The organism is Achromobacter sp. NPDC058515 (assembly GCF_042721735.1).
Classification (GTDB): domain Bacteria; phylum Pseudomonadota; class Gammaproteobacteria; order Burkholderiales; family Burkholderiaceae_B; genus Achromobacter.
Genome location: NZ_JBHXNI010000002.1, coordinates 55588 through 509333, shown reverse-complemented (window position 1 = coordinate 509333; position 453746 = coordinate 55588). Strand labels below are relative to the sequence as shown.

The window sequence follows — 453746 nt, the reverse complement described above, 5'->3', positions numbered from 1 at the left end:
CCTGATGATCCACAAGGCGATTTCGCTGGGCGGCGCGGGCGACGTGATCGTCGTCGACGGCGCCGGCGACGCCAGCAACGCGCTGGTCGGCGAATTGATGATGATGGATGCGCAATCGCGCGGCATCGAAGGCTTCGTGATCGACGGCGCCGTGCGCGACCTGGACGTCTTCGCCCAGGGCGAATTCGGCTGCTTCGCGCGCGCCGTGTCGCACAAGGGCCCGTACAAGGATGGTCCCGGCGAAATCAATGTGCCCGTGTCCGTGGGCGGGCAGGTGGTCAATCCGGGCGACGTGGTGGTGGGCGATGCCGACGGCGTCGTGGTGATTCCCGCCGAACACGCCGGCGCCGTGCTGGCCCTGGCCATGAAGAAGGAAGCCGACGAAGCCGTGGCCAAGGAAAAGCTGCGCGCCGGCACCTACACCAAGCCGTGGCTGGAAAAGACCATTGCCGAAAAGACGGGAGCGGCCAAATGAGCATCGTCGCCGACCGCATCAAGCGCATCAAGCTGTCGCCCAGCGTGGCCGCGCGCGCCATCATCGCCGAACTGCGCGAGCAGGGCCGCCGCATCATCGACCTGACGATCGGCGAGCCGGACTTCTCCACGCCGGAGCACATCCGCCAGGCCGCCACCGCCGCCATGAACCGCGGCGAGACCAAGTATCCGCCGGCCCAGGGCACGGCCGCCTTGCGCAAGGCCGCGCGCGCGCACCTGCTGGAAGCGACCGGGGTGGACTACCCCGTGGCGCGGATCATCGTCAGCACCGGCGCCAAGCAGGTGATCTTCAACGGCCTGGCCGCCACGCTGAACGACGGCGACGAAGTGCTGATTCCCGCGCCGTTCTGGGTCTCGTATCCGGACATGGTGCTGGTCAACGGCGGCGTGCCGGTAGCGGTCCAGACGTCTCCGGCGACCGGCTACAAGGTCACGCCCGACGCCCTGGAGCGCGCCATCACGCCGCGCACCAAGTGGCTGATGATGAATGCGCCCAGCAATCCGACGGGCTCGGTCTACACCGCCGACGAACTGCGCGGGCTGGCCGCCGTGCTCGCGCGCCATCCGCACGTGTGGCTGATGACCGACGACATCTACGCCCGCCTGAACTTCACCGGCGAGCCGACCGTGCATCCGCTGCAGGTGGCCCCCGAGCTGGCCGCGCGCACGCTGGTGGTCAACGGCGTGTCCAAGGCCTATGCCATGACGGGCTGGCGCATCGGCTACGGCGCCGGTCCCGACGAACTGATCAAGGCCATGGCCATCCTGCAGTCGCAAAGCACCTCGGGCGCCTCGTCCGTGAGCCAGGCGGCCGCGCTGGAAGCCTTGTCGGGCCCGCAGGACTGCGTGGCCGAGTTCGCCAGGATCTTCCGCGAACGCCGCGACCTGGCGATTGCCGAGCTGTCCGGCGCGCCGGGCCTGGCCATCGTCGCGCCGCAAGGCGCGTTCTATGTCTTCCCGGATTGTTCCGGCCTGTTGGGCAAGAAGACGCCGGCCGGCGACGTGATCGCGACCGACACCGACCTCACGCACTATCTGCTGCGCGAAGCCGGCGTCGCCGTCATCGACGGCCATGCCTACGGCGCGCCGGGCACGTTCCGGCTGTCGTTCGCCGCCTCGCTGGACGACATCCGGCAGGGATGCTCCGCCATACGGGAAGCCTGCGCCAAGCTGGCCTGAGGGCCAGGCGGGCCTGTTTAACGCTGGCTGGTTCAAGCCAGTTCACCACACAACCACACAAGGGGAATCAACCATGAAACGCCACACTCTCTTCGCCGCCTGCCTGGGCCTGGCTGCGCTGGCCTTGGGCGGAGCCGCCCAGGCCGATCAGGTGGACGACATCAAGGCGCGCGGCGAGCTGGTCTGCGGCACGCTGGGCACCTCGCAGCCGTTCAGCTTCCAGGACGGCGCGACGCGCCAGCTGGTGGGCTACGACGTGGATGTCTGCAAGCTCGTCGCTGACAAGCTGGGCGTCAAGGTCAACTACAAGCTGCTGTCGGTGGCCGCGCGCGTGCCGGAACTGAACGAAGGGCGGGTCGACATCCTGGCGGCCAACCTGGGCTATTCGCCCGACCGCGCCCAGCAGATCTCGTTCAGCCACGCCTATTACGTCAGCCCGCAAAAGCTGATGGTGCGCAAGGACTCGGGCCTGGACTCCGTGGAGGCCCTGAACGGCCGCCGGGTGGGCGCGACCAAGGGCTCCAGCTCCGAACGCGAGATCAAGCGCATTCTCGACAAGTCGCAGGTCATCGGCTATGGCGACAGCTCGGCCACCTACCTGGCCTTGCAGCAAAAGAAGGTGGACGCGCAGTTCGCCTCCGAGCTGGTGCTGGTGCGCCTGGTGCTGCAAAGCCCGCCGACCGCGCCGGTCAGGGTGATCGCCAAGCCGGTGTTCGACGAGCCCTGGGGCCTGGGCGTGCGCAAGTCGGAGCCGCGTTTCCTGGAAACGGTGAACCAGGCGCTGGACGAAGCGGAAGCCTCGGGCGCGGCCGCCAAGCTGTTTGACAAGTGGTTTGGTCCCGAAACGCCGTACAAGCTGGAACGCGGCTTCAAGATCGGCCCGATCGCCGGTTAAGGCCGCGGACCACGGCGCTGCCTTCCGCCAGTCCCGTCACGGCTTCCCGCGCTCCGCCAGGCGATGCGCAGGAAGCCGTGACGCTTGGCGTGGGCCGCGCGATTGCAGGAGATTGATTGCTTTATGAGCCTACTTGACGCATCCCAATACCAGCAGCTGCTCAGCGGCATGGTGGTCACTGTGCAGCTGTTCCTGGTTGCATGGGTCATGGCGTTTTCCATCGCCGTGACGCTGGTGGTTGTGCGCGCCACCAATCTTGCGCCGTGCCGCTGGCTGGTCGACGCCTATGTGGAATATCACCGCAACGTGCCGCTGCTGGTGCAGGTGCTGTTCTGGTACTTCGGCATGCCCGAGCTCTTGCCCGAGGGCTTTCGCATGTGGCTGTACGCGCACAACGCCGAGATGTCGCTGGCCGCGATTGCCCTGGCGCTGGGGTCGGCCGCCTATATCGCCGAAGACATCCGCAGCGGCCTGCGCGCCATCCCCGGCACGCAGTTCGAGGCGGCGCGCGCGCTGGGCGCCAGCTACCTGCAGTGCATGCGCTTCGTGATCGTGCCGCAGGCGGTGCGCATTTCCATCCCGCCGCTGGTCGGCCGCGCGCTGTTGCTGTTCAAGAACACCAGCGTGGCCATGGCGATCGGCGTGATGGAGCTGACCTACCAGGCGCGCGAGATCGAAAACGAAACCTACCGCACCTTCGCCACCTTCGGCGCGGCGACGATCATGTATCTGCTGGGATCGTTCCTGATCATGGCCGTCGGATCGCGCCTCTACGCCCGTTATCGTCTGAACAGCGGAGGCCATGGTGCTTGACCTGCTAATGCAATACTGGCCCACGCTGCTCGTGGGCCAATACCCGAACGGCCCGCTGGGCGGACTGGCCCTGACGCTGATCCTGGCCGCCTGCGGCCTGGCCATGTCCCTGCCGCTGGCGCTGCTGATCGCGCTGGCGCGCGTCAGCCCCTACGGCTGGCTGCGCGTGGCCAGCAAGACGCTGGTCAACGTGGTGCGCGGCATGCCGCTGCTGATGCTGATCTTCTGGGCCTACTTCGTCGTGCCCAAGCTGACCGGCCAGGTCGTCAGCGGCTTCTGGACGCTGATCTTCGCGCTGGTGGTCTACGAAAGCGCCTACCTGTCGGAAGTGATCCGCTCGGGCATCGAGGCGGTGCCGCGCGGCCAGATCGAGGCGTCGCGCTCGCTGGGCGTGGGCTACTGGACGACGATGCGCAAGGTGGTGCTGCCGCAGGCGCTGTTCAACGTGCTGCCCAGCATGACCAGCCAGTTCGTTTCCACCATCAAGGAAACGTCGCTGGGCTATGTCATCAGCGTCAACGAGCTGACCTTCGCGGCCAACCAGGTCAACAACCTGGTGCTGACCCAGCCGCTGCAGGTCTTCGGCATCCTGGCCATCATCTATTTCCTGGTGTGCTTCAGCCTGAGCCGCGGCTTGAGCTGGCTGGACCTGCATATCCGCCGCTCGCGCGCCATGGCTTAACGGAACAACGACATGATCAATCTTGAGAAAGTGAACAAGTGGTACGGCGCGCATCACGTGCTGAAGGACGTGGACCTTTCGGTGGCGCGCGGCGAAGTGCTGGTGGTGTGCGGACCGTCGGGGTCGGGCAAGTCCACCATGATCCGGACGATCAACCGGCTGGAGCCCATCGAGAAGGGCCGCATCCTGATCGACGGCGCCGACATCTACGCCAAGGGCGCCAACCTGAACGCGCTGCGCCAGAAAATCGGCTTCGTGTTCCAGCAGTTCAATCTTTTCCCGCACATGAGCGTGCTGGAAAACGTGATCTTCGCGCCCGTGAACATCCGCAAGCAGCCGCGCAAGCAGGCGATGGAGCTGGCGCGCAGCCTGCTGGAGCGCGTGGGCCTGGAGCACAAGATCGATGCCTATCCGGGTTCGCTGTCGGGCGGCCAGCAGCAGCGCGTGGCGATTGCCCGGGCCCTGGCCCTGCAGCCGCCCGTGATGCTGTTCGACGAGCCGACCAGCGCGCTCGATCCGGAAATGGTGGGCGAGGTGCTGCAGGTGATGAAGGGCCTGGCCAAGGACGGCATGACCATGGTGTGCGTGACCCACGAAATGGGCTTCGCGCGCGACGTGTGCGACCGCGTGGTCTTCATGGACGCGGGCGAGATCCTGGAAATGGACACGCCCGAGCGCTTCTTCAGCGCGCCGGCCCATCCGCGCGCGCAGCGCTTCCTGGCCGACATCCTGCATCCCCGCGGCTGACGCGGCCGCGATGGTAAGGTGAGGGTTTCCATGCGTTTCGCATCGACCGCCGCGATGTACACCCTCAAACAGCTAGAGGCTTTCTACTGGAGCTCCCAACTGGGGAGCTTCAGCGCGTCTTCCCGCAAGCTGCACACCACCCAATCGGCCGTCGCCAAGCGGGTGGGCGAGCTTGAAGCCTTTGCCGGCTCGCCCTTGTTCGAGCGGCGAGCCAAGAAGCTGCTGATGACGCCGCAGGGCCGCAAGCTGTTCGAGCTGGCCAGCGAAATGCTGGAGTTGAACAGCCGCATCGTGCAGAACATGGCCGACCCGGCCAGTTTCGAGGGCGTGGTGCGGCTGGGGGTGACGGAACTGGTCGGCATGACCTGGCTGGCCGGGCTGATCAACCAGATCAGCCTGCGCTATCCGCGCGTGCAGCTCATGCCGGAGATCGACGGCGGCATCACGCTGTACGAACGCCTGGAGCAGGACGAACTGGATCTGGCCATCATGCCCGGCCCGTTCTGGGGCTACCAGTACGACTGCACGCACCTGGGCGCGGTCACCAATGTCTGGATGGCCAGCCCGGCCCTGGACATCGATTTCTCAGCCAATCTGACGCCGCAGGACCTGGCGCCGTATCCCGTGATCTCGCAGCCCACGAATTCCGCGCTGTCGCACCTGTATGACGCGTGGTTCGCGGAACAGGGGCTGCCGGTCAAGCGCGTGCTGACCTGCAACAGCCTGGGGATGATGGCGCAGCTGACGATGCTGGGCCTGGGCATCAGCTATCTGCCGGGCGCCTATTTCGCGCCGCTGGTGGCGCGCGGGGCGCTGTGCCAGCTCAAGGTGCAGCCGGACCTGCCGACCATCAACTACTACGCGGTGCATAAGAAGAACATCGTCAACCCGGTGGTGTCGCGGGTGATCGATATTGCGCGCGAGGAATGCGCGTTCGAGGTGGCGGGGGCGTTCCTGCCCCATGTGCCGCCGGCGGCGAAGCCGCGCGAGGCATAGCGCGGCGGGCCGGTCGCGCCGGCCCGTAGCGGAGGGGCGGGCCTCAGCCGCAGCGGATCGCGGTCATGACGTCCTTGTCGTCCACGATCAGGTTCAGGCGGGTGGCGTTGTATTCCATGGTGACCAGCTGGCCCGGGCGCAGCATGCGGGCGCTGGCGCTGCCGCTGCGCGTGCGCATCTCTTCCATCACCGACGGCGTGGCTTTCTGGCCGATCTGCGATTGCAGCGCGCCGGCGTCGCAGGTCTTGCCGCCGCCGGACATGCCGGAGGACGATCCATACGAAGAACCCGCGGACGAGCCGTAACCGTCGCTCGATGACGACGACGCGCTGGAGGAGCTGGAGGCTGCCGGGGCGCTGGAGGAACGCGGAGTTCCGGTATTGGCGCACGCGGTCAGGCTGGCAACCAGCAGGAAGGGGATCAGCTTGCGGATCATGTAGAGCTCCTTACAACATCGCGACAAAAAAGCCATGATAGACCAGCCGCGACGCGCTGTGACAGGGCGCTTGCCGGCCGGTTCCGCCGGCTGCGCGGCGCCCGAGTTGCAAGCGCGAAATTTGTTTTGACACCGAAGTTGCATGAATATATATTTGTGAAACTATAGTTCCACAAGGTATATCGCCATGACTTCGATGCTGCAGGAACGCATTCTTGCGCAGCAGGACAGCTTCACGGAGAGCGAGCAGCGGCTTGCCCACGTGACCCTGGAGTGCCTGGGCAATATCGCGGCCTATTCGGGCGCCGAACTGGCGCAGAAGGCCGGCGTGTCCAAGGCCACGGCGGGACGCTTCTTCCGGCGCCTGGGCTACGAGAATTTCAACGAGGTGCGGGCCCAGGCGCGCGACGAATCCGACCGCGGCTCGCCGCTGTACGAGATGGCGGGCGTGCGTCCGCCGGACGCCACCGGCGATGCGCTGTCCGAGCATCTGGCCGCGGACCTGCAGAACCTGGTGCAGACCTTCGAACGGCTGGACAGCCGCGACATCGAGCGCGCGGTGGCGCTGTTTGCCGGCGCGCGCCGCATCTGCATCGCGGGCTTTCGCAACGGGCGGGTGCTGGCCCAATACGCCTGGGCGCTGCTGACGCAGCTGCGCGACGGCGTGGCGCTGGTGCCGGGCGCGGGGCTGAACCTGGCCGAGGACCTGGCCGACCTGGGGCCGGAGGACGTGCTGCTGGTGATGGATTTCCGCCGCCGCGTCACCCTGCTCAAGCCCATCGTCGAGCACGCCAACCGCGTGGGCGCCAAGGTGGTGGTGCTGACCGACCCCACCGCGACCGAACTGCCGGCGCGCTCGGACCTGGTGCTGCGCTGCGTCAACAGCGGCGCGGCGGTATTCGATTCCTACGTCGCCGCCACCAGCGTGATCAACCATCTGTGCTCGGCCCTGGCGCGCAAGCTCGGGCCCGCCGCGCGCGAGCGCCTGCAGAACATCGAACGGCTGCACGAACACTACGGCGACTTGCATCGCTGAACCTCAAGAGGAGACTGACTTGAACCACCCGATTCCGAACATCCGGCTGCAGGTCGCGGCAAATCCCGCATTCGAGCCGGCCGGGCCTTACGGCCAGCGGCAGCTGGACGTGCTTGGCGGCCAGGCCTTCGCGCAGGCCGAGGCGCAGATCCGCCGCTGGCCGGGCTACCAGCCCACGCCGCTGCGCGACCTGGCCGGGCTGGCGCGCGCGGCCGGCGTGGCGGCCATTCGTTACAAGGACGAGGGCGGCCGCTTCGGGCTGGGCAGCTTCAAGGCGCTGGGCGGGGCCTACGCGGTCAGCCGCCAGCTGCTGCGCGAACTGGCGGCCCGGCTGGGGCGCGACGACCTGTCGGTCGACGACCTGTTGTCCGGCCGCTACCGGGAACTGACGCAAGCCATGACGGTGACCTGCGCGACCGACGGCAATCACGGGCGTTCGGTGGCCTGGGGCGCGCAGCGCTTTGGCTGCCAGTGCGTGATCTACGTCCATGCGACCGTGAGCGAGGGCCGCAAGCGGGCAATCGAGCAGTACGGCGCGCAGGTGGTGCGCACCGCCGGCAACTATGACGATTCCGTGCGCCAGGCGGCCGAGGACGCGGCGCGGTTCGGACGCTATGTGGTGTCTGACACCTCCTACCCGGGATACATGGAAGTGCCCAAGGACGTGATGCAGGGATACGCGGTGATGGCCGACGAGGCCTTGCGGCAACTGCGCGAAGGCGGCGACGCCGAACTGCCGACGCACGTGTTCCTGCAGGGCGGCGTGGGCGGCCTGGCCGCCGCGGTCTGCGCGCATTTCTGGGAGCAGCTGGGCGCGCGCCGTCCGCGCTTCATCGTGGTCGAGCCCGACAAGGCGGCCTGCCTGTACGAGAGCGCCCGCGCCGGCAAGCCGGTGGCGGTGCATGGCGATCTGGACACGGTGATGGCCGGCCTGGCTTGCGGCGAGGTGTCGCTGCTGGCCTGGGAGGTGCTGCACCCGGGAGCGCAGGCGTTTCTCACGGTGGACGACGAGGCCGCGCTGGAGACGGTGCGCCTCTTGGCCAGCGGCAAGTATGGCGACGCGCCCGTCGTCGCCGGCGAATCGGCGGTGGCGGGGCTGACCGGCTGCCTGGCGGCGCTGGCCGATCCGGCGGCGCGCGACGCGCTGGGCCTGGACGCAGGCAGCCGCGTGCTGGTGTTCGGCAGCGAAGGCGCGACCGACCCGGAACTCTACCAGCGCATCGTCGGCAAGAGCGCCGCCGAAGTCGAAGCCGGGGCCGCGGCATGACTGGCGCCGCGCAAAAGACCGGCCCGGCTGCCGCGCGCATCGACGGCGTCCGCCTGCTCGGGCGCATCGCGGACCTGGCGCAGGTCGGCGCGATCGACGGCGGCGGGGTGTGCCGCCTGGCGCTGACCGACGCCGACCGGCAGGGACGCGATCTGGTCGTGCAATGGATGCGCGAACTGGGGCTGGCCGTGACGATCGACGGCATCGGCAACGTGGTGGGCTTGCGCGCCGGCCGCGAGGCGGGGCCGCCGGTGATGACGGGCTCGCATATCGACACGGTGCGCACCGGCGGGCGCTATGACGGCAACCTGGGCGTGCTGGCCGGGCTGGAAGTGGTGGCGGCGCTGAACGATGCCGGCATGACGACGCGGCGGCCGGTGGCGGTGGCTTTCTTTACCAACGAGGAAGGCGCGCGCTTTGCGCCCGACATGATGGGCAGCCTGGTGTTCCAGGGCGACATGGCGCTGGCGGATGCGCTGGCCACGGTGGGCATAGACGGCACCACGGTGGGCGAGAACCTGGCCCGGATCGGTTACGCCGGCGCCGCCGCCACGGGCAACAACCAGGTGCATGCCTTTGTTGAATTGCACGTGGAGCAGGGGCCGGTGCTGGAGCACGAGGACTACGCCATCGGCGCGGTGACCGGGGTGCAGGGCATCCACTGGATCGAGTTCACGCTGCTGGGCGTGTCCAACCACGCGGGCACCACGCCGATGGCGCTGCGCCACGACGCCGGCATCGTCGCGGCCCGCATCGCCTGCTTCGCCCGCGATCTCACGCGCGAACTGGGCGGCGGCCAGCTTGCGACGGTCGGGCAGGTCAACCTGTTTCCGAACCTGATCAACGTCATCCCCAACCGCGCGACCTTCACGCTGGACCTGCGCAATACGGATGGCGCGGCGCTACGGCAGGCGATCGCGCGCTGCATGGCCTACGCGGCGCAGGCGGCGGCCGAGGAGGGCGTGGAGCTGGCGCACCGGGTGCTGGCCGACTTCGAGCCGGTGGCGTTCGACGAGGCCATCGTCGGCCGGGTCGAGGCGATTGCGCGGCAACGCGGGCATCGCGTGCGGCGCCTGCCCAGCGGCGCCGGCCACGACGCCCAGATGCTGGCGCGCATGTGTCCGACCGGCATGGTGTTCGTGCCCAGCGTGGGCGGCCTGTCGCACAACGTCGCGGAATTCACGCATGACCACGATATCGAGGCGGGCGCCGGCGTGCTGCTGGAACTGATGCTCGAACTCGCAGAACAATGAACCCGTAGGAGACTGAACATGTCACGCATCATCAATGTCGCGGCCGCGCAGCTTGGGCCCATCCAGCGCAGCGACACGCGCCGGGAGGTCGTCGAGCGCCTGCTCGCCCACCTGCGCCAGGCCCACGCCATGGGTTGCCAACTGGTGGTATTTCCGGAACTGGCGCTCACGACCTTCTTTCCCCGCTGGTATATGGAGGACCCGGCCGAGATCGACGCCTTCTACGAAAGCGAGATGCCGGGCCCGCAGACCCGGGTGCTGTTCGAGACCGCCCGCAAGCTGGGCATCGGCTTCTACCTGGGCTACGCGGAGCTGGCGGTGGAACACGGCGTCAAGCGCCGCTTCAACACCTCTATCCTGGTGGGCCAGGACGGCGCCATCATCGGCAAGTACCGCAAGGTGCATCTGCCGGGCCATGCCGACAACGAGCCCTGGCGCGCCTTCCAGCACCTTGAGAAGCACTATTTCGAGCCGGGCGGGTCGTTCGATGTCTGGCGCGGCTTCGGCGGCGTGATGGGCATGGCGCTGTGCAACGATCGCCGCTGGTCGGAGACCTATCGCGTGATGGGCCTGCAGGGGGCGGAAATGATCCTGCTCGGCTACAACACGCCGGTGCACAACCCGCCCGCGCCCGAGCATGACGACCTGTCCATGTTCCACAACCACCTGGTGATGCAGGCGGGCGCGTACCAGAACGGCGCCTGGGTGGTGGGCGTGGCCAAGGCCGGCAAGGAAGAGGGCTGCGAGATGATCGGCGGCAGCTGCATCATCGCGCCGTCGGGCGAGATCGTGGCGGCCTGCTCGACCAAGGGCGATGAGCTGGCGATCGCGCGCTGCGACCTGGATCTTTGCCTGTCCTACAAGAACACCACGTTCAATTTCGAACGGCACCGGCGTCCCGAAGCCTACGGGCTGATCACGCAGCGCAGAGGTGCGATGGAACCCGCGCCGGAGGTGGCGATCACCGCCTAGCCTGCGGCGCGGCAAGCGCGGGGGCCGCCAGGCCGCCCGCAACCCCGGTCCGTGCGTTCCTTTCCCATAAAAACAGCATGCGGGCGCCCAGAGCGCCTGCAGGGGAGCGTTCGGCCTGAAAAAACAGACCCCAAGGTGAAAAAATATGGACCAGTCAGTCGAGAGCATTGCGGCTTCTCCCGTTGCCGCGGACAAGGACCCCCTGGCGCGGGACGATGCGCTGTACAGAAAGGTGGCGTGGCGCCTGCTGCCGTTCCTGATGGTGTGCTACATCGCGGCGTTCCTGGACCGCGTGAATGTCGGCTTTGCCAAGCTGCAGATGCTGGACGACCTGCAGTTCAGCGAAACGGTCTACGGCCTGGGCGCGGGCATCTTCTTCATCGGCTACTTCCTCTTCGAGGTGCCCAGCAATGTGCTGATGCACCGCATCGGCGCGAAGAAGACGCTGGCGCGCATCATGATCCTGTGGGGCCTGATCTCGGCCGCCATGGCGCTGACCCAGACGCCGACCCAGTTCTACATCCTGCGCTTCCTGCTGGGCGCGGCCGAGGCCGGCTTCTATCCGGGCATCATTCTTTACCTGACCTATTGGTTCCCGTCGAACCGGCGCGGCCAGATCGTGGCCGTGTTCATGACGGCGGTGCCGTTCGCCGGCATCCTGGGCGGGCCGCTGTCGGGCTGGGTGATGGAGGCCTTCCACGATCACCACGGCCTGGCCGGCTGGCAATGGATGTTCATCATCGAGGCGATTCCCTCGGTGCTGCTGGGCCTGGCGGTGTTCTGGTACCTGGACGACCGCATCGGCGACGCGCGCTGGCTGTCGCCGGCGGAGAAGTCGCGGCTGGACCAGAACCTGCTGCGCGAGAAGACCGCCAAGACGGAGCATGTGTCGATGCTGACGCTGCTGAAGGACCGGCGCGTCGTCCATATGGCGCTGATCTGCTATTGCACCGTGTCCAGCCTGTCCGGGCTGGCGTTCTGGCTGCCCTCGGTGATCCGGTCCACCGGCGTCCAGTCGCTGCTGCACATCGGCCTGCTGACGGCCGTGCCGAACGTGTGCGCGGTGATTTCGATGGTGCTGGTGTGCCGCCATTCGGACGCGACCCGCGAGCGCCGCTGGCACATGATCGTGCCGTTCCTGGTGGGCGGCGCGGGCCTGGCGCTGAGCACGCTGTTCAGCCATAACCCGATGCTGGCCGTGGCCATGCTGTCGGTGGCGGCCGCCGGCTGCATGGTGTGCTCGCCCTTGTTCTGGAGCCTGCCGACCGCCTTCCTGGAAGGCAAGAGCGCCGCGGCCGGCATCGCCGGCATCAACTCGTTCGCCGGCCTGGCGGCCTTTGTCAGCCCCTATGCGATCGGCTGGATCAAGGACCTGACCGGTTCGACCAACTGGGGCATGTACTTCCTGGCCAGCTTCGCGCTGATCGGCGCGGTGCTGGTCTACCGCGTGCCCAAGGAACTGGTGAACCGCTAGCCGCGGCGCTTCGATATCGGCGGGCGCCCGTCGCCCGCCACTCTTTGACAGGAATGACGATGACTTTGGACGTAGTGGCGTTGACGCAGGCGATGGTGCGCATCCCCAGCCTTTCCGGCAAGGAGGGCGAGATGGCGGCATTGATGGCCGCCACGATGCGCGAGGCGGGCTTCGGCCCGGTCACGACCGACCGCAACGGCTCGGTGCTGGGCCTGATCGGCCCGGCGGACGCGGAGGTGGCGCTGCTGTTCGACGGGCACATGGACGTGGTGCCGGTGACGGGGGACTGGCGCTTCGATCCGTTCGGCGCGGAGATCCGCGATGGCCGGCTGTACGGGCGCGGCAGCACCGACATGAAGGGCGGCATCGCGGCGGCGATCTGCGGCGTCGCGGCGGCGGCGCGGGAAGGCTTGAAGCGCCGCGTGGCCGTGTCGGCCAGCGTGCTGGAGGAGATCATCGAAGGCCATGCGCTGGCCTCGGTGCTGGACGCCTGCGCGCCGCGGGCGGTGGTCATCTGCGAACCGTCGAAGCTGCAGATCAAGGCCGGCCAGAAGGGGCGGGTAGAGCTGCTGCTGACCTTTCACGGCAAGCCGGCGCACGCCGCGACGCCGCACATCGGCGTCAATCCGCTGCATGCGGCGGCGCGGGCGCTGACCGCGCTGGAAAGCCTGCCGCTGCCGCATGACGAGGTGCTGGGACAGGCGCTGCTGGTGCCGACCGACATCGTGTCGCACCCGTATCCGTCGATCTCCATGATCCCGATCACGACGACCATACGCTTTGACCGGCGCACCGTGTCGGGCGAGAGCCTGGCGGACGTGCTGGCGCAGATCCGCGCGCACCTGGCCAGCCACGGCCTGCGCGATTTCACGCTGGCGGTCAGCGAGGATCGGGTGGCGACCTACACCGGCCAGCACGCCACGCCGCCGCGCTGGCTGCCCGGGTGGCGCTGCGACGCGGACGCGGCGCTGCTGCAGGCGGCGCGGGTGGCCGTGGGCGACAGCGGCAGGGAGCCGGTCGTCGGCAGTTGGGCGTTCTGCACCAACGGCTCGGAGTCGGCCGGGCGCCGCGGCATCCCGACCATCGGCCTGGGGCCGGGCAACGAAGAGGACGCGCACACCATCGACGAATCCATCGCGCTGGACCAGCTGGAAGGCGCCCGCGACATCTACCGGAACCTGGTGCGCGCCATGTGCGCTTAGGGTCAGGCGCCCGGGGGCGCCTGCATCCCCGGCAGCTTGCCCAGCCGGTCGGCCAGGAACTGGATCAGCAGCCGCGCCCGCAGGGACTGGTAGCGGCGCGACGGATAGATCAGGAAGGCCTCTTGCGGCGCGGCGGTCCATTTGGGCAGGACGCGCAGCAGCTCGCCGCTGGCCAGCAGGTCGTCCACCAGCCAGGCCGGGCACAGGCCGATGCCCGCGCCCGAGGCCAGCGTTTCCCGGATGGCCAGGGCATTGTTGACCCGGAAGCGTCCGTGGGTCTGGACGGCGGCGCGCCTGGCGCCCTGTTGCAGTTCCAGGGTGTCGCCCGCGGCCAGCCAGGCGAAACGGACGTACTCGTGGGCGGGCAGGTCGTCCGGCGTCCGGGGCTTGCCGCGCGCGGCCAGGTAGGCGGGCGCGGCCACCAGATAGCGCGGCGACATGGCAGCCTTGCGCGCGACGGCATGGGGCGGCAGGCTGCCGCCCAGCCGCAGCGCGACGTCCACGCCTTCTTCCACCAGGTCGACGAAGCGGTCGTTCAGGATCAGCTCGACCTGGATGTCGGGGTAGGCGTCCAGGAACTGCAGGATCAGCGCGTTCAGCCGGAACTGGCCCAGCGCGACCGGCGCATTGACGCGCAGGAAGCCCGTGGGCGTCTCGGTCTGGCCGCGGGCGTCGGCCACCGCCTCCGCATACTCTTCCAGCACCCGCGTGGCGCGTTCGTAGAAGCGCTTGCCTTGCTCGGTGGGCACGACCCGGGTGGTGCTGCGCTCCAGCAGGCGCACGTTCATGTCTTTTTCCAGCGCCGCCACGATCTTGCTCAGGGCGGGCTGGCTCAGGCCTTGTTCACGCGCGGCGGCGGACAAGGTGCCCAGTTCCACGGCGCGGACAAAGGCGCGCATGGCGCGCAGGGTATCCATGGTCGTCATTCCTTTTTGGAAGAAGCGGTATGTATTTTACGTGGCTACCGACGTATTCAGGAAGAACCTATCGTGGCGTCACCCACTTCGATTCTTTCTGTAAAGGAATGCCATGAACTCCCGCACCCCGCTGCGTTTTCTGAATGCGCTTGCCATCCTGGTCGGCAGCCTGTCCGTGCCGGCCGCGCCGGCGGCGGCCGGGGCGCCCGCCCGCGTCGCCCAGGGCCCCGCGTCCGCAAGCGCCTGGACCAGCTCCTGGTTCGCCAGCCCCCAGCCCTTGTGGGACGCCTCCTTTGTGCTGCCCACGGGGATGCCCGCCGAACTGCGGGACCAGACCCTGCGGGAAAGGCTCAGGCTCAGCCTGGGCGGCAAGCGCCTGCGGGTGGTGCTGTCCAACCGCTATGGCGCGCAGCCGCTGGTGATCGGCGCGGCCCATGTGGCGCTGGCCGGGGAGGGGGCGGCGATCCGCCCCGGCTCGGACCGCGCCTTGACCTTTGGCGGCCGGCCCGGCGTGACGGTGGCGCCGGGCGCGCAGGCGGTCAGCGATCCCGTGGACCTGCCCGTGGCCGCCTTGAGCGAACTGGCCGTCAGCACGTATTTTCCGCAGGCCACGCCGGTCGCGACCTTTCATTGGGGCGCGCAGCAAACCGCCGCGCTGGCGCGGGGCAATGCCAGCGCCGCGCCGGACCTGCCCGGCGCGCGGCCGCTGGCCGGACGGGCCTTCCTGGCGGGCGTCTGGGTGGAGGGTCCGGCGGATGCGCCGGTGGTGGTCGCGTTCGGGGACTCGCTGACCGACGGCAATGGCTCGACGCCGGGTGCGAACCGCCGCTGGCCGGACTTCCTGGCCCGCCGCCTGGCGCCGCTGGGCGTGGGCGTGGTGAACGCGGGGATTTCGGGCGCCCGGGTCTGGGGCGACAAGATGGGCCAGAACGCCATGGCGCGCTTCGAGGCTGACGTGCTGTCCCAGCCCGGCGTGCGCACGGTGGTGATGATGCTGGGCATCAACGACATCGGCTGGCCCGACAGCGCCTTCGCCCCGCAGGACGCGCCCATGACGGCGGCGCGGCTGGTCGAAGGCTACCGGCAACTGGCGGACGCCGCCCATGCGCGCAACGTGCGCATCGTGGCGGGCACGATCGCGCCGTATGAAGGCTCGCTGCACGGCACGGCCCTGGCCGGTCACTACAGCCCGGCCAAGGACGCGGTGCGGCTTGAGGTGAACCGCTGGATCCGCGAAAGCGGCGTGTTCGACGCGGTGGTGGATTTCGAGGCGGTGCTGCGCGATCCGTCCCATCCGGCCCGCCTGCTGCCGGCCTATGATTCCGGCGACCATCTGCATCCGGGCGACGCCGGCTACCAGGCGATGGCGCAGGCGCTGGATATGGCGACGCTCTTCGGGCGCTGAACCGGCGTCAATGAAAATTGCGGCTTTGCGTGGCCAGCCCCCCCAGCAGGTCGGACATGTCCACCAGCCGCTGCGCGATCAGGTGGCGCACGCCGTCCACGCTCTGCCAGGCCCCGAACACGCCCAGCAGGTTGGCGCCCAGCAGCTCGCGGCGCTGGCGCTCGATCAGTTCGGGGCGCACCACCACGTTGACGGGTCCGGTCTCGTCTTCGAGCGTCACGAAGATCACGCCCTTGGAGGTTTGCGGCCGCTGGCGCACGGTGACGATGCCGCAGGCGCGCGCCGAGCGCTTGTTCGGGTAGCCGTTAAGCACCGAGGCGGGCTGGAAATTGCGGGCGGCCAGTTGCGGACGCAGCAAGGCCACGGGATGGCTGTGCAGCGTCAGGCCCACGCTGCGGTAGTCCGCGGCCACGGTCTGGCTTTCGGAGGGGGCGGACAGCCGCGGCGCCTGGACGTCCACGATCTCGGCGTCGCGCAGCAGGTCGCGGCTCTGCACGCTGGCGGCGGCTTCCCAACTGGCCTGGCGCCGGTGGCCGGCCAGCGTGCGCAGGGCGTCGCCGGCGGCCAGCGAATTCAGGTCATGGCGGTTGAGTCCGGCGCGCCGGGCCAGGTCGCCGGTGTCGGCGAAAGCGGCTTGGGCGCGCGCGGCCTCGATGCGCCGGGCGGCGTCTTCGCGCATGCCCTGGATCAGGCTCAAGCCCAGCCGGACGGCGGGGCGGGGGGCCTCGGGGCCTGGCGCGTGGACATGCGCGCGGCGCCGGGCGCCGGGGTGGCCGGCGGGCAGGGTTTCCAGCGCGGAGTCCCAGCCGCTGACGGTTACGTCCGCGGGCAGCACGCAGACCCCGTGGCGGCGGGCGTCCTGCACCAGCTGCGCAGGGGCATAGAAGCCCATGGGCTGGGAATTGAGCAGGGCGGCCAGAAAGGCTTCCGGTTCGTGGCGCTTGAGCCAGGAGCTGGAGTACGCCAGCAGGGCGAAGCTGGCGGCATGGCTTTCCGGGAAGCCGTATTCGCCAAAGCCTTCGATCTGGCGGAACAGGGCCTCGGCAAAGTCCAAGGTGTAGCCATGCGCCAGCAGTCCGCCCACCAGCTTGATGCGGAACTTGTCCACGCCGCCCTTGCGCTTCCAGGCGGCCATGGACCGGCGCAACTGGTCGGCTTCGCCGGGCGAGAAGCCCGCGGCGACCACGGCGATCTGCATAACCTGTTCCTGGAAGATGGGCACGCCCATGGTCCGGCAGAGCACGCCGCGCACCTTTTCGCTGGGATAGGTTTCTTCTTCCTTGCCCTGGCGGCGGCGCAGGTAGGGATGGACCATGCCGCCCTGGATCGGGCCGGGCCGCACGATGGCGACCTGCACCACCAGGTCGTAGTATTCGCGCGGCCGCAGGCGCGGCAGCATCGTCATCTGCGCGCGCGATTCGATCTGGAACACGCCCACGGTGTCGGCGTCGCAGATCATGTCGTAGGTGGGGGCGTCGCCCTCGGGGATGTCCTGCAGCGTCAGCGTGCGGCCGCGGCGCTGGCCGGCCAGTTCGAGCGTGCGGCGCAAGGCCGACAGCATGCCCAGCGCCAGCACGTCCACCTTCAGCAACTTCAGGGCGTCCAGGTCGTCCTTGTCCCATTGCACGACGCTGCGGTCTTCCATGGCGGCGTTTTCGATGGGCACCAGGCGCGAGAGCTTGCCGCGCGAGATCACGAAGCCGCCCGGGTGCTGCGACAGGTGGCGCGGAAAGCCCATCATGGTCTGCGCCAGCGAGGCCCACTGGCGCGCCACCCGGGATTCCGGGTCCAGGCCGCACGCGCCCAGGGTGCGCAGCATTTCCTTCTTGCCGTCCCACCATTGATGGGCGCGGGCCACGGCGTCGATGACGCCGGGGTCCACGCCGAGCGCGCGGCCGGTGTCGCGCAGCACGCTGCGCGGGCGGTAGGAAATCACGACGGCGGTCAGCGCGGCGCGGTCGCGTCCGTATTTCCCGTAGATGTACTGGATGACCTCTTCGCGGCGCTGGTGCTCGAAGTCCACGTCGATATCGGGCGGCTCGTTGCGTTCCTTGCTGATGAAGCGTTCGAAGAGGTTGTTGCCGCGCACCGGGTCCACCGCGGTGACGCCCAGGCAATAGCACACGGCGGAGTTGGCGGCCGAGCCCCGGCCCTGGCACAGGATGCCGGCCTTGCGGGCGAACTGCACGATGTCGTAGACGGTCAGGAAATAGGCTTCGTAGCGCAGGTCGGCGATCAGCGCCAGTTCCTTTTCGATCTGCGCGGCCACGCTGTCCGGAACGCCGGCGGGAAAGCGGCGGGCGGCCCCGGCCAGGGTTTCCTGGCGCAGATAGGTGGCCGGGGTGTGGCCGCGCGGCACGATCTCGTCGGGATATTCGTAATGCAGCTCGTCCAGCGAAAACGCGCAGCGGCGCGCCACCGCCAGCGTCTGCGCCAGCGCCTCGGGCGGGTACAGGCTGGCCAGCCGCATGCGGCTGCGCAGGTGCTGTTCGGCATTGCCGGACAGCTCGTAGCCGCATTGCGACACCGGGCGGCGCGTGCGGATGCCGGTCAGCGTATCGTGCAGCGGCTTGCGCGAACGGACATGCATCTGGACCTGGCCCACCGCCACGACGGGCAGTTCCGATTCGCGCGCGGCATGCTCGACCGCGGCGCGGTGCAGGTCGTCGCGCGACTGGTACAGCAGGGTCAGCCCCACCCAGGCGCGATGGGGGAAGGCGCGCGCCAGCCAGCGCGCCTTCTCGGCCATGCGGTCGGCGTCGGTGCCGTAGGCGGGGGTCAGGATGGCCAGGCATTCGGGCAGGTGGCGCAGATGCGCGCAGCCGTCGGGCGGATCGGTGAGGTCTTCGGGGGCCAGCCGGTATTCGCCCTTGGGCGCGCGGGTGCGGGCCAGCGTGATCAGTTCGGACAGGTTTCCATAGCCTTCGCGGGTCTGCGCCAGCAGGGTCAGGCCCAGCGGCGCGGCGTCCGGCGCCGCGCGCAGCTGGAAGGTGGCGCCGATGATCAGCGGCAGCTTCTGGGCCTTGGCTTCCGTGTGGGCGCGCACCACGCCCGCCAGCGAGCATTCGTCGGTCAGCGCCAGGGCGGCGTAGCCCAGCTCGGCGGCGCGCGCGGCCAGTTCCTCGGGGTGCGAGGCGCCCTGCAGGAAGGAAAAATTGGACTGGCATTGCAGTTCGGCGTAGCCGGGCAGGCGGGCCAGGGCGTCAGCCGGGTCCAGCGCGTCGGGGGCGTCGTCGTCCAAGCGCATGAGGGGTCAGGCGTACAGCCCGTGCAGGAACCAGCGGGCGTGCTCGGCATCGCGCTCGCGGTAGATCCAGTAGCGCGCGCCGGCCGCGTCCTCGGCGACGAAATAGTCGCGCACGGTCAGGGCCGGGTCCCACCAGCCGCTTTCGATGCGTTCGGGGCCGCGCATCAGCCGCAGCGCCTGGCCGCCGTACTGCGGCCGATGGCCGGACAGCTTCAAGGGCAGCGGCGTTTCCAGCAGCCAGAACGGGCGGTCGAGCAGGGTGGGCAGGGGCTCGGGACGCTGGGGCGCGGCCAGCGCATCGCCCCAGGCATTGGCGGCCTCGGGGCGGTGGTCGGCGGCGGGCTGGGCATGGCGCACCTGGTCGCGGCCCAGCCGCGCCACCAGCAGGTCCAGCAGCCGCGCGTGATCGGCGGCGGTGCCGCCGGGTTCGGGAAACAGGGTGGTGCTGGCCGCGGGCTGCTCCACGGTGTCGGGCGCCAGCAGCGCCACGGCGATGACGGGGGCTTCCAGGGTGAAGTGGTTCAGCTTTTCGCGCAGCAGGTGCAGGAGCTGCGGCGCCTGCCAGACGGGCTGGGCCAGGGCCAGTTCCAGTTCGGTGGGCGGCCGGGCGTGGCGGCCGCGCTCGTGCTCCATGCTGAGCACCACGCGGCGCACCGCCAGTTGTCGGGCGGCCAGCCAGCCGCCGAGCTGCTCGGCCAGCCGGCGCGCCACCGCCAGCACCGCGTCGGTGTGCTCCACGTAGTCCATGAGCTCGATGCGCCGCGAAAACTGATTGGGCGGCTCGATCCAGCGGTAGAGCTCGGGCGCCTGGCCGTAGGCGGCGTCCAGGGCTTGCAGCAGTTCGGGCGTGCTGCGCCGCTGCAGGCCCGCGCGCGGCAGGGCGCGCAGGTGCGCCAGCGTGTGGCAGCCGATGTCGTCCAGCCAGTCCCGCCGGGCCTGCGCCTGGGGCAGCAGCGACAGGGGCAGGGCATCCAGCCGGCGCGCGAGCGTGGGCAGCGTCAGGGTGCGCCGGGGGACGCGCCGGCCGGGGCGGTGCGCCAGCAGCCAGGCGCCCGCGGCGGTGGGCGCCATGCCCAGCGTCACGCGCAGGTCCAGGGCGCGCAGCGTGGCGGCCACCCGCTGGCTCAGCGCCCGCGGGCCGCGAAAGAACATCAGGCTGGCGCCCACGTTCAGGAGAATGGTGTCCTCGCCGCCCAAGGCGATTTCGGGCGTGTACCGCAGCAAGGCCAGCGCCGCCCCTTGCAGGGCTTCGGCTTCGGCCAGGGCATTGCGGGGCAGCAGCTCGACCTCGGGGGCGATGGCCGCCGCGCCGGCGCGGCGCATGCCCGGCGCGACGCCGGCCCGGCGGGCGGCGGGAGTAAGGGCGGCGACGCGTTCCTGGTCCAGAACGGCGAACGCCTCCCCCTCATGCGGCCAGTGCGGGCGTATGGCGTCCAGCGGCAGGCAGCGCAGGAAGGCGGCGATCCAGAGGCGCATGGCGGGGAGAAGAAGGCGTAAGGGCGCCGGGCTCCAGGCCCACGTACAGCGGCGTGTCGCAGACAGGCCCCCGGCGCTTGAGGATGTGTACGGACAAGCCGCCCGGCGCGGGCGCAAGCGCCAGCCGCAAGGCGGCGGGGGTGGCGTTCTGCGCGGCGCGCGACGGGCGCACGGCGATGAACAGCAGGTCGCTGGCCTGGGCGGCCAGGTGCAGGCGGCGCAGGGATTCGGGGCGCACATGGGGCAGCCAGCAGATCAGCGCGCCGCAACTGCCGTTCTTGAGGATCTGCTCGGTGGCCCACAGCGCGTCGACGGGCTTTTCGGGCGCCACCCAGAGCAGTTGCCGGGGATCCAGCCGCCAGCTCATCCAGCTGGCGATGTGGGGGACGTGCGGAGGCTGCACCAGGGCAATGGGGCGCCGCGTTTCCAGTTGGGCCAGCGCCGGACGCAGCAGGCGGATTTCTCCGACGCCGGGATGCGGGGTCAGCAGTTCGACCAGCGACCCCAGCGGCCAGCCGCCGTCGGGCAGCTCGGCCGACAGCGCGGCGTGCCCGGTGGGCAGGGTGCGGGCGACGCCTTGGGCAAGCTGGGTGGCGCGCCACAGGGCGGGATGGATACGTTCAGGGGACTGCATGGCGGGGGCGCCTGGGGCTCAATAAGCTGTATGAATATACAGTATTGTACCGGGCTTTGATCCCGCCGGACGTATCGAAAAGTGCCCCGCCGCGCGCCCCGGGGGCGGTCCGGCGGACGCGCGCCGTGCGGAGCTCAGCCGGGCGCGGGGCGGGCCTGGGCCGGCGCTTCTGGGGACGCATCGGCGCCGCGGTCCGCCGCGAGGCCGTAGAAGCGCATGTCCGCGTACCGGATCCAGCGCGACCCGCGCAGCAGCCGGTGGCCGAGCCACAAGCCCAGGAACAGCGGAATGGCCAGATAGGTCGAGATCACCCCGATCCAGTCGATGCGATCTTCCAGAAACGCCTGGTAGTTCTGGCCCAGCGTGACCAGCAGGCACAGCACGAAGGCGAACAGCGGGCCAAAGGGGAACAGGCCGGCCTTGTAGGGCAGGTCGGCGGTGTCGTAGCCGTGCTTCACGTAGCCCTGGCGGAAGCGGTAGTGGCTTACCGCGATGCTCAACCAGACGATGAACTCCGTCATGCCCGCGAAGTTGAGCAGCCAGATATACACCGCCTTCGGGCTGTACACCACGCTAAAGAGGCACAGACAGGCCAGCAGTGTGGTCGCCAGCAGCGCATACAGCGGCACGCCGTTGGCGGTCAGGCGCTTGAACAGGGCGGGGGCCTGGCCTTCGGCCGCCATGTTGAACAGCATCCGCGTGGCGGCGTACATGCCCGAGTTGCCGGCCGACAGCACCGAGGTCAGGATCACCGCGTTCATCACCGTGGCCGCCGACAGCAGCCCCGCGTGCTCGAACACCAGCGTGAACGGACTGACGGCGATGTCCTCGACTTCGTTGCGCAGCAGTTGCGGGTCGGTATAAGGCAGCAGCAGGCCGATGATCAGGATGGCCAGCACATAGAACAGCAGGATGCGCCAGAACACGTTGTTGATGGCGCGCGGCACGTTGCGCCGGGGGTTCTCGGATTCGCCGGCCGCCACGCCCACCAGCTCGGTGCCCTGGAAGGAATAGGCCACCACCATCGCCACCCCGACCCAGGTCGCCACGTTGCCCACGAAGGGCGCGTCGCCCACCGTCCAGTTCGCCAGGCCGACCGGGTCGCTGCCATGGATGATGCCCGCCAGCATCGCCAGCCCCACCGCGATGAAGCACAGCACGGCGACGACCTTGATGATGGCGAACCAGTATTCCGCCTCGCCGAAGCTGCGCGCCGAAAACGCGTTCAGCCCGAAGGTCAGCGCCAGGAACGCGACGCTCCATATCCATCCGGGCGTATCCGGCAGCCAGTACGCCATGACCAGCTGCGCCGCCACGACGTCGACGGCGACCACCGTGGCCCAGCTGATCCAGAAGTTCCACCCCAGCGCAAAGCCGAAGCCCGGGTCCACGTAGCGCGAGGCATAGGTGCAGAAGGAGCCCGACACGGGCATGAAGGTCGCCAGTTCGCCCAGGCTGGTCATGATGAAGTAGACCATCAGGCCGATCAGGAGGTAGACCATCAGCGCGCCGCCGGGGCCGGCCTGCGCGATGGCCGCGCCGGAGGCGACGAACAGGCCGGTGCCGATGGCCCCGCCCAGCGCTATCATCGTCAGGTGGCGCGCCTTGAGCACGCGGTGGAGCTGGTTCTGGCTGGCGGGCGTCGTGGCGCCCGCGTCGGTTGTCGGTGTTTGCATTGCGGGGTGAGAGGTTGCCGTCGCGGCGGAGTTGCGGGCGCGGGCGCAGGGGGGCAGGCCCCAGGCAACACCGCGCAAGCCGGCCGGTCCGTGGCGGTTGGGCGAGGGTTGCTTCAAGCCGCGCATTTTACAATGCGGCAATCGGGGCTCGGTTCGGCGGCCCCATGCCAGTACGGAGCGGTTTCATGGCGTCTTCCAGTTCTATCGAATTCCTTCCCGATCCGGGCGTCGACGTGCGCCAGCTCTTCATCCTGCTGCACGGCGTGGGCGGTTCGCCCGACAATCTGCGGCCATTGGCCCAGGCCGTGCGCGCCGCGTTTCCGACGGCGGCGGTGCTGATCCCCGAGGGCTTCGAGCCCTTCGACGGCGGCGGCGCGGGCCGGCAATGGTTTTCAGTGCGCGGCGTGACCGAGGAAAACCGCCCCGAACGCGTGGCCCAGGCCATGCCGCCCCTGGAAGCCTATGTGCGCGCCGCGCAGGCCCGCTTCGGGCTGCTGCAATCGGACACCGCGCTGGCGGGCTTTTCGCAGGGCGCCATCATGGCGCTGGAACTGGTGCAGGCCCACGACGGCATGGCCGGGCGCGTCATCGCGTTTTCGGGCCGCTATGCGCAACTGCCCAAGACCGCCCCGCAATACACCACCCTCCATCTGCTGCACGGCGCCGACGATCCGGTCATGAGCGTGGCGCACATCCAGGCGGCGCAGACGCGCCTGGACGAGCTGCATGGGGATTCCACCATCGACATCGCCACCCATGTCGGCCACGAATTGCATCCGGCCCTGATCCAGCGCGCCATCGTGCGCCTGCAGACCTGCGTGCCGCTGCGCAGCTGGGAAGCGGCGCTGGGCCTGAACCAGGCCCCGCCGGACGGCACCACGGTGCATTGATTACTTCTCCCAGCCGCCGCCCAGCGCCAGGAACACCGCGATCTGGTCGCTGCTGAGCTCGGCCTGCGAGGCCGCCAGCGCGCTTTCGTTGGTGGCCAGCGTGCGTTCGGCGTCCAGCACCGTCAGGTAGTCGGTCTTGCCGTACTGGAACAGCCGGCGCGCCTGCGAGGCGGCTTCGGCGCTTTGGTCGCGCGCGGCGCGCAGGGCGGAGTCGCGGTCCAGCTGCCGGGCGTAGACGATCAGCGCGCTTTCCGTTTCCCGCAGGGCGTTCAGCACGGTCGCGTCAAAGCGCGCCGCCGCCGCCTTGGCGCCGGCCTCGGCTTCGGCGATGCGGGCCTGCGCGGCGCCCGTGTTGGGGATGGTCCACGAGATCAGCGGACCCACGCTCCAGCTGAAGGTGCCGCGGTCGCCGAGCATGGAGGCCGGGCCGCCCGACGCGGCCGACAGGCCCAGCGTGATCTTGGGATAGAGGTCGGCCGTGGCCACGCCGATGCGCGCGGTGGAGGCGGCCAGGGTGCGCTCCGCCTGCCGGATGTCGGGACGGCGGCGCAGAAGCTGGGCGCCGTCGCCCACCGGGATGGTCTCCGTCAGCTTCGGCGCCGTCGCGCATTGCAGCAGCGCGGGCGAAATCTCGCCGGGCGTCTGGCCGGTCAGCGCGGCCAGGCGATACAGGGCGGTGCGCTGCTGGGCCTGGAAGGGCGGCAGGTTGGCCTGCAGTTGTTCAAGCTGGCTGCGCGCGCGGGTCACGTCCAGCGTGGTGCCGCGGCCGGCGCGCTGCAGCCGGCTGACGGCGTCCAGCGATTCCTTTTGCACCCGCGCCGAATGCTGGGCCGAGGCAAGCTGCATGCCGGCCGCGCACATGTTGGCGTAGGCCCGGGCGGTCTCGGCCGCCACGGTGACGCGGGTGGCGTCGTAGGCGGCCTGCGCGGCTTGCGCGTCGCCGGTGGACGCTTCCACGGCGCGGCGGATCTGGCCGAACAGGTCAAGCTGGTACGACACGCTGGCGCCCGTGGAATAGGACCAGCGGTTGGGCGGATCGATGCCCGGCTGCAATTCCTGCAGGCCGGACACGTGGCCGAAGGTGGGCGAGGCATTGACGCCGATCGCGGGCTGCTGCTGCGCCTGTGTTTCGCGCACCGCGGCCTGCGCGCGTTCCAGGTTGGCGCTGGCGACGCGCAGGTCGGTGTTGGCGTCCAGGGCCTTTTCCACCAGTCCGTCCAGCACGGGATCGTTGTACAGGCGCCACCAGTGCCCGGACACCGCTTCCTGCCGGTACACCCCGGCCTGCGCCTCCACGAAGGACGCTTGCGCGCCCGGCCTGCCGGACACCGACTCGGCGGGCACCTGGTAGTCGGGGCCCACGGAGGCGCATCCGGCCAGCGCGAGGGCCAGCATCAGCGGGAGGAGGTGTTTGGTGTTCATGGCGGTTACGGCTGGGCGTCGATAAGAGATAAGGGGTCGATGTCGGGTTGATGAGCGCGCGTCAGGAGGGCTGTTGCACGCCGGCGGGCGCGGCGTCCACCGATACGGTGGCGGTCTGGCCCGCCACCAGGCGCACGCCTTCGGGCACGTCGTCGATCTTCACGCGTACGGGGATGCGCTGCGCCAGGCGGACCCAGTTGAAGGTGGGGTTCACGTTGGGAAGCAGGTTGGCGCCTGTGCTCCGGTCGCGGTCGGCAATGCCCATGGCGATGCTCTCCACGTGGCCGCGGATATGGCGCGACTCGCCCATCAGGGTCACCGTGACAGGGTCGCCTTCATGGATGCCGGGCAGCTTGGTTTCCTCGAAGTAGCCTTCCACGTAGAAGGAGCCGGCGTCCACCAGCGCCATCACGCCGCGTCCGGCGGTGGCGTAGGAGCCGGCGCGCAAGTCCAGGTTCGTGACGCGGCCGTCGCTGGCCGCCACCACGCGGCTGCGCTCCAGGTTCAGGCGGGCGGTATTTAACTGCACCTCGGCCTGGGCGAGCGCGGCTTCGGTCTGCTGCACCTTGGTCTGGCTTTGCTCGACGGCTTCGGCGGCCACCAGCTGGCCCAGCGAGCGGTTGCGCTTGGCGTCGCGCAGCGCCTGGTCGTGCGCCACCTGCTGCGAACGCACCGAGGCCTGGGCCTGGTCGAACGCAAGCTGGAAGCGGGCGCGGTCGATTTCAAACAGCAGGTCGCCCGCCTTCACGTCCTGGTTGTCGTGCACGGGCACGCTGGTCACCAGGCCGGAAACATCGGGCGCAACCTGCACCACATAGGCCTTGACGCGCCCGTCGCGCGTCCAGGGTTCGACTTCATAGTGGTCCCAGAGCTGCCAGCCGGCGTAAGCGGCGGCGGCGACGACGACGGCCGTCACCGCGAACTTGCCGATAGCAGCAGGGCGAAGGGCATTGGGGAGTTTCATACCTATCTCTGGAGAAAATATGGGGAAATGAGGGATGCGCCGTACAGCAGCACCACGAACAGCGCCAGGTCGAAGAGCGCGGGGTGCCACACCAGGCGATACAGCCCGGCGCGGGCAAGCACGCGGCGCACGCCCCAGGCCACGCCCAGGGTGATCACGCCCAGCACCAGCAGCCAGGGGAAGTAAATGCCGTAGAGATTGAATTCGCCGATCATGATGCTTGGCCCTCCAGCGTCGGATGGGCAGGTTGGTAGTCGGGCGCGTCGGGGAAGAAGGCGCGGCGGATGCCCACCAGCGCCACGACGGCGCGGTCGCGCGCGGTCGGCCCCTGGGGCGTGGCGGCCACGCTGGAAAGCGCGCGGTCGATCTGCGCCAGGAATTCGGGCGTCTTTTCGCCGATCCTCCACGATGAGCGCGCGCGGAAAAACTGCGCCAGGCTGTTGAGCACCGGCTGGATCGTGGCTTCGGCCATCGGCAGGTGGCGGCGCGCGCGCTGCAGCTCGGTGATGTCGCGGCCCACGCGCAAGTCCTTCAGCGCATCGGCCGCCACCAGGTCGTCCGGCCGCTTGGCCAGCGCCAGGCGCGGCTGCAGGAGGCCGATGCGGTCCAGCATGCGGGCGGTATACGTATGGCGCGACGGCGCGCGCGGGGAGCTGGCCAGGGTCGCCAGTTCTTTCCAGTTGGCGGCCTGGATGCGGCGCGCGCTCCAGTCGGCGCTGACCGTGCGGAAGATGGCGGCGATGATCGCGGCCGTGGCCACGCCCATGCACTGCGCCACCTGCGTGTCGATGAAGGACACGACGTCGGCGGTGTTGGTGTCCTGCAGCGCCATGGTGCCCAGGAAGCCGAACAGCATGGCCATGGCCTTGCCGGCGCTGGCCGGCCGGGCGATGAAGACGCCCAGCACGAAAGCGGTCGGCAGCATCGACAGGGCCAGCATTTCGAACGAATGGATGGCGGGCATGATGCCCAGCAGGTACAGCGCCGACAGCGGAATCGAATACACCGTGTAGGTCAGGAACTGCATGATGCCGGGCACCGGATTGTCCTGCGACGCGAAGAAGCAGCTGAAGATGGCGGCCATCAGCGCGGCGGTGGCGCCGTTGCTCCAGGCCGTGCCGATCCAGAAGGCGCAGCACACCGAAATGGCCACGCCCGCGGCCAGCGCGGAAAGCAGCGCCATGCCGTGGTCGCGGTGCAGCGCCGAGTTGGGATCGCGGGCCGGCCGCGAGGCGCGCATCGGGGCGCGCAGCGGCGCGCCTTCCAGGCCCGCGCGGATCTCGCGGCGCAAGGCCAGGCATTCGTCATAGGTGTCGATCAGTTCGCGCAGCCGCGTCATCAGGCTGGCCAGCAAAGCGTCGCGCCAGGTGGAGCGGCTGTCGATCGCGGGCGTGAGCCGCGTCACGGCGGCGCGCAGGCGCACGGCGGTTTCATGCGAGGCCTGCGCGCCGGCGTTGATCCATTCGGAGATGTCGCGCAGCAGCGCGGCCACGGGTTCGGGCAGCGGCTGATCGTTGGCCTGCAAGGCGCGCATGCGGTCTTCCACGGCGGAAACGGCCGGCGTCAGCGCGGAGATCTGGTCCTGCATGGCGCGCACGGCGCCCGACGTCCAGCGCAGGTTGCTGGTGTCGAACGGCACGTGCGTGGACAGCAGCCGCAATTGCGTGATGTCATTGGCCAGCACGCGGCGGTCCTTGTCGCGCTGCTCGGCGTTCTTGCCGCTCAGCGTGTCGTGCATCCAGTTGCGGGCGTCGCGCACCGCCTTGTCCAGCTGCAGCGTCAGCGCGGGCGCCAGGCCGCGCGGCAGGACGATGCTGTGGATGAGCGTGGCGCACACGATGCCCAGGCTGATTTCCTCGACGCGCGCGAGCGCCGTGTCAAATACCAGGGAAGGGTCCGTCACGCTGGGAAAGCCGATCATCGCGGCGGTGTAGCCGGCCAGCATGAACAGGTACGAGCGCGGCGTGCGGTCCAGCACCGACATGTACAGGCAGGCGCCTACCCACAGCACCATCGCGGCGGTCATGATGACGGGCGAGTTCGACAGCCGCGGCACCATGTAGACGGTGGCGGCCGAACCGACGAAGGTGCCGACGAGGCGGTACAGCGCCTTGGAGCGCACCGCGCCGGACCAGGGCTGGGCCACGACGTAGGCGGTGGTCATGGCCCAGAACGGACGCGGCAAACCGATGCTGTAGGCCAGGTAGAGCGCCATGATGGCGCTCAGGTAGCTCTTGAGCGAAAAAATGGTCTCGCGGACGTTCGGGAGCGTCATGGCCGCGCGTCCTCTTGGGCGCCGGCCCCGCTGCGGCCCAGGGACACCTTCAGCACGTCGAAAACGCGCGTGCAGGCTTCCAGGTCCGCTTCGCTGACGCCTTGGAAGAGGCGGCGGCGCAGTTCGACCAGCACGTCTTCGACCTGGGCGCGCAGCGCATTGCCGGCCTCGGTCAGGTGCAGGGTCTTGGCGCGGCGGTCGTGGGGGTCTTCGCGGCGTTCCATCAGGCCGGCGGCCACCAGCTGGTCCAGCACCCGCACCAGCGATGGGCCTTCCACGCCCAGCGCCTCGGCCAGCGCGCCCTGGCGCACGCCGTCTCCCAGGCGACCGGCCAGGATGACCGGCCAGGCGGTGGCCTGCGACAGGCCGTAGTCGGCGAGCGCCTTGTCGGCGGCGCCGCGGTAGGCGCGCGAGAGCACCATCAGGTTGGCGGTGGCGGCCATGAGCTGGGAGTCGGAGGGCGTGTTCATGGAATAGATTGTATCCTATCTATTAGCTTACTAATAATTGAAAATGGCGACTATCTCCATGGATTCTTTCAATTGGGAAAATAGGGGGCAGGTTTTCCACTAGTGGAAAACCGGGCGATGCAGTGCGGATTAGCCAGGTCCGCGGTCAGCCTGGCGTAGCCCCGGTGTCTGACACCCTTGATCGGTCGGTGTCAGACACCGAGGTAGCGAGGGTGTCAGACACCGGGAATGCGCGTGAAGCCGGGGGGCTTTCCCTCAGCCGTTGCAGTCGGCCCAGCAGTTGGGCGTTTCATACAGGCGCACGCGGGTCAGGCGCAGTTCCGCGCCGTAATGGCCATGGTAGTGCGGCGCCAGCGTGTCGAAGACGATGGCGGCCAGGTTTTCCGCGGTGGGGATGCGGTCCAGCACGACGGTCTTGTGGCCGGGCAGGCTGTCCAGGAAACCGCGCACGGCGGCGTCCCCTTCGTAGACCAGGAACGCGTGGTCCCAGACGTCCACGATGTGGGTCTTGGCGATGTGCTTGATCTCGGAGAAGTCCATCAGCATGCCGTTGTCGGACTCGCCGGGCGCCTGCACCACGTCGCCCGTCAGGGTGATCTCCAGCACGTAGCGGTGGCCATGCAGGTTGCGGCACTGGCTGCGGTGGTCGGGAATGCGGTGGCCGGCGTCGAACTCGAGCCTGCGGGTCACGGAAATCATCGCGTGCTCCGCAAGGCGTGGGGGTAAATCATGGAATGCCTATGTATTTGTGGGTTTGCAGGCTGAGCCGCCATTGCGGATGCTGCATACAGTACTGGACGGCCTGCTCGGTGTTGGCCGCGCGCGCGGGGCCGTCCATGGGTTGCAGGAAGAAATGCTCGAAGTCCAGGTGCGCGAAGGTTTCGGGCAGTGCGTTCAGCTGCGGGTAGACGAGCTTCAGTTCGTCGCCGCGCTCGACGACGACGGGCGCCGTGCCCTTGGGGCTGACGCAGATCCAGTCGATGCCCGCGGGGGGCTTGATCGTGCCATTGGTTTCGATGGCCACGGTGAAGCCGCGGGCGTGGATCGCCGTCAGCAGCGGGGCGTCGAGCTGCAGCAGGGGTTCGCCGCCGGTGAAGACGACGTAGCGGTCTTCCGTGCCGGGGCCCCAGGCCGCGGCGATGGCATCGGCCAGCAGGTCGGCCGTAGAGAACTTGCCGCCGCCGTCGCCATCGGTGCCGATGAAGTCGGTGTCGCAGAACGTGCAGGCGGCGCTGGCGCGGTCGCTTTCGCGGCCGGTCCACAGATTACAGCCCGCAAACCGGCAAAATACCGCCGCGCGGCCTGCATGGGCGCCTTCGCCTTGCAGGGTCTTGAAGATTTCTTTGGCGGAGTAGGTCATAGGGGTGCTGGCGGCCGGGCGCCTTAAGAATCGAGCAAAAGCGCACTATTTTACTTGGCGCGGCGGATGTGCGCCTAAAGACCCCGCCAGGTGATGGTTTTGCGGAGCCCCCTCGGGGGCAGAGAGCGCACGGAGTGCGCGAAGCGTGGGGGCCCCTTTCCCCGCCGGGCCGCCCCAAGGGGAAAGCGCCCCCTCGGGGGGGCAGAGAGCGCACGGAGTGCGCGAAGCGTGGGGGCCCTGTAGACTTCCGGCCTATGTTTCATGTCCAAGATTCTCTTTATATAGACGAGCGCGACCTGGTGTTCACCATGATCCGCGCCCAGGGCGCGGGCGGCCAGAACGTCAACAAGGTATCCAGCGCCGTGCATCTGCGCTTCGATGTCCGCGCCTCCAGCCTGCCGCCCGAGATCCAGGAAGCGCTGTGCGCCGTGAGCGACCACCGCATCTCCAAGGACGGCGTGATCGTCATCAAGTCGCAGTCGTTTCGCAGCCAGGAAAAGAACCGGGCCGAAGCCATCGAACGCCTGCTCGCCATGGTGCGTTCGGCCGTCCAGGTCGACAAGCCGCGCCGTCCCACCAAGCCCACCCGTTCCTCGCAGCGCCGCCGCGTGCAGCGCAAGGTGCTGCACGGCGAGGTCAAGCGCCTGCGCGGCCGCGTGCAGGGCGATTGATGATGGCCGACGCGCGCCGGCGCCATCTGTTCACCCTGGCCGCGTTGTTCGCCGTCGTCTGGGTGGCGCTGGCCATTAATCCGCACGACCGCGCCGACTGGGCGCTGGAAAACGTCCTGGTGCTGGCCTTTGGCGGCGCGCTGTTCGTGACGCGGCGCTGGTTCGTGTTTTCGCGCGTGTCGTACACGCTGATCTTCCTCTACCTGTGCCTGCACGCCATCGGCGCGCACTACACCTATTCGCTGGTGCCCTACGACGACTGGTGGCGCGCGCTGACCGGCCACGGCTTCAACAGCCTGGTTGGCTGGGAACGCAACAATTTCGACCGCGTGGTGCATTTTTCCTACGGCCTGCTGCTCGCCTATCCGATCCGGGAAATCTTCCTGCGGGTGGTCGAGGTGCGCGGCTTCTGGGCGTATTTCCTGCCCATGGACGTCACGCTGTCCACGTCGGCGCTGTACGAACTGGTCGAGTGGGGCGCGGCGGAATTCTTCGGCGGCGACCTGGGCGCCGCCTACCTGGGCACGCAGGGCGATATCTGGGACGCCCAGAAGGACATGGCGCTGGCGGCTTTGGGGGCGGCCATCGCCATGGCCGTCACCGCGCTGGTCAACTGGCGGGCGCGGCGGGACCTGGCGCGCGATTGGGCCGACAGCCTCAAGCCCCCGCGATTGCAGCGGGACCGATAGCCCCATGCGCCGCAGGGGCATAAGCATATATCGATCATTCACGATATATGATTCGATAAATTGCGATATACCAATATGACCGCATCCTCTTCAACCCCCGATCAGACCGACGCGCAACCCGGCATCGACGCCGACGCCATCCTCAAGGCGCTGGCCAATCCCGTGCGGCGCGACATACTTGCGTGGCTCAAGACGCCGCAAGCGTACTTCGAAGAAAGGCCGGGCCACACCTTCGAACACGGGGTGTGCGCGGGCCATATCGATGACCGCTGCGGGCTGTCCCAGTCCACCGTGTCGTCGCACCTGGCCGTCTTGCAGCGCGCGGGCCTGATCTCGGCCACGAAGGTGGGGCAGTGGGTGTTCTTTCGTCGCAATGAACCCGTGATTGCCGCGTTCCTGCGGCAGTTGAACCAGGACATGTAGTCAGCTGCTACACCCGCCAAGCGCCCCTATGCCCGGGGCGGAAGGATTTTGCATGAACCTCTTGTTTGAACCCCTGCGCATCGGCGACCTGACCCTGCGCAACCGCGTCGTCATGGCGCCTCTGACCCGCCAGCGCGCCAGCGCCGGGCGCGTGCCCAACGACCTGATGGTCGAGTACTACACCCAGCGCGCCGGCGCCGGCATGATCCTGACCGAAGCCACCGCCGTCACGCCGCAGGGCGTGGGCTATGCCGACACCCCCGGCCTGTGGAGCACCGAGCAGGTCAAGGGCTGGCGCAAGGTCACCTCCGCCGTGCATGGCGAGGGCGGCCTGATCGTGGCCCAGCTCTGGCACGTGGGCCGCATCTCGGACCCGATTTTCCTGGACGGCGACCTGCCCGTCGCGCCCAGCGCGATCGCCGCCGGCGGCCATGTCAGCCACGTGCGCCCCAAGCGCGCCTACGTCACGCCGCGCGCGCTGGAAACCGACGAGATCCCCGGCGTGGTCGAGGCCTACCGCCACGGTGCGCAGATGGCGATGGAAGCCGGCTTTGACGGCGTGGAAGTGCATGCCGCCAACGGCTACCTGCTGGACCAGTTCCTGCAGGACAGCACCAACCACCGCAGCGACCAGTACGGCGGTTCGCTTGAGAACCGCGCGCGCCTGCTGCTGGAAGTGGTCGACGCCTGCGTGTCGGTCTGGGGCCCGGGCCGCGTGGGCGTGCATTTGTCGCCGCGCGGCGACATCCACACCATGGGCGACTCGGATCTGGCCGGCACCTTCAGCCATGTGGCGCGCGAACTGGGCAAGCGCGGCATCGCGTTCCTGTGCGTGCGTGAGCGCGAAGGCGCCGACAGCCTGGGCCCGGTCCTGAAGGCCGAGTTCGGCGGCGTGTACATCGCCAACGAAGGCTATACGCCGGAATCCGCCGAAGCCGCCGTGGCCGCGGGCAAGGCCGACGCGGTGGCTTTCGGCGTGCCGTACATCGCCACGCCCGACCTGGCCCAGCGCCTTCGCCGCAACGCGCCCTTGAACACGCCGAATCCGTCCACGTTCTACGCCTCCGGCGCCGAGGGCTACACGGACTATCCGGCGCTGGCGGCGTAAGTCGTCAGCCGCGCCCTGCGGGGCGCGGCGCCTAGAACACGGCGCGCATCGGGTAGGTGAACAGCCCGAAGTGCGCCGCGTTCAATCCCAGGTGCGCCAGCACCGCGGCGGCAAGGCCGCCGTACTTGTAAGCGGCGCCATAGGCCGCGCCCGCCAGGCCCGCCAGCAGCATCCATTGCCAGCCGCCCGCATAATGGGCCAGGCCGAACGCCACGGCCGCGACGGCCAGCGCGGCCCAGGCCCCCCAGCGCCGGTTGCGCCATCGCTCCGACAGCCGCTGCTGCACATAGCCGCGAAACAGCGCCTCCTCGGCCAGCGTGACCAGCAAGGCATTGTTGATCAGCCAGATCCAGCCGGAGGCGGGCCACTTCGGCGCCCACCCCACGACCCCCAGCGCCAACGCGCACCCCAGGCATGCCAGCACCGCGGCCATGCACGCCAGGAACGCGGCGGACAGGGTCGTGCGCGCGGCGGCGGCCGCCATCGGCGGCGCCAGCGCCAGCACCACCCAGAACGCTGCCAACGGCTTGTCCAGGTTCAGGTACATGCCGAAAGGCGCCGCATCCGGGCTCAAGGGCGCGGGCGCGATCACCCGCGGGTTGTGAAAGCCGGGCAGCAGATGCAGGAAGAGCAGCGCCGCCAGCACCAGAAACAGCGCATGCCCGGCTGCGCGGGCGGACGGACTGGCCTGCGGGCGCACAAGCATCGCGGCCAGCGCCAGCAGCGCGGGCCACGCCAGCGCCACCGGATCGATCAACCCATCGGCCAGTGCCCAGGCCCAGGCGGCGGCCAGCGGCGCCAGCGCCCAACGGCGCGTTGCGGGCGGCCACAGCATGGCGGCGGCGAGGAACAGGGCGGACCAGGGCGAGAGGGCGGACATCGGCGGGGTGGTGTACGGCGCAAAGCGCTGAGTGTAAGCGCGCTGCGGGGCGTCTCATCAGCGCGCCGCTTTGGGGCTTCCCATTCCGGCGCTTTCAGGCGACGATGCCGCTGCCGCGGCGCGTGCCGCGCACCCATCGGCGGCACAACGGCCCGCCAGCACCAGGAGTCAGGAATGAAAACAATCGCGTGGCTGATGTTGGCGGCGGCGCTGCTGCCGTTCGTATCGACGATCGTGGCCAAGGCGGGCGGCAAGCAGTTCGACAACAACGATCCGCGCGCCTGGCTGGCGCGCCAGGAAGGCTGGCGGGCGCGCGCCAACGCGGCGCAGATCAATACCTTCGAGGCGCTGCCGTTTTTCTTTGCGGCCGTGCTGTTCGCGCTCTATAACCAGGCGCCGCCCGCGCACGTCGCCGGCCTGATGGCATGCTGGCTGGGCGCGCGCCTGGGGTATCTGGCGATGTACCTGGCGGGCTGGGGCGCGCTGCGTTCGCTGGTGTGGGCGGCCAGCCTGGGCTTTGCGATCGCGATCCTGTTCTCGGGCGTCTAGGCGCCTACTTCCATTCGAACATGGCGCGCGCGGTGCCGGTATTCTGCACCGATACCTCGCGTTCCTGCGCCTGGCCGTTGAAGGTCGCGGAGACCTTGTAGTTGCCCGCGGGCAGCTTGACCAGCATGTAGGGGCCTTCGGACGTTGCCTGCAGCACGGCCTTGCCCTGCGCGTCCCGGATCGCGACGGCGACGTTGGCCACGTAGTCGGCCGTGCCGTCGCGCTGGGCGGCAAACGTGAGCGCCAGCGGGTAGTCGCGCGAGGCTGCCTTCATGGCTTCCGACTCGTCGATGCCGATGCCGCCGCTGACGTATTCCACAGAGCCCTGGCGCTGCACCGGCGGCATGCCGGCCTGGGCCGTGGACAGGACGCCGGCAACGGCCATGCTGCCCAGGGCCATTGCGGCGGCCATGGTGCAGCGTTCGATTCGCTTGTTCATAAGATGCTCCTGACAGAGGGGACCGGTGCGGCGGCATGCCGGGCCAATCATCGCCGGACGAGGACAAGACGGGCGACAAGCCGTTCGACCCGGAGGCGCGCGCGGAGTTCGCGCCCGCGCGTCTCGGATATCAACCGATTGTTTCAGGCGCTTATCGCAGCGTATCGCCGTCGCTCGCGGCGCGCCAGGAAAACGTCAGCCGGCTTTCGCCGCTGACCGCGCCGTCCGGCGCAAAGCGCCTTTCATCCAGCTGTCCGGCGCCGTCCGCGCGCAGCGCCAGCACGCTGGAGCTGCGGGTGCCGTAGTTCGGGCTGACGATGAACGGGCTGCTCAAGAGCCTTTCGCGGTCCAGGGGCAGGCCGGTGGCCGGCAGGTCGGCGTCGTCCGCGGGGTTGGGGTCCGCCAGCGCCGCAAACAGCGCGGTCAGGTCGGGCTGCGGACCGTTTTGCAGCTCCGCCGCGAATGCCGCTTTGGTGCGCGCCAGCTTGGGCCAGGGCGTGTCCAGCAGATGGTTGGACAGCGCGTAGACGCCGGGCGCAAGCGCTTGCGGCCCGCCGTTGCGGTTGCTCAGGTACCAGGCCTCGCGGGTGTCGCCCACGATCAGGTTGAAGCCGTTGTAGGCCTGGTCCGTCCGGTGCACGTCCGCCAGGTACGCCTGCGGGCTCATGGCGCCCCGCAGGAAGTCTTCCACCAGCGCGCCGCGCGAGGGCGCGGGATCCAGATGCCTGCCCGGCTCGCGGAAGTTGGTCACCAGCGCATAGCGGCCCCGCGCCGTCGCGCCCATCCAGGTGCCGCCGGCCAGGCCGTCGCGTCCGGCGTAGATATCGGGGGCGTCGGCCCATTGCGCGGCGGGCAGGGTGGGGCGCTCGTGGAATTCGTCGCGATTGGCGGCTATCAGCACGGGGATGCCCGGCAGGGCGTGCAGGGCCAGTACGGCAAGACACATGGTTCAGACCTGGTTGACAGTGGTTGTGGGAGTGGCGCGGCCTGGCGCGGCCGCAAAGTCGGGACCGGCGAGGGTGGCGCGCAGGGTTTCGATTTCGGCGGCCACATCCCGCAGCGCGGGCGTCGGCGCTGCGATGGCGTCCGCCGGCATCGGCGCGCCGTGTTCGACGGCCGCCGCGATGCCAGCCAGGGCGCCGGCCAGCTGGGCCACTTGCGCGGCGGTGGGCGCGGGCTGCCCGGCGGGCAGCGACCAGGCGGTGTCCGAGATCGCGTTGGCCACGCGTTCCAGCGCCACTTCCACCGGCCACCAGGCCAGCGCGCGGCGGCTGACCAGCCGCGGTTCGGACAGCCCGCGCTGCAGCGCGATGCGCAGGTCGGACAGGCGCGCATAGGCGCGCGCGCGCAGGTCGTGCCGGCTGGCCGGATCGGCCTGGAAGACCGTGTTCAGGTAGGCGGCCAGCGTGGACATGGCGGCGGATACCGCATGGTCCAGGTTGCTGCGTTCGATGCGGATCCACGGCAGGTAGCCCACCAGCAGCACGATGGCCGCCGCCACGCCCACGTCCACCAGGCGCGCCAGCGCGATGGGCCAGCTGCCCGGCTGCAGGGCGCCGATCAGCAGCATGAGTATGGGCAGCAGAATGGCCGAGAACAGCCCATAGTTGCGCCGTATCGACCACGGCAGCAGCGACGCCAGCGCCGCGACCGTCAGCAGGCTGGCGATGCCGCCCCGGTCCAGCGCCAGCACGGTTGCGCTGATCGCCACCCCGACCACGCTGCCCGCGCAGCTTTGCAGCGCGCGCGCAAAGACCGAACCGAAGTTGGGCTTGAACACCACCACCACGATCAGCGGCACCCAGTACGAACGCGGCAGCGAGGCCGCCAGCGCCACGGCTTCCGCGGCCGCCAGGCACAGGCCCAGGCGCAGCAGATAGCGCACGGTGGTGGGACCGGGCCGGTACGTGCGCGCCAGCACGCGCCACGGCGTGCGCGGGCGCGCCGGCTTCAAGGTGGCGAAAACGTCCGCTTCGGACGGCTTGGCGCCGTCCAGCAGGGGCTGCGCCTGCGCCAGCGCATCCGCCAGTTCCGGCATGCCGGCCTGGCGCAGCGCGGCGATGTCGTCGCGCGCGTCCGGCTCGGCGTCGTTCTCGACGCGGTCGGCCAGATGGTTCATGACGCGGGCGCATTCGGCGGGCAGCACGCGCCCGGCGCGCGCCAGCTCCAGCGCGGCATTGGTGAGCGGCGTGCAGGCCTGCAACTGCGCGGCCAGCCGCGCAAGCCGGGGCGACGGGCCCGCCGCGCGGCCTCTTGCCGCCAGCACGGTGTCGTACGCGCTGGTCATGGCCGCTTCCATGTCGCGGCGCGCAATCATGATGCGGGAGGTGCCGGTGGCCGCGAACATCGCGGCCAGCTTGCGGTAGGCCTGCGCCACCGCCGCGCGCTCGGGCGCGATGGGGTTGACGATCCATCCGGTCAGGGTGAGCGTCAGGCCGAACAGGCCGCCCGCGCCCACCAGGACCGGGGGCAGCCAGGCCGGCAGGGTGGGGGTCAGGCTCGACCCCACGATTACGTACGTGGCAAATTGCAGCGTGGCCACGGCGGCGATGTTGTTGAACGTGCCGACCAGGCTGGCCGCCAGCACCATCAGCATCATCGCGGCCGAGGTCCACAAGCCGTGGCCCGCCGCCAGGTTGCCCAGCAGATAGCCCAGCGCGCCGCCGAACACCGTGGAGCCGATGGAGAGCGCGCGGTTGCGGTACGGCCCGCCGTTGTCGCCCGTGATGGCGGGCAGCGCGCCCAGGGCCACCAGCGCGGCGGCCGCGCTCTGGTCCAGCGCCATGCCCACGGCCGACGGCAGCCCGATGGCCAGGGCCGCGCGCAGCATCACCCAAGGGCTGACGGGCGAGGGCTCCATGTGCGTCAGGCTCATCAGCCAGCGCATGTTGGAGCTGCGCGCGCCGGGCGTCATCGAAGGGCGGGACACGGTGGCCTCATGGGGCGTGGGCGTTCAGGCCTTGGTCAGCGGCGCCTCTTCGGGCGCCGCCAGGCGGAAGTAGTCTTCCGTGTTCAGCAGGATGGATGCGTCCAGGCGGCCGGCGTTGAACACGATTTCATCGTGGCGGTCGCGCAGGCTGGGGTCGGCCAGCAGGAACAGCTCGGGGTTGAAGGTAAAGGGCGGAATCGCGCCGATCTCGCAGCCGGTGAGTTCGCGCGCCAGGTCCTGAGAGGCCAGCGACGCCTTCTTGCCGCCCGCCGCGCGCGCGATGGCGTCCAGGTCGGCCTGCTTGTCGGCCGGAAACACGGCCAGCACGTTCTTGCGCAGGTTCGACGAGATCTTCACGCGGCAGACCAGCGCCTTGGCGCCCTGGCTGACCGCGGTGCCGCGTATGGCGGCGACCTCGACGGAGCGGCCGGCCGCGGGGTGTTCGAGCAGGCGGTAGCGGGCCTGGTGCTGGGCAAGTAGGGCTTGCAGGCGTTCAAAGACTTCCATGGGAGGCAGCGGCGGGTGAGGGCAGGGGCGGGCGCCGGGATTCGGCCCCGTACGCCGCATGATACGCCCGCGCTAGATCTCCCCGGTGAAGGCATAGCCCCAGCCCCAGACGGTGCGGATCGGCAGCTCCACGTTCACGTCCTGCGCCTTGCGCCGCAGGCGGCTGACGACGACGTCCGTGCGGCGGATGGATTCGCGGCCCGAATGCGGGTCGATGCCGGGCGAGTCGCCGCGGGGCAGGCGCTTGTCGGTGGAGGACGTCAGCTTGAGCAGGAATTCGCGCTCGGCCTGGGTCAGCGACAGGCGCGTGCCCTGCGGGCTGACCAGCGTCCACGCGGCATCGAGGAACTGCCATTTTCCCGTGGGCTCGGCGACCGGCGGCAGCGGCGCCGCGCGCGGTTCGGCCTCGGCTGCGGCGCGGCGGCCGGCGGCGGGCACTCGGCGCACCAGCGCCTGCAGCGCCGCCGCGATCTCGGCGGTGGCGACTTCCGGCGGGAAGCAGGCGTCGGCGCCGCAATGCAGGCCAAGGATGCGGTTGTCGGGGGAATCGAAAGTGGACACGGCGACGATGCCGGCGGTGGTATCCATGGCGCGCAGACCTGCGACGGCCATGCAAAGATCGGAAAATTCGGCTTCCATCACGAGCAACGGGGTGCGGCGGGCCTGGAACAGGCGGAACAGTCCGTTGGAGTCTTCGCACCTGCGGGGCGAAAATCCCATTCCGGCCAATTCGTCGCTGCGGCGTACGCGCTGGCCGGCGTCGGGCGAGAAGACGATCAGGTCTAGTAAGTCATTCATGAATCGTTGTGGGCATCTGTGCAGCTATAGCGCTTGCATGATGCATCGGATACAACGATTTCCCAAACCTCGCTCAACGACACTTTCTTACCCGAATTCTCAGACATGGCCGGGCGGGCCGCGCTGCGCGGCGTGTTGGCGGGCGGCGCTTCGGCGCCAAGATGGTGCGCGGCCGCGCGCGCCGGGGCGGGCCTATGGAGGCGGCGCGGCGGCTTCGTTCCACCAGCCGCCGCCCAGCGCCTGTAACAGCGCCGCGGTGTCGGTGTAGCGCGCCGCCTCGGCCGCCGTGCGCGATATGCGCGTCTGCAATAGCTGGCGCTGGCTGTCCAGCAGGCTCAGGTGGCTGATGCCGCCCGCCTGGTAGCGGCCGGCGGCGATGCGGCCGGCTTCATCGGCTCGCCGCCAGGCCTCGTCATAGGCGTCGAATGCGTCGCCGTCCGTCTGCACGGCGCGCAAGGCGTCGGCCACCTGCCGGAAACCGTCCAGGACCGTCTGCTGATAGGCCGCGGCGGCCGCGTCGTAGGCCGCCTCGGCCGAGCGCTTGCGCGCGCGCAATTCCCCGCCGTGAAACAGCGGCTGCACCAGGCCCAGGCCCAGGTTCCAGACGTTCACCCCGTCGGCCAGCTCGCCCGCGCCGGTGCGCTGCGAGCCGAAGCTGGCGGTCAGCGTGAATTGCGGATACAGGTTGGCCGCTGCCACGCCCACATCGGCCGACGCCTTGCGCCACAGGGCCTCGGCGGCAAGGATGTCGGGCCGCTGGCGCGTCAGCGCCGACGGCACGCCCGTGGGGACGTCGGCGGGCAGGGTCAGGTCGGCCAGCCGCAGCGGTGCCGATGGCAGCGCGGCGGGCGGCACGCCCAGGTAGGTGGCGAGCTGATGCGTCACCTGCGCCAGCTGGTAGTCCAGCGGCGGCACGGTGGCGCGGGTCTGCGCGACCAGCAGCTCCTGGTTGCGCAGGTCGGCCAGCGCGATGCCGCCCGCGTCCAGGCGCTGGCGCATGATGTCCTGTTGGCGGGTCTGCGCCGCCAGCAGTTCGCGCGTGGCGGCCAGCCGCTCGCTCAGGTCGGCCTGGCGGATGGCCGCCGTGACGACGTTGGCCGCCAGCGACATGCGGGCGGCTTGCAGTTCGTGCGCCTGGTAGTCCACCTGCGCGGCCAGCCCCTCCAGCACGCGCCGATTGCCGCCGAACACGTCCAGCGTGTAGGACACGTCGATGGAGGCGTTGTAGAGCGTGAAGGGCGGGGGCTGCTCGGCCAGCGGCACGCCGAAGGCGGCGGGGTCCACCTTTTGCCTGGCCACGGAGAGATTGCCGTCCACCGACGGCAGCAGGCGCCCGCCGGTTTCGGCGTTCAGGTCCTCCTGGGCCTGGCGCAGCCGGGCGCGCGCCTGTTCCAGCGTGGGGCTGGCGGCAAGCGCCTGCCGCACCAGCTGGTCCAGCGCGTCGCAATGGAACAGCCGCCACCACTCGGCCGGGATGTCCCTGTCCGGCAGGAACCGCTGCGCGCCATCGGACGGCCCGGTGTTCGCCTGTGCCGTGTAGGACGCCACGTCCGGCGCCGCCGGCGATTGGAAGTCCGGGCCGACGGCGCAGCCCGAAACCAGCGCGCACAGCGCCATCGTGGCCAGGGAAAGCGGGGCGGGCAGGCGGGCAGGGCTGGGCATGGCGGGTCAGTCCAAGGTGCGGCGGTAGAACTTCACGGCGGCGGTCATGACGACCACGGTGAACAGCAGCAGCGGCCAGATGCTGGGCCACAGGTCCCACCAGCCGTTGCCCTTGAGCAGGATGCCGCGGATCAGGCGGTTGAAATGGGTCAGCGGCAGCAGGTTGCCCAGGTACTGCGCCCACATCGGCATGCCCTGGAACGGGAACATGAACCCCGACAGCAGCATGTTGGGCAGGAAATAGAACATGGTCAGCTGCATGGCCTGCAGTTGGTTCTGGGCCAGCGACGACAGCGTGATGCCCACGGTCAGGTTGGCGGCCACGAACAGCAGCGCGGCCAGGTACACGGACAGCAGGCTGCCCATGATCGGCACATGGAAGACGAAGTGCGCGGCCAGCAGGATGATGGTCGCCTGGATCAGGCCGATGGCGATGTACGGCACGATCTTGCCCGTCATCACCTCGATCGGGCGCACCGGCATCGCCAGCAGGTTTTCCATCGTGCCCCGCTCGCGCTCGCGCGTCATGGCCAGGCCCGTCATCATCACCAGCGTCATCGTCAGGATCACGCCCATCAGCCCCGGCACGGTGTTGTATTGCGAGATCTGCTCTTCGTTGTAGAGCTGGTGCACGCGCACGTCGAACGGCGGCTGGCCGCCCGCCAGGCCCGCCAGGGGGCCGGTCAGGTCCTTTTGCGCCACGGCCTGCGTCAGTTGCGTGGCCGCGCCGATGGCCATGCCGGTCGCCATGGGGTCGGTGGCGTCGGCCTCGATCAGCAGGGCCGGGCGTTCGCCGCGCAGCAGCCGGCGCGTGAAGTCCGGCGGTATCGTCACCACGAACAGCACCCGGCCCTGGGCCAGCGCGGCGCGCCCGGCTTCCTCGTTGTCCAGCTCCTCGGTGATATGGAAGTAGTCCGAGGACTTCATCGCGGCGATGAAGCTGCGCGTGAACGGGCTGTGGTCGGCCGTGATGACGGCGGTGGGCATCTGCCGGGGATCGGTGTTGATGGCGTAGCCGAACAGCGCGAGCTGCATGATGGGCAGGCCCACGATCATGCCGAAGGTGATGCGGTCGCGGCGCAGCTGCAGGAACTCCTTGAGCACCATGCTCCACCAGCGCGACCAGGAAAAGCCCTGCGGGCGCTGCGTCATGGCGGGCTCGCGAAGTTGTCGGTGGAGCGGTTCATCAGGTAGATGAAGACGTCCTCCAGGCTGGTGTCGATGCGCTCCAGCCGCAGGTCCTGGCCTTCGATGGCGCTTCTGAGGGTGCGCTCGAGCAGCGCCGCGTCCTGCCCGCTGATGTGCAGCGCGGAACCGAAGGCTACCGTCTGGTCCACGCCCGGCGCGCCGCGCAGGCGCTGGCCCAGCGGCACCAGGTTGTGGCCATGGATGGCCCAGGTAGTCAGGCGCTGTTCCGCGATCACCTCGTCGGCCGTGCCCTGCGTGAGCAGCTTGCCGTAGGAGATATAGGCCAGCTTGTGGCAGCGTTCGGCCTCGTCCATGTAGTGCGTGCTGACCAGCACCGAAATGCCGCGCGCGGCCAGCTCGTGCAGCTGCTCCCAGAAGTCGCGCCGGGCGGTGGGGTCCACGCCGGCGGTGGGTTCGTCCAGCAGCAATAGCCGCGGCTGGTGCAGCAGGCAGGCGGCCAGCGCCAGGCGCTGCTTCCAGCCGCCCGACAGCGAGCCCGTCAACTGCCCGGCCCGGCTGTGCAGCCCCAGCTCTTGCAGCGCGCGGTCCACGGTCTCCTTGCGCTGCGGCATGCCATACATGCGGGCCACGAAGTCCAGGTTCTCGCGGATGGTCAGGTCGTCCCAGTACGAGAACTTCTGGGTCATGTAGCCCACGTGCCGCTTGATCTGCGCGCTGTCGCGCACGATGTCGTAGCCCAGGCAGGTGCCGCTCCCGGAATCCGGCGTCAACAGGCCGCACATGAGGCGGATGCAGGTGGTCTTGCCGCTGCCGTTGGGGCCCAGGAAGCCGAAGATCTCGCCCTCGCGCACTTGCAGAGACACGTCGTTGACGACATGCTTGTCGCCAAAGTGCTTGTTCAGGCCGCGGACGTCGATGACGTTGTTGCCGGTGGCGGGCGCGCTCATTGCAGCGTGGCCTCCACCGGCTGGCCCGGATGCAGCCGGGCCGCCGCCTCGGGCGCGGGCCGGGCTTCCACCATGTAGACCAGCTTGCTGCGGCTTTCGCGGCTGTAGATGACCGGCGGCGTGTACTCGGCCTGGTCCGACACGTAGTCGATGCGCACGGGTATCGGATCGCCGCAGCCGTCGCAGCGCAGCATGGCCTGCTGCCCGACCTTCAGCGATCCCACCACCGTTTCCGGCACAAAGAAGCGTACCTTGACGTTGCCCGGCGGCAGCAGGCTCACGACCGGGCTGCCCGCCGGCACCCATTCGCCCACCCGGTACATCGTGTCGAACACCTGCCCGGCGGCCGGCGCGGCCAGGCGTTTTTGCGCCAGCGTCCATTCCGCCTGCGCCAGCGCGGCGCGGGCGGCCTCCACCTGGGCAGCCTGCGCGCGCCGCTGCTCGTCTCGGCCGGGAAGCCGGGTCACCTCCAACTGGGCCTTCAGCTCGCGCACCCGCGCCGCGTCCGATTGCGCCTGTTCGCGGCTGTCGTCCAGCTGCGAGCGCGCGATGCCGCCGATGCGGAACTGCGCGCTGTCGCGCTGCAGCTGCGCGGCGGAGCGGCGGCTGGCGGCTTGCGCCTGCGCCAGCTGGGCGCGGCTTACGTCGACCTCGGGCGGGCGCTTGCCGGTGGCGATGTCTTCGAGCTGCGCGTTGGCAGCCGCCAACTCCGCGCTGGCCTGGTCGCGCGCGGCGGCTTCGCGCGTGGCTTCCAGCGCGTACAGGGGCGCCTCGGCGCCGACCTGCTGGCCGCGCCGCACCGTCAGCGCGTCCAGGCGGCCGGCTTCGGACGAGGCTACGTAGACGTACTCGCCCTCCACATATCCCTGGTAGAAGGCCTGGTCGCTATTGCCGCAGCCCGCCAGCAACAGCAGGGCCAGGACCGGGACGGCGGGCAGGGGGCGTAGGGTGCGCATGGTCAGCGTCCTGAGGGCGGGTCTTGGGGCGGGCCGGGCGGCGCGAACAGGCCGCCCGTCAGCATGGCGATGGCGTGGGCCGCGATCGCCTCGTTGTCGATGGACTGCGCCACGGGATCGCCCTGCCAGATGCGCCGCCACAAATTGGAGGTGGCCAGCGGCAGCAGGGTCAGGCCCAGGATGGAAAGAAACACCAGCCGCGGTTCGACGCCCGGCGTAATGGCGCCGCGCCGCTGGCATTCGGCGATCAGGCCCGCAAACGCCTGCAGCCTGTCCGAAGGCAGATGGCGCAGCACGCGTTCGCGCAGTTGCCCGCCTTCATTGACGACTTCGTGCATCCACAGCGAGGGCAGCCAGGGCCGGTCGGTCGCGCTTTGCACCAGCCGCGTCACGATCTCGGTGATGAAGCCGCGCGCGGCCGCCGCCGGGTCCGGCTGGGGCTCCGCTGCCAGCGGCACCGGCGCCCAGACAAAACCGATGACCGGCACGATGCGCTCCAGCACCACCGCGTCGATGAGCTGGTCGCGGCTCTTGAAGTAGTAGTGCACCATCGCCGGCGTGACGCCCGCGCGCTGCGCGATGTTGGCGATGGTGGTGGCGGCCACGCCCTGCGCGGCGAACAGGCCGGTGGCCAGATCCAGCAGGCTGGCGCGGACGGCGGCGTTTTCCGGGCGCGGCGGGCGTCCGGGGCGGCGGGGGGCGGGCGGGGGCACGGGACACATGCGGCCCATTCTAATTAAGGACTTAATTAATTAAAAGGGGGGCGACCATCAGGGTTACAACCTGGGGGCGCAGGCAACGATGGTGTAATGGGCCCGTTCCCCCACATCGCCACCCGGGTATTGCCCGCAAGGCCCGGGCGGCTTCCTGAAGGAGGCTGGACGCAATGCCGCAATCGTCTTTGATCAACCGCCGTATCGTGCTTGCCGCGCGCCCGCACGGCGAGCCCGCAGACAGCGATTTCCGCCTGGAAACGGCCGAGGTGCCGCAGCCGGGCCCAGGCCAGGTCCTGTTGCGCACGGTGTACCTGTCGCTCGACCCCTATATGCGCGGCCGCATGAGCGACGCGCCGTCCTATGCCGAGCCCGTGCAGATCGGCCAGCCCATGGTGGGCGGCACCGTCACGCGGGTCGAGGCCTCCAATCACCCGCAGTACCAGCCCGGCGAATGGGTGCTGGCGCAGTCCGGCTGGCAGGACTATGCGGTGTCCGACGGCGCGGGCCTGCTGCGCCTGGGGCCCGATCCCCAGCATCCGTCCTATTCGCTGGGCGTGCTGGGCATGCCGGGCTTTACCGGCTACATGGGCCTCCTGGATATTGGCCAGCCCAAGGCCGGCGAGACCGTGGTGGTGGCGGCGGCCAGCGGCGCGGTGGGCGCCGTGGTGGGCCAGATCGCCAAGATCCACGGCTGCAAGGTCGTGGGCATCGCGGGCGGCGCGGACAAGTGCCGCTACGTGGTCGACGAACTGGGCTTTGACGACTGCCTGGACCACAAGGCGCCGGACCTGCCCGGGCGCCTGGCCCGCGCCGTGCCGCAAGGCATCGACGTGTACTTCGAGAACGTGGGCGGCGCCGTCTTCGATGCGGTGCTGCCGCTGCTGAACCCGCGCGCCCGCGTGCCGGTGTGCGGCCTGATCTCGGCCTACAACGCCACCAGCCAGCCCGAGGGGCCGGACCGCCTGGCGCTGCTGATGCGCACCATCCTGACCAAGCGGCTGAAGATGCAGGGCTTCATCATCTTCAACGAATACGCGCACCGCTATGGCGAATTCCGCGAAGCGATGGAAGGCCTGATCAAGGAAGGCCGGATCAAGTACCGCGAAGACGTGGTGGACGGCCTGGAGAATGCCCCGCGCGGGCTGATCGGGCTGCTCAAGGGCGAGAATGCCGGCAAACGCATCGTGCGGGTCGGCCCTGACGAACGGAGCGCAACATGAACATCCTGATCGTGCTGACTTCCCACGACACCTTGGGCGATACGGGCCGCAAGACGGGCTTCTGGCTCGAGGAGTTCGCGGCGCCGTACTACGCCTTCGTCGACGCCGGGGCCAAGGTCACGCTGGCGTCGCCCCACGGCGGCCAACCACCGCTGGACCCCAAGAGCGACGACCCCGATGCGCAGACCGACGACACGCGCCGCTTCCGGCAGGACGCGGATGCGCAGCGCCAGCTTGCGTCCACGCGCCGGCTGGCCGAGATGCAGCCCGCCGACTATGACGCCGTGTTCTACCCCGGCGGCCACGGGCCGCTGTGGGACCTGGCCGAGGACGACAAGTCCATCGCCCTGATCGAGACCATGCTGGCGGCGGGCAAGCCCGTATCGGCCGTGTGCCACGCGCCGGGCGTGCTGCGCCACACCAAGACCGCCGATGGCAAGCCGCTGGTGCAGGGCAGGCAGGTCACGGGTTTTTCCAATGCGGAAGAAGCCGCCGTGCAGTTGACCGACGTGGTGCCGTTCCTGGTTGAAGACGAGCTCAAGAAACTGGGAGGCCTTTACACCAGCGGCCCGGACTGGCAGTCGCATGTGGTCAGCGACGGCCTCCTGATCACGGGCCAGAATCCGGCCTCGTCGGTAGGGGTGGCGCAAGCCCTGCTGGAGCGCCTGAAGCACTGAAGGGGCATGTGTCAGAATTGCGCCTTTCCGACACCCGCGCGCCGTTCCGCCGCAACGGCGCGCATGATTTCCCGATGCCTCCCGACGTACCCGAATTTCCCGAAGGTTCCTGCGAGGCGGCGCTGTTCGCCGCCATGCAGGCGCGTGACCCGGCCACCGGCCGGCATTGCAAACGAGTCGTCGCCCTGAGCGTTGCATTGGCCCGGGCCTGCGGCCTGCCGGAAGGCGAGCAAGCAGCCGTGGCCGTGGCCGCAAGACTGCACGACGTGGGCAAGATCGGCACGCCCGACCGCGTGCTGTATTCCCCCAAGCGCCTGGACAAGGACGACTGGGAAATCATGAAGGCGCACGCCGCGGCCGGCGCAGACATCATCATGCATAGCGCCATGCCGCAGCGCGAGCTGATCGCGCAGGCGGTGCGCCATCATCACGAACATTACGACGGCTCCGGCTATCCGGCCGGCCTGTCCGGGCACGACATCCCGCTCCATTCGCGCATCATCTCGCTGGCGGATTCCTACGACGCGCTGGGCGACGCGCGGCCCTACCACCCGGCGCGCACGCACGCGGCGATCATGCGCATCCTGAACCAGGAAGCGGGATCGAAGTGCGATCCCGACCTGCTGCGCGTGTTTGAAGCGATGATCGCGGACAGTCCGCTGCGCGTGCCTTAGGCGGCGTATCCCTGGAATCCACCGCACTCAAGGGCGTTGCGATACAAAAAATCGGACTTGTCTAATATCTTCAATGCGAGGTCGACGACTAAAGTCCGTCCGTGCCCACGGCATGCATTGAAAAACTGGAAATCCGAAGGGCCCGGCTACCGACTGCCAAGACCATTGATACACGCGAGGGTTGCGAGCTGAACGCTGGAGGCAGGGGCTCATAATCGCCGGGAGCAAGCTCCGTGCCTGTCCAATCCGATTTGCGCTTTACCTTCGACCTGCTCGGCGGCCCAAACCCCGACACGCTTGAAGTCGTCGAGTTCACCCTTGAAGAGGGCCTGTCCGAGACCTTCCTGCTTAGCGTGGATCTGGCCAGCGCCAATCTCTCTATCGACTTTGGCCTGGTGCTTGACTGCCCCGCGCGTCTAGTCATCTGGCACGGCGAGCAGCCGGTGCGATACTGCCACGGCATTGTCACGTCCTTTGTCCAGACTGACACCGGTTTTCGCCGCACGCGTTACCGGGCCGTGCTTGAGCCGCGCTTGGCGCGGTTGAAGCTCAGTTCGGACTGGCGCATCTACCAGACGCTTACCGTGCCGCAGATTGCGCACGCGGTGCTCAAGGAACACGGCCTGGCTCCTGACTACGAGCAGCGGGCCACCACCGATCATCTTGTTCGCGAGTACTGCGTGCAGGCAGGCGACAGCGACTACGACTTCGTCGAGCGCATCCTGCGCGAGGAAGGCTTCTTCTACGCGTTCCACCATACCGCCGAGGGTCACCGGCTGATCCATGGGGACCGTCTTTACATCCATGGCCAGCTGGATGGCGAGCCCGTGCTGTACAACCCCATGCCCGGCGGCGATCAGCCGCAGCCGGCGCTGCGCAGCTTCGCCTATGCCGAGAACGTGCGTACTGCCCGTCAGAGCCTGCGCGACTACACCTTCAAGAATCCTCGCTATACGCACGAGCGCACGCTTGATGGCGCTGGCCTGGAGCGCCAGGGGGCGCAATACGAGCGCTACGACTATCCGGCCCGTGCCAAGCGCGACGAGGCTGGCGAGCCTTTCGCCGAGAGCCGCCTGCGAGGACATCGGCGAGATGCGCGCACCGCTCGGGTGCAGGGCGATGACCCTCGCCTGCAGCCGGGCATCGCCTTCAAGCTTGTCGGCCATCCGCGCGAGGACATGAACCGCGGGTGGCGTCCAGTGCGGCTTGTGCACAGCGGCGTGCAGCACACCAGCCTGGCGGAAGACAGCGCTGACGCACAGCAGGGCACCCATTACCGCTACACTGCCGACCTCGTCCCCGACGAGGCGGAATGGCGCGCCGACCCGCTGCCCCGGCCACGCATTGACGGACCGCAGACCGCGGTGGTGGTCGGCCCGCCCGGGGAAGAGATATACACCGACGAATACGCCCGGGTAAAAGTCCAATTCGCCTGGGACCGCCAGGGCAAGTACGACGAGCACAGTTCCTGCTGGATCCGCGTGGCGCAGAATTGGGCCGGCGCGACGTGGGGGCACATGGCGATTCCGCGTGTCGGCCAGGAAGTGATCGTCGGCAACTATGATGGCGACCCGGACCAGCCGGTCATCATCGGCCGTACCTACAACGCCTTGCAGCGCCCGCCCTACGAGCTGCCGCGTCACAAGACGCGAATGACCATCAAGAGCGACACCCACAAGGGCCAAGGCTACAACGAACTGCGTTTTGAGGACGAGGCCGGCCAGGAGGAAATCTACGTCCACGCCCAAAAGGACCAGAACATCAAGGTCAATCACGACGAAACGCGCAGCGTCGGCAATGACCAGACGATCGGCGTGGGGCGCGACCGGACCAAGAACATCGGCCAGGACGAATCGAATTCGACCGGCCGTGACCGGAAGGAACATATCCGGCAAGACGTCTTCAGCACCATTGACCGAAACGAGATCCGCAAGATTGGCAACTCGCAACGGGAAGAGATCGCCTCAAGCCGCCAGGTCCGGATCGGCGAGAACGACACGCTCGTGATTGAAGGCGTGCAGTCCATCGAGGCCAAGACATCGCAGCGCACCCTGACCCGCGACTACGTGCTGCAGGGCACCGACCGCGTCCTGATCCGGGGGCCGGGCGGCAAGGTCCTCATCGATGCCGGCGGCATCACCTTGGACGCGGTAAACATCTTGCTCAAGGGCAACGTGAAGGTCATGGCGCCTGGCGCCAATCAGGTGCGGGCGATCGAGTCGGCAATACGGGAAGGGTCGCCCCTGGTCGAAGAGTGCCCGCTGGACAAGGGGGGCTGACCGTGAGCCTGCAGCAGATTCTTTCCGACCGCGGCATCGAGTCCGCCAACGCCGAGGCAAGCAAGTACTGCCTGGCTGAAATGTCCGCGCATCCAGATCTTTGCGCCCGTCTGGAGTTCCATGGGGTGCCGCATCGTTCCCTATGGCGGCTGGAGCAGCCTAGCGCACTCGAACGGCACGCTCCTTGCCTGTTCCCGAGCGTCGCGGGGAGCGAGTTCGACAACTGGCTGGGCAGCGTGCTGGATGCACTGCCCTTGAGCGTCGTGTTCACCCGCCTGCCCATCGAACGCCTGGCGTCGCATTTGCGCCGGTTCATCAAGTTCCAGGACGATGACGGCCGGTACTTCTTGCGCTTGGGCGCCCCGGCTGCCTTGCGGCTCTACCTGGGCTCCATCGCCCAAGAGGCGAGCACGGTTGCCAGATGGTTTGGCCATCAAGGCGTTGAATCGCTTTACCTGCACGATCCGGGCATCGCGCTGGCTTTGCGCGTGCAGCCCCTGTTCGAGCAAGGCTGGAACAGCGCTGGCCGCGAAGGTTGTCTCGTCTGGCGCGATGCGCTGCCACGGGGGGCGTGATGGCCTTGCTATCGATCAACAGGGAACTCCTGGCAAGCGCTGCGGCGCGCGAGGCCGACCGCCAGCTTGTTCGATACATCCGCGAGACGCTGGCGCCCATCTTGCCGCGCCTGCCGACACGGCCCGATTTGGTTGCGCCCTTCGTACATGAGGCAGGCCAGGCTGCCGTCTTGGCAGGATACGGCGCAGGCCGGTCGTACAGCTTTCATGTGATGGCGGATCTGCTGCTTGGGCCGCGCTGGCAAGCCGAGCCGCAATATTCCCGGATAGCACGGATTCTGGACGATCCGGGAATGGCGCAGGACACGCGGCTGACTCTGGCGATGAATGCGGTCATCGAGGCGCGCCAGGAACTGGAAGCCGCTTTGCCCGCAATGCTGGACGCCGCGCTCGCGACCCTGGCAATCCACTGGGAGGCGCTGTCGCCGCGCGATACGTGGAATGCGCTCTTCCAGATGGCCAGGGCGCGCGGAGTGCGCCACCACGATATACGCGCCTTGTTCGATGTCTACGAGGCCGGATTCCGGGCCGGCAATGGCTTGCGCCCGAGCCGGAGCCACCCTGTCAGCGGATACGCCATTCTGGGCTACGAGGCATTGGGCAGGCCGATACCGCCTCCCGATGACGACTTCCGCGACTACACGCCGCGCCTGGCGGTCGCGTTCAACGCCCAAGTCCTGCTCGCGCAGCTGTACGGGCTTTTTCACCGCGACAACGCGCTGCTTTCCGACCTGCGCCGCATCGCGGCAGATACCAGCAATCTTGGCGAGCATCAGGCCGAGTTGACCCACTTCCTTCGCTCGCACCGGCGGGCGTTGACGGAGCTTCCCGATGGCCGATGACGCATTGACCGCCAGCTACCACGCATTGGCTCGCGACTCCAGCAGCGGAGCGCTGCCGCAGCCGCAGAGGACCTGCACCGAATGCACGGTTCCTGGGCCGATTTTCTCCCTAAATCCGGATGGGGGCGCGCGCGATGCCGACCTGGAGCTGGGCATCCCGTCGGGCGGCGAGGCCGCAACGTACGAATGGTTCACGAACAACCCGTGGATACGCGATAAGGAAAAGAACTACCGCGATACGTTCCTGATGCGGGTGCTGCACCGCTTTGGCGAGGACCAGGGCGAAGCGCGCCTTGCGGAGCTTTACGCGTTTCTCGCGGTGCAGGAGTACGAAATTGCCTGCCTGGATGATGGAATAGCCGAGGATACCTTAACCCCCTTGATGCTCAAGGATCTTGGCGATCGGAGGAGGGCCTCCGACTGGCGGGTTTTCGACATGCATCGCAACTTCGTGTTTGCCAGGGGGAAGCTTTACTACCTGACGTTCGAGTCGGTGAAGTACACCCGAGTGTCAACGTTAGGGCACGACGAGGACAACAACACAATCAGTATGTACGCTTGGGACCGCCCGACAGGCCTGTTTTCCGTCGAGAAGGCGGCCAAGCAGTTGGCTGAGAACTTCCAACGCGCCAAGACCAATGTCCGCATATGGGAGATCATCAAGGACCTGTTTTTGGTTGCCACCGCGGTGCTGTCTTTCATTCCCGCCGTGTCTGCCGCGCGCGGCGTCGTCGCCGCGGTGCGGTATACGTTAGTCGCGGTAGACCGGGCGCTAGCGATGGATGCCCTGGTCGACGGCACGAGCCGCATGATCACGGGCGAAGGCCTCAGCATTGGCGAGCAGTTCTTCGAGTCGCTGGCGGCGCTCAAGGACCCCAAGAATGCCGAAGAGCGCGGCAAGCAGGTCTTCATGGGCATCAACCTGGCCATGCTTACGCCGACTCTCTTCGGGACTGCGCGCTGGGTGTTCCGAAGGATCAGGGGCAGGGGGGCCGTGCCGCTGGATACCGCGAAGCTGGACGAAGAGGATTTGAGGAGGATAGCCGGGAACAGGCAAGGCGAGCCGATGGCGCTGGAAACGGTCGTGAAAGTCGAGGACCACGGCCAGGATGGTTCCAAGATCAGCGTGCGGGAGCGCCATTCGCCGGATACGAACAAGAGCCAGGTGGTCGTCGAGGCGGATACCGGCCGCGCCGATTTTGCCGTGATTGCCGACAGCTTGCGGCAACGGATCGCCTGGCAGATCCAATTGCTGGCGGATGCCAGAAAGGGCAGAGGCCTGCGGAACGTGCTTGGCGACGCGGGCGAAGAGATTTTCGCGGCAGGCATGGTCAAGCATTGGGGCGTCAGGCCTGAGAACATCCTGGGTTACAACATCAACCCTAGAGGCATTAGCCGGTTTGGCTTGAAGAACAAGAGCGGGCACGGACTTGATGTCTTGCTAAGGGTGCCGCCGCCGCCAGAAATGGAGATACGCGTGCCGACGGAGGATGCGCGGCATTACATTGACGGCGTGCACGGCGAGGCTTCGCAGACGAGGGTGCTGAGATTTACGGACGAGACGCTGCTGGTGGTGGAGGTCAAGGCGACCATGGGAAGGGAGAGGACGCCTGGGTTCTATGCGGGAACGCAGGGGCAAGGAGGTGAACGCAATACCAAAAGGGTGGCGGACTTGGCTCAACGGAACCGTGGCATCTGGTCGCCAGCGAATGTACCGGACCCTGATGCGGGGAGGAAATTGGCGGCCATAAGAGCGGCCCGGGCGTCCGGGAACATTGAATATATGCACGTACAGGTATTTCTCAACAATGAAGGAAAGATCAACCCCCTGGCAGGGAGAGGTGTGGGCCAGGGGTCAGGAATTCAATTAAACGACTGGCCAGGAACAAACAAGAATGCCGATTAAGAAATCGAAATTGCGATTGGACCGGGTGCTTGGGGACGTTGACAAATGGGCCACAGACATTTGGCCACCCTACGGGTGGCTTGACAAATACTTGGCGGGCGAGCCTGAGAGGCCCGGTCTGGCCGCGGATGATTTGTACGCGTTTGGGATGCAGAAGTGTGCTCAAAGCCTGTTGGATGTAAAACAGGGCGACTTGGTTGATGCGATTGGGAATATGGCATCAGGCTTCGCGCGACGGGCGGTTGCCAAATCAGTCATCATTGAAGGACTAAAGGGAACCAGGCGCATCGCGATTGGAGACCTGGATGGATTTTCAAATTTGATGTTCGGCTGCATTGCAACAGGGCGTCCGGATGTTGCGAAGGTGCTCTACGGTGCTGTTGTCGCCGGACTCGGCGGAGGTTATGGCGTCAATGATGGCCACAATTTGGAAATTGGCACCACGCTGCGGTACGCAGGATTCGGGATGAGCATCATCAGCGATTGGCTCGAGCGTCCCCTGGATCTGGACAAGCACGCCTTGCCTCGCGATCCAGCATGGGGGCCTTTGGTTTCCTTATGGCGTGATCCCGATCCCGGCACGCTCCTGGCCGCTCTGCTATCCGCTTGCGATACCCATGTGGAACGCATCGGGCTGACCGAGCGCGAATGCGATTCGGGGAACTTTGAATTCGATACGCCTTTGCAGGCCGTCCATCCTACTGAAATCCTGGCGGTACTGCGCTTGCGCGACCTGCTCGGCCTGCCAAACCCTGCCCAAATCGATCATCCCCTGATGCAGACCCCGTATGCGCGAATCACCTGCCTGCCGGAATTCCTGACGTCCCGCAACCATCGCGACGAGCTGCTGGAACGGTTCCTCGACACTGTGCGCAGGCGCGATCCTGGCGTCTTGCCGCCAGGGCTGCAGCGTACAGGCTCTTAATCGCCAAAGGAGTTTTTCCATGTCGCAAGGTGCAATACGGTTGGGAGACAGGCACTCGGGCGGCGGCGTCATGATCGAGGCGAGTGGCTTTCCCGTTAATGGAGCCGCGCAATGCCTGATCGGCGACAAAGCCGTATGCCCGGCACACAAGGGCACGTTTCCCCTGGTGGAAGGAGGAAGCATGGGCGCCATCCACAATGGGCGTCCCATGGCGTTTGAGCCGGCACGGCTTGCTTGCGGCTGCAGCGTCGCGTCTTCTTGCGTGGGCCAATATGCAAGGGTGTAGGCCGGCCTGATCGCCGTGGGCGCCGCAGTCAGCGCATATAGGAACGACATTATGCAGAACAATGGCCAGCATCCCATTCTTGACCGGCACGCCCACTTGCGGGCAGCAGCGGACGACGCGGGATTCGAATGCCTGGACAGCAACTGGCGGGGCTTGTCGGCAACGTATCGTTTTCGATGCCGTGAAGGCCACCTGTTTCAACGGACCCTGCAAACCTTCGGCAACGCGCGCGAGACAAAATGCCCCGAATGCGTTGCCGAGGCGAATTTAGGACGCCTGAGCGAAAGAGGCCTCGAATGTGGGGTGCGATGCCTCGAGCCGCGCTGGTTGGGATGGAACACTCCCCATCGTTTCCAATGCGAGGCGGGGCATGCTTGGAGCCGCAGCGGACAAAAGGCCCTGAATCATGTCGGTTGCGCCGCCTGCGGCCGCGAAGCCGGCTACCAGCGCAAGCGGAATAACGTCCTGGAGCGGCTTCATCAGCTTGCCGCTGCGCGTGGAGGCTGCTGTTTGAGCACGACAAGCGCCGCTGGACAGAGGATATTTCGATTCCGCTGTTCCGAAGGTCATGAATGGGATGCGGCTGGCAGTGACGTGCTGCGCCGGACCTGGTGCCCTTCCTGCGCCCGGTTACGCAAGGTGCAGGGCTATCGCCATAAAGACGGCCTGGAGCGTCTGCGGCGCAAGGCTGCCGAGCACGGCGGCCAATGCCTGTCGGATACCTATGGGGGCGTTGAGGAATTCCACCGCTTCCGCTGTGCGCACGGTCACGAGTGGTCGACAACGGGCGGAAAGATCCTCCTGGGCAACTGGTGCGGCGCTTGCGCCAATGACCGCAAGCGCCTTGGAATTGAGGCGGCGCAGGCTGCGGCAATTGAGCGGGGAGGCCAATGCCTTTCGACCGTCTACCGGAATACCTCCACGAAACTACGTTGGCTGTGCCATCGTGGCCATGAGTGGCATGCGGGGCTCGCTTCCATCAGGGCCGGTCACTGGTGCCCGCAATGCGCCCATATGGCAAGGATTATCAACGCCGGCTCCTTGGCCTGGATGCGGTATCGGGTCGCGGGGCGGGGATTCGCGGAGGACGCGCTTGACCTGCGCAAACCGCGTAAGCATCTACCCCAGGCGGAATGACAACAGGGCTTCACTTCAGCCGGTAGTTCGCCGCGACCGCGGACAAGTCCTGCAGCGTGCGCTGCTGCCAGGCGGCGTCGTGGCCCAGCTCTTCGGCCAGGATGCGCGCCACTTCCGGGGCGGCCAGCATGGCGGCCTCGCTGTCCAGGAACAGCGCGCGGTTGCGGCGCGCCAGCACGTCCTCGGCGCTGCGCGCAAGCTCGAAGCGGGCCGCGAAGCGCACATGCGCTTCCGACAGGCCGCTGGCCTTGACCAGCATGCGGTTCGCGCCGGGCAGGGCCTTCAATGCCGGCAGGTCGCTGCCGTAGTAGCTGTCCGGCGTGCCGGCGTGCTCTTCAGGCGGCGCCAGGCCCGCCGCGCCGTGCAGCGGCAGCGATTCGGTGCGGCAGGAGGCTTGCGTCAGCAGCTGGTGCTGGATCGCGGTGTCCACCACGTCCTGCGCCATGCGCCGATAGGTGGTCCATTTGCCGCCCGTCACCGTGACCAGGCCGGCCTTGGACACCAGGATGGTGTGCTCGCGCGACAGCTGCTTGGTGGAGGCTTCGCCGGTGGCCTTGACCAGCGGACGCAGGCCCGCCCAGACGCTGGTCACGTCGTCGCGCGTGGGCTTGCGGCTGAGGTAGCGCGCCGCCGTGCTCAGGATGAAGTCCACGTCCTGCGCGCCGGCTTCCGGATCCAGCGGCAGGTCGTCGCGCGGCGTGTCGGTCGTGCCCACGATGGTGTGGCCGTTCCATGGCACCACGAACAGCACGCGGCCGTCGTCGGTCTTGGGGATGAGGATGGCGCGCTTGCCCGGCAGGAAGTCCTGCGGCAGGGTCAGGTGCACGCCCTGGCTGGGCGCCACCATCGTCTGCGCGTTCTTGTCTTCCATGCGCCGCACGGCGTCCACCCAGACTCCCGTGGCGTTGACGACGCAGCGCGCCCGCAGGGTGAAGCTGGCGCCGCCGATCACGTCCTGCACGGTCACGCCGTCCACCTTGCCGCCGGTGGAGGTGAGGCCCGTGGCGCGCATGTAGTTCACCGCGGTGCCGCCCAGGTCGAACAGCGTGCGCATCAGGCTCATGGCCAGGCGCGCGTCGTCGAACTGGCCGTCGTAGTACAGCACGCCGCCCTTGAGGCCGCGGCCGTTCACGTTTTCGGACAGGGTGGGCGCGTTGGCCAGCGTTTCGCGGCGCGACAGCCAGCGGCTGGGCGCCAGGTTCAGCTTGCCCGCCAGCATGTCGTACATCTTCAGGCCGACGCCATAAAAGGGCTGGTCGAACAGGTTGTAGGCCGGCACCACGAAACCGAGCGGCCACACCAGGTGCGGCGCGTTGCGGTTGAGCAGGCCGCGTTCGTGCAGGGCCTCGCGCACCAGGCTTACGTTGCCCTGCGCCAGATAGCGCACGCCGCCATGGACGAGCTTGGTGGCCTTGCTGGACGTGCCCTTGGCGAAGTCCGCGCCCTCGACCAGCAGCGTCCGGTAGCCGCGCGAGGCGGCGTCGACGGCAGTGCCCAGGCCCGTCGCGCCGCCGCCGATGACGATGACGTCCCAGGAGTGCGTGTTGTCCAGGGTGTTCAGCAGGCGGTTGCGGTCGGGCGGGGTGACGGAGGCTGGGGACTGGTTCATGTTCTTGGTGGCGGCGGCGCCGCGAGGTAAAGGCTTCGGTATTCGTGCCGGCGTGCCGGAAGGGGGCTCGTGGCCCAGGTCCGGCGCGCCGCTCAGGGGGTGGGTTTCGTCGCGCTGGGCGCGGCCGCGACTTCGCAGCGCACGCCGGCGTCCAGCAGCACTTGCGCCAGCGGCTCCTGCGGATGCGCGTCCGTGAAGAACCGGTCTATCTGCGAGATATGCGCCAGTTCCACCATGGCCTGGCGCTTGAACTTGCTGCTGTCGGCCGCCAGCCAGACCTCGCGGGACTGCTCGATGATGGTCCGCGCCACGCGCACTTCGCGAAAGTCGTAATCGCGCAGGGTGCCGTCGGCCTCGATGCCGGAAATGCCGATCAGGCCGATGTCCACCTTGAACTGGCGGATGAAGTCCATGGTGGCTTCGCCGACGATGCCGCGGTCGCGCGAACGCACCACGCCGCCCGCCACGATGACTTCGCAGTCCGGGTTGTCCGACAGGATGTCGGCCACATGCAGGTTGTTGGTGATGACGCGCAGGCCGCGATGGCGCAGCAGGGCGCGCGCGATGGCCTCGGTGGTGGTGCCGATGTTCAGGATCAGCGAGCAGCCGTCGGGCACGGCGCGGGCCACGGCCTCGGCGATGCGCTGCTTGCCGGCGGCATGCAGCCCCTGGCGCTTGCGGTACGCGATGTTCTCGATGGTGGACGCCTCGATGCGCACACCGCCGTGAAAGCGCGACAGCAGGCCGGCTTCCGAAAGGATGTTGACGTCGCGCCGCACCGTCTGCAGGGTGACGTCAAAGCGTTTGGCGAGTTCTTCGATCGAGGCCGAGCCCTGGGCCCGCACCATTTCGATCAAAGCGCTCTGTCGTGGATTCAGTGTCATGTTCGCATCATAAAACAACAAAAGCGAAAAATAATGACGCACCGCAAGATTGTTTTTGATTCGCTTTTTGGGTAAAACGCACAAAAAACGAAAGCTATCTGAAAAAGTATGCTCATCCTGTTGCTGGCATGAGAGCATCGTAGGGCGCTGTACCGAATACCGAAGTCCGTTGGAAAAAACAGGGACGTATAAGTAGGTAGAGGAGACTAGATGCAGCTGACCTTGGACAGGATCGGTTTGCGAGCCGGCTCGCAGACGCACCTGTATCCCATGAGCCTGGCCCCGGTTCCGGGCGCCATGACGGTGCTGCTGGGGGCCACCCTGGCCGGCAAGACCTCGCTGATGCGCATCATGGCCGGGCTGGACCGGCCCACCGAAGGCCGCGTGCTGGCCGACGGCGCCGACGTTACCGGCGTGCCCGTGCGCCAGCGCAACGTGGCGATGGTGTACCAGCAGTTCATCAACTACCCCTCCATGTCGGTCTACGACAACATCGCCTCGCCGCTGAAGCTGCGCGGCGCGGCCGACACGCGCGAGAAGGCCCAGGCCATGGCGGCGCGGCTGCATATCGACCACCTGCTGGCGCGCTACCCGTCGGAACTGTCCGGCGGCCAGCAGCAGCGGGTGGCGCTGGCCCGGGCGCTGGCCAAGGACGCGCCGCTGATCCTGCTGGACGAGCCGCTGGTCAACCTGGACTACAAGCTGCGCGAGGAACTGCGCGACGAATTGTCGGAATTGTTCGCCGAAGGGCGCTCCACGGTCGTCTACGCCACCACCGAACCGGGCGAAGCCCTGTTGCTGGGAGGCCACACCGCGGTGCTGGACGCCGGCGAGCTGCTGCAATACGGGCCCACGGCCGAGGTCTTTCACCGGCCCAATTCCATCCGCGTGGCGCGCGCTTTCAGCGACCCGCCCATGAACCTGTTCACGGCCCGGCGCCAGGAAGCCGGCTTTGTCCTGCAGGGCGACATCGCCGTGGCGCGCGCGCTGCCGGCGGGGGCGGACGCGGACATCACCGCCGGCCTGCGGGCGGGCGCGCTGGACGTGGAGCCTCGTCCCGGGCACATCGGCCTGGCCGGCGTGGTCAAGCTGGCCGAGATTTCCGGGTCCGACACCTTTGTGCACGCCGAAACGGCGGCGGGCGACGTGGTCGCGCAACTGCCAGGCGTGCATCGCTTTACGCTGGACCAGCGCGTGCAGCTGTACTTCGATCCCGCGCAGACCTATGCCTTCGGCGCCAATGGCGCGCTGCTGGCCGCGCCCCGGCAGCCGGCGGGCGCGGGGGAGGCGGCCTGATGGCGCAGATCGAGCTGGACCTGTCCCATTCCTACGTGGCCGACCCGCAGACCGACGAGGACTATGCGCTGCTGCCGCTCAAGTTCACCTTTCGCGACGGCGGCGCCTATGCCTTGCTCGGGCCGTCCGGCTGCGGCAAGACCACGCTGCTGAACTGCGTGTCCGGCCTGTTGCGTCCCTCGCACGGCCGCATCCTGTTCGACGGCCAGGACGTGACGGACAAGACCCCGCAGGCGCGCAACATCGCCCAGGTCTTCCAGTTTCCGGTGGTGTACGACACCATGACGGTTGCCGAAAACCTGGCCTTTCCGCTGCGCAACCGGGGCATTCCGCCCGACCGCATCCGCGACCGCGTGGGCCGCATCGCCGAGATGCTGGAAATGTCCGGGGTGCTGGACCGCCGCGCAAGCGGCCTGACGGCCGACGCCAAGCAGAAGATCTCGCTGGGCCGGGGGCTGGTGCGCAGCGACGTGTCGGCCATCCTGTTCGACGAGCCGCTGACGGTAATCGACCCGCAGCTCAAATGGGAGCTGCGGCGCAAGCTCAAGGAAATCCACCACGAATTCAAGCTCACCCTCATCTACGTGACGCATGACCAGACCGAGGCGCTGACCTTCGCCGACCAGGTCATGGTCATGGCGCGCGGCCGCGCCGTGCAGGTGGGCAGCGCCGACGACCTGTTCGAGCGCCCCGCGCACACCTTCGTCGGGCATTTCATCGGCTCGCCGGGAATGAACTTCCTGCCCGCGCAATGGCTCGACGGCGCGCTGATGCTGGGGCAATGCCGCGTCGACGGCGTGCCCGCGCCGATGGCCGCCAGGCTGGCCGAGGCCGGCCCGGTCAAGCTGGGCGTGCGCCCCGAATACCTGCGTGTGACCGAGCCTGGCGCGCCCGGCGCCGTGCCCATGCGCGTGGACCGCGTGCAGGACGTGGGCACGTACACGCTGCTGGTGGCCGACTTCGAGGGCACGCCGGTGCGCGCGCGCCTGGGCAGCAACATCGTCCACGCCGCCGCCGGCGGCACGGTGTGGCTGTCCGTGCTGAATCCGCACACCTGCTTCTACCGCGACGAGGAGCTGATCCGATGAAACCCATAGATCACCGGGCCTGGTTCCTGGTCCTGCCCGTCGTGCTGTGCGTGGCGTTCTCGGCCATCCTGCCGCTGATGACCATCGTCAACTACTCGGTGCAGGACATCATTTCGCCGGACCGCCGCGTCTTCGTCGGCACCGAATGGTTCGCCGCCGTGCTGCAGGACGAAGAGCTGCACGGCGCCCTGTTCCGCCAGATCGGCTTCTCGGTGGCGGTGCTGCTCATCCAGATCCCGCTGGGCATCCTGCTGGCCCTGTCCATGCCCGCCAGCGGCTGGCGCGCGTCGGCCGTGCTGGTGATCATCGCGCTGTCGCTGCTGATCCCCTGGAACGTGGTGGGCACGATCTGGCAGGTGTTCGGCCGCACCGACATCGGCCTCCTGGGCGCCACGCTGTCGTGGCTGGGCGTGGACTACAACTACACCGGCAACGACGTCGACGCCTGGGTCACCGTGCTGGTCATGGACGTCTGGCACTGGACGCCGCTGGTCGCGCTGCTGTGCTATGCGGGCCTGCGCGCGATACCCGACGCCTACTACCAGGCCGCCCGCATCGACGGCGCCTCGCGCTTTGCCGTGTTCCGCTACATCCAGCTGCCCAAGATGCGCGGCGTGCTGATGATCGCGGTGCTGCTGCGGTTCATGGACAGCTTCATGATCTACACCGAGCCCTTCGTGCTGACGGGGGGCGGGCCGGGCAACGCCACCACCTTCCTGTCCCAGTACCTGACGCAGAAGGCGGTGGGGCAGTTCGACCTGGGGCCGGCCGCCGCATTCTCGATCATCTACTTCCTGATCATCCTGCTCCTGTGCTTCATCCTCTACAACTGGATGCAGCGCGCAGGCACGACCGGCGGCTTCGACGAGGAGCGTGCAAATGCGTGAGAACAACACCTGGTGGCGCAGCGCCTTCCTGACCCTGTACCTGGTGTTCGCCATCCTGCCGCTGTACTGGATGCTGAACATGTCGTTCAAGACGAACACCGAGATCGTCAGCACGCTGACGCTGTGGCCGCGCGACTTCACCTTCGAGCACTACCGCAGCATCTTCACGGACCCCGCCTGGTATTCCGGCTACATCAACTCGCTGATCTATGTCGTCATCAACACGGTGATCTCGCTGACGGTGGCGCTGCCGGCCGCCTACGCGTTCTCGCGCTACCGCTTCATCGGCGACAAGCACGTGTTCTTCTGGCTGCTCACCAACCGCATGACGCCGCCCGCCGTGTTCCTGCTGCCGTTCTTCCAGCTCTACAGTTCGTTCGGGCTGATGGACACCCACCTGGCGGTGGCGCTGGCGCACCTGGTGTTCAACGTGCCGCTGGCCGTGTGGATCCTGGAAGGCTTCATGTCCGGGGTGCCCCGCGAGATCGACGAAACCGCCTACGTGGACGGGTACTCGTTCCCGCGCTTTTTCCTGACGATCTTCCTGCCGCTGATCAAGTCCGGCGTGGGCGTGGCGGCCTTCTTCTGCTTCATGTTCAGCTGGGTGGAGCTGCTGCTGGCGCGTACGCTGACGTCCGTCAACGCCAAACCCATCGTCGCCACCATGACGCGCACCGTGTCGGCCTCGGGCATGGACTGGGGCGTGCTCGCGGCGGCGGGCGTGCTGACCATTGTGCCCGGCGGCATCGTCATCTGGTTCGTGCGCCACTACATCGCGAAGGGCTTCGCGATGGGCCGCGTATAGGAGGGCCCCGGTATGTTCAGCTGGATGGTTTGGACCACGCCTGTCGCCGTGTTTTTCAGCTGCATCGTCCTGATGCTGGCCGGCATGACGATATGGGAATTGAAGTCGCCCACGCACGAAAGGAAGGGCTTCCTGCCCCTGCCCACCACGCGCGGCGACCGGCTGTTCATCGGCCTGATGGCCGCGGCCTGGCTCAACCTGGCGTTCCTGGGGTTTGGCCAGAAGGCGGTGGAATGGTTTTCGCTGGATGAGCCGCCATCGGTATGGATCAGCTTCGTCTTGTCCATGCTGCTGCTGGCGTTCATCATGAAGAAAGGCTGAAGAGGGGCGGCAGACCCTTCGTGGATGTTCTGGAAGGACTATCGGCCAGCGTCTTCCCCGGCCAGCGGTCCGCAGCACGATAAAGGGAAGATTTATCGAGGAGACAGGTCATGAAATTGCGCATGCACGCCATGGCGGCCGCTATCGCCCTGATCGGAACGTCAGGGGCATGGGCCGGCGAGCCGGAGGCGAAGAAGTGGGTCGATTCGGAGTTCCAGCCCTCGTCGCTGTCCAAGGACCAGCAGATGGCCGAGATGAAGTGGTTCATCGACGCGGCGGCCAAGCTCAAAGCCAAGGGAGTCAATGAAGTCAGCGTGGTGTCCGAAACCATCACCACGCACGAGTACGAATCCAAGGTGCTGGCCAAGGCCTTCGCCGACATCACCGGCATCAAGGTCAACCACGACCTGATCCAGGAAGGCGACGTGGTCGAAAAGCTGCAGACGTCCATGCAGTCCGGCAAATCCATCTATGACGGCTGGATCTCGGACTCCGACCTGATCGGCACCCACTACCGCTACGGCGCCATCCTGCCGTTGTCGGACTACATGGCCGGCGCCGGCAAGGAATGGACCAACCCCAACCTGGACCTGAAGGACTTCATCGGCACCAAGTTCACCACGGCGCCGGACGGCAAGCTCTACCAGTTGCCCGACCAGCAGTTCGCCAACGTCTACTGGTTCCGCGCCGACTGGTTCGCCCGCCAGGACCTGAAGGACAAGTTCAAGGCCAAGTACGGCTACGACCTGGGCGTGCCCACCAACTGGTCCGCCTACGAAGACATCGCCGCCTTCTTCTCCAACGACGTCAAGGAGATCGACGGCAAGAAGGTCTACGGCCACATGGACTACGGCAAGAAGGACCCGTCGCTGGGCTGGCGCTTCACCGACGCCTGGCTGTCCATGGCCGGCGCCGCGGACAAGGGGCTGCCCAACGGCATGCCGGTGGACGAATGGGGCATCCGCGTCGCCGACGACAAGTGCACGCCCGTGGGCGCGTCGGTGTCGCGCGGCGGCGCCACCAACAGCCCGGCCGCCGTCTACGCGCTGACCAAGTACATCGACTGGATGAAGAAGTACGCCCCGCAGCAGGCCATGGGGATGACCTTCTCGGAATCCGGCCCGGTGCCCGCGCAAGGCCAGATCGCCCAGCAGATCTTCTGGTACACGGCGTTTACCGCCGACATGACCAAGAAGGGCCTGCCGGTCGTCAACGAGGACGGCACGCCGAAGTGGCGCATGGCCCCGTCGCCGTATGGCCCGTACTGGAAGGACGGCATGCAGAACGGCTACCAGGACGTGGGTTCCTGGACCTTCTTCAAGTCCACCAGCCCGGACAAGATGGCGGCGGCCTGGCTGTATGCCCAGTTCGTCACGTCCAAGTCCGTATCGCTCAAGAAGTCCATCACCGGCCTGACGTTCATCCGGGACAGCGACATCAACAGCGAGTTCTTCACCAAGAACGCGGCGAACTACGGCGGCCTGATCGAGTTCTACCGCAGCCCGGCGCGCGTGGCATGGACGCCCACCGGCACCAACGTGCCGGATTATCCGAAGCTCGCGCAACTCTGGTGGAAGAACGTGGCCACGGCCGTCACCGGCGAAAAGACCCCGCAGGCGGCGATGGACAACCTGGCCACTGAAATGGACCAGGTCATGGCGCGGCTGGAGCGGGCCGGCATGGCGCAGTGCGCGCCCAAGCTGAACGCCAAGAGCGACCCCAGCAAATGGCTGTCGGACCAGCATGCGCCGTGGAAGAAGCTGGCCAACGAAAAGCCCAAGGGCGAGACCATCCCTTATGAGAAGCTGCTGTCGGCCTGGAAGGAGGGCAAGGTGAGGTAAGGGCCGGGCTTCGGGACGACGGATTGGACGCGGCGCATGTCACAATCGCCATGCGCCGCAAGGCACAGCGCTTCGCGCGCCTTTTCCCGGTTCTTCCCGATCAAGCATGCCCCTGACTTCCAAGCTCCAACTTTTTCTGACCTTCGCGCTGACGTTGTCGGCCAGCCTGTCGCATGCCGCCGGCTTCCAGCGCCTGAACCTCCCCATGGACCAGAACGGCCCCGCCCTGCAGGGCGGGGTCTGGTATCCCTGCGCCGACCCCGTGGGCGAGATCAAGATCGGCCGCGCAGTCATTCCCGGCGTCCTGGACTGCAAGATGCCCGACGGGCGCTATCCGCTCATCGTGATGTCCCACGGGTCCGCCGGGTCTTTCCTGAGCCACCACGACACCGCCGCAGCGCTGGCCGATGCGGGGTTCGTGGTCGCGGCGATCAATCATGTGGGCGACAACGCGCAGGACCGGTCGCGGCAGGGGTACCTGTCCATTTTCTCGACGCGGCCCCGCGAAATGCGCCGCCTGCTCGACTACATGACGGGCACGTGGCCGGGGAAGTCGCAGCTCGTAGAGGACAAGGCCGGCTTCTTCGGCTTTTCGCGCGGCGGCTATACCGGCCTGGTGCTGGCGGGCGCCGCGCCCGATTTCCAGGCGGGACTGGCGATATGCCAGGATGCGCCGACGCTGCCGATGTGCCGCGACATCGCGGCCGGGAGGGCGCCCAAGCAACCGTATGTGCATGATGCCCGCATCCAGGCGGCGGTGATCGCCGATCCGCTCAATGCCTTTCCGGGCGACTCCTTGAAGCGCGTCGCCATTCCCATCCAGCTATGGGCGTCGGAGCAGGGCGGCGACGGGGTAAGCCCGGCCAGCGTGGACGCGGTGCGCCAGGGCTTGGGCGCGCCGCCCGATTATCACGTGGCTCGGGGCGCCGGACACTTTGCGTTCCTGGCGCCGTGCGCGCCGGCGCAGGCGCTGGCGCTGGCGGACATCTGCCGCGACCCGCCCGGCTTTGACCGGGCGGCGTTTCATCAGGACTTCAACGCCCGGACGGCCGCCTTTTTCAAGGCGCGGCTGCAATGAACAGGCCCTAGTGGATGGTGCGCGCGGCCTTGCGGGCGCGCTTGATTTCATACATGCGCGCATCGGCCAGGCGGACGGCGGCTTCGGCGTCCAGTCCGCGCGCGTCCAGCGCCACCACGCCGACGCTGGCGCCCTCGTAGGGGACGGCGTCTTCGCCCAGCTGATAGCGCCCCACGGTGGCGGCCGCGGCGCGGTTCTCAAGGGAGCGGGCCGCTTCTTCGGCCTCTCCGCGCTGCGCCTCGGCGCCCGGCGCGGCGTCGCCCCGGGCCAGCGCGGGGCCCGGGCCGATCAGCACGAACTCGTCGCCGCCCAGGCGGCCGAGCATGTCCGATGAGCGCAACGCCGCCGCGATCCGGCGCGACGCTTCGTGCAGGAACGCGTCTCCGCACTGGTGGCCGTAGGTGTCGTTGATGCCCTTGAATCCGTCCAGGTCGATCACCCCCACCAGCACGCTGCCGCCGTCGCGGACGGCATGCGCCAGCAGGCGGTCCAGCGCCTCGTAGAGCGCGCGCCGGTTGGGCAGGCCCGTCAGCGCGTCGGTCAAGGCGTAGGACATGAGCTGCACGTTGGCGGCGTGCAGCTGCTCCATCAGCATCTCGCGTTCCAGAAAGCCGGCGATGACGCTGGAGAACAGCTTCAGCACCGATTCCGCTTGCGGGGCGATCTGATGCTGCGCGGCGCTGGCGGCGCACAGCGTGCCGAACAGGACGCCGTCATCGGTGCGCACGGGCGCGCTGACGTAGGTCTGTATGCCCAGTTGCCGGGCGGCGTCGGAATCCGGCCAGCAGCGGGCGACATCGCTCGTGCACAGGCGGCCTTCGTCCAGCGCGCGCTTGCAGAGGGTGTCGCTCCAAGGCACGGACAGCCCTTCGGGAACCTGCAGCGCGCCGGCGTTGCGCGCGTAGCGGATGTGCTGAACGCCGGCCTTCAGGTCGATCGACGTGAGATAGGCCGATTCCAGCCCGGTGACCGCGCCCAGCATATCCAGCAGCGGACGGGTCAGCTGTTCGACCGACCTGGCCCCCGGCAGGGTCGTCGACAATGCGGCGAGTATCGGATCCAACGCGGCGTCTCCAGGATGCGCAATCGTGGGGATATCCGGCCCGCGCTCGAAAAAGGAGGGGCCGGTCGTGCCGCCATTATGCACGCTAGCCCAGCACCAGCGAACGGTGCACGCAGACCCCCGCCATGACGCCCGACGCGCTTGCCAGCGTGGCGTTGGACATCGGGGTGGCGGCGTCTCCCGCGGCGTAGACGCCGGCAACCGTGGTCTGCCTGAATTCGTCCACGCGGATCACGGGCCCCAGGGGGCCGTTGTCGAACGCGCATCCCAGTTGCGTCGCCAGCGGGCTGGCCATGTGCGTCTTGCTGGCCACGAACAGCGCCTTGACCGGCGCGTGGCGGCCGTCCGCCAGCGCCACGCCGTCCAGCGCGGGGGCGGCGCCCAGCAATTGCACGATCGGCGAGCGCTCTACCCGCACGCCGCGGGCCGCGAACAGCCGCGCTTCCTCGGGCTCGGGCTCGAACTGCCCTTGCGTGAAGTAGGTGGTCGGCCCCCAATCCGGCAGCAGCATTGCCTGGTGCGCGGACAGCGGATGCGCGGCCAGGACGCCCAGCGGCTGGTCGGCGACTTCATAGCCATGGCAATAGGGGCAATGCAGCACGGTCTGACCCCAGCGCTCCTGCAGGCCGGGCACGGGCGGAAGTTCGTCCCGCATGCCGATGGCCAGGATCAGGCGCGAGGCCTGGGCGCGCTGGCCGCTGGCCATGGCGAGCTCAAAGCCGCCGTCGCAGGGGGCCGCAACGACCGCCTCGCCGTCCAGGAAGTCCACCGTCGGGTAGCGCGCGAGCTGGGCCCGCGCCTGCGCCACGATCTCTCGCGGCGGCGTGCCGTCCTGCGCAAGGAATCCATGCGCGTGCGCGGCGTAGCGATTGCGCGGCAGGCCGGCATCGACCAGCAGGATGCGCCGCCGGGCGCGGGCCAATTGCATGGCGGCGGAAAGGCCGGCAAAACTGCCGCCCACGATGATGACGTCATGGCGCATAGGGGGCTCCTGTTCAAGAATGGGTATTCGATACTTTATAAGTTGCATGATAGGCCGCCTTGTGGCGCGACGCAACTTATGATGTTTCATGTTTGCGCGGGCAGGGCGCGGCGCGTGCAAGTTGCGTCCCTGCTTGTCCGGGGACTACCCTGAAACCCTCTACACCCGGCGGTCGTCATGCTTGCGCGCTGACCGCCAAGGAGGCTGGCATGCAGCACGCGACTGAACTAGGCGGCCGGGTTGCCGTGGTGACGGGGGCGTCTTCGGGCATCGGGCGCGCCACGGCGATCGGCCTGGCGGCGGCCGGCGCGCGGGTGGTGGTCAACCACCGCGCCGGCGGCGATTCGCAGGCCCGCGCGGCGGCGGTGGTCGAGGCGATCCAGCGCAACGGCGGCTCGGCCGTGACCGCGGCGGCGGACATCAGCCGGGAAGCCGAGGTCGACCACCTGTTCGCGCAGGCGGTCCAGCACTTCGGCCGGCTGGACATACTGGTCAACAACGCAGGCATCGAGCATCCGGCCCCGGTCGCCGACATGACGCTGGCCGACTGGCAGCGCGTGATCGACGTGAACCTGACGGGCCATTTCCTGTGCGCCCGCGCGGCGGCCAGGGCGTTTCAGGCGCAGCCCGCGGACCCGTCCCGACAGGGCCTGGCCCTGGGCAACATCCTGTTCATCAGTTCGGTCCACGAGCTGATCCCCTGGGCGTTCCAGGTGAACTACGCCGCCTCCAAGGGCGGGCTGTCGATGCTCATGAAATCCCTTGCCCAGGAGCTCGCGCCGAGCCGCGTCCGGGTGAACTCCATCGCGCCCGGCGCCATCCGCACCGCCATCAACCAGCCCGCCTGGGATACCCCGGAAAGCCTGGCCAAGCTGCTCAAGCTGATTCCCTATGGCCGCATCGGCGAGCCGGAGGACGTGGCGCGGGCGGCCGTGTGGCTGGCCGGCGACGCGTCGGACTACGTGACGGGCACGACGCTCTTTGTCGACGGGGGCATGACGCTATACCCCGAATTCCGCGGCGCGGGCTAGGGCGGCCGCCATGTCCAAACCCCTGGAAGACTACGGGCTTATCGGCAACATGCTGTCCGCCGCGCTGGTGGCGCGCGACGGGTCCATCGACTGGCTCTGCCTGCCCCATTTCGACTCGCCGGCGTGCTTTGCGGCGCTGCTGGGCGACGAGAGCCACGGGCACTGGCGCGTTGCGCCGCACGGCAAGATCCGGGAGACGACGCGGCGGTACGTGCCCGACACCGCCGTGCTGGAGACGCGCTTCGAAACCCGGACGGGCGTCGTGCTGCTGTACGACTTCATGCCGCTCAGCGACGATGGCGAACGCGTGGACGTGGTGCGCATCGTGCGGGGCGAGTCCGGGCACGTGCAGATGGACATGGAGCTGGTGCTGCGCTTTAACTACGGCCAGACCGTGCCCTGGGTGCGCCGGCGCGACTATGGCCTGAACGCCATCGCCGGGCCGGACGCGGTGGAGCTGCACACGCCCGTCGAGCTCGAGGGGCACGACATGAAGACGACGGCGCGCTTCTCCGTGCACCAGGGGCGGGTGGTGCCGTTCACCTTGTCGTATCACCGCTCGCACCGCACGCCGCATTTCGTGCCCGACCGCGTCGAGAGCATGGACAGGACGATCTCCTGGTGGCAGGAATGGGCCAAGCGCTGCCACTGGGACGGCCCGGGGGACGGCAGGCGGGACGCGGTGGTGCGTTCGCTGATCACCCTGAAGCTGCTGACCTTCCATCCCACGGGCGGGATCATCGCCGCGCCGACGACCTCCTTGCCGGAGTCCTTGGGCGGCAGCCGCAACTGGGACTATCGCCATTGCTGGCTGCGCGACTCCTCGCTGACCCTGTACGCCTTGCTGAACGCCGGCTACCGCGAAGAGGCCGAGGCCTGGCGCCAGTGGCTGCTGCGGGCGGTGGCCGGGCATCCGGATCAGTTGCAGATCATGTACGGCATCGCGGGCGAGCGCTGGCTGCCGGAACTGGAGATTCCCTGGCTGCCCGGCTACGAGGCCAGCCGGCCGGTGCGCAGGGGCAATGACGCGGCGGGGCAGAGCCAGCTCGATGTCTACGGGGAACTCATCGAGACCTTGTACGCCGCGCGCGTCGCGGACCTGGCCCCGCTTGCCGAAGCCTGGCGCCTGCAGAAGGTGCTGCTGGAGCCGCTGCAGCACCGGTGGCGGGGCCTGGACCACGGCATCTGGGAAGTGCGCGGCGAACGCCGGGCCTTCACGCATTCGCGGCTGATGTGCTGGGTGGCGTTCGACCGCGCGGTCAAGGCGTGCGAGCGGTTCGGGTTGCAGGGGCCCGTGGAGGCCTGGCGGCGCCTGCGCGAGCAGATTCGCAAGGACATTTGCCAGCACGGCTACGACCCCGTCAGGGGCTGTTTCGTGCAGAGCTACGGATCGTCGGCGCTGGACGCCAGCCTGCTGCTGATTCCCCAGGTGGGTTTCCTGCCCGCCAGCGATCCGCGCGTGGCGGGCACGGTGCACGCCATCGAGCGCGAGCTGCTGCACGGCGGGCTGCTGCGCCGCTACTCCACCGAGCGCACCGACGACGGGCTGGAGGGCGACGAGGGCGTGTTCCTCGCCTGCAGCTTCTGGCTGGCGGACGCCTATGTGATGCTGGGCCGGCTGGGCGATGCCGAGCGCCTGTTCGAGCGGCTGCTGTCGCTGCGCAACGACCTGGGCCTCCTGTCAGAGGAATACGACGTCGTCCAGCGCCGCCTGGTCGGCAACTTTCCGCAGGGTTTTTCGCATATCGGCCTGGTGAACACGGCCTACAATCTGGGTCGGGCGATGGGCCCGGCCCAGCAGCGCGCCGAGCAGAATGCGCCGCGCGAGTAGCGCCCGCCACCATCCAGGAGAGACAAACATGCTACTGACCGAAGAACAGCAAAGCGTCCAGGAAATGGCGCGCCGGTTTGCCCAGGAGCGCCTGGCGCCCAACGCCGAGCGCTGGGACCGGGAACACCACTATCCCGCGGACGCCATCGCCGAGATGGCGCAGCTGGGCTTCTTCGGCATGCTGGTGCCGGAGGCGTGGGACGGCAACGACAGCGGCTATATCTCGTATGCCGTGGCGCTGGAAGAGATCGCCGCGGGCAGCGGCGCGTGCTCGACCATCATGAGCGTGCACAACTCGGTCGGCTGCATGCCCATCCTGAAGTTCGGCACCGACGCCCAGAAAGAACAGTTCCTGCGGCCCCTGGCCCGCGGCGAGCACATCGGCGCCTTCGCGCTGACCGAACCGCAGGCGGGATCGGACGCCAGCAGCCTGCACACCCGCGCGCGGCGCGACGGCGACGGCTACATCCTCAACGGCGCCAAGCAGTTCATCACGTCTGGGCGCAACGGCCAGACCGTGATCCTGTTCGCGGTGACCGACCCGGACGCCGGCAAGCGCGGCATCTCCGCGTTCATCGTGCCCACCGACACGCCGGGCTACAAAGTCCTGCGGGTAGAAGACAAGCTTGGCCAGCATGCTTCCGACACCTGCCAGATCGCCTTCGAGGACATGCGCATTCCGGACGCCTTCCGGCTGGGCGCGGAAGGCGAGGGCTACAAGATCGCGCTGTCCAACCTGGAGGGCGGCCGTATCGGCATCGCCTCGCAAGCGGTGGGCATGGCGCGCGCCGCCTTCGAATGCGCGCGCGACTACGCCCACGACCGCCAGGCCTTCGGAAAGCCCATCATCGAGCATCAGGCCGTGTCGTTCCGGCTGGCCGATATGGCGACGCAGATCCATGCCGCGCGGCAGATGGTGCTGCATGCCGCCGCCCTGCGCGAGGCGGGGCGGCCCGCGCTGACCGAGGCGTCCATGGCCAAGCTGTTCGCCTCGGAGATGGCCGAGAAGGTCTGCTCGGCCGCGATCCAGACGCTGGGCGGCTATGGCTACCTGAAGGATTTTCCGGTCGAGCGCATCTACCGGGACGTGCGGGTGTGCCAGATCTACGAGGGCACCAGCGACATCCAGCGGCTGGTGATCGCGCGCAGCCTATGAGCGGCTCGCCCGGCGGCGCCGCGCCCACAGGGCATAGATGGCAATATTGCCCACGATCAGCAGCGCCGCCAGGATGACCTGCGTCTGCCGGGTGATGCCCTCGGGGTAGATGATGCCCAGGATGTAGTGCTCGATGAAGCCGCCGGCATAGCCTTCCTGGCCTGCCTGTTCGCGCAGCGACACCTCCAGCGGCGTCAGCGGGCATATCCAGCCCATGCCGATCACCAGGGCGCCCCAGGCCATGGCCGGCAGATGCACGTAGGCGATCCGGGGCTTCCACAGCGCCAGGAGGCCGCCGAACATCACAAAGGCGACGAACAGGCCATGCACGACAAGCACCAGGTCGGCAAGGATGCGGTAGGTCATCAGCGTATCCCGGTTGGATCGGCCAGCCCGCGGGGCCTCAGACCTTGAGGTCCCGCAGCAGCTTGGTCAGTTCCGGCGCGGTCATCAGCGACACGCCTTGCGACTTGGCGTATTGCAGCGCGTTGTCGGACACATCGCCCAGGGCGATATAGATGGCTTCGCGGGCGCCGCGCTTCTCGCGCACGGCCTGCAGTTCGCGCAGCGGCTCGACGCCGACCCGGGCGGCCTTCCAGCGCTTGGCGCTGACGATGGCCACGTGGCCGTCCTTGCTCAGCGCAAAATCGGCGCCGGGCGTCTGCAGGCGCTCGACCTCGCAGCCGTCGCGCCGGAAGCCGGCCTCGACGGTCTTCGCGAAGTCCGCCCAGGACATGGCGGCGGTGGCTTCGGCCACGGCCTGCACGCGCGTGCCGGACGGCGCGCGCAACTGCTTGTAGGCGGCCATGAGGGAAATCACGGCGAAGGGCACGGCGGCGAACACGCCCATCGCGGCGTAGTCCAGGGGCAGGGCGGCAAAGCCGCCGCCGGCCAGCAGCACGGCCACGCCGGCGCTCATCCACCACGGCGAGCGCAACAGCACGGCGAAGATGGAGTTCTGGGACATCTTGAGTTTCATGGCGGCTCGCGGCGGTGCAGAGAAATGAAAAAGGATCAGGCGTCGCCGCCGGCGGCCTCGGCGGCGCGCACCACGATGCGCACGTCGCCGCAGGTCACGATCTGGCCGCCGCGGATTTTTGCGGTCTTGCGGGTTTCCACGACGCCGCCCACGCTGACATGGCCCTCGGCCACGAGCATCTTGCCCGCGCCGCCGCTGTCGCAGACGCCGGTTGCCTTGAGCAGCTGGTTGATTTCAATATAGGGGCTGCCGTCGGCAAGCGTGAATTCGATGATGGGCATATCGCGCGGGTCAGGAAGTGGCGGCCGGTCAGGCCGGGCCGTTGGTATCGGTGTTGCCGGTGTTGCCGGGGGCAGCGGGCCGGCCGGCGGGAGCCTCGGGCCCGGCCGGCGGCGCCGGGCGGTTGTTGTTGTTGTTTTCGGCGCGGGCCATCCAGGCGATCAGCGACGAACGCATGGCTTCCTCGACGGACATCTGGATGGGCTGGACCCAGTCCTGCGGGACGAAGACGGTGTAGCCGCCGATCATGTAGCCCATCGGCAGGTACACGGCGACGCGGTCGCCCTGGGTGAAGCCTTCGGGCAGGCCTTCCATGCTGCGCCGGGTCACCAGCCCGACCAGTTCAAGCTGCTGGCCCGGCACGCGCAGGATCACGACCTGCTGGGCGGTGTTCTTGGAGCTGGGCGAGAAGTAGTCCGCAAAGCTCTTCAGGGACGAATAGATGCTCTTGACCACCGGGAGGTTGGTGAAGGGCATTTCCACCAGCGTCAGCACATGCTGCACGCGTTCCTTGGATACGAGGTAGCCGATGGCCAGGATGCCCAGTATGCCCAGCGCCAGGCCCATGCCCGGCACGTAGAAGCCGCCGATGAAGGGGCGCAGGAAGGTCAGCGCGACGGCTTCCGTCCAGGCCAGGAAGATATAGAGCAGATAGATCGTCAGCGCCAGGGGCAGGACGGTGATCAGGCCGCGGAAGAAGTATTTGTAGAGACGAGTCATAAGCAAGGGCAAAAGTGGTGTCGGATTGCACGGCCATGGCGCGCCGGAGGGCCGCCAGCATAGCAGCCGGCGCGCAGCGCGCCGGTAACAAAACCGTGCGGCGCGCTAGCGGTCCACCGGCAGGAACAGGGTCTCCTTGATTTCCTCCATGACCACGTAGCTGCGCGATTCGGCGGACGCGGGCAGGCGCTTGAGGATTTCGCCGAGGAGACGGCGGTATTCATTCATTTCGGTCAGGCGCGCCTTGACCAGGTAATCGAAATCGCCCGACACCAGGTGGCATTCCATGACCTCGGGCACGTACAGCAGTTCTTTCTTGACCTTGTCGAAGACGTCGCCGGACTTGGCGGACAGCTTGATTTCCAGGAAGACGAGCAGGTTCTTGCCCAGCGCCGCCGGGTTGACGCGCGCATGGTAACCCGTGATGACGCCTTCGCGCTCCATGCGCTTGACGCGGTCCGAGCAAGGGGTGGCGGACAGGCTCACGCGCTCGGCCAATTCGGTCACCGAAATGCGGCCTTCGCGCTGCAGGATTTCCAGGATTTTCAGGTCAATACGGTCAAGGTCGCGCATTTCACTTTTGGCGATCATAAAACGGGGTCGGCCCGAGAAAAAGCACTGGCAAAACGATATCTTCAGTGCTTTTCACTGCGAGGAGGCTCATAGACTACCGAAATTCCTGTACAAAACCAAACACTGGAAAGAATCATGCATGTGATCGTCCTCGGCAGCGGCGTAATCGGCGCCACGACCGCCTACTACCTGGCCTGCCAGGGCGCCAAGGTGACGGTGCTGGACCGCCAGCCCGCCGCGGCCCAGGAAACCAGCTACGCCAACGCCGGGCAGGTGTCGCCGGGCTATTCCACGCCCTGGGCCGCGCCTGGCATCCCGCTCAAGGCCATCAAGTGGCTGTTCCAGAAGCACGCGCCGCTGGCGATCCGCCTGGACGGCAGCCTCTATCAGCTGAAATGGATGGCCGCGATGCTGGCCAACTGCTCGGCGGACCGCTATTCGGTCAACAAGGAACGCATGCTGCGCCTGTCCGAGTACAGCCGCGACTGCCTGCGCGAATTGCGCGCCTCCACCGGCATCCATTATGAAGAGCGCGCGCGCGGCACGCTGCAGCTTTTCCGCACGGACGCTCAGCTCGAAGCCGCCCGCCGCGACATCGCGGTGCTGGAAGAGGTGGGCGTGCCCTACGAACTGCTGGACCGCAACCGCCTCGTGACGGCCGAGCCCGCGCTGGCGCGCTCGATCCACAAGCTCTCGGGCGGCCTGCGCCTGCCGAACGACGAAACCGGCGACTGCCAGCTGTTCACCAGGAGGCTGGCCGAGATGGCCGCCGCCCTGGGCGTGGATTTCCGCTACAACCAGACGGTCTCGGGCCTGAACACCGCGGGCGGCCAGATCACGGGCGTGCGCGTGGGCGACGAGGTGCTGACGGCGGACCGCTACGTGGCCGCCTTCGGCAGCTACACCCGGGGCTTCCTCGAGCCGCTGGGGCTGGATCTGCCGGTCTATCCGGTCAAGGGCTACTCGCTGACCATCCCGCTCAAGGACGAATCCGCTGCGCCGGTCTCGACCATCCTGGACGAGACCTACAAGATCGCGGTGACGCGTTTCGACAAGCGCATCCGCGTGGGCGGCATGGCCGAACTGTCGGGCTTCGACCTGCGCCTGAAGGACGCGCGCCGCAAGACGCTGGAACTGGTGGTGAACGATCTGTTCCCCGGCAGCGGCCACGTCGCCCAGGCCGAGTTCTGGACCGGGCTGCGCCCCATGACGCCGGACAGCACGCCCGTCGTCGGCCCCACCCGCTACGGCAACCTCTACCTGAACACCGGCCACGGCACGCTGGGCTGGACCATGGCCTGCGGCTCCGGCAAGCTGGTGGCCGACCTGGTCATGGGCCAGCGTCCGGCGATCCGCACGGACGGACTGGGCCTGTCGCGCTACGACCGCAACGCGGCGTCCCGCCAGCAACTGGTGCTGGGCGGCAAGGGCGCATAGCAGGGACCTTCTCCTGATCAGGTGTCTGACACAGATCCGGTGTCTGACACCATTGAGCGGATCAGGTGGATCAGGTGTCTGACACCCCTGAGACATCGGCTCGAACTGAAGCCCGTCTCCCCGGGTGTCAGACACCGGCAGAAGAAGCGCCAGATCAGGTGTCTGACACCCCTGAGACATCGGCTCGAACTGAAACCCGTCTCCCCGGGTGTCAGACACCGGCAGAGATCAGGTGTCTGACACCCCTGAGACATCGGCTCGAACTGAAACCCGTCTCCCCGGGTGTCAGACACCGGCAGAAGAAGTGGGTTCGGCGCCGCGATCCATCGCGCTCTATGCCAAAATCGCCGCATGACCCATTTTCTGCATACTGCCGACTGGCAGATCGGCCGGCAGTACGGCCAATTTGAAACTGACGACGCCGCCATGCTGGCCGAGGCGCGCTTCGATGTCGTGGCGCGGATCGCCGCGCTGGCCGCGGAGCGCCGCGTGGACGCCGTGCTGGTGGCCGGAGACGTGTTCGATACGCAAGGCGTGTCGGACCGCAGCATCCGCCGGCTGTTTGCCGCCATGGCCGGCTATGCCGGGCCATGGGTGATGATCGCCGGCAACCACGACGCCGCGCTGGCCGACAGCGTCTGGAGCCGCGCCATGCAGCTGGGCTGCATTCCCGCCAGCGTCCATGTGCCGCTGCGCACGGGCGTGGTGGACCTGGCGGCGATCAACCTTGCGGTGCTTGCCGCGCCGCTGACGCAACGCCATACCTACGACGACGTCACCCAGGCCTTCGACGCGCTGGAAACGGAGCCCGGCCGCGTGCGCGTGGGCCTGGCGCATGGCAGCGTCGCGGGCCGCCTGCCCGACGCCATCGACGCCACCAACCCCATTGCGCCGGACCGCGCGGCGCGCGCGCGCCTGGACTATCTGGCGCTGGGCGATTGGCACGGCTGCCTGTCCATCGACGACCGCACCTGGTATGCCGGCACGCCCGAGCAGGACCGCTTTCGGGGCAACGAGCCGGGCTATGTGCTGGACGTGCGCATTGGCGCGCCGGGCGCGGCGCCCGTCGTGGAGCGCGTGGCGACCGGCAAGTACCGCTGGTCGGCCTGGTCTGAAACGCTCAGCCTGCCCACCGATGCGCAGGCGCTGGCCGAACGCATGGCGGCGCTTCGCGCCGAGGACGTCCTGCGCCTGGACGTGCAGGGCCACGTCAACATGGAAACCTGGGACGCGCTGCAACGCGCCGTCGATTTAGCCGCCGCGCAGGTGCGCGCCTTGCTGCCGGATTTGTCCGGCCTGCGCCTGGAGCCCGACGAGGCCGACCTGGCCGAGCTGCGCGCCAGCGGCTACGTGGGCGAAGTGGCGGCGCAACTGCAGGCATTGCAGGCCGATGCCGAACAGTCCGCCGTGGCGGGGGAGGCCTTGCGGCTGCTGCTGCGGTTCCAGCGCGAAAGCGTCGCGACGGGAGCCGCGAAATGAAGCTCTCGCGCATCGCCCTGGAAGAATTCCGCAAGTTCCGCCAGCCCCTGACGCTGGACGGCCTGCAAGACGGCCTGAACCTGTTCGTCGGCCCGAACGAGGCAGGCAAGAGCACCGTGGCCGCCGCCATACGGGCGGCGTTCCTGGAACGCTACAGCACCAGCAAGGTGGCGGACCTGGCCCCGCGCGGCGAGTCCGGCGCGCGCCCCAGCGTCGAGCTGGCGTTCACGCATGCCGGCCACAGCTATGTGCTGAAAAAACAATTCCTCTCGCGCGCCCGCTGCGAGCTGCTGATCGACGACGGCGCGCAGCGGCTGGACGGCGAAGAGGCCGAGAACGCGCTGGCCGCGCTGCTGGGCTTCGAGCTGCCCGGGCGCGGGCAGAGCAAGCCGGACCTGGCCGGCATCCCGGGCCTGCTGTGGATTCAGCAGGGCGACGGCCATAACCTGCAGGAGGCCGCGGGTTTCGCCGGGCCGCATTTGCGCGATGCGCTCACGCAGCTCTCGGGCGAACTGGCTTCCAGCGACGGCGACCGCCTGTTCGAGCGCGTGTCCGCGGAGCGCGGCGCGCTGCTGGACGCGCGCAACGGCCGCCCCAAGGGCGCCTACAAAGAGGCCGAGGATGCGCTGGCGCGAGCCACGGCGGAACGCGACGATTGCGCGCAGGCCATGGCGCAGCTCAATGCCGACGTGGACCGGCTGGCGGACCTGCGGCGCGAGCACGAACGGGCCCAGGCCGCCGAACCCTGGAAGGACTTCGAGGCCAAGGCCGCCGAGGCCCGCGCCCGGCTGGCCGCCCTGGCGAAGGAACGCGAGGCCTATGACGGCCTGTGCCGCGAGCAGGCACAGGCCGCCCAGACCCTGGCCTTGCTGCAAGACCAGGTCCGGCGCGACCAGCAGGACGAAGCCGAGCATCAGGCGCTGGCGCAAGAGGCGCGCGCCGCCGGCATGCGCCTGGAAGCCGCGCAAGGGGCCCTGGCGCGCGCGCAGCAGCAGGGGCAGACGCATGCCGCCGCCGTCGACGCCGCGCGCCTGCGCGTGGCGTCGGTGCAGACCGTGGCCGACCGGCGCGACCTGGATCGCCAGCTGGCGCAACTGAGCCCCGAGATCGAACGCCTGGACGACGCCCTGAAGGAAGTTACTGCCCTGATCGAACAAGGGTCCACCCTGAAGTCCGAGGCCGTGCGCCTGGAGATTGCCGATGCGGACATCGAAGCCTTGCGCAAGGCCGGACGCGAACTGGGCAATCTGCAGCTGCAGCAGCAGGCCATCGCCACGCGCCTGAGCTACCGGCTGGACGCCGGCCGGCAAGCGCTGCTGGACGGCAGGACGCTTACCGGCGCCGATGAGGTCCTGCTCACGGCGGCCGCCGAACTGGACCTGCCGGGAGTGGGGCGGTTTCGCATCGAGCCGGGCGGACAGGATCTGCCCGCATTGAAACGAGACCTGGAGCAGGCCCAGGCGGCCTACGCCGTTCTGCTCAAGCGCGCGGGCGTGGAAGCGCTGGCCGAGGCCGAACAACGCCACGCGCGCTATACCTCCCTGCTGCGCGAACTGGATGGCATGCGCAAGACGCTGGGCATCCATGCGCCCAGGGGCGTGGATGCCTTGCGCGGCCAGCGCGACGAGGCCCTGGCGCGCCAGGCCCAGCTGCAGCAGCGTCTGGCCCAGTTGCCTGCCTCGCCGGAAACGGGCGACGACGATCTGCCCGCCGCCACCCAGGCGCTGCGCGAGGCCGAGGCCGTCGCCGCCCAGGCCGAGCGCGCGCTCGCCGCTGCGCAGCGCGCGCTGGACGCCGACGGCGCCCGCGCGCAATTGCTGCAAGGGCAGGCGACGGCGCGCGGCGCCGAATTGCAATCGCCCGAACGCATGGCGCAGCGGCAAGCCCGCGCCGGCCGGCTCGCCGAGGTGCGCAGCGGCCACGACGAACTGGAGCGGCGCGTGCGCGAGGCGCAGGCGGCGCTGGCCGGGCATCGGCCCGAACTCGCGGAACAGGACGTCCAGCGGTTTGAGAAGTCCGCCGCCATCGACCGCGATGCCCAGCACAAGCGCCACGGAGAGATCCTGCAGCTGCAAGGCAAGCTGGACCAGGCGGGCGCGCAGGGCCTGGGCGAACGCCTGTCGGAGGCGGACGCCGCGTGCGAACGCCTGGAGCGCCGCCGCGACGAGTTCGCGCGCCGCGCCGCCGCGCTGGAACTGCTGCTGAAACTGCTGACCGACAAGCGCGCCGCCGCCACGCAGCGTCTGCAGGCCCCGCTGGCGCGCCGCCTCAACCATTACCTGGCTCTGCTGTTTCCCGAGGCCGCGCTGCGCCTGGACGACGCGCTCCTGCCCACGGCGCTGCGCCGCGGCGACGGCGAAGACCTGCTGGATGCGCTCAGCTTCGGCACTCGCGAGCAGCTCGGCATCCTGGCCCGCTTCGCCTACGCGGACCTGCTGCGCGAAGCCGGCCGTCCCACCTTGCTGCTGCTGGACGACGCGCTGGTCCACACCGACGACGCCCGGCGCGACTTCATGAAGCGCGCGCTGTTCGACGCGGCGACGCGGCACCAGATCCTGATGTTCACGTGCCACGGCGAGGCGTGGCGGGACATGGGCGTGGAGCAGCGCAGGATCGGCGGGTAGGGCGGGCGGACCGCCATGCGGCCGCTTGACGCTGCCGCTTGCGGCCGGTAGGCTACGCGCATGCCTGAATTCACGCCTTCCGCTCATCTTGCCCGCGCTGCTTTTGCAGCCGGCGCGGGCGCGCGCGTGATGTCCCCGCATTCGGTTTTTTCCCCGGTTGTTTCTCCTGTCGTCTCCACGGTGGCGTCGCCGCCAGTCTCGCCGCCTTCGGGCGTCGTCCGCGGCGCCGTCTCGGGCGCATATCCGCCCGCGGCGGTCGTCCTGGCCTGACCGCCGCCTTCCCGACTCCAGCCCCTCTCTACGCGTAGTTGCGCCTGACGCATGACGCCTTCCGCGTTGCGTTCCGCGCGGACGATGCATGCGCGCGCCGGGCCGGAGCCTGTTCAACCTCGACAGGTGAAACCTTCATGTCTTTCGATAGAACCGCGTGGACCGCCTATGCGTCCACAACCTTGTTCGTGCTGCTGTGGAGCGGCGGCGCGATTTTTGCCAAATGGGGGCTGTCGCATGCCTCGGCGTTTGGCTTCCTGCTGCTGCGCTTCGTCCTGGCCTTGTCCGTGCTGCTGCTGATCTGCGCGCGGCGCGGGCGCGGGCTGCCCGCGCCGGGCACACGCAAGACGGTGGCTGCCACGGGCGCGCTGCTGATCGGCAGCTATTCCATCTGCTACCTGCTGGCGCTGGACCACGGCGTCACCCCGGGCGTGCTCGCCACGCTGCTGGGCGCCCAGCCCATCCTGACGCTGGCGCTGATGGAGCGCCGCTATCCGCCGGCGCGCCTGGCCGGGCTGCTGCTGGCCCTGTGCGGGCTGGTGATGGTGGTTTACCAGAGCATCGCGCTGGCGCGGTTTTCCGTGGCGGGAATCGCGTTCGCCTTTGCCGCGCTGGCCAGCATGACGGCCGGCGCCATCCTGCAAAAGCGCATCGCGCAGGCGCCAATGGACGTGATGCCCCTGCAATATGCGGTCAGCCTGGCGCTGTGCCTGCTGTTCGCGCCGTTCCAGCCCATCCGCGTGGAATGGGGCCTGGGATTCATCGTGCCCCTGGTCTGGATGGGGCTCGTGATATCGGTGGGCGCGACCCTGCTGTTCTATCGGATGATCCAGGCCGGCAACCTGGTCAACGTGACCAGCCTGTTCTACCTGGTGCCTGCCGGCACGGCCGCGCTGGACTATCTGATCCTGGGCAACCGGCTGTCCGCGCTGAGCCTGGCCGGGATGGCCGCGATTCTGCTGGGACTGATGCTGGTGCTGCGCAATCCGGCGGCGGCGGCGCGCAGGCAGGCGGCCTAGCCGTCTTATCCCCGCTTCCGGCTGCCCGCGGCTTCGCGGGCGGCCGGATGGCCGGAGGTCCCGGCGTTGCCGTCGAACCAGCCGTGCCAGGACTGTCCGGCCGGGGTCGCGCCTTCCTGGTCGGCATCGTCCTGTCCCGCCCAATGCCCGCTGACCAGCTGGGCCGGGCGCGCCTGCGCGACGACCCGCGCGCACACGGACCAGGCGTCCAGCCGGACGCTCAGGCCGGCATAGATGCCATGGCCGGCGCCCGCCTCGATGAGGCCTTCGGCCTGCGCGCCTTCGCCGGCCCGGATCGATCCTTCGGCGCGGATGTCTTCGCCAGCAATCAACCCCCAGCCGGCGGCCAGATGGTCGCCGGCCCGGATCGAGCCGCCCGCCTGGATGCCGCAGGCGGCATTGATTTCCTTTTCCGCCTGCACGTCGCCGCCGGCCTTGATGCCTTGTCCGCACTTGATCGCGCCTTGCGCGCGCACGTCCTGGCCGGCATGCAGGTGGCCGGTCACGGCCAGGTCCTGCCCCGCGCAGATGTCCCACTTGGCGCGGACGTTGCCGCCGCAATCCAGGCGCGTGGCGGTTTCGATGCCCCAGTCCGCCATCACGTCGCCGCCGGCCCGCAGGTTGCCGCCGCTGGCGATATTGGCGCCCGCGCTGATGTTCTCTCCGGCCATGATGGTCTCGCCCGCGCGGATGCCGCCGCCCGTGACGATGCCGCGGCCCGCCCGCACCACCGTGTCCACGTTGATGCCCATGCGCACTTCCAGCGTGCCCGCGAACACGATGGCGCTGGCGTCGACGGCGTCCAGCCTGAGCACCGCGTCCGTCGGGCCGAACTGGTCCAGCAGCCAGCAGGCATCGCCGACGCGGCCGTCGGCGACCAGGGCGTCAAGCACGGCCTGGTAGTCCCCCTGGCCGTTGTGGTCGCGGATGAACCATTTGTAGCCGCCCGCGCAGGGGTTCTTGGCTTTGACGAATTTCTTGGTGAGTTGCATGGCGCTTGAGAAGAAACAGTGCGTGGCCTGGCCGCAAGCCGTCGGGGCGTGCGGAAACGAGACTGGGCGCGGAGCCCGGCCACGCGGCAGGGCGTCCACCGGCCGGTATCGGGCTGCGCGGCGCGAATGTGCGCAAGCAGCCGGCAACGGGCCGGATGAAAGAGTCAGCGGGGGGAAGGCCGGGCGATTAGCCGGGCTTGGAGCGCGCGTAGGCGGAACGCGCGGCGACTTCCTGCGAGCTCAACAGCGTTGAACGCAGGGCGCAGAGGGCGCAAGTGGCGCAGGGAAGGGGAGAAAAATCGGATCGCACGGGGGCAGATGCTACCACCCGGGCGATTGCAGTCAAGCGGGCCGGCCGCAGGGCGGGCGCTCCCCGGGGGAAGCCGCCCGCCTGTCCGCCGAGGTCAGTTCGTCGACACGATGTTGCGTTCCTTGGCGATGCGCTGGCGCAGCTCCAGTTCACGCTTGATCTGGGCGGCGTACTCGGCGGGCGTATTGCCGTCCACCAGCGAACCGCCGTCGGCCAGGCGCTGGGCGATCTTCGGATCCTTCAGCGCCTTGACGGCGGCGTCGCGCACGCGGTCCACCACGGCTTGCGGCGTGCCGGCAGGGGCCACCAGTCCGTACCAGGCCATGTTGTCCATTTCGGGCAGGCCGCCTTCGGAGAAGGTGGGCACGTCCGGCAGGGCGGGCAGGCGCTTGGGGGCGGCCACGGCCAGGGCGCGCAGCTTGCCGGCCTGGATGTGGGGCATGGACGAGGGCAGGTTGTCGAACTGCGCGTTGACCTGGCCGGCGATCGTGTCGTTGAGCGCCGGGCCCGAACCGCGGTAGGGCACGTGCACCATGTCGGTCTTGGTCAGCGACTTGAACAGCTCGCCGTCCAGGTGACCGATGCCGCCCGCGCCCGACGAGGCGTAGCTGTACTTGCCGGGGTTGTTCTTCAGCAGCGTGATGAATTCCGCCAGCGACTTGGCGGGCACGGCCGGGTTCACCGTCAGCACGTTCGGCACGTTCACCAGGTTGGTGATGGGCGTGAAGTCCTTGAGCGGGTTGTAGGGGTTCTTGGGATTGGTGGCCGGATTGGTGGCCATGGTGCTGACGGTGGCCACGCCCAGCGTATAGCCGTCGTTGGGCGAGCGCACCAGGGCGTCGGCGCCGATCGAGCCGCCGCCGCCGCCGCGGTTCTCGACGACGACGGGCTGGCCGAGCTCGCGGCCCAGGCCCTCGGCGACGATGCGCGCGACGATGTCGGTGGTGCCGCCGGCGGCAAAAGGCACGATCAGGCGGATAGGCTTGTTGGGATAGGCGTCGGCGGCTTGCGCGACGGAACTAAAGCAGACGCCTGCGATGGCGGCGGCCAGGATGGCCTTTGCATGAGACAGCACGGTCAAGAGTCTTCTCCATATTGTTGTTCCGACCCGGCCGGCTTCTTGGGCCGGCGTCGGTGAAGCGCGCTTTGCCGGGATACTGGCGAGGCCAACGCTTCGTGGGCGCAATTCCACACAGGAAATCCCCTACGGTCAACTCGGGATTGTCCCTGCTTCCCCATCGGAAAATATTTTTTTAAGTGACGGATAGTTGGCGGGAAATGGCGTGAGTTCGGCGAAATAGACTGCCTGACAAGAAGATGAACGCCTATCGAACACCCGCGATTGCGCAATCATTGCGCAGTCATCTTGCCGTCATTAGCTGGGTTCATGCATAAATCTCTGCATAACTTACGAGAATCTGATATTTTTCGTATGAGATTCTTGGCCGGTCTTGCAAGAAAACTATTGCGTTTGTTTCTGTCTGCGCCGTTCAATGGCGTTGGTTGATGTCCCCGAGGGGCAACGTGTAGTGCAGCGACGCACCGGGCCAGGGTTCCGTCCGTTTTTCAATCCCCGGTCTGTTTCGTCTCTCGCTGCCTTGCGCTGGCGGGAGGGGGCCCGGACATTCTCGGAACGCCATGTCGCTGATCCTGATCCTCGCTCTGCCGTTTGCCGGCAGCCTGTGCGCCGCGCTGCTGCCTTCCAACGCCCGCAATGCCGAGGCCTGGTTGGCGGGCCTTATCGCGCTGGCCTGTGTGGTTCTGATAGCCAGCCTCTATCCGGAAGTCGCCAACGGCGGCGTGATCCGGGCCGATATGCCCTGGGCGCCGGCCCTGGGCCTGCAGTTCACGCTGCGCATGGACGGCTACGCTTGGCTCTTCGCGCTGATCGTTTCCGGCATGGGCGCCCTGGTGGTGCTGTATGCCCGCTACTACATGTCGCCGGAAGACCCGGTGCCGCGCTTTTTCTCGTTCTTCCAGGCCTTCATGGCCGCCATGCTCGGCGTGGTGCTGTCGGGCAACCTGATCCAGCTGGTGCTGTTCTGGGAAATGACCAGCCTGGCGTCCTTCATGCTGATCGCCTATTGGCACCACCGCCTGGACGCCCGTCGCGGCGCGCGCATGGCGCTGACGGTCACGGGCGGGGGCGGGCTGTGCCTGCTGGCCGGCGTGCTCATCCTGGGCCATATCGTCGGCAGCTATGACATGGACCGCGTGCTGGCCTCGGGCGACCTGGTCCGCGCCGACCCCTGGTATCCGGCGGTGCTGGTGCTGGTGGCGCTGGGCGCGCTGACCAAAAGCGCGCAGTTCCCGTTCCATTTCTGGCTGCCCAACGCCATGGCCGCGCCCACCCCGGTGTCGGCCTACCTGCATTCGGCGACCATGGTGAAGGCGGGCGTGTTCCTGCTGGCGCGCTTCTGGCCGGTGCTGTCCGGCACCGACGAATGGTTCTGGATCATCGGCGGAGCAGGGCTGATCACGCTGGTGCTGGGCGCGTACGCGGCCATCTTCCAGCAGGACATGAAGGGGGTGCTGGCCTATTCCACGATCAGCCACCTGGGCCTGATCACGCTGCTGCTGGGGCTGAACAGCACCCTGGCGCTGGTGGCCGCCATCTTCCACATGATGAACCACGCCACCTTCAAGGCCTCGCTCTTCATGGCGGCGGGCGTGGTCGACCACGAAACCGGCACCCGCGACCTGAGCCGGCTGTCCGGGCTGTACAAGGCCATGCCCATCACCGCCACGCTGGCCATGGTGGCCGCGGCATCGATGGCCGGCGTGCCGCTGTTGAACGGCTTCCTGTCCAAGGAAATGTTCTTCGCCGAGACCACTTTCGTCAGCGGCGACCGCCTCACGCAGATCGGCCTGCCGCTGCTGGCCACCATCGCGGGCGCGTTCAGCGTGGCCTATTCGCTGCGCTTCATCTTGCAGGTCTTCTTCGGCCCCCCGGCCACCGACCTGCCGCGCGCGCCGCATGAGCCGCCGCGCTGGATGCTGCTGCCCAGCGCGCTGCTGGTGTTCATGTGCCTGCTGGTGGGTGTGGTGCCCAGCCTGACCGTCGGTCCCTTCCTGGCCACCGCGGCCTACAGCATCCTGGGCGAGGACATGCCCGAATACAGCCTGGCCGTCTGGCACGGGGTGAATCTGCCGCTAGTGATGAGTCTTGTCGCCACGACGGCCGGCGTGCTGCTGTACCTGGCGCTGCGCGCGCACCAGCGCGCCAATCCGGGCCGCGTGCCATTCATTTACCGCCTGGACGGCCGCCGCTCCTTCGAGGCGCTGCTGGACGGCTCCAGCGTCGCGTCCAGTTGGCTGTTGCGCTGGCTGGCGTCTTCGCGCCTGCAGGTGCAGATGCTGCTGATCGTGCTGGGCACCTTGTTCGTCGCCTGGCTGCCGCTGCGCGCCGGCGGCTGGCTGGACGGCGCTGGCGGCATGACCCCCGTCGATCCGGTGTTTGCCCTGTTGTGGCTGGTCGGCGGAACCTGCGCGCTGGCCGCGGCCTACCAAGCCAAGTACCACCGCCTGGCGTCCCTGGCGCTGGCCGGCGGCGCGGGCCTGATCACCTGCCTGACCTTCGTGTGGTTCTCGGCGCCCGACCTGGCGCTGACGCAGCTTTCCGTTGAAGTGGTGACCCTGGTGCTCCTGCTGCTGGGCCTGCGCTGGCTGCCGCGGCGGATCGCCCAGGACGACGAGGAAAGCCTCAAGGTCACGCTGCTCGCCCGCGGCCGCCGCCTGCGCGACCTGCTGATGGCCACGGCCGCCGGCACCGGCATGGCCGCGCTGGCCTATGCGGTGCTGGTGCGGCCGCAAGGATCGACCATCTCCTCTTACTTCGTGGACCGCGCGCTGCCCGATGGCGGCGGCACCAACGTGGTCAACGTGATACTGGTGGACTTCCGCGGCTTTGATACGTTCGGCGAAATCACGGTGCTGGGCATCGTGGCCCTGACGGTCTATGCGCTGCTGCGCCGCTTCCGGCCCGCGGCGGAAAGCGCGGACCTGCCGCGCCAGCAAATAGAACAGGACGGCGGCGTGCCGCCCGCGCCGGACATCAAGACGCTGGTGCCCTCCGGCTCGATGATGGTGCCGACCGTGCTGGTGCGCCTGCTGCTGCCCACGGCCGCGCTGATCTCGGTGTACTTCCTGCTGCGCGGCCATAACCAGCCGGGCGGCGGGTTCGTCGGCGGCCTGATCTTCGCCACCGCCGTCATCCTGCAATACATGGTGGGCGGCGTGTACTGGGTGGAGTCGCGCAGCCGCCTCAACCCGCAGAACTGGATCGGGATCGGCCTGCTGTTCGCCGGCAGCGCGGCGGTGACCGCGTGGCTGGCCTACAAGCCGTTCCTGGCCTCGCTGGCCTGGGACGTCGCGCTGCCCCTGATCGGCCATGTGCACCTGTCCAGCGTGCTGCTGTTCGATCTGGGCGTGTACATGCTGGTCGTGGGTTCCACCGTGCTGGTGCTGGTGGCGCTCGCTCACCAATCGCTGCGCGCGCAACGCAAGGCCGCCGTCGAAATCCAGGCGGCCGCCGCTCAAACAGGGGAAGCCTGATGGAATTGATTTACGCCGTCGCGATTGGCGTCTTGGCGGGCTCGGGCGTCTGGCTGCTGCTGCGGCCCCGGACGTTCCAGTTCATCATGGGCCTGTCGCTGGTCTCCTATGCGGTGAACCTCTTCATCTTCGGCATGGGCCGGCTCACGTCCGGCCGTCCGCCGGTCGTGGATCCCGCCATGGCGCATGATCCTTCCTGGTATGCGGATCCGCTGCCGCAGGCGCTGGTGCTGACGGCCATCGTGATCGGCTTTGCCACCACGGCGCTGTTCCTGGTTGTGCTGCTGGCCTCGCGTGGCCTCACGGGTACCGACCACGTTGATGGACGGGAGTCCCAATCTTGAGTTTCTGGCTTCAACATCTTCCTGTATTGCCCATCATCATCCCGCTGGTCGCGGGCGCGGCGATGCTGCTGCTGGCCGATACCAGCCGCTATGCGCGCGGCGGGATCGCGCTCGTGTCCACGACGGCCCAACTGGCGGCCGCCATTGCCCTGCTGGTGGTGGCTGGCGGCGGCGTGCCGGGGGTCTGGCCGGACGGGGTAGGGGTCTACCTGGTGGGCGACTGGCCGGCGCCGTTCGGCATCGTGCTGGTCGTCGACCGCCTGGCCGCCGTCATGCTGACCCTGACCTCGGTGCTGGGCCTGGCCACGCTGGTCTATGCGCTGGCCCGCTGGGACCGCGCGGGCGTGCATTTCCATTCGCTGTTCCAGTTCCTGCTGATGGGCCTGAACGGCGCCTTCCTCACCGGCGACCTGTTCAACCTGTTCGTCTTCTTCGAGGTGCTGCTGGCGGCGTCCTACGGCCTGCTGCTGCACGGCTCGGGCGTGGCGCGCGTCAGCGCGGGCCTGCAGTACATTGCGGTGAACCTGGTGGCGTCGTTCCTGCTGCTGATCAGCATTGCGTTGATCTACGGCGTGACGGGCACGCTGAACATGGCGGACCTTGCCCTGCGCGCCGGCAACCTGGCCGGCGCCGACCGCATGCTGTTCGAAGCCGGCGCGGCCATCCTGGGCGTAGCGTTCCTGGTGAAGGCGGGCGCCTGGCCGCTGAACTTCTGGCTGGTCAAGGGATATGGCTCGGCGGGCGCGCCGGTCGCGGCCATGTTCTCCATCATGACCAAGGTCGGCATCTACGCGCTGCTGCGCATCGGTTCGCTGCTGCTGCCTTCGGGCGCGCCCGCGGCGTTCAGCCTGGACTGGATGTTCGCGGCCGGGCTCGCGACGCTGCTGTTCGGCGCCCTGGGCCTGCTGGCCACCCAGCAATTGGAAAAGATGGTCGGCTACTGCGTGATCGTGTCCGCCGGCACGCTCTTGACCGCGCTGGGCATGCCCGGCGTCACGCTGACCGGCCCGGCGCTGTTCTACCTGATCAGCTCGGTGCTGACGACGGGTGCGTTCTTCCTGCTGGCCGAACTGATCGAACGCACCCGCAGTTTCGGCGCCAATGTGCTGGCCGTGACGCTGGATGCCTTCGACCTGGACGACCCCGCCTCGGTCAACCGCTCCGACGATGTGGTGGGCGTGGCCATTCCTGCCGCCATGGCGTTCCTGGGCCTGGCCTTCATCAGCTGCGCCTTGCTCGTGACGGGCCTGCCGCCCTTGTCGGGCTTTGTCGCCAAGTTCTCGCTGCTGTCGGCGGCCGTGTCGGCCGCGACCGAATCCGCCCCGCCGCTGGACGCATGGCTGCTGGTGGCCGCGGTGCTGGTGTCGGGCCTGGCCGGCCTGATCGGCCTGAGCCGCACCGGCATCCGCGTGTTCTGGGCCAGCGATGACCGCAGCACCCCGCGCCTGCGCGTGATCGAGGCGGGTCCGGTGGCCGTGCTGCTGCTGCTGTGCGTGGGCCTGGCCGCTGGCGCGGGTCCGGTGTCGGCCTACCTGGACGACGCGGCGCGCTCGCTGGACCAGCCCCGGTCGTACATCGATGCCGTCATGTCCGCGCAGACCGTGCGCGGCGCCAAGGGAGGAAGCTGATGCGCCGTCTCTACTTCCTGATCCTGCCGTGCCTGCTGTTTGTCCTGTGGCTGGTGCTCAACGAAAGCATCTCCGCGGGCCAGATCGCGCTGGGCCTCGCGCTGGCGCTGTGGTTCACCTGGGCCGCTTCGCGCCTGCGTCCGCTGCATGCGCGGCCGCGCCGCCTGTGGAAGGTGGTGCCGCTGTTCCTGCATGTCACGGTGGACATCATCAAGTCCAATATCGCGGTGGCTCGGCTGATCCTGAATCCGCGCCCCAATGTCTTTTCGCCCGGGTTCATCATGATCCCGCTGACCATGCGGGACCCGCATGGCCTGGCGATGCTTGCCTGCATCGTCACCTACACGCCCGGCACCGTCTGGGTGGACCTGACCGACGACCACAGCCTGAAGCTGCACGTGCTGGACCTGCAGAACGAGGGCGAATGGGTCAAGCTGGTGCAGGAGCGCTACGAGCGCCCGTTGATGGAGATGTTTGAATGAACACCGTACTGTATTGGGCGGCGTCCTTTGCCTTGCTCTGCTTTGCGCTGGGCATGGTGTTCGCCGCCATCCGCCTCTTGCGCGGGCCCACCGCCCAGGACCGCGTCCTGGCCCTGGACACGCTGTATATCAACGGCATGCTGACGATGCTCGTGTTCGGCATCCGGTCGGGCACGTCCGTCTATTTCGACATCGCGCTGCTGATCGCGCTGTTCGGCTTCGTCGGCTCCACCGCGATGGCCCGGTTCCTGCTGCGCGGCGAGGTGATCGAGCCATGATCGACGCCCAGATCCCGCTGTGGGCCAGCATTCCGGCCGCCATCCTGCTGGTGCTGGGCGGCCTGCTTGCCGTCACCGGCTCGGCCGGCCTGCTGCGCTTTCGCACCTTCCAGGCCCGCATCCACGCGCCGACGCTCGGCAACACAATGGGCTGCGGCTGCGTGCTGATGGCGTCCATCCTGGTGTTCTCGGCGCTGTCGGCGCGGCCGGTCTTTCACGAGGTCATCATCACGCTGCTGCTGGTCGTGTCCTCGCCCGTGACGGCCATGCTGCTGATGCGCGCCGCGACCTACCGCAACCGGCTGACCAAGGCCGACGCGGACCTGGACGCGCGCTGACGCCGAGGTAACAAGCGGCACGGCATGTGGGGGCGGCGCGCGCTATTGCGCCGCATCAATGCGCAAGAGGGCGCGCGCGGCTGAAACGTAACCTTACGAATTCACGTTGCTCGACATGTCCCCGACCGCATATCGTGGGATATTGGGTGCCAGAGGGCGGCGCGGGCCACCAGCCACGCCGCTCAGGTTCAATCTCTTTTTCAGGAGCTGACCATGAATACACGACCCATGCACACGAAGCGCCTTGCGGCATCGATTAGCGCGGCAGGCCTGATGCTGGCCGCGGGAGCGGTCCAGGCGGCGGATGCGACCAGCAACGCCTCGGCGCAGGCCCGCTACCAGCAGGAAGTGGCCGCGTGCAAGAGCGGCGCCACCCACCAGTCCCGCGATACCTGCTTGCGCGAAGCAGGCGCGGCGCTGCAGGAGGCCCGCCGCCAGAACCTCAGGGAAGGCAACCCGGACCAGCTCCAGCAGAACATGCTGGCCCGCTGCAACCGGCAGCCCGAGGCGCAGCGCCAGAATTGCGTGACGCAGATGACCTCGCCCACGAACGTGCGCGGCAGTGTGCAGGGCGGCGGCGTCCTGCGTGAAACCGTGATCCAGGTGCCGGCCGACAGCGTGCAGCCCACCGGCGCCGCGCCGGGCATGGCGCCTGGGATGGCGCCCGCGCCGGGCACGGGCACGATGACCGCGCCCGTGCGCCAGTAAAGCGGGGCAGAGGGGCGCGGCCGCAGCCACATTCAGGCAAAATGGCGGCTGTCGCCCTTTTTCACGCATATTCATGTCCGACGTCATTGCCCTGATTTTCGACTTCGACGACACGCTGGCCTCGGACAGCACGTCCGGTTTCCTGGACAGCATCGGGGTGGACACGGCGTCCTTCTGGAAAGACCAGGTCGATCCGCTGCTGTCTCAGCAGGATTGGGACCCCGTGCCCGCCTACCTCTACCAGATGATCCAGCTTTCCCAATCGGGCAGGCATGGCCTGATCACGCAAGAGCGCCTGAAGGACTGGGGCTCCCGGCTGGAACTGCACGACGGCGTGCCGACGCTGTTCCAGCGGCTGCGCGCCGCGGTGCGCGCCGAGCAGCCGCAGGTGCAACTGGAGTTCTACCTGATCTCCAGCGGCATCGGCGACGTCGTCCGGTCCACGCCCATCGCGCACGAATTCACCGAAATCTGGGCCTCCGAATTCGTCTACGGCGAAGACGGCGGCATCGCGTTCCCGCGCCGCATCGTCAGCTTCACCGACAAGACCCGCTATCTGTTCCACATCCAGAAGGGCATCATCGGGCGCGACTTCCGCAGCAAGCCTTTTGAGGTCAACCGCAAGGTGCCCGAAGACCGCCTGCGCGTGCCGTTCGACCAGATGGTGTTCGTCGGCGACGGCTACACCGACATTCCGTGCTTTTCCCTGATCCGGCGCGCCGGCGGCTTTGCCTTCGGCGTCTGGGACCCGAAGCACCGCGACAAGCGCAGCCGAGCCTGGGGCTTCATCGAAGAAGGCCGGGTGTCCAACCTGAACCAGGCCCGCTACGACGAAGAGGCCGAGCTCTACCAATGGCTGGAAGAAGCCGTGACCAGCCTGGCCGGCCGCATCGCCCTGAAGTCCCGGGTGTATCGTGGTTGAGCCGCCGTCCATGGCGGCGGTTCCGCCCTGGACCGAGCAGGACGCCCGCTACATCGCCCTGGCGCTGCAAGAGGCCCAGGCCGCCTACGACATCGGCGAAGTGCCGGTGGGCGCGCTGGTGGTGTCCGCCCAGGGCGACATCCTCGGGCGCGGCTTCAACCGCACCATCATCGACCACGACCCGACCGCGCACGCCGAGATCGTCGCGCTGCGCAGCGCCGCGCGCCAGCTTGAAAACTACCGGCTGCCGGGCATCACCGTCTATGTGACCCTGGAGCCTTGCGTCATGTGCATCGGCGCCATGCTGCACGCCCGGCTGGCCCGCGTCGTGTTCGGCGCCTACGACCCCAAGACGGGGGCCTGCGGCAGCGTGCTGGACATCGGTTCGGTCCCCAAACTCAATCATCACACGTCAGTCACCGGCGGCGTGCTGGCCGAACCTTGCGGCGAACTGCTGCGCCGGTTCTTCCGCGAGCGCCGCGCCAAGGAATCCATAGCATGAGCAACCCCAAAGGCGCCAAGGCGCGCAACGCCAAGACGCCGGCTGACCGCGGCCACGATCACGGCCATGAAGGCCACGAATGCGGCGAGGACTGCGGCCACGACCATGGCCACAGCCACGCCGTGCCGGATGCGCGAGGCATCTACCTGATCTCGCCGTCGTCCGCCGTCCGCGATCCCGCCGCCGTCGAACTGGCGCGCGAGCGGCTGCAGCAGCAGGGCTTCAAGACCGCCGTCGACCGCACGGCCTACGCGGAACACCAGCGCTTTGCCGGCACCGACGCGCAGCGCCTGGCCAGCCTCACGCGCGCGGCCAAGCAGAAACTGCCCATCGTCATGGTGACGCGCGGCGGCTACGGCATGGGCCGGCTGCTGTCGGCCATCGACTGGAAGGCCATGGCCGACAGCGGCAAGCGGTTTGTGGGCATGAGCGACTTCACCGCCTTCAACCTGGGCCTGCTGGCGCAGACCGGCGCAGTCAGCTACACCGGCGCCTCCGCTGTCTATGACTTCGGCGGCAAGAAGGTCGACGACCTGACCGAGGCCCTGTTTGGCGAAGTCATGCGCGGCGAACTGGAGATCCTCAGCTTCGAAACCCAGGACGCCGACCCCGTCGACGCCCGCGGCATCCTGTGGGGCGGCAACCTGGCCATGGTGACGTCCCTGCTGGGCACGCCCTACATGCCCAAGATCCGCGGCGGCATCCTGTTCCTGGAAGACGTGGCCGAACATCCCTACCGCATCGAACGCATGCTGATCCAGCTCTGGCAGGCCGGAATCCTGGCAAAGCAGAAGGCTATTGTGCTGGGCCGGTTCTCGGACTACAAGCTGGCGCCGCACGACAAGGGCTACGACCTGCACGAAGTCGTGGCCTGGCTGCGCAAGACCGTGAAGGTGCCGGTCATCACCGGCCTGCCTTACGGGCATGTGGCCACCAAGGCCACCTTGCCGATCGGGCAGAAGGTGGGCATCGCCACCGAGGACGGGCTGGCGCATCTGGTGCTGGACGAGCACCACTACTGATCGCTGCCGTTGGCCTGTGGCGCCGGGCCCAGGTGGCCCAGGTGTCCAGGTGTCCAGGTGTTCAAGGTGTCTGACACCCGCGTGAGGCTGCCTCCAAACCGAGGCGACGCTCCAGGGGTGTCAGACACCTTGAACACCTTGCAACAGAGACGTGTCAGGCGCCTTGAAATAGGGGCCGCAGCCCCTTTTGCTACACTATCGGGTTTCCTCGCATGCGTCTTCGGACGCCTTCAAACGCAAATACACCGTGATATCCACAGCCAATCTCACCATCCAGTTCGGTCCCAAGCCCCTTTTTGAGAACGTCAGCGTCAAGTTCGGGGAAGGCAACCGCTACGGGCTGATCGGGGCCAATGGGTCCGGCAAGTCTACGTTCATGAAGATCATCGGCGGCGACCTCGAAGCCTCCGGCGGCAACGTGTCGCTCGAGCCGGGCGTGCGCCTGGGCAAGCTGCGCCAGGACCAGTTCGCGTTTGAAGACCTGCGCGTGCTGGACGTCGTCATGATGGGCCACACCGAGATGTGGGCCGCCATGTCCGAGCGCGACGCCATCTACGCCAATCCGGAAGCCACCGAAGACGACTACATGCGCGCGGCCGACCTCGAGGCCAAATTCGCCGAGTACGACGGCTACACCGCCGAAGCCCGCGCGGGCGAACTGCTGCTGGGCCTGGAAATCGCCGTGGACCAGCACAACCTGCCCATGCGCGAAGTGGCGCCGGGCTGGAAGCTGCGCGTGCTGCTGGCGCAGGCGCTGTTCTCGAACCCCGACGTCCTGCTGCTGGACGAGCCCACCAACAACCTGGACATCAACACGATCCGCTGGCTGGAAAACGTGCTCAACAGCTACCAGAGCACGATGATCATCATCAGCCATGACCGCCACTTCCTGAACCAGGTGTGCACGCACATGGCCGACGTGGACTACGGCGAGATCCGCATCTACGCGGGCAACTACGACGACTACATGCTGGCCTCCACCCAGGCCCGCGAACGCCTGGTGTCCAACAACGCCAAGGCCAAGGAACGGGTCGCCGAGCTGCAGGACTTCGTGCGCCGCTTTGCGGCCAACAAGTCCAAGTCGCGCCAGGCCACCTCGCGCCTGAAGCAGATCGACCGCATCAAGGCCGACCAGGTCGTGGTCAAGCCCTCGTCGCGCCAGAACCCGTACATCCGCTTCGAGCAGAGCAAGGTCATGCACCGCCTGGCCGTCACCGTCGAGAACCTGACCAAGGCCTACGACGCGCCCGTGATCACCAAGTTCTCGGCCATGGTCGACGCCGGCGAAAAGATCGCCATCATCGGCGCGAACGGCGTGGGCAAGACGACGCTGCTGCGCCTGCTGGCCACCGAACTGCAGCCCGATTCGGGCTCCGTGAAGTGGTCCGAGAACGCCGACCTGGGCTACATGGCCCAGGACGTCTCCGACCAGTTCCTGCAAACCGACATCAACCTGCTAGACTGGATGGGCGACCATCGCCAGCCGGGCGACGACGACCAGTCCATTCGTTCGGTGCTGGGCCGCCTGCTGTTCTCGGCGGACGACCTGCCCAAGGCGCCCAAGGTGCTGTCGGGCGGCGAAAAGAACCGCATGACCTTCGGCCGCCTGATGCTCGGCCGGCACAATGTCATGCTGCTCGACGAGCCCACCAACCACCTGGACATGGAATCGATCGAGTCGCTGCAGTTCGCGCTGGAAAAGTACGAAGGCACGCTGGTGTTCGTCTCCCATGACCGCGAATTCGTGTCGGGCCTGGCCACGCGCGTGATCGAAATCCTGCCCTCGGGCGAGATCATCGACTACCGCGGCGGCTACGAAGACTACCTGTCCTCGCGCGGCATCGAGGCCTGACAGGCCTGATTTGCCCCCTGGCGGCGCACCTGCGGGTGCGCCGTTTTGCTTTTGCGCTTTGCGCGCCGGGCGTTCAGCCTGCCGCAATCTTCGCCGGGCTATCATCCGGGTAAACCCTGGCCGCTGTCCGGCCAGGCATCGCTACGCTCCCCATGTCTCCCTCTTCGCATACCGCGCCCGATGGCGCGCAGATCGGCACGTTCACGCTGACGCTCCGCATCGTTGCCATCGCCTTTTTCACCTTCATCTGCTATCTGGCCATCGGCCTGCCGCTGGCCGTGCTGCCCGGCTACGTGCACGACAAGCTGGGCTACGGGTCCGTCCTCGCGGGCCTGGCGATCAGCGTGCAGTACGTCGCCACCTTGCTCAGCCGCTCCCACGCCGGGCGCATGGCCGACACGGTGGGCCCCAAGCAGACGGTCGTGATCGGCATGGCGGCCTGCGCGGCCAGCGGGGTCTTCCTGCTGCTGGCCTACGCGTTCGAACGCAGCGCCTGGCTCAGCCTGACGGCCATCATCGTCAGCCGCCTGGCGCTGGGCTTTGGCGAAAGCTGGGTCGGGACAGGGTCGGCGACCTGGGCCATCGCCCGGGTGGGGCCGCTGCACACGGCGCGCGTCATTTCCTGGAACGGCATCTGCACCTACGGCGGGCTGGCGCTGGGCGCGCCCCTGGGCGTGTACCTGGAAACGCAATGGAGCATGGGCGCGCTGGGCGGCGCGGTGCTGCTGCTGGGGCTCGCCGGGCTGGGCCTGGCGATTTCGCGGGCGGCGGTGGCGATCGTGGGCGGCCACCGCATGGCGTTCAAGAGCGTGGTGCTGCGCGTCTTCCCGCATGGCATGGCGCTGGGCCTGGGCTCGGTCGGCTTCGGCACGCTGGCCGCCTTCGTGGCGCTGTACTACGCCAGCTTTTCCTGGGAGGGGGCGGCGCACGCGCTCAGCGCTTTCGGCAGCGCGTTCATCGGCGTGCGCCTGCTGTTTGCCGGCACCATCACGCGCTTTGGCGGGTTCCGGGTGGCGCAGGTGTCCTTCCTGGTGGAAGCCGCGGGCCTGCTGCTGTTGTGGCTGGCGCCCAATCCCGGCGCCGCGCTGCTGGGCGCGGCATTGACCGGCTGCGGATTCGCCCTGATTTTCCCCGCCATCGGCGTCGAGGCGGTGGCGCGCGTGCCGGCCGGCAGCCGCGGGGCGGCGCTAGGCGCGTACTCGGCCTTCCTGGACCTCGCGCTGGGCGTGACGGGCCCGATTGCGGGCTATATCTCAAGCGGGTTCGGCTATCCGGCCATTTTCCTGGCGGCCTCGCTGTCCGTGCTGGCGGGGTTCATGATCGCATTCGGATTGCAGCGCCACGCGACCCGGCAGCAGGCCGCCGCCCCAGCCGCGTGATTGTTATTACCAAAAGAAGTAAAGACATTCGATATTGATTGTTTGGATTCATATAACGAATTGTTAGATTTGAGGCTCGTTTTCACGCGCGCCCACGATTCGTTCCATGAACCTGACCTTCGACCACGTCCACAAACACTTCGGCGACCTGCCCGTCGTGGATGGCTTCACCAGTGAAATCAAGACCGGGGAACTGGTCGCGCTGGTGGGCCCGTCCGGCTGCGGCAAGTCCACCCTGCTGCATCTGGCGGCGGGGCTGGAACACCCGACGCAGGGCAGCGTGCAGGCCGACGGCCGCGCTATCGCCGGCCCGCATCCCAGCCGCACGCTGGTGTTCCAGGAACACGCGCTGTACCCCTGGCTGACGCTGGAAGACAACGTGGCGCTGGCGCTGGAATTCCAGAACACGCCCAAGAAGCGCGCCCGAGAGGCCGCCCGCGAATGGCTGGCCCGCGTCAGCCTGGCGGGATTCGAGCACTATTACCCCCATCAGGTGTCCGGCGGCATGCGCCAGCGCGCGGCGCTTGCGCGCGCGTTCATCGCGCAGCCCCAGACCATGCTGATGGACGAGCCCTTCGGCGCGCTCGACGCGCTGACCCGCCTGAGCCTGCAGGACGTGCTGCGCCAGCTGATCGCGCAGGAAAAGCCCACCGTGCTGCTGGTGACCCACGACGTGGACGAAGCCCTGTTCCTGGCCGACCGCATCGTCGTCTTCAGCCCGCGGCCCGCCCGCGTGCTGCGCGAATTCAATCTGGCCCACCGCGTAAAGACCCACGACCTCTCGGACCTGGCCGCTGAAAAGCGCGAGATCCTGCGCTTGCTGGGCATCGGGGTCGACGGCGCGCACGCGGACCTGGCCCTGGCCGCCTGATCCCCATTCCTTGAATACCCCGGCTGCGCCCCGGCGCGGCCTATCCCTGAATTCCCTGGAGCTCCTGATGAAATTGAAGCAATGGCTGTCCCTGCCGCTGGCCGCGGCGCTGCTGGCGGCTGCCCCCGCGATGGCGGCCGAGAAATTCCGCGTGGGCTATCTTCGCGTGATGGACGACGCGCAGGCGATCGTTGCGCAAGAGGGCGGCTTCTACAAGAACGCCGGCCTGGATTCCGAGCTGATCGAGTTCAAGTCGGGCACCGACCTGATCAAGGCGATCGTCGGCGGACAACTGGACATCGGCGTGCTGGGCTTCACCAACGCCGTGGCCTGGGCCTCCAAGGGCGCGGACCTGAAGGTGGTGGGCGGCGCGCAGCAGGGCTACCACTCGCTGATCGTGCGCGAGGACTCGGGCATCAAGGACATCGCGGGCCTCAAGGGCAAGACGCTGGCCTCGCAGGCCGAAGGCAGCACCGCCGACGTGGTGCTGAAGGGCGTGGTGCTCAAGCAGGGCAACCTCGGCGCCGACGACGTCAACGTCATGGGCGTGAGCCCGGCGGTGGCCGTGCAGTCGCTGGTGGGCAAGCGCGTGGACGCGGCCTTCCTGTTCGAGCCCTACGACCGCATCGCGCAGCTGGTCGCGCCGGTCAAGCAGATCTATGAAGTGGGCCAGGCGTGGCCGTTCCCGTGCATGGTGGTGATCACCTCGGGCGAGACGCTGGCCAAGCGCAAGGACGATGTCTGGAAGGCGCTGGACGCCCAGAACCAGGCCATCGCGCTGCTCCAGAAAGAACCCGCGCAGGCTTCCAAGCTGATCGCCTCCTACTTCATCGCCGAGCCCACGCTCAAGACCCTGACCCGCGGCGAACTCCCGCGCGAAACGGTCATCGCCGAAGCCATCGGCACGCAGGTGTTCACGCCCAAGCTGACGGCAAAGGACACGGCCCGCATGCAGGAAATCGCTGACATCCTGCAGGCCCAAGGTTCGCTGAAGACGCGCGACGGCAAGCCGTACGACGTGTCCAGCATTGTCGACCTGTCCTGGCAAGAGGCTCGCAAGCTTTGAGCGCATCTACACGAGTCACCGGCGCCCGCAAGCACTTCGCGGGCGTTTTGGGCGTCCTGTTCATCCTGGCGTTGTGGCAACTGGCGGCGTTCGCGCTGCCCGACTTCCTGATGCCGGGCGTGCCGGCCGTGGTCCAGCGCCTGTTCGAGGACCTGGGCAAGCAATCGTTCCACCAGAGCCTGATGGGCACCCTGGGCCGGCTGGGCGCGGGCTACGGCCTGGCGCTGGCGGCCGGCATCGGCTTCGGGCTGGTGGCCGCCGTGCTGTTCTTCTTTCGCGAAGTGCTGCGCAGCGCCATCGTCATCCTGCAATCGATTCCGTCCATCGCCTGGGTGCCGCTGTTCCTCATCGTGATGGGGTTCGGCAATACGCCCATCATCGTGGTGGTGGCGCTGTCGGCGTTCTTCCCGGCCGCGCTCAGCGTGATGAACGCCACCGAGTCCGTGCAGCGCGTGCACGTGTCCGCGGCGCGGGTCATGGGCGCCACGCGCTGGGGGCTGGTCAAGCGGGTGTACCTGCCCGCCGTCATGCCCGAACTCATCACCGGCGCGCAGCTTGCGTTCGGCAATGCGTGGCGCGCGCTGATCTCGGCGGAAATGCTGATCGGCTTCGGCAAGGGCCTGGGTCGTTCGCTTGCCTATTCCGGCGAGATCGCCGACATGACGGGCGTCATGACCAACATCCTGGTCATCGCCGTGCTGGCCGCGCTGATCGACCAGTTCGTGCTTGAAAACCTCAAGCACCGCCTGCTGCGCTATCAGTACGTCTGAGGCCACGGAGTCCCGCATGATTCGCCGCGTCCGCCTCTTCGTCCTCGCCGCCTGCCTGATGGCGGGCGGCATCGGCCACGCGCAGGCGGACCCGTTCCCGGCGGCGCGGACGCGAGGCGAACTGGTGGTGGGCGTGCCGTATCTGGCGCCGCCGCCCGTGGCCGGCGCCAAGATCCGCACGCCGGAGGGCCTGGATGCGGCCATCGCCGAAAGGCTGGGCGCGAGCCTGGGCCTGCCCATCCGCCTGGTGCAGTTGCCGTCCGGGGAGGCCGCGTCCGCGCTGGCCGCGGGCCGAGTTGATCTGGTGCTGGCCGATCGCGCCGGCGGCCAGCCAGAGGCGGTAGCGGTGCAGCCCACGGGCTATGCCGCGCGGCCCAAGGCGGTGATCCGCAGCGACACACGCTTGCGCCAGGCAGCCGACGTCCGCGGCCGCAGCGTCTGCATGGCCGAGGCCGCCACGGCGGCGCGGGCGCTCGCGCAGAGCTGGGGCGCCATCGTGCGCACCTATCGCGTGCCATCCGACGCGCTGGTCGCGGTGCGCGAAGGCGCCTGCGATATCGGGCTGGTGGACGACGCCGCATGGGAGCCGCTGGTGCGCTTTCCGGAATGGAAGAAGTTCTCCTCCACGCTTGCCGCCGACGGCGCCAGGCATGAACGCGTGTGGCTGCTGGCAGCAGGCGACCAGGCCTCCCGTGCCTGGCTGGGCCAGGAAATGCGCACCTGGGACCGGGCGGGCGCCTGGAAGGCCATGGCAACCAAGTGGGCGCGCGACGTGGCCTTCGACGTCTACCTCGACCAGGAAGTGCCAGACTGCCACGGCTAGGGCGCAAGCGGGTCCGCGCCAGCACTTACAATGCCGGGCATGACGCACACGTTGACCGCTGCCTGCTCGTATCAGGAAGACATCAAGAAGAGCCGCTTTGTCGCGCATGCCGCGCCCGTGTCCAGCGTCGACGACGCCATGCGTTTCTTCGCCGAGCGCGGAGACCCCGAGGCCACCCACAACTGCTGGGCCTACCGCATCGGCCAGGAATACCGTTTCAATGACGACGGCGAGCCCGGCGGCACCGCCGGCCGGCCCATCCTGCAAGCGATAGAAGGGCAGGACATGGATCGCGTGGCGGTGCTGGTGGTGCGCTGGTACGGGGGCGTGAAGCTGGGTGCGGGCGGACTGGTGCGCGCCTACGGCGGCTGCGCGGCCAATTGCCTGCGCCTGGCCGAGCGAACCGAGATCGTGGACCTGGCGACCATCCGCTGCGGCTGCGGGTTCGCCGAGCTTGCGCTGCTGAAGTCGCGGCTGGCGCAGGCGGGCGCGGCGATCCAGCAGGAAGACTTCAATGAAGACGGCGTGGCGCTCTGCTTCACCGTGCCGCGCACGGCGATCGGCGACCTGGAGGTCACGGTGGCCAACATCACGCGCGGACGGTCGGCCTGGGAAGTGATGTCGTAAGACGCGCAGGGGCCACGGCGAGCCCGCAAAAGGAAGGGGCCCGGTTCCGGGCCCCTTGCTTGTTTATGCGTCCTGGCTGTCTTGCGCCGCGGCGATTTCCTGGTGGACTTTCTCCATGTCCACTTCCTTGATCTTGGCAAGCAGCTCGTTGAGCTGGCCGCCCGACAAGGCGCCGGGTTGCGAGAACAACAGGACCTTTTCGCGGAAGACCATCAGCGTCGGGATCGAGCGGATGCCCAGCGCGCCGGCCAGTTCCTGTTCCACGTCGGTATTGACCTTGGCGAATGTGACGTCGGGATGCTCGGTGGCGGCTTGCTCGAACACGGGCGCAAAGCCGCGGCACGGGCCGCACCAGGGCGCCCAGAAGTCGACGATCAGGGTGCCGTCAGGCGTGATGGCGTCCTGGAAACTGTCTTTGGTGAGTTCAACAATACTCATTTTGAATCCTTGCCGTGCGGGCGGCGTAAAAAGCGGTGTCAAAGACCTGGGGGTGCCTGTCCCGGGCCTGATTCGGCGACGCGTGATTGCCAAGTGCCTGATAAGCAATAGTAGAGCCGGTCAAGGCCGCGTCGCAATGGTTGGCGCTTTGAAGAGCGCAGGCCGCGGCCCTCAGGCCGCCGTTTTTGTGGAGACGCCCGCGCCGTTCTTCAGCGACGCGACGATCTCGAAGGAGCGCAGCCGGTCCGAGATATCGTAGAAGTCGGACACGATCATGACCTCGTCGGCCTCCGTCTCCGCGACCAGGGCTTCCAGTTCGCGCTTGACGGTGTCCGGCCCGCCCACGATGGCGGCGCCCAGTCTTTGATTGACCGCTTCGCGCTCCCATTCGTTCCACAAGCCGTTCATGCTTTCCACGGGCGGCTGCAATTGCAGGCGGTTGCCCCGCACCAGCGACAGGAATTTCAATTGCTGGGTGGTGGCCTGGAACCGGGCGGCCTCGTCCGATTCCGCCGCGATGACCGGCACGCCGATCATGGAGTAGGGGCGTGACAATGTTGCAGAGGGCTTGAACAGATGGCGGTACAGGCGCATCGCGGCCATGCCTTCGGGCGAAAAATGGCCGGCGAACGAGAATGGCAGGCCCAGTTCGGCGGCCATGCGCGCGCTGAAATCGCTGGACCCCAGCAGCCAGATCGGAACGTCCAGCCCTTCGCCGGGAATGGCGCGCACAGGCTGCCCGGGACGCGAGGGCGCCAGGAAACCGCGCAATTCCTCGACCAGCGCCGGGAACTCCAGGCCGCTGCGGGGACTGCGGCGCAGGGCGTGCTGCGTGGCGCCGTCGCTGCCGGGCGCGCGGCCCAGGCCCAGGTCGATGCGGCCGGGGTACAAGGTTTCCAGCGTGCCGAATTGTTCGGCGATGATCAGCGGCGCGTGGTTGGGCAGCATGATGCCGCCCGAGCCGACGCGCAGGCTGCGGGTATGGCCCGCCACGTGTCCGATCAGCACAGCCGTGGCGCTGCTGGCCACGCCGTTGATGTTGTGGTGCTCGGCCAGCCAGAAGCGGTTGTAGCCGAGCCGTTCGACATGCTGCGCCACGGCGACCGTATTGCGGAACGCGTCGGCGGCATCGCGGCCCTGCACAATCGGGGCCAGGTCCAGCACGGAAAAGGGGATGCGGGCGAGGGCGCTCATGCGCGCGCCTCCGGGGTTGCTGCGGCACAGGCGGGCAGCGCAGGGATCAGGCGGGAAAGGCGCAAGGTGGACTCCATATACTGATATACATGGGGAGTGTATCGGTGAATTCAACCTCGCCAGCCAGCAACCATGCGGTCGGGCGGGTTGCTATAGTGCGCGCAACGGCGCGGCCCAAGGAGACTCCATGACCCGGCGCACCCATTGCTCCGAAGACGCCAGCGCCGCGCCCGCCATCGCGGGCGCGGCGGGCCGCTATCGCGAAACACTGCCCGCCGCCGGCTTGCGGCGGCATTTCCAATGCGTATGGACCAGCGAGCTGGCGGCGGGGCAGACCGCCGACGTGGCCGTGCTGCCGGACGGTTGCGTGGATGTGCTGTGGCGCGACGGCGCCTTGCGAGTGGTCGGACCCGACGTGACCGCGGCGCATCCGGTGCTCGCGCCGGGCGCCCGCGTGCTGGGCGCGCGCTTTCGCGCCGGCGCGGCCCAGGCCTGCCTGGGCGCGCCCATGTCGGAGCTCGTGGGGCGCGAGGTCGCCCTGGAAGACCTGTGGGGCCCGCGGGCGCGCGGCTTTGAACGCCGCATGCAGGACGCCGGCTCCGCCCGCGACCAGCAGCGCGTCTTCCAGGAAGGGCTGGCGCTGGCCCATGCGGACGTCGAGCCGCCGGATGCCCGCGCCGCCGAACTGTTCCGCCTGTGCTCCGAACCGGGCGCCGAGGCCGCGCTGACGGCGCGGATACGCGACGGGCTGGAGATGAGCGAGCGCAGCCTGCGCCGCTTGAGCCACGCGCATTTTGGCTATGGCGCGAAGACACTTGAACGCATCATGCGCCTGCAATATTTCCTGGCCCTGGCGCGCCAGTCGCCCGCCGCGGGCCTGGCGGCGCTGGCCGCGGCCGCGCACTACGCGGACCAGGCCCACCTGACCCGGGAAGTGCAGGCGCTGTGCGGCATGACGCCCGCCGCGCTGCGGTTGCGGCTCCAGGGCTGAATGGCCGTTTTGTTCAAGACGGCAGGGCGGGGAATGCGGGATCATTCCGTTTCCCCTTGTTTTTCGCCGGACTGGAGACACCCATGGGCACCCGAGGCAAGCACAATCAGATCGACAACATCGAGTTCAACGTTGCGGACATCGCGCGCAGCAAGCAGTTCTACGGCCAGGTCTTCGCCTGGACCTTCACGGACTACGGCCCCACCTACTGCGAGTTCACCGACGGCCGCCTGACCGGAGGCTTCACCACGGGCGAAGAGGTGCGGCCCGGCGGCCCCCTGGTGATTCTGTATGGCGACGATCTGGCCGCCGTCCAGCAGCGCGTGACGGCGGCGGGCGGGCGGATCAGCCGCGAGGTGTTTACGTTTCCCGGCGGCAGCCGTTTTCATTTCCTGGATCCGGACGGCTACGAACTGGCGGTGTGGACGGCGCAATGAAAAAGCCGCCGGGGCCCGGGCCCTCGGCGGCTTTGCTGCGCGAACCGGCGCGCTATTCCGGGAAGAACGCGTAGCGCACGACGAACAGCACGGCCACCAGCCACGTGGCCGGATGCACGTCGCGGGCCTTGCCCGTGGCGGTCTTGAGCACGACGTAGCTGATGAAGCCGAAGGCGATGCCGTTGGCGATCGAGTAGGTGAACGGCATGATCAGCGCGGTCAGCGCGGCCGGCGTGGCTTCGCAGACGTCGTTCCAGTCGATGTCGATCAGTTCGCGCATCATCAGCCCGGCCACGTAGAGCAGGGCGGGCGCCGTGGCGTAGGCAGGCACGGCGCCGGCCAGCGGCGAGATGAACAGCGCGGCCAGGAACAGCAGGGCCACGACCAGCGCGGTCATGCCGGTGCGGCCGCCGGCCTGCACGCCCGATGCGCTTTCGACATAGGCCGTGGTGCTGCTGGTGCCCAGCATCGAACCGGCGACGATGGCGGTGCTGTCGGCAAACAGCGCGCGGCCCAGGCGGTTGGGGCGGTCTTCGGGCACCAGGCCGGCGCGCTTGGCCACGCCGACCAGGGTCCCGGTGGCGTCGAAGACCTCGACCAGCACGAACACCAGGATCACATGGACGAAGCCGGTGTGCAGCGCGCCCAGGATGTCCAGCTTGAACAGCGTGGGCGACAGGCTGGGGGGCGCCGAGAAAATCCCCTTGAACTCGTTGTAGCCCAGCGCCATCGACAGCACGGTGACGACGATGATGCCGATCAGGATCGCGCCGCGCACGCGCAGCGCGTCCAGCGACGCGATGATGAAGAAGCCCAGGATGGCAAAGAGCGGGCCGTGCGAAGTGAGGTTGCCCAGCGTCACCTTGGTGGCCGGGTGCGCGACGACAATGCCCGCGCTGGATAGCGCGATAATGGCGAGGAACAGCCCGATGCCCGCGGCAATGGCGCTGCGCAGCGAATGCGGAATGCCCTTGACCAGCCAGACCCGGATGCCGGAGATCGTCAGGAACAGGAAGATGACGCCCGAGATGAACACGGCGCCCAGCGCCTGCTCCCAGGTGTAGCCCATGGTCTTGACCACGGTGAAGGCGAAGAAGGCGTTCAGGCCCATGCCGGGCGCCATGCCGATGGGCCAGTTGGCGATCAGCGCCATCACCAGGGAACCCAGGGCGGCGGCCAGGCAGGTCGCTACGAACACGGCGTCGCGGTCCATGCCTGTCGACGACAGGATGTCCGGGTTGACGAAGATGATGTACGACATCGTCAGGAATGTCGTCAGGCCGGCTACGATTTCTGTTCGCGCGGTCGTCCCGTGTTCACGCAGCTTGAATAGCTTCTCCAGCATTCGAGTCCCCATTATGTTTGCAGGCTTGCAGGTTGTTGCAGGAGGGGCCCGGATGGCTCCCCGCATTTCAGAAACAGGCGTATTTTCGCATCAGTTGTAAACTCTGCCGCCATGATTATTCTCGGCTTTGAAAGCTCCTGCGACGAAACCGGTGTCGCAGCCGTTTGTACGGAACGGGGTCTGCTCGCGCATGCGCTGCACACCCAGATCGCCATGCACCAGGAATATGGGGGCGTGGTGCCCGAACTCGCGTCGCGCGACCATATCCGCCGTATCGTTCCCCTGACCCGCCAAGTGCTCGAAGAGGCCGGCCTGCAGATGTCCGACATCGGCGCGGTGGCCTATACGGCGGGTCCGGGCCTGGCCGGCGCCTTGCTGGTCGGCGCCAGCGTGGCGCAGTCGTTCGCCTGGTCCCGGCATCTGCCCGCCATCGGCATCCACCACCTGGAAGGGCACCTGCTGTCGCCGATGCTGGCCGATCCGCGGCCGGACTTTCCCTTCATCGCCCTGCTGGTGTCCGGCGGCCACACGCAGCTGATGCGCGTGGACGGCGTGGGCCGCTACGAATTGCTGGGCGAAACGCTGGATGACGCCGCCGGCGAAGCCTTCGACAAATCCGCCAAGCTGATGGGACTGGGCTACCCCGGCGGCCCGGCGCTGGCCAGGCTGGCCGCCAGCGGCGACGCCTCGCGCTTCGAGCTGCCCCGGCCCATGCTGCACAGCGGGGACCTGGATTTCAGCTTCAGCGGCTTGAAAACCGCCGTGCTGACCCGCGTCAAGGCGGCGGAGCGGGAGGGCGGGCTCGATGACCAGACCCGCGCGGACCTTGCCGCGGCCACCCAGGGCGCCATCGTGGACGTGCTGGCGGCCAAGGCCATCCGCGCGCTGAAACAGACCGGCCTGCGCCGGCTGGTGGTGGCGGGCGGCGTGGGCGCGAACCAGCTGCTGCGCGCCAAACTGGACGCCGCGCTCAAGCCCCTGAAGGCCCAGGCCTATTTCCCGCCGCTTGAGCTGTGCACCGATAACGGCGCCATGATCGCCTTTGCGGCCTCGGAACGGGTCAAGGCGGGCCTGGCGACGCTCGATCCCGATGCGCACAGCTTCACCGTGAAGCCGCGCTGGGATCTCGCGGATATCGCCTGAAACGCAACGGGCGGCTCCAAGGCCGCCCATTGTTTCTTGACTTATTTTTTCTTGGCGCCGCCGATGCGGCTTTCGGTGCCCTGGATCAGGCGGGCGATGTTGGCGCGATGCCGGTAGAACAGCAGCACGCCGATGACCGCCAGCGCCACGCCCATGGGCGGTTGGGCATGCCAGGCCAGGCCCGAGCCGAATACGTAGTACACGGGGGCAAAGAATGCGGCGACCAGCGAGGCCAGCGAGGAATAGCGGAAGAAGACGGCGATGATGAGCCAGGTGGCCGCCGTGGCGACGGCCAGCCAGGGCTGGATCGCCACCAGCACGCCCAGCGCGGTCGCCACGCCCTTGCCGCCCTTGAAGCCCAGGAAGACCGGGTACAGGTGTCCCACGAAGGCGGCCAGCGCGACCAGCGCCAGGGCGACGGGATGGATGCCCGGCGCCAGCTTTTCGGCCAGCCAGATCGCGAACCATCCCTTGGCTGCATCGCCCGCCAGCGTCAGCGCGGCGGCGGTCTTGTTGCCGGTGCGCAGCACATTGGTGGCGCCCGGGTTCTTGGACCCGTAGCTGCGGGGGTCCTGCAGTCCCATGAGCTTGCTGACCACCACGGCGAACGGCACGGAGCCGATCAGGTAGGCCAGCAGGATGAGCGCAGCGGTGAACGCCAGGGAGGGTTCGGTTATCGCCATGGAAAGGGAGTCCGTTGTTGTCGTAATGGCGCGGATTCTACCGCGCCCGGCGCCCGGGCCGGGTTCGGGTTATCGAGCGTGTCGCCGGCGCCAAAGCCGGCAGGCGGAAAGACGGGGAGCCTCCGCGGACGGTACAATCCGCAACGTCCACCCGCGTTTTATTTTCTTTCGGATGCACAATGCGAATTCTGGTTTCGAACGATGATGGTTACTCGGCCCCTGGGCTCGAAGCGCTGGTGGCAGCGCTGCAAGGCTTGGGCGATCTCACCGTCGTCGCGCCCGAGACCAACCACAGCGGCGCGTCCAACTCCCTGACGCTGAACCGCCCATTGTCGGTGCGCACGGCCTCCAACGGTTTCATCGCCGTCAACGGCACGCCCTCCGACTGCGTGCACGTGGCGCTCACGGGCCTGATGGACACGCGCCCCGACCTGGTCGTGTCCGGCATCAACAACGGCGCCAACATGGGCGACGACACCCTGTATTCGGGCACCGTCGCCGCCGCCAGCGAAGGCCATCTGTTCGGCATACCCGCCATCGCGTTTTCGCTGGCCGAGAAGGGCTGGGAACACATCGAGTCCGCCGCGCGCGCGGCCCGCCTGGTGGTGGAACGCCATCTGGCGCAGCCGCTGGCCGCGCCCGCGCTGCTCAATGTCAACATTCCCAGCCGCCGCTTCGAAGACATGCATGGTTTCGCCGTCACGCGCCTGGGCAAGCGGCATCCGTCGCAACCCGTGGTGCGCACCACCACGCCCTATGGCGACACGGTTTATTGGATAGGTCCGGTCGGCCTGGCCGCCGACGCCACGCCCGGCACGGATTTTCACGCCGTCGAGCAGGGCATGGTGTCCGTCACGCCGCTGCGCCTGGACCTTACCCAGCACAGCCAACTCGACGAAATCCGCACGTGGGCGGAGCCGCTATGCGTAAACGCGTAAGTCAACCCGATGTCTCGTCAACCGCGCCCGCCCGGACCAGGGCGGTCCGGCATGACTCCGGCCGGCTGAGCCCGGGCGTCACGCCCGCCAACAGCAACACCCGCATTTCGGCGGCCACCTTGCAGCGCCAGGCGCAGGCGCCGCTGCCCGCATCGGGCGGCAACCTGGGCCTGAACTCCGACCGCCTGCGCCAGGCGATGGTGCAGCGCCTGCGGTCGCAGGGCATTACCGACGAGCGCGTGCTGAACGCCATGTCGGTCGTGCCGCGCCATCTGTTCGTGGACGAAGCGCTGGCCAGCCGCGCCTATGAAGACGCGGCGCTGCCCATTGGCCATTCACAGACCATTTCCCAACCCTGGGTCGTGGCGCGTATGATCGCGGCTGCCTGCGAAGACCGCACGCCGACACGCGTGCTTGAGGTCGGCGCGGGCTGCGGGTACCAGGCGGCGGTGCTGGCGCAGTTTGTGCGCGATGTCCACTCGATTGAACGCATACGCGGGCTCTACGATCTGGCGCGCGAGCATTTGCGCGCCTTGCGGCTGACCACCAGGATCCGCTTGATCTATGGCGATGGCACCTTGGGGCTGCCCGGCGTGGCTCCTTTCGATGCTATTGTTGTGGCTGCCGCTGGCCTGTCCATCCCGCAAGCACTGCTTACGCAGCTTGCGCCGGGCGGACGCCTGATCGCTCCCGAAGGGGGCTCGAACCAGCGCCTCGTTCTCATCGAACGCACGGGCGCAGCCAGCTGGAAACGTACTGAACTAGAGGCCGTGCGCTTTGTGCCGCTACGGTCCGGAATACAATCTTGAGCAAACAGGAGAAAGGTATGCTCAACGGGCAGTCGCAACTGACCGATATGAATATGGGCGCGTCCATGACGCGCCTGCGCCGCCCGCTCTACGCAGTGGGGGTTCTCAGCCTGGCCATCCTGGCCGGCTGCGCATCCAAAGGTACTCGTGCCCCGGTGGTCGACATGACCGGCGGGCAGCCGTCGTCGGCTCAGCCCGGCGGCAGCTATGTGGTCAAGCCGGGCGACACGCTCTACAAGATCGCTCGCGCCAACAATGTGGATATCGAGAACATCAAGCGCTGGAACAACATCAGCGATCCCAACCAGATATCGGTCGGGCAGGTGCTGAAGATGTCCGGCGGCTCGGGCGGCGGCGCGCAAACCGCGCCGGTCGCCAGCGCGAAGCCGCAGCCGCGTCCGCTGGATCAGCCCGAAACCCTGCCGCCGGCCACGACGTCGCCCGACGCCACGCCGACGCCGCCTCCGGTTCCGGTTGAAACCAAGCCCGCCACGCGCGCCGCGGATGCGGGCGTCATCAACTGGGCATGGCCGGCGGGCGGGCAGATCGTGCAAGGCTTCAATGCCAGCAGCAAGGGCATCGACATCGCCGGCGCGCTGGGCGACCCGATCACCGCCGCGGCGGACGGCCTGGTCAAGTACAGCGGCAACGGCGTGCGCGGCCTGGGCAACCTGATCATCGTCGAGCACCAGAACGGTTTCATCACCGCCTATGCGCATAACCGCGCCGTGCTCGTGAAGACGGGCCAGACGGTCAAGCGCGGCGCCAAGATCGCCGAACTCGGCCAAAGCGACACCACGTCGCCGCGCTTGCACTTCGAGATCCGCCGCCAGGGCACGCCCGTGGACCCCATGCAATACCTGCCGCCCAAATGACGCCTACCCTGGTATTCGACCTGGAAACCATCCCCGACGCCGACGGGCTGCGCAAGCTCAACGGCTGGGGCGCCGACGTGCCGGACCACGAGGTGGTCGAACGCGCGCTCGCCGCGCGCCGCGAGGCCGTGGGCCATGACTTCCTGCCGCTGCACCTGCATAAGGTGGCGGTGGTGGGTTGCGTGTTCCGCGACGACCAGGGCTTTCGCGTCAAGACGCTGGGCCAGCCCGATGATCCCGAAGCCGCGTTGCTGGCGGGCTTCTTCAAGACCATCGAGCGCTATACGCCCAAGCTCGTCAGCTGGAACGGCTCGGGCTTCGACCTGCCGGTGCTGCATTACCGCAGCCTGATCCAGGGCGTGCCCGCGCCGCGCTATTGGGACATGGGCGAAGAAGACCGCGACTTCAAGTTCAACAACTACATCGCCCGCTACCACACGCGCCATCTCGACCTGATGGACGTGCTGGCCAAGTACAACGGCCGCGCCAATGCGCCGCTGGACGAACTGGCCAAGCTTTGCGGCTTTCCGGGCAAGCTCGGCATGGACGGCAGCAAGGTCTGGGAGGCCTGGAGCCAGGGCCGCGCCGACGAGGTCCGCGCCTACTGCGAAACCGACGTGGTCAACACCTGGCTGGTGTATTGCCGCTTCCGTTTCCTGCGCGGCGAACTGGACCGCACCGCCTACGACGCGGAAATCGCGCTCGTGCGCGACACGCTGGCCGCAAGCGACGCGCCGCACTGGAAGGAATACCTCGCGGCCTGGGACGCGAACTAACCGATGAGCGGGCGGGGGCATTGCCCCCGCGCGAGAAAGAATCACGGGGCCTGAAAGGCCCCGTCTTCGCGTCTGGCGCGCAAGCAATCGACTGAAACATCGCCGGCGCGCACGAAACCTGGATGAAACCAGCGGGATCGCACAATGGCCTCGCTTTCTTCACTTTCAGGAGACCTACATGTCCCGATTCGCTATCCGCTCCAATTTGGCCGTCCTTGCATTTGTCGCCGCGACGAGCGGCCTCGCGGCCGGCACCGTCATGGCTGCTCCTTCCCCGACTGACGGCGGCCACGCCGCCATGCACGAAGGCCACCGCGGCGGCGGCTTCCACAAAGGCATGCGCGACGGTCTGTTCATTCCCGGCCTGGGCCCCGTGTCCAAGGCCCAGGTTGCCGAGCTGAAGCTCGATGCCAAGCAGGAGGCCTTGTTCAAGACCGCCCAGGACGGCCAGCGCAGCCTGCACGAAGCGATGCGCGCATCCGGCGGCAAGCGCCACGACCTGCTCAAGGCGCAACTGGACAGCGGCAAGCTGGACCCGCGCGCGCTGATGGAGCAGTCCGAAAAGTCCCGCGATCAATTCGGCGCGCAAGCCAAGCAGGTGCGCGACCAGTGGCTGGCCGTCTGGGATAGCCTGAACGAGACCCAGCGCGGCCAGGTGACCAAGATCGTCAAGGAACGCGAGGCCAAAATGGCTGAGCGCCACGCCAAGATGGAAGGCCGTCACGGCAAGGGCAGGGGCGGCATGCCTCCCCCGCCGCCCGCCGCAGGCGACGTGCCGCCGCCGCCCGCGCCGCCCAAGGCCAACTAAGCCCAGGCCAACCGGGCGGACCTCTCCGCCCGCCCCAAACCCCGGACGCCCCCGCGTGCCGGGGTTTTTATTTGGCCCATGGTGCCGTTTGTGCGGCGCGTGAACCAGTTTGGCGCGTGCTCCCCATCTTGAAGCATGGGGGATGCGCGCACCGGCAGCGGCCGCACCGGCGTGGTGCGTTCCTGCGGGATTCAACCTTGCCCAAGCCGCCAGCGGCGCGATTGAAACCTGGCACGGACATTGCTTCATGGAACAGGAGCCGGCAGTAAACAAGCGCTGCAAAGCCGGTCAGCTGGATGCGCCACAGGCCGTCCGCCTCCTCGCTAATTTCGATCAGGACTCCGCACCATGAAGAAGACGTTGCTAGCCTTGCCTTTTGCGCTTGCCGCTTGTTTCGCCGCGACGGCGCAGGCCGAACCCACCGACCTGGGAGGCGGTTTTTCGCTCAGCGGCAACGCGACCATTGTCAGCGACTACCGTTTCCGCGGCTATTCCCAAACCGATTTCCGTCCCGCGGCGCAACTGGGCTTTGACCTGAACCACAGCTCCGGCTTCTACCTGGGCAACTGGAACTCCAACGTCTCCAGCTTCGTGTTCACCGACGGCAACCTGGAAATGGACTTCTACGGCGGCTGGAAGGGCGATGTCGGCGGCGGCTTCGCCCTGGACGCCGGCGTGCTGCATTACTACTACCCGGGCTCCAGTTCCCCCAAGGGCGGCAACTACAACAATACCGACATCTACCTGGGAGCTTCCTACGGCAACTACAGCCTCAAGTATTCGTACACGCCCAGCGACTTCTTCAGCACGCCCGACAGCAAGGGCACCTGGTACCTGGACGGCACGGCCACGTTCGACCTGGGCGACGGCTGGGGCCTCCTGGGCCACCTGGGCTACCAGAAGCTCAAGAACCAGACCAACATGGACGGCGATTCCATTGGCCATTACGTCGACTACAAGGTCGGCGTGACCAAGGACCTGAAGGGCTGGATCCTGGGCCTGGCCGCCGTGGGCGCCACTAAGGACAACTGGCTGCCCACCAAGTACGGCCACCCTTCAGGGCGCATCGGCGCGGTCTTCTCCGTGGCGCGCTCTTTCTGAGATCCGTGGCGGCGCCTTGAACAGCGTCGACCGTTTGGGGCTTGGTCGAGCCTGCCTTTCACGGGCAGCCTCGGGCAAGCTCCTTTTTTTGCCTGTCAGTCCGGCCATTTCGCCGGACATTGCCGGATAAAAAATATACTGAGGCGCTTGGATCAAGACTCTGGGCGTCTCATGATAGAAACCCGCTTGCTGCGGCAGTTCGTCGCCGTGGCCGAAACCCTGCATTTCAACCGGGCGGCCCAGCGGCTGCACATGGCGCAACCGCCGCTCAGCCAGGCCATCCGGCGGCTGGAAGCCGAGATCGGCGCCGCGCTGTTCGAACGCACCAACCGCAGCGTGTCGCTGACCGCCGCGGGAACGGCGTTCCTGGATACGGCCCGCAGCATCCTGGCGTCGCTGGAAGAGGGCGTTGCGCACACCCGGCGGGTGGCCCAGGGCATGGACGGGCGCTTGACGCTGACCTTCATCAACATCACGCCCTATGCGTCGCTGCTGCGCGCCTTGCGCGAGTTTCGCGCCGCCCATCCCTGCGTCGCATTCACGCTGCGTGAGGCGACCACGCACGAGCAGGTCGAGGCGCTGGAGCGCGGGGCGGCGGACATCGGTTTTCTCCGCACGCCGGGGACCAGCACGCCGGGTCTGCGGTGGGAGACCCTGCTGCGGGAGCCCGTTAGCGTGGCGCTGCCGGCGGGACATCCGCAGGCGCACCGGGAGTCGATCGTCCTGGCGGATCTCGCCGACGAGGCCTTCGTCGCGTCGCCCAGGCCGCTGGGGCAGGGCTTTCATGATCAGCTCACCCAGTTGTGCATGACGGCGGGGTTCACGCCGCGCGTGGTGCAGGAAGCGCGGCAATTGCAGACCCTGGTCGCATTGGTGGCCAGCGGCTTCGGCGTGGCGCTGCTGCCGGCGTCGCTGGCGCTGCCAGGGCGGGACGACATCGTATTCCGGCCCATCGAGGCCGATGCGCCCGATGCGCTCTTGCACCTGGATCTGCTGATGGCATGGAACCCGGCGCAAGCGTCGCCCGTGCGGGACCGGCTGATCGAGGCGATTCGCGCCTCCGTATAAGACGTTTATTGTCTTATTCACGAATAAATAAGATATTTTACGAATACCAGGCCGCTCCTTAAGCTGAACGACATCTTCCGGTCCGATTGCGCGGCGCCGGTTCCCTAGTCGTCTTGCCCGGAATCCCATGCCTGTTGCCGTCTATGTCTTTTCCGTCTGCACGTTTGCGTTCGGACTGTCCGAATTCGTGGTCGCCGGCCTGGTGTCGGCCATGGCCGACGGGCTGGGCGCCAGCATCGAGGCGGCGGGCGCCGCGGTCGCCGCCTATGCGTTTGGCGCCGCCATCGGCGCGCCGTTCCTCACTGCGTTGCTGTCGCAGTGGAAGGACCGCCGCATCCTGTTGCTGGCCATGGCGGTCCTGGCGCTTGGCAGCGTCCTGATGAGCCTGTCGCCCACGTTGCCGATGCTGCTGGCGGTCCGCTTCGTGGTGGGGCTGGCGCATGGCGTCTTCATGGCGGTGGCGTCGGATGCCGCCGCCAGGCTGGTGGACGAGTCGCGCGCCGGGCGCGCCGTGTCGGTGGTGTGGATCGGCCTGACGCTGGCGCTGGCGCTGGGGGTGCCGCTGGGCACCTTCCTGGGCAGTCTCTGGTCCTGGCGCGCGATTTTTCTGGCGGTCGGCGTGCTGGGGCTGGTTGGCGTCGCGGGCCTGCTGCGCTTCATGGGCGCGCAGGACGACCGGCCGCCGCGCGCGGGGATCGGGGCGGGGCTGCGCGCCATCCTGCATCCGCGCATGCTGGCGACGGCGGGCGTGGGCGCGCTGGTCAGCGTGGCCACGTTCTGCTTTTTCACCTTTATTTCGCCCTATCTGCTGAGAGTGACGGGAGCGGATGTGCAGGGGTTGAGCGCCGCCATGCTGCTGTTCGGCCTGTGCTCGATCGCCGGCAACCTGCTGGGCGGGTATCTGGCCGATGCGATGGACGCGGACCGCGGCGCGCTGCTGGCGCTCGCCGGCCTGGCCGCGACCCTGCTGGGGCTGTATGGCTTGCGGCATTCGGCGCTTGCGGTTGTGGCGCTCGCGGGTGTGCTGGGCATGGTTTTCTTCTGCATCGTCACCCTGCTGACCTTGCGGCTCCTGAAGCTGGCCCAGCGATATGTCCCCGAGTCCACGGCGGTGGCGGCCGGCCTGAACATCGCGTCCTTCAACCTGGGCACGGCCCTGGGCGGCGGGCTGGGCAGCGCGGTCGTCGCCTGGGGCGGCCTGGCCTGTCTGCCGGCAGCCGGGGCGCTTGTCGCCATGGCGGCGATGGGGGCGCTGTGGCTGCAGGCGGCGCGGCCGCGGGTCCGGCAGCCCGCCTGACGCCTGCCGCATCGCGGGTGTCGCGGGCGCGCCCCGGTCCCGCCAAAGACCATTTCCGGGAATGCCCGCAGTCCTTCTACAATGCCAGGTTGCGTGTAATTCTGGACTGCGTGAGATGTCTGACGTTTTGAGTATCGAATCCCTGGACCTGGAAGCCAGGGGCATCGCCCGTCGCGACGGGAAAGTCGTGTTCGTCGAAGGCGCCTTGCCGGGCGAACGGGTTACCGCGGTCACGTTGCGCCGCAAGCCATCGTACGAAATCGCCCGTGTGGACGAGGTGCTGCGGCCCTCGTCGCAGCGGGTCGTGCCGCGCTGCCCGCACTTCGGCGTCTGTGGCGGCTGCGCCATGCAGCACCTGGAGCCCAGCACGCAGGTGGCGATCAAGCAGCGTTCGCTGGAAGACACCTTCTGGCACGTCGGCAAGCTGCGCGCCGCGCGCATCCTCGCTCCCTTGCAGGGCCCGACCTGGGGCTACCGCTACCGCGCGCGCCTGTCGGTGCGCGTCGTGCCGAAGAAGGGCGGCGTGCTGGTGGGATTCCATGAACGCAAGAGCAGCTATGTGGCCGACATGCGCGAATGCCATGTGCTGCCGCGCCACGTCAGCGATCTGCTGCTGCCGCTGCGCGAGATGATCGGCTCCATGTCGGCGCCGGACCGCATGCCGCAGATCGAGGTGTCGCTGGGCGACGGCGTGACCGCGCTGGTGCTGCGCCATCTGCTGCCGCTGACCGACAACGACATCGCCATCCTGCGTGCCTTCGCCGCCCGCCACAACGTGCAATGGTGGCTGCAGGCCAAGGGGCCCGACACCGTGCATGCGCTGGAGCCCGAGCACAACGACGCGCTGGCCTACACCATGCCGGAGTTCGGCCTGCGCATGCCGTACCGCCCCACCGATTTCACGCAGGTCAACCACGCCATCAACCGCGCGATGGTCTCGCGCGCCCTGAAGCTGCTGGATGTGCAGCCCACCGACCGCGTGGCGGACCTGTTCTGCGGCCTGGGCAACTTCACCTTGCCGCTGGCCACCCAGGGCCGCGAGGCCGTCGGCGTCGAAGGCAGCAAGGCGCTGACCGACCGCGCCCACGACGCGGCGTCGCGCCATGGCCTGGGCGACCGCACCAGCTTTGCCACGCTGAACCTGTTCGAGGTGGACGCCCACTGGCTGCGCAGCCTGGGCTACTTCGACCGCATGCTGATCGATCCGCCTCGCGAAGGCGCGCACGCGGTGTCGCAGGCGCTGGCGGAACTGACGCACGAAGAGCGTCCGCGCCGCATCGTCTACGTGTCCTGTAATCCGGCCACGCTGGCGCGCGACGCCGCGATCCTGGTCCACGAGGGCGGCTACCTGCTCAAGAGCGCGGGCGTGATCAACATGTTCCCGCATACGGGCCATGTGGAGTCCATCGCCGTGTTTGAAACGCTGGATGCGGCAGGCGTGCTGGAAGTGAAGGAGCGCGCCCGTCAACGCGCCATCCAGGCTGCGGCGGACGCCGTGGCGGCCGAAGAGGCCAAGCTTGCCGCGGCGGCCGAGAAGGCGGCCGCCAAGCAGGCGGCCACCGAAGCCTACCTCGCCCGGGTTGCCGCCGAAGCGCAAGCGCAGCAGTAGTCTCCCGGACCCGGCCCGATGCGCCTTTAGTGCGTGCGCCCCAGGTTTGCCAGGATGGGGCAGTCGGGCCTGTCGTCGCCGTGGCAGTGCTGCGCCAGATGCTTGAGCGTGGCCGCCATGTCGCGCAGGGCCTCGGCCTTGCGTTCCAATTCCTGCACGTGCTCCAGCGCAATGCGCTTGACGTCCGCGCTGGCGCGGCTGCGGTCTTTCCATAGCGCCAGCAGCTCGTTCATCTGCTCCACCGAAAAGCCCAGGTCGCGCGCGCGGCGCACAAAGCGCAGCGTGTGCAGGTCGTGCTCGCTATACACGCGGTAGCCCGAATCCGTGCGCACCGCCGGCCCGATCAGGCCGATGCTTTCGTAGTAGCGGATCATCTTGGCGGAAATGCCCGAGCTCTTCGCCGCTTGTCCGATATTCATGTTTCGACTCCTGGGGCAAGGGGGTTCAGGCCTGCGCCGCGCGCGGGCGGAACGCCTTCAGGCGCAGCGCGTTGCCCAGCACGAAGACGCTCGATAAGGCCATGGCGCCCGCCGCGAAGATGGGCGAGAGCGACAGGCCGAAGGCCGGATACAACGCGCCTGCCGCCAGGGGAATCAGCGCCGCGTTGTAGGCGAACGCCCAGAACAGGTTCTGGCGGATGTTGGCCAGCGTGGCGCGGCTGAGCGCGATGGCATTGGGCACGCCATGCAGGTCGTCGGCCATCAGAACGACCGAGGCCGCCTCGATCGCCACGTCGGTGCCCGTGCCGATGGCGATGCCGGTGTCGGCCGCCGCCAGCGCGGGCGCATCGTTGATGCCGTCGCCCACGAAGGCCACCTTGCGGCCGCCTTCGCGCAGCGTGCCGATGGCTTCCACCTTGCCGTCGGGCAGCACCTCGGCGCGCACTTCGTCGATGCCCAGCTGGCGCGCGACGGCTTGCGCGGTGTAGCGGTTGTCGCCGGTGATCATGGCCGTCTTCAAGCCCTGCGCATGCAGCGCGGCAATCGCGGACACCGCGGACGGCTTGATCGGATCGGTCACCGCCATCATGGCGGCGGCCTGGCCGTCGATGGCGACATAGATGGGCGTCTTGCCTTCATTGCCCCAATCGGTGGCGCGGGCGCCAAACGCGCTCACGTCCACACCGCGCTCTGCCATCAGGCGCGCCGCGCCGGCCAGGACTTTCCTGCCGGCCACCGAGGCTTCGACGCCGGCGCCCGTGATGGCGGCGAAGCCGTCGGCGGGCAGCAGTTCCAGCTTGCGCTGCGCGGCGGCGGCCACGATGGCCAGCGCGATCGGATGCTCCGAGCGGGCCTGCACCGAGGCCACCCATTGCAGCACCTCTTGGGCGTCATGGCCGGCGGCCGGCTCCAGTTCAGTCAGCGTGGGCTTGCCCAGCGTCAGCGTGCCGGTCTTGTCGAAGGCCACCACGTTCACATCGCGCAGCGTCTGCAAGGCGTCGCCCTGGCGGAACAGCACGCCCATTTCGGCGGCGCGCCCGGTGCCCACCATGATGGAAGTCGGCGTGGCCAGGCCCATGGCGCAAGGGCAGGCGATGATCAGCACGGCAACCGCGTTGACCAGCGCATGCGACAGCGCGGGCGTCGGGCCGAGGAAGAACCAGGTCAGGAAGGTGAGCAGCGCGGCCGCCATGACCGCCGGCACGAACCAGGCGGTGACTTGGTCGACCAGCGCCTGGATCGGCAGGCGCGCGCCCTGGGCGGCTTCCACCATGCGGATGATGCGGGCCAGCATGGTGTCCGCGCCCGTGTGCGTGACGCGCAGGGTGAAGCTGCCCGACGTGTTCAGCGTGCCGCCGGTCGCTTGCATGCCCGGCTGCTTTTCGACGGGCACGGGTTCGCCGGTGAGCATGGATTCGTCGACGTAGGAACTGCCTTCGATGATGTCGCCGTCCAGCGGGATCTTCTCGCCGGGGCGCACGACCACGATGTCGCCGGTGCGCACGCGCTCGATCTCGATGTCCTCTGCCTGGCCGTCGCGCATGACGCGGGCGGTGCGCGGCTGCAGGCCGATCAGGCGCTTGATGGCGGCGCCGGTCTTGCCCTTGGCGCGCGCTTCCAGCATGCGGCCCAGCAGGATCAGCGTCACGATCACCGCGGCCGCTTCAAAGTAGATATTGCGGGCGCTTTCCGGCAGCCAGCCGGGCGCGAAAGTCGCCACCACCGAATAGCCCCAGGCCGCGCCGGCGCCCAGCGCCACCAGCGAGTTCATTTCGGGCGCGCGGCGCCACAGCGCCGTGAAGCCCTTGGTGAAGAACTGGCGGCCGGGCCAGGCCAGCACCGCGGTGGTCAGCACAAACTGCAGCAGCCAGCTGTTTTGCTGGCCGATCGTGGCAAGCACCCAATGGTGCAGGGGGGGAATCAGGTGCGAGCCCATTTCCAGGGCAAACACCGGCAGCGTCAGCACCAGCGCGGCGATGAACGCGCCTTGCAGGCGATGCGCCTCGGCGTCGCGCGCCTGGGATTGCCGTTCGGCGTGGTCGTCCTGGGCTGCGATGGGGCGGGCTTCGTAGCCCATTTTGCCCACGGCGGCGACCAGGGCTTGTGGCTCGGCGGCGGCCGGGTCGAATGACACCAGGGCGCGTTCGGTGGCCAGGTTCACCTGGGCTTGGGCAACGCCGGGGACGTTGGTCAAGGCCTTTTCCACGCGCTTCACGCAAGAGGCGCAGGTCATGCCTTCAATAGCGAGTTCCAACTCGGAAAATGAGGAGGGGCTGGCAACGCTCATGGCAGTCTCGATCAGGATAGGAGCACCCAGTTTCATCCTTCCCATCGTGGGAAGGTCAATGCCTATTCTACGCTTGACCTTGACATCATAGGAAGGTTTAAGCTGCCGTCGTGGTGGAAAAATAGTCGCCACCGTCCCTGAATCCTCTGGAGAAACACATGAGCATCGAGTTCCAAGTGCCTGACATGACCTGCGGCCATTGCGTCAAGACCATTACCGGCGCGGTGAATCAGGCCGCCCCGGGCACCGCGGTCGCGGTGGACCTGCCGTCGCACCGCGTCACGGTGACCGGCACGGACCAAGCCGACAAGATCGAGGCCGCCATCCGCGACGCGGGCTACGAGCCGTCGCGCGTGTAATGCATCGCCGCCGCGGGCCGGGCTATGATAGATCCGACCTCGTGGCGGTTGTTTATTCATTGCCAAAAACTATCAATCAATTTAATTTATTAAATTTGAATAATCGATAGCTAAGATTTATTATTCTTTCCATGGTGGTTAAACAAACCCCGCTACCCAAGGAGAGATTCGAATGCTGCAAAACCGCGAAGGCCAACGTGTTCCCAACGTCACGTTCCCCGTCCGTGAAGACAACACGTGGAAGAAGGTCACGACCGACGACCTGTTCAAGAACAAGACGGTCGTAGTCTTCTCGCTTCCCGGCGCTTTCACGCCGACCTGCTCGTCGACCCACCTGCCGCGCTACAACGAACTGGCCCCCGCGTTCTTTAACGCCGGCGTGGACAGCATCGTCTGCGTGTCGGTCAACGACACCTTCGTCATGAACGAATGGGCCAAGGACCAGGAATCGGCCAACATCACGCTGCTGCCCGACGGCAACGGCGCCTTCACCGAAGGCATGGGCATGCTGGTCGACAAGAGCGACCTCGGCTTCGGCAAGCGCAGCTGGCGCTATTCCATGCTGGTCAAGGACGGCGTGGTCCAGAAGATGTTCATCGAGCCGGAAAAGGAAGGCGACCCGTTTGAAGTGTCGGACGCCGACACCATGCTGGCCCATATCGCTCCGACGGCCAAGAAGCCCGACCAGGTGGTCGTGTTCTCCAAGCCGGGCTGCCCGTTCTGCGTGGAAGCCAAGGCGCTGCTGGACGGGAAGGGCTACGCCCCGATCGAGATCCCGCTGGAGAACAAGGTCCGCGGCCGCGTGATCGGCGCGGTGTCGGGCAAGGGCACCGCTCCTCAGGTGTTCATCAATGGCGCCCTGATCGGCGGCCTGGAAGACCTGAAGGCGCACTTCGCCTGATTGTCTGCAACTCAGCCGGACAGGGACCTGGTCCCCGTCCGGCCGGTCGGATGCGCGGCCGCAAGGCCGCGCCGCTCCGTCCCGCACGAGTTTCCCTTCTTCCGCACCCTTATCGCATTGCCGCGCGCCCCGTTTGAGGCGGCGCGGGGCGGCGTTCGTCCCGAGGATGCGCAACAAGGCGGAACTCGCCCTTGAATCCTTGCTTCACGCTACACCGGGGGATACCCAGTCATGAAAACTCTGCATACCGATATCGCTGTCATCGGCGCCGGCACCGCAGGCCTGGCCGCCTATCGCGCCGCGAAGGCCGCCGGCCAACGCGCGCTGCTCATCGAGGGAGGCCCGTACGGCACCACCTGCGCCCGCGTGGGCTGCATGCCGTCCAAGCTGCTGATTGCGGCCGCCGAAGCCGCGCACAACGCCGCCCATACGGAAGCGTTCGGCGTCCATGTGGGCGGCGAGATTGCCGTCGACGGCGCCGAGGTCATGGACCGCGTCAAGCGCGAACGCGACCGTTTTGTCGGCTTTGTGGTGGAAGGCGTGGAGAACATTCCGGCGCAAGACAAGCTGCGCGGCTACGCGCGCTTCGTGTCCGACACGGTGCTGCGCGTGGATGAGCATACCGAGGTCCATGCGTCCCGCGTGGTGATATCAACGGGTTCGCGCCCGTCCGTGCCGCCGCCTTTCCGCGCGCTGGGCGACCGCCTCGTCGTCAACGACGACGTCTTCGCATGGGACGACCTGCCGCGCCGCGTGGCGGTGTTCGGCCCCGGCGTGATCGGGCTGGAACTGGGCCAGGCGCTGTCGCGCCTGGGCGTGGAGGTGCGCGTGTTCGGCGTCAGCGGCAGCCTGGGCGGCATCAGCGATCCGCATGTGCGGCAGACGGCGCGCAAGATCTTCCAGCGCGAGTTCTACCTGGATCCGGACGCCCGCGTGCTGGAAACGTCGCGTGTGGGCGATGAGGTGGAAGTGCGCTATGTAACGCTGGACAACCACGAGCGCACCGAACGTTTCGACTATGCGCTCGTCGCTACCGGCCGCCGCCCCAACGTGGACGGCCTGGGCCTGGAAAACACCTCGCTCAAGCTCAATGCGCAGGGCGTCCCGGTGTTTGACCGGCAGACGATGCAGGCGGGAAATTCGCCCATTTTCATCGCGGGCGACGCCAATGCCGATGCGCCCTTGCTGCACGAAGCCGCCGACGAAGGCCGCATCGCGGGCGAGAACGCCGCGCGCTTTCCCGAGGTGCGCCAGGGGCTGCGCCGCGCGCCCCTGGCCGTGGTGTTCACGGATCCGCAGATCGGCATGGCGGGGGCGGGCCATGGCCGCCTGATCCCGGGCACCTTCGTGACCGGCTCCGTGGATTTCAGCGATCAGGGACGTTCGCGCGTCATGCTGAAGAACCGCGGCGTGCTGCACGTGTACGCGGACATCGAGACGGGCCGCTTCCTGGGCGCGGAAATGGTCGGCCCCAGCGCCGAGCACATCGGCCACCTGCTGGCCTGGGCCGTGCAGCAGGAACTGACCGTGGCGCGCATGCTGGAAATGCCGTTCTATCACCCCGTGATCGAAGAAGGCTTGCGCACCGCCTTGCGCGATGCCGCGTCCAAGCTGGTCCTGGCGCAGGAAGCCATGCGCCAGTCAGACGCCGAAATGGTGTGAGCGCCGGGATGCGACGAGCAAAGGGCCGCGATGCGCGGCCCTTTTTCGTCGTGGCATCGGCGCGGGCGCCGCGCTACTCGTCGGAGTGCTTCTTGGCGACGGGGAAGGGGTTCTCGCGGTACTGCAGCGTGAAGCCAGCCCGCTCGTCCTGCCCGAGCTCGCGCGCCAGGTAGGGCATGGCCTGCTTCAGGGCGTCATGCAGCGTCCACGGCGGGTTGATGAGGAACATGCCGCTGCCGTGCAGGCCGTAGCCGTCGATCGTGGCCTTCTTGACGGTCAGGGTGGCGTGCAGCCAGCTCTTGACCTTCAGGTTCTCGAAATGGCGCGCCATTTCGCTGGCTTCGCGGCGCTGGACCAGCGGATACCAGATCGCGTAGGTGCCCGTGGCGAAGCGCTTGATGCATTCCTTCACGGTGAGCAGCGTGCGGCGGTAGTCGTGCTTGTCTTCGTACGACGGGTCGATCAGCACCATGCCGCGGCGCGTCGGCGGCGGCAGCAGCGCCTTGACGCCTTCGAAGCCGTCGTCGCCGTAGATGGTCGTCTGGCGCTGGGCGGCGCGGCCCTGGTGCTCCAGGTTGCCCACCAGCGTGTCGATCTCGGTCGGGTGCATTTCGAACAGGCGCAGGCGGTCCGAGGGGCGCAGCGCGTCCAGCGCCAGCCACGGCGAACCGGGGTAGCGCTTCAGGCGGCCGTTGGTGTTGTAGTCGCGGATGCGGGCGACGTAGTCGGCCAGGATCGGGGGCAGGTCCTTGGCGTCCCACAGGCGGCCGATGCCGTCCGCGAACTCCGAGGTCTTGGCCGCCCAGTCGCTGTCCAGGCTGTACAGCCCGGCTCCCGCGTGGGTGTCCACAACCCAGTAGGGCGCGTCTTTCTTGTTGAAGTAGTCCAGGGTGTGGACCAGGATGGCGTGCTTGAGCACGTCGGCATGGTTGCCGGCGTGAAAGGCGTGGCGGTAGCTGAACACGGGCGATCTGCCTCAGGCGGCGGGCCGGATGGCGGCCAGCTCGTCGGTGAAAATGCCGTCCATGCCCCAGTCGAGCAGCAAACGGGCGCGTTCCGGGTCGTTGACGGTCCAGGCCGCGATCCGGTAGCCGGCGGCATGCACGGCGTCGATCAGTTCGCGGGTAGCGTCTTTCTGGTTGATGTTCAGGGCCACGCAGTCGTATTTGGCCAGGCGTTCGCGCCAGTCGGCGGGCACTTTTTCCACGAGCAGGGCGCGCGGCAGCTCGGGCGCCGCCTCGCGCGCGGCTTGCAGGGCAGGCTCCGCGAACGAGGACAACAGGGGCGGCGTGCTTGCGCCTTCCCACAATTGCCGGGCGGCCAGCGCGACGGCGCGGCCGGTCTCGGCTTCACGTCCGGGGCAGGGCTTGATCTCGACGTTGCTGGCGATGTTGTTGGCGACCGTGTAGCGGGCGACGGCGGCAAGCGTGGGCAGCGGTTCGCCGGCGTAGGCGGCCGAATGCCAGCCGCCGAAATCCAGCTGGGCCAGTTCGGCAAAAGTCTTGGCCGCGGCCGGACCCTGGCCGTTGGAGGTGCGGTCGACGTTGTCGTCGTGCATCAGCACGAGCACGTTGTCGCTGCTGAGCTTCACGTCGTATTCAAACATCGTGAAGCCGTGCCCGGCGCCAACGCGCATGGCAGCCAAGGTGTTCTCCGGTGCCAGACGGCCGCCGCCGCGATGCGCGATGTAACGGGAATATGGCCAGGAGGGGAGTTTTGCGGTCATTTCGGTGTTGCTTTCGGGTTCTTTTGGGACAGGTTGCAAGGATACCCTGTTCTGTGGGGCGCGCCGCCCGCTTCCCGGGGCGTCGCCGGGGCGCCTGAGCGCGCCCGGGACGCCGGCTTGCCGGCTATTTCAGCGGCGCCTTGTCCTGCGATACGTCCATGATCATTCTGGTCGCCAGGTACAGGCGCGGCACGATGCTGTTGATTTGGATGTACTCGGCGTCGTTGGAGTGGGCGCCGAAGCCGCTCAGGCCCATGCCTTCGATGACGGGGCCGCGGGCCTTCAGGGCCGCGAAGGCGGCGTCGGTGCCGCCGCCGCTGGCGCGGTCCACGACTTTCATGGGCAGGTCCAGCTCCTTGTAGATCTGGACTCCGTGCTGGGCCAGCGCGCGCGAGGCCGCCGTGGCTTCGAGCGGGGGGCGGCGGACTTCGAATTTGACGCTGACCTTGGACTCGGGCAGCAGCTTCTTCTGGATCCGTTCTTCCAGGCTGCGGGCCAGCGCGTCGAAATCGGAAACGCGCAGCGCCCGGGCGTCGGCCTGAGCGGTGGCCAGGCCGGGGATGACGTTGCGGTTGGTGCCGGCCTGGGCGACAGTCCAGTTCAGCTTCAGGCCGTCTTCCGGCTTGGAGAGCTTGTCCAGTTGCAGCAGCTGATGGGACAGTTCATAGAGCGCATTGACGCCGCCTTCGGGGCGGGCGCCGGCGTGGGAGGTCTTGCCCTGCACGGTCAGGTAGGCTGCGCCGATGCCGCTGGTGGCCAGGGTCAGGCGCGGTTCGACGCCGCCGCCTTCGAACGAGAAGACGGCGTCCTGGTCCGCGCCCAGGCGGGTGATGGTGCTGCGCGCGCCGGGCGAGCTGATTTCCTCGTCGCCGTTGATCAGCACCGTAAGCGTGCCGTAGCCGTCAAAGCCCAGCTTCTTCAGCAGGGCCAGGGTATGGATGATGGTCGCCACGCCGTGCTTGTCGTCGGCGATGCCCAGCCCATAGGCGCGGTCGCCGTCCACGCGGAAGGGCTGGTCCTTCAGCATGCCGTTGCGGTAGACGGTGTCCATGTGGGCGATCAGCATGATTTTCTTGCTGCCGGCGCCCTTGAACTCGGCGTGGACCATCGGGCCGACCTTCTCGGGGGTATCGTCCAGCCGGAACACTTCCGTGGGCGCGATGATCTCGACGGCGCCGCCCAGCGCCTTGAGCCGGTCGCGGATCAGTTCGGCGATGCGCTCCACGCCTTCGACGTCCTTGCTGCCCGATTCAATATTGACCAGGTCGCGCATGGTGTCCAGCATGGCCTGCTGCTGGCCTTGGGCCGCCTCGTGCACGGCGGCCACGGGCGCGGCCAGCGCGGCATGGGCGCCGCCCAGGAAGGCGAGGGCCAGGCAGGTTCTCAGGACATGCAGGCGGGGGGATGTGAGCGGCATCGATGGCTACCTTTATGCGTGCGGGGAAGGGGGGCGCCGGCATGTGGCCGGCGCCGGGCGCGCCGCTGGCTGCGGGCTTACCCTGAGATCCACGATACGGGGGGACGGGTAGGGCGGAAATGGTGATTTCCCGGGTTGACGGGCTGGGGCTTCCGTGCGGCTGGGAGGTTCCGCGCGGCCCCGGATGACGCCAGTGTGAATCCGAAGCTGCGCCATGAATGAGAAATGCTAAAATCCGCCCGCTGATCCGGTAGTAACCGGTATGGGAATAGGGCGAATCGAGTTCGCCTTTTTTTATGCGTTTTCGTGCGGCTCCGGGCGGATACCCCCGGAGCGCGGCAACAGGGATTCCATGTTCGAATTTATTCGCAGCCATCGGCGCTGGATGCAGCTCATCCTGCTGCTTCTGATTGTGCCGTCCTTCTTCCTGGTCGGGATTCAAGGCTATGACAGCTTCATGCGTCAGGAGCCGGAATTGGCGACGGTCGCTGGCCAGCCCATTTCACGCGCCGAGTTTGACCAGGCGCACCGCAACCAGCTCGAGCAGTACCGTCAACGCCTGGGCGCGCAGTTCGATCCGGCCATGGTCGACACGCCCGCGCTGCGCGAAAGCCTGCTGAACCAGCTCATCAACCAGCGCCTCCTGGCCAACGTTGCCGTCGACAACCGTTTCTCGGTGTCCGACGAGACGCTGCGCAACACCATCGCCGCCATCCCGGAAGTCCAGGACAACGGCCGCTTCTCGCCCGAGCGCTATCGCCAGGTGCTGGCTGCCCAGGGCCTGTCGCCCACCTCGTTCGAGGCCGGCCTGCGCCGCGACCTGGCCGTGGCCCGCGTGCTCGAACCCGTCGGCCAGTCGGCCCGTGCGCCCGCCGAAGTCGTGTCCGCGCTGGAAACGGCGCTGACGCAGGCGCGCACGGTGCAACTGCGCCGCTTCGCCGCCGCCGACTACCGCTCGCAGGTCAGTGTATCGCCGGCCGACATTCAGGCCTGGTACGACGCCAACAAGCAGCAGCTGCAGATCCCGGAACAGGTCCAGGTGCAGTACGTCGTGCTGGACGAAGCCGCCGCCACGCAAGGCGTGCAGGTCAAGGACGAGGACCTGGCGTCCTACTACGAACAGAACAAGAACCGCTTCGGCCAGCCCGAACGCCGCCGCGCCAGCCATATCATGGTCGAAGTGGCGGCCGGCGCGTCGGAAGACGCGCGCAAGGCCGCGCGCGCCAAGGCCGAGGACCTGGCCAAGCAGGCCGCCGCCGATCCTTCCAAGTTTGCCGAACTGGCCCGCAAGAGCTCGCAGGATGCAGGCTCGGCCGCCAACGGCGGCGATTTGGGCTGGCTCGCGCCCGGCATGCTGTCCGGCCCGCTTGAAAAGGCCATCTTCAGCCAGTCCCAGGACCAGGTGTCCGGCGTGATCGAAAGCCCGTCCGGCCTGCACATCGTCAAGGTCACCGAAATCCATCCCGCAGCCATCAAGCCCCTGGCCGAGGTCAAGGACCAGATCACCGGCGAAGTCCGCAAGCAGATCGCCGCCGTGCGCTTCTCGGAAATGGCCAGCCAGCTGAACAAGCAGGTCTATGACCAGCGCGACAGCCTGCAGCCCGCCGCCGACGCCGTGGGCCTGAAGCTGCGCACCGCGTCCGGCGTGACCCGCGAAGGCCTGCTGCCCGCCGACAAGGCCGGCCCGGGCTCGGCCGCCGACAGCGCCGACGCCGCGCTGCTGGACAACCCGCGCGTGCGCCAGGTGCTGTTCTCGCCGGACGTGCTGCGCGAAAAGCAAAACTCGGGCGTGATCGAGCTCTCGCCCGACACGATGCTGGCGGTGCGCGTCGCCGCCATCGAGCCCGCCCATGTGCCGGCGCTGGACAAGGTCAGCGATTCGATCCGCGCCAGGCTGCTGGACGAGCGTTCGGCCGAAGCCGCCAAGAAGGCCGGCGAAGCCGCCCTTGCCGCCGACAAGGCCGACCCCGCCGCCACGCCGGAGGGCTTTGCCGCCGCCGTGACCGTGTCGCGCCAGGATCCCAAGGATCTGCCGCGCCCGGTGCTGGACGCCGTGATGCGCCTGCCGTCGACCCCGTTGCCGGCCTACACCGGCGTGCAGTCGGGCGTGGACTACACGCTGGTGCGCCTGGAAAAAGTCGAGCCCGGCAAGATCGAAGCGGCCGACAAGGAACGCCTGGCGCAGCAGTTGTCGGGCGCCTGGGGCCAGGCCGAGAACGAAGCGCTGATCCGCATGCTGCGCGAACAGTACAAGGTGCAGGTGCTGCCCGCCGCCGCCGACGTCATCCGCGGCGAGCCGTCACAAGAAGGCTGATATTTGCAGGTGTCTGACACCTGAGGAGAGGAGCTTTAGTTCAACAGTGGCCGCAGCGTCGGCCACACGTTGTCCAGCAATTGAGGCTGGGCATCCTCGTTCGGATGGATGCCGTCAGCCTGGAACATCGCCCGGTTCGTTGCAATGCCTTCCATCAGGAAGGGCACGAGCCGGGCGTTTTCGTCTTTGGCGACCGTGGGAAATACCTGGGCGAAGCGCTGGGTGTAGTCCCGGCCGTAATTGGGCGGAATCTGCATGCCGACGATCAGCACTTGGGCATCGGCCTTGCGGGCGGCCTGGGTCATGGTGCGCAGGTTCTGCTCGGTCATGGTGAGCGGCAGCCCCCGCAGCGCGTCATTGGAGCCCAGTTCCAGCACCACGACGGCCGGCGTGTGCTGGCGCAGCAGGGCCGGCAGCCGGGCGACGCCGCCGCTGGTCGTGTCGCCGCTGATGCTGGCGTTGACGACCTGGAACTTCGGGTATTGTTCGGAGATCCTTGCGGACAGCAAGGGCACCCAGCCCGTGCCGCGCTTGATGCCATATTCGGCGGACAGGCTGTCGCCAACCACCAGGACGGTGCGCGGGGAGGAACCCTGGGCCGCCGCGGCGGTCTGAGCGTGGGCGGGCGCCACGACGGCGGTCGCCAGGGCGGACACAAGAAGCAGACGGGAAAATAGGCGCATGGATAGCAATAATTCGATCGTGGTGAAAGGGCTGGGCAAGCGGGTGGCCGATGCCGGCGGGACGCTGTCTATCCTGGAAGGTATTGATTTTACGGTCGCCGCGGGCAGCGCCGTCGCCATCACGGGCAGCTCCGGCTCGGGCAAGTCCACCTTGCTGGGACTGCTGGCCGGACTGGATGTTCCCAGCATGGGTAGCGTACACCTGGCGGGGCAGGACCTGTTTGCGCTGGATGAAGACGGCCGCGCGCGCCTGCGGGCCAACCACGTGGGATTCGTGTTCCAGTCGTTCCAGCTGCTGCCCAACCTGACGGCGCTGGAAAACGTGATGCTGCCCCTGGAGCTGGCGGGGCAATCCGCGCGCGACGCGGCGCAGGTCATGCTGGAGCGGGTAGGGCTGGGCGCCCGCCTGCATCATTATCCGCGCACCCTGTCGGGCGGAGAACAGCAGCGGGTCTCGCTGGCCCGGGCCTTCGTGGTGCAGCCCGACCTGCTGTTCGCCGACGAACCCACCGGCAGCCTAGACGCCGCCACGGGGGTGACGGTCATCGACCTGATGTTCGACCTGCACCGCGAGCACGGCACCACCCTGGTGCTGGTGACCCACGATCCGCAACTGGCCGCCCGCTGCGGGCGGCAGCTGGTGCTGGCCGCCGGCCGGATGGTCCAGGCCGACTGAGTTCGGCGGGCTGACGCCTTCCGGCCGGACAGCGGGCAAGGGCACGACCTGGCTTCTGCAGCGGAACCATCCGTTTCACCGGGGAAATCGTTGATCCCGCCACGTGAGGTCAGACCAGGCCGCGGATCTCCACGGCCGGATTGACGTCGGCGTCATAGTCCACGCCCTCGACCTCGAATCCGAACAGCCGCAGGAAATCCTGCTTGTAGCCGGCGAAATCCGTGAGCTCGTAAAGGTTGTCGCTGGTGACCTGGCCCCACAGCGCCTGTACGCGGGCCTGCACCTGCGGATCCAGTTCCTTGTAGTCGGCGCGCAGGCGTCCTTCCTGATCCAGGATCGGCTCCGGCCCGCACAGGCTGTCCCGGTACAGGCCGTACACCTGTTCGATGCAGCCTTCGTGCGTGCCGTCTTCCTTCATGGTCTTGAACAGCAGCGACAGGTACAGCGGCATCATCGGGATGGCCGAACTGGCCTGCGTCACCACAGCCTTGAGCACCGACACCCGAGCGTCGCCGCCGCGCGCGGCCAGCTTGGCGCGGATATCCAGCACCTTCTGGTCCAGGTCCTTCTTGGCCGCGCCGATGGAGCCGTTCCAATAGATGTCGTGGGTGATCTTTTCGCCCAGATAGGTGAAGGCCGTGGTGGTGGCGCCTTCGGCCAGCACGCCGGCCGCAAGCAGGGCGTCGATCCACATCTGCCAGTCCTCGCCGCCCATCACCGCGACGGTGGCGTCGATCTCGGCTTGCGTGGCGGGCTCCAGCACGGATTCCTTGATCACTTCGCGGTCGGTGTCCAGGCCGCGCAGCTTCACGGCGTGGCCCACGGGCTTGAGCGTCGAGTTGTAGACTTCCCCGGTTTTCGGATGGACGCGGCGCGGCGCAGCCAGGCTGTAGATGACCTGGTCGACCTGGCCCATGTCCTGCCTGATCGCGGCGATGGTCTTCTGCTTGATCTCGTCGGAGAAGGCGTCGCCGTTGATGCTCCTGGCATAGAGGCCTTCGGCGTCCGCGAACTTGTGGAAGGCCGCGCTGTTGTACCAGCCGGGCGTGCCCGCCTTGGCGGCGTCGCCGGGGCGCTCATAGAAGACGCCCAGTGTCTGCGAACCACAGGCGAATGCCGCGCTGATGCGCGCGGCAAGCCCGTATCCGGTCGACGCGCCAAGCACCAGCACGCGCTTGGGGCCGCCGGCAACCGGCCCTTGCGCTTTCACGTAGTCGATCTGGTTCCTGACGTTGGCCTCGCAGCCGACGGGATGGGTGGTGACGCAGATAAAGCCGCGCACACGGGGCTTGATGATCATGAAGACCTCGTTTCGGGGAATGCCGGGGGTGGCCCTTGCGGGAAAGCGCAAAAGGCGACGAGCATTGTACGGGAGGCGGCTTGCGCGCGCCGCGGCGCTGGCGGCCGCCGGCTCAGCGGGAGGCCGCGCGGGCCAGGGCGGCGCCCTGGGTGCGGCTGCGGCGCCATTCGACCAGGCCGATTCCCATGCCGCTGGCGCAGATGATGGCGATGCCCAGCCAGGTCAGCGGATCGGGGAAGTGCCCCCAGACCAGCCAGCCCACCGACGTCGCGCTGATGATCTGCAGGTAGATGAAGGGCGCCAGCGTGGAGGCGGGAGCGCGGCGGTAGGCGGCGATCTGGAACAGGTGCCCCACGCCGCCGGTGATGCCGGTGGAAATCAGCAAGACCCAATCCAGCGGCGACAGCGCTTGCAGCACCGGCAGGGCGGGCGGCAGGATGAAGGGCAGGGCCAGCGTGAGGCAGGCGGTGCCCACGGCGCCGCTCCAGATCAGCGAGGTAAACGGGTCGTCGCCCGCCACGCGCCGCGTGGCGATGAACTGCGCGGCGAAGCAACAGGCCGTCAGCAGGCCGAAGATCGTGCCGACCGGATGCAGCCCGCCGCCGGGACGGATCACGATGATCACGCCGACAAAAGCGATGCCGGCGGCGACGAAGCGCGACAGGCGCGCGGGTTCCTTGAGGATCCAGGGCGCCAGCGACAGCACCAGCAGCGGGGCCAGGAAGTTGATGGCCGTGGCCTCGGCCTGCGGAATGTAGCTCAGCGTCGTGAAGAACATGAGCGTGGCCAGGAACATCGAGCCGCCGCGGATCAGCTGTTCGCGCGGCTTGTTGCTGCGCAGCACCCGCAGTCCGCGGGCGGGCAGCACCAGGGCCAGCACCAGCACCAGGTGGACCGCATAGCGGAACCACGACAGCACCAGCAAGGGCACGCCCGCGTTCATGACCCACTTGCCGCTGGCGTCCAGGCAGGACAGCGTCCACATCGACAACACCAGCAGCAGCACCCCGATCATCGGGCCGCGCGCGGCGGATGCGCCGGGGCGCGGGCGACCGTTATCGGCCGGAGTCATGGACAAGCTCCTCATGGGGCGGTGGGCGGCTGACATGATACGCTCATCCCGCCGGGGGAACAGGCCAATGATAGAACTACGCAACGTCGAAACTTTTTTCTGGGTCGCCACGCTGGGCAGCTTTCGCGCCGCGTCGGAAAAACTCAACACCACGCAGCCCGCGGTCTCGCAGCGCATCGCCTCGCTGGAATCCGACCTGGGCGTGCTGCTGTTCGAACGCGACGCGCGCGGCGTCAAGCTCACAGCCAAGGGGCACGAATTGCTGTCGCATGCCGAACGCATGCTGCAGGTGCGGCGCGACATGTTCGAGGCCGCGCGCGAACAGAACGTCATGACGGGCACGGTGCGGATCGGCGTGGCCGAGACCATCGTGCAGACCTGGCTGCCCACGCTGATCGAACTGGTGCACACGACGTATCCGGCGCTGGTGCTGGAGATCGAGGTGGACACCACGCACGTGCTGCGCTCGCACCTGATGTCGCGGCAGATCGACCTTGCCTTCCTGATGGGGCCGGTGCTGGAGGCCCGGGTGGAAAACCTGCCGCTGTGCACCTATCCCTTGGCGTGGGTGGCCAGCCCCTTGCTGGAACTGGGCCCCGAACCGCTGACCCTGGAGCGCATCGGCAAGCTGCCCATCATCACCTATCCTTCCAACAGCGCGCCGTATCGCGTGGTGCGCGACATGCTGACGCGCGCCGGCGTGCATGCGCCCCGCATGTACGGCAGCGCCTCCATGTCCATGGTGGTGCGCATGACGCAGGACGCCATCGGCACCAGCGTGATCGCGCCCGTGTTCCTGGGCAAGGAGCTGGCCCGCGGCGAACTGCGCATCCTGCAGGTGCAGGCCGACCCGCTGCCTGAATTGAGCTTCACCGCGACCTGGGTGCAAGGCCCGGACAGCCACGCCGTGCGCATCATCGCGCAGATGGCGCAGAAGGTGGCGGAGCAGGCCGGAGACGGCGTTCTGGCGTAGGTGTTTTCCCCAGAAAATCCCGCGAAGACCACGGGCATTGCGGCCCGATGACGGGCGGCGCGCTTGCGCCGCCTGGCCGCAAGGCCGCATGGGCGCGTCGTTTGCGGCCAGCGCGCGGCTCGGGCGCGGCGAGACCCAAGAAATATTTATACCCCCACATCGCAACTTACGATTGGACGCCCCGCGCCCCTGGCGATGCAATGGCGGCACATCAATAAATAGCGCCTGGATACACAGTGCGGGGGAAAAGCATGAATAGGCATCTGTTCCATCCCTGGAAGCAGGCGGCCGGCTGCCGGCCGCGCTGCCGCGCCAGCCGCATGGCCCTGCGGGCCGTCCCGGCATCCGTTCCCGTTTCGCGTCCCTGATCACCCGATTCCTATCCGCGCGCGATCTGGGCACCGGGGGCCCGCGCGCGGCAGACCATCCCGCCAGCCAGGAGTTTTGTCCATGAAGAAGTCTCTTGTTTTCGCCGCCGTTGCCGCCAGCCTGCTGGCCGGCGCCGTCCAGGCGCAAGACCTGCCCAAGACCCGGTTGAAGGTCGTGGGGGGGCTGTCCAACCTGACCGCCTACAACGACTATGAAAAGCCGTTCTGGTCCAAGACCATACCCGAGCTGTCCAAGGGGCAGGTCACGGCGGACATCAAGGGCTTCAACGAAATGGGGCTGAAGGGGCCTGAACTGCTGCGCCTGATGTCGCAGGGCGTGGTGGAGTTCGGCACCGCAACCCTGTCGTACTTCGCCAGCGACAACCCGATCAACGAAGCGATCGACCTGGCAGGCCTGGCGCCCGACGTCAAGACCGCGCGCGCCGTCACCGACGCGTTCGAGCCCGTCTACGCCAAGCTCTACGGCGAAGGCAACAACGTCAAGCTGCTGGGCATCTCGACCTATCCCGCGCAGGTGCTGTTCTGCAACGCCGAGATCAAGGGCCTGGCCGACATCAAGGGCAAGAAGGTCCGCACCAGCAGCCGCACCACCGCCGAATTCGTCGAGGCGCTGGGCGGCTCCAGCGTGACGATGGCCTTCGGCGAAGTGGTCCCCGCGCTGCAGAACAAGGTGGTCGATTGCGCCATTACGGGTTCGCTGTCCGGATACTCGGCCAAGTGGTACGAGGTGTCGACCCATCTGGTCGCGCTGCCGATCAACTGGAACCAGCAGATCCACGCGGTCAACCAGAAGGCCTGGGACAAGCTGGATCCCAACGTGCGCACCTTCCTGCAGGCCAACGTGAAGACGCTGGTCGACAACATCTGGGACGCGGCCGCGCGCCAGACCCAGGAAGGCTATGACTGCAACACCGGCGCCGCCGCATGCCCGTTCCCGGTCAAGGGGAAGATGGTGCTGGTGCAGCCCTCCGACGCCGACCAGGCCCTGCTGAAGAAGGTTGCGCAGGAAGCCGTGCTGCCCAAGTGGGCCGCCCGCTGCTCGGCGCAATGCGTCAAGGACTTCAACGCCACCATCGGCAAGACGCTCGGCCTCACCGCCGCCAAGTAAGCCCCGGGGGCGCCGTCCCGCAGGGCGGCGCGCCTTCCGGCCTGTCATACCGGGCTGTGCCCGCAGAGGTTCCATCCATGACAAAAACCGAACACTTCCGCCTGCTCGGCGGCCTGTTGCGGCGCGCCGAGAGCTTGTCGCGCGCGGCCGTGTGGGCCGGCGGCGCCTTGACGGTGGCCAGCGTGCTGCTGATCTCCTTCGACGTGCTCGCCCGCAAATTCCTGGGCTTCACGACGGGCGGCGCGGACGAGCTGTCCAGCTACGCCTTCGCCATCAGCACGTCCTGGGCGCTGGCGTTCGCCACGCTGCAGCGCGCCAACGTGCGCGTCGATGTGCTCTATCAATACCTGCCGGTGCGCCTGTCGGCAGTGCTGGACTGGATTTCCATGGTGGCGCTGGCCGTATTCATGGTGTTCCTGACGTACTACGCCTACGACGTGGTGCAGACGTCCTGGACGCAGCGGTCTGCGGCCAACACGCCGCTTGCCACGCCGTTGTGGATCCCGCAGGGCATGTGGCTGCTGGGCCTGGCGTGGATGTGCGTGACCGTCGCCCTGATGCTGGCGCGCGCCTCCGCCGCGCTAGTCACGGGCGATATCGAGCTGGTCAAGCAGATCTGCGGCGTGCGTTCGGCGCAGGAAGAAGCCGACGAAGAAGCCGCCGCCGGCGAGCGCATGGTGAAGGGAGAGGCCGCATGATTTCCACTGCCTTGATGTTGCTGCTGGTGCTGATCGGCCTGTCCATTCCGGTGGGCGCGGCGCTGGGGGTGCTGGGCCTGGTCCTGGATCCGCTGTTCTCGATGCTGCCGCTGTCTCGGGCCATAGGCGAGATTTCCTGGAGCTCCAACAACGAGTTCCTGCTGGTCGCCATTCCGCTGTTCATCATGCTCGGCGAAGTGCTGCTGCGCGCGGGCTTTGCCGAGCGCATGTACGGCGCGATGAGCCTGTGGCTGTCGTGGCTGCCGGGCGGGCTGATGCACGCCAATATCGGCGCGTCGACGCTGTTCTCGGCCACGTCCGGCTCCAGCGTGGCTACCGCCGCGACGGTCGGCACGGTCGCGATTCCGCAGATCCGCAAGTACGGCTACAACGAACCGCTTTTTCTGGGCAGCCTGGCCGCGGGCGGCACGCTGGGGATTCTGATTCCGCCGTCGATCAATCTGGTCATCTACGGCGTGCTGACGAATTCGTCGGTGCCCAAGCTCTACCTGGCCGGCATCATCCCGGGCTTCGCCATGGCGGCGCTGTTCATGCTGACGGTCGTCATCGCCTGCGTGGCCAAGCCCTCGTGGGGCGGCAAGAAGATCACCGCGACCTGGGGCCAGCGCCTGGCCAGCCTGGCGCATCTGGCGCCGCCCATGGGCATTTTCTTCCTGGTGGTGGGCTCCATCTACGCGGGCCTGGCCACGCCGACGGAAGCCGCGGCGCTGGGCGTGCTGGGGGCCTTCATCCTGGCAGCCTGGTTCGGCCGGCTGACTTGGTCCATGCTGCGCGAGGTCATGGAGGGCACGATGCGGTCCACCGCCATGATCATGCTGATCGTCATTGCCGCCAGCTTCCTGAACTTCGTCATGTCCGCAACCGGCCTGACCGATGCGCTGACGCAATCGATCACCGGCCTGGGCCTGTCGCCTGGCTGGATGCTGCTGATCGTGATCGTGTTCTACCTGGTGCTGGGCTGCTTCATGGAGACGCTGTCCATGATGATCACGACCATTCCCATCGTCGCGCCCATCATGATCGGCCTGGGCTATGACCCGATCTGGCTGGGCATCGTCATCATCGTGCTGGTCGAGGCCGCGCTGATCACGCCGCCCGTCGGGCTGAACCTGTTCGTGGTGCAGAGCCTGCGCAAGAGCGGCTCCATGAGCGCGGTCATCGTCGGCAGCCTGCCGTTCGTGCTGGCCATGTTCGTGATGCTGGCCCTGCTGGCGTTCTGGCCCGACATCGCGCTGTGGCTGCCGAGGGTATTCGGCTGATTTTCCCTTGATTTGATCGCGGCGCGGCGCCGGGCCGCGCCGTTCCCTCCCACTTTATTTGCAGGACAGACATGAAAGCCGTATTCAAGATCGACGACGCCAATCCCCGCCAGGTGGAAGTGGACTTCAACACCCTGATCGTGGCGGGCTGGGCCGGCCGCGACATGGCCGCCATCGAGCACCACATCGAGGAGCTGGCCGCCATCGGCGTGCCGCGCCCGAGCAGCGTGCCGCTGTACTACCGCATCGCCGACAACCAGCTGACGCAGGCCGGGACCGTGCAGGCGCTGGGCGAGGAATCTTCGGGCGAAGTCGAGACCTTCGTGTTCGCGGTGGATGGCGAGATGTACGTCAGCATCGCCTCGGACCACACCGACCGCAAGCTGGAGACGGTCAGCGTGGCCATGTCCAAGCAGGTCTGCGTCAAGCCCGTGGCGACCGTCGCCTGGCGCCTGGCCGACGTGGCCGGCTACTGGGACGAGCTGGTCATCCGTTCCTATATCGTCGAAAACGGCGTAGAGACGCTGTATCAGGAAGGCCCGCTGTCCACGCTGCGTACGCCGCAGGACCTGATCGCCGGATACACCGGCGGCGCGGCCGTGCTGCCCGAAGGGGCCGGCATGACCTGCGGCACCGTGGGCGCCATCGGCGGGATCCGCCCCGCGGCCGACTTCACGATGGAATTGCACGATCCGCGCCGCCAACGCAGCCTGCGTCACCGCTATCATGTCGAATCGCTGCCCGTGGTCGCCTGATCCCGGCTCCGCACTTTTACGCCGCAAGGCGGCATTAGGACAATTATGGTCTCGACCCTGAATGATCTGAACCTGGCCCTGCGCGAGGGCAAAACCACATCCGTGGCGCTGACCGAGGCGGCGCTGGCCCGCGCCCGGGACGAGGCGGGCGAGGGCGCCCGCGTGTTCACCAAGCTGTACGCCGAGGCGGCCCTGGCGCAGGCGCGCGCGTCCGACACGCTGCGCGCGGCGGGCATCGTCCGGTCGCTCGTGGACGGCCTGCCCATCAGCATCAAGGACCTGTTCGACATCGAGGGCGAGACCACGATGGCGGGCTCGGTGGCGCGCGAAGGCGAACCGGCCGCCGAGGCCAACGCCGAAGTCGTGCAGCGCCTGATCGCGGCCGGCGCCGTCATCATCGGCCGCACCAACATGACGGAATTCGCGTATTCGGGCCTGGGCATCAACCCCCATTACGGCACGCCGCTGAATCCCTACGACCGGGCCACCGGCCGGATTCCGGGCGGCTCGTCCTCGGGCGCGGCGGTGTCGGTCGCCGACGGCATGGCCGTCGCGGGCATCGGCTCGGATACGGGCGGCTCGGTGCGCATTCCCGCCGCGCTGTGCGGCCTGACGGGCTTCAAGCCCAGCGCCTGGCGCGTGTCCATGGCCGGCGTCCTGCCCCTGTCCGCAAACCTGGACTCCATCGGCCCCATCGCCGCCAGCGTGCGCTGCTGCGCCGAACTGGATGCGATCCTGTCGGGCGACGGCGGTCCGGCGCCGCAAGCCATGCCGCTGCGCGGCTTGCGCCTGGCGGTGCCGACGACGCTGGCGCTGGACGCGATGGACAAGCATGTGTCCGAGAGCTTCGGCGCCGCGGTGCAAAGCCTGAAGGACGCGGGCGCGCTGGTCGATGAAATCGCCATCCCCGAGTTCGCCGAACTGGGCGCCATCAACAGCAAGGGCGGCTTCACCGCCGCGGAAGCCTGGGCCTGGCACCGCGACCTGATCGCGCGCGCCGGCAAGCGCTACGACCCGCGCGTGGTGTCGCGCATCATGCGCGGCCAGGACATGAGCGCCGCCGACTACCTGGACCTGCTGGACGCCCGCGAAGCCTGGGTGGCGGCGGTCGACCACCGCATCGCCGGCTATGACGCCCTGATCATGCCCACCACGCCCATCGTGGCGCCGGCGGTGGCGGACCTGCAGGCCTCGGACGACGCCTACTATGCGGCCAACGGACTGATCCTGCGCAATCCCACGCTGATCAATTTTCTTGATGGCTGCGCGCTGTCGCTGCCCTGCCATGCGGCCGGCACGGCGCCGGTCGGCCTGATGATCGCCGGCAGCAACGGCGCGGACCGCCGCATCCTGGGCGTGGGCCTCGCGGTCGAGGATCTGCTCGCCCGGCGCTAAGATGAACGCTGGCGGGACACGCCGGACCGGGGCCTCATGATAGATCTGCGCAACATCGAGACGTTTTTCTGGGTGGCCACCTTGGGCGGCTTTCGCGCGGCGGCGGAAAAGCTCAACGCCACCCAGCCCGCGATCTCCCAGCGCATCGCCACGCTCGAATCCGACCTGGGCGTGCGCCTGTTCGACCGCGACGTGCGCGGCATCAAGCTCACCGGCAAGGGGCGCGAGCTGCTCTCGCACGCCGAGCGCATGCTGCAATTGCGCCGCGACATGCAGGAAGCCGCCCAGGCGAAGAGCATCATGAGCGGCACGCTCAGGCTGGGCGTGTCCGAGACCATCGTCCACACCTGGCTGCCGACCCTGATGGAGTACCTGCACGACGCCTATCCGGCCCTGATGGTGGAAATCCAGGTCGACACCACCACCATGCTGAAAACGCAGCTTGCGTCGCGCCAGATCGACCTGGCCTTCCTGCTGGGGCCCATGGAAGAGCCGCGGGTGGAGAACCTTTATTTGTGCAACTACCCGCTCAGCTGGGTGGCCAGCCCCAAGCTGAAAGTCGGCCGCCAGCCGATTTCCCTCAAGCGCCTGGCGCAATGGCCCGTCATCACCTATTCGTCCACCACCGACCCGCACCGGGCGGTGCGCCAACTGCTGCAGCAGGCGGGCGTCGAGTCGCCCCGCATGTACGGCAGCTCGGCGCTGAGCGTCATCGTGCGGATGGCGCAGGATGGCATCGGGACGGCCGTGATCGCCCCGGTGATCCTGCACCGGGAGCTGGCGCAGGGCGAATTGCGCATCCTGGACGTCAAGGCGCCCGACCTGCCGCCGCTGCACTACACCGCCTGCTGGATGCAGGGGCCGGACAGCCAGATACCGCGCGTCGTGGCCGAGGCGGCGCAGCAGATTGCGCGTGAAGAGGCGTTGCGCCATCCGGCATAACCCTGATAAGGAATTTTGATCGGGGTCTATCGGAACATGTGATTAGACGATAGGCCGTAGTTCCTGTGCAATGTCTCCATACCTATACCGGCACAAGGGGAATCGGCATGGCCTCGGATTTTGCAGTGCGCAGCAGTGTTGAACTGGCCCGGCAGGCGCGCCTGGATGCGCGCAGCGGCAAGCTGACGGGGCCCACGGCCAACCTGGCGCCGGGCCACGTGCAGGCCAACCTGGCCATCCTGCCGCGCGCGCTGGCGGCCGACTTCCTGCATTTCTGCCAGCGCAATCCCAAGCCGTGTCCGTTGCTGGCCATGTCCGAGCCGGGCGATCCCGCGCTGCCCGAGCTGGGCCAGGACATCGATATCCGCAGCGACATCCCGCGCTACCGCGTCTGGAGGCACGGCGAACTCGTGGCCGAACCCGCCGATGTCCGCGATATCTGGCGCGACGACCTGGTGTCGTTCCTGATCGGCTGCTCCTTTTCCTTCGAGGAAGCCATGCTGGACAACGGTCTGCCGGTGCGCCATATCGAGCAGGGCTGCAATGTGCCCATGTACCGCACCAGCATCCCGACCAACGCGGCCGGGGTGTTCGGAGGGCCGCTGGTGGTGTCCATGCGCCCGCTGAAGGCGGCCGACGCCATCCGCGCCATCCAGGTCACGTCGCGCTTTCCGTCCGTCCACGGCGCGCCCGTGCATATCGGCGACCCCTCGTTGATCGGGATTGCCGACATCGGCAGGCCGGATTATGGTGATCCCGTAGAAATACGCGAGGGGGAAATGCCGGTGTTCTGGGCCTGCGGCGTGACGCCGCAGTCCGTGGTTGCCTCCGTGCGGCCGGAGTTCTGCATCACGCATGCGCCCGGCCACATGCTGGTCACGGATCTCATCAACAGCCGCATGGCGGTGCTTTGAACCGCCCCGAGGCGGCTCTCGGTCCGCCGTCAGCGGCATTCCATTAGCACTACGCGCTCGAATCCAGCAGTACCTTGGTTGTGCCACCAAAACGATCCATCAAAGGACAAGGGGAAATGGCGACAACAGTTCAGGAGCTGGCTCCTTCCGGTTGACCGGAGGGCGGCCGGCAGCCGCAAGTCCGCATGTTCCTGACCGGGGCCGCGCGCCCCGCCTATTGCATTGCTTTCATACATAGTTGGTTCATTCCAGGAGTCTAGTAATGAAGATGAAGCTCATTGCGGGTGTCGCCGCGAGTCTGGCGCTGATGACGGCCATGCCTGTCCAGGCGCAGCAGAAGACCGTGCGCATCGGCGCGATCTATCCGCTGTCGGGCGCGCTGGCATCGACCGGATCGGAAATCAAGGCGGCCGTCGAGTTGGCGGTCGATATCATCAACAACCCGCACCCCGAGCTTGAGGGTATTCCCCTGGCCGCGGGCAGCGGACTGCCCGCGCTGGGCGGCGCCAAGATCGAAGTGGTGTTCGGCGATTCCCAGGGCAAGCCCGAAGTGGGCCTGGCCGATGCCCAGCGCCTGATCGACCAGGAAAAGGTGGTGGCCCTGACCGGCGCCTACCAGTCCGCCGTGACCAAGACCGCCAGCCGCATCGCGGAGCAGCGCGGCATACCCTACGTGAACGGCGAATCCAGCAGCCCGGACCTGACCGAGCGCGGCTACAAGTGGTTCTTCCGGACCTCGCCCAACGACGACACCTTCGTCGAGAACATGATGCAGTTCCTGGACGGCGTGAAGGCCGTTCCCACCACCAAGATCGCCGTGGTGTACGAGAACACCGACTTCGGCGTGAACACCTACAAGGCCGTGGAGAAGTTCGCCAAGCAGTACAAGCGCGAACTGGTGGCCAACATCGCCTACAGCGCGGGCTCGGCCTCGGTGACCGCCGAAGTGCAGAAGCTGGCCGCCGCCAAGCCGGACGTGGCGATCTTCGCCAGCTACACGTCCGACGCCATGCTGTTCGTGCGCACCATGCGCGAAAGCAAGTATGCGCCGCCGGTGCTGCTGGCCAACGACGCGGGCTTCATCGATTCGCGCTTCGTGCAGGAAGTGGGGCCGCAGGTGCAGGGCGTGCTGACGCGCGATGTCTGGGGCAACGACGTGGCCGCCGCCAAGCCCGGCCTGAAGAAGATCAACGAGATGTACAAGGCCAAGACGGGCAAGGACCTCAACGGCAACAATGCCCGCTCCATGCAGGGCGTGCTGGTGTTGGCCGACGCCATCAACCGGGCGGGTTCGACGGACCCTGAAGCGATCCGCAAGGCGCTGGCCGCCACCGACCTGGGCGAAGCGCAGGTCGCCATGCCCTGGGCCGGCGTGCAGTTCGACGCCAAGGGCCAGAACACCAAGGGTTCGGGCCTGATCCTGGAGCTGAAGGGTTCGTCCTACCAGACGGTATGGCCGGAGAAGTTCCGCACCGACAAGAGCCTGCCCACGCTGCCGTTCGCCTGGAAGTAACCCTCGGTCTGACGTGGCGGGCCGCGGGGGTCCGCCACAGGAGCACTCCATGTTTGAAGCTCTCTCGGCAGGCCTGTTCAATGGCCTGATCTATGCCGCGGTGGCGGTGGGGCTGGCGCTGATCTGGGGCATCACCGACGTCATCAATTTCGCCCACGGCGAATTCCTGATGTTGGGCATGTATGCCGCCTATTGGCTCTATACCCTGGGTCATATCGACCCGACGCTGTCGGCGCCGCTGGTGGCCATCGCGCTCGCCTTTGTCGGCTTTCTCACCTATGCGCTGATCATCCGGCGCTTGCAGAAGGGACCCGCCATGGCGGTGATCCTGGCCACCTTCGGCCTGGGCCTGGTGCTGCGCCAGATCGCCTTCATCGCGTTCAGCCCCGACTACCGCAGCCTGCCCAGCACCCTGGTGTCCGGCAGCGTCACGGTGGCGGGCATTTCGCTGGGGCGGCCCCAGGTCGTCACCGGCCTGGTCGCGCTGGTGGTCGTGGCCGCGCTGTTCGTGCTGGTGTACCGCACCCGCTGGGGGCATGCCCTGCAGGCGGTGGCGGAAGACCGCCAGGTCGCGGCGCTGGTGGGGATTTCGCCCGACCGGGTGAACGCCCAGGTCTGGATGCTGGGCAGCGCGGCGGTCGGCCTGGCCGGCGCCTTGCTCACCACGTTCTTCTACGTGTTCCCCTCGGTGGGCACGGTGTTCGGCCTGCTGGCGTTCGTGGCGGTGTGCATGGGCGGTTTCGGTTCGCTGCCCGGCGCCTTCATCGCCGGGATACTGATCGGCATCATCGAGGCCATGACGGGCTATTTCGTCGCGCCGGCCTTGAAGACGGTGAGCGTGTTCATCCTGTTCATCCTGGTTCTCTGGTATCGGCCGCGCGGCCTGTTCGGGCGGTGGTGAAATGAATACGACACAGAAAATCGATACCACGTCCTCGGGCGTGCCCAAGTGGCCCATCGGCGTGGCGCTCGCCGCCACCATCCTGATGGCGCTGGTGCCGCTGGTGGTGACCGACTCGTTCACCTTGCAGGTGCTGCTGCTGGCGATCATGTTCGGCGCGCTCGGCGCCTGCTGGAACCTCGTCGGCGGCTTCCTGGGACGCATCTCGTTCGGCCACAGCGTGTTCGTGGGCGTCGGGGGCTACACCACCTTGCTGCTGCTGCACCACCTGAAGCTCACGCCCATCATCGGCATTCCGCTGGGCGGCGTGATCAGCGCGGCGCTGGCCTGGCTGGTGGGCGGCCCCACGCTGCGGCTCTCCGGCCATTACTTCGCGATGGCCACCATTGCGCTCCTGCAGATCGGCCTGCTGCTGCTGATCAACTGGGAATGGGCGGGAGGCGCCGTCGGGCTGGAAGCGCCCATCGGCGACGCCGCCTGGATGCTGCTGTTCCGCAGCAAGGTGCCGTACTACTGGATCGCGGTGGGCCTGGCCTTCCTAACCTTCTGCGCCACGTTCTTCCTGGTGCATTCCAAGACCGGCTTCTACTGGCGGGCCATCAACGGCGACGAGGCGGCCTCGCGCAGCCTGGGCGTGCCGGCCGACCGCTACAAGATGCTGGCGTTCGTGCTGTCGGCGGGCATGACGGGCGTCTGGGGAGGATTCTTCGCCATGTACGTGGGCTTCATCGATCCGGAGTCCATGTTCAGCCTGACGATGTCGGTGCAGGTGGTGCTGGTCACCATCCTGGGCGGCGTCGGCACCCTGATCGGACCGTGGCTAGGGGCGGCGGTGCTGCTGCCGCTGTCCGAAGGCACGCGCGTGCTGTGGGGCAGCTCCGGCATGGGCCTGGACCTGCTGATCTTCGGCCTGGCCATTCTTCTGGTCACGCTGTTCCTGCCAGGTGGCCTGGTGACATTGAGGAGGCGCCGTGGCTCTGCTGGACGTTAAAAACCTGACCAAGCGGTTCGGCGGCCTGGTGGCGAACAAGGATATTTCGCTGTCCGTCGAGGCCGGCGAGATCGTCGCCATCATCGGCCCCAACGGCGCGGGCAAGAGCACCTTGTTCAACGGCCTGGTGGGCCATCATGAGCCGACCTCGGGCACGGTGACCTTCGACGGCCAGTCGATGATCGGCCGGCGGCCCGAACAGGTGGCCGCCCTGGGCCTGGTGCGCACCTACCAGATCCCGCGCAGTTTCGGCCAGATGACGGTGCTGGAGAACGCCATGGTGGGCGCGCTGCTGCGCCATCCGCGCCTGCCGGACGCGCGCCGCGAATCGGCGCGCGTGCTGGAACTGGTGGGGCTGGCCGAACGCGCCCATGTCAAGGCGGCCGAACTGAACGTGGCCGGGCAGAAGCGGGTGGAGCTGGCGCGCGCGCTTGCGACCGAACCGCGCATGCTGCTACTGGACGAAGTGGCGGGCGGGCTCAACCAGGCCGAGGCCATCGCGCTGTCCGAGATCCTGCGCGGCATACATGCGGCCGGCATCACGCTCATTATCGTGGAGCACGTGCTGGAGGTGGTCATGCGCCTGGCGCAGCGGGTGGTGGTGCTGAACTTCGGCCAGATGATCGCCGAGGGCGCGCCGCAGGACATCGTGCGCAATCCCGCCGTCATCGAAGCCTATCTTGGGAGAAAGCATCGTGCCTGATGTGATGCTGAAAGTGGAAAACCTGAGCGTGGCTTACGGCGGCGTGCAGGCGGTGCGCGGCGTGTCGCTGGAAGTGCGGCCGGGCGAGATCGCGGCCTTGCTGGGCGCCAATGGCGCGGGCAAGTCCAGCACCTTGCTGGCCATCATCGGATCGGTCAGGCCCAAGGAAGGCCGCGTCGTCTTCGAGGGGCGCGACATTACCGGCACCTCGCCCGACAAGCTCGTGACGCAGGGGATCGCGATGATTCCGGAAGGCGCGCGCGTGTTCGCGCGCCAGCCGGTCGAGCAGAACCTGCGCCTGGGCGCCTATACCGTGCGCGATGACCGGATCTATCGCGAACGCCTGGAACGCGTCTACACGCTGTTTCCGCGCCTGAAGGAGCGGCGCGAGCAGCTTGCCGGCACCATGTCCGGCGGCGAGCGGCAGATGCTGGCCATCGGCCGGGCGCTGATGAGCGGGCCTCGGCTGCTCCTGATCGACGAACCCAGCCTGGGGCTATCGCCGCTGCTCGTGGAGCAGGTCTTCGATGCGCTGGCGGCGCTGAATCGCGATGACGGCCTGTCGGTGCTGCTGGTCGAGCAGAACATGGCGCAGGCGCTGGAAGTGGCCTCGCGCGCCTATGTGATGCAGAGCGGGCGCGTCGCGCTGTCGGGCGACGCGGCGGAGCTGGCCGCGTCCGACGAGGTGCGCCGCGCTTATCTGGGAATGTAAAAAATGCCGGTGTCAGACACCAGGTGACACCAGGTGAATGTAAAAAATGCCGGTGTCAGACACCTGGTGTCTGACACCGGCATTGTTTGCTGGCATGTTTGCTGGTGTCAGACACCTTGGTAGACACGTTGGTGTCTTGGTGTCTTGGTGTCTGACACGCAGAGCGCTAGAAGATGTGGCGGAAGCCCACTGCCGCGCCGACCTGGTTGCTCTTGCCCGCGATTTCGCCGCTGGCGGCGTCGCTGACCTTGTTCCAGTCCACGGTGCCGTACAGCTGCGAGCGCTTGGACAGCGAGTATTCGGCCACGGCGACCAGCGCGTAGCGCTTGCCCTTGTCGCCATCCTCGACCACGTTTTTGCTGCGGTCGTAGTAGGCGGCGCCGGTGAGCGCCCAGCGCGGGGTGGCCTGCCAGGTCACGCCGGCAAAGTAGCCGTTGTCCTTGCGGTCCAGGCTGGCGGTGGTAGTGCCGCCCATGACGGCATTGACCCAGCCCGTTTCGTCGCGGCCATTGAAGTAGCCCGCGAAGACCTTGGCGCTGTCGAACTGGTACGACGCGTTCAGGTTCCAGACGCGCTGGCGCAGGTCGGAATCGGCGCCGTCATAGGTCTGCTGATAAGCGGCGCCCAGCCCGAGCTTGCCGATCATGTAGCGCAGGCTGGCGCCGTATTGCTGGCCGGCCTTGCGGTCTTCCCAGCTCTCGCCGTTGGCCCACGACAGCGCCAGGGACAAGTCGCCGATCGTGTTGGCGTACTTGGTCATGTTTTCGGTGCGCACGCGCGACATGGCGGCGGGCAGCCAGGCGTTCTGGTCATAGTTGCCGACGGTCAGCGGGTCAAAGTAGTCGGCCAGCAGGTCGAACATCGGCGTGTTTTGCAGGCCCAGCGTCAGTTGGCCGATGCCGCCGCCATCCAGGCCGACATAGGCCAGGCGGCTGAACGTCTTGCCGCTGACCGACGATTTGCCGTTCTGGACATTGAAGCCGTTTTCCAGGCGGAAGAAGGCGCGATTGCCATTGCCCAGGTCTTCCGAACCGCGCAGGCCCCAGCGGCTGTTGGAGATGGCGCCGTTTTCCATCGACACGCGGCTGCCGTCTTCGCCCACGCTGCCGGCGCTGGTGCTCAGGTAGCGGATGCTGACGTCGGCGATGCCGTACAGGGTGACGCTGGTTTCAGCGGATGCGGCGCCGGCGGCCAGGCCAAGGCTGGCGGCGGCGAGAGATAAAGTGATGTGTTTCACGTAGGACTCCTCCTGGTGTAGCTGTTTTTTGATTGCGCCGTGCTTTTGGCTCGGCTTGTTGCGCCTGGCGGATCGTCGAGCGCTGGGCCGCTGCACCGACGCCTTGGATTTGGCGCGGGTCCGGAGCATTGGCCTCATGCATGAATGCGCCATACTGGTGCAACCGATGGACGCCAGGGGATTCTAGAAAAGTTAGGGACGACTCAGGGCCGATTTTTTTCGGCGTTTTCCCTGCTTTACATATTTCGAAAACCGGCGGCGACCACAGCGATTGCCGGATTGTTCCAAAAAAAACCCCGTTCATGGAACGGGGTTTTCGGGGAGGATCCACCGGCTACATCGTCATGTGCAGCGGCAGCCAGGTGGCGATGCCGGGCACGGCGTAGAGCAGCAGCACGGCCAGGATCATCAGGAAGAACATGGGCAGCGAGGCGCGCGCGATGTACGGCAGCTCCCGTCCGCTCATGCCCGACAGCACGAACAGGTTGAAGCCCACCGGCGGCGTGATCTGTGCCATTTCCACAACGAACACGATGAAAATGCCGAACCAGATCAGGTCGATGCCGGCCGCCTGCACCGTGGGCAGCAGCACGCCCATGGTCAGCACCACGATAGAGATGCCGTCCAGGAAGCAGCCCAGGATGATGAAGAACACCATCAGCGCCATGATCAGCCAGAACTGCGACAGGCCGAGCCCGCCGATCCATTCCGCCAGCGCGCGCGGCAGGCCGATATAGCCCATCGCCAGCGTGAGGAACTGGGCGCCCGCCAGGATCAGCGCAATCATGCAATACAGGCGGGTGGCGCCCAACAGCGATTGCCTGAAGGTGGAGAGGTTGAGCGACCCTTGCAGCGCCGACAGGATCAGCGCGCCCACCACGCCGACCGCCGCCGCTTCCGTGGCGGTGGCGATGCCGGTGTAGATGGAGCCCAGCACCGCGCCGATCAGCAGCATGACCGGAATCAGGTGGCGCGAGCGCGACAGCTTTTCCAGGAACGACAGGCCGGGATCCGCCGCCGGCACCTGGCCGGGATTGCGGATCGCCCACCAGGCGATATAGCCGCTGAACAGCAGCGCCAGCAAGATGCCCGGCACGATGCCGGCGATGAACAGCTTGGCAATCGAAACGTCAGCCGCCACGCCGTACACGATCATGATGATGGAAGGGGGGATCAGCAGGCCCAGGGTGCCGGCGCCCGACAGGGTGCCCAGGATCTTTTCCTCGGGATAGCCGCGGCGCGTCAGCTCGGGGATGGTCATCTTGCCCACGGTGGCGCAGGTGGCCGCCGACGAACCCGATACGGCGGCGAAGATCGCGCAGCCGATCACGTTGGTGTGCAGCAGCCGGCCCGGCAGCCGGTTCAGCCAGGGCGCCAGCCCCTTGAACAGGTCTTCGGACAGCCGCGTGCGGAACAGGATTTCACCCATCCACAGGAACAGCGGCAGGGCGGTCAGGGTCCAGCTTGAGGACGCGCCCCAGATGGTGACGGCCATGGCGTCGCCCGCCGGACGGCTGGAGAAGATCTCCATGCCGATCCAGGCGGTGCCGGCGAGCGTCAGCCCGACCCAGACCCCGCAGCCAAGCAGAACGAAGATCGAGACGACCAATAAGGAAATGACGAGAAGTTCATTCATGGGTTTGCTGCGAAGTGGCGGCGGCCAGGCCGCGCGAGCGTCGGACCAGCTCGTCGAGGAGGGCAACCAGGAACAGGACCGTGCCCACCGCCATGCTGATCTGCGGAATCCAGAGCGGCGTGGCGTCGTTGGACGTGGAGATGTCGTTGAACAGCCAGGAGTCGTACGTGAGCTTGATGCTGAAGAAGGCGAAATTGGCGGCCAGGAGGCATCCGATGCCCAGGGCAAAGATGTCCAGGCGCCGGCCGCCGGCGGGCGCCAGCGAATTGAGCAGCAGCGTCACGCGGATGTGCTCGCCGTGCTTGAACGTGCTGGCCAGGGCCAGGAAGCCGGCTGCGGCCATGAAGTAGCCGGCATAGGCGTCGGTGCCGGGGATGTTGAAGCTGAGCTGGCGGGCGATGATCGCCGCCAGCACCGAGACCAGCACGCCTATCGTGCACAGGCCGGCCAGCAGGCCGGCCGCGCCGTAGAGACCATCTAGAAAGCGGCGCATGGCGATATCACTGCTTCTTGTAGGCGTCGATCATGGCCTGCCCGTCCGCGCCGGCCTTCTTCAGCCAGTCGTCCAGCATGCGCTTGCCGATCACGCTCAGGCCTTCCTTGAGCTCGACCGTGGGCGCGATGGTTTCCATGCCGTTCTTGGCCAATTCGGCCTGATACCACTTGTTCTTTTCCTGCGACAGCTTCCAGCCGCGTTCCTCGGCCTGCGCGCCGGCCTTTTTCAAGGCTTCCTGCGTGGCGGGGTCCAGCGCCTCGAATGCCTTCTTGTTGACGATGATGGCGTTCTTGGGCAGCCAGGCCTGCGTGTCGTAGAACTTCTTGATGTACTCATAGGTCTTGGTGTCGTAGCCGGTGGACGCGGACGACATATAGGAATCGATCACGCCGGTGGCCAGCGCCTGGGCCAGTTCCGCCTGCTGCACCGTGACGGGCTGGGCGCCGACCAGTTCGGCGATCTTGGCCGTCACTGGGCTGTACGCGCGCCATTTCAGGCCCTTCATGTCCGAGATCTGCTTGATGTCCTTGTTGGCGAACACGCCCTGGGGCGGCCATGCCACGGCGTACAGCAGGGTCATGCCGTGCGCGGCAAGCTTCTTTTCCAGGAAGGGCTTTTGCGCCTGGTACAGCTTGAAGGACGCGTCGTAGCCGGTCGCCAGGAAGGGCAGGCCGTCCAGTTCGTAGATCGGGTCTTCGTTGGCGAAGTTGGTCAGCAGGATTTCGCCGATCTGCGCCTGGTTGCCTTGCACCGCGCGCTTGATCTCGGGGGCCTTGTACAGCGATGCGTTGTTGTGCAGCGTGATCTTCAGCTTGCCTTCCGACAGCGTGTCCACGTCCTTGATGAAGGTGGTCAGGTTTTCGACGTGGAAGTTGCTGGCCGGGTAGGCGCTGGGCAGGTCCCATTTGGTCTGGGCCTGTGCGCCTGCGCTGAACGCCAGCATGATGCCGCCGGCCAGCAGCGAGATTTTCTTGTACATGGGTGGTCCTTCTTTGCGAATGGTGAGAACGGGTGTGCGCCCGGTTAGGCATTGCGAAAGAGAGCGCCGCGTGCATGACACGCCGCTGAAAAGCCGTGCCATTCTATGTTGCCAAGCGGTCACATTGCGTGTGAAAAGCTGTCTTTACGGGTTATTCCTAGGGCGGGGCGCGTCTCCGATGGTTGAAGTTTGAATCTTCTTTTCGCGGGCAGGCCGATGCGTCGCCGGGCTGTTTTTCTTCTAAGATCGCGTTATCGAAAACGTCTTGCCGAGGCCTGTGTGAATTTCGTTTTTCGCCGTGATGAGTTGCTGGTCGAAGCCGTGTCCAGCGTGCTGCCGGACACTGTGGTGTGCGAGCGGATCGGCGTGTCCGCCACCGCGTTGGAGCCGGTGTGGATGCTTCCCGAGTCGCCGTACCGCACGGCGCAGGTCGATCCGGCCCTGGAGGCCCCCGAGGGCTATGCCTTCAAGAAGCTGCGCTCGCTGTTCGGCGTGCTCGACGACGAGCGCATGGCGCTGGCTGGACGCGCCTACCAGATCAGCGAATGGGCGCGCACGCATCGCTTCTGCGGCGCTTGCGGCACGCCGGCCCAGCGGGTCGCCACCGAGTTCTGCCTGCGTTGCCCGTCCTGCGGCTTCTCCGCGTATCCGCGCATCTCGCCGGCGATGATGGTGCTGATCCGCAAGGGCGACAGCATCCTGCTCGCGCGCCACACCACCACCGCCACGGCGCGCTACACGGCGCTGGCCGGCTTCGTCGAGCCCGGCGAGAGCCTGGAGCAGACCGTGCATCGCGAAATCTACGAAGAGGTCGGCCTGAAGGTCGGCAACCTGCAGTACTTCGGCAGCCAATCCTGGCCGTTTCCGCATTCCCTGATGGTGGCGTTCACGGCGGACTATGTGTCGGGCGACATCCGCATCCAGGAGGACGAGATCGCGGATGCGCGCTGGTTCGGCCCGGGCGACCCGATGCCGGATATCGCCGCCCGCATTTCCATCGCCGGCTGGCTGATCCGGGCCAACCTGCCCATGGGCTGGTCGGCGCCGTAACCGCGCCGCCGCGAGCGCCAGCCTAGGGTATTCCCTCGAAACGAGGGAATTTTCATGTCGGCAGATTATTTTTTATTGATGAAATGTAGATAAATTATTAGTATTTCATTCAAATAAACTTGAGTCGCGTCTCTTATGACATCCGCTTTGATTGCGTCGTCAGCCCACCTGGCCGGCGGCAGCGCGCCTGATCTTTCCGAGGTGGAGTTCGGCCTCATGATCGCCAGCCACGCGTTTGACAGGTGGACGGTGCGATGCATGGCCGCCGCGGGCCTGCCCGACCTGACGCCCACCGACGTGATGGTCTTTCACCACGTCTATCACCGTCAGCGTCCCAAGAAGCTTGCCGACATCTGCTTCACGCTGAACGTCGAGGACACCCACATCGTCAGCTACGCCTTGAAGAAGCTCGACAGGCTGGGCGTGGTCAAGGGCGAGCGCAGCAGCAAGGAAGTCTTCTACAGCGTCACGCCCGAGGGCGCCGCGATCCTCGGGCGCTACGGTGAAATCCGCGAGCAATGCCTGACCGCCGGCCTGGACGCGCCAGGCGGGGGCGGGCTGGAATTCAGCCGCCAGCTTGCGCACACATTGCGCGCGCTGTCCGGCCTGTACGACCAGGCTGCGCGGGCGGCGACCTCTCTCTGACCGACACCCGGGGCATGCCCCCGTCATCTGCAACCCGACCGCGGCCGGACGCGCCGCGGCGGCCTCTTGTTTTCGAGGATACCTATGAAGTGGCAATTCTGGATTGATCGTGGGGGCACCTTCACCGACATCGTGGCGCGCCGCCCCGACGGCACCACCACCACGGCGAAGATGCTGTCGGAGAACCCCGAGCAGTACCGCGACGCCGCGGTCGCCGGCATCCGCAAGCTGCTGGGCATCGCTCCCGGCCAGCCCGTCCCGGCGGACCAGGTCGAATGCGTGAAGATGGGCACCACGGTGGCCACCAACGCCTTGCTGGAGCGCAAGGGCGAACGCACGTTGCTGGTGACGACGCGCGGCTTTCGCGACGGCCTGCGCATTGCGTACCAGAACCGTCCGCGCCTGTTCGACCGCAATGTCGTGCTGCCCGAACTGCTGTACGAAGCCGTGGTGGAAGCCGACGAGCGCGTCGCCGCCGACGGCGCAGTGATCCGCGAGCTGGACGAAGACGGCCTGCGGCAGGGCATGCAGTCCGCCTACGATAGCGGCATCCGCGCGGTTGCTATCGTGTTCATGCATGCCTGGCATGCCACCGGACACGAACAGCGCGCCGCCCGCATCGCGCGCGAAGTGGGCTTCACGCAGGTGTCGGCATCGCACGAAGTCAGCCCGCTGATCAAGTTCGTGTCGCGCGGCGACACAACCGTGGTCGACGCCTACCTGTCGCCGATCCTGAAGCGCTACGTGGATCAGGTCGCCGGCGAGCTGCCGGGCATCCGGCTGATGTTCATGCAATCGAGCGGCGGCCTGACCGACGCCCACCGCTTCCGCGGCAAGGACGCGATTCTTTCGGGGCCGGCCGGCGGCATCGTCGGCATGGTGCGCACCAGCGAGATCGCCGGGTTTCCGAAGGTGATCGGCTTCGACATGGGCGGGACTTCCACCGATGTGTCGCACTACGCGGGCGAATTCGAGCGCGAGTTCGAGACGCAGGTGGCAGGCGTGCGCATGCGCGCGCCCATGATGAGCATCCACACCGTGGCCGCGGGCGGCGGCTCCATCCTGCATTTCGACGGCGCGCGCCTGCGCGTCGGTCCGGACTCCGCAGGCGCCAACCCCGGCCCGGCTTGCTACCGCCGGGGCGGCCCGCTGGCCGTGACCGACTGCAATGTGCTTTTGGGCAAGATCCAGCCCGACTTCTTCCCCAAGGTCTTCGGGCCCGAGGCGAACGAGGCGCTGGACCGCGAGGCCGTCGTCGAGCGCTTCACAGCCATGTCCGATGAAGTGCGCGCCGCCACGGGCCGCGAGATGACGCCCGAGCAGCTTGCCGAGGGCTTTCTTGAGATCGCGGTGGGCAATATGGCCGAGGCCATCAAGCGCATCTCGGTGCAGCGCGGCCACGACGTGACCGAATACGCGCTTACCGTGTTCGGCGGGGCGGGCGGCCAGCATGCCTGCCTGGTGGCCGATGCGCTGGGCATGACCACGGTCTTCGCGCATCCGCTGGGCGGCGTGCTGTCGGCCTACGGCATGGGCCTGGCCGACCAGACCGAGATGCGGCAGAAGACGGTCGAGAAGGTGCTCGACGCCGATCTGATGCTTGCGCTGAAAGACGAGCTGGACGCGCTGGCCGGACAGGCCGTGGGCGAACTGCGCCGCCAGCACGTGGCGGAAAGCGACATCGGCGTGCAGCGCCGCCTGCATCTGAAGTACCGGGGCACGGATACGGCGCTGGAAGTGGCGTATTCGGACCTGGCGCAGGCTCGCGGCGATTTCGAGGCGGCCTACCGCCAGCGCTATTCCTTCCTGATGCCCAACCGCGAACTGGTCGTGGAGACGATCTCCGTCGAAGCCACGGGCGGCGGCGAACGCGTCGAGGAAGCGGCCACGTCGCGCACCCGCGAGGGCGCGCTCGCCGCGCGCCGCGTCGTCAGCATGTACAGCGCCGGCGCCTGGCGCGACACGCCGTTGTATGTGCGTGAAGACATGGCTGGCGGCGATGTGGTGGCGGGTCCCGCCATCATCTCCGAGCCGAACCAGACCACGGTCGTCGAGCCCGGCTGGCAAGCGGAGCTGACGGCGCAGGATCACTTCGTGATCCGCCGCGTCGAGGCCCGCCCCGGCCGCCGCGCCATTGGCACGCAGGCCGATCCGGTCATGCTGGAGGTGTTCAACAACCTCTTCATGTCGATCGCCGAGCAGATGGGCTATCGCCTGCAGAACACGGCGTACTCGGTCAACATCAAGGAACGCCTGGACTTCTCCTGCGCCATCTTCGACGCCCAGGCCCGGCTGATCGCCAATGCGCCGCACATGCCGGTGCACCTGGGGTCCATGGGCGAGTCGGTGCGCACCGTCATGAACGCCAACGCGGGGCGGATGATGCCGGGCGACGCCTACGTGGTGAACGATCCGTACCACGGCGGCACGCACCTGCCCGACGTCACGGTCATCACGCCGGTGTTCGGCCACGACGGCCGCGAGATCCTCTTTTACGTGGGTTCGCGCGGACACCACGCCGACATCGGCGGCACCACCCCGGGCTCGATGCCGCCGGATTCCAAGACCGTGGAAGACGAAGGCGTGCTCTTCACCAACTTCCAGCTGGTGAAGAATGGCGAGTTCCGCGAGCAGGCCGCGCGCGACATCCTGGGGTCGGGCCGCTGGCCGGCGCGCAATCCGGACCAGAACATCGCCGACATGCATGCGCAGATCGCCGCCAACGAGAAGGGCGTGCAGGAGCTGCTGCGCATGTGCGACCACTTCGGACTGGACGTCGTTCGCGCCTACATGGGGCACGTGCAGGACAACGCCGAAGAAGCGGTGCGCCGCGTGATCTCGGTGCTCAAGGACGGCAGCTACGAGTATCCCCTGGATAACGGAGCGGTCATCCGGGTGGCGGTGCGGGTCGACACCGGGGCGCGCAGCGCCGTGGTGGACTTCACCGGCACATCCGCGCAGCTGGACAACAACTTCAACGCGCCGGGCGCGATTGCGGTGGCGGCCGTGCTGTATGTGTTCCGCACGCTCGTCAACGACGACATCCCGCTGAACGACGGTTGCCTCGTGCCGCTGTCCATCATCCTGCCGGAAGGCTCGATGCTTCGTCCGAATCCGCCTGCCTCCGTGGTGGCGGGCAATGTGGAGACGTCCATGTGCATCGTCAACGCGCTGTATGGCGCGCTGGGCGTGCTGGCATCCAGCCAGGGCACGATGAACAACTTCACGTTCGGCAACGCCCGCCACCAGTACTACGAGACCATCGCGGGCGGCACGGGCGCGGGCCCGGTCCGCATCGACGCCGCCGGGCCGCAAGACGAGGGTTTCGCCGGCACGTCGGTGGTGCAGGCGCACATGACCAACTCGCGCCTGACGGATCCGGAAGTGCTTGAGTTCCGGTTCCCGGTGCGGCTCGAATCCTACGAGATCCGCAAGGGGTCGGGCGGCGCGGGCAGGTATCCGGGCGGCGAAGGCGGCGTGCGCCGCATCCGCTTCCTGGAAGACATGACGGCGGCGATCCTGTCGAACAATCGCCGCTATGCGCCGTTCGGCCTGGCGGGCGGACAGCCTGGCGCAATGGGCCGCAACTCGGTCGAGCGCATGGACGGCTCCATAGAGGAACTGGGTCCGCAGGACAGCGCGCAACTGCGTCCGGGCGACGTGTTCGTGGTTGAAACGCCGGGAGGCGGAGGCTACGGCGCGGCCTGAGCCGCGCGATTGAAGTGTCCGGTCCCGTTCAGTCGGGATCGGACATCACGTCCAGCGCGATGTCCGCGCGCGCCTTGCGGTCGAACACCCGCAGCACGACCTCGGTGTCGCGTATTTCAAAGAGCGCGGTAGCCAGGGTGTTCTCGTCATCGGGATCGTCCTGCGCGGTGCGCAGGATGGGAAGCGCTCCCTCGGTGTCGAGCAGGGCGGCGATCATGCCGGCGCTGTCCGTGTCGGCCGACCATCCGTCCACAATGCCCTCTATGCGGTTCTGCCGCGCCCGCGACGAATCGGTGATGATCTGCGCCTGTCCGCGTGTTTTCACGTGCACCATATGGTTGGCGTGCCCATAGCGCCTGCCGATCTCCTGGATGGATACCGCTCCCGGCGTGACCTCGGCGCTGAGGACGCGCGGGTCCGTGGCGGCGCCCAGGGTGTGATGGAAGCCGCCGGAATGGGGCAGGTCGCGCAGCAGGTCCACCGCCTCGTCCAGGGTCTGGCAATCCAGCACCGCGCGCGCCAGGAACATGCGCGGCACGCCGGGATGGCGCTGCCGCGTGCGCAGGTTGTTGATGGTCTGGACCAGCCCGGCGCGGTTGGCGCCGAAGGTGTGGCCGGGCAGCGACCCGGGATAGTAGAAGCTCAGGTAGCCCGGCGCGCCTTCGAGCGCCACGTCCACCAGATGGCAGCGGCCATACAGATAGGGATCGCCGTCTTCGTTGTGGCCGATCCAGCGCGAGCCGTCGGCGGCCTTCAAGGCGACGGAGGTGCAGCCGTCGGTGGTGCTGTGCAGGAGATCGCCGCGGCAATTCCATAGCAGCACGTCCTTGACCGGCATGCGCAGGCCTTCGGCCAGGCCCTCCAGTTCTTCCCAGATCTGGGGCAGGGCGGCCTGCGCCTGTTGCGCCAGTTCGTCCACGTAAGGGTGGCCGCGCCATGGCCGCAGGGCCTCCCAGGTGCCGCTTTGCTCCAGATATACCGACATGAGCGGACGGGCCAGCTTGCCCAGCGCCAGGCCGACCTGGCGCCGGTTTCCGGCGATGCGTACGTACTTGTAGGGCATGGGGATTCTCCGGGTGTCATGCGGATTGTAATTTTTCTAAGCTCTACCGGGTGGGGACGGATGCGTTAAGATCCCCAGTAAGTTGCACCGGGAGACACCGGCGTAGCCCAGGAATCATGCCCCTACAACAACCCCGGGGTGCCGACGGTCCCCAAGAGGAGAGTTTCATGATCAAACGTAAAGTCGCCGCCGCCTTGGTCGGCCTGTCCGTGGCCATGTTCGGCGCAGCCTCCGGCGCCCAGGCCCAGGGCAAGGAATTGGTGGTGGCCACCGATACCGCTTTCGTGCCGTTCGAATTCAAGCAGGGTAATACCTACGTGGGTTTTGACGTGGATCTGTGGGCAGCCATCGCCAAGGAACTCAACCTCAAGTACAAGCTTCAGCCGATGGACTTCGCGGGCATCATTCCCGGCCTCCAGACGAAGAACATCGACGCCGCGCTCGCCGGCATCACGATCCGCGACGATCGCAAGAAGGTCATCGACTTCTCCGATCCCTACTACGAAAGCGGCCTGGCCATCCTGGTCGGCGAAAAGAACACCGACATCAAGGACGCCAAGTCCCTGGCCGGCAAGACCGTCGCCGTGAAGACCGGCACCGCCACCGTGGACTTCCTGAGGGCGCAGGTGCCGGACGCCAAGCTCAAGCTGTTCCCCAACATCGACAACGCCTACCTGGAACTGGCGACCGGCCGCGTGGATGCCGCCGTGCATGACACGCCCAACGTCCAGTACTACGCCAACACCGCCGGCAAGGGCCGCGTGAAGGTGGTCGGCTCGGTCAAGAGCGGCGACTTCTACGGCATCGCCTTCCCCAAGGGCAGCGAGCTCGTGCCCCAGGTGAACAAGGCGCTGGCCACGCTGAAGGCCAACGGCCAGTACGACGCGATCTACACGAAGTGGTTCGGCAAGGCGCCCTGACCGGCTTCGCCTGATGCTGTTTTCAGGGCGCCCGGCAACGGCTGCGGGCTCCGGCGGTTTCCCGCGCGGAACGCCGGGCCCCGGCGGGCGGCCCCGTGCCGCTCCTGCCGCCCGGCGCGCCCGCCATGATGCGGCGCGGCCTCGCGCCATAGGGGGAATATCGTGGAGTTTGACTGGGCTGTAATCAAGGACGCGTTACCCAATCTGCTCGAGGGTACGCTGATGACCATCAACATCACGTTCTGGGGCCTGGTCGGCGGCTTCCTGCTGGGCGCGCTCTCGGGCGTCACGCGCGCCTACGGGCACCCCGTCCTTTCGGCGATCGCCCAGGTCTACGTCGCCGTCATCCGCGGCACGCCGATCGTCGTGCAGGTCATGTTCATCTACTTCGCCTTGCCGCTGCTGGCCAACATCCGGGTGGATGCGGTGCAGGCGGCCATCTTCACGCTCATCATCAATTCCGGCGCGTACATCTCGGAAATCGTGCGCGGGTCGCTGCTGTCCGTCCACAAGGGTCTGAGGGAAGCGGGGCAGGCCATGGGCTTGCCCTTCCACAAGATCCTATTCCATATCATCGGGCCGGTGGCCTTCCGGCGCATGATTCCGCCGCTGGGCAACCAGTGCATCATCAGCCTGAAGGATTCGTCGCTCTTCATCGTGATCGGCGTGGCCGAGCTGACCCGCCAGGGCCAGGAAATCATGGCCAGCAACTTTCGCGCGGTCGAGATCTGGTCGGCGGTCGCAATCGTCTACCTGATCCTGACCGGCCTGATGGCGTTGGGGCTGCGGCTGGTGGAAAAGAGGATGCGCATACTATGAGCATGGTCGAATTTCATAACGTCACCAAGCGCTTTGGCGAGTCCATGGTGCTCGACGGCGTCTCGCTGAACATCGACGCGGGCGAGGTCGTGGTGGTGGTGGGGCCGTCGGGTTCCGGCAAGTCCACCTTCCTGCGCTGCATCAACGTGCTCGAAACCATCAACGACGGCGACCTGCTGGTCGACGGCCTGAGCGTGAAGGGCGGCTCGGCGCAGGTGCGCGAGATCCGGCGCGAAGCGGGCATGGTGTTCCAGCAGTTCAATCTGTTCCCCCAGATGACCGCGCTGGAAAACGTCATGTTCGGGCCGGTGCATACGCGCGGCCAGAGCCGGGCCGAGGCCCGCCGGCAGGCCGAGGCGCTGCTGGGCAAGGTGGGTCTGGCCGAGCGCATGAACCACTATCCGGCCGAGCTCTCGGGCGGCCAGCAGCAGCGCGTGGCGATCGCCCGCGCGCTGGCGATCAAGCCCAAGCTGATGCTGTTCGACGAGCCCACCTCCGCCCTGGACCCCGAGCTGCGCCACGAAGTGCTCAAGGTCATGCGCGACCTTGCCGAAGAGGGTATGACGATGGTGGTTGTCACGCACGAGATGGAATTCGCGCGCAAGGTCGGCAGCCGCCTGCTCTTCATCGACGCGGGCAAGATCGCGCATGACGGGCCGCCTGCGGAACTGCTGAGCAACCCGCCCAGCCAGCGCCTGAAGGACTTCCTGCAGCACGTGACCTGAGCGTCCGCGCGCGCGCCGCACTGCGCGCCGGAAAACACAAAGGCCGGCATTGCTGCCGGCCTTTGTGTTGGGGGAAGGGCCCCGGACTAGCCTTTTACGCGGACGATCTTCTGGACCTGGGGCACGTGCCGGATGGCGCGGATGACCTGGGCCAGATGCTTGCGGCTGTCGACCTGGATCGTGAGATGCAAGGATACGGTGGACACCGCGTCGTCGTGCATCGTGACGTGCATGATGTTGGCGTCGGCGGCGGTGACTTCCGCCGCCAGACGGCCCAGCACGCCGCGCTCGTTGCGGGTGACGATGTCCAGGCGCGTGGCCAGGTGCTTGGCGGTGTGCGCGTCCCAGGCGACATTGATCCAGCGTTCCGGTTCGCGCAGGCGCTGGCGCATGGCGACCGGGCAGTCGGCGGTATGCACCACCAGCCCGTGGCCCATGCGCATGCCGGCCACGATGGGGTCGCCCGGCAGCGGGCCGCAGCAAGGCGCCAACTGCACCGCCTGGCCTTCATTGCCCTGGATCAGGATGGGCGCGCTGCGCGCCGAGGTCAGTTCGTCCACCGCGGCGGCGGTGGTGGCGACAAGCTGGTGCTCGGGCGCGAAGCGGCGCGCGACGACAGCGGCAAGGCGCTTGCCCAATCCGATGTCGGCGAGGATTTCCTCGCGGGAGCTGGCGCCGGTGCTGCGAGCCAGCTTCTGCCAGGCCGGGTCGTCGGTGGCGGGCAAGGGCATGTGCAGCTCTTGCAGCGCCTGGCCCAGCAGGCGTTCGCCGAAGGCCACCGACTCTTCGTACTTGACCGTGCGCAGGTAGTGCCGGATTTCGGACCGCGCGCGGCCGGTGCGCACATAGTTGAGCCATTGCGCGTTCGGCCGCGAGGCGGGGGAGGTGACGATCTCCACCGTGTCGCCGCTGTTGAGTTCGGTGCGCAGCGGCACGAACTCGCCGTTGACCTTGGCGGCCACCGCCTGGTTGCCGATGTCGGTGTGGATCGCGTAGGCGAAGTCCACCGGCGTCGCCCCGCGCGGCAGCGAGATGATCTTGCCGCGCGGCGTGAAAACGTAGACCGCGTCGGGGAACAGGTCGACCTTGACGTGTTCCAGGAACTCGCCGGAATCTCCGGTCTGGCTCTGGATGTCCAGCAGCGACTGCAGCCATTGGTGCGTGCGCTTCTGCAGGTCGTTCAGCGTCAGGTCGGCGCCCTTGTACAGCCAGTGCGAGGCCACGCCTTCTTCGGCCACATGGTGCATGTCGCGCGTGCGGAACTGGAACTCCACCGGCGTGCCGTAAGGGCCGACCAGGGTCGTGTGCAGGGACTGGTAGCCGTTCACCTTGGGAATGGCGATGTAGTCCTTGAACTTGCCGGGCACGGGCCGATAGAGCTGGTGCAGCGTGCCCAGCGCCAGGTAGCACTCGGGCAGCGTGTGGACGATGACGCGAAAGCCGTAGATGTCCAGCACGTCCGAAAAGGACTTCTTCTGGTCGACCATCTTGCGATAGATGCCGAAGAGCGTCTTCTCGCGGCCGGTCACTTCGGCCTCGATGCCGGCGGCGGGCAGGGACGCCCGCACGGAATCGGCGATTTTAGTGATGACTTCGCGGCGATTGCCGCGGGCGGCCAGCACGGCCTTGTACAGCACCTGGTAGCGGTTCGGGTACATCGCCGCGAAGCACAGGTCCTGCAATTCGCGGAACAGCAGGTTCAGGCCCAGCCGGTGCGCGATGGGCGCGTAGATGTCCAGCGTTTCCCGGGCGATGCGCCGGCGCTTTTCGGGATTGACCGCGTCCAGCGTGCGCATGTTGTGCAGGCGGTCGGCGAGCTTGATGAGGATGACGCGCACGTCGCGCGCCATCGCCAGCAGCATCTTGCGAAAGCTCTCGGCCTGTTGCTCGGCCTTGGTGGCGAAGTCCAGGCGGTCCAGTTTGGACAGCCCGTCGACCAGATCGGCCACTTCAGGGCCGAATTTCTCGGCCAGCTCATGCTTGGCGATGCCCTGGTCTTCCATCACGTCGTGCAGCAGGGCGGCGGACAACGCGTTGACGTCGAGCTTCCAGCCCGCGCAGATTTCCGTGACGGCGATGGGGTGAGAGATGTAGGGCGAACCGCTGGCGCGGAACTGGCCCAGATGCGCCTGGTCCGCGAAGCGATAGGCTTCGCGCACGCGCTCTACGTCTTTCTTGTCGAGATAGCTGCCGATGATTTCGGTCAGCGGCGCCAGCGAGGCGACCGGAGATGCGGTCGCGTCCGCCGCTTCTTGCGCGGCGACGGACGGTGGCGTAGGGGAATTCTTGTCTTTCTTGCCCGTGCGGCGCCCAAGGCGGGAGCCGGCACGTAGTGCGGCAAGCAGACCAGATGAAGCGTACTTCAGCCCGGGAAAAGCCATGCTTGCCGCCCCCCGGAGAGTATCAGGTGGGAACTTTACGCAGCATTTCCACGCCGGTTAGGCCGCCCGCGATTTCGCGCAGCGCAGTGACCGTGGGCTTGTCTTTGCTGTCCAGGCGCGGGGCATGGCCTTGCGCCAATTCACGGGCGCGGTACGTCGCGGCGAGCGTGAGCTTGAAACGGTTGGGGATTTGATTCAGACAGTCTTCGACAGTGATGCGAGCCATTAGGACACCTGGTGCTGATGGATGATGGGGAGAATGCGTTCGGCTCAGTGTTCGGCCGGAATGCCGAGCTGCGCGAACAGCTGGGCATGGCGGGCGGCCTGAGACGAAAAGCGCAGCCGTGCGGCGCTGACGATTTTCATCAGTTCCGACAGGGCTACGCTAAATTCTTGATTAATAATAACATATTCGCATTCAGGCGCGTGGGCGATTTCACCGCCCGCGGCCATCAGCCGGCGCGCGATGACTTGCGGTTCGTCCTGGCCACGCGCTTTCAGCCGGCTCTCAAGTTCTTCGATGGAAGGCGGCAGCACGAAGATGCCGATGGCGCCCGGAAAGCGCTGCTTGACCTGGCGCGCTCCCTGCCAATCGATTTCCAGCAGGACATCGTGGCCCTGGCTGGTTGCCTCGTCGATGCGGTCGCGCGGCGTGCCATAGAAGTTGCCGTGGACTTCCGCCCATTCCAGCAGGTTCTGCGCATCGCGCAGGCGCTTGAATTCGTCGGTCGACACGAAGCGGTACTCGCGGCCGTCTTCTTCGCCCGGGCGGGGCGCCCGCGTCGTGCAGGAAATCGAGAGGAGGAGGGAGGTGTCTTGGGCAAGCAGCGCCTTGACTAGGCTGGACTTGCCGGCGCCGCTGGGCGCGACGACCATGAAGACGTTTCCGGGGTTGGCGTGCATGAATATGACCGGCGTGTGATGCTAAGAATCGAAGAATAGCAAATCGCGCGGCCGGGCAGGGGGAAAACCCTGTCCGCGCCGCGCGTTCGCGGCGGATCCGCTCAGCCGCCCGGCCTGGCCGCGGCCTGGATCAGCTTGCCGCCGGGCGCAGGCGCATCGCTGCCGAGCAGGTGGCCGTTGACCTCGATGCCGTACAGCGAGTCATCGGAGTCGTGGTACTTGGCCCGCGTTGCGGCGACCGATTCCGTGTAGCGCGGGTCCTGCGGGCGCTCGTGCGCGTTCATGAAGTACGCCACGTCCCAGGCCTCCTGGTCGCTCAGCATGCCGGCCTGGCCCAGCGGCATATTGGCCTTGATGAAGCCGGCGGCGTTGCCGATCTGGTGCATGCCCGCGCCCCAATTGAACGAATCCGGGCCCCACAGCGCGGGAAATACCCAGTGCTTGCCGTTCTTCTGCCCCTGGCCTTCGGCGCCGTGGCAGACGGCGCAGTATTGTGCGTAGACGGCCTTGCCGCGCACGTAGTCCGCGGGCTGCGCGGGCGGGGGCAGCTTGCGGTAGCCCTGGCCTTCCAGCACCACGCCGGTGGGCGCCTTGCTGGCCAGCCAGAACATGTAGGTTTGCAAGGCGGTCAGGGTGGGGTCGTCGGCCGCGGGCGCCTTGCCGTTCATGCTGAAGCGAAAGCATCCTTGCAGGCGCTCGGCCAGGGTGTTCACGTGCTCGTTCTTGGCGCGGTAGGCGGGATACAGCACGTACGCCGCCCACATCGGCGCGGAATCCGGGCGCCGGCCGGCGTCCAGGTGGCAGCTCGCGCAGTTCAGGTCGTTGCCGACGAACTTGCCCGCCATCTGCGGCGTGTGCAGGAAGATCTGCTCGCCCTGGCGCACGACCTTGCCGAATTCGGTGTCGGGCAGCGTGGCGGCCGATGGCGGCGTGAAGGCGGGCCGCGGCTCGGCGGCGTGGAGGGCGCCGGATGCGCTCAGGCAGGCGGCGGCAAACAGGGCTCGCAGGCGGATGGCGGTCATTGCTTGGCTCCTGCGGCGGGCTGGGCTTGCGAGGCAAGCAGGCTGGCGGCCTTCGGCAGGCCGGCATAGTAGGCGGACACGGCGTCGATCTCGGCGTCGGTCAGGCGCGTGGCGACGGCGGGCATCAGGCCCAGCGGGCCCGGGGGACGCTGGCCTTGGCGCCAGGCGCGCAGCTGTCCGGCGATGTAGGCGGCGGGTTGCCCGGCCAGGCCGGGAAAATTGTCGCCCACGCCGATGCCGCCCGGCCCGTGGCACTGGTTGCAGGCGGGCACGTTCTTGTCCCACGCGCCGCGCGTGGCCAGCCAGGCGCCGGTGTCGGCCGGCGGGACCGGGCGCAAGGCGGTGGCGGCCAAGCCGTCGATATCCAGCGGGGAGGGCAGCGCGGCGTAATACTGCGCCACGGCCAGGCGTTGCGCCGGGTCCAGCGCCTTGGCGGTGGCCGCCATGACGGGACTGACGCGCGAGCCGTTGGCCATGGCCTCAAGCTGCTCGGCCAGGTATTTGCCGCCCATTCCCGCCAGTTGCGGGAAGCCGGCGGCCGGGTTGCCTTCACCCTTGGCGCCGTGGCAGGTAATACAGGCTGGCGCGCCGTTGGCGCCCTGGGCGCTGATTTTCTGGCCATCGGGCGCGCCCTGGGCGTGGGCCGCCGTGGCGTACAGAAAGGCCAGCGCAAGGGTGGCGGGTAGGGACCGTCGGGTCATGGTTGCCTGCTCCGGAAAACGTTATTGGATTTTTGGTAATAAGCTAATTTCTATAAATTATATAAAACCTTGTGACAGATCAGCGCGGGCTCGTCCGCTTGAGGCTGCGCATGGTGTTTTCTTTTGCTTACGCAAGTCGGCGAAAGTGTGTTGCCGCTGGAACCTTCGCTTGCAGCATCGCCAGATTGATTCGGGTAGCATCTCGCGGATTGAGAACAAGGAGAATCCGATGCAGACGAACGAGATCGATCCGCCCCGCGTAGCCCTGGTGACCGGCGCCGGCACAGGCATAGGCCGTGCCGTGGCCCTGGAATTCCTGGCCCAAGGCTATCGGGTAGTGCTGGCCGGACGCCGGCGCGAGCCTCTGGAAGCCACCCGCACGGCGGCGGGCGAAGACGGGGTGCGGGCGCTGGTGGTGCCCACGGACGTGTCCGACGAGCAGGCCGTGCGCGATCTCTTCGACACCGCCCAGCGCGAATATGGCCGGCTGGACGTGCTGTTCAACAACGCCGGGCGCGGCGCGCCGGCGGTGCCGATCGAGGAACTGCCCGTTGCCGTCTGGCGCGATGTGGTCGACACCAACCTGACCGGCATGTTCCTGTGCGCCCAAGCCGCCATCCGCGTCATGAAGGCGCAAACGCCGGGCGGCGGCCGCATCATCAACAATGGCTCGATCTCCTCGCACGCGCCGCGGCCGTTCTCCATTGCGTATACCGCCACCAAGCACGCGGTGACGGGGCTGACCAAGTCTATTTCGCTGGATTGCCGGCCCTACAACATTGCTTGCGGCCAGATCGACATCGGCAATGCCGCCACCGACATGACCGAGCGCATGGCCGCGGGCATCCTGCAGGCCGACGGCAGCACCAAGGTGGAGCCGCGCATGGACGTTGCGCATGTGGCGCAGGCAGTCGCCGCCATGGCGCGCCTGCCGCTGGAGGCCAACGTGCAGTTCATGACGATCATGGCGACCAACATGCCCTTCGTGGGCCGGGGCTGAACACGCGTCGAGCCCGCGGCGGCGTATCCGTGCTGGACACGCCGCGGCAGGCTCCGTTCACCGCCCCTTTTCAGGCGCCCGCCGGGCGCCGCCTGCTGCCTTTCCTACGGAGAGGCCTGGGCCAGCATCTGGCCGTGCGTCGTATCCAGGTAGCGCCGCGCGCCGACATAGCGCTTGGTCCAATAGGAATTCTTCATGTCGTCCACCCGCACCTTGGTGCCGCGGCGCGGCGCGTGGACGAATTTGTTCTGGCCGATGTAGATGCCGACGTGCGAGGTCACGCCGCGTCCGCGCGTGGCGAAGAACACCAGGTCGCCGGGGCGCAGTTCTTTCTTGGCGGCGACGGATTGTCCCTCGCCGCGCTGCGCGCGAGCGGTCCGGGGCAGTTCGAGTCCGGCGATTTCGCGGAATACATACAGGACCAGGCCGCTGCAGTCGAAGCCTTCGGCGTCGTCGCCGCCATAGCTGTAGGGCGTGCCGATCGCGTCGATGCCGGCCTGCACGACGCGGTCGCGCAGCGTGGGCACCGTGGGCTCTTGCGCCAGGCGCAGGCCGCTCAGCGTCGGGCGCGCCTTTTCGGAGGGGAGGGACGCCTGGGCGGCGCCGGGTATCCAGGACAGGGTCAGGGCCAGGATCGGCGCTGACAGGAATGCGGAAATGCGGGAATAGGCAATTCGGACTTTTCGCGTAGGCGGCGTCATTACGTCACTTCAAGAATCGGAGTGGGCGGCATGGCTTCGCCTTCAGGAGGCGAGCCGGCGGAAAGGGGGCGATCCCAGGGCGTAACCCCGGAATGCTTCACGATTATAATGGAATAAAGTTTCATTACATTTGTAGTGCAATGCAGCATAATCCGGCCCCGTTCGTTACGCCGCCCTTGGGTTGCGACGTAACCGCGCTCGTGCATAATCGTTGGCATCGGCCTTCGGCATCACCGCCGAGAGCCGCCGCGCACACACGCAAGACAGATAAGAAAGCGGAGTAGAGCTCAATGATGAACGCAGTACACCCTTTGTCGTCCATGAACCGGCCCGAGGCCTTGCCCTTCGAGCCCTACCAGGATGCGGTGTCCGCGGTTGACCGGCTGGTGGAAATCTACGCGCGCAACACGGCTTTCCTGCGGGCCGCGTTCCGCGAGGTGCTCAAGGGCTCCGGCAATGGCCGCGAGCGGGCCCGCGCCTACTATCCGGCCATCCGCATCGCCGTGGAAACCTACGACCCGATCGATACCCGCCTCTCGTACGGCCACGTGGCCGAACCCGGCATCTACCAGACCACCGTCACCCAGCCCGCGCTGTTCCGCGACTACCTGATCGAGCAGGTCGGGCAACTGCTGCAGAACCACAGGGTGTCGGTCGAAGTCGGCGAGTCCGATTCGCCGATCCCCTTGCACTTCGCCTTCCCGGAGGGCGCCTATGTCGAGGGCGAGCACCTGGAAGCGCTCAAGCGCCCCTTGCGCGACCTGTTCGACGTGCCGGACCTGGCGGTCACCGACGACGCCATCGTGAACGGCTCCTGGCGCGGCAAGGAGGGCGAGCCCAAGCCGCTGGCGCCGTTCACCGCGCAGCGCGTGGATTACTCGCTGCATCGCCTGCAGCACTACACGTCGACGGCGCCGGCGCACTTCCAGAACTTCGTGCTGTTCACCAACTACCAGTTCTACGTGGACGAGTTCTGCGCCCGGGCCCGCGCGCTCATGGCCAGCGGCAACGAAGACTACGACATGCTGGTCGAGCCGGGCAACCGCATCACCCGCCGCGGCGAAAGCGGCCCGGGCGACGAAGACCAGGCCGTCCGCCTGCCGCAGATGCCCGCGTACCACCTGGTGCGCGACGACCATTCCGGCATCACGCTGGTGAACATCGGCGTAGGCCCGTCCAACGCCAAGACCATCACCGACCACATCGCCGTGCTGCGTCCGCACGCCTGGCTGATGCTGGGCCACTGCGCCGGCCTGCGCGATTCGCAGCGGCTGGGCGATTACGTGCTGGCGCACGGCTATGTGCGCGAAGACCATGTGCTGGACGACGATCTGCCTACCTGGGTGCCGGTCCCCGCGCTGGCCGAGGTGCAGGTGGCGCTGGAGCAGGCGGTCGAAGAGGTCGCCGGGCTGTCGGGCTGGGACCTCAAACGCATCATGCGCACGGGCACCGTCGCCACGATCGACAACCGCAACTGGGAATTGCGCGACCACGTCGAGCTCGTCGAGCGTTTCGCGCAGTCGCGCGCGATTGCGCTGGACATGGAATCCGCCACCATCGCCGCGAACGGATTCCGCTTCCGGGTGCCCTACGGCACCTTGCTGTGCGTATCTGACAAGCCCCTGCATGGTGAGCTGAAACTGCCCGGCATGGCCAGCGCGTTCTACCGCCGCCAGGTGAACCAGCACCTGGAGATCGGCATCCGGGCATTGGAGCGCTTGCGCGACATGCCGCCGGAACGGCTGCACTCGCGCAAGCTGCGCACCTTCATGGAAACAGCGTTTCAATAAGGGCAGGCCGCCGCCGGATCCGTCCCCCGCGCCCCGCCATTTCTCTTGGCGGGGCCACTTGCGCTATTCTCGCCCGTTGCTCGGAAATCCCAAGGCACCCGGGGCGCATCGCGCGGGGGTCTTCATGACGTGAAGGAATGCATTTTGGCACCATCGGAACACGATGAACGCCGCTCAGGCGGCATGCGCAAGACGGAGGCGAGCCAGCCTTCCGAATTGCGCCGCACCCTGTCCGCGCGCCACCTGACCATGATCGCGGTGGGCGGGTCCATCGGCACCGGGCTGTTCGTGGCATCGGGCGCGACCATCGCGAAGGCCGGCCCCGGCGGCGCGCTGCTGGGCTATGTGCTGATCGGGATCATGGTCTATTTCCTGATGACCAGCCTGGGCGAACTGGCCGCCGCCATGCCGGTTTCGGGCTCCTTTTCGACCTACGGCGCCCGCTACGTCGAGGACGGCTTCGGCTTCGCGCTGGGCTGGAACTATTGGTACAACTGGGCGGTCACGGTAGCGGTGGACCTGGTGGCGGCGCAGCTCGTCATGGCGTACTGGTTTCCGGACGTGCCCGGCTTCTACTGGAGCGCCTTGTTCCTGGCGATCACTTTCGGGCTGAACGCCTTGTCGGCTCGCGGCTTTGGCGAAGCGGAATTCTGGTTCGCGCTGATCAAGGTGGTCGCCGTCCTGGGCTTCGTCGCCATGGGCGTGCTGATGCTGCTGGGCATCATCCGCGGCGGGGAAACCGGCGGCCTCGCCAACTGGACGGTGGGCGACGCGCCATTCGCGGGCGGCTTCGCCGCGATGATCGGCGTGGCGATGGTGGTGGGGTTTTCGTTCCAGGGGACCGAACTGATCGGCATCGCCGCGGGCGAATCCAAGGATCCGGCCCGCAACCTGCCGCGCGCCGTGCGCCAGGTGTTCTGGCGCATCCTGCTGTTCTACGTGGCGGCCATCCTGGTGATCGGCCTGCTGATCCCCTATACCGATCCGCACTTGCTGCGCAACGAGGTCGAGGACATCAGCGTCAGCCCCTTCGCACTGATTTTCGAGCGGGCCGGCTTGCTGGGGGCGGCTTCCGTCATGAACGCGGTGGTGTTGACGTCGGTGCTGTCGGCGGGCAATTCCGGCATGTATGCGGCCACGCGCATGCTCTACAGCCTGGCCCGGGAAGGCAAGGCGCCGCGCATTTTTGGCCGCATCTCGCGCAGCGGCGTGCCGCTGTGGGCGCTGCTGGCCACCACGGCCGTCGCGGCGCTGTGCTTCTTCACCTTCATCTTCAGTCCGAATGCGGTCTACATCTGGCTGCTGAACACGTCCGGGATGACGGGCTTCATTGCCTGGCTGGGCATCGCCATCAGCCACTACCGCTTTCGCCGCGGTTACGTGAAGCAGGGCAACAACCTGGCCGATCTGCCTTACGTGTCGCCGTTCTTCCCGTTCGGCCCGATCTTCGCGTTCGTGCTCTGCCTGGTCATCACGCTGGGCCAGAATTACCAGGCCTTTTTGCAGGACAAGATCGATTGGGGCGGCGTGGTCGCCACCTATATCGGCATTCCGCTGTTCCTGCTGATCTGGGCTGGCTACCGGCTGGCGCGCGGCTCGCGTTTCGTGAACTATCGCGACATGCGCTTTCCCGACGCGCGGGCGCGCAGCGAGTACCTGGATTCGGCCCTGCGCGGCGAACCGGCTACGGGCGAGGTGCGCTGACAAACCGGGTGAACTGGGTCGCGCTTAGGGCAGCGATGCGATTTCAGACTTTCCAGGGATTGACGACATCCAGGCCTGGGTGTTGAAAGTCCCTGTCGATGCCCATGCGCGTCAGGTGGGTCCGGGCCCGGGCCACCGCCTTCTTGCGCAACCTCTGCATCAGGCCGTAGCCGTCGAACCAGCCTGCAGCAATATTGCTCTGCGCGTGGACTAGCCTCGAACCGCGCTTCTGAAGGCGGCGGAAAGCGCCGCCAGGGCATCGAGGGACCGTCCGTCCTTGACCCGCGAGTGAAACAATACCGGCAAGCGCGGCAGATCGGGAAGCCCGAGCTTGGGGCCTACATCAGTCGCGCCAAACGGAAGCATGCGCGGGGCCAATGCCGCAACGCCAAGTCCGGCCATGACGGCCGCGGCGACCGCAGCAACGCCGCCGCCGACGAAAATCTCTGTCCACGGGACGCCCGCGTCGTCGAGCAGCTGACCGGCCATGACTCGAACGCCGCAGGGCTCGGCAAGCGTGGCAAGGGGCAGGGGTTCGTCGGCGCGATGCCGCCAGCCGGGGGCGGCGAACCAGCCGAATTTCTCTTCTGCGAGCATTTTTCCGTCGGTTCGCCCGACGTGCTGGCGCACGATCACCGTGTCGAGCTCCCGCCGGTCGAAACTCTGGAGCAGATCTCTTGAGGACCCGATGCGGATTTCGATCAGCAGTTGAGGGTCTTGCGCGTTCATGCGAGCTATCAGCGCGGGCAGTTCAGGGCCCGCAACATGGTCGCTGATACCGATGGCGAGCCGCTGCCGGGCTGCCGAGAATAGAGAGAGCGCACGCTCATGCGCCGCGAGGAGCTCGCGGGCGTGTACTAGGAAAGCCGCGCCATGCGTCGAAAGCTCCACGTAGCGGGGCGTGCGCTCGAGCAGCCGGCAGCCAAGCCGGTCTTCAAGTCGCTTGACCTTCAGGCTGACGGCAGCCTGCGTCGTCTTCATGGCTTCAGCCGCGCGCGTGAAACTGCCCAGCTCGGCGGTGCGGATGAAAGCCTCGACGGCATCCAGGTCGAGAGGGCGGTTTGTCATTTCAGATTGTTATGACTGATATAAATATAAATATTAAATCAGTATGGATAACATGCAGCGAGGCCAACATAAGAGGAATCGCGATGCCACTGCTTCATATCTCAATGCGTGCCGGAAAGCCGGAAGCCTACCGGCAGGCAATCTTTGACAGTGTTTTCCGCGCCATGCGGGAGACATTCAACGTTCCCGAGGACGATCAGTTCATGACCATCACCGAACATGAGGCGGCGAATTTCCGCTATGGGGCGTCCTATCTTGACATCGCCCGGAGCGACGACCTCGTGTATATCCAGATCACCGCAAGCAACACTCGCACGGTGGAGCAGAAGAAAGCGCTGTTCCGGCGGATCGCGGAGCTGCTTGGGGAGAGCCCTGGCATCCAGCCGGAGGACGTATTTGTGAATCTTGTCGAGGTCGCGAAAGAGAATTGGTCCCTCGGCAACGGCCTGGCGCAGTACGCGTGAGGTAGTTCTTTCCGGGGCGGTCGATGCTTTCGGGAGGGCTGGTTCCCTCCCGCAAGCCTTACTCAATATTCTGCGCCTGCTCGCGCATCTGCTCGATCAGCAGCTTCAGGTCCATGGCGGCGCGCGTGACTTCCATGCTGCCGGCCTTGGACCCCAGCGTGTTGGCTTCGCGGTTCATCTCCTGGAACAGGAAGTCCAGGCGCTTGCCGGCGCTGCCCGCGTTCTTCTTGCCGCCCGTCGATTTGCCGCCGCCGTCGGTCAGCAGGTGGCGCAGCTCTTCCAGGTGCGAGCGCAGGCGCGACAGCTCTTCGGCCACGTCGATGCGCAGCGCGAACAGGTTGGCTTCCTGGGACAGGCGCTCGGTCAGTTCGGCGCCGGAGATATGCGTGAAGCCGCCGGGGAATGCGGATTCCACGCTTTCGCGCAGCTTGGCGGCCAGCTTGTCGCGGTGGTCGGCCAGCAACTGGGGCAGGTGGGTCTGAACGGTGTCGACGATGCGCGCCACGCCGTCGGCGCATTCGCGCATCATGCCGGCCAGCCGTTCGCCTTCGCGTTCGCGGCCTTCCTGGAGTTGGGTCAGCGCCTGTTGCGCGGCTTGCAGGCAGGCGGCGCCCCAGATTTGGGGGTCCAGCGCGTCGCTGCCGCGCTGGCCGGGCCAGTTGAACAGTTCAACGAGGCGGGGCGGCGCGATGTCGGGGACGATGCGGCGGGCGGCCTGCAGCTGTTCGGCCAGGCTTTCCAGCCATTCGGGGTCGAGCTTGGACAGGTCGGTGCTGGCGTTGCGGGTGTAGGAAACGCGGATTTCCACCTTGCCGCGCGCCAGGCTGGCGGTCAGCAGTTCGCGCAGCGGCGTTTCCACATGGCGCAGTTCGTCGGGCAGGCGGAAGTACAGGTCGAGAAAGCGGCTGTTGACGCTGCGCAGTTCGAGGGCAAGCGTGCCTTGTTCTAGGTCTGTCCGGGCGTTGCCGAAAGCGGTCATGCTGCGAATCATGATGTGCGTGTCCTGGTGAATCTGGGAATAAAAGCCGGTTATGCCGGGGCCCGCGGCGCCCGGGTCTGGGGGGCGGGTCTGTGTTTTCAACCGGATACATCGCGGCAGGATACTCCAAGCGCCATTTTCCTGTGGCGCCACCCCGTACAATGCCGCGAACCAAAGCCATGTCTGGAGCCTGCTTGTGACCACTACCCCCGCCATTGCCCGTCCGTCGGGCCGCGCCGTCGACCAATTGCGTCCGTTCACCCTTGAGCGCGGCTATACGCGCTACGCCGAAGGGTCGGTGCTGGTGAAGGCCGGCGACACCCACGTGCTGTGCACGGCCAGCGTACTGGAGAAAGTACCGCCTTTCCTGAAGGGCAGGGGCGAAGGCTGGGTAACCGCTGAATACGGCATGTTGCCGCGGGCCACGCATACGCGCGGCGACCGCGAGGCCGCGCGCGGCAAGCAAAGCGGCCGCACGCAGGAAATCCAGCGCCTGATCGGGCGCAGCCTGCGCGCGGTGTTCGACATGAAGGCCTTGGGCGAGCGCACCCTGCACCTGGACTGCGACGTGCTGCAGGCGGATGGCGGCACGCGCTGCGCCAGCATCACCGGCGCCTGGGTGGCGGCGGCGGATGCGGTCGCGCTGCTGATGAAGCGCGGCGACCTGGCGGAGAGCCCGATCCGCGACGCGGTGGCGGCGGTGTCCGTGGGCCTGGTGCAAGGACGTTCGGTGCTGGACTTGGACTACCAGGAAGACTCGGCCTGCGACGCCGACGTGAACGTGATCATGACGGGCAGCGGCGCCTTTGTGGAAGTGCAGGGCACGGGAGAGGGCGCCACCTTCACCCGCGCGGAACTGGACACGATGCTGGTGCTGGCCGAAGGCGGAATCGCCGAGCTGGTGCGCGCGCAGCGCGCTGCGCTCGTGGATTGACGCAAGGGCCGCAGCCTTCCCGCCGGCGATTCTCGCCGGCGGGAAGGCCATTTTTTTGTGGCTTTAATGAAACGTTATTTTCAACGCGGTAATATGCTGGGGAAATCCCTTAAATAGCAATTCATCTATCTGATAAATATAAGGAAAAATGCAAAACCCGTAAATGAAACGTTGTCGATAGATAGACATAAATGAGATATTGCATGCTAGCCTTCACCCCGGTTGAGCATCGCAAATTTCATTCATATCGAGGCAATTGTGTTGTCAGAAAAAACGTTTCATTCTGGTGCAAGGCCGTCGCTGGGTTCTCTGATCGACGGAAAGTGGGTGCAGGGCGAATCCACTTTCTCCGTGCTGGACAAGTACTCGGGCCTGGCTGTAGCCGAGGTGGCCAGCGCCACCCGGGCCCAAGTGGCGCAGGCGGTGACGGCAACGCATCGGGCGGTCCAGGCCGGCGCTCCGGCGCCCGCCGAGCGGGCGCGAGTGCTGCGCGGCGCCGGCGAACTCATCGCCGCCCGGCGCGATCACTTCGTCGACGTGATGGTGGCCGAAGCCGGTTTCACCGTGGCGGATGCGGCCGGCGAGGTTGACCGGGCCGTCATCACGCTGAACCTGGCGGCCGAGGAGGCGCCGCGCCTGGTGGGCGACGTGGTGCCGTTTGCGGCCAGCCCGGGCGCGCACCAGCGCATTGGTTTCACCATGCGCTTTCCGGTCGGCGTCGTTTGCGCCATTACGCCGTTCAATTCGCCGCTGAACACCGTACTGCATAAGGTCGCGCCGGCCTACGGCGCCGGCAACGCCGTCGTCCTCAAGCCGTCCGCCTACACGCCGCTCACGTCCGCGCTCCTGGCGCAGGCGCTGCTGGACGCGGGCATGCCGCCGGAGTTCCTGGCCGTGGTGCAGGGGGAGGGCGACAGCGTCGGCGGATGGCTCCTGCAAGAGCAGGACGTGGCGTTCTACACCTTTACCGGCAGCACGCGCGTCGGCCGCATCATCCAGCAGGCCGCGGGCCTGCGCCGCACGCAGATGGAGCTGGGCTCCATCGCCAGCACCCTCGTGTGCGCGGACGCGGATCTGGAGCGCGCGATTCCGAAGATCGCCAATGCCACGTTCCGCAAGGCTGGCCAGGTCTGCACATCGGTTCAGCGCCTGTATGTGGAAGCGTCGATCGCCGGCGAAGTGGCCGAGCGGCTGGTCGCTTATGCGGCGACGCTGCCGGCGGGCGATCCGCGCGATCCCGCCACCCGCATTGGCCCGCTGGTTACGCGCGAGGCGGCGATGCGCACCGAGCAATGGCTGCGGGAAGCCCAAGACCAGGGCGCGCAGGTTCTTTGCGGCGGACAGCGCGATGGCTCGGTGATCACGCCGGCGATCCTGACCCGGGTGCCCGAGGCCGGACGCGTCTGGTGCCAGGAGGCGTTTGCCCCCCTGGCAGCGATCAGGCCGTTCGACGACTTCGACGCGGCCATCGCCAGCGCCAACAGCACCCCGTTCGGACTGTCCGCGGGCATCTTCAGCCAGAACATCGACCGCTGCCTGCAGGCAGCGCGCCAGTTGCGCTTTGGCACGATTCAGATCAACGAGACGTCCAGTGCGCGCGCCGACGTGATGCCGTTCGGCGGGGTGAAGGACAGCGGCTTTGGCAAGGAAGGGCCGTGGCACGCGATGCGCGAAATGACCGAGGAACGCCTGGTGACTTTCAACCCCTGACGTCCTGCCTGTTTGCGCCCTGGCGCGCCCGCGCCGGGCGCGCGCCATCTTCCCCTGTCCGCTATTTCGAACTCATGCAACTCACTGATATTTCCGCTTTCTTCTGCCCGACCCGGATCCACATGGGCGTGGGCGCTCATGCCCGGATCGCCGACATCTTGCGCGCGCACGGCTGCAAGCGCCTGTTCCTGGCCGTGGATGCGGCCTTGCTGCAAGGCGACTTCTATGGCCGGATACGCGCGTTGCTGGAGGCCGAGGGCGTGTCCGCCGTGGTCTACAGCGACATCGAGCCGGATCCCAGCGCGGCGACGGTGGAGCGCGCCTTTGCCGCATGCAAGGCGCACCAGGCCGACATGCTGCTCGCCATTGGCGGGGGCAGCACGATGGACGTGGCCAAGGCGGTGGCGATCCTCGGCACGAACGGAGGCCGGATTCATGACTACGAAGGCATCGAGCGGTTTTCGGTGCCGCCCCTGCCTTTGATCGCGATACCCACCACGGCGGGAACGGGTTCGGAAGTGTCGGGCTCCTGCGTGATCACCGACACCCAGCGCAACCTGAAGATGTCGATCAGGCATGCCGCGCTGAATCCGGCGCGAGTGGCCATTCTGGACCCGCTGGCGCTATGCAGCATGCCGGCTCACGTGGCCGCGCATTCGGGCCTGGACGCCTTCGTCCACGCCTTCGAATCCTATATCTCGCGCCAGGCCAATCCCATCACCGACGCCGTGAACCTGCATGCCTTGCGGCTGATCGCCGGCGGCATCAGGCCCTTTGTCGCCAATCGCGGCAATCTTCAGGCCGGGCTCGACATGCTTTGCGGCTCGGCGCTGGCAGGCATCGCATTCGGCCAGACCGGCCTGGGCAATGTGCACTGCATGGCCCGCTTTGTGGGCGCGTTCTTCCATCTGTCGCATGGGCTTTCCAATGCGCTTTGCCTGCCGCATGTGGCGCGCTTCAACCTGCAGGCGGATCCGGGCAAGTTCGCTCGGATAGCGCAGGCGATGGGCTGCCATGTGGACGGCCTTGAGGAACTGCAAGCGGCCGCTCGGGCCGTCCAGGCCATCGACGCGCTTTGCGCCGATCTGGGCATACCGCCGCGCTTGCGGGACGCGGGCGTGGACGAGGCCCGGCTGGCGGAGATGGCCGAACTGTGCGGCAAGGCCGATTACAATCGCTGGAATCCCCGCCACACTACGGCCGCGGACTTCCTCGCCTTGTTCCTGGCAGCCTACTGAGCAGGCGGGCGGCGATGACACGGGCGGCGGGACATCTCCATTCGGGAATCCAATTTGAGCGCAGCAAAGACGACGCCGGCCGCGCGGCCGGCACGCATCACGGTGCACGACGTGGCCCGCGTCGCGGGTGTGGCGATCGGGACCGTGTCGCGCGTGGTGAACCAGGCGCCCAGCGTCACCGACGAGATCCGCGCCCGGGTGCTGGCGGCCATCGACGAATTGGGCTGGACGCCCAGCGCGGCCGCGCAGAACATGCGCGGCGTCGCCACCCGCATGGTCGGGTTCGTGTTTTCCGACATGCGCAATCCGCTGTACTCGGCCATGGCCAAGGGCGCGGAAGATGTGCTGGCGAATGCCGGCTACATGCTCGTGGTGGCCAGCAGCGACGGGCTGGAGTCGCGCGAAAGCCAGCTCATCGACCTGTTCTCGCGGCGCCGCGCCGAGGGTTTGCTATTCTCGATCGAGGAAGAGTCCAGCCGCGAGGTGGCCGCGGCCATTTCCGCGGCGCCGTTTCCCACCGTGATGATCGAGCGCGAACTGGCGTTGCCCGTGGGCGCGGTGGGCGCGGACCACTACACCGGCACGCGGCGGGCGGTCGAGTACCTGCTGGGCCTGGGGCACCGGCGCATCGCGATGATCAGCGGCGGCCGGCGCAATCGCGTGGGGCGCGACCGCAGCCGGGGCTATGCGGACGCGCTCGCGCAGGCTGGGGTGGATTCGGACCCGGCGCTGCTGCGCCTGGACAGTTTCGACGTGGACTATGGCTATCGCGAAACGCAATGGCTGTTGGCGCAGGCCAATCCGCCCACGGCCATCGTCGCGCTGGGCAGCCACTTGCTGGGCGGCGTATTGTCCGCGCTGCGAATGAAAGGCGTGGCGGTGCCGCAGCAGATGTCGCTGGTCGCCTCCAACGACAGCGAGCTTGCCCAGTTGGCCACGCCGGCGATCACCGTGATCCGCTACGACTCCTATCAATTGGGCCGCGAGGCAGCGCTGCTGCTCCTGCGCAGGCTCGAAGGCAAGGTTGCGCCCGGGGCGCAAGCGCGCGTGGAAATCCCCACCGAATTCGTCCTGCGCGAGTCCTGCGCCGCTCCGCCGGCCTGAAGCCGCACGGCGGCTCCGGGTCCCCCCGGCGGTTCGCCACCCATCCTTTCCAGCACAAAGTTCATCCATGCCGCCGCGCGCGGCGGTTGCGCCCTGCGCGGCCGCGTCGGGCCGACGGCCGCGCCCGGCAAACAGCCGCCTTCCGGCGCCTGCATAAATACTTGCGCTCCCCCGATCCTTCCGCGCGCCGCCTGGCGCCGGGGATCCGTCACAGGGGCAGCGATCCCACGGGGAGGACTCGGCACGACGGGAGTCCCTAGCAAAGAATCCGCTTGAGAAAGACCCGAAGAGAGTCTGCAGCGGCATTTCCGCAGGCGCGACGCGCTTGCACCACATGACCATCATTACAAAGAGCGAGAGGAGCAAAAACATGCTGAACCGTTTGACGGTAGCATCCGCCGTGGCGTTCGCCACCCTGGCAATGGGCTGCGCGGCGCCAGCCGCGGCCGCCTATCCCGACAAGCCCATCAGGATCGTCGTGCCGTTCAGCCCCGGCGGGGGCACGGACATCCTGGCGCGCCAGCTTGCCGCCAGCGTGGCGGAGTCGGAGAAATGGAATGTCGTGGTCGAGAACCGCCCCGGCGGCAACGGCGCCATCGCGTTGTCGTCGACCGCCCGCGCGCCTGTCGACGGCTACCAGATCGTGCTGGCGCTGCGCGAGAACATGGTGATCGCGCCGCTGCTGAACACCGACAGCAATACCTTCGATCCCCTGAAGGACTTCACGGCCATTGCCAATGTGGCCAGCGCGCCGATGGTGGTGGTTGCGGGCATGAACTCGAAGTACGACACGATCCAGAAGGCGCTTTCCGCCGCGCAGTCTGATCCGGGGTCCCTGCGCTTTGGCACCTCGGGCCAGGGCAGCATGTCGCATTTGCTGTTGGCCATGCTGGGGTCGCAGGCCAAGGCGCCCATGACGCACGTCCCGTACCGCGGCTCGAACCCGGCGATGACGGACCTCGTCGGCGGGCACGTCGATCTGGTGGGCGGTTCGATCGCGTCGGGCAAGTCCTTCATCGACGGCAAGCGCGCGCGGCCGCTGGCCGTGTCCTCGCTCAAGCGGATGCCGAACCTGGCGGACGTGCCGACGATCGCCGAGCTGGGCTATCCCGGTTTCGACGTGGTGACCTGGTACGGCCTCTTCGGCCCCGCCGACCTGCCGCGCGACGTCGTGGAGAAGATCAATGGCGCCGTGAACAAGGTCTTGCAGACCCCCGAGATGCAGCGCACCTTGCTTGAGCAGGGCATGGTCACCCAGGTGGGCAGCGCGGCCGACTTCGACAAGATGTACCGCGACGACTACGTCACGCTGGGCCAGCAGATCAAGACGCTGGGCATGACGGCGGAGTAAGCGCGCAACGATCGGCCGGCGGCGCGGACCGCCGCCGGCCTCTAACGGGGGAATGTAATGGTGAATCAACAGGTGGCCGGATTTATCGGGCTGGGCGCGATGGGCGGGGCGCTGGCGCGCCGTCTGGCGGGCGCGGGCGTGATGCTGCACGTCTATGACCCGGACCCGGCGCGGGTGGAGGCGATGACCGCGCTTGGCGCGATCGGGCATGGCGGCGCCGGGGCGGTGGCGGATGCGGCCGCCACGGTGTATGCCTGCCTTCCCAGCGCCGAGGCTAGCCTGGAGGTGGCGCGCGCGGCGGGCGCCGGCAAGGCCCTGCGGGTCTATGTAGAGACGTCGACCATAGGCCGCGGCGCATTGCGGGCGATCGCGCAGGAACTGCAGGAGGGAGGCGTGCAGGTGGTGGATGCGCCGGTCAGCGGCGGGCCTCGCGGCGCCGACGCGGGCACGCTGTCAATCATTGCGTCGGGCTGCGCCGACGCATTGGCCGCGGTGCGGCCGCAGTTGGCGCTGCTGGGCAAGAACGTGTTCGAGGTCGGCGCCGAGCCGGGCATGGCGCAGATGATGAAGCTGGTCAACAACCTGATCTCGGCCGCCAACATGGCGTCGGCCTACGAGGCGCTGGTGCTGGGCGCCAAGGCCGGACTGGATCCCGACCAGATGGTGGAGATCATCAACGTCAGCACCGGCCGCAACAGCGCCACCGTGGACAAGATACCCAAGTCGGTGCTGACAGGCACGTTCGACTATGGCGCCAGCATCCGCACCATACACAAGGATGTATCGCTGGGCCTGAAGGAGGCCGAGGCGCTGCAGGTGCCGATGTGGGTGGGACAGAACGTGCGCCAGGTGTGGGAATTCGCGCTGACGCAAGGCGGCGCCGATCTGGATTTCACCGCGCTCATCCGCTACATGGAAGCGTGGACCGGCGTGGAAGTGCGTAGCCGCCGCGGCGGCGCGCAAGCATAAGAGCAAGGAGAGAAGACCATGCGTTTGCAAGACAAGGTGGCGGTCATCATCGGCGCCGGCCAGAGCCCCGGCATGACCATGGGCAACGGCCGGGCGACCGTGCTGCGGTTTGCCCAGGAGGGCGCGCGCGTGCTGGCCGTGGACCGCGACCTGGCCTCGGCCGAAGAAACCTGCGCCATCGCGGCCCGGGACGGCGCCGCCGACTGCGTGCCTAGGCAGGCCGATGTGCGGCGCGAAGAGGACATTGCGCAGGCCCTGCGCGAGGCGGTCGAGCGCTGGGGGCGCATAGACATCCTGCACTACAACGTGGGCATCAGCGTGGCGGGGGGAGACGGCAGCCCCACGGAGATCACGGAGGAGGCCTTCGACCTGATCTGCCAGATCAACCTGCGCGGCTGCGTCATGGCCGGCAAGCACGTGCTGCCGATCATGAGCCGGCAAGGCGGCGGCGTGATCCTGAACATTTCCTCCGTGTCGGCCTGGCAGCGCTATCCCTGGGTGGCGTACAAGGCGACCAAGGCGGCGATGGTGGCCTATACGAAGCAGCTTGCGATCGAAAACGCCGAATACGGCATCCGCGCCAACACGATCCTTCCCGGACTGCTCGATACGCCGATGGCCGTCGACACGCGCGCCAGCGTCTTCGGCCGTGCGCGCGAGGACGTGGTGGCCGAGCGCAACGCCCGCGTGCCCTTGCGCGCGCGCATGGGCACCGCCTGGGACGTCGCGAATGCCGCGGTATTCCTGGCGTCGGATGAGGCTGGCTTCATCACGGGCGTGGAGCTGCCGGTGGACGGCGGCGCGCTCGTCAATATCGTGCGCTAGGCCGGCGCGATGCTGGCATCGGATTGCGTAATCGTGGGAAGCGGCGCGGGCGAGGCCGGCGCCGCTCAATTTTCTCTTGGAGCATGGCATGGACAGTAAGCAGGGATTCAATCCGGTCACCCCGGAAACCGTGGCGGCGGGGCATCGCAACCGGCGGGCGACGTTGGGCGACGACTATGTGAACCAATCAATTGCGCGGGCCCAGGAGGACGATTTCTTCGCGCCCTTGCAAGAGGCCGTGACGGGCCTGGCGTGGGGCGCCGTCTGGGGCCGGCCGGGGCTGAGCGCCAAGCATCGCAGCCTGGTCACGGTGAGCGTGCTGGTGGCGACCGGCCGCCGCCATGAGCTGGCGCTGCACATCAACGGGCTGCTGAACAATGGCTGGACGCGCGAAGAGCTGCAGGAAATCCTGCTGCACGCCGCCTGCTATTGCGGCATGCCTGCCGCGGTGGACGGATTCCGCGTCGCGAAGGAAGTGCTGGATGCGCGCGCGGCAAAGAAGACGTAAGCCGATTCCCGGCTGACGCGAGTCCGGCGGACGCAGAGCCGCCGGCGATTACGACAACGGAGACAAGATGACCTATCAAAAGACATGGGGGAGAGCGCTCGTCCGGACATTCGTGTTCGCGGCGGCGCTGGCGGCGGGCGCCGCCCAGGCCGACACCTATCCCAGCCGGCCGCTGACCCTGCTGGTGCCGTTCACCGCCGGCGGCGCCACCGACGTGCTCGCGCGGGCCTTGGCCGAAGGCTTGGCCAGGCAGATCAAGCAGAGCGTGGTGGTCGAGAACGTGCCCGGCGCGGGCGGCTCGGTGGGGCAGTCCAGGGCCGCGCGCGCGGCCCCGGACGGCTATACGCTGCTGCTGGGCAACGTGGGCACCCTGGCGGCCAACGCCTCGCTCTATAAGAACCTGAACTACAACGTGCTGAAGGATTTCGTGCCGCTGGCGTCGGTCGGGGACGCGCCCCAGGTGCTGTCGGTGCGGGCGGGCCTGCCGGCCGCGACATTCGACGAATTCGTGGCCTATGCGAAAGCCAATCAAGCGACCATGAACTTTGGGACCGCAGGCGTCGGATCGGGTTCGTTCCTGGGCGGCATACTGCTGAACGCGGCTATCGGCGTGAACATTCTTCCGATCCACTATCGCGGCGCAGCGCAGGCAACCGCCGATGTGATGGCCGGCCACATCGACTACACCGTGGAGAGCAGCAGCACGGCGGTCAGCTCGATTTCGTCGGGCAAGATCAAAGGGTTGGTCGTGATGCGCGGCGAACGCGTCAAGGTGCTGCCCGGCGTTCAGGCTACCAGCGAGACCTCGTATCCCAAGCTGCACTACGACATCTGGAACATGATGCTGGTGCCCAAGGGCGTGCCCCAGTCGGTGGCCCAGCAGCTCAATGCCGCGATCAACCAGGTCTTGCAGACGCCGGAAATTCAGGCGCGCTACGCCGAAATGGGGGTGGCGCTGCCCACGGCCGAGCATCGGTCGCTGAAAGGGGCGGCCGAACTGCTGGAGTCGGAAGTGGCGCGCTGGAAGGAACTGCTGCACGCGGCGGGCATCGAGCCTGGCGCGACCTGAAGCCGGCGCCGGCCGTGGTGGAGCAGCACTGGTTCGCGATGGCCCGCCGCGCTTGCGACGGCCATCGCAGCCTCAGGCGGCTTGCGGCAGCAGGGCGCCGATGCGCTCCTGCCGCTCCAGCCCCCAGATCGTGCCGATCAGGCCGCGCAGTTCCGGTTCGGTCGCGGCGTCCGCGTAGCGGCCCAGGCTGAGCGTCTTGTCCTCGATCTCGGGGCGGCTCAGGGTGTTGCCCGGGTCGCCCTTGGGCTCGTCCACGCGGCCATGCAGCTTGCGGCCGTCGCGGGTGTAGACCGTGACCTTGCCGATCCAGCGCTGCGGGTAGGCGCCGTCGACTTCCGGGTCCAGCTCCATTTCCACCTTGCCGCGGAAGGCCGCGACGGCGGGATCGTCCAGGCCGGCATCGAATTCGGCCAGCCCGGCGCGGCCCTGCCGGGCGATCAGCGCCAGCACCGTGCCCATCGAGAACTTGGACTGGTGCACGGTTTGCGGATTGACGACAGGCCCGAGGACGTCGATGGCGCCCTGGTGCACATGGGCCACCACGCGTTCGACGTCGGCCTCGGTCAGGCCGTTGTCGCGCAGCGCCTGCTGCAGCGCGTCGGCCGCCGGATGCGTGTGGCGGCAGGACGCATGGAACTTGAATGAGGTTTCGGCCAGGGCCCAGCGCTCGCCGAGGCGGTCGCACAGGCGGCTGGGGTCGGCGTCGGTGGACATGCCGGCGGCCATGCCTTGCGGGCCTTCCAGGATGTGGCGGGCGCCGGTGAAGCCTTCGCGGGCCAGGTAGGCGGCGGTGATGCCGTCGGCCGCGGCCTTGGCGGTGTGCAGTTGCTTGGAGTCCGCGGCGTCGCGCAGGAATTCCCACAGGCCGGCGGCCTGGGTGCCGGCCGAGCCCAGCGCGTGCAGCATCTGTTCGGGGGAGAGCTTGAGGAGCCGGCCGGTGGCGACGGCGGCGGCCAGCGTGCCCGCGGTGCCCGTGGTGTGGAAGATCTTGTAGTGCGAGCGGCCCAGGAATTCGCCGACGCGGATGCCGACTTCATAGCCGGCGACGGCGGCGGTGAGCAGGTCGCGGCCGGAACTGCCCAGCGCCTGCGCGACGGCCAGGGCGGGCGGGAACACCACGGCGGCGGGATGGAACACGGACCCGTTGTGCACGTCGTCCTGTTCGACCACGTGCGCGGCGGCGGCGTTGACCATGGCGGCGAACAGGGGCGTGGTGCGGCGGCGGGTGATCAGCACCTCGCTGGGACCGTCGGCGGGGCCCATCGCGGCGGCATAGCGGTCGATGGCCTGCACGGCGCGGGCGGAGGCGCCGGCCAGGATGGAGGCCAGGCAGTCCAGCAGCAGGTCTTCGGCGCGGCGCAGCACCGGGGCGGGGATGTCTTCGTAGCGCAGGTTGGCGGCGAAGGCCGCCAGTTCGGCGCTCAGGTGCGGGGTGTCTTTGGCTGCGGTCATGGTGGGAGGAGTCGGGTCAGAAGGAGCGGGGCAGGCCCAGGATGTGTTCGGCGACGTAGGACAGGATCAGGTTGGTCGAGATGGGCGCAACCTGGTACAGGCGGGTCTCGCGGAACTTGCGCTCGACGTCGTATTCGGTGGCGAAGCCGAAGCCGCCATGGAATTGCAGGCAGGCGTTGGCGGCTTCCCAGGAGGCGTCGGCGGCCAGCAGCTTGGCCATGTTGGCCTGGGCGCCGCAGGGTTCGTGGGCGTCGAACAGGCGGCAGGCTTCGTAGCGCATCAGGCTGGCGGCTTCCACGTTGATATGGGCTCGGGCGATCGGGAACTGCACGCCCTGGTTCTGGCCGATGGGGCGTCCGAACACCATGCGCTCCTTGGCGTAGGCCGTCACCTTGTCGACGAACCAGTAGCCATCGCCGATGCATTCGGCGGCGATCAGCGTGCGTTCGGCGTTCAGGCCGTCAAGGATGTACTTGAAGCCCTTGCCCTCTTCGCCGATCAGGTTTTCCTCGGGGATCTCCAGATTGTCGAAGAAGAGCTCGTTGGTCTCGTGGTTGACCATGTTGGGGATGGGGCGGATCGCCATGCCGTGCTTGACCGCGTGGTGCAGATCCACCAGGAAGATCGACATGCCTTCGGACTTGCGCGTGACCTGGTCCAGCGGCGTGGTGCGCGCCAGCAGGATCATCAGGTCGGAGTGCTGCACGCGCGAGATCCAGACCTTCTGGCCGTTGATGACGTAGCGGTCGCCGCGCTTGACCGCGGTGGTCTTGATCTTGGTGGTGTCGGTGCCGGTGGTGGGCTCGGTGACGCCCATGGATTGCAGGCGCAGCTCGCCGGCGGCGATGCGCGGCAGGTACTCGCGCTTCTGGGCCTCGGAGCCATGGCGCAGCAGGGTGCCCATGTTGTACATCTGGCCGTGGCAGGCGCCGGAGTTGCCGCCGCTGCGGTTGATTTCTTCCATGATGACCGAGGCTTCGGTCAGGCCGAGGCCGGAGCCGCCGTATTCCTGGGGAATCAATGCCGCCAGCCAGCCCGCTTCGGTCAGCGCGCGGACAAAGTCCTCGGGATAGCCGCGTTCTTCGTCGATTTTGCGGAAATACTCGCCGGGGAATTGGGCGCAAAGGTCGCGCACGGCTTCGCGGATGTCCTGATAGGCGTGAGAGGCGTGGGGCATAGGGCTGCTGTTCTGATTGGGGGAATGGTTCGGTACAGCATCGAATGTGCCGCAAGGGCGCGCCCCTGCCAATTCACAATTCGTTAATACGGGGTTCCTGTTCGCAAAAGCGGTTTCATGACGGGCGTTCGTCATGGCCGCCACGAGGTTGTGTCAAGAAATTGCCAAACTGGGTGTCCATAATCCGTGGCACTGCCGCACTGGCGGCGAGGTCACACACGGACGGATATGCGGAAAAATCTCAGGGTCACAACGGCGTTGTCGGCCATTCTTGCGTTGTTTGTGGTGCTGTTCGCCGTCGCCGCGGCGGCGGGCATCACCGTGCTGCGCGACAACCGCGCGGATATCGAGGCCCTGGGCCGCGGCAGCATCGAGCGCGCCAGCGACCTGGCCGACATGACCAGCAGGCTGTTCCAGGCGCGCGCCGCGCTGACGGACGCCAAGACCGCCATGGAAGGTGGGCTGGAGGAGGCGCGCAACGATTCCCTGGCGCAGGTGGACGGGCTGCTCAAGCAGGCGGCCGCCAGCCTGGCGCGCCTGCGCGCCAACCCGGACGAGAGCGCGCAGGGCGCCCCGCTGTTTGGCCAGGTGCTGGCGGCGCACGCCGCCTTCGCGGACCAGACGCTGGTTCCCATGCAGAAGGCGATCCAGGGCTGGAACGGGATCGAGGTCAACCGCCTGACGGACAAGGTGCTGCCCGCCAGCGGCGCGGCCTATGTCAAGCAGGCGGACGCCTATCAGGCCTATGCCCGCGAACAGGGCCAGGCCGCGGTGGCAGGCGCCAGCCGGACGCTGGAGCGCGTGATCGCGGTGGCGGCGGGCGTGCTGGCCTTCGTGCTGGTGCTGGCCGTGCTGATCAGGCTGGCGTTCCGCCGCAGCATCGTGCGGCCGCTGAACGAGGCCGGCGCGCATTTCGACCGGATCGCCGACGGGGACCTGACCGGCGCCATCGCGCTGCGCGGCGACAACGAGATCGGCGTGCTGTATTCAGCCATGCGCCGCATGCAGACGGGGCTGTCGGCCGCGGTGGCCTCGGTGCGCCAGGGCGTCGAGGAGATCCATACCGGATCGGGCGAGATCGCCGCGGGCGGCGCGGACATGTCGGACCGCACCGCCCGGCAGGCGGGCTCCCTGCAGGAGGCCGCGGCCAATATGACGCAGCTTGCGCATACCGTGCAGACGACGGCCGGCAATGCCGACCTGGCCAGCCGGCAGGCGCTGAGCGCCACGCAGCTGGCCCAGCGCGGCGGACAGGCGGTCCAAGAGGTGGTGCAAAGCATGCAGGGCATCGCCGACAGCGCGCGCCGCATCGGCGAGATCGTGGGCGTGGTGGACAGCATCGCCTTCCAGACCAACATCCTGGCGCTGAACGCCGCGGTGGAAGCGGCGCGCGCGGGCGAACAGGGCAAGGGATTCGCCGTGGTGGCGGGCGAGGTGCGCTCGCTGGCGCAGCGCAGCGCGCAGGCCGCCAAGGAGATCAAGGGCCTGATCGACGATTCCGCCTCGCGCGTGCAGGCCGGCGTGCGCCAGGTGAACCTGGCGGGCGACACGATGCGCGAGATGGTGACCTCGGTGGACCGCGTCACGCAGATCGTGGCGGAGATCTCCAGCGCCACGGCCGAGCAGGCGGCCGGCATTGCGTCGGTGAACGACGCCGTGGCGGACATCGAACGCTCCACGCAGGAAACCGCCGCCATGGTCGAGCAGACCGCGGCCGCGGCGGCGGCGCTGGAAAGCCAGGCGCAGGGCCTGCAGCGTGCGGTGGCCGTGTTCCAGATCGCGCAGGCGGCGCAACAGGCCGCGCGCCAGGGCTCAGCCGGCGAGCTGCGGCAGGGCGGCGCCGGTGTAGCGCTCGGTCACCAGCGACAGGTTCCCATGCTTGACCTTGTGCTTGACATGGGCAGCGGCCGACGCGATGTCCTCCGGGCGGATGCGCTCGCATAGGGAGGGCGTGACGGTGAGCGCGCCCACGCCCAGCGTCACGAACGGAAAGAAGCGCGGCACGCCGTAGCGGTCTTCGGCCTCGATGCCGCCGTTGCGGCGGCCCTGGTCGTCGTACAGGTCGACGGCGCGCTCGTTGAATTCCGCGATGATGCGCTGGATGCGGTCCATCCAGTCCGGGCTGCGCAGCAGCACCACGAAGTCGTCGCCGCCCACATGCCCGACGAAGTCGCGCTGCGGATCGCAGTGGCGCTTGATGAGCTCGGCGGTCAGCATGATCATGTCGTCGCCGCGCCAATAGCCGTAGACGTCGTTGAAGGGCTTGAAGTTGTTCAGGTCGCCGTAGCAGATCGTGAAGTCCGCGGCGTCCTCCAGCAAGGTGGCGATATGCCGGCTGATGGGGATGTTGCCCGGCAGCGAGGTCAGCGGATTGGCGTAGCGCGCGGCCTCGATGCGCATCTCGGTCACGGAGCGCACCAGCGTCTCGCCGGTGGACAGGCCATCGTAGCGGCCGTCCCGCGTGATGATCAGCCCGTCCATCAGGTAGCGCTGGTCTTCCGAAATCAGGACGTGGCTCAGCTGGTCGATGGAGACGTTCAGGTCCACCAGCACGGGCTCGGCGTTCATGAAGGTAGAGCACGCGTCGCGCCCGAACAGTTCGCGCGTGTAGCGCTGGGCGTAATGTTCCGAGAAGTCGCGCCGGTTGATGATGCCCACGGGCCGGTTGTCGCCGTCGACCACCGCCACGGCGTGCAGGTTCTTGTGCTCGACGAAGAGCCGCTGCACGTCGTCGTTGGTGTGCTTGTTCAGCAAGGCGGCCGGGGCCTCGACGCGCAGGCTCGCGGCGGTGCCGCCCGCGGACCGTTGCGACAGCGGGGCGGGCGAGCGCAACCGCAGGGAGTCGCGCAGGGGCGGAGTCAGCTCCGTCAGCAGCGTTTCGTCGGGCATGCCCAGGAACCAGCCTTGCGCGTAGCGGATGTCCATCTCGCGCACCACGGCCAGGTCCTCGGCGGTCTCGATGCCCTCGGCGACGATGGCCGTGCCCAGGTGTTGCGCGACCTTCAGGATGGCGCGCACCATGTTTTGCTTGCGGTCGTCGTGGCCGATGCCGTCGAAGAAATAGCGGTCGATCTTGACCAGGTCGGGCTGCATTTCGGCCCAGAGCTGAAGATTGGAGTTGCCCACGCCGTAGTCGTCCAGCGCGATGCGCATGCCGGCCTCGCGCAGACAGGCGAACGCGCTGCTCAATTCGGCCATGCGCTCGGACAGCGGGTCCTGTTCGGTCAGTTCGACGATGATGCTGGCGGGCTCCAGCGAGCAGTTCTTGAGCAGGCGGGCCGGCATCTCCTCGCCCCACAAGGTCCAGTAATGCAGCAGGGCCGAGCCGGACAGGTTCAGGAACAGCTTGCCGGCGGCGTCGTTCTGGTGAAAGCCCTGGGCGCCCGCCCGGAAGCTGGCCAGTTCAAGCTGCGGATGCAGGCCCTGGCGGCGCGCCTCGGCGAACAGGGCGTCCGGAAAGTGCAGGGCGGTGTCGGCCGGGCCGCGGATCAGGCTTTCGTGGCCGTAGATGCGGCTGTGGGACAGGTCGACAACCGGCTGGAAGCGCGGCCGCAGCAGTTGTTCGCGCAGGATTCCCGCCAGGTTTACGTGTGGGGGCGCGCCGTCCCGGGAAGCCAGGGGCGCGTGGGCCGCAACCGGCCTGGGCAATGCGTGAAGTGAGTTCATCGCCGGTGCTTTTAGATACGATCAGTGACAAGATGGGCCATATTGACAACAAAATATGTCTGCGTTGTTGCGCCGATACGTGACGCGCAATCTTCGATGGCTGTTACAAAAGTGTCAACAGAGAATTGATCTGCCCATGGGCTGCACAGGGATATCGTGCAACGGGCCGCCGGGCCGGCCCGCCGGCCTATACAATTTGCCCTATGACATCCCCCAAGATTCCCGATTCCCTGCGCCGTGTCGTCCTGGCGTCCAATAATGCCGGCAAGCTGCGCGAATTTTCCGCCTTGTTCGCGCCCCTGGGCATCGAACTTGTGCCTCAAGGCGAGCTGGGCGTGCCCGAGGCCGAAGAGCCGCACGTCACGTTCGTCGAGAACGCGCTGGCCAAGGCCCGCCATGCCAGCCGCCTGACCGGCCTGCCGGCCCTGGCGGACGACTCCGGCCTGTGCGTGGCCGCGCTGGACGGCGCGCCGGGCGTGTATTCGGCGCGCTACGCCAAGATGCACGGCGGCGAAAAATCCGACGAGGCCAACAATGCGCTGCTGGTGCGGAAACTGGCCGGCGTGGCCGACCGCAGCGCCTGGTATGTGGCGGTGCTGGCGCTGGTGCGCTCCGAGAACGATCCCCGGCCGCTGATCGGCGAAGGGCTGTGGCACGGCGAGATCATCGACCTGCCCGAAGGCGCCAACGGCTTCGGCTACGACCCGCATTTCTATCTGCCCGACATGGCGCTGACCGCCGCCTCGCTGGACCCCGAGGAAAAGAACCGGGTCAGCCACCGCGCCCGCGCGCTGCGCGAGCTGCTGAGCAAGCTGAACCAGGCTTGACGAGGGCGCCCCCGGGCGCCAGGAATTCCGCATGTCCATCACCATACCCATCCGCAACGACATGGGCGCATCGCCATCGCGCCTGATCGTGCCGGCCGGCGCCACGCTCACCAGCCTGCCGCCGCTCTCGGTCTACGTCCACGTGCCCTGGTGCGTGCGCAAGTGTCCCTATTGCGACTTCAATTCCCACGCGGCGCCCGGCGAGATCCCCGAACGCGCCTACCTGGATGCCTTGCGCAGCGACCTGGAGCAGGCGCTGCCTTCCATCTGGGGCCGCCAGGTGGTGTCCGTGTTTATCGGCGGCGGCACGCCCAGCCTGCTGTCTTCGGCCGGCCTGGACGAGCTGCTGGCGATGCTGCGCGCCTGTCTGAACGTCTGGCCGGACGCCGAGATCACCATGGAAGCCAACCCGGGCACCGCCGAGGCCAGCCGCTTTCGCGACTATGCCGCCAGCGGCGTCACCCGGTTCTCGCTGGGCATCCAGAGTTTCGACGATGCGCAGTTGAAGAAGCTGGGGCGCATCCATGATTCCGCCCAGGCCCGCGCGGCGATCGACATGGCGCAGCGCGCCGTGGCGCGCGTAAACCTGGACATGATGTTCGCGCTGCCGGGGCAGACGCTGGACGCCTGTCTGGACGACTTGCGGCAGGCCGTGGCCTTCGGCACCGAGCACCTGTCGCTATACCACCTGACGATGGAGCCCAACACCGTCTTCGCGAAATTCCCGCCTGAAGACCTGCCGGACGACGACACCAGCGCGGCCATGCAGGACGCGGTCGAGTCCGAACTGGCCGCGGCCGGCCTGGCCCGCTATGAGGTGTCTGCCTACGCCAAGTCCGGCGCCCGCTGCCGCCACAACCTGAACTACTGGGAATTCGGCGACTACCTGGGCATCGGCCCGGGGGCGCACGGCAAGCTGTCGTTCCACGACCGCATCGTGCGCGAGGCCCGCCTGCGCAGCCCCGACTCGTGGATGCAGGCGGCCATGGCGGGGAATGGCAGCCACATTGCCGAAAGCCGGCAGGTCGGTCCGGACGAACTGCCCTTCGAGTTCATGCTCAATGCGCTGCGGCTGAAGGACGGCGTGCCCACCACGACGTTCACCGAGCGCACCGGCCTGTCCGTGGCCGTCATTGCGCACCAATTGGAGGCAGCCTCGAAACGGGGCTTGCTGGACGCCGATCCCACACGCTTGCGGGCGACGCCCTTGGGGTGGAGGTTCCTCAATGACCTGCAGGAAATGTTCCTGTAGCGTTTCGGCACCAAGATGGGGCAAGCATGCCCCGTCTTTTGCACCATTATGGTGCTACATTTTTCCGTTACCGCGCTGCCTTCCCCGGGGAATCCCGGGGGTAGAACCTGGCACGCTTATTGCTTCCCTCTTTTATGCCAGTCGACGGGCAAAGCCCTCGACCCTTTTATCTAATGGAGATGACATGGCAAGCCCGAAAGACGTCCTGAAACAGATCGCCGATAACGAAGTGAAATTCGTGGATTTCCGCTTTACCGATACGGTTGGCCGTGAGCACCACGTTTCCGTGCCCACCTCCGCGATCGATGAAGACAAGCTGGAAAGCGGGCAGGCCTTCGACGGTTCGTCGATCCCGGGCTGGAAGGGCATCGAAGCCTCCGACATGCTGCTCATCCCCGACTGCTCGACCGCCAACCTGGATCCGTTCCGCGAAGAGCCGACCCTGATCCTGTCGTGCGACGTCGTCGAGCCGTCGGACCTGAAGGGCTACGACCGCGACCCGCGCTCGCTGGCCAAGCGCGCCGAAGCCTACCTGAAGTCCTCCGGCCTGGGCGACACCGCCTACTTTGGTCCGGAACCCGAATTCTTCGTGTTCGACGGCGTGACCTGGAACACCGACATGTCGGGCACGTTCGTCAAGATCAAGTCCGAAGAAGCTCCCTGGTCCTCGGGCCTGGAATTCGAAGGCGGCAACACCGGCCACCGTCCGGGCGTCAAGGGCGGCTACTTCCCCGTTCCGCCGGTCGACTCGTTCCAGGACATGCGCTCGGAAATGTGCCTGCTGATGGAACAGATGGGCGTGCCGGTCGAAGTGCACCACCATGAAGTGGCCGCTCCGGGCCAGCTCGAAATCGGCACCAAGTTCAGCACGCTGGTCCAGCGCGCCGACTGGACGCAGGTCGTCAAGTACGTGGTGCACAACGTAGCTCACGCCTATGGCAAGACCGCCACGTTCATGCCCAAGCCCATCGTTGGCGACAACGGTTCCGGCATGCACGTGCACCAATCCATCTGGAAGGATGGACAGAACCTGTTCGCGGGCAACGGCTATGCCGGCCTGTCCGAATTCGCCCTGTACTACATCGGCGGCATCATCAAGCACGCCCGCGCCCTGAACGCCATCACGAACCCGGGCACGAACTCGTACAAGCGCCTGGTCCCGCACTATGAAGCGCCGGTCAAGCTGGCCTACTCGGCCCGCAACCGCTCGGCCTCGATCCGCATCCCCTACGTGGGCAACCCGAAGGGCCGCCGCGTCGAAGCGCGTTTCCCGGACCCCCTGGCCAATCCGTACCTGGCTTTCTCGGCCCTGATGATGGCCGGCCTGGACGGCGTGCAGAACAAGATCCACCCCGGCGATCCCGCCGACAAGAACCTGTACGACCTGCCGCCGGAAGAAGACGCCAAGATCCCGACCGTGTGCTCCTCGCTGGAGCAGGCGCTGGAAGCCCTGGACCAGGACCGCGAGTTCCTGACCCGTGGCGGCGTGTTCAGCAACGACATGCTCAACGCCTACATCGACCTGAAGATGGGCGATGTGAACCGTCTGCGCATGACGACCCACCCGGTCGAATTCGACATGTACTACAGCCTCTGATGTTTTGAGGCTGTGGCTGGGGGGAGCGCGATGATGTAGGCAGAAACCAGGGCCCACACCACGCGCACCGCCAGGTCGCGGCTCGACGAATTGCCCGCCAGGCGCCGCGCCCGGCGGGCAGGGCGCCGGGTTCCGGCGCCGCCGTCGCGGACGCGTTCCGCTTTCCCCTGTCCATTCGGGTACGTTGAAAAATGAATGTAGAAGCTCTCGATCTGCTTGCCACGTCCGTTTTCCTGGTTAACGAGCGCGGTCACATCGAATACGCCAACGCAGCCGCCGAAGATCTGTTCGGCCGCTCGCGCAAGCAGCTGGGCGGGCACTCCGCCGCCACGCTGTTCGACAACCCGGAAAACATCCAGTCATCGATCGACCGCGCCGCGGGCGGACGGTATGCCGACGTGAGGCAATTGGCCTCGTTGCGCCGCGCCGCCGAATCCGTGGAAGTCGCCGTGACGACGGTGGGCCTGACCGGCCAGCGCTGGCCCGTGCTGATCGAGACGCGCGAGATCGAGCAGCGCGTCCTGGCCGACCGCAACCACCGGCTGGTCGACGAGATCGAAGCCCACAGAGAATTGCTGCGCAATCTTGCGCATGAAGTGAAGAACCCCCTGGGCGGCTTGCGCGGCGCCGCGCAATTGCTGGAAGCCGAGCTGCCGAGCGCGGCGCTGGCCGAATACACCCAGGTCATTATTTCCGAAGCCGACCGCCTGCAGGCGCTGGTGGACCGCCTGAGCGGCCCGCAACGTGTGCCGCTGAACGCGCGGCCGGTGAACATCCATGAAATCTGCGAGCGCGTCTGCGCGCTGATCCAGGCCGAATTCCGCAACGACGTCACCATCCTGCGGGACTACGACGCCTCGGTGCCCGACCTGAAGGGCGACGCCGCCCGGCTGATGCAGGCCGTCCTGAACGTGGCGCGCAACGCCGCGCAGGAACTCGTGGCGCGGCCCCAGGGGCCGGAAACGGCGCCCGGCGTGGTCACGCTGCGCACGCGCGTTGCGCGCCAGGTCATGCTGGCGCACAGGCAGCACCGCCTGGCGCTGGTGCTGTCCATCATCGACAACGGTCCCGGCGTGCCGGACCACATCCGCGACCGCATCTTCCATCCCCTGGTCACGGCCAGGGCTGGCGGCACCGGCCTGGGCCTGAGCCTGGCGCAGGACTTCGTGCAGCAGCACGGCGGCATCATCGAATTTGAATCCCGACCGGGGCGCACCGAGTTTCGCCTGGTCCTACCGATGGAGCCTGCACACTGATGAAACCCGTATGGATCGTCGACGACGACCAGGCCATCCGCTGGGTCCTCGAAAAGGCCCTGGCCCGCGCTGGCGTCCCCACCCGCAGCTTCTCCCAATCGGCCGATGTGCTGGAAGCGCTGTCGCGCGACACGCCGGTGGCATTGGTTTCGGATATCCGCATGCCCGGCGGCAATGGCCTTGAGCTGTTGCGCCAGCTCAAGGAGCGCCATCCCGGCTTGCCGGTCATCGTGATGACCGCGTTCGCCGACCTGGACAGCACCGTTTCCGCCTTCCAGGGCGGGGCGTTCGACTACCTGGCCAAGCCGTTCGACGTGAACGAGGCCGTCGCGCTGATCCAGCGCGCCATGCAGGAGTCCACGCAGCCCGAGAGCCCCGAAGGGCAGGGCGACGCGGCGCAGAACAACGAGCGCTGGATGATGACGCAGTCGTCGTCCACCGCCATGCAGGAAGTCTTTCGCGCCATCGGCCGGCTGGCCCAGTCCAAGGTCACCGTCCTGATCACGGGCGAATCCGGCACCGGCAAGGAACTGGTGGCCCGCGCGCTGCACGGCCACGGCGTGCGCGCCGGCGGCCCGTTCGTGGCGCTGAACGCGGCGGCCATTCCGCGCGATCTGCTGGAAGCCGAGCTGTTCGGCCACGAGCGGGGCGCCTTCACGGGCGCGAACAACCTGCGCCGCGGCCGCTTCGAGGAAGCCCACGGCGGCACGCTGTTCCTGGATGAAATCGGCGACATGCCGATAGAACTGCAGACGCGCCTGTTGCGCGTGCTGGCCGAAGGCAGCTTCTACCGCGTCGGCGGCGCGCAGCCCGTGCGCGTGGACGTGCGCATCGTGGCGGCCACCCACCAGCCGCTGGAGCAGCGCGTCGAGCAGGGCCTGTTCCGGGAAGACTTGTTCCACCGCCTGAACGTGATCCGGCTGCGCCTGCCGCCGCTGCGCGAGCGCGTGGAGGATATCCCGGCCCTGGCCCAGCACTTCCTGACCTCCAGCGCCCGCACGCTGGGCGTGCCGGTCAAGCGCCTGACGCCGGAAGCCCTGGCCGTGCTGACGAAGTTCGATTTTCCGGGCAACGTCCGGCAGCTGGAGAACTTCTGCCACTGGCTGACGGTGATGGCGCCGGGGCAGACGGTGGACCGGGGCGATCTGCCGCCCGAGATCCGGGCCATGGAGCATCAGCAGCTGGCGGGCTCCGCGCCGCTGCGTCCTGCGGCTCCGGTGGCCGGCATCGGCACGGTGGTGCAGGCGGCCTCCGCCGCCGCCGTCCCGGACGACGGCGCGCCGCGCAACTGGCAGGATTCCCTGCTGCGCGATGCGCAGTACCGCCTGGAGCGCGGCGAACCCGCCGTGATGGCCACGCTGACGCGCCAGTTCGAGAAGATCCTGCTGCAAAGCGCGCTGGACGCCAGCCGCGGCCGCCGCGTGGAAGCGGCGTCGCGCCTGGGGATAGGCCGCAACACCATCACGCGCAAGCTGCGCGAACTGGGCATCGAGGACGAGTAAGCCCGCAAGGGCGTTGCCGCAGGGCAGGTGTCTGACACCGCCGGGGCAGGTGAGGCAGGTGTCTGACACCCCCGAGACACCGTTTCAAGCTGACGGCCGTCTCGCCCGGGTGTCAGACACCTTCTCAAGAACCCGCCTCGTCACCCCATGCCGAGCAGGCTCTCGCTCAGGCGCGGCGACTTCAGCTTCTCACCGGTGTCTGACACCCCCGGGGCAGGTGGGGCAGGTGTCTGACACCCCCGAGACACCGTTTCAAGCTGACGGCCGTCTCGCCCGGGTGTCAGACACCTTCTCAAGAACCCGCCTCGTCACCCCAAGCCGAGCAGGCTCTCGCACAGGCGCGGCGACTTCAGCTTCTGCAGCCACCACTTCAAGGCTTCGCCCGGCGGCTCGGCCCGCCAGGCGTAGGCCACGTGTTCCGTCAGGGACATGCCTTCATCCGTTTCGCACACCACCAGCAGGCCCTGCGTCAGGAAGGGGGCGGCCAGCGTCAGCGGCAGATAGCCGCAGCCCAGGCCGCGCACCTGCGCCTCGACCTTGGCCTGCATCGTCGGCATGACCAGCGTGGGCTGGTCTGCCAGGATGCCGCGCGATTGCGGCGGCAGGTTGCGCGACGTGTCCGCCACCACCACGGCGCAATAGCGGGTGATGTCCGCGCGGCTCAGCGGCTGGGGCAGGGATGCCAGCGGGTGGTGGGCCGCCACGCAGAAGGCGAACTGCGTCAGCCCGATGGCCTGCGAGCGGTAGGGCCCGGTCGGTTCGCCCGCGGCGCCCGCGCCGATGACCAGGTCCGCTCGGCCGCCGGTCAGCGCATCCCAGTTGCCGCTCAGGACCTCGCTGGAAAAGCGCAGGGTGGTGGCGCTGCCCACCGCGTGGAATTCGTCGATCAGGTCGTAGAGCGGCCGCCACGGCAGCACGGCGCTGACGGCGATGCGCAGCTCCACCTCCCATCCCGTGGCGATGCGCTTGACGCGGCAGGCCAGGTCGTCCAGCGACTGTAGGACATGGCGTCCGTCCTTGAGCAGGGTCTCGCCCGCCGGCGTCAGCAGCGCGCGGTGCCCGGAGCGGTCGAACAGCAGCACGTCCAGCCCGTCTTCGAGCTTGCGGATGGAATAGGTGACGGCCGACGGCACCTTGCCCAGCTCGCGCGCGGCCTTGGCGAAGCTGCCGTGGCGAGCGATGGCGTCCACCAGGATGAGCAATTCAGGGGTGATGGGTTGCATGGCTGGGCGGGAAACAAGAGTATTCAAAAAATTTGAATGATTTCGTCAAAATATAGCGCCGAAACCGGGGCCTGGCACGCGCAGAATATCACTCATGCCGGGGTTGCAGCCAAACAGACGGGCCAAAGAAGCCCAAGACTGCGCCCCAAACCATTCATATTATTGAAACAGGAGTCCACAATGCTTACGATTCGCCGCGCTGCCGAACGGGGTCACGCCAACCATGGGTGGCTCGATTCGTTTCACACCTTTTCCTTCGCCAACTACTACGACCCGACTCACATGGGCTTCGGCGCGCTGCGCGTGATCAATGACGACCGCATCGCCGCCGGCCGCGGCTTTGGCACGCACGGCCACCGGGACATGGAGATCATCACCTATGTGCTGAACGGCGCGATTGCGCATAAGGACAGCATGGGCAGCGGCTCGACCATCCAGCCGGGCAACGTGCAGCGGATGAGCGCCGGCCGCGGCGTGATGCACTCGGAGTTCAACCCGCTGCCGGATACGGAAACGCATATGCTGCAGATCTGGATCGAGCCCGACGTCGCCGGCATCGCGCCGGAGTACGAAGAGCGCGCTTTCAGCGATGCGCAAAAGCGCGGCCGCCTGCAGGCCCTGGTGTCGGCCGACGGCGTGGATGGTTCGATGAAGATCCACCAGGACGCCCGCCTGTACGCCGGCCTGTTCGATGGCGATGAATCCGCCGCGCTGACGCTGGCCGCCGGACGCCGCGTCTGGGTCCATGTGGCGCGGGGCAGCCTGACCGTCAACGGCGCGGAACTGTCCGCCGGAGACGCCGCGGCGATCACGGACGACACCCGTGTCGAGCTGTCGGGCGGCAAGAACGCCGAAGTGCTGGTGTTTGACCTGGCTTGATGCCACCTGCCGGGCGGATCGAGATATCCGCCTGGCTTCCTTCAATTCATGCGGCCGTCAGGCCTTAAGATGGCCTTTGGCCTATTCATGCGGAGCATTCCACCATGTCGACCTTGTCCGAAGCAGGCGAAAGCCAGATTGAAACCGTCGTGGTGCCGCGCACCAGCGACCTGGGCGGATTTTCCGTCCGGCGCGCCATTCCGTCCGCGCAGCGCCGCACCGTCGGGCCGTTCGTCTTCCTGGACCACATGGGTCCGGTGGAATTCGATGCCGGCTCTGGCATAGACGTGCGGCCGCACCCCCATATCGGCCTGTCCACCGTCACCTATCTGTACGAGGGGTCGATGGTGCATCGTGACGGCGCGGGCCATACCCAGACCATCCTGCCCGGCGAAGTGAACTGGATGACCGCGGGCCGGGGCATCGTGCATTCCGAGCGCTCCTCGCCGGAAAGCCGGCTGGCCCCGCAACGCCTCTGTGGCCTGCAGATCTGGGTGGGCCTGCCCAAGGCGCACGAGGAAACCGATCCCGGCTTTACGCACTACGGGCTGGACGCGCAGCCGGTGGTCGAAGGCGAGGGCGTGCGCGCCCAGGTGGTGGCAGGTTCCCTGTTCGGCAAGACCTCGGCGGTCAAGACGCTGTCGCCCCTGTTTTACGGCGATCTGCAATTGCAGGCGGGCGCCACGACGGTGCTGCCGGCCGAGCACGAGGAGCGCGCCGCCTACCTGGCGCAAGGCGAGGTCGAGATCGACGGGCAAGCCTACGAAAGCGGGCGCCTGGTCGTGTTCGCGCCGGGCAAGCCCGTGCAGATCCGCGCCAGGACCGCCGCGCGCTTTGCGGTGCTGGGCGGCGAGCCTTTGGATGGTCCGCGCTTTGTCTGGTGGAACTTCGTGTCCAGCAGCAAGGACCGCATCGAGCAAGCCAAGCAGGACTGGCAGCGCACCCGATTCGACCAGGTCGTGCCGGGCGACGAAACCGAGTACATCCCGCTGCCGGAACCGCGTGCCTGATCGCGGCGGGTTTCCCAGGCGGCAGGAGTAACTTTTATATTGATATTTTGAAGGTTACACTGTCGCCGGAGGCCAGCATGCACACTACTCACGCACCCGAATTCAGGCAGTTGGGCGATCACGTCGCCCTGGACATGATCAACACCATCGAGCAGGGCGACGCCGGTCCGCTGGACCGGTGGCAGTCCGACGCGGACGTGCAGGCCTGGCTCGCCCTGTCCGGACTCGCGCCCGGGCAGGCTGCGGCGCCCAAGGGCCTGCTTGAAGGCGCGCGCGCCTTGCGCGAGACGGTGCGCGCGCTGGTGGCGCAGCGCAAGGCGGGAGAACCGCTCAAACTCACCGCGCTGAACCGCGCGCTGGCCGCGGGCGGCAGCCATCTGGCGCTGTCCGCCACGGACGACGGCGGCCTGGAACTGGCGCGCCATTATCCATCGCAGACGCCCGCGCAATGGCTGTTGCCGGCGGCGGAAGCGGCTGCCGATCTGCTTGCCCACGGCGATTTCGGCCTGGTGCGCAAATGCGAAAGCGATGCGTGCTCGCTCTGGTTCTACGACCGTACCCGCTCCCATCGGCGCCGCTGGTGCAGCATGGCCTTGTGCGGCAACCGCCACAAAGTCGCTGCGTTCCGGCAGCGCGGGGCGACAGGCGTTTCGTCCTGAGACGCGATGCTCCGTATTGCTTGTTCCAGCCCGGCGATTGCCGGGCTTTTTCGTGTGCGGCTTGGGCGCGGTGGGGAAGGGGCGGCCCGCGCTGGAGTTCTTAGTAACCATTAAAAATGCAGTTGACAGGTTACTAAGAATGCGTAGACTGTGTCTTGAAGCTTCGCCACCCGCCGTTTTTCCTCTTGCCCGCACCTCGGAGATCCTCATGACCGCCCAAGCCCACACCCCCATCCACTATCGCCATGCCCAAGCCGACGGGCTGCGTTTCTTCTACCGCGAGGCAGGAGATCCGCAAGCGCCCGTGCTGTTGCTGCTGCATGGTTTTCCCAGCTCTTCGCATCAGTTCCGCAATCTGATTCCGCAACTGGCCAGCCACTTCCGCGTGATCGCCCCCGACCTGCCCGGATTCGGCTTCACGCAAGTGCCGGCCGAACGCAACTACCGCTATACCTTCGACAACCTGGCCAAGTCCCTGGAAGCGTTTGTCGACGAGCTTGGTCTGACCCGCTATGCGCTTTACTTCTTTGACTACGGCGCGCCGACGGGCCTGCGCCTGGCGCTGGCCCATCCCGAGCGCGTGACGGGCCTGGTGTCGCAGAACGGCAATGCCTATCTGGAAGGGCTGGGAGACGCCTGGGCGCCGATCCGTGCGTACTGGGCGGATCCCTCGCCGGCCAACCGCCAGACGGTTCACGACGCCGTCCTCCACCTTGAGGGCACGAAGTGGCAGTATGTGCATGGCGTGGCCGATCCCGAGAGCATCGCGCCCGAGAGCTACACGCTGGATGCGGCCTTGCTCGAACGGCCCGGCAACAAGGACATCCAGATGGACCTGTTCCTGGACTACGCGAACAATCTGAAGCTGTATCCGGCGTTCCAGGCGTTCTTTCGCCAGTCCCGGCTGCCGACCCTGGCGATCTGGGGCCGTAACGATCCTTTCTTCATCCCGCCGGGAGCCGAGGCGTATCGGCGCGACAATCCGGATGCCGTCGTCGAGCTGCTGGACACCGGCCATTTCGCGCTGGAAACCCATGGCCAGTACATAGGCCAGCGTATCGTCGAGGTGCTGGGCCGCTGATGATCCTGGGCACGTTGCCGGGGCCGCCATGCGCGGCCTTTTTTGAGGAACCGCCATGACCCGCCATTTCGACGATCTGCAGCTGGGCAGCATCGAGATGTTCTGCCTGGGTGCTGGGCTGCATCGCAATGCTGGCGGTGATGTTGACGATGTGGCCGTCGAGGTTGCCGGCCATATGCGCCACGGTCTGTTGGGTGATATGGAAGAAGCCCTTCAGGTTCGTGTCGATGATGCGGTCCAGGTCCTCGTCGGTGTACTCGGCCTGGGGCTTGGGGATGAAGATCCCGGCATTGTTGATCAGCACGTCGATCTTGCCGAAACGCCCGATGGCCTGGCGCACGATCTCGCGGGCCGTGCTGGCCAGCGCGATGTCGCCGGCGACCGGCGGCGGCGTCCAGCCGTTCCATGCTGCGGGCATTGCCCACCACGCTAGGGGGCGGCGCGCGGGCGATAAACGCCCGCGGCGGAACATGAATTGATACCTGGAGGAACAAGCGCGGGCCGGCGGCGCAGGCCGCCCGCGCGGCAGTATGATGCGCCTCCCGACCTCAATAACAAACGGGATGGAGACACTATGCATCGCCACACTACGAATGCGCTGCGCGGCTTGGCCGCGCTGGCGCTGATCCACGGCGCCTCGTCGGCGCTGGCCGCCGGATATCCGGCCAAGCCGATCACCTTCATCGTGCCTTACACCGCCGGCGGCACGACCGACCTGGTCGCGCGCACGGCAGGCCAGAAGGTCGCCGAGAAGCTGGGCCAGCCCGTGATTGTCGAGAACCGCCCGGGCGCGGGCGGCAACATCGGCATGGACGCGGTGGCCAAGGCGGCGCCGGACGGCTACACCATCGGCTTTGGCGCGATATCCACGAATGCGCTCAATCCCTTCGTCTACCCGTCCATGCCGTTCGACCCGACCAGGGATTTCACGGGCGTCAGCATGCTGGGCGCCTCCACCGTGGTGCTTGAAGCCGGGCCGTCGCTGAAGGTGGACAGCGTCAAGGATCTGGTGGCCTACGCCAGGCAACACCCCGGCACCGCGTTCGGCACGCCGGGCGCGGGCACCTCGATGCACCTGGCGGGCGTGATGTTCGACCAGCTGACCGGCGCCGGCATGCAGCACATTCCCTACAAGGGCAGCGCCCAGGGCCTGAACGATCTGCTGGGCGGACACCTGCCGGTGATGTTCGACAACCTGCCTGCTTCGCTGCCGCACATCAAGGCGGGCAAGGTCCGCGCGCTGGCGGTCACGGGCAGCAAGCGCGCGCCGGCCTTGCCGGACGTGCCGACGCTGGCCGAGCTGGGCTATGAGGCCGCCGTGGTGGATCCCTGGTTCGCCGTCTATGGACCGGCGGGCATGTCGCCCGAGGTCGCCGGCAAGCTGAGCGAGGCGTTCCAGTGGGCGTTGGCCCTGCCGGAAGTCAAGGGCAAGCTGGAACAGGCCGGCTTCATGCCCTATGGATCAACGCCGCAGGAAGTGGAGCGCCTGACCCAAAGCCAGCACGAGGCCTTCAAGGCCCTGTCGCAGAAGGTCAAGCTGTCGGCGGACTGATCCGCCGGGCGGGGCGCTAGCGGCCGCGCGCCAGCGCCTGCTCGCGCTGCTCTTCGAGCGCCTCGCGGCGGATGAAGTCGCGCACGAAAGCGTCGGCGGGGTGGTGGTGCAGGTTGTAGGGCGTGTCCCACTGCGCGATCCGCCCTTCGGACATTACGCCGATGCGGTCGGCGATGGCGAAGGCTTCGGCCTGGTTGTGCGTGACCAGGATCGCGGTGTGGCCGGTGGTCTTCAGAATGTCGCGCACCTCGAAGGCCAGGCGCTCGCGGGTGTCCACGTCCAGGTTGGAGAACGGCTCGTCCAGCAGCAGCAGGTCGGGCGAGGGCGCCAGCGCGCGCGCCAGCGCCACGCGCTGCTGCTGGCCGCCCGAGATCTCGTGCGGATAGCTGTTGGCGGCGTGCGCCAGCCCCACCAGCTCCAGCATTTCCTCGACCCGGCGCGCGCGGTCGGCTCGCACCAGCTTGCGCAGCCCGAAGGCCACGTTCAAGGCCACCGTCAGGTGGGGGAACAAGGCGTAGTCCTGGAACATCATGCCGACGCGGCGCAGTTCGGGCGCCACCTGTTCGGTTGCCGAGGAAATGACGGCGCCGTCGAGCAGGATGCGTCCGGCGCGCACCGGCTCGAAGCCGGCAATGGCGCGCAGCACCGTGGTCTTGCCGCAGCCGGACTCGCCCAGCAGGCAGCCGATGTGGCCGACGGGCAGGCCCAGCGTGAGGTCCTGGACCACCGGCTTCAAACCGGCGGGCGTGTCGTAGGCAAGAGAGATATGGTCGATTTCTAGCAGATCGGGCACGATGATCAATGTCCCATTTTCAGATTGGTGCGCGCCAGCAGGATGACGGGCAAGAGGCCGGCCAGCACGATGGCCAGCGCCGCGACGGCGCCTTCCTCATACGTGCCGCGCGCGGCTTCGGCATAGAGCCAGGTGGCGAGCGTGTCGAAGTTCATGGGCCGCAGCAGCAGCGTGGCGGGGAGTTCCTTCATCGCATCCACGAACACCAGCAGCGCGCTGGCGGCCAGCGCCGGGCGCAGGAGCGGCAGGTGGACGCGGCGCAGCGTGCCGCCGGAGGTCTCGCCCAGCAGGCGCGAGGCCTGCTCCAGCGAAGGCGGGATGCGCGCCAGGCCGGCCTCGAGCGCGCCCGTGGAGATGGCCAGGAAGCGAATCGCGTAGGCGCACACCAGCGCGCCCATCGAGCCCATCATGAACAGGCCCGCCCCGCCGAACACCTTGGAGACCGCCGTGTCGATCCAGACGAACGGCGTCAGCAGGCCGATGGCCAGGACGGTGCCGGGCACCGCATAGCCCAGGCTGGCGATGCGGGCGCAGGCGCGGCCCGGATTGAAGGTGGCGCTTTCGCGCAGGCTGCGGCCCGCCCAGGCGACCACCAGGCCGCACAGCAGGGTGACGATCGTGGCGCTGAACGCGACGATCAGCGTGTTGCTCAGGCCGTTGATCAGCTGGTCCGATACCCCGCCCACCAGATGCAGGCGCTTGGAGGTTTCCGCGATCAAGTACACCGCCGGCGCGACAAACCCGATCACGACCGGGATCCAGCCCAGCACCGCGGCAATCGCGGCCGGCACGCCGTGCAGCCGGCGCGGTTGCATGGGCCGCATGCGCTGGGTGTTGGCGTAGCGCTGGCGCTTGCGCCCGTGGCGCTCCAGCATGATCAGCCCGATCACGATCGCCAGCATGGTCAGCGCGATCTGCGCCGCGCCGGCCAGGTCCGAGCGCGTGACCCAGGTGGTGTAGACGGAGACGGTCAGCGTCTGCACGCCCAGGAATTCGGAAGCGCCGATGTCGTTCAGCGTTTCCAGCAGCGCCAGGCTCACGCCCACCACGATGGCGGGCCTCGCCAGCGGCAGGGCGACGCGGCAGAACACCGCCACGCGGCCCGCGCCCAGGGTGCGGGCGGCTTCCAGCAGGCTGGCGGCCTGCGTCATGAACATGACGCGGGTGCTCAGGTAGACATAGGGATACAGCACGAAGCCCAGCACGAAGATCGCGCCGTAGATCGAACGCAGGTCGGGCAGGCGGAACTGGCGGGGGCTGTCGTAGCCCAGCAGGGCGCGGATCGCCGTCTGGACCGGACCGATCGGGTGGAGCAGGTCCAGGTAGGCGAAGGCGATGATGTAGGTCGGCACCGCCAGCGGGAGCAGCAGGGCCCAGGTCAGGATGCGGCGCGAGGGGAAGTCGTAGGCCGTCACCAGCCAGGCGGCGCCGGTTCCCAGCAGGGTGACCACGATGCCCACGCCGGCCAGCAGCATGGCCGTGTTGGCCAGGGCCTGCGGCAGCACGTAGCTGGCCAGGTGCTGCCAGTGGGCCAGGCTGCCGCCCAGCGCCCACCAGCCCAGCGTCAATAGCGGAGCCAGGACGGCCAGGGCGATCAGGGCGGCGCCGGCCAGCCAGCCGGCCCCGCGTTCAGTCCAGCGCAGACGCAGCGGCCGGGGCAAGGAATCTGTATGCATGCTTCAAAGTCGGTTGCATCAATGGCAAGGCCTGTTCCCCCAAAAAGAGGGAACAGGCCCTACGCGCGGCCCCGGTCGCGGGGCGCGCGCGTGTCACTGCCGCGTGGTTGCGCCACGCCGGAGGGCATGGCGATCCACGGGCCTATCAGTTGTCGAAACCGACCTTGTCCACCAGTTCGCTGGCTTGCTTGCGATGCTTGGCGATCTCGGTCAGGGGCAGGGGGTCGACCTTGAGTTCGCCAAAGCTTGCGATCACGGGGTCGAGCTTCACGCCCTTGCGCACCGGGTATTCATAGTTGGCCTGCGCGTACAGGGCCTGGGCCGGTTCGGACACCAGGAAGTCCAGCAGCTTGATCGCGTTGGCCTTGTTCGGCGCGTGGGCCGCCACGGCCGCGCCGCTGACGTTCACGTGCGTGCCGCCGCTCTTGGCGTTGGCGAACGTCGGGCGGATGACCTTGATGGCGTCGCCCCACTTGCGCGCGTCCGTGCCGGGTTCGGCGTTCTTCATGTGGCCGACGTAATAGGCATTGGCCAGGCCGATGTCGCAGATGCCGCCCAGGATGTCGCGCGCCACGTCGCGGTCGCCGCCGGCAGCCTTGCGGGCCAGGTTGGCCTTCACGCCGCGCAGCCACTTTTCGGTGGCTTCCGCGCCGTCATGCGCGATCATCGAAGCGACCAGCGCGGTATTGTAGGGATGCTGGCCCGAACGGATGCAGACCTTGCCCTTCCACTTGGGATCGGCCAGGTCTTCGTAGCGGAAGGATTCCAGCTTCAGGTCCTTTTCCACGTACAGCACGCGGTCGCGCAGCGACAGGGCATACCACTTGCCATCGGCGCCGCGCAGGTTGGCGGGGATGACGGATTCCAGGGTTTGCGACTTGACGGCCTGCGTCACGCCGCCGTCCACCAGGTCCAGCAGGTTGCCGATGTCCACGGTCATCAGCACGTCGGCGGGCGACTTGGCGCCTTCTGCCTTCACGCGTTCCAGCAGGCCGTCCTTCACGAAGACGGTGTTGACCTTGATGCCGCTTTCCTTGGTGAAGGCGTCCAGCAGCGGCTGGATCAGCTTGGGTTCCCGGGTGGTGTACAGGCTGACTTCATCGGCGGCGTTGGCCGACACGGTGAAGGCGGCGGCGCCGGCCAGCGCCAGGGCGCGAAGCAGCGAATTCAATTGGGGACGCTTGATCATGAAGGAACTCCGGCAAAGGCTGGAACGAGGAAAGCCGCGGCACACAAGCGTGTCCCGCCGCTCAAAACGGTCTGCTAACGAAAATGATTATCAACTGAGAATGCGACGATAACAGGAAGCAAAGCCGTGTTCAACTACACGTAAGCCGATGGTTCAAGACGTTGATCCCCATCAATACGGCATAAGGGTATTACGGAATAATGAGAGCAGTTATCATCGAGACCCTGTAGAATAGGGTCAACCCTAATGCCGTCCCGCGTCCTTTTTGCGGCACGGAATGACCTCGCGGCGCAAGCCCGGCCTTCCGGCCTGGCCCCAGTCCCGCCCTTACTCAATACGACATGGCTGCTTTCAATACTGAGCGCGTACTAAGCGTGCACCACTGGAACGACACCCTGTTTTCCTTCACCACGACGCGTGATTCGGCCTTGCGGTTCCACAACGGCCACTTCGTGATGATCGGCTTGGAAGTTGAAGGCAAGCCCCTCTTGCGGGCCTACAGCATCGCCAGCGCCAATTACGAAGAGAACCTCGAATTCCTGAGCATCAAGGTGCAGAACGGCCCGCTGACCTCGCGTCTTCAGCATCTGAAAGAGGGCGACACCATCCTCGTCAGCCGCAAGCCGGTCGGCACGCTGGTCGTGGACGACCTGAAGCCCGGCAAGCACCTGTTCCTGTTCGGCACGGGGACCGGCCTGGCGCCCTTCATGAGCATCATCAAGGACCCGGACGTCTACGAACGCTTCGACAAGGTCATCCTGGTGCACGGGGTGCGCTGGGTCAGCGAGCTGGCCTACGCCGACTTCATTGAAAAGGAACTGCCGAACAACGAGTTCTTCGGCGACATCGTGCGTGAAAAGCTCGTCTACTACCCGACGGTGACCCGCGAGCCCTTCCGCAACCAGGGCCGCATTACGGAACTGATGGAAAACGGCAAGCTGTGCGCCGACATCGGCATTCCGCAGATCAACCCCGAAACCGACCGCGCCATGATTTGCGGCAGCCCGCATATGCTGGCCGACATCAGCGCCATGCTGGACAAGCGCGGCTTCACGGTGTCGCCGGGCGTGGGCCAGCCGGGCGACTACGTGGTCGAGCGGGCGTTCGTGGATAAATAAGCCGCATCGCGGCCCTGCCGTGGACTTGGTTGAACGGAATAGCAAAAAACCCATCGCAAGCGCGATGGGTTTTTTGCATGGGCGCCCGGCAAGTGCGTCCGGCATGGGTGCACCCCTATGGGCGCAAGTCCGCCGTTCTTCCATCCGGGGCTACCGCGACTTGCGAAATCCCAACCGCTCGAACCGCCCTGTACGAATTCGCATGCCGGGCGCTGCGGCGGGGGGCAGCCTACGAGGGCCGTCCCCTATGCCGACTTTCGATAGTTTGGCGGCGTGATTGCTCTACGGCTGCGGAAGTCGTTGATCGTTGTTTTCGGATTCTTCTGATGGTCTGGCCTCGCACCATTTGAATAGACTCAACACTACTTCAAATGTCTGGAGCAAACATGGCCGGCCGCCCCATCATTCGAATCGGCGACAGTACTTCCCATGGCGGGACTGTCTTGCAGGGAGTCAGTCTCTACACTATTGATGGCCGGATTGCTTCCGGATTGGGGCATCTGGTTAGCTGTCCGAAGTGCGAGGGAACGTTTCCCATCATGCAGGGGGTGGCCAGCTTCACGGTGGATGGCATTCCATTGGCGGTTGAGGGCATGCAGACTTCGTGCGGCGCGACGCTGATCGCCAGCCAGCGCATCGCGGTGCTTGATCCTGGCCCGGGTGGCGTTACTTGGGCGGGTAGCGTTACGGAAGGATTAGCGAATGGGTTTGTGGGTAGTGCAGGCACTGGCCTGCCATTATCCAAAGGGCTGCGGCAGGAGGCCTGTAGTCATCCTGATACCGTGATAGCTATTGCCGAGTACATCGTCGAGGAAATGAAGGCTAATCCGTTTTCCGAACAGGGGACGAAGATTGCAGCCGCGAATAGCGCAGATCCTGACGCGCAGACCGCCGAGTGGCATCAATTACCCTGGTATGCGCAACTAGGGGGGCAAGCCCGACTACTACGGCGCGGCAGCGGGCCAGAAGTCGGCCGCGTATGCGATGTGGGCTGAACGAGTTGCGCCCAACAGGCCATGGGACCACAAACCCATCTTGCGTGAGAATCTTAAAAAAAGGGGAGTCTTTAACGAAGGGTGGCAAAAGTACGGGAGCTACGACTATTTTTTTGACATATGGTCAAATATTCACTATGGCTATGTCGGCGTTGCGCTCGGGTTTAGCGCGGCAGAGTTAATCAATGGCGCTGGGCTAGCTCAGGCGCTGGATGATGCCTATCGAGGCCTTAGAAAGTTGGAACCTCTCTCCATGCAAGACCATCCCGGAAATGGTCCTTGGCCGGCTAGCGCGGATGATGTGCCGGATCATATTTCTATCAAACTTGGCTGTGATCTGTTCGTGGCGGCCAAACCCCACGAGCTAACGGTGGATCTACTGCTGCAACGTATTTCGGCCATACCGCTGCCTTGGGGGCTGGGTGAGGACAAGGCGAAAAGACCCCATAACTGTCATCGCTGATCCGAGGGATGCAATGCGTTTTCTGCTGAAATTTTTCGGCATTACCCTTGGGCTAATCGCGGCGTTGTGCGCAAGCATTGCGGTGTGGGGGGCGTTGTCACCGGTCGTGGTGTTGCACTATGAGAGCGGTGCAACTCAGCCTCTGGGGTATTTCTTCAATGACAATCTCCACATTACGAAAGCCGGGCTTGTGCCAGGAGAGACGGTTAAATTTCCCACGGCGATGTTCCCAGGCCCTGATATGTGGATTCTGCTCTCCTTTCCCTGGGAAGATGGTGACCACCTAGAAATAACCAAGCCATTCGATCGTATTGATGTATTCATCCGGCCAGGTGGAAAAATTGAGCGTACGGTGATCCGAAACCGCTTTTTCTCAAGGTTTACGGAACCTACAGCGCAATGCGATCCCTGTTAGTTTTGCTAATCATCCTCCTTAGTCCGATCATCATATTCATGACGGGTATCTTGCTGACCTTCCCCAGTGAAAGCCCTGATCGCCTGGAGCTTACAAAACCCTTTAGTCGGGTCGAGGTGTACATCGGTCCTGGGGCGAAGATTGAACGGACAGTAATACGCGAAGATTTCTTCGCCCGCTTCTGAACGATTGCGAAGGCTCAAGAGCGGGCGGTTTGTGCCCGTTTCCTTTTCTTCGCGTTGCATAAACGAAGCCCCGATACGGATTCTCCGATCGGGGCTTGTGCATGTGCGCCCGGCATTGACTCACTCCTGCGGTGCAAGTCCCGCCGAATCGCCCACTCGGGACCCGCTTACCGGGTCGCGTGGCAGGGGCACAGTGTATTGAGCCTGCCGCTATGCCGATTGAAGCGCCGGCGTCGCCGCCGGCTCGCCTCATTCCGGCTGGATGCCCGCCTTCTTGATGATGTCGCCCCACTTTTTGGATTCCGCTTGCTGGAACTGCGCCAGCTCGTCCGGGGTGGACGTGGCGGGGTCGGTGCCCGTTTGCGAGTAGAACTGCTGCGCGGGCTTGGTCTTGGTGGCGTTGACCAGCAATTCGTTCAGGCGCTTGACCACGTCGGGCGGCGTGCCGGCGGGCGCGTAGGCGGCGAACCAGTAGCCCATCTCGTAGCCCGGGACGCCGGCTTCGGCGATGGTCGGCACGTCGGGCGCCAGCGGCGAGCGCGCCTGGCCGGTGACGCCCAGCGCGCGCAGCTTGTTCGACTTGACCTGGGGCAGGCCGGTGGCCGTGTCCGTGATCATCATGTCGATCTGGCCGCCCAGCAGGTCGGTGACGGCGAGCGGGTTGCTCTTGTAGGGCACGTGCAGCAGTTGGACGCCTGCCATCTGCTGCAGCAGTTCGCCCGCGATGCGGCTGCTGGAGCTGCCGCTGCCAAAGCTCAGCTTGCCGGGCGATTGCTTGGCCTGAGCCAGGAATTCCCCGACCGTCTTGGCTTGCGAGCTGGGGTTGACGACCATGATCTGGCCGCCTTTGCCCAGCAGCGTCAGCGGCGCGTAGTCCTTGACCGGGTTGTAGGTCAGCGTCTTGTACAGGTGTTCGTTGGCGGCGTGCGTGGTGTTGGTGGTGATCAGCACGGTGTAGCCGTCCGGGGCCGCGCGGGCGCCCGCGGCGGCGCCGATCATGGCGCTCGCGCCGGGCTTGTTCTCGATGACCACGGCCTGGCCAGTCTGTTCGGTGACGCCCTGGCCGATGGCCCGGCCGATCTGGTCGGTGGCGCTGCCCGCCGCGAACGGCACGATGAAGGTGATCGGCTTGGCGGGGAATTGCGCCATGGCCGTCAGGGGTAGGGTGGCGGCCAGCAGCAGGGCCAGCCGGCCCTTGGAAGCGATGCGCATGTGTGTCTCCTGGTGTTTTTTTATGGGAACTGAAATCAGGCGGCCGCGGGGCGGTCGCCGGGTATGTCTGGCAGCCGGCTCGCCAGCTCGGGGCTGACCTCCACCGTCATGTCCAGCAATCTGAAAGACAGGCTCTTGCCGTGCGTGTCGAGGTTGAGGGCGTCGTTGACGCCGCCGTCCAGCACGCCCTCGAGCACGAAGTTCATGGCATGCAGCATCGGCAGCACGTAGCGCGTGACGCGCCTGGGGCGGCGGTAGGCGAACCAGGCCGCGACCCGCGCCTCGGTGACCTGCGCGGCCAGCACGTCGTGGCATTCGGGGTCCCAGGCGATGAGGCTCAGGTTCGAGATATCGCCCTTGTCGCCGGAGCGGCTGTGGGCCAGCCGGTACAGCGGGACGGCCAGGGTCGCGGGTTTCGGGCTCATGGCGCGATCTCCTCCAGGAAGTTCCAGCCGCTGTGCACGGCCTCGCGGGGAATGGTGCAGGACATCATGTTCAGGCGCGGGCGCAGCGCGGTGCGCACGCCGCCGCCGCCGGCCGGGCCGCAGGTGTACAGCGCCGTCACCTCGCGCAGCACGCGCTCGGCCTGGGCGCGGTCCGCATGCTCGCCGGCCAGCCGTAGCCGCACGTCGCGGGCGTGGCCGTCGGACAGGGCGCGGCGCATGTCGCCCGCGTCGTCGCCCAGGATGCTGATGGCGCCGATCAGGTCAGCGCGCAGCCTGAATGCTGAGCCCAGGCGCTGTTGCACGATATCGGCGGCCAGCCGCGCGCGCGCTTCGGCCTGCACGCCGGCATAGGAGATCTCCGCTTCGGCCAGCCAGCCGCCGCGATAGCACACGTTCACCTTGAGTTCGGCGGGGCGGGCATGGCCGGTGATGCCGCGCACCGCGACGCGGTCGCCGCCCAGCTCGACGACGTGCGCCTGGCTCAGGTCGGCCACCACGTCCGGCGTCAGGTAGCGGGCCGGGTCATGGACTTCATAAAGCAATTGTTCCTTCACGGTCCGGGCGTCCACGGCGCCGCCCGTGGCCGCGGCCTTGCCGATGACGAATTCGCCGTCGGCCTGGATTTCCGCAATGGGAAAGCCCGCGGCGTGCACGTCGGGCACTTCCTTCAGGCCGGGCACGCAGAAATAGCCGCCGGTGACCTGCAGTCCGCATTCGAGCATGTGGCCGGCCATGGTGGCGCGGCCCAATCGCGGCCAATCGGCCGGGTCCCAGCCAAAGTGCGCCAGCGCCGGGCCCAAGGTCAGCGAGGGGTCGGCGACGCGGCCCGCCACCACGATCTGGGCGCCCGCCGCCAGCGCCTGCGCGATCTCGGTAGCGCCCAGGTAGGCGGTGGCGCTGACGATGTCCAGGCCGTCCAGCGCGGCGCCCAGGCGCTCCGCCAGCAGGGCGCGGTGGGCGGGCGTGTTCAGCGCGTCGCCGTGCACCACGGCGATGCGCGGGACGGGCAGGCCTTGCTCGCGCGCCAGTTCGGCGATGCGCCGCGCCGCGGCGGGCGGATTGGCGGCGCCGAAGTTGCTGACGATGCTGATGCCGTGGCGCAGGCAGTCCGCCAATACGGGGGCGACCAGTTCATCGAGCAGCGGCTCGTAGCCGCGGTTGGGGTTTTCGTTGCGCGCCAGTTGCGCCAGCGCCAGCGTGCGTTCGGCCAGCGTCTCGAAGATCAGCGTGCCGCCGCCTTGCGCAGCCAGGGTGCGCACCACGGCCGCGGCGCCGTCGCTGCGGTCGCCGGAAAATCCGGAGGCGCAGCCTATGAGCAGGGGGGATTGAGACATGAGGGGTCCGGTCGGCAGTGCACAGGGTTACGGGCCCACTATAGGCAAGCGCCGCTCATCAGTAAAATAGAAAGATCGGATCAATTAATTCAAGAAAGCCATGAATCTATCCGCCCGGCAATTGCGCGCTTTCGTGGCCCTGGCCGATGAAAAGCACTTCACGCGCGCGGCGCAGCGCTGCCACCTGACGCAGCCCGCGTTCAGCGCCCTGATCCGGTCGCTGGAAGACAGCGCGGGCCTGCGGCTCTTCGACCGCAATACGCGCCATGTGGAGCTGACGGCCGAGGGCCGGGTGCTGGACGCGTCCGCGCGCCGCCTGTTGGCCGACATGGACCTGGTCATGGGCGACCTGCGCGACCATGCCGCACGCCGCCGGGGCCGGGTGGCGCTGGCCGCGCTGCCGTCGCTGGCGGCCGGCTGGCTGCCCGGCCTGCTGGCCCGCTTTCACGACGAGCATCCGGGCATTGTGGTGGACCTGCGGGACGCCTTGCTGGATCCTTGCCTGGACATGGTGCAGAACGGGGTGGTCGACTTCGCCGTGGCGTCGCGCCGCCCGGACATGACCGACCTGGACAGCGACTTCCTGCATGCCGACCGCTATTTCCTGGTGTGCCGCGCCGACCATCCGCTGGCAGGCCAGAGCCGGGTGCGGCTGCGCGACGTGCTGCGGCACCCCCTCATCCAGCTTGCGCGCGGCAGCAGCGTGCGCAAACATCTGGATGAGGCGCTGGGCGCCGACGCGCCCCTGCCGGTGTTCGAAGTCGAACATCTGGCGACGGTCACGGGGCTGGTCCGGGCCGGGCTGGGCGTGTCCGTCGTGCCCGCCATGACGCTTTTTCATTTCCGCAGCGACGACTTGCGCATCGTGCCGCTGGCGGGCCGCGCGCTGACCCGGCCGCTGTATCTGGTGCGGCGCAAGGGCCGCGGGCTGTCCGTGGCGGCGCAGGCGCTGGTTGAACTCTTGATCGCGCATCGGGGCGATATCGGCGGCGCGGGCCATCAGGCGGATGCCTGAAACCCGTCTTAGGCCATCTCTACGGCCAACCGCCACTTTCGCAAATGTCTATTGCTGTTTAAACTTCGATAGTTGTAGCTTCTATCCGTCACCTGAAGGATTCCGCCCATGAGCAAGCAAATCATCCATACCGACGCCGCGCCCGCCGCCGTTGGCCCTTACTCGCAAGCGGTTGCCGTTAGCGGCACCAAGACTGTCTACCTCTCGGGCCAGATCGGCCTGGAGCCGGGCACCGGCGACCTGGTCTCCGAAAACTTCGACGCCCAGGTGCGTCAGGCTTTCGCCAACATGCAGGAAGTCATCACCGCCGCGGGCGGCACGCTGGACAACGTCGTCAAGCTCACGCTGTTCCTGACCGACCTGGGCAAGTTCACGGCCGCCAACGCCATCATGGCCGAGATCATTCCCCAGCCGTTCCCGGCGCGCTCGACCATCGGCGTGGCCAGCCTGCCCAAGGGCGCGCAGTTCGAAGTCGAAGCCATCCTGGTCCTGTAAGGACGCGCCCGGACGTTTCATTCCAGGGGTTCGTTCCTTCATGCCGGCCGCGGCCGTGGCCTCCAAGCGACCCGGCGCCGACAAGAACGGCGCCGGCAAACCGATGACGGATACAGAGCGCAAGCTCCGTAACCTGGGCTTGGTGCTGCCCGAGGACTTCGCGCTGCATCTGCCGCTGCGCTACGAAGACGAAACCCGCGTGATCCCGATCAGCGCCCTGCGGCCGGGCTATGCCGGCCAGGTCGAGGGCGAGATTACCAAGTCCGAGGTGCAGTACCGGCCCCGGCGCCAACTCACCGCCACCCTGGCCGACGAAAGCGGCGAACTGCAGCTGCGCTGGCTGAATTTCTATCCCAGCCAGCAAAAGCAGATCGCCGTGGGCAAGCGCCTGCGCGCCCGCGGCGAGGTGCGCGGCGGCCTGTTCGGCCGTCAGATGGTGCATCCCCGCATGACCAGCGCGGACGCGCCGCTGCCCACGGCGCTCACGCCCGTCTATCCCACCACCGAAGGGCTGCCGCAGCTGACCCTGCGCCGCGCCATCGCGCAGGCGCTGGACCGCGCCGACTTGTCCGACACCTTGCCGGACGAGGCGCGCGCCCGCTACGACCTGCCGCCCTTCGAGCCCGCCATCCGCGCCTTGCACACGCCGGCGCAGGGCGAATCCGAACAGGCCCTGCTGGACCGCGTGCATCCCGCCTGGCGGCGGATCAAGTTCGACGAGCTGCTCGCCCAGCAGCTGTCCCTGGCGGCGGCGCGCGCGGCGCGCCGTGTCAAGGAAGCGGAATCCCTGCCGGTCCAGACGCGGGCGGGCGGACTCGTCGCCAAGCTGTATGAGACGCTGCCGTTCAAGCTGACCGGCGCGCAAGAGCGCGTGGTCCAGGAGATATCCGCCGATCTGGCCAAGCCGTATCCCATGCACCGCCTGCTGCAGGGGGACGTGGGCAGCGGCAAGACCGTCGTGGCCGCCATCGCGGCCGCGCAGGCCATTGCCGGCGGAGCGCAGGTGGCGCTGATGGCGCCCACGGAAATCCTGGCCGAACAGCACTTTCGCAAGCTGGTGTCGTGGCTGCAGCCGCTGGGCGTGAATGTCGCCTGGCTGAGCGGCAGCCTGAGCGCCAAGGCCCGCCGCACCGCAGCGGCCGCCGCCGCCGACGGCAGCGTGCAACTGGTGGTGGGCACGCAGGCGCTGATCCAGGACCATGTCGAATTCCACCGGCTGGGCCTGTCCATCGTGGACGAACAGCATCGCTTCGGCGTCGGCCAGCGCCTGGCGCTGACGCGCAAGGGCGAAACCGTGCGCGGGCGCATCGTGCCGCATCAGCTCAACATGAGCGCCACGCCCATCCCGCGCACGCTGGCCATGACCTTCTTCGCGGACCTGGACGTGTCCGTGATCGACGAGCTGCCGCCGGGCCGCACCCCCGTGGTGACCAAGCTGGTCTCGGATGCGCGGCGCGAAGAAGTGATCGCCCATATCGCCCAGGCGGCGCGCGGCGGCCAGCAGGTGTATTGGGTCTGTCCGCTGGTCGAAGAGAGCGAGGCCCTTGAACTCCAGACCGCCGTGGACACCTATGAAGGCATGCGGGCTGACCTGCCGGACCTGCGCATCGGCCTGGTGCATGGCCGCTTGCCGCAGGCCGAGAAGGCCGCCGTGATGCAGTCCTTCCGCGAAGGCGAGGTGGACCTGCTGGTGGCCACCACGGTCATCGAGGTGGGCGTGGACGTGCCGAATGCCTCGCTGATGGTGATCGAGCACGCGGAGCGCTTCGGCCTGGCGCAGCTGCATCAGCTGCGCGGGCGGGTAGGGCGGGGCACGGCGGAATCGGTGTGCGTGCTGCTCTACCAGACGCCGCTGTCCCAAGTGGCGCGCGAACGCCTGCGCGCCATGTTTGAAACGTCGGACGGCTTTGAGATCGCCAGGCGCGACCTGGAGCAGCGCGGGCCGGGCGAGTTCCTCGGCACGCGCCAGTCGGGCATGGCGCTCTTGCGCTTTGCGGACCTGGAGACCGATGCCGCCATCGCGGAAGACGCGCGCGACGCGGCCGTCTGGCTGAGGGCCGAGCACCCGGCCGCCGTCGAGGCGCACCTGGCGCGCTGGATGCGCGGCCGCGAGGACTTCCTGCGCACCTGACCATGTCCGCCACGAAACTTAATCCAGCAAGCGCCGGCCGCAGGGCCGGCGCATAACCCCCGGGGGCGTAGTCCACCATGACTCTCACCGAACTGAAGTACATCGTCGCCGTCGCGCGCGAACGGCATTTTGGCCGCGCGGCCGAGGCCTGTTTCGTCAGCCAGCCGACGCTGTCGGTCGCCATACGCAAGCTGGAAGACGAGCTGGGCGTGACGCTGTTCGAACGCGGCGGCGCCGAGGTGGGCGTGACGCCCATCGGCCAGCGCATCGTGGCGCAGGCGCAGAAGGTGCTGGAAGAGAGCGCCAGCATCAAGGAGATAGCGCGCCAGGGGCACGATCCGCTGGCCGGGCCCTTGCGCGTGGGCGTCATCCACACCATCGGCCCGTACCTGCTGCCCAAGCTGGTGCCGGTGCAGATCGGGCGCACGCCGCAGATGCCGCTGCTGCTGCAGGAGAACTTCACGGTCCGCCTGGTGGAGCTGCTGCGCCAGGGCGAGATCGACTGCGCCATCATGGCCTTGCCGCTGCCCGAGGCGGGCCTGGTCATGCAGCCGCTCTACGACGAGCCCTTCGTCGTCGCGGTGCCCAATGACCACGAGTTTGCGCAGCGCAAGGCGATCGACGCGCAGGACCTCAAGCAGCAGACCATGCTGCTGCTTGGCAGCGGCCATTGCTTTCGCGACCAGGTCCTGGAAGTCTGCCCGGAACTGTCGCGCTTTTCGGCCGCCAGCGACGGCATCCAGCGCACCTTCGAAGGCTCGTCGCTGGAAACGATCCGCCATATGGTGGCCGCCGGCATCGGCGTGACCGTGCTGCCGGTCACGGCCGTGCCCGAGCACCCGCCCTCCAATAGCCTGCTGCGCTATGTGCCTTTCGACGGCCATGTGCCCGAGCGCCGCGTGGTGCTGGCCTGGCGCCGCAGCTTCCCGCGCCTTGCCGCCATCGAAGCCCTGGCCCAAGCCGTGTATGAATGCGAGTTGCCTGGCGTGAAGATGCTGGCGGGCGAGGTCGCGGCGGTGCAGGATTGATTCGCGCCACGCCCGGGAGCGCCGGCAGAACCAGGATTTGCGCCGCGTCAAAAGGTCGCGGGGCATCTTGAGATTCGCGGCGCCTTCATGGCGGTTTCCTCGTGTTTGCAGTGGTATCCTTGTTTCGTACTTTTATCCATAGGAGCTAGCAATGGCCAAGTCCACCAAGAAGATCTCGAGCGTTCCGCGCATCAACATCGGTATTTCGGACAAGGACCGCGCCGCGGTCGCCGGCGAACTGTCCAAGCTGCTGGCCGATTCCTACACGCTGTACCTGATGACGCACAACTTCCATTGGAACGTCACGGGACCCATGTTCAACACGCTGCACCAGATGTTCATGACGCAGTACACGGAAGAGTGGAACGCGCTGGACAGCGTGGCCGAACGCATCCGCGCCCTGGGCCACTACGCGCCGGGCACCTACCGCGAATACGCCAAGCTGTCTTCCATCGCCGAACCCGACTCGGTGCCGGAAGCCCTTGAGATGGTGCGCCTGCTGGTCAGCGGCAACGAATCGGTCGCCAAGACCGCGCGCGCCGCTTTCGAAAAGGCGGATGCCGCCAACGACCAGCCCACGGCCGACCTGCTGACGCAGCGCCTGGACGTGCATGAAAAGAATGCCTGGATGCTGCGCAGCCTGCTGCAATAAGCGCGGCCCGGCCGCCTTCGGCGGCGCCATGCAAAAACCCCGGAACCTTGCGGTCCCGGGGTTTTTTTCCGCCTGTTGCCAGGCGGTCAGGCCGTGGGCCCGGCTTTACGCGGGGCTGCCCTGCAGGAAGCGGTCCAGGATGCGCCGGCTTTCGGCGACGTTGCCGTTCTTGAGGTTCTGCATCGCCAGTTCGATGTTGGCTTCGCGGTCCATCGGGCTGGCCTGGATGACGCGCTGCGCGCTGGCGATGACGTCGTCCGGATTGGCCGAGCTGGTGCGGCGGGCCAGGAACTCGCGCTTGTGCGCATCGGCCAGGGAGCGCTGCAGCGAAATCAGGCCCTGGTACGACGGATCGATGGACTGGATGCCGTTGATCGCCTCTTCGGCGTCGCGCAGGCGTTCCTCGGTCAGGCACTTGCGGAAGCTGCGGGCCAGCGCGCGCAGGCACTTGTCGATGTGCTCATGGGCGCTGGTGAGATCCATCGCGCCGCTCTGCGACAAGCGGGCGTACACCTTGGCGGCCGCCTGGTGCGCGCCAAGCTGCGTCAGCCGGGCGGCGGCGAGGGTGGCGGTGTCGCTCTCGGCGGGCAGCGGCGAGTTGGCCAGGCGCTGCCAGCATTCGATCGCGGCGCGGGCGTGCCCTTGCGCCTGCAATTGCTTGGCAGCGCGCTGCACATAGCGGGCATCAACGGGCTTGAGCGAGGCCAGGCGTCCCAGCAACGACACGGTTTCCGTGCTGTTCTGGTATTCCGGGAAGGTCTCGTAGGCCTTCAGCAGGCGGCGGTAGGCCTGGTTGATGTGGTCCTCCTCGCCGTCCTCTGCCGTTTGCGGCAAGGATTGCAGCGCGTAGAAAGCGCTGAGCGAGGGCAGCAGCGCGCCGACGCGGCCGGTGCGCTTGACCTCGCGCGTGGCCCGCTTGAGCACCGCGGCGCGCGCGGCTTCCAGGCTGGCCTTGTCCACGGAGGGCGTGTCGGCCAGCGCGTTCACCATGTTGGCGGCATCGGCCAGCGGAGTGAACGAGCGGGTGGCAAAGCGCAATGCGCGTTCGGCGTCGCCCGCCGCGTACTTGCGGAAAGCCGCTTCCGCCTGCTGGTTCTGGCCCAGCTTCGAATGGACGCGGCCAAGCAGCAGCGCGGTCTTTTCGTCGCTTTCCTTATCCAGCGATTCGGAAGCCCAAGCCTGGGCGGTGTCGTACTCGCCGACCTTCATCGCGCCCTCGGCGGCCTGGCGCAGGATGAAGGCGCTGCGGTTGCTGTCGATCGACAGGGCGATGGACCATGCGTCCAGGATGTCGTCGGTCTGCTCCAGCGCGGTGACGGCGCGGGCGCGCAGCACGTAGGCGGTGGGACTGCCGTTCTTCAGTTCGATGGCGCGGTTGGTCAGGAGCAGGGCGTTGTCCCATTCCAGTTCCTTGGCGGAGGCCTTGGCACGCTCGATGCACTGCTTCCAGTCCAGCGGGTCGGCGGCGTTCGCGGCGGTCTCCGCGCTGCCGTTGCCCAGCAGCTTCTCGCAGATCGCGCGGCCCACCAGCTTTGCGAAAGCCGGGGTGTAGTGGGCCGTGTCGCGGCCTTCGTCCGGCATGCCGCGGCTTTGGCCGAAGTGCGCCAGCAAGGAGCCGGGCTCCACCAGGGGAATGCCCAGCGTGTTGGCGGCCAGCTTGATGGTCTCGACCATCTGCGCGCGATCGGCGATGGGCTGGCCATCGGCGTTGATGGCGTTGCAGTGGGTGACCAGCACGAAGCCGTTGCCCAGCAGCTGCTGGACGATCTTCAGATCGTCAAGGATTTCCTGGGCGTTCTGCACATGCAGCACCGTGTTGGTCAGCGCGTGCTGTACGTGGTCGGGCACATGGGCGAAGCTGGGCGCCTGCTCCAGCGCGGCGCGGCGCTTGGCCAGGGCCTCGCGGGAAGAATGGTCGAAGAAGATCTTCAGCAGTTCGGGGCAGAAGTTCAGGGCTTCCTTGAAGCGCACCAGCTGCAGGAACTTGCCGTCCAGCTCCAGCACCTTGGTCGAGCTGATTTCCACCACGTAGCGGGTGCCTGCGATGTGGGCGTGCGCGGGGTTCGATTCGCGCAGGGGCTCGCTCGAAATGAAAGGCCATGCGCTTTCCGGCAACGTGGCCTCGCCGCGCATGTAGCGGATGGCCTGCACGGTTTCCTTGGTGTTGTGCGTGAAACCGTATAGAAGGCGATTATCCAGAACGAAGTTCCGCTGCGCCTGGAGTTTGGTAAGGGGGCCTGCCACACGGCAAGATCCGATCGTTGAGATAATCACTGGTCGATACTCCTTCATAACATCAGGGCAAAAAGATACAGGAAGCCGGAGGCGTTCCCGCGGCCGGGTCGTGAGTATGCGTAACTCACTTCAGCGTCCCGCCCGGCAGAAGGTAATTGGGCGCGGATGACAGGACGCAATATAAAAAGAAGTGTTTCAAATGCGGTTTCGAAATAATCAAATAAGCGCGGGATATTAATTCGAGCGTGATTCCCGATTATCGCGCGCGCATATCACGATATTTTCATCTGAAGCAGGCGGGGCTCCGTCCGGACGCCCGGGCGGTCCAGCGGCTGCGGCTTTGCGGCCTGCATCAGGAAGTCGTCCAGGGCCTGTTCCAGCGGGGGATACTCGTGCGACAGGCGCTCGCGGGCGCGCTTGCCCATGGCCCGCAGCGCCTCGCGGTCCTCCAGCGTCTCGAGCACGCGGTGGGCGATCTCGGCGGCGCTGCGCGAATAATCCAGGTGCAGGCCGCCTTTATCGGCATCCACCAGATCGGTATAGGCGGAATTAATGCCCACGGCGGGGCAGACGCCCAGGGCCATGCATTCCAGCAGGCCGACGGTGGGCGGCAGCGGCGCGATTTCGGCGCGCGTCGGAAAATAGGGGAACAGGGCCAGCTCCACGCGCGTCAGCAGTTGTTCGCGCGAGACCAGGTCGCCGATATCGGGCACGAACAGCAGTTGCTCGTCGTGCAACCCGATCGATACCGCATGGCGGTGCATGGTGGCGGCGGATTTCTCGTCGCTCAATACCAGCAATATGACATCGTGGCGGCGCAGCGCGATTTCGGCGTAGATGTCGATGATCGCCCGGGCCATGGCGGGGTCGGGATGGTCATCCGTCAACGCCAGCACCCGCTTGCCTTCCAGCGCCTGCAGCGCGCCCTCGATTTCGGGCGCGGTGGCCTTGCGCGAGCGGCCGGGCGGCAGGGGCAGGGGCGGCAGAATGGTGGCTTCCTGGGTGCCGCCCAGCAGTTGCTCGGCGGCGTTCTGCATGGCCCGCGATCCCAGCGCGACCAGATCGGCGTCCACGATGGCCTCGGTGACCAGCTTGAGTTCCAGGCGCCCGCGTTCGGACAGGGAGTGGTTGCCGGTGGCCTTCTGGAAGTAGTCCAGCCCCAGCAGGACAAGGCCGTAGGGCACGCGCAGCGTTTGCGCGGCGTTGCTGGCCGCGATGGCGCAGCGCACGCTGTTCCAGGCCAGGACGGCGCGCGGAGGCTGGCTGACGGTGGCCGCCAGCACGGCCTCGGACAGGGCCGAGGCCGCGTCCTCGATGGCCTGCGTCTGGCCGGGTTCGGTCCGGACCGCGCGGTACATCACGCCGTCCAGGACGATGTCCGTGTGCGCCAGTTCAGCGCGCAGGTGCGCGTCGGCGCGCGCGGTGTCGTCGTTGGCCAGGCTGATGACGCACACCGAGCCGTAGCGCTGATGCAGGAGCGCGGCGTGGCGGTGCAGCGCGTTGCTGGCCGCGTTGCGCCCATGCAGCAGGGACACGGGGGAGACGATCACGATCGGACCCGCGGAGCCGAAGTCCAGGGTCTGGCGCGGACGCGGCGCGCGCTTGCGGGCGCGGCCCATCAATTCGTGGGCGTTGCGCACGCGGCGGGCGCGATGCTGTTCCGATGCGCTGAGCTCGACGCCCGCGCCTTGGGCGCATTCGAGCAGCTTGGCCGGCGCGGTCACCAGGCCCGCGTCGTAGAGGCTGAACGCAAGCTGGCGCACGTGCGGCGCGTCGGGCCCCAAGGTCAGCAGCTGCTCGACGATCTGTTCGGAGATGTGCGGATAGCTGGTGCGCGCCCACTTCGCCACTTCGCAGAACACCTTCACCTTGGTCTGCGTGGGCCAGGGCTGCTTGGAGATCCACAGGATGATCTCGGGATCGCGCACGCGGCGGGCATGGTCCAGCGCCTCCTTGATGGCGCTGGCCGTTTCCGCCGGCAGCGCGGCCGGGGCCTGGCGCTTGGCGACGGGCATATGGCGGCGCTGGCGCTTGTGCGCGTCCGACAGCCTGAACAGGCGCAGCGGCAGCATCACATAGTCGGTGACGCTGCGGGCGCGCGTGACTTCCATGCCGAACTGCCAGGTCAGCGTGCGCTCCTGGCGCGCAAGCAGCTGATTGGATTCGCGCAGCAGCGCCTTCACGCCGGCCAGGTCCTTTTCGGCCTGGAGGCGGGCGGCTCGCTCCTGCTCCAAGCGCGCGTGCATCAGCTCGTTTTCCTGCGCCAGTTGTCGCAGCCGTTCCGGTTGTGCGACGCGATGCGCGGCGGGTTCAACGGATTGAGAGAGGGGCAAGGGTGCGGTGCTCGGTGGCATGGAATCCTAGTACTCAAAAAGTGGCGGCCTGGCCCTGCGCCGCCAGTTGGCGGTGGCGGCGGATCCAGGTCTCGCGGTAAGCGATGCGTGCCCGGCGGCCCGCCGCGGTCGCCAGCCCGGAGTCCGGCGATTGCGTCAACGACCCGGCGCGATGCAGCGCCAGGGTATGGACGTCCGGCGTGCGCAGCAGCGCGGGCTTGCCCAGCCGCAAGGCGATGCGGTGTTCGTATTCCTCGTCCGCGCCAAAGCGCGACTCGTCGAAATCGCCCACCGCCTGTGCGGTCGAACGGCGCATCATGAGCGAGCAGGGGTTGTGGCGGACAAAGGGGTAGATGCGTGGTGCGGCAAGGCGTCCATCCTCCGTGATTCGTATCAGTCTGCTGACCGTGGCGGCCGCGCCGGACTGCTCCAGCGCAGCAAGCTGCGAGGAGATGCGGTGCGGCAACATAATGTCGTCGGCGTCCAGGAAGGTAATGAATTCTCCCTTTGCCAGGCGCAATCCAATATTCCTGGAGGCGTAGGCCCCATTATTGGGAAAGCGATGTGCAGTTATACGCGGATTCTCGCCGGCCAACTGCCGCATTTGTTGGAATGTGTGATCCGACGATCCGTCATCTATCGAAATGATTTCAACATTAGGATAGTTTTGATTCAGCACGGAGCGCAGGGCGGCTCCGATGAAAGGCGCCGCATTGTACGCACAGATAATGACAGAAACCAGCGCGCCGCCGTCCCGGTCGGATGGCGGTAAGTCCCCGTTTTTCCCCAGGAAATCCCGCATATCCAGGGGGCGGTCATCGCCATAATCGGAAATGCACGCATCGGTTAACAGAAATTTCAAATGTTGACGGGCAAGCCGGAATTCGCCGGCATGGCTGTGCAATGCTGCAAGAATTGCATGCAAATCCTTGGATTTCTTAATGTCTGGCGCCATCCGGCCAGCCGCGGCGAAGCCCGCGCCGAGGTTGCCGGCCGCCAGCGCGAAGGCCGCCTTCAGGTCCCATTCCCCCTCTGACAGCCAGGCTGACGCCGCCGTGGGATCGAGCCGCGCCAGGGCCAGCGCGTACTGGCGCCGCTCATGATCGGAGACCCGTGCGCGATAGCGGCGGGCGTCCAGTTCGAGGGGCGTTCCGGAGACCTCCAGCCGGGCTCTCTCGCGCGCGAGGCGAAATTCAGCCAAAAAAGGGTCGGATGTATCCGAGGATGTCAGAAATAATCCAATTCTGTTGAGAAAAACGGCGTTTCCAGGCCATTTTTCATAGAGCTCATGGGGCCGCAGGGCCCGCGTAAGCCTATGTACTTTTCTTTGATAAATATTGAACAGGTGGTTAAGCAATATCTGGTCCGTGGCGGCGGGACGCCGCTCCATCGGGTAGGGGTCCGTCCCTGTGAGCAGGGCGGCGGCGCGAAGAATATCGATTAATTATAGGGCTGCGTATACCTCATTTATTTGTCAGTCTTGAATCCGGCCACGATTGATTTGATTTGATAAGTATTGAAATCAACCCGGCTTTGCGCGGCTCTTATCATTCGTTCCGATTTTCCGGTTCGCCGTTCGAGCCGGGCTCAAAACACTATTCAGGTCCTGGCCGCAAGCGCGGCCGATTATCGGGAGCGGGTTGCATGATTCAAGGCGGAGCGGGCGGGTGAGCGCGACGGCGTTGCAAGTACAGGTGCGCGTGGTGCTCTCCCTGATCTTCCGGGAGACGCGCGTGCGCTTCGGCGGAACGCGGCTGGGCTACCTGTGGGCGCTGATCGAGCCGATCCTGCACGTGGCGGTGCTGTCGGCCATCTACATGGTCTGGGGACGGATATCGCCGATGGGGAACCTGCAGATGTTCTTCATCACGGGGATCATGCCGTTCTTCCTGTTCAGCCACACCTCTTCGCAGCTCTCGCGCGCCATCTCGTCGAACGCGCAGCTGCTGCGGCTGCCGCCGGTCACGAACATGGACATCGTGTTCGCCAAGGCCCTGCTGCAGGGCCTGACGTGGATCATCGTCTTCTTTATCCTGCTGTTCATCGTGATGCTGGGCGGCAAGCTGATCCTGCCCGAGCATGTGGAGGAGTGCGGAGCCGCGGCCTTCTTTACGTTCCTGCTGGGCTTTGGCATCGGCCTGAACAACGCGGTGCTGAACGTGATGTTCAAGTCGTGGGAGCGCATCTACAGCGCCGTCACGCGGCCGCTGTACCTGTTGTCGGGCGTGTTCTATCTGGTGGACTCGCTGCCCGACCAGGCGCGCCGTGTCCTCGTCTGGAATCCGCTGGTGCACGCCATCGAGTGGTTTCGCGAGGGCTACTTCGCCAACTTCAGTTCGCTCACGCTCGACAGGTCCTATCTCATCAAGTGGTCGATTGCCAGCGTGGTCCTGGGCCTGTGCATGGAGCGCGCGTTCCGGCGCCGCCTGCACTCCCGTTGATCCCGCGCGCCAGAACACTGTCATGGAGGGCAATTTGCTCGAACTGAGGCACATCTCGAAGGGGTTCCGCTCCAAGAAGGGCATCAAGCGGGTGCTGGACGATATTTCGTTCACGTTCCGCGAGGGCGAGAACATGGCCATCCTGGGCGGCAACGGCTCGGGGAAATCAACGCTCGCCCGCATGATCTGCGGCATGGAGTTGCCCGATTCCGGCCGGGTGCACCGCAATGCCACGGTCTCGTATCCGCTGGGCTTTGCCGGGGCGATCAGCCCCAACATGACCGGCCGCGACAACGTGCGCTTCGCCGCGCGGATCTATGGCGCGGACGTGGCGCAGGTGGAACGCTTCGTATACGAGTTTTCGGAGCTGGGCAGGGCATACGACCTGCCGGTGGTGACCTACGCCAACAGCATGCGGGCGCGCCTGTCCTACGGCATCTCGATGGCGTTGAAGTTCGATGTCTATGTCGTGGACGAGATGGTCGCGGTGGGCGACCCCGCCTTCAAGCGCAAGTGCCTGGAGGTCTTCGCCGAGCGCTCCAAGGACGCCACGGTGATCATCGTCTCCAGCGTAACGACGTCGCCGTCCCGCTTCTGTTCGGTCGGCATGATTTTGCAGGACGGCAAGCTGAGCGAGGTGGCTCCCATGAAGGACACCGTCGCCCGCTATGCCGCGGCGCCCCAGGAGGCGGCCGCGGCCGTCTGATTCCACGCCGCCCGCGGGCGCCGTCCATTGAACACCTACGAGTAACAAGATGACGAGTACGGAAAAAGTCTATACAGGGCCGCGTTTGCCCGACAACACCACGCCGCCCACGATGAGCCGCCTGCGCTGGTCGGCCATCGCGGTGATCGGCGTGCCCGCCTTGCTGCTGGCGCTGTACCTGTTCTTCATCGCCGCCGGGCAATACGTGTCGGAAGCGCGCTTTGGCTTGCGGGCGGGCTCGCAGACGCAGGTGGCGGGCGCCGGATCGCAGAGCCACCCGATGGCGGGCGGCGCCGGCATGACGACCGAGCTGTTCGTCGACTCCTTCGCGGTGGTGGATTACGTGAAGTCCCGCCAGATCGTGCAGGAACTGGATAAGAAGCTGGACCTGCGCAAGATGTGGTCGGCCCCGGCGCTGGATTTCTGGTACGGCATGGACAAGGACGACACGGCGGAAGGCCTGTGGCGCCAATGGAACCGGATGGTCGACATCCAGTTCGACATGTCCACCGGCGCCATCATCCTGAAGGTGCGCGCGTTCTCCGCGGAAGAGTCGCTGGCGCTGGCGCAGGCGATCCTGGAATCCAGCGAGAAGCTGGTCAACCAGATGTCGGTCAAGTCGCGCGAGGACAGCGTCCGCTTTGCCACCGAAGAGGTGAGCCTGGCGGAGGAGCGCCTGGTGGGCGCCCGGGTCAAGGTGCAGGAGTTGCGCGCGCGCACCGGCGTGCAGGATCCGGTCAAGGAAGCCGAGGCGAACCTGGCCCTGTCGGCCAAGGTGCGCGGAGACATCGCCACCGTGGCGGCGGAGCTGGACGCCCTGCGCGGCGGCGGCTTGTCGCGCGGCCCGGCCTACGAGCGGGTCGAGGCGCGCTACGAGGCGCTCAAGCGGCAGCTGATCGCGCTGAACGACCATCAGATCAGCGGCGGGCGCGAGACCGACAAAAAGGGCGCGCTGTCGAGCCTGCTGCGCGAATACGAAGGCGCCGAGACCCAGCGCCAGTTCGCGGAAGCCTATTACACCGGCGCCATGAAGGCGCTGGAGGATGCGCGGGCGCTGGCGTCGCGCCAGGTCCTGTACACGGTGATCTCCTCGCAGCCGCAAATGGCGGACGAGTCCCTGTATCCGCGCCGCATCGTCGACACGGCCTTGGGCATCCTGGCGCTCTTCATTCTCTGGATCGTGGGCGTGCTCGTCGTGTACGCGATCAAGGACCACGCCTGAGCGGGCGGCTGACACAGGAGGTAAGGCATGTTCTCCCTGCTTTCCAAACTACGCCGTCCGCGGCGCGCGGACACCGGCGAGAAGGCGGCCGGCGGCAACGCGCCGCCCGCCGTGGCGGTGTCCGACCGGCTGGCGGCGGCCCTGGCTGACGCCAGCGACGACCACGCCGAGCCGGAGCGCGACCTGCTGCAACGGGCGCGCCACGCGCTGGAATCCCGCATCAAGGCGGGCGATCCGCTGGGCGCGGTCCCGGAGCTGCTGGGCTATGTGCAGCAGCATCCGCAGACGGAGCTGTTCCAGGTGCTGGTGGCGCGCAGCCTGGAAGCCGCGCACCGGCCCGACGACAGCCTGCTCGTGTGGCGCGGCATCCACCAGAGGTTTCCCGACTCGCCCGACGCCTTCATCCTGATGCTGCGCGGCGTCAAGCGCCAGCTGGGCGCGGACGCGGGCCGCAAGGAAATGGAGCTGTATTTCTCGGGCGGCAGCGTGGCGGCCAAGGACATCCTGCTGGAGGCCAAGAGCTGGGACGAACTGGGCGATGCGGCGCAAGCCGACGCCTGCTTCGCGCGGCTCACCGAGGCGCATCCGCGCTTTGAGAACGGCTATGCGGCCTGGGCGCAGTCGCTGGTGCGCCGGGGCTTCCCGTGGCGTGCGCGGCAGGCGCTGGAATCGGGAATGAGCGTGCTGGGCGAGTCCGGGCGCAAGCTCTCGCGCCGCCTGGGCGACCTGAATGTGGACCTGATCGCCTTGCGGCGGCTCGGGGTGGAAGGGGAGTCCGGGGATATTCCGGTCAGCATTCTTGTGCTTGAAAGGCTGTTCGAAGAGATCGGCCGCCGGCGCAACGCCGAGTACGAGGCCTTCGACGAGTCGTTTGTCGGGCCTGTCCTGATGATCAACGGTTCGCTGGGCGCCGGCGGCGCCGAGCGGCAGTTCGTCAACACCGCCGTGGCGCTGCAGTCCGCCATCCAGGAAGGGCGCTCGATTGCCGGATATCCCGTGCTGGGCCCCGTGCAGGTGGTGTGCCGGTCCTTGCGCAGCCGCGAAGGCGCGGACTTCTTCGCGGCCGCCCTGAAGGAAGCCGATATCCCCGTCGCGGTCTATTCCGACATGGAGGCCTGGGGCGGATGCGAGGTGTCGTCGCTGCTGGCCATCTACCGCGACTACCTGCGCTTTCTGCCCAAGCAGATCGTCGAGGGCACCTCCAAGCTGACGGATGTCATGCGCGCGTCGGTGCCGTCGGTGGTGCATATCTGGCAGGACGGCTCCATCTTCGCCACCGCGCTGGCGGCCCTGCTGGCGGGGGTGCCGCGCATTGTGCTGTCGGTGCGGACCATGCCGCCGGTGGATCGCCCGGACCGCTACCGCGTCGAGTACGACACGATCTACCGCGCGGTGCTGGGTATGCGGGGCGTGGCCCTGAGCTCGAATTCGAGCTTCGCGGCCAAGCGCTATGCGGACTGGCTGGGCCTGGACGAGCGGCGCATCCCGGTGGTCTACAACGGACTCGCGCCGCTGCCGCCCACCCAGGACGAGGCCTGCATGCGGATGTGGCGGGACTTCAAGGCGACGGCGCCGGACGACGGCTTTGTCTTTGGCACCGTCATGCGCGTGGACGACAACAAGCGCCCCTTCCTGTGGGTCGAGGCCGCGCACCTGTATGCGCAGTCCAACCCGGATGCGCGCTTTGTCATGGTCGGCGGCGGGCCGCTGCTGGAGCCGGTCAAGGAATTTGCGCAGCGCCTGGGCATGGACGGCCGCATCCTCTTCACGGGCATTTCCCGCCGCGTGGGCTTCTGGCTGACGCACTTTGACGCCTTCATGCTGCTGTCCCGGTTTGAGGGCCTGCCCAACGTGCTGATCGAGGCGCAGTTCTCGGGCGTACCCGTCGTGACCACGCTGGCCGGCGGCGCGGGCGAGGCCGTGCAGGAAGGCGTGACGGGCCTGACCCTGCCCAGCGGCGAGGTGGAGGCGGCCGCCGTGGTGCGCGCCATGGAACGGATGCGGGAAATGTGCCGGAACGATCCGGAGATCGGCGAGAAGGCGCGCGGCTGGGCCACGGCCCGTTTCTCGCTGGAGCGGATGATCGCGTCCACCGTCAATTGCTATGTCAATTCCTACTAGTGCCGGACAAGGCGGAAACCGCGAAGCCTTGCGGCTTTTTCGCCCTCGGCCGGAACATCGGAACGGAGTCATGAATACACGAGTTTTACGCTTTACCGCAGTCTTTGCCCTGGCCTTGCTGTCGGGGTGCAGCCTGCTTTCGGGTTCGGGCCCCACGCGCTCGGCCATCATGAGCGGCCCCACGGATTCGTCGGCCCCCGCCAATTACGAGCTGGTCGATCTGCAGGCGGGCACGATCGCGCCGTACCTGCTGGACCGGACCCGCAAGGACGACGGCATCACGTCCGAAGGCTATGCGGGCAATATCCGCGTCATGCCGGGCGACGTCATGCGCGTGCTGGTGGCCGACAGCGTCGAAGGCGGGCTGTTCGCGCCGCTGGCGGCGGGCGGCACGGTGTTCGACGCGGTGCGCGTGGACGCGAACGGCGCCATCTCCTTGCCGTATGCCGGCAGGCTGAAGGTGCAGGGCAAGTCCTTGCCCGCCATCGAGGAAATGATCAAGGGCCGGTTGCAGAACTCCGCCGCGGTCAAGCCCCAGGTGATGGTGGACCTGGCCGACGACCGCAGCAATTCGGTGCTGGTGGCGGGCGCGGTGCCGCGTCCCGGCCGGTTTGGCGGCATCAAGGCGCCGTTGACCGCGCTGGACGCCATCACGCTGGCGGGCGGATCGACGCTGCCCGCCTATCAGGCGGACGTGGTCATTCGCCACGGCCGCAACGTGACCCGCATCCCGTATCACGAGCTGCTCAACGGCAGGAACGTGTCGGTCGAGCCGCGTTCCGAACTGGTCGTCGAGCCCAACCTGAAGCGCTTTGTCGCGATGGGCGCGCTGACCAAGCCCGGCCTGCATGAGCTGCCCTCCAAACAGACCAACCTGCTGGACGCGCTGGGCGTGGCCGGCGGGCTGAATGACCGGGCCGCGGACGCCACCGGGGTCTTTGTCTTCCGCCTGGACGGCAAGACCGTAGATGGCGCGCCCAAGCCCATTGTGTTCCGCCTGAACATGCGCAATCCCGAATCCATGTTCCTGGCCAAGCAGTTCGAATTGCTCCCCGAAGACGTCGTCTACGTCAGCAACGCGCCTATGTACGAATGGGAAAAGATCATTACTCCCATCGTGCAGGTGTTGATTGTCGGCCAGCGCGTCGGTACCTATTGATTCTCTTAGAGGTATGAAATGTCCCAACAACCTGTGAACCTGTCGAATGTGAAGCTGGCCGTTGTCGGCCTGGGCTATGTCGGCCTGCCGCTGGCGGTGGAGTTCGGCAAGAAGCGCGCCGTGATCGGCTTTGACATCAACAGCCGCCGGATCGACAGCCTGCAATCGGGCTTTGACCAGACGCTGGAAGTCAGCGAGGCCGAGCTGGGCGAGGCGAAGCATCTGTCGTACACCGCCGACCGCGCCCAGCTGGGCCAGGCCAACGTGTACATCGTGACCGTGCCCACCCCGATCGACGAATACAAGCAGCCGGACCTGACGCCGCTGGTCAAGGCCAGCGAGACCATCGGCGCCGTGCTCAAGCGCGGCGACATCGTCATCTATGAGTCCACCGTCTATCCGGGCGCGACCGAGGAAGACTGCGTGCCGGTGCTCGAACGCGTGTCGGGCCTGAAGTTCAACGTGGACTTCTACGCCGGCTACAGCCCCGAGCGCATCAACCCGGGCGACAAGGAACACCGCGTCAGCACGATCAAGAAGGTCACCTCCGGCTCCACGCCCGAAGTGGCCGAACTGGTCGACCAGCTCTACAAGCAGATCATCACCGCCGGCACCCACAAGGCCTCCAGCATCCGCGTGGCCGAAGCGGCCAAGGTGATCGAGAACACGCAGCGCGACGTGAACATCGCGCTGATCAACGAACTGGCCCTGATCTTCAACAAGATGGGCATCGACACCGAAGCCGTGCTCGCCGCCGCGGGCACCAAGTGGAACTTCCTGCCGTTCCGCCCGGGCCTGGTGGGCGGCCACTGCATCGGCGTGGACCCGTACTACCTGACGCACAAGGCGCAATCCATCGGCTACCACCCGGAGATCATCCTCGCGGGCCGCCGCCTGAACGACTCGATGGGCGGCTACGTGGTGTCGCAGCTGGTCAAGACCATGACCAAGAACCGCATCCATGTGCAGGGCGCGCGCGTGCTGGTGATGGGCCTGGCCTTCAAGGAAAACTGCCCCGACCTGCGCAACACGCGCATCGTGGACATCGTCCGTGAACTGGGCGACTACAACGTCGACGTGGACGTCTACGACCCGTGGGTCGACGCCGAGGAAGCCGTGCACGAATACGGCCTGACCCCGGTGGACAAGCCCGAGGAAGGCAAGTACGACGCCGTGATCCTCGCGGTGGCGCACAACCAGTTCAAGGCGATGGGCGCGGAGGGCATCCGCAAGCTCGGCAAGGCGCAACACGTGCTGTACGACCTGAAGTACGTGCTGTCGCCCGCCGATTCGGACCTGCGCCTGTGAGCCGCGCCGGTCGAGCATGATAGAAATCCATTCCGCCGGGATCGCCCGAATTCCCTTCCTGGAAGCCTTGCTGGGCGCGCCGGTCGCGCGCGGCAACGGCTTGCGGGGCAGGGCGGGGCGACGCCCTGACGCAGTGGCCGGCTGGGGGCTGCGGCCCTCGGCCGAGACCGCCCGCCGGCGGGCCGCCGAACTGAGCGTGCCCTATCTTGCGCTGGAGGACGGATTCCTGCGGTCGTTCGGCACGGGCGGCGGCGTTCCCACGATTTCGATGGTGGTCGACCCCGTGGGCATCTACTACGATTCGACCCGCGAGTCCGCGCTTGAACGCATGCTGGCCTCGGACGAGGACCTGCTGGCCGGCATCGAGGAAGACGTGGCCGAGTCGATGGACCTGATCCGGCGGCATCGCCTGTCCAAGTACAACCACGTCGGCAACACCAGTCCGGCGCTGCCCGGCGCCAAGGGAAGAAAGCGCGTCCTCATCGTGGACCAGACGGCGGGCGATATGAGCGTCGCGCTGGGCGGCGCCTCGGCGGACACGTTTGTCCAGATGGTCGAGGCCGCGCGGCGCGAGCATCCGGGCGCCCTGTGCATCGTGAAGACGCACCCCGAGGTCAGCGCGGGCCAGAAGCAGGGCTATCTCACCGGCATGTCCGGCGACGCCGACACGCTGATGCTGCGCGACGAGGTGAATCCGCTGGCCCTGCTGGAGCAGGTGGACCACGTTTATGTGGTCAGTTCGCAGATGGGATTCGAGGCCCTGATGCTGGGCCGGCCCGTCACGTGCTTCGGCATGCCGTGGTACGCCGGCTGGGGGCTTACGCAGGACCGCCAGGCCTGCCCGCGCCGCACGCGCAGGCACAGCCTGGAAACCCTGTTTGCCGCGGCGTACTTCCATTACACGCGCTACCTTGATCCGGTGAGCCACCGGCAGGGCAGCATTTTCGACGCCATCGGCTGGCTGCTGCGGCAGCGGACCATGGCCGAGCGCCTGCCCCGCAGGCTGATCGGCGTGGGATTCCGGCGCTGGAAGGCGGCCAACATCCGTCCGATGCTGGCGTTGCAGGCGGAACGCGTGGTGTTCGTGCCGGATGCGCGGCGCGCGCAGGCGCTGGGCCTGGGGCCCGGCGACGCGCTGGTCCACTGGAGCGCGCAGCCGCCCGATGGGCTGGCCGAACTGGCGCGGCTTGCGGGATGCCCCGTGCTGCGGGTCGAGGACGGTTTTGTGCGGTCGGTGGGATTGGGATCGGACCTGATCCGACCGCTGAGCCTGGCCCTGGACGGGCAGGGCATGTATTTTGATCCGACCCGGCCCAGCGACCTGGAACAGGAGCTGAACCGCGCCCGCTTTTCCGCCGGCGAACTGGCCACGGCCAGGCGAGTGCGCGCCTTCATGGTGGCGCACGGCATCACCAAGTACAACCTGGAGCCGACCCGCGCCGTGCAGTGGCCGGCCCGGGGCAAGGAAGTCGTGCTGGTGCCCGGGCAGGTGGAGGACGACGTGTCGGTGCGCCTGGGCTGCGACGGCGTGGCCACCAACCTAGAACTCCTGCGGCAGGCGCGCCGCAGCCATCCCGACGCCTACATCGTGTACAAGCCGCATCCCGATGTTGCCTCCGGCAACCGGCGCGGCGCGGTGGCTCCGGCGGCCCTGCTGGCGCTGGCGGACCATGTGGAAACCGAGGCGTCGGTCGTGTCCTGCATCGACGCCTGCGATGTCGTGCACACCATGACCTCGCTGTCGGGCTTTGACGCCTTGCTGCGCGGCAAGCGGGTGGTGACGCACGGACGGCCGTTCTACGCGGGCTGGGGCCTCACCGAGGACCGCCTGGCCGTGGCCCGGCGCGACCGCCCGCTGACGCTGGACGAGCTGGTGGCCGGCGTCCTGCTCCGGTATCCGCTGTATTGGGACTGGGAGCTCAAGGGCTACACCACCTGCGAGGCGGTGCTGAACCGTATCGTGGAAACGCGCGACGAACTGGCGCGCGAGGGCAAGCTTGCCCGCCTGCGGGTGGGCTATGCGCGCCGCCAGTGGCGCAAGCTGGACACCCTGCTGCGGGCGCGGTTTGCCCCATGAGCCGTTCCTTCCTGTTCCTGCAGGGCGTCTGCTCGCCGTTCTTTGAACGCCTGGGCGGCGAGCTCGCGGCGCGCGGCCATGCCGTGGGCAAGGTGAACTTCACCGTCGGCGACGCGGCGTACTGGCGGCGCGGCGGGGCATGGTCCTTCCGGGGACGCGCCGATGCGCTGGACCGGTACTACGAGCGCGTGCTGGAGGCCTGCGGGGCGACGGATATCGTGCTGTTCGGCGATTGCCGGCCGGTGCATCGCCCGGCGGTCGCGCTGGCGCGCAGCCGCGGGCTGAGAACCCATGTCTTCGAAGAAGGCTATTTCCGTCCGCACTGGGTGACCCTGGAGCGCGGCGGCGTGAACGCCCATTCGGCGCTGCCCCGGGAGCCGGACTGGTATCGCGATGTGGGCCAGCGGCTGGCGCCTGCGCCGGACCCGCAGCCGTTCCGGTCGCCGTTCTGGAACCGGGCCGCCCACGACGTTGCCTATCATCTGTGCGGAGCGCTCAACCCCGCCTGCTATCCGCGCTACCGCACCCATGCGCCTTATGGCGCGGCGCGGGAATACGGCGCCTACGTGCGCCGGGCGGTCAAGCTGCGCCTGCGCGGCCGCACCGACGCCGTGGCGGTTGCGCGGGTGGCGGCGGGGGCCGCGCCCTACTATCTGTTCCCCTTGCAGCTGGATGGCGATGCGCAGATCCAGCATCACTCGCCTTTTCGCAGCATGCGGCAGGTGGCCGCGCTGGTGCTGGCCTCATTCGCGGCGTTCGCGCCGGCCGGCAGTTTATTGATCGTGAAGAACCACCCCCTGGACCCGGGCGTGGCGCGCCATGAAAGCGGCGTGCGGGACCTGGCGCGCATGTTCGGCGTGGAGGACAGGGTGGTCTACCTGGAAAAGGGACACCTGCCGAGCCTGCTGGCGCGGGCGGCGGGCGTGGTCACCGTGAACAGCACGGTGGGCGCGGCCGCGCTTGAGCTGGGCCGCCCGACGATCGCGCTCAGCGCCGCCGTCTACCACCTTGCGGGGCTGACGTTCCAGGGGACACTGGACGAATTCTGGCAAGGCGCGGAGCCGCCGGACCCGGTGTTCTTCCGGCAGTTCAAGGCGGCGGTGGTGCATGCCACCCAGATCAACGGCGGCTTTTACTGCGCGGACGGCATCGGCCTGGCCTTGCGCCACGCCGCGGACCGGATGGAGCGGGACCGCTCCGTGCTGGAGGAATGCGCATGACGCGCGCGCCCGGATCGATGCTGGTCACGGCGCCCGCCTGCGCCGGCTGGATGCTGCGCGGGTTGGGTTACGGTGCCTGATCCGGTCTGGTGCGCCGTTGCCGCGCCGCTGGCCGGCGGCTTGCTGGCGACGTGGCTGCTGGAAGCGGGCCTGGCCCCGCGCCCGCGCGCGCCCTGGCGCCGCCCGCTCAGCGCCGTGGCGCTGCACGCGGGAGTGTGGCTCCTGGCGTTTGCCTGCGTGTGGGCCATCGTGGGGCGGCCGTACTTCGCGGCGGGCATCCTGCTGGCGGTGTTCGGCCTCATCGTCGCCGTGAACAATGCGAAATACCAGGCGCTGCGGGAACCCTTCGTATGGGCCGACTTCGAGTACTTCACCGACGCGATCCGGCATCCCAGGCTGTACCTGCCATTCCTGGGAATCGGCAGGGCGCTCGCGGTGGCAGCCGGCGTGGCGCTGGCCGTGGCCGCGGGACTGCTGCTTGAGAACGCCGCGCGCGCCTGGCCCGTCGCGCTGGCGCTGGGCGCGGGCGGCGCCGGCCTGGCGGCATGGGCGGCCTCAAGGGCCGTGAAGGTCTCGTTCTCGGCGCGCAAGGACCTGCGCCGGCTGGGCCTGGTCATGTCGCTATGGCGCTATGCGCGCGCCGAACGCCGGATCGCCGGGCCGCCGGACACGCCGTTCTCGCGGGCGGCGCCGGCGCCGGCCGCCCCATTGCCGGACCTGGTCGCCGTGCAGAGCGAATCGTTCTTCGACCCGCGCCCGCTGTATCCGCAATTGCGGGCGGACCTGCTGAGCGGATTCGACGCATTGCGCGCGCGGGCTTGCGCGCATGGCCGGCTGCGCGTGGCGTCCTGGGGCGCCAACACCGTCCGCACGGAATTCGCGTTCCTGTCGGGCCTGGCGCTGCGCGAGCAGGGCGTGCATCGCTATCAGCCTTACCGGCGCCTGGCGCGCAGCGGGCTGGACACGATGGCGACCTATTTGCGCGGGATGGGCTACCGCACGATCTGCGTGCATCCGTATCACGCCAGCTTCTACGGCAGGGACCGCGTGCTGCCGATGCTGGGATTCGATGAGTTCATCGATATCTCGGCGTTTGACGCGCCCCAGGAGGGCGAGCCCTACGTGGGCGACCGCGCCGTGGCGGAGCGCGTGGCGGCGCTGCTGCGCCGCGAGCGCTCGCAGCCGCTGTATGTGCACGTCATCACCATGGAGAACCACGGCCCGCTGCACTGGGAGCGCGTGCAGGCTCGGGACGAGGCAGCCGTGTGCGCGCAGGCGCTGCCGCCCGGCTGCGCCGATCTGGTCGCGTACTGCCGCCACCTGCGCAACGCGGATACGATGTTCACGTCGCTGGCGGACGCGCTGGCGGATCTGCCGCGGCCCGCCGGCCTGTGCATCTACGGAGACCACGTGCCCATCATGCCGGGGGTGTACCGCGAGCTGGGCGCGCCGGACGGCGCGACGGACTATCTGGTGTGGCGCGCCGGCCATGCGGGCCGGCCTGTCGCCCGCGAGATCGCCGCGACGGATCTTGCGCGGCTGTTCCTGTTTCACATGGGATTGATGCCCGGCGCGTGAGCCGGGCCGAGGCCGCCTACAGGCGCGCCTGTTCCTGCGCCAGCGCGCTGACTGCCGTCGCGATGTCGGCCTCGGTGTGCTGGCTGCACAGGAAAAAGCGCAGCCGCGCCGATTTCTCGGCCACCGCGGGATACAGGATGGGCTGCGCGTTGATGCCGCGGGCGAACAGCGCGGCCGACAGCTTGGCGGCCCTGAGCGAGTTGCCGACGATGGCCGGCACGATGGCCAGTCCGGTGCTGGTGCCGGTGTCGACGCCGGCTTGGCGCGCCTGGGCAAGAAAGCTCGCGCCCCGCGCCTGCAGGGCCGCGACGCGCTCGGGCAGCGCGTGCAGGCGGCCCAGCGCCGCCAGGCTGGCGGCGGCGACGGGCGGGGGCATGCCCACGCTGTAGAGGAAGCCGGGGGCCAGGAATTTCAGATGATCGATCAGCGCGCGTTCTCCGGCGATGTAGCCGCCGCAGCCCGCCAGCGTCTTGCTCAAGGTGCCCATCCAGATGTCGACGTCGCCGCCACGCAGCCCGAAATGCTCGCGGATGCCATGGCCGCGCTTTCCCATGACACCCAGCGAATGCGCCTCGTCCACCATCAGGAACACCCGATGGCGGTTCTTCACCTCGACGAAGCGGGGCAGGTCGGGGTAGTCGCCGTCCATGCTGTAGATCCCTTCCAGCACCACCAGCACGCGCTCGAACTGGCGGCGGTTGCCGGCCAGGAGGGCGTCCAGCGCATCGGCGTCGTTATGGGGAAACGACAGCCGCCGCGCGCCCGACAGCTGGATTCCCTGCAGCACGCTGTTGTGGATCAGCTCGTCATGCACGATCAGGTCATTGGGCCCGAACAGAAAGCCCAGGGTCGAGACGTTGGTGGCATGGCCGCTGACGAAGGTGACCGAGTCATCAACGCCGTAGAGGCGCGCGAGCTCCTGTTCCAGCTCGCGGTGCACCGGCCGCTCGCCCGAGACCAGGCGGCTGGCCGATACCGAGGTGCCGTAGCGGTCGATCGCGGCCTTGGCCGCGGCCGCCACCTCCGGGTCGCCCGACAGGCCCAGGTAGTTGTAGCTGGCGAAATTCAGGTAAGGCTGGCCCGAGATGTGCGTGGACGCGCCGGCGTTGCCCTCGTGCAGCTTGAAGAACGGGCTGCTTACGCCCAGGGTGGCGGCGCCTTCGCTGAGGATGCGAAGCTGCTGGTATCCGGGATGCAGCGCAAAGCGGTAGTGCTGCTCGGGCACCTGGGCATGGCTGCCGGCGGCGTCCGCCGCCGGCGCCTGGCGTTCGGCGCCGCGCAGCTTGCGCTGCAGCGATTCCTGGATGAGCTTTTGCTTGATGCTGGCCGCCAGCCCGGGCCGGGCGCCCGGGGCGGTTCTGTCCTGCGTCATTGGGTCATTCCTTGTCCTGCCTCCGCCTGGCCCGAGCGGACGCGCCTGGCGATGGCGTCCACGTGCTCGGGCGCGACCTGCGTCGCATGTTGAGAAGCCACCAGCTCGATATGGGCGGCAATGTCGTCGCCGGCCGGCGGGCGGCTGTCGCCGCGCAGGGCGGTGATCAGGCGCGCGCTCAGCTTGTCCAGCGTCGGGCTCTCGCTCAGCGCCATGACGGGCAGGCGGATGCCGAAGCGGCCCTCCAGCGCCACCACCAGCTCAACGCCCATCAGGGAGTCCAGGCCGATGTCGTAGAGCGACCGGGATGGGTCGATCTTGTCCCGCGGCACACGCAGGATCTCGCTGACTTCCTGCTTCAGCATCTCGATCACGCGCGCGCCCAGCTCGGCATCGTCCAGCTCGTCGAGCTGGGCCAAGAGGTCGTCCGGATCGCCGGCGTCGTCCGCCGATTCGCCCGCCTGGCGGGCGATGTCGGCATAGCGCGGCGCGGCGGCGCCCGGCAGGTGCCGGGCCAGCGCATGCCAGTCCAGCTCCAGGACGCCCAGGCCGCTGGCGCCGGACACCAGCATGTCTTCCAGCGCGTCCAGCGCGCTGGCGGCGCTCAGCGCGGCGCCGCCCATGCGGTGGGAAAGCGCCTGCTTGATCGCCTCGTTGCGGGCCAGATAGCCCGTGTCGCCGATGGCGCCCCAGCGCGCGCAGGCGACCGGCAGGCCCAGCGACTGCCGCTGGCGCGCCAGCGATTCCATCCAGGCGTTGGCGGCCACGTAGGCGCTTTGCCCGGGGTTGCCGAAAAGCGTGGTGGCCGACGAGAACAGGACGAAGAGGTCCAGCGGATCGTCTCGCGTCAATTCGTGCAGCACCGCGGCGCCCTGCATCTTCGGCGCCAGCACGCGCGCGATGCGGTCCGCGCTTGCGCCGGCCGCGAGCCCGTCCTCGATGACGGCGGCGGCATGCACCACGCCGCGCAGGGGCGGAAAGGCGGCTCTTGCGCGAGCCAGCAGGGCCTCCACGGCCTGTGCATCGGCCACGTCGCAGGCTTCGGCCATGACCTGCACGCCGCGCGCCCGCAGGGCCTCGACGGCGGCGCTGGCCTCGTCCGACGCCAGCCCGCTGCGTCCGGCAAGCACCAGGTGGCGCGCGCCCTTGCCGGCCAGCCATTGCGCGGTGCGCAGGCCGAAGCCGGACAGGCCGCCGCTGACCAGGTAGCTGCCGTCTGCCGCCAGCGCCAGCGTCTGCCGCGCGGGAGGCGCGGCGTCTTCGGGCAGGCCGTTGCGGTAGGTCACGACGATCTTGCCGATCTGGCGGGACTGCTGCATGTAGCGGAAGGCGTCGACTACGTCGCGCGCCTCGAAGCAGCGCTGCGGCAGCGGGTGCAGCGCGCCGTCGCGGAACAGCTCCATCATCTGCGCATACAGGGAACGCGCCAGTTCGGGGCGGGCCGACAGGAGCTGGTCGGCATCGATGCCGAAGTAGCTGATGTTGTTGCGGAAGGGACGCAGGCCGATGCGGGTGTCTTCGTAGAAATCCCGCTTGCCCAGTTCCAGGAAGCGGCCAAAGGGCGCAAGCACGTCCAGGTTGCGGCGGATGGCCTCGCCCGACAGCGAGTTCAGCACCACGTCCACGCCGCGGCCCTCGGTCAGCGCGCGGATTTCATCCGCGTACGACAAGGAGCGCGAATCGAAGACGTGCGCCACCCCCATCATCCGGAGGAAGTCGCGCTTCTCGCCAGAGCCCGCCGTGGCATAGATTTCGGCGCCCAGCCATTGGGCGTACTGGATCGCCGCGATTCCCACGCCGCCCGCGGCGCCATGGATCAGGACCTTCTCGCCGGGAGCCAGGCGCGCCAGATGATGCAGGGCGTAGTACACGGTGAAGAAGGTGCTGGGGATGGTGGCGGCCGCCTCGAAGCTCATGCCTTGCGGAATGGCGGCGACGGCGGTCGTCGTGGTCAGCACGCGGTCGGAGAAGCTGGCCGGGCCGAAGCCCAGGACGGCGTCGCCGGGCGCAAAATCCGTGACGCCCGCGCCGGCGCGCAGGACCGTGCCCGCGAATTCCAGGCCCAGGCTGGCGCCGGCATAGCCGTTCTCCAGCGCCTCGTCGGCCAGCAGCCCCAGCGTGTACATGACATCGCGGAAATTCAGGCCCGTGGCGTGGACCTGGATCTCAAGTTCGTCGTCGCCCGGCGCCCGCGCTGGGTGGCTTTCCCAGCGCAGGTTGCGCAACTGGCCAGGCAGTTCGAAGCCGAGCCTGCGGACCGTCGCGCCCACGGGCGCGGACACGCGGGCAAGCGGCCGCGCCACGACGCGCAGGCGCGGCGCATAGCGCGCACCCTGGGCGTTCAGCACGAGTTCCCGCTCGGCGTCCGGGTCCGTCAGTTCCCGCAGCAGGGCCGCCACGGGCGCCGCTTCCGGCGCCACGGGCAGGTCCACCAGGCGCACAGCGGTGCCGGCCGATTCGTTCATGATGCTGCGGCCATAGCCGCACAAGGCCGCGTCGGCAAGGTCTCGCAAGGCGGCGGCGGGCTGGTCGCCGGGCGTGCGCGCGCCGGCGGTCAGGAGCCACAAGGTGGCGGGCCGGCCATGCTTCTCGCTTGCGCGCAGCGCGGCGGCGGCCAGCGCGCAGCGCCGCGCCTGCGACCCGCAGGCCGCCTGCGCATCGCCGCCCGCGCCATACAGGCCGGCCGCGTGCAGGATGTGGTCGTAATGCTCCGCCTGCGCGATGGCCGGGAGCGTATCGGGCGACGCCGCCGGGTCCAGTCCCAGGTGCGTGGCGCTCAGGCCCTTGTCCCGCAGTTCGCGGGTCAGCGTGGCGGCGAGCGCGGCGCCCGGCCCCTGGTCGTCGGCAAGCACCAGCCAGCGGCCGGCGGCAGGCGCGTCCGGGTCGGCGTTGGCCGCGTCCGTCAGTTCGCCCGCCCGCGCCAGCAGCAGATAGGCGCCGGCGATGGCGCCCGGGCTCAGTTCCAGCGGGGCCTCGCAGGCGCAGCCCAGCGCCTGCAGTTCATGGCGCCAGAAGGCGGGTGCCTGCTGCATGGACGTCCGGCCGCCGTCGCTCGCGTCCGACCACCAGGCGTCATGGACGCCGAACACGAAGTCGGCCCAGTGCGCGGGGTGGTGCCCCACGACGATCAGGGAGCCGCCCGGCGCGAGCCGGGAGCGCGCATCGTGCAGGGCGGCGCGGGTCTGCGCCAGCGTGTCGAAATTGCATTGCACGATGGCCAGGTCCACGGGCTCGGGGGCCGCGGGTCCGGCGTCCGACGCTGCGCCGATAAGGCGCAGCGTGGCGTCCGGATGCGCGGCGAGCCGTCCGGCCGCGGCCTCCAAGCCCGTTTCGGTGGCGGTGGCGAAGCAATAGTCCGCGCGCGTGAAATCCAGCAAGGCGCAGCAGTCCGCGCCCAGCAGGGGCGCCTGCGCACCGATTTCCAGCATGCGGAACCGGCGGCCGGCGGGCAGGCCCGCCTGGGCGTCGGACAGGACAGAGCCCAGCGACTGCGCAAGCTGCTGGCGGGCGGGCGCGGCGAGCAGATGGCTGCCCAGGTCGCGCGGGGAGAAGAGCGGCGAGGCGACGTCGTCCGCGCTGGAAATGCCTTGCAGCAGGGCCGGCAGGTGCAGGCCGATGCGGCCGGCGGCCAGCGCCGGCGCGAAGTGGGCCGGGTAGTCGCGCACCAGCGCATTCCAGATGTCGCCGGCGGTGGTTTCGTCGGCCTGCCCGGCGGCAATCCACCAGCCGGCGGGGGTGCGCTCGGCGGCGCCGGCCGTCTCGGCGCGCGCGAGCAGGATGTCCAGCAGGGACGCGAGCCCGGGTGTCCGGGTCCGCAGCTTGAGCAGGGCCGAGTCGGCGATGTCGCCTTGCAGGTCCGCCAGCGCGCGCAAGGCCTCGACGCCATAGCGGTCGCACAGCGCATCCAGCAGCGGTTCGGCTTCGTCGGCGTAGCAGGCGTAGCCGGGGTCCTGCGCGGCCTTTTCCAGCGCCTCCGACAGGGCCTGGCGCAGCCTGGGCAAGGGCGCGGCGGCGGCGCCGTCGGGCCTGGGGCGGGGCGTGAGCGCCTCGTCGATGAAGCTCAGGCGGTCCTCGGCCTTCTTGATGAGGCGGATGCCGCGCAGGCTCACTTCGGAGAGCGCGGCGACTTGCGCGCCGTCTTCGGCGTACAGGGCGATATCCACGGTCAGCGCATGCGGGGAGCGGCGCGTGACGCGCAACTGTGCGTAGCGCGGCTGGCCCGCATCGGTGCGCAAGGCGAGCCGGCCGATGCGGGCGGGCACGAAGGCCATGCCCAGGCCCATCGACGCGAGGCCTTCGAGCAGGTGCACCGCCATCTGGAAGGCGCTGTCCAGGCGGGCCGGCTCCAGGTGGCCGGGCGTTTCCTGCGCGCAAGGGTGCAGGCGCGCCAGCAAGGTGGACGGATCCAGGCGCCAGCCTTGTTCGACCAGGCGGTACGAAGGGCCGTAATGCAGGCCGAACGCCGCGGTCAGCGCGGCGTGGTCGTCCGCGCCGAAATCGGCTTGCCGGTCGGGCAGCGCGGGCATGGGCGTCGTCAGCAGCGCGGCGCCGGGTTCGGGGCGGACCCTTGCGGTCACGTGCCGGGTCCAGGCGTCGTCGCTGCCCAGTTCGCGGGCCAGGATGCGCAGGCGTCCGTCCTCGGGCTCGATCGCGCAGCGCAGCAGCTTGGACGGCGCGGCCGCGAGCAGGAGGGGCGTGTGGATTTCCAGGTTTTCGAGTTCGACGCAGGCGTCCGGGCGACGCTCCAGCGCGGCGGCCAGGGCGATCTCCACGAAACCCGCGCCGGGAAAGACGGTCGCCTCTCCCACGACGTGGTCCGCCAGTTCCGGATGCGAGTGCGTGTCGAGCTGGTTTTCCCAGGTCAGTTCATGCTGGGCCAGCCGGTAGCCCAGCAGGGGATGCACGCGATGGCGATGCAGCAGCCCCAGCGATTGCGGGGTGTCGGGATACCAGTGGCGCTCGCGCTGCCACGGATAGGCGGGCAAGGCGTGAGGGCGCCCCTCGGTGGGGAACAGGCCGCGCCAGTCCACGCTTACGCCGCTCAGGATGGCCTGCGCGGCGGCTGAGGCCACCTTGCGCGGCTCGTCCTCGCCGCGCGTGATCGTCGCCAGCACGCGGCCGGGACGGTCGGCGCGCTTCAAGGCATCGCTGACGTAGCCGCGCAGGACGGCGTGCGGACCGACCTCGACGAAGAGGTTGTAGCCGTCGGCCACGCACAGCGTCAGGGCCTGCTCGAAGCGCACCGGCTGGCGGATGTTGCGCCACCAGTAGTCCGCGTCCAGCGCGTCGTCGGCCAGCCTTGCGCCGGTGACGGCGGAATAGAAATCGCAGGACGGCGCAAGCGGACGCAGGGCGCCGAGCGCGTCGGCCAGCGCCGGCGCCAGGCCGTCCATCGCGGGGCTGTGGAAAGCGTAGTCCAGGTCCAGCCGCTTGCTGGCCGCGCCCCGCTGCTGCAGGGCGGCTTCCAGCTGGGCGAGCGCCGCGGGACTGCCGGCGATCGTTGCGCCCCTTGAACTGTTGTAGCCGGCGACGACCAGCGCGGGCGCCAGGCCCAGCTCGGCCAGCAGCGCCTGGGCGCTGGCGCCGTCCACGCCGATGGCGGTCATCTGGCCGCTGCCGCGGGTCTCGCCTTGCAGCCGGCTGCGGTGATGGATCACCTGCACCGCGTCGGCCAGGGACAGCGCGCCGCAGGCCCAGGCCGCGGCGACTTCGCCCACGCTGTGGCCCACGACGGCGCGCGGCCTGACGCCTTGTCCGGCCAGCATGCGGGTCACGCCCACTTGCAGGGCAAAGAGGGCAGGCTGCGCGAACTCGGTGCGCGCATAGCGCGAGCCGTCGAGCTGCCCGGCCAGTTCGTCGGCCAGGCGATAGCCCGCAAGCGGCGCGAACAGCGCGTCCACCTCGTCGATGGCCTGGCGGAACGCCGGGTCGTCCAGCAACCGCCGGCCCATGCCGGCCCATTGCGATCCGTTGCCCGAATACACGAACACCGGGCCTTGCGGGTCGGGCAGGCCTTCGGCCGCCTGCACGGCGGGCGAGTCTTCGCCCTCGGCATAGCGGCGCAGGAGGTCCGCCGCCTCGTCGCGGTCCGCGCACCAGGCCAGCGCCCGGTGCTCATGGAGATCCCGCTTCAGGGCGGCCTGATGGGCGACGTCATAGAGCGCCGCGCCGGAAACGGTCTGCAGGTGCTCGGCCAGATCGCGGGCGGCGGCCTTGAGCGCCTGCGGGGTGCGCGCCGAAACGATCAGCGGCAGGGCGGACGAGGCGGCCGCCGCCGCGGCGGCGGGGCGCGCGGGCGCCTGCGCGTCGGGCGTGTGCAGGATCACGTGCGCATTGGCGCCGCCGAAGCCGAACGAGTTCACGCCGATGACCAGGCGCCCCGTCGCGGGCAGCGCATGCGTGCGCGTCACGATGTCGATGTTCCACTCGTCGGCAAGGATGGCGGGGTTCAGTTCGCGCACGCCGATCGTGGCGGGCACGGTCCGGTGCTGCAGGCTGTAGACCGCCTTGACCAGGCCGGCCACGCCGGAGGCCGCTTCGAGGTGGCCCATGTTGCTCTTGATGGAGCCGATGGGCAGAGGCTTGCCGGCGGGGCGGCGCTGGCCCAGCGCCATGCCGATGGCGCGGGTCTCGATCGGGTCGCCGACCGGCGTGCCGGTGCCGTGCGCCTCCAGGTAGTCCACGTCTTCCGGCAGGATGCCCGCGCGGTCATAGGCCTGGCGCAGCAGCGTTGCCTGCGCGTCGGCGCTGGGCACGGTCAGGCCGGACTTGCGGCCGTCGGTGTTGACGCCGGTGCCGGCGACGACGGCCAGGATGCGGTCGCCGTCCGCGACCGCCAGGTCATAGTCCTTCAGCATGAACAGCCCGCCGCCCTCGGAGCGCACGTAGCCGTCGCCGGCGGCGTCGAACACGTTGCAGCGCCCTTGGCGCGAGAGCATCGAGGCCTTGGAGAAAATCAGGAAGCCGTAGGGGTGCAGATGCAGGCTGATGCCGCCCGCCAGCGCCTGGGAGATGTCGCCCGACTCGATGGCGCGGCAGGCCTGGTGGAACGCGACCAGCGACGAGGAGCACGCGGTATCCACCGCCATGCTGGGGCCTCGCAGGTCGTAGGTGTAGGAGAGCCGGTTCGCGGCGATGCTGTTGGTGTTGCCCGTGGCGAACGAGGCGTCGATCACGCCCAGGTCCTCGGCCATGCGGTAGGAGTAGTCCGCGCTGGCGATGCCGATATAGACGCCGCAGTCACTGCCGCGCAGCGAGGACGGCTTGATGGCCGCGTTCTCCATCGCTTCCCACGCGAGCTCCAGCAGGATCCGCTGCTGCGGGTCCATCAGGCCGGCTTCGCGCGGCGAGATGCCGAAGAACGCCGCGTCGAATCCGGACACGTCGCCCAGGGATCCCGCAGCGCGCGAATAGGCGGTGCCGGGATGCTCGCGCAAGGGGTGGTGGTAGGTGGCGGTGGCCCAGCGGTCCGGGTCGATCTCGGTGACGAGGTCGCGGCCCTGTAAAAGGTCGGGCCAATAGCGCAGGGAATCAGTGCTGGGAAATCGGAACGAAAGTCCAATGAGGGCAACACGCTTTGCCATTCAAAATCCTTCTAGCAAGAGCTGGTTGACAGCGTTGTTGTTGGGGCCTCTGCTGCAAGAGGAGGTCCGGCTGCACGGCCGGACCGGGCGGGGCCGCGTGGCCCGCAGGCGCGCGTCGGGCAGGCGGCAGCGCAAGAGACCGGGGGATTCTAGAGGGCATGCTGCCCCCAAATATTTCAAGTCCCGACATTCTTAATGCCAACGTTGCGCGGCCTTTTTCGTCCCGCCACTCGTGGGCAGGGACGAACGCCGCCCTCGGGTGTGTCGGCCTGGAACGGCTTCTTACATGGGTGTCAGCGTGTTTACACGTCATGAACGGCGCGCGGACGCGCGCCGGGCCCGCGCAGCTCAAGTCTGGTGCGACAAGGGCCGGATCGGAATCGGCGAGATGCGCTCGGGCGGCGGAGACACGCGCCAGGAGGCGCGGCGGCGCAGCGCGCCCAGGAGCTTCAAGCCTTGGGGCCAGTCGCCCAGGCCGCTGTCGGCATTGATGTGGCCAGCCCCGGGGATCACGACCACGCGGCTGCCCCAGTCCGCGGCGAAGGCGCGGGCGCGCTCCAGCGCGCAATAGGGATCGTTGTCGCTCGCGACGACCACGCTCTGGAAAGGCAGGGGCTGGCGCGGGATGGGCGCGAATTCGCGCAGGCACGCAGGCGCGTCCGAACGTTCCACGTCGGCGGGCGCGACCAGCAGCGCGCCGGCGACCTTGGCGCGCAAGGGCACGGGCAGCGCGGCGCTGATCAGGCATCCCAGGCTGTGGGCGACGAGCAGGACCGGGCTGCGGGCGCTGTCGACGTCGGCGGCCAGCCGGGATATCCAATCCGACGACCGGGGATTCTCCCAATCGCGCTGCTCGACGCGCTGCGCATGGGGCAGCAATTCGAGCCAGCGGGATTGCCAGTGTTCGGGTCCGGAGTTTTTCCAGCCCGGGACGATTATCGGTTGGAGTCTCATGGGCGCATGATGCCGCGCCGCTTTAGTAACTCAAACGAATAAATCGTCTTTTGCATATACGGTGTTTGGAATAAGCCGTGCCGGCCTCGCGCATGCCGCAGTGCAATAAAAAACCCGCCGAAAAGCGGGCCCCGCAGCCGCGAATTACGACGATATTTCAGTGTATGCTTGCCGTGCAAATGCACCGTAACGGGGCGTGACTTTACAAAATATCCGGCGTCCGCCCGGTTAACGAACTAACGATTACAAGTCATTAGAGGAGTCCACTCATGAAGCCAGTATTTCGTCTGACCCCGGTCATCGCAGCGCTGGGAGTCGCCGCTGGTTTGACGTTTGGCGCGGCCGCCCAAGCCCAAACCATCAAGATCGGCGTCGTCGGCCCCACCACGGGCGCGGTCACCCAGTATGGCGATATGGTCCGTGAAGGGGTCGATACCGCGGTCGAGCGCATCAACGCCGCCGGCGGCATCAACGGCAAGAAGCTGGAAACCGTCGTGATCGACGACGGTTGCGAACCCAAGCAAGGCCCGGTCGCCGCCAACCGCGTCGTCAACAGCAAGATCGGTTTCGTCGTGGGCCACGTGTGCTCGGGCGCCACCATCGCCGCCGCGGACATCTACAACAACGAAGGCGTGGTCATGGTCACGCCGTCGGCCACGTCGCCGGCGCTGACCGACGGCAAGAACTACGAGTTCATCTTCCGCACGATCGGCCGCGACGACCAGCAAGGCCCGGCCGCCGCCAAGTTCATCCTGGAAAAGATCAAGCCGAAGAAGGTCGCGGTGCTGCATGACAAGCAGTCCTACGGCCAGGGCATCGCCACGGCGGTCAAGAACGACCTGGAAAAGGGCGGCGTGACCGTCGCGTTCTTCGAAGGCATCAATGCCGGCGACAGCGACTACTCGGCCGTCATCACCAAGCTCAAGAGCCAGGGCGTGGACTTCGTCTACTACGGCGGCTATCACCCGGAAATGGGCCTGCTGCTGCGCCAGTCCGCCGAGCAGGGCGTGAAGGCGCGCTGGATGGGTCCGGAAGGCACCGGCAACCCGGACATCAACGCCATCGCGGGCAACGCGGTCGAAGGCATGCTCGTGACGCTGCCGGCCGACTTCACCCAGAACGCCGCCAACGCCGACATCGTGAAGGCGTTCGAAGCCAAGAAGCGCAACCCCGGCGGCGCGTTCCAGATGACGGCCTACACGGCCACCCAGGTCATCGCGGACGGCATCAAGGGCGCGGGCAGCGACGACCCGACCAAGGTCGCCAAGTACCTACATGCCAACTCCTTCGAGACCCCCATCGGCAAGGTGTCGTGGAACAAGCAGGGCGACCTGACGAACTTCCAGTTCGACGTGTTCACCTGGCACAAAGACGGTTCGAAGACCGTCTACAAGTAAAGCGAGGGCGGGCCTGCGGCCCGCTGGTGTCGGGCGCCGGTGCAGCTATCCGGTGTCAGACACCAGCTATCTATCCGGTGTCTGACACCCGCATGAGGGACGCGACAGCTTGAGCCGGCGTTCCAGGGGTGTCAGACACCTCCAGTATCCGGTGTCTGACACCCGCATGAGGGGTGCTACAGATTGAGCCGGCGTTCCGGGGGTGTCAGACACCTCCGGGGGTGTCAGACACCTGCACCCACCTGCACCGAGGACGCCGCCGGCCTCCGCCGCTTACAGGCCGTGCACGCGGCGGCCGGTGTCGGCCTCGAACCAGTGCAGCGCATGGCGGCCGTCCGGGCCGACGTTGACGCGGTCGCCGACCTTGGCCGACGACTCGGACAACTGGCGCGTCGTGCAGCGCACGACCAGCGTGCTCTTGCCGCAGCGGCAATGGACCAGTTGCTCGGAACCCAGCGTTTCCACCATTTCAACTTCGGCCGGCACGCCTTGCGTGTTCAGCAGCATGTGCTCCGGGCGCATGCCCATGATGACCTTGCGGCCGCGCACCTGCGAAGGCACCTGCAGCGGCGAGATCTCGAGCGCGTTGCGGTCGGTGGTCTGGACCGTGCCGTCGCCGGCTACGTCCACTTCGATCAGGTTCATCGGCGGCGAGCCGATGAAGCCGGCGACAAACGTCGAAGCGGGCTTTTCGAACACTTCCATCGGAGTGCCGATCTGCTCGGCCACGCCCTGGTACATGACGATCATGCGGTTGGCCAGCGTCATGGCCTCGACCTGATCGTGCGTCACGTACAGGCTGGTGGTGCCCAGCCGGCGGTGCAGCTTCATGATTTCCAGGCGCATCGCCACGCGCAGCTTGGCGTCCAGGTTCGACAGGGGTTCGTCGAACAGGAACACCTTGGGCTCGCGCACGATGGCGCGGCCCATGGCGACGCGCTGGCGCTGGCCGCCGGACAGGGCGCGCGGGCGGCGGTCGAGCAGATGGCCCAGTTCCAGGATCTGCGCGGCGATGTCCACGCGCTTCTTGATCTCGTCCTTGGTGAACTTGCGGATCTTCAAGCCGTAGGCCATGTTCTCGAACACGGTCATGTGCGGGTAGAGCGCGTAGTTCTGGAACACCATCGCGATGTCGCGCTCGGCGGGTTCCAGGCCATTGACGACCTTGTCGTCGATGACGATTTCGCCGCTGGTGACGGTTTCCAGGCCGGCGACCATGCGCATCAGCGTGGATTTGCCGCAGCCCGAGGGGCCGACGATGACGATGAATTCGCCGTCCTTGACATCCATGTCGATGCCATGGATGACCGGCACGTCGCCGGTATAGGTTTTCTTGACTTTACGGAAGCTGAGGGTAGCCATGAGTTATTCGTATTCGGAGTCGTGTTCGGGTGGGCGAGGGCGGGCAAGCGTCACTTTTCATCGCCGAGCCGTCTCAAGATGAAAACGCCCCCCAGGGGGGCAGCAAGTCGAAGGCGCGGCGTGGGGGTCATTTTTCAGTGTCGACCAGACCCTTGACGAACCATTTCTGCATCAGGATGACAACCAGCGCCGGCGGGATCATCGCGAGCATGGCGGTGGCCATGGTGATATTCCATTCGGTCACGCTGTCGCCGCCGCTGATCATCCGCTTGATGCCGATGACGACGGGGTACATGTCTTCCTGCGTGGTGACCAGCAGCGGCCACAGGTATTGGTTCCAGCCGTAGATGAACTGGATCACGAACAGGGCGGCGATGCTGGTCTTGGACAGGGGCAGCAGCACGTCGCGGAAGAAGCGCAGCGGGCCCGCGCCGTCGATGCGCGCGGCTTCGATCAGCTCGTCCGGCACCGTCAGGAAGAACTGGCGGAACAGGAAGGTGGCCGTGGCCGAGGCGATCAGCGGCAAGGTCAGGCCGGCGTAGCTGTTGAGCAGCCCCAGGTCGGCAACCACCTTGTAGGTGGGCGCGATGCGGACTTCGACGGGCAGCATGAGCGTGACGAAGATCATCCAGAAAAAGAACATGCGGCCGGGGAAGCGGAAGTACACGACCGCGAAAGCCGACAGCAGCGAGATCGCGATCTTGCCGATGGAGATAGCCAGCGCCATGATCAGGCTGACGTACATCATGCGGCCCACGGGCGCGCCCGAGGAACCGCCCGACGAGCCGCCGAACAGGGCTTGCATGTAGTTGTCCACGAAGTGCGGACCGGGAATCAGCGACATCGGCGCCTGCGCGACTTCCTGCGCGGTCTGGGTGGACGCGACGAAAGTGACGTAAAGCGGAAATGCCACCATCGCCACGCCGCAGAGCAGAATGACGTGGGCCAGAATGTCCAGCCAGGGACGGCGTTCAACCATTGTTATCAGCCTCGAACAAAATCAATACTGCACTTTGCGGTCGACGTAGCGAAATTGCACGACCGTCAAGGCAACCACAATGAACATCAGCACGACGGACTGGGCGGCGGACGAGCCGAGGTCCAGGCCGCGGAAGCCGTCGCTGTACACCTTGTAGACCAGGATCGAGGTCGCGGTGCCGGGACCGCCCTGCGTCGTCGTGTCGATCACGGCGAAGGTGTCGAAGAAGGCATAGATGATGTTGACCACCAGCAGGAAGAAGGTGGTGGGCGACAGCAGCGGGAACACGATGGTCCAGAAGCGGCGCGCCGGGCTTGCGCCGTCGATCGCGGCGGCTTCGATCAGCGAGCGCGGAATCGATTGCAGGCCGGCCAGGAAGAACAGGAAGTTGTACGACACCTGCTTCCAGACGGCGGCGACGATCACCAGGACCATGGCCTGGTTGCCGTCCAGGCGCGGGTTCCAGTCCACGCCCGATTTGCGCAGGGCCACGGCCAGGATGCCGACGGAAGGCGAGAACAGGAACAGCCACAGCACGCCGACGACGGCGGGCGCCACGGCGTAGGGCCAGATGAGCAGCGTCTTGTAGAGACCCGAGCCGCGGATGACGCGGTCGGCCATGACGGCCAGCACCAGCGACACGCCAAGCCCGATGCCGGCCACCAGGATCGAGAAGACGGCGGTGACGCGGAAGGAATCCAGATAGGCCTGTTGCGAGAACAGGTCCATGAAGTTGTCCAGGCCGACGAACTGGGAGGACAGGCCGAAGGGATCTTCCAGGCGCATGGACTGCCACATGGCTTGTCCGGCGGGCAGGAAGAAGAACACCACGGTAATGATCAGCTGCGGCAGAAGCAGCAGATAGGGCAAGGTCTTGTGCCCGAATACAACGCGTTTTTCCATAGGGGGAACCCAAGGTACAGAAAAGCGGCGGTTGAAATAACCGCCGCCTGAAACCGCCTTCGCCGGCATTGCGCGAGGCGCCCGGCGCCCAAAGGCGCCGGCACTCATAAAAATACGATAGGCTTAAAGCCCTAAAAAAACCAGGGTTTTAAGCCTCATAAGTCCCTGCCGCGACACGGAAAATGCCGGTCGGCAGGGGGCGGTCAAGTCGCGCGAAAGGGCGCTACTTTACACTTTTCTCAAACTTTTCCAGCAGTTCGTTGCCGCGCTTGACGATGTTCTCGGCGCCGTCCTTGGCCGCAACCTTGCCGGACACGATGCGTTCGATTTCAGCGTCCTCGATCTCGCGGATCTGCGGCAGGAAGCCCAGGCGCAGGCCGCGCGATTGCGCGGTGGTCTCGACGTTCAGCTGCTTGACGCCGACTTCGGTGCCCGGGTTCTTGTCGTAGAAGCCGTCTTTCTTGGTGAGCTCGTACGCAGCCTTGGTGACCGGCACGTAGCCGGTCTGCTGGTGCCAGCGGGCGGCGATTTCCGGGCTGGCCAGGAACTTGAAGAACTCGGTCACGCCCTTGTAGGTTTCCGGCTTCTTGTTGGCGAAGACCCACAGCGAAGCGCCGCCGATGATGGTGTTCTGCGGCGCGCCCTGCACGTCGGCGTAGTAGGGCAAGGTCGAGGTGCCGAATTCGAACTTGGCGTTCTTGGCGATGTTGGCGCGCAGGCCGGACGAGCCGGTGATCATGGCGCACTTGCCGCTGATGAAGAGCGAGTTCGGCTCGTCGCCGCGCCCGCCGTACATGAAGATGCCTTCCTTGCCCAGCTTGGCCAGGTTTTCCAGGTGGCGCACGTGCAGCGGGGTGTTGATCGCGATGCGGGCGTCCACGCCGCCGAAGCCGTTGTCCTTGGTGGCGTACGGCACGTTGTGCCAGGCCGAGAAGGTCTCGAGCTGGGTCCACGACGGCCACGAGGTGGTGTAGCCGCATTCCTGGCCCGCGGCTTTCAGCTTCTGGCCGGCGGCGGCCAGCTCTTCCCAGGTCTTGGGAGGATTGTCGGCGTCCAGGCCGGCCTTCTTGAAGGCGTCCTTGTTGTAGTAGAACACCACGGTCGAGCTGTTGAAGGGCATCGACACCAGCTTGCCGTCGGCCGACGAGTAGTAGCCGGCCACGGCGCCGATGAATTCCTTCGGATCGATCGGGTTGCCGACTTCTTCAGACATCTCCTGCACCGGCTTGATGGCGCCCTTGGCGTACATCATGGTGGCGGTGCCGACTTCGAAGACCTGGAGGATGTCCGGCGCATTGCCGGCGCGGAACGCGGCGATGCCGGCGTTCATCGATTCACCGTAGTTGCCTTTGTAGACAGCCTTGACCTGGTAGTCGGGGTTCTTCTTGTTGAATTCTTCGACCAGTCCGTTCACGCGGTCGCCCAGCGCGCCTTCCATCGAGTGCCAGAACTGGATTTCGGTGGCGGCATGCGCGGAAGCGCCTGCGAAAGCCGTCATGATGGCGGCAAAGGTCAAGGCAATACGATGGGATCGCATAGGGGGGTTCCTCCAGTTGGGCGTGTTGCGGCCCGGGTTGTCCGGACGCATGAAACACGACACCTTATGAATTGTTTGTGACAAAACCGTGACTTTCACATCAGTCTAAACGCCTGTCAAATTGCGCGTTTCAGGCGCGAACGAACATTTTGTTTTTTTTGCCCGACGAAGGGGACCGTTTACAATCGCGGCCTATGAAAAACGAACTTTCGATTGCGTTCATTGGCGGCGGCAACATGGCGGCCGCCCTGGCCTGCGGACTGGCCGGCAAAGTATGCGCTGCCGGGGACATCCATGTCATTGACATAAACCAGGACGCGCGCGCGTCCTGGCAGGCCCGCGGCATGACTACCGCGGCGGCCCCCGGCGAGGCCTTGGCGCGCTGCCGCGTTTGGGTGTTCGCGGTCAAGCCACAGAACATGAAAGAGGTTGTGGCTTCCACGCGTCAGTGGCTGCAAGACGACACCTTGGTGGTAAGCGTGGCCGCCGGCATACGCGCCGATACGCTGGCCCAATGGCTGGGCACGCCCGAGGCGCCTTTCAGCCGCCTGGTGCGCTGCATGCCCAACACGCCCGCCCTGGTGGGCGCGGGCATGACCGGCCTGGCCGCCCTGGACGGCGTGGACGAGGCCGACCGCGCACTGGCGGCGCGCCTGCTGTCCTGCGTGGGGGAGGTGGTCTGGGTGGCCGACGACGCCGCGCTGGATGGCGTCACGGCCTTGTCGGGCAGCGGGCCGGCCTATGTCTTCCTGTTTCTTGAAGCGCTGGTGGCCGGCGGACTGAAGGTCGGCCTGACGGCCGGCCAGGCCAGGCAACTGGCGCTGGGCACGGTGGCCGGGGCCACGAAGCTGGCCGCGGAATCGTCCGAGCCCCTGTCCGTGCTGCGCGAACGCGTCACGTCCAAGGGCGGCACCACGGCCGCGGCGCTGGCCGCCTTCGAGGCAGCGGGCTTTGCGGGCATCGTGGAAGACGCCATGGCCGCCGCCGCGCGGCGCTCGCGCGAGCTGGCCGGGGAGTTCGGGAAATGACTGCGGTGCTTGCGCGCTTTCCGTCCATGACCCGCCTGCAGTTCGGCGTCGCCGTGCTGTGCATGCTGGTCGTGGTGGTGGGCTCGAATATCCTGGTCCAGGTGCCGCTGAACGACTGGCTGACCTGGGGCGGGCTGTCTTACCCGGTGGCCTTCCTGGTCACCGACGTCCTGAACCGCCGCTTCGGCCCGGCCGCGGCTCGCCGCGTGGTCTGGTTCGGCTTTGCCGCCGCCCTGGCGGTGTCGGTGTGGGTGGCGTCGCCGCGCATCGCGCTGGCCTCGGGCCTGGCCTACATCTGCGCGCAGCTCGTGGACATCCACGTGTTCGACCGCCTGCGCGACCAGCGCTGGTGGCGCGCGCCGCTCGCGTCCGGCGTGCTGGGAGCGACGCTGGACACGGCAGTGTTCTTCAGCGTGGCGTTCGCAGCCACCGGCGCGCCATGGATGACGTGGCTGATGGGCGACCTGGCGATCAAGCTGGCGGTCAATATCTGCATGCTGGCGCCGTTCCGCGCGCTGATGTGGAACCTGGCCAAGCCGGCCAGCGCATAGCGCATCGAGCCATCCGAAAACATTATCCGTAAGGCCAGCGTAAGTACTGTATTTAAATGCGTGCTCAAACGGTGTATTAATAATTTTTCATATAAAGCGCCAAGCACAACTTCTGGTATTGCGCCAGTTGTTAATCAAGGCGTCTTTGCGATTTCTCCAGCGATTTCACGGGCTTGGCGCGCCTATCCGTCACGATTAAAGGTTCGCCGGAAAATATTGGGGATTACACGCAGTGACAGTATGGCGGCTTGCTTCCAGAATACCGCCCACACCGTGTTTTTGCCCAAGAAGCCGGCGACGGGCAATGCGGATTGCGGGGCACCCTCCCGATAAACCGTATTGAACAGAGCCGCTCAAAACCTCGCTGGAGAACTCCGCATGAAGTTTCTGAATCGCCTTACCCCGGTAGCCATGGCGCTTGGGGCACTTGCCTTGGCTGGCGCCGCGCACGCCGCCGACACGATCAAGATCGGCATTCCCCAGCCCATGACCGGTCCCAACACGCAATACGGCGACCAGATCCAGGCCGGCGCCCTGACCGCCATCGAGACGATCAACGCCAAGGGCGGCGTCAAGGGCAAGAAGCTCGAGCCCATCCTCATCGACGACGGCTGCGAGCCGAAGCAGGCCGTGCCGGCCGCCAACCGCGTGGTCAACTCCGGCGCCAAGTTCGCCGTGGCCCATGCGTGCTCGGGCGTCACCGTCGCCGCCGTGAAGGTCTACGAGGAAGAGGGCATTGTCGGGATCACCCCGGGCGCCACGTCCCCGCTGGTCACCGACACCATCAAGCCGCATTTCTTCTTCCGCACGATCGGCCGCGACGACCAGCAAGGCCCGTACGCCGCCAACTACATCGCCAAGACCCTGAAGCCCAAGAAGGTCGCCGTCCTGCACGACAAGCAGACCTACGGTTCGGGCGTGGCCACCCAGGTGAAAGATGCCCTGGCCAAGGAAAAGGTCAACGTCGCGCTGTTCGAAGGCATCAACGTCGGCGACAGCGACTACTCGGCCATCATCACCAAGCTGAAGTCCGCGGGCGTGGACCTGGTCTATTTCGGCGGCTACCACCCGGAACTGGGCCTCTTGCTGCGCCAGTCGCGTGAACAGGGCCTGAAGGTCCAGTTCATGGGTCCGGAAGGCACCGCCAACCAGGATCTGGTGGCCATCGCCGGTCCGGCCATCGACGGCCTGCTCGTCACGCTGCCGGCCGACTTCACCAAGCTGCCGGGCAACGAAGGCATCGTCAAGGCCTTCAAGGACGCCAAGCGCGATCCGGACGGCGCGTTCCAGATGCCGGCCTATGCCGCGGTGCAGATCCTGGCCGACAGCATCAACGCGGTGGGCGAAGACCCCGCCAAGGTGGCCGACTACATGCACAAGACCACGTTCAATACCGGCATCGGCAAGGTCGAATACGACGCCAAGGGCGATCTGAAGGACTTCGAATTCGCCGTCTACAAGTGGGACAAGGACGGGAAGAAGACCCAGCTGTAAACTCGCGATCCCGCCGGCATGCCGCCGGCGTGTAGGGCCTGTCGTCTTGGTTGTGTCGTAATCCGCGTAGCGATGCGCCAAAAGCGCTGTGCGGCCGGCACGCACAGACCGCAGGCCCTTATAAAATACGCCCAGGTTTCCGGCTCCGGGTCTCTCTACCGGAGCCGGAACTATTTGGAGCAAGAGAAATAATGTCCGACCTCATACCCCAACTTACCCAGCAATTCTTCAACGGATTGTCTCTGGGCGCGATCTATGCGCTGATCGCCATCGGCTACACAATGGTCTACGGCATCATCGGTATGATCAACTTCGCCCACGGCGAAATCTATATGATCGGCGCCTATGTCGGCCTGGTCACCTTGACGTCCATCGGCACCAACAGCGGCCTGCCTGTGCCGTTCATCATTGCGGCCATGCTGCTCGTGGCCATTACCGTCACCGGCATCTACGGCTTTTCCGTCGAACGCGTGGCCTACCGGCCCGTGCGGGGCAGCCCCCGCCTGGTGGCGCTGATCTCGGCCATCGGGATGTCGATCTTCCTGCAGAACTGGGTGGCCCTGGGCCAGGGCGCGCGCGACATGGCCGTGCCCTCGCTGGTGTCCGGCGCCGTGCAGTTCCACATGGGAACCGACTTCGACGTGACCATCCCGTACTCGCGCATCATGATCATCGTGGTGACGGTGGTGCTGATGGTGGCGTTGACGCTGTTCATCAAGTATTCCCGCATGGGCCGCGCATCGCGCGCCTGCTCGCAGGACATGCACATGGCCAACCTGCTGGGCATCGACACCAACCGCGTGATCTCGTTCACGTTCGTGATGGGCGCGATCCTGGCGGCGGTGGGCGGCGTGCTGATCGCCATCACCATCGGCAAACTGAACCCCTTCATCGGCTTCCTGGCCGGCATCAAGGCCTTCACGGCGGCGGTGCTGGGCGGTATCGGCAGCATCCCCGGCGCCATGCTGGGCGGCGTGCTGCTGGGCCTGGCCGAGACCTTCGCGGCCGCCTATATATCGTCACAGTACAAGGACATCGTGGCGTTTTCGCTGCTGGTCCTGATTCTGCTGTTCCGTCCCACCGGGCTGCTGGGCAAACCTGAGGTGGAAAAAGTCTGATGTCGAAAAACAATCTGAAAAACGCCACGATGGCGGCCGTGCTGACGGCGGTCATCGTTACCCCGGTCTTCGGCCTGCAACTGATCCGTCAGGGCGCGCGCACGTCGATGGAGTCGCACTGGTCGCTGGTGGCGCTTGCCGCCGCGGTGGTGTTCGTCTTCCAGATGCTGCGTCCCTGGATCGCGATCCCGTTCAGGAAACTCAAGACCAGCCTGCCGACCCTGCCTTCGGCGCCGGCCAGGCGCAACAAGCCGCTGATGCTGCTGCTCCTGGCCATCGCGGTGATCTGGCCATTCTTCGCCGGGCGCAGCTCGGTGGACATCGCCACGCTGGTGCTGATCTACGTGATGCTGGGCCTGGGCCTGAACATCGTGGTGGGCTTTGCCGGGCTGCTGGACCTGGGATTCGTGGGCTTCTACGCCGTGGGCGCCTACACCTATGCCTTGCTGTACCACTGGGGCGGCTGGAGCTTCTGGGAGGCCCTGCCGTTCTCGGGCGCGATGGCGGCGCTGTTTGGCTTCGTGCTGGGCTTTCCGGTGCTGCGGCTGCGCGGCGACTACCTCGCCATCGTGACGCTGGGCTTCGGCGAAATGATCCGCCTGCTGCTGATCAACCTGAACACCCTGACGGGCGGCCCGGACGGCATTTCCGGCATCCCCAAGCCCACGGTCTTCGGCCTGGAAATGACCCGCCGTCCCAGCACGGAAGGGGGCACGACGTTCCATGAGTTCTTCGGGCTGACGTTCCAGAACCAGGACATGGTGATCTATCTGTACATGATGGCGCTGCTGCTGGCGCTGGTCACGCTGTTCGTGTCGACGCGCCTGATCCGCATGCCGGTCGGCCGCGCCTGGGAAGCGCTGCGGGAAGACGAGATCGCGTGCCGCTCGCTGGGGCTCAACCCCACGCGCATCAAGCTGTCCGCCTTCACGCTGGGCGCCACCTTCGCCGGTTTCGGCGGCGCGTTCTTCGCGGCGCGCCAGGGCATGGTGAACCCGGAGTCCTTCACTTTCATCGAATCCGCGCTGATTCTGGCCATCGTGGTGCTGGGAGGCATGGGCTCGCAGGTGGGCGTGATTCTCGCGGCCATCCTGCTGACGGTCCTGCCCGAACTGGCGCGCGAATTCGCCGAGTACCGGATGCTGATGTTCGGTCTGGTGATGGTGTTGATGATGATGTGGCGTCCGCAGGGGTTGTTGCCCATGAAGCGTCCCCACGTGGAGCTGTCTAAATGAGCGAGGCATTGCTGAAAGTATCCGGACTCACCATGCGGTTCGGCGGCCTGCTGGCCGTCGACAGCGTGGGGTTCGAAGTCAAGTCCGACGAGGTGTTCGCCATCATCGGCCCCAACGGGGCCGGCAAGACCACCGTGTTCAACTGCGTGGGCGGCTTCTATGCGCCGACCGCGGGCGACATCATCATGGACGGCAAGTCCATTACGGGACTGCCCAGCCACAAGGTGGCGCGCCACGGCCTGGTGCGCACGTTCCAGAACGTGCGCCTGTTCAAGCAGCTGACCGTCCTGGAAAACCTGCTGGTCGCGCAGCACACCCAGGTGGAATCGCGGCTGCTGCCGGGCCTCCTGAAGCTCAAGAGCTACCGCCAGGCCGAAACCGACGCGCTGTCGCGCGCCGCGCAATGGCTGGACTTCATGGGCCTGCGCGAATTCGCCAACCGCGAAGCCGGCAACCTGGCCTACGGCCACCAGCGGCGCCTGGAGATCGCGCGCTGCATGATCACCAAGCCGCGGCTGCTGATGCTGGACGAACCGGCTGCGGGCCTGAACCCGCATGAAAAGCGGGACCTGCAATCGCTGATCGACCAGCTGCGGCGCGAGTTCGGCGTGGCGGTGCTGCTGATCGAGCACGACATGAGCCTGATCATGGGCATTTCGGACCGTATCCTCGTCATGGAGCACGGCAAGCCCATCACTACCGGCACCCCCGAGCAGGTGCGCAACGACGAGCGCGTCATCAAGGCGTACCTGGGGGAGGAATGATGCTTAAGCTGGAAAACATACACACGTACTACGGCGCGATCCAGGCGCTGAACGGCGTGTCGGTGGATGTCAACGAGGGCGAGATCGTCACGCTGATCGGCGCCAACGGCGCGGGCAAGACGACGCTGCTGATGACGGTCTGCGGCAATCCGAGAGCCCGCGAAGGCACGATCACGTTCGAGGGCGAGGACATCACGCACAAGGACACCCACCACATCATGCGCAGCGGCATCGCCATTTCGCCCGAGGGGCGCCGGGTCTTCAAGGACCTGACGGTGGCCGAGAACCTGATGATGGGCGGCTTCTTCTCCAAGCGCGAGGAGATCCAGGCGGGCATCGACCACGTCTATGGACTGTTCCCGCGCCTGAAGGAGCGCGCCAGCCAGCGCGCCGGCCTGATGTCGGGCGGCGAGCAGCAGATGCTGGCCATCGGCCGCGCGCTGATGACGCGTCCGCGCCTGCTGCTGCTGGACGAGCCCACGCTGGGCCTGGCGCCGCTGGTGATCGCCCAGATCTTCGACATCATCCGCGAGATCCGCGAGCAGGGCGTGACCGTGTTCCTGGTGGAGCAGAACGCGAACAAGGCGCTGGGCGTGGCCGACCGCGGCTACGTGCTGGAAAACGGCCGCGTGGTGCTGCAGGACACTGGCGCGAACCTGCTGGTCAACGATCAGGTCCGCAAGGCTTACCTGGGCGGCTGATATCTTCCCCGCGAAGGGAGTGGGCGCATCGCGAGATGCGCCTTTTTTTTAGCGCAGCCCCCTTGGGAGGAAGCAAGCACGCGCAGCGTGGGGGCTAACGTGGGCCGCCCCGGCGCCGGGCCGCCCCAAGGCGGGGCGGAGCCCCCTCGGGGGGCAGCAAGCACGCGCAGCGTGCGCGGCGTGGGGGCTAACATTCAAGCCGCAATGGCCTGTTTCGCCTGGTCGGCGTGGTAGTGCGCGATTGCCGCGCGGGCCAGCGCGTCGATGGAGTCCGTCAGCGTCACGCCCAGGCCGGGACGCAGGGCGTGCGGCACGGCCAGGGGCAATTCCGTGCAACCCAGCACCACGGCGTCCGCGCCGCGCGCCTTCAGGCGGGCGATGCATTCGGCGGCGGGGGCGAAGGCGTCTTCGAGGCGGTTGCCCTTGACGGCGCGGATCGAGCCCATGCAATAGCGTTCGACCTCGTCGTCGTCCGGCACGATGCATTCATAGCCCTGCGCCTCCAGGCGCCGCTGGTACAGGCCCAGCTTCAGCGTGGCGGCGGTGCCCATCAGGCCGATGCGGCCGCGGGGCAGGCCCAGGCGGCGCAGGTCTTCGATGACGGCCTGGATGATGTGCAGCACCGGCAGCCGGGTGGATGCCGCGATCTCGTCGAACCAGAGGTGGGCGGTGTTGCACGGGATGGCGATGAGCTGCGCGCCCGCCTGTTCCAGGAACCGCACGCCTTCGACCATATGGGGCAGGGGAGTCTCGCCGCCGGCCATATAGGCGCTGGAGCGGTCGGGAATGCGGGGGTCGTTGCGCAGCAGCGTGGGAATGTGCTGCTGGTCGATCGCGGCGGGCGTCAGCGCCGCCAGGCGGAGGGCAAAGGCCGCGCCGGCCATGGGCCCCATGCCGCCCAATACACCCAGGTAGCAGCCCTGGGAAAACGTCTTCACTTTATGAACTCCGAACTGATGCATCACCGGGCGTCAGAACCTGGCCCGGGCGTTCGGCGCCGGTTCGTTCCCCGTCCCAGACCTGCCTGCCATTGACCCACACGGCGTGGATGCCCTGGCTTGCCTGAACGGGAGCTGAAAAAGTGGCCACGTCTGTCACCGTGGCGGGATCGAACAGCACCAGGTCAGCATGATACCCCTCGCGCAGCAGTCCGCGCCCGGCCACGCCGTATTGGTCCGCTGCCAGCCCGGTCATCTTGTGGATGGCGGCCTCCAGCGACAAGAGGTTCTGTTCGCGCACCATCGTGCGCAGCACATTGGTGAACGTGCCCCATTGGCGGGGGTGCGGATGCGGGTCGAAAGGCAGGCCGTCGGAGCCGACCATGGTGAGCGGATGCGCGAAGATCCGGTTGACGTCCGCGGGGTCCATCAGGAAGTAGATGGCGCCGGCGGGCGCCAGGCGGGCGACCGTGGCCTCGTCGTCCAGGCCCAGTTCGGCCATGACGTCGCTGAAGTCGCGGCCCGTGGCCTCGGGGTAGCCCTTGGACCAGGTGATCATCGTGCGGCTGGCCAGGCGCGCGCGGTCCAGCCGCAGCATGGTGGAGGTGGCGGGGTAGGGATGGCAGTCCAGGCAGACGGGCTGCGCGGCGGCGGCCCGGCTGATGATATCCAGCGTTTCGCGGGTGCGGCCGTGGTTGCGTTCGCCGGCCAGCTTGTGGTGCGAGAACACCACGCGGCAATCGAGCTCGCGGCCGATCAGCAGCGCCTCTTCCATGGCCGGCACGATGTGGTCGGCTTCGTCGCGCAGGTGGGTGGCGTAGATGCCCGAACGGCCCAGCAGCGGCTGGCACACGTCGATGATTTCATCGGTGGGCGCGGCGCTGGCCGGCGGGTAGAAGGTGCCGGTGGACACGCCGAACGCGCCCGCGTCCAGCGCCTCTTGCATGAGTTCGCGCATGGCGGCGCGTTCGGGGTCGTTGGCGGCGCGCGAGGTGTCGGCCATGACCGCCACGCGCAAGGTGGTGTGGCCCACCAGGGGAATCACGTTGACCGCGGCAGGCGTGGCGCGTAGCGCGTCCATCCAGGCCTGGAAGGTGCCGAACCGGAAGAGGCCGGGAGGGCCCAGCAGGTCCAGCGGCTGCGGGATCTCCGTGCGCGACAGGGGCGCCAGGCTGATCCCGCAGTTGCCGGTGACGACCGTCGTGATGCCTTGCGACACCTTGGGCAGCATGTCGGGATGCGCCAGCAGGTAGCCGTCATCGTGGGTATGCGAGTCGATGAAGCCCGGCGCCAGGACCTGGCCCCGGCCGTCGATGACCGGCACGCCCGCGGGATGGGCAAAGCTGCCCACCGCCACGATGCGCTCGTCCAGCACGGCCAGGTCGCCCTGGCGGGCGGGCCCGCCCGAGCCGTCGATGAGCGTGGCGCCCGCCACGATGAAGTCTGCCTGCAAGGTGTCTGCCGTCATGGAGGGGCTCAGTCGAGTTTTTCGATGCCGGCGTTGTCGATGATCTGCTGCCACTTGGCGGTTTCACGATCGATCAGCTGCTTGAACTCGGCGGGCGATCCGGTGGCGGGTTCGGCGCCCAGGGTGGCCAGGCCCTTGCGGACTTCGGGGGCCTGCAGCGCCTTCTGGATGGCGGCGTTCAGCGTGGCTACGACTTCGGGCGGCGTGCCCTTGGGCGCGACGACGCCGCCCCAGGCCACGGTCTCATAGCCCTTCAGGCCCGCTTCGTCCAGGGTGGGGACCTCGGGCATCATCGGCAGGCGCTTCAGGCTGCTCACGCCAATGGCGCGGACCTTGCCGCTCTGGACCAGCGGGGCGGCTTCCGAGGTGTTCACGAACAGGTAGTCCAGGCGGCCGCCCAGCAGGTCCTGGATGGCGGCGGGGCCGCCGTTGTAGGGAATGAACATCACGTCCAGCTTGGCCATGCTCTTGAAGAGTTCGCCGCCCATGTGGCCCGTGGTGCCCACGCCGGACGCGCCATAGGACAGGCGGCCGGGCTCCTTGCGGGCGCGGTCGATCAGGTCCTGCACGCTCTTGACGGGCGAGTCCGCCGGCACGATCAGCGCGTTGTACAGGTCGAACATGTGGGCGACGGGGGTCAGGTCCTTGTCCACGTCGTAGGGCAGGCGCTTGAACAGCGAGCGGTTCACGGCCAGCGTGTTGATGTTGCCGTAGCCCACGGTGTAGCCGTCGGGCGCGGCGCGCTTGATCAGCGCGATGCCGATGTTGCCGGCGGCGCCCGGGCGGTTTTCGATGACCATCGTGGCGCCCGTATCGCGGGCGATCTGCGTCGTGATCAGGCGCGACAGCACGTCGGGCGAGCCGCCGGCGGCCGAGGGCACCACGAAGGTGACGGGCTTGTCCGGATAGCCGGCGGCCATGGCCGTGCCGGACACGGCGGCGCTGAGCGCCACCACGGAAAGGGTGCGGAAGAATTTGCTGCGCATGGTGGATTTCCCCTGGTTTTGTTGTGTAGAGGCAGGCAGGTTACACCCGGTCATGCTGCGCCGCGTCATCGAAAAATGTCTAAAACCTATAATCCGCCGTTATTGATCAAGGGGAAGAAAATGGATGCCTATGCCGACGAGGTCGGCCCCAGCGCCGGCCGTCCGCTGAACCTGCGCCAGATCGAGGTGTTCCGCGCCATCATGATGGCCGGCTCGATCAGCGGTGCGGGACGGATGCTGCATGTGTCGCAGCCGGCGGTGAGCCGGGTGCTGGCGCTGACGGAAAGCCGGCTGGGCTATCGCCTGTTCGAGCGCGTGAAGAGCCGCCTGTCGCCCACCGCCGAGGCGCGGCGCCTGTACGCGGAGGTCGAGCAGGTGTATGGCGGCATCCAGCGCGTGAACGACCTGGCGGCCAGCCTGGGGCAGTCCGGCGCGGGCATGCTCAAGATCGTGGCCAGCGCCAGTTTCGGCCAGCGCCTGATTCCCATGGCGCTGGAGCGCTTCCGGGGCCGCAACGCGGACGCGCGCGTGGACTACCGCAGCGTGACGTTCGACGAGCTGGCCGCGTACTTCCTGTCCGGGCAGGCCGATATCGGCATTTCCATGCAGCCGCCCGACCATCCCAACCTGACTTCGGTCCGGCTGGCGCGCGTGCCCGTGGTCTGCGTGCTGCCGCGAGAACATCCGCTGGCCAGCCGCGAGGTCGTGCTGCCCGAGGATTTCTCGTCGGCGGCGTGGATCGGCTACCCCCGCGACACGCCGCTGGGCCGGGCGCTCCAGCCGTTCTTTGGCGAGGGGCCGCTGTGCGCGGCGGCGGTGGAGGTGCATTCCCCCGTGACCGCCTGTTCGTTCGTGCAGCAGGGACTGGGGCCGGCGCTGGTGGATGCATGGTGCGTCACGCCCGAGCAGGCCGGGCACATGGCGCTGCGTCCGATATCGCCCGAGGCCAGCGTGGAGATCTGGGCCACGCACTCCAACCTGAGCGCGCCGCCCTTGCTGGCGCGGCGCTTCCTGGCGGCGGTCAAGAAGACGCTGGAAGGGCAGGCGCTGCCCGGCATGGCCGGGTCGCCGGATGCTGGCGGGTAGCGCGGCCCTGGCGGGATTTCCGCGCGAGGCGCGGCGATCCCGCTGATGCTTACAGCCCTTCGGCCTTCAGCGCGGCCTTCACGCCCGCGTCTTCTTCCATGCGCTTGAAGAACGCGGCCAGGTTGTCCAGGCCCGACAGGTCCACTTCCTTGGCGTGCGCCCAGCGCAGCACCACGTACAGATAGGCGTCGGCGACCGAGGGGGCCTTGCCCGCCAGGTACGGCTTGCCCGCCAGTTGGGTGTCCAGTTGCGCGAACAGCTTGGTCAGCAACCTGGAGGCGGAACCGGCCAGTTCCTTCTGCGCGCCTTCTTCCGTCACGAAGCGCTGCGCGCCGAAGATCATCGAGAAGGTCTTGTGGACGTCAGAGTTGATGAAGCCGAGCCAGCGGCGCACTTCGGCGCGCGAGCGCGCGGTGCCGTCGCCGAGCAGCTGGCTTTCCGGGGCCTGTTCGGCCAGGTATTCCAGGATGGAGGCGTTCTGGGTGATGGTCCAGTCGCCATGGGTCAGCGCAGGCACGGCGCCCAGCGGATTGACCTTCAGGTACTCGGGGCCCTTGAGCTCGTCGCGGCTGAGCTTGTGCGTTTCGTACGGCTTGCCTAGCCACTCCAGGACGATGTGGGAAGCGAGCGAGCACGCGCCGGGCATGTAGTACAGTTTCATGTGATGGAGTCTCCTCTGAGGAAGGACGGGAGACCACCCGTCCCTTGGCGCTATGGTACGCCAACCGTGGGGCGCATCCTGTCTCCCTGCCATGCCTTCCGCGCCCGCATTCCAACCTGTTGCCGCCGGAGATGTCCATGCAGTCACGCACCGCCGCGAGCATGCGCGCGATCCCCTTGCTTTTATCCTTGTCCGTCGCGGCCGCATTCTGCGCGGCGCCCGTGTCCGCGCGCGCCGCGCAGGAGCCGCCTTCGGTCGCCGCGCGGGTCACGCCGGTCGTGGGCGGGCTGGATCATCCGTGGTCGATGGCATTCCTGCCCGAGGGCGGTGTGCTGATCACCGAGCGGCCCGGCAACCTGCGCCTGCTGCGCACGCCGGGGGGCCTGTCCCAACCGCTCACAGGCGTGCCCAAGGTGGCCGCGCAAGGGCAGGGCGGCCTGCTCGACGTGGCGCTGTCGCCCGATTTCGCGACGGACCGCTATGTATACCTGTCCTATGCCGAGTCGGATGGATCAAAGAGCGGCACGGTGGTGGGCAGGGGCCGGCTGGCCGACGACGCGAGCGGCCTGCAGGACTTCCGAGTGCTGTTCCGCCAGGAGCCCAAGCTGTCGTCGGGCCTGCATTTCGGATCGCGCCTGGTGTTCGACGGCAAGGGCTATCTGTTCATTTCGCTGGGCGAGAACAACCAGCGTCCCACCGCCCAGGACCTGGGCAAGCTGCAGGGCAAGGTGGTGCGGCTCAAAGCCGACGGCACGGTGCCGCCCGACAACCCGTTCGTGGGCAGGGCGGGCGCCCGTCCGGAGATCTGGTCCTACGGCCATCGCAATCCGCAGGGCATGGCCTTGAATCCCTGGTCGGGCGAGCTCTGGGAAAACGAGCACGGCCCCCGCGGCGGCGATGAGATCAACCTGGTGCAGCCCGGCAAGAACTACGGCTGGCCGCTGGCCACCTATGGCATCAACTACTCGGGCCTGGCCATCCCCGAGGCCAAGGGCGAAACCGTGCCCGGCACGGAGCAGCCGCTCTACTGGTGGCCGAAGTCTCCGGCCATCAGCGGCATGGCCTTCTATGATGCGGACAGGTTCCCGGCCTGGCAGAAGTCGGTGTTCATCGGCGCGCTGCTCAACCAGAACCTGATCCGCCTGACACTGGACGGCAACCGCGTGGTGGCGCAGGAACAGCTGCTGGTTGACCGCAAGAGCCGGATACGCGACGTGCGGCAGGGGCCGGACGGCTATGTGTATGTGCTGACGGATGCTTCGCCGGGCGAACTGCTGCGGCTGGCCCCGGCGGAATCGGGAGGGTGACTGACATGAAATCCTATGAGTTGATCGGGTCCGCGGGCTGCGGGTCCGCCATCGTCGAGATGGCGCTGGTGCTGGCCAATGTGCCGCACACGCTGACCGACGTGCCGTATCTGAAGCCCGGTCCCGAGCGCGACCGCCTCTTGCACCTGAATCCACTGGGCCAGGTCCCCACGCTGATCACCCCCGACGGCGAGGTCATGACCGAAAGCGCGGCCATGATCCTGCATCTGAACGATGTGGCGCCGCAGGCCGGCCTGGCGCCCGCGGCCGACAAGCCGGAGCGCGCGCGCTTCCTTAACCTGCTGCTGCGCCTGGTGGCGGCGATCTACCCGACCTTCACCTACGGCGACGATCCGCCCCAATGGACGGGCGAAGGGCCCGCGGCCGAGGTGCTGCGGGAGCGCGTGCACATGCGCAGGGCGGACCTGTGGCAGGAACTGGAGCGCCAGGCGGGCGCGCCGCACATGCTGGGCCGGCGCTTTTCCGCGCTGGACCTGTATGTGACGGTCATGATCCATTGGCGCCCGGGGCCGTCCTGGTTCGACGCGGTATGCCCGGCCTTGACGGCGGTGGCGCGCGAAGCGGCGCTGGAGCCGAACGTGGCGCGCGTGCTGGCGCGGAATTTCCCGCCGCCCACCGAGTAGCGCTCAGCGCTTGGCGCGGCGGGTCTTGGCCCGCGCTTCGCGCACGGCGATGTAGACGCCGCTGCCCGCGATGAACAAGGCGCCCAGGTAGGCATAGGCGTCGGGCGCCTCGCGCCAGAAGATCCAGCCCAGGATCGTGGCCCAGATGAGGCCCGTGTAGTCGAAGGGCGCCACGACCGAGGCGGGGCCGATGCGGAACCCCTGCGTGATGAGCGCAAGCCCCAGCGTGCTGAACAGCGCGACCGCGCCGAAATGCGGCAGGTCTTCCATGGCGGGCGTCTGCCAGACCCAGGGCAATCCGACCGCGCTGCACACCAACTGGCCCAGCACGATGTAGAACGTGGTCGTCAGCATGCCTTCGGCGCGGCTGATGCCGCGCGCGGTGATCATCATGACCGCATAGAGCAGGGCGGTGGTCAGCGGCAGCAAGGTGGCGGCCTGGAAGGCTTCCGTGCCGGGCCGCACCACGATCAGCACGCCGGCAAAGCCTGCCAGCACCGCCACCCACCGCTTGCCGTCCACGCGTTCCTTCAGGATCAGCACCGACAGCGCCGTGACGAACAGCGGCGCGGCAAAGGCGATCGCCGTGGCCTCGGCCAGCGGCAGCGCGCGCAGGCCCAGGTAGAAGCAACAGGCCGACACGACGTTGATGGCGCCGCGCGTCAGGTGCAGGCCGAGGTGGGTGGTGCGCAGCACCCGGCGTCCGCCCAGCGACAGCGCCAGCGCGGTGACGAAGGGCAGCGCGATCAGCGCGCGCAGGAACAGGATCTGCAGCGGGTTGTAGCGGTCGCCGAGCCATTTGGCGTTGGCGTCGCTCAGGGTCAGGAAGAATATGCCGCCCACCACGCAGGCGATGCCTGCGGCGGCTGAGCGGTCACGGGCGGCGGGTAATGCGGTCGAGGTGGACATCTGAAACTCTGAAACCTGCAATGGCGGCGGTTCCTGCCGCCGGGGGAAGAAAGGGTAGGCGGTTCAACCCTGGGCGCGGTAGGCGGCCAGCGCCACCATGGCCCAGGCGGCCAGGAAGGCGACGCCGCCGAACGGGGTGACGGCGCCCAGCCAGTGCGTGCCGGTGAGCGACAGCACGTACAGGCTGCCGGAAAACAGCACGATGCCCACGAACATGACCACGCCGGCCGCGGACAGCAGCGGGGAGCCGAAGCGGGCGCCCAGCAGCGCGATCGCGAATAGGCCCAGCGCGTGGACCAGGTGATACAGCACGCCGGTCTGCCAGACGGCCAGCAGCTCGGGCGTCAGCATGCGCTTGAGTCCATGCGCGCCGAAGGCGCCGGCGCCGACCGCCGCCATGAGATTCAACGCCGCGAGTATCGTGAGCTGCCGGTCCGTCATTGCCAGTCCTTGTAAGTGTGCCGATGGATTGTGTTACCGCCGCCTATGATATGCCCAAATCCGGTGCATGCCGGGCCCCGGCGGCGCGCTGTCCGGCAGGCGGTCCGCCTTGCAGGCATGCTTCCAAATGGGATATCATAAATTCAATTTGGAAATATCTGCCGCGTCCGGCGGTTGCGGAGGCGGCTCCTGGAGACCGCCATGACGATCGAGCTTGCCGACAAATCCGCGCCCAAGCGCGGCGCGACAGCCAAGCGGCCGCCGCGCCACGCCGCGGTCCGGGCCAAGCAATTGTTCCTGGGGCTGGTGGACAGCCCCCTCACCGATATCGCGCGCGACGTGCGCCGCGGCCTGCCCGCCAAAATGGTGGACGACGCCGCCGACTTCCTGCAGGTGCCCAAGTCGGAAATCATGGCCATCACCGAGGTCAAGGCCGCGTCCTTGTCGCGCTGGACCCGCGAGGGCCAGATGCTGCCGCTGGGCGAATCCGACCGCCTGGCCCGCGTGGCGCGGGTGGCGCGGGTGGCCCGCCAGGTCCTGGGCAGCGACGAAGAAGCGGTGCTGTGGCTGAACACGCCGGTGCCCGCGCTGGGCAACGTCAAGCCGCTGTCGCTGCTGACCTCCGACGCCAGCAGCCGCATCGTGGAAGACACCCTGGCGCGGGCGGCCGCCGGCGTCTACGCATGACGGACTTTGTCTCGTTGTGGCGCATCGGCACGACGGCGGGCAAGTACCGGGCGGACGATCTGAGCGGCGCGGGCGCCGCGGCCGTGGGCGGGCGCTACAACAGCCCCGGCACGCCCGTGGTCTACGCCTCGTCCAGCGTGGCGCTGGCGGTGCTGGAAACCGTGGTGCATTTTGCCGCCCGCGCCTCCGAACAGGCCAACCGCTACCTGATCGAGCTGGCCATGCCGAGCGCGGTGTATGAGGCCAGGCAGGTGCTGACCCTGACCCAGCTGCAGGAAGACTATCCCTTCTGGGAGGCGGTGCCGTTCGCCGAGGCCTCGCAGGCCGTGGGCGACAACTGGGTTGAGTCCGGGGTGTCGGCGCTGCTGGAGCTGCCCAGCGCCATCGTGCCGTACCGCGGCGTGCCCGACTGCAACTTCCTGGTCAATCCCGCGCATCCCGACGCGGAGCACATCGTCGTCGTGCGGCGCGAGCGCTTTATCTACGACCCGCGGTTGCGGCCCGCTTGAGGCTTGCATCCCGCACACATGAAAAAGGGGAGCCGAGGCTCCCCTTTTTTATGCGCGGACGATCAGTCCGTCGTCAGCACCGCCCGGCCCACGACCGTGCCGGCCCGAAGCGAGGCCAGCACGCTGTCGGCCTCGGCCAGGGCGTGGCGATGCACCGGCATCGGCGGCACCTTGCCCGCCCGCACCAGTTCCATCAGTTCCTTCAATTCGGTCAGGTTGCCCACGTAGCTGCCGATGATGGACATGGCCTTCATCGGTATCAGCGCGATCGGCCACGACGAGGCGCCGCCGAACAGGCCTACGATGATCAGCTTGCCGCCCTTGGTCAGGAAGTCGAAGGCCAGCGAGGTGGTGGCAGGCGCGCCGACCAGGTCGATCGCGGCCTGCACGGGCTTGCCGCCCGCGGCCTTGATGATCTGCTGCGCGGCGTCGGGAGCCGCGCCGTCGATGGCTGCCAGCGCGCCGGCATCCAGGGCCGCCTGGCGCTTGGCGGGATCGATGTCGACGACGATGGCGCCCGCGCCGCCCAGCGCCTTGATCAGGGTCAGGCTCATCAGGCCCAGGCCGCCGGCTCCGAAGATGACGACGGGATGCTCGCGGTAGATGTCGGCGCCGATTTTCTTCAGCGCGGAATAGGTGGTGAGGCCCGAGCAGGCGTAGGGCGCGATCTGCGCCGGGTCCAGGTCGCCGATGTCGATCAGGTAGCGCGGGTGCGGCACCACGATATGGTCGGCATAGCCGCCGGCGCGGTGCACGCCCAGGCAGGCGGGGGCGGCGCAATGGTTCTCCATGCCCGCCGCGCAGGACGGGCACTTGCCGCAGCCGATCCAGGGATAGACGAGGTAATTGCGGTCGGACGAGAGCCCCTGCGCATCGGGCCCGGCCGACACCACGGCGCCCACGGTTTCGTGGCCCATGGTCAGGGGCAGCGACACGCCGCGGTCCTTCAGCGCGAGCGTGCGGCCCTGGCCGAGGTCATAGCCGCCTTCCCACAAGTGGATATCGCTGTGGCATACGCCGGCCGCGCGGACCTTCAGCAGCACCTGCGACCCTTGCGGCGTGGGCGTGGGCTGGTCCATTTCCTGCAGGGGCTCGCGGAAATTGACGACGCAATAGCACTTCATGGGATGTCTCCTTTTGATTGTTTTTCCGGCCTGGCGGCATGCCCGCGGCGCGGGCGCGGCCCGGCGCGCCTACTTCTTGACCAACGGGCATTCGCTGTCGGCCAGCGATACGAAGACCTTCTCGCCGGGCACCGTGGACAGGATGCGGTAGAAGTCGCCGGGGTACTTGGATTCGGCGGGCTTTTTCACTTCGACCAGATACAGGTCCATGATGACGCGGCCGTCTTCGGGACGCACCCGGGCATTCTTGATCAATTTGGTGGTGATGGGCAACTCGCGCATCTTCTGGTTGACCGCCGCGCCATCGAAGGTGCCGGCCGCCTGCGCCGCCTGCAGGTAGTGGGTCGTGGAGACATAGCTCAACGCCTGCACGATCGAGGGCGCGCGCGTCACGCCCATCTTCTTCTGCCAGCGCTGCGTCCAGGCGCGCGTGTCCTCGTCGGCGTCCCAGTAAAAGCCGGTGGGAAAGGTCAGCCCCTGCGCGACAGGCAGGCCCATGGCCTGCACATCGTTGATGAAGGTCAGGAAGGTCAGCATGCGCTGCTTGCCGCCGGTCAGGCCGAACTCCTGCGCCTGCTTGATCAGGTTGACCAGGTCGCCGCCGGCGCTGGCCAGGCCCACGACGTCGGCCTTGGAGGATTGCGCCTGCACCAGGAACGAGGCGAAGTCCATGGCGCCCAGCGGATGGCGCGTGCTGCCCACGACATTGCCGCCGGCGCTCTGCACGAAGCGCGAGGCATTGCTTTCCAGCGATTTGCCGAACACGTAGTCGGTGGTGATGAAGTACCAGGACTTGCCGCCGCCTTCCACCACGCTCTTGACGACCGCGTTGGCCAGCGCATAGGTGTCGGGCGCCCATTGGGTGCTGAGGTTGCTGCACTGCTTGCCGCTGAAGTCGCCGGCAAAACCGCCGCTGATCAGGGCCGTCCCGCCTTTCGCGCGCGCCACGCCTTGCGCGGCCAGGCCGGCGGAGCTGGCGCCGCCGTCGACCACCGCCACCAGCCCCTGCGTGTCGAACCAGCGTCGCACCAGCGCCGAGGCGACATCGGCCTTGTTCTGGTTGTCCGCGCCGATGACCTCCACGGACTTGCCGGCCGCCTTGCCGCCGAAGTCCTCGACGGCCATGCGCACGGCCATTTCCGAGCCCAGTCCGCCCAGGTCCGAGTAAATGCCGGAGCGGTCGTTGGATACGCCCAGGCGCACGACATCGGATTGAGCCTGCGCCGCGCACGCGGCCAAGGCGGCGGCCAGGGCCGCCAATACGGGTTTGATACGCATCTTTCTGTCTCCCAGCCCGTTCGGGGGCCGAATTATTGAATGTTGTCGATGACGCGATACCGCAGGCCGGGGCGCCGGTTCTCCTGCCGGCTGAAATTTATTTCTTATAGGTGAATGTAAATTCCTGTGCAAGAATTTAGGTTCGCGCATATGAAAAGTCAACAGGGCGGATTACCTAAGCCAGGCGCGAAAAACAGAGCTGGATTCGTCAGGAGGGGCGTCGCATGGAAGTGAAACTGGTCGCTCGGACGCTGGAGCTGATCGAGCTGTTTGCGCAGACGCGGCGACCCATGCCGCTGACCGAACTGGCCCACGGACTGGGCGCGCCCATGTCCAGCTGCCTGGCGCTGGTGCGCACGCTGGTGGCGCGCGGTTACCTGTACGAGGTCCGCCGCCGCGCGGGCTACTACCCGACGGCAAAGCTGCATGGCCTGAGCGTGCAGATCCTCGCGGGAGATCCCTGGCTGGAGCAGGTGCGGCCGCGGCTTCTGGCCCTGCGCGACGCCGCCAATGAAACGGTGATGCTGGGCAAGATTCAGGACGGCGGCGTGCTGTTCCTGGATGTGGCCGAGTCCACCCAGCCGGTTCACTACGCGGCCCGGCCCGGCGCGCGCCGGCCCCTGCACACCAGTTCGGTGGCCAAGGCGATCTTGGCGCGCATGGCGCCCGCCGAGCGCGAACAGGCGCTGGCCGCCGCGCAGTACACCCGCCACACGGACCGCACGCTGGCCACGCGCGAGGCGCTGCTGGCCGACGTGGAACGGGCCGCCGCGCAAGGCTGGGCGGCGAATGTGGGAGAGAGCGTGGCCGACCTGACGGGGCTGGCCGTGGCGCTGGACCTGGGCGGCGAATGGTACGCGCTGTGCATAGCCGGCCCGACGCCGCGCGTATGGGAGCAGCGCGACCGGAACCTAGCCCATTTGCGGGAGGCGGCGGAGGCGATCCGCCGCGACCGCGAGGGCTAGAGCCAAGTGCTCGGTGTCTAGTGCTGGGTGTCTGACACCCTTGAAACACTGCCGCGAATTAAGGCCGATCTCCCCAGGGTGTCAGACACCGAGGGGGGCAAGTGCTAGGTGTCTGACACCCTTGAAGCACTGCCGCGAATTCAGGCCGATCTCCCCAGGGTGTCAGACACCCCCAGGGTGTCAGACACCGAGGGGCGGCAAGTGCTAGGTGTCTGACACCCTTGAAGCACTGCTGCGAATTCAGGCCGATCTTCCCAGGGTGTCAGACACCGAGGGGCGGCAAGTGCTAGGTGTCTGACACCCTTGAAGCACTGCCGCGAATTCAGGCCGCTCTCCCCAGGGTGTCAGACACCGAGGGAGGGCAAATGCTGGGTGTCTGACACCCTTGAAGCGCCGCCGCGAATTCAGGCCGATCTCCCCAGGGTGTCAGACACCGAGGGAGGGGAGGGCAAGTGCTGGGTGTCTGACACCCTTGAAGCGCCGTCGCGAATTCAGGCCGATCTCCCCAGGGTGTCAGACACCGAGGGAGGGGCAGGGTGTCAGACACCGAGGGGGACAGGAAAAACTACGCGCCCCGGCGCACCAGCGTCGATTTGCCGAACAGGCTTTCGATCAGGTCCACCGCCAGTTCGGCGGTCTTGTTGCGCACGTCGAAGGCGGGGTTCAGCTCCACCACGTCCAGCGAGCGCATGAGGCCGGTGTCGGCGATCATTTCCATGCAGAGCTGGGCCTCGCGGTAGGTGGGGCCGCCGGGCACCGTGGTGCCCACGCCCGGCGCGATCTCGGGGTCCAGGAAGTCCACGTCGAAGCTCACGTGCAGATGGGTGTCGGCGTCCAGCCCCGCCAGCGCGGCCTCCATGGTGGCGCGCATGCCCATTTCGTCCAGGTAGCGCATGTCGAAGACCTCCAGCCCGGCTTCATGCACCAGGCGCTTTTCGCCCTGGTCCACGCTGCGGATGCCGATCTGGCGGATGCAGCCGGGGTCGATATCCGGCCTCTGGCCCGACATGCCCGTGATGGCCGCGGGACCGTAGCCGCACAGGCAGGCCACCGGCATGCCGTGGACATTGCCCGTGGGGGTGAGCGTGTTGGTGTTGAAGTCGGCGTGGGCGTCCAGCCACAGCACCCGCAGCTTCTTGCCCGCGGCGCGGCAGTGGCGCGCCACCGCGCTGATCGAGCCGATGCCCAGGCAGTGGTCGCCGCCCAGCAGCACGGGCAGGTGGCCCAGCGCCAGTTCCTCGTGGACGGCGTCGTGCACGGCCTGGTTCCACGCGGCCACTTCTTCAAGGTGGCGGTAGCCGTCCACGGGCGGCAGCCAGGGGTTGGCGGGACCATACACGTTGCCGCGGTCCGTGACCTGGAAACCCTGGGCTTCGATGACGGGCGCGAGGCCGGCCACGCGCAAGGCTTCCGGTCCCATCGAGGCGCCGCGCGCGCCGGCGCCGATATCCGTGGGCGCGCCGATGAGGGTGATGTGGGTGGGCAGGGTGGCGTCGTTCTGCAAGGCGCGGACTCCGGAGTTGGGTTTCGTCAAGGCGCGGATAGTACCGCGGCCAATTGGTCGCAGGCCCAGTCGACCTGCTCGCGCGTCACGATCAGCGGCGGGGACAGCCGCAGGGTGTGGCCGTGCGTGTCCTTGACCAGCATGCCGCGTGCCAGCAGGCGCTCGCACCACAGGCGGGCGCCGCCGGCGTCGGGTTCCAGTTCGACCGCCAGCATCAGCCCGCGCCCGCGCACCTCGCGCACGGGCCCGGGCAGCGCGCGCAGGCGTTCCAGGAAGTAGGCGCCGACCGTGGCCGCGTTCTCGATCATGCCTTCCTCGGTCAGCACCCGCAGCGCGGCCCGGGCGATGGCGCAGGCCAGCGGATTGCCGCCGAAGGTGCTGCCGTGCTGGCCGGGCTGGAACACCCCCAGCACGTCCGCGTTGGAGAGCACGGCGGACACGGGATAGAAGCCGCCCGAGAGCGCCTTGCCGATGAGCGTGACGTCGGCCTCGATGCCTTCGTGCTCTTCGGCCAGCAGCTTGCCGGTGCGCCCCAGCCCGGTCTGGATCTCGTCCAGGATCAGGGTGATGCCCAGTTCCGTGCAGCGCTGCCGGACCTTCGTGAAGTACCCGGCAGGCGGCAGCACCACGCCGGCTTCGCCCTGGATGGGCTCGACCAGGAAGGCGACGGTGCGGGGCGTGATGGCGGCGTTGAAGGCCTCGTAGTCGCCAAAGGGCACGATCTTGAATCCGGGCGCGAACGGACCGTAGTGGCCATAGGCGTCGGGGTCGGTGGAAAAGCCCACGATGCCCAGCGTGCGCCCATGGAAGTTGTTGGCGCAGACAATGATCTCGGCCTGGCCCTCGGGCACGCCGCGCACCTCGTAGCCCCATTTGCGCACCGCCTTGATGGCGGTTTCCACGGCTTCCGCGCCGCTGTTCATGGGCAGGATCTTGTGCGCGCCGGTCAGGCGGGCAAGGTCTTCGTAGAACGGCGCCATCTGGTCGTGGCGGAAGGCGCGCGAGGTCAGCGTGAGCTGTTGCGCCTGCTCGTTCATGGCGGCCAGGATGCGGGGGTGGCAGTGGCCCTGGTTGACCGCGGAATAGGCCGACAGGCAATCCAGGTACTTGCGGCCCTCCACGTCATACAGCCAGACGCCGCTGCCGCGGGCGATCACCACGTCCAGCGGATGGTAGTTGTGCGCGCCAAGCTGGTCTTCAACCTGGTCGCGGTGGCGGGCAGCGGACGGCGTGCCGGGCAGGGTGGTCGGAACCGCGCTCATGAGTTTCTCCCAAGGGCGTATTGCAGCCATCTTAGCGCCGCCGGCGCGGCCGCGGCATTGCCATTGCGTGACAAAGGCCTTTCCGCCCGCGGGCGTCTGGCTGCTGCACAATAGCGCCTGTGCCGGGCCATGCCCGGATTTCCGCTACCCCTGGATGGTCTTCATGCTTTTGCACCCACTGCTTTTGAAACTGACGCGCGGCGCGGCCGTGGCCGCGCTGGGGCTGGCCGCGTGCGCGACTGCCATGGCGCAGGAAAAACCCCTGCGTATCGGCGTGATTCCCAGCGTGGCCAACGAAGCCACCGAACTGGCGATTGCCCAGGCGAAGAAAGAAGGGCTGGAGGTCAAGCTGGTGGAGTTCAACGATTGGGTGCTGCCCAATATCGCCGTGGCCGACGGCTCGGTGGACGCGAACTTCTTCCAGCACGAGCCTTTCCTGCAACTGTTCAACCAGCGGCGGGGCGCGAACCTGATGCCGATCGCCTATGGCTACTCCACCACGATCGGGCTGTTTTCGAAGAAGTTGAAGAAGGGCGAGCCCGTGCCCGAGGGCGCCACGATCGCGGTGCCGAACGACCCGGTCAACACCGGCCGCGCCTTGCTGCTGCTGGAAGCCATGGGGCTCATCCAGCTCAAGCCCGGCGTGGCGCACCAGGCCACCCTGCAGGACGTGACCTCGAATCCGAAGAACCTGAAGTTCGTCCAGATCGAGGGTTCGCAGTCGGCGCGCACGTTCGACGACGTGACGGCGTCGGTGACCTACACGACCTTCGCCAAGCAGGCAGGGCTCAACGAGAAGGACGGGCTGGCGTTCGACAATACCGATCCGGCGAGCATCCGGCGCTACGCCATCCGTTGGGTGACGACGCCGGAAAAGGCGCAGGACCCGCGCCTTTTGAAGTTCATTGCCATCTACCAGAACTCGCCGGAAGTAAAGAGCACCCTGAAGCGGCTGTACGGGGACCTGATCGCGTTCCCCTGGTAAGCCGGCGGATCAGGCCGTCGCCCGCGCGGCGGCGGCCCGGCGGCCATTCAGGCGCCAATGCAATCCCAGCGCCGCCGCCGCAAGCGCGGCCGCGGCGCACAGGCCCAGGGTTTCAAAGCCCGCGTGCGTGTACAGCGTGCCCGCGACCGCGGTGCCCACGCTGGCGCCCAGGTACGTCGTGCAGGTGTTCAAGCCCAGCACGGCGCCGCGTTCCTCGGGGCGGGCGCGAGACAGCAGCAGGACCAGCAGGTTCAGGCTGAGCTGCGAGGCGGCGCCCCAGAGCGTGGCGATGGCCAGCACCGCGGCCAGCGAATGCGCGGCCGGCAGCAAGCCCACATACACCAGCGCAATCACGCCCAGCGCCAGCGGCAGCGCCCGGCGCGGACCCAGGCGGTCCACCAGCGGCGCGCCGGCGAAGCCGGCCAGCAGAAAGCCCGCGCCATACGCGAATGCGATGAAGCCCACCTGTCCGGCCGACAGCGCAAGCAGGGTGCGGACGTGGTCGGCCAGGAAGGCGTAGACGCCATAGAAGGCGGAGGAAAAGGCCAGGCAGCCCAGCAGCAGCGCCGGCACGTCGCGATAGGACAGCGGCGCCAAGAGGCGCGACAGGCGCAGCGGGGCGGGGTTGGCGGCGCGGCGCTCGGGCAGCTTGCGCAGGCCCAGCAGGGCGATGGCGGCGCACAGCGCCAGCACGCCATAGGTGGCGCGCCAGCCCACCCAGTCCGAAATCAGCGCCGACAGCGGCACCCCGGCCACCAGCGACACCGACCAGCCGGCAATGACCCGCCCCAGCGTGCGGGCTTCCTGGCCGGCGGGCGCGATGAGCGAGGCCGAACCATAAGCGGCCGGCAGGATGACGCCGGCCGCCGCGCCGGCCAGGGCCTGGGCCAGCGTCAGCACGATCCAGTGCGGCGCGCTGGCGGATAGCACCAGCGCGGCGATCAAGGCGATCATGGCGCCCAGCAGGGAACGGCGGATGCCGTTGCGGTCGATCCGCGCCGCCAGGAAGAAGGCGCTGGCGGCGGTGGCCGCGCCGTAGGCGGAGATGGCGGTGCTGATGGTCAGCGCCGAGGTCGAGAACGAGCCTGCGACGTCGGCAAGAATGGGACTGAGCGCCAGGCCGTTGGAGCCGACGACGCTGACGGCGAACATCAGGGCGGGCACGGGCGAGGACTTTTGGGTGCTGCGTTGCGACATCCCCGAATTTTATTGGAATAAAATAAGGGTTTACGCTGATAATTCCTTATTCCATAAAAGTTTGAATGCCGTTAGGCAGAATGTGATTCCGATGCCAGACCTAGATGACCGCGACCGAAAACTATTAACGCTGCTGGCCGACGACGCCTCGCCCAGCTACGCCGAACTGGGCAAGGTGCTGAACCTTTCCGCGCCCGCGGTGCACGAGCGAGTCAAGCGCCTGAAGCGCGACGGGCTGATCAAGGGCATCGCCGCCAAGCTGGACGGCGCGAAGATCGGCCGTCCGCTGCTCGCCTTCGTGCATGTGGACACGAACAACTGGACCATCACCCAGCAGGTGCTGGGCCTGGCCGAACTGACCGAGGTGGAAGAGATCCACACCATCACGGGCAAGAGCGCCATGCTGCTCAAGGTGCGCGTGCGCGACACGCAGGCGCTGGAGCTGCTGCTGGCGCGCATCCACCAGATCGAGGGCATCACCAACACCACCAGCGACATCGCGCTGACCAGCTACCTGGAGCGCGGACCGCTGCCCGAGGACGCCTGAATCAGCGCGCCGGCGCGGCGCGCAGGCGCAGGCGCGTGATCTCGGATGGGGCGCCCAAGCGCTTGGGCGGGCCCCAATAGCCGGTGCCGCGGCTGGTGTAGACCCACATCTTGCCCATCCGGTGCAGGCCCGCCGTGAACGGCTGCTGGAAGCGCACGAAGAACCCCCACGGAAAGAACTGCCCGCCATGCGTATGGCCGGAGAGCTGCAGGGTGTAGCCCAGCGGCTCGGCGGCGGCCGCGCTGCGCGGCTGGTGCGCCAGCAGGATCTTGGGCAGCGCGTCGGCGGGCGCGCCCGCCAGCGCGGCCCGGGGATTGCTGCGCTGCTGCGGATCGAACGATCCGGCGCTGTAGTCGGTGACGCCGGCCACCACCACGGGCAGGCCCGCGGGATGGATGACGGCGTGCTCGTTCATCAGCACGCGCAGCCCCATGCGGCGGAACTCCGCCACCCAGGGCGCGACGCCTGAATAATATTCATGGTTGCCGGTGACGAGATACACGCCATGGGGCGCGCGCAGCTCGCCCAGCGGGCTGGCCTGGGCCGATAGCTGTTCGACGCTGCCGTCCACCACGTCGCCGGTGATGGCGACCATGTCGGGGAGCTGTTCGTTGACGGCGTCGACGATGGCTTGCACATAGCGCTTCTTGATCGTCGGGCCGACGTGGATGTCGCTGATCTGCACGATGGTGAAGCCGTCCAGGTCTTGCGGCAGGCCCGCGATGGGCACGTCCACGTCCACCACGCGCGCGCGGCGGCGGGCGTTGTACAGCCCCGCCAGCGTGCCCGCCAGGGCCAGTCCGGCCACGGTCCACGCGCTGGCGCGGCGCAGGGCGATCCAGGGCAGGCCGGCGCCGACCGCCAGGTTCGCGAGCCAGGCCAGCAGCAGCAGCGCGTCGCGCAGCGCGGTCAACACGAACAGCGAAGAGAACAAGCCCATCGCCAGCAGGCCGACCCAGGCGATGCGGTCGCCCCAGGGCGGGTGTACGGACGAACGTCCCAGCATGCCCAGGGGGATCAGGACGCAGGACAGCACCAGGGCAAGAATGGCGGCGGCGGAGCCTTCGCCGCCCAGCAGGGCATCGGGAATCAGGCGGGCGCCCACGTAGACATGGGCCAATGCGCCCAGGGTCAGAAAGCGCAGGAAGAACGAGGATTGGCGTAGGGACACAGGCGGCTCGGGGGGCGCGCCTGGCGGTTGGGGCCGGCGCGCATGGCAAGGGAACCGCCATTCTATGTCCGGCCACGCCGCGGCAGCGCCGCGCCGCCCGCCTCAGGCCGGCATTGCGCCTTCGCGGCAGAGGAGGCCGGCGTCCATCTCGCGGACATGGTTGATGCCCAGCATCGCCATGTTGCGGTCGACTTCGGCGCTCAGCAGGCCGATGGCATGGGCCACGCCGGCCTGGCCGCCCACGGCCGCGGCATAGTTGAAGGGCCGGCCCACGAACACGCAGCGCGCGCCCAACGCCAGCGCCTTCAGCACGTCGCTGCCGCGCCGCACGCCGCTGTCCATCATCACGGTCATCGCGCCCGCCTCGGCGACCACGCCGGGCAAGGCGCGCAGCGGCGAGATGGCGCCGTCGAGCTGGCGTCCGCCGTGGTTGGACACGATGACGCCGTCCACGCCATGCCGGCGCGCAAGCGCCGCGTCCTGGGAGTGCAGGATGCCCTTGATGATCAGCGTGCCGGGCCACTGGCGGCGGATGCGCGCCACGTGTTCCCAGCTCAGGTGGTCGCGCGCGCTGAAGTCGCGCAGCACCGATGCCGACACAATGGGCGCGCCGCGGGTGGCGAACGAGTTCTCGAAATGCGGCATCCCGTGGGCCAGCAAGGTGCGCAGGAATGTCCCGGCCAGCCAGCGCGGCCGGGCCAGACCGTCCCAGGCCAGGCGCAGGCTGGGCTTGAGCGGGGTGGAAAAGCCGGTGCGCACGTTGTTCTCGCGGTTGGCGGATACGGGAATGTCCACCGTCAGCACCAGGGTCTCGTAGCCGGCGCGCCGGGCGCGTTCGACCAGGGCGTCTATCTTTGCCGGATCGCCGGGCAGGTAGGCCTGGAACCAGGTGCCGGGCGCCTCGCGTATGACGTCTTCAAGCGGGATCAGCGACGTGCCGCTGAGGATGGCGGGAATGTTCTGTTCGCGCGCCGCGCGGGCCAGCAGGATGTCGCCGCGATAGGCCGACAGCGCGCTGATGCCCATGGGCGCGACGCCGAAGGGCGACGCGTAGCTGCGGCCGAAGAGTTCGATCCGCTGCGTGCGCCGGGACACGTCCACCAGCACGCGGGGCGTGAACGCATATTGCGCGAACGCCTGGCGGTTGCCTTGCAGGGATTGGTTGTCTTCCGCCGCGCCCGCGATGTAGCCGAAGATCGGACGCGGCAGGCGGCGGCGGGCCTCGGCCTCGAAGTCGTCGAGCGACAGCATGCGGGCAAGCGCTCGCGGCAGGGCGCGGGCAACGGCGGCGGGAGCGGTGGCGGGCAGGGCGGTGGAGGTCATGGCGGGCCGGCAAAAGCCCGTAATCTAGCAACGCCGCCTTATCGCTGAAAGCGAATAAATATGGAAAGGCTTTTTCGCTTTTCGCGAAAAAGCGGCGGGCCCGCGCCGCACCGTGCAAGAACTCAGGCGCGCGCGGGCAGCGCCAGCAGTTCGCCCATGCGCACGGGGCCCAGCACCGAGGGCGTGTCGGCCCAGCGGATCTGGTCCGGGCCGAACAGCACAATGGCGGTCGAACCGAGCTTGAAGCGTCCCATCTCGGCGCCTTTCTCGATGTGGATGGGGGCGCGGGCGTTGTTGTCGTAGCGCGTGGTCTTTACGCGGCGCTTGTGCGGCGTGACCAGGCCCGCCCACACGGTCTCGATGGACGCGACGATCATCGCGCCGACCAGCACGACAGCCATGGGGCCGTGTTCCGTGTCGAAGATGCAGACGACCCGTTCGTTGCGCGCGAACAGGCGCGGCACGTTGCGGGCGGTCAGCGGGTTCACCGAGAACAGGCGGCCGGGCACATGCACCATTTCGCGCAGGGTGCCGGCCGCGGGCATGTGCACGCGGTGATAGTCCTTGGGCGACAGGTAGACGGTGGCGAACTGCCCGCCCTGGAACGGCGCGGCGCGCTCGGTGTCGCCGCCCAGCAGGTCGACCAGGCCGTAGCTGTGGCCCTTGGCCTGGAAGATGCGGCCCTGTTCGATCGCGCCCATCTGGCTGATGGCGCCGTCCGCCGGGCAGAGCACCGAGCCCGGCTCGTCGTCCAGCGGACGCGCGTCCGGCTTCAGCGCGCGGGTGAAGAAGTCATTGAAGCAGTCATAGGCCAACGCGTCTTCTTGCAAGGCCTCGCTCATGTCCACGCCGTACTTGCGGACAAAGCGCGAGATCATCCAGTTCTTGACCGCGGGTTCGCGGCAGTCGGAAGCGTATCCGAAGAACCGCGACACCAGATGGTGAGGCGCAAGATACTGGCTGGCGAGAAATAGTTGGTCTTTGATCGGCATCTAAGAGCGCTAAAAAACGCGTCCCGCATACAGCGGGACGTGGTTGGAGGCTGCCGCGCAGGCCCGATGAAAAGAGGACTGCGCGCAATTCGCGGGATTGTAACGCGTCCAGCGCCGCGCTGGAGCGTCAATGCGCTCAGGCGGCCTTGGCGGCCAGCTTGGTCTTGTAGAGCCAGTCCTTGTAGTCGTCCAGGTCGCCGTCGAAGGGGCTGACGCTGCCGTCGGCCACGATGATGAACTGGTCGGTGGTGGCGCGCAGCAGGTGGCGGTCGTGCGAGACCAGCACCAGCGTGCCCTCGAACTGGGCCAGCGCCGTCGTCAGCGCCTCGCGCGTTTCCAGGTCCAGGTGGTTGGTGGGCTCGTCCAGCAGCAACAGGTTGGGGCGTTGCCAGACGATGAGCGCCAGCGCCAGCCGGGCCTTCTCGCCGCCGGAGAACGGGGCGATGGAACTGGTGGCCATGTTGCCGTTGAAGTTGAAGCTGCCCAGGAAATTGCGCAGCTCTTGTTCGCGCACCGTGGGCGCCAGCTTGGCCATGTGCCAGAGCGGCGACTCGTCGTGGCGCAGCATCTCGACCTGGTGCTGCGCGAAGTAGCCGATCGACAGGCCCTTGTTGAACTGGGTGTCGCCGGCCAGCGTGTCCAGTTCGCCGGCAATGGTCTTGATGAACGTGGACTTGCCCGCGCCGTTGATGCCCAGCAGGCCGATGCGCTGGCCGGCCTGCAGCGAGAAGTTGATGTCCGACACGATGATCTTGTCGGAAACGGCCTGGGTCTCGTCGTCCTCGATGCGGTAGCCGGCGCTGACGGTGTCCATGGTCAGCAGGGGATTCGGGGCGCGCAGGGGCTCGCGGAATTCGAACGAGAATTCCGCGGCGGCGCGCAGCGGCGCCATTTCTTCCATGCGGGCCAGCGCCTTGATCCGGCTCTGGGCCTGGCGGGCCTTGCTGGCCTGCGCCTTGAAGCGGTCGATGAAGGATTGCAGGTGCGTGCGCTGGCGCATCTGCTTTTCCATCATGCCCTGCGCCAGCTCAAGCTGGGCGGCGCGCTGGCGTTCAAACGACGAGTAGTTGCCCGAGTAGCGCTTGAGCTTGCGCTCGTCGATATGGACGATGACATTGACCACGCCGTCCAGGAAGTCGCGGTCATGCGAGATGACGATCAGCGTGCCCGGATAGCGCTTGAGCCAATCCTCCAGCCAGATGATCGCGTCCAGGTCCAGGTGGTTGGTGGGCTCGTCCAGCAGCAGCAGGTCGGACGGGCACATCAGCGCCTGGGCCAGGTTCAGGCGCATGCGCCAGCCGCCGGAAAAGCTGGTCAGCGGCAGGTGCATCTGCGCCTGCGTGAAGCCCAGGCCGGTCAGCAGCTGTTCGGCGCGCGAGTGGACGGTGTAGGCGTCGGCATCGGCCAGCGCGGCGTAGATGTCGCCCATGCGCAGGCCGTTCTCGGCGCTTTCGGGTTCGGCTTCCAGCGCGGCCAGTTCCGCTTCCAGGCGGCGCAGCGTGACGTCGCCGTCGATGGCGTATTCGATGGCCGGGCGGTCCAGCGCGGGGGTCTCCTGCGCGACGTAGGCCATGCGCCAGCTTGCGGGGTAGTCGAGGTCGCCCTGGTCGGCGTGCAGCGTGCCGCGCAGCAGGCCGAACAGGCTGGACTTGCCGGCGCCGTTGGCGCCGATCAGGCCGATCTTGTCGCCGGGGTTCAGCAGCAGGTCGACCTTGTCGAGCAAGGGCTTGACGCCGCGCATGAGTGAAACTTGTTGGAAGCGGATCATGAATCTTGGGGCAGGGCTGGGGGTGGCGCGGCAGGCGCGCGGCAAGGCTCCCGCCACAAGGCGCGGCGCAAAAAAGGGAACCGGGGCGGGATCGCGCGCGAGTGAAAAGACGCCAGGCGCGAAAGACTAAATAGACGGGCAAGCCGTCCTATCGTGGGCAGTATTGTACCGGGCCGCGCGGGCCTGCGCAGAAGGCCCCGGATAAAAGAGGGCGAACCGCCGGCAAAAACGCGCTATTGGCCGGCAATCGCGGCGGCCAGCGCCAGCACGCGTTCGGCCTCTTGCGCATGCAGGTTCTCGACCAGCGCGCCATCCACCACGGCCACTCCCATGCCCGCGGCTTGCGCGGCCCGCCAGGCGTCCAGGCGCTTGCGGGCGCCGGCCAGTTCGTCTTCGGTGGGCGCGAAGGCGGCGTTGGCCGCGGCGATCTGCCTGGGGTGGATCAGCGTCTTGCCGTCAAAGCCCTGGTCGCGGCCTTGCCGGCAGGCGGCAGCCAGGCCGTCGTCATCGTGCAGGTCCAGGTGGACGCCGTCGAGCACCGCCAGTCCGTGGGCCCGCGCCGCCATCACGGCAAGCGAACGGGCCAGCAGCGTTTCCTCGCGCGAGGGCGTGTGGCGGGCGTGCAGGTCCTTGACCAGGTCCGAGGTGCCGACGACGATGGCGGCCAGGCGGGGATGGCCGCCGGCAATGGCGTCCAGGCGCAGAAAGCCCAATGGCGTTTCGGCCATGGCCCACAACGGCAGGTCCGCGGGGGCGCCTGCCGCATCCAGCGCCTGCGCCAGCGCGGCCAGTTGCTCGGCCGATTGCACCTTGGGCAGCAGCACGGCGTGGGCGCCCGCAAGGGCAATGGCGCTTACGTCGTCCAGGCCCCAGGCGGTGTCCAGCGCGTTGATGCGCACGATGCACTCGCGGCGTCCGTAGCCGCCTTCGCGCAAGGCGGCGGCGACCTGCTCGCGGGCCTGGCGCTTGGCGTCGGGCGCCACCGCGTCCTCCAGGTCCAGGATCAGGGCGTCCGCGTCCAGGCTGCGCGCCTTGTCGAGCGCGCGGGCGTTGGCGCCGGGCATATAGAGGACGGAGCGGCGGGGGCGGATGGGGGCGTTCATGCGTGCTGTTTCAGGGTTTGGAGGTTGCCCACGATGGTCACGGGCGTGGTGCAGACATAGCCTACGCCATACACGGTGCGTATGCCCATGTCGCCGCCGGCCTGCGCGCGCAATTTGCGGCGCAGCCGGTGCATGTGCGCGTCCAGGCGGTGCGTGTCGTACGCCTCGGCGCTGGCGCCCAGCGCCTCGACCAGGCGGCCTCGCGTGAGCGGCAGGGGCGCGGCCTGGATCAGCGCGCCGATCAGGCGGCTTTCGGTGTCGGTAATGTCCACGCAGACCTGCTTGGGCGACACCAGGGTGCGGCGCGCCGGATCGAAGCGCCATGCGTCGGACTCGGCGTCGTCGGCATCGGCGGGCGGCACCACGCGCAGGCGGCGCGACAGCGACACCAGGGTGGCGCCCAATTCCGCAAGGTTGACGGGCTTGGTCAGGTAGTGGTCGGCGCCCAGGCTCAGGCCGGACACCTTGTCTTCGCTCAGCAGGCGTCCGGTGAGCATGATGATGCCCATCGACGGGTAGGTCGTGCGCAGATGAGAAACGCGGGCCAGTCCGTCGCCGTCCGGCAGCATGGCGTCCAGGACCAGGATGCCCGGCGTCACAGTCAGCAGCAACTGGTCCAGTTCGGCCAGCGAGCCCGCGGTCAGTATGGCTTTATCCAGGCCGAGATCGTGGATGTATTCGGCGATGGTGTCGCGCCAGTCCCCGTGGTCATCGACGACGATGATCGTCACGGCGCCGTACGCGCCGGCGGTTCCGCGGGGGGCGCTCCAGGGGCAAACATGCTTTCCGCTCTTATCATGCTACGGCTTCTATTACGGGGAGACTCCGCCCGCGCGGGCGCGCGAGCAGACCAGGCGCGATACGTTTCGTATCGTCGGCGCTTGCGCAGAATATCATCATCGCCGTTGCGGCAGCGCGGCATGAATCAAGGATGTCATCCGCGGCTCGAAGAATCCGGGGGTGGTCAAAAAATGAGCAGGCCGTGCGGCATCGCCCGAAAGGCCATCAGCCGTGCGTCTGCGTTTGTCTTATCCACAATTTCTGTGGATAAGACCAGGGCTGTGGATACTGTACTTTTTATGTAGGCAGCAGCTCGACCGGCACGCCGTGGGGCACCTTGCGCATGCGGTCGCGTTCGATCCGCGGCGGCGAGAAGCGAGTCTTGCGCGCAGCAGCATTCTGCAGCAGCACCGACAGCACCGCGCCTTTGTCCTGAATCCAGTGGGTCTTGCCGCGCAGCAGCTTCATGGCGTTCTCGGCCGTGCCCAGGCGATAGGACATGGCGTTGATCTCCACCGAGTGCTTGCCGTTGAAGACTGACTCGTCCTGCTCGGTGATGGCGGCCGCGTCGAGATTGCTGCTTTCGTGATCGATGCGGTAGATGAACTTCAAGCCGCTGTGGGGATCCTGCGCGACGATGAGCTTCTCGGAGCCGGAGATATCGGACATCATGCCGATCACCCGGGATTCGACCAGCTGGTTGCCCCGCTGCTCTTCGGTGTAGATAAAAATACTGGGGCGCGCGCTGGAAGCGAGGGGCGCTGCGGCCGGGGCGAGGCGAGAACGATCCATACCTGACTGAAAAAGGGCGGAAAGGGCGCGAACGCCCGGAGGACGGCGAAAAGAACAGCGCGCCGGTCTACCGGGGACGGTGCATGCGCGCCAGCAGGCGCGCTTTCACCGACGGCCAGTCCTCGTCGAGGATGGCGAAATAGACCATGTCGCGGGCGCGTCCCGATTGGGCGATCAGGTGCTTGCGAAAGACACCTTCCTCGACGCCGCCGATCCGCAGGATGGCTTGCCGCGACTGCGTATTGCTCAGTTCCGTCTTGAACACGACCCGCATGATACCAATTGTTTCAAAAGCGTGCTGTAACAGCAGGAATTTGGCTTCGGTATTGGCGCCAGACCGCTGGCTGGCGGGCGTGAGCCAGGTGCCGCCGATTTCGAGCCGCTTGTGCGCAAGCGCGATGTCCATGTAGCGCGTCGCGCCTATGATCTGCCCGGTGCTTTGCTGCACGATGACAAAGGGCAGGCAGGCGCCGTCGCGCTGGCCGCCGAGCGCGCGGTCCACGTAGCGCTGCATGTCTTCCTGCGTGGAGACGGGCTCCGGCTGCAGGCGCCAGAGCTCGGGGTGCAGTCCGATTTGCGCCAGCGCGATGGCGTGCCCGGCGGCCAGCGGCTCCAGGCGCACGATGTCGCCGCTGAGCGTGACGGGTTGCAGACGGGGCAAGGCCATGGCGGGATCCTGGATTGGCCGGAGGGGAAGATTCTACGCCCGCGAGCCCTTGCCGAACATCCGTGCCGGGCGCAGAATTCGGCGCATGAAAACGGACGTCGTGGTTCTTGGCGCGGGCATCGTGGGCGTGAGCGCAGCCCTGCACCTTCTTGCCCGGGGCCGTTCGGTGGCGCTGCTGGACCGGCGCGGCCCGGGCGAGGAAACCAGCTACGGCAACGCCGGGCTGATCGAGCGCGCAAGCATCATTCCCTACGCGTTTCCGCGCGACTGGCGCAGCCTCTGGCGCTATGCGCGGAACAATACCCCGGACGTGAGCTACCACCCGCGCTTTCTGCCGCGCATTGCGCCGTGGCTGCTGCGTTACTGGTGGCATTCGTCGCCGTCGCGCCTGGCGCGGGCGGCCGAAGCGATGCTGCCGCTGATCGAGCGCAGCGTGGCCGAGCACGATGCGTTAAAGGACGACGCGGGGATCTCCCATCTGTTTCGCCGGGATGGCTGGCTGGACGGCGCGCGCACCGAGGCCGGCCTGGCGCGGGCCGCGGCCAAGGCCGAGGCGCTCGCGCCCTATGGGTTGCGCTACCGGCTCCTGGACCGCGATGCGCTGGCGGCCATGGAGCCTTCGCTCTCGCCGCGCATGGTGGGCGCCGTGCATTGGCTGGACCCGGTCAGCGTGTCCGATCCCGGCGCGGTGACGCGGGGCTATGCCGGCTTGTTCGAGCGGCGCGGCGGCCAGCTGGCGCGCGGCGACGCGCGCAGCCTGCGGCAGGCCGGCAAGGGGTGGCGGGTGCAGGGCGAGGACGGCCCGATCGAAGCCCGCGATGTGGTGGTGGCGCTGGGGCCGTGGTCGCCGGACGTCTTGCGTCCGTTGGGCTACCGCATCCCGATGGCCGTCAAGCGCGGCTATCACCAGCACTATGCGCTTGAAGAGGGAGCGAGCCTGTCGCATCCCGTGGCGGACATCGAAAGCGGCTTTGTGGTGACGCCCATGACCCTGGGCGTGCGCCTGACGACCGGCGCGGAATTCGCGTGGCGCGACGCGCCGCCGTCGCCCGTACAGATCGGGCGGACGCGCGCCTTGGCGGGACAATTGCTGCCGCTGGGCGCGGCGGTCGAGCGCGAGCCGTGGATGGGATGCCGGCCCTGCATGCCGGACATGCGGCCGGTGATCGGCGCCGCGCCGCGCCATCCGGGCCTGTGGATGGCGTTCGGGCATGCGCATCATGGCTTCACGCTGGGGCCGGTGACCGGCAAGCTGCTGGCCGCCCTGGTCACGGGCCAGGCGCCGGAGTTCGATCCGGCGCCCTACGGCCTGAATCGCTGAACCGGATCAGCTCCGGCCCGCGTTCTTCTCGCGGCGCTGGCGCACGGCATGCGCCAGTTCGGCGAGCACCGGCTCGGTCTGGGCCCAGCCCAGGCAGGCGTCGGTGATCGACACGCCATGGCGCAGGGGCTGGCCGGGCTTGAGGTCCTGGCGGCCCTCTTCAAGATGGCTTTCGATCATCACGCCGGTGATGCGCGCATCGCCCTGGGCGAGCTGGGCGGCGATGTCGCGGGCCACGTCGATCTGGCGCAGGTGCGACTTGTTGGAGTTGGCGTGCGAGCAGTCGATCATGACCTGTTCGCGCTGGCCGGCGGCGCGCAGCGCGGCGCAACAGGCGTCCACGCTGGCGGCGTCGTAGTTCGGGCCTTGCTTGCCGCCGCGCAGGATGACGTGGGTGTCCTGGTTGCCGCGGGTCTCGAAGATGGCGGCCATGCCCATCTTGGTCATGCCCATGAAGGCGTGCTTGGCGCTGGCGGCCACCATGGCGTCGGCCGCGATCTGCACGCCGCCGTCGGTGCCGTTCTTGAAGCCCAGCGGGCAGCTCAGGCCGGAGCTGAGCTGGCGGTGGCTGGGGCTTTCGGTGGTGCGCGCGCCGATGGCGCCCCAGGCGATCAGGTCCGCGATGTACTGCGGGCTGAGCAGGTCCAGGAACTCGGTGGCAATCGGCAGGCCCAGGCCGCTGATGTCCAGAAGCAGTTCGCGGGCGCGGCGCAGGCCTTCATTGATGCGGAAGCTGCCGTCCAGGCGCGGGTCGTTGATATAGCCCTTCCAGCCGACGGTGGTGCGGGGCTTTTCGAAGTACACGCGCATGACGATCAGCAGCTCTTTCTTGTGCTGTTCGGCGGCGGTGCGCAACTGGCGGGCATACTCCATGGCCTGGCCGTGGTCGTGGATGGAGCAGGGGCCGACCACCAGCACCAGGCGGTCGTCGCGGCCATGCAGCACGTCGGCGATCTCGGCGCGGCTTTGCTCGACCAGCGACTGGACGGCGGCCGAAACGGGAAGTTCGTCTTGCAGGAGGGCGGGCGAAATCAGCGGACGCACCGCGCTGATGCGGGTGTCGTCGGTGCGCGTGTTGTCCTGGGTGGCGTCGGCTGCGCCGACCTCGCGGTCGTGCAGGGGGTCGTCAATGCGGGTCAAGGGAAGCTCCGTGCCATAGATGCGGGAAAGTCCATCATTATCGCACTGGCGGGGGAAGGGCATGCCTCAAGGGTTGCGTTCGTCCGGCCGAGAGCGCGGATCCTACGCCTATCGGCGATGAAATTGCATTAACCCGTTATCAATAAAGACAGGCTTCGCGCAGATGCCGTAGCATTGACTCACGTTATCCCTGCGGCCGCCTGCAAGGGCCCGCCCTATGCAGATCAGGACGGTCAGGAATGCCTAAACCCGATGCCGGCGCGATCCGACGGATCCTTCTCGTGGAAGATCACCCCGTCGAGCGCGCCTACTTGCAGAACATGCTGCTGGCGTTGGGCTACCGCCGCGTGGCGGGCTTGGGAAGCAGCACCGAGGCGATCAGCGCGCTGAAGCGCCAATACTATGACGTGCTCATCAGCGACATCGTGATGGGCGAGGGCGACGGCACCCGCCTGCCCAACGACCTGCGGCGCCTGGTGGACGCCGGCCGCTTGAGCAGCATGCCCCCTATCATCTGGATCAGCAGCCTGAGCGACGAACTGCTGCAGTCGCATGTGCGCCTGGCCTTGCAGGCGGGCTGCCCGTCGGCCCAGGCGCTGTCCAAGCCGGTGTCGCGCAGCGCCATGCAGCAGGCGATCAAGACGGCGCTGCACAGCCTCGACGACGATTCGGTCTCGCCGCACCAGCAGAAGTCGGTGCGGCGCGATGTGATGGAGGCGGCGCTTGGACAGGCGCTGGTCTCCGGCGACGGCATGAGCGTCGTGCTGCAGCCGCAGATGAGCCTGTCGACGGGGCGCGTGGTGGCGGCCGAGGCGCTGTCGCGCTGGGTCCATCCGGAACTGGGCGTGATTTCCGCCGCGGACTTCGTGCCCGCCGCGCATCGCCTGGGCCTGGACCAGGTGCTGTTCACGCGGGTCATGGACCGGGTCCTGGAGGTGCTGCGCCGGATGCATGACGAGGATATCGCCGTGCCCATCGCCATCAACGCGTCGGCCTCCACGCTGTGCTCGCGGGACCTGCCGGGCCTGCTGGAGCAGCGCGTGGGGCAGGCGGGCCTGCCGGCCCGGCTGGTGAAGGTGGAGCTGACCGAGGACGAGCCCGTGACCGATTGGCTGACGCTGTCCTCGGCCCTGAACCTGCTGCGGGTGCGCGGCTTCGAGCTGGCGATGGACGACTTTGGCGCGGGCATCGCGTCCATGCGGCTGTTCTCGGCGATGCCGTTCACCGAATTGAAGATAGACCGCGATTTCATCGTGCACATGCACCGCGAGCCCGCCTCGCGCGCGGTCGTGGCTGCTGCGATCGAGATGGGCCGGGTGCTGGGCCGCCGCGTGGTGGCCGAAGGCGTCGAGCAGGAGCGCGATGTGCAGCTGCTGAGCGAGCTGGGCTGCGACGTGGCCCAGGGCTACGGCATTTCGATGCCGCTGGAGCCCGAGGCCTTCGTCGAGTTCTGCCGCCGGCATTGAGCGCCGGCGTTCGCGTCGCGCCGGCCGCCTCAGATGCCGGATACGTCGATGTCGCCCGGATAGTCGACCGAGAACTTCAGCACCGTTTCGCGCGACTTGCCGGGCTCCATCTCCCAGTCCCAGACCAGCTTGCCGTCCTCTTCGCGCTTGATCTCGCGATCGGCGGGCGAGATCAGCTTGACCACGATCTTCTCGTTGCGCGAGATGGGCAGGCGGTCCTTGAACGACACCTGCTCCTTGGTGGCCTTGTTGTTCTTCACGGTGATCTTGTACTCGTAGGTCACGCGCTTGCCGCTGCCCGAAAAGCCCGTGCCTTCCGTATAGCGGTTCACGAGCTGGCGCTTGATCGAGATGCCGTCGTCGGCGCCCAGCGCCAGTTCCAGCTTCTCGCCCGGCATGACCGGTTTCATGGCGCTTGCGGCGACGAACGCGTCGTCCAGGAAGGTGTTCAAGGGACCCGCGAGGAACGGGAAGTCCGTGTTGTTGCTGGCCTGCGCGGTCAGGAACGCCGCCTCGCGCAGCGCGGGCGTGGACTGGTATTGCAGCGTGGCGGGCAGCTTGGCGGTGGCGATGGCCACGCGCTGCGTGGTGTTGTCGGACAGCAGGGTGGCCGGATTCTTGATCTGGAACGATGCGCTGGTCGCGGCGTTCTGCAGCTGGGCGGTGGAGACCTCAATGGCCTGCGGCACGGGTTCGGGACTCACGGCCGCGTCTTCCATGGCCCTGCCGCGCGGCGCGCGCTTGGCCTGCATTTCGGCTTGCGCGATCGCCGGAGCCGGCGCCGCGACGGGGCGCGGAGGCGGCGGCGGGGCGGCTACGTCGATGATCCACGGCTGCAGCGACGGCGCGCCGCCGCCCAGAGAAGGCCTGGCGGTGGACAGCGTGAGCTTGACGTTGTTCCAGTCCTCGCCGGTGTTCTGGCGGATGACGCCGAAGTAGCCCAGGTCCACGTTGCGGTCCGCCGGACGCAGGCGCGCGTCGTAGGACGGGGTCCAGCGGGCCCCCGCCACCGCGTAGGAAACGGCCAGGTCCAGCTTGCCCGCGCGCGCAAGATTCACGCGCAGGGTGACGGTCTTGCTGCGGCGGCCAAGCTCGCCCTGCACCTGGCCCAGCTGGCTATGCAGCGCAGCCAGTTCGCGCTCCAGCGCGCTTTTTTGCTCGGCGACGCCGCGCAGGCCCGCCAGCGTCTTGCCCAACGTGTCGGCGCTGAGCGACTGGATGGCCTTGAGCTCGTCCAGCGTCAGGCGGGCGCCGTCCTTGGCTGGCTCCGTGGCGCCGCGCTGCATCATCAGCACCAACTCGCGCTGGTTGTCCAGCACCGCCGCCTCGTCGTCCAGCGCGGCCTGCCGCGCTTCGAGCTTGCTGATTTGCGCTTCCAGCTGCTTGACGCGTTCGTTGGCGGCGTCGGCCTGATAGGCGTCGCGCACCTTCACGTCCAGCAAGGTGGCCTGGCCGGTGCTCTTGGCCGAGACCTGCAGCGAGTTCTCCTGCAGCGAGGCGGGCAGTTTTTCCAGCACCAGCTCATGTTCGCCCGCCGCGAGTTCGCTGCTGGCGGCGCGGGTCACGACGGCGCGGTCCTGGTAGACCGTCACGGCGCCGATGGATGAAGCCAGTCCGGCGGCGGCGCCGATGCCGGGAATCGTTGCAATGGCCAAGGCCAGGAGGGTACGTCGCACTGGGACACCTCTAAGGGTTGATTGCGGCCGGAATCCGTCCCGAGTTTGGGGACGGATCGGCGACAGCGCGACAATTTACCCCGCGACCCACGGGTGGCGGTTTACAGAAGGTGACAAAAGCGACAGGGCAATACCGCGCCGTGTTTTTCGCCGCCTATGCGCGCTCGGGGTGCGCCAGCCGGCGCAGCATGTCGACGGCGTTTTCCGCCGCGATCGAGCGGTCGTGCCGCCGGTAGGCCATGTCCAGCAGGGCGTGCGGCGCGTCGCCTTTGATGGGCCGGTACTCGATGCCCTCCGCGCCCATGTGCCGCATGGCGGCGGGTACGACGGAGATGCCGACGCCCGCCGCCACCAGGCTCACGATGGAGGCCATCTGCGGCGCTTCCTGGATGACGCGCGGCGCAAAGCCGGCGCGCTGGCAGGCGGACTGGATGGCGTCGTAGAGGCCGGCGCCGATGGGGCGGGGATACAGCACGAAGTCCTCGTCGGCCAGCGCGGCGATGGGAATGCTGCGCTTGCGGCTGAGCGGATGGTCGGGGGGCAGGGCGACCAGCATGGGCTCGTCCAGCACGCGTTCGGATTCGTGCTCCGGATCCAGCACATACGGCGGGCGCACGAAGGCCACGTCCACGTCGCCCGCCCGCAGCCCGCGCAGCAGCGAGATGGTGTTGCTCTCGGTCAGCGTGACGCGCACGCCCGGATACTGGTCGCGGTAGGCGCGGATGGCGCGCGGCAGGTAGGGGTGGAACACGGCGGACGCCGTGAAGCCCACGCTGACCGCGCCGCGCTCGCCGCGTCCCAGGCGCCGGGCCAGGTCGACGGCGCGTTCGGCGCTGGCCAGGATGGCGCGCGCGTCCTCCAGGAACTGGGCGCCGGCCTCGGTCAGCGCGACGCCCCGCGGCAGGCGCAGAAAGAGCGGCGTGCCGATCTCGCGCTCAAGCTGCTGGATCTGCTGGCTCAAGGGGGGCTGGCCGATGCCCAGGCGGGCCGCCGCCCGCGTGAAGTGCAGCTCTTCGGCGACGGCGGTGAAATAGCGCAGGTGTCGCAGTTCCATCTTTACTAGATATGAGTGATGATGGTTTCATATATTGGACATATGAAGGGGAAAAGTCTACCTTGTCTGCACGGGCTCGCGGCCCGTTGTCATTCGAGAATCCTGATGTCTACCCCCTCTGCAAGTCCCGCCCCTGAACGCGACGCCGCCGCTGCGACGCCGTCCGGCTACCTGGCGCGCGGGACGCCCGCGCTGCGCCGCGCGCAATGGGCCTTGTTCGCCGCCGGCTTTTCCACCTTTTCCCTGCTGTATTGCGTGCAGCCGCTAATGCCGCTGTTCACGCGCGCGTTCAATGTGTCTCCGGCGCAAAGCAGCCTGGTCCTGTCGCTGTGCACGGGCCTTCTGGCCATCGCCATCTTCTTCGTGGGACTGTTTTCGCAGGCCCTGCCGCGCAAGCGCATCATGGCCCTGTCGCTGTTCGCCTCCGCGGTGCTGGGCACGATCGCCGCCGTGGCGCCGGACTGGCACAGCCTGCTGGCGCTGCGCGCGCTGCAGGGCGTGGCGATGGGCGGCGTGCCCGCCGTCGCCATGGCTTACCTGGCCGAAGAGGTCGAGCCGGGCACGCTGGGTTTCGCGATGGGCCTGTACATCGGCGGCAGCGCCTTCGGCGGACTGTCGGGCCGCGTCATCACCGGCCTGGTGTCCGACCATTTCGGCTGGCGCGCGGCCCTGGGCGCCGTCGGCCTGATGGGTATCGCGGCCGCCGTGCTGTTCGTCTGGCTGCTGCCGCCCTCGCGCCGCTTTGCGGCGCAGCGCGGCCGGGGCTGGGCGGGCGTGTGGGGCGACGTCCGCGCCGGCGCGGGCGCGCACCTGAAGAACGGCCCGCTGTGCGGCCTGTTCGCGATGGGCGGCCTGCTCATGGGCGCTTTCGTCACGGTCTACAACTACGTGGGCTTCCGCCTGCTGCTGCCGCCGTTCTCGCTGAGCCAGACCTTCATCGGCTTCATCTTCGTCGTCTACCTGGTTGGAATCTTCGCTTCCACGTACTTCGGCCGCCTGGCCGACCGCCACGGGCGCGGCGCGATGCTGTCGGCCGCTACCGGCCTGGCGCTGGCGGGCCTGCTGCTGACCCTGTCGGATTCCCTGCCCATCCTGATCGCGGGCATCGTCGTGTTCACGTTCGGGTTCTTTGCCGCGCACGCCGTGGCCAGCGGCTGGGTCGGACAAATGGCGCGCGGCTACAAGGCGCTGGCCGCTTCGCTTTACCTGCTGGTGTACTACGTGGGGTCCAGCGTGCTGGGTTCCCTGGGCGGCCACTTCTGGACGGTGGGCCAGTGGCAGGGCGTGGCCGCGATGGCGGGCGGATTGCTGGCGTTGGCGCTGGCGATCAGCGGCGGCCTGGCCTGGCGCACCGGGCGGGCGCAACGCGCCGACCCGGCGGCAGGCCGCCCGCAAGGCGACACCGCGGTGCGCGGCGGCCAGGCTGCGCGGCCCTAGGGCGGCGTCGGCGCCGGGCTGCGCGCCTGCGCGGCCAGCGTGGCGTCCATGCCCTGGCTCAGTGCGGACAGCAGCAGATCGGGAGGCAGGCTCAACTGCGCGAGCAGTACGCTGCATCGCGCCAGCTTGACGAGATCCGCGGCCGGCAGGGCGGCGAGCCATTCGCCCGCCTGCGGCGAGAGCTGCCGGCCGGCCAGGGCGGAGGTGTCGCCCGCGCGCGCCAGCCGCTGCAGCAGCAGCAGATACATCAGGTTGGTTTCGTGGATATCACGCAGCAGTTCGGGGGATTTCGGCATGGGGCATCCTGACTTCCTAGGACTGTCGCAGGCCGTGCCCGGGGCGGGCGGTCGCGCGGCGTCCTCGCGGGTACGTCGGGTTCCCGGGAAGGAGCTGGCGTGCCGGTGTGGATTGTCGATCATATTTAAGCGGGCCGCCCGGCGCCAGTAATGGATTTCCCTGTGCTCGCGATGGGCATAAGGTCATGCTCTAAAAGAAAACTATTCTCATTTATACTCGGTGGAATCCGATGCGGCGCCGGTGTCCGCCGCGCTGTTTCTTCTTCCATTCCGAGGCCCGCGATGAATCCTCCGTCTCCCGATCGCCAGACCCTGCAGCGCGAGCATGCGGCGCTGCTGGCCGCCTATGGGCAGGCCCAGGCGCATTGCAGCCGGCTGCTCAGCGCGCAGGCGGCGCGCATCCTGCACCTGGAAGGCGAGGCCATGCGGCTGCGCGCCGCGGTGATCCAGCGGGATACGGCGCTGGCCTGGGCGCGCGAAGACCGCAGCGCCCTTGAAGGGGCGATTCCCGGGCTGCCGCGGCGGGTGGCGCTGGCGCGCCGCGTGGCGCAATTGATGGAGCGCGTGCAGGCGCTGATGCGCGAGCGCCTGGCCTGGCAGGACCGCGCGGGCCAGGCGCGGCAGCGCCCGGTCGAACCCCTGGCCGAGCCGCCCGCCGCGCGGCCGGCGGCGGCGGCGATCGCGCTGCGCGAAAAGTCGGTGCTTTGCGTGGGCGAGGACGCCATGGCGCTGATGCTGACGCGCAAGGTGGTGGAGATGGCGGGCGGGCGATACCTGGGCCATAGCGGCGGGGACGACGTCGACGGCGACACGCTGGAGGCCAGCCTGGTGGCCGCGGACCTGGTGATCTGCCAGACGGGGTGCGTGAGCCACGGCGCCTATTGGCGCGTCAAGGACCACTGCACGCGCACGGGCAAGCAGTGCGTGCTGGTCGACAAGCCCGAGGCATTGACGGCGCTGCGGCTGGCGCGCGAAACCGAGGACAACGCCGGCTGACTCCACCCGCGCAAGCGTGCCCAGGGTGAGGTGTAGCGTCGCGTTACCGAGGGTTTCGGTTGGCGGCGGCCGCCCGCAATACAGTCTGTATTGCATAAGGGGAAACCATGCTCACCAAGCAAGACCGCGTGTCCCTGCCTTGGACGGATACGCTTGCCCGTCTGGAAGACGAGCGCATCATGCTGCAGCGGATCGCCGCCGGCATGCCGCTGCCGCAGGTGCTGGAACATGTGCTGCACGCCATCGAGGCGCAGTCCAGCGTGGAGCTGCGCACGGCCATCGCGCTGGTGGACGAAGCGGGCGTGTGCCTGCTGCACGGCGCCGCGCCCAGCCTGCCGGACAGCTTCAACGCCGCGGTGGACCGCGCGCCCATCGGCCCGCTCGCGGCGTCGTGGGGGGCGGCCGCGTACACGGGCAATCCGGTCTACGTGGAGGATATCGCCGTGCATCCCGCGTGGACGCCCTGGCGCGACCTGGCGCTGGCGCATGGATTGCGCGCCTGCTGGTCCACGCCGATCAAGGCGCCGGATGGCCGGCTGCTGGGCGTTTTCTCCAACTATTACGGCAAGAGCCGCCTGCCTTCCGCGCATGACATCGATGCCATCGCGCTGGTGACGCGCAGCGCCGCGCTGGCCATCGAACGGCATCTGACCGACGTCGCGCTGCGGCACAGCGGCGAACGGTGGCGCGCGATGTTCGATGGCATGCAGGAAGCCTTCTTTCTTGCCGAAGCGCTGCGCGATGATGACGGACGGATCGTGGACTTCCGCTTTGTGGAGGTCAATCCGGCCTTCGAACGGCAAAGCGGCATGAAGGAAGGCGACACGCTGGGCCACACGCTGCGCGAAATGATTCCGGGCGTTCCGGGCCAGATCATGGATGCGTTTTCCCAAGTCGTGGAAACCGGCGAGCCGACGCAGTTCGAGTTCGCCGTGCCCGCGCCCAAGAACGCCTGGTTCGAAGCGCGCGCGCGCAAGGACGGCGCCGAGCGGATCATGGCGCTGTTTCTTGACGTCACGGCGCGCAAGGCGGCCGAGACCGAGCTGTGGGAAGGCCAGCACCGCAAGAACTTTCTGTTGGCGCTGGGCGACCGGATGCGCGAGCTGCATCATCAGTCGGCCATCGAGCAGACCGCCTGCGAAGGGCTGGGCCAGCATCTGGCGCTGGGGCTCGTGGCGGTGCTGGATTGGCCGGGCGAAGGCGCGGCGCCCGCGCTGTCCAGTTGCTGGAGATCCGAGGCGGACCGCGCGGGCCAGGAGGCCCTGGCCCTGGACCAGTTCGGCGAAGAGTTCTACTCCGCGCTGCGCAAAGGCCGCACCGCATACCTGCAACCCTTGGTGGCGGAGGCGGGCGGCGAGATCCGCCCGTCGGCCATCGTGGTGCCGATGCGCCGGTGGGCCCGTCAGGGCGGCGCGCTGATCGTGCGGCCTTTGTCGTGCAGCCGGCTCAAGGCCGGCGACCTGGCCTTCATCGAAGAGGTCGCGGAGCGAATGTGCGACGCCGTCGAGCGTTCGCAGTACTCGCGGATGCTTGAGCATCGCGTCGAGCACGCGATCGCCGAACGGGACCGCATCTGGCGCCTGTCGCCCGAACTGCTGGCGGTGATCGGCGCGCAGGGGCGTTTTGCCAGCGTCAATCCCGCCGTGCGGCCCATCCTGGGCTGGAGCCAGGACCAGTTCCTGTCGATGGGACTGACGGAGCTGATCCATCCGGACGACCAGGAGGAAACCCGCGCGGCCTGGACGCAGGGATCGCAGGCAGGGGCAGCGCAGGCGGTGCGGCATCTGGAGAACCGGGTGCTCAGGCGCGATGGCGGCTATAGCTGGATCACGTGGAGCATGTCCTGGGCGCAGGACAACCTGTACATGACCGGGCGCGACGACACGGACCTGAAGGCGCAAGCCGAGATGCTGCGCGAGGCCGAGAACGCCTTGCGGCAATCGCAGAAGATGGAGGCGGTGGGGCGGCTGACCGGCGGCATCGCGCACGACTTCAACAACATGCTCCAGGGCATCACGGGCGCGCTCTACCTGATCCAGCGCAAGCTCGCGGCGGGCAACCCTGAGCAGGCGCAGCGCTTCATCAACGTGGCCATGGATTCCGCGAACCGGGCGGCGCACCTGACGCAGCGCCTGCTGACTTTTTCCCGGCGCCAGCCCATCGATCCGAAGCCGTTCAGCGTCCAAGGCGCGCTGCAATCCATGGCCGACCTGTTTCGTCGCTACACGGGCGAGCGCGTGAACCTGGTGTTCGACCTGGAACCGGAGCTCTGGACAGTACGGTGCGACAGGAACCAGTTTGAGAACGCCATGCTCAATCTGGTGATCAACGCCTGCGACGCGATGCCCAACGGCGGCGTGCTGACCGTGGCCGCCGTGAATGCGCAGCCGGATGACTCCCTGCTGCGCCAGAATCCGGGCGTGCGCGCCGGGGAATTCGTCGAAGTGTCGGTATCGGATGTGGGCTGCGGCATGACGCCCGACGTGCTGGCGCATGCCTTCGACCCGTTCTTCACGACCAAGCCGCTGGGCGAAGGGACGGGGCTGGGCCTGTCGATGATCTACGGCTTTGCCAAGCAGGCCGGCGGCGTGGCGGCCTTGGAGAGCACGGTCGGGGTTGGAACGTCGGTCAGGCTGTACCTGCCCCGCTACGAGGGCGCGCCCGACGCGGCGCAGGCGCTTGCGCCTGCCGCCCGGTCGCAGGCGGGCGTGGAGGGCCAGGCGGTTGTGGTGGTGGTGGAGGACGACGCCAACGTGCGCGAAATGGTGCGCGAATGCCTGATGGAACTGGGCTTGCAGGTCCTGACCGCGGCCGACGGCGAAGCGGGGCTGGAACTGGTCCGGTCCACGCGGAGCATCAGCCTGCTGGTGACGGACGTGGGCCTGCCGGGCTTGAACGGACGCCAGCTGGCGGATGCCGCGCGCTCGGCGCATCCCGGATTGCGTGTGCTGCTGATGACGGGCTATGCGGAAAGCGCGGCAAGCGATCGGGGATTCCTGGAGCACGGCATTGAGCTGATTGTGAAGCCATTTTCGCTCGATGCGCTGGGCGAGCGCGTCAAGCGCATGCTGGAGGCGGCCGCGAGAGAGGCCGCGGGGCCGCAACGCCCCGGCTAGGGCCAGTCCAGTTCCGAACGGCCCATGCGCGGGCCAGGGCCAAGTGTTGCAAAGGCAGGTAAAAAATACCCCGCCCGCCGCGCCGGCGCGCAGGGCGCGGGCGGGTGGCGGCGGGCACGGGGCTTGCGACGGGATTGGAGCATTCCAACCTAGGAGGTTTGCTATGAAAAACCGTGCCCTGACTTGTGCGTTTGTATTGCTGGCCGGACTCACTTCGGCTGGCGCGGCAATGGCCCAATCGGCCGCCCCAACCGCGCCGTCCACTACGCCGAACGACGGAACGGCGGTGCAACCGAACCGGCCCGTGCCGCCGGGACAGATGGCGCCCGCGCCCAACGCCGCGCCGAACACGCCTACCACCCCGCCTAATGTCGACAACACCGGCCATATGAAGTCGGGCAAGCATCCGTCGGAGATGCCCAACCGTCCGCGCGAGGCCAATGACAATGTGCCGCGCACGCCGGCCGGCGGCGCCGCGCCGCCTCCGGGGTATCCCAACACCGGCGGTTCGAAGTAAGTGAAAAAGGCTTCCTGCGGGAAGCCTTTTTTATGGGCGCCAGTGCTAGTGCTGCCGGCGCAATTCCGCGGGCGGGACCCGTAATTGTCCGCGGTACTTCGACACGGTGCGCCGGGCCAGCAGAATGCCGCTGGAGGCGAGTTGCTGCGTCAGCGCCACGTCCGACAGGGGCATGGCCGGGTCTTCGGCCTCGACCATTTCCTTGATCAGGGCGCGCACCGCGGCGGCCGAGCAGGAACCGCCGGATTCGGTGGCGAGTTCGCGCGAAAAGAAGTGGCGAAACTCGAACACGCCGCGAGGCGTGACCATGTATTTGCTGACGGTTGCGCGCGACACGGTGGACTCATGCATGTTCAGGTCGTCGGCCACCTCGCGCAGCATCAGCGGACGCAAAGCCACTTCGCCGTACTCGAAGAAAGTCTGCTGGCGCTTGACGATGGCCTCGGCAACGCGCTGGATGGTCGTGTAGCGCTGCTCCACATTGCGCACCAGCCATCGCGCTTCCTGCAGTTCCTGGGCCATGGGGCTGCGGTCGTCCAGGCGGGCGCGGCGGAACAGGTCCGCGTAGGTGCTGTGCAGGCGGGCCCGGGGCATGGCATTGCGGTTGGGCAGCACGCGCCAGCGGCCATGCCACTTGTCGACGAACACGTCGGGCACGACATAGACCGGCGCTTCGCCGCTGTAGCGGCTGCCGGGCTTGGGGTCCAGGCTGCGGATCAGCGCGCAGGCTTCGCGCAGCGCCTCGTCCGAACAATTCAGCAGCCGGCGCAAGCCCGCGCAGTCGTTCTTGGCCAGGCGGTCGATGTGCTCCTGCACGATGTGCAGGGCCAGCGTGCGGATGTCCTCGTCCACGTCGCGGGCGGCGGCAAGCTGCAGGGTCAGGCATTCCGCCAGGTCGCGGGCCGCCAGGCCCGGGGCGTCCAGCTGCTGCACCAGGCGCAGCGCGGCCATCCATTCGCCTTCGTCCGGGACCGGGGTGAAGTCGGCCTGGACGACGCTGCACAGGCTGGAGAGCGGTGTGCGCAGATAGCCGTCGTCGTCGAGCGCATCGATGATGAATTCGGCCAGCAGCCGGTCGCGCGGCTCCAGATGATAGTTGCCCAGGTCTTGCGACAGGCGTTCGCGCATCGACAAGGAGGCGCAGGCCCATTGGCCCAGATCGCTGTCGCCGCCCGTGGACGAATGGGTGGGGTAGTCGCCCGAATAGGCCGGAGCGTCCGGCGGGGCGTCTTCCGCTTCGGACGCGGCGGGGACGGGCTGCTGCGGTTCGGGCGCGGCGTCGCTTTCGGCCGCGTGAACCTCTCCGCCCGCGCCAAGCGCGGCGGCGGCTGCGTCCGATTCCTGTTCGTCGGCGTCTTCCAGGAACGGATTGGTGGCAAGCGCATGCTCCACCGCCGTCGTGAATTCCAGCGCCGACATTTGCAGCAGCTTGACCGACTGCTGCAGGCGGGGCGCCAGCGTCATTTGCTGGCGCAGGCGTAGTTCTTGCATCGGATGGCCCAAGGGAATCTCCTGACGGGCGGCCGCCGGAGGGCGACGCATTCTATTAGGATTGATGCAAGGATCGTGCCAGGTCCGATTGCTGGCGGGACGCGGGCCTGGGCACGCGGCGTGCTGACTCGGTATTACAAGGCGACGGTAAGAATTGCTCAGGCCGCGGCCGGGCCCGGCTCGTCCTTTTCGTAGACGTCCAGGCGGTTGTATAGCGTCTTGAGGCTGACCCCGAGCGTGTCGGCGGCCAGGCGCTTGTCCCCGGCGTGATGCGCCAGGGTGGCCAGGATGAACTCGCGTTGCGCGCGGCCCAGCGGCATGCCCACCGGGAACCTCAGCGCGCCGTCGCGGACCTCGGCCCGTTGCGCGCTGCGCGCGCGCACCAGCAGGTCCGCGTCAAGCTGGGCGTCCGACAGGATGAACGCGCGCTGCACCACATTGCGCAATTCACGCACATTGCCGGGCCATTCATGCCGCGCCATTGCTTCCAGCATGTGCCGCGAAAAGGTTTTCTGCGTGCCGTGCTGCGCATTGAGGGCGTCCAGGAACCGGTGCGCCAGCACCAGGGCGTCGTCCCCGCGTTCGCGCAAGGGCGGCACACGCAAGGGAATGACCAGCAGGCGATGCAGGAAGTCCTGCCGCAGGCGTCCGTCGGCGACCGAGGCGGCCGGATCGCGGTTGCTGGCGCATATGATGCGGACATTGGCGCGCAGCAGGTCCGACCCGCCCACGCGCTGGTAGGTGCCGGCTTCCAGCACGCGCAGGAAGTGCACCTGCATGTCGGGCGGCATCTCCGTCACTTCGTCCAGGAACAGCGTGCCGCCGCTGGCGTATTCGAAATACCCCGCGTTCTGCGATACGGCGCCGGTGAAGCTGCCTTTTTCGTGGCCGAAGAGTTCGGCGTGCGCCAGCGTGCCGCTGATGGCGCCGCAGTTCACCGCCACGAACGGCTGGGCCCTGCGGTCGCTGGCATCGTGGATGGCGCGGGCGACGATTTCCTTGCCCGATCCGCTTTCTCCGACGATGAAGACGCTGGCGTCGGTGGCGGCCGCCAGATTCAGTTGCGCGCCCAGCTTCTGCATGACGGGGGACAGGCCGGACACATCCATGGAACAAGCGGAGGACGCAAGCGCATCCTCGCGCACGGGAGAGCTGCGATTTGCCATGCTGATTCCTTGGCCCGGGAGCGGGCCTGCACGATCATTCCATCGTAGAGGGCCGCCTGCGCCGGTATTGCGACCAGTTGCAAGCATTCGAAAACATTAGTGGAAAGTATCGAATATTTACGTCTCTCGCCTTCAGAGTGACTATTCTCACCATAGAGACGAGACACGGAGATAGCAAGCATGCCTCATCTGCTCATCGTCGACGACGACGACGCGATACGGGAAACGCTGGCCGAAATCGGCCGGGAAAGCGGGTTTTCGGTGGCCCTGGCCGCAAGCGTCAAGGACGCGCTGATACAGCTTGAACGCCAGGCGCCGGACCTGGTGCTGACGGACGTGCGCCTGCCGGGCGGCAGCGGCATGGACATCTTCAAGAATGTGGCGGTGAGCAGCGCCGAGGTCGTCGTGATGACGGGCCACGGCTCGGTCGACAACGCGGTCCAGGCCTTGCGGCTGGGCGCGACCGACTACCTGGTCAAGCCCATCTGCATGGAGCGCCTGAACGAGATCCTCACCCGCATCATCACGAACGCGGGCGGCGACATCCCCGGCACCCCGTTTGAAGAGCCCGGGCGCTTCGGCAAGCTGTATGGAAAATCCGAGCGCATGCTTGAGCTGTATCGCCAGATCGGGCGCGTGGCGCCCACCAATGTCACGACGCTGCTGATCGGCGAGAGCGGCACCGGCAAGGAACTGGCCGCGCACGCGATCCATGAACTCAGCTCGCGCCGCCAGCGTCCGTTCATCGCCGTCAATTGCGGCGCGATTTCGCCCAATCTTATCGAAAGCGAGATGTTCGGCCACGAACGCGGCAGCTTCACCGGCGCCGACCGCCAGCACAAGGGCTACTTCGAACGCGCGGACGGCGGCACGCTGTTCCTGGACGAAGTGACGGAGATGCCGCTGGACCTGCAAGTCAAGCTGCTGAGGGTGCTGGAGACCGGGCAATTCATGCGCGTCGGCACCAACCGCGAAATCGCCTGCGACATCCGCATCATCGGGGCGACCAACCGCAACCCCGAACAGGCGGTGCAGGAAGGCAAGCTGCGGGAAGACCTGTATTACCGCCTGAGCGTTTTTCCCGTGGAGCTGCCGCCGCTGCGCGAGCGGGGCGACGACATTCTGTTCCTCGCGCAGCGCTTCCTGCAGGCGTTGAACCAGGAGTCGGGCAGGAACAAGGACTTTTCGCCGCATGCGGCCACGGCCCTCAAGCAGTACGAATGGCCGGGCAATGTCCGCGAGCTCAAGAATTTCGTGCGCCGCGCCTTCATCATGGCCGACGGCGATGTGCTGGACGTGGACATGCTGGCGCCGCACGTCACGCCCGGCGGCGAGCCGGGAACCGGGCAGGTCAGCGTGCCGGTCGGCGAGACGCTGGCCGAAGCGGACCGCCGGCTGATCCTCGCCACGCTGGAGCGCTGCAACGGCGTGAAGAAGCAGACGGCGGCGATGCTGGGCATCAGCCCCAAGACGCTCTACAACCGGCTTGAGGAATACGCCGCGGCGGGCTATGTGCTGCCCGGGGAGGACCCGCAGGGCGCAGACTCCTCGCGCGGGTCCGCCTAGGAACAGGGGGCTGTCGAGCCCCCCGGGGCCTTACTTCCCGTGGCGCGTCTTCAGGTCCGCCATGCAAGCGTCCTTGGCGTTGCCGGATAGGGCGTCGCATTTTTCCTTGCCGACCTTGTAGTCGGCCTCATTGCGCGCCTTGGCGGCGTCATGCGTGCTTTCCGCCTTTTCCTTCCCGGCCTTGGCGTCCGCCTTTGCCTTGTCGCGGTTGGCTTCGGCCTGCTGCTGGCAAACATCCTTGGCATTGCCCTTCATGCCGTCGCACTGCTTCTTGTCCATCTTGTATTGATTGTCGATCTGTTCTTCGCTGCGCACGGCGGAGGCGCCGCTTTGGGCTGAAACCTGGAAGGCCAGGGCCGACAGGCACAGGGCAACAGCGGGGCAAACGGTTCTGGACAGTTTCATGACTGACTCCTTTGGGTAGTGATCCGATCTGTGACGGACCTGGGCGATCTGAAGCAAGCGGCGTTCCCGGCGCGCGCGGGAACAGCGCTTGCGCAGGATCTGGGAGCCGGGCTGAGCGCAGGCCGGGCAGGACGAGCGACAAGGAGAACAGCATGAGCACGCAAACCCCGCAGGATCCGGCCAAGCCCAAGGCCAATACCCCCCACGACGAGACGGAAGCCGCCCATGAGAGCGGGCAGTTCGGCGCGGACAAGCCGGGTTTTGGCAAGAAGCCGCCGGCGCCCAAGCGCGAGTCCGACAAGAAGCCCAACGAGAAGGGGCCGGAGTACGAGGAGGGCGGCCAGTATCCGGGCAAGCGGCCCGGCGGGAAATAGGAAGGCGGCGCGTCAGTCCTGCTCTTGCCCCAAGCGAAAGAGCAGCACCACGCAGTACAGCGCGGCGAGCCCGACCAGGCCATGGACGATCCGGGTCGCTGCCGCGTAGGGCAGGATTCTTGCGAACACGTCAAGGTTCACGGCGGCGATCAGGCCGTAGTTCAATCCGCCCGCCACGACGCCGATCAGCGCGGTCCAGTCCAGCACGGAAAGGCCGCGCCGGCGCAAATCCGCGGCCGCGGTTGGCGCTGCTTCGGGCTCGGACAGGTCTTCGTCATTGCCGGAAATTTCCATGGTTCATTCCTCGCGCGCAGCTCTTGGGGCGGACCCGCAGAAGCGGGATGGGCGGTTGCCCGGCTCAGCCGCCATTGCGCACCGGGTTGGGCGCGTCGCGGGAAACGCCGGCTTCTTCCGCATCCGTGACGCGGTCGGGCGCGATGTCGGCGCCATCGTCGTCGCGTTGCGCCGGGTCCACGCTCTCGCGCTCGCCGGTCGCCTGGGAATCGCTGTCGGTGTGCGCCATGCCGGGAGGCAGGTCGCTGGCCGAATCCGACGAATCGCTCGGACCCAGGTCGGGCCGCCCGCTTTCGTCGATATCGGGGAAATCGGGGTTGGGAATGCGGGTCATGACGGTCTCCGGGAAAGGGACGCTCGGGCGCAAGGAACGGGCCAGACGCCGTCTTCGCAGCAAGCGCCGTGCCGGAGATGGCCGGGTATGGGAGTTGCTGCCGCTACGGCCATTCACGACCGGGAGACTGCCATGTCCTTGATTGTCGCTGCACGGTTCCAGACGTTCGACGAAGCCACTTTGGCGGCGCAGAAGCTGTTTGCCGAGGGCTTTACCGAAGACGACATCCATACGTTCTACATCAATACGGCGGGCGAGCACGGCCGCTATCCCTTGGGCGGAGACCGGCTGGCGGACCCGGACGCCAAGGGCGGGCACGTGGGCGCGGTGGTGGGCGCGTCCTTGCTGGGCCTGCTGTTTGCCTGCCTGGGCGGTCTGATCGCGGCGCGCCTGGGCGCGTCCGTTTTCATCGTCATCGCCGCGGCGGGCGTCGGCGCCTACCTGGGCGCGCTGGCCGGCGCGCTGTGGGTGATCGGGCGGGGCAAGCGCCGGGCGCAGGCCGCGCCCAGCGCCCCGCAAACGCACCCGACCGTGCGCCAGGCCGGCGTCATGCTGGCGCTGCACGTGCCGCCACAGCGCGAGGCGACGGCGCGGCAGGTGTTGCGCGACGCCGGCGGCCATGACATCGAACGCGCGCATGGACGCTGGCTGGACGGAAAGTGGGAGGATTTCGATCCGCTGACCCCGCCCAGGCACGTCGAGGCGCCCACGACGACCAACTAAGGCCTGCGGGCGGGCCGCGCAAGGAGACAACAATGAACAAGACGTGGAGAAATGCGCTGGCGGCATGCGCCGCGCTGGCGATGCTGGGCGGCGTGGCCATGGCGCGCGCCGCGGACCTGGCCGAGTCGGACGTCCGCTTCCTGCAAGCCGCGGCAGGAGCGGGCATGTTCGAGGTGGAGGCCGCGGAGCTCGCCCAGAAGCGCGCCGAGCGGGCCGAGGTCAAGGCGTTTGCCGCGAAGATGCTGGAGCAGCACCGCGCGGTGAATGCGGAGCTAAAGACGCTGGCGGCAAGCAAGAAGGTGACGCTGCCTGCACGGCCGGACGAGCCCGACCGCAGCACGCTGGAGCAGTTGCAGGGCAAGACGGGCGCGGCGTTCGACCGGCTGTACGTCGACAAGGCGGCGGTCGATGCGCATGCGATGGCCAACCGCTTGTTCGAGACCGCCGCCAAGGAGTCGGAGGACCCGCAGATCCGCGATTTCGCGGCGCGGACCCTGCCGATGCTGGCCGATCACGTTTCGATGAGCCGCTCCCTGAAGAGCGAGCCGCCCTCCAAGGCGGAGAAAATACTGCCCGCCGTCAAGGGCGAGGCGCCAGCCGTGTCGCCCGCGTCGCGCGAGGCCCCGGCCCTGGTCGTGCCGCCCAAGTAGGGCGGGCCGGGCGCTCAGTCGCCCGCGCTGCCGGTGATGGGCAGCACGATGCCGGTGATGTAGCTGGCGCAGGCCGGCGAGGCCAGGAACACGTAGGCGGGCGAAATTTCCTCGGGCTGCGCGGGCCTGCCCAGGTCGGTGTGCTTGCCGAAGGCCTTGATGGCTTCGGGGCTCTGGTCCGCCGGATTCAGCGGCGTCCAGACCGGGCCGGGCGCAACCGCGTTCACCCGGATGCCTTTGTCCGCCAGGTTCGCCGCCAGCGAACGCGTGAACGCATGGATCGCGCCCTTGGTGGAGGAATAGTCCAGCAGCCTGGCGCTGCCGCGCAGTCCCGTCACCGAGCCGGTGTTGATGATGGAGGCGCCGGCCTTCAGGTGCGCCAGGGCCGCCCGCGCCATGTAGAAGTAGGCCGTGATGTTGGTGCGCAGGGTCTTGTCCCATTTGTCGTCGCTGATCTCGGCCAGCGTATCGGTGTGCTGCTGGTAGGCGGCGTTGTTGACCAGGATGTCCAGCCTGCCGAAGTGCTTGACGGACTGCGCCACGGCTTCCTTGCAGAACGCCGCGTCCTGCACGTCGCCCGGGATCAGCAGGCACTGGCGGCCTTCGGCCTGAACAGCCCGGCTGGTCTCCTTGGCGTCTTCATGCTCGTCGAGATAGACGACGGCCACGTCGGCGCCTTCGCGGGCGAATAGCACGCTGACTGCCCGGCCGATGCCGGAATCTCCGCCCGTGACGATGGCGACCATGTCCCGCAGCTTGCCGCTGCCCTGGTATCCGGGGGCCTGGTACTGGGGTTTGAGCACCATGTCGGCTTCGTTGCCCGGCTTGTCCAGATGCTGCCCAGGCATGGGCGGCGTGGGGTGCGGACGGGCGCCGGTTCCGGCGCTCTTGGGTTGGCTCATGCGACTCTCCTTGTGGAAGGGCGCGGGGCGCGCCTCATGCCTGGATCAAGCAAATGGCGTTCCCGGCGCAAGGCAGGCACGCTGCTTGCTCCGTATATCAGGCCGACGCCGTTGGGGCGCGCGCGATCCATCAACGCAAGCGAAGAGAGAAAGCCATGAACAAGGACCAAGTGAAGGGCAAGGTCAATGAAGCTGCCGGCAAAGTGAAGGAAGTGGCCGGCAAGGCGACCGGCAGCGCTTCCACCGAAATGAAGGGGACTGCGCAAAAGGTGGCCGGCAAGACCCAGGCGGCTTACGGCGACGCCAAGGAAAAGGCGAAAAAGCCGGGCTGATGCCCGGCGCTCCCTGGCGCGGCGCGGCTACTGGCGTCCCACGATGACGCCGAACAGAAAGGCCGCGCCCGCGACCAGGCCGATCGCCTGCCAAGGCCGGGCGTGGATGTACTCCTCGGTGCAGTCGATCGTTTCGCGCATCAGATCGCCGGCATTGTCGGATGCGTCGCGCAGGCTCCGCCGCGTGGCGTGGAGCTGGTCCGACAGGCGCGCCTTCAAGTCGTCCAGATCGGTTGCCGCGGTGTCGCTCAGCGTGGCTTCCAGTTCGTCGATCCAGCTTTCCGGATGCCGCGAGCGCCTGCGCGCGCCGCGATTGTCCGGGCCGTTCTCGGGGAAGTCGGAAGGCAGGGGGGTGTTCGTAGTGGCCATCGAAAGCTCCTGACGGTCGGGCGGAAAATGCGCCAGCGCGGACCGGCCCGGTCGGCCGCGAGGCGGGCCGGGGCGTCAGGCCTCGACCATGTCCCGGCATGCCAGCGTGCAGCCCAGGCAAGCGCCCGCGCAGATCTGGCAATGTTCGGATTCGTGCGATGCGCATTGGCGCGCGCATGCGTCGCATACCAGAGCGCACAAAGTACATAAGGCGGTAGAAAACTCGCCGTTGCGCGCCAGCATGGCGGCGCACAGGCGGCAGACGGCCGCGCAGTCGGTGCACAGGCTGATGCAGCGCGTCATGCCGGAGGCGTTCTCCTCCAGGCATTGGGCGGCGCACTGGTCGCATGCGACAGCGCATTCGTAGCAGGCTTGCACACATTGCTCGAAGTTTGGGTCTCGCATTGCATCTCCTTGTAGCCATGCCGCTCAGCAACTGGCGCGCCCGGCGCGCGCGGGCACATCCGCTTGCAAATTGCACCCAAGCCCGCGACCGCCGCGCGCGCCGCCGACAAATCGCAGGACAACGCTAAGATACTGCCGCCGCGCGGCCCCGTCGACGTGCCCAGGCAACCGGATAAACCCGATGCCGGCACGCCCGATGTCGCGGCCCGCGACAAGCGCGCGGTGGTCGACAACAAGACCGAATCGAACTGGGCGGATGGCGGCGCGCCGCAGCCCCGGGCCAAGAACGCGCGCTCATCCATTCTTTGATTTCACCGCCGGCGCGGCCTGGCTGCGCAGGAAGGCCAGCAGCCGCCGTTCGTCCGCATTCAGGCCCCGGGGCCCGGCGGGCGCGGCCGAGCGCGGCGGCAGCTTGCCCGCCAGGTAGGCGCCGAGAATGGCGGGATGCACATAGCAGGCCCGGCAAACGGCGGGCGTGTTCGCCAATCGCCTGGCCACCTGCCTGATCACGTCCACCGCTTCCTGCCTGGCCTGGCGCTCGTCCGCGGTGGGACGCGATTGCAGCGCGGCGTAAGCCATCACCGAGCCGGCCCAGGTCCGGTAGTGCTTGGCGGTGAAATCCCCGCCGCCCGCGTCGCGCAGGTAGGCGTTCACGGCGCCCGAATCCACCGGACGCCGTGCGCCGTCCTCATCCAGGTACTGGAACAGCTGCTGGCCTGGAATGTCCAGGCACCGGCGGATCACGCGCGCCACGCGCCGGTCCGTCACGGTCACGTCGTGGGGCACGCCGCTCTTGCCCTGGAAGCGGAAACGGAAACGGCTGCCCGCCACCGTGGTGTGGCGGCGCTTGAGGGTGGTCAGGCCGTAGGAATTGTTGGCGCGGGCGTATTCGCGCGCGCCGATGCGGATCAGCGTGATCTCAAGCAGGCGCACCAGTACGGCGATCACCTTGTCCTGCGTGAGGCCGGCCGTTCCCATGTGGCGCGCGACCTGGCGCCGGATGCGGGGCAGCGCCAGGCCGAAGGACAGCAGGTTCTGGTACTTGTCGGCGTCTCGCACCGCCGTCCACGCGGCATGGTAGCGGTACTGCTTGCGGCCGCGCGCGTCGCGGCCGGTGGCCTGCAGGTGCCCATGCGGGGAAGGGCAGATCCACACGCTTTCATACGCGGGCGGAATCGCCAGCGCATTGATGCGCTGGATTTCCGTTTCGTCGGCGATGCGCTCGCCTTGCGCATCCAGGTAATGAAACGCATGGCCGTTGACGCGCACGCGGGTGTATCCCGCCTGCGCGTCGTCCATGTAGACCAGCTCGGCGTCCCCGGCGGGAGGCCGGGCCGGCTCTAGTTGCGTTCTGGCGTCCATTCCCTCTCCGGCTGCGCGGACGGCGCCGGCGCTTGCAGCATGCGGCGTGCCCGAAGCGGCCGCGAACCGCCGGACGCACGGGTCGGGCACGCCGCTTGCTGACCATGAAGCCAGCAATAACGTCGTCGAACCGATCAGGGCCGGGCGCATTTCCCGCCGCGGCGAGGATCTTCAGAGGAGAGTGCAATGCAAACCATCCTGCAACTACACGTGCCGCCCAAGCCGGATCCCATTCCGCCCGGGTCGCCGCCCGGAGACCTGCCGGTGGATCCGGACACGGACGAACCGGACGTGGACCTGCCGCCGCTGTCGCCGCCGGTGAAGGAAATCACGCCGCCCCAACCCTGATGCTCGTTGCCGCCGAATAACTCGAACCAATAAAGACGAGGAATCATCATGTCGACCATCCTGCTGATCATTCTCATCCTGCTGCTTATCGGCGCCGTGCCGGCGTGGCCGCACAGCAAAGGCTGGGGCTATTACCCCAGCGGCCTGCTGGGCATCGTCGTGATCGTTCTGATCGTGCTGTTGCTGATGGGACGCATATAGCGGCCCGACGGGCGCCTGGAAGCCGCGCGCGCTTGGCGCGGGCTCCAGGCGCCCGCTGTTCCCGGAATGGCCGGCCCATGGCCTGCGCGGTGGTGTGCACGGCCGGCCAGGCGTAAGATCTGCGGGTTTTTTCCTACCCCGCAGCCCCGCCATGAGCATTCCCTTACTGATTCTGATCGACAGCGTTCAGGACTATCTGCCCTCCATTGAAGAACGCGGCTTCCGCGCCATCTTTGCCCCCACCGCCGAAGCGCGGGCCCAAGCCATCCGAGACCATGCCAGCGAGATCCGCGTCGTGCTCACGCGCGGCGCCACCGGGTTTCGCGCCGACGAAATGGCCGCGCTGCCCAAGCTGGAGCTGGTCTGCTCGCTGGGCGTGGGACATGAGAACATCGACCTGGCCGCTGCCGCCGCGCGCGGCATCGCGGTGACCAACGGGCCGGGCGCCAACGCCGTCTCGGTCGCGGACCATGCCATGGCATTGCTGCTGGGCGCGGCGCGCCATCTGCCCCAGGCCGACGCGTGGGTGCGCCAGGGGCATTGGAGCGGCTTCATGGGGCCGCAGATCACCGGCAAGCGCCTGGGCATCCTGGGCCTGGGCACCATAGGCCTGGAGATCGCCAGGCGCGGCGCGAACGGCTTTGACATGAGCGTCGGCTATTACAGCCGGCGCGCCCGTCCCGAATCCGGCTATACCTATTTCGATTCCCCCAGGGCGCTGGCCGCCGCATCGGATTTCCTGGTCGTGGCCACACCCGGCGGCGCCGGCACGCGCCACCTGGTGGACGCCGGCGTGCTTGAGGCCCTGGGTCCGGACGGCTATCTGGTGAACATCGCGCGCGGCAGCGTGGTGGACACGCAAGCCTTGATCGACGCGCTGGCGCAGCGCCGCATCGCCGGCGCGGGCCTGGACGTGGTGGATGGCGAACCGCGCATCCCCGACGCGCTCAAGCAGTTGGACAATGTGGTGCTGACGCCGCACAGCGCGGGCCGTTCGCCCGAAGCCGTGGCGGCCACGGTGGCGCTGTTCCTGGACAACGCGACGGCGCATTTCGCCGGCCGGCCGGTGCTCACGCCGGTGCGCGACGCGCAGGCCCAGGCGGCCTGAGCAAGCCCCGGGTGTGAACAGGCCCTAGTCCGCCACCAGGCGCTCGGCCTCCGCGTGCAGGTCGTCGCGGAAGCGGCGCAGCAGCGCCGTGTCGTTGTCGCGGGTCCAGACGGCGCCCAGCTTGGCGAAGGCGATCTCGGGAGCCAGCGCGACGGCGTCCAGGAAGCCAACCTCCTGATAGTGCTCGGCCACCGAGCGGGACAGCACGGTCAGGTAGTCGGTTTCGCGCAGCAGCGTTTGCACCGTGATGATGGACGCGGTCTCGACGCGGGGCGAGGGCACGGGCATGCCCTGGTCCATGAAGGCCTGCTCCAGGCAGCGCCGCATCAGCGTGCCCTGCGGCGGCATGATCCAGCCATAGCGGGCCACGTCCGGCCATCCCGGCGCGGGCGACTGGGCCAGCGGATGGCCCTTGCGCGCCACCACGCGCAGCGCGTCGTCGATCAACAGCGACGAGGCCAGCCCCAGCTTGTGGACGCGGATATCCAGCGGACCGATGATCAGGTCCAGCTCGCGCAGCTCCAGCTTTTCCAGCAGCACTTCCAGCGTGGCTTCGAGCACGTGCAGGAACACGTCCGGGTGCCGCGCCTGGAAGCGCGCGATCGTCTTGGGCAGCAGCGCGGGCGCGGCGGACAGGATGGAGCCGATATGGATCCGGCCCGACAGGCCGGTCTTCAGCGTGTCGAGGTCCTGGTGGGTGCGGCGGATTTCGCCGACCATGCGCCGCGCGTGCGCGGCCAGCAGCTCGCCCGCCGGCGTCAGCGAGAAGTGCGCGCGCCCGCGTTCGCACAGCGGCAGGCCCAATAGCGCTTCGATGTCGGCCAGCCAGTGCGACACCGCCGACTGCGTCATGTGCAGCGCGTCCGCCGCCGCCGTGATGCCGCGCGCCTCGGCGATGGTCAGGAACACCTCCAGGTGCCGGTACTTGAGCTTGCGCGCCCACGGGATGTCGTCGATCTTCCAGTTCATGAGCGAATGCTAATGGAATGTTCTGGATTATTCATTAGCAATTCATGTGTCTGATCGGCAAAATTTGCCGGCAATGCGGCGATCCGCGCTGGTTGCGCACGCATTCCTGCTTACCTGGACGTACCGAGAACAATGATGAAGACAAAGGGAATTTCTACGCTGGCGGCGCGTTTGCTGGCCGGCGCCTGCCTGGCCGCGGCGGCTCATGCGCCCGCCTGGGCGGACACGTACCCGGCCCGGGGCCTGTCGCTGGTGGTGCCGCAGGCGGCCGGCGGCAGCACCGACGCCATTTCGCGCTTGTGGGCGCAGTACGCCGCCAAGAAGCTGGGCCAGCCGGTGGTGGTGGAGAACCGGCCCGGCGCGGGCGGCATCATCGCCGTGCAGTACGCCCTGCGCCAGCCGGCCGACGGCTACACGGTGCTGTCGGCCGGCATTTCGCAGATGGTGCTGAACAAATTCACCTACAAGCCGCTGGCCTACGATCCTGACAAGGACCTCAAGGGCGTGGGGCTGCTGACGACCAATCCGTTCCTGCTGGTGGCCAGCAAGGAATCGGGCATCCGGAACCTGGACGACCTGATCCGCCTGGCGAAGGCGGATCCCCGCGCGCTCAACTTCGCCACGGCGGGCCTGGGCAATTCGACCCATGTGGTGGTGGAAATGCTGCAGCAGCAACTGGGCATCGAAATGACCAACGTGCCCTTCGGCGGCGAAGCCGCCGGGCTGACGGCCTTGCTGGGCGGCCAGGTGCAGGTCATGGCGCCGGTCCTGAGCACGGGCGTGCCCGCCGCGCTTGCCGGCAAGGTCGTGCCGCTGCTGGTGCTGGGCGACAACCGCTATGCCGAGCTGCCCGACGTGCCGTCTGCGGCCGACAGGGGGCTCACGGGCTTTGGCGGCGTGGGCTGGCTGGGCCTGGCCGTGCGCAGCGGGACGCCGCCCGATGTCGTCACGCGCCTGCACGCGGTGACCGAGGAATTCCTGAAGGACCCGGACACGGTGTCGCGCCTGAAAGCCATGCAGGTGGAATTGATGCCGGGGCCCGCCGACGCGCTGGACCGCAAGATCGCCGCCGACACCCTGCAATGGAGCGCGGTGCTCAAGGACATCAACCTGAGCAGCAAATAAGCGCCGCGGCCGGCCCCGAGGGCCGGCCGGCGGGCCTTTCCCGAATGGAGAACAGCATGAACAAACTCACGTCGATGGTGTGCGCGCCGCAGCCGGAAGCGGCCGACGCCGGCATCGAGATCCTGCGCGCCGGCGGCAACGCGGTGGACGCCGCCGTGGCCACGGCCCTGGTGCAGACCGTGGTGGACCCGCTGATGAATGGCATCGCGGGCTTCGGCAGCATGGCCGTGTACCTGCCCGGCCAGACGCATGCCTATCTGGATTTCCACGCCCGCGCCCCGCGCGCGGCGCGGGCCGACATGTGGCTGCACGCCCTGGAGGGCGAGGCCCGCGACGGATTCGGCTTCATCCTGAAAGACCACATCAACGAACTGGGCTACCAGTCCATCGCCACGCCGGGCTCGCTCAAGGCCTTCCACGAAGCGCAGCGCGACTTCGGCAAGCTGCCCTGGGCCGACGTGGTGGCCCCCGCCATCGACTGGGCGGCGCGCGGCTGGCGGGTGCGCCCGCACGTCGAGGAGTTCTGGTCGATGCCGGCCGAACTGGGGCACACGCCGCATTCCGCCCGCCTGCTTTTTTCAGAGGACGGGCGCAAGCTGTACTGCCGCGAGGACGGCGCGCCCAAGCACGTGAACGACCTGGTGGTCAATGCCGACTATGCCGAGGTGCTGCGGCATATTGCGCGGCACGGGGCGGACACCTTCTACCACGGCGAACTCGCCGAACGCATGGCGGACGATGTGCGCGCGCATGGCGGGCTGCTGTCGCGGGAAGACCTGGCGGCGTATGAAGTGCGCCGCCACGAGCCCCTGCGCGGCGCCTTCCGCGGCTACGAGGTGACGACCAATCATCCGCCCGGCGGCGGCCTGATGCTGCTGCAGATGCTGAACGTGCTGGAGCATTTCGACCTGCGGGCGCTGGGGCATAACTCGGTCGAGTACATCCGCGTGGTCGCCGAGGCCATGAAGCGCGCGTCGGCGGACAAGGACAGCCATATCGGCGATCCGGACTTCTTCGACGTGCCGGTCGAGATGCTGCTCTCGGGGGAATATGCGCGGGCGGCGGCCGACGAGATCCGCCGCGGCGTCAAGCGCGATGTGCCCAGGCTCAACAGCGGCAAGCCGTCCAAGGACACCACCCAGGTCAGCGTGGTGGACCAGTGGGGCGGATGCGTGTCGATGACGCATTCGCTGGGGCTGCCGTCGGGCGTCATCACGCCGGGGCTGGGCTTCATGTACAACGGCTGCATGGCGCAGTTCGACCCCCGGCCGGGCCGCGCGGGCTCGATCGCGCCGGGCAAGTCGCGCTTCAGCTCGATGTGTCCGTCCATCCTGTTCAAGGACGGCAGGCCGGCCCTGGTGATCGGCGCGCCGGGCGCCACGCAGATCGTCATGGGCGTGATGCAGGCGATCCTGAACGTGGTGGAGTTCGGCATGACGATGACCGAGGCCGTCAGCGCTCCGCGCTTCTCGGCTACCGGCAATCCGATCGACATCGCCAACCGCATCGGCTTTCGGACCTCGGCGGAACTGGAGGGCCTGGGCTATCAGGTCATCCGCGAAGTGCGCAAGTACGGCTTTGCCTCCGTGCATGGCATCCGCGTGACCGGAAACGGGCTGGACGGCGGCGCGGACCCCAACCACGACGGCGTGTGGATGGGGTTCTAGCCGCCCGCGCCGCGTCAGTGCGAGAACATGATGGGCACCGTCATGCTCTTGAGGATGGATGCGGTGGCGCCGCCCATGGCCCATTCGCGGAACTTGCTGTGGCCGTAGGCGCCCATGACGATGAGGTCGGCGCTGTGGTCGGCGGCCGCATTGAGGATGGTGCTGCCGACTCCCACGCCCTTGATGTCGCGGCGCACGTGGTCCGGCGCCGGCATGCCGTGGGCGACGAAGTACGTGACCAGGTCTTCGAAGGGGATCGCCTCGGCGTTGCGGGTTGCGGCGCCTTCGTCCATGGTCAGCACGACCAGGTGCGAGGCGGCGCGCAGAAGCGGCGCGGCATCGGCCAGCGCGCGGGCGGCTTCGCGGCTGCCGTCCCAGCACAGCATGACGCGGTCGCCGACGACGGGGAACTGTCCGCTGGACGGCAGCACCATGACGGGGCGGCCGGCCGACAGCAGGGCCTGCTCGACGAACTCGTTTTCGTGGGCGGCCTCGACGTCCTCCCGGTTCTGCTGGCTGACGATGATCAGGTCGCTGGCGCGGCCATGCAGCGCGACGGTGGCGCTGGGCGAGGATTCGCTGGCGCGCACGATGGCCGGCACGTCGGCGGCGGCCGCCGCTTCCAGGAACGCGTTCTGCACCGCGCCGCGGCTCTGCGCCTGCAAATCCTTCATGACGCTGAGCGTGCGGGACATCAACACCGATTCGCCGTAGTAATACTGCGGCGGGGCGGAACTGGCATAGATGCCGACCAGTTCGGCCTTGTGGCGCTTGGCCAGCGCCAGCGCCAGCTCGGTGCGGCGCTTGCAGTCGAACCCGTGGTCCAGGTGTACGGAAATGCGGCGATACATGGCGGCCTCCTCAGGCAAAAGCGTTCCATGTGCATATGGTTGCGCTTTACGCAGGCCCGGCCATTGACGCGCATCAAGCAGGCCACGGTTTTCCGGGGCTGGCGCAAGCGCGGCGGCTATTGCGGCGGCTGCTCTCTTTGCACCCGCTCGCGCAGCTGCCTGATCTGGCGCGCCTGCTGCGCGATGCGGTCCAGCGGCGCGGCGAGCGCCGGATCGGCCGCGCCGATGGCGGCGGGAACAGCGAGCGGGCGCGCGCCGTGGCCGGGCGCGGACTCCTGCTCATGCAGCGCCTGCGCGAGCGCCGTTCCGTAGTCGCGCAGTGCGGGCGCGGCCGGCGAATCCGCGGGCAGGGCCGGCTGGATCTCCAGCACGGTGCCCGCGGCGGTGATGCGCCGCATGGCGCTGAGCAGGTTCATGGCGGTGTCGACGTTGCGGTCGCGATGCACCGGGTTCTGCTGCAGCCGCTGCAGCGAGGCCTCGGCATTGTCCGCCGACAGGCAGGCCAGCCGGCGCAGGCCCACGATGTCCTGTGGCGCCTCGCCGCCGCCGCTTTTTTCCTGGATCAGCGCGAGCGTGTAGTCGGCGTGGCGCTCCAGCGCCCGCGCCAGGGCGCCGGCCAGTTGCCGGGGTTCTTTTTCAGGCCAGACCAGTACGCCCACCAGCAGCGCCAGGATGCCGCCCAGCACGCTGTTGAAGGCGCGCAGCGCGGCCAGCATGGGTTCGTAGATCTCGGGTTGCTGGATATGGCTGACCAGGACGAACTGCGAGGTCAGGAAGAAGGTGAAGAGCGCGTAGTGGATGGTGCGGGCGGCAAAGGTGCCCAGCGCGATCGGTAGCACCGCCAAAGCCACGGACAGGGGCGTGCTCAGCACCAGCCCCAGCAGCGAAGCGCCGACGGCGCCGGCCACGCTGCCCGTCACGCGCTCCAGCGTGCGCTGCCAGGTGGTCGCGAAATAGGGCTGCAGGACGAAGACCAGCGTCAGCGACATCCAATACCCGTGATTGACGGCGAAGGTCTTGGATAGGGCGACGGCGATGGTGGCGCCGATGCCCACGCGCAGGGCGTGGCGGAAAGCGTCGGACTCGAAGCCCAGGTTCTGGCTCAGGGTGCGCCAGGCCTGGCGCGCGCGGCTCGGGCCGAGCCGGCTTTGCGCGGGCGCCGCGGGCGCGGCGCCCTGGTCGAACAGGGACTGCATGACGGCCTGGGCGTTATGCAGCAGGCGGTCCAGCACCGGCACCATGGCGGCAAGGTCCGGCGCATACGCCATCGCGCCGCCGCGCAGGTCGTGCAGGCCGGCGCCGTAGTGCGCCAGCCGTTCGCGCAGGCATTCCGCCTGCTTGGCGTCGTTGATGTCGGAGGTGCTGGCGATGGCGTTGCAGACGCTGGCGTAGTGGTGCATCGCGTGCGAAAGGTGCGCGCCGGCGCTGCGGCCGAGCCAGCGCGGCGCGTTCGATTCCAGCAGGTCGGCGGCGGCCACCAGCGCAATGAAGCTGTCTTCGGCGCTGTCCAGCAGATAGAGCAGCTGATGGGCGCGGGCCCGCCGCGACGGACGCGCGTCCTGCACTTCGCGGATCCGTCCGCGCGCCAGTTCCAGCGCGGCGCGCTGGGCGCTGCGCTGGGGCCGGGTGACGGCGCTCCAGGCCTGTGGGCCGCCGGCGGGCGTCAGGCCGGAATACATGCGGGCCAGCGCGTCGGCAAAATCCGCCAGGCCGCGGTAGCAATGCGCGACGGCATGGGTCGCGTCCTTCCAGGGGCGGCGCCGCCACACCAGCGCCGTCATGAGGATGGCCCACACCGCGCCCGCCAGGAAGAACAGCGTGTAGGACAGGCTTTCCGCCAGGGTGGGGGCCGGCAGTTCGGCGGCCACGACGAAGCCGGCCGACAGCAGGGTGCCGACGATGGCCGCGGCCGGACCCAGCACGCGCAGCAGGCCGCCGAAGGTGCAGCAGGCGAAGGTCAGCGGCAGCAGCAGCCACAGGTGCGCGGCGCTGGCGCTGGCCAGGAAGCAGAACAGGGCGCCGATCAGGCCCAGGGCCAGCATGGAGCCCGCGCGCTGGCGCAAGGGGCCGCCCGGGTCGCCGAAGCAGGCCCAGAACGCGGCGATGGCGGTCCACCCCAGCCGGGGCTCGTGCGCCAGCACGGCCAGGATGACGGGCGCGGCGCTGATGGCGGCGGCTTGCAGGGCGTCGAGCCACAGCACATTGCGCAGGGATGCGCGCCAACGGGTAAGCAGGTTCGTCACGCGAGTAGAGAGTCGGCGGGTTGCGCCCTGGATTGGGCGAAAGACGCAAACCCTACCATGTCGACAAGGCGTTTTTCGCGGGCGGAGAGGGCGGCGTCCACGGTGCGCGCGGCACATGATTCCGCGCACCTTAATACGGGTGGTTACATATGTGTGACTTTATGCCGACAAGCGCGCAGAATTGCCCGACCACACCCGAAAAGCCGCACACGGTGGCCCGGAATATTCATGTCCCATCTGCCTTTTTCTGCGCCCGGACAGCGCAGGCCGTAACCCGAGGCACGCGAGGAGCATAGACATGATGCCGAATACACAGGCTTGCCCGAACCCGGCGGCGAGCGATGAAGACATCGCCGCCATGGTCATGGGAAAGGATGGCTTGCGCGTGCTGTTTCAGCCGCAGGTGGACCTGCTCACGGGCAGGATCGTGTCCGCGGAAGCCTTGGCGCGGTGGCAGCATCCCCGGCTGGGTCTCGTCATGCCGGCCGAGTTCATCCCGGCGGTCAACCGCCTTGGACTGGACAGGGCCTTTTTTGAGCGTGTCTGTGTCCGGGTCATCGACGCGCTGCTGACGCTGCGGCGCGCCGGCATCGCGGTGCCAGTGGCGATCAACGCGCCGGCCACCACGCTGTCGGACCAGCGCTCGGTGGAATTCCTGCTGGACCGCATCTACGCCGCGGAGCTGCCCGCGTCGCTGGTGCGGGTGGAGTTGACCGAGGACCAGCCTATCCGCGAACTGGAGGTGCTGCGCGCGTCGCTCTTGCGGCTGGAGGAGGCCGGCTGCGAGGTCAGCCTGGACGATTTCGGCACCGGCTATGCGTCCCTGAAGCTGCTGTCCGCCATCCCATTGTCCGAAGTGAAGATCGACCAGTATTTCGTGACGCGCATGCGCCGCAGCGCCGTGGCGTTCGAAGTCCTGCGCACCGCGGCCGAACTGGCGACGCGCCTGGGCTGGCGCGTGGTGGCGGAAGGGGTGGAGAACGTGGCCGATATTCCCGCCCTGCGCGCCGCGGGCTGCCGCTATGGACAGGGTTTTGCCCTGGGCCGCCCCATGCCGCTGGACGCATTGATGGTCCGCCTGCGCACGCAGCGCGATGGCGGCGAGCCGCTGGCCGCGCCCGCCAGCTACGCCTCCTCCTGGCTGGAGGCCTTCGGGAGCGGCGCGAAGGACGCGGAGTCCGCGTATCCCGCCCGCCATGGCGCGATCCTCTAGCCCCTTGGGCTCAAGCGCAGTTTTTACCGACGTTGCGGGATTTGCCGAGGCGGGGTCCGTCCCCGGGAATCTGCCGGGGTCCGCGCGCGGCGCGCGGCCTTGGGCACGCCAGTTGCTCTGTATGGTTCAGCGGAATCCTTCCGCCTACTAGGAGACTTGCAATGGCCAATCCGAACCAACCCGACCAACAAAAGCAACCCCAAAAGCAGCAGACCCAGGAAAACCCGAAGGACCGCCAGTCCCCGGGTCAACAGCAACCCGGTCAATCTGGCCAGCAAATGGAGAAGGACCGCAATCAGCCGGGCCAGAGTCCTGGCCAAGAAAACAAGACCCAGCGCTGACGCGCTGCCTGCGCGCTAAGCCGGTAGACCGGCAGCGCAGGCGTTGACGGCCATGTTCGCGCCCCTGCCGTGGCGCGGACGTGGCCGTTTGCATTCCCGCATGCCGCTCAGGGCGCGACGGCCAGGCACAGGGCAGCCGGACCGTCCCGCAGCGCTTCGGACAGCAGCAGGCAACCGTCGGCCCGCGTGCGCAAGCGGCGGCCCGTCAAGGCGTCGTGCAGGGTGGGCCGGGTGTTGTCCTCGGGCAGGCGAAGCACCGTGTCCGCCCAGAATGCGCGCGCGCCCGCGGCGTCGTCCTCGGCATAGCCGGCCAGTTGCCGGGCGCAGAGGCGGGAGGCGACGATCAGCGCGTGCTGTCCGTCGTGCCGGCGCAAGAAGGCCAGCGCGTGAGAGGCCTGCGCGCCTTCGGCCGGCACGCGCACACAATCGCCATCGGTGGACGGCCCCGGCAGGCGCTGGCGCGCCGTCAGCAGCCGGTGGATCAACGACTGCTTCACCGAGCCCGAGCGCCATGCCGCCGCCGACAGATCCATGCCCACGCCCCGCGACGCCTGCGCCAGAAGGGTTGCGCGCAACGGGTAGTCCACCGGACGGCGGTTGTCGGGATCGACCAGGCTGAAATCCCACAGGTCCGTGCCCTGGTAGAGATCGGGCACGCCGGGCAAGGCGTTGCGCAGCAGCGTCTGCGTGAAGCTGTTGATCATGCCTGCCGGCGCCAGGCGCAAGGCAAAGGCGGCGATGTCGGCCAGCAGTTCGCGGCCCGCGGCCTCGTCGCGCAAATAGGCCAGCATGGCCTGCGCGGCCGCTTCATAGCCTGCGTCCGGATCGGTCCAGCTCGTGTGCAGCTTGGCTTCGCGCAGGGCCTTCTGTTGCCATTGCCCGATGCGCTCGATCCAGTCGTTGAGCCGGGCCGGCTGCAGCGCGATCTGCTCCGCGCCCCACTCGGGCGGCCACGCGCCGACCAGCGTCTGCAGCAGCAGGTAGCGGTCCGCCCGGGTCGGGGCGGCGCCGGCGGGCAGCGCCGCCAGCCAGCGGCCGGCGGCCTGGGTCCACGTGTCGGGGATCTCCGTCAGCACGGCCAGGCGCGCCCGCGCATCCTCGCCCCGCTTGTGATCGTGCGTGGCCGTGGCCAGCATGGCGCGCGGGTGCGTCCGGGCCCGGTCCGCGCACAAGGCCTGGAACGCGTCGGGCGACAGCGTGGGGCCGTCGGGCGACGCGCCCACTTCGTTGCGCGACAGCAGCGGGCCCCAACGGTAGAACAGTGTGTCTTCGAGCGCCTTGGCGGCCAGGGGCGGCGTCAATTGCTGGAAGCGGCGCAGGGCCGCCTGGCGGTCCGCGGCGGGGGACGAGCCGTCCAGCCATTGGTCGACCTGGGCAAGCAGCATCGCGTCCGCGGAACCCTCGCGCGCGGCCAGGGCCTGGGCGGCGCGCCGGGCGGCGATGGCGCACCAACGCTGGTCGGCCTGGCTGCGTCCGCCGTCCTCGGCATAGGTGCGATAGACGGGAAACGCGGCCAGCCAGGCAGTCAGCACCCGGTCGATGGCGTTTGCGCTCCAGTCGCGCGTCCGTTCGTCCTGCCTGGCGATGCGTTCCAGGCTGCGCACCAGCGCCTGCCGCTCGGCGGGAAAGTGCCGGGCCAGCATCCGTTCGCGCGCGGCGCGCAACTGTTCCAGCGGCGTGCGCGCGTCGCCCGCCAGCGTGTCCCAGAACGCGCGCAACGCCGCCACGCCCTGGGGCGCGTGCAGCAGGGCCCCGGCTTGGTCCATGAAGTCGTAGCCCGTCGTGCCGTCCGTCAGCCAGCGCGGGTCTAGCAGCTCGTCCTGGGCCAGGATCTTCTCGACCACCAGATACGGCTGCGCCTGCCGCAGCGCCTGCGGGCGGCTGGCGCCGGCGACGGCCAGGCAGCGCGACAGGCGGCGCAGGTAGGCGCCCGGCGACGCCAGCCCGTCGATATGGTCCACCCGCAGGCCGTCGAGCACGCCTTGCGCATAAAGGCGCAAGACCAGCGCGTGGACGTCGTCGAACACGGCGTCTTCCTCGACGCGCACCCCGACCAGCTCGCTGATCTCGAAAAAGCGCCGCCAGTTGATCTGGTCGGGCGCCGCGCGCCACCATGCCAGCCGGTAGTGCTGGCGTTCCAGCAACTGGTGCAGGCGCTGGCGGCCGGCCGGATGGGCGGCATCATGCTCGCGCAGCAGGTCCTCTGGATCGGCGCCGCGCGAGACCGACGAGGCGGCGACCGGATAGCGCTGGCCCGATACGTCCAGTTCGACATGCGCGCGGCCGGCGTCGCACCGCAGCGCGATGTCGCCGCGCGCCAGCGAGACGCCGTAGGCTTCGGGCAGCACCGGCACGAGCACCTTGCCCCGCAGCGCGAGGTCCGGCGCCTCCCAGTCGATGTCGAAATGGCGCGACCAGGCGCTGGCCGCGCCATGGGCGAGCACGTCCCGCCACCAGGGATTGGAGGGATGCGCCGCCATGTGGTTGGGCACGATGTCGGCGATCAGTCCCAGCCCGCGTTCGCGCGCCGCATGCGCCAGGCGCAGCAGGGCAGGCTCGCCGCCCAGTTCGGGGTTGACGGCGCCATGGTCGGTGACGTCGTAGCCATGCGTGGAGCCGGCGCGCGCGCACGTGATGGGCGACAGGTACAGGTGGCTGACGCCCAGGTCGGCGTAATAGTCCACCTGGGCGCAGGCGTCGTCCAGCGTGTAGCCCGCGTGCAGCTGCAGCCGGGCGGTGGCGCGGGGTGTGCTCATGGGCGTTTTCTTCCGGTGGCGCGCACGGCGTCCAGGCGCGCTTGCGCGGCCGGGTCGGCGAAGGTGGCGCGTATGCTCAGGGGCAGGCGCTGGCGCCAGTTCGGATGCGTATCGATGGTGCCGGGCAGGTTCGGCTGGTCCAGCACGCCGGCGACGTCCTCCATCGGCACGAGCAGCAGCGGGCAGGGGGCCGAAGCCACGAAGCGCAGCATCTCGGCGAGCGGCGCCCGGCCGGGCGGCGCCTCGCCGCCGGCGCCGAGCGCTTGCGAGAGCAGGCGCCGGTCCAGCTCGCGGCCGCGCCGCAGCGCGGCCTCGTCGTCGTCCGCGCCCAGCAGGTCCAGCTTCACGCGCCAGTCGATGTCGCGTCCCGACCACCAGCCGCGCAAGGTGGGCAGGTCGTGCGTGGTGGTCATGGCGGCGGCCTCGCGCGGCCAGTCCGCCGGGTCGGTGAACTCGGCCGGCGCGTCCGGCTCCGCCGACGCATCCGGTTCCTGCCGCATGAACCACAGCACGTTCATGCCCAGCAGCCCGTTGTCCTCCAGGCGCTCGTTGAAACCCTCGGGCACCGTGCCCAGGTTCTCGCCAATGGCGAAGGCGCGGTGCCGCCAGGCTTCGAGCGCGGTCAGCGCCAGCAAGGCTTCCAGCGGATAGCGCAGGTAGCCTCCTTCGCCCGGCGCGGCGCCGTCCGGCACCAGCCACAGCCGCGCCATGCCCAGGATGTGGTCGATGCGCAATCCGCCGGTGTGCGCCAGGCTGGCGCGCAGCATGTCGATGAAGGCCGCATAGCCGTTGACGCGCAGCGCGCGCGGCGAAAACGCTGTCAAGCCCCAGTTCTGCCCCAGGGGGTTGTAGATGTCCGGCGGCGCGCCGATGGCCATGCGCGGCATCAGGTCCGCCTGCCGGCTCCAGGCGTGGCTGCCGTCGGGGCTGTCGCCCACGGCCAGGTCGGCAAGCAGCCCCAGCCGCATGCCGGCGTCGCGCGCCGCCGTGTGCGCCGCGGCCAGGCTTTCCGCCGCCAGCCATTGCGCGAACTGATGGAAGTCGACCTCCAGGGCGTGGTCTTGCGCAAAGCGCCTGGCCTCGGCCGATGCCGGATCGCGCAGCCCGGCCGGCCATTGCTGCCACGGCAGCGCCGCGCCGGCTTGCGCGCGCTGCGCCGCCTGAAGCGACTCGAACACGGCGTGGTCGCGCAGCGCCTGGCCGCGCGCCGCGCAGAATCGCGCATACCGCTGGCGCAGTCCGGCGGCTCCCCCCGCCGCGAACTGCTGATGCAGGCCGCGCAGCACATGCAGCCGATGCGCGGCGGCACCCGGCCAGTCGATCAGGTCCAGTCCGTCCAGCGCGCTCAGCTCGGCGGGCTCGATGCCGGCCAGGGCGCGGGCCAGCGCGTCCTGGCCCAGCACCGCGGCGGGAGCGGCGTACAGGACATTGAGGAACAGGCGGCTGGAGGGCGCGTACGGGCTGCAACGCTCGGACTGCGCGGCGAACATGGCGTGGACAGGGCTGATGGCCAGCACATCCGCGCCTTGTTCCGCCGCGGCGACGGCAAGCTCGCGCAGGGCGCCGAAGTCCCCGAAGCCGTGCGTGCGCGGCAGCGCGGCGCTTGCGTCCTGGCGCAGGCTGTAGACCTGCGCGCAGACGCCCCAGCAGCGCGGGTCGCTGGCGCCGGTCAGTTCGGCCAGTCCGGGCGCCTGGCGCGGCGCGACCGCCAGGACGGTGTCGCCCGACGCCAGCGACAGCCGGTGGTAGCCGGGCTCGTCCGGCGCGTCCAGGAACGGCGCGGCGCCGGCTTCGTCCACGGTGTTGCCGTCGATGACGCGGCCGGACTCGCAGACGATGCGGTACGGGCCATGCGCGGCCCCCGGCAAGGGCGTGCGCGCGCGGCTGCGCGTCACCAGCAGGGGCGGCAGCGCGTCGCCGGCTTCGGACGCGAGTCGCTGGCGGCTGTCGCGGATGTCTTGCTCGCTTTCGGATGGCAAGGCCAGCGCCGCCAACAGCGCCCGCAGCGTGTCGGCGGACAGGCGCCGGGGCCGCTGGCGCGCGTCGATCCAGTGTTCCGCGATGCCGGCCTCGGCGGCCAGGGCGGACAAGTCGCTGTCGGGGACGGCGGCGGCGCTCATGCCGCTTCCTCCAACAGCCAGACCGTGCAGTCCGGGCAGAGCTCGCCGTGCGCCAGCGCGTCGCGGCCGCCGGCCAGCGACTCGAACAGCAAGGTGGCATACAGGTCCGGGCCGGACTGCAGCGCCGGGGGCACGGCCTGGCGTTCGGGGCCCAGGTTGGCATAGACGGTCAGCCGGGCGCCATCGGCCAGTTCCCAGCGGGCAAAGACGCTGCGTTCGCCAATGGCGGCCGCGCCCAGGCTGGTCGCGCCCGCAAGCCGGGGCGAGATCAGGCGCGCGCGCAACTGCAGCAAGGCGGCGTAGTCGCGCATCCATTCGTCGGCGTCCTCGGCGCCCGCCCAGGGATTGCTGGCGTCATAGGTGGCCGGATCGTTGGGGTCGGGCAGTTGCGCCGCCGGCGCATCGCCCGCGAATTCGGGAAAGGCCGAGAACTCCCGTTGCCGGCCTTCGCGCACGGCTCGCGCCAGCGCCGGGTCCGCGTGGCTCGTGAAGTACAGGAAGGGCGCGCGCGCGCCGGATTCCTCGCCCATGAAGATCAGCGGAATCTGCGGCGCCAGCAGCTGCAGCGCCACCGCCGCGCGCAGCCGCTGGCGGCTGTCCACCAGGCTGGCCAGGCGCTCGCCGCGCGCGCGGTTGCCGGTCTGGTCGTGGTTCTGCAGGAACAGCACGAAGGCGGTGGGCGGTAGGGTCGCGCAGGGTTCGCCTCGCGCCAGGCCGCCGCGGTAGGGCGAGGGCTGGCCCTGGTACAGCCAGCCTTCGGCGAGGCACCGGGCCAGCGCCTGGGCGGGCGCCTCGCAGTAATCCGCGTAGTAGCCCCGCGTTTCGCCGGTGAGCAGGTGGTGCAGCACATGGTGGGCGTCGTCGTTCCATTGCGCATCGAAATCGCCTTGCAGCAGGCTGGCGCGGTTGTCGTCGTTCTCCAGCACCAGATGCACGTTGCGCTCGGCCGAGACGCCTTCGCGCACAAACCCGGCCAGTTCGTGCAGCCATTCGTGTCCCGTGATCGCATGCACGGCGTCCAGTCGCAGGCCGTCGAAGCGGTACTCGGTCAGCCAGTACAGCGCGTTCTCCTTGAAGAAGCGGCTGACGGCGGGCTGGCGGAAGTCGATCGCGTCGCCCCAGGGGGTGTCGACGTCCGCCCTGAAGAAGGGCGCGGCGTAGCGCGGCAGGTAGTTGCCGTCCGGCCCGAAGTGGTTGTAGACCACGTCCAGCATCACGCTCATGCCCAGCCCGTGGGCGCTGTCGATCAGGCGCTTGAGCTCATCCGGCGTGCCGTAGGCGGTGTCCGGCGCGTAGGGCAGCACGCCGTCGTAGCCCCAGTTGCGCTCGCCGGGAAAGTCGGCGATGGGCATGAGCTCCAGCATGGTGATGCCCATGGACGCCAGGTCCGGCAGCCGGGCAAGCAGCCCCGCATAGCCGCCCGCCAGGCCCGCGTGGACCTCGTACAGCACCGTCTCCTCCCACGGCCGGCCGGTCCAGCCGGGGTGGCGCCAGTCATACGCGCCGGGCGCGACCACGATGCTGTCGCCGTGCACGTCGCCGTCCTGCAGACGCGATGCCGGATCGGGGATGGTGGTGGCGGCGTCCAGCCGGTAGCGGTAGCGGGCGCCCGGCGGACAATCCACGTCGGCTTCCACAAACCCGTCGGCGTCCGGCCGCAGGGGGATGGGCGAATGCCCCTCGACCTCCAGCGCCAGGCCCTCCGGCGCGCTGGGGGCCCATAGCCGGAACCGCGTGACGCCGCTTTCAAGCGGCACGGCGCCGAAGGAGTAGCGCCGGGTCATGGCGCGTCTCCCGGCACTTGCGCGGCGGCCAGGAGGACCAGGCTGTGGGCCTCGACCATCACCTCCGTTTCGGCGAGCGGCGCGGACGGGGCCTGCGTGGCGGAGTCCAGTTCGCGGATCCAGGCGATGGCAGGTTCGGGCAGCGCGAAAGGCACCGCCTCATGGGTGGGGTTCATCAGCAGCAGGGTCACGTCCACGCTGCCGTCCTCGCGCAGCGCCGCGCGCCGCAGGCCCATGACGCGCTCCTGTTCCGACTCCCAGGCGGGCGCGTCGAGTTGCGCGCCGCTTGCGTCGAACCACGAAATGGCGGCCACCCCCGGGCTGAGCTCCTGGCTGGCGTCGCCATAGCGCGCCCCGCGCACGCTGGGATGGGCCCGGCGCAGCGCGATCAGGCGCGCCACGTAGCGGCTCAGCGCGCGGCCCGCGTCGCTCTGCGCCTGGGTCCAGTCCAGCCACGACACCGGATTGTCCTGGCAGTAGGCGTTGTTGTTGCCTTCCTGGCTGTTGGCGAATTCGTCGCCGGCCAGGATCATCGGCGTTCCGTCCGACAGCAGCAGGCTGGCGAGCTGCGCGCGCTGCACCCGCCCGCGGGTTTCCAGGATCTCCGCGTCCTCGGTCGGGCCTTCGGCGCCCCAGTTGTGGCTGTAGTTCTCGGAATGCCCGTCATTGCCGTCTTCGCCGTTCGCCTCGTTGTGGCTGCCGTCGTAGCTGACGATGTCCGCCAGGGTCAAGCCGTCGTGCGAGGCCACATAGTTGATGCTGGCCCAGGGACGGCGATGGCGGCGGTCGAACAGGTCGCGCGAACCGCAAAGGCGGGCCGCCATGTCGCCGCGCATGCCTTCGTCGCCGCGCCAGTACCGGCGGGTGGTGTCGCGGAACTTGTCGTTCCATTCGGCGAACCCGGGCGGATGGTTGCCGAGCTGGTAGCCGTCCGGGCCGATGTCCCAGGGTTCGGAAATCAGCTTCAGCCTGGCCAGCACCGGGTCCTGCAGGATCACGTCGAAGAATCCCGCGCCCGGGTCGTAGCCGTTGCCCTCGCGTCCCAGGGTCACGCCCAGGTCGAAGCGAAAGCCGTCCACGCCATAGGAGCCGGCCCAGTAGCGCAAGGAGTCCGTGACCATCTGCAGCACCCGGGGGTGCGACATGTTGACCGTGTTGCCGCAGCCGGTGTCGTTGATGTAGTGGCGCTCTTCGCCGGGCATCAGGCGGTAGTAGCTGGCGTTGTCCAGCCCGCGCCAGGACAGCGTGGGGCCCATCTCGTTGCCTTCGCAGGTGTGGTTGTAGACCACGTCCAGGATGACCTCGATGCCGCCCGCGTGCAGGCGGCGGATCGCCTGGCGCAGTTCGTTGGGGTGCTGCTGCAGATAGGAGGGCTCCGGCGCGAAATAGGACAGCGTGCTGTAGCCCCAGTAGTTGCGCAGCCCGCGCTCGGTCAGGAAATGGTCCTGCAGGTACGCGTACACCGGAAGCAGCTCCACGGTGGTCACGCCCAGCCGCTGCAGGTGTTCGATGAAGCGCGGATCGGCCAGCGCCGCGCAGGTGCCGCGCAAGGGCTGGCGCAGGTCTTCGCGCTGCATCGAGACGCCGCGCAGGTGGACCTCGTAGATGGTGGTGTCGTTCCAGGGCGTGCCCGGCGCCTTGCTGTTGCCCCAGTTGAAGGGGCTGTCGTCGGCGACGATCGCCTTGGGCATGGCCGGCGCGCTGTCGCGGCGGTCAAAGCTGAGATCCCCGCGGGAGTGGTTCATGCGGTAGCCGAAGAGCGCATTGCTCCAGTGCACGGGCCCGCTCAACTGGCGGGCATAGGGGTCCAGCAGCAGCTTGTGCGGGTTGAAGCGATGGCCGTTGTGCGGGTCGTAGGGCCCATGCGCGCGGTAGCCGTAGAGCAGGCCGGGCTGCGCGTCCGGCAGGTAGCCGTGCCAGACCTCGTCCGTGCACTCGGGCAGGTCGAAACGACGCAGCTCCTTGCGGCCCTTCGGGTCGAACAGGCACAGTTCGATGCGCGTGGCGTTCGCGGAAAAGACCGCGAAGTTCACGCCCAGGCCGTCGCTGGTCGCGCCTAGCGGATGAGGCTGGCCGCCATTGATGCGCGTCAATTGGGAGGGGTCCATGGAGTCAGCCTTCGTGTAGCAGGTAGAGGGTCGCCAGAGGCGGGAGCGTGAGGGAAAGGGCTTGCGGCTGGCCATGGGCGGCCATGTCGCCGGTGCTGGCGCCGCCCTGGTTGCCCTGGCCGGACCCGCCGTAATGCGCGGCATCGGTGTTCAGCGTTTCGACCCACCGGCCCTCGCGCGGGACGCCGATGCGGTAGTCGTGGCGGGTCACCGGCGTGAAGTTGCACACCGCCAGCAGTTGCGTCGGGCCGTCGCTGCGGACGAACGCGACGACGCTGTTGTCGCGGTCGTCCAGGATCGTCCAGGCAAAGCCCGCGGGGTCCGCGTCCCGCGCGTGCAGGGCGGGCAGGCGGCAGTACAGCGCGTTCAGGTCGGCCACCAGGCGCTGCATGCCCTGGTGGCCGGGGTGGTCCAGCAGGTTCCAGTCCAGCGTGGCGTCGTGGTTCCATTCCGCGGGCTGGGCGAGCTCAGCGCCCATGAACAGCAGCTTCTTGCCCGGATGGGCCCACATGAACCCCAGGTAGGCGCGCAGGTTGGCCAGCCTGGCCGCCGCGTCGCCCGGCATCTTGCCCAGCAGCGACCCCTTGCCATGGACAACCTCGTCGTGCGAGAGCGGCAGGATGAAGCGCTCGCTGTACGCATACACCATGCCGAAGGTGATGTCGTGATGATGGTGCCGGCGGTGGATGGGGTCCTGCTGCAGGTAGCGCAGCGTGTCGTGCATCCAGCCCATGTTCCATTTGTAGTGGAACCCCAGGCCGCCTTCCGGCACGGGGGCCGTCACGCCCGGCCAGGCCGTGGACTCCTCGGCCACCATGATGGCGTCGGGGAACTCCGCGCGCACGGTGCTGTTGAGCTCCTGCAGGAATTGCACCGCCTCCAGGTTCTCCCGTCCGCCGTAGCGGTTCGGTATCCATTCGCCCGGCTGGCGGCTGTAGTCGCGGTACAGCATCGACGCCACCGCGTCCACGCGCAGTCCGTCGATATGAAAGCGCCGCAGCCAGTGGATGGCGCTGGCGATCATGAAGGCCTTCACCTCCGTGCGGCCCAGGTTGTAGACCATGGTGTGCCAGTCGGGGTGATAGCCCTCGCGCGGATCGTCGTATTCGTACAGCGCCGAGCCGTCGAAGCGGGCGAGGCCGTGTGGGTCGTCCGGAAAATGCGCGGGCACCCAGTCCAGGATGACGCCGATGCCGGCCTGGTGGCAGCGGTCGACAAACCGCGCGAAGGCGGCGGGAGGGCCGAGGCCGGCGGTCGGCGCAAACATGCCCAGCGGCTGATACCCCCAGGAGCCGCCGAAGGGGTGCTCCATGATGGGCATGAGCTCCAGGTGGGTAAAGCCCATGGCGCGCGCGTAGGCGGGCAGCTTGTCGGCCAGCTGGTCCCAGGGGCAGCTCCCCGCGTCGCGCGCGACCCAGGATCCGGCATGCACTTCGTAGATCGACAGCGGGGCGGCGGGAGAGTGGCGTTCGCCGCGTTCCCGCATCCAGGCCTGGTCCTTCCACGCATAGGGCGCGGGGTCGTCCACCACCGAGGCCGTGGCGGGGGCCGCTTCGCAGCGGCGCGCCATCGGATCGGCCTTGAAGAACTGGCGGCCTGCGCCGTCGGTGATGGCGAACTTGTAGCGTTCGCCGGCCTGCACGCCGGGTATGAAGATCTCCCAGACGCCCGCGACGTGCCGCAGCCGCATGCCGTGGCGGCGGGCGTCCCAGCCATTGAAGTCGCCCACCACGGCGACGCGGCGCGCGTTGGGCGCCCAGACCGCGCAACGCAGTCCGGCCACGCCGTCCACCTCGGTCAGGCACGCGCCCAGGGCGTCGCCGGCGGCTTGCCACGAACCCCCGGCCAATTGGCGCAGCGTGGCGTCTTCCAGCATGGCGCCGAAGGCGTAGGGGTCCGCCGTGACCTGGTCTGCGCCGGGCCATTGGATCGCCAGCCGGTACGAGGCGCCGTCGCCCGGCCGCGCGCTGGGCGCCTGGCCGATATAGAGTCCCTGCGCCTGTTCGCGCAGCGGCGTGCGTCCGCCGTCGGGGTCCAGCACGTCGACTGCCTGCGCGCCCGGCACATACACGCGCAGCCAGCCGTGGTGCGGACCCAGCACGGCGAAGGGATCGTCATGCAGGCCGCAGGCCAGGGCGGTGAGCTCCGTCGCATCGACATGGCCGTCGCCCGCGGCGGCGAGGGTCGGGATGGAGAGCGCTTCGGTCATGGCGTTTTTCCTTCGGCATCGATGGCCGCTGAAAGCAGGATGTTCCGCGCCAATTCGGTCAACGCGCACAGGGGAATGGAGATCCAGTCGGGGCGGTGGGCGGCTTCGTAGCTGACCTCGTAGGCCGCCTTTTCAAGCTGGGCCAGGAGCAGCAGCGTCGCCTCCTCACCCGCGGTGGGCGTCAGCTCCGTGCCCCGGGCATCCCGATAGCCTTGCAGGAAGGCGTCCGACGCCTGGTGCCGGAAGCGGGCCAGCAGCGCGTCGCGCTGTTCGGCGGGCGCGACGGGCGCGGCCGGGGTTTCGTCGGCCCCGGCGTTGGCGTCCATGTGGGCGCCGCCGATCAGGTCGGAGCGCGCGATGGAGGCGGCCGCGTAGTCGAACGACCGCAGCATGCCGGCTACGTCCTTGTAGGGCGAGGCCAGGGCGCGCCGCGACTCCAGGCTGCTGATCGGCTCGCCCTCGAAATCGATCAGGTAGGCGTCGGTCTGCGCCACCAGCACCTGGCCCAGGTGGAAATCGCCATGCACTCGCAGGCACAGCGTGCCGGCTTCCGCCTGCGCCATGTCGGCCACCCGGGCGGACAGTCGCGCATGGTGGTCGAAGAACCATTCCGCGCTTGCCCGGGAGGGCGCCTCAAGCTTGTCGAATTGCGCGCGCAGGTCTTGCTCGGCGCGGTCCAGCAGGCCCTGGATGTGCGCGGCGCGGGCCTCGGCATCCGCCTGGCTCGCCGGCCGCGGCGCGAAGTCCGGGTCCTCGGTGGGCGCTGCCAGCAGCGCGTGCATCTGCGCCAGGCGTTCGCCGATGGTGGCGGCCATGACGGCGTAGCCTTGCAGGCTGTCCTCGAACTCTTCCGCGGTGCTGCCCACCAGCAGCGCATTGGCCAGCGTGCGCTTCAGATAGTCCAGCGTCCAGGCCCAGGCGTCGCCCTCGTTGGCCACGTAGCGATGGGCGATCGCCAGCGTATGGACCAGGCCGTCCGCGTCCACGCGCTGCACTTCGCCCAGCAGGGCGGGAATGTTGGCGTAGCCGGCGCGCGTCAGGTAGCGCGTCATCTCGGCTTCTGGCGAGGCCCCGGCCTGCACGCTGCGGATGAGCTTCAGGATCAGCTGGCTGCCCACGATGACCGAGCTGTTCGACTGCTCGGCCGTCAGCCAGTGCATCTCGGCATCGTCGGCGATCTCCACGTCCTGCAGGCCCGCTTCGGGAAGGAATCGGATGACGCCCGGCTTGTCGCCGGGCTTGCCGCCGCTGCGGCCATCGAGCTCCGCGCCGGCCTGCATGGCCTTCAGGGTGCTCCTGACGAAGCCCGGCTGCAGGAAGGCGTCGGCCAGGATGCCGACCTCGGCTCCCCGGCGCACCCGGGCGATGGCGTACTGGACGGCGGCCGCCTCGTCCCAGACCAGCACGAAGGGAGCCTGCGCGCGCATGCCGCTCACGCTGTCTTCGGGCTCGATCTCGGCCCAGTAGTACTCGCCGTCGGCGGACGAGAAAGGCGTGGCGTAGGCCAGCCGGGCGCGCGAGGGCGGCTCCTTGCCCGGATACCAGCGCTGGCGCGCCAGGTACTGGGGCAGGATTTCGTTTTCCAGCGTGGCGCGCGAGGCATCCGTCAGGGCCGCGCCGCCGCGCGAGCGCAGCACCAGCGTGACCAGCTCGGGCATCTGCGCCGGCGCGGTGGCGTGCCAGCCGGGCGGCGCGGCGTCCAGGCTCAGGTCCATCCAGTAAAAGGCGTACGGCGGCAGCGTCAGCAGGTAGGGCAGTTCGCCGATGGCCGGAAACGGCGTGCCGCCCAGCATTTCCACCGGCACGCGGCCGGCGAACTCCTGCATGTGCAGCTCGACCGGCTGCGCGGCGTTCGACAGGTTGGCCACGCACAGGATCGTGGTGTCCTGCCACTGGCGCAGGTAGGCCAGGATCTTGCGGTTGCCGGCAAAGATGAAGCGCAGCGCGCCGCGGCCGAAGGCGTGGCTTTGGCGGCGCTGGGCGAGCAGGCGGCGGGTCCAGTTCAGGAGCGAATGCGGGTCGCGCTGCTGCGCCTCGACGTTGACGGCCTCGTAGCCGTAGAGCGGCCCCATCAGCACGGGCAGGGGCAGCCGCTCGGGGTCGGCCCGCGAGAATCCGCCGTTGCGGTCTGGCGACCACTGCATCGGCGTGCGCACGCCGTCCCGGTCGCCCAGGTGGACGTTGTCGCCCATGCCCAGCTCGTCGCCGTAGTAGAGGACGGGCGTGCCGGGCATGGACAGCAGCAGGCTGTTCATCAGTTCGACCCGGCGCCGGTCGCGTTCCAGCAGCGGGGCCAGCCGCCGGCGGATGCCCAGGTTGATGCGGGCGCGCGGTTCGGACGCATAGACGTTCCAGAGGTAGTCGCGTTCGCGGCTGGTCACCATCTCCAGCGTGAGTTCGTCGTGGTTGCGCAGGAAGATCGCCCACTGGCAGGTGGCAGGGATGTCGGGCGTCTGCCGGATGATGTCGGTGATGGGAAAGCGGTCTTCCTGGGCGATCGCCATGTACATGCGCGGCATCAGCGGGAAGTGGAACGACATGTGGCATTCGTCGCCCACGCCGAAGTACTCCTGGGCGTCTTCCGGCCATTGGTTGGCCTCGGCCAGCAGCAGGCGGTCGGGGTACTCGGCCTCGATCACCGCCCGGATCTGCTTGAGCACCAGGTGGGTCTCGGGCAGGTTCTCGTTGTTGGTGCCCTCCCGTTCCACCAGATAGGGCACGGCGTCTAGCCGTAGGCCGTCCACGCCCATGTCCAGCCAGTAGCGCATCACGGACAGCACTTCCTTCAGGACCTGCGGATTGTCGTAGTTCAGGTCGGGCTGGTGCGAATAGAAGCGGTGCCAGAAATAGGCGTTGGCGACGGGGTCCCAGGTCCAGTTGGACTTTTCCGTATCGCAGAAGATGACGCGCGTGCCGGCATAGGCCTTGTCGTTGTCCGACCAGACGTAGAAGTTGCGCGCCGCCGACCCGTGCCTGGCGGCGCGCGCGCGCTGGAACCAGGGATGCTGGTCCGACGTATGGTTCACCACCAGTTCCGTAATCACGCGCAAGCCCCGCGCATGCGCCGCGCGGATCATCTTGCGCACGTCGGCAATCGTGCCGTAGTCCGGATGCACGCCGCGATAGTCCGCGATGTCGTAGCCGTCGTCGCGGCGCGGCGAGGGATAGAACGGCAGCAGCCAGATGGTGTTGACCCCCAGGCTGGCGATGTAGTCCAGCTTGGAGATCAGCCCGGGCAGGTCGCCGACGCCGTCGCCGTTGGAGTCGAAGAAGGACTTGACGTGCAGTTGATAGATGACGGCGTCCTTGTACCAGAGCGCATCGTCTTGAATGGTTTGGGTTTCACTGATCATGGCAAGGGGCGTGTGGGGGCATCATCCATGCAGCGACAGACGCCACACGCGATACGGTTGGTCGGGAGACAGCGTCAGCGCGCGGGTTTTCTCATGCCAGGTCTCGCGGCTTTCGGTCAGCAGGTCTTCGGCGGCCAGCTGGCCGGCGTCGGCCTCGCCGAACAGCCAGAAGGGCGCTTCGATGCGCGCGGCCTGCGGCAGGAACGGATCCAGGCTGATGGCCACCAGCACCACGTTGCCGTGGCCGGGCGTGGACTTGTAGAACGCCAGCACGCGGTCGTTGCCGCTGGCCGTGAGGGTCAGCCCGCGGTGCGTCTGCAGCGCGGGGTTGGCGCGCCGGATCTGGTTCAGCCGGGTGATCTCGGCGCGGATGTTGCCGGGGCCGTGCCAGTCGCGCTGGCGCAGCTCGTATTTCTCGGAGTCCAGGTACTCTTCCTTGCCGGGCAGGGCGGCGCCCTCGCAGAGCTCGAATCCGCTGTACACGCCCCACAAGCCCGACCCCGTGGCCGCCAGCGCGGCGCGGATCAGGAAGCCGGGGCGCCCCGAGGTCTGCAGGAAGAAGGGGTTGATGTCCGGCGTGTTCACGAAGAAGTGCGGGCGGAAGAAATCCGCCGCGGGCGGCGTCGAGACCTCTTCCAGATAGGCTTCCAGCTCCGCCTTTTCGTTGCGCCAGGTGAAGTAGGTGTACGACTGCGTGAAGCCGATCTTCGCCAGCCGGTACATCATCTTGGGCCGGGTGAAAGCCTCGGACAGGAAGATCACGTCCGGATGCTGCGCGTGGACCTCGCCGATCATCCATTGCCAGAACGGCAGGGGCTTGGTGTGCGGGTTGTCCACCCGGAAGATGCGCACGCCGTTCTTCGCCCAGAACAGCACGATGTCGCGCAGCCCCCGCCACAAGGCAAGCCTGCGGGAGCGGCGCGTGGGCGGGCCGTAAAACGCCACGTTGACGATGTCTTCGTATTTCTTGGGCGGGTTCTCGGCATAGCGCAGCGAGCCGTCCGGGCGCCAGGAGAACCACTCGGGGTGCTGCGCCAGCCACGGGTGGTCCGGCGAACATTGAATGGCGAAATCCAGCGCGATCTCCATGCCGTGGCTGGCCGCCGCGTCCACCAGCCTCAGGAAATCCGGCAGCGTGCCCAGCCGCGGCTCGATGGCGTCGTGGCCGCCGCTGACCGACCCGATGGCATAAGGGCTGCCGACGTCGTCGGGTTCCGCGCGCAGGCTGTTGTTGCGGCCCTTGCGGTTGCGCTGGCCGATGGGATGGATCGGCGGCAGGTAGAGCACATCGAATCCCATGTCGCGCACATCGGGCAATCGCAAGATCACATCGTCGAACGTGCCGTGGCGGCCGGGCTCCTCGGCCTGGGACCTGGGAAAAAGTTCGTACCAGCTCGAATGGCAGGCCTGGCTGCGGTCGACCCAGACGGGATACGCCGAGGCGCTGACGGCTTCAAACGGGTGGTCGTCCAACGCCCGCATCGCGTCCGACAGCGCCGGGTCCATCAGCGCGACCACCTGCTCCAGCGTGGGCGGGGCAGGGTGGGCGAGGTCGGCGTCGGCAAAGGCGTCCAGCGCGCGCTGCACCGGCCCCGCGTCGGCGCCTGCCGGCGCCCCGGCCTGTGCGCGCGCCAGGGCCTCGCGCAGCAGCGCCAGGCCTTCATGGACTTCCAGGCGCAGGTCGCGGCCGGCCTGGTGCTTGAGCTCCATGTCGTGCCGGAAGGTGTGCCAGGCGTCGAACCACGCGCTGATGATGAACTCGTGCGCGCCGATGCGGCGCGGGCGGAATGCCGCCTCCCAGCGGTCGTTCAACCCGCGCGTCATCGGCACCGTGCGCCATCGGGATTCGTCCTTTGCGCGCCAGCGCAGCTCGGCGGCAAGCTGGTCGTGGCCGTCCATGAATATGTCCGCCTGCACGACGATGCGCGCGTGCGGAATGCTCTTGACGGGATAGGCGCCGCCGTCCACGGCGGGGCTGACGTTCTCCACGGCGATGCGCTGGTTCGCGACGTCGTCCGCGCGGGTCCGGTGGTGGCGCGAGACCTCCCGCACGGGCTGCGTGGGTTCCAGCATCAGCAGGGCGCAGTCGCCGGGCGCCAGGGCATTGCCCTGCGATTGCAGGCCTTGGGGCGGCGTATGCGGGACGATCTCGGCCGGGGGCAAGAGCGGCGCAAGCGCATCCCAATCCAGCGCGGCCTCGCGCGTGTCCGAGGGGTTGATGGCCAACGCCGCCGTCGCTCCCCCGGCGGTGTCGCGCAACAGCGCCGTGCAACTGCCGTCGCGTCCGCCCAGGAGGCGCAGCGGGCCTTGCAGGCGCGATTCGGCGAACCAGGAATTCACCGCCTCCACATCGGGCAGGCGGCGCTCTTCTTCGTCGTTGAGCATGAGGCCGTCGCCGGACATGACCGCGCTCCAGAGGGCGCGCTTGCCGTCGACGCCGGGCCGGGCGGCGCCAGACTGCGGCGGCGAGGCGATCACCGCGCCCAGCGTGCGCAGCCTGGCGTCTTCGTCGGCCAGCCAGGCCGACTTGAAGTCCCACCAGGGCAGGGACGAGAACACCGCGTCGAAACCCGCGCCGCGCAGGGCCGCCAGGCTGGCGGGCGACAGGCCGGGCGTCCACGCGAGCAGTCGCAGGTCGGCGCGCTGGCGCCGCAGGGCGGACGCCAGTTCGCGCCAGGCGGCGGCGGGCAGGCGGTGCGGCGCATGAAATGCGAAGCCGTCCACGCCGTGGCTCGCCCAGCGCAGCAGCCGTTCCGTCCACGCCGCCAGGAAACCCGGCGGCAGGGGGCCGTCATGCAGGTGCAGCACGCTGCGCTCCTCGGCGGACAGGCGGGGATCGCGCGCCGGATCGTCGTGGCGCGACTGATACCAGCCCGGCGCGGCGGTGCCGGCGACCGCGTCCCGGGCGCAGCGGTCCAGGATCACATCCACATACAGGCCCAGCCGGTGCGTGGACAGCTGCCCGGCGGCCTGGGCGTACCAGTGGGTGATGGGGACCTGCATGTCCTCCATCAGCGCCGTGTCGGCGTCCAGCGGAGCGCGGGAACCCTGGCCTGGAGCCAGCAGCCATGGGGCGGGAAGCAGCACCGCATTGAATCCGCGCTGGGCCAGCCGGGCATACAGGCCAGGGGCCGGCGCGGCGCCGCCGCCGCCCGTGCCGTCGTCCTCCACGCCGGCGCGGGCATGGTAGAGAAGCAAGGGAGCGCGAGTCTCCAAGGTGGAGCTTGCTGTCGGCACCGGCATTCCTCCTTAGACGGGCGCCGGCATGGCGCCGCCCGAACGTGAACGCGCGGGAATGGCGGCCGCGCTGACCGGCTGCGCGGCTTCCGGCGAGTCTCCGCGGTAGTCGGGCTCGACCAGCGAGCGGTACAGGCTGGCATACAGCGCCATCGCGGCCCGCCAGCCGAAGTCGGCCGTCATCGCATTGCGCTGCATGATCCGCCACAGCATGCCGTGCCCGCGCAGATGCACGGCCCGCGTAATGGCCGCGCTCATCGCATGCGGGCTGTCGCCGTCGAACAGCGTGCCGTTGGCCGAGGCCATGGCGGATAGCGGGGCGCGCACGCCGGGGTCCTGGATGGTGTCGGCCATGCCGCCCACGCGCGAACCGATCGGCAGCGCGCCGTAGCGCATGGCATAGAGCGGCGTCAGGCCAAACGGTTCGAACCGGCTGGCGTGCAGCAGGATGTCCGATCCCGCGTGCAGGCGGTGGGCGATGGCCTCGTCATAGCCGATGTGGGTCGCGCAGCGCCCCGGATACCGTCTTGCCACGTCCTGCAGGGCCTCTTCCAGGCGGCGGTCGCCCTGGCCGAGTATCGCGACCTGCAAGGCGGGATGCCGGTCCAGCGCCTCGGGCAGCGCGTGCACGGCCACGTCCGCCATCTTCTGTTCGGTCAGCCGGTTGCCCATGGCCATCAGCGTGGCGCCCGCGTGCGGCTGCAGCCCGAACTCGCGCTGCAGGGCTTCCTTGCACAAGGCCTTGTTCGACAGGTCGCGGGCCGAGAACCGCAGGCCGCGCAGATGGGGATCGCGGACGGGATTCCACAGCACGTCGTCGATGCCGTTGGGAATCGGCAGCAGATCGTCGGCGCGGCGGCGCAGCAGCTCGTCCAGGCCACAGCCGAACGCGGGCGTCATGATCTCGCGGGCGTAGTTATGGCTGACCGTGGTCACGCGGTCCGCGTAGCGGATGCCGGCCTTCAGGAAATTGAGCTGGCCCCAGGCCTGCGCGCCGTCGTCCCCGCGGGCCCAGTCCGGCACGCCGAAGGCCTCGGCGTTCTCCATGGGAAACCGGCCCTGGAACGCAAGGTTGTGGATGGTGATCACGCTCTTGACGTCGTGCAGGGCGGCTGCGCGCAGCAGCAGCGGGACGAGCCCCGCATGCCAGTCATGCGCGTGCACCAGCGTGGGACGGGGCAGGCCGGGCAGGCCGGCCGCCACCCGCACTGCGGCGTGCGACAGCGCGGCGTAGCGCAAGCCGTTGTCGGGATGCTCGCATCCGTTCTCGTCGGCATAGATGCCGGCGCGGTCGTACAGCGCGTCGTTGTCCAGCAGCAGGAAATCCAGTCCCGATTGCGGGCACTTTCCTGCCAGCAGCACGGCCTGTCCGCCGGGCAGGTCCTGCAGCCTCGCTACGACGCGGACGCGGTGCAGCTGATCCAGGACGCCGCGGTACGCCGGGAGCAGCACGTTAAGCGGCATCCGCGCCTCCGCCAACGCGCGGGCCATGCCCGTGATGGCATCGCCCAGGCCGCCCGTTTTGGCCAGGGGGAACGCTTCCCCCGCCACTATCAGGGTTCTCGTCTTCGCCATGCTTGCTCCAGTTTGTGGCGGCCCGCAGGAAAAAGAGTGTGCATCCGCCGAGGCCTCCGAATACGCAAGCCGTGTGCCCAAACCTGCCCGCGTCAGGGTAAATGCGGCAGTGCAGCAGAAAAACGCCGCGCTTTGCTCCCCCGAAAGACGGCTGATTCGGAAGGCTGATGCGCGGATTTGTAATTTCTATCCCCCGCGTGCGCCCGATTTCCCTTCTGGCCGGGAACGGCGGTTGCTGCCCTGAGCCGGTTTCGGCGACTCGCGCAGGGAGAAACGTATGGAAACAGTGTCGGACTTCGTGTTGAAGCGGCTTTCGCAATGGGGCGTCAGAAGGGTGTTCGGCTATCCCGGCGACGGGATCAACGGCCTGATCGGCGCTTTCGGCCGCACGCAGGAGCCGCTTGAGTTCATCCAGGTCCGCCACGAGGAAAGCGCCGCCTTCATGGCCTGCGCCCATGCCAAGTTCACCGGCCAGGTGGGCGTGTGCCTGGCCACGTCCGGCCCGGGCGCCATCCATCTGCTCAATGGCCTGTACGACGCCAAGCTGGACCACCAGCCGGTGGTGGCCTTGGTCGGCCAGCAAGCGCGCAGCGCGATGGGCGGCGACTATCAGCAGGAAGTGGACCTGGTCAGCCTGTTCAAGGACGTGGCGCACGATTTCGTGCATATGGCGACAACCGCCAGCCAGGCCCGCCACATGGTGGACCGCGCCATGCGCATCGCCATGGAAAGGCGCAGCGTCACCTGCGTCATATTTCCCAACGACGTGCAGGATCTGCCCGCCGTCGAGTCCCCGCCGCGAGAGCACGGCACCGTCCTTACCGGCATCGGCGTGACGTCGCACGCGGGCGTGCCGGGCGAGGATGCCCTGCGCAACGCCGCGGACATCCTGAACCGGGGCGAGCGCGTGGCCATGCTGGTCGGCGCGGGCGCGCTGGAGGCGGGCGCGCAAGTGAGCCAGGTAGCCGACCTGCTGGGCGCGGGCGTTGCCAAGGCGCTGCTGGGCAAGGCCGTCCTGCCCGACAGCCTGCCTTACGTCACGGGCGCCATCGGTCTCCTGGGCACCCAGCCCAGCTGGGAGATGATGAACGAATGCGACACGCTGCTGATGGTGGGCACCTCATTTCCCTATGCGGAATTCCTGCCCAGGGAAGGGCAGGCGCGCGCGGTGCAGATCGACCGCGACGGCCGCAAGCTGAGCCTGCGTTATCCCGTCGAGATAGGCCTGGTCGGCGACAGCCGGCTGACGCTGCAGGCGCTGATCCCGCTGCTGGAGCGCAAGACGGCGCGCCGCTGGCGCGAGCGGATCGAAAAGCAGGTGGCAAGCTGGCGGGACACGGTGCATGCGCGCGCCATGGTGGACGCCAAGCCCCTCAATCCCCAGCGCCCCTTCCTGGAGCTGTCTAGGCGCCTGCCGCCCCAGGCCATCATTACCTGCGATTCCGGGTCGGCGGCGAACTGGTACGCCCGCGACATCCAGATGCAGGAAGGAATGATGGGTTCGGTTTCGGGCGGGCTGGCCACCATGGGCTGCGGCGTGCCTTATGCCCTGGCCGCCAAGCTCGCCTATCCGGAACGCCCGGTCATCGCGCTGGTGGGCGACGGCGCCATGCAGATGCTGGGCATCAATGAACTGATCACCATCGCCCACCGCTGGAAGGACTGGGCCAATCCCACGCTGATCGTCATGGTGCTCAACAACGGCGACCTGAACCTGGTGACCTGGGAGCAGCGCGTGATGGGCGGGGATCCGCGCTTTGCGGATTCGCAGTGGCTGCCCGAGTTCTCATACGCCGACTACGGCCGCCTGCTGGGCCTGGAAGGCATCCGGGTCAACAGCGCGGACGAGGTCGGACCCGCCTGGGAGCGGGCCTTGTCGGCAACGAAGCCCGTGGTGCTGGAAATGGTGACCGACCCGGAGATGCCGCCGTTGCCGCCGCACATCCCCGCCAAGCAGATCGGCGCGTACTTCAAGGCGCTGCGCAAGGAAGAGGCGTCGGCCGGCGGCGCTGCCTTGCGCGCCACGATCAAGCAGTGGTGGGCAAGCTGAGCCGCAGCCGGCCCGTTTGTCCGCCGCCCGTTTTTCCATTGTCAGGAGTCCATCATGCCCAAGCCTTCCGCACCGAATCCCCCTCAGCCCGGGCAGGGCGGCCGCCCCGCGCCCGACCAGGCCCCGGCCGAGCAACCCAAGCCGGATCCCTCCGGCCACGACAAGGACGAGAAAGGGCGGTGGCCACCCGACAGCTTGCCCAATCCCTTGCCCGGCCTGGACCCGCAGCAGACACCCGGCATCGACCGGCTGAGCGGGCGGCATGCGGCTTGCGGCTGAGCCCGCGCACCCTCCATGCCGCGGGGCATGGAACGTTTTTTTCTAGGAGGCTACATGAACAAGCAAGAAAGACTGCGCGATATGTTCCAACCGTCGGACAGCTCGACGCGCACCATGCGCGACCTGATCTCCGGCACCGAGGCCTTGCTGCGCAGCACCGCCAGCTACAGCGGTTCGGAAATCGAAGCGGCGCGCGACAAGCTCAAGCTCCAGCTCGACGCCGCGCGCGAGCAGGCCAAGGGCTGGGAGCGGGCCGCCTGGGACCGCGCCCGCGAGGTCTCCCACGCCACCGACGAATACGTGCACGAAAACGCCTGGAAGAGCGTGGCGGGCGCCGCGCTGATCGGCTTGCTGGCCGGGATGTGCCTGATGTCGGACCATTGGCGCCGATGACCCGAGGCGGCCGGATCGACGGCCGCGGACGGGGCCGGCCCGGGCGTTGCGCGGGGCCGGCCCCGTCCTTATTGACCGTTCCTGTAAAAAATGCCGATCGCCGCCGGCGCGCGGCGGGGCAGCGCCCGCGAAACGCCTGGCACATCGCTTGCGTAGGGTGGGAAACGCGGCGAGCCATTCGTCCCGCGATATGTTTTATCCATGGAGACAGACTATGAACCAACCGTTGACAGGCGCCGGGCAGGCGCAGGGCCAAGCCAACATCGTGGGCGGCCCCAAGAGCGATCCGGGCGGGCCGGGTCCGCAAGTCATGGCGGCCGGCACCCTGGAGGGCAATGACGTGTACAACCCCGCGGGCGAATCGCTCGGGTCTATCCAGGACATCATGCTGGATGTGCCGCACGGCCGCATCGCCTACGCGGTGCTGTCGCGCGGAGGCATCCTGGGCATCGGCGACAAGCTGTACGCCATTCCGTGGAGCGCGCTCACCCTGGATACTGACCGCAAGTGCTTCGTGCTGAACGTGGACAAGGAGACGCTGAAGAACGCCGAGGGCTTTGACAAGGACAACTGGCCAAGCATGGCGGACGAGACGTGGGCGCGCGGCATCCATCAGTACTACAACCAACCGCCGTACTGGTAGGGCGAGGCAGAGAGAACAACATGCTCGCCGACGGCATACTGGTTGCCATCTCTCCCTACTACAACGACGCCGTCGTCAGTTGCGGCGGCCTGCTCGCGGCGCGGCCGGGCAGCACCGTCCTTACGGTGTATTCCGGCCTGCCGCTGGCGGTCGGCCAACTGAGCGACTGGGACCGCCGCTGCGGTTTCGTGGATGGACGGCAGGCCATGCTGACGCGGCACGCCCAGAGCGTTCAGGCGCTGGCCCTGCTGGGTGTGCAGGGCGAGCAGATGGATCTGCTGGACGATCAATATCTGGACAACGGCGACGGCGGCCGCCTGACCGGCGCGCTGGCCGCCGCCCTGTCCACTTTGCGCCCGCGCATCATCCTGACGCCGCTGGGCCTGTTCCACGCCGCCCATGTCCGCGTGTGCGACGCCGCAATCACCATACGCGGCCTGTTCCGGCGAGTGATCTGGCTGGCCTACGAAGAGGCTTCCGACCGCAGCCGGCCGGGGGCCGTGCAAGAGCGCCTGGCGACCCTGCTGCGGCGGCAGATCACGGCAACGCCCATCGCGGTCGCCGATGCCGCCGACCCCCGTGTGAAGCAACGCGCGATCGCGGCGTTCGACAGCCTGGCCGCGGGACCGTGCGGCGGGCGGAGCCAGCCCTGGGATGGCGCCCAGGCCGAACGGTACTGGCGCCTGGGGTGGCAGCGCGACGGGCAGCGGTAAGCGCCGCCGCGCCGGCCCCCTATGCCGCGCTTCGCGACCGGCGTTGCCGTCCTCCGCCCGGTCTCATCCTTTTTGGCCATTGAAGAATGAGGGCCTATCCCGGACGATGCTCGGGTTGCGCCGGGCGCCGCGCATCGCTATGGTGATAGGTGTGCCGGGCGCCGGCGCCACCGCCAATTTCAGGAACCACAATGAGCTTGAACGCAGCCGCCCCGCAGGGCCGGTCGCCCTGGGGCAACGCCCTGGCCATCCTGCTTCTGATCGCGGCGCTTGCCGCGGTCCTTGCGTTCGCGGCGACGCGCATCGCGGAGCAGCGCATCTCGAGCATGCTGGGGCCGCGCAGCCAGGTGGGCGACGTGCGGGTCGGATTCAGGCAGGTGGTGCTGACGGACGTGGTCGTGCCGGGCTCGGCGGGCCAGGCAGGCGCCCGCGCGCGCCGCATCGTGCTTGAACCGGAATGGCCGGCGTTCCTGCAGCACGAGGCAGTCTTCAAGCGCGTCGTGATCGAGGGCTTCGACTTCGCGGTCGTCCGCGGCGCGGACGGCGACATGCAGATATCTCCCGCCGTGCAGGCGGCCTTGCGGGCAGGCGACGGCGGCGACGGCAAGTCGCGCCGCAGCATGCCCATCCGCGTCGCGGACCTGGTCCTGCGCGATGGCAGGCTGGACTACCTGGACGGAGTGGTCGCCAAGCCCCCGCACCGCATCCCGTTCACCGGCGTACGGGCGCGCCTGCATCCCGTGATGATCCCGGGCGACGGCTCGCGCAGCAATATGGAGTTCAGCGGCAACGTGGAAGACAACCGCAATGGCGAATCCACGGTCCGCGCGGAAGGGACCATTGTGGTGGGCGGTACGGACACCGACATGACGGTCGCCGTGCGCAACATGGACATCCGCTACGCGGCCCCCTATCTTTCGGAAAACGGCGCGGGTTCGCTGACCGGCGGCGCGATGGACCTGGACATGAAAACCGCCATCGCGAACCGCGAATTGCGCGCCTCCGGCACCGTTGCGCTGCGCGGTCTGAAGTTCGGCGGCGACGGGAGCCTGTTCTCGCTGCCGCGCAAGGCCGTGCTGGCGGCGCTGAAGGACCAGAGCGGCGCGGTGCGCTTTGAATTCGCGCTGGCCGGCAAGCTGGACAATCCCAAGTTCTCTGTCACCCGCGGCTTCTCCGCCCAGGTGGCGCAGGGCTTTGGCAAGGCCATAGGCGTGGGCGCCGAGGGCGCGGCCGAAGGCGTCGCCGGTGCTGTCAAGGAACTGGGCAACGCGCTGTCCGACCTGCTCAGCCCCAAGCCCTGACCCGGCAGGCGCGCATCACGGCGTGGGCCTGGGCCGGCCGATGCGCGCGCCCATGACCATCTCCGTCACCCAGTTCACCAGGATGGACGTGTAAGCCTGCTGCGAGGCCTTGTCGCTCAGGGCATGGTCCGCGCCGTCGATGATGCGGTGCGTCAGCGAATGCGAGCGCCGGAACGCGGACCGGTAGCTCATGATGGTGGAGTGCGGGATGTAGATGTCGTGCTCGGCCTCGACGATCAGCACGTCCCCGCGGAATTCCGCGCAGGCCGACAGCGCCCGGTTGCTTTCCGGCTCCACATGGCTGTTGCGGTAGGCGCGCAGCGTGTCGCGATTGAGCTGGTTCTTGGGCAGCATCCACTCGTCGTCGCGGTACAGCGCCGGCACGTGCAGCGCCAGCCAGCGCACCCGGCGCAGCCCGCTCAGGATGGCCGCCAGGTAGCCGCCGTAGCTGCTGCCCACCACCGCGACCGAACCGCTGTCCAGCGAGGGATGCGAAGCCAGGCGGTCGTATGCCGCCATGACGTCGTGCAGGTTGTCGTCGCGGGACACCTGCATTTGCTGCGCCTGCGTGGCGGCGTGGCCGCGCAGGTCGAAGGTCAGGCAGACGCAGCCCAGGGCGGCGATGCCCTTGGCCCGGGCCAGGTCGAAGGCCTGGTTGCCGCCCCAGCCGTGGATGAACAGCACGCCCGGAACCTTGTTTTCGGGCGTGAGGAAGGTGCCCGCCAGATTCTGGTCGGCCACCAAGATCTCGATGGGGTCGCTATATGCCGCCATTGTCCGCCTCCAGGACGCCGCCGGACTTGGTGATCAGGCCCACCGCCGAATCCTCGCCGCGATAGATGTAGCGCTGCGGGGTGGGGACGGGCTCGTCCTCGCCGTAGCGTTCGCGCGTGGCCGCGCGCACAGTCTTCAGGGAGGGCGACAGGACGAAAGCCTGCATGGCGGCCAGTTCCGCGATGCTGGCGCCGCCCGCGCGCCACGATTGCTCCAGCACGCCGGCGCGCGCTTCGCCCGCCGCCGAATGGCCGATGGCGACGTCGTAGTTGCGGCGCGAGGCGAACAGTTCCGGGTAGGCGGTGGACACCGCCGTGTCGTAGCGGCAGGCCAGCGCCACCGCGCGCCTTTCCTCGTCGCTGAGGTCCAGCGCCCGCAGCTGGTCAAAGCCGCCGCGGGCAAAGCACAGCGCCGACCCGCCATAGACGAGCACCCCGTCGTTGTCGGGCGTCAGGCGCTGCGTGCCCACATAGGACACCTCCAACTTGCCCACGCGCGCCCAGCCCACGCTATAGGTGGCGATCTGCGCCAGATGCTCCTCCAGCACCAGCCCCAGCCGCCGCACGGAGGCAACATGCTGTTGGGCCAGGCCCTTGCGCAATTCCTGCGGCGTGGCGACCAGGATCTGGCCGCGCCCGGCATTGGCGTCCGCCGGCTTGATGCGCAGCGGCCCGTCCTGCAGCAGCCGTTCGCCGGCGCGCTGGGCATCCTCCAGCGTGAAGGCGGTATAGCCGCTGAGCACCGCCTCGCGCAACTCGTCGGCCAAGGCCCGCACCCAGCCCGCGGGCGTCTTGGCGCGGGTGTCCAGCACGCCGTGGGTAATGGATTTGGTGGCGACGAAGGCGTGCGGCGTTACGCCGCCGTACAGGTCGGCCGCGCGCGTGATGCCCAGCTTGGCGGCGCGCGCGACGCTGGTGATGGTGCGGTCCGGCACATAGTAGGGCGGCGGCTCGCCGCGATGGCGGCTGGGCCGGTAGCCGGCCACGTAGCGCCGGCCCAGCAGGGCCGCCAGCCGCAAGGCCAGCGCTTCCTGGGACGCGATTTCGTGCTCGGAGGCGCCCGCGCGCCTGGGATAGGCGGCGACAATTCCTGTAGTGCGTGGGGCAGGGTGACGGTTCATGGGGGGGCTCATAGCAAGCGTCGTGCCGGGCCGGCGGGAGGTGTCGGGGCGCGCGGGCGGCGCAGCCCGAGCCACAGTTCGATCAGCGGAAAGGCGGCCAGCGCCAGGCACAAGGGCGCAAGCGCGTAGAGCGCGCGGTAGGCCAGCGCCGCGCCCAGGACCTCCGCGGCCGGGATTTGCGGGGCCAGGGCGGCCACGAAGATGGCCTCGGTGGTGCCCAGCCCGCCCGGCACGCGGGTGATGACGGCGGCAAAGCTGGTGCACATCAGGATGCCCAGCACGGCGGGATAGCCGGCCTTGCCTTGCAGCAGCACATAAACGATGCCGCCCATGATGGCCCACGACATTGCGGCCAGCACGCTTTGCGCGATGGCCATGCGCGCGCCGGGCAGGGCCACGCGCTGGCCCATCCAGGTCCAGGTCCGCCGGCGGGATTTCGCGCAGACCGCGACATAGGCGGCCGCCAGCGCCAACAGCGCGATGCCCAGCAGGCGCAGCATGCCGGAGCCGATCTCCCAGCCCTCTGGCACCGGGACGGCGCCCCACGCGAACAGCGCGCCCGCAAGCCAGCCATAGCCGATCCAGTTGGTCGCGGCGGAAAACAGCGCCACCCGGGTCGCGACGGACTTGCGGCAGCCCAGGCGCGTGTAGAGGCGCAGGCGCGCGCCCAGGCCGCCCAGCAGCACGCCCAGGTTCAGGTTCAGGGCGTAGCTCACCATCGCCACGCCCAGCACCTTCAGCGCCGGCAGGCTGTGATGCGTATATCGCCTGGCCAGCAAGTCCAGGCAGCCATACGCCAGATAGCCCGCCAGCACCAGTCCCGCCGCCACCGCGATCGTGGTGTTCGGGATCTTGCGCATGGCGATCCACACCTGCGGCCAGTCCACGGCGCGCCCGAAGTAATAGAGCAGGCCGCCCACCACCAGCAGGACCAGCACGGGCAGCACGCGCTTGATCCGGGGCCAGCGGTGCCGCACCGCGCGCATCAGGGAAGAGCGGAAGACTCTCATGCCGTCTCCCTGTCGGTCGCGACCGTGATGGAGCGCAGGCGGGGCTTGTGGGCGGGAAGGCTGCCGGCCCAGGCCGGAAACCGCCGCAGGACGTGAAACACCACCACCCCGATCCACAGGCGCCGCAAGCGGCGCTTGGAATCCTTGGGAAGTTCGACCGGGCGGCAATCCTGTTCGATCAACCGGTCCAGGCTCGAACGCAGCGTGGCATTCAACGACGCGTCGCGGGCCACCACGTTGGCCTCCAGGTTCAGCGCCAGGCTCAGCGGGTCCAGATTGCTGGAGCCTATCGTCGACCAGTCCTCGTCCACGCAGGCCACCTTGCCATGCAGCGGCCGCTTGCAGTATTCGTAGATCTCCACCCCGGCGTCGATCAGGTAGTCATACAGCATCGTGGCGGCCAGCCGGGCCACCAGCACGTCGGGTTCGCCTTGCAGCAGCAGCCTGACGCGCACGCCGCGGCGGGCGGCGTTGGCCAGGTCGCGCAGCAGGTGATAGCCCGGAAAGAAGTAGGCGTTGGCGATCAGCACGTCCTGCCGGGCCGAGCGCACGCCGGCCCGGTAATAGCGTTCGATATCGGTCCGGTGGTTGACGTTGTCGCGCACCACCAGGCGGCCGCCGCCATCGCCCGCGGGCATTGTGTCCAGGCGCGCGGGCCGGCGGCCCGGGCGTCGCATCCGGCCCCCCGCGAGCGCGGCGCGGGCGAAGTCCGCGATGTCCGCGGCCAGCGGGCCGTCCAGTTGCACGGCATAGTCCTGCTTGGCCTCGGGGCCGAACTCGGGCAGATGGTCCGCCGAAAAATTGATGCCGCCGACAAAGGCGACTTGCCGGTCCACGGCCACGATCTTGCGGTGCATGCGGCGGAACACGTTCGTGCGCACGCCGAGAAATCGCGGCCGCGGGTCGAACACGTGAAAGCGGATGCCGCTTTCGGTCATGGCGCCCACGAAGGCGTCGCTGAGCTCGTCGGAGCCGTAGCCGTCCACCGTCAGGTCCACGCTGACGCCGCGCCGCGCCGCCGCGATCAGGACGCGCTGGATGTCCTGGCCGACGGCGTCGTCAAACAGGATGAAGGTCTCCACCAGCACTTCGCTGCGCGCCGCCTCGATGGCCTCGATCACGGCGGGGAAGTATTCGGTCCCGTTTTCAAGCAGGGTGTACCGGTTGTGTTCGCGCCAGCCCAGGTTCATAACGCAATCTCCGCGCAGATCGGCACATGGTCGGACAAGCGCGACCAGGCGCGCGAGGCCAGGGGCACCGGCTGCCAGTCGCGCACGCTGCGGACGTAGATGCGGTCCAGCCGCAGGATCGGCCAGCGGGCGGGGAATGTCTTGGCGGGACGGCCCAGGCGGGACGTATACACCTCGCGCGTCCCGCAGTCGCGCATCAGGTGGTCGGCGCGCAGGCGCCAGTCGTTGAAGTCGCCCGCGATCAGCAGGGGCTCGTTGGTCGGCACCCCATGCGCGACCAGCTCGCACAGGCGGCGCAGCTGCTGGCCGCGGTGATGCTCCAGCAGCCCCAGATGCACGCAGATCGCGTGGACCGGCATGCGCAGGGAGGGCGGGCGCAGCACGCAATGCAGCAGGCCGCGTCCCTCGTGGCCGTCCACGCTCACGTCATGGTTATGGTGCCGTTCGATCGGATAGCGCGACAGGATCGCGTTGCCGTGGTGGCCCTCGGGGTAGACGGCGTTGCGGCCGTAGGCGAAATCCGTCCACAGCGTGTCCGCCAGGAATTCGTACTGCGATTGCGAGGGCCATGATTCGTGGCGCTCGGCATGGACCTGGTGTTCTCCCAGCACCTCCTGCAGGAAAACCACGTCCGGGGCCGCTGTGCGCAGGGCTTCGCGCAATTCGTGCAGCATGAAGCGGCGGTTGAAACTGGTGAAGCCCTTGTGCGTATTCACGGTCAGCACCTTCAGCGTCGTGGCGTCGATGTAGTGCGAGGGGGGCATGAAAGCTCCGGTAAACATGGTCTGTCGGCCTACGCAAGCGCCGTTCCCGGGACGTAACGGAATGTCAGCCCCAGGGGCGCGCGGGACGAGGCAAGGCGAGGGGGACGCATGAGCAAATGAGAAATCGGCATTTCTCAAGCCCCAGGCGCCAAGCCTAAGATCCGCAGCTTCTCCATAGAAAGAACCAGAGTCCGAAGATGCGCACCAGCCGCCGCCAGTTCCTGTTGTCTTCCGGGGCGCTTGCCGCCTCGACGGCTTTCCCCACGTCGCTGTTCGCCCAGAGCGCCGCGCCCCGCCATGGCGGCGTGCTGAACGTGCACCTGGGTTCCGAGCAGCGCATCCTGAATCCGGCCTTGCGCGCGTCCACCGGCGTATACATCGTCACCAGCAAGATCATTGAATCCCTGGTGGACCTGGACGCCGCCGGCAAGCCGGTCGCGCAGCTGGCCACGTCCTGGACCGCCGATCCGGACGGCAAGACCATCACGTTCAAGCTGCGCGAGGGCGTTTCCTGGCACGACGGCAAGCCATTCACCTCGGCCGACGTGCAGTACAACGCGCTGGAGCTGTGGAAGAAGCACCTGAATTTCGGCACGGCCCTGCAGCTCTACCTGCAGGCCGTCGATACGCCCGACGCCCACACGGCGGTATTTCGCTACAGCCGGCCGATGCCGCTGGACCTGCTGCTGCGCGCGCTGGCCGACCTGGGCTACGTCGTGCCGCGCCATCTGTACGAGGGCACGGACGTGCTGGAGAACCCGGCCAACACCGCGCCCGTGGGCACGGGCCCGTTCAAGTTCGTCCAATACCAGCGCGGCCAGTTCATCATCGCCGAGCGCAATCCCGACTACTGGCGCCGCGGCGAGCCCTATCTGGACCGCGTGGTCTGGCGCATCGTCACCGACAAGTCGGCCGCCACCGCGGCGCTGGAAACGGGCCAGCTGCAGTTGAGCGCCTATTCGCAGCTCACCCTGGCCGACCTGGACCGCCTGAAGAAAAACCCGCAATTCGAGGTGCGCAGCAAGGGGCTGGAGGCCAACGTGTTCAACAACACGCTGGAATTCAACTTCCGCCGCAAGGAACTGGCCGACGTGCGGGTGCGCCGCGCCATCGTGCACGCCATCGACATCGAATTCTTCATCGAGAACTTCCTCTACGGACTGGGCAAGCCCGCGACCGGCCCCATTCCGTCCTCGTCCGAGACCTTCTTCCCGGCGGGCAGCAAGCCGCCGTATCCGTTTGACGCCAAGCGCGCCGAGGCGCTGCTGGACGAGGCCGGCTACAAGCGGGGCGCTGGCGGCGTGCGCTTCACGCTGAAGCTCGTTCCCATCCAGAACGGCGAGGACGTGCCGCTCCTGGCCACCTTCATCCAGCAATCGCTGGAGGCCGTGGGCATCAAGGTGGAGATCGTGCAGTACGACATCGCCGGCGCGCTGGCGTCCGTCTATAAAGAGCACAGCTTCGACATCGCCACCGGCTGGCACCAGTACCGCGGCGACCCGGCGGTGTCCACCACCGTCTGGTACCGCTCGGGCAGCCCGGCGGGCGCGCCCTGGACCAACCAGTACGGCTGGCAGTCGGACAAGGTGGACAAGCTGATCGACGACGCGGCCTCCGAGATCGATCCCGCGCGCCGCCGCGCGCTGTACGCGGACTGGGTAGCGGCCGTCAACGAGGAGCTGCCCATCTGGATGGCGACCGAAAGGCAGTTCTATTCCGTCGCCAGCCGCAAGCTGCAGAACGGCCACAACAATGCGCGGTGGCCGTCCAGCGACTGGCACGACGCCTGGCTGTCGGCCTAGGACGGCGGCATGCGTTTCCTGACCCTCGCGGCGCGGCGGCTGATGGCCGCGGCGCCCGCGCTGCTGATCATCCTGGCGGGCCTGTTCCTGCTGCTGCAATTGGCGCCGGGCGACACGGTGGACGCGCTGGTTGCGCAGATCGGCGGCGCCGATGCGGCCACCATCGCATCGCTGCGCGCCCATTACCAGCTGGACGAATCCACCAGTTCGCGCCTGGGCAGCTACCTGTGGCGGCTGGCGCACCTGGACCTGGGCTACTCCGCCATCTACGGCAAGCCCGTGGCGGCGGTGATCGCAGAACGCCTGCCGGCCACCTTGCTGCTGATGGGGTCGGCGCTGTCGTTCGCCTTCGCCGGCGGCATGGCGCTGGGCGTGATCGCCGCGCGCCGCGTCAACGGCTGGGCCGACGGGCTGATCTCTACCCTGGGCCTGGTGTTCTGCGCCACGCCCTCGTTCTGGTTCGGCCTGATGGGGATCTTCGTCTTCGCCGTGTGGCTGGACTGGGTGCCCGCCGGCGGCTTTGAAACCATCGCGTCCGGCTACACGGGCCTGGCGCGCATCCTCGACATCGCCTGGCACCTGATCCTGCCCACCGCCACGCTCGCGCTGATTTTCCTGGCCACCTACCTGCGCATCATGCGCGCATCGATGCTGGAGGTGGCCTCGCACGACTTCATCCGCACCGCGCGCGCCAAGGGCCTGCGCGAGACGGCGGTGGTTGCGCGCCATATCCTGCGCAACGCGCTGCTGCCCATGGTGACCCTGCTGGGCCTGCAGGCCGGCACGATGCTGGGCGGCTCGGTCGTGGTGGAAAGCGTCTTCGCCTTGCCGGGGCTGGGCCGGCTGGCCTATGAATCGGTGGTGCAGCGCGACCTGAACACCTTGCTGGGCATCGTGTTCGTGTCCGCGCTGCTGGTCATCGCCATCAATTTCGTGGTCGACCTGCTGTATGCGCGGCTCGACCCCCGCATCGCCCGGAGCTGAGCGCATGGAGACGATACGCCGCTACTTCCGCAGCCCGGTCGCCGTGCTGGGCCTGCTGCTGCTCGTGGCCGTGTGCGCGGCCGCGCTGGGCGCGGGCCTGTGGTATCCGAAGAACCCGCTCAGCCTGGCCGGCAGGCCGCTGCAATGGCCGGGCGACAACGCCCGCTTCCTGCTGGGCACGGACCAGGTCGGGCGCGACATCGCCGCGCAGGTCCTGCATGGCGCCCGCGTCACGCTGGCCATCGGCCTGGCGGCCACGCTGGTGTCGGTGCTGATCGGCGTCGCGCTGGGTTCGGTGGCGGGCTACTACGGCGGCCTGGCCGACGACCTGCTGATGCGCGTGACCGAAGCGTTCCAGATCCTGCCGAACTTCCTCTTGCTGCTGGTGCTGGTGGCGGTGTTCGGCTCCGACCTGCGCACGGTGGTGCTGGCGATCGGCCTGGTGTCCTGGCCGCCCGTCGCGCGGCTGACCCGTTCGGAGTTCCTCACGCTCAAGACCCGCGAGTTCGTCCAGGCCGGCAGGGCCCTGGGCATGGGCGACCTGCGCCTCATCTTTCGCGAGATCCTGCCCAACGCCTTGCCGCCCGTGATCGTCTACGCCAGCGTCATCATGGCCACGGCCATCCTGCTGGAAAGCGCGCTGGCCTTTCTGAACCTGTCGGACCCCAACGTGCCGTCCTGGGGCAATCTCATCGGCGGCGGCCGAGGGGTGATCCGGGTGCAATGGTACGTATCCGCCATTCCCGGCATTGCCATCCTGCTGACCGTCCTGGCGATTTCGCTGGTCGGGCAGGGGGTGAACGACGCACTCAACCCCAGGCTGAAACGCTCATGACCGAACTGCTCCGCATCGAAAACCTCACCGTGGACCTGCCGCCGGGCGCCGACCGGCCGCACGCGCTCAAGAACCTGTCGCTGTCCGTGAACCCGGGCGAGATCCTGTGCGTGGTGGGCGAAAGCGGCTCGGGCAAGTCGCTGACCGCCGGCGCGGTCCTGGGCCTGCTGCCGCAGGGCGTGCGCGCCAGCGCCGGACAGGTGCTGTGGGAAGGGCAGGATCTGCTCAAGCTCGCGCCCGACGCCTTGCGTCGCCTGCGCGGCCAGCGCATCGGCATGATTTTCCAGGAGCCGATGACGGCGCTGAACCCCTTGCGCACCATCGGCGACCAGATCGGCGAGGTATTCCGCACGCACACGCGCCTGTCCCGCGCCGACATCAGGAAGCGCACCCTGGGCCTGCTGGACTCGGTGCGCCTGCCCGACCCCGCGCAGGCGCTGGGCGCCTATCCGCACGAACTGTCCGGCGGACAGCGCCAGCGGGCCATGATCGCCATGGCGCTGGCGTTGGAGCCCGCGCTGCTGATCGCCGACGAGCCCACCACCGCGCTGGACGTCACGACCCAGGCGCAGATCCTGCACCTGATCCACGACCTGCAGCGACGCAAGGGCACGGCCGTGCTGTTCATCACCCACGACTTCGGCGTGGTGGCCGAGATCGCCGACCGCGTGGCCGTGATGCAGCGCGGCGAGCTTGTGGAGAGCGGCACGGCGGACCAGGTGCTGGAGCATCCGCGCCATCCGTATACGCGCGTGCTGATCGCCGCGGTGCCGCCGCTGGCGCCCGCGCCGGCGCGGGCCACGCTGAACCCGGACGCGCCGGCCATCCTGACCACGCAGGCCCTGTCCAAGACCTACCGCAAGCGCGGCTGGTTCGGACGGCCGGGCCGGGTCACCCATGCGGTCGACGGCGTGACGCTGACCCTGCAGGAAGGCGGCACACTGGGCATCGTGGGCGAAAGCGGCTCGGGAAAATCCACCTTGGCGCGCACCTTGCTGGGCCTGCTGACCCCCGACGGCGGCGCCATCACGCTGGCCGGCGAACCGCTGGCCTTCAAGGGCGCGGCCGCCCGGCGCGCCCACGCCAAGCGCGTGCAGATGGTGTTCCAGGACCCGTACGGCTCCTTGAATCCGCGCCAGCGCGTGGGCGAGATCGTGGCCCAGGGCCCGATCGTGCATGGCACGCCGCGGCGCGAGGCGCTGGCGCGCGCGCAGGAATTGTTTGAACTGGTCGGCCTGTCGCCCGACGCCGTGCGCCGCTATCCGCACGAATTCTCGGGCGGCCAGCGCCAGCGCGTGGGCCTGGCGCGGGCGCTGGCCATGCAGCCGCGGGTGCTGATCGCCGACGAGCCGGTGTCCGCGCTGGACGTCTCGGTGCAGGCGCAGGTGCTGGCGCTGCTGGCGCGGTTGCGCGAACAACTCGGCCTGTCCATCGTCTTCATCACGCACGACCTGCGGGTCGCGGCCCAGGTCTGCGACCACATCGCCGTCATGAAGGACGGGCGGGTCGTGGAAGAGGGCGTCTGCGCCGAGGTCTTCGGCAATCCCGTCCATCCCTATACCCAGGCATTGCTGGCCGCGGTTCCGGGCCGGCGCTGGGACCCGGCCGCCGTCGCCACCCGGCTGGCGGCCTGAGCCCCTTGTATTCCGATCCTGGCCTTCGTCAGCCCCCGACGCCTCAGAACCGGTAGTTGGCGCTCAGTTCCACGCGCCGGCCTTCGCCCAGCAGCCATTGCGTCTGGTTGTAGTAGGCGGTCTCGGCGTACTGCCGGTCGAACACGTTGAAGGCGCGCAGGGCCAGGCTCAGGTCGCGGCGCGCCTCCCATTGCAGGGCCAGGTTGGTGGTGGTGTAGCCCGCCATCTCGATCCGGTTGGCGGCGTCGGCGTAGCGCTTGCCCACATAGCGCACGCCCGCGCTGGCGGTCCACTGGGGCGCGAACTTCCAGCTCACCCAGGCATTGGCCACGCGTTCGGGCACGTCGGTGGGAACATTGCCGCTGCGCGACACGCTGGTCCCGTTGACCGATTCGCTGAAGTCGTCATAGCGGGCGCGCAGCGCCACCGCGTTCAGGTCCACGCGCCACGCCGGCGTCAGCTCGACGCTCAAGGTGGCCTCCACGCCGCGCGAGGACTGCTCGCCCACCTGGATGCGCAGCGCGGGATCGTTCGGGTCGCGTGTCACCAGGTTGTCTTTCCGGATGTGATAGGCCGCGAACGTCCACTGGCCCTTGTTGTCCCAGAACACCTGCTTCACGCCCACCTCGATCTGCTTGCCCTTGGAGAGCTCGAAGTTCTTGTTGGCCGGCGACAGCAGCAGCAGGCTGCCGATCGGATCGGCGGCCTGCGCGTACTGGCCATAGACGGACAGCGTGGGCAATACGTCGTAGACCGTGCCGACCCGCCAGCCCACGTTGTTGAACGTGGTCCGGTAGGCCGTCTGGTCGCTCACCAGGTCGCGCCGCTTCAGGTCGATGTGGTCGTAGCGCAGCCCGGCCAGCAGCGACCACCGGGGCGTCAGCATCAGGCGGTCTTCGGCGAAGAGCGCGTACTGGCTGGCGGTATTGCGGTAGCGCGGAGTGGTGCCGGCCACGTTGATGAAGCGTCCGTGGTCCGGGTCCCACGGGTCCACCAGCGAGGTCCCGGCGTAGGGCGAATTGTTGGTGTGCTTGAGCGAGGCCCGGTTCAGCTCAAAGCCCACCGCCACCTTGTTCGCCAGGCCCAGTAGATGGCCGTCGAAGGTGGCGTCGGTGATGGCGCCGGCCTGCTCCTGGTCGTGGCGGATGTCGGTATAGCCGCTGCGCTCGATCATCGAGGCGGAGGTCCAGGCGTAGTTCTCCGCGTTGCGGTAGTCGCGGTCGCTGCCAATGTAGTACACGCGGCTCCTGACCTGGGTGGAAGCGTTGGGCGACCACTCCGCCTTCAGTTCGCTGCGGCTGTCGCGGTAGATGATCTTGCTGTCGGCCACGTTGTAGTTCTGGTGGCGCAGGCCGTAGTCCATCGTCCCGTCCCTTAGCGGCGTGCCGAAGTAGCGCGTGGGCTCCTGCCAGGCCAAGGCCTGCGTCAGCGTGAAGTTCAGCTCGGGCGACACATCCAGCCGCAGCGCCGCGGTGATGGCGGCGTCGCGAGAATCGCCCAGGCTGATGCCCGAATCGGTGTGGTTGCCGCTGACGTCCAGCCGGTACGACCATTTTTCATCCAGCGCGCCGCCGCTGCCGAAGCCCAGCCGCTGCGTGTCGTGGGTGCCCACCGTGGCCTGGATCTCGTTTTCGATCGGCCCGCGCGTGGGCTTCTTGGGGATCACGTTGACCACGCCGCCGATGGCGCCTTCGCCATACAGCACCGAAGCGGGGCCGCGCAGCACTTCGATGCGGTCCACGGCCCACGGGTCATAGATGAAAGTCTGGCCGACGCCGCCGTACTGGCGCACGCCATCGTAGAGCTGCGCGATGGAATTGGAATCGGTGAAGCCGCGCGACGACAGCGACGACCCGCCGTTGCCCGGATGGCGCATGGCGCTGATGCCGGCGGCTTGCGTGATGGCGTCGGTAACGGTCACGGCGCCGCGCTCGCGCAGTTGCTCGTTGCTGATGATTTCGATGCTTGCAGGCGTCTCGAACGGGGTCAGGCCCAGCAAGGTGCCGGTGGCGGCGGTCTCCAGCAGCGTGAGGGGCGGGGCGTCGCCCGATACGGAGATGCTGGGCAGGGTGGCGACGGGCGCCGGTTGCGCATGCAGCGCGGGCGTGAAGGCGAGCGCGGTCCAGATGGCCGCGCGCCGCTTCAGGACGCGGCGCGTCCTGGCGGAAATGGAAGGCATGAGTACTCTCGGTAAGCTAAGAATTGCCGCGCGCAGGCGGCGCGATGTCTAGCGCAATACCGGAAGAGAGGGCGGGGCGCGGGCGCCTAATGGCGCGCCGGAAACGGAGCCGTCGGCCACGCGGGGCGGCGCCCGGGCGGCCAAGGGGTGCGCCATGATGGAGGCCGCCGCGGCGAGCAGCACAGGCGAAGGCGGCAGCGACACCGCGGCAAGCGCCGCGCCCATCGGGCAGCTTGCGGCCTGCGCCGCGTGGCGCTCGTCGGGCGCGCTGTCCGGCTTGGCGGGGCCCGCCACCCAGATCGGGCCGGCCGCCGAACAAAGCTGGATCAGCGTGCCGCTTTGCTGGGTCGCGGGCATGAAGCCCTGCGGCACCATCGCCTTCAACACGAACAAGGCCAGCACGAGCCAGAGGCTCGCGGCGTTGCAGGTCAAGGAAGAAGGGCGGCTGCGCATGATCGGCGCCCATTCTAAATCGTTTCCGCGCCAGCGTCCCGGGACGCCGCGCGAAAATCTATACCGTGCGCGCGGCCCAGAACGCGGTGCGCACGGCGGGCGAGGCGGCGATGCTCGCCGTCACGCGGTCCAGGTCCAGCTCGTCCACCGACGCTTCGCTCAAGGCCGCCTCGATCTCCACCTCGTTCTCGCCGAACTGGTCGATCTTCAGTTCCGACAGGGGCAGCTGCTCGGCGTCCAGCACGTCTTCCAGCACGTTCATGGCGGCCTGGCGCTGCTCCACATTCGCGATGACGTGTATCACCGTCGTGACCTCGGTGGTCTGGGCGTCGACCGGCTGGCGGTTGACGTAGCTGACCACCGGGCGCAGCAAGGTGTTGGCCGCCAGCACGAAGGCGGTCGCGGCGACGGCCTCCAGCATCAGCGATGCGCCCGCGCACGCGCCGATGGCGGCGGACCCCCACAGCGTGGCCGCCGTGTTCAGGCCGCGGATGCTGCCGCCTTCGCGCATGATGGCCCCGGCGCCCAGGAACCCGACGCCCGACACCACATAGGAAATGACGCGCGCGCCGCCGTCCGCGCCGCCCACGCGGAACGCCATGTCCACGAAGATGGCCGCGCCCACCGCCACCAGCACATTGGTGCGCAGCCCGGCCGTGCGCTGCCGGAACTGGCGTTCAAAGCCCACGATGGCGCCCAGCACGAAAGCCGTCAGCAGGCTGACCAGCGTATTGGCCAGGGCAAGGGTTTGGATGTTCTCGAAGTTCTTCATGACTGCTCTCTCTTTACTGCATTGCGGGTAGCGCCGGCGTCAGGCCGGCAGCACGGCCAGGGCCGCGCCGTTGTCGTTTGCCCAATACACCCGCCGCACGTCCGGGCTCTGGCCCAGGCGCAGCGCGACGGCGCCGAGCCGCCCGCGCAGGTCCGGCGGGCAATGCAGCGTGACGACGGTGGACGCCAGCTCGCCGGATTCCGCGCGCGAGATGCGCACGGCCTGCACGCGCAGGCCCAGGTCCTGCAGCTCGTAGTAGAGCTGCTTGCGCATGGCGTTCAGCGTGCCGCTGACGCTGACGATGGTGAAGTGATAGAGAGGCGCGGCCGGCTTAGGCGCGGCCGGCTTAGGCGCGGCCGGAAAGATTTGCTTGATGTGCATGGTCGTCTCCTGGGGGAGTACGGTGGAAGGTCCACATGCATGCGCCGCCATGCCGGCCGGACACGGGCGCAAGAAGGCCCGCGCATCGCGCCGGTAAGCAGTAGGGGGAGAGGGCTGGCGGCCCGTGTCCCGACCGGAGTCGGGAACGGCGCCGGATAGCCGGGTCCTGGCTTTAGGCAGGACCGGCGCGGAAAACTACCGCGGATCCTGCGTCAAGCGGCGCTTGCAGTCGTGTTGCGACTACATCCGTCGTTGTCCACATTGATCTCTTGAAGTTTGAAAGTGCGGCGAGTATAGCGGCGGCCTAGGGTAAACACCAAGAAAAAATTCGCTTGGCCTTGGGCGGCGGACTCGCGTAATAGGTTCGCGGCAAGACGATGCCGGCGCCGATACGCAGGGAGCCAAGGGCGCGCCGTGTGCGGGTTCGTCCGGATCGCGCCAGAACCGGTTTCAGGTATTATTCAGTTTCCCGTAAGAAAGAGAGCACGGCGGGTGCTCCGACCCATTGCTGCCCCGGCAGCCGGACCCATCCGCCAACTATGACCGTAGACCCACCCCCTAGTAGCAGGGCGCCGCAACCTCGCCGGCGCCCGATGCCCCCTTCCAGTATTGCCGCGGCAAAGGCGCTCCGCCTGCCCGCCGTTTCCCTCAGCGCCATCGCGGCCACGCCGCGCCCGGGCTGCCGCGCTCCGCCGCCGGCCGCCAGGCTGACCCGCGCCCGTCCGCCACGCCCGGCCCGCGCGCCCGACGCATTCCCTTCTTTCCTGCGCCGCGCACCTGCGCGCCCGCTCACGTTTTCCGTGGAAACCTGATGATTTTCGATTGGATGTCCGACCCCACCGCCTGGCTCGGCCTGGCGACCCTGGTCGTGCTTGAGATTGTGCTGGGCATCGACAACCTGGTGTTCATCGCCATCCTGGCGGACAAGCTGCCGCCCGAACAGCGCAACCGCGCGCGCCTCATCGGCCTGACGCTGGCGCTGGTCATGCGCCTGGGCCTGCTGGCCAGCATCGCGTGGGTGGTGACGCTGACGGCGCCGCTCTTTACCGTGCTGGGCGCGGAGATTTCAGGCCGCGACCTGATCCTGATCCTGGGCGGCATGTTCCTGCTCTTCAAGGGCACGATGGAGCTGCACGAACGCGTGGAGGGCAGCGCCAGCCAGGAGTCCGGCCAGAAGCCGCAGCATGCCGTGTTCTGGCAGGTGATCCTGCAGATCGTGGTGCTGGACGCGGTGTTCTCGCTGGACTCGGTCATCACCGCCGTGGGCATGGTGCAGGACCTGAGCATCATGATGATCGCCGTGGTCCTGGCGATGGCCGTCATGATGCTGGCCAGCCGCCCGCTGATGGCCTTCGTGGGCCGCCACCCCACGGTCGTGATCCTGTGCCTGGGCTTGCTGTTGATGATCGGTTTCAGCCTGGTGGCCGAAGGCCTGGGGTTCCATGTGCCCAAGGGCTACCTGTATGCCGCCATCGGCTTCTCGATCCTGATCGAACTGTGCAACCAGCTTGCCCGCCGCAACCGCGCCCGCGGCACCCATGCGCTGGGCCGCCGCCAGCGCACCGCGCAGGCGGTGTTGCGGCTGCTGCGCGGTGGCCGCGCCGGCCAGGCCGGGCCGCAAGTGGATGAAGTGGTGGCCCTGGTGGACGGCGTGGGCGACGGACCCGCCTTCGCGCCCGAGGAAAGCTCGATGATCGAGCGCGTGCTGTCGATCGGCATGCGCGACGTCCGGTCCATCATGGTGCCGCGCGGCGGCATGATCTGGCTGGACGTGGCCGACACGCCCGACGCCATCGTCCGCAAGTTCTCCAGCGGCCACTCGCGCCTGCCGCTGTGCGCGGGCGACGCGGCCAACGTGCTGGGCGTGCTGCACTTCAAGGACGTGCTGCCCCTGCTGCAAAACCCCGGCCCCATCGACCTGGTGGAACTGGCGCGCGAGCCGCGCTACGTCATGGAGACCACGCCGGTGCTGAAGGTGCTGGACGAGCTGCGCGCCTCGCGCGACCACATGCTGATCGTCGTGGACGAGCATGGCGTCTGCGAAGGCCTGGTCACGCCCATGGATGTACTGACGGCGGTGGCCGGCGATCTGCCCGAACACAGCGAAGACCAGCCCGAGGCCTTGCAGCTGTCGGACGGTTCCTGGTTGCTGGAGGGGCGCCTGTCCGTGGACGAGGCGGCGCGCCTGCTGGAGGCGCCGGCCCTGGCGGACGACTATCCGGACGCGACGCTGGCCGGGTGCCTGCTGCGCGCCGGCGGCCGGATTCCGGACGCGGGCGACACGGTCCTGCTGCGCGACTGGGGTTTTGAAGTGACCCGGCGCGACGGCCTGCGCATCGATCAGGTGCATGCGCGCCCGATCCGGCAGGAGGCCGTGCAGTCCGGCTAATTCGGGATAGGCACATTATTCGCAGCGGGAATACCCATTCGGTATTCCCGCTGTTTTTTTGCAACACGAGAACCGGAAAATCGGACCCGCCACAGAGGGAACAACGCGCGAATATTCATCGCGACGCGATGCTTTGGCAAAACAGCACCTGTGTGCGAAGATTGCAGCAGATATTCCTTTATTGCTTACCGCATTAATAATTACGAATAGATACTCGGCACGACGGCAGGTCTTTGCATTTTGTTATTCCTTGTTGGAGTGCAACGCATGGGCGGTACGAAGTCAGCGAGAAAGCGTAACGGCAGGAAATGGATCGCGGCGCGGCTGGTAGTTGGGGCGCCGCTGTGTTTATCGGCGGGCGTTCAAGCGCAATCGGCGGACGACGCCAACAAAAGCAATAACCCGCTGAATCTGGCGGCCTCATTGAATTTCCAGAATTACTACACGCCGAAGCTGTTCGGCAGCAACGCGCATACCAACGATTTTCTGATTCGCCCGACGATTCCCATCGCGCCTGGCGACCTCGTGGGCGTGCCGCAGATACTCCGCGTGACCGCGCCCATCAGCACCCGGCCGCAGGCCGACGGCGGCTACAAGACCGGCCTGGGCGACATCAACGTGTTCGACATATTTTTGTTGAAGCAGGGCGCGGTGGATGTGGGCGTGGGGCCGATGCTGACCATGCCCACCGCCACCAGCAGCGAACTGGGCGCCGGGAAATGGTCCGCCGGCCTGGCCGGCGTGGCGGTGCACAGCAGCAAGGAAGGCCTCCTGGGCGCGCTGGTCGAGTGGCAGCATTCCTTTGCGGGGCAGAGCCAGCGCGACACCGTGCACACCGCCACGCTGCAGCCTTTCCTGATCCGCAACCTGCCGTAGGGCTGGTACCTGCGCTCCACCGGCACCTGGACTTTCGACCTGCAGCGCAGCAACTACTACATACCCGTCGGCCTGGGCGCGGGCAAGGCGTGGCGCGTAGGCAAGAACATCTTCAACGCGTTCGCCGAGCCGCAATGGACGGTGGCGCACAAGGGCGAAGGCCTGCCGCAATTCACGCTGTTCGCCGGATTGAACATCACGTTCGGCCATTGACCGCACTGGCGCCATTAGGGTTTGAGGGAAGCAATGATGTCGATAGGCTCGCGCCGCGATTCCAGGCGCAACACATTTGTTCCATGGCTGGCCGCGGCGCTGCTGGCGGCGCCCGGCGCTGCCTGGGCCACCGAAGGAGCGCTGGGCCGCCAGATCACCGGCACCAATGTGCAGCCCAACGCGGGCATTGTTTCGCCGGAGCCCATCTGGGCGGTCAACTTTGCGCAGATCTATCTGGACGGCAACATCGGCGGCAGCCGCGAGGTCCCCGTCGGCGGCCGGACTTCGCTGGGGCTGGACGGCAAAGTGGCGTTCACGCTGGCCACGGTGCTCAAGACCTGGGACACCGGAACAGGGCGCTGGAACTTCGCGTCCAGCTTCACCTTGCCCTACGTGTGGACGAAAGTGAACTCCACGGTGACCGGGCCGGGCGGACGGCAGGCGGGCGAAAGCGACACCGCGTCCAACCTGTTCGACATCTATTTCTCGCCCATCATCGCCGGCTACCATTTTTCCGAAACCTCGCACATGGCGCTCAGCCTGAATATCTGGGCCCCTACCGGCAAGTACAACGCCAATGACATGGCGAACCCCAGCCTGAACAACTGGACCTTCATTCCGCAGGCGGCCTACACCAAGATCTTCCCGGACGCGGGCTTTCAGCTCGACACCGTGGCAGGCGTGCAGTTCTACACGCGCAACAACGCCACCGATTACCGCAACGCGCCCATCTTCAGCATGGACGTGATGGGGCGCAAGACCTTCGGCAACGGTGTCGCCGCGGGCCTGATCCTGGGCACCATCCAGCAGCTGGGCGACGACAAGGGGCCCACGGCCGACCGGCTCAACGGCTTCAAGGGGCGGGACTGGGCGCTGGGTCCGATCGTGACCTACGACAGGAAGCTGGCGAACGAACGTTCGCTTTCGCTGAGCCTGCGCTGGGTGCCCACGATCAGCAGCACCAACAGGCTGGACAGCAACAGCACGTTCATGGGCACCGCGACGCTGGTGTTCTGAGCGGGATTGACACACGGGCTGTCCGCGCGCCGCGCCGGACAGCGGTCTGTTCGATTTTCTTGATATCGGGTGACTGATATGGCGAAGCAAGCACAATCCAAGGCGCGCCTGGTCGGCGCATTGCTGTTGGGCGGGGTGGCGCTCGGCGTGGCCGCCAGCGCGGCCTACCTGGTTCTGGGCGAGGACGCCGGACCGCAACCGGTGAAGGTGGTGCTGGGCGACGGCAAGAGCGGGCCGCCCGGCATGGCCTGGGTGCCGGGACGCGAGTTCCTCATGGGCAGCAGCCACAAGCTGGCGCAGCCCAATGAGATGCCGGCGCACAAGGTATCGGTCAGCGGTTTCTGGATGGACGTGAACGACGTGACGAACGCGCAGTTCCGCCGCTTCGTCGAGGCGACGAGCTACGTCACCACCGCCGAACAGAAGCCCAGGTGGGAAGACCTGAAGGTGCAGCTGCCGCCCGGCACGCCGCGCCCGGACGACGGCCTGCTGGTGCCGGGCGCCATGGTGTTCGTCGGCACCGCCTCCGAAGTCTCGCTGCGGGACTACTCGCGCTGGTGGCGCTACGTGGCCGGCGCGAACTGGCGCCATCCGCAAGGCCCGGGCAGCTCCATCGCGGGCAAGGACGACCATCCCGTCGTGCAGGTCTCGTACGAGGACGCGAAGGCCTACGCCAAATGGGCCGGCAAGCGCCTGCCCACCGAAACCGAATGGGAGATGGCGGCGCGCGGCGGCCTGGAGCAGGCCACCTATACCTGGGGCGAGGAACTGCAGCCCCAGGGCAAGGCCATGGCCAACATCTGGGATACCCAGCAGAAGCAGCCTTTCCCGGTCGTGAAGGACGAAAAGGTGCAGGTCGGCACGCTGCCGGTAGGCAGCTTCCCGCCGAACGGCTATGGGCTGTACGACATGGCGGGCAACGTATGGCAATGGACGTCGGACTGGTACCGCGCCGACGCCTTCAAGATCCAGGCCCAGTACCGCCGCCCGCCGGCGGACCCCGCGGGGCCGGCCGACAGCTTCGATCCCGACGACGGCATCGTGCCGGTCGGCGCGCCCAAGCGCGTGACCCGCGGCGGTTCGTTCCTGTGCAGCGACACCTATTGCATCAGCTACCGCACCAGCGCCCGGCGCGGCACGGACCCCATGAACGGCATGTCGCATCTGGGCTTTCGCACGGTAATGACGAGCCAGCAATGGAAGCTTGCCCAGACCAGCAAGAGTGGCGTCGCCAGCCGCTGACGCACACCGGCGGACGGAAGCCTCCGTCCGCGGCACAGGAGAGGAAATGCCGATGGTCAACCGCGACAGCATCCTGGAGTTGGAACGCGCCATGGCGCAAACCGTGCTCGGCCAGGATGGGGTGATACGCGAGGTGCTGCTGGGCTTGCTGGCAGACGGCCACGTCCTGCTGGAAAGCCTGCCCGGCCTGGCCAAGACGCGCACCGTCAAGGCCCTGGCCGCGCATCTGGCGGCCGACATGAGCCGCATCCAGTTCACGCCCGACCTGCTGCCGTCGGACATCACCGGCGCAGAGGTGCTGCAGCAGGATGCGCAGGGCAACAGCCGCATCCAGTTCCAGCAAGGGCCGCTGTTCGGCAACCTGATCCTGGCCGACGAGATCAACCGCGCCCCGGCCAAGGTGCAGGCCGCGCTGCTGGAGGCCATGGAGGAACGCCAGATCACGGTGGCGGGAACCACCCACCGCATGCCCGGGCTCTTCATGGTGCTGGCCACCCAGAACCCCATCGAACAGGAAGGCACTTATCCCTTGCCCGAGGCGCAGATGGACCGCTTCCTGATGAAGATCGTGCTGGACTATCCGGACGCCGACAGCGAAGCGCGCATGCTGGCGCTGGTGCGCGGCGAGTCGCGGCAGGACGCCGCGCCCGCCGAGGTCCGCCTGACGCAGGAGGCCCTGTTTGCCTGCCGGGATGAGATCAATCGCGTGCATGTGTCGGAGGCGCTGGACCGCTATCTGGTCGACCTGGTCAACGCCACCCGCCATCCCGCCGCCTACGACGCCGATCTGGCGCGCTGGATCCAGGTCGGCGCGAGCCCGCGCGGCGCCATCGCGCTGGACAAGGTGGCGCGCGCCCGCGCCTGGCTGGCGGGGCAGGACTACGCCTCGCCCGACGACGTGCGCATCGCCGCCAAGCCCGTGCTGCGGCACCGCCTGCACTTGAGCTATGACGCGGTCGCCGACGGCATCCAGCCCGACCAGGTCATCGACAAGCTGCTGGACGCCGTCGCCGTCCCCGTCTGAGACCGCCATGCCAGCCGCCACCCTTGCTCCCGACGTCCATGTCCGCATCGCTGACCTGATGGCGCTTGAGCCGGCGGCGCGCGGCCTGCGGTTCTCCAGCCGGCAGCCGGTCAACAGCATCCTGGCCGGCCAGCACGGCTCGCGCCTGCGCGGACGCGGGCTGGACTTCGAGGAGCTGCGCCGCTACCTGCCCGGCGACGACTTGCGGCAGCTGGACTGGCGCGCCTCGCAGCGGCTGGGCAAGCCCTATGTCCGCACCTACAGCGAAGAGCGCGACCGTCCGGTGCTGGTGGTGGTGGACCAGCGCATGGGCATGTACTTCGGCTCGGTGCGCAGCTTCAAGTCGGTGGTGGCGGCGCGGGTGGCCGCCATGTCCGCCTGGATGGCGTTCCTGGCGGGCGACCGGGTCGGCGGGCTGGTGTTCAGCGACGCCGGCATCGACAGCGTGCGCCCCTTGCGCAGCCGCGAACGCATCCAGGCGCTGTTCGCCGCCATTGCGCGGCGCAGCCAGTCCATGAGCGCGGACCAGCCCGACGTGGACGCCTCGGAGCGCCTGAACGAAGCGCTGGAGGGCGCGCTTGCGCACGCGCCGCACGATTGCCTGATCTGCCTGATCAGCGATTTCGCGGGCGCGGACGACCAGACCCTGCGCCTCCTGCGCACGGTGGCCGCGCACAACGACGTAATCGCCACGCTGGTGTACGACCCCCTGGCGCTGCGCTTGCCGCTGCATGGCCGGCTGGTCGTGACGCAGGGCGAGCTGCAGGTGGAACTGGCGGCGGACCGGCAGCAGGTGCGCCAGCCGCTGGCGGATTTTTTTGCCGGGCGCCTGCATGACGTGGCCCAGATGCTGCGCCGCAGCCGCGTGCCGCTCCTGTCCATCGACACGGCGGACGACACCGTGGCGCAGCTGCGCCGCGAACTGGGGCGCCAGTCGGCGATGCCTGGGGCAGGGAGCCGCCGATGAGCGCGGACGCCTTGCCCTCCGTGGACCAGCTTCGACAACTGCCGCTGCCCGAGCCGGTGAGCTATTGGCCCCAGACCTGGGGCTGGCTGGTTCTGCTTGCGCTGGCGGCCGCGGTGGCGGGCTGGACCGCGTGGCGCCTCGTGCGCCGCCACCGGCGCAACCGCTACCGCCGCGAAGCACTGCGCCGCCTGGAGGCCATGCGCCTGGCCGCGCAATCCGACCCGCTGGCCGCGCGGGACCTGCCCGGCCTGCTCAAGCGCGTCGGCCTGTCGGCCGTGGACGAAACGGCGCGGGCGGAGGTGGGCGCGCTGGCCGGTCCGCAATGGGCGGCCTGGATGGCGCGCACCGGCGGCGATTTTCCCGCCGACGCCGACGCCATGCTGCGGGCGCTGGCCTATGCGCCGCCGGAAGCGGTCCGGGCCATCGCGCCCGCGCGCCTGCAGCAGCTCTTCGCCGCAAGCCGGCAGTGGATGGAGCGGCATCATGTGGCGGCTTGAATATCCGTGGCTGCTCGCGCTGCTGCCGCTGGGGTGGCTGGCCTACCGCTATCTGCCGCCCTATGTGCAGCGCCGCGGCGCGTTGCGCATTCCCTTCTTCGAGTCGGTGGCGCGCAGCGCGGGGCAGTCGCCGCAGCGCCCCGGCGTGCGCCGCGACCGCTGGCAGACGGCGCTGAACGCGCTGGCGTGGGCGCTGCTGGTGGTGGCGCTGGCCCGGCCGGAGCGCGTCGAGCCGCCGCTTGAACACCGCCAGCCCGTGCGCGACCTGCTGCTGGCGCTGGACATCTCCCAATCCATGGAGACCGAGGACTTCGTCGACCCCGCGGGCAAGCGCGAGGACCGGCTCACGGGTGTGAAGTCCGTGGTGTCGGACTTCATCGCCCGCCGCAAGGACGATCGCCTGGGCCTGATCGTGTTCGGAACGGCCGCCTATCCGCAGGCGCCGCTGACGCAGGACCACGCGGCCCTGAACCTGCTGCTGGGCCAGGTAAGCACCCGCATGGCCGGCCCCAACACGGCCATCGGCGATGCCATCGGAGTGGCGATCAAGCAGTTCGAGCACGCGGCCGAGCGCGACAAGGTCCTGATCCTGCTGACGGACGGCAACGACACCGGCAGCGCCGTTCCGCCGGATCGCGCCGCGGAGATGGCCGCCGCGCGCCACATCGTCGTCCACACCATAGGCATCGGCGACCCCCAGGCGCAAGGCGAAGAGAAGGTCGACTTCGATGCGCTGCGCCGGATCGCCGGCAAGACCGGCGGACGTTTTTTCTCCGCGCAGGACCAGGCGTCGCTGCGGCAGGTGTACGCCACGCTGGACCAGATCACCCCCCACGAGGTGCGGGAGCTGCGGCACCAGCCCAGGCAGGATTTTTTCTGGGTGCCGCTGGGCGCGGCGGTGGCGCTGTCGGCGGCCTGGCATTTGGCCGCGGCCCTGCGCGGGCGGTGGAGCGGCGGCCGGAACACACCGGAGAGCCCGATGGCGGCGGACCCGAAGGAGGGCGCATGGAAGTCGACCTGAGCGCCTTTCATTTCCTGCGCCCGTGGTGGCTGCTGGCGATTCCGCTGGCCGCGCTGCTGCTATGGCTGCGCCGGGCCGAAGGCGGCCGGCTGGGCTGGCGCAGCAGCATCGCGCCGGCGCTGCTGCCGTACCTGATCGTGGATGCGCAGGGCAGCCGGGGCCCGCGTCCCGTCCATGCCCTGGCGGCCTTGCTGGCCGTGGGCGGCATCGCGGCGGCGGGGCCGACCTGGCAGCAGGATCGTCCGGCCTTCCTGGACAACCAGGCTCCGCTGATCGTAGCCGTGGACCTGTCGCCGTCGATGGACGCCACGGACATCCCGCCCAGCCGCCTGGGCGCCGTCAAGCACAAGCTGCACGACCTGCTGGCGCGGCGCGCCGGGGCCAAGACCGGCCTGATCGCCTACGCGGGTTCGGCGCATCTGGTGCTGCCGCCCACGGACGATCCCGCCTTGCTGGACATGTTCATCCAGGCGCTGTCCACGGATCTGATTCCCACCCCGGGCAAGGACGCCGCGGGCGCCATCGCGCTGGCCGCGCCGCTGCTGCGGGACGGCCAGGCCGGCGGCACTTTGCTGCTGGCGACGGACGGCGCCGATGCGCGCCAGCTCCCAGAGATCGAGCAATTGGCCAAGGGCAATGCGTTCCAGATCCTGGTGTGGGCGGCGGGCGCCGCCGACGGCGGGGTCTTGCGCGACGCCCGCGGCCAGCCGAGAGTGGACGCGCAGGGCAAGCCGCTGCTGGGCGCCTTCGACGCCCAGGGCTTGAAGCAGCTGGCCCAGGCCGCGCGCGCGCCGCTCGGCAGCCTGAGCCTGAACGAGGACGACCTGGATTGGATCACCCTGCATGCGCAGCGCCATTTCCGCGAGGTGCAGGACAAGGACCAGCCCTTGAACTGGAAGGACGCCGGCTACTGGCTGTGCTGGCCGCTGGCCCTACTGGCGCTGCTGGGCCTGCGGCGCGGCTGGAACGTGAACTGGACGGCCGGCTTGCTGCTGGCCTGGGGCGCGGGCGTCTATCCGCCCACGGCGAACGCCGGCCCGCTGGCCGATGCCTTCTTCACCCCGGACCAGCAAGGCCGCTGGGCCTATGAGCACAAGCGCTTTGCGGATGCGGCGGCGCGCTTCCAGGATCCGTACTGGAAGGGGCGCGCCGCGTACGACGCGGGCGATTACCAGGCCGCGCTGGGCGCCTTCGCCAGATTGGATACCCCCGAGGGCTACTTCTACCTGGGCAACACGCAGGCCCGGCTGCGGAGGTACGACGCGTCCCTTGCCGCCTATGACCAGGCCCTGCGCCTGCGCGCCGACTTTCCCGAAGCGCGGTTCAACCGGGACCTGGTGGCCAGGCTGCAGGCCGCGATCGAAAGCGAGCAAGAGGACGACGACCAGCAACAGCCCGACGACGTCAGCTTCGACAACAAGAAGGGTGCAGGGAAGATGATGCAGGCGCCGGTCGCCCAGGCCGCGTCCGACGACGTGTGGCTGCGCAACCTGAGCCTGTCGCCAGGCGGCTTCCTGAAGCAGAAATTCGCCATCGAGGACGCGAGGAAAACGGCCGCGCCCGCGGCGGGAGCGCGCCCATGAATAGGCTGTCAATCGCGCTGCGCTGGGTGTTGCTGCTGCTGTCCTTGTCCGCCGCGCCGGCCGCTGCGCAAGGCGCCGATCCGGGCCCCCAACTGAGGGTCGAGGCGCGCATGGCGTCCCCCGGCGACCTGATGGTGGGCGCCACAGGCGCCTTGCAGGTCGACGTGCTGACCTCCACATGGTTCACCCAGCCGCCGGAACTGCCCGCCCTGGATATACCCGGCGCGCTCGTCTCCGGTCCTTCCGGCCAGGCCACGATCATCCGCGCGACGATAGACGGCGTGGCGTACAACGGCCTGCGGTTTGCGTATCTGGTGAGTCCGGCGGCGGCGGGCGCCTTGCGCATTCCCGCCATCAGGGTCAGCGCCCAGGTCGGGCAGTCCGCATCGCCGCTCGCCGCGCAAACGCAGCCGCTGGAGGTCCGCGCCGCCGGGCCGCCGGGCGCGACGACCGGCCGCGTGCTGGCCGCGGCCTCGGTCGAGGCCACCCAGGAAGTGCAGTATTCCGCCCGGCCGCCCGCCGTCGGCGACCATGTCAGCCGCGTCATCACGCAGCAGGCCCAGGGCGCGCAAGCCATGCTGATCCCGCCGCCCGCAACGCCCGCCGTGCCGGGCTTGAAGCGGTATCCGTCCGAACCCGTGCTGACGCAGCTGTCCGACAGCCGCGGCGGCTTCCTGGGCGGGCAGCGAGTGGACCGCATCGACTACGTGGTGGAACGCGCGGGCGCCTACGAACTGCCCGCGGTGGATATCCGCTGGTGGAACGTCGCGACGAACCAGGAAGAACATCTGGTCCTTCCGGCGCAGCGCTTCGAGGCCCGGGCCGGCGCCGCCTACCAAGCGCCGTTCTCGGTGGAGCAGGACCTTCGCGACATGGGCCGCCAGGTGCAGGTGCGCATTCCGGGAGGCTGGCTGACGCTGGCCGCCGTGGCGACCGTGGCGGCGCTGGTCGCCTGGCTGGGCGCGCCATGGTGGCGCCGGGCGCGGGCCTGGCTGCTGGCGCGCCTGGCCGCGCGCCACAGCCGCTGGCTGGCTTCGGAGCGCCACGCCGCGCTGGCGCTGCGCCGGGAGCTGGCCCGCCCGGACAATCGCCTGGACGCCCTGTACCTGTGGCTGCGCCGCAGCCGCCGCGCCGTGTCGCTGGCGCAGGCAACAGCTGGCTTGAGCCCCGCCTTGCGGCAGGCGGGCGCGGATGCGCTGCGCGATTGCTACGGGCCCCAAGCCGATGCGCCGCGGGGGTTCCGCGGCTTGCGGCAGGCTGTTCCGCAATGGCGGCGCGCGTTCCTTCAAGCCGCCGCGCCGGTCCGCGCGTACCGCCTGCTTCCTTTGAATCCCCCCGCGCCGGACGGCGGCGGCCATTCCGCGCCTACAGGAGATCGGCAATGAACGTGTCATTCCACCATGTGCAGCTATTGCGTGCCCGGCGCTGGCTCGCCTTCCTGATCCTCCTGATGCTGGCCAGCGTGGCGGGCGCGCAGACGCCGCTGCCGTCCTGGAACGAGGGGCCGTCGCGTCAAGCCATCCTGGAGTTTGTCGAGGCGGTCACGAAAGAGGGCGGTCCGGACTATGTCGCGCCCGCGGACCGCATTGCCGTGTTCGACAACGACGGCACGCTGTGGAGCGAACAGCCGCTGTACTTCCAGCTGATCTTCGCGCTGGACCAGGTGAAGGCGATGGTGCCCCAGCACCCGGAATGGGCAGAGGAGCAGCCCTACAAGGCCGCCATCGAGGGCGACCGCCAGGCGCTGGCGGCGGCCGGCACCGAAGGCCTCTTGAAGATCGTGGGAGTCACGCACACCAACATGACCACCCAGGCCTTCACGGACGAGGTCAGGCAGTGGGTCAAGACCGCCACGCACCCCCGCTTCAAGCAGCTCTACACCAGCCTGATCTACGCGCCCATGCGCGAACTGCTGGACTACCTGCGCGGCAACGGCTTCAAAACCTACATCGTGTCGGGCGGCGAAGTGGAGTTCATGCGCGCCTGGGCGCAGGACGCCTACGGCATTCCGCCCGAGCAGGTCATCGGCACCACCTTCGTCACGGAATTCAAAATGCAGGACGGCAAGCCGGTGCTGATGCGCACGCCCAAGCTGGACTACAACGACGACGGCCCGGGCAAGCCGGTGTCCATCAACAAGTTCATCGGCCGCCAGCCCATCTTCGCCTTCGGCAACTCGGACGGCGACCTGCAGATGCTGCAGTGGACGGCGGCGGGCAGCGGCAAGCGCTTTGCCGGCCTGGTCCATCACACGGACGCCAAGCGCGAATGGGCCTACGACCGCGAGTCCAAGATCGGGCGCCTGGACAAGGCCTTGGACGAGGCAACGCAAAAGGGTTGGGTAATCGTGGATATGGCAAAGGAGTGGAAACGGGTTTTCGCATTTGAAACTCAGTAGGAACAAGCAGTGGTTCGTTTACGTGAACGGGTTTTGTCCGCGAGGGCAAGGAGATGAAGCGATGAACGCAAGAAAACTGTTGAGCGCGGCGCTTTTCGCCGTGACGGGCCTGGCGGCCCTGGGAAGCGCGCACGCGCAGACCCAGGCCCCGCCGCCCAAGCAGGGCCAGGCCGAGGCTTCCGGCAAGAAGCCCAACATCCTGGTGATCTTTGGCGACGATATCGGGCAGACCAATATCAGCGCCTATGGCCTGGGGGTGGTGGGCTACCGCACGCCCAACATCGACCGGATCGCCAAGGAAGGCGCCATCTTCACGGACTACTACGGCGAGAACAGCTGCACGGCCGGACGGTCCTCGTTCATTACCGGCCAATCGCCGCGGCGCACCGGCCTGTCCAAGGTCGGCGCGCCGGGCGCCGAAGTCGGCCTGCAAAAGGGCGACATCACGATCGCGGAGGCGCTCAAGGCCCAGGGCTACAACACGGCCCAGTTCGGCAAGAACCACCTGGGCGACAAGGACGAGTACCTGCCCACCCGCCACGGCTTTGACGAGTTCTTCGGCAATCTGTATCACCTGAACGCCGAGGAAGAGCCGGAACGTCCTTACTGGCCCAAGGACCCCAACGACCCTTACGTGAAGAACTTCTCGCCGCGCGGGGTGGTCAAGGCGTCGGCGGACGGCAAGGTCGAGGACACCGGCGCGCTCACGAAAAAGCGCATGGAAACCATCGACGACGAGACGGTGGGCGCGGCGGTCGACTACATCGACAAGCACGGCAAGGGCGACAAGCCGTTCTTCGTGTGGATGAACACCACGCGCATGCACGTCTACACCCACATCCGGCCGGAGAACAAGGGCAAGAGCGGCATGCCCGGCAACGACTACGCCGACGGCATGCTGGAGCACGACGAGGATGTCGGCAAGCTCCTGAAGAAGCTGGACGACATGGGCATCGCCGACAACACCATCGTGGTGTACACGACAGACAACGGCCCCAACCAGTGGAGCTGGCCGGATGCCGCCACCACGCCGTTCCGCAGCGAGAAGGACTCGAACTGGGAAGGCGCGTTCCGCGTGCCGGCGATGGTCCGATGGCCAGGCAAGATACCCGAAGGCCAGATCAAGACCGGCATCGTCTCGGGCATGGATTGGTTTCCGACCCTGCTGGCGGCCGCGGGCGATACGTCCGTTAAAGACCGTCTGCTCAAGGGATGGACGCCTCCGAACAATCCCACCAACTTCAAGGTCCACCTCGACGGCTATAACCAGCTTGATTATCTGACCGCCAAGTCGGACAAGAGCGCACGCGACGACTTCTATTACTTCAATGACGACGGCTCGCTGGTCGGCATGCGCTTCGGCGACTGGAAGGCGGTGTTTTGCGAGCAGCGTGCGCCGGGCAACCTCAATATCTGGCAAGAGCCTTTTGTCTGCTTGCGGCTTCCGAAGATCTTCAATCTGCGCATGGATCCCTACGAGCGCGCCGACATCACCTCCGATCAATACAACGATTGGCTGGGGAAGAACGCGTATCTGACGGGTATTGCGACGATGAAGGCCTCGGAGTTCCTGCAAACCTTCGTGGCATATCCCCCGAGTCAGCGGCCTGCCAGTTTCAGTGTGGATCAGGTGCAAAGGGAGGTGGATAAGTCCATCGAGAAGCACTTCGAAGAGATGGAAAAGCAGAAAGCGAAGTAACGAGTGATCCCGGCGCCGGCAGGGCGCCAGGAAAAACCGGGCGGCGCGCGTCGCGCCGCCCGGCAACACGCTAGAGGAACGGCGTAATGGGCATGGAGGCAGGTGAGGTGGCGGCAATGAAAGGCCTGGACGCGCAAGCGGCGCGGGACGGCGCGGGAACCTTGACGACGTCGCGGCCGGCGGCCTTGCTGTTCCTGTCGGGCGCGGCGGCGCTGGTCTTCCAGGTGTTGTGGATCAAGCAGTTGTCGCTGGTGGTCGGCGTGGAGGTCAGCGCGATCGCCGGCGCGGTCAGCGCGTTCTTCCTGGGCCTGGCGCTGGGCGGCTGGGTGCTGGGCCGGCGGGCGGACCGCCTGCGGCGGCCGCTGCGGTTTTATGCCTTGCTGGAAGCCGCGGTCGCGGTGTCCTGCGTGGCCGTGACCTGGGCGCTGGCGCACAGCGCGGCCCCTTTCGTCGCGGTCGAGGCGCGCAGCGGCGCGGCCGCCTGGCTGCTGGTCGGCCTGGTCGTGGCCCTTCCTTCCTTTCTGATGGGCGGCACCTTGCCGGTGCTGCTGCGGGCGGTCAACCGGCAGGACGGCGGCGCCAGCCGCCGGGGCGGAATTCTCTACGCCGCCAATACCTGCGGCGCGATCCTGGGCGCCTTGCTGCCCGCTTTTTTCCTGATCCCGCGCTTCGGCGTGCAGGGCGCGGCTTTGGCCGCGGCCGGCCTGAACCTGCTGGCCGCCCTGGGCGCATGGGCGCTGGACCAGAAAGCGGGCGAGCCCGCCGTGCCGGCCGCCGCCCGCGAGGCCTCGCGCCCGCTGTCGGGCGAAGCGCGCCTGGCCGTGGCGCTGTACGCCGTGGCGGGCGGCATCGCGCTGGGCTACGAAGTGATCTGGTCGCAGATGATCGTGCCCTTCATGAGCACGCGCGCCTTCGCGTTCGCCATCGTGCTGGCCACCTACCTGACGGGGCTGGCGATCGGCGCGGCGCTGTACTCGCGTGTCGCGCACCGCGTGCGCCATCCCTCGACCGTGTTCGGGGCGCTGATCGCCGGGGCAGGGCTGATCGCCGTGCTGGAGGTCGCGGTGCTGGGCAGGTGGCTGATCGTGGCGCAGACCTACGCCGAAGCCGCGATTGTGCAATGGACCGGCAGCGCATTCGCCGGCATGTGCGCCCGCTTTGCCGTGGCGGCGGCCAGCTTTGTGCTGGCGCCCACGCTCTTGCTGGGCGCGGCGTTTCCCGCGGTGCTGCGCATCGCGGTGGGCGGCCAGCGGGTGGGGCGCGAGGTCGGCGCCGTGCTCGCTTGCAATACCCTGGGCGGCATCGCCGGCACCTTGCTGACGGGCTTCGTGCTGGTGCCCGCGCTGGGGCTGGTGCGCAGCCTGGGCATCCTGGCGGCGCTAGCCGCCCTGGTGGGCGCCGCGGCGGCGTGGCGCGGATGGCGCGGCGGCGCGGCCGGGTCAGGCGCAACAACGAGCGGCTGGATCACGGGCCTGATCGGCCTGGCGACGCTGGCCGTGGCCGTCACGGCGCGGGCGGACCAATTTGCGCGCCTGTTGCCGGGGGCCAGCGGCGCAGGCCTCGTGTTCTACGAAGAAAGCCACGGCGGCACCGTGGCCGTGGTGGAGCCGGCGGGCAACGGCAACCGGTTTCGCCGCCTCTATATCCAGGGCGTGTCCAATTCGGGCGACGCCATGCCGTCGCTGCGCTACATGCGCTTGCAGGCGCTGCTGCCGCTGATCGTCCACAACGGCGAGCCGCGCTCCGCGCTGGTGGTGGGCTTTGGCACCGGCATCACCGCCGGCGCGCTGTCCCAGTACCGGCCGCTGGAAAAGCGCGTGGTGGCCGAACTGCTGCCGGCCGTGCTGCGCGCGGGATCCAGTTTCCAAGGCACGTATCAGGCCATCAGCGACCCGGGGCTGGAAAAGCGCGTGCAGGACGGCAGGCGGGCCCTGCAGGCCAGCGCAGAGCGCTGGGACCTGATCACGCTGGAACCGCCGCCGCCGTCCGCGGCCGGCGTGGTCAACCTGTACTCGCGCGACTTCTACGCGCTGGCCGCGAGCAGGCTGGCTCCCCAGGGCATCGTGGCTCAATGGCTGCCCCTGCCCACCCAGAACGAAGAGGACACCCGCGCCCTGGTCGCCAGCTTCATCCAGGTCTTCCCGCACGCGCAGCTCTGGACGAGCGAGCTGCATGAGATGCTGCTGGTCGGCTCGCTTGACCCCCTGGTGCTGGACGCGGCGAAAATCGAGGCGCGCTACGGCCAGCCCGACACCGCCGCGGCCCTGAAGGCGGTGGGCATCCCGTCGGCGGCCGCGCTGCTGTCCACCTGGGTCACCGACCGCGCGGGCCTGGCCCGTTTTGCGGGCGACACGCCGGCGGTGACGGACGACCGCCCGGGCATCGAGTACGCCACCTGGGTGCGGCCCCGCGAAATCACCCGCGTGCTGCCCCGCATGCTCGCCTTGCGGACCGAACCGCCCTTGCGCGGCGCATCGGATGCCTTGCGCGCGGACATGGAGCTTGAGCGCGCGCGGCTGGACGCTTTCTATCGCGCATCGCTGGCCGCCTATGTGGGCGACCGGGAAACCTGGGGCAGGGAACTGAACAGGGTCGCCCGGGACGACGGCGACAACGCGTACTACCGGTGGTTCATGGCAGGGGCGCGGAAATAGGCGTTCAGCTGCAGATGCGCCGCCACGGCGCAATGCCATGCGGCGAACAGTAGCCTGGGCAAGGAGTGGCGATGGACACGCCGCTCTGGCAGCGCAGCTCGGGCGCCTTGTTGCCATAGGGCACGGAGCCCTTGCAGTCGCAGCTGGCAAGCCCGGCGCCGGACGGCAGGCCTTTGATCGCCTCGGGCTCGGGGCTGGGCTTGGGTTTGGCCTTGGCGGGCGGCGGGGCTTGCGACGGGGCAAGCGCCTGCGGCCTGGACGGCTCGTTGCCCTCGTCGACGACGCCGCGCACCTTGGCCGCGGGCATGTTGCAGGACTTGGCGATCGATTTGACCGACCGGCCCTCGTTCGCCATCGCAGCGATCTTCTTGTCGCTGCATGCCGCGTCGGCGTGCGGGATGGGCAGGACGAGGAGGGCGAGAACAGCGGCGGCGAACAAGCCCGGTCTATGCAACGTCATGGCACGCCTCCAACACAAAAATCCGGATCGGGAAATACTCCGTAGTCTGTATGACGGGACAGGTTTGCGGGCTAGCGTAGAGCCCGCGATTTGCCAGTGTCAATGCGGCCCGATTAAATAGAAAAGGGTGCGTCAGGCCCTGCCCATGCAGGCAGGTAATGCCTGCGGGGTGCTTGTTGACCATGCGGCGAAAGTGCATGGTAAGACGGGCACGATAAGAAAACACTACGCCGCATGCAGTCGCCCGTTCAGGCGATAAGGGACTCCGCGCGGGCATTGGCGGTGAACGCGTGCGCGGCGATCCTGGCCTCGGCCCTGGCCCGCGCCGCGCGCAGCGCTTCATCGCCGCGCGCCGTTCCTTCCACCGTGAAGAAGGTCACGTCGTGCAGTCCTATCGTTCCCAGCACGTGCTTCAGATACGGCGTCAGGAAGTCGGGCTGGCGCGCCGCATCGCCCGAGAACTCGCCGCCCGAAGAGATGGCCACATAGACGGGGCGATCCGCCAGCGTGCCGACCTTGCCTTCGGGGGTGATCTTGAAAGTGCTGCGCACGCGCACCACGTGATCGATCCAGACCTTCAGCGACGAGGGCACCGTGAAGTTGTGCATCGGCGTCGCGATGACGATGTGGCTGGCGTTTTGCAGGGCGTCGATCAGCTCGCCGGATTGCCGCAGCGCGCCGCGGCCGAGGATCTCGGCGGACGGGTCCATCGGCGCGCTCAGCGCGGCGGCGTAGTCGCGGTCGACATGGGGCAGGGCCGCCGCGTCGAGGTCGGTGACGCGGGGGCCCGGGCTGCCGAAGGAGGCGCACAGGCGGTCCACCAGCCGTTGCGACAGGCGATAGCTTTCGGAGGCGCGGCCTCGGGGGCTGCAGATGATGCGCAGGATGTTCATGCGGTAGGGGTTTCCAGAATCTTGCTGAATCGGATGGCGCTGGTGAGCAGGCCTTGGCGGAAATAGAAGCGCTGTGCCAGCGCATTGGACAGGCCGGTATCCAGCACCAGCTTTACGCAACCGCTGCCGCGGGCGACGCCGTCCAGATGCTCCAGCAGCCTGGCGCCCCAGCGGTCGCCGCGGCGGCCGCTGGCCACCACCAGGTCGTCCACGTACAGGAAGCGGCCGTAGACCAGGTTTTCCTGGAGCCGGTAGCCGGCCAGCGCCACCGCCTCGCCCTCGTGCATCGCGGCAAGCAGGCGATAGCGCTCCTGCCGCATGCGGGCGAGGCGCTCGATGAAATCCTCCTCCCGTTCCAGGTGGGGACGCAGCTCGCGCATCAGCGGCAGGCAGGCGCGCAGTTCTTCCGGAGTCTCTAGGTGGCGCAGGGCCGTTTCTGTCATGGATGTGTTCATTGGATAAGCGCTGAAAACCGGGCGGGCTCGAATGTCCCGCCCTTGAGTCAGCCGTCATGTTAAAAAGCACATGCCATCAGTTGAAGGGCCATAAAAGCAGTTCCGGACTATGCCATGATTCCCGCCCGCCCCGAAGGTCTGCTGACCTTATCCGATTCCAGCGGCGATCCGCTGTACCGCCAGGTCTACGAGCGCTTCCGCGGCGCCATCGCCGAGGGCACGCTGAAGCCGGGCGACCGCATTCCGTCGGTGCGCGCGCTGGCGAAGGACATCGGCGTGGCGCGCGGCACCATCGAGGTCGCCTATTCGCTGCTGGCCGCCGAAGGCTACATCCAGGCGCGCGGACAGGCCGGCACCATCGTCGCCCCGAATCTCCAGCCGCAGGCCCCGGCCGCGCCGGCTGCCGCGCCCAAGCCGCTCGCACGGCCGCAAGGCGAGTGGACGCATCACCCCACGCCCTTGCCGTTCCAGATGGGGCTGCCCGCGCTGGATGCGTTTCCGCGCAAGATCTGGGCGCGGCTCGGCGCGCGGCACCTGCGCAGCCTGCAGCCGCCGGACCTGGCCTATCCCGAGTCCAGGGGCTTGCTGGCGCTGCGCACGGCCACGGCGGCGTACCTGCAGGTGGCGCGCGGCATCCAGTGCGCGCCGTCGCAGGTGTTCATCACCTCGGGCTACAACAACACGATGCAGCTCGTCCTGCAGGCATTGTTCAAGCCCGGCGATTCGGTGTGGGTGGAGGACCCCGGCTATCCGCCCACGCGCGCGCAGCTGGCGCAGGCCGGCATGCAGGCCGTGCCCGTGCCGGTCGACGGCGAGGGCATGGTGGTGGAGGCGGGTATCGCCGCCGAGCCGCGGGCCCGCGCCGCGGTGGTGACGCCCGCGCATCAGAGCCCGCTATGCCTGTCTCTGTCCTTGCCGCGCCGCCAGGCGCTCCTGGACTGGGCCGAGCGCAGCAACGCCTGGATCGTCGAGGACGACTACGACGGCGAGTACCGCTACGTCGGCCGCCCCTTGCCGGCCTTGAAGAGCCTGGATCGCCAGGGACGGGTGCTGTATGCCGGCACGTTCAGCAAGGTGCTGTTTCCCGGCTTGCGGCTGGCCTATCTGGTGGTGCCGCAAGAGCAGGCGGCGCGCTTCGAGCGCCTGTGCGCGCTGCTGGCCGGAGGCGCGCCCGCGCTGACGCAGGGCATTCTTGCGTCCTTCATCAACGAGGGGCATTTTGGCCGCCACATCCAGCGCATGCGCCGGCTGTACAGCGACAGGCGCGATGCCACCGCGGCCGGCCTGTCGGCGGTGCTGGGCGCGCGCCTGCGCATCGAGCCGCAACCGGGGGGCATGCATCTGGTGGCGCGCATGGAAGGCCGCCAGGCCGATCGGGCGCTGGCGGCGCGCATGGTCGAAAACGGCCTGTACGCGCACGCGCTGTCGCGCTGGTCCGAGGCGCCGGACGCGCAGTCCGGCCTGTTGATGAGCTTCACCAACATCGTGTCGGCCGAGCAGGCCGAGCAACTGGCCCGCCGCATCCTGCAACTGATGTGAGGCGAGGGCGGGCCTGCCGGGCCGCGTTCAACTCAGGCCGGCCTTGTCCAGGCCATAGGCCTTGTCGGCCGATCCCGGCACCGTGCGGAACGCCACGTTCAGCCGGTTCCAGCCGTTGATGCCGATGATGCGAAAGCTCAGGTCGGAGATCTCGCTTTCCGACAGGTGCGCGCGCACCGCTTCATACACGGTGTCGGGCACTCCCTGCGGCGACAGCGTGGTCAATGCCTCGGTCCATTCCAGCGCGGCGCGCTCGCGCGCCGAGAACAGGGTGGATTCGCGCCAGACGGCGATGTGGTGCAGGCGCAGCTCGCGTTCGCCATGGATCCTGGCTTCCTTGACGTGCATGTCCAGGCAGAAGCCGCAGCCGTTGATCTGCGACGCGCGGATATCGACCAGATAGCCGAATTCCTGGATCACGGGCACATTTTTTCCCGCCATGCTGAAGTCCAGATACTTCTTGGACATGACTTCCGACACCTGAAAATAATTCAATCGCTGGCTCATGGACATACCTTTACGACTTGCTGTTTTTGATGAAAAGCGAGCTCGCAGCATGCGCCGGATTGGTCCATGGAAAAAGTGCCATAAATGGTGTTTTGATATGGGCCATGTGCGTTCTTTTTGTATTCAACCCGATTGAATCGCCGGCGCGGCCCGGCTATAAGCTTGGAGCAGGGGCCTGATATCCCGTGCCCCGCCAGCCGTGAAGCCCAAGTCCATGCCGCACCCCCCATCGCATGACGAACACGTCGCCAGCAAGCCCGCCACCGACGCGCACACGCAAGCCGGACGCGGCTCCTGTCTGGAAGTGTTTCTGATCTTTCTGCGCCTGGGCCTCACCTCGTTCGGAGGGCCGGTGGCCCATCTGGCGTACTTCCGCACCGAATTCGTGGACCGGCGCCGCTGGCTGGACGACTACGCCTATTCGGACCTGGTCGCCCTGTGTCAGTTCCTGCCCGGGCCGGCCAGCAGCCAGATCGGCATGGCCATCGGCCTGCGGCGCGCGGGCTGGTCCGGCATGGTCGCGGCCTGGGTGGCGTTCACGCTGCCGTCCGCGCTTGCCCTCATCGGCTTTGCGCTCGGATTGGCGCAGTTCGGCTGGCTGTCGGGGTCGGCCGCCATACACGGGCTGAAGGTCGCGGCGGTGGCGATCGTCGCGCAGGCGGTATGGGGCATGGGGCGCTCCTTGTGCCCCGATCGCGCCCGTGCCGCCCTGGCAATCGCCGCCGCCTTGATCACCGTGGTCCTGCCCACCGCGCTGGCCCAGCTGGGCGCCATCCTGCTGAGCGCGGTCGTGGGCGCGGCCGTGCTGCAGGTGCCGCCCCGGCCCATTCTGGCCAATCAGGCGCAGCGCGTATCGCGCCTTGCCGGCTTTGTCTCGCTGGGAATCTTCGTGGCGCTGCTGGCGGGCCTGCCGGTCTGGGCCATCCTGGCCGATACCGCGCTGGCCGGCCAGATAGCCGGGTTCTATCGCGCGGGCGCCCTGGTGTTCGGCGGGGGGCATGTGGTGCTGCCGCTGCTGGAAACCGCGTCGGTGCCGACAGGCATGGTGTCCAGCGCCGACTTCCTGGCGGGCTACGGCGCGGCGCAAGCCATGCCCGGCCCCTTGTTCACATTCGCCGCCTTCCTGGGCGCCATGTCGTCCGGGCCCGTGTCGGGCTGGGCGGGCGGGCTGATGCTGCTGGCCGTTATCTTCCTGCCGGGCGCGCTGCTGCTGACGGCCGCCTTGCCCTTCTGGGAAAGCCTGCGCCGGCGGCCCGGCGTGCGCAATCTGGTCGCCGGCGTGAACGCCAGCGTCGTCGGCATTCTGCTTGCCGCCTTGTACGATCCGGTCTGGACCAGCGCCATCCAGGGCAAAGCCGACTTCGGCCTGGCCGTGCTGCTGTTCGCCCTGCTGGTCTACGCGCGCTGGTCGCCCGCCTGGGTGGTGCTGCTGGCCGCGGCGGGCGGCTGGACGCTGGGCTGGCTGGCCTAGGACCGCCAGCGGGCAGGGCGCTTTTGCAGGAAGGCGTCGATGCCCTCGCAGGCATCGGCTTCCATCATGTTGCGCGCCATCACGTCGCCCGCGTAGTCGTACGCGTCGGCCAGCGCCATCTGCCGCTGCTTGTAGAACATGCGCTTGCCGTAGCGCACGGCCGTGGGGCTTTTCGCGACGATCTCATCGACCAGGCCGCGCACCCGCGCGTCCAGCTCCGCCTCGGGCACGGCGTCGTTGATCAGGCCCCAGTCCGCCGCCTGGGCCGCGTCGATGAAGCGCGCCGTCATCAGCATCTCGAAGGCGCGCTTGGCCGAAACATTGCGGCTCAGCGCCACCGCGGGCGTGGCGCAGAACAGGCCGACGTTGATGCCGGATACGGCGAATCTGGCGGTGTCCGCGGCCACGGCCAGGTCGCAGCTTGCGACCAGCTGGCAGCCGGCCGCGGTGGCAATGCCATGCACCTTGGCAATGACGGGCACGGGCAGCGCCTGCAAGCCCTGCATGACGTTGCCGCATTTGCGGAACAGCTCGCGGTAGTAGTCCAGCTCGGGCTGGCTGCGCATCTCGCGCAGATCGTGTCCGGCGCAGAAGGCGCGGCCCTCGGATTGCAGCACCACGCAGCGCACGCCGGGGTCTCGCGCCAGCGCGTCGATCTCTGCTTGCAGCGCGCCCAGCAGGGCCTCGGACAGCGCGTTGAATTGCGAAGGGCGGTTCATGCGCAGCGTCACGACGCCGCCCTCGGCGCTGCGCAGCAGCGGCGGCTGGTCCGCCGGTTGTTCTATGGACATGTCGCCTCCAGGAAGGGGTGTCCCTGGATACTAGCGCACGGCGGGCGGCCCCGGCTCAGGCGCCGGCGGCCAGGCGCCGGGCGATGGCCGGCGAAAGGCACATCAGCGGCGCCACCATCGCCGCGCCGATCAGCGCCATGGCCGCCTGGGGCGCCATGCCGCTGTCCAGCAGCAGGGTGGCGATGACGGCCGAGCCGCTCATCTGGAACAGGCCATACACCGCGGCGGCGGTGCCGGCGCGCTCGGCGAAAGGCTCCAGCGCCAGGCTCAGGCCCGACCCCAGCGCCAGCGAAAACCCCACCGTCAGCACGGCCACCGGCAGCATGAAGATCCAGGCCGACAGGGGCGCCCACTGCCACGCGCAAAAATGCATGGCCGAGGCCGCGAGCAGGGCCGCCATGCCCACGCGCACCATGGTGTGGCGTCCGTAGCGCGAGATGAACGCGGGCGCCAGGAAAAATGCGGCGATGTTGATCGCGGCATTGCCGCCGAACCACGCGGCGAACCCGAGTTCCGAATACCCCAGCTGCTGCACCAGGACCACGGGCGCGGCGGATACGAACACCAGGATCATGGCCATGCCGGCCGCGCCGAACATCGCAAAATAGAGGAAGCGGCCGCTCGCGACGATGGGCGCGTAGCGGCGCAGGCTGTAGAGCGCGCCGTGCGGCTGCGTGGGCTTGGCGCGAGTTTCCTCGAATCGCCCCGCCAGCAGCGCGGCCAGCGCCAGCGAGAACACCGCCATGAAGACGAAGGTGCTGCGCCAGCCCGCATGCACCGCCAGCACGCCGCCCAGCATCGGCGCCAGCGCCGGCACCGAACACAACGCGCCGTTCAGATAGCTGTACACCCGGGCGCCCACGGCCGGACTGAAACAGTCCCGCACCGCGGCAAACGCCACCAGGGACGCCGAACATGCGCCCAGGCCCTGGATGACGCGCGCCGCATAGAACATGTCCAGCGACGTGGCGGCCGCGCCCAGCGCCGAACCCAGCAGATACGCCAAGGCCCCGCACAGCGCCACCGGCCGGCGACCATAGCGGTCGGCCAGCGGGCCGATCAGCATCTGGCCCAGGCCCACCGCGAAGATGAACAGCGTGATGCTGGCTTGCAGCGCGCTCATGGGCTCGCCGAAACCGTCGGCCATGACGGGCAGGGAAGGCAGGTAGATGTCGATGGCCATCGGCGTGAGCGTGACCAGTCCCATCAAGAGACCGATCAGCCAGCGTTGGCCTCGGGGAGTTAGGGCAGACTTCATTGCAGGCTCTGGGCTCATTGCGAACCCGGGAAAACCCGACATTATCCATGATCGCCCGCGCCCGGGCTCGCGTAGAATATTTTGCCTATGAACCCGCCCGCCTTGCGTCCTCGCATCGTCATACTCTACTGCACCCAGTGCCAGTGGCTGCTGCGCGCCGGCTGGATGGCCCAGGAACTGCTTTCCACTTTTTCGACCGACCTCGGCGAAGTGGTGCTGCAGCCCGGCACCGGCGGCATCTTCCAGATCACCTATAACGGCGACCTGATCTGGGACCGCAAGAGCGACGGCGGCTTCCCCGAGGCCAAGGTGCTCAAGCAGCGCGTGCGCGACCGCCTCGACCCGGGCCGGCCGCTGGGCCATATCGACGGCCACGCCAACGGGCCCGTGACCGGACCCGATACCTGAGGCTCGCGGCCCCGGCGAAAAAAAGGCCGGTCCCCATCGAGACCGGCCAACGCTGCACTACCCCATAAGAACTGCCGGCTATGCGGCGGATTCCGCGTGCTTCAAGGCCTCCCGCGCCTTGCGCTGCCGCAGCGCCGACACCGCCAGCAATGCGATCAGCGCCACGCATGCCAGGATGAAGCTCAGGCTGATCGGACGCGATACGAAAATCGACAGCTCGCCGCGCGACAGCAGCAGCGCGCGCCGGAAGTTCTCTTCCACCATGGGTCCCAGCACAAAGCCCAGCAACAGCGGCGCCGGTTCGAAGCGCAAGCGGATCAGCGCGTAGCCCGCGGCGCCGAACAAGGTCACCATGCCGACATCGAACAGGTTGTTGTTCGTGCTGTAGACGCCCACGCAGACAAAGAACAGCGCGGCCGGGAACAGATAGCGGAAGGGCACGGTAAGCAGGCGCACCCACATCCCGATCAGCGGCAGGTTCAACAGCAGCAGCAAGACGTTGCCGACCCAGAAGCTGGCGATCAGCCCCCAGAACATGTCGGCGTGTTCGATCATCATCTGCGGACCCGGCTGGATGCCGTGGATGATCAGCGCGCCCAGCATCAGGGCCATCACCGGATCGCCCGGAATGCCCAGGCTCATGGTCGGGATGAAGCTCGTCTGCGTGGACGCGCTGGTTGCCGCCTCCGGCCCCGCGATGCCCTCGATGGCGCCGCGTCCGAAGCGGCGCGGTTCGCGCGCAACCTTCTTTTCCACCGCATACGAAATGAACGACGCGATGGTCGGGCCCGTGCCCGGCAGGATGCCGAAGGCCGCGCCGATCGCCGTGCCGCGCACCAGCGCGCCGCGCGACTGCTTGATGTCGCCGGCTTCCGGGCGCATCGACTTCATGCTGACCTTGGCCGCCGTGACCTTGCTGTCGCCGCCGATGCGGTTGATGTTCTTCAGGAAGTCCGCCACGCCGAACAGGCCCATGGCCAGCGCCACGATCTGCAGGCCGTCCGAGAGCTCCAGGATGCCGAAGTGAAAGCGCATCGTGCCCGTGTTGACGTCGGTGCCCACCACGCCCAGCAGCAGCCCGACCACCACCATCGCCACGCCCTTGATCGCGGAACCCTTGGCCAGCGTCGCGCCGGCCAGCAGGCCCAGCATCATCATGGAGAAGTACTCGGCGGGCCCGAACTTGAAGGCCACGTCCACCAGCATCGGCGAAAACAGGATCATTGCCAGGATGCCCACCGAGGCGCCGCAGAACGACGAGAACATCAGCATGAACAGCGCGGAGCCGGCCTTGCCGTTGCGCGCCAGCGGATTACCGTCCAGGCACGCCACCGCATGCGACGCGGTGCCGGGCAGGTTCAGCATGATGGACGTGATGCCGCCGCCATACTGCGAGCCGTAGTAGATGCCCGACAGCATCACCAGCGCCGCCGTGGGCGTCATGGTGTAGGTCAGCGGCAGCAGGATGGAAATGGCGGCCAGCACGCCCATGCCCGGCAGCACGCCGATCAGGTTGCCCATGAACACGCCGAAGATGGCCCACATCAGGTTGTCCAGCGCGAACGCGACGGAGAACCCATGCATCAGGTTATTGAAGATTTCCATCGATCAGCCCCAGCGGAACAGCGGAAACTGCAGCTGCAGCGCCCACGAGAAAACGGCCACGCCCAGGATCGTGACGCCCGCCGCCAGCAAGGCCGCCGTGCGCCAGGTGTGCTGGCGGTCGCCCATGGCCGAGATGAATACCAGCGCGAACGTCGCCGGCACCAGGCCGCCGAACTTGCCGAGCAGGATGAATGCGAACAGGCCGCCGATGATGCAGCCCCAGCCGCGCCATTCGGGCGGCGGGATCTCTTCGGCGTCCTCCTCGGCCACGGCGGGCGAGGCCGCCATCTTCGCGATGATCAGGCCCAGCAGGACCAGCAGCACGCCCAAAATGGCCGGAAACATGCCCGGCCCCATGCGCGCCAGGCTGCCCAGGGTGTATGTGGATGCCTGCGCGATGGCGCCCAGGCCCAGCACGATCATCGTGCCCGCGGCCCATGCCTCGCGCCGGACGGCGCTGCGTTTTGATTGCATGGTCTTGTCCTCCCGTTGTTGTGCTTTTGCCTGACGTTGCTCTGAACAAAAGCTGACATTGCAATGAATGCGGGAGTCTAAAAATCCAAACTTCCGTTCACCTTTCAGGCAAAGCGGAAATTGCGCCGTGGACCTTTTTAATCGCCAAACCGGGGGAAATCCCTAGTCCGTTTTATGGCACGGGCGTGGCGCGCCGAGGACCGAAGCGCATCGCCATGGCGAACAGGGCCACGCAGATCCCCGCCATCAGCATCCAGGCCGGCGTCAGGTCGGCGAGGTGCTGGCGGATCAGCCCCGCGGCGAACGGGAACAGCGCCGCGATCAGGTAGCCCACGCCCTGCACGAAGGAGGCGAGGCGGCCGGCTTCGGCGGGCGTGCTTGCGTGATCCATCGTCACGATCAGCGACAGGGGAAACAGCGCGCCAATGCCCAGCCCGGCCAGCACCGCCGCCGGCCACGCCAAGGCTGCGGGCGCGGCGATCCAGCCGGCCAGCCCCAGGAACAAGGCGCCGATCGCCACGGCCAGGGCGGGCCGGCGGTCGGGCAGGCGGCCTATGAAGCCGGACACCAGCAGGCCGGCCAGGATCTCCGCCGCGGTCACGCCGCCCAGCAACTGGCCCGCCGCCAGCGGCGTCCAGCCCAGCGCGGTGTAGTAGGGCGGCAGCCAGGCCAGCACCAGCGTGTAGGCGCCGGTGCCCAGCCCGAAGAACGCGGCCAGCAGCCAGACGCGGGAACGGGCCGTGCGCGCGGCGCCCGCCATGGCGGGCTTGGCGGCGTGCACCGACGACGACGAAACCCGGGTCGCCGCTAGCCAGCAGGCCAGGGCCAGCGCGGCGGGCCAGGCCCACGCCGCCATCGCCCGCAGCCAGCCGGCGTGTCCGGCCATGACCGGCGAGGCGACGCTGGCGACGGCCGCGCCGCCCATGATGGCCGTGGAGTAAATGCCCATGATGCCGCTGCTGGCCGCGCCAAAGCGGACCTTGATGAAGCTGGGCAGCAAGGCCTGGGTGGCGGCGATGCCCAGGCCCGCGGCGATGCCGGTGGCCAGCATGAGGCTCGTCTGCCCGGCCCAGAGGCGGGCGGCCGTGGCCGCCATGATCAGCGCCAGGCCGGCGGCAACGCCTTGCTGCTCGCTCATCGCCCGGCGCAGCGGCGCCGCGCCCAGCGCGCCCAGTCCCATGACGAACACGGGCAGGGCGGTAAGAAGCCCCGCGGCGGTATCGGACATCCGGGTTGCCGCCTGCACCAGATCCAGCAGCGGCGGCACCGAGGCCAGGACGGGGCGCAGGTTCAGGCCGACCAGGATGATGGCGAACACCTGCCATGCGTTCAAACGAAAAAAGGACACGGTTGCTCCAATCCGAAATTCCCGGCGAGATGGCGGGCGATTCGGTAAACTATCTCGACGTCAAGATATTTGGATTGTATCTTGACGTCAAGATAAATGGAGAATGCCGTGGACAGAGCAAGTCGCGCCGTGGCGCAATGGAATCGCGAACGCCCCGAACTGGACGTGTCGACCATGCGGGTGCTGGGAAGGCTGGCCGAATGCGCGCTGGTGATCACGCGGGACCGGATCAATCCGCTGTTCGCGCAGTTCGGGCTGCAGCCCGGCGAATTCGACGTGCTGGCGACGCTGCGCCGCAGCGGCAAGCCTTATGCGTTGACGCCCACCGCGCTGTACGAGGACGCCATGATCTCGTCGGGCAGCATGACCAACCGCATCGACCGCCTGGAGAAGGCCGGCCTGGTCGCCCGCACGGCGAATCCCAGCGACGGCCGCGCCACCCTGGTCATGCTGAGCAAGCGGGGGATCAAGCTCATCGACGAGGCGGTGGTGGCGCACCTGCACAACCAGGCGGAGGTGCTGTCGCCCCTGAATGCCGCCGAACAGGAACAGCTGAGCGGCCTGCTCGGCAAGCTGTTGCAGGCCTACGAGGAGTAGGCCTGGCCAGGCGTTCTACAGGCCCAGTTCCGACAGGCCCGGATGGTCATCCGGGCGGCGGCCCAGCGGCCAGCGGAACTTGCGGTCCGCCTCCTTGATGGGCAGGTCGTTGATGCAGGCATAGCGGTTGATCATCAGTCCGTCTTCGCCGAATTCCCAGTTCTCGTTGCCGTAGGACCGGAACCAGTTGCCGGAATCGTCATGCCATTCATAGGCATAGCGCACCGCGATGCGGTTGTCCGTGAACGCCCACAGCTCCTTGATCAGCCGGTAGTCCAGCTCACGCGCCCATTTGCGCGCCAGGAAGGCGCGCGCTTCGTCGCGGTTCGTCACGAACTCCGCGCGGTTGCGCCAATGCGTATCCACGCTGTAGGCCAGCGCCACCTTGTCGGGATCGCGGCTGTTCCAGCCGTCCTCGGCCAGGCGGACTTTCTGCACGGCGCTCTTGTGCGTGAAGGGGGGTAGGGGCGGGCGGGTTTCAGTCGTCGATGTCATGGCGGGGCCTCGTGTACAGGGGTGGAAAAGCGGGAAGGGAAAGCCTGGCTGCGCGCCGCTCAGCCGCTGCTGGCCAGCAGCGTGGCCGCCGCGCGCTCCGCGCTGTCGGCGATGGACAGGTCGCCCGTGACCATCGCCACGGCGATGGCGCCGTCGATCAGCACCAGCAGCTGGCGCGCGCGCTCCTCGGGCCGCGGCAGGCCGGCATCCTGGACCAGCGCCAGCACATGGGCGAGCAGCCGTTCCTTGTGCTGCCGGGCAACCGCAAGGATGGGGCTGGCCGGATCGCCGGTCTCGCCGGCGGCATTGATGAATGCGCAGCCCCGGAACCCCTCGGAAGCAAACCATGCGCGCAGCGCGTCGAAGATCGACAGCAGGCGGGCGTGGGGAGTCGGCGCGGCCGAGGTGGCCGTCACGAACCACTGCATCCAGCGTTCGTCGCGCGCCTGCAGGGCCGCGGCCACCAGGGCTTCCTTGGTGGGGTAGTGCTTGTAGATGCTCTTGCGCGCCACGCCCGAGGTCTTGACGATGAGATCCATGCCGGTGGCGCTGATGCCGCCGCTGTAGATCAGCGCTTCGGTGGCGCGCAGCAGCTTTTCCTGCGTGGCGGAGGGGGAATCTGGCGTGGTGGCGGACATGGAGAATGATCGTTCTAGCTGCAATGCGCAGATGGTAGAACGATCATTCTCCAACGTCAAGCGATCAAGCGCCTCGCGTCACCAGTTGTACCGCAGCGTGGCGAGCACCACGCGGCCAGGCCCGTAGAAGCACAGGTTCACGTTGTTGCAAGAGGCCACGTACTCCTTGTCGAACAGGTTCGACGCATTCAGGCTCAGGCTGGCGCCCTTCATGGACGGGCTGGCGCGGCCCAGGTCGTAGCGGATCGCGGCATCGGCCAGCGTCACGGAGGGCACCTTCACGGCGTTGTCCAGGTCGCTGAACGTGGTGCCCAGGTAGCGGGCGCCCGCGCCAAAGCCCAGGCCGGCCAGCGGTCCCGCATCGATCGTGTAGTCCACCCACAAGGACGCCATGTGCTTGGGCACGCCGGCGAAAGGCGCCTTGCCGACCTGCTCGGGGTAGTTGCTGGATACCGTCTTGATGTCGGTGTAGGTGTAGGCGGCCACGATGCCCAGGTTGCGGGTCAGGGACGCCTTGCCTTGCAGCTCGAAGCCTTCGGAGCGCACCGCGCCCGTCTGCACCTGCGAATTCGCGTGCTCCGGATCGCGCGTCAGCACATTGCGCTGCTCGATCTGGAAGACCGACGCGGTCACGAAGCTGTCGTAGCCCTTGGGCTGGAATTTCACTCCCGCCTCGTACTGCTCGCCCTTGGTCGGCCTGAACGGCGTGCCGTCGAACGTCGTGCCCGCCTGCGGGCGGAACGAGGTGGCGTAGCTGACATATGGCGCCAGCCCGGTGTCGGACAGGTACACCATGCCGACGCGGCCGGTGAACGCGTTGTCGTTCTGCTGCGTGCGGGTGCCGGTGAGGTTGTTGCGGGTGCTGGCCTCGGACCAGTCCATACGCCCGCCCGCCGTCACGACCACCTTGTCCATGATCTTCACCTGGTCCTGCGCGTACAGTCCAAGCTGGCGCATGCGCTGATAGGTGTCGTTGTAGATGGGCGGCGCGTCGATCTGGTAGCCGTAGACCGGATCGAAGGGATTGATGGGCGGCACGCCGTCCATGCCGAAACCCAGCTGGGTGTCGAAGGTCGACTGCTGGTAGTCCAGGCCCATCAGCACGGTATGCGCGAACGCGCCCGTCCGGCCTTGATACTGCAGCTGGGTGTCCAGCGCCAGCGTGCGCGCCTTTTCCTCGGAACTGAAGGCGTAGCGCTGCAGCGACTGGTAGTCGGGCTCGCCGCCCGGCAGCGTGCCCCATCCCAGCTCCGAAATCAGCGCGCGATAGTGCGTGCGGTTCTGGTTGTAGCGGGCATTCTGGCGCAGCGTCCAGCTGTCGTTGAACTTGTGCTCCAGCAGGTAGCCCAGCATCGCCTGGTCCTTGTCGTAGCGGTCGAAGTCGGGCTCGCCGGAGAAGAAGCTGCGCGAAATCCGGCCGTAGGGCGTAGGGGTGAGGGTGCCCACCGACGGAAGCCATTGGTCGGTGGAGCCCGCGCGGATGCGCTGGAAGTTCGTCAGCACCGTGAAATGGGTGGCGGCGCTGGGCTGCCACGTGAACGCCGGCGCGATGAAGGCGCGCTTGTCGCGCACGGTGTCCACTTCGGTATCGGCGTTGCGGCCCTGGCCGGTCAGGCGGTACAGCCATTGCCCGTCTTCGGTCGCCGGGCCGCTGAAGTCAAAGCCCACCTGGGCGCGGCCGGGATCGCCGGTGGTGAACTCCACTTCGCGCAGCGGCGTTTCGGTGGGCCGTTTGCTGACCTGGTTGACGATGCCGCCGGGCTGGTTCTGGCCATAGAGCAGGGAAGCCGGCCCGCGCAGCACTTCCACGCGCTCCAGGGCGTAGGGGTTGACGTCGTACGAGCCGTAGTAGCGGGTGGCCAGGGCGAGTCCGTCCAGGTAGATGCCCTGGTTCGACGCCGCCACGCTGAAGCCGCGCACGGAGATGTTCTGGTGGCGCAGGTCGTCGGCGGTCTCGGCCCGCACGCCGGCTTCGTAGCGCAAGGCCTGTTCGGTCTTCTGGACCGCCTGCCATGTCATCTGGTCGCGCGTCACGACGGAGATCGATTGCGGGGTCTCGATCAGCGGAGTGTCGGTCTTCGTGCCGGTCATGCTGTAGCGCGCCACGAAGCCATCCATCGGCCCCCACGCGCGGCCGGACAGGGCATTGCCCGCCACCTCGATCGGCGCCAGCGTGGCGACCGGGCCCGGACCCGCCGGCCGCAAGGCGTAGCTGCCATTGGGTAGGCGCTGCGCCGCCAGTCCCGTGCCGGCCAGGAGCGCGGCCAAGGCTTCTTCAGCGCGGTAGGCGCCGCTCACGCCCGCGCTTTGCTTGCCTTCCACATCCGCCGCGGCGTAAGAGAGCATCAGGCCCGACTCGCGGCCGAAACGCTGCAGCGCGTCGGCCAGCGGGCCGGCCGGAATCCGGTACGTGGCCGCGGCGGCTTGCGCCTGCGCGCTGGCGGGGGAAAGCAGGGCGGCGGGCAGGGCGCCGGAAATGCTCAGCGCCAGCGCCAGGGCGCGCAAGGACGGACGCGGGACGCGCCGGGCCAGGGAGACGGGATGACTCATGGGGTTCTCGTTTTCGTAGGAGGTGACGATAGGACTTCAGCTCCTATGCCACGCGAGATCGAAAAACCCATCACACGAAAGCCCGGAATTTGAAAATTCCTTGAAGATCGGTCAGGCGGCGCCTTCGCGCGGCCCCAAGGACACCCAGTAGCGCGTCAGCGAGCGCACGCGCACCGGCAGTGTCAACGCCAGCGTGTCCAGCACCTTGCCGGTGTCGTCCAGCGGGTACACGCCCGACACCCGCAGGCTGGCCACTTGCGGGTCGCAGCGGATGACGCCCGGGCGATACCGCGCCAGCTCCGCCAGGAACTCCTCCAGCCGCATGTTGTGCGCCGCCAGCACGCCATCGCTCCAGCTCAGGTCTTCCGGAGAGCTCGGCGTGGGCAGCTCGACCAGCGCAGCCGTGAACGCGGCGTGCTGCCCGGCCGCCAGCTCGCGGCGCAGATCCGGCGCGCCCGCCGGCGTGAGCAGGAGCGGTCCGGTCAGGGCATGGGCCACGCTGCGGGCGGCCTCCAGCCGCAATGCCAGGCGCGACCCCGGCGTTTCCACCTCGCCGTGCCGGGTCTGCACGATGAAAGGCGGCGCGCCTTCGGCCCGCAGGGCGTCCACCATGATTTCACCGCGGGCAAGGCGGATCCGGCGTTCGCCGCCCGTCCCGATGTCGATGGCGCTGTCGGTATTCAGCAGGACCCGCGAGCCGTCGGGCAGCGTGATGCGGCGTTGTTCGCCCACCCGCGTGCTGACGTCCGCCAACAGCGGCTGCCACGGTTCGGTCCGCACGCCCCACCAGGCCGCGCCGGCGCCAGCCGCCAGCAAAGCGGCGGACTTCATGAAGCGGCGGCGGCCGGATCCGGCCGGACAGGCCAGCGCGGCATGCGCCAGGGGCGACGACAAGCCGGCGACGTCGCCGGCGCAATGCTGCAAGTGGTCCCAGGCGCGAGCGTGCTCGGCGTCGGCCTGCACCCAGGCCCGCCATCCAAGCTGCACGTCCGGGCCGACCTTGTCGGCGCGCAGGCGCACGAACCAGTCCACCGCCTGCCGCGCGACCGCCTCGGCGATCGGCGTGGCGGGAACAAAACGCGACGGATCGGCGGCGCTCGCGGCAGGGTCTCTTTGGCTGGTCATCAGAAAAAGCACTGCAGCAAGGCACGGGCCACATAGCGCTGCACCGTCGGCAAGGACACGCCCAGCGCCCGCGCAATCTCCGACTGCTTCATGCCGTCCACCTGCGCCAGCAGGAAGGCCCGCCGCACGGGCGCGGGCAGGCCGCCCAGGCGCCGGTCGATCTCCACCAGCGTCTCCAGCACGATCGCCCGGGTCTCCGGCGAAGGCGCCTGGGCTTCAGGCAGGTTCGCCAGCGTGCGCAGAAAGGCTTGCTCGACGTCGCGGCGCCGATAGAAGTTGGCCAGGATGCCGCCTGCCACCGTGGACAAAAAGGCGCGCGGCTCGCGGATATCGGGGCGCGCCTGCACCAGCACGCGGACAAAGGTGTCATGCGCCAGATCTGCGGCGTCGGCCGCGCTCCCCAGGCGCTTGCGCAGCCAGCCCAGCAGCCAGCCGTGGTGGCTCGCATACAACGCCGTCATCGAATCCGCTGAGGGAGGAGGTGGGGATTCGGTCATGGCGCGTCGGGCTGGATGCGAGGGCAAGCATTGAATGAGAATGGATATTAATTATATGAGAGGCCCGCCCGTTTTTACATCCTGCACGATGCCCGAGTCCGGCGCGATCTGGCGCAGTGAGTTCCACGCGCCGGCATTTTTCAGTAAAATTATGCTAAAATCTTTTAATTGGCAGCAAAATAATAATAAAAATATGCCAATAAGAACAACTCAGCAAAAGCATCCGGGCGGTGGAAATCGGCTGCCCGCTCTTGCTGCTCTGCATCTGCCGGCGGCACGTCCTCCGGCTGTTTTGTCCTGGCGTTGCCGCCTCCTGAATGCTCCCCGCAACCACGGCATTCATGGCACGCTTGAATCCTGTGTGCTGTGCTTGGGCGGGGGAAGCCATGCATCCTGAATAGGAGCACGCTCATGTCTCATCAATTGGTTGGTAAGAAGTGGAGCTTCGAGATTCCCCCCTTGAACTGGAAGGCCCCCGAGGCGGATGAAAAGTCCGAGCGCAATGTCGCGCCCGTCGACGCCGATGCTTCCAAAGACGCCGAAGCCGCCCGCTCCACGGCGTAATCCGCAGCCCATAAGTATTACCTGCAGGTATGGCCCGCCCATCGCGGCGGCCATATTTGCGGGTCGTGCGCTCACGCCTGGTGCGTGACCACGCAATTGCGCCCTTGCTGCTTGGCCGCGTAGAGCGCGGCATCGGCAGCCCGAAACGCCTGGTCCACGCCGGGGCCGCTTGAGGGCCACTGGGCCACGCCGGCGGACACCGTGATGCGGCTGGCCTCGCGCAATGGCCGCTTGGCAACACGCGCGCGCAGGCGCTCCGCAACATTGGCCGCCTCTTGCGCGCCCACGCCGGGCAGCAGGATCAGGAATTCCTCGCCGCCGTTGCGGCAAAGAATGTCCGACGGACGCGAGCATTCGCGCATCACTTGCGCCATGTCCTGGATCACCGCATCCCCGACGGTGTGCCCGTAGGTGTCGTTGACCTGCTTGAAATGGTCGATGTCCAGGGCCACGACGGAAAACGGAGTGCCGGACGCCTGTAGCTGATCCACCGCATCCTGCGTGCCGCGCCGGTTGCGCAGGCCGGTCAGCGGGTCCGTGATGCTGGCAAGATTCAGCTTGCCGATCTTCTCCTGCATGCTCGTAAAGCTCCAGATCACCGCGCGCTTCAAGCGTTGCGCTTCAAAGTACCAGGCCTTCACCGACTTCACGCGCTGCATGGCGACGGCCACATCCTGGTGCTCGACATTGGTGGCCAGTTGCGACAGGGGCAGGGAGATCATGCGGGCGCACCACCAGATCGCCAGCAGGAACGCCAGGGCCAGCGGCGCGGCATACCCGATCAACGCCCAGATCAGGTCCTGTATGGGCTCCAGCGTGGCCGCGGCGGGCCGTTGCGCAATCACGCCCCAGCCACTCGCCGGCACCGCGGCATATCCGGCCAGCATGTCCACCCCCTTGGTATTGATCACCCGCTGCGCCCCGGCTTTCCCCGCCGTCACCGCAGCCACCACGGGATTGGAGAGGACTCTTTCGCCAACCCGGCCGGCATCGGTGTGATAGATGAGCCGGCCATCGCCGTCCACCACGTACAGGTACGACCCATCCTGGTAATGATGCTTGCCCAGCAGATCCTGCAACGCGCTCTCGTTGCGCAGATAGATGGTGCCCGCGATGTATCCCAGGTAGCGGCCGTCGTTGGAGAAAATCGGGTGCGAAAGATTGATCAGCAGGTTGCCTGCGATGGAAACATAGGGCTTGCTGATCACGGGCTGCCTGGCTTGCAGCGCCACGCGGCTGCCCGGCGTGTCCACGCGGGTGCCCAGGAAGCTGCGGAAACTCTGCGTGGCGGCCAGGATGGTGCCGTCGGCGCGCACGACACCGACCGAGTTGAAGCTGTCGGTCTGCTGCTGCACGCGCGTCACTTCGGCGGCAAGTTCCTCTGGCAACTCGATCAGGTCCGGCATATGGCGGGCGCTGTAGCCGAGCTGCTGCTGCGCCGCTTTCAGGAAGCTGCCCGCGCTTTCCGCCAGCTTGGCGGCATAGACCCGGTTTGACTCCAGCGTGTTGGCAATCAGCTGCTCGCGCTGCACGCGATAGCTGGCGTACAGCGCGTTCGCCGTGGCGGCGAGGGCGCTGAAAACGGTAAGCGCAAGCACTAGCCCGCGTAGGTTGATTCGCATGGGGTCACAGCGGACAGGGGGAGGGCTGGCGCGGCGGCCAGTCGGAGGACGGGAATCGGGAAGAGAGCGGTTCGGGCAAGGGGCGGGGCGAAGTGATTGTAATGTCGCTCCGACCATTACGGCAGATCCGGCAGATTCCTATGGGCGGGTGGCTCCGGATCGTCGAGGAGACGGGCCGCAGGCGACCGCGCGGCGGCGCCCGCCCGGAAGTAGCCCATGACGGTCGCCACGCTGGCATGGCCGGTCATTGCCATCGTGTCGCCCAGCGGCACATTGCGCCGGCCCGCCTCCGTCACGAATCCGGAACGCAGGCTGTGCGCCGAAAACTCGCCTTCCAGCCCGGCCTGCCGGCAGCGTTCCAGCACGATGTCCCGCACCGCGGCCGCAGCCAGGGGCTCGCCTATCACGTCGCCGCGGCGCACGCGGCGAAAAATTGGCCCTTGGCGAATCCCGCTGGCGGCCAACCACGCATCCAGCGCCAGGGCGGCCGAGCCCACGATGGGCTTCTGGTCGTCCGCGCGGCTGGCGCCCGCCTGATTGGTCTTGGAGTGCGTCATCGTATACAGGAAGCCCTCGGCGGTGCGCGGCGTATTCTCCACGGTGGCGCGCACCACCTCCGAGCGCCGGCGACCGCCGCTGGCCCAGGCAAACAGCAGGAGGGCGCGGTCGCGCTTGCCGCGCAGGGACTCGTCGCAGGTCTCCAGCAGCGCTTGCAGCGGTTCACGGGTCAGCGCCTCTTTCTTGGCGGACGCCACGCCGCGCCGGGCATAGGCGCGGCGGGTCTTGGCCAGCAGTTCTCGAACGGCGGCATTGCGGCAAGGGTTGGTATGCCCGAGCAGCTCATGCGCCTTGGACAGCACCGACAGGCGCTGCAGCAGGGTACTCAGGCTGGGCGGGCCAAGCTTGCCCTTGGCCTTCAGCCGCACCAGCTCCAGGTCCAGCGCCAGCGGCAATTCCCATTTCAATCCATGCTCCGTGGACCGCTGCGCATGATCCACCACGAACTGGATGACCGCCGCTTCCGGCAGGGGCAGGGCAAAGGGCTGGCCGTAGCGCAGCTCGAACCAGGCGGTCCAGTAGCGGATGGCAGCCCGGTAGCTCGCGGCCGTGTTGGCCGAGCTGCCTTCGCGCATCAGCCCTCGCACCGCGGCGTCGGCCTGCGTGTCCAGCGTTTGCGGATCCAGCAAGGGCAGCAATTCCAGCAATTTCAGCGGCAATCGGCGTGGGTTGTTCATATTCATATAAATATATATGTATGCTGTATGATATCTAACACTAATACAGCATTAGTCACGATAAGGTTCTCTTATCGTGACTAACTTTAGCGCATAGCGCAAGGAAAGCCGGCCATGGCCACAGGAATCACCGAATCGGACGTCTGGGCCGCAGCCGATGCCCTGTTGCTAGAGGGCGCGCGGCCCACCATCGAGCGTGTGCGCCAGAAAATCGGCCGCGGCTCGCCCAATACCGTCAGCCCGCACCTGGAAACATGGTTTCGCTCCCTTGGCGCGCGAATCAAGGATCCCCGCGCCTTTGCCGCGCCGCCGGAGATTCCCGATCCCATCGCCCAGGCGGCCGCGCATTTCTGGGAGGCGGCCCTGACCGCCGCGCGCGCGGAACAGACCCAGGCCTACCAGCAGCGCTGGGAAGAACTTGCCAGGGAAGGGGAGCGCTTTGCGGCGCAGGCCGAACAGTTGCAGCAACGCGAGGCTCAACTGGCTGACAGGGAACGCGATCTGCAGGAAGGACTGAAAGTGGCCACGGCGCAACTTGCGTCGACGGAAGAACGCCTGCGGGCCGCCGAAGCGCAGCTGCGCGAGCGCGACAAGGCATTGGCCGGGGCCCGGGATAACCTGGCGGATGCGCAAAGCGCCATCCAGACATTGGCGGCGGAGGCGGACCAGGCCCGCGACAAGCACGCTGACGCGCTGGCCGCATTGGACTCGCGCCACGCCGCCCATGAACGGCGCTGGCTGAACGAGCTGGATGGCGAGCGCGGCGCGGTCAAACGCCTGCAGGCGAGGCTGGATGAGTTGCAGGCCGCAAGCCAGCAACAGGCCGAGCAGCTGCGCCAGGCCCTGGCTGCCGCGCAGGAACAGCAGCGCGCGGCCGAGCAGGCTGTCTTGGCTCAACGGGCGCAATCGCTCATGGATGCGCGCCAATGGCAGGCCGAGTCCGCGGTCGCCCAGGAAGCGCTGCTGGCCGCCCGGCGCAGCGAAGCCGACCAGCTCCAACGCCTGGCGGCGGCGCAGCGGCGGGCCGACGACCTGTTCGCGCAGCTCAAATCCAAGGACGCGCAGTTCAGCGATCTGGCGAGCCGCCTGATGGCGATGCAAGAGACGCCCAAGGCACCGAAAGACACCGCGCCATAGCCAGGAAAGCCGTTGAGCCAAACAGGCTCATGACTCATTCCGTGAGCCTGCCAGCAGGCTTCACCCTCACAGCGAAAAATGGGAATTTTCCTATTGAGGAGGCTAGGCGTCGTAGACAAAATTGAGCAAGGGAATTCTCCCCATGCCTGTGATTCGCCCGGCCCGGATGCGCCGCTTGCGGAAAGCGGGTCGCCAGTTCACGTATTGGAGGGCATTCATGAGCTCACGACGGTTCAGCCAGGAATTCAAGGAGCACGCAGTCCGACAAATTGTCGAGCAGTCCCAGCCGGTCGCGGATGTGTCGGAACGGCTGGGCGTGTCCGCCCACAGTCTTTACAAGTGGATCAAGGTGTTCAAGCCGGCCGGCGCGCCCGGCAAGATCGCCGAGGAACTGATCGAAACCAGGAACGAATTGTCGCGTTTGCAGGCGCAATTGCGCCTGCTCGAAGAAGAGCGGGACATTCTCCAAAAAGCAGCAAGGTACTTCGCCAGGATGGCTGGTTGAGCCCAGCGCCCGCCGGCTCAACGCTCAGGCAATTCAAGAAAACCCTTGCTCGTCCGCGTACCTGAGCAACTCCGCATTGGTTTCAATGTTGAGCTTGCGCATCGCAGATTGCTTCTGTGTCCCGATGGTCGCAACCGAGCGGTTAAGGCGTCGCGCGATCTCCGTCACGGACAGGCCCAGCGCAAACATCCGCACCACTTCAAGTTCTTTTGGCGAAAGACCCTTGGTCTTGTTGGCCCCGCCCATCGTCACGTCGTTGTGGCTGAGCCGCTTGCTGATGCTCGCCGACAGGATCGGCCCCTTCTCGGTCAATGCGCGGACGCAAATCGCGACAAGATCGTCGATGGTCTCTTCCTTGCTGACCAGCCCCGTAACGCCAAGTTGCCGCAACTGGCTGAGGATCCCGCTGTTCGTCAGCATGGTGAACACAACTATCGGGATTTGCGGAAACATGCGCTGCAGGCGCTCGATGAGGCGCAGGCCGTCTTCGTCAGCCGTGTCGGACTGCATCGCAAAGTCGGTCACGATCAGGTGGCACGAGTGATTCTGTACTGCCGTAATGAGCTCGTGCCCCGATCGCGCCGTGGCGATAACGCTAAATCCCGGCATCTCGTTGAGAGAGTCTGCAAGCGCGAGAGACACTATGGGATGGTCATCGGCAACAATAATCCGTACATCTTGTTCAGACGGAGGCTTGCTCATGGATAGGTCATCCAATATGCAATGATTCGAGCCTGGTGAATCCTGATGCTCGTCAATCGGACCTGCATGGGGAAGCAAGCTCATGACCAGCCCCACCAAGCGTGGAGGGCCACGGCGCTCGATACTCCCTACGTTGATCATTTTATGTCCAAATTCTACTGGAAAGACTAGAAAACTCTTGGGGTATCTGGCTGATTGAGCCTGATTCGGCTCATGATGGAGGGTAGAGGACGGCGCGTTGATGCCCGGCCCGTCGGAAATCGGGCCGCAGACGCGCCAATACCCAAGCTAAATCTATGCCATTTTCTGAGGGTCGGAAATCGAAGGATTTCGAGAAGTAACATTGCAACAAAAAAAAGTGCCTCATAGTGAGGCACTTTTGCTCTGGCGCTGCGCGTTCTTGAGGCTTGAACCGACCTTCGGAGGCGATGCGCGCGGGCCGGCGCCCGCTCAGATATCGGCCAGCATGCCGCGCAATGACTTTGCCAGAGCTTTGCCTTCGTCCAGCGTCCCGGCGCCCATCCCGTCGCTGCGCAATGCAGCTTCCAGGGCTTCCAGCCGCTCGGTCAGCGCCCTCATGTGCATGACGCTGAGCGCCCCGCGCATCCGGTGCAGGGTCTTCGCGAGCAAATGCAGGTCGCGTGCCTCCAGCGCCTGTTCCATCTCCCCTACATCGGCCTCCATGGTGGTCACGAACAACGCCCGGTACTTGGCGGGAATGGCCGGCGCGGACTCTGCCGCGGCCGCCGGCCCAGACCGGACCATAGTCTCGGCAATTCCCGACGAGCCGGATCCGCGGCCCTGGAGGTGGCGGCGCAACGTGCTCAGCCCGATAGGCTTGACGAGCCACGACGTCATCCCCGCAGCCAGGCAGCGCTCCTCCTCTTCGCGCATGGCATTGGCGGTGACGCCGATGATCGGGACGGTGGCGCCCATGGCGCGCAGCTCGCGCGCCAGCTCGTAGCCGTTCATGCGCGGCATGTTGACGTCGGTCAGAACCACGTCGTAAGAGGACAATCCCCAAAGCATGAGCGCCTCGGCGCCGTCCGACGACAGCGTGGCCTCGCACCCGAGCTGCTCAAGCTGATGCAGCAGCGTGGCCTGATTGATCGGATTGTCTTCAGCCACCAGAACCGACAGCCCCAGCGGCGCGAAAGCGCTGATTTCGGTCGCCGGCTCCACCGCCCGCTCGCCCCGCAGCGCGCCAAGTATGCCGGCGGCAATGTGCTCCACGCTGGGAATGACTCGGATGGTGCGCGCGGACGGCGCTTTGCCCGCGGCGGACGCCAGCACATGATGGCCGGCCCAATCGAGGGCATCGAAGTCGCCGCCGCTAAACAGCACATCCAGCAAGACGTCGTCTGGCGTGCCCACCGGCAGGGGATTGGGCGCCGGCGTTGCCCGCGCGCCCCAGTGCTTGAGCCAGGCGCAGATATTCTCGGTCAGTTCGTGGTGGGGGCTGCGGACAAAAACGCCGATGCCGCTCAGGTCGGGCGCGTTCGCCGGCTGCCCCGGCACGGCCTGAAGCGGCAACTCCAGAGAAAAGCTGCTGCCCAGGCCGAGTTCGCTGGTCACGCGGATCTCGCTGCCCATCAGCTTGGCCAGCCGCGCGCAGATGGACAGGCCGATGCCGGTGCCCCGCACCGTGTGGGAGCCGCTGTTGATCTGGTAGAAGGGAACGAAGAGCTGCGTCTGCTCCTGCTTTCCGATGCCGATGCCCGTGTCGACGACCTGGAGCACGAGATTCGTCCGGTCCGCATGAGCCTTCGCCACTTTCAAGCGCACGATCACGTGGCCCGAGTCGCTGAACTTGATGGCGTTGCTCAACAGATTGCTGAGAATTTGCCGGATGCGCGCGGCATCGCCCATCACCCACTCGGGCACCGCGATGTCCACGCAGCAAAACAGCAGCAGCGCCTTCTGCGCAGCCATCGCGGCATACGAGCTGGTGCAGCTTTGCACGAGCTCGCGCGGATTGAACTCGGTGGATTCCAGCACGAGCTGGCCGGTTTCGATCTTGGTGATGTCCAGGATGTCGCTGATCAGCTGCAGCAGGATCGAGGATGAACTCTGCATGCGCTCCAGATGCTGGCGCTGCTCGTCGTCGAGCTTGGTCAGGCTCATCAGTTCCAGCGTGCCCAGCACGCCATAAAGCGGCGTGCGGATCTCATGGCTCATCGTCGCCAGGAACGTCGACTTTGCCTCGCTGGCCATGTCCGCGGCCCGCTTGGCTTCGGCCAGCGTACGTTCAATGACCGCGCGGGCGCTGATGTCGGAGAACGCGCAGAGCACGACATCCTGATGGTTGTACCGAGTCGGCGCGTAGGCAACATAGAGCGGCCGGCCGTCGGTGGCCTGGAAATTCGCGATCGTGCCCGGGCCCGCCGCGCCCAGCACCTGCCGCAGGAACAGATTGGCGGCCGGCGTGTTCTCCAGTTCCCTGCCGGCCTCCGCTCCCAGCCATTGCAGCGCCAGGTTGTTTCCGAAGACCACTTCACCCATCGGCCGCGCCAGCACGCACAGCGCCACCGGCGCGGTTTCAATCAGGGTGCGGCTGAATTCCTCTTTTTCGACGATCTCGCGCTGGGCGTCCAGCGCCGGCGCGATGACGCGGCGGCTGTACCAGCGCATGGATGCGATGCCGCCTACCAGGCTCAGCAAGAGCAGAAGGCCCGCACTGATGGGCAGCCAGAGATTGTCCTGGAAGAAGGCGTTGTAGCTTACCCGGTACACGCCCGTCCACACGCCCGAGGGGTCCGTCACGCGCAGCACCATGCCATTGGCCGTGTATCGGAGTCCATCGCCGGCCACTTCAGGGCGAGGGCCGTCACCCAGCAGCACGCCCTGGTCTCGATGCGACAGCCAGAATCCGCCATGGAGAGGCCGGCGCATGGTTTTTTCGAAGATGTTGATCCGCTGATGATTGAACTGCGTGGCGGCGTAGACGGCGGACGACGTTCCCGGCGCGCTGCTCCACACCGATTGCGGCATGCTCGCATACATCAGGGCCAGCATGCTGCCTGGCAGCGCATCGGCCCTGAACCAATGCACGCGGCTGGAGCCGGTCAGTTCAGGCCCGTTCGGCAGGTCCTGGTCGATAAGACGCTGGCGGACAGCCTGCAAGCGGCGCAATTCCGCCCGCATGGCGTCCGTGACGGCGAGAAATGTCTCGGGCGTCAGCAGGTCGTAGCCGGACGGTGCGCCAACCGCCGGAACGCTCAGGCTGATGCTGTCGTTGTGATTGACCAGAAAGATCGTGGAAGCGGGGTAGTAGGACGACGCCCAGTAGGTCGAATAGAAATCCGACAGGTATCCGCCCAGGTTCGCCAGCCGGCGGCCTGACGTGGGGCAGTCGGCCGAATCCTCGCAGGCAAGGGAGAACGGCATCTCCGCAGCCGTGTTCTGCCCTTCGAAGAGCTGCATTCCAAAGCGTTCCTCGACCTCGGACACGCGCAGGGAAATCGGCGTCGAAATGTTCTCGGGGGGCAGGGAAGCGCTTTGCGAGCGGAGCTTGCCGAGGAACTGCTCTTGCGCATGGACATAACCGATCAGGATCGAGAAATCCAGATTCAGCCGTTCGCGCTCTTGCTCGACGATGCGGTTCAGGCCCCACGAAAAAGCGCCGGCCAGGACCAGCACAAAGGGCAAAATTCCAAACAAGGCCAGATACAGCCAGCGTGAGGTGCGCGTAACCCTGGCAAATGGCGTGTCCTGCTTGCGCATGGCCGGCTTCTCTATAGATGAGATGCTTCCATGGCTTGCCGCTCCATGGCGAGCAGATGACTGAAAGCGCCGGCGTCGACCGCGGCGGAAATAAGGAATCCTTGCGCGCAGTCGCAGCCAATCCGCCTGAGGAACTCAAGATCCTTGCTGGTTTCAACGCCCTCGGCGGTAACCTGGAGGCCCAATTGGCGCCCGAGCTGCACCGACGAGACAAGCGCGGCGGCGCGGCCTTCATCGTCGGCGGCGCCGCTGACGAAGGCGCGGTCGATTTTCAATTCGGTAAATGGCGTAGAGATCAGACTGTACATCGAGCTATACCCCCTCCCAAAGTCATCCTGAGCCAGGCCGAAGCCTTTGAGGCGCAGCCGGCTTGCGCCCATATAATATTGGCCTTGTACCGTGGTTGTCTCGTCTTCCAGCAGTTCGAAGGATATTTCTTGCGTTGAAACGCCCTTGGCCTGCACCATTTGCTCAAGCTCGTCGGGAAGATCCGGATCGTCCAGCAACTGAGTGGGCAGATTCACCGAAACCGGCATCCGGTATCCTTCGCGCCGCCATCGCATGTGCGCATCCAGCGCATCTTCCAGCATCCGCAGCAGCAGGGCGCGGTCCAGGCCGTGCCGGCGCACCGCCGACAGGAAGGAGCCGGGCAACATGAAGCCAAATTCAGGATGCTGCCAGCGGACCAGCGCCTCGGCGCTGACTATCCTTCCGCTGGCCAATGCCTTCTTGGGCTGAAACCAGGCGCATAGCTGCCCCTGCTGCAGGGCATGTTCCAGCGTGTCGCCGTCAAACACGGTGTCGACCTCGGCCCGCAAGGCGGGCCTGGCGGCTTCGGCGCTGCTTCGGCGCAACTGGCCGGCCAGTTGCCTAGCGTGGTCGGACGTCAGCGGTTTTGCGAACGTGCCCAGCACCGCAAGCCCTTTTTCCTTTGCCATCAGCGCAACGCTGTTCATGATCCGCCGTGGGCACGCCGAGACGATCGCCAGCATGGGGTTGTGATGCAGCGTGGCAAGCCTGTCGATGAACTGCACGCCATCCATTCCCGCCATGTTCAGGTCGATCAGCACGAGGTGGTAGGGCCGCAGGCCGATCATTTGCAGCGCGGCCTCGGCGGAAGTCGCCACATCCGCATAGCTGAAGCCCGCGGACTCCAGCAGATCCGCCAGGTGGACGCATTGGAAGGGATGATCGTCCACGATCAGGATCCTGTAGTCGGACAGCTGCTTCATATGACTTCCTTAAGGGCGATTAGCGCTTGGCGCAAGGCGGAAATGGGCAAGGGCTTGAGCAGCACGGTAGTCATCCCGGCGACGGTGCTGCGCCGGAGATCGTCCGTGAATGCGCTGGCGGTGATGCCGACAATGGGCCGGGTGTAGCCTTGGCCGCGCAGGGCGCGCGTGAGATCGTAGCCGTCCATCTGCGGCATCTGCAGATCGGTCAGGACGGCATCGAAAGCCGACATGTCGGGGCGGCCCAACGCGTCCTGCCCATTCGAGGCCACCACGACCGTGCAGCCCAGGTGCTCCAGCTGCTCCCGCAGGATCTGCTGGCTGACTTCGTTGTCCTCCACAACCAGCACATGCATATCCAGAGCGTCCCGCGAGGTCTTGAGCTCCAGGGAGACCTTGGCGGCGACGCCATCCTGCGCGAGACGCACCGCGGCGGCGATGCTTGCCAGGCTGTGGGCGTTGGCCATCCAGCTGTTGCGCCCCCCCTCCGGCCGGGGCCGGGTCCCCGGCGGATGCGCGACGACCCGGGCGCCCGCCCAAACCGCCGCCGTCGCCTCGCGCGGCCAGGCCTCGACCAGCACGCCGCCGCCCAGGCGTCCGTGATGCGCCGCGCGGTAGGGAATCGCCAGGGCGCCCCAATGCCGCAACCATTGGCACAGGTTGTTGACCACGTCGTTCACGGCCCCGCGCACGAAGACCGGCTTGGGGTCCAGCCGTATCGCCTGGTCCGAGTACGCTTCGCTCGCCAGGGGCAGCGTCAGTTCGAGCGACATGCTGGTGCCCAGGCCGGGTTCGCTGACGGCGGAAAGCGCGCCGCCCATCATCTCGGCCAGGCGCCAGCAGATCGCCAGCCCGAGTCCGGTGCCCGGGAAGGCCTGGGGCTGGCTCGTCTCGGCCCGATAGTAGGGTTCAAAGAGCCGGGCGTGATGTTCCGCCGAGACGCCGATACCCGTATCGGCCACCTGGAACTTCAAGGTGGCGCACTGGGAATCGACGTGCAGCGTTTGCAGGCGCAGCACGACTTGCCCGGAATTGGTGAACTTGATGGCGTTGCTGACCAGGTTGTTGAGGATCTGGCGGATGCGCGTGATATCGCCGATCACCGCCATCGGCGAGGTCGCGTCGGCCAGGGCGTAGATATGCAGGCCCTTGGCTTCCGCGCGCGCCGCGTAGCTGCTGACCACGGCGTCAAGCAGCTCGGCCGGACAGAACGCCGACGACTCCAGCTTCAGGTAGCCCGCTTCGATGCGCGACAGGTCCAGCGTGTCGTTGATGGTGCGCAGCAACGTCGCCGAGGACTGCTGCATGGTCTCCAGGTATTGCTGCTGCTGGCTGTCCATCGCCGTGAGGCCCAGCATTTCCAGCGTGCCCAATATGCCGAACAAAGGCGTCCGGATCTCGTGGCTCATGGTGGTCAGGAAGACCGTCTTGGCGTGATTCGCCGCATCGGCATCCAGCTTGGCCTGCGTGATCGAGCGCTCGACCCGCTTGAACGCCGTGATGTCGTTGATTCCGCAAAGCACGACCTCCTGGCCGCGATACGTGATGGGGGCGAAGGTGAGATACACGCTGCGCCCGTCGTTCAAGACGAATTCCCGCCCCGAATCAAAGTCGTTCGAGGAGAAAAGCCTGGACAGGAGGTCCGACTCGCCGAGCAGCCATTGCCTGGCCAATTCGTTCGAAAGCAGGGGCACGCCGTCGGCGCGCCGCAGCAGGCATAGCCCGACCGGCGCGACTTCGACGAGCTTGCGGTTCAGGGCGACGCTGTCGGCCAGCGCTTCGTATTGCCGGACCGCAGGCGCGACCAGCTTCTTCTTGATATGGCGCACGCCGAGGATCACCGCCGCGAACAGCAGCGCCGCGCCGGCCAGCGCCGCCTGGATTGCGAACGCGGTGTCGGCGAGAATCCGGCCGATCGGGGTGTAGTACACGAGCCGCCAGCCCGCTTCACCCACCGACTTGTTCAGCACGACGAACTTGGGCAGCAATCCGGCGCCCCACCATCCGAAGGAGTCCTGCCGTCCATCCCGTTGGCCAAGCTGCGCAAGGTAAGGGGCGACGGGGCTGTGCACGACGGGCGCGTCGTGCTGGTCGTACAGGACATAGCTCCCCCCGCGCAGGGAAGACAAGTCGATCGCCGCATCGATGTCGCCCACTTCCAGCCCGATCCAGCCCGAACGGGGCGTGGCGGGATCCAGGGGCGTGTACAGATAGAGCTGGTTTGCGTGCTCCATCGGCGGCTTCAGCCAGACGATGGGATTGTGGCCGCCCGGCAGCACCGCCGGATCGGCGGCGGCCAGCTTGCGGGTGATCCACTGCTGCTTGGCGGAATCCATGTCGGCCGCTTTGCCCTCGTGCGGGGGCACGATGCGCGAGGTATGGCCGTTGCGCACCGAGCTAAATACCAGCTGGGTGCGGGCGAGGGCGATGTCGTTCAGGTCTCGCGGCGTGAGGATCAATGCCCAATCGAAGGCGTTCGTATCCTCCCGCAGCGGAAAGACCTCGATTTGCTGCGTATTGCCAAAGTAGCGCGGCGTTTCGGACGCAGGCGCGCCATCCGAGTTCCGGACGGAGGAGGACGAGAGGGAACGCAGCAGGATCTCTCGCTGGTCAAAGAACAGCTGCGCGTTGTAGGCAGCCGCGTTCATCTGCCGGCGATAAACGGAAACCGTATTGCTGAAGGACCAATAGAGGAAAAAAACCGCTCCTGCGGCAATGGAGGTTAAGAGCGCCGCCGCGAACAAATGCAGCAGCAGGGACGATGCCCTAGGCGCCGCCCCTGCGTCGTGCGAGAGAGTTTGAGTTTCCTGAACAGGCATGAGGCCATCGTAAGAAGGAGCCTATGCCCTGGATATAAGAAGATTTTGAAAGTGAGGGTGATCCCGAATAGCCAAATCGGCAAAAAATTAAGTGATTTGAGGCTCAACTCGCCAGGATGGTAACAATTATGAGGGTTGGCTTTTTTAAGAAATTTCTTATTTTGTGCGCATTGGCGATACGCCAGAATCAGAATTTTATTATGTGCGCCTAGAGTCGCCATTCCTATACTCGCTGCAAAATACTGCCCTGACCCATATTCCGTTGGATTTACTCCGCCGTACCCGGCACTGGCCGTCCTGTAGATACATGTGCGCCCATAATAGAAGTCATGCATGAACGTTACAAAATCGGAAGGGTCAGCCTTGCATTTGAGCGATTCGCTCAGAATTCAGCCCGTCATGGATGCAAGCGGCGCCATATGCGAAATGGCGCTTGTCGGCGATAGCCTGAAGCGCCTGTCAAACGATCACACGCACGGCGTGTCGGCCGTCGCACTGCGCGAGGCGGGACGTGTTTTCCAGGCCAGCGGCTGCCTGGCGCCCCTGACCATGGATCATCAGCTCGATGTCCACACTGACATCGGCCTGCCCGAGCAACTGTGCCAGGATCTGCGCATTGCCGCGGTGGGCGTCGATTTACTGCCGGCGACGAGCCCCGAGCACGATGCCGCTACGCCCATCTACCCGAGCGCCAAGGTGATCTACAACGTTCCGCTGAGCGACCGGCTGGTGGATGGCGCCGACGTGTTTCGCCACTACAGGGAATTCAAGCCGGCGCTGCGCATACGCCTGTTGCCGTCCACTCTGGATGGCGCCCCCACTCGGCTCGGCACGATACGGGCCGTCGGCGTGCGAGTCGACATACCTACAGGCATCAGCCAAGCCCACACGCTGCAGGAACGGTTCTTCAGCCTGCTCGGGCAGGCTTCCCGCAAGGGTCTCAGAGTGCTGGCCGGCAACATCAAGGACATTGACGACTTCAACTGGCTACGGATGCAGCCTGACGTCCTGTTTCAGGGCGAGGTGCTCTCCATTGCGCTGAGCCTTGAATACATCCGGGAATGGCTGACGGGCGCGGGGTCCGGCTGGCGGACGTTCCAGCTGGGAGAGTAGGGCCGTTCCCCAAGGGGCGCGACCCGTCGCCGGATGGCCCCGAGCGGATCCGATTAAAATCGCCGCCATGCTTCCCACTCAAGTCATCGTCGCGCTGCTGGTCCTGCAGCTTGCCCTCGCCATTCCGCTGTTCGCCGTGGCTATCCAGCTGCTGCGCTTGCTGCATTGGTCCTTCCTGGCGGACCCGCAGTCGCGCGGCGAACGGCCGCAATTTACCGGCCCCGTGCTGGCGCTGGTATTCAGCGCGCTGGCCGCCGCCGACTTTCTGTCGTTTGAGCCCTTCGTCACATTTTCCAGAATCAACCCGGTGCCCGAGAGCGCGCGCGCCTACTTCACCGTCGCCATGCTGGCGCTGGCGGTCTGGTGCTGGGCGTATGCGGGCGCGATACGCAGCCGGATCCGCTCAGCGCTGGGCGTTTCCTGAGCGCCAAAGGCGCGTTCACGCGAAACTAGCGCGCTGGAACGGAACGCTGGAACGGCTCGTTGTTCTGTTCGCCAAAGCGCGACGAATGGTAGTTGGCGGGGTCCGAGCGCATCGAGCTGGTCGAGCGCGGCTGGTCGGAACTGTAGGAGCTGGGCGCGGTGCAGCCGGCCAGCAGAAAAGCCAGCAACAGGCCGGCGGTGGTCAGGATCCTCATGGCATGCCTCCATAGAGATGCCAACCGGAAACGCGGGCGCCGTCGGGTCAGGCGCCGCGCTCATCCTTTTCCGGCGACACGACACGCGCCGGATGCTGGCGCGAGATTGCCGGCATGAATGGATGGGCCTAATCCAGGGGAGGGGAGCTGTCCAGGACGACCGGGCAACCGGCAGGATCCTGGTCAAGCAAGTAACGTGCCCGCACCGGTCCAGAGGAATATCGGATAAATTCGTCGGGGAACGCGCTACACAGCCCCGGGCGGCCGCCCGCCGGCCGGCATGCGTCACACAATCCAGGGCGCCAGCCTTGTCAGGAGCAGCGGGTGATCCCACGCCAGTCAGTTGATATTGCCCGTGTTCTGCTTGTCATCGTCATGCTTTCCGCATTGATGATCGGCAGTCTTTACATACTTCGGCCGTTTTTGCCGGGCCTGATCTGGGCGACCACCATCGTCGTGGCCACCTGGCCGGTGCTGCTGGCCATTCAGCGCCATTGCGGCGGACGCCGCTGGATGGCCACCGTGGCGATGCTGATCATCCTGCTGTTCGTGATCGTGCTGCCGCTGTACCAGGCGATTTCGACCCTGGCGCTGCACGGCGGGGCGATCATGGCCGCGGTCAAGAGCCTGCCGGAGTACGCATTGCTGGCGCCGCCGGCGTGGATACGGAGCATTCCGCTGGCCGGCCCCCGGCTCGCGCAGGAATGGCAGACCCTGTCCGACGCCGGCGCGGGCGGCCTGCTGGCCCGGCTGGAACCCTACCTGACCACCGCCGCGCACTGGCTGCTGGGCCACGCCGCCATCGTCGGCGTATTCGTGATGCACATGCTCATCACCGTCATCATTGCCGGCATTCTCTACAGCCAGGGCGACGTCGCGGCGGACTTCATAAGGCGATTCTCAAACCGGCTGGCCGGCGAGCGCGGCGTGGCGGCGATCAGGCTGGCGGGGTCGGCGATCCGCGCCGTGGCGTTGGGCATTGTCGTCACGGCGGTGGTGCAGTCCGCGCTCGGCGGCATCGGCCTGTGGATTGCAGGCGTGCCGGCGGCCGGCATCCTGACCGCGCTCATGGTGATGCTGTGCCTCGCGCAGCTTGGGCCGTTCCTGCCCATGCTGGGCGGCGTCGTCTGGCTGTTCCAGAACGACATGAAGCTGGCGGCGGTAGTGCTGCTGGTCTGGGCGGTGGTGGTCGCCATGCTGGACAACCTGCTGCGGCCCATGCTGATCAGGCGGGGCGTGAACCTGTCGATGCTGCTGATCCTGTCCGGCGTGCTGGGCGGGATGTTCGCGTTCGGCATCGTCGGCCTGTTCATCGGCCCGGTGATCCTGGCAGTGACCTCCACGCTGCTGAAGGCCTGGATCGACGAGGTGCCGCCCCCGGTCGCGACCGACCCGATCGAGGCGCCCCGCGACTGAATGCGCCGCCAGGGCCGGGCAGGAAAAGGGCGTAACATCTGCCTCACGGCGCGGGCCCACGGGCCCGCTTTCTTGCAACACCCCCGGCAACACCCATGACGATGCACCCGCTTGTGCTGGCAGTAAGCACACCCCATCTTTCTTTCCATCCGGCTTTGGCCGCCCGCCAGGCGGTGGCGCAATGAGCGACAGCGAACGCCTGGCCAAGCGGCTGGCCACGGAACAGTCTTGTTCGCGCGGGGACGCCGAACGCTATATAGAGGGCGGTTGGGTCGCCGTCGACGGCAAGGTGGTGGAGGAGCCGGGTTTTCGGGTTGCGCCCGCGCAAACGGTCAGCCTGTTGCCCGGCGCACGCCTGGAAGACATGCGCCCCGTCACCGTCCTGATCCACAAGCCCGCCGGCGCCTATGCCGACGACCAGCCGGGCTCGGCGCGGGACTTGATCGTGCCCGCAAACCTGATGCCGGGCGACCGCTCCGGACAGCGCTACTTAAAGCGCATGTTCAATGGGCTGAAACTCGTGACGCCGCTGGAACGCGCGGCCAGCGGCCTGGTCGTCTACACGCAGGAATACCCCGTGGCCCGGAAACTGGTGGAAGAAGGGCGGCACGTCGAACAGGAATACATCGCCCAGGTGGACGGACAGTTGAGCGAAGGCGATCTGGCGCGCCTGCAGCGCGGCATGGCCTACGAAGGCCGCGTTGCCACGCCAATGAAGGTCAGCTGGCAGAATGAAACCCATCTGCGGTTTGCGCTGAAGACGCCGCCGCCCGGGTTTATCGAGCATGTCTGCGATGCGGCGGGGCTGCGCCTCCTGGCCTTGCGGCGCCTGCGCATCGGACGCCTGCCCATGGCGGGCCTTGCGGTTGGACAATGGCGCTATCGGCTGGAATATGAACGGTTCTGATGAGCTGAATACGGATGCCGGCCGCCGGCGCTTGCTGCTGGGCGCGGGCGCCTTATGCCTCTCCGGCCTTGGCCTGGGCGGCTGCGCAAGCCGTGTCGCGGCCCCCGCGCCGCGCCCCAAGCCGGCGGCGCCCCCGGTCCCGTATGGCAAAGCCGCCGCCGCTCCCGTGCCTGCGCTCAGGCCCGGCGCGCGGATCGCCATCGTGGCCCCGGCGTCCGCCGCTCCCGATGCCAGCGATCTCGCCGCGCAATGGCTGGAGGCCCGTGGCTTCGTGCCGCAGATCATGCCGGCTGCCCGCTACCGCCTGGAGCCCCCCTATGACTATCTGGCGGGCACCGACGCGCAGCGGCTGGACGACCTGCACGCCGCGTTCGCCGCGCCGGACATCGGCGCGGTGTGGTGCCTGCAAGGCGGCTTCGGTTCCTGGCGGCTGTTGGACAAGCTGGATTTCGAGCTGCTGCGCCAGCATCCCAAGCCTTTCATCGGCTACAGCGACATCACCGCGCTGCATCTGGCCATGCAGCGGCATGCGGGCTTCGTGACGTTCCACGGCCCGATGCTGGCGCAGGACCTGGTGGCCGGCAAGCGCGAACCCACGGAATCGCACCTGCTGGCCATGATCAGCGGGCAGGTCGGGCAGGGCGCCTGGATAGACCCGCCGCCGGACGCCCGGCCGACGGAGCTGGTCGCGGGCACGGCAAGCGGACGGCTGGTCGGCGGCAACCTTGCCCTGATCGCCGCGCTGACCGGTTCCCCCAACGAGATAGACACCCGCGACGCCATCCTCTTCTTCGAAGACGTCAACGAGGCTCTGCCCCGGGTAGATCGGCTGCTGAGCCAACTGGCCGCCGCCGGCAAGTTCGACGGAGTGAAAGGGGTGCTGGTCGGCAATTTCACCCGGATACTCGGCACGCAAATGGACGATGCGCAGGCTCAGGGCCTGCTGTATCCCATGATGTTCGAGCAGTTCCGCGCACGCGGCATTCCTGTTCTGGCGGGCTGGCCCAGCGGCCACGGAGACCCCAACCTGACGCTGCCGCTGGGCGCCCGCGTCACGCTGGACACAGGCCGGGGCGCGCTGCGGCTGGACCAGGCGATCACGACGGTCTGACAGTCGGCGGCACGCCTTAGATGCGTCATTAATAGCGCATAAATTGGTTCTCTGCAGCATAAATAGATCATTTTTGATCCGAGGCCATTTCATTAATAGCGTATGGAAGCCATTAAAGCGCTATTATTGAGGCATGAAAAAGAAGATCGAACCCAGCTTCGATGCCGCCGAAGCGCTGGCGCGCCTGGGAGCCAACATCCGCACCGCGCGCTTGCGCCGAGCAGAGACGGAAGCCACTCTGGCCAGCCGCATGGGCGTATCGCGAGCCACCATCACCCGGCTTGAACGGGGCGATGGCGGCGTTTCGCTGGCGCTCGCGCTTGAAGCGCTGCTGCAATACGGCTTTGGCGACCAGGTCTTCGCCCTGGGCGACCCGGACTTGGACGGCGTGGGCAAACGCCTGGACGCCGTGCGCCGCCCCAGCCGGGGCAGCGGCCGGCCGCTGCACTCGCATCGCGTCGATCCCTCCAGCCTGTAGCGCCGGGGGCCAGATATCGTGCAAGCCAAGAAACACAAATCCGTGGAAAGCGAGCTCTTTGTCTACGTCGACATCCGGGGCGAAGCCGTCCTGGCCGGCGTGCTGACGCTGGACGATTCGGACGAGAACCACTTCTTCGCCGAATTCACCTACGTGCAGTCCTATGTGAACGACCCGCGCGCGTTTGCGCTGGACCCGCTCAATCTGCCGCTGGCGGACTCCAAGACCACCTTCCGCACCGAAAGCCGCTACGAAACGCTGGGCGCCATTTTCGACGCCGCGCCGGACGCCTGGGGACGCAATGTCATGCGGGTGGACAACGCCGGCGCGCGCGTGACCGAAGACGAAGTGCTGCTCAAGGGCAGGGGCATGGGCGTGGGGGCGCTGTTCTTCAGCGCGCGGCAACTGACGCCCAACATGCGCAAGACGTACAGGCTGCCGGAAGTCAGCGAACTGGGGTCGCTGGCCGACCTGCTGACCGACATCGACCAGGGCGTAAAGCCCAAGGGGCTGTACCGCGACATCCTGGGCAGTTCCTGGGACATCGGCGGGGCGCGCCCCAAGACGATCGTGCGCGACGAGATCGGGGAAATGTGGATCGCCAAGTTCCCGCGCAAGGGGGACTCTTATGACCGGCAGCGCGTCGAATTCGCCAACCTCCAAATGGCCAAGGCCATCGGCCTTACGGTGCCGGACATCCGCCTGGCCGAAACGCATCTGGGCGCCGTCCTGCTGACGCACCGCTTCGACCGCGACCTGCTGCCCGTCGACCGCGGCGCGGACCCGATCATCGCGCGGCGCCATTTCCTGAGCGGCGCCTCGCTCATCAGCCCCTCCGTCCAGATCGGGAAGCGCGAGCTCGACGGCCCGCGTGGCAAGGCCACGTATTCCTACGCCCGCCTGGCCGACGTCGCGCGCCGCGTGTCGTCCAATCCGGTGCAGGACCTGCTGGAGCTGTATGCGCGGATGATTCTGAACGTGGCCGTCCACAACACGGACGACCACCTGAAGAACGTGGGCTTCCTGAAGGACGAGGGAGCCGAAACCTACCGCTTGTCGCCGCTGTTTGACGTCGTCACGCAGGAAGGGTCGGCCAGGCACTACCTGCACATAGGCGCGGCGGGCCGCGAAAGCTCATTCGACAACTGCCTGACCGAGTACCGGCGCTTTGGATTGCGCTCCGAAGCCGCCGCCCGCTCCATTCTTGAGCGCGTGCGCGACGTGGTCGCGGAGCGCCAGCGCTTCTACGAGGCGGCGGGCATGACTGCGGACGAAATCGCCCATGTGGAAGCGTCGTTGATGGCATGGCGCCAGCCGGGCGCATCCCCGTAGCGTCAGGACTGATGCGCCGTGTCCAGGTCAAACGACTGCCCGCGCTGGAGCATGCGCGCATGGAAATCCTGGCTCAGCTCCGCCAGCGTGACCTTGCCGAAACTGTCCAGCAGCAGCGCCTGGGCCCGATCGAACGCGCCGTTCAGCGAGGCGTTCACGGCCGCTTCCACCAGGCAGCCCGGCGACTCGCTGCGGTTTGCCATCGCAAAGATCTCGGGCGAGCCCAGCGCCTCATAGATGTCGCGCAGCGTGACGGCGCTGAAGTCGCAAGAGATCGTCCATCCGCCGCCGTGGCCTTTTTCCGACCGCACCAGGCCTTGCTTGCGCAGGCCCGCCATGATGCGGCGGATGACCACCGGGTTGGTCTGCATCACTTTGCCGAGTTCTTCGGATGTCATGGGGCCGGGGCGCTCGGCCATATGAAGCAGGACGTGAAGTACGCCGGAAAGCTTGCTGTCTCTTCTCATGCAATAGATGCTATTGCATGAGTAGGCCGATGGTCAACGCGCGCGGCTGGAGGCTATCCGGCGCCCGCCTAATTGCGCTTGGCCGACCATTCGCCCTTGCCGGCGGCGCTGCCGCTCATGGTGCGGCCGTTGACCAGCCCCGAATAGCGCACGCCGTCCGCCGTGAACGCGATGGCCGTGCCGTTCAGGCGCGCATCCGAGATGGGCGCCGAACCGAGCTTGCCCGACAGCATCTGATACTGCTGATCCAGCTGCAGCGTCTTGCCGCCCATGTCCCACTTGCCTTCGACCTTGGCCGGCACGATCCACAGCAGGGCGGTGCAGTAGGTGCTGCAGTCCTTGGTCACGGTTTCGGACGCATCCGGCTCCCAGTCGCCCATGCGGAAGGTGTTGGACACGACGCGGGTGCCCGCCGGCAGGTCCAATAGCTTGGGCCGCAGCTTTTCGTTGATTGTCGACAGCAGGAACATCGTGATCACGTCGGCCTGGGACAGATCGGTGGTGAAAAGGTCCGCCGCCACGAACGTGGCCCGGTCCGCCACGCCCGCGCGCTTGGCATTCTGGCGCGACAGCTCGACCAGGTCGGGGTTGTATTCAATGCCTTGCGCCGTCAGGCCGCGCTGCGCGGCCGTGATGACCGTGCGGCCGTCGCCGGAACCCAGGTCCATCAGCCGGTCCTTGGGCGTGACCTTGGCCATGTCCAGCATCTTGTCCACCAGTGTCTGCGGCGTCGGCACCCAGATGACGTCCTTGCCCTCCTGGCCGACGTCGGGCACATAGCCTTTCTGCGCGCCCGCTTGCGCCGGAACGGCAGCCGCGGTCTGCGCCATCGCGCCGGCCACATGAAACAGCGAGAACGCCATCGCCGAAGCCAGCATCGCGGCGCGGATCCGGGGGGCGGACAACGGCAGGCGGGCGGATAGGGGAGATAGGGTAGAGCGTTGCATGGTGAGGATTCCTTGGGAGGAGAACGCGTGGAAGAACAGGCGCTATGTGGGCGCCGCAACCGGTTTGAGCAGGCGCAGCAGGGGGATGCCGGCCGCCAGCACCGCTAGTCCGATCAGGGCGCCCGCCCCGGCATACATTGCGCTGGAAACGACCAGCCCGGCGCAGGTCAGGGCGAGCAGCAGCGGGGGAAGGGGATAGAGGGGAACGCGGAAGGGCCGCGGCCGGTCGGGATCCAGGCGCCGCAACCGCCATACCGATGCCGCCACCAGCAGCATGAATATCCAGAAGACCGGCGCGGTGTAGGCCACCATGGTCTGCACGCTGTTCTGGCTGAAGGCCCCCAGCGCCACCAGCGCGAGCGTGATCAGGCCCTGGGCGAGCAGGGCGCTGACGGGCGTCTCCTTGCGCGCGCTCCATCCCGACAGCGCCCGCAAGCGCGGCACGTCCCGTCCCAGCGCGTAGTACACCCGCGCGCCGGTGATGATGGTTCCGTTGATCGTGCTGAGCGCCGTGGCGCAGATGGTCAGGCTGAGCGCCGCCGCCGCGTAGGGGCCCGCCGCCAGCTGCATGACCTCGGCGCCCAGCGCCGGCGTATCGCGCAAGCCTTGCAGGCCGAAGATCTCCAGCAATGCAAGATTGGTCAGCACATAGGCGCCGGTCACCACCGCCGTGCCGATGAGCAGCACCCGGCTCATGTTGCGCCCGGGATTGCGCAACTCGCCGCTCAGATAGGCGGCTTCGTTCCAGCCGCCGTAGGTCAGCAGGACAAACACCATGCCCATGCCCATCAGGCCCGCCGGATTGCCCGACAGCGGCGCGGGCGCGGCGGTGTTCAGGAGGTTGTCTCCCGAGGCGGACAGGCAGCCTATCAGCACGGCGGCAAGGGCAATCACGGTCAGCAGGGTGAAGACCCACTGCAGGCGCTTGGAATAGCGCGTGCCCACCATGTTCAAGCCCGTCAGCGCGACGACCGCAATCGCCGCATGCACCGCGGGCCCCTGGCCTCCCAAGGGCAGCAGGCGATGCGCGTAGTCGCCGTAGATGAAGGCCACCACGGCTATGGCGCCGGTTTGAATCACCGAGCAGCGGGCCCAGGCGAACATCAGCCCCACGCGCGGCCCCCATGCCCGCGTCAGATACAGGTATTCGCCGCCCGCGCCGGGGTAGGCGGAACCCAGCTCCGCATAGCAAAGCGCGCCAACCAGCATGACCAGTCCGCCCGCGCACCAGAGGCCGATATACATGGCCTCCGAAGCTGCGTGCTGCGCCACCAGGGGAGGAAAACCGAAGATGCCGATGCCGATCACGACGCCGACCAGGACCATGGTCGCGTCCATCACGGACAAGCCGGTGGACGCGGACTCGGCGACGGTGTCGGAGGCGCTGCTCATCGCCACTGGCGCCAGAGAGGTTGCGCGGCGGGGGCGGGCGCCCCGCTTGAGAGAGTTTCCCGGAATGGCCGCGCGGTCAGGACAGGGGTCGAAGTCGCGGATGAGCGCGAGCGGAACAGTGTCATGCAAATCTCCCGGTTGGGCGCGCGGATTCGGGTTCTGGGGCAGATGCCGGCATATGCTGACAATTACCTGAACCTAAAGCGACCAATCCGGTACCGGGAAAGTTCCGCAGGGTTTTCCTGGGTATCTGCGTATCAACCCTGGAAGGAGCAGTCCCCAATCCCTCTGCCCCACATACGAAATAATCTTAGATAAATTTCATAACTACCTGTTTATATTGAATTATATTTGTTAATTTAATGTGATTTATTTAAAGTAAATTCTCAGCATCAGGCAGACGAAATTGCAGCGGCCGCGCTTCCTCGCGCACTGGCATCGCATCGGTTGGTGTCCGCCTTCATCCATTGGAGCGAGGCCCGTCCGCCCCTATCGCAGGTGTTCGCGCACCCAGCTGGCCGAATCGGCGGATAGTGAGATATCGCTTGCGGCGGAACTGGCGGGCTTGCACAGGTACAGCGAGCAAGCCACGTAGCTGCTGCCGGACAGCGCCAGGATCAGCATGGGGCGCGCAAATTCACGGGGAAACGCCTGCAGGAACCGCAAGGCGAACGGCTCCGCGCCGCCCGTCGCCAACGCGTCCCGCAGCAATCGCAAGGTCACGCCGTACAGCCATGACGTAATGATTGCCTGCCCGCGGCCGCGATTGGCCGCCACGCAGCCGCCGAAGGCTTGCGCGTAAGCGGGCCCCGTATCCTGCATATGCTCCTGGAGCAGTCTTTCCAGTCGCCCGGAATGCCGATGCACCAGATCGCGTAGTTGCACATTCCCGTCCGCTGCCTGCGCCCTTGCCGGGGGCGAAGCGCAAGCGCCACCATTCGTCAGCCTACCCATGTCCCGTCAGAAATCTTCTTAGCCACTATTGATGCCGGGCCGAGGCCCTTCTGCGACGCGAACGGCCGTCCATGGCAATGCGCCACGACGGCCGCTGGCACGAAGGTGAGATTAGATAGCGCGGACTAAGGCCTGGGTATCACTGAAACTTGGTATTTCGCGGCGCCGGCGTCAATCGAGCTTCACGCCGGCCTGCTTGATGACAGCCGCCCAATCCTGGACCTCGGTTCGCAGGAACGCGCTCAGTTCCGCAGGGGTGGACCCCGACAGGATCAGGCCCTCGTCGGCATAGCGCTTCTGCAGGTCGGGGTTGGCCAGCACCTTCTGCAAGGCGGGCTGCAGGCGGTCGACGACGTGGGCGGGCACGCCCGCGGGCGCCATCAGGCTGTACCAGGTGGTGGCTTCAAGCCCCTTGATTCCTTGCGACCGGGCCGTCGTCACATCGGGCAGGGCAGGCGATTTCTCGGTGCCCGTCACCGCAGCCGCGCCGACGCGCCCGGCCTTGTACTGGGGCAGCATTTCGACCACCTGGGTCACGCCCATGCTCAGTTCGCCCGACGCGACCGCCAGCAAGACGGGCGAGCTGCCCTTGTAGGGCACATGCACCATGTTTCCACGGGTGGCCAGATTGAGCACTTCGCCGGTCAGATGGGTGATGCTGCCCGCGCCCGACGAGCCGAACGTCAGCTTGCCGGGCTCTTTGGAGGCCAGCGCGATCAGATCGGGCAGGTTCTTCGCCGGCAGGGCCGGATTGATGGCGAAGACCAGGGGACTCTTGCCGATCAGGGTGATGGGCTGGAAATCCTTTACAGGGTCGTAATTCAGGTTCGGGTAGAGGCTGGGCGCGATCGCGAGCGTCGATACGTTTCCAAGCAGCAGCGTGTAGCCGTCAGGCTCCGCGCGGGCCACCGCGTTGGTGCCGATCGTACCGCCCGCGCCGGCACGGTTCTCGACAATGACCTGCTTGCCCAGCGCATCGTTCAACTGCTGCGACAGCGCGCGCGCCAGGGTGTCGGCCGCGCCGCCGGGCGGGAAGGGCACCACGATGCGGATGGGCTTGTCCGGATACGTCTGGGCTTGCGCTCCCGCGCCCAGGCCCGCGGCGAGCAGCCCGGCCAGGGCCGTGGCCAGGATGCTTCGGCGATTGAATTTCCTGTACTTCGACATACTGCTCTCCTGAAAGAGAAAACATGGGCAATGCAGAAAAAATCAGCGCGTTGCGGCCTGCCCGGGCGGGTGATGGGCGTGCCAGTGGCGGGCGATATCGACGCGGCGGCACACCCAGACGTCCGGATGGGCGGCCACGTGATCCAGGAAGCGCGCCAGTCCCGCGGCGCGCCCGGGCTGGCCGACCAGGCGCAGGTGCAGCCCGACCGACATCATCTTGGGTTGCGTCGCGCCTTCCTCGTACAGCACGTCGAAGGCGTCGCGCAGATACTCGAACAGGTCCTGTCCGGTGGCCATCCCGCCGCGGATGAACTTGGCGTCGTTGTTGGCCAGCCCATAGGGCACAAGCAGATGCGGCTTGCCCTCCACCCAGGTCCAGTAGGGCAGTTCGTCGTTGTAGGTGTCGGAGTCATAGATGAAGCCGCCTTCCTCGGCGAGCAGCGCGCGCGTGTTCAGGCTGGGGCCGTAGCGGCAGTACCAGCCCAGCGGACGCGAGCCGACCGAGCGGGCTATCGATTCCACGGTGCGGCGGATTCGTTCGCGTTCCTGCTCCAGCGTCAGGTTCTGATGCCGTTCCCAGCGCCAGCCATGCGCGCAGACGTCATAATCGCTGGCCCGGATCGCCGCGCAAACCTGGGGGTTGCGTTCCAGCGCGAGTCCGCAACCCAGCACGGTGGCCGTCATCCCGCGCGACTGCAGCAGCCGGTGCACCCGCCAGAAACCAATGCGGCTGCCGTACTCGAACATCGATTCCGCGGCCAGGTCGCGGCCGCTGAAACCGCCCGAGCCGCCTTCGGTCAGTCCGGTTTCGGACTCGGCGTCGCCGTCGGGCACCGACGGCTCGCCGCCTTCTTCGTAGTTGATGCACAGGTTCAAGGCCAGGCGCGCGCCGCCGGGCCATTGGGGGTCTGGCGGATTCTCGCCATAGCCGACGAAGTCGCGGCGCAGGTGCGGGGGATCGATAGTCATAACGGGCTTGCCATCCGTGGAGGAATCAATCGGGTAGGGAAACGACAATGTGCGGCGCCGGGGCCCGCCAGAATTCGTCGTCGTCGTTGCGGCCGGTCTGGCCCATCATGACGAGGAACTCGGCCGGCCCGGCCAGCACGGTCAGGCCGTGGTGCCAGGTGCCCACGCGGTAGCACACGCCCTGGCGTCCGGACGCCAGAAAGGCCTGCAACCTGTCCATGTCGGGCAAGTCGTCCGGCCCGGTCGGCGCCACCACGACCAGATACGGCGCGCCGCTCAAGGGCACGAATGTTTGCGCCGCGTAGCGATGCCGCTCCATCAGCTCGATCGAGACGGGCCTTGTTGCCGGCGCATCCAGCCGGCTGACCCAGCAGGCGTTGCGGATCGCGTCCGGCCCGTGCCGCATCGGCTCGGTCAGGTAGTGGCGGCGCGCGGCGCCCTGGTGCTCGACCACCTCGCCATAGGACGCAAACGCCTGGCTCGTGAGCGGCTGGGGATGCAGGATGCGTGGGGAAGCCGGCATGTCATGCGCCATGGGTCAGGTATCCGAGCGAATTCACGTAGCTGCGCCGCACGCTTTCCAAGTGGGCGGACATGGCCTCGCGCGCCCGCGCGGCCTCGCCGGACAGCAGGCCCTGGAGAATCGCCAGGTGTTCCTGGCGGGCCTGGACCTGACGCTGCGGCAACCGCTCCACATCGCACATCCGCACCTGCCGGCGGGTCGCCGTGATCATCGCGGCCAGGTTCCGGTTGCCGCAGTAGGCGGCGATCAGGTCATGCAGCGCGTTGTCGACCTCCCAGTCGGACTTCTCATCCGGCGTCGCCGCATCCAGCAGCGCCTGCAGGCGCGCGCGCAATCCCTCCAGCGGCTCGACGGGGATGCGGTTCGTCGCCATGGCCGCCGCTTCGCTTTCAAGCAGGCTGCGGATCTGCAGCAGCTCCAGCAGATCGGTCACGCCAAAGGAGCGGACCACGATGGACCCATTGGACAGGCGCTCCAGCATGCCTTCGCCAAGCAGGCGATTCATGGCGGCGCGCAGCGGCGTGCGCGAGACCGCCAGTTCGTCGGCCAGCCGGCGTTCCTCCAGCACTTCTCCCGCGGGAATGCGGCGCGAGACGATCTGGTCGAGCAGGGTTTGATAGGTGCGTTGAGTGGCGTTCATGTCTGGGTTGCGGGCAAGGAGAGGGCGCAGGCGGGCGGGGCCAATCGTGGTTCCCGAAGCGCCAGCCTGCGCGATGGACGAGAAGATAGCCGATTGGTATCCCAATGGGATACCAGGAGTATCCCCTATGCCGCCGGGCGCTGCGTCCACCGGGTATCCGACGTGGCGAGCGTGCCTGCCGGACTGCTATGCTCTGCACACCGGCTGCGCTCAAGAGGCGCGCCGGGCAGGGACTAGAGGCCAACCGCAACCCAGGAGCATCGACATGAAGCCTTCCAAACGCGCGTTATTGGCAGGACTGGCGCTATCCGCACTGCTGGGCGCCGCCCCCGCGGCCCTGGCGCATCACGGCTGGTCGTGGGCCGAATCCGAGCAAATGACCCTGGAGGGCACGGTCGAGCAGGTGCAGATCGCACCGCCGCATCCCACCCTGAAGGTGCGGGCCAAGGATGGCGTCTGGCTCGTCGAACTGGGCAATCCCAGCCAGACGAAAGAGGCCGGATTCGTCGAAGGCTCGGCCAAGCCCGGCGACGCCATCACGGCCATCGGCAATCGAGACCAGGACGCGGCCAGCAAGCGCATGAAGGCCGTCCAGGTCAAGGTGGGCGGCAAGACCTACGACATCTACCCCAGCCGCATCAAGAAGCCCTGAGCCGCGCGGGCTCCGCACCAATGCCCGAACTGCTGCGGCTCGCGCTCGAACAGCTTGAAGCCCTGCCGCCGGCCCTATGGCTGCGGCAGTCCGGCACGCTGTACCTGCTGGTCAACGCCGCCCATATCGGCGCCATCGGCCTGCTGATCGGCTCCATTGTTCCGTTGGATCTACGGCTGCTCGGCGTCCTCAAGCCCGGTCCCCTGGCGCTTCTGGCGCCTGTCCTGGCGCGCACGGCCGCGGTCGGGCTTGGGCTCGCCGTGCTGACGGGCGCCATACTGTTTTCCGTGCGCCCGCAGGAATACCTGCAGAACCCGGCGTTCCTGGCAAAGATGGGCCTCTTGGGCGCGGGCGCGCTCAACGCCTGGCTCGCGCGCCGGGGCAGGGCATGGGCCGGAGTGGTCCAGGGAAACCTCCCCTCGGGCGCGATGCGCCTGCATGCCGGGGCGTCGCTGCTGCTCTGGCTGGGCTGCCTGGTGGCAGGGCGGTGGATCGGGTTCCTGTAGCGATTTCGCTCTGCACGGAAAGCCAAATCAAGCCATGCCAAGTTAACTTGACAACCATTTTGGCGCCTATTTACATGCAAATAGATCCTATTTATACTCCGGCCCGGCGTCGGACTCTGGTCGTCCGGCGTCCGCGTCATTGACTCTCGCCATCCAGGCGCCCCTGAGCATGACCGCCAATCGTGGCATGCCCGGGGACGGGCGTTTGGAGAACAGCAGCAATGGCCAAGGCCAGAATTCAGAATGCGCGTGCCGGGCAGTCGCTCAGCCGCCTTGCCGCGGCGGTCGCCGCCACGCTCGCCGGCGTGGCCGGCACGGCACATGCCCAGACGGCCTCGGCGCCAGCGGCGGAAGCGGGAGAATTGGCGGCGGTCACCGTGACCGGCGACTGGCTCGGCACGCCCACCGAGGAAAAAGTCCTTGCCCACCCCGGCGCGCGCACCGTGATTGAGCGGCAGCGCATCGAGGAGAGCGGATCCAGCAACGTTCGCGACGTGCTGCGCCAGATCCCCGGGGTCCAGGTGCAGGACAGCAACGGCACCGGCGGCAGCGACGTGTCGCTCAATGTCGGCATCCGCGGCCTGACGGCGCGCCTGTCGCCGCGGTCGACGATCCTGATGGATGGCGTGCCCATGGCCTACGCCCCTTACGGCCAGCCGCAGCTTTCCCTGGCCCCCGTGTCGCTGGGCAACCTGGAGTCCGTCGACGTGGTGCGCGGCGCGGGCTCGGTGCGCTATGGCCCGCAAAACGTCGGCGGCATCATCAACTTCGTGACCCGGCCGATACCCCAGGACTTCACGACCAGCCTGAACGTGGGCACCGAGATCTACAGCCACGGCGGCAACGTCAAGACCACGCCCAGCCTGTTTATCGGCGGCACGACCGAGCAGGGCCTGGGCGGCGCGATCCTGTACTCGGGCACCCACGGCGACGGCTACCGGCGCAGCAACGACTCCACGGACATCGACGACATCATCCTGAAGGGCGCCTACCGCCTGACGCCGAATGACGACATCGCCGTCTCGCTGCACCATTTCGAAGGCAAGGGCCGGATGCCCGGCGGACTGACCACCGCGCAATACGAGGAAGATCCGTTCCAGTCCACCCGCCAGTACGACCAGTTCACCGGCCGGCGCACGGACGGCTCGTTCAAGTACACCCACAACGACGGCGTCAACAACTTCGAGGTCCTGACGTACTACGTGGACTCCTATCGCGGCAGCTACATCGAGCAGGCCGGCACGGGCGCCACGGCCAACCAGTTCCGCCTGACGTCCGCTCCGCGCAGCTATCACTACTTCGGCATCGAGCCGCGCTATTCCCGCCTGTTCGACTCGGGATCGGTCGTTCAGGAAATCAGCGTCGGCTACCGCTACCTGAAGGAAAGCAGCTCGGAAGTCGCGGGCCGCACCGCCTACTACGACCCGGCCGCCGGCGGGGACGCGTTCGACCTGAAGATGCCCACCTACCAGACTAGCAACGGCGGCACCACCGCCCACGCCTTCTACGTGGACGACCGCATCGACATCGGCAACTGGACGATTACGCCCGGCGTGCGATTCGAGAGCATCAGCACCTATAACGACGTCGCCAACTTCAGCACGGCCACGGGCGCGGTCACCAGCGCCACGTCTCCTTCGATCGATTCGCGCGTGACGCTGCCCACCCTGTCGGTGCTGTACCGCATGAACGATCATTGGTCGCTGTTCGCCAATGCCGGCAAGTCGTTCGGCCCGCAACAGTACAGCCAGCTCGCTTCCACCACCGAAGGCCTGCATCCCGAAACCGCCAAGACCTACGAAATCGGCACGCACTTTGCCGGCGAGGCCTGGAGCGGCGAGTTCACGCTGTTCAACATCGACTTCGACAAGGAACTGCAGCTGACCCGATCCATCGTGGGCGAGGGCATGTGGACCGACCTGGGCGCCACCCGCCACCGCGGCGTGGAATCCGCCGTGCGCTACGACCTGGCCGACCTGAGCGAGGCCTTGCGCGGCCTGTCCGTCTACGCGACCTACACCTACACGCAGGCCATCGCCAAGGCCGGCGCCTTCGAAGGCCGCGACTTGCCGTTGTACTCGCGCCAGGTCGCTTCCGTCGGCGCGCGCTACGCGGTCAACCGGTGGACCTTCAACGCCGACGTATTCGCGCAGTCCAAGCAGCATTCGCCCGGCTCGCCCGACTCGGGCGCAGGCTACGTGACGCAAGAGGACGCCAGCGGCCGCCTGGGGGACATCCCGGGCTTTGCCACCGTTGCGTTGCGCGCGGGGTACGACTTCGGCCGGGAGATGAACGACCTGAGGGTGGCGGTAGGCATCAAGAACCTGTTTGACCGCCGCTACTTCACGCGCTCCACCGACAACAACGGCGGCAAGTTCGTGGGGCAGCCGCGCACCGTCTACCTGCAGGCGTCGGTCGCCTTCTGAACGCCATGCGCAATTCGCTGTCCCGGGCGTCCACATGAAGCGCCTGCGCGGCCTCTGGCTGCGAGTGCACCGCTGGCTGGCGCTCAGCGCCGGCTGGGTGCTGATTCTTGCCGGCCTGACCGGCGCGGCGCTGGTCGTCGCGCCGCCGCTGGACCGTTGGGCGAACCCGGAGCTGTTCCAGACCCGGTCCGGCGTGGCCACCGCGGAGCCGCCCGCGTCGCTGGAATCCGTGCTGCGGTCGGTCCGGCGGGAATTCGGCCCCGGCGCCAATCTTGTATTCCGGCCGGTCCGCGAACCGGGCGAAACCCTGCAGGTCCGCGTGCGCGGGCACTGGCGCGGAACGCTGTTCCTGGATCCGGCGACAGGAGCGGAGCAGGGCAGGCGCGGCGAAACAGAAGGATACGCCAATGTGCTGTTCAAGCTGCACAGCTCCCTTTACCTGGAGGGCGCCGGCAAGGCCATCCTGGCCTGGGTGGCGCTGGCCTATCTGTTCCTGCTGGCGACGGGCCTGATCCTGTGGTGGCCGCGCCATTGGTCCAAGGGCTGGAACATCGTGCTGGACAAGGGCGCGCCGCGGGCGCTGTTCGACCTGCACCGCGTCGGCGGCGCGGCGTTCGGCCTGCTGATCGCCGTGTCGGTGGCCACCGGGGCGTTCATGGCCTGGCGTCCGCTGGGCGCGGCGGTCACCTGGCTGGCCGGCGAAGCGGCGGTAAAGGCGCCTGAATTGCCCGCGGCCAGCGCGGCCGGCGGCGACACGCAAGCGCTGGACCTACTGGCGGCCAAGGCCGCCGCGCAGTTTCGCGAGCCGGGCTTCATCGGCTACATCGTCGTGCCGCCCGACGCCAGCGCCCCCATCCGCTTCCGGTTCCGCCTGTCGGACGATCCCCATCCCAACGGCCTGAGTTCGGTCTGGCTGGATCCGCGCACCGCCGACGTGCTGGCGGTGCAGCGCTGGAACGCGCTGGACCCGGGGGCCAAGGCCACTGCGGTCATCTTTCCGCTGCATACCGGCGAGCTGGGTGGGGCGGCACTGGAGTCGGCCGTCGCGGCGGGCGGGCTGGCGCTGGGCGGCCTGGGGATCAGCGGCGTCTGGCTCTGGTGGCGGCGGCGGTCCGCCAGGCAGTCCGCCGTCAGGCGGAGCAGTCCCGCCCCGACCTGAGGTCAGGGACGGGCCGCGCCCTGCGCATCCACATACAGCGCGAAAAGACATTGCCCCGCGACCATGAACAGGCGGTTGCGGCGGGCGCCGCCAAAGCACAGGTTGGCGCAGCGGTCCGGCAAGGCGATGCGTCCTATCGGCACGCCGTCCGGCGCGAAGATCATCACCCCGTTCAAGGCGGAACCGGAGCCCCAGCCCGCCCAGACATTGCCGTCCGTATCGCAGCGTATTCCGTCCGGGAGGCCCTGATCGCCGGCGTCGACAAACGTGCGTCCTTGGCCCGGGACGCCGTCTTCGTCGACCTCGTACACCCGGATGCGGTTCGGCCTGGAACCGTTCTCCACAACATACAGCAGGCGCTCATCGGGTGAAAAGCACAGGCCATTCGGGTTCTGCATGTCCTCGACAACCGCGTCGATCCGCCCGGAGCCCGGGTCCACCCGGTATACGCAGGTCGGCAATTCCGGCGGCGTCTTGAACCCTTCGTAGTCATTGAGAATGCCGAAGACAGGATCCGAGAACCAGATTGAATCGTCGCTCTTGACGACGACGTCGTTGGGCGAGTTCAAGCGCTTGCCGTGGAATTGGTCCGCCAACACGGTCAGGGTTCCGTCGTACTCCGTGCGGACCACCCGGCGTCCGCCATGTTCGCAGCTGACCAACCGGCCTTGGCGGTCCCGGGTATTTCCGTTGGCGAACCCCGACGGCTTGCGATAGACGGACACCGCGCCGCTTTCCTCGTCCCAGCGCATGATGCGGTTGTTGGGTATGTCGCTCCAGAGCAGGCACCTGCCGTCGCCGAACCAGACCGGCCCCTCGCCATACCGGATGCCGGTTGCCAGGCGTTCGACGGCGGCGTTGCCGATCCGGTACTTCAGGAAGCGGGGATCCAGCACCTCAATGGCGGGATCGGGGTAGCTTTCGCTGGGTTCCCACATGGGACCTCCTTTTCTTGGCTCAGCCGGCCCGCCACATCGGCGCCAGCGATCTTCCCGCCGGCGAACAGAGCAGCAGGAAAGCCGCGATGTTCAATGCGACCGTCGCCCAGAACACCAGCCGGAACTCCACCTTCACGGTCTTGTGCCGCAGCCACTGCTGGGCGATGAGCGCCCCAGGCCAGCCCCCGGCGAGCGAAAGCAGATGCAGCGTCTTCTCGGAAATCCGCCGGCGATCCGCGCGGGCCGCGGCCTTGTCGATGGCGTAGGCGGCAAAGGCGGCGGCGCTTAGCGCCAGATAGGCCATGCCCACCTGGACCGGCATCCCCCAGTTGAACCATGCCAGGAGGCAGATGCAAAGGAATATCGGGATCAGCAGCAATTGCCGCTCGAATCGGGCTGTAGCCATGGAACGCATCAAGAGAGTGTGCAGCCGCCATTGCACCACAGCCAGCTTCCATTTGGCTCCGGCGCGCGCCCGGCGGCAGCAACCAGGCCGCGCTTCAGAGGTTCTGTTGTTTCATCCGCTTCGATAGCGCCTCGGCCTTTTCCTTTCTTTCGCTGTAGCGATCCACCAGATACGGAGCCGCATCGCGCGTGAGCAGCGTGAATTTCATCAGCTCTTCAGCCACATCCACCATACGATCGTAGTAGGCCGATGGCTTCATCCGCCCGGCGTCGTCGAACTCCTGGTAAGCCTTCGCCACCGAGGACTGGTTGGGGATGGTCAGCATGCGCATCCAGCGCCCCAGCACACGCATCTGGTTGACCGCGTTGAAGGACTGCGATCCTCCCGAGACCTGCATGACCGCAAGCGTCTTTCCCTGAGTGGGACGCACCGCCCCCACGGACAACGGAATCCAGTCTATCTGCGTCTTCATCAGCCCGCTCATGGCGCCATGGCGTTCCGGGGAGCTCCAGACCATGCCCTCCGCCCACTGCACCAGTTCCTGGAGTTCGCGGACCTTCGGATGGTCTTCGCTTGCGTCATCCACCAGCGGCAGACCCGAGGGGTTGAACATCCGCGTCTCTCCGCCCAGCGCCTGGAGCAGCCGGGCTGTCTCCTCGGCGACCAGGCGGCTATAGGACCGCTGCCGCAGCGAACCGTACAGCAGCAGGAAACGCGGGGCGTGCGTGGCTCGCCTGGGCGCAAACAGCCCGGCCGTATCCGGCCGGTCGAACAGCGACGGGTCGATGTTGGGCAGGTCGGCAAGGGGCTCAGACATAATGGCGCTCCGCGTTGCGCGACGCGCCGCAGGCCGGGCCGTGGTAAATCTGGACGGAACTCATGAATGCCTCTGATTGTTGAAAGGAATGGTCAAGCGGACTTGGCGGGCGCCGGACGCGAGCGCAGCAGAATCAGCGCGCCGAATGCGGCGGCTCCCAGCGCTCCGGACAGCCACAGGGCGTTTGCGCCCCAGGCGTCCAGCGCAAGCCCGAAAAGGAACGGAGCCAGCGCCTGCGCCACGCGGGCCGGCATCATCAGCCAACCCTGGCGCGCGCCATAGCCTTGCGTGCCGAAAAGGACAAGCGGCAACGTGCCCTTGGCAATGGTCAGGATGCCGTTGCCGGCGCCGTGCAGGATCGCGAAAGCCGGAGCCAGCGCCGGCCCCGCAACCAGCAATATGGCCACGCCCGCCGGATGCGCGAGGGCAGCCAGGCGCGCCGACAGCAGCGGATGCACGCCGCGCAGAAAGCTGAACTCCAGCACGCGGCCGGCAACCTGGGCCGGGCCGATCAGCGCGCCGACGCCTACCGCCGCGGCCAGGCTGGCGCCCGATGCTTCGAGCATTCGGGGCAGATGCGTCGCCATCGCCGTGCTGACGAACCAGGTCGCTGCGAACACAAAGGCGAGCAGGGCAGTCGTCAGGGCAGGAGACTGCTGCTTGGGTGGCGAAGGGGACTCGATAGGGCGTGCCTCCCGGACGACCTGTTTTTCTGGCTGTGCAGCCGCGGGGGCCCTGGGAAGCCAGGCATTGAGCGGCAGGCCGATCAGCAGATGCATGGCGGCCCAGCCAAAACATGCGCCGCGCCAGCCGAACTGGGTCTCCATCCAGGCAGACATCGGCCATCCGATGGTGCTGGCGAAACCGGCTATCAGCGTGATGCCGGTAATGGCCCCTCGGGCGTTATGGCCGTAAAGGCGGACCAGGCTGGAAAACGCGGCTTCGTAGAGACCAGCACCCATGGCGGCGCCAATGACGAGCCAGGCGGCGAACATCGACCACGGGCCTTGCGCCAGCCCCAGCATCGCCAGCCCGAGCGCGAACAGCAGGCTGGTTCCTGCCAGAACGGCGCGGCCGCCGTGGCGGTCGATCGCCTGGCCCGCCCAAGGACCGATCAAGGCCGAGGCCACGAGCGCGGCGGAAAAGGCGGCAAAGACAGCTGGGGCCGGCAGCTCCAGCTCGCTGGCCATGGGCGCCGCCAGCATTGCCGGCAGATAGTATGAAGATGCCCAGGCCAGCGTTTGGGCCGCGCCCAAAGTGCCCACCACTCGGGTTCGCGAGGCAGGCACGGCTCAACTCCGGCGGGCGCCGGCGTCGTACCAGGCCTTGCTCTGGTTGACGATGCGCACCACAAGCAGCATGACGGGGACCTCGATCAGCACGCCAACCACCGTCGCCAGCGCCGCGCCGGACTGGAAGCCGAACAGGCTGATGGCGGCGGCCACGGCCAGTTCGAAGAAGTTGCTCGCGCCGATCAGTGCCGAAGGGCACGCGATGCTGTGCTGCTCGCCGACCCGGCGATTGAGCCAGTACGCCAGACCGGAGTTGAAGAACACCTGGATCAGGATCGGCACGGCCAGCATGGCGATGACCAGAGGTTGACGGATGATCGCCTCGCCCTGGAATGCGAACAGCAGCACCAGCGTCAGGAGAAGGGCAGCCATGGAGAAAGGCCCGATCCGCGCCAATGCCGCCTCGAAGGCTGCCTGCCCCCGACGCAGCAGCGCGCGGCGCCAGAGCTGGGCGAGAAGGACCGGAATCGCGATGTACAGCCCGACGGACACCAGCAACGTATCCCATGGCACGACGATGGACGACAGCCCCAGCAGCAGGCCGACCACCGGGGCGAAGGCGAACACCATGATGGTGTCGTTCAGCGCCACTTGGGATAGCGTAAACACGGGATCGCCGCCGGTCAGCCGGCTCCAGACGAACACCATGGCGGTGCAGGGCGCCGCGGCCAGCAAGATCAATCCGGCGATGTAGCTATCCAGCTGGTCGGCGGGCAGCCAGGGGGCAAAGACCTGCCGGATGAATAGCCAGCCCAGGAAAGCCATGGAAAACGGCTTCACCGCCCAATTGATGAACAGCGTCACGCCAATGCCGCGCCAATGCTGCCTGACCTGGCCCAGCGCCCCGAAGTCCACCTTCAGCAGCATCGGGATGATCATCACCCAGATCAGGATCCCGACAGGCAGGTTGACCTGTGCGACTTCGAGACGCCCTATGGCCTGGAACAGCGCAGGCATGAGCTGGCCGAGAGCGACGCCCGACACGATGCAGAGAAACACCCACAGCGTGAGGTAGCGCTCGAAGGCGCTCATTCCAGGGCGCTGCCGCGGAGCGGGCGCCGCCTGAGTACCGGACGACATCGGCTTACTCCCGTGCCTTGCCGATGCCGCTCAGGCCGGCAGAATTTTCCGAATAGAAACCGATGTTCCAGGCCAGGTCATCGACGCGCAGCTGGACGTGAGAGCTTTTCATGAATAGTTCCCGGTCAGCAGGAAGCGCAGGTTCCGGAGTCGGAAACCTCGCAGGAGGCGCCTTCGCAACAGTGCTCGGTGAGATAGCCGAGCAATCCGTTCATTTGCGAAAAGTCGGCGCGGTAAATCAGATTGCGGCCCTGCTGCTCGACAGTGACCAGGCTGGCGTGGGAGAGCTCCTTCAAATGGAAGGAGAGGGTGTTTCGAGCCACGCCGAGCTGATCGGCCAGTACGCTGGGGGTAAGGCCGGAAGGCCCGGCGACCACCAGCGCGCGGAACACCCGCAGTCGTTGAGCATGGGCCAGGGCATTGAGGGCGGAGACGGCTTGATCTTCATTCATGATTCGATCATACAACGATTATTGAATTATTAGCTATCGCTAAATTAGTAGATAACGCTACAAATATGTAGCGTCATCTACTAAATAAGTTGTACGCTCTACACATGAACTGGCTCACCCTGATCCTCTCCATGCCCACGGAAAATGCCACCGCCCGGATGCGGGCCTGGCGGGCGCTCAAATCTTGCGGCGCGGCGGTGTTGCGCGACGGCGTCTATTTGCTGCCGCGGCAACCCAGCAGCGAAGGCGCGCTGACGGCTGTCGCGCAAGATGTGCTCGAAAACGGAGGCACGGCGCTCCTCGCGCACGCTGACTTCCCAAATGAAGACCCGACGCGCCTTCAAGGCCTGTTTGACCGGTCGGTGGAGTACGGCGAGCTATTGGGGGAAATTGGCCGCATCCGGCGGGCACTTTCATCGGACACAGCGATGGAGTCGCTCAAACAGCTGCGCAAGCTACGCAAAACCTACGCGCAGCTCGCCGAAATTGATTTTTTCCCGGGCGAGGCCCAGCGGCAGACCGACGCCGCGCTGCTCGACGTGGAGGAGGGGGCCAATCGCGCGCTTTCGCCCGGCGAGCCGCATGCCGTGGACGCCGCCGTTGCGCGGCTCGTGGCCGCCGAGTACCGGGGCCGGGTGTGGGCCACGCGGGCGCGTCCCTGGGTGGATCGGCTGGCCAGCGCCTGGTTGATCCGCCGGCACATCGATCCGGATGCCCGCATCCTGTGGCTGGCGTCGCCCGAAGACTGTCCCAAAGATGCCCTGGGATTCGACTTCGACGGCGCGAAGTTCTCCCATGCGGGCGTAAAGGTCACCTTTGAGACCTTGCTTGCCGCCTTTGGGATGCAAGGCCGAGCGTTGGACAGGCTGGGCGCAATCGTTCACTACCTGGATGTCGGCGGCGTGCAACCGCCCGAGGCCACCGGCGTGGAGCAAGTGCTTGCCGGCCTGCGTTCCACGATCACCGACGATGACCAGTTGCTGGAGCTTGCCAGCAACGTGTTCGACGGCCTGCAGGCGAGCTTTGAAAAAGAGGGCGGCCCATGAAAGCGCGCGGCGAGCACGTCTCGCTGCCCATCGCGCAGGCGGATGCCCCGCCTGGAGTCCGACCGCAGTCCGTGAGTTTTGGCCAAGCGCTCTGGTTCTGGCTGAAGCTTGGCTTCATCAGTTTTGGCGGGCCCGCGGGACAAATCGCCATCATGCACGCCGAACTGGTGGAACGCCGCCGCTGGATCAGCGAGCGCCGCTTCCTGCACGCGCTGAACTACTGCATGCTGCTGCCCGGGCCTGAAGCGCAGCAACTGGCTACGTACATCGGGTGGCTGCTGCACCGGACCTGGGGTGGAGTGGCGGCAGGCGGCCTGTTTGTGCTTCCCTCGCTCTTCATTCTCATGGGCTTGTCCTGGGTATACATCGCCTGGGGCGACGTCCCTCTAATCGCTGGCCTGTTCTATGGCATCAAGCCGGCCGTCACGGCCATCGTCCTGCACGCCGCCCACAGGATCGGCTCGCGCGCACTGAAGAACCCGGCGCTCTGGGGCATCGCTGCCGCCGCCTTTGTGGCGATCTTCGCGATGAACGTGCCATTCCCCTTGATCGTCGTGGCGGCTGCAATGATCGGCTTTGCCGGCGGCAAGAAATGGCCAGACTACTTTCGCACCGGCGCCCGCCACGGTTCCGGCGCGCACGGCTTCGGCCCCGCACTGATCGATGACGACACCCCCGCGCCAGAACACGCCAGGTTTCGCTGGCCGCGCCTGGCGGCCATTCTCGGAATAGGGGGCTTGCTGTGGGCCGTGCCCATGGCTGCGCTGACGGCAATGTACGGCTGGCATGGCGCATACACGCAGATGGGCTGGTTCTTCACCAAAGCGGCCTTGCTGACTTTCGGCGGCGCTTATGCCGTGCTGCCGTACATCTATCAAGGGGCCGTGGACACCTATGCATGGCTCACGCCCACTCAGATGATCGACGGCCTGGCGTTGGGGGAGACGACTCCAGGGCCGCTCATCATGGTGGTCGCTTTCGTCGGGTTCGTCGGCGCGTACGCCAAAGCGCTCTTGGGCCCGGAGGCATTGTTCCTGGCCGGCGCGTTGGCTGCGGCGATCGTGACCTGGTTCACCTTTTTGCCGTCGTTCCTGTTCATTCTGGCCGGCGGTCCGCTGGTGGAGGCGACAAAGGAAGACTTGAAATTCACTGCGCCGCTCACGGCCATCACCGCGGCGGTGGTCGGCGTCATTCTCAATCTGGCGGTTTTCTTTGGCTATCACGTCCTGTGGCCGGACGGCCTGGCAGGGCGGTTCGACCTGGGATCGGCGCTGATTGCGCTGGGAGCCGCCATCGCGCTGTTCAAGTTCAAACGCGGTGTTATCGAGGTCATTGCGGCCTGCGCCGTGATTGGCCTTATCGTGAAACTCACGCTATGAACCGGCAGGGAGCCCATCATGGAATTGATGCCAAAACCGCTGTCCATGAATCCAGAATGCGTCGCCGGACTGAGCAGCACGCTGTTGCGCAGCCATTACGACAACAACTATCTCGGCGCGGTCTCGCGGCTTAACGCCATCAGGACAAGGCTGGGGAATACGGACTGGGAAGCTCAGCCCGGATTTGCGCTCATCGGCGCCAAGCGAGAGGAATTGCTCGCGGCAAACTCCGTGTTTCTGCACGAAGCCTATTTTGGCGTCTTGGGCGGAGACGGCCTCATCCCTGCCGGCGGATTATCCGTCGCGCTGGAGCGCGATTTCGGGTCCGTCCAAAACTGGCGTGCCGAGTTCACGTCCCTGGCGCGGGCGATGGGCGGCGGATCCGGCTGGGCAATTCTGGCCTGGTCGCCACGGGAGGCCAGATTGGTCAACCAATGGGCCGGAGATCACACTCAACTGCTCGCAGGGGCGTCGACGTTGCTCGCGCTCGATATGTACGAGCATGCCTACCACATCGATTTTGGCGCCAAGGCCGCCGCCTACGTCGACGCATTCATGGCGGGAATCCGGTGGGATGCCGTCGCCTCGGCGTATGCCGGCGCAATGCACGCAGCCAGTTCAGGGTTGGGGATCCGGGCGCTGGAAGCGGCGGCGGAAAGCGGGGCGGTGATTCTCGACGTGCGGCGACGCGAAAGTTTTGATCTCGCGCGTGAGCAGATCGCAGGGTCTGAATGGCGGGATCCCGCCCAGGCCAATCGCTGGCTGCATGAATTCGACCGTGCCCAGGCTGTGATCGTCTACTGCGCCCATGGCCATGAAATCAGCCAAAGCATAACGTTGGCGCTAAATGCCACGGGAGTCGCCGCCAGATACATCGCTGGGGGATTTGAGGCATGGAGCGATGCCAGACTGCCGATGACGGTCAAGGATCGGCGATCCTAGGCCTTCAGGCTTTGGCGGGCCCCCAGCTACCGGAAGCGCGCTGGGTGGCCGATCTCCTTCAGATCGGCGAATTCCATCAGCTCCGCACGCAATCGGCCAATTTAAGGATCTAATAGAGCGGCCCCTCGCGCACCACTCTCATAGAAGACGTTCCATGGCCTCCGTCACGCCTGCCTCTGCCGATACGCCTGCTTCGCAGTGGTTGCGCTGGCTACCCGGACTGGCCGTGCTGAGGTCCTATGAGGCCGCCTGGCTCCCCAAGGACCTGGCCGCCGGCCTGGTGCTGACGACGATGCTGGTGCCGGTCGGCATTGCCTATGCCGAGGCGTCGGGCGTGCCCGGCGTCTACGGTCTTTACGCCACGATCATCCCGCTGCTGGCCTATGCGCTGTTCGGCCCGAGCCGGATCCTGGTGCTGGGACCGGACTCCGCGCTCGCGGCGCCGATCCTGGCGGTGGTGCTCAGCGTCTCTGGCGGCGACCCCATGCGCGCGGTGGCCGCGGCCAGCCTGATGGCCATCGTCTCCGGCCTGTTCTGCATTGTGCTGGGCCTGATGCGGCTCGGGTTCATTACCGAGCTGCTGTCCAAGCCGATCCGCTATGGCTATATGAACGGCATCGCGCTGACGGTGCTGGTAAGCCAGCTGCCCAAGATGTTCGATATCCCGATCGACGATGCCGGCCCGGTGGGCGAGCTGTGGCAACTGGCCAAGGCAGTGATGGACGGCGAGACCCACTGGCGCAGCTTCGCCGTGGGTGCGGCCAGCCTGGCGGTCATCCTGCTGCTCAAGCGATTTGACCGCGTGCCGGGCATCCTGATCGCGGTAATCCTGGCCACGCTGGCGGTCAGCCTGTTCCGGCTGGATGCCCAGGGCGTAAAAGTGCTGGGCGAGATCCCGCAGGGGCTGCCGAGCTTCGCGTGGCCGTGGCTCAGCAACATGGACGTGCTCAAGATCGTGCTTGGCGGCTGCGCCGTGGCGATGATCTCGTTCGCGGATACCAGCGTGCTGTCGCGCACCTACGCCGCGCGCACGCACGCGCGCGTGGACCCGAACCAGGAAATGGTGGGGCTGGGCGTGGCGAACCTGGCGGCCGGCTTCTTCCAGGGGTTTCCAATCAGCGGCAGCGCGTCGCGCACGCCGGTGGCCGAGGCGGCGGGCTCGCGCACGCAGCTCACCGGAGTCGTGGCCGCCGTCGCCGTGGCCGCGTTGCTGCTGGCGGCGCCAAACCTGCTGCGCCACCTGCCGAACAGCGCGCTTGCCGCCGTGGTGATCGCCGCCGCCATCGGCCTGTTCGAGTTCAAGGACCTTCGCCGCATCTACCGCATCCAGCAGTGGGAGTTCTGGCTGTCGATGCTGTGCTTTGCCGCCGTGGCCGTGTTCGGCGCGATTCCGGGCATCTGCCTGGCCGTGGTCCTTGCCGTCATCGAATTCCTGTGGGACGGCTGGCGGCCGCATTTCGCGGTGCTTGGCCGCGTGCCAAACCTGCGCGGCTACCACGACCTGAAGCGCTACCCGGATGCGGCGCTGATCGACGGCTTGGTGCTGTTCCGCTGGGATGCGCCGCTGTTCTTCGCCAATGCCGAACTGTTCCAGCAACGGCTGATGGAGGCCGTCAGGGCCTCGCCTACGCCGGTGCGGCGCGTGGTGGTGGCGGCCGAGCCCGTCACCAGCGTCGACGTCACGTCGGCGGACATGCTGCGCGAACTGAGCCACAACTTGGCGCAAGAGGGTGTCGCGCTCCATTTCGCCGAGATGAAGGACCCGGTCCGCGACAAGCTCAGGCGCTTCGAGCTGGCCGAGATATTCAGCGACGACCGCTTCCACCCCACGGTGGGAAGCGCCGTGGAAGACTATCTCGACAGTCCGGATGCCCGGAAGCCGCAGGCATAGCGCCGGGGCCGCGCCTGGCAAGCCCGGCCCGGGCGGACGGCAACCGGTCCAGGCGCACTAGCGCAATTGCACTTTGCCGCCATGCGGTATCCATGCTTACATCGTCAGAAGCCGCCGCAGGGCGGCACCGCCGGAGACCACCATGGCGCTGAGCGATGTGCGGGGCAATCCCGTTTCCACTGATGAGCAGGCATCCCTGGACGCCTACGAACGGGCGCAAACCCTGTTCCATGGTTATTACGGCGATCCGGTGGGGATCATCGACCAGGCGCTGGCCGACGACCCCATGTTCGTCATGGGCCATGTGCTGCGAGCCGGGATGATGATCACGGCCAGCGACAAGTGCGTCGAACCGCTGCTGCGCGAAAGCGTGGAGGCCGCCGAAAGCCTGCGCGACATCGCCAACGAGCGCGAACGGCGCCACGCCGCCGCAGCGCGCGCCTGGCTCGATGGCGAATTCTCGGTTGCCTTGCGGCGCTATGCCGACATTCTCATCGCGTACCCGCATGACACCCTGGCGCTGCAGGTGGGCCATATCGGCGACTTCCTGCTGGGCCGCTCGGCCATGCTGCGCGACCGCGTGGCTGGCATTCTTCCGGCCTGGGACAGCCAGATGCCGGGCTATGGCTACGTGCTGGGCATGCATGCCTTCGGCCTGGAGGAAACCAACCTGTACGCGCAGGCCGAGGCCCAGGGCCGGCGCGCGCTGGAACTGAACGCCCGAGATCCCTGGGCGGTGCACGCGGTGGCCCATGTCCTGGAAATGCAGGGGCGGGTAGAGGAGGGCATCGCATGGCTGAAGGGACGCCATGAGGACTGGTCCGCCGACAATATGCTGTCCATCCACAACTGGTGGCACCTGGCGCTGTTCCACCTGGACCGCGACGAGATCGCCGAGGTTCTGGATCTGTACGACAACCGGCTGCGCGAATCGTCCACCGGGCAGGTCCTGGACCTGGTCGATGCCTCCGCCATGCTGTGGCGCCTGCTGCTGCGCGGCGTGGACGTGGGGCCGCGCTGGCGCCAACTGGCCGATGTTTGGCGGGAGCGCGGTGGCGCGGGGTATTACGCGTTCAATGATGTGCATGCCCTGATGGCCTACCTGGGCGCGGGCGATGGCGCGGCCACGCAGCAATTGATCGAGTCCATGGAAGCGGCGGCGGAGGGCGGCGGCACCAATGCGATGATGACCCGCGACGTCGGCCTGCCCGCGGCGCACGCGCTGATGGCCTTCATGCGCGGGGATTATGCGTTGGCCGTGGATCTTCTGCGGGACCTGCGCCTGATCGCCCATCGCTTCGGCGGCAGCCACGCCCAGCGCGATGTGCTGGCGCTGACCATGGTGGAGGCGGCCTTGCGCGATAACGCTCGCGCCCTGGCCAAGGTGCTGACCGCCGAACGCATGGCATTGAAGCCCGCCAGTGCAGGCAACCGGAAGCTGGCCGCGCGGGCGGCGGCGCTATAGCGCTGCATGGATAGGCGCCGGCGCACACCTGCGCCGGCGCGTTTCGTCGTGGGAGCCGCCTTTTACGGCGTCACGATGTTGAACCAGAACTCGAAGTCGTCAAGCGAGCCGAAGACGTCGTTGAGCTTGGACTGGTCGCCGGTGATCTTGACATCTCCCTTGGCCAGCGCGTCCTTGAGGGTGGTTTGCTTCAGCATGATGTCGTTGAGCGTGTTCCGGGTCAGCGTGACACTGGCGCTGGGCTCCTTGGCCTGTTTGCCTTCCGTGTGGTTGAGCACGCTGTTCACCATCTCCAGCGTGTACTGCTGCTTGGTGTCAGTGAAATCCACGTTCAGCACGACGTGCTTGCCCTCGGCCTTTTCGCGGTTCAGGCGGACCGCAAAATAGTCGAACAGCATGTCCAACGTCATGGCGCGGATCGTGTCGGGACTGGCGGTATCGGGCACGGGCAGCTTCTTGACACCTTCACGCAGTTCCTTGGCGCCCGTCAGATAGAAATTGCGCCACGGGCCGCTTTCCGCCTGGTAGCCCATCTGCTCCAGGGCGTCGGCCTGCAAGCTGCGGGCATCCTGGTTTTCCGGATCCGCGAACACCGCATAATTGACCACCTCGGCCACCCAGCGGTAATCCCCTTTGGCGTAGTACTCGCGCGCCTTCTTCAGCAAGGCTTCCGTGCCGCCCATCATGTCCACATAGCGCTTGGCGCCTTGCTCGATCGGCAGCGTGTGCAGGGTGGCGGGGTTGCCATTGAACCATCCCAGGTAGAGCACATACGTGGCGCGGACGTTATGGTTGACCGAGCCGTAGTAGCCCCGGTTCGAGAACTTGGTGGCGATCGCCTTGGGCAGCTTGACCTGCTCCGCGATCTCTTCCTTGTTGTAGCCCATGTTGGCGAGGCGCAAGGTCTCGTCGTTGATGTACCGGTACATGTCGCGCTGCAGGCTCAATTGCTCCTGGACTTCCTTTTTGCCCCAGACCGGCCAGTGGTGCATCGCGTACATGACTTCGACATCATCCCCCCACAACGCCAGCGCCTCGTTCAGGTACTTGGACCATGCCAGCGGGTCGCGGATCTTCGCGCCCCGCAGCGAATAGGTGTTATGCAGGGTGTGGGTGGAGTCTTCCGCCGTATTGAGCGCCTTTTTTTCCTTGATGTAGTACAGCATCTCGGCGGGGGCTTCGCTGCCGGGCGCATACAGGAATTCGTACGTCAGTCCGTCGATGGTGCGCGTTTCGCCGGTCTTTTCAATGATGTCCGTGGGCGGGATCAAGGTCACGGTGCCCGCCGACGTGGTGGTCCCCAGCCCGGCGCCAACCTGCCCGGTGGGGCTGGGGGGCAGGAGGTTGCCATACATGTAGCTGGCGCGGCGGCTCATCGCCGTGCCGGCCATCACGTTTTCGGCCACGGCGTGTTCCAGGAAGCCAAGCGGCGCATAAATCTTGACCTTGCCGGCCTTCACGTCGGCCTCGTCCACCACACCCCGTACACCGCCGTAGTGGTCCACGTGGCTGTGGGTATAGATCACCGCGACCACCGGCTTCTTGGGGCGGTGCTGGTAATAGAGATCCAGCGCCGCCTTGGCCGTTTCGGTGGAAACCAGCGGGTCCATGATCGTCAGGCCTTCCTTGCCTTCGACGATGGTCATATTGGACAGGTCCAGGTTGCGCACCTGGTAGATTCCGTCCGTTACCTGAAACAGCCCCGATATATTCAAAAGCTGCGACTGGCGCCACAGGCTGGGATTGACGGTGTCTGGCGCGTCCGAACCTTCCTTGATGAAGTCATACTTGCCCGGATCCCATACCAGGTTCCCTTCGGCGCCCTTGATCATTGCTGCCGGCAAGGGCGCAATGAAACCCTTGTGGGCCAGCTCGAACGAAGTCTTGTCGGAGAACGGAAGCGCTTTCAAGAGCGCGGCATTCGCTTCCTTCGTGGCGGCTTCCGCGGGCTTGGGCGCTTGCGCCGACCATGCTGGAGCCGCCAGCGCCAGGGCCAGGGCGGTCGCAATGGCGCAGGTTGCCATGTGTTCGGCTGTCCTGATTCTGGCGGACCGGGCTCGTGTGTTTCGAGGCGATGAGAAGGTATTCACGCTGGAAATGAGCTTCATAACGACTACTCTCCATGATGAGATAGACCGACGCCGGAACGGCGTACGCCAGAAAAAGCAAGGCAACTGAAGTGATAGCTTGGGAGCCCGTCCTGTGAGGGCATTGTGGGACGCGTCAGAGCGGTGATCCCATCGGGTGGATGGTGAAACGACTCGGTTTGGATGGGAACTCTGGACGCACGAACGATTAGGGTATCGCAGACGTTTGTGTCCGTGGGTTGCCGTGCGGCACACGCTGTTGCGGCTCGACAACAAGAAGCGCGCGAACAGGCTCCAAGCGCTTCCCCGCCAAGGCATATTGCCTGATATTTGACGGTAGCCTTCTCCTGGCAAGGACAGGCTCGCGGTCCGGCGTCTCCGATAAACGAAGATCGATCTCAGGATAGCTGCTGTGAACTATTCACTTGTTCTCGCCGGACTGGCCGCGGGCTTCTTCTTTCTTTTGCTGGCGGCGATCCGCGTCGGGCGCTATCTGGGCAGCCGCGCAAGCGGGGATGACAAGGGCAAGGCTGGATCCGCGGCCATCGAAGCGTCCGTATTCGCGCTGCTAGGCTTGCTGATCGCCTTTACCTTTTCGGGCGCCGCGCAACGAATGGCGGACCGGCGGGGCCTGCTGGTGGAGGAAGTGAACGCGATAGGGACCGCCTGGCTGCGCATAGACATGCTCAGCCCCGACAGCCAACCGCAATTGCGCGACCAGTTCCGGCGTTATGTGGACGAGCGGATCAGCTATTACCGCCATGTGGCGGACCTGGACCAGCGCGAAGCCATCGCGGCAAAGGCAGGCGCCATCCAGCAAGAGATCTGGTCGTCGTCCATGCAGGCCGCCCGGCATGTGGCTCCGCCGTTCGCCGTGTCATACGTCGCCGCTGTCAACGACATGTTCGACGTCGCAACGGCCCAGACCGTCGCGCAGAAGGTCCATCCACCGCTGGCGACGTATCTTTTCCTGGGATTCCTGGCCCTGGTCTGCGCTTGCCTGATCGGCTTGAATCTGGCCGAGTCGAAACGGGACACCCTGTTTCACCAGATCGTCTATGCGGTCGTCATGACGGCGGCGCTTTACATCATCATCGATTTCGAGTTTCCACGGATCGGCGCCATACGCATCGACCAGAGCGACGCGCTGCTCATGGCGCAGCGCCAATCGATGGAACCGCCAGCCGCGCGGCAATAGCGCGGGTCGCGGGTTCAAGGAGAGGCTTGCGGGCACCGAAGGAGAAAACGGCATGCGGGATGAACGGGCAGGGCAGGGACGGCACGTTAGGTGGTTGCCGACGCGGCTGATTGCGGCGCTGGCGTGCGCCGCCGCAACGCAAGCCGCGGCGCAGCCCACGGTCAGGCTGAACCAGGACGACCTGCAGAAGCGCGCCAATGGCGTCCTGGCGCTGATGTCCCTTTCCATTGTTCCGGACATCACGACCAGTTCGTTGTCCATAAGCGGCGGAGGCGGCTCCACCACGGGGTCGACCGATTTCTTCATGACGCAGCTTGGGGGAGGAGACACGATTTCCGATTCCGTGCCGATATACCTGGAGGGCGTGTTGGCCGGCAGCCGGTACGATCCGACGTTCGTCGCTACCCAGGGCACAGAGACCCGCAGTATTCCGACCAAATGGAACAGCGTGTCGGCAACCGGCGGGATCGGCTGGGACTTCAAGCTGACGGACGAACTGAAACTGCGCCCCATCCTGAACGTCGCATTGGGCAATGTCACAAGCGACTTGCGGGCGGCCAGCTGGTACGTAGGGCAGCGAACGGGCAGGGACATCGACTTTCTGGATCGTGGTTCGCTGAACGCCTATGGCCTGGGCGGATCGCTGATGCTGGACTACGAGCACTATCGGCCGGGCTACGAGGTGGACGTGGAGCTTCGGTACTCCGATATCCGGCTCAAGAGTTTCGACAGCTCGGCTGCGGTGCAGGGCAATGCCACCGCGCAGTCCGCCAACCTGTGGGCCCGCTATCGCGCGCCGACCGGAATGACCATGCTGCAAAGGCCATTGCGCTACGTGCTCGAACTGACGCATTCCGAGTTCCTCGGAGACCAGCGAGGCATTCTGGGCTTTGACCGGCTGACATCGGTGGGGGCCGGCCTGGAACTGGACTCCAGCGCCTACGACGTGATCATCACGCGCACGCGGCTGGTGGGCCGCTACGTGTTCGGGACAAACGTGTCGGGGTTCTCAGTGGGCCTGGCCGTCAGCTTTTGATCGCTGTAGGGCGTTGGCCAAGGCCGGGACGCTGAGCAGCGACCGCTGGCGAATCATTCTAGAATTGGGTTGACTCCATTCCCCCCGAGCCACAACAGTTGTCATGAACATCAGTAAGCGGCTGAAGGCCTGGGCCCAGCGCGTCAAGCGAGATGGCTTGACCCTCTGGTTTGCGGGTAAGAACCCTCGGACGCCTTGGTATGCAAAGGCGGTGGGTGTGTTCGTGGTTGCCTATGCGCTAAGCCCAATCGATTTGATCCCCGACTTCATACCTGTACTAGGGTACGTTGATGACGTCCTGTTGCTGCCAGGCTTGATCTACCTGGCCATCAGACTCTTGCCGCCGGACGTTCTTGCCAGCGGCAGGGGCCAGGCAGAGGCCTGGATGGATTCGGCCGGCTCAAACCCCCGCAGCATGGCCGGCGCACTGCTGATCGTGGCGTTGTGGGTGAGCGCTGGGGCCGCGGCATGGTTTTGGTTCATGCCACGGCCTTGAGGGCGCCGGCCGGCGGGCAACCAGATCAGAGGATGACGCCACCCGCGGGATCGACCTTCTGGTCGGATTGGGCCGGCGCGGCGCGCTTGGGCGGCGCTTTCTTGGCGGGCGCCGCCGGCGGTGCAGCCATCCGCGCTATCGAGCCTTTGGCGATCGATTCCAGCTGACCCGACACCACGGCGCCATAGGCCACTTTGCTCTTTATCTCACCGATCTTGATCGAAGCGACCTTTTCCTCGGCCGAACCGAGTTTTTCGCCTGTGTCCGGATCAACCAGTTCTTCGCCGGTGGCGTAGATGTCGTAAACCTGACCTTCGGCCACGCTGCCCATGCCGCGGTTGATGATCACGCGGCCGTTCTGCACGGCGACCACCTTGGCCGGGTTCACAATCTCGATAATATCGCCGACCATCTTGCCCTGGAACTGGTCCATGGCTGCGCTGATTTTGTTGCCACCCGAGGCGAACGACGCCGAGTCCGACCACTTCACCGCGCGGGTTGCCGCCTCGACCAGCGTATAGCGCACCGAAGCCCGAGTGGAGTGCGAGACCTCGCGGGAAGTCTCCCCGGTCAGTTCCACATTGTTTTCCTGGACACGAGTCGATACGCTGGCCTGGGTGAGATCGATGATCAGCAGGAAATCCGCGCCGGCAGCCTGCCCGAGCCTGGCGCGCTGCTGGTCGGACACATTATCGCTGGCAAGAAAGTCGTTTTCTTTTTCGAATGCCGAATCGTTGTTGCGGTCCAGCACGGTAAACCGTCCGCTCTTGACGAGCCTGTCCGTGACAGATTGGCGCAAATCGGCCGCCAGGGCGCTGCCGCGCAGCTTGCCGGTCGCAACGACGGCGATGCTATCGCGGTCCAGCTTGGGCGACTTTTCCTTATATTCAAATTTTTCGATCGTCACCGACAGTTCGACCGTGCAGCCTTTGCTGCCTCCGCATTCCTGTTTGAGGACCGAGTAGCCTTTTACCTTGCCCTGGGCACGCACGTCATTTGTGCTGCCTACGCCGGCTTCAACCGTCGTCTTGCTGGACGTCTGGGCCTGTGCCGATGCGCTGGCGCTCAAGCTTTGCTGGTTGTCCGTGACGGTGTCCTTGATCAGGCCGCTCTGTGTGTTCTGTTCGCCGCGCTTGGCGTCCAGTTCGGCCGAAGCCTGGCCTTCGGCCTCCTTCTTGACCTGCACATAGGCTTTTGGACTGGACGAGCGCGTGGCCACCGCGGCGCCATTAACCTGTTTGATTGCATTGCCCAGCGCCGATTCGACCGCCTGCTCGAACGTATCGCCGTACCCCACCGCGGGCACCGTGACATCTTCGGCGATCGCCGACTGGGCGGCGCAAAGCAGCGCCGCGCACAACATCCACTTCTTCATATGAATCCGCTTTCGAAAAAAAAGCCCGCCTGCCGCAAGCAGGCGGCCCATTTGTGCATGACCGTTACCAGGTCACGGTGCGGTTGTCGCCACGCTTGATGATGGCCTCTTCACCTTCCCAGTAAGCCAGGCCGTTATCGAGGTTGGTGAGTGTCAACTGGAAGTAGTAGTCAACCTGCTGCATCCGGCTGTCGACACGGTTATTGCGCTGCATGATCTTGCCGGACAGCGAAAAATCGGGAGCGACGACGCGGCCGTCCTTCTTTACCGTGGCTTGATTCATCATTTTGGAATTTTTCAAGCTGCGCGACTTGGCAGTCATGGCGTCCTCGGGGCCATTCAGGCCTACCGCCGTCGTGATGACGAAGCGACCGGAATTGAGCAGGCTCACCCGAATCTTCTTCGTCAACTGATCGGTATCGATACGCTGCGCCGTGTCGTTCGTGACGTTGGACATGGCAACCACGAAGCGCCCGCCCTGGCCAGCCTTGGGGTGCACCATCAGCGGCGAGTTCAGCATGTCGTTGACCATCTTGTTGGCCGCCGTTTCGAAATCCTTATAGTCCAGGCCCATCACCGCGACGTTGTCGTTCTTCTTGTCGACGTATTGGGTCGTGGGGGCGCAGCCCGCCAGCGTTACGGCCAGTACGGCGGCGGAAAGGGAAAGCTTCAAGCGCATGTTGTTCCTTGAGTATCGTTATTTGGAAGCGAGGATGTCGACACGGGGCTGCATCGCGGCGTTTAGTGCCCGCACGTACACGACCACCGGCCGCTTTTCCTTGGGCAGATCGACCACGATGTCTTCGTGGCCCGGGAAACCGAGCGCCAGTTGGCGCGATTCAGGGTAGGGCACAGCCATGAGCTGGAAGTTGTGCGGCAAAGTCGACCATGAACGCAGATCGGCCTGCGTCGATGCCGCTTGCGCCACGGCAGTCAGCGTGCCCAGCAAGGGGTTGGAGTCGTTTATCTGCTTCTGCAGCACGGTCTTGGCCGTGGCGCGCACCACTTCCTTGATCAGGATGGCGTTGAAACGGGTTTTGAACTCTCCGCGGATAATTGAGTCCATATCCGCCAGCATCTGCGTTTGCTGACGCCCCACGGTCAGGTGCGGATAGGCCGGTGTCCCGTCGCGCATCACGGGCAAGGCGATACCCGTGTATTTGACGTTGCCGCTTACCAGAAACAGCGGCAGATCGATCCGCAGCTCTTCCTTGTGCGCGGCCGTGCCGTTCTCGAACACGACCCATACCGCCGGCTTGAGCGCGGTGCGCTTGCTCTTGGCTGCGGCCATGTCGATCTTGATCTGCGTGTTCTTCGTCAGTGCGTAGGCCCGCTCCAGGCTGCTGCGTGCCTTGTCGGCATCGGCCTGTCCTTCGCCGTTGAACAGGAAGTACAAGCCATGCAGGTAAATGGCAGCCGGATTCACGTAGCCGGCATAGGGCTTCCATTGGGAAACGTCAACGCCAGCGCTGCGCAGGGCTTCATCCGAACTGGAGAGGCTGCGGCCCACAAGCTCAGCGTTTTCGCCTTCTTTGATTTCATCACGTTGCTTGGTGATTTCCGCCTCAAAGTGCTCAACGGCGCGCCGTTGACGATCGTCGGTGCGGTTCCATTCAACCCGTGCGTTGGCGTAGTCGCCGATTTGCCAGAAATTCAGGGCCTTATAGGTATTTAGCATGACCGTGTCGTATACGGCAGGCGCGTAGGGCAACACGTTGTCATTGACCACGACTGATAGCGCGTGATTACCGGCACTGGCGGCCACGTTGCGCGTATCGTCGTCCTTCATCAGGTTTTCGGCGCCGTCCAGCATCTGGGTGGAACGCTCGGGCAGGCCGCTTTGGCGTAGCAGGGCGCCAGCTTCCAGCGCCCAGGGCAAATTATTCGGTTCGCCATCCAATGGACCGGCTGCCTGGACCGCGCTGCTAGTTGCTGCGGGCAGGTTGCCCGCGCCTAAGTCACGTGAAAAGTCTTTCCGCGCTTGAGGATTTGCACAACCCGCCAGTGCAACCGTCAAGCCTAAAACAACAGCCCACTTCATCGCTTCTCCGCCCTAAAAGTTACTAAACGTGTTTATTTTACATTTCGCACACATTTAAACACATGGAGAATATTGCGGCAACATATTGAATCAAATGCACGAGTGGGCGAGAAAACGCTGCCACAGTCGCGACGCAGAAGCGATAAGCGATAAGCGACAGCGCGTCTTTGAGCTTTTACTTGGAAGGGGCTCGGCGCCCCGCCGGCGAGGGTTAGGGCGCCGGGCAGCTGAAGCGGGGAGTCTGCGAACACACCCCGCTGGGGACCAGCAAAGCGCGCCGAGTTTCGCCAAGCGTGACGATCAGCGGGTGTTAAGCGCTCATCGGGGATTGACTGCCGACGCAGCCGAATCTCAGGTCAGACTTTAGGATTGATCCCCATGTCATTGATAACGATGGAATTTTTTCGCGCACGGCAAAAAAAGTCTCCGGAGCCCCGGCGCTGTTGATTCATTGAAGTTGGAAAATCGCGCTAACCGAAAACGGCGGGGCGTACCCTTCGTCAAGCCTAACTATAACTTTACATAATACACATTATGCGTATATCAGTCATGGAACGGAGAGATGCTTTTCGGCCCCGTGTCCTTGCTCCGGAACCTTCCGGCATCTCACAAAAAGCTGATTAATTTCCGCCGCGATCAAATAATGCACCCGCCCCGTTTTCAGGCGCGGCACAGGACTACACCATGGGTCTCCTGCGCATCCTTTTTTTGTTTTTTATCAACCACTTGACGCCGATTTCAAGGGCCTGGATTTTAGTAAATTTCTTATATCTTCGGCACACCGCAGCGCTCAGAATGCCGCCATGTGCGTACTAACGCACATATTGAACGTAACTTGGCGCGTGCAGGATACCCGCACGTACCGAGTTCTCTATGCGGATCCTTTTTTCTGAAAATGAAGACACTTTCTCTGAGCACGGCGCTTCTTTCCGCCTTGGTTCTGTCGGCGGCCGCGCAAGCAGCCCCTACCGTAGGCGCACAGGGCAAAATCAACTTTACCGGCGACATCAACGCTGACGCATGCACGGTCGCCGGCTCGGGCATGGCCAGCCGCGGCGTATTCAACTACGACATGGGCTCGGTATCGAATCTTTCGCTCGGTACGGAAGACGCTCCCGCCACCTCCTCCACCAATCTTCCCTCCATGCCCATCCCGGTCGAGCTGACGCTGCAATGCGCCACCGGCACTCAAGTGACGTTGGCGCTGACTCCCGCCATTGCCAGCGGCAAGGGCGTTGGCGTCTCCGGCCTGGCGACGGGCGCGCAGATCATGCTGACCAAGGCAACCGACGGCAGCATCATCGATTTCACTGCCGGAACCAACACCATCCCGGCCGGACTGGATAGCAACGGCAAAGTCACGGTCAGCCTGCTGGCTTACTACACCCGCAAAGCGGGCGTGGCTGCGGCGGCTGTCACTCCCGGCACCGCGAACGGCACCGTGAACTACGTGCTGTCGTACGAATAAATCGCGATTCCCATGAGCTCGCCGGACGCTGGCCTGCCTAGGCCACGTCCGGTGGCGCCTGATTTGTCGGAGTGCATTTGCACATGATCCTACGCAAGACAATCACCGCCTTGTTGGCTGGCTCGGTCATGCTGCTGCATACCTACGCCGATGCCGCCATTTCGCTAAGCCGCACGCGAGTGATATTCGACGGCAAGTATAAGGAAGCCTCTGTTGCTGTCCGCAATGCGGGCGGCGACATCCTGGTCCAATCGTGGATCGATGAGCGCGACGCCAGCAACGGCGGCGAAGTTCCCTTTGTCGTGACGCCGCCGCTCGCGAAACTGGGCGCGAATCAGCAGCAGCTTCTGCGCATTATCTACGCGGGCGGCAACAAGATGCCCGTCGACAGAGAGTCCGTGTTCTGGCTCAACGTCCAGGAAGTTCCGGAATCCGCGAATGCCGACAATGTGCTGCAGGTTGCCATCCGCCAGCGCATCAAGATTTTCTTCAGGCCCGCTGGGCTGGCCGGCGACCCGATGAAGGCGCCCGAAGCGTTGCAATGGCAACTGGCGGCCAAAAACGGAAAGGCCGCGCTGCAGGTGACGAACGATGGGAAGTATCACGTATCAATGGGTGCAATCACGCTAAGCGCCGCCGGAAAGACGGAACTCGTAAAGGACTCGACCATGGTCGCGCCCGGCGAGACCGCCTACCTTCCCGTCACGAGATTCAATCCCGCCGCAGCTGCCACATTGAAGTTCGAGAGCATTAACGACTACGGCGGCAAGGACGCATACGCTGCCCAGCTCAATGGCAATGCCCTCGCCCACGCGCAGCCCCTCCCGCGCGAAATGAAGTCTTAATAGCACCCTGGAAGCCAAGGCGGCCTCCTCCGATCGATACGTTTGTTTTTCGTGCCCTGAGTCCTCGGGGCCGTCTTCTTTCGTGCGCGCGGTGCTGCATCCATCTGTAGACAGCCTTAATGATCACTACTCAAGGTATCCAGCACTGCCTGGCTGGCGGTGAACCCGCGCGCCCGTTTTCCGCAGGTAAAAATGTCCGGTTTGCCCTCGGCCTGTGCGCCTTGTCGCTGGCGGCGGCGGCGCGCGCGGACGACGCACCGACGCCCCCCACGGCCGACCCCGCGCCGGCGCAAGTCGCGGCGCTTGCGCCTGCAAAGCCGAAGCAATACAACCTGGCCCTGCTGCAAGGCGCAGGCAAGACGGTGGACGTGAAATCGCTCCTGGGGAACAACAATGCCCTCCCCGGCACCTATCGTTCGGATATCTACATCAATCGTTCCCTGAGCGGCCGACGCGACATCGAGCTGGTAATGAATCCCGCCTCCGGGGATGTTGAGCCCTGCCTGCCGCTCGAGCTCCTTGAGCAGGTTGGCGTCGACATGGCCAAGCTTCACTCCGCCGCCAAGCCGAAAGCCGGGCCTTCGCTCGCCTGCCATGCCCTGCCGGCCCTGATCGACCAGGCAACCGCGACTTACGACGCGCAGCGCCTGCGTCTTGATTTGAGCGTGCCGCAAGCGTCCATGAACCGCGGCCAACAGGGCTATGTGGACCCGTCGGCCTGGGACGCCGGCGTGCCGGTGGCTTTCGTCAACTACAGCCTGAACAACCGCTATGATCGCAACCGGCAGTTCAATACGAACTATGCGAACCTGGGGCTTCGGAATGGCTTGAATGTGGGCGGCTGGCGTTTCCGCAACGACTCGAACCTGAACGCCGGCAGCCAATACACGACCTCGTTCGCCAGCAACAACACCTATGCGCAGCACGATGTGACGGCGATCAAGAGCCAGTTCTGGGCCGGCGACACGTTCACCAACTCTCCGATCTATGACAGTTTTCGCTTCCGCGGCATGCAGCTCGCCTCCGATGAGGGCATGCGCCCGGACAGCGAGCGCGGCTACGCGCCCGTGGTGAGAGGCACCGCGGAAACCAACGCAACAGTGGAAATCCGTCAGAACAACTTCCTGATCTACACCGCCAATGTCTCCCCAGGCCCGTTCGAAATTACCGATCTCTCGCCGTCAGGCTCGAACGGCGACCTGGAGATCACGATCATCGAGGCCGACGGCCGGCGCCGCGTCAGCCGCCAGGCGTTTTCCAGCCCTCCCCTGATGGTGCGCGAAGGGCGCCTGGTGCACAGCGCGGCAATCGGCCAGTTCCGCAGCAATTATGCTCGCCTGAAAACGCCGGCGTTTGCGAGCGGATCGCTGCTGTACGGCCTGACCGACAGCCTGACTGTCGTGGGCGGCTTTCAATCGACGCAAGGCTACCAGGCGTTCACCGTCGGGGCTGGCGTGAATACCCGCGCAGGCGCCCTCTCCGCGGATGCCACCCATACGAATAGCCGTGTCGGCGATGCCGCCAACACGGGCAATGGCGTGCGCCTGCTCTATGGGAAATTCCTGGAGCCCACCGCCACCAACCTGAGTGTGAGCACCAGCCGCTACTTCAGCCCGGGCTACCGCGGTTTGCCCGAGCACGTGCAGGACATGAGCGATAGCGTCTCGTATTCCCAGGCGCGTACGCGCCTGGACGTATCGCTCACCCAGCAACTGGGCAAGAACGCCAGGTATGGGAGCCTGTACCTCAGCGGCAGCGACCAGCGTTATTGGAACAGCGGCAACTCTCAAAGCGTGACGGCAGGTTACAGCAACAATTGGCGCAACGTTTCCTACAACCTGGGCGTGTCTTACGCCCGCAATCTCGAAACCGTGCACCGCAATGGCGACAGGAGCGAACGCCAGGACAGCACGATCGTATCGCTGACGATGTCATTCCCACTGGGGAAATCGCCGACGGCGCCCAGGGCCATGGTAAGCGCCAGCCATCAGGGCAACGGCGGATCCAGCGTGCAGACCGGAGTCTATGGAAACTTCAGCGGCGACCGCGATTTTGCCTACTCGGTGCAAGCCGGCCGCGATGGCAACGGCGGCAACTCCGCCTCGGCCGCATTGAACGCCAACACCCCGGTGGCGAATCTGGGCGGCGGCGTGAGTGCAGGCCCGGGCCAGCAATCCGCCAATTTCAGCGCATATGGGTCCGTGGTCGCACACGCCGGGGGTGTCAATCTGGGTCAACAGGTGGGAGAAACCTTTGCCCTGGTCAAGGTCGACCCGCGCGTGTCGGGTGTCAAGCTGGACAATTACGCCGGCGCCACCACCGGCCATAACGGGTACGCGGTCCTGCCCTACGCCACGCCCTATCGCACCAACTGGGTCGGGCTTGACACCCGCGAACTGGGCGGCGACGTCGAGCTCGACAACGCCTTGCAGCAAGTGGTGCCCCGCCGCGGCGCGGCGGCGCTGGTGACTTTCAAGGGAGTCACGGGCCGTCGCGTGCAGTTCCAGTTGTCGTCGGCGGATGGGGCGCCCCTGCCGTTTGGCACCTTACTGGAAAGTGCGTCCGGCGAGAACCTGGGCATCTCCGACCCGACTGGCCGCGCGCTGGTGCTGCTTCAGCAAGAGCGCGGCGCATTGACCATGCGCTGGGAAAAACAGCAGTGCCAGGCCAACTACGCCCTGCCCCCGAAGGCCAAGGACGAAAACTACCTGCGCGTCAAATTGCAATGCAACGCCGCTTAGATCTCAGCAAAATTCCGCAAGCGATGAAGCTCATGAAAGCCATTTCCCGCCTGATCCATTTTCGTTGCCGTTCCCTGGCGCGAACCTGCGCGTACGCATCCGTTGCCGCGTTGGCCATGTTCTCGCTGAGCGCCGAAGCCACGGTTCAGAATTGCTCCCAGGGGGCCTGGAACGTGATGGAAAAATGGGTGGTGATACCGCCTGCGGCCGCGCTCAAGAACGGGGACGTCGTTGCAAGGCAACAGGCCACCTTGAATCTCGGATTCACCGTGGTCGGCACCGACACGCTCTACGCGCAAGGCTCGTTCCCGAACAATTTTTCCTTTGACCAGGCTCAGCGCGCCACGGTCCTGCCCACAATTCCAGGCCTTGGGCTGCGCGTCACCTACGTGATCGGTTCCGTCACGCCCGGCGGCGTCCTGGGCATGGCCGGGGACGGCATCGTACGCCCGGCGGGATCGCTACTCTCAATGCAGGCAATGACCGCAGGCATCTATGCCGCGGCCTTGAGTTTCAGGTTTGAATTGGTGGTGATCAACGCTGCCGCCTACAACGGCGGCACCCTGGGAATGGTCGACGGCTTGACCAGCGTAGGCATTACTTTCAGTTCGGATCCGTCGGGGTTGTCGTGCAACCTGCGGCCGATAGCGAACCCCGTGGTTTCGCTGCCTGGCAGCCCTCCCCCTGTCCTGCCCCCACCCGCCAGCCCGACTTGCGCCTTCACCACCGAGACGCTGAATCAGAGCGTCCGGCTCAACCCCGTCGGCGCCAGCATGGTTGCAGCAAACCAATCAGCGCGGGAAGCTGGCGCAATGAGCGAAAAGCCCTTCGCGATCAACGCGACAAATTGCGATAAGAACGCCAGGTTCCGCGTGTACTTTACCGACAGCTCGAATCAGGGAAACACCGGCCAGACATTGGCCCAGAACGCGTCAAGTTCCAGCAGAAACCAGGTCGGCATCCGCATCTATTACGACAATCAAACCACGCCCATCAATTTTGGGCCGGCCCCGACCGGGGCGGCGGCAGGCGCCAACTATGTGGAGTTGTCCGCGGGAAGCACCGCGGGCGTCAGCGTTGCTGCCCCCTTCACCGCCCAGTACGTCGCGAATCCCGGCGTGTCGCCCTCGCAAATCACGGGCGGACACGTGGAAGCCGAGGCCATCGTGACGATCGTCTATCCCTGAAGGCGCAGCGGCGTCAGATGCCGGCAACCCGGCTCACGCCGCCTTGCGTGACGACCTGCACGCGCTGGCCTGCGAAAATCGGCACATCCGCCTCCTGAGTAATGACGCGCGTCTCGCCTCCATCCAGGCGAATGGTAATTTCCAGGCCCTGCCTGCGGGCGCTGGCGTTCTCGACGGCATTGCCGGCCATCGCCCCGCCCACCGCGCCGCCAACGGTTGTGATCCGCCGGCCCGATCCCCCGCCCACGGCGTTGCCTGCCACGGCGCCCAGCGCGCCGCCGGCGATGGCGCCGAAGCCCGACGTCTGGCTGGCCTGGATGGTCACCGGCCGCACGCCGACGACGTATCCCAGGAGCACCGTCTGGGCGCGTTGCGCCTGATCGAAGGTATAGACGCGCGACGAGGCTGAATGATTGGCGCAGCCCGAAACCATCGCGGTCAGGCCAAGGACGATTGCCACGGCGATGACGTTCAGGTTGCCCCGCTGCCCTGCCTGTTGATGCTTATGCATGATGCGTTCTCCGGTACGGCAGAATGACGTGGATGAATCCGGGCTTATCGGAGCTGGGTGGGCGCGGGCGTGGGCTGAGACTGGCCCTGGCCCTGCGCGCCGCCGCGCCTGAAATTCCCGTTCTCGTCGAACCCGCCGATCGGACGGCCATTGAAGAACACGACCCTGCGCGCGGTCCACTCCGGCGGCGTCGCGCCGACCTGGTCGTAGGCGGCGACCTCGAAGTCATACTGCCAGCCGGATGCCGGTTTGCCAGCCTCGTCGGTATAGACAGTCTTCTTGACCGATTCCACATAGCCCTTGTCGCGATAGCTGACGTAGCGCGTGGGCGGCATCGAATCGCGCAGCGTCGACATGTACTGGTAGAGATCTTCGTCGCTGGGAGGGGTGCCGTACTTGGCGAGATCGTTCTGGCTGGTGCCGGCGGCGCAACCCGCCAACAGGCACGCGGATAGGACAAGGAATAGCTGTTTCATCGAAATCGCTCCTGGGTACGCGTTCGCGCCTGCAGCCAAACCGCAGGCAAACGGCAAATCTGCGGTCAACTTCCTCGAATATCTGGCGGCATGCGGGTCGCGGCGTCAGTGGTCATCCGGCTTCCGATTGCGCGTCGCGTGGCGCTGTTCAGCGCTGGCTCATGGCGCGGGCCGGTTCGCGGCGCCCCGAAATGCAGATCGCAGCAAGCTCAGCAAGAAACCGCCCGTGAACATCCCCAGGATGTACACGCCAATAACCAATACGGAGGCGGGTAATGTGACGGTGGAAGTCCAGAGCGACAGGGTCACCGAATCGAAGTTCTGGATCTTGAACGAAAGTACGATTGCCGTTAGTAACACAATTAATACGATGTAAAGGTATCTCATGTTCCACCTTTCGTATCCGTTGGCCAGATCGCACCAAGCGACAGGCTTATCGTGCGAAAAAACTATGCCACTCATTGGGACGGAAAACAAGAAAAAATAGGGCCGCCTGGCGCCTCTTCCTGCAAAAAACAGGGGGAAGCGGCCGCCCTGCGCGGCCCTGCGGCGCGCAAAGTCGTTGTCCCTCACGACAAACAGGAACAGAATGTACTCGCCATAAATCATGGCGATATATGGCCGGCTCACGCATGGATAGCCGCGACGTGCGAACTATCTCTGGTGGGTTGCACATAGGGGATACTTCATGGAAGCGATCAAAGATTGTTGCCTGGCAGGTCACCCGCAAGACCCGGGACGGCGAACATGGCTGAAGGCGGGGGTTGGCGCGGGGACGGCCGCGATGATGGCCACCGTGACGCTCGTGCCGCGCGGGGCCGAAGCCGCATCGCTTACGCAAGCGCAGCGGGACGCAATGACCCCGGATCAGGTCATCGACATGATGAAACAGGGAAATGAACGTTTTCGCAGCGGCAAACCTCAACAGCACGATTACCTGGCGCAGAAGCGCTCCAGCGCGGCGGGACAGTTTCCCGCCGCGGTAATCCTGAGCTGCATCGACTCGCGGGCTCCCGCCGAAATCGTCCTGGACACGGGCATCGGCGACACGTTCAACGGCCGCGTCGCGGGCAACATCGCAAACAGCGATTTATTGGGCAGCATGGAATTCGCCTGCGCGGCGGCGGGCGCAAAAGTTGTACTCGTCATGGGGCATACCGCCTGCGGCGCGGTAGCCGGCGCGATCGACAACGTGGAATTGGGCAATCTGACCGGGCTGCTCAAGATCATCAAACCCGCGGTCGCCGCAACCAAGTACTCCGGGGAGCGCAACGGAAAGAACGCGGAATTCGTCGATGCCGTAGCGAAGACCAATGTGCAGCACACCATCGACGCCATACGGAAAAACAGCCCGATCCTGGCCGATCTGGAGAAGCAAGGAAAGATCAAGATCGTCGGATCGATGTACGACTTGAGCAACGGCATGGTCACCTTTTTGAGTTAGCCGCTGCTTGTCGCGCTTCAACAGAAAAAAGATCCGGCAGGTTTCAGGCCTGCCGGTTTGATGGTCCGTCCTGATTCTGGAGGTTTTCCATGACTGCAAGCATACGGGTCCGTGCATGGCATTGCGCCATGCTGATTCTCATCTCTGCTATCGCCGCGCCAGCATCCGCGCAGTTCACCGGACAAGGCGCCCAAGTGGCTACGCCGACCGTGGCGGAAATTCTTGCCAAACCCGTTGATGGGCAAATGGTGCGGGTGCAGGGCCATTTGCTGAGCAAGATCAAATCGGAAACGTATACGTTTTCCGACGGCACCGGCGAAATCGTCATGGAGATCGACGACGACGATTTTCCCAAGCAGCCAGTCACTGAGAAGACCAAGATCGAGGTTCTCGGCGAGGTCGACACCGGCTTGCGCCGTCCGCCCGAAATCGAAGCCGAATCAGTACGCATCCTTCCTTGAATCGGAAGTGGCCCATGGGCGCATGGGCCACTTCCGATGACAGGCAGGCGCGCATCCGGCCCCTGGTCAGGTTGCCCTGACAAATCCCACGTTGTCGCCGATCACGGTGGTCGGACCTATAGGCAAGGGTTCCGGATTGACGATGTCGAGTTTGACGAACTCGATCTTCTCTTTCCATATCTTGCGCAGGAAATCCTCGATCGCGTGGATGGTGAGTTGCTCGCCCGGACATCGCCGATACCCGAACCCGAAGGGCGCGAAACCGGCATAGTCGCATACCGGCATGGCCTTGCCGTCGGCGACGCCGAACACCGTCCCGAAGGCGCTGTTCTGCATTTCGGCCTTGCGCCCGTCTTTCACGGCAAACGAGGTCGGGTGGAACGGACAGGCAGCCAGGCCCATTTTCTCGATACGGGCCTGATCGATGTCTTTGCTGGTTGGCGCGGTCTCATACCTGGACGGGTCAAACGCCTCGGGGTTCTTCCATTGAACAGGGTCCTTGCTGGTGGTGGTGTGCGGACTGACGATGTAGCCATGGCGTTCGAAGCGCGGAGGACGAGTCTCTTCCAGCGCGGAGATGCTCCCGCCATTGGGCGATATCGTGCGAAAGAGCTCCATCACGAATCTTTCCAGAGGGGTGAATGCGGCCCCCGCGGCGGCGTCGTGGCTTCCTTCCATGGTTTTCTTGAACCAAGCCTTCGTATCGGCGTCTCCGGTATCTCGCCCGAGCTTCAACATGACGTTGTACAGCGTATTTCCCCATTGGCTGAAAGCGACGAAATTATGAAAGCACTCGAACACCACATCCTTGTGGCTGAAGTGCTCGCTCTCTTCGCCGTTCTTCATCCAATACCAGGCAAAGGTTTTTTCGGGATTGGGCGTCTTGCCCGATGAGATATCCGCCAGCTTCTGGTCGATCCACGATTTCAGGAAATCCAGGTGCGAGCGCACCGTCATGTAGTTCTCGTAGACGATACGCTGAGTGGGGTCGCGATACGCGAGCACGGTATTGAAGGCTTCGCCTATCTGGCGCACCCGCTGGGGAATATCCGCATTCTTCACGCCTAAATGCAGATCCCAGTACAGATCCCAATACCCTTCAAGATAAGGCCGCATCAACGGCTTTCCTGCATTGGACGGGCTCAGCAGCTTGTCGAAGAAGGCCGTGACCTTATCGCCATACTGGCTGCGATAAAGGTCGGGAGTAACCGCGGACATATAGATCCGCTTGCGCAGGTTGTCCGGGCCGCGCTTCTCCAATCCTTGAAGAAACACCGTCACGCCGTCTTGCGGGGCGGGACGCCACGTCTTGCTGAGCAATCCCCACAGGTCATTGGGCAAGGCATTTTCTTTGGTCAGGCTTACGTCAATCATCGGCAACACCGGCCGTTCGCCATGGTAAACGCTCACCAGGAAGTGAGGAATGATGACGTTCTCGATGTAGGCGGGATCGAAATCCTTGAGAAACTGCGCGCGCACGCGCGCCGCTGCGGACGCCAGATCGACGGGGGCCAGGGGTTGACCGGGCGCCGGGGGGACTTGGGAGAAAGCGGGCGGGGAGGACAAGGCGGCGACCGCGGTGGCGCCGGTTGTGGTCAGGAATGTTCTTCTCTTCACGATGCTCTCCACAAAGGGATACAGCAAACCAGAGACAGAAAACAAACGCGCGCACAGGCGCGGGTCCGGATCGAGGGGCAGTCAAGGGACATTGCCCGGGACGGGAGTGCGCCTAGGAAATTTAAGACTGGCAGGCGGGAATTGCAATGCAAAGATCAACAGGCGCGCGCCGTCCGAGGGCCCGCGCGGCGCGCGGGATGCTGATCAGCGTGAGAACACTTCGACCGCTCGGGCCAGACGTCCGCTGCGTCGCCGCAGATTCTCGGCTGTCGCGATGGACTGCTCCGTCAGCAACGCGTTTTGTTGCGTCGTTTGATCGAGCTGCGTCATCGCGTGATTGACCTGTTGTATTCCCCGTGCCTGTTCGGTTGTCGCGTGGCTGATCTCCTTGATCAGTCGCGCGACGCGCTCCACTTGCAGCACGATATCCGACACCGCTGCTCCGCCCTCGTTGACAAGCGCGCTGCCGGCCTCGACCTTGGCCACATTGGCATTGATCAGATCCTTGATTTCCTTGGCTGCGGTTGCGCTGCGCTGCGCCAGCGAACGCACTTCGCCCGCGACCACGGCAAATCCCTTGCCTTCCTTGCCTGCCCGAGCCGCTTCCACCGCGGCGTTCAACGCGAGTATGTTGGTCTGGAAGGCGATGCTGTCTATCACGCCGATGATGTCATTGATCTTGTGACTCGCCGAGGCGATCTCGGCCATCGTGCCAACCACCCGTTTGATCACCGCGCCGCCCTTCGCCGCCGCATCTGTCGCGTCGATGGCCAGGGATTCGGCCTCGCGCGCGGCCTGTGCGTTCTGACCGATGCTCGCCGTCATCTGATCCATGGCGGCGGCGGTCCGCTGCAGGTTGTCGGTCGATTGCTCGGTGCGTTTGTTCAATTCCTCGGTGCCTTGGGAGATCTCCACGCTGACCCGCCCTACCCCGTCGATCTGCTCGCTCACGTCATCGACGAGGGAACGCAAGTTCAAGCCGGCTTGATTGATGGATCTCATCAACATGCCGATGTCGTCGCTACGGTTGATGTCGATATTCTCTCCGGCCTGGCCTGACGCCACGCTTTGGGCTTGCGCCAGCATTTTCTCCAGGGGCCGCGAGATCTGGCGACCCAGCCACAGCGCCGTCATGGCGCACCCGATCGCCATCGTGCCGGCAAGCTGGGCCAATGTGGTCCCTGAGATTCCCAACCAGGCGGCCGCGCCCACGCCCCAGGCGCACAGCCCGAGCAGTCCGCACAGGATGCGCCAGCGAGTAGGCATCGTCTGCAGCACGGATGTCCAGCCCATCAGCCCCTTGCGGACGATCAGGCCCTGATGAAAGCCGCGGCCTCTGGATTTTCCAGCGGCAAGCGCCCGGTAGAACTTTTCTGCCGCCTCGACCTCCACGCGTTTCGGACGGGTGCGCACCGACATGTAACCGACGAGCTTTCCTTCCCGGACAACCGGAGTGGCGTTGGCGCGGACCCAATAGTGATCGCCGTTCTTGCGGCGATTCTTGACGACCGCAGTCCAGGATTTGCCAGATTTCAGTGTTCTCCACATATCGGCGAAGGCTTCCACGGGCATATCGGGGTGCCGCACCATGTTGTGCGCCTGAAGCAAGATTTCTTCTTCGTCAAACCCGCTGACCTGGATGAACGCCGCGTTGGCATAGGTGATATGGCTCTCGGTGTCGGTCGTCGACATGAGGGTCGCATCGTCAGCATAGTCGTATTCCAGCTGAGTCACGGGAAGATTGGTCCGCAATCGATACTCCACACATTATTGGATAGGCGCCGCCAGCGCGTCAGCGGCTTGCCCGGACACTGCCAGGGCTCAGGCGACTTTCGAGCGTTCCAGAATGGTCAATTCCCGCTGAAAGCGAGCAACATCGACGCGGGCCCGGGCTTCGTCAGCCATGTCCTTTCCTCTGGCGGCGTTTCTTTCCCGGGTCATGGCTGCAGACAGAAGGTCTTGCACTTTTTCGCGGTCCAGCGTCTCGAACGCCCATAAGAATGTGTGTTCGGCGCCGGCCATCGCCTTGATTGCGGCGCTTACGGCGGCGCGCTCATCGTGCGCATAGACGACAACATTCACCAGGTCGTGCTCGCCGGCTACCGAAAATGCGACGCTCCAATGGGGAATACCTTTCTTGCGCGCCGATATTGAGCGTTTCGCAAGCGCGAACGGATCGTGCGCGGTGCGGCCACGAGCGGCGTTTGCGTATCGGGCAACCGTAGTGTCG

General features: G+C 67.3%; 406 protein-coding genes and 2 pseudogenes (2 of these 408 only partly in view). 229 read left to right on the top strand and 179 right to left on the bottom strand.

All coding sequences use genetic code 11. The features are described 5' to 3' along the window. The 7 genes from ACFWP0_RS05580 to ACFWP0_RS05550 form a co-directional block, all read left to right on the top strand. Nucleotides 1-475, top strand: partial view of an RraA family protein gene (locus tag ACFWP0_RS05580; RefSeq protein WP_377840302.1) — the 3' portion only. The gene continues 206 nt to the left of window position 1, outside the view; the window shows 475 of its 681 coding nt (coding positions 207-681); its start codon lies beyond the left edge, outside the window; the stop codon is at nucleotides 473-475. Further along, entirely contained in the window at nucleotides 472-1674 is a 1203-nt protein-coding gene (locus tag ACFWP0_RS05575) for an aminotransferase class I/II-fold pyridoxal phosphate-dependent enzyme (protein ID WP_377840300.1), read from the top strand. The genes ACFWP0_RS05580 and ACFWP0_RS05575 overlap by 4 nt, the downstream gene beginning before the upstream one ends. A 73-nt stretch (nucleotides 1675-1747) precedes the next feature. Further along, nucleotides 1748-2569: an ABC transporter substrate-binding protein gene (locus ACFWP0_RS05570; RefSeq protein WP_377840299.1), complete on the top strand. Its 822-nt coding sequence runs from the start codon at nucleotides 1748-1750 to the stop codon at nucleotides 2567-2569. A gap of 123 nt (nucleotides 2570-2692) precedes the next feature. Continuing rightward, on the top strand, nucleotides 2693-3382 hold the full coding sequence (locus ACFWP0_RS05565; RefSeq protein ID WP_377840297.1) for an amino acid ABC transporter permease: 690 nt from the start codon (nucleotides 2693-2695) through the stop codon (nucleotides 3380-3382). Then, nucleotides 3375-4064, top strand: coding sequence for an amino acid ABC transporter permease (locus tag ACFWP0_RS05560; protein ID WP_377840296.1), 690 nt, complete (start codon nucleotides 3375-3377; stop codon nucleotides 4062-4064). Before ACFWP0_RS05565 ends, ACFWP0_RS05560 begins: the two co-directional genes overlap by 8 nt. A 12-nt stretch (nucleotides 4065-4076) precedes the next feature. Beyond that, entirely contained in the window at nucleotides 4077-4811 is a 735-nt protein-coding gene (locus tag ACFWP0_RS05555) for an amino acid ABC transporter ATP-binding protein (protein WP_377840294.1), read from the top strand. 54 nt (nucleotides 4812-4865) lie between these two features. After that, nucleotides 4866-5807 (top strand): LysR family transcriptional regulator, encoded by a 942-nt coding sequence (locus ACFWP0_RS05550; protein WP_377840476.1) that lies wholly within the window; start codon nucleotides 4866-4868, stop codon nucleotides 5805-5807. A gap of 43 nt (nucleotides 5808-5850) precedes the next feature. On the opposite strand, the gene ACFWP0_RS05545 is transcribed toward ACFWP0_RS05550, so the two are convergent. After that, nucleotides 5851-6243 carry an I78 family peptidase inhibitor gene (locus tag ACFWP0_RS05545; RefSeq protein WP_377840292.1) on the bottom strand — a complete coding sequence of 131 codons (393 nt, stop codon included), beginning with the start codon at nucleotides 6241-6243 and terminating at the stop codon, nucleotides 5851-5853. Nucleotides 6244-6430: 187 nt separating this feature from the next. Between ACFWP0_RS05545 and ACFWP0_RS05540 the strand changes: the two genes are divergently transcribed. From ACFWP0_RS05540 to ACFWP0_RS05515, 6 genes are all read left to right on the top strand, one after another. Then, the gene (locus tag ACFWP0_RS05540; RefSeq protein ID WP_377840291.1) at nucleotides 6431-7279 is read left to right on the top strand and encodes a MurR/RpiR family transcriptional regulator; all 849 of its coding nucleotides are present in this window, start codon (nucleotides 6431-6433) and stop codon (nucleotides 7277-7279) included. Between the two features lie 19 nt (nucleotides 7280-7298). Beyond that, nucleotides 7299-8546, top strand: coding sequence for a diaminopropionate ammonia-lyase (locus ACFWP0_RS05535; protein ID WP_377840290.1), 1248 nt, complete (start codon nucleotides 7299-7301; stop codon nucleotides 8544-8546). Further along, nucleotides 8543-9799: a M20 family metallo-hydrolase gene (locus tag ACFWP0_RS05530; protein ID WP_377840288.1), complete on the top strand. Its 1257-nt coding sequence runs from the start codon at nucleotides 8543-8545 to the stop codon at nucleotides 9797-9799. The genes ACFWP0_RS05535 and ACFWP0_RS05530 overlap by 4 nt, the downstream gene beginning before the upstream one ends. An 18-nt stretch (nucleotides 9800-9817) precedes the next feature. Next, a complete protein-coding gene (locus ACFWP0_RS05525; RefSeq protein ID WP_377840286.1) occupies nucleotides 9818-10771 on the top strand; it encodes an N-carbamoyl-D-amino-acid hydrolase in 954 nt (317 codons plus the stop codon). Between the two features lie 145 nt (nucleotides 10772-10916). Then, nucleotides 10917-12245: an MFS transporter gene (locus ACFWP0_RS05520; protein WP_377840284.1), complete on the top strand. Its 1329-nt coding sequence runs from the start codon at nucleotides 10917-10919 to the stop codon at nucleotides 12243-12245. Between the two features lie 59 nt (nucleotides 12246-12304). Next, nucleotides 12305-13447: a YgeY family selenium metabolism-linked hydrolase gene (locus tag ACFWP0_RS05515; RefSeq protein ID WP_377840283.1), complete on the top strand. Its 1143-nt coding sequence runs from the start codon at nucleotides 12305-12307 to the stop codon at nucleotides 13445-13447. 2 nt (nucleotides 13448-13449) lie between these two features. On the opposite strand, the gene ACFWP0_RS05510 is transcribed toward ACFWP0_RS05515, so the two are convergent. Further along, entirely contained in the window at nucleotides 13450-14364 is a 915-nt protein-coding gene (locus ACFWP0_RS05510) for a LysR substrate-binding domain-containing protein (protein WP_377840282.1), read from the bottom strand. Nucleotides 14365-14476: 112 nt separating this feature from the next. Between ACFWP0_RS05510 and ACFWP0_RS05505 the strand changes: the two genes are divergently transcribed. After that, nucleotides 14477-15769 (top strand): SGNH/GDSL hydrolase family protein, encoded by a 1293-nt coding sequence (locus ACFWP0_RS05505; protein ID WP_377840280.1) that lies wholly within the window; start codon nucleotides 14477-14479, stop codon nucleotides 15767-15769. Nucleotides 15770-15776: 7 nt separating this feature from the next. Here ACFWP0_RS05505 and ACFWP0_RS05500 read toward each other — a convergent pair whose 3' ends face one another. The 4 genes from ACFWP0_RS05500 to ACFWP0_RS05485 form a co-directional block, all read right to left on the bottom strand. Then, a complete protein-coding gene (locus tag ACFWP0_RS05500) occupies nucleotides 15777-19016 on the bottom strand; it encodes an error-prone DNA polymerase (RefSeq protein WP_377840278.1) in 3240 nt (1079 codons plus the stop codon). A 6-nt stretch (nucleotides 19017-19022) separates the two neighbouring features. After that, nucleotides 19023-20492, bottom strand: coding sequence for a Y-family DNA polymerase (locus ACFWP0_RS05495; protein ID WP_377840277.1), 1470 nt, complete (start codon nucleotides 20490-20492; stop codon nucleotides 19023-19025). Further along, the gene (imuA, locus tag ACFWP0_RS05490) at nucleotides 20422-21126 is read right to left on the bottom strand and encodes a translesion DNA synthesis-associated protein ImuA (protein WP_377840276.1); all 705 of its coding nucleotides are present in this window, start codon (nucleotides 21124-21126) and stop codon (nucleotides 20422-20424) included. Before imuA ends, ACFWP0_RS05495 begins: the two co-directional genes overlap by 71 nt. A 134-nt stretch (nucleotides 21127-21260) precedes the next feature. Further along, nucleotides 21261-22802, bottom strand: a complete 1542-nt coding sequence (locus tag ACFWP0_RS05485) for an amino acid permease (protein ID WP_377840274.1) — start codon at nucleotides 22800-22802, stop codon at nucleotides 21261-21263. A gap of 185 nt (nucleotides 22803-22987) precedes the next feature. Between ACFWP0_RS05485 and ypfH the strand changes: the two genes are divergently transcribed. Beyond that, nucleotides 22988-23692, top strand: a complete 705-nt coding sequence (gene ypfH / locus ACFWP0_RS05480; protein ID WP_377840272.1) for an esterase — start codon at nucleotides 22988-22990, stop codon at nucleotides 23690-23692. On the opposite strand, the gene ACFWP0_RS05475 is transcribed toward ypfH, so the two are convergent. The 7 genes from ACFWP0_RS05475 to queE form a co-directional block, all read right to left on the bottom strand. Beyond that, nucleotides 23693-25114 (bottom strand): efflux transporter outer membrane subunit, encoded by a 1422-nt coding sequence (locus ACFWP0_RS05475; RefSeq protein WP_377840271.1) that lies wholly within the window; start codon nucleotides 25112-25114, stop codon nucleotides 23693-23695. Nucleotides 25115-25175: 61 nt separating this feature from the next. Beyond that, nucleotides 25176-26078, bottom strand: a complete 903-nt coding sequence (locus ACFWP0_RS05470) for an efflux RND transporter periplasmic adaptor subunit (protein ID WP_377840270.1) — start codon at nucleotides 26076-26078, stop codon at nucleotides 25176-25178. 2 nt (nucleotides 26079-26080) lie between these two features. After that, complete coding sequence (locus tag ACFWP0_RS05465) at nucleotides 26081-26293, bottom strand: DUF1656 domain-containing protein (protein ID WP_377840268.1); 213 nt, start codon at nucleotides 26291-26293, stop codon at nucleotides 26081-26083. Next, complete coding sequence (locus ACFWP0_RS05460; RefSeq protein ID WP_377840267.1) at nucleotides 26290-28353, bottom strand: FUSC family protein; 2064 nt, start codon at nucleotides 28351-28353, stop codon at nucleotides 26290-26292. The genes ACFWP0_RS05465 and ACFWP0_RS05460 overlap by 4 nt, the downstream gene beginning before the upstream one ends. After that, a complete protein-coding gene (locus tag ACFWP0_RS05455; protein ID WP_377840265.1) occupies nucleotides 28350-28823 on the bottom strand; it encodes a MarR family winged helix-turn-helix transcriptional regulator in 474 nt (157 codons plus the stop codon). The genes ACFWP0_RS05460 and ACFWP0_RS05455 overlap by 4 nt, the downstream gene beginning before the upstream one ends. A 255-nt stretch (nucleotides 28824-29078) precedes the next feature. Beyond that, a complete protein-coding gene (gene queD / locus ACFWP0_RS05450; protein WP_377840264.1) occupies nucleotides 29079-29522 on the bottom strand; it encodes a 6-carboxytetrahydropterin synthase QueD in 444 nt (147 codons plus the stop codon). A gap of 28 nt (nucleotides 29523-29550) precedes the next feature. Further along, a complete protein-coding gene (gene queE, locus ACFWP0_RS05445) occupies nucleotides 29551-30183 on the bottom strand; it encodes a 7-carboxy-7-deazaguanine synthase (protein WP_377840262.1) in 633 nt (210 codons plus the stop codon). A 254-nt stretch (nucleotides 30184-30437) separates the two neighbouring features. On the opposite strand from queE, the gene arfB reads away from it, so the two are divergent. The 4 genes from arfB to ACFWP0_RS05425 all read left to right on the top strand — a co-directional run bounded on the left by arfB (nucleotide 30438) and on the right by ACFWP0_RS05425 (nucleotide 33074). Continuing rightward, on the top strand, nucleotides 30438-30854 hold the full coding sequence (arfB, locus tag ACFWP0_RS05440; protein WP_377840261.1) for an alternative ribosome rescue aminoacyl-tRNA hydrolase ArfB: 417 nt from the start codon (nucleotides 30438-30440) through the stop codon (nucleotides 30852-30854). 2 nt (nucleotides 30855-30856) lie between these two features. Further along, entirely contained in the window at nucleotides 30857-31543 is a 687-nt protein-coding gene (locus ACFWP0_RS05435; RefSeq protein WP_377840474.1) for a DUF2238 domain-containing protein, read from the top strand. Between the two features lie 75 nt (nucleotides 31544-31618). Beyond that, on the top strand, nucleotides 31619-31966 hold the full coding sequence (locus tag ACFWP0_RS05430) for an ArsR/SmtB family transcription factor (RefSeq protein ID WP_377840259.1): 348 nt from the start codon (nucleotides 31619-31621) through the stop codon (nucleotides 31964-31966). Between the two features lie 52 nt (nucleotides 31967-32018). After that, on the top strand, nucleotides 32019-33074 hold the full coding sequence (locus ACFWP0_RS05425; protein WP_377840257.1) for an alkene reductase: 1056 nt from the start codon (nucleotides 32019-32021) through the stop codon (nucleotides 33072-33074). 31 nt (nucleotides 33075-33105) lie between these two features. On the opposite strand, the gene ACFWP0_RS05420 is transcribed toward ACFWP0_RS05425, so the two are convergent. Next, the gene (locus ACFWP0_RS05420; RefSeq protein WP_377840255.1) at nucleotides 33106-33954 is read right to left on the bottom strand and encodes a type II CAAX prenyl endopeptidase Rce1 family protein; all 849 of its coding nucleotides are present in this window, start codon (nucleotides 33952-33954) and stop codon (nucleotides 33106-33108) included. 174 nt (nucleotides 33955-34128) lie between these two features. Here ACFWP0_RS05420 and ACFWP0_RS05415 point away from each other — a divergent pair, with 174 nt between their 5' ends. Continuing rightward, entirely contained in the window at nucleotides 34129-34503 is a 375-nt protein-coding gene (locus tag ACFWP0_RS05415) for an MAPEG family protein (RefSeq protein WP_377840253.1), read from the top strand. A 4-nt stretch (nucleotides 34504-34507) separates the two neighbouring features. Here the strand turns inward: ACFWP0_RS05415 and ACFWP0_RS05410 are convergent, their stop codons facing one another. The 10 genes from ACFWP0_RS05410 to ACFWP0_RS05365 form a co-directional block, all read right to left on the bottom strand. Further along, a complete protein-coding gene (locus ACFWP0_RS05410) occupies nucleotides 34508-34942 on the bottom strand; it encodes a carboxypeptidase-like regulatory domain-containing protein (protein ID WP_377840251.1) in 435 nt (144 codons plus the stop codon). Nucleotides 34943-35093: 151 nt separating this feature from the next. Beyond that, entirely contained in the window at nucleotides 35094-35888 is a 795-nt protein-coding gene (locus ACFWP0_RS05405) for an NRDE family protein (protein ID WP_377840249.1), read from the bottom strand. 3 nt (nucleotides 35889-35891) lie between these two features. Beyond that, entirely contained in the window at nucleotides 35892-37871 is a 1980-nt protein-coding gene (locus ACFWP0_RS05400; protein ID WP_377840248.1) for an FUSC family protein, read from the bottom strand. Nucleotides 37872-37895: 24 nt separating this feature from the next. Then, nucleotides 37896-38378 (bottom strand): YbaK/prolyl-tRNA synthetase associated domain-containing protein, encoded by a 483-nt coding sequence (locus tag ACFWP0_RS05395; protein ID WP_377840246.1) that lies wholly within the window; start codon nucleotides 38376-38378, stop codon nucleotides 37896-37898. A 72-nt stretch (nucleotides 38379-38450) separates the two neighbouring features. Next, nucleotides 38451-39176 (bottom strand): DNA-binding response regulator, encoded by a 726-nt coding sequence (locus tag ACFWP0_RS05390; protein ID WP_377840244.1) that lies wholly within the window; start codon nucleotides 39174-39176, stop codon nucleotides 38451-38453. A gap of 192 nt (nucleotides 39177-39368) precedes the next feature. Further along, entirely contained in the window at nucleotides 39369-40838 is a 1470-nt protein-coding gene (locus ACFWP0_RS05385; protein WP_377840242.1) for an efflux transporter outer membrane subunit, read from the bottom strand. Between the two features lie 6 nt (nucleotides 40839-40844). Then, entirely contained in the window at nucleotides 40845-41990 is a 1146-nt protein-coding gene (locus tag ACFWP0_RS05380; protein ID WP_377840241.1) for an ABC transporter permease, read from the bottom strand. Continuing rightward, entirely contained in the window at nucleotides 41987-42934 is a 948-nt protein-coding gene (locus tag ACFWP0_RS05375) for an ABC transporter ATP-binding protein (RefSeq protein ID WP_377840239.1), read from the bottom strand. The genes ACFWP0_RS05380 and ACFWP0_RS05375 overlap by 4 nt, the downstream gene beginning before the upstream one ends. Then, nucleotides 42931-43890, bottom strand: a complete 960-nt coding sequence (locus tag ACFWP0_RS05370) for an HlyD family secretion protein (RefSeq protein ID WP_377840237.1) — start codon at nucleotides 43888-43890, stop codon at nucleotides 42931-42933. Before ACFWP0_RS05370 ends, ACFWP0_RS05375 begins: the two co-directional genes overlap by 4 nt. Nucleotides 43891-43892: 2 nt before the next feature. Continuing rightward, nucleotides 43893-44612 (bottom strand): TetR/AcrR family transcriptional regulator, encoded by a 720-nt coding sequence (locus tag ACFWP0_RS05365; protein ID WP_377840235.1) that lies wholly within the window; start codon nucleotides 44610-44612, stop codon nucleotides 43893-43895. 164 nt (nucleotides 44613-44776) lie between these two features. Here ACFWP0_RS05365 and ACFWP0_RS05360 point away from each other — a divergent pair, with 164 nt between their 5' ends. The 10 genes from ACFWP0_RS05360 to ACFWP0_RS05315 all read left to right on the top strand — a co-directional run bounded on the left by ACFWP0_RS05360 (nucleotide 44777) and on the right by ACFWP0_RS05315 (nucleotide 55127). Further along, nucleotides 44777-45826, top strand: a complete 1050-nt coding sequence (locus ACFWP0_RS05360; RefSeq protein ID WP_377840233.1) for an NADP-dependent oxidoreductase — start codon at nucleotides 44777-44779, stop codon at nucleotides 45824-45826. Then, the gene (locus ACFWP0_RS05355) at nucleotides 45823-46503 is read left to right on the top strand and encodes a type 1 glutamine amidotransferase domain-containing protein (protein ID WP_377840231.1); all 681 of its coding nucleotides are present in this window, start codon (nucleotides 45823-45825) and stop codon (nucleotides 46501-46503) included. The genes ACFWP0_RS05360 and ACFWP0_RS05355 overlap by 4 nt, the downstream gene beginning before the upstream one ends. 74 nt (nucleotides 46504-46577) lie before the next feature. Next, on the top strand, nucleotides 46578-47177 hold the full coding sequence (locus ACFWP0_RS05350) for an HD-GYP domain-containing protein (RefSeq protein ID WP_377840229.1): 600 nt from the start codon (nucleotides 46578-46580) through the stop codon (nucleotides 47175-47177). A gap of 233 nt (nucleotides 47178-47410) precedes the next feature. Further along, complete coding sequence (locus ACFWP0_RS05345) at nucleotides 47411-49456, top strand: type VI secretion system Vgr family protein (protein WP_377840227.1); 2046 nt, start codon at nucleotides 47411-47413, stop codon at nucleotides 49454-49456. Between the two features lie 2 nt (nucleotides 49457-49458). Next, a complete protein-coding gene (locus ACFWP0_RS05340; protein ID WP_377840225.1) occupies nucleotides 49459-50031 on the top strand; it encodes a DUF4123 domain-containing protein in 573 nt (190 codons plus the stop codon). Continuing rightward, complete coding sequence (locus tag ACFWP0_RS05335; RefSeq protein ID WP_377840224.1) at nucleotides 50031-50873, top strand: hypothetical protein; 843 nt, start codon at nucleotides 50031-50033, stop codon at nucleotides 50871-50873. The genes ACFWP0_RS05340 and ACFWP0_RS05335 overlap by 1 nt, the downstream gene beginning before the upstream one ends. Beyond that, nucleotides 50863-52779, top strand: a complete 1917-nt coding sequence (locus ACFWP0_RS05330; RefSeq protein ID WP_377840222.1) for a hypothetical protein — start codon at nucleotides 50863-50865, stop codon at nucleotides 52777-52779. Before ACFWP0_RS05335 ends, ACFWP0_RS05330 begins: the two co-directional genes overlap by 11 nt. Next, a complete protein-coding gene (locus ACFWP0_RS05325; RefSeq protein WP_377840220.1) occupies nucleotides 52769-53704 on the top strand; it encodes a hypothetical protein in 936 nt (311 codons plus the stop codon). Before ACFWP0_RS05330 ends, ACFWP0_RS05325 begins: the two co-directional genes overlap by 11 nt. Before the next feature lie 19 nt (nucleotides 53705-53723). Further along, nucleotides 53724-53990: a PAAR domain-containing protein gene (locus ACFWP0_RS05320; RefSeq protein WP_377840219.1), complete on the top strand. Its 267-nt coding sequence runs from the start codon at nucleotides 53724-53726 to the stop codon at nucleotides 53988-53990. Between the two features lie 51 nt (nucleotides 53991-54041). After that, nucleotides 54042-55127 (top strand): hypothetical protein, encoded by a 1086-nt coding sequence (locus ACFWP0_RS05315; RefSeq protein ID WP_377840218.1) that lies wholly within the window; start codon nucleotides 54042-54044, stop codon nucleotides 55125-55127. 10 nt (nucleotides 55128-55137) lie between these two features. On the opposite strand, the gene ACFWP0_RS05310 is transcribed toward ACFWP0_RS05315, so the two are convergent. Further along, nucleotides 55138-56736 (bottom strand): glycerol-3-phosphate dehydrogenase/oxidase, encoded by a 1599-nt coding sequence (locus ACFWP0_RS05310; RefSeq protein WP_377840217.1) that lies wholly within the window; start codon nucleotides 56734-56736, stop codon nucleotides 55138-55140. Between the two features lie 92 nt (nucleotides 56737-56828). Next, nucleotides 56829-57620, bottom strand: coding sequence for a DeoR/GlpR family DNA-binding transcription regulator (locus ACFWP0_RS05305; protein ID WP_377840216.1), 792 nt, complete (start codon nucleotides 57618-57620; stop codon nucleotides 56829-56831). 210 nt (nucleotides 57621-57830) lie between these two features. Here ACFWP0_RS05305 and ACFWP0_RS05300 point away from each other — a divergent pair, with 210 nt between their 5' ends. The 7 genes from ACFWP0_RS05300 to ACFWP0_RS05270 all read left to right on the top strand — a co-directional run bounded on the left by ACFWP0_RS05300 (nucleotide 57831) and on the right by ACFWP0_RS05270 (nucleotide 64936). Next, a complete protein-coding gene (locus ACFWP0_RS05300; protein ID WP_377840215.1) occupies nucleotides 57831-58916 on the top strand; it encodes an ABC transporter ATP-binding protein in 1086 nt (361 codons plus the stop codon). Then, on the top strand, nucleotides 58916-60004 hold the full coding sequence (locus ACFWP0_RS05295; RefSeq protein ID WP_377840214.1) for an ABC transporter ATP-binding protein: 1089 nt from the start codon (nucleotides 58916-58918) through the stop codon (nucleotides 60002-60004). Before ACFWP0_RS05300 ends, ACFWP0_RS05295 begins: the two co-directional genes overlap by 1 nt. Next, complete coding sequence (locus ACFWP0_RS05290) at nucleotides 60001-60891, top strand: carbohydrate ABC transporter permease (RefSeq protein ID WP_377840213.1); 891 nt, start codon at nucleotides 60001-60003, stop codon at nucleotides 60889-60891. The genes ACFWP0_RS05295 and ACFWP0_RS05290 overlap by 4 nt, the downstream gene beginning before the upstream one ends. Next, a complete protein-coding gene (locus tag ACFWP0_RS05285; RefSeq protein ID WP_377840211.1) occupies nucleotides 60884-61696 on the top strand; it encodes a carbohydrate ABC transporter permease in 813 nt (270 codons plus the stop codon). Before ACFWP0_RS05290 ends, ACFWP0_RS05285 begins: the two co-directional genes overlap by 8 nt. 12 nt (nucleotides 61697-61708) lie before the next feature. Then, nucleotides 61709-62017: a DUF2160 domain-containing protein gene (locus ACFWP0_RS05280; protein WP_377840210.1), complete on the top strand. Its 309-nt coding sequence runs from the start codon at nucleotides 61709-61711 to the stop codon at nucleotides 62015-62017. Nucleotides 62018-62127: 110 nt separating this feature from the next. After that, complete coding sequence (locus ACFWP0_RS05275; RefSeq protein WP_377840209.1) at nucleotides 62128-63858, top strand: ABC transporter substrate-binding protein; 1731 nt, start codon at nucleotides 62128-62130, stop codon at nucleotides 63856-63858. 106 nt (nucleotides 63859-63964) lie between these two features. After that, on the top strand, nucleotides 63965-64936 hold the full coding sequence (locus ACFWP0_RS05270; protein ID WP_377840208.1) for an alpha/beta hydrolase family protein: 972 nt from the start codon (nucleotides 63965-63967) through the stop codon (nucleotides 64934-64936). 7 nt (nucleotides 64937-64943) lie between these two features. Here the strand turns inward: ACFWP0_RS05270 and ACFWP0_RS05265 are convergent, their stop codons facing one another. Together ACFWP0_RS05265 and ACFWP0_RS05260 are read right to left on the bottom strand one after the other, a co-directional pair. Next, complete coding sequence (locus tag ACFWP0_RS05265; protein ID WP_377840206.1) at nucleotides 64944-65999, bottom strand: diguanylate cyclase; 1056 nt, start codon at nucleotides 65997-65999, stop codon at nucleotides 64944-64946. 85 nt (nucleotides 66000-66084) lie between these two features. Next, on the bottom strand, nucleotides 66085-66981 hold the full coding sequence (locus tag ACFWP0_RS05260) for an NAD(P)/FAD-dependent oxidoreductase (protein WP_377840204.1): 897 nt from the start codon (nucleotides 66979-66981) through the stop codon (nucleotides 66085-66087). 209 nt (nucleotides 66982-67190) lie between these two features. Between ACFWP0_RS05260 and ACFWP0_RS05255 the strand changes: the two genes are divergently transcribed. The 3 genes from ACFWP0_RS05255 to ACFWP0_RS05245 are packed head-to-tail and all read left to right on the top strand — an operon-like array spanning nucleotide 67191 to nucleotide 70999. Next, nucleotides 67191-68012: a glucose 1-dehydrogenase gene (locus ACFWP0_RS05255; RefSeq protein WP_377840202.1), complete on the top strand. Its 822-nt coding sequence runs from the start codon at nucleotides 67191-67193 to the stop codon at nucleotides 68010-68012. Nucleotides 68013-68022: 10 nt separating this feature from the next. Further along, complete coding sequence (locus ACFWP0_RS05250; RefSeq protein WP_377840201.1) at nucleotides 68023-69843, top strand: glycoside hydrolase family 15 protein; 1821 nt, start codon at nucleotides 68023-68025, stop codon at nucleotides 69841-69843. A 28-nt stretch (nucleotides 69844-69871) separates the two neighbouring features. Continuing rightward, the gene (locus tag ACFWP0_RS05245) at nucleotides 69872-70999 is read left to right on the top strand and encodes an acyl-CoA dehydrogenase family protein (RefSeq protein ID WP_377840200.1); all 1128 of its coding nucleotides are present in this window, start codon (nucleotides 69872-69874) and stop codon (nucleotides 70997-70999) included. On the opposite strand, the gene ACFWP0_RS05240 is transcribed toward ACFWP0_RS05245, so the two are convergent. The 5 genes from ACFWP0_RS05240 to ACFWP0_RS05220 form a co-directional block, all read right to left on the bottom strand. Beyond that, entirely contained in the window at nucleotides 70994-71365 is a 372-nt protein-coding gene (locus ACFWP0_RS05240) for a DUF2784 domain-containing protein (RefSeq protein WP_377840198.1), read from the bottom strand. The genes ACFWP0_RS05245 and ACFWP0_RS05240 overlap by 6 nt on opposite strands. Nucleotides 71366-71402: 37 nt before the next feature. After that, a complete protein-coding gene (locus tag ACFWP0_RS05235; RefSeq protein WP_377840196.1) occupies nucleotides 71403-71978 on the bottom strand; it encodes a restriction endonuclease in 576 nt (191 codons plus the stop codon). A 35-nt stretch (nucleotides 71979-72013) separates the two neighbouring features. Then, nucleotides 72014-72259 (bottom strand): RNA-binding S4 domain-containing protein, encoded by a 246-nt coding sequence (locus ACFWP0_RS05230; RefSeq protein ID WP_377840195.1) that lies wholly within the window; start codon nucleotides 72257-72259, stop codon nucleotides 72014-72016. A 28-nt stretch (nucleotides 72260-72287) separates the two neighbouring features. Next, entirely contained in the window at nucleotides 72288-72977 is a 690-nt protein-coding gene (locus tag ACFWP0_RS05225; protein WP_377840193.1) for a DUF502 domain-containing protein, read from the bottom strand. Between the two features lie 105 nt (nucleotides 72978-73082). Next, nucleotides 73083-73550 carry a winged helix-turn-helix transcriptional regulator gene (locus ACFWP0_RS05220; protein ID WP_057282994.1) on the bottom strand — a complete coding sequence of 156 codons (468 nt, stop codon included), beginning with the start codon at nucleotides 73548-73550 and terminating at the stop codon, nucleotides 73083-73085. Nucleotides 73551-73685: 135 nt separating this feature from the next. On the opposite strand from ACFWP0_RS05220, the gene ACFWP0_RS05215 reads away from it, so the two are divergent. The 4 genes from ACFWP0_RS05215 to ACFWP0_RS05200 all read left to right on the top strand — a co-directional run bounded on the left by ACFWP0_RS05215 (nucleotide 73686) and on the right by ACFWP0_RS05200 (nucleotide 80379). After that, complete coding sequence (locus ACFWP0_RS05215) at nucleotides 73686-74987, top strand: D-amino acid dehydrogenase (RefSeq protein WP_377840192.1); 1302 nt, start codon at nucleotides 73686-73688, stop codon at nucleotides 74985-74987. A gap of 351 nt (nucleotides 74988-75338) precedes the next feature. After that, nucleotides 75339-76466, top strand: a complete 1128-nt coding sequence (locus ACFWP0_RS05210; RefSeq protein WP_377840190.1) for an exonuclease SbcCD subunit D — start codon at nucleotides 75339-75341, stop codon at nucleotides 76464-76466. Next, complete coding sequence (locus tag ACFWP0_RS05205) at nucleotides 76463-79090, top strand: AAA family ATPase (protein WP_377840188.1); 2628 nt, start codon at nucleotides 76463-76465, stop codon at nucleotides 79088-79090. The genes ACFWP0_RS05210 and ACFWP0_RS05205 overlap by 4 nt, the downstream gene beginning before the upstream one ends. A 407-nt stretch (nucleotides 79091-79497) precedes the next feature. Continuing rightward, nucleotides 79498-80379 carry a DMT family transporter gene (locus tag ACFWP0_RS05200; protein WP_377840187.1) on the top strand — a complete coding sequence of 294 codons (882 nt, stop codon included), beginning with the start codon at nucleotides 79498-79500 and terminating at the stop codon, nucleotides 80377-80379. Between the two features lie 5 nt (nucleotides 80380-80384). On the opposite strand, the gene ACFWP0_RS05195 is transcribed toward ACFWP0_RS05200, so the two are convergent. Both ACFWP0_RS05195 and ACFWP0_RS05190 read right to left on the bottom strand, forming a co-directional pair. Beyond that, a complete protein-coding gene (locus ACFWP0_RS05195; RefSeq protein ID WP_377840185.1) occupies nucleotides 80385-81371 on the bottom strand; it encodes a hypothetical protein in 987 nt (328 codons plus the stop codon). A 404-nt stretch (nucleotides 81372-81775) separates the two neighbouring features. Beyond that, the gene (locus ACFWP0_RS05190) at nucleotides 81776-82762 is read right to left on the bottom strand and encodes a Bug family tripartite tricarboxylate transporter substrate binding protein (protein WP_377840184.1); all 987 of its coding nucleotides are present in this window, start codon (nucleotides 82760-82762) and stop codon (nucleotides 81776-81778) included. A 557-nt stretch (nucleotides 82763-83319) separates the two neighbouring features. On the opposite strand from ACFWP0_RS05190, the gene ACFWP0_RS05185 reads away from it, so the two are divergent. The 17 genes from ACFWP0_RS05185 to ACFWP0_RS05105 all read left to right on the top strand — a co-directional run bounded on the left by ACFWP0_RS05185 (nucleotide 83320) and on the right by ACFWP0_RS05105 (nucleotide 99847). Next, complete coding sequence (locus ACFWP0_RS05185; protein ID WP_377840182.1) at nucleotides 83320-86235, top strand: monovalent cation/H+ antiporter subunit A; 2916 nt, start codon at nucleotides 83320-83322, stop codon at nucleotides 86233-86235. Then, nucleotides 86235-86579: a Na+/H+ antiporter subunit C gene (locus ACFWP0_RS05180; RefSeq protein WP_006227452.1), complete on the top strand. Its 345-nt coding sequence runs from the start codon at nucleotides 86235-86237 to the stop codon at nucleotides 86577-86579. Before ACFWP0_RS05185 ends, ACFWP0_RS05180 begins: the two co-directional genes overlap by 1 nt. Then, nucleotides 86576-88207, top strand: coding sequence for a monovalent cation/H+ antiporter subunit D (locus tag ACFWP0_RS05175; protein WP_377840180.1), 1632 nt, complete (start codon nucleotides 86576-86578; stop codon nucleotides 88205-88207). The genes ACFWP0_RS05180 and ACFWP0_RS05175 overlap by 4 nt, the downstream gene beginning before the upstream one ends. Next, nucleotides 88207-88689, top strand: coding sequence for a Na+/H+ antiporter subunit E (locus ACFWP0_RS05170; protein WP_377840179.1), 483 nt, complete (start codon nucleotides 88207-88209; stop codon nucleotides 88687-88689). Before ACFWP0_RS05175 ends, ACFWP0_RS05170 begins: the two co-directional genes overlap by 1 nt. Next, entirely contained in the window at nucleotides 88686-88967 is a 282-nt protein-coding gene (locus ACFWP0_RS05165) for a K+/H+ antiporter subunit F (RefSeq protein ID WP_377840177.1), read from the top strand. Before ACFWP0_RS05170 ends, ACFWP0_RS05165 begins: the two co-directional genes overlap by 4 nt. Further along, nucleotides 88964-89305 (top strand): monovalent cation/H(+) antiporter subunit G, encoded by a 342-nt coding sequence (gene mnhG / locus ACFWP0_RS05160; RefSeq protein ID WP_377840175.1) that lies wholly within the window; start codon nucleotides 88964-88966, stop codon nucleotides 89303-89305. The genes ACFWP0_RS05165 and mnhG overlap by 4 nt, the downstream gene beginning before the upstream one ends. 213 nt (nucleotides 89306-89518) lie before the next feature. Beyond that, nucleotides 89519-90013 carry a hypothetical protein gene (locus ACFWP0_RS05155; RefSeq protein ID WP_377840174.1) on the top strand — a complete coding sequence of 165 codons (495 nt, stop codon included), beginning with the start codon at nucleotides 89519-89521 and terminating at the stop codon, nucleotides 90011-90013. Between the two features lie 73 nt (nucleotides 90014-90086). Next, a complete protein-coding gene (locus ACFWP0_RS05150; protein WP_377840172.1) occupies nucleotides 90087-90935 on the top strand; it encodes a haloacid dehalogenase-like hydrolase in 849 nt (282 codons plus the stop codon). Nucleotides 90936-90945: 10 nt separating this feature from the next. After that, nucleotides 90946-91437: a tRNA adenosine(34) deaminase TadA gene (tadA, locus tag ACFWP0_RS05145; protein ID WP_377840171.1), complete on the top strand. Its 492-nt coding sequence runs from the start codon at nucleotides 90946-90948 to the stop codon at nucleotides 91435-91437. Beyond that, nucleotides 91434-92459, top strand: a complete 1026-nt coding sequence (locus ACFWP0_RS05140; RefSeq protein WP_377840170.1) for an LD-carboxypeptidase — start codon at nucleotides 91434-91436, stop codon at nucleotides 92457-92459. The genes tadA and ACFWP0_RS05140 overlap by 4 nt, the downstream gene beginning before the upstream one ends. Before the next feature lie 247 nt (nucleotides 92460-92706). Then, nucleotides 92707-94311, top strand: coding sequence for an ABC-F family ATPase (locus ACFWP0_RS05135; protein WP_377840168.1), 1605 nt, complete (start codon nucleotides 92707-92709; stop codon nucleotides 94309-94311). Between the two features lie 152 nt (nucleotides 94312-94463). Then, nucleotides 94464-95690, top strand: coding sequence for an MFS transporter (locus ACFWP0_RS05130; protein ID WP_377840166.1), 1227 nt, complete (start codon nucleotides 94464-94466; stop codon nucleotides 95688-95690). Between the two features lie 106 nt (nucleotides 95691-95796). Beyond that, nucleotides 95797-96561, top strand: coding sequence for an ABC transporter ATP-binding protein (locus ACFWP0_RS05125; RefSeq protein ID WP_377840165.1), 765 nt, complete (start codon nucleotides 95797-95799; stop codon nucleotides 96559-96561). Between the two features lie 67 nt (nucleotides 96562-96628). Beyond that, nucleotides 96629-97627 carry an ABC transporter substrate-binding protein gene (locus ACFWP0_RS05120; protein WP_377840164.1) on the top strand — a complete coding sequence of 333 codons (999 nt, stop codon included), beginning with the start codon at nucleotides 96629-96631 and terminating at the stop codon, nucleotides 97625-97627. Further along, complete coding sequence (locus ACFWP0_RS05115; protein WP_377840162.1) at nucleotides 97624-98397, top strand: ABC transporter permease; 774 nt, start codon at nucleotides 97624-97626, stop codon at nucleotides 98395-98397. The genes ACFWP0_RS05120 and ACFWP0_RS05115 overlap by 4 nt, the downstream gene beginning before the upstream one ends. A gap of 16 nt (nucleotides 98398-98413) precedes the next feature. After that, nucleotides 98414-99220 (top strand): transporter substrate-binding domain-containing protein, encoded by an 807-nt coding sequence (locus ACFWP0_RS05110; protein ID WP_377840160.1) that lies wholly within the window; start codon nucleotides 98414-98416, stop codon nucleotides 99218-99220. A 39-nt stretch (nucleotides 99221-99259) separates the two neighbouring features. Beyond that, complete coding sequence (locus ACFWP0_RS05105) at nucleotides 99260-99847, top strand: IMPACT family protein (RefSeq protein ID WP_377840158.1); 588 nt, start codon at nucleotides 99260-99262, stop codon at nucleotides 99845-99847. A 63-nt stretch (nucleotides 99848-99910) separates the two neighbouring features. Here ACFWP0_RS05105 and ACFWP0_RS05100 read toward each other — a convergent pair whose 3' ends face one another. After that, on the bottom strand, nucleotides 99911-100285 hold the full coding sequence (locus ACFWP0_RS05100; protein ID WP_377840156.1) for a thioredoxin family protein: 375 nt from the start codon (nucleotides 100283-100285) through the stop codon (nucleotides 99911-99913). A 171-nt stretch (nucleotides 100286-100456) separates the two neighbouring features. Next, a complete protein-coding gene (locus ACFWP0_RS05095) occupies nucleotides 100457-101479 on the bottom strand; it encodes an LLM class flavin-dependent oxidoreductase (RefSeq protein WP_377840154.1) in 1023 nt (340 codons plus the stop codon). Between the two features lie 187 nt (nucleotides 101480-101666). On the opposite strand from ACFWP0_RS05095, the gene ACFWP0_RS05090 reads away from it, so the two are divergent. Together ACFWP0_RS05090 and ACFWP0_RS05085 are read left to right on the top strand one after the other, a co-directional pair. Continuing rightward, on the top strand, nucleotides 101667-102470 hold the full coding sequence (locus ACFWP0_RS05090; protein ID WP_377840153.1) for a DUF6597 domain-containing transcriptional factor: 804 nt from the start codon (nucleotides 101667-101669) through the stop codon (nucleotides 102468-102470). An 83-nt stretch (nucleotides 102471-102553) separates the two neighbouring features. Next, nucleotides 102554-102907: a VOC family protein gene (locus ACFWP0_RS05085; RefSeq protein WP_377840151.1), complete on the top strand. Its 354-nt coding sequence runs from the start codon at nucleotides 102554-102556 to the stop codon at nucleotides 102905-102907. A 52-nt stretch (nucleotides 102908-102959) separates the two neighbouring features. Here ACFWP0_RS05085 and ACFWP0_RS05080 read toward each other — a convergent pair whose 3' ends face one another. After that, nucleotides 102960-104252 carry an NCS2 family permease gene (locus ACFWP0_RS05080; protein ID WP_377840149.1) on the bottom strand — a complete coding sequence of 431 codons (1293 nt, stop codon included), beginning with the start codon at nucleotides 104250-104252 and terminating at the stop codon, nucleotides 102960-102962. Between the two features lie 111 nt (nucleotides 104253-104363). Here ACFWP0_RS05080 and tsaD point away from each other — a divergent pair, with 111 nt between their 5' ends. Continuing rightward, the gene (gene tsaD, locus ACFWP0_RS05075) at nucleotides 104364-105395 is read left to right on the top strand and encodes a tRNA (adenosine(37)-N6)-threonylcarbamoyltransferase complex transferase subunit TsaD (RefSeq protein ID WP_377840148.1); all 1032 of its coding nucleotides are present in this window, start codon (nucleotides 104364-104366) and stop codon (nucleotides 105393-105395) included. 41 nt (nucleotides 105396-105436) lie between these two features. Here the strand turns inward: tsaD and plsY are convergent, their stop codons facing one another. Continuing rightward, entirely contained in the window at nucleotides 105437-106078 is a 642-nt protein-coding gene (gene plsY, locus ACFWP0_RS05070; RefSeq protein ID WP_377840146.1) for a glycerol-3-phosphate 1-O-acyltransferase PlsY, read from the bottom strand. Nucleotides 106079-106257: 179 nt separating this feature from the next. Here plsY and surE point away from each other — a divergent pair, with 179 nt between their 5' ends. From surE to rlmD, 9 genes are all read left to right on the top strand, one after another. Beyond that, the gene (gene surE / locus ACFWP0_RS05065) at nucleotides 106258-107016 is read left to right on the top strand and encodes a 5'/3'-nucleotidase SurE (protein WP_377840144.1); all 759 of its coding nucleotides are present in this window, start codon (nucleotides 106258-106260) and stop codon (nucleotides 107014-107016) included. Next, on the top strand, nucleotides 107001-107825 hold the full coding sequence (locus tag ACFWP0_RS05060; RefSeq protein ID WP_377840143.1) for a protein-L-isoaspartate(D-aspartate) O-methyltransferase: 825 nt from the start codon (nucleotides 107001-107003) through the stop codon (nucleotides 107823-107825). Before surE ends, ACFWP0_RS05060 begins: the two co-directional genes overlap by 16 nt. A gap of 17 nt (nucleotides 107826-107842) precedes the next feature. Further along, a complete protein-coding gene (locus ACFWP0_RS05055; protein ID WP_377840141.1) occupies nucleotides 107843-108700 on the top strand; it encodes a peptidoglycan DD-metalloendopeptidase family protein in 858 nt (285 codons plus the stop codon). Then, on the top strand, nucleotides 108697-109476 hold the full coding sequence (locus tag ACFWP0_RS05050; RefSeq protein ID WP_377840140.1) for a 3'-5' exonuclease: 780 nt from the start codon (nucleotides 108697-108699) through the stop codon (nucleotides 109474-109476). The genes ACFWP0_RS05055 and ACFWP0_RS05050 overlap by 4 nt, the downstream gene beginning before the upstream one ends. A gap of 178 nt (nucleotides 109477-109654) precedes the next feature. Further along, nucleotides 109655-110284: a hypothetical protein gene (locus ACFWP0_RS05045; protein WP_377840139.1), complete on the top strand. Its 630-nt coding sequence runs from the start codon at nucleotides 109655-109657 to the stop codon at nucleotides 110282-110284. Nucleotides 110285-110632: 348 nt separating this feature from the next. Then, the gene (locus tag ACFWP0_RS05040; RefSeq protein ID WP_377840137.1) at nucleotides 110633-111385 is read left to right on the top strand and encodes a TorF family putative porin; all 753 of its coding nucleotides are present in this window, start codon (nucleotides 110633-110635) and stop codon (nucleotides 111383-111385) included. 171 nt (nucleotides 111386-111556) lie between these two features. Continuing rightward, nucleotides 111557-112453 carry a LysR substrate-binding domain-containing protein gene (locus ACFWP0_RS05035; protein WP_377840135.1) on the top strand — a complete coding sequence of 299 codons (897 nt, stop codon included), beginning with the start codon at nucleotides 111557-111559 and terminating at the stop codon, nucleotides 112451-112453. Nucleotides 112454-112580: 127 nt separating this feature from the next. After that, nucleotides 112581-113750: an MFS transporter gene (locus ACFWP0_RS05030; protein ID WP_377840134.1), complete on the top strand. Its 1170-nt coding sequence runs from the start codon at nucleotides 112581-112583 to the stop codon at nucleotides 113748-113750. A 115-nt stretch (nucleotides 113751-113865) separates the two neighbouring features. Continuing rightward, nucleotides 113866-115359: a 23S rRNA (uracil(1939)-C(5))-methyltransferase RlmD gene (gene rlmD / locus ACFWP0_RS05025; protein WP_377840132.1), complete on the top strand. Its 1494-nt coding sequence runs from the start codon at nucleotides 113866-113868 to the stop codon at nucleotides 115357-115359. Between the two features lie 26 nt (nucleotides 115360-115385). On the opposite strand, the gene cueR is transcribed toward rlmD, so the two are convergent. Beyond that, nucleotides 115386-115778: a Cu(I)-responsive transcriptional regulator gene (gene cueR, locus ACFWP0_RS05020; RefSeq protein WP_377840130.1), complete on the bottom strand. Its 393-nt coding sequence runs from the start codon at nucleotides 115776-115778 to the stop codon at nucleotides 115386-115388. Between the two features lie 25 nt (nucleotides 115779-115803). Beyond that, the gene (locus ACFWP0_RS05015) at nucleotides 115804-118086 is read right to left on the bottom strand and encodes a heavy metal translocating P-type ATPase (RefSeq protein WP_377840129.1); all 2283 of its coding nucleotides are present in this window, start codon (nucleotides 118084-118086) and stop codon (nucleotides 115804-115806) included. A gap of 158 nt (nucleotides 118087-118244) precedes the next feature. Here ACFWP0_RS05015 and ACFWP0_RS05010 point away from each other — a divergent pair, with 158 nt between their 5' ends. The 3 genes from ACFWP0_RS05010 to ACFWP0_RS05000 all read left to right on the top strand — a co-directional run bounded on the left by ACFWP0_RS05010 (nucleotide 118245) and on the right by ACFWP0_RS05000 (nucleotide 121008). Next, a complete protein-coding gene (locus ACFWP0_RS05010; RefSeq protein ID WP_377840127.1) occupies nucleotides 118245-118445 on the top strand; it encodes a heavy-metal-associated domain-containing protein in 201 nt (66 codons plus the stop codon). 172 nt (nucleotides 118446-118617) lie between these two features. Then, nucleotides 118618-119346 carry a glutathione peroxidase gene (locus ACFWP0_RS05005; RefSeq protein ID WP_377840126.1) on the top strand — a complete coding sequence of 243 codons (729 nt, stop codon included), beginning with the start codon at nucleotides 118618-118620 and terminating at the stop codon, nucleotides 119344-119346. A 231-nt stretch (nucleotides 119347-119577) separates the two neighbouring features. After that, nucleotides 119578-121008, top strand: coding sequence for a dihydrolipoyl dehydrogenase (locus tag ACFWP0_RS05000; protein WP_377840124.1), 1431 nt, complete (start codon nucleotides 119578-119580; stop codon nucleotides 121006-121008). A gap of 73 nt (nucleotides 121009-121081) precedes the next feature. Here the strand turns inward: ACFWP0_RS05000 and ACFWP0_RS04995 are convergent, their stop codons facing one another. The 3 genes from ACFWP0_RS04995 to ACFWP0_RS04985 all read right to left on the bottom strand — a co-directional run bounded on the left by ACFWP0_RS04995 (nucleotide 121082) and on the right by ACFWP0_RS04985 (nucleotide 124151). Next, entirely contained in the window at nucleotides 121082-121972 is an 891-nt protein-coding gene (locus ACFWP0_RS04995; protein WP_377840123.1) for a 23S rRNA (adenine(2030)-N(6))-methyltransferase RlmJ, read from the bottom strand. A gap of 12 nt (nucleotides 121973-121984) precedes the next feature. Next, nucleotides 121985-122734 carry a glycerophosphodiester phosphodiesterase gene (ugpQ, locus tag ACFWP0_RS04990; RefSeq protein ID WP_377840122.1) on the bottom strand — a complete coding sequence of 250 codons (750 nt, stop codon included), beginning with the start codon at nucleotides 122732-122734 and terminating at the stop codon, nucleotides 121985-121987. A 124-nt stretch (nucleotides 122735-122858) separates the two neighbouring features. After that, nucleotides 122859-124151, bottom strand: a complete 1293-nt coding sequence (locus tag ACFWP0_RS04985) for a M20/M25/M40 family metallo-hydrolase (protein ID WP_377840120.1) — start codon at nucleotides 124149-124151, stop codon at nucleotides 122859-122861. A gap of 352 nt (nucleotides 124152-124503) precedes the next feature. On the opposite strand from ACFWP0_RS04985, the gene ACFWP0_RS04980 reads away from it, so the two are divergent. Beyond that, complete coding sequence (locus tag ACFWP0_RS04980) at nucleotides 124504-126465, top strand: SurA N-terminal domain-containing protein (protein ID WP_377840119.1); 1962 nt, start codon at nucleotides 124504-124506, stop codon at nucleotides 126463-126465. Between the two features lie 35 nt (nucleotides 126466-126500). On the opposite strand, the gene ACFWP0_RS04975 is transcribed toward ACFWP0_RS04980, so the two are convergent. Continuing rightward, on the bottom strand, nucleotides 126501-127148 hold the full coding sequence (locus tag ACFWP0_RS04975; protein ID WP_377840117.1) for an arylesterase: 648 nt from the start codon (nucleotides 127146-127148) through the stop codon (nucleotides 126501-126503). Between ACFWP0_RS04975 and ACFWP0_RS04970 the strand changes: the two genes are divergently transcribed. Continuing rightward, a complete protein-coding gene (locus ACFWP0_RS04970) occupies nucleotides 127147-127824 on the top strand; it encodes an ABC transporter ATP-binding protein (RefSeq protein ID WP_377840115.1) in 678 nt (225 codons plus the stop codon). The genes ACFWP0_RS04975 and ACFWP0_RS04970 overlap by 2 nt on opposite strands. 109 nt (nucleotides 127825-127933) lie before the next feature. Here the strand turns inward: ACFWP0_RS04970 and fabV are convergent, their stop codons facing one another. Both fabV and ACFWP0_RS04960 read right to left on the bottom strand, forming a co-directional pair. Further along, nucleotides 127934-129124, bottom strand: coding sequence for an enoyl-ACP reductase FabV (fabV, locus tag ACFWP0_RS04965; protein WP_377840114.1), 1191 nt, complete (start codon nucleotides 129122-129124; stop codon nucleotides 127934-127936). Nucleotides 129125-129236: 112 nt separating this feature from the next. Next, the gene (locus ACFWP0_RS04960) at nucleotides 129237-130196 is read right to left on the bottom strand and encodes a DMT family transporter (protein WP_377840112.1); all 960 of its coding nucleotides are present in this window, start codon (nucleotides 130194-130196) and stop codon (nucleotides 129237-129239) included. 67 nt (nucleotides 130197-130263) lie between these two features. Between ACFWP0_RS04960 and ACFWP0_RS04955 the strand changes: the two genes are divergently transcribed. From ACFWP0_RS04955 to ACFWP0_RS04895, 13 genes are all read left to right on the top strand, one after another. Then, entirely contained in the window at nucleotides 130264-131169 is a 906-nt protein-coding gene (locus tag ACFWP0_RS04955; RefSeq protein WP_377840111.1) for a LysR family transcriptional regulator, read from the top strand. Between the two features lie 450 nt (nucleotides 131170-131619). After that, nucleotides 131620-132666, top strand: a complete 1047-nt coding sequence (locus ACFWP0_RS04950; RefSeq protein ID WP_377840109.1) for a TRAP transporter substrate-binding protein — start codon at nucleotides 131620-131622, stop codon at nucleotides 132664-132666. A 77-nt stretch (nucleotides 132667-132743) separates the two neighbouring features. After that, nucleotides 132744-133364, top strand: a complete 621-nt coding sequence (locus ACFWP0_RS04945) for a TRAP transporter small permease subunit (protein ID WP_377840108.1) — start codon at nucleotides 132744-132746, stop codon at nucleotides 133362-133364. Then, nucleotides 133361-134644 (top strand): TRAP transporter large permease, encoded by a 1284-nt coding sequence (locus tag ACFWP0_RS04940; RefSeq protein ID WP_377840106.1) that lies wholly within the window; start codon nucleotides 133361-133363, stop codon nucleotides 134642-134644. The genes ACFWP0_RS04945 and ACFWP0_RS04940 overlap by 4 nt, the downstream gene beginning before the upstream one ends. Before the next feature lie 71 nt (nucleotides 134645-134715). After that, nucleotides 134716-135399 carry a DUF2848 domain-containing protein gene (locus tag ACFWP0_RS04935; protein ID WP_377840104.1) on the top strand — a complete coding sequence of 228 codons (684 nt, stop codon included), beginning with the start codon at nucleotides 134716-134718 and terminating at the stop codon, nucleotides 135397-135399. Between the two features lie 45 nt (nucleotides 135400-135444). Continuing rightward, entirely contained in the window at nucleotides 135445-136794 is a 1350-nt protein-coding gene (locus ACFWP0_RS04930; RefSeq protein WP_377840103.1) for an amidase, read from the top strand. A gap of 36 nt (nucleotides 136795-136830) precedes the next feature. Then, nucleotides 136831-137736 carry a LysR family transcriptional regulator gene (locus ACFWP0_RS04925; protein WP_377840102.1) on the top strand — a complete coding sequence of 302 codons (906 nt, stop codon included), beginning with the start codon at nucleotides 136831-136833 and terminating at the stop codon, nucleotides 137734-137736. Between the two features lie 107 nt (nucleotides 137737-137843). Beyond that, nucleotides 137844-138650, top strand: coding sequence for a putative hydro-lyase (locus tag ACFWP0_RS04920; RefSeq protein ID WP_377840100.1), 807 nt, complete (start codon nucleotides 137844-137846; stop codon nucleotides 138648-138650). Between the two features lie 262 nt (nucleotides 138651-138912). After that, nucleotides 138913-140163, top strand: coding sequence for an ABC transporter substrate-binding protein (locus ACFWP0_RS04915; RefSeq protein WP_377840099.1), 1251 nt, complete (start codon nucleotides 138913-138915; stop codon nucleotides 140161-140163). Between the two features lie 49 nt (nucleotides 140164-140212). After that, nucleotides 140213-141064: a branched-chain amino acid ABC transporter permease gene (locus tag ACFWP0_RS04910; protein ID WP_377840097.1), complete on the top strand. Its 852-nt coding sequence runs from the start codon at nucleotides 140213-140215 to the stop codon at nucleotides 141062-141064. 1 nt (nucleotide 141065) lies between these two features. After that, the gene (locus tag ACFWP0_RS04905) at nucleotides 141066-142055 is read left to right on the top strand and encodes a branched-chain amino acid ABC transporter permease (protein ID WP_377840095.1); all 990 of its coding nucleotides are present in this window, start codon (nucleotides 141066-141068) and stop codon (nucleotides 142053-142055) included. Next, nucleotides 142036-142758 (top strand): ABC transporter ATP-binding protein, encoded by a 723-nt coding sequence (locus ACFWP0_RS04900; protein ID WP_377840093.1) that lies wholly within the window; start codon nucleotides 142036-142038, stop codon nucleotides 142756-142758. The genes ACFWP0_RS04905 and ACFWP0_RS04900 overlap by 20 nt, the downstream gene beginning before the upstream one ends. Before the next feature lie 4 nt (nucleotides 142759-142762). Continuing rightward, nucleotides 142763-143470, top strand: a complete 708-nt coding sequence (locus ACFWP0_RS04895; protein ID WP_377840473.1) for an ABC transporter ATP-binding protein — start codon at nucleotides 142763-142765, stop codon at nucleotides 143468-143470. Nucleotides 143471-143636: 166 nt separating this feature from the next. Here the strand turns inward: ACFWP0_RS04895 and ACFWP0_RS04890 are convergent, their stop codons facing one another. The 4 genes from ACFWP0_RS04890 to ACFWP0_RS04875 all read right to left on the bottom strand — a co-directional run bounded on the left by ACFWP0_RS04890 (nucleotide 143637) and on the right by ACFWP0_RS04875 (nucleotide 147818). Next, a complete protein-coding gene (locus tag ACFWP0_RS04890) occupies nucleotides 143637-144707 on the bottom strand; it encodes a porin (protein WP_377840092.1) in 1071 nt (356 codons plus the stop codon). A 334-nt stretch (nucleotides 144708-145041) separates the two neighbouring features. Next, nucleotides 145042-146343 (bottom strand): TRAP transporter large permease, encoded by a 1302-nt coding sequence (locus ACFWP0_RS04885; RefSeq protein ID WP_377840090.1) that lies wholly within the window; start codon nucleotides 146341-146343, stop codon nucleotides 145042-145044. Next, on the bottom strand, nucleotides 146336-146836 hold the full coding sequence (locus ACFWP0_RS04880; RefSeq protein ID WP_377840088.1) for a TRAP transporter small permease: 501 nt from the start codon (nucleotides 146834-146836) through the stop codon (nucleotides 146336-146338). Before ACFWP0_RS04880 ends, ACFWP0_RS04885 begins: the two co-directional genes overlap by 8 nt. Nucleotides 146837-146843: 7 nt before the next feature. Then, nucleotides 146844-147818, bottom strand: a complete 975-nt coding sequence (locus tag ACFWP0_RS04875) for a TRAP transporter substrate-binding protein (protein ID WP_377840087.1) — start codon at nucleotides 147816-147818, stop codon at nucleotides 146844-146846. Nucleotides 147819-148097: 279 nt separating this feature from the next. Here ACFWP0_RS04875 and nudC point away from each other — a divergent pair, with 279 nt between their 5' ends. The 3 genes from nudC (at nucleotide 148098) to ACFWP0_RS04860 (ending at nucleotide 153221) form a co-directional block, all read left to right on the top strand. Then, a complete protein-coding gene (gene nudC / locus ACFWP0_RS04870; protein WP_377840085.1) occupies nucleotides 148098-148868 on the top strand; it encodes an NAD(+) diphosphatase in 771 nt (256 codons plus the stop codon). A 135-nt stretch (nucleotides 148869-149003) separates the two neighbouring features. Continuing rightward, nucleotides 149004-149513, top strand: a complete 510-nt coding sequence (locus ACFWP0_RS04865; RefSeq protein WP_377840083.1) for a winged helix DNA-binding protein — start codon at nucleotides 149004-149006, stop codon at nucleotides 149511-149513. Between the two features lie 84 nt (nucleotides 149514-149597). Next, nucleotides 149598-153221: a hydantoinase B/oxoprolinase family protein gene (locus ACFWP0_RS04860; RefSeq protein WP_377840081.1), complete on the top strand. Its 3624-nt coding sequence runs from the start codon at nucleotides 149598-149600 to the stop codon at nucleotides 153219-153221. Between the two features lie 28 nt (nucleotides 153222-153249). On the opposite strand, the gene ACFWP0_RS04855 is transcribed toward ACFWP0_RS04860, so the two are convergent. Then, nucleotides 153250-154284: a C45 family autoproteolytic acyltransferase/hydolase gene (locus ACFWP0_RS04855; RefSeq protein ID WP_377840080.1), complete on the bottom strand. Its 1035-nt coding sequence runs from the start codon at nucleotides 154282-154284 to the stop codon at nucleotides 153250-153252. A 167-nt stretch (nucleotides 154285-154451) separates the two neighbouring features. Between ACFWP0_RS04855 and glnH the strand changes: the two genes are divergently transcribed. The 3 genes from glnH (at nucleotide 154452) to glnQ (ending at nucleotide 156748) form a co-directional block, all read left to right on the top strand. After that, nucleotides 154452-155204 (top strand): glutamine ABC transporter substrate-binding protein GlnH, encoded by a 753-nt coding sequence (gene glnH, locus ACFWP0_RS04850; RefSeq protein WP_377840079.1) that lies wholly within the window; start codon nucleotides 154452-154454, stop codon nucleotides 155202-155204. Between the two features lie 162 nt (nucleotides 155205-155366). Beyond that, nucleotides 155367-156023 carry a glutamine ABC transporter permease GlnP gene (gene glnP / locus ACFWP0_RS04845; RefSeq protein ID WP_377840078.1) on the top strand — a complete coding sequence of 219 codons (657 nt, stop codon included), beginning with the start codon at nucleotides 155367-155369 and terminating at the stop codon, nucleotides 156021-156023. Next, nucleotides 156020-156748 (top strand): glutamine ABC transporter ATP-binding protein GlnQ, encoded by a 729-nt coding sequence (gene glnQ, locus ACFWP0_RS04840; RefSeq protein ID WP_377840076.1) that lies wholly within the window; start codon nucleotides 156020-156022, stop codon nucleotides 156746-156748. The genes glnP and glnQ overlap by 4 nt, the downstream gene beginning before the upstream one ends. Before the next feature lie 86 nt (nucleotides 156749-156834). Here the strand turns inward: glnQ and ACFWP0_RS04835 are convergent, their stop codons facing one another. The 5 genes from ACFWP0_RS04835 to ACFWP0_RS04815 all read right to left on the bottom strand — a co-directional run bounded on the left by ACFWP0_RS04835 (nucleotide 156835) and on the right by ACFWP0_RS04815 (nucleotide 161755). Beyond that, on the bottom strand, nucleotides 156835-159129 hold the full coding sequence (locus ACFWP0_RS04835; protein WP_377840075.1) for a RelA/SpoT family protein: 2295 nt from the start codon (nucleotides 159127-159129) through the stop codon (nucleotides 156835-156837). A 22-nt stretch (nucleotides 159130-159151) separates the two neighbouring features. Continuing rightward, entirely contained in the window at nucleotides 159152-159355 is a 204-nt protein-coding gene (rpoZ, locus tag ACFWP0_RS04830; RefSeq protein ID WP_006219679.1) for a DNA-directed RNA polymerase subunit omega, read from the bottom strand. Nucleotides 159356-159399: 44 nt separating this feature from the next. Then, nucleotides 159400-160032 (bottom strand): guanylate kinase, encoded by a 633-nt coding sequence (gmk, locus tag ACFWP0_RS04825; RefSeq protein ID WP_377840073.1) that lies wholly within the window; start codon nucleotides 160030-160032, stop codon nucleotides 159400-159402. A gap of 101 nt (nucleotides 160033-160133) precedes the next feature. Beyond that, entirely contained in the window at nucleotides 160134-161054 is a 921-nt protein-coding gene (locus ACFWP0_RS04820; protein ID WP_377840072.1) for a c-type cytochrome, read from the bottom strand. Beyond that, a complete protein-coding gene (locus ACFWP0_RS04815) occupies nucleotides 161051-161755 on the bottom strand; it encodes a c-type cytochrome (RefSeq protein WP_377840070.1) in 705 nt (234 codons plus the stop codon). Before ACFWP0_RS04815 ends, ACFWP0_RS04820 begins: the two co-directional genes overlap by 4 nt. A 229-nt stretch (nucleotides 161756-161984) precedes the next feature. Here ACFWP0_RS04815 and ACFWP0_RS04810 point away from each other — a divergent pair, with 229 nt between their 5' ends. Continuing rightward, nucleotides 161985-162755, top strand: coding sequence for an SDR family oxidoreductase (locus ACFWP0_RS04810; RefSeq protein WP_377840069.1), 771 nt, complete (start codon nucleotides 161985-161987; stop codon nucleotides 162753-162755). A 104-nt stretch (nucleotides 162756-162859) separates the two neighbouring features. Here the strand turns inward: ACFWP0_RS04810 and ACFWP0_RS04805 are convergent, their stop codons facing one another. Then, nucleotides 162860-163456, bottom strand: coding sequence for a C40 family peptidase (locus ACFWP0_RS04805; RefSeq protein WP_377840068.1), 597 nt, complete (start codon nucleotides 163454-163456; stop codon nucleotides 162860-162862). A 290-nt stretch (nucleotides 163457-163746) separates the two neighbouring features. On the opposite strand from ACFWP0_RS04805, the gene ACFWP0_RS04800 reads away from it, so the two are divergent. Both ACFWP0_RS04800 and ACFWP0_RS04795 read left to right on the top strand, forming a co-directional pair. Then, nucleotides 163747-165246 (top strand): AMP nucleosidase, encoded by a 1500-nt coding sequence (locus ACFWP0_RS04800; RefSeq protein ID WP_377840067.1) that lies wholly within the window; start codon nucleotides 163747-163749, stop codon nucleotides 165244-165246. Between the two features lie 183 nt (nucleotides 165247-165429). Then, nucleotides 165430-166950: an amino acid permease gene (locus tag ACFWP0_RS04795; RefSeq protein ID WP_377840471.1), complete on the top strand. Its 1521-nt coding sequence runs from the start codon at nucleotides 165430-165432 to the stop codon at nucleotides 166948-166950. A gap of 210 nt (nucleotides 166951-167160) precedes the next feature. Here the strand turns inward: ACFWP0_RS04795 and ACFWP0_RS04790 are convergent, their stop codons facing one another. Beyond that, a complete protein-coding gene (locus ACFWP0_RS04790) occupies nucleotides 167161-168018 on the bottom strand; it encodes a LysR family transcriptional regulator (protein WP_377840065.1) in 858 nt (285 codons plus the stop codon). Nucleotides 168019-168101: 83 nt separating this feature from the next. On the opposite strand from ACFWP0_RS04790, the gene ACFWP0_RS04785 reads away from it, so the two are divergent. After that, a complete protein-coding gene (locus ACFWP0_RS04785; RefSeq protein ID WP_377840064.1) occupies nucleotides 168102-168482 on the top strand; it encodes a tautomerase family protein in 381 nt (126 codons plus the stop codon). Nucleotides 168483-168540: 58 nt separating this feature from the next. On the opposite strand, the gene ACFWP0_RS04780 is transcribed toward ACFWP0_RS04785, so the two are convergent. Further along, on the bottom strand, nucleotides 168541-169473 hold the full coding sequence (locus tag ACFWP0_RS04780) for a YicC/YloC family endoribonuclease (RefSeq protein WP_377840062.1): 933 nt from the start codon (nucleotides 169471-169473) through the stop codon (nucleotides 168541-168543). A gap of 184 nt (nucleotides 169474-169657) precedes the next feature. Between ACFWP0_RS04780 and rph the strand changes: the two genes are divergently transcribed. From rph to ACFWP0_RS04735, 9 genes are all read left to right on the top strand, one after another. Further along, a complete protein-coding gene (gene rph, locus ACFWP0_RS04775; protein WP_377840061.1) occupies nucleotides 169658-170395 on the top strand; it encodes a ribonuclease PH in 738 nt (245 codons plus the stop codon). A 327-nt stretch (nucleotides 170396-170722) separates the two neighbouring features. After that, the gene (locus tag ACFWP0_RS04770) at nucleotides 170723-172105 is read left to right on the top strand and encodes an aldehyde dehydrogenase family protein (protein ID WP_377840059.1); all 1383 of its coding nucleotides are present in this window, start codon (nucleotides 170723-170725) and stop codon (nucleotides 172103-172105) included. A gap of 74 nt (nucleotides 172106-172179) precedes the next feature. Next, on the top strand, nucleotides 172180-173343 hold the full coding sequence (locus ACFWP0_RS04765; protein WP_377840058.1) for an iron-containing alcohol dehydrogenase: 1164 nt from the start codon (nucleotides 172180-172182) through the stop codon (nucleotides 173341-173343). 54 nt (nucleotides 173344-173397) lie between these two features. Continuing rightward, entirely contained in the window at nucleotides 173398-174447 is a 1050-nt protein-coding gene (locus ACFWP0_RS04760) for a substrate-binding domain-containing protein (RefSeq protein ID WP_377840056.1), read from the top strand. A 370-nt stretch (nucleotides 174448-174817) separates the two neighbouring features. Beyond that, a complete protein-coding gene (locus tag ACFWP0_RS04755) occupies nucleotides 174818-175798 on the top strand; it encodes a Bug family tripartite tricarboxylate transporter substrate binding protein (protein WP_377840055.1) in 981 nt (326 codons plus the stop codon). Nucleotides 175799-175855: 57 nt separating this feature from the next. Continuing rightward, nucleotides 175856-176767, top strand: coding sequence for an NAD(P)-dependent oxidoreductase (locus ACFWP0_RS04750; protein ID WP_377840053.1), 912 nt, complete (start codon nucleotides 175856-175858; stop codon nucleotides 176765-176767). An 18-nt stretch (nucleotides 176768-176785) separates the two neighbouring features. Beyond that, entirely contained in the window at nucleotides 176786-177592 is an 807-nt protein-coding gene (locus ACFWP0_RS04745) for an SDR family NAD(P)-dependent oxidoreductase (protein ID WP_377840051.1), read from the top strand. Nucleotides 177593-177680: 88 nt separating this feature from the next. Further along, nucleotides 177681-178100, top strand: a complete 420-nt coding sequence (locus ACFWP0_RS04740; protein WP_377840049.1) for a carboxymuconolactone decarboxylase family protein — start codon at nucleotides 177681-177683, stop codon at nucleotides 178098-178100. A 67-nt stretch (nucleotides 178101-178167) separates the two neighbouring features. Further along, a complete protein-coding gene (locus tag ACFWP0_RS04735) occupies nucleotides 178168-179169 on the top strand; it encodes a Bug family tripartite tricarboxylate transporter substrate binding protein (protein ID WP_377840047.1) in 1002 nt (333 codons plus the stop codon). A gap of 72 nt (nucleotides 179170-179241) precedes the next feature. Here ACFWP0_RS04735 and ACFWP0_RS04730 read toward each other — a convergent pair whose 3' ends face one another. Both ACFWP0_RS04730 and ACFWP0_RS04725 read right to left on the bottom strand, forming a co-directional pair. Continuing rightward, on the bottom strand, nucleotides 179242-180621 hold the full coding sequence (locus ACFWP0_RS04730; protein ID WP_377840046.1) for an MmgE/PrpD family protein: 1380 nt from the start codon (nucleotides 180619-180621) through the stop codon (nucleotides 179242-179244). Between the two features lie 16 nt (nucleotides 180622-180637). Beyond that, nucleotides 180638-181798, bottom strand: coding sequence for an acyl-CoA dehydrogenase family protein (locus tag ACFWP0_RS04725; RefSeq protein WP_377840044.1), 1161 nt, complete (start codon nucleotides 181796-181798; stop codon nucleotides 180638-180640). 228 nt (nucleotides 181799-182026) lie between these two features. Here ACFWP0_RS04725 and ACFWP0_RS04720 point away from each other — a divergent pair. Next, a pseudogene (locus ACFWP0_RS04720) lies at nucleotides 182027-183460 on the top strand (methyl-accepting chemotaxis protein); the annotation flags it as partial. Between the two features lie 150 nt (nucleotides 183461-183610). On the opposite strand, the gene ACFWP0_RS04715 reads toward ACFWP0_RS04720, so the two are convergent. Beyond that, nucleotides 183611-185416: an EAL domain-containing protein gene (locus ACFWP0_RS04715; protein ID WP_377840469.1), complete on the bottom strand. Its 1806-nt coding sequence runs from the start codon at nucleotides 185414-185416 to the stop codon at nucleotides 183611-183613. Nucleotides 185417-185667: 251 nt separating this feature from the next. Between ACFWP0_RS04715 and rdgB the strand changes: the two genes are divergently transcribed. From rdgB to ntrC, 5 genes are all read left to right on the top strand, one after another. Next, nucleotides 185668-186291 carry an RdgB/HAM1 family non-canonical purine NTP pyrophosphatase gene (gene rdgB, locus ACFWP0_RS04710; RefSeq protein WP_377840042.1) on the top strand — a complete coding sequence of 208 codons (624 nt, stop codon included), beginning with the start codon at nucleotides 185668-185670 and terminating at the stop codon, nucleotides 186289-186291. Between the two features lie 31 nt (nucleotides 186292-186322). Beyond that, on the top strand, nucleotides 186323-187543 hold the full coding sequence (gene hemW / locus ACFWP0_RS04705) for a radical SAM family heme chaperone HemW (protein WP_377840041.1): 1221 nt from the start codon (nucleotides 186323-186325) through the stop codon (nucleotides 187541-187543). 184 nt (nucleotides 187544-187727) lie between these two features. Then, on the top strand, nucleotides 187728-189140 hold the full coding sequence (gene glnA / locus ACFWP0_RS04700; RefSeq protein WP_377840039.1) for a type I glutamate--ammonia ligase: 1413 nt from the start codon (nucleotides 187728-187730) through the stop codon (nucleotides 189138-189140). Nucleotides 189141-189331: 191 nt separating this feature from the next. Then, complete coding sequence (glnL, locus tag ACFWP0_RS04695) at nucleotides 189332-190396, top strand: nitrogen regulation protein NR(II) (protein WP_377840037.1); 1065 nt, start codon at nucleotides 189332-189334, stop codon at nucleotides 190394-190396. Beyond that, nucleotides 190396-191898, top strand: coding sequence for a nitrogen regulation protein NR(I) (ntrC, locus tag ACFWP0_RS04690; RefSeq protein WP_377840035.1), 1503 nt, complete (start codon nucleotides 190396-190398; stop codon nucleotides 191896-191898). The genes glnL and ntrC overlap by 1 nt, the downstream gene beginning before the upstream one ends. A 308-nt stretch (nucleotides 191899-192206) precedes the next feature. On the opposite strand, the gene ACFWP0_RS04685 is transcribed toward ntrC, so the two are convergent. Then, a complete protein-coding gene (locus tag ACFWP0_RS04685; protein WP_377840034.1) occupies nucleotides 192207-193121 on the bottom strand; it encodes a LysR family transcriptional regulator in 915 nt (304 codons plus the stop codon). 180 nt (nucleotides 193122-193301) lie between these two features. Between ACFWP0_RS04685 and ACFWP0_RS04680 the strand changes: the two genes are divergently transcribed. The 4 genes from ACFWP0_RS04680 to ACFWP0_RS04665 all read left to right on the top strand — a co-directional run bounded on the left by ACFWP0_RS04680 (nucleotide 193302) and on the right by ACFWP0_RS04665 (nucleotide 196750). After that, nucleotides 193302-194000, top strand: a complete 699-nt coding sequence (locus ACFWP0_RS04680) for a pirin family protein (protein ID WP_377840033.1) — start codon at nucleotides 193302-193304, stop codon at nucleotides 193998-194000. Between the two features lie 104 nt (nucleotides 194001-194104). Next, nucleotides 194105-195010, top strand: a complete 906-nt coding sequence (locus ACFWP0_RS04675; protein ID WP_377840031.1) for a pirin family protein — start codon at nucleotides 194105-194107, stop codon at nucleotides 195008-195010. 77 nt (nucleotides 195011-195087) lie between these two features. Then, complete coding sequence (locus ACFWP0_RS04670) at nucleotides 195088-195669, top strand: CGNR zinc finger domain-containing protein (protein ID WP_377840029.1); 582 nt, start codon at nucleotides 195088-195090, stop codon at nucleotides 195667-195669. Between the two features lie 208 nt (nucleotides 195670-195877). Then, nucleotides 195878-196750 carry an alpha/beta fold hydrolase gene (locus ACFWP0_RS04665; RefSeq protein WP_377840028.1) on the top strand — a complete coding sequence of 291 codons (873 nt, stop codon included), beginning with the start codon at nucleotides 195878-195880 and terminating at the stop codon, nucleotides 196748-196750. A 148-nt stretch (nucleotides 196751-196898) separates the two neighbouring features. On the opposite strand, the pseudogene ACFWP0_RS04660 reads toward ACFWP0_RS04665, so the two are convergent. Next, a pseudogene (locus tag ACFWP0_RS04660) lies at nucleotides 196899-197168 on the bottom strand (SDR family NAD(P)-dependent oxidoreductase); the annotation flags it as partial. 156 nt (nucleotides 197169-197324) lie between these two features. Between ACFWP0_RS04660 and ACFWP0_RS04655 the strand changes: the two are divergent. Beyond that, nucleotides 197325-198302 carry a Bug family tripartite tricarboxylate transporter substrate binding protein gene (locus tag ACFWP0_RS04655; protein WP_377840026.1) on the top strand — a complete coding sequence of 326 codons (978 nt, stop codon included), beginning with the start codon at nucleotides 197325-197327 and terminating at the stop codon, nucleotides 198300-198302. A gap of 16 nt (nucleotides 198303-198318) precedes the next feature. Here ACFWP0_RS04655 and ACFWP0_RS04650 read toward each other — a convergent pair whose 3' ends face one another. The 3 genes from ACFWP0_RS04650 to ACFWP0_RS04640 form a co-directional block, all read right to left on the bottom strand. Further along, complete coding sequence (locus tag ACFWP0_RS04650) at nucleotides 198319-199095, bottom strand: ABC transporter ATP-binding protein (protein ID WP_377840025.1); 777 nt, start codon at nucleotides 199093-199095, stop codon at nucleotides 198319-198321. 5 nt (nucleotides 199096-199100) lie between these two features. Beyond that, nucleotides 199101-200771, bottom strand: a complete 1671-nt coding sequence (locus ACFWP0_RS04645) for an ABC transporter permease (protein WP_377840024.1) — start codon at nucleotides 200769-200771, stop codon at nucleotides 199101-199103. A 145-nt stretch (nucleotides 200772-200916) separates the two neighbouring features. Continuing rightward, on the bottom strand, nucleotides 200917-201960 hold the full coding sequence (locus ACFWP0_RS04640) for a Fe(3+) ABC transporter substrate-binding protein (protein ID WP_377840023.1): 1044 nt from the start codon (nucleotides 201958-201960) through the stop codon (nucleotides 200917-200919). A gap of 341 nt (nucleotides 201961-202301) precedes the next feature. Here ACFWP0_RS04640 and ACFWP0_RS04635 point away from each other — a divergent pair, with 341 nt between their 5' ends. The 4 genes from ACFWP0_RS04635 to ACFWP0_RS04620 all read left to right on the top strand — a co-directional run bounded on the left by ACFWP0_RS04635 (nucleotide 202302) and on the right by ACFWP0_RS04620 (nucleotide 204951). Further along, nucleotides 202302-203078 carry a ferredoxin--NADP reductase gene (locus tag ACFWP0_RS04635; protein ID WP_171663437.1) on the top strand — a complete coding sequence of 259 codons (777 nt, stop codon included), beginning with the start codon at nucleotides 202302-202304 and terminating at the stop codon, nucleotides 203076-203078. Between the two features lie 386 nt (nucleotides 203079-203464). Beyond that, nucleotides 203465-204073 (top strand): PAAR domain-containing protein, encoded by a 609-nt coding sequence (locus ACFWP0_RS04630; protein WP_377840022.1) that lies wholly within the window; start codon nucleotides 203465-203467, stop codon nucleotides 204071-204073. A 40-nt stretch (nucleotides 204074-204113) separates the two neighbouring features. Then, complete coding sequence (locus ACFWP0_RS04625) at nucleotides 204114-204536, top strand: polymorphic toxin type 44 domain-containing protein (RefSeq protein WP_377840020.1); 423 nt, start codon at nucleotides 204114-204116, stop codon at nucleotides 204534-204536. Between the two features lie 13 nt (nucleotides 204537-204549). Continuing rightward, nucleotides 204550-204951, top strand: a complete 402-nt coding sequence (locus tag ACFWP0_RS04620; RefSeq protein ID WP_377840019.1) for a hypothetical protein — start codon at nucleotides 204550-204552, stop codon at nucleotides 204949-204951. A gap of 434 nt (nucleotides 204952-205385) precedes the next feature. On the opposite strand, the gene ACFWP0_RS04615 is transcribed toward ACFWP0_RS04620, so the two are convergent. The 3 genes from ACFWP0_RS04615 to ACFWP0_RS04605 are packed head-to-tail and all read right to left on the bottom strand — an operon-like array spanning nucleotide 205386 to nucleotide 208128. Further along, complete coding sequence (locus ACFWP0_RS04615; RefSeq protein ID WP_377840017.1) at nucleotides 205386-206348, bottom strand: Bug family tripartite tricarboxylate transporter substrate binding protein; 963 nt, start codon at nucleotides 206346-206348, stop codon at nucleotides 205386-205388. 35 nt (nucleotides 206349-206383) lie between these two features. Continuing rightward, a complete protein-coding gene (locus ACFWP0_RS04610) occupies nucleotides 206384-206773 on the bottom strand; it encodes a hypothetical protein (RefSeq protein ID WP_377840016.1) in 390 nt (129 codons plus the stop codon). Beyond that, nucleotides 206770-208128, bottom strand: coding sequence for an acyclic terpene utilization AtuA family protein (locus tag ACFWP0_RS04605; RefSeq protein WP_377840015.1), 1359 nt, complete (start codon nucleotides 208126-208128; stop codon nucleotides 206770-206772). Before ACFWP0_RS04605 ends, ACFWP0_RS04610 begins: the two co-directional genes overlap by 4 nt. A gap of 100 nt (nucleotides 208129-208228) precedes the next feature. Here ACFWP0_RS04605 and ACFWP0_RS04600 point away from each other — a divergent pair, with 100 nt between their 5' ends. The 5 genes from ACFWP0_RS04600 to ACFWP0_RS04580 all read left to right on the top strand — a co-directional run bounded on the left by ACFWP0_RS04600 (nucleotide 208229) and on the right by ACFWP0_RS04580 (nucleotide 213449). Further along, nucleotides 208229-209143 (top strand): LysR family transcriptional regulator, encoded by a 915-nt coding sequence (locus ACFWP0_RS04600; protein ID WP_377840013.1) that lies wholly within the window; start codon nucleotides 208229-208231, stop codon nucleotides 209141-209143. 108 nt (nucleotides 209144-209251) lie between these two features. Next, nucleotides 209252-209638: a Rid family detoxifying hydrolase gene (locus ACFWP0_RS04595; RefSeq protein WP_057283095.1), complete on the top strand. Its 387-nt coding sequence runs from the start codon at nucleotides 209252-209254 to the stop codon at nucleotides 209636-209638. A gap of 40 nt (nucleotides 209639-209678) precedes the next feature. After that, the gene (gene recG / locus ACFWP0_RS04590) at nucleotides 209679-211769 is read left to right on the top strand and encodes an ATP-dependent DNA helicase RecG (protein ID WP_377840011.1); all 2091 of its coding nucleotides are present in this window, start codon (nucleotides 209679-209681) and stop codon (nucleotides 211767-211769) included. Nucleotides 211770-211846: 77 nt separating this feature from the next. Continuing rightward, nucleotides 211847-212797, top strand: a complete 951-nt coding sequence (locus tag ACFWP0_RS04585; RefSeq protein WP_377840010.1) for a LysR substrate-binding domain-containing protein — start codon at nucleotides 211847-211849, stop codon at nucleotides 212795-212797. Between the two features lie 151 nt (nucleotides 212798-212948). Further along, nucleotides 212949-213449 (top strand): Dps family protein, encoded by a 501-nt coding sequence (locus ACFWP0_RS04580; protein ID WP_377840008.1) that lies wholly within the window; start codon nucleotides 212949-212951, stop codon nucleotides 213447-213449. Nucleotides 213450-213554: 105 nt separating this feature from the next. On the opposite strand, the gene ACFWP0_RS04575 is transcribed toward ACFWP0_RS04580, so the two are convergent. The 3 genes from ACFWP0_RS04575 to ACFWP0_RS04565 form a co-directional block, all read right to left on the bottom strand. After that, a complete protein-coding gene (locus tag ACFWP0_RS04575) occupies nucleotides 213555-215741 on the bottom strand; it encodes a capsular biosynthesis protein (RefSeq protein WP_377840006.1) in 2187 nt (728 codons plus the stop codon). Between the two features lie 215 nt (nucleotides 215742-215956). Beyond that, complete coding sequence (locus tag ACFWP0_RS04570; protein ID WP_377840005.1) at nucleotides 215957-217930, bottom strand: hypothetical protein; 1974 nt, start codon at nucleotides 217928-217930, stop codon at nucleotides 215957-215959. Between the two features lie 121 nt (nucleotides 217931-218051). Next, on the bottom strand, nucleotides 218052-219407 hold the full coding sequence (locus ACFWP0_RS04565; RefSeq protein WP_377840003.1) for a glycosyltransferase family 2 protein: 1356 nt from the start codon (nucleotides 219405-219407) through the stop codon (nucleotides 218052-218054). A gap of 277 nt (nucleotides 219408-219684) precedes the next feature. Between ACFWP0_RS04565 and ACFWP0_RS04560 the strand changes: the two genes are divergently transcribed. The 9 genes from ACFWP0_RS04560 to ACFWP0_RS04520 all read left to right on the top strand — a co-directional run bounded on the left by ACFWP0_RS04560 (nucleotide 219685) and on the right by ACFWP0_RS04520 (nucleotide 231849). Then, nucleotides 219685-220458 (top strand): ABC transporter permease, encoded by a 774-nt coding sequence (locus ACFWP0_RS04560; RefSeq protein WP_377840002.1) that lies wholly within the window; start codon nucleotides 219685-219687, stop codon nucleotides 220456-220458. A gap of 22 nt (nucleotides 220459-220480) precedes the next feature. Next, on the top strand, nucleotides 220481-221164 hold the full coding sequence (locus ACFWP0_RS04555) for an ABC transporter ATP-binding protein (protein WP_377840000.1): 684 nt from the start codon (nucleotides 220481-220483) through the stop codon (nucleotides 221162-221164). A 49-nt stretch (nucleotides 221165-221213) separates the two neighbouring features. Further along, nucleotides 221214-222386, top strand: coding sequence for a capsule biosynthesis protein (locus tag ACFWP0_RS04550; RefSeq protein WP_377839998.1), 1173 nt, complete (start codon nucleotides 221214-221216; stop codon nucleotides 222384-222386). 27 nt (nucleotides 222387-222413) lie between these two features. After that, complete coding sequence (locus ACFWP0_RS04545; RefSeq protein WP_377839997.1) at nucleotides 222414-224507, top strand: glycosyltransferase; 2094 nt, start codon at nucleotides 222414-222416, stop codon at nucleotides 224505-224507. Between the two features lie 70 nt (nucleotides 224508-224577). Then, nucleotides 224578-225666, top strand: a complete 1089-nt coding sequence (locus tag ACFWP0_RS04540) for a polysaccharide biosynthesis/export family protein (protein ID WP_377839995.1) — start codon at nucleotides 224578-224580, stop codon at nucleotides 225664-225666. A gap of 18 nt (nucleotides 225667-225684) precedes the next feature. After that, on the top strand, nucleotides 225685-226974 hold the full coding sequence (gene tviB / locus ACFWP0_RS04535) for a Vi polysaccharide biosynthesis UDP-N-acetylglucosamine C-6 dehydrogenase TviB (protein WP_377839993.1): 1290 nt from the start codon (nucleotides 225685-225687) through the stop codon (nucleotides 226972-226974). 16 nt (nucleotides 226975-226990) lie between these two features. After that, nucleotides 226991-229051, top strand: coding sequence for a capsular polysaccharide biosynthesis protein (locus ACFWP0_RS04530; RefSeq protein ID WP_377839992.1), 2061 nt, complete (start codon nucleotides 226991-226993; stop codon nucleotides 229049-229051). Beyond that, nucleotides 229048-230271 (top strand): capsule biosynthesis protein, encoded by a 1224-nt coding sequence (locus ACFWP0_RS04525; RefSeq protein WP_377839990.1) that lies wholly within the window; start codon nucleotides 229048-229050, stop codon nucleotides 230269-230271. Before ACFWP0_RS04530 ends, ACFWP0_RS04525 begins: the two co-directional genes overlap by 4 nt. A gap of 72 nt (nucleotides 230272-230343) precedes the next feature. Then, complete coding sequence (locus ACFWP0_RS04520) at nucleotides 230344-231849, top strand: LTA synthase family protein (RefSeq protein ID WP_377839988.1); 1506 nt, start codon at nucleotides 230344-230346, stop codon at nucleotides 231847-231849. Nucleotides 231850-231865: 16 nt separating this feature from the next. Here the strand turns inward: ACFWP0_RS04520 and ACFWP0_RS04515 are convergent, their stop codons facing one another. The 3 genes from ACFWP0_RS04515 to ACFWP0_RS04505 form a co-directional block, all read right to left on the bottom strand. Further along, nucleotides 231866-233221, bottom strand: a complete 1356-nt coding sequence (locus tag ACFWP0_RS04515; RefSeq protein ID WP_377839987.1) for an aminotransferase class I/II-fold pyridoxal phosphate-dependent enzyme — start codon at nucleotides 233219-233221, stop codon at nucleotides 231866-231868. Continuing rightward, a complete protein-coding gene (locus ACFWP0_RS04510; RefSeq protein ID WP_377839986.1) occupies nucleotides 233218-240804 on the bottom strand; it encodes an SDR family NAD(P)-dependent oxidoreductase in 7587 nt (2528 codons plus the stop codon). Before ACFWP0_RS04510 ends, ACFWP0_RS04515 begins: the two co-directional genes overlap by 4 nt. A gap of 348 nt (nucleotides 240805-241152) precedes the next feature. Next, entirely contained in the window at nucleotides 241153-241758 is a 606-nt protein-coding gene (locus ACFWP0_RS04505) for an RBBP9/YdeN family alpha/beta hydrolase (RefSeq protein WP_377839985.1), read from the bottom strand. A 269-nt stretch (nucleotides 241759-242027) separates the two neighbouring features. On the opposite strand from ACFWP0_RS04505, the gene ACFWP0_RS04500 reads away from it, so the two are divergent. Next, on the top strand, nucleotides 242028-243155 hold the full coding sequence (locus ACFWP0_RS04500; RefSeq protein WP_377839984.1) for a branched-chain amino acid ABC transporter substrate-binding protein: 1128 nt from the start codon (nucleotides 242028-242030) through the stop codon (nucleotides 243153-243155). Between the two features lie 273 nt (nucleotides 243156-243428). On the opposite strand, the gene ACFWP0_RS04495 is transcribed toward ACFWP0_RS04500, so the two are convergent. The 4 genes from ACFWP0_RS04495 to ugpB form a co-directional block, all read right to left on the bottom strand. Beyond that, on the bottom strand, nucleotides 243429-244517 hold the full coding sequence (locus tag ACFWP0_RS04495; protein ID WP_377839982.1) for a sn-glycerol-3-phosphate import ATP-binding protein UgpC: 1089 nt from the start codon (nucleotides 244515-244517) through the stop codon (nucleotides 243429-243431). Between the two features lie 127 nt (nucleotides 244518-244644). Continuing rightward, nucleotides 244645-245496 (bottom strand): sn-glycerol-3-phosphate ABC transporter permease UgpE, encoded by an 852-nt coding sequence (ugpE, locus tag ACFWP0_RS04490; RefSeq protein WP_377839981.1) that lies wholly within the window; start codon nucleotides 245494-245496, stop codon nucleotides 244645-244647. Nucleotides 245497-245517: 21 nt separating this feature from the next. Next, complete coding sequence (ugpA, locus tag ACFWP0_RS04485; RefSeq protein WP_377839980.1) at nucleotides 245518-246399, bottom strand: sn-glycerol-3-phosphate ABC transporter permease UgpA; 882 nt, start codon at nucleotides 246397-246399, stop codon at nucleotides 245518-245520. A gap of 223 nt (nucleotides 246400-246622) precedes the next feature. Continuing rightward, complete coding sequence (gene ugpB, locus ACFWP0_RS04480; RefSeq protein ID WP_377839978.1) at nucleotides 246623-247936, bottom strand: sn-glycerol-3-phosphate ABC transporter substrate-binding protein UgpB; 1314 nt, start codon at nucleotides 247934-247936, stop codon at nucleotides 246623-246625. Nucleotides 247937-248130: 194 nt separating this feature from the next. Here ugpB and proC point away from each other — a divergent pair, with 194 nt between their 5' ends. From proC to ACFWP0_RS04445, 7 genes are all read left to right on the top strand, one after another. Further along, nucleotides 248131-248964, top strand: a complete 834-nt coding sequence (gene proC / locus ACFWP0_RS04475) for a pyrroline-5-carboxylate reductase (RefSeq protein ID WP_377839977.1) — start codon at nucleotides 248131-248133, stop codon at nucleotides 248962-248964. Next, nucleotides 248961-249515, top strand: coding sequence for a queuosine precursor transporter (locus tag ACFWP0_RS04470; protein ID WP_377839975.1), 555 nt, complete (start codon nucleotides 248961-248963; stop codon nucleotides 249513-249515). The genes proC and ACFWP0_RS04470 overlap by 4 nt, the downstream gene beginning before the upstream one ends. 378 nt (nucleotides 249516-249893) lie before the next feature. Continuing rightward, entirely contained in the window at nucleotides 249894-251009 is a 1116-nt protein-coding gene (locus ACFWP0_RS04465) for a high-affinity branched-chain amino acid ABC transporter substrate-binding protein (protein ID WP_377839974.1), read from the top strand. 191 nt (nucleotides 251010-251200) lie between these two features. After that, entirely contained in the window at nucleotides 251201-252127 is a 927-nt protein-coding gene (livH, locus tag ACFWP0_RS04460) for a high-affinity branched-chain amino acid ABC transporter permease LivH (RefSeq protein ID WP_377839972.1), read from the top strand. Beyond that, nucleotides 252127-253362, top strand: a complete 1236-nt coding sequence (locus ACFWP0_RS04455) for a high-affinity branched-chain amino acid ABC transporter permease LivM (protein WP_377839970.1) — start codon at nucleotides 252127-252129, stop codon at nucleotides 253360-253362. The genes livH and ACFWP0_RS04455 overlap by 1 nt, the downstream gene beginning before the upstream one ends. Next, complete coding sequence (gene livG / locus ACFWP0_RS04450; protein ID WP_377839969.1) at nucleotides 253359-254126, top strand: high-affinity branched-chain amino acid ABC transporter ATP-binding protein LivG; 768 nt, start codon at nucleotides 253359-253361, stop codon at nucleotides 254124-254126. The genes ACFWP0_RS04455 and livG overlap by 4 nt, the downstream gene beginning before the upstream one ends. After that, nucleotides 254126-254827, top strand: coding sequence for an ABC transporter ATP-binding protein (locus ACFWP0_RS04445; RefSeq protein WP_377840468.1), 702 nt, complete (start codon nucleotides 254126-254128; stop codon nucleotides 254825-254827). Before livG ends, ACFWP0_RS04445 begins: the two co-directional genes overlap by 1 nt. Nucleotides 254828-255021: 194 nt before the next feature. Here ACFWP0_RS04445 and ACFWP0_RS04440 read toward each other — a convergent pair whose 3' ends face one another. The 3 genes from ACFWP0_RS04440 to ACFWP0_RS04430 are packed head-to-tail and all read right to left on the bottom strand — an operon-like array spanning nucleotide 255022 to nucleotide 258219. Then, nucleotides 255022-255765, bottom strand: a complete 744-nt coding sequence (locus ACFWP0_RS04440; protein WP_377839968.1) for an aspartate/glutamate racemase family protein — start codon at nucleotides 255763-255765, stop codon at nucleotides 255022-255024. A gap of 1 nt (nucleotide 255766) precedes the next feature. After that, complete coding sequence (locus tag ACFWP0_RS04435) at nucleotides 255767-257233, bottom strand: amidohydrolase family protein (protein WP_377839966.1); 1467 nt, start codon at nucleotides 257231-257233, stop codon at nucleotides 255767-255769. An 8-nt stretch (nucleotides 257234-257241) separates the two neighbouring features. Further along, nucleotides 257242-258219 carry a Bug family tripartite tricarboxylate transporter substrate binding protein gene (locus ACFWP0_RS04430; RefSeq protein ID WP_377839964.1) on the bottom strand — a complete coding sequence of 326 codons (978 nt, stop codon included), beginning with the start codon at nucleotides 258217-258219 and terminating at the stop codon, nucleotides 257242-257244. A gap of 120 nt (nucleotides 258220-258339) precedes the next feature. Between ACFWP0_RS04430 and ACFWP0_RS04425 the strand changes: the two genes are divergently transcribed. Continuing rightward, nucleotides 258340-259305, top strand: a complete 966-nt coding sequence (locus ACFWP0_RS04425) for a LysR family transcriptional regulator (protein WP_377839963.1) — start codon at nucleotides 258340-258342, stop codon at nucleotides 259303-259305. A 49-nt stretch (nucleotides 259306-259354) separates the two neighbouring features. Here ACFWP0_RS04425 and ACFWP0_RS04420 read toward each other — a convergent pair whose 3' ends face one another. Beyond that, a complete protein-coding gene (locus ACFWP0_RS04420) occupies nucleotides 259355-259966 on the bottom strand; it encodes a glutathione S-transferase family protein (RefSeq protein ID WP_377839961.1) in 612 nt (203 codons plus the stop codon). Nucleotides 259967-260103: 137 nt separating this feature from the next. On the opposite strand from ACFWP0_RS04420, the gene ACFWP0_RS04415 reads away from it, so the two are divergent. Both ACFWP0_RS04415 and ACFWP0_RS04410 read left to right on the top strand, forming a co-directional pair. After that, on the top strand, nucleotides 260104-261273 hold the full coding sequence (locus ACFWP0_RS04415; RefSeq protein ID WP_377839960.1) for a PQQ-dependent sugar dehydrogenase: 1170 nt from the start codon (nucleotides 260104-260106) through the stop codon (nucleotides 261271-261273). A gap of 5 nt (nucleotides 261274-261278) precedes the next feature. After that, nucleotides 261279-261917 (top strand): glutathione S-transferase family protein, encoded by a 639-nt coding sequence (locus ACFWP0_RS04410; protein WP_377839958.1) that lies wholly within the window; start codon nucleotides 261279-261281, stop codon nucleotides 261915-261917. A 3-nt stretch (nucleotides 261918-261920) separates the two neighbouring features. On the opposite strand, the gene ACFWP0_RS04405 is transcribed toward ACFWP0_RS04410, so the two are convergent. Both ACFWP0_RS04405 and ACFWP0_RS04400 read right to left on the bottom strand, forming a co-directional pair. After that, nucleotides 261921-262826: a DMT family transporter gene (locus ACFWP0_RS04405; RefSeq protein WP_377839956.1), complete on the bottom strand. Its 906-nt coding sequence runs from the start codon at nucleotides 262824-262826 to the stop codon at nucleotides 261921-261923. A gap of 63 nt (nucleotides 262827-262889) precedes the next feature. Next, on the bottom strand, nucleotides 262890-263267 hold the full coding sequence (locus ACFWP0_RS04400; protein ID WP_377839954.1) for a DUF423 domain-containing protein: 378 nt from the start codon (nucleotides 263265-263267) through the stop codon (nucleotides 262890-262892). Nucleotides 263268-263468: 201 nt separating this feature from the next. On the opposite strand from ACFWP0_RS04400, the gene ACFWP0_RS04395 reads away from it, so the two are divergent. Then, the gene (locus tag ACFWP0_RS04395; RefSeq protein ID WP_377839953.1) at nucleotides 263469-263954 is read left to right on the top strand and encodes an antitoxin Xre/MbcA/ParS toxin-binding domain-containing protein; all 486 of its coding nucleotides are present in this window, start codon (nucleotides 263469-263471) and stop codon (nucleotides 263952-263954) included. Then, nucleotides 263951-264463, top strand: a complete 513-nt coding sequence (locus ACFWP0_RS04390; protein WP_377839952.1) for an RES family NAD+ phosphorylase — start codon at nucleotides 263951-263953, stop codon at nucleotides 264461-264463. Before ACFWP0_RS04395 ends, ACFWP0_RS04390 begins: the two co-directional genes overlap by 4 nt. Nucleotides 264464-264525: 62 nt before the next feature. Here the strand turns inward: ACFWP0_RS04390 and ACFWP0_RS04385 are convergent, their stop codons facing one another. Both ACFWP0_RS04385 and ACFWP0_RS04380 read right to left on the bottom strand, forming a co-directional pair. Beyond that, on the bottom strand, nucleotides 264526-265587 hold the full coding sequence (locus tag ACFWP0_RS04385; protein WP_377839950.1) for an alcohol dehydrogenase: 1062 nt from the start codon (nucleotides 265585-265587) through the stop codon (nucleotides 264526-264528). A 69-nt stretch (nucleotides 265588-265656) separates the two neighbouring features. Then, a complete protein-coding gene (locus tag ACFWP0_RS04380; protein ID WP_377839949.1) occupies nucleotides 265657-266865 on the bottom strand; it encodes an ABC transporter substrate-binding protein in 1209 nt (402 codons plus the stop codon). Nucleotides 266866-267089: 224 nt separating this feature from the next. Here ACFWP0_RS04380 and ACFWP0_RS04375 point away from each other — a divergent pair, with 224 nt between their 5' ends. After that, complete coding sequence (locus ACFWP0_RS04375) at nucleotides 267090-267830, top strand: IclR family transcriptional regulator (protein ID WP_377839948.1); 741 nt, start codon at nucleotides 267090-267092, stop codon at nucleotides 267828-267830. Nucleotides 267831-268395: 565 nt separating this feature from the next. Here ACFWP0_RS04375 and rocF read toward each other — a convergent pair. Both rocF and rocD read right to left on the bottom strand, forming a co-directional pair. Next, nucleotides 268396-269334: an arginase gene (rocF, locus tag ACFWP0_RS04370; protein ID WP_377839946.1), complete on the bottom strand. Its 939-nt coding sequence runs from the start codon at nucleotides 269332-269334 to the stop codon at nucleotides 268396-268398. Nucleotides 269335-269360: 26 nt separating this feature from the next. Beyond that, the gene (gene rocD / locus ACFWP0_RS04365) at nucleotides 269361-270596 is read right to left on the bottom strand and encodes an ornithine--oxo-acid transaminase (protein WP_377839945.1); all 1236 of its coding nucleotides are present in this window, start codon (nucleotides 270594-270596) and stop codon (nucleotides 269361-269363) included. Between the two features lie 163 nt (nucleotides 270597-270759). Between rocD and ACFWP0_RS04360 the strand changes: the two genes are divergently transcribed. Then, complete coding sequence (locus ACFWP0_RS04360) at nucleotides 270760-271581, top strand: MetQ/NlpA family ABC transporter substrate-binding protein (protein ID WP_377839943.1); 822 nt, start codon at nucleotides 270760-270762, stop codon at nucleotides 271579-271581. Between the two features lie 9 nt (nucleotides 271582-271590). Here ACFWP0_RS04360 and ACFWP0_RS04355 read toward each other — a convergent pair whose 3' ends face one another. Continuing rightward, nucleotides 271591-272778 (bottom strand): MFS transporter, encoded by a 1188-nt coding sequence (locus ACFWP0_RS04355; RefSeq protein ID WP_377839942.1) that lies wholly within the window; start codon nucleotides 272776-272778, stop codon nucleotides 271591-271593. Nucleotides 272779-272869: 91 nt separating this feature from the next. Between ACFWP0_RS04355 and ACFWP0_RS04350 the strand changes: the two genes are divergently transcribed. Beyond that, nucleotides 272870-273325, top strand: a complete 456-nt coding sequence (locus ACFWP0_RS04350) for an Lrp/AsnC family transcriptional regulator (RefSeq protein ID WP_377839941.1) — start codon at nucleotides 272870-272872, stop codon at nucleotides 273323-273325. Nucleotide 273326: 1 nt separating this feature from the next. Here ACFWP0_RS04350 and ACFWP0_RS04345 read toward each other — a convergent pair whose 3' ends face one another. From ACFWP0_RS04345 to ACFWP0_RS04310, 8 genes are all read right to left on the bottom strand, one after another. Then, nucleotides 273327-274496, bottom strand: coding sequence for a metallophosphoesterase (locus ACFWP0_RS04345; RefSeq protein WP_377839939.1), 1170 nt, complete (start codon nucleotides 274494-274496; stop codon nucleotides 273327-273329). A 102-nt stretch (nucleotides 274497-274598) separates the two neighbouring features. Beyond that, nucleotides 274599-275819 carry an alpha-hydroxy acid oxidase gene (locus ACFWP0_RS04340; protein ID WP_377839938.1) on the bottom strand — a complete coding sequence of 407 codons (1221 nt, stop codon included), beginning with the start codon at nucleotides 275817-275819 and terminating at the stop codon, nucleotides 274599-274601. 122 nt (nucleotides 275820-275941) lie between these two features. Beyond that, a complete protein-coding gene (gene asd, locus ACFWP0_RS04335) occupies nucleotides 275942-276811 on the bottom strand; it encodes an archaetidylserine decarboxylase (protein ID WP_377839936.1) in 870 nt (289 codons plus the stop codon). 136 nt (nucleotides 276812-276947) lie between these two features. Then, nucleotides 276948-278579, bottom strand: a complete 1632-nt coding sequence (locus tag ACFWP0_RS04330; protein ID WP_377839934.1) for an ATP-binding cassette domain-containing protein — start codon at nucleotides 278577-278579, stop codon at nucleotides 276948-276950. Nucleotides 278580-278812: 233 nt separating this feature from the next. Next, entirely contained in the window at nucleotides 278813-279682 is an 870-nt protein-coding gene (locus ACFWP0_RS04325; RefSeq protein WP_377839933.1) for an HpcH/HpaI aldolase/citrate lyase family protein, read from the bottom strand. Further along, on the bottom strand, nucleotides 279679-280413 hold the full coding sequence (locus ACFWP0_RS04320) for a response regulator transcription factor (RefSeq protein ID WP_377839932.1): 735 nt from the start codon (nucleotides 280411-280413) through the stop codon (nucleotides 279679-279681). Before ACFWP0_RS04320 ends, ACFWP0_RS04325 begins: the two co-directional genes overlap by 4 nt. A 346-nt stretch (nucleotides 280414-280759) precedes the next feature. After that, nucleotides 280760-281254 carry a hypothetical protein gene (locus tag ACFWP0_RS04315; protein ID WP_377839930.1) on the bottom strand — a complete coding sequence of 165 codons (495 nt, stop codon included), beginning with the start codon at nucleotides 281252-281254 and terminating at the stop codon, nucleotides 280760-280762. A gap of 67 nt (nucleotides 281255-281321) precedes the next feature. Beyond that, a complete protein-coding gene (locus tag ACFWP0_RS04310; RefSeq protein WP_377839929.1) occupies nucleotides 281322-281921 on the bottom strand; it encodes a GNAT family N-acetyltransferase in 600 nt (199 codons plus the stop codon). An 85-nt stretch (nucleotides 281922-282006) separates the two neighbouring features. Here ACFWP0_RS04310 and ACFWP0_RS04305 point away from each other — a divergent pair, with 85 nt between their 5' ends. Continuing rightward, nucleotides 282007-283242: an NAD(P)/FAD-dependent oxidoreductase gene (locus tag ACFWP0_RS04305; protein ID WP_377839928.1), complete on the top strand. Its 1236-nt coding sequence runs from the start codon at nucleotides 282007-282009 to the stop codon at nucleotides 283240-283242. Between the two features lie 6 nt (nucleotides 283243-283248). Here ACFWP0_RS04305 and ACFWP0_RS04300 read toward each other — a convergent pair whose 3' ends face one another. Next, on the bottom strand, nucleotides 283249-284382 hold the full coding sequence (locus ACFWP0_RS04300; protein WP_377839926.1) for a 3-deoxy-7-phosphoheptulonate synthase: 1134 nt from the start codon (nucleotides 284380-284382) through the stop codon (nucleotides 283249-283251). Nucleotides 284383-284621: 239 nt separating this feature from the next. On the opposite strand from ACFWP0_RS04300, the gene ACFWP0_RS04295 reads away from it, so the two are divergent. Continuing rightward, a complete protein-coding gene (locus ACFWP0_RS04295; RefSeq protein ID WP_377839925.1) occupies nucleotides 284622-285848 on the top strand; it encodes an EAL domain-containing protein in 1227 nt (408 codons plus the stop codon). Nucleotides 285849-285877: 29 nt separating this feature from the next. Here ACFWP0_RS04295 and ACFWP0_RS04290 read toward each other — a convergent pair whose 3' ends face one another. Next, nucleotides 285878-287524 carry a mucoidy inhibitor MuiA family protein gene (locus ACFWP0_RS04290; RefSeq protein ID WP_377839924.1) on the bottom strand — a complete coding sequence of 549 codons (1647 nt, stop codon included), beginning with the start codon at nucleotides 287522-287524 and terminating at the stop codon, nucleotides 285878-285880. 154 nt (nucleotides 287525-287678) lie between these two features. Further along, complete coding sequence (locus tag ACFWP0_RS04285; RefSeq protein WP_377839923.1) at nucleotides 287679-288578, bottom strand: LysR substrate-binding domain-containing protein; 900 nt, start codon at nucleotides 288576-288578, stop codon at nucleotides 287679-287681. A gap of 105 nt (nucleotides 288579-288683) precedes the next feature. Here ACFWP0_RS04285 and ACFWP0_RS04280 point away from each other — a divergent pair, with 105 nt between their 5' ends. Next, complete coding sequence (locus tag ACFWP0_RS04280) at nucleotides 288684-290015, top strand: MFS transporter (RefSeq protein ID WP_377839922.1); 1332 nt, start codon at nucleotides 288684-288686, stop codon at nucleotides 290013-290015. Here the strand turns inward: ACFWP0_RS04280 and ACFWP0_RS04275 are convergent. After that, entirely contained in the window at nucleotides 290012-290311 is a 300-nt protein-coding gene (locus ACFWP0_RS04275) for a flagellar transcriptional regulator FlhD (RefSeq protein WP_377839921.1), read from the bottom strand. The two genes, ACFWP0_RS04280 and ACFWP0_RS04275, sit on opposite strands and share 4 nt — an antisense overlap. A 282-nt stretch (nucleotides 290312-290593) precedes the next feature. On the opposite strand from ACFWP0_RS04275, the gene ACFWP0_RS04270 reads away from it, so the two are divergent. The 3 genes from ACFWP0_RS04270 (at nucleotide 290594) to ACFWP0_RS04260 (ending at nucleotide 294940) form a co-directional block, all read left to right on the top strand. After that, nucleotides 290594-291307, top strand: coding sequence for a DUF2325 domain-containing protein (locus ACFWP0_RS04270; RefSeq protein ID WP_377839920.1), 714 nt, complete (start codon nucleotides 290594-290596; stop codon nucleotides 291305-291307). Nucleotides 291308-291414: 107 nt separating this feature from the next. Further along, complete coding sequence (locus tag ACFWP0_RS04265; RefSeq protein WP_377839919.1) at nucleotides 291415-294423, top strand: PAS domain S-box protein; 3009 nt, start codon at nucleotides 291415-291417, stop codon at nucleotides 294421-294423. 163 nt (nucleotides 294424-294586) lie between these two features. Continuing rightward, on the top strand, nucleotides 294587-294940 hold the full coding sequence (locus tag ACFWP0_RS04260; protein ID WP_377839917.1) for a hypothetical protein: 354 nt from the start codon (nucleotides 294587-294589) through the stop codon (nucleotides 294938-294940). Nucleotides 294941-294985: 45 nt separating this feature from the next. Here the strand turns inward: ACFWP0_RS04260 and ACFWP0_RS04255 are convergent, their stop codons facing one another. Beyond that, nucleotides 294986-296431, bottom strand: a complete 1446-nt coding sequence (locus ACFWP0_RS04255; protein ID WP_377839916.1) for an RNA polymerase factor sigma-54 — start codon at nucleotides 296429-296431, stop codon at nucleotides 294986-294988. A 158-nt stretch (nucleotides 296432-296589) separates the two neighbouring features. Beyond that, a complete protein-coding gene (locus ACFWP0_RS04250; RefSeq protein WP_377840467.1) occupies nucleotides 296590-297540 on the bottom strand; it encodes a sigma-54 interaction domain-containing protein in 951 nt (316 codons plus the stop codon). A 237-nt stretch (nucleotides 297541-297777) separates the two neighbouring features. Between ACFWP0_RS04250 and ACFWP0_RS04245 the strand changes: the two genes are divergently transcribed. Continuing rightward, nucleotides 297778-299163 (top strand): sigma-54-dependent transcriptional regulator, encoded by a 1386-nt coding sequence (locus ACFWP0_RS04245; RefSeq protein WP_377839914.1) that lies wholly within the window; start codon nucleotides 297778-297780, stop codon nucleotides 299161-299163. A 30-nt stretch (nucleotides 299164-299193) separates the two neighbouring features. Here ACFWP0_RS04245 and ACFWP0_RS04240 read toward each other — a convergent pair whose 3' ends face one another. Next, entirely contained in the window at nucleotides 299194-299568 is a 375-nt protein-coding gene (locus ACFWP0_RS04240) for a hypothetical protein (RefSeq protein WP_377839913.1), read from the bottom strand. 152 nt (nucleotides 299569-299720) lie between these two features. Between ACFWP0_RS04240 and ACFWP0_RS04235 the strand changes: the two genes are divergently transcribed. Then, entirely contained in the window at nucleotides 299721-299942 is a 222-nt protein-coding gene (locus tag ACFWP0_RS04235) for a hypothetical protein (RefSeq protein ID WP_377839912.1), read from the top strand. A gap of 12 nt (nucleotides 299943-299954) precedes the next feature. On the opposite strand, the gene ACFWP0_RS04230 is transcribed toward ACFWP0_RS04235, so the two are convergent. Together ACFWP0_RS04230 and ACFWP0_RS04225 are read right to left on the bottom strand one after the other, a co-directional pair. Beyond that, complete coding sequence (locus ACFWP0_RS04230; protein WP_377839910.1) at nucleotides 299955-300236, bottom strand: DUF378 domain-containing protein; 282 nt, start codon at nucleotides 300234-300236, stop codon at nucleotides 299955-299957. A gap of 64 nt (nucleotides 300237-300300) precedes the next feature. After that, complete coding sequence (locus tag ACFWP0_RS04225) at nucleotides 300301-300570, bottom strand: hypothetical protein (protein ID WP_377839909.1); 270 nt, start codon at nucleotides 300568-300570, stop codon at nucleotides 300301-300303. Nucleotides 300571-300702: 132 nt separating this feature from the next. On the opposite strand from ACFWP0_RS04225, the gene ACFWP0_RS04220 reads away from it, so the two are divergent. Next, nucleotides 300703-301293: a hypothetical protein gene (locus ACFWP0_RS04220; protein ID WP_377839907.1), complete on the top strand. Its 591-nt coding sequence runs from the start codon at nucleotides 300703-300705 to the stop codon at nucleotides 301291-301293. Between the two features lie 32 nt (nucleotides 301294-301325). Next, nucleotides 301326-301943 carry a DUF4142 domain-containing protein gene (locus tag ACFWP0_RS04215; protein ID WP_377839906.1) on the top strand — a complete coding sequence of 206 codons (618 nt, stop codon included), beginning with the start codon at nucleotides 301326-301328 and terminating at the stop codon, nucleotides 301941-301943. Nucleotides 301944-301957: 14 nt separating this feature from the next. On the opposite strand, the gene ACFWP0_RS04210 is transcribed toward ACFWP0_RS04215, so the two are convergent. Next, entirely contained in the window at nucleotides 301958-302845 is an 888-nt protein-coding gene (locus tag ACFWP0_RS04210) for an SDR family oxidoreductase (RefSeq protein ID WP_377839905.1), read from the bottom strand. Between the two features lie 155 nt (nucleotides 302846-303000). Between ACFWP0_RS04210 and ACFWP0_RS04205 the strand changes: the two genes are divergently transcribed. Beyond that, on the top strand, nucleotides 303001-303177 hold the full coding sequence (locus ACFWP0_RS04205) for a CsbD family protein (protein WP_377840465.1): 177 nt from the start codon (nucleotides 303001-303003) through the stop codon (nucleotides 303175-303177). A 27-nt stretch (nucleotides 303178-303204) separates the two neighbouring features. Here the strand turns inward: ACFWP0_RS04205 and ACFWP0_RS04200 are convergent, their stop codons facing one another. Together ACFWP0_RS04200 and ACFWP0_RS04195 are read right to left on the bottom strand one after the other, a co-directional pair. After that, nucleotides 303205-303546, bottom strand: coding sequence for a YqjD family protein (locus ACFWP0_RS04200; protein WP_377839903.1), 342 nt, complete (start codon nucleotides 303544-303546; stop codon nucleotides 303205-303207). 75 nt (nucleotides 303547-303621) lie between these two features. Beyond that, nucleotides 303622-303951, bottom strand: coding sequence for a four-helix bundle copper-binding protein (locus tag ACFWP0_RS04195; RefSeq protein ID WP_377839902.1), 330 nt, complete (start codon nucleotides 303949-303951; stop codon nucleotides 303622-303624). Nucleotides 303952-304014: 63 nt separating this feature from the next. Here ACFWP0_RS04195 and ACFWP0_RS04190 point away from each other — a divergent pair, with 63 nt between their 5' ends. After that, nucleotides 304015-304260, top strand: coding sequence for a hypothetical protein (locus tag ACFWP0_RS04190; protein ID WP_377839901.1), 246 nt, complete (start codon nucleotides 304015-304017; stop codon nucleotides 304258-304260). On the opposite strand, the gene ACFWP0_RS04185 is transcribed toward ACFWP0_RS04190, so the two are convergent. Then, nucleotides 304246-305313, bottom strand: a complete 1068-nt coding sequence (locus tag ACFWP0_RS04185; RefSeq protein ID WP_377839899.1) for a DNA topoisomerase IB — start codon at nucleotides 305311-305313, stop codon at nucleotides 304246-304248. The two genes, ACFWP0_RS04190 and ACFWP0_RS04185, sit on opposite strands and share 15 nt — an antisense overlap. Nucleotides 305314-305499: 186 nt before the next feature. Between ACFWP0_RS04185 and ACFWP0_RS04180 the strand changes: the two genes are divergently transcribed. The 3 genes from ACFWP0_RS04180 to ACFWP0_RS04170 all read left to right on the top strand — a co-directional run bounded on the left by ACFWP0_RS04180 (nucleotide 305500) and on the right by ACFWP0_RS04170 (nucleotide 306970). Continuing rightward, on the top strand, nucleotides 305500-305661 hold the full coding sequence (locus tag ACFWP0_RS04180; protein ID WP_377839898.1) for a hypothetical protein: 162 nt from the start codon (nucleotides 305500-305502) through the stop codon (nucleotides 305659-305661). A gap of 48 nt (nucleotides 305662-305709) precedes the next feature. Further along, nucleotides 305710-305862: a DUF3309 family protein gene (locus tag ACFWP0_RS04175; protein ID WP_377839896.1), complete on the top strand. Its 153-nt coding sequence runs from the start codon at nucleotides 305710-305712 to the stop codon at nucleotides 305860-305862. Between the two features lie 151 nt (nucleotides 305863-306013). After that, entirely contained in the window at nucleotides 306014-306970 is a 957-nt protein-coding gene (locus ACFWP0_RS04170) for a 2-hydroxyacid dehydrogenase (protein WP_377839895.1), read from the top strand. A gap of 24 nt (nucleotides 306971-306994) precedes the next feature. Here the strand turns inward: ACFWP0_RS04170 and ACFWP0_RS04165 are convergent, their stop codons facing one another. Beyond that, nucleotides 306995-307939 carry a LysR family transcriptional regulator gene (locus tag ACFWP0_RS04165; RefSeq protein ID WP_377839894.1) on the bottom strand — a complete coding sequence of 315 codons (945 nt, stop codon included), beginning with the start codon at nucleotides 307937-307939 and terminating at the stop codon, nucleotides 306995-306997. A gap of 132 nt (nucleotides 307940-308071) precedes the next feature. Here ACFWP0_RS04165 and ACFWP0_RS04160 point away from each other — a divergent pair, with 132 nt between their 5' ends. After that, nucleotides 308072-309064 (top strand): Bug family tripartite tricarboxylate transporter substrate binding protein, encoded by a 993-nt coding sequence (locus ACFWP0_RS04160; RefSeq protein WP_377839893.1) that lies wholly within the window; start codon nucleotides 308072-308074, stop codon nucleotides 309062-309064. A 56-nt stretch (nucleotides 309065-309120) separates the two neighbouring features. Then, on the top strand, nucleotides 309121-310731 hold the full coding sequence (ggt, locus tag ACFWP0_RS04155) for a gamma-glutamyltransferase (RefSeq protein WP_377839890.1): 1611 nt from the start codon (nucleotides 309121-309123) through the stop codon (nucleotides 310729-310731). A gap of 14 nt (nucleotides 310732-310745) precedes the next feature. Here ggt and ACFWP0_RS04150 read toward each other — a convergent pair whose 3' ends face one another. Next, a complete protein-coding gene (locus tag ACFWP0_RS04150) occupies nucleotides 310746-311582 on the bottom strand; it encodes a universal stress protein (protein WP_377839889.1) in 837 nt (278 codons plus the stop codon). A 116-nt stretch (nucleotides 311583-311698) separates the two neighbouring features. Further along, nucleotides 311699-313825 carry an FUSC family protein gene (locus ACFWP0_RS04145; RefSeq protein ID WP_377839886.1) on the bottom strand — a complete coding sequence of 709 codons (2127 nt, stop codon included), beginning with the start codon at nucleotides 313823-313825 and terminating at the stop codon, nucleotides 311699-311701. A gap of 298 nt (nucleotides 313826-314123) precedes the next feature. Here ACFWP0_RS04145 and ACFWP0_RS04140 point away from each other — a divergent pair, with 298 nt between their 5' ends. Together ACFWP0_RS04140 and ACFWP0_RS04135 are read left to right on the top strand one after the other, a co-directional pair. Continuing rightward, entirely contained in the window at nucleotides 314124-315038 is a 915-nt protein-coding gene (locus tag ACFWP0_RS04140; RefSeq protein ID WP_377839885.1) for an EAL domain-containing protein, read from the top strand. A 161-nt stretch (nucleotides 315039-315199) separates the two neighbouring features. After that, on the top strand, nucleotides 315200-315379 hold the full coding sequence (locus ACFWP0_RS04135) for a hypothetical protein (protein WP_377839884.1): 180 nt from the start codon (nucleotides 315200-315202) through the stop codon (nucleotides 315377-315379). A gap of 107 nt (nucleotides 315380-315486) precedes the next feature. Here the strand turns inward: ACFWP0_RS04135 and treY are convergent, their stop codons facing one another. The 8 genes from treY to glgA are packed head-to-tail and all read right to left on the bottom strand — an operon-like array spanning nucleotide 315487 to nucleotide 334521. Next, nucleotides 315487-318135: a malto-oligosyltrehalose synthase gene (gene treY, locus ACFWP0_RS04130; protein WP_377839883.1), complete on the bottom strand. Its 2649-nt coding sequence runs from the start codon at nucleotides 318133-318135 to the stop codon at nucleotides 315487-315489. Further along, complete coding sequence (gene malQ, locus ACFWP0_RS04125) at nucleotides 318132-320255, bottom strand: 4-alpha-glucanotransferase (protein ID WP_377839882.1); 2124 nt, start codon at nucleotides 320253-320255, stop codon at nucleotides 318132-318134. Before malQ ends, treY begins: the two co-directional genes overlap by 4 nt. Next, nucleotides 320252-322039 (bottom strand): malto-oligosyltrehalose trehalohydrolase, encoded by a 1788-nt coding sequence (gene treZ, locus ACFWP0_RS04120; protein WP_377839881.1) that lies wholly within the window; start codon nucleotides 322037-322039, stop codon nucleotides 320252-320254. The genes malQ and treZ overlap by 4 nt, the downstream gene beginning before the upstream one ends. Then, nucleotides 322036-324147 carry a glycogen debranching protein GlgX gene (glgX, locus tag ACFWP0_RS04115; protein WP_377839879.1) on the bottom strand — a complete coding sequence of 704 codons (2112 nt, stop codon included), beginning with the start codon at nucleotides 324145-324147 and terminating at the stop codon, nucleotides 322036-322038. Before glgX ends, treZ begins: the two co-directional genes overlap by 4 nt. A 4-nt stretch (nucleotides 324148-324151) precedes the next feature. After that, a complete protein-coding gene (gene glgB, locus ACFWP0_RS04110) occupies nucleotides 324152-326356 on the bottom strand; it encodes a 1,4-alpha-glucan branching protein GlgB (RefSeq protein ID WP_377839878.1) in 2205 nt (734 codons plus the stop codon). Continuing rightward, on the bottom strand, nucleotides 326353-329709 hold the full coding sequence (treS, locus tag ACFWP0_RS04105; protein ID WP_377839877.1) for a maltose alpha-D-glucosyltransferase: 3357 nt from the start codon (nucleotides 329707-329709) through the stop codon (nucleotides 326353-326355). Before treS ends, glgB begins: the two co-directional genes overlap by 4 nt. Before the next feature lie 21 nt (nucleotides 329710-329730). Beyond that, complete coding sequence (locus tag ACFWP0_RS04100) at nucleotides 329731-332952, bottom strand: alpha-1,4-glucan--maltose-1-phosphate maltosyltransferase (protein WP_377839875.1); 3222 nt, start codon at nucleotides 332950-332952, stop codon at nucleotides 329731-329733. 6 nt (nucleotides 332953-332958) lie between these two features. Then, nucleotides 332959-334521: a glycogen synthase GlgA gene (gene glgA / locus ACFWP0_RS04095; protein ID WP_377839874.1), complete on the bottom strand. Its 1563-nt coding sequence runs from the start codon at nucleotides 334519-334521 to the stop codon at nucleotides 332959-332961. 277 nt (nucleotides 334522-334798) lie between these two features. Between glgA and ACFWP0_RS04090 the strand changes: the two genes are divergently transcribed. From ACFWP0_RS04090 to ACFWP0_RS04065, 6 genes are all read left to right on the top strand, one after another. Then, nucleotides 334799-336571 carry a thiamine pyrophosphate-requiring protein gene (locus ACFWP0_RS04090; protein ID WP_377839872.1) on the top strand — a complete coding sequence of 591 codons (1773 nt, stop codon included), beginning with the start codon at nucleotides 334799-334801 and terminating at the stop codon, nucleotides 336569-336571. Between the two features lie 54 nt (nucleotides 336572-336625). Next, on the top strand, nucleotides 336626-336850 hold the full coding sequence (locus tag ACFWP0_RS04085; protein ID WP_377839871.1) for a hypothetical protein: 225 nt from the start codon (nucleotides 336626-336628) through the stop codon (nucleotides 336848-336850). 54 nt (nucleotides 336851-336904) lie between these two features. Beyond that, the gene (locus ACFWP0_RS04080; RefSeq protein ID WP_377839870.1) at nucleotides 336905-337243 is read left to right on the top strand and encodes a YqjD family protein; all 339 of its coding nucleotides are present in this window, start codon (nucleotides 336905-336907) and stop codon (nucleotides 337241-337243) included. 214 nt (nucleotides 337244-337457) lie between these two features. Further along, nucleotides 337458-337886 (top strand): PRC-barrel domain-containing protein, encoded by a 429-nt coding sequence (locus tag ACFWP0_RS04075; RefSeq protein WP_377839869.1) that lies wholly within the window; start codon nucleotides 337458-337460, stop codon nucleotides 337884-337886. Nucleotides 337887-337906: 20 nt separating this feature from the next. Further along, on the top strand, nucleotides 337907-338599 hold the full coding sequence (locus ACFWP0_RS04070; protein WP_377839868.1) for a PIG-L family deacetylase: 693 nt from the start codon (nucleotides 337907-337909) through the stop codon (nucleotides 338597-338599). Between the two features lie 191 nt (nucleotides 338600-338790). Further along, nucleotides 338791-339900, top strand: coding sequence for a DUF748 domain-containing protein (locus tag ACFWP0_RS04065; protein ID WP_377839866.1), 1110 nt, complete (start codon nucleotides 338791-338793; stop codon nucleotides 339898-339900). A 15-nt stretch (nucleotides 339901-339915) separates the two neighbouring features. On the opposite strand, the gene ACFWP0_RS04060 is transcribed toward ACFWP0_RS04065, so the two are convergent. From ACFWP0_RS04060 to ACFWP0_RS04040, 5 genes are read right to left on the bottom strand one after another with little or no spacing between them, the layout of a single operon-like run. After that, nucleotides 339916-340674 (bottom strand): alpha/beta hydrolase family protein, encoded by a 759-nt coding sequence (locus tag ACFWP0_RS04060; RefSeq protein WP_377839865.1) that lies wholly within the window; start codon nucleotides 340672-340674, stop codon nucleotides 339916-339918. Continuing rightward, nucleotides 340661-341794, bottom strand: coding sequence for a DUF3182 family protein (locus ACFWP0_RS04055; RefSeq protein ID WP_377839863.1), 1134 nt, complete (start codon nucleotides 341792-341794; stop codon nucleotides 340661-340663). Before ACFWP0_RS04055 ends, ACFWP0_RS04060 begins: the two co-directional genes overlap by 14 nt. An 8-nt stretch (nucleotides 341795-341802) precedes the next feature. Then, the gene (locus ACFWP0_RS04050; protein ID WP_377839862.1) at nucleotides 341803-342804 is read right to left on the bottom strand and encodes a lysylphosphatidylglycerol synthase domain-containing protein; all 1002 of its coding nucleotides are present in this window, start codon (nucleotides 342802-342804) and stop codon (nucleotides 341803-341805) included. Then, nucleotides 342801-343994 carry a cardiolipin synthase ClsB gene (gene clsB, locus ACFWP0_RS04045; protein WP_377839860.1) on the bottom strand — a complete coding sequence of 398 codons (1194 nt, stop codon included), beginning with the start codon at nucleotides 343992-343994 and terminating at the stop codon, nucleotides 342801-342803. The genes ACFWP0_RS04050 and clsB overlap by 4 nt, the downstream gene beginning before the upstream one ends. Next, nucleotides 343991-344758 carry an endonuclease/exonuclease/phosphatase family protein gene (locus tag ACFWP0_RS04040; RefSeq protein WP_377839859.1) on the bottom strand — a complete coding sequence of 256 codons (768 nt, stop codon included), beginning with the start codon at nucleotides 344756-344758 and terminating at the stop codon, nucleotides 343991-343993. Before ACFWP0_RS04040 ends, clsB begins: the two co-directional genes overlap by 4 nt. A 197-nt stretch (nucleotides 344759-344955) precedes the next feature. Between ACFWP0_RS04040 and ACFWP0_RS04035 the strand changes: the two genes are divergently transcribed. From ACFWP0_RS04035 to ACFWP0_RS04020, 4 genes are read left to right on the top strand one after another with little or no spacing between them, the layout of a single operon-like run. Continuing rightward, entirely contained in the window at nucleotides 344956-346560 is a 1605-nt protein-coding gene (locus tag ACFWP0_RS04035) for an ABC transporter substrate-binding protein (RefSeq protein WP_377839858.1), read from the top strand. Between the two features lie 9 nt (nucleotides 346561-346569). Further along, nucleotides 346570-347544 (top strand): ABC transporter permease, encoded by a 975-nt coding sequence (locus ACFWP0_RS04030; protein WP_377839856.1) that lies wholly within the window; start codon nucleotides 346570-346572, stop codon nucleotides 347542-347544. 4 nt (nucleotides 347545-347548) lie between these two features. Next, the gene (locus ACFWP0_RS04025; protein ID WP_377839855.1) at nucleotides 347549-348379 is read left to right on the top strand and encodes an ABC transporter permease; all 831 of its coding nucleotides are present in this window, start codon (nucleotides 347549-347551) and stop codon (nucleotides 348377-348379) included. After that, nucleotides 348376-350013 carry an ABC transporter ATP-binding protein gene (locus ACFWP0_RS04020; RefSeq protein ID WP_377839854.1) on the top strand — a complete coding sequence of 546 codons (1638 nt, stop codon included), beginning with the start codon at nucleotides 348376-348378 and terminating at the stop codon, nucleotides 350011-350013. Before ACFWP0_RS04025 ends, ACFWP0_RS04020 begins: the two co-directional genes overlap by 4 nt. A 43-nt stretch (nucleotides 350014-350056) precedes the next feature. Here ACFWP0_RS04020 and ACFWP0_RS04015 read toward each other — a convergent pair whose 3' ends face one another. Genes ACFWP0_RS04015 through ACFWP0_RS04000 form a run of 4 tightly spaced genes read right to left on the bottom strand, consistent with a single transcriptional unit; the run spans nucleotide 350057 to nucleotide 353798 of the window. After that, a complete protein-coding gene (locus ACFWP0_RS04015; RefSeq protein ID WP_377839852.1) occupies nucleotides 350057-352192 on the bottom strand; it encodes a TonB-dependent receptor in 2136 nt (711 codons plus the stop codon). Between the two features lie 48 nt (nucleotides 352193-352240). Further along, nucleotides 352241-352645 carry a DUF2946 domain-containing protein gene (locus ACFWP0_RS04010; protein ID WP_377839851.1) on the bottom strand — a complete coding sequence of 135 codons (405 nt, stop codon included), beginning with the start codon at nucleotides 352643-352645 and terminating at the stop codon, nucleotides 352241-352243. A 58-nt stretch (nucleotides 352646-352703) separates the two neighbouring features. Beyond that, the gene (locus tag ACFWP0_RS04005; RefSeq protein ID WP_377839849.1) at nucleotides 352704-353417 is read right to left on the bottom strand and encodes an MgtC/SapB family protein; all 714 of its coding nucleotides are present in this window, start codon (nucleotides 353415-353417) and stop codon (nucleotides 352704-352706) included. A 39-nt stretch (nucleotides 353418-353456) separates the two neighbouring features. Next, nucleotides 353457-353798, bottom strand: a complete 342-nt coding sequence (locus ACFWP0_RS04000) for a hypothetical protein (protein WP_377839848.1) — start codon at nucleotides 353796-353798, stop codon at nucleotides 353457-353459. An 811-nt stretch (nucleotides 353799-354609) separates the two neighbouring features. Here ACFWP0_RS04000 and ACFWP0_RS03995 point away from each other — a divergent pair. The 13 genes from ACFWP0_RS03995 to ACFWP0_RS03935 all read left to right on the top strand — a co-directional run bounded on the left by ACFWP0_RS03995 (nucleotide 354610) and on the right by ACFWP0_RS03935 (nucleotide 371378). Beyond that, nucleotides 354610-356187, top strand: a complete 1578-nt coding sequence (locus ACFWP0_RS03995; protein WP_377839846.1) for a TerC family protein — start codon at nucleotides 354610-354612, stop codon at nucleotides 356185-356187. Between the two features lie 423 nt (nucleotides 356188-356610). Continuing rightward, complete coding sequence (locus tag ACFWP0_RS03990; RefSeq protein WP_377839845.1) at nucleotides 356611-357063, top strand: hypothetical protein; 453 nt, start codon at nucleotides 356611-356613, stop codon at nucleotides 357061-357063. Nucleotides 357064-357312: 249 nt separating this feature from the next. Beyond that, a complete protein-coding gene (locus ACFWP0_RS03985) occupies nucleotides 357313-358293 on the top strand; it encodes a transporter (protein WP_377840463.1) in 981 nt (326 codons plus the stop codon). 78 nt (nucleotides 358294-358371) lie between these two features. Next, complete coding sequence (locus tag ACFWP0_RS03980) at nucleotides 358372-359535, top strand: formylglycine-generating enzyme family protein (protein ID WP_377839844.1); 1164 nt, start codon at nucleotides 358372-358374, stop codon at nucleotides 359533-359535. A 52-nt stretch (nucleotides 359536-359587) separates the two neighbouring features. After that, nucleotides 359588-360559 carry an AAA family ATPase gene (locus tag ACFWP0_RS03975; protein WP_377840462.1) on the top strand — a complete coding sequence of 324 codons (972 nt, stop codon included), beginning with the start codon at nucleotides 359588-359590 and terminating at the stop codon, nucleotides 360557-360559. A gap of 7 nt (nucleotides 360560-360566) precedes the next feature. Next, nucleotides 360567-361526, top strand: a complete 960-nt coding sequence (locus tag ACFWP0_RS03970; protein ID WP_377839842.1) for a DUF58 domain-containing protein — start codon at nucleotides 360567-360569, stop codon at nucleotides 361524-361526. Next, nucleotides 361523-362023, top strand: a complete 501-nt coding sequence (locus ACFWP0_RS03965; protein ID WP_377839841.1) for a DUF4381 domain-containing protein — start codon at nucleotides 361523-361525, stop codon at nucleotides 362021-362023. Before ACFWP0_RS03970 ends, ACFWP0_RS03965 begins: the two co-directional genes overlap by 4 nt. Next, complete coding sequence (locus ACFWP0_RS03960) at nucleotides 362010-363044, top strand: vWA domain-containing protein (RefSeq protein ID WP_377839840.1); 1035 nt, start codon at nucleotides 362010-362012, stop codon at nucleotides 363042-363044. Before ACFWP0_RS03965 ends, ACFWP0_RS03960 begins: the two co-directional genes overlap by 14 nt. Continuing rightward, nucleotides 363029-364627, top strand: coding sequence for a VWA domain-containing protein (locus tag ACFWP0_RS03955; RefSeq protein WP_377839839.1), 1599 nt, complete (start codon nucleotides 363029-363031; stop codon nucleotides 364625-364627). The genes ACFWP0_RS03960 and ACFWP0_RS03955 overlap by 16 nt, the downstream gene beginning before the upstream one ends. After that, a complete protein-coding gene (locus tag ACFWP0_RS03950; protein WP_377839837.1) occupies nucleotides 364624-366012 on the top strand; it encodes a hypothetical protein in 1389 nt (462 codons plus the stop codon). The genes ACFWP0_RS03955 and ACFWP0_RS03950 overlap by 4 nt, the downstream gene beginning before the upstream one ends. Beyond that, nucleotides 366009-367025 (top strand): HAD family hydrolase, encoded by a 1017-nt coding sequence (locus ACFWP0_RS03945; RefSeq protein ID WP_377839836.1) that lies wholly within the window; start codon nucleotides 366009-366011, stop codon nucleotides 367023-367025. The genes ACFWP0_RS03950 and ACFWP0_RS03945 overlap by 4 nt, the downstream gene beginning before the upstream one ends. Before the next feature lie 61 nt (nucleotides 367026-367086). Further along, complete coding sequence (locus tag ACFWP0_RS03940) at nucleotides 367087-368724, top strand: arylsulfatase (RefSeq protein ID WP_377839833.1); 1638 nt, start codon at nucleotides 367087-367089, stop codon at nucleotides 368722-368724. Nucleotides 368725-368840: 116 nt separating this feature from the next. Beyond that, the gene (locus ACFWP0_RS03935; protein ID WP_377839832.1) at nucleotides 368841-371378 is read left to right on the top strand and encodes a fused MFS/spermidine synthase; all 2538 of its coding nucleotides are present in this window, start codon (nucleotides 368841-368843) and stop codon (nucleotides 371376-371378) included. Between the two features lie 4 nt (nucleotides 371379-371382). On the opposite strand, the gene ACFWP0_RS03930 is transcribed toward ACFWP0_RS03935, so the two are convergent. The 3 genes from ACFWP0_RS03930 to ACFWP0_RS03920 form a co-directional block, all read right to left on the bottom strand. After that, nucleotides 371383-371838 carry a hypothetical protein gene (locus ACFWP0_RS03930; RefSeq protein ID WP_377839830.1) on the bottom strand — a complete coding sequence of 152 codons (456 nt, stop codon included), beginning with the start codon at nucleotides 371836-371838 and terminating at the stop codon, nucleotides 371383-371385. Between the two features lie 248 nt (nucleotides 371839-372086). Beyond that, complete coding sequence (locus tag ACFWP0_RS03925) at nucleotides 372087-372731, bottom strand: FMN-dependent NADH-azoreductase (RefSeq protein ID WP_377839829.1); 645 nt, start codon at nucleotides 372729-372731, stop codon at nucleotides 372087-372089. Further along, nucleotides 372728-373174, bottom strand: coding sequence for a GNAT family N-acetyltransferase (locus ACFWP0_RS03920; protein WP_377839827.1), 447 nt, complete (start codon nucleotides 373172-373174; stop codon nucleotides 372728-372730). Before ACFWP0_RS03920 ends, ACFWP0_RS03925 begins: the two co-directional genes overlap by 4 nt. A gap of 126 nt (nucleotides 373175-373300) precedes the next feature. Here ACFWP0_RS03920 and ACFWP0_RS03915 point away from each other — a divergent pair, with 126 nt between their 5' ends. Next, the gene (locus ACFWP0_RS03915; RefSeq protein WP_377839826.1) at nucleotides 373301-374725 is read left to right on the top strand and encodes a PLP-dependent aminotransferase family protein; all 1425 of its coding nucleotides are present in this window, start codon (nucleotides 373301-373303) and stop codon (nucleotides 374723-374725) included. Nucleotides 374726-374752: 27 nt separating this feature from the next. Here ACFWP0_RS03915 and ACFWP0_RS03910 read toward each other — a convergent pair whose 3' ends face one another. Beyond that, entirely contained in the window at nucleotides 374753-375232 is a 480-nt protein-coding gene (locus ACFWP0_RS03910) for a carboxymuconolactone decarboxylase family protein (protein ID WP_377839825.1), read from the bottom strand. Nucleotides 375233-375446: 214 nt separating this feature from the next. On the opposite strand from ACFWP0_RS03910, the gene chrA (ACFWP0_RS03905) reads away from it, so the two are divergent. Next, nucleotides 375447-376703 carry a chromate efflux transporter gene (gene chrA / locus ACFWP0_RS03905; RefSeq protein ID WP_377839823.1) on the top strand — a complete coding sequence of 419 codons (1257 nt, stop codon included), beginning with the start codon at nucleotides 375447-375449 and terminating at the stop codon, nucleotides 376701-376703. Here the strand turns inward: chrA (ACFWP0_RS03905) and ACFWP0_RS03900 are convergent. Then, nucleotides 376700-377494, bottom strand: a complete 795-nt coding sequence (locus tag ACFWP0_RS03900; RefSeq protein ID WP_377839822.1) for an enoyl-CoA hydratase — start codon at nucleotides 377492-377494, stop codon at nucleotides 376700-376702. The two genes, chrA (ACFWP0_RS03905) and ACFWP0_RS03900, sit on opposite strands and share 4 nt — an antisense overlap. Nucleotides 377495-377549: 55 nt before the next feature. After that, on the bottom strand, nucleotides 377550-378752 hold the full coding sequence (locus tag ACFWP0_RS03895) for a multidrug effflux MFS transporter (protein WP_377839820.1): 1203 nt from the start codon (nucleotides 378750-378752) through the stop codon (nucleotides 377550-377552). A gap of 87 nt (nucleotides 378753-378839) precedes the next feature. Here ACFWP0_RS03895 and ACFWP0_RS03890 point away from each other — a divergent pair, with 87 nt between their 5' ends. Continuing rightward, nucleotides 378840-379160, top strand: a complete 321-nt coding sequence (locus ACFWP0_RS03890) for a SelT/SelW/SelH family protein (protein ID WP_377839819.1) — start codon at nucleotides 378840-378842, stop codon at nucleotides 379158-379160. A gap of 78 nt (nucleotides 379161-379238) precedes the next feature. Here the strand turns inward: ACFWP0_RS03890 and ACFWP0_RS03885 are convergent, their stop codons facing one another. The 3 genes from ACFWP0_RS03885 to ACFWP0_RS03875 form a co-directional block, all read right to left on the bottom strand. After that, a complete protein-coding gene (locus tag ACFWP0_RS03885) occupies nucleotides 379239-380765 on the bottom strand; it encodes a tripartite tricarboxylate transporter permease (protein WP_377839818.1) in 1527 nt (508 codons plus the stop codon). 3 nt (nucleotides 380766-380768) lie between these two features. Further along, nucleotides 380769-381239, bottom strand: a complete 471-nt coding sequence (locus tag ACFWP0_RS03880) for a tripartite tricarboxylate transporter TctB family protein (RefSeq protein WP_377839817.1) — start codon at nucleotides 381237-381239, stop codon at nucleotides 380769-380771. A gap of 172 nt (nucleotides 381240-381411) precedes the next feature. Then, a complete protein-coding gene (locus ACFWP0_RS03875) occupies nucleotides 381412-382587 on the bottom strand; it encodes an MFS transporter (protein ID WP_377839815.1) in 1176 nt (391 codons plus the stop codon). A gap of 108 nt (nucleotides 382588-382695) precedes the next feature. Here ACFWP0_RS03875 and ACFWP0_RS03870 point away from each other — a divergent pair, with 108 nt between their 5' ends. Next, on the top strand, nucleotides 382696-383184 hold the full coding sequence (locus ACFWP0_RS03870; protein WP_377839813.1) for a MarR family winged helix-turn-helix transcriptional regulator: 489 nt from the start codon (nucleotides 382696-382698) through the stop codon (nucleotides 383182-383184). Nucleotides 383185-383199: 15 nt separating this feature from the next. On the opposite strand, the gene ACFWP0_RS03865 is transcribed toward ACFWP0_RS03870, so the two are convergent. The 6 genes from ACFWP0_RS03865 to ACFWP0_RS03840 form a co-directional block, all read right to left on the bottom strand. Further along, on the bottom strand, nucleotides 383200-383679 hold the full coding sequence (locus ACFWP0_RS03865; protein ID WP_377839811.1) for a DUF1348 family protein: 480 nt from the start codon (nucleotides 383677-383679) through the stop codon (nucleotides 383200-383202). Between the two features lie 59 nt (nucleotides 383680-383738). Continuing rightward, nucleotides 383739-384317: a TetR/AcrR family transcriptional regulator gene (locus ACFWP0_RS03860; RefSeq protein ID WP_377839810.1), complete on the bottom strand. Its 579-nt coding sequence runs from the start codon at nucleotides 384315-384317 to the stop codon at nucleotides 383739-383741. Nucleotides 384318-384395: 78 nt separating this feature from the next. After that, nucleotides 384396-386867, bottom strand: coding sequence for a TonB-dependent siderophore receptor (locus tag ACFWP0_RS03855; RefSeq protein WP_377839808.1), 2472 nt, complete (start codon nucleotides 386865-386867; stop codon nucleotides 384396-384398). Between the two features lie 111 nt (nucleotides 386868-386978). Then, on the bottom strand, nucleotides 386979-387992 hold the full coding sequence (locus ACFWP0_RS03850; RefSeq protein WP_377839807.1) for a FecR domain-containing protein: 1014 nt from the start codon (nucleotides 387990-387992) through the stop codon (nucleotides 386979-386981). Then, nucleotides 387992-388453: a sigma-70 family RNA polymerase sigma factor gene (locus ACFWP0_RS03845; protein ID WP_377839806.1), complete on the bottom strand. Its 462-nt coding sequence runs from the start codon at nucleotides 388451-388453 to the stop codon at nucleotides 387992-387994. The genes ACFWP0_RS03850 and ACFWP0_RS03845 overlap by 1 nt, the downstream gene beginning before the upstream one ends. Nucleotides 388454-388643: 190 nt before the next feature. After that, a complete protein-coding gene (locus tag ACFWP0_RS03840; protein WP_377839805.1) occupies nucleotides 388644-388877 on the bottom strand; it encodes a hypothetical protein in 234 nt (77 codons plus the stop codon). A gap of 23 nt (nucleotides 388878-388900) precedes the next feature. Here ACFWP0_RS03840 and ACFWP0_RS03835 point away from each other — a divergent pair, with 23 nt between their 5' ends. Next, a complete protein-coding gene (locus ACFWP0_RS03835) occupies nucleotides 388901-389053 on the top strand; it encodes a hypothetical protein (protein WP_377839803.1) in 153 nt (50 codons plus the stop codon). Between the two features lie 71 nt (nucleotides 389054-389124). On the opposite strand, the gene ACFWP0_RS03830 is transcribed toward ACFWP0_RS03835, so the two are convergent. Both ACFWP0_RS03830 and ACFWP0_RS03825 read right to left on the bottom strand, forming a co-directional pair. Then, nucleotides 389125-390675 (bottom strand): diguanylate cyclase, encoded by a 1551-nt coding sequence (locus ACFWP0_RS03830; RefSeq protein WP_377839802.1) that lies wholly within the window; start codon nucleotides 390673-390675, stop codon nucleotides 389125-389127. 116 nt (nucleotides 390676-390791) lie between these two features. Continuing rightward, the gene (locus tag ACFWP0_RS03825; protein WP_377839801.1) at nucleotides 390792-391916 is read right to left on the bottom strand and encodes a tyrosine-type recombinase/integrase; all 1125 of its coding nucleotides are present in this window, start codon (nucleotides 391914-391916) and stop codon (nucleotides 390792-390794) included. Nucleotides 391917-392024: 108 nt separating this feature from the next. On the opposite strand from ACFWP0_RS03825, the gene ACFWP0_RS03820 reads away from it, so the two are divergent. Then, nucleotides 392025-393047: a DNA-binding protein gene (locus ACFWP0_RS03820; protein WP_377839800.1), complete on the top strand. Its 1023-nt coding sequence runs from the start codon at nucleotides 392025-392027 to the stop codon at nucleotides 393045-393047. Nucleotides 393048-393189: 142 nt separating this feature from the next. Continuing rightward, on the top strand, nucleotides 393190-393552 hold the full coding sequence (locus tag ACFWP0_RS03815; protein WP_377839799.1) for a transposase: 363 nt from the start codon (nucleotides 393190-393192) through the stop codon (nucleotides 393550-393552). A 33-nt stretch (nucleotides 393553-393585) separates the two neighbouring features. Here the strand turns inward: ACFWP0_RS03815 and ACFWP0_RS03810 are convergent, their stop codons facing one another. The 4 genes from ACFWP0_RS03810 to ACFWP0_RS03795 all read right to left on the bottom strand — a co-directional run bounded on the left by ACFWP0_RS03810 (nucleotide 393586) and on the right by ACFWP0_RS03795 (nucleotide 401857). Beyond that, a complete protein-coding gene (locus ACFWP0_RS03810; protein ID WP_377839797.1) occupies nucleotides 393586-394338 on the bottom strand; it encodes a response regulator in 753 nt (250 codons plus the stop codon). A gap of 366 nt (nucleotides 394339-394704) precedes the next feature. Then, nucleotides 394705-397977: an ATP-binding protein gene (locus ACFWP0_RS03805; protein WP_377839796.1), complete on the bottom strand. Its 3273-nt coding sequence runs from the start codon at nucleotides 397975-397977 to the stop codon at nucleotides 394705-394707. An 11-nt stretch (nucleotides 397978-397988) separates the two neighbouring features. Next, on the bottom strand, nucleotides 397989-399209 hold the full coding sequence (locus ACFWP0_RS03800) for an EAL domain-containing protein (RefSeq protein WP_377839795.1): 1221 nt from the start codon (nucleotides 399207-399209) through the stop codon (nucleotides 397989-397991). Further along, nucleotides 399206-401857: an ATP-binding protein gene (locus ACFWP0_RS03795; protein ID WP_377839793.1), complete on the bottom strand. Its 2652-nt coding sequence runs from the start codon at nucleotides 401855-401857 to the stop codon at nucleotides 399206-399208. Before ACFWP0_RS03795 ends, ACFWP0_RS03800 begins: the two co-directional genes overlap by 4 nt. A 504-nt stretch (nucleotides 401858-402361) precedes the next feature. On the opposite strand from ACFWP0_RS03795, the gene ACFWP0_RS03790 reads away from it, so the two are divergent. Both ACFWP0_RS03790 and ACFWP0_RS03785 read left to right on the top strand, forming a co-directional pair. Then, nucleotides 402362-403141 carry a hypothetical protein gene (locus ACFWP0_RS03790; RefSeq protein WP_377839792.1) on the top strand — a complete coding sequence of 260 codons (780 nt, stop codon included), beginning with the start codon at nucleotides 402362-402364 and terminating at the stop codon, nucleotides 403139-403141. 67 nt (nucleotides 403142-403208) lie between these two features. Further along, complete coding sequence (locus ACFWP0_RS03785) at nucleotides 403209-403565, top strand: hypothetical protein (protein WP_377839790.1); 357 nt, start codon at nucleotides 403209-403211, stop codon at nucleotides 403563-403565. A gap of 25 nt (nucleotides 403566-403590) precedes the next feature. Here ACFWP0_RS03785 and ACFWP0_RS03780 read toward each other — a convergent pair whose 3' ends face one another. Continuing rightward, the gene (locus tag ACFWP0_RS03780; protein WP_377839789.1) at nucleotides 403591-403779 is read right to left on the bottom strand and encodes a hypothetical protein; all 189 of its coding nucleotides are present in this window, start codon (nucleotides 403777-403779) and stop codon (nucleotides 403591-403593) included. 375 nt (nucleotides 403780-404154) lie between these two features. Between ACFWP0_RS03780 and ydiK the strand changes: the two genes are divergently transcribed. From ydiK to ACFWP0_RS03755, 5 genes are all read left to right on the top strand, one after another. Next, on the top strand, nucleotides 404155-405195 hold the full coding sequence (ydiK, locus tag ACFWP0_RS03775) for an AI-2E family transporter YdiK (RefSeq protein ID WP_377839788.1): 1041 nt from the start codon (nucleotides 404155-404157) through the stop codon (nucleotides 405193-405195). A gap of 181 nt (nucleotides 405196-405376) precedes the next feature. Then, nucleotides 405377-406102 carry an RNA pseudouridine synthase gene (locus ACFWP0_RS03770; RefSeq protein ID WP_377839786.1) on the top strand — a complete coding sequence of 242 codons (726 nt, stop codon included), beginning with the start codon at nucleotides 405377-405379 and terminating at the stop codon, nucleotides 406100-406102. A gap of 166 nt (nucleotides 406103-406268) precedes the next feature. Beyond that, a complete protein-coding gene (locus ACFWP0_RS03765; RefSeq protein WP_377840460.1) occupies nucleotides 406269-407213 on the top strand; it encodes an LD-carboxypeptidase in 945 nt (314 codons plus the stop codon). A 133-nt stretch (nucleotides 407214-407346) separates the two neighbouring features. Further along, a complete protein-coding gene (locus ACFWP0_RS03760; RefSeq protein WP_377839785.1) occupies nucleotides 407347-407691 on the top strand; it encodes a helix-turn-helix domain-containing protein in 345 nt (114 codons plus the stop codon). Between the two features lie 18 nt (nucleotides 407692-407709). Further along, nucleotides 407710-409023, top strand: a complete 1314-nt coding sequence (locus ACFWP0_RS03755; protein ID WP_377839784.1) for a type II toxin-antitoxin system HipA family toxin — start codon at nucleotides 407710-407712, stop codon at nucleotides 409021-409023. A 2-nt stretch (nucleotides 409024-409025) separates the two neighbouring features. Here the strand turns inward: ACFWP0_RS03755 and ACFWP0_RS03750 are convergent, their stop codons facing one another. From ACFWP0_RS03750 to ACFWP0_RS03715, 8 genes are all read right to left on the bottom strand, one after another. Next, the gene (locus ACFWP0_RS03750) at nucleotides 409026-409490 is read right to left on the bottom strand and encodes an Rrf2 family transcriptional regulator (RefSeq protein ID WP_377839783.1); all 465 of its coding nucleotides are present in this window, start codon (nucleotides 409488-409490) and stop codon (nucleotides 409026-409028) included. A gap of 68 nt (nucleotides 409491-409558) precedes the next feature. Then, nucleotides 409559-410437, bottom strand: a complete 879-nt coding sequence (locus ACFWP0_RS03745; RefSeq protein WP_377839781.1) for an SAM-dependent methyltransferase — start codon at nucleotides 410435-410437, stop codon at nucleotides 409559-409561. A 42-nt stretch (nucleotides 410438-410479) separates the two neighbouring features. Further along, the gene (locus tag ACFWP0_RS03740) at nucleotides 410480-411829 is read right to left on the bottom strand and encodes an APC family permease (RefSeq protein WP_377839780.1); all 1350 of its coding nucleotides are present in this window, start codon (nucleotides 411827-411829) and stop codon (nucleotides 410480-410482) included. Between the two features lie 489 nt (nucleotides 411830-412318). After that, nucleotides 412319-412651 carry a hypothetical protein gene (locus ACFWP0_RS03735; protein ID WP_377839778.1) on the bottom strand — a complete coding sequence of 111 codons (333 nt, stop codon included), beginning with the start codon at nucleotides 412649-412651 and terminating at the stop codon, nucleotides 412319-412321. Nucleotides 412652-412954: 303 nt separating this feature from the next. Next, nucleotides 412955-413950, bottom strand: coding sequence for a Bug family tripartite tricarboxylate transporter substrate binding protein (locus tag ACFWP0_RS03730; RefSeq protein ID WP_377839777.1), 996 nt, complete (start codon nucleotides 413948-413950; stop codon nucleotides 412955-412957). Nucleotides 413951-413992: 42 nt separating this feature from the next. Continuing rightward, nucleotides 413993-414919 (bottom strand): allantoinase PuuE, encoded by a 927-nt coding sequence (locus tag ACFWP0_RS03725; RefSeq protein WP_377839775.1) that lies wholly within the window; start codon nucleotides 414917-414919, stop codon nucleotides 413993-413995. Nucleotides 414920-414944: 25 nt separating this feature from the next. Beyond that, nucleotides 414945-415442, bottom strand: a complete 498-nt coding sequence (locus ACFWP0_RS03720; protein WP_377839774.1) for an ureidoglycolate lyase — start codon at nucleotides 415440-415442, stop codon at nucleotides 414945-414947. 1 nt (nucleotide 415443) lies between these two features. After that, nucleotides 415444-416082: a GntR family transcriptional regulator gene (locus tag ACFWP0_RS03715; protein ID WP_377839772.1), complete on the bottom strand. Its 639-nt coding sequence runs from the start codon at nucleotides 416080-416082 to the stop codon at nucleotides 415444-415446. A 265-nt stretch (nucleotides 416083-416347) separates the two neighbouring features. On the opposite strand from ACFWP0_RS03715, the gene ACFWP0_RS03710 reads away from it, so the two are divergent. From ACFWP0_RS03710 to ACFWP0_RS03695, 4 genes are all read left to right on the top strand, one after another. Continuing rightward, nucleotides 416348-416734: a DUF6152 family protein gene (locus ACFWP0_RS03710; RefSeq protein WP_377839771.1), complete on the top strand. Its 387-nt coding sequence runs from the start codon at nucleotides 416348-416350 to the stop codon at nucleotides 416732-416734. A 20-nt stretch (nucleotides 416735-416754) separates the two neighbouring features. Continuing rightward, nucleotides 416755-417240 (top strand): DUF6644 family protein, encoded by a 486-nt coding sequence (locus ACFWP0_RS03705; RefSeq protein ID WP_377839770.1) that lies wholly within the window; start codon nucleotides 416755-416757, stop codon nucleotides 417238-417240. A 221-nt stretch (nucleotides 417241-417461) separates the two neighbouring features. Beyond that, nucleotides 417462-419666: a TonB-dependent receptor family protein gene (locus tag ACFWP0_RS03700; RefSeq protein ID WP_377839768.1), complete on the top strand. Its 2205-nt coding sequence runs from the start codon at nucleotides 417462-417464 to the stop codon at nucleotides 419664-419666. A 34-nt stretch (nucleotides 419667-419700) separates the two neighbouring features. Next, nucleotides 419701-420825 (top strand): PepSY-associated TM helix domain-containing protein, encoded by a 1125-nt coding sequence (locus ACFWP0_RS03695; protein WP_377839767.1) that lies wholly within the window; start codon nucleotides 419701-419703, stop codon nucleotides 420823-420825. A 2-nt stretch (nucleotides 420826-420827) separates the two neighbouring features. On the opposite strand, the gene ACFWP0_RS03690 is transcribed toward ACFWP0_RS03695, so the two are convergent. The 6 genes from ACFWP0_RS03690 to ACFWP0_RS03665 form a co-directional block, all read right to left on the bottom strand. Beyond that, nucleotides 420828-421763, bottom strand: coding sequence for an SMP-30/gluconolactonase/LRE family protein (locus ACFWP0_RS03690; RefSeq protein ID WP_377839766.1), 936 nt, complete (start codon nucleotides 421761-421763; stop codon nucleotides 420828-420830). A 19-nt stretch (nucleotides 421764-421782) separates the two neighbouring features. Then, nucleotides 421783-422169, bottom strand: a complete 387-nt coding sequence (locus ACFWP0_RS03685; RefSeq protein WP_377839765.1) for a DUF1294 domain-containing protein — start codon at nucleotides 422167-422169, stop codon at nucleotides 421783-421785. A 94-nt stretch (nucleotides 422170-422263) separates the two neighbouring features. Further along, entirely contained in the window at nucleotides 422264-422986 is a 723-nt protein-coding gene (gene arsH, locus ACFWP0_RS03680) for an arsenical resistance protein ArsH (protein WP_377839763.1), read from the bottom strand. 92 nt (nucleotides 422987-423078) lie between these two features. Beyond that, nucleotides 423079-424191 (bottom strand): MFS transporter, encoded by a 1113-nt coding sequence (locus ACFWP0_RS03675; protein WP_377840459.1) that lies wholly within the window; start codon nucleotides 424189-424191, stop codon nucleotides 423079-423081. 87 nt (nucleotides 424192-424278) lie between these two features. Further along, nucleotides 424279-425358, bottom strand: coding sequence for an ACR3 family arsenite efflux transporter (arsB, locus tag ACFWP0_RS03670; protein ID WP_377839762.1), 1080 nt, complete (start codon nucleotides 425356-425358; stop codon nucleotides 424279-424281). A 125-nt stretch (nucleotides 425359-425483) separates the two neighbouring features. Beyond that, on the bottom strand, nucleotides 425484-425810 hold the full coding sequence (locus ACFWP0_RS03665; RefSeq protein ID WP_377839761.1) for an ArsR/SmtB family transcription factor: 327 nt from the start codon (nucleotides 425808-425810) through the stop codon (nucleotides 425484-425486). 104 nt (nucleotides 425811-425914) lie between these two features. On the opposite strand from ACFWP0_RS03665, the gene ACFWP0_RS03660 reads away from it, so the two are divergent. From ACFWP0_RS03660 to ACFWP0_RS03640, 5 genes are all read left to right on the top strand, one after another. Continuing rightward, complete coding sequence (locus tag ACFWP0_RS03660) at nucleotides 425915-426856, top strand: chromate resistance protein ChrB domain-containing protein (protein WP_377839759.1); 942 nt, start codon at nucleotides 425915-425917, stop codon at nucleotides 426854-426856. Further along, nucleotides 426853-428235 (top strand): chromate efflux transporter, encoded by a 1383-nt coding sequence (gene chrA / locus ACFWP0_RS03655; RefSeq protein ID WP_377839758.1) that lies wholly within the window; start codon nucleotides 426853-426855, stop codon nucleotides 428233-428235. Before ACFWP0_RS03660 ends, chrA (ACFWP0_RS03655) begins: the two co-directional genes overlap by 4 nt. An 18-nt stretch (nucleotides 428236-428253) precedes the next feature. Beyond that, on the top strand, nucleotides 428254-429177 hold the full coding sequence (locus ACFWP0_RS03650) for a Fe-Mn family superoxide dismutase (protein WP_377839756.1): 924 nt from the start codon (nucleotides 428254-428256) through the stop codon (nucleotides 429175-429177). A gap of 154 nt (nucleotides 429178-429331) precedes the next feature. Next, nucleotides 429332-431068, top strand: a complete 1737-nt coding sequence (locus ACFWP0_RS03645) for a SulP family inorganic anion transporter (RefSeq protein WP_377839755.1) — start codon at nucleotides 429332-429334, stop codon at nucleotides 431066-431068. A 142-nt stretch (nucleotides 431069-431210) separates the two neighbouring features. Continuing rightward, entirely contained in the window at nucleotides 431211-432533 is a 1323-nt protein-coding gene (locus ACFWP0_RS03640; protein ID WP_377839753.1) for a tetratricopeptide repeat protein, read from the top strand. A gap of 62 nt (nucleotides 432534-432595) precedes the next feature. Here the strand turns inward: ACFWP0_RS03640 and ACFWP0_RS03635 are convergent, their stop codons facing one another. Continuing rightward, nucleotides 432596-434557: an alkyl/aryl-sulfatase gene (locus ACFWP0_RS03635; protein WP_377839752.1), complete on the bottom strand. Its 1962-nt coding sequence runs from the start codon at nucleotides 434555-434557 to the stop codon at nucleotides 432596-432598. Nucleotides 434558-435032: 475 nt separating this feature from the next. On the opposite strand from ACFWP0_RS03635, the gene ACFWP0_RS03630 reads away from it, so the two are divergent. The 3 genes from ACFWP0_RS03630 (at nucleotide 435033) to ACFWP0_RS03620 (ending at nucleotide 437350) form a co-directional block, all read left to right on the top strand. Next, nucleotides 435033-435818: a hypothetical protein gene (locus ACFWP0_RS03630; protein ID WP_377839751.1), complete on the top strand. Its 786-nt coding sequence runs from the start codon at nucleotides 435033-435035 to the stop codon at nucleotides 435816-435818. A 52-nt stretch (nucleotides 435819-435870) separates the two neighbouring features. After that, nucleotides 435871-436854, top strand: a complete 984-nt coding sequence (locus ACFWP0_RS03625; protein ID WP_377839749.1) for a hypothetical protein — start codon at nucleotides 435871-435873, stop codon at nucleotides 436852-436854. Nucleotides 436855-436957: 103 nt separating this feature from the next. Then, on the top strand, nucleotides 436958-437350 hold the full coding sequence (locus tag ACFWP0_RS03620) for a YkvA family protein (protein ID WP_377839748.1): 393 nt from the start codon (nucleotides 436958-436960) through the stop codon (nucleotides 437348-437350). A gap of 25 nt (nucleotides 437351-437375) precedes the next feature. On the opposite strand, the gene ACFWP0_RS03615 is transcribed toward ACFWP0_RS03620, so the two are convergent. Genes ACFWP0_RS03615 through ACFWP0_RS03605 form a run of 3 tightly spaced genes read right to left on the bottom strand, consistent with a single transcriptional unit; the run spans nucleotide 437376 to nucleotide 440766 of the window. After that, nucleotides 437376-438776 (bottom strand): CsgG/HfaB family protein, encoded by a 1401-nt coding sequence (locus ACFWP0_RS03615; RefSeq protein ID WP_377839746.1) that lies wholly within the window; start codon nucleotides 438774-438776, stop codon nucleotides 437376-437378. Nucleotides 438777-438789: 13 nt separating this feature from the next. Continuing rightward, nucleotides 438790-439404, bottom strand: coding sequence for a penicillin-binding protein activator LpoB (gene lpoB / locus ACFWP0_RS03610; protein WP_377839745.1), 615 nt, complete (start codon nucleotides 439402-439404; stop codon nucleotides 438790-438792). An 18-nt stretch (nucleotides 439405-439422) separates the two neighbouring features. Beyond that, nucleotides 439423-440766, bottom strand: coding sequence for a COG3014 family protein (locus tag ACFWP0_RS03605; protein WP_377839744.1), 1344 nt, complete (start codon nucleotides 440764-440766; stop codon nucleotides 439423-439425). 895 nt (nucleotides 440767-441661) lie between these two features. Here ACFWP0_RS03605 and ACFWP0_RS03600 point away from each other — a divergent pair. From ACFWP0_RS03600 to ACFWP0_RS03585, 4 genes are all read left to right on the top strand, one after another. Further along, a complete protein-coding gene (locus ACFWP0_RS03600; RefSeq protein ID WP_377839742.1) occupies nucleotides 441662-442234 on the top strand; it encodes a fimbrial protein in 573 nt (190 codons plus the stop codon). 83 nt (nucleotides 442235-442317) lie between these two features. Then, nucleotides 442318-443079, top strand: coding sequence for a molecular chaperone (locus ACFWP0_RS03595; RefSeq protein ID WP_377839740.1), 762 nt, complete (start codon nucleotides 442318-442320; stop codon nucleotides 443077-443079). 119 nt (nucleotides 443080-443198) lie between these two features. Further along, the gene (locus ACFWP0_RS03590; protein ID WP_377839739.1) at nucleotides 443199-445820 is read left to right on the top strand and encodes a fimbria/pilus outer membrane usher protein; all 2622 of its coding nucleotides are present in this window, start codon (nucleotides 443199-443201) and stop codon (nucleotides 445818-445820) included. A 32-nt stretch (nucleotides 445821-445852) separates the two neighbouring features. Continuing rightward, nucleotides 445853-447007, top strand: a complete 1155-nt coding sequence (locus ACFWP0_RS03585; protein ID WP_377839737.1) for a fimbrial protein — start codon at nucleotides 445853-445855, stop codon at nucleotides 447005-447007. A 13-nt stretch (nucleotides 447008-447020) separates the two neighbouring features. Here ACFWP0_RS03585 and ACFWP0_RS03580 read toward each other — a convergent pair whose 3' ends face one another. From ACFWP0_RS03580 to ACFWP0_RS03570, 3 genes are all read right to left on the bottom strand, one after another. After that, nucleotides 447021-447518: a glycine zipper 2TM domain-containing protein gene (locus ACFWP0_RS03580; RefSeq protein ID WP_377839736.1), complete on the bottom strand. Its 498-nt coding sequence runs from the start codon at nucleotides 447516-447518 to the stop codon at nucleotides 447021-447023. A 44-nt stretch (nucleotides 447519-447562) separates the two neighbouring features. Continuing rightward, nucleotides 447563-447994, bottom strand: coding sequence for a hypothetical protein (locus ACFWP0_RS03575; RefSeq protein WP_377839734.1), 432 nt, complete (start codon nucleotides 447992-447994; stop codon nucleotides 447563-447565). A 159-nt stretch (nucleotides 447995-448153) separates the two neighbouring features. Further along, nucleotides 448154-448624: a hypothetical protein gene (locus ACFWP0_RS03570; protein WP_377839733.1), complete on the bottom strand. Its 471-nt coding sequence runs from the start codon at nucleotides 448622-448624 to the stop codon at nucleotides 448154-448156. A gap of 58 nt (nucleotides 448625-448682) precedes the next feature. Here ACFWP0_RS03570 and ACFWP0_RS03565 point away from each other — a divergent pair, with 58 nt between their 5' ends. Both ACFWP0_RS03565 and ACFWP0_RS03560 read left to right on the top strand, forming a co-directional pair. Continuing rightward, entirely contained in the window at nucleotides 448683-449438 is a 756-nt protein-coding gene (locus ACFWP0_RS03565; RefSeq protein WP_377839732.1) for a carbonic anhydrase, read from the top strand. A 128-nt stretch (nucleotides 449439-449566) separates the two neighbouring features. Beyond that, a complete protein-coding gene (locus ACFWP0_RS03560) occupies nucleotides 449567-449899 on the top strand; it encodes a YgiW/YdeI family stress tolerance OB fold protein (protein ID WP_377839731.1) in 333 nt (110 codons plus the stop codon). 66 nt (nucleotides 449900-449965) lie between these two features. Here ACFWP0_RS03560 and ACFWP0_RS03555 read toward each other — a convergent pair whose 3' ends face one another. The 3 genes from ACFWP0_RS03555 to ACFWP0_RS03545 form a co-directional block, all read right to left on the bottom strand. Continuing rightward, nucleotides 449966-451516: a hypothetical protein gene (locus ACFWP0_RS03555; RefSeq protein WP_377839730.1), complete on the bottom strand. Its 1551-nt coding sequence runs from the start codon at nucleotides 451514-451516 to the stop codon at nucleotides 449966-449968. A 204-nt stretch (nucleotides 451517-451720) separates the two neighbouring features. Further along, a complete protein-coding gene (locus ACFWP0_RS03550) occupies nucleotides 451721-453268 on the bottom strand; it encodes a methyl-accepting chemotaxis protein (RefSeq protein WP_377839729.1) in 1548 nt (515 codons plus the stop codon). Nucleotides 453269-453337: 69 nt separating this feature from the next. Next, nucleotides 453338-453746: the 3' portion of a hypothetical protein gene (locus ACFWP0_RS03545; protein ID WP_377839727.1), read on the bottom strand. Its footprint extends 50 nt past the window's final position; the window shows 409 of its 459 coding nt (coding positions 51-459); the start codon falls outside the window, past its right edge; its stop codon occupies nucleotides 453338-453340.

Coding starts and splice junctions, on each gene's coding strand:
- ACFWP0_RS03725 (WP_377839775.1), bottom strand. CDS start 414,919: ATGACTATCGATCCCCCGCACCTGCGCCGCGACTTCGTCGGCTATGGC.
- ACFWP0_RS04310 (WP_377839929.1), bottom strand. CDS start 281,921: ATGGCCTTGCCCCGTCTGCAACCCGTCACGCTCAGCGGCGACATCGTG.
- ACFWP0_RS04740 (WP_377840049.1), top strand. CDS start 177,681: ATGGACAGTAAGCAGGGATTCAATCCGGTCACCCCGGAAACCGTGGCG.
- ACFWP0_RS03975 (WP_377840462.1), top strand. CDS start 359,588: ATGGTCAACCGCGACAGCATCCTGGAGTTGGAACGCGCCATGGCGCAA.
- ACFWP0_RS05570 (WP_377840299.1), top strand. CDS start 1,748: ATGAAACGCCACACTCTCTTCGCCGCCTGCCTGGGCCTGGCTGCGCTG.
- ACFWP0_RS04795 (WP_377840471.1), top strand. CDS start 165,430: ATGCGCAAGACGGAGGCGAGCCAGCCTTCCGAATTGCGCCGCACCCTG.
- ACFWP0_RS05195 (WP_377840185.1), bottom strand. CDS start 81,371: ATGCAACTCACCAAGAAATTCGTCAAAGCCAAGAACCCCTGCGCGGGC.
- ACFWP0_RS04970 (WP_377840115.1), top strand. CDS start 127,147: ATGGATAGCAATAATTCGATCGTGGTGAAAGGGCTGGGCAAGCGGGTG.
- ACFWP0_RS04585 (WP_377840010.1), top strand. CDS start 211,847: ATGACTCTCACCGAACTGAAGTACATCGTCGCCGTCGCGCGCGAACGG.
- ACFWP0_RS03860 (WP_377839810.1), bottom strand. CDS start 384,317: ATGTCCGCCACCACGCCAGATTCCCCCTCCGCCACGCAGGAAAAGCTG.
- ACFWP0_RS04920 (WP_377840100.1), top strand. CDS start 137,844: ATGGCCTCGGATTTTGCAGTGCGCAGCAGTGTTGAACTGGCCCGGCAG.
- ACFWP0_RS04015 (WP_377839852.1), bottom strand. CDS start 352,192: ATGCCTTCCATTTCCGCCAGGACGCGCCGCGTCCTGAAGCGGCGCGCG.
- ACFWP0_RS04745 (WP_377840051.1), top strand. CDS start 176,786: ATGCGTTTGCAAGACAAGGTGGCGGTCATCATCGGCGCCGGCCAGAGC.
- ACFWP0_RS03750 (WP_377839783.1), bottom strand. CDS start 409,490: ATGAGAAGAGACAGCAAGCTTTCCGGCGTACTTCACGTCCTGCTTCAT.
- queD (WP_377840264.1), bottom strand. CDS start 29,522: ATGATTTCCGTGACCCGCAGGCTCGAGTTCGACGCCGGCCACCGCATT.
- ACFWP0_RS04400 (WP_377839954.1), bottom strand. CDS start 263,267: ATGACGGACCGGCAGCTCACGATACTCGCGGCGTTGAATCTCATGGCG.
- ACFWP0_RS04085 (WP_377839871.1), top strand. CDS start 336,626: ATGCCCAAGCCTTCCGCACCGAATCCCCCTCAGCCCGGGCAGGGCGGC.
- ACFWP0_RS05405 (WP_377840249.1), bottom strand. CDS start 35,888: ATGTGTCTTGCCGTACTGGCCCTGCACGCCCTGCCGGGCATCCCCGTG.
- ACFWP0_RS04725 (WP_377840044.1), bottom strand. CDS start 181,798: ATGCCCCACGCCTCTCACGCCTATCAGGACATCCGCGAAGCCGTGCGC.
- ACFWP0_RS04945 (WP_377840108.1), top strand. CDS start 132,744: ATGACAAAAACCGAACACTTCCGCCTGCTCGGCGGCCTGTTGCGGCGC.
- ACFWP0_RS04960 (WP_377840112.1), bottom strand. CDS start 130,196: ATGACTCCGGCCGATAACGGTCGCCCGCGCCCCGGCGCATCCGCCGCG.
- ACFWP0_RS04235 (WP_377839912.1), top strand. CDS start 299,721: ATGAGCACGCAAACCCCGCAGGATCCGGCCAAGCCCAAGGCCAATACC.
- ACFWP0_RS05110 (WP_377840160.1), top strand. CDS start 98,414: ATGATTCGCCGCGTCCGCCTCTTCGTCCTCGCCGCCTGCCTGATGGCG.
- malQ (WP_377839882.1), bottom strand. CDS start 320,255: ATGAGCGCCGCCGCCGTCCCCGACAGCGACTTGTCCGCCCTGGCCGCC.
- ACFWP0_RS04140 (WP_377839885.1), top strand. CDS start 314,124: ATGATGCCGAATACACAGGCTTGCCCGAACCCGGCGGCGAGCGATGAA.
- ACFWP0_RS04525 (WP_377839990.1), top strand. CDS start 229,048: ATGAGCCGTTCCTTCCTGTTCCTGCAGGGCGTCTGCTCGCCGTTCTTT.
- ACFWP0_RS03700 (WP_377839768.1), top strand. CDS start 417,462: ATGGCCAAGGCCAGAATTCAGAATGCGCGTGCCGGGCAGTCGCTCAGC.
- ACFWP0_RS04070 (WP_377839868.1), top strand. CDS start 337,907: ATGCTCGCCGACGGCATACTGGTTGCCATCTCTCCCTACTACAACGAC.
- ACFWP0_RS05210 (WP_377840190.1), top strand. CDS start 75,339: ATGACCCATTTTCTGCATACTGCCGACTGGCAGATCGGCCGGCAGTAC.
- ACFWP0_RS04975 (WP_377840117.1), bottom strand. CDS start 127,148: ATGCGCCTATTTTCCCGTCTGCTTCTTGTGTCCGCCCTGGCGACCGCC.
- imuA (WP_377840276.1), bottom strand. CDS start 21,126: ATGCAGTCCCCTGAACGTATCCATCCCGCCCTGTGGCGCGCCACCCAG.
- ACFWP0_RS04935 (WP_377840104.1), top strand. CDS start 134,716: ATGAAAGCCGTATTCAAGATCGACGACGCCAATCCCCGCCAGGTGGAA.
- ACFWP0_RS03960 (WP_377839840.1), top strand. CDS start 362,010: ATGTGGCGGCTTGAATATCCGTGGCTGCTCGCGCTGCTGCCGCTGGGG.
- ACFWP0_RS04580 (WP_377840008.1), top strand. CDS start 212,949: ATGGCCAAGTCCACCAAGAAGATCTCGAGCGTTCCGCGCATCAACATC.
- ACFWP0_RS04250 (WP_377840467.1), bottom strand. CDS start 297,540: ATGGATGTGTCCGGCCTGTCCCCCGTCATGCAGAAGCTGGGCGCGCAA.
- mnhG (WP_377840175.1), top strand. CDS start 88,964: ATGATCGACGCCCAGATCCCGCTGTGGGCCAGCATTCCGGCCGCCATC.
- ACFWP0_RS05045 (WP_377840139.1), top strand. CDS start 109,655: ATGTCCCGATTCGCTATCCGCTCCAATTTGGCCGTCCTTGCATTTGTC.
- cueR (WP_377840130.1), bottom strand. CDS start 115,778: ATGAATATCGGACAAGCGGCGAAGAGCTCGGGCATTTCCGCCAAGATG.
- ACFWP0_RS05475 (WP_377840271.1), bottom strand. CDS start 25,114: ATGAACACCAAACACCTCCTCCCGCTGATGCTGGCCCTCGCGCTGGCC.
- ACFWP0_RS05520 (WP_377840284.1), top strand. CDS start 10,917: ATGGACCAGTCAGTCGAGAGCATTGCGGCTTCTCCCGTTGCCGCGGAC.
- ACFWP0_RS05455 (WP_377840265.1), bottom strand. CDS start 28,823: ATGAACACGCCCTCCGACTCCCAGCTCATGGCCGCCACCGCCAACCTG.
- ACFWP0_RS04060 (WP_377839865.1), bottom strand. CDS start 340,674: ATGGCGGCATATAGCGACCCCATCGAGATCTTGGTGGCCGACCAGAAT.
- ACFWP0_RS04680 (WP_377840033.1), top strand. CDS start 193,302: ATGCTTACGATTCGCCGCGCTGCCGAACGGGGTCACGCCAACCATGGG.
- ACFWP0_RS05295 (WP_377840214.1), top strand. CDS start 58,916: ATGGCGCAGATCGAGCTGGACCTGTCCCATTCCTACGTGGCCGACCCG.
- tsaD (WP_377840148.1), top strand. CDS start 104,364: ATGATTATTCTCGGCTTTGAAAGCTCCTGCGACGAAACCGGTGTCGCA.
- ACFWP0_RS04050 (WP_377839862.1), bottom strand. CDS start 342,804: ATGAGAGTCTTCCGCTCTTCCCTGATGCGCGCGGTGCGGCACCGCTGG.
- ACFWP0_RS03885 (WP_377839818.1), bottom strand. CDS start 380,765: ATGGAAATCTTCAATAACCTGATGCATGGGTTCTCCGTCGCGTTCGCG.
- ACFWP0_RS04355 (WP_377839942.1), bottom strand. CDS start 272,778: ATGTCGCAACGCAGCACCCAAAAGTCCTCGCCCGTGCCCGCCCTGATG.
- ACFWP0_RS04295 (WP_377839925.1), top strand. CDS start 284,622: ATGCCTAAACCCGATGCCGGCGCGATCCGACGGATCCTTCTCGTGGAA.
- ACFWP0_RS05040 (WP_377840137.1), top strand. CDS start 110,633: ATGAAGAAGACGTTGCTAGCCTTGCCTTTTGCGCTTGCCGCTTGTTTC.
- ACFWP0_RS05465 (WP_377840268.1), bottom strand. CDS start 26,293: ATGATCGGCGAATTCAATCTCTACGGCATTTACTTCCCCTGGCTGCTG.
- ACFWP0_RS03810 (WP_377839797.1), bottom strand. CDS start 394,338: ATGAGCTTGCTTCCCCATGCAGGTCCGATTGACGAGCATCAGGATTCA.
- ACFWP0_RS04380 (WP_377839949.1), bottom strand. CDS start 266,865: ATGCGTATCAAACCCGTATTGGCGGCCCTGGCCGCCGCCTTGGCCGCG.
- ACFWP0_RS04330 (WP_377839934.1), bottom strand. CDS start 278,579: ATGATCCGCTTCCAACAAGTTTCACTCATGCGCGGCGTCAAGCCCTTG.
- ACFWP0_RS05185 (WP_377840182.1), top strand. CDS start 83,320: ATGTCGCTGATCCTGATCCTCGCTCTGCCGTTTGCCGGCAGCCTGTGC.
- ACFWP0_RS03635 (WP_377839752.1), bottom strand. CDS start 434,557: ATGGCAACCTGCGCCATTGCGACCGCCCTGGCCCTGGCGCTGGCGGCT.
- ACFWP0_RS04910 (WP_377840097.1), top strand. CDS start 140,213: ATGTTTGAAGCTCTCTCGGCAGGCCTGTTCAATGGCCTGATCTATGCC.
- ACFWP0_RS05410 (WP_377840251.1), bottom strand. CDS start 34,942: ATGAACAAGCGAATCGAACGCTGCACCATGGCCGCCGCAATGGCCCTG.
- ACFWP0_RS05215 (WP_377840192.1), top strand. CDS start 73,686: ATGCATGTGATCGTCCTCGGCAGCGGCGTAATCGGCGCCACGACCGCC.
- ACFWP0_RS04885 (WP_377840090.1), bottom strand. CDS start 146,343: ATGAATGAACTTCTCGTCATTTCCTTATTGGTCGTCTCGATCTTCGTT.
- ACFWP0_RS05150 (WP_377840172.1), top strand. CDS start 90,087: ATGTCCGACGTCATTGCCCTGATTTTCGACTTCGACGACACGCTGGCC.
- ACFWP0_RS04815 (WP_377840070.1), bottom strand. CDS start 161,755: ATGACCCGACGGTCCCTACCCGCCACCCTTGCGCTGGCCTTTCTGTAC.
- ACFWP0_RS05225 (WP_377840193.1), bottom strand. CDS start 72,977: ATGACTCGTCTCTACAAATACTTCTTCCGCGGCCTGATCACCGTCCTG.
- ACFWP0_RS04545 (WP_377839997.1), top strand. CDS start 222,414: ATGTTCTCCCTGCTTTCCAAACTACGCCGTCCGCGGCGCGCGGACACC.
- ACFWP0_RS03640 (WP_377839753.1), top strand. CDS start 431,211: ATGGCGCTGAGCGATGTGCGGGGCAATCCCGTTTCCACTGATGAGCAG.
- ACFWP0_RS03715 (WP_377839772.1), bottom strand. CDS start 416,082: ATGAACGCCACTCAACGCACCTATCAAACCCTGCTCGACCAGATCGTC.
- recG (WP_377840011.1), top strand. CDS start 209,679: ATGCCGGCCGCGGCCGTGGCCTCCAAGCGACCCGGCGCCGACAAGAAC.
- ACFWP0_RS04270 (WP_377839920.1), top strand. CDS start 290,594: ATGAATCCTCCGTCTCCCGATCGCCAGACCCTGCAGCGCGAGCATGCG.
- ACFWP0_RS05495 (WP_377840277.1), bottom strand. CDS start 20,492: ATGCGCCTCTGGATCGCCGCCTTCCTGCGCTGCCTGCCGCTGGACGCC.
- ACFWP0_RS04755 (WP_377840055.1), top strand. CDS start 174,818: ATGCTGAACCGTTTGACGGTAGCATCCGCCGTGGCGTTCGCCACCCTG.
- ACFWP0_RS04515 (WP_377839987.1), bottom strand. CDS start 233,221: ATGACGCAGGACAGAACCGCCCCGGGCGCCCGGCCCGGGCTGGCGGCC.
- ACFWP0_RS03625 (WP_377839749.1), top strand. CDS start 435,871: ATGCGGGATGAACGGGCAGGGCAGGGACGGCACGTTAGGTGGTTGCCG.
- ACFWP0_RS04375 (WP_377839948.1), top strand. CDS start 267,090: ATGGAAGTGAAACTGGTCGCTCGGACGCTGGAGCTGATCGAGCTGTTT.
- ACFWP0_RS05080 (WP_377840149.1), bottom strand. CDS start 104,252: ATGCTGGAGAAGCTATTCAAGCTGCGTGAACACGGGACGACCGCGCGA.
- plsY (WP_377840146.1), bottom strand. CDS start 106,078: ATGGCGATAACCGAACCCTCCCTGGCGTTCACCGCTGCGCTCATCCTG.
- ACFWP0_RS05240 (WP_377840198.1), bottom strand. CDS start 71,365: ATGACCTACCGCATCCTTGCCGACCTGGTGCTTGTCGTGCATGGCCTG.
- ACFWP0_RS05515 (WP_377840283.1), top strand. CDS start 12,305: ATGACTTTGGACGTAGTGGCGTTGACGCAGGCGATGGTGCGCATCCCC.
- ACFWP0_RS03580 (WP_377839736.1), bottom strand. CDS start 447,518: ATGCATAAGCATCAACAGGCAGGGCAGCGGGGCAACCTGAACGTCATC.
- ACFWP0_RS04360 (WP_377839943.1), top strand. CDS start 270,760: ATGCTTTTGCACCCACTGCTTTTGAAACTGACGCGCGGCGCGGCCGTG.
- ACFWP0_RS03780 (WP_377839789.1), bottom strand. CDS start 403,779: ATGAGGATCCTGACCACCGCCGGCCTGTTGCTGGCTTTTCTGCTGGCC.
- ACFWP0_RS04390 (WP_377839952.1), top strand. CDS start 263,951: ATGACGGACTTTGTCTCGTTGTGGCGCATCGGCACGACGGCGGGCAAG.
- ACFWP0_RS05385 (WP_377840242.1), bottom strand. CDS start 40,838: ATGCCCAGCCCTGCCCGCCTGCCCGCCCCGCTTTCCCTGGCCACGATG.
- ACFWP0_RS03950 (WP_377839837.1), top strand. CDS start 364,624: ATGAATAGGCTGTCAATCGCGCTGCGCTGGGTGTTGCTGCTGCTGTCC.
- tadA (WP_377840171.1), top strand. CDS start 90,946: ATGGCGGCGGTTCCGCCCTGGACCGAGCAGGACGCCCGCTACATCGCC.
- ACFWP0_RS03575 (WP_377839734.1), bottom strand. CDS start 447,994: ATGAAACAGCTATTCCTTGTCCTATCCGCGTGCCTGTTGGCGGGTTGC.
- ACFWP0_RS04575 (WP_377840006.1), bottom strand. CDS start 215,741: ATGAAGGAGTATCGACCAGTGATTATCTCAACGATCGGATCTTGCCGT.
- ACFWP0_RS04415 (WP_377839960.1), top strand. CDS start 260,104: ATGCAGTCACGCACCGCCGCGAGCATGCGCGCGATCCCCTTGCTTTTA.
- ACFWP0_RS04350 (WP_377839941.1), top strand. CDS start 272,870: ATGCCAGACCTAGATGACCGCGACCGAAAACTATTAACGCTGCTGGCC.
- ACFWP0_RS03830 (WP_377839802.1), bottom strand. CDS start 390,675: ATGCGAATCAACCTACGCGGGCTAGTGCTTGCGCTTACCGTTTTCAGC.
- ACFWP0_RS04265 (WP_377839919.1), top strand. CDS start 291,415: ATGCTCACCAAGCAAGACCGCGTGTCCCTGCCTTGGACGGATACGCTT.
- ACFWP0_RS05010 (WP_377840127.1), top strand. CDS start 118,245: ATGAGCATCGAGTTCCAAGTGCCTGACATGACCTGCGGCCATTGCGTC.
- ACFWP0_RS03845 (WP_377839806.1), bottom strand. CDS start 388,453: ATGACGGCGTTGTATGCGAGCCACCACGGCTGGCTGCTGGGCTGGCTG.
- ACFWP0_RS04165 (WP_377839894.1), bottom strand. CDS start 307,939: ATGAACTGGAAGATCGACGACATCCCGTGGGCGCGCAAGCTCAAGTAC.
- ACFWP0_RS03795 (WP_377839793.1), bottom strand. CDS start 401,857: ATGAACGCGGCTGCCTACAACGCGCAGCTGTTCTTTGACCAGCGAGAG.
- ACFWP0_RS03815 (WP_377839799.1), top strand. CDS start 393,190: ATGCCTGTGATTCGCCCGGCCCGGATGCGCCGCTTGCGGAAAGCGGGT.
- ACFWP0_RS05170 (WP_377840179.1), top strand. CDS start 88,207: ATGCGCCGTCTCTACTTCCTGATCCTGCCGTGCCTGCTGTTTGTCCTG.
- ACFWP0_RS04735 (WP_377840047.1), top strand. CDS start 178,168: ATGACCTATCAAAAGACATGGGGGAGAGCGCTCGTCCGGACATTCGTG.
- livH (WP_377839972.1), top strand. CDS start 251,201: ATGTCCGACCTCATACCCCAACTTACCCAGCAATTCTTCAACGGATTG.
- ACFWP0_RS05100 (WP_377840156.1), bottom strand. CDS start 100,285: ATGAGTATTGTTGAACTCACCAAAGACAGTTTCCAGGACGCCATCACG.
- queE (WP_377840262.1), bottom strand. CDS start 30,183: ATGACCTACTCCGCCAAAGAAATCTTCAAGACCCTGCAAGGCGAAGGC.
- ntrC (WP_377840035.1), top strand. CDS start 190,396: ATGAAACCCGTATGGATCGTCGACGACGACCAGGCCATCCGCTGGGTC.
- glnA (WP_377840039.1), top strand. CDS start 187,728: ATGGCAAGCCCGAAAGACGTCCTGAAACAGATCGCCGATAACGAAGTG.
- treZ (WP_377839881.1), bottom strand. CDS start 322,039: ATGACCCGGCGCTACTCCTTCGGCGCCGTGCCGCTTGAAAGCGGCGTC.
- ACFWP0_RS04875 (WP_377840087.1), bottom strand. CDS start 147,818: ATGTACAAGAAAATCTCGCTGCTGGCCGGCGGCATCATGCTGGCGTTC.
- ACFWP0_RS04805 (WP_377840068.1), bottom strand. CDS start 163,456: ATGACGCCGCCTACGCGAAAAGTCCGAATTGCCTATTCCCGCATTTCC.
- ACFWP0_RS03730 (WP_377839777.1), bottom strand. CDS start 413,950: ATGTCGAAGTACAGGAAATTCAATCGCCGAAGCATCCTGGCCACGGCC.
- ACFWP0_RS03800 (WP_377839795.1), bottom strand. CDS start 399,209: ATGAAGCAGCTGTCCGACTACAGGATCCTGATCGTGGACGATCATCCC.
- ACFWP0_RS03945 (WP_377839836.1), top strand. CDS start 366,009: ATGAACGTGTCATTCCACCATGTGCAGCTATTGCGTGCCCGGCGCTGG.
- chrA (WP_377839758.1), top strand. CDS start 426,853: ATGAAAGCGCGCGGCGAGCACGTCTCGCTGCCCATCGCGCAGGCGGAT.
- ACFWP0_RS03910 (WP_377839825.1), bottom strand. CDS start 375,232: ATGAGCCAGCGATTGAATTATTTTCAGGTGTCGGAAGTCATGTCCAAG.
- arsH (WP_377839763.1), bottom strand. CDS start 422,986: ATGTCTGAGCCCCTTGCCGACCTGCCCAACATCGACCCGTCGCTGTTC.
- ACFWP0_RS05545 (WP_377840292.1), bottom strand. CDS start 6,243: ATGATCCGCAAGCTGATCCCCTTCCTGCTGGTTGCCAGCCTGACCGCG.
- ACFWP0_RS05550 (WP_377840476.1), top strand. CDS start 4,866: ATGTACACCCTCAAACAGCTAGAGGCTTTCTACTGGAGCTCCCAACTG.
- ACFWP0_RS05315 (WP_377840218.1), top strand. CDS start 54,042: ATGCAGAACAATGGCCAGCATCCCATTCTTGACCGGCACGCCCACTTG.
- ACFWP0_RS04510 (WP_377839986.1), bottom strand. CDS start 240,804: ATGGCAAAGCGTGTTGCCCTCATTGGACTTTCGTTCCGATTTCCCAGC.
- ACFWP0_RS05330 (WP_377840222.1), top strand. CDS start 50,863: ATGGCCGATGACGCATTGACCGCCAGCTACCACGCATTGGCTCGCGAC.
- ACFWP0_RS05105 (WP_377840158.1), top strand. CDS start 99,260: ATGACGCACACGTTGACCGCTGCCTGCTCGTATCAGGAAGACATCAAG.
- ACFWP0_RS04225 (WP_377839909.1), bottom strand. CDS start 300,570: ATGACCCGCATTCCCAACCCCGATTTCCCCGATATCGACGAAAGCGGG.
- ACFWP0_RS04685 (WP_377840034.1), bottom strand. CDS start 193,121: ATGCAACCCATCACCCCTGAATTGCTCATCCTGGTGGACGCCATCGCT.
- ACFWP0_RS05485 (WP_377840274.1), bottom strand. CDS start 22,802: ATGCAAACACCGACAACCGACGCGGGCGCCACGACGCCCGCCAGCCAG.
- ACFWP0_RS03850 (WP_377839807.1), bottom strand. CDS start 387,992: ATGACCAGCCAAAGAGACCCTGCCGCGAGCGCCGCCGATCCGTCGCGT.
- ACFWP0_RS03660 (WP_377839759.1), top strand. CDS start 425,915: ATGAACTGGCTCACCCTGATCCTCTCCATGCCCACGGAAAATGCCACC.
- ACFWP0_RS04030 (WP_377839856.1), top strand. CDS start 346,570: ATGCGTTTCCTGACCCTCGCGGCGCGGCGGCTGATGGCCGCGGCGCCC.
- ACFWP0_RS05375 (WP_377840239.1), bottom strand. CDS start 42,934: ATGAGCGCGCCCGCCACCGGCAACAACGTCATCGACGTCCGCGGCCTG.
- ACFWP0_RS05060 (WP_377840143.1), top strand. CDS start 107,001: ATGCGTAAACGCGTAAGTCAACCCGATGTCTCGTCAACCGCGCCCGCC.
- ACFWP0_RS03710 (WP_377839771.1), top strand. CDS start 416,348: ATGAAGCCTTCCAAACGCGCGTTATTGGCAGGACTGGCGCTATCCGCA.
- ACFWP0_RS04635 (WP_171663437.1), top strand. CDS start 202,302: ATGGCTGCTTTCAATACTGAGCGCGTACTAAGCGTGCACCACTGGAAC.
- ACFWP0_RS04220 (WP_377839907.1), top strand. CDS start 300,703: ATGTCCTTGATTGTCGCTGCACGGTTCCAGACGTTCGACGAAGCCACT.
- ACFWP0_RS05220 (WP_057282994.1), bottom strand. CDS start 73,550: ATGCGCGACCTTGACCGTATTGACCTGAAAATCCTGGAAATCCTGCAG.
- ACFWP0_RS03745 (WP_377839781.1), bottom strand. CDS start 410,437: ATGCAACGCTCTACCCTATCTCCCCTATCCGCCCGCCTGCCGTTGTCC.
- ACFWP0_RS04340 (WP_377839938.1), bottom strand. CDS start 275,819: ATGACCTCCACCGCCCTGCCCGCCACCGCTCCCGCCGCCGTTGCCCGC.
- ACFWP0_RS03605 (WP_377839744.1), bottom strand. CDS start 440,766: ATGAAGTGGGCTGTTGTTTTAGGCTTGACGGTTGCACTGGCGGGTTGT.
- ACFWP0_RS05140 (WP_377840170.1), top strand. CDS start 91,434: ATGAGCAACCCCAAAGGCGCCAAGGCGCGCAACGCCAAGACGCCGGCT.
- ACFWP0_RS04240 (WP_377839913.1), bottom strand. CDS start 299,568: ATGAAACTGTCCAGAACCGTTTGCCCCGCTGTTGCCCTGTGCCTGTCG.
- ACFWP0_RS03805 (WP_377839796.1), bottom strand. CDS start 397,977: ATGCGCAAGCAGGACACGCCATTTGCCAGGGTTACGCGCACCTCACGC.
- ACFWP0_RS04305 (WP_377839928.1), top strand. CDS start 282,007: ATGAAAACGGACGTCGTGGTTCTTGGCGCGGGCATCGTGGGCGTGAGC.
- ACFWP0_RS04600 (WP_377840013.1), top strand. CDS start 208,229: ATGAATCTATCCGCCCGGCAATTGCGCGCTTTCGTGGCCCTGGCCGAT.
- ACFWP0_RS04205 (WP_377840465.1), top strand. CDS start 303,001: ATGAACAAGGACCAAGTGAAGGGCAAGGTCAATGAAGCTGCCGGCAAA.
- ACFWP0_RS04065 (WP_377839866.1), top strand. CDS start 338,791: ATGAGCTTGAACGCAGCCGCCCCGCAGGGCCGGTCGCCCTGGGGCAAC.
- ACFWP0_RS05125 (WP_377840165.1), top strand. CDS start 95,797: ATGAACCTGACCTTCGACCACGTCCACAAACACTTCGGCGACCTGCCC.
- ypfH (WP_377840272.1), top strand. CDS start 22,988: ATGGCGTCTTCCAGTTCTATCGAATTCCTTCCCGATCCGGGCGTCGAC.
- glgX (WP_377839879.1), bottom strand. CDS start 324,147: ATGGACCCCTCCCAATTGACGCGCATCAATGGCGGCCAGCCTCATCCG.
- ACFWP0_RS04430 (WP_377839964.1), bottom strand. CDS start 258,219: ATGCGCAGCAAATTCTTCCGCACCCTTTCCGTGGTGGCGCTCAGCGCC.
- ACFWP0_RS03675 (WP_377840459.1), bottom strand. CDS start 424,191: ATGCTGGCGGCGCCCATGGCCAGCGAGCTGGAGCTGCCGGCCCCAGCT.
- glgB (WP_377839878.1), bottom strand. CDS start 326,356: ATGACCGAAGCGCTCTCCATCCCGACCCTCGCCGCCGCGGGCGACGGC.
- ACFWP0_RS05250 (WP_377840201.1), top strand. CDS start 68,023: ATGTCCAAACCCCTGGAAGACTACGGGCTTATCGGCAACATGCTGTCC.
- ACFWP0_RS05310 (WP_377840217.1), bottom strand. CDS start 56,736: ATGAACCAGTCCCCAGCCTCCGTCACCCCGCCCGACCGCAACCGCCTG.
- ACFWP0_RS04555 (WP_377840000.1), top strand. CDS start 220,481: ATGGAGGGCAATTTGCTCGAACTGAGGCACATCTCGAAGGGGTTCCGC.
- rocD (WP_377839945.1), bottom strand. CDS start 270,596: ATGAGCGCGGTTCCGACCACCCTGCCCGGCACGCCGTCCGCTGCCCGC.
- ydiK (WP_377839788.1), top strand. CDS start 404,155: ATGCTTTCCGCATTGATGATCGGCAGTCTTTACATACTTCGGCCGTTT.
- ACFWP0_RS03590 (WP_377839739.1), top strand. CDS start 443,199: ATGATCACTACTCAAGGTATCCAGCACTGCCTGGCTGGCGGTGAACCC.
- ACFWP0_RS04855 (WP_377840080.1), bottom strand. CDS start 154,284: ATGCCCTACAAGTACGTACGCATCGCCGGAAACCGGCGCCAGGTCGGC.
- ACFWP0_RS03735 (WP_377839778.1), bottom strand. CDS start 412,651: ATGCAGGATACGGGGCCCGCTTACGCGCAAGCCTTCGGCGGCTGCGTG.
- ACFWP0_RS04730 (WP_377840046.1), bottom strand. CDS start 180,621: ATGACCGCAGCCAAAGACACCCCGCACCTGAGCGCCGAACTGGCGGCC.
- ACFWP0_RS04915 (WP_377840099.1), top strand. CDS start 138,913: ATGAAGATGAAGCTCATTGCGGGTGTCGCCGCGAGTCTGGCGCTGATG.
- ACFWP0_RS04195 (WP_377839902.1), bottom strand. CDS start 303,951: ATGCGAGACCCAAACTTCGAGCAATGTGTGCAAGCCTGCTACGAATGC.
- ACFWP0_RS05030 (WP_377840134.1), top strand. CDS start 112,581: ATGCCTGTTGCCGTCTATGTCTTTTCCGTCTGCACGTTTGCGTTCGGA.
- ACFWP0_RS03650 (WP_377839756.1), top strand. CDS start 428,254: ATGGAATTGATGCCAAAACCGCTGTCCATGAATCCAGAATGCGTCGCC.
- surE (WP_377840144.1), top strand. CDS start 106,258: ATGCGAATTCTGGTTTCGAACGATGATGGTTACTCGGCCCCTGGGCTC.
- ACFWP0_RS03965 (WP_377839841.1), top strand. CDS start 361,523: ATGAGCGCGGACGCCTTGCCCTCCGTGGACCAGCTTCGACAACTGCCG.
- glgA (WP_377839874.1), bottom strand. CDS start 334,521: ATGGCGAAGACGAGAACCCTGATAGTGGCGGGGGAAGCGTTCCCCCTG.
- ACFWP0_RS04955 (WP_377840111.1), top strand. CDS start 130,264: ATGATAGAACTACGCAACGTCGAAACTTTTTTCTGGGTCGCCACGCTG.
- treY (WP_377839883.1), bottom strand. CDS start 318,135: ATGAGCACACCCCGCGCCACCGCCCGGCTGCAGCTGCACGCGGGCTAC.
- glnH (WP_377840079.1), top strand. CDS start 154,452: ATGATCAAACGTAAAGTCGCCGCCGCCTTGGTCGGCCTGTCCGTGGCC.
- ACFWP0_RS03890 (WP_377839819.1), top strand. CDS start 378,840: ATGAACCCGCCCGCCTTGCGTCCTCGCATCGTCATACTCTACTGCACC.
- ACFWP0_RS04210 (WP_377839905.1), bottom strand. CDS start 302,845: ATGAGCCAACCCAAGAGCGCCGGAACCGGCGCCCGTCCGCACCCCACG.
- ACFWP0_RS03645 (WP_377839755.1), top strand. CDS start 429,332: ATGGCCTCCGTCACGCCTGCCTCTGCCGATACGCCTGCTTCGCAGTGG.
- ACFWP0_RS05130 (WP_377840166.1), top strand. CDS start 94,464: ATGTCTCCCTCTTCGCATACCGCGCCCGATGGCGCGCAGATCGGCACG.
- rdgB (WP_377840042.1), top strand. CDS start 185,668: ATGACATCCCCCAAGATTCCCGATTCCCTGCGCCGTGTCGTCCTGGCG.
- ACFWP0_RS04950 (WP_377840109.1), top strand. CDS start 131,620: ATGAAGAAGTCTCTTGTTTTCGCCGCCGTTGCCGCCAGCCTGCTGGCC.
- ACFWP0_RS03940 (WP_377839833.1), top strand. CDS start 367,087: ATGAACGCAAGAAAACTGTTGAGCGCGGCGCTTTTCGCCGTGACGGGC.
- ACFWP0_RS04905 (WP_377840095.1), top strand. CDS start 141,066: ATGAATACGACACAGAAAATCGATACCACGTCCTCGGGCGTGCCCAAG.
- ACFWP0_RS04260 (WP_377839917.1), top strand. CDS start 294,587: ATGAAAAACCGTGCCCTGACTTGTGCGTTTGTATTGCTGGCCGGACTC.
- ACFWP0_RS03880 (WP_377839817.1), bottom strand. CDS start 381,239: ATGCAATCAAAACGCAGCGCCGTCCGGCGCGAGGCATGGGCCGCGGGC.
- ACFWP0_RS03585 (WP_377839737.1), top strand. CDS start 445,853: ATGAAAGCCATTTCCCGCCTGATCCATTTTCGTTGCCGTTCCCTGGCG.
- ACFWP0_RS05270 (WP_377840208.1), top strand. CDS start 63,965: ATGCCCCTGACTTCCAAGCTCCAACTTTTTCTGACCTTCGCGCTGACG.
- ACFWP0_RS05230 (WP_377840195.1), bottom strand. CDS start 72,259: ATGCCCATCATCGAATTCACGCTTGCCGACGGCAGCCCCTATATTGAA.
- ACFWP0_RS03925 (WP_377839829.1), bottom strand. CDS start 372,731: ATGAACATCCTGCGCATCATCTGCAGCCCCCGAGGCCGCGCCTCCGAA.
- treS (WP_377839877.1), bottom strand. CDS start 329,709: ATGATCAGTGAAACCCAAACCATTCAAGACGATGCGCTCTGGTACAAG.
- glnL (WP_377840037.1), top strand. CDS start 189,332: ATGAATGTAGAAGCTCTCGATCTGCTTGCCACGTCCGTTTTCCTGGTT.
- ACFWP0_RS03900 (WP_377839822.1), bottom strand. CDS start 377,494: ATGTCCATAGAACAACCGGCGGACCAGCCGCCGCTGCTGCGCAGCGCC.
- ACFWP0_RS03955 (WP_377839839.1), top strand. CDS start 363,029: ATGGAAGTCGACCTGAGCGCCTTTCATTTCCTGCGCCCGTGGTGGCTG.
- ACFWP0_RS04185 (WP_377839899.1), bottom strand. CDS start 305,313: ATGGACGCCAGAACGCAACTAGAGCCGGCCCGGCCTCCCGCCGGGGAC.
- ACFWP0_RS05565 (WP_377840297.1), top strand. CDS start 2,693: ATGAGCCTACTTGACGCATCCCAATACCAGCAGCTGCTCAGCGGCATG.
- ACFWP0_RS04470 (WP_377839975.1), top strand. CDS start 248,961: ATGACTGCGGTGCTTGCGCGCTTTCCGTCCATGACCCGCCTGCAGTTC.
- ACFWP0_RS05335 (WP_377840224.1), top strand. CDS start 50,031: ATGGCCTTGCTATCGATCAACAGGGAACTCCTGGCAAGCGCTGCGGCG.
- ACFWP0_RS04645 (WP_377840024.1), bottom strand. CDS start 200,771: ATGCATACAGATTCCTTGCCCCGGCCGCTGCGTCTGCGCTGGACTGAA.
- ACFWP0_RS04810 (WP_377840069.1), top strand. CDS start 161,985: ATGCAGACGAACGAGATCGATCCGCCCCGCGTAGCCCTGGTGACCGGC.
- ACFWP0_RS03600 (WP_377839742.1), top strand. CDS start 441,662: ATGAAGACACTTTCTCTGAGCACGGCGCTTCTTTCCGCCTTGGTTCTG.
- hemW (WP_377840041.1), top strand. CDS start 186,323: ATGTCCATCACCATACCCATCCGCAACGACATGGGCGCATCGCCATCG.
- ACFWP0_RS04895 (WP_377840473.1), top strand. CDS start 142,763: ATGCTGAAAGTGGAAAACCTGAGCGTGGCTTACGGCGGCGTGCAGGCG.
- ACFWP0_RS05420 (WP_377840255.1), bottom strand. CDS start 33,954: ATGTCCGCCCTCTCGCCCTGGTCCGCCCTGTTCCTCGCCGCCGCCATG.
- ACFWP0_RS04495 (WP_377839982.1), bottom strand. CDS start 244,517: ATGGCTACCCTCAGCTTCCGTAAAGTCAAGAAAACCTATACCGGCGAC.
- ACFWP0_RS04025 (WP_377839855.1), top strand. CDS start 347,549: ATGGAGACGATACGCCGCTACTTCCGCAGCCCGGTCGCCGTGCTGGGC.
- gmk (WP_377840073.1), bottom strand. CDS start 160,032: ATGCACGCCAACCCCGGAAACGTCTTCATGGTCGTCGCGCCCAGCGGC.
- ACFWP0_RS04385 (WP_377839950.1), bottom strand. CDS start 265,587: ATGAAGTGCTATTGCGTCGTCAATTTCCGCGAGCCCCTGCAGGAAATG.
- ACFWP0_RS04170 (WP_377839895.1), top strand. CDS start 306,014: ATGAGCATTCCCTTACTGATTCTGATCGACAGCGTTCAGGACTATCTG.
- ACFWP0_RS04200 (WP_377839903.1), bottom strand. CDS start 303,546: ATGGCCACTACGAACACCCCCCTGCCTTCCGACTTCCCCGAGAACGGC.
- ACFWP0_RS04615 (WP_377840017.1), bottom strand. CDS start 206,348: ATGCGCATCGCTTCCAAGGGCCGGCTGGCCCTGCTGCTGGCCGCCACC.
- ACFWP0_RS05015 (WP_377840129.1), bottom strand. CDS start 118,086: ATGAGCGTTGCCAGCCCCTCCTCATTTTCCGAGTTGGAACTCGCTATT.
- ACFWP0_RS03615 (WP_377839746.1), bottom strand. CDS start 438,776: ATGGGCCGCCTGCTTGCGGCAGGCGGGCTTTTTTTTCGAAAGCGGATT.
- ACFWP0_RS05235 (WP_377840196.1), bottom strand. CDS start 71,978: ATGAAACTCAAGATGTCCCAGAACTCCATCTTCGCCGTGCTGTTGCGC.
- ACFWP0_RS04410 (WP_377839958.1), top strand. CDS start 261,279: ATGAAATCCTATGAGTTGATCGGGTCCGCGGGCTGCGGGTCCGCCATC.
- ACFWP0_RS03785 (WP_377839790.1), top strand. CDS start 403,209: ATGCTTCCCACTCAAGTCATCGTCGCGCTGCTGGTCCTGCAGCTTGCC.
- ACFWP0_RS04940 (WP_377840106.1), top strand. CDS start 133,361: ATGATTTCCACTGCCTTGATGTTGCTGCTGGTGCTGATCGGCCTGTCC.
- asd (WP_377839936.1), bottom strand. CDS start 276,811: ATGCCGATCAAAGACCAACTATTTCTCGCCAGCCAGTATCTTGCGCCT.
- ACFWP0_RS04395 (WP_377839953.1), top strand. CDS start 263,469: ATGACGATCGAGCTTGCCGACAAATCCGCGCCCAAGCGCGGCGCGACA.
- ACFWP0_RS04565 (WP_377840003.1), bottom strand. CDS start 219,407: ATGGAGCGGCGTCCCGCCGCCACGGACCAGATATTGCTTAACCACCTG.
- ACFWP0_RS03685 (WP_377839765.1), bottom strand. CDS start 422,169: ATGGCTACAGCCCGATTCGAGCGGCAATTGCTGCTGATCCCGATATTC.
- ACFWP0_RS05325 (WP_377840220.1), top strand. CDS start 52,769: ATGCCGATTAAGAAATCGAAATTGCGATTGGACCGGGTGCTTGGGGAC.
- ACFWP0_RS03980 (WP_377839844.1), top strand. CDS start 358,372: ATGGCGAAGCAAGCACAATCCAAGGCGCGCCTGGTCGGCGCATTGCTG.
- ACFWP0_RS04550 (WP_377839998.1), top strand. CDS start 221,214: ATGACGAGTACGGAAAAAGTCTATACAGGGCCGCGTTTGCCCGACAAC.
- ACFWP0_RS03835 (WP_377839803.1), top strand. CDS start 388,901: ATGTCTCATCAATTGGTTGGTAAGAAGTGGAGCTTCGAGATTCCCCCC.
- ACFWP0_RS04150 (WP_377839889.1), bottom strand. CDS start 311,582: ATGTATCGCCGCATTTCCGTACACCTGGACCACGGGTTCGACTGCAAG.
- ACFWP0_RS05300 (WP_377840215.1), top strand. CDS start 57,831: ATGCAGCTGACCTTGGACAGGATCGGTTTGCGAGCCGGCTCGCAGACG.
- ACFWP0_RS03865 (WP_377839811.1), bottom strand. CDS start 383,679: ATGACATCGACGACTGAAACCCGCCCGCCCCTACCCCCCTTCACGCAC.
- ACFWP0_RS03855 (WP_377839808.1), bottom strand. CDS start 386,867: ATGAGTCATCCCGTCTCCCTGGCCCGGCGCGTCCCGCGTCCGTCCTTG.
- ACFWP0_RS04315 (WP_377839930.1), bottom strand. CDS start 281,254: ATGGATCGTTCTCGCCTCGCCCCGGCCGCAGCGCCCCTCGCTTCCAGC.
- ACFWP0_RS05085 (WP_377840151.1), top strand. CDS start 102,554: ATGGGCACCCGAGGCAAGCACAATCAGATCGACAACATCGAGTTCAAC.
- ACFWP0_RS05365 (WP_377840235.1), bottom strand. CDS start 44,612: ATGTGTCCCGTGCCCCCGCCCGCCCCCCGCCGCCCCGGACGCCCGCCG.
- ACFWP0_RS04325 (WP_377839933.1), bottom strand. CDS start 279,682: ATGAACGCCCCCATCCGCCCCCGCCGCTCCGTCCTCTATATGCCCGGC.
- ACFWP0_RS05370 (WP_377840237.1), bottom strand. CDS start 43,890: ATGCGCACCCTACGCCCCCTGCCCGCCGTCCCGGTCCTGGCCCTGCTG.
- ACFWP0_RS05320 (WP_377840219.1), top strand. CDS start 53,724: ATGTCGCAAGGTGCAATACGGTTGGGAGACAGGCACTCGGGCGGCGGC.
- ACFWP0_RS04640 (WP_377840023.1), bottom strand. CDS start 201,960: ATGATCAAGCGTCCCCAATTGAATTCGCTGCTTCGCGCCCTGGCGCTG.
- ACFWP0_RS05290 (WP_377840213.1), top strand. CDS start 60,001: ATGAAACCCATAGATCACCGGGCCTGGTTCCTGGTCCTGCCCGTCGTG.
- ACFWP0_RS05500 (WP_377840278.1), bottom strand. CDS start 19,016: ATGCGCTTGGACGACGACGCCCCCGACGCGCTGGACCCGGCTGACGCC.
- glnQ (WP_377840076.1), top strand. CDS start 156,020: ATGAGCATGGTCGAATTTCATAACGTCACCAAGCGCTTTGGCGAGTCC.
- ACFWP0_RS05360 (WP_377840233.1), top strand. CDS start 44,777: ATGCCGCAATCGTCTTTGATCAACCGCCGTATCGTGCTTGCCGCGCGC.
- ACFWP0_RS03760 (WP_377839785.1), top strand. CDS start 407,347: ATGAAAAAGAAGATCGAACCCAGCTTCGATGCCGCCGAAGCGCTGGCG.
- ACFWP0_RS05095 (WP_377840154.1), bottom strand. CDS start 101,479: ATGAGCGCCCTCGCCCGCATCCCCTTTTCCGTGCTGGACCTGGCCCCG.
- ACFWP0_RS04000 (WP_377839848.1), bottom strand. CDS start 353,798: ATGCACATCAAGCAAATCTTTCCGGCCGCGCCTAAGCCGGCCGCGCCT.
- ACFWP0_RS04930 (WP_377840103.1), top strand. CDS start 135,445: ATGGTCTCGACCCTGAATGATCTGAACCTGGCCCTGCGCGAGGGCAAA.
- ACFWP0_RS03820 (WP_377839800.1), top strand. CDS start 392,025: ATGGCCACAGGAATCACCGAATCGGACGTCTGGGCCGCAGCCGATGCC.
- ACFWP0_RS05245 (WP_377840200.1), top strand. CDS start 69,872: ATGCTACTGACCGAAGAACAGCAAAGCGTCCAGGAAATGGCGCGCCGG.
- ACFWP0_RS03690 (WP_377839766.1), bottom strand. CDS start 421,763: ATGTGGGAACCCAGCGAAAGCTACCCCGATCCCGCCATTGAGGTGCTG.
- ACFWP0_RS03695 (WP_377839767.1), top strand. CDS start 419,701: ATGAAGCGCCTGCGCGGCCTCTGGCTGCGAGTGCACCGCTGGCTGGCG.
- ACFWP0_RS04160 (WP_377839893.1), top strand. CDS start 308,072: ATGATGAAGACAAAGGGAATTTCTACGCTGGCGGCGCGTTTGCTGGCC.
- ACFWP0_RS04230 (WP_377839910.1), bottom strand. CDS start 300,236: ATGGAAATTTCCGGCAATGACGAAGACCTGTCCGAGCCCGAAGCAGCG.
- ACFWP0_RS05180 (WP_006227452.1), top strand. CDS start 86,235: ATGGAATTGATTTACGCCGTCGCGATTGGCGTCTTGGCGGGCTCGGGC.
- ACFWP0_RS05155 (WP_377840174.1), top strand. CDS start 89,519: ATGAATACACGACCCATGCACACGAAGCGCCTTGCGGCATCGATTAGC.
- ACFWP0_RS04605 (WP_377840015.1), bottom strand. CDS start 208,128: ATGTCTCAATCCCCCCTGCTCATAGGCTGCGCCTCCGGATTTTCCGGC.
- ACFWP0_RS03770 (WP_377839786.1), top strand. CDS start 405,377: ATGAGCGACAGCGAACGCCTGGCCAAGCGGCTGGCCACGGAACAGTCT.
- ggt (WP_377839890.1), top strand. CDS start 309,121: ATGAACAAACTCACGTCGATGGTGTGCGCGCCGCAGCCGGAAGCGGCC.
- ACFWP0_RS03985 (WP_377840463.1), top strand. CDS start 357,313: ATGTCGATAGGCTCGCGCCGCGATTCCAGGCGCAACACATTTGTTCCA.
- ACFWP0_RS05505 (WP_377840280.1), top strand. CDS start 14,477: ATGAACTCCCGCACCCCGCTGCGTTTTCTGAATGCGCTTGCCATCCTG.
- ACFWP0_RS04215 (WP_377839906.1), top strand. CDS start 301,326: ATGAACAAGACGTGGAGAAATGCGCTGGCGGCATGCGCCGCGCTGGCG.
- ACFWP0_RS05280 (WP_377840210.1), top strand. CDS start 61,709: ATGTTCAGCTGGATGGTTTGGACCACGCCTGTCGCCGTGTTTTTCAGC.
- ACFWP0_RS05575 (WP_377840300.1), top strand. CDS start 472: ATGAGCATCGTCGCCGACCGCATCAAGCGCATCAAGCTGTCGCCCAGC.
- ACFWP0_RS04750 (WP_377840053.1), top strand. CDS start 175,856: ATGGTGAATCAACAGGTGGCCGGATTTATCGGGCTGGGCGCGATGGGC.
- tviB (WP_377839993.1), top strand. CDS start 225,685: ATGTCCCAACAACCTGTGAACCTGTCGAATGTGAAGCTGGCCGTTGTC.
- arsB (WP_377839762.1), bottom strand. CDS start 425,358: ATGTCGTCCGGTACTCAGGCGGCGCCCGCTCCGCGGCAGCGCCCTGGA.
- rpoZ (WP_006219679.1), bottom strand. CDS start 159,355: ATGGCTCGCATCACTGTCGAAGACTGTCTGAATCAAATCCCCAACCGT.
- ACFWP0_RS04420 (WP_377839961.1), bottom strand. CDS start 259,966: ATGAAACTGTACTACATGCCCGGCGCGTGCTCGCTCGCTTCCCACATC.
- ACFWP0_RS04980 (WP_377840119.1), top strand. CDS start 124,504: ATGTTCGAATTTATTCGCAGCCATCGGCGCTGGATGCAGCTCATCCTG.
- ACFWP0_RS04820 (WP_377840072.1), bottom strand. CDS start 161,054: ATGACCGCCATCCGCCTGCGAGCCCTGTTTGCCGCCGCCTGCCTGAGC.
- lpoB (WP_377839745.1), bottom strand. CDS start 439,404: ATGCGCTTGAAGCTTTCCCTTTCCGCCGCCGTACTGGCCGTAACGCTG.
- ACFWP0_RS04630 (WP_377840022.1), top strand. CDS start 203,465: ATGGCCGGCCGCCCCATCATTCGAATCGGCGACAGTACTTCCCATGGC.
- arfB (WP_377840261.1), top strand. CDS start 30,438: ATGTTTCATGTCCAAGATTCTCTTTATATAGACGAGCGCGACCTGGTG.
- ACFWP0_RS04100 (WP_377839875.1), bottom strand. CDS start 332,952: ATGCCGGTGCCGACAGCAAGCTCCACCTTGGAGACTCGCGCTCCCTTG.
- ACFWP0_RS04455 (WP_377839970.1), top strand. CDS start 252,127: ATGTCGAAAAACAATCTGAAAAACGCCACGATGGCGGCCGTGCTGACG.
- ACFWP0_RS05000 (WP_377840124.1), top strand. CDS start 119,578: ATGAAAACTCTGCATACCGATATCGCTGTCATCGGCGCCGGCACCGCA.
- ACFWP0_RS04280 (WP_377839922.1), top strand. CDS start 288,684: ATGTCTACCCCCTCTGCAAGTCCCGCCCCTGAACGCGACGCCGCCGCT.
- ACFWP0_RS03620 (WP_377839748.1), top strand. CDS start 436,958: ATGAACATCAGTAAGCGGCTGAAGGCCTGGGCCCAGCGCGTCAAGCGA.
- ACFWP0_RS05540 (WP_377840291.1), top strand. CDS start 6,431: ATGACTTCGATGCTGCAGGAACGCATTCTTGCGCAGCAGGACAGCTTC.
- ACFWP0_RS03825 (WP_377839801.1), bottom strand. CDS start 391,916: ATGAATATGAACAACCCACGCCGATTGCCGCTGAAATTGCTGGAATTG.
- ACFWP0_RS05035 (WP_377840135.1), top strand. CDS start 111,557: ATGATAGAAACCCGCTTGCTGCGGCAGTTCGTCGCCGTGGCCGAAACC.
- ACFWP0_RS05425 (WP_377840257.1), top strand. CDS start 32,019: ATGAACCTCTTGTTTGAACCCCTGCGCATCGGCGACCTGACCCTGCGC.
- ACFWP0_RS04005 (WP_377839849.1), bottom strand. CDS start 353,417: ATGAAGAACTTCGAGAACATCCAAACCCTTGCCCTGGCCAATACGCTG.
- ACFWP0_RS03895 (WP_377839820.1), bottom strand. CDS start 378,752: ATGAAGTCTGCCCTAACTCCCCGAGGCCAACGCTGGCTGATCGGTCTC.
- ACFWP0_RS05255 (WP_377840202.1), top strand. CDS start 67,191: ATGCAGCACGCGACTGAACTAGGCGGCCGGGTTGCCGTGGTGACGGGG.
- ACFWP0_RS04985 (WP_377840120.1), bottom strand. CDS start 124,151: ATGCCGCTCACATCCCCCCGCCTGCATGTCCTGAGAACCTGCCTGGCC.
- ACFWP0_RS03705 (WP_377839770.1), top strand. CDS start 416,755: ATGCCCGAACTGCTGCGGCTCGCGCTCGAACAGCTTGAAGCCCTGCCG.
- ACFWP0_RS04880 (WP_377840088.1), bottom strand. CDS start 146,836: ATGCGCCGCTTTCTAGATGGTCTCTACGGCGCGGCCGGCCTGCTGGCC.
- proC (WP_377839977.1), top strand. CDS start 248,131: ATGAAAAACGAACTTTCGATTGCGTTCATTGGCGGCGGCAACATGGCG.
- ACFWP0_RS04925 (WP_377840102.1), top strand. CDS start 136,831: ATGATAGATCTGCGCAACATCGAGACGTTTTTCTGGGTGGCCACCTTG.
- ACFWP0_RS03970 (WP_377839842.1), top strand. CDS start 360,567: ATGCCAGCCGCCACCCTTGCTCCCGACGTCCATGTCCGCATCGCTGAC.
- ACFWP0_RS03740 (WP_377839780.1), bottom strand. CDS start 411,829: ATGAGCAGCGCCTCCGACACCGTCGCCGAGTCCGCGTCCACCGGCTTG.
- ACFWP0_RS04285 (WP_377839923.1), bottom strand. CDS start 288,578: ATGGAACTGCGACACCTGCGCTATTTCACCGCCGTCGCCGAAGAGCTG.
- ACFWP0_RS03595 (WP_377839740.1), top strand. CDS start 442,318: ATGATCCTACGCAAGACAATCACCGCCTTGTTGGCTGGCTCGGTCATG.
- ACFWP0_RS04465 (WP_377839974.1), top strand. CDS start 249,894: ATGAAGTTTCTGAATCGCCTTACCCCGGTAGCCATGGCGCTTGGGGCA.
- ACFWP0_RS05470 (WP_377840270.1), bottom strand. CDS start 26,078: ATGAAACTCCCCAATGCCCTTCGCCCTGCTGCTATCGGCAAGTTCGCG.
- ACFWP0_RS04530 (WP_377839992.1), top strand. CDS start 226,991: ATGATAGAAATCCATTCCGCCGGGATCGCCCGAATTCCCTTCCTGGAA.
- ACFWP0_RS04275 (WP_377839921.1), bottom strand. CDS start 290,311: ATGCCGAAATCCCCCGAACTGCTGCGTGATATCCACGAAACCAACCTG.
- ACFWP0_RS03840 (WP_377839805.1), bottom strand. CDS start 388,877: ATGGCTTCCCCCGCCCAAGCACAGCACACAGGATTCAAGCGTGCCATG.
- ACFWP0_RS03790 (WP_377839792.1), top strand. CDS start 402,362: ATGAACGTTACAAAATCGGAAGGGTCAGCCTTGCATTTGAGCGATTCG.
- livG (WP_377839969.1), top strand. CDS start 253,359: ATGAGCGAGGCATTGCTGAAAGTATCCGGACTCACCATGCGGTTCGGC.
- ugpA (WP_377839980.1), bottom strand. CDS start 246,399: ATGGAAAAACGCGTTGTATTCGGGCACAAGACCTTGCCCTATCTGCTG.
- ACFWP0_RS04080 (WP_377839870.1), top strand. CDS start 336,905: ATGAACAAGCAAGAAAGACTGCGCGATATGTTCCAACCGTCGGACAGC.
- ACFWP0_RS04655 (WP_377840026.1), top strand. CDS start 197,325: ATGCATCGCCACACTACGAATGCGCTGCGCGGCTTGGCCGCGCTGGCG.
- ACFWP0_RS03920 (WP_377839827.1), bottom strand. CDS start 373,174: ATGACAGAAACGGCCCTGCGCCACCTAGAGACTCCGGAAGAACTGCGC.
- ACFWP0_RS04675 (WP_377840031.1), top strand. CDS start 194,105: ATGTCGACCTTGTCCGAAGCAGGCGAAAGCCAGATTGAAACCGTCGTG.
- ugpE (WP_377839981.1), bottom strand. CDS start 245,496: ATGGTTGAACGCCGTCCCTGGCTGGACATTCTGGCCCACGTCATTCTG.
- ACFWP0_RS04435 (WP_377839966.1), bottom strand. CDS start 257,233: ATGACGGCAGACACCTTGCAGGCAGACTTCATCGTGGCGGGCGCCACG.
- ACFWP0_RS05305 (WP_377840216.1), bottom strand. CDS start 57,620: ATGACACTGAATCCACGACAGAGCGCTTTGATCGAAATGGTGCGGGCC.
- ACFWP0_RS05380 (WP_377840241.1), bottom strand. CDS start 41,990: ATGACGCAGCGCCCGCAGGGCTTTTCCTGGTCGCGCTGGTGGAGCATG.
- ACFWP0_RS04255 (WP_377839916.1), bottom strand. CDS start 296,431: ATGCAAGAACTACGCCTGCGCCAGCAAATGACGCTGGCGCCCCGCCTG.
- ACFWP0_RS04425 (WP_377839963.1), top strand. CDS start 258,340: ATGGATGCCTATGCCGACGAGGTCGGCCCCAGCGCCGGCCGTCCGCTG.
- ACFWP0_RS05350 (WP_377840229.1), top strand. CDS start 46,578: ATGCCTCCCGACGTACCCGAATTTCCCGAAGGTTCCTGCGAGGCGGCG.
- ACFWP0_RS04175 (WP_377839896.1), top strand. CDS start 305,710: ATGTCGACCATCCTGCTGATCATTCTCATCCTGCTGCTTATCGGCGCC.
- ACFWP0_RS05055 (WP_377840141.1), top strand. CDS start 107,843: ATGCTCAACGGGCAGTCGCAACTGACCGATATGAATATGGGCGCGTCC.
- ACFWP0_RS04020 (WP_377839854.1), top strand. CDS start 348,376: ATGACCGAACTGCTCCGCATCGAAAACCTCACCGTGGACCTGCCGCCG.
- ACFWP0_RS04865 (WP_377840083.1), top strand. CDS start 149,004: ATGACATCCGCTTTGATTGCGTCGTCAGCCCACCTGGCCGGCGGCAGC.
- ugpQ (WP_377840122.1), bottom strand. CDS start 122,734: ATGACCGCAAAACTCCCCTCCTGGCCATATTCCCGTTACATCGCGCAT.
- ACFWP0_RS04765 (WP_377840058.1), top strand. CDS start 172,180: ATGCAACTCACTGATATTTCCGCTTTCTTCTGCCCGACCCGGATCCAC.
- ACFWP0_RS05525 (WP_377840286.1), top strand. CDS start 9,818: ATGTCACGCATCATCAATGTCGCGGCCGCGCAGCTTGGGCCCATCCAG.
- ACFWP0_RS05120 (WP_377840164.1), top strand. CDS start 96,629: ATGAAATTGAAGCAATGGCTGTCCCTGCCGCTGGCCGCGGCGCTGCTG.
- ACFWP0_RS05460 (WP_377840267.1), bottom strand. CDS start 28,353: ATGACGCTCCCGAACGTCCGCGAGACCATTTTTTCGCTCAAGAGCTAC.
- ACFWP0_RS03565 (WP_377839732.1), top strand. CDS start 448,683: ATGGAAGCGATCAAAGATTGTTGCCTGGCAGGTCACCCGCAAGACCCG.
- ACFWP0_RS05275 (WP_377840209.1), top strand. CDS start 62,128: ATGAAATTGCGCATGCACGCCATGGCGGCCGCTATCGCCCTGATCGGA.
- ACFWP0_RS03930 (WP_377839830.1), bottom strand. CDS start 371,838: ATGACGTTGCATAGACCGGGCTTGTTCGCCGCCGCTGTTCTCGCCCTC.
- ACFWP0_RS04135 (WP_377839884.1), top strand. CDS start 315,200: ATGGCCAATCCGAACCAACCCGACCAACAAAAGCAACCCCAAAAGCAG.
- ACFWP0_RS04075 (WP_377839869.1), top strand. CDS start 337,458: ATGAACCAACCGTTGACAGGCGCCGGGCAGGCGCAGGGCCAAGCCAAC.
- ACFWP0_RS04540 (WP_377839995.1), top strand. CDS start 224,578: ATGAATACACGAGTTTTACGCTTTACCGCAGTCTTTGCCCTGGCCTTG.
- ACFWP0_RS04010 (WP_377839851.1), bottom strand. CDS start 352,645: ATGCGCAGCCGCCCTTCTTCCTTGACCTGCAACGCCGCGAGCCTCTGG.
- ACFWP0_RS03915 (WP_377839826.1), top strand. CDS start 373,301: ATGATTCCCGCCCGCCCCGAAGGTCTGCTGACCTTATCCGATTCCAGC.
- ACFWP0_RS04835 (WP_377840075.1), bottom strand. CDS start 159,129: ATGGCTTTTCCCGGGCTGAAGTACGCTTCATCTGGTCTGCTTGCCGCA.
- ACFWP0_RS04610 (WP_377840016.1), bottom strand. CDS start 206,773: ATGAGCCCGAAACCCGCGACCCTGGCCGTCCCGCTGTACCGGCTGGCC.
- ACFWP0_RS04595 (WP_057283095.1), top strand. CDS start 209,252: ATGAGCAAGCAAATCATCCATACCGACGCCGCGCCCGCCGCCGTTGGC.
- ACFWP0_RS04090 (WP_377839872.1), top strand. CDS start 334,799: ATGGAAACAGTGTCGGACTTCGTGTTGAAGCGGCTTTCGCAATGGGGC.
- ACFWP0_RS04790 (WP_377840065.1), bottom strand. CDS start 168,018: ATGACAAACCGCCCTCTCGACCTGGATGCCGTCGAGGCTTTCATCCGC.
- ACFWP0_RS03665 (WP_377839761.1), bottom strand. CDS start 425,810: ATGAATGAAGATCAAGCCGTCTCCGCCCTCAATGCCCTGGCCCATGCT.
- ACFWP0_RS04620 (WP_377840019.1), top strand. CDS start 204,550: ATGCGTTTTCTGCTGAAATTTTTCGGCATTACCCTTGGGCTAATCGCG.
- ACFWP0_RS05200 (WP_377840187.1), top strand. CDS start 79,498: ATGTCTTTCGATAGAACCGCGTGGACCGCCTATGCGTCCACAACCTTG.
- ACFWP0_RS03935 (WP_377839832.1), top strand. CDS start 368,841: ATGAAAGGCCTGGACGCGCAAGCGGCGCGGGACGGCGCGGGAACCTTG.
- ACFWP0_RS05435 (WP_377840474.1), top strand. CDS start 30,857: ATGGCCGACGCGCGCCGGCGCCATCTGTTCACCCTGGCCGCGTTGTTC.
- ACFWP0_RS04180 (WP_377839898.1), top strand. CDS start 305,500: ATGCAAACCATCCTGCAACTACACGTGCCGCCCAAGCCGGATCCCATT.
- ACFWP0_RS05430 (WP_377840259.1), top strand. CDS start 31,619: ATGACCGCATCCTCTTCAACCCCCGATCAGACCGACGCGCAACCCGGC.
- ACFWP0_RS04055 (WP_377839863.1), bottom strand. CDS start 341,794: ATGAACCGTCACCCTGCCCCACGCACTACAGGAATTGTCGCCGCCTAT.
- ACFWP0_RS04505 (WP_377839985.1), bottom strand. CDS start 241,758: ATGAGACTCCAACCGATAATCGTCCCGGGCTGGAAAAACTCCGGACCC.
- ACFWP0_RS04670 (WP_377840029.1), top strand. CDS start 195,088: ATGCACACTACTCACGCACCCGAATTCAGGCAGTTGGGCGATCACGTC.
- ACFWP0_RS05415 (WP_377840253.1), top strand. CDS start 34,129: ATGAAAACAATCGCGTGGCTGATGTTGGCGGCGGCGCTGCTGCCGTTC.
- ACFWP0_RS05395 (WP_377840246.1), bottom strand. CDS start 38,378: ATGGAAGTCTTTGAACGCCTGCAAGCCCTACTTGCCCAGCACCAGGCC.
- ACFWP0_RS04445 (WP_377840468.1), top strand. CDS start 254,126: ATGCTTAAGCTGGAAAACATACACACGTACTACGGCGCGATCCAGGCG.
- ACFWP0_RS03720 (WP_377839774.1), bottom strand. CDS start 415,442: ATGCCGGCTTCCCCACGCATCCTGCATCCCCAGCCGCTCACGAGCCAG.
- ACFWP0_RS03995 (WP_377839846.1), top strand. CDS start 354,610: ATGATTTTCGATTGGATGTCCGACCCCACCGCCTGGCTCGGCCTGGCG.
- ACFWP0_RS04245 (WP_377839914.1), top strand. CDS start 297,778: ATGCCTCATCTGCTCATCGTCGACGACGACGACGCGATACGGGAAACG.
- ACFWP0_RS05530 (WP_377840288.1), top strand. CDS start 8,543: ATGACTGGCGCCGCGCAAAAGACCGGCCCGGCTGCCGCGCGCATCGAC.
- ACFWP0_RS05205 (WP_377840188.1), top strand. CDS start 76,463: ATGAAGCTCTCGCGCATCGCCCTGGAAGAATTCCGCAAGTTCCGCCAG.
- ACFWP0_RS05260 (WP_377840204.1), bottom strand. CDS start 66,981: ATGCGCCATGACGTCATCATCGTGGGCGGCAGTTTTGCCGGCCTTTCC.
- ACFWP0_RS05510 (WP_377840282.1), bottom strand. CDS start 14,364: ATGGATACCCTGCGCGCCATGCGCGCCTTTGTCCGCGCCGTGGAACTG.
- ACFWP0_RS04570 (WP_377840005.1), bottom strand. CDS start 217,930: ATGCACGCGCGCTTGGAGCAGGAGCGAGCCGCCCGCCTCCAGGCCGAA.
- chrA (WP_377839823.1), top strand. CDS start 375,447: ATGCCGCACCCCCCATCGCATGACGAACACGTCGCCAGCAAGCCCGCC.
- ACFWP0_RS05390 (WP_377840244.1), bottom strand. CDS start 39,176: ATGAATGACTTACTAGACCTGATCGTCTTCTCGCCCGACGCCGGCCAG.
- ACFWP0_RS05050 (WP_377840140.1), top strand. CDS start 108,697: ATGACGCCTACCCTGGTATTCGACCTGGAAACCATCCCCGACGCCGAC.
- ACFWP0_RS04860 (WP_377840081.1), top strand. CDS start 149,598: ATGAAGTGGCAATTCTGGATTGATCGTGGGGGCACCTTCACCGACATC.
- ACFWP0_RS05555 (WP_377840294.1), top strand. CDS start 4,077: ATGATCAATCTTGAGAAAGTGAACAAGTGGTACGGCGCGCATCACGTG.
- fabV (WP_377840114.1), bottom strand. CDS start 129,124: ATGATCATCAAGCCCCGTGTGCGCGGCTTTATCTGCGTCACCACCCAT.
- ACFWP0_RS05285 (WP_377840211.1), top strand. CDS start 60,884: ATGCGTGAGAACAACACCTGGTGGCGCAGCGCCTTCCTGACCCTGTAC.
- ACFWP0_RS05165 (WP_377840177.1), top strand. CDS start 88,686: ATGAACACCGTACTGTATTGGGCGGCGTCCTTTGCCTTGCTCTGCTTT.
- ACFWP0_RS05090 (WP_377840153.1), top strand. CDS start 101,667: ATGACCCGGCGCACCCATTGCTCCGAAGACGCCAGCGCCGCGCCCGCC.
- ACFWP0_RS04785 (WP_377840064.1), top strand. CDS start 168,102: ATGCCACTGCTTCATATCTCAATGCGTGCCGGAAAGCCGGAAGCCTAC.
- ACFWP0_RS05355 (WP_377840231.1), top strand. CDS start 45,823: ATGAACATCCTGATCGTGCTGACTTCCCACGACACCTTGGGCGATACG.
- ACFWP0_RS04040 (WP_377839859.1), bottom strand. CDS start 344,758: ATGCCCCCCTCGCACTACATCGACGCCACGACGCTGAAGGTGCTGACC.
- ACFWP0_RS03560 (WP_377839731.1), top strand. CDS start 449,567: ATGCTGATTCTCATCTCTGCTATCGCCGCGCCAGCATCCGCGCAGTTC.
- ACFWP0_RS04500 (WP_377839984.1), top strand. CDS start 242,028: ATGAAGCCAGTATTTCGTCTGACCCCGGTCATCGCAGCGCTGGGAGTC.
- ACFWP0_RS04800 (WP_377840067.1), top strand. CDS start 163,747: ATGATGAACGCAGTACACCCTTTGTCGTCCATGAACCGGCCCGAGGCC.
- ACFWP0_RS04035 (WP_377839858.1), top strand. CDS start 344,956: ATGCGCACCAGCCGCCGCCAGTTCCTGTTGTCTTCCGGGGCGCTTGCC.
- ACFWP0_RS04780 (WP_377840062.1), bottom strand. CDS start 169,473: ATGATTCGCAGCATGACCGCTTTCGGCAACGCCCGGACAGACCTAGAA.
- ACFWP0_RS05005 (WP_377840126.1), top strand. CDS start 118,618: ATGCTGCAAAACCGCGAAGGCCAACGTGTTCCCAACGTCACGTTCCCC.
- rlmD (WP_377840132.1), top strand. CDS start 113,866: ATGTCTGACGTTTTGAGTATCGAATCCCTGGACCTGGAAGCCAGGGGC.
- ACFWP0_RS04405 (WP_377839956.1), bottom strand. CDS start 262,826: ATGTCCACCTCGACCGCATTACCCGCCGCCCGTGACCGCTCAGCCGCC.
- ugpB (WP_377839978.1), bottom strand. CDS start 247,936: ATGCGATCCCATCGTATTGCCTTGACCTTTGCCGCCATCATGACGGCT.
- ACFWP0_RS04665 (WP_377840028.1), top strand. CDS start 195,878: ATGACCGCCCAAGCCCACACCCCCATCCACTATCGCCATGCCCAAGCC.
- clsB (WP_377839860.1), bottom strand. CDS start 343,994: ATGAACCTGGGCTGGCGCGAACACAACCGGTACACCCTGCTTGAAAAC.